Raw genomic sequence first — 458,495 nt, 5'->3', positions numbered from 1 at the left:
GTCGTTGATGAAGGCGTTGGCGTCCTTGGTGAGGGCCATGGTCGCGACCGTGTCGCCGTCGTCGACGTCGTAGAAGTAGGCGTCGCCGGCGGTGCCTCCGGCCACGGCGAGGATGCCGCTGCGGGTGTCGAGGTCCATGCCGACCGCCATCCTGCCCGAGGGGGCGTCGATGAACTGCTCGGCGGTGCCGAGAGCCAGGTCGCCGAGGTAGATGTCGCCTTTGAACAGGTCACCGGCGTAGAACGTGCCGTCGTCTTCAGCGGTGATCCCCTCGGCCGAGGATGCGCCGGGGAGCTCGATGGTCTCGGAGCGGTTGCCGTCGTTATTGGATAAGGCCGGCGCGGAACCGGCTGACGCGAGGAGCGCGGCTGCACCCAGCAGACCTGCGGCGGTACGGCCGAGGCGCGGGCGCAATGCGGAACGAGTTGCTGGTTGGGGTTGCACGGTGTCTCCGTCCGGATTGGACCAGGAGTCACCGAGGCGGGCCCCTGGTGCTGCCGCCCATTTTACGCGCGGGGCGCTGGGGCGGACAGGTGCAGACAGCACAGAATCGGGCCCTTTTGTGGTGCCGGCGGGCGCCCGGTGGGACATTCGAAGGAGCAGGCATACGCCGCCGCGACGGATGCCGCCGAGACAGGGGCCACCGGGGCCGGGGGCGCCCGCCGCAGGCACACCAACCGGCGGCACGCCGCGCCGGGAGCGGGACGTCTAGCCCGGCCCTCAAACCATCTGCGGCTTAAATCGCCAGAAGGCCCTCCCGAAGTTCGGGAGGGCCTCCTGGCGTTGAGCGGGTCGGGCGCCGGGGCTACTGGTGCGTGCGCAGGGAATCGCGGATTTCGGTCAGCAGCGCGATCTGCGGATCCACTGCCTCCTGTCCCGGGGTGATGCCCAGCACGCGGTTGCGGCGTTCGATGATGTGGTTCATGGGGACGATGATGACGAAGTAGACGGAGGCGGCAATGAGCAGGAAGTTGACGATGGCTGTCAACAGGACGCCGAACTGGACGAGGTTGCCGTTGAAGTTCCAGACCGCGAAGTCGTCGAAGTTGGGGGAGCCGACCAGGCCGGCGATAAACGGCATCAGGACGTTCGTCACGAGAGCATTGACGACGGCACTGAAGGCCGTGCCGATGATAACGGCCGTGGCAAGGTCGATGACGTTGCCCTTCATGACGAAATCTCTGAATCCCTTGAGCATGGCGCTAAATCTACACGCGCCGCTTTCCGGGTGGCCGGAGCCGCGGCGAACAAGCGGTGAACAGCTCAGCGATAATCCGGCGCGGCGGGCAGGCCGTAGTAGGTTTCCAGCGCCTTCGTGCCGCTGCTGAACATGGCGCCGGCGTCCCTGGTCCCGACGTAGCGCAGGTGCCACGGCTCGGGGGAGTAGCCGGTGACGGACTCCTGGCCGGGCTGGTAGCGGACCACGAAGCCGAAGCGGTGTGCGTTCTGCGCCGCCCAGCTGCCGGCCGGGGTATCGGCGAAGCAGGCCTCGAGCCGGCATGAGCCGGAGGCGTCGCCGATGTCCAGGGACAGGCCGGTCTGGTGCTCCGAGAAGCCGGGCCGGGCCGAGACGCGGTCCGCGCCGGCCCTCCCGTTCACGTCGACCCAGTGCTGGTAGGTCGAGATCTGGGTTTCGTAGGAGCGGAAGCCGCTGAGCACGGTCATCGAGGCGCCGTCGGCGGCCGCGGCGGCGAACATCTGCTCGGCGGCGTCGGCCGTGGCGGCGCGCAGCTGCGTGCCGTCCCCGCCCGGGCCCGGGGTGAGCGCGGGGGTGGCCAGGTCAGCGGGGAAGTAGTCCAGCGGCTGGAGCGGGCGCTGCTTATTAACGACGACGTCGATGCGCGCCGGGTCGTCGTGCCCGCCCTGGGCCGGGGGTTCTTCGGTTTCCGGCCCCTTCGGCGTTGCAGACGCAGTGGTCTCCGCCGGCTCCGGGCTGGACGTTTCAGTCCCGGCTCCCTGCGAGGGGGAACCGCCGGCAGAGGCCGAAGGCGACGCGGACGCACCGCCGGGGGACGCCGCCGTCGTACTTCCACCGGGGGAGGGCGGCCCGGCGGGCGCGCAGCCCGCCATCAGGCCGGCCAGCCCGAGCAGGGCGGCGGCGAGGACAACGGGCTTGGCGGCATTCATCTCAGGTCTTCCGCAGCAGCATCCGGCGGACCGAATGGTCCGCGTCCTTGGTGAGGACCAGCTGTGCACGCCCGCGGGTGGGCAGCACGTTCTGCTCGAGGTTCGGCTCGTTGATCCGGTGCCAGATGCCCAGCGCGGTCTCGCGCGCCTCCTCGTCCGTGAGGGAGGCGTAGCGGTGGAAGTAGGACTCGGGATCGGCGAACGCGCCGCTGCGCAGTTTCTGGAAACGCGTCACATACCACTCTTCGATGAAGGAGGTCTTCGCGTCAACATAAATGGAGAAGTCGAAGAAGTCGCTCAGGGCCAGGCCGGACCGGCCGTCCGCGCGCGGGCGCGCCGGCTGCAGCACGTTCAGGCCCTCGACGATCAGCACGTCCGGCCGGCGGACCACGATCTCCCTGCCCGGCACGATGTTGTAGGTCAGGTGCGAGTAGTACGGGGCGCGGACCTCCTCGGCGCCGGACTTGACCTCGCTGACGAAACGGAGCAGCGCGCGGCGGTTGTAGGACTCGGGGAAGCCCTTGCGGTCCATCAGGCCGCGGCGGAGGAGTTCTTCATTCGGGTAGAGGAAGCCGTCGGTGGTCACCAGCTCCACGTTCGGCGTGCCCTCCCAGCGGCGCAGCATCTCGCGCAGCACGCGGGCGGTGGTGGACTTGCCGACCGCCACGGAGCCGGCGACGCCGATGACGAAGGGCACGCGCCGGGTCTGCTCGCCGAGGAAGGTGGTGGTGGCCTTGTGCAGCTCTCCGGCCGCGCCGACATAGAGGTTGAGCAGCCGGGACAGCGGCAGGTAGACCTCGCGGACCTCGTTCATGTCCAGCTGTTCGCCGAGGCCGCGGAGCCGTTCGACGTCGTCCTGGTTCAGCGGCTGCTCGATCTCGTTCGAGAGGCGCGACCAGGTCTGGCGGTCAAGCTCGACGAAGGGTGTGACGTTGCTCTCACCGTTCGACGGCGCTGCCTTTGGTGCGTCATCAATCACCTATGAATTGTGCCTGCTGGCCGGGGCATTACCCAAAACGACGACGGCGCGCGGCGCCCGTGCACGCGGGCCTCCGGCGTGGGTGCCGGCGGCAGCAGGTAGGCTTGATGCCATGTGTGGAATCGTAGGTTATGTAGGCCGCCGCGACGTTCTGGTCGCCGATGGCGGCTCGGATCTGGCCCCCGGTATTGGCAGCCACGGCGCCCTGGACGTGGTGCTGGAGGGGCTGCGCCGCCTGGAATACCGCGGCTATGACTCCGCCGGCGTGGCGGTCATCGCGGACGGCGGCATCGAGTCCCGCAAGAAGTCCGGCAAGCTGAGCAACCTCATCGAAGAGCTCGAGGAGCGGCCGCTGCCGCAGTCGCTGACCGGCATCGGCCACACCCGCTGGGCCACGCACGGCGGGCCGACGGACCAGAACGCGCACCCGCACCTGGCCGACGATGACCAGCTGGCCGTGATCCACAACGGCATCATCGAGAACTTCGCCGAGATCAAGGCGTCCTTAGTGGCCAAGGGCCACACCTTCCGCTCCGAGACGGACACCGAGGTCGCCGCGGTGCTGCTGGGCGACATCTACCGCTCGCTGGCGACCAAGGGCGAGCCGTCGCTGGCCAAGGCGATGCAGCTTGCCTGCCAGAAGCTGGAGGGCGCGTTCACCCTGCTGGCCATCCACCGCGAGGAACCGGACGTCGTCGTCGCCGCCCGCCGCAACTCGCCGCTGGTGGTCGGCCTGGGCGAGAACGAGAACTTCCTGGGCTCGGACGTGTCAGGGTTCATCGACTTCACCCGCCGCGCGGTGGAGCTGGGCCAGGACCAGATCGTCACGATCACCCCGGACAGCTTCGAGATCACCGACTTCCACGGCAACCCGGCGCAGGGCACCGAGTTCGAGGTCAACTGGGACGCGGCCGCCGCGGAAAAGGGCGGCTACCCCTCCTTCATGGAGAAGGAGATCAACGACCAGCCCGCCGCCGTCGGCGACACGCTGCTGGGCCGCGCCGATGCCTCCGGCCGGCTGACGCTGGACGAGATCCGGATCGACCCGGAGCTGCTGAAGAGCGTCAACAAGATCATCGTCCTGGCCTGCGGCACCTCCGCCTACGCCGGCCAGGTGGCCAAGTACGCCATCGAGCACTGGGTCCGGATCCCCACCGAGGTCGAGCTCAGCCACGAGTTCCGCTACCGGGATCCGATCGTGGACGCGAACACCCTGATCGTGTCCATCTCGCAGTCCGGCGAGACCATGGACACCCTGATGGCCGTGCGCTACGCCAAGGAGCAGGGCGCCAAGACGCTGGCGATCTGCAACACCAACGGCTCCACCATCCCGCGCGAATCCGACGCCGTGCTCTACACGCACGCCGGCCCGGAAATCGCCGTCGCCTCCACCAAGGCGTTCCTGGCGCAGATCACCGCCGCCTACCTGCTGGGCCTGTACCTTGCGCAGCTGCGCGGCATCAAGTTCCAGGGTGAGATCCGCGACATCCTCTCCGACCTGGCCGCGATCCCGGCGAAGATCCAGTCCGTCCTGGACAACGCGGACCAGATCAAGAAGCTCGCCCGCGAGATGGCCGAGACCAAGTCGGTGCTGTTCCTGGGCCGCCACGTCGGCTTCCCGGTCGCGATGGAAGGCGCGCTGAAGCTCAAGGAGCTGGCCTACATCCACGCCGAGGGCTTCGCCGCCGGCGAGCTCAAGCACGGCCCGATCGCGCTGATCGAAGAGGGCCAGCCGGTGTTCGTCGTCGTGCCGTCCCCGCGCGGCCGGCACTCGCTGCACTCCAAGGTCGTCTCCAACATCCAGGAGATCCGCGCCCGCGGCGCCAACACCATCGTGATCGCCGAAGAGGGCGACGAAGCGGTCAAGGCCTACGCCGAGCACGTCTTCTACATCCCGGAGACGCCGACCCTGCTCGCGCCGCTGCTGGCCACCGTGCCGCTGCAGATCTTCGCCTGCGAACTGGCCACGGCCAAGGGCTACGACGTCGACCAGCCGCGCAACCTCGCCAAGTCCGTCACGGTCGAGTAAGCCGGTTCGGTGATCATCGGGATCGGCGTCGACGTCGTCGAGGTGTCCCGCTTCCGGGCGCAGCTGGAGCGCACGCCCGGGCTGCGGGACCGCCTGTTCACGCCCGAGGAGCGGAAGCTCAACACGCGTTCCTTGGCCGCGCGGTTCGCGGCTAAGGAGGCGATCGCCAAGGCCATCGGCGCGCCGGTAGGCATGAACTGGCAGGACTGCACCATCCGGGTCGACGGCGGCGGAGACCCGTATCCCGAGTTCACCGGGACCGTCGCGGCGGCGTCCGAGGCCAAGGGCGTAAAGTACTGGCACCTGTCGATGAGCCACGACGGCGACCTGGCGACCGCGATGGCCATCGCCGAGAAGTAGCCCCGGAGCGGGCCGCCAGTAGTCCTCTTGGTGCAAGGCGGCACCGGCCTTCCTGCCGCTGGCCAATCCCAACAGGGCCGCATAGGGTTGTTACTTGCGGGTAGGTCAACCGGCCTGCCCTTACGCCGAGGCTTTTCTTTCGCTTAGCGACCGTTAGTTTCGCTTCCACACCCCGGCAAGGCGGCACTCATACAGCCCTTTAACAGCAACTCCCTCCCTCTATCCGTCGCGCAGTTAGACTCCACGGTCTACGGAGAACCGCGCAGAATCCGATCCGCCCCTACAGGCACTCAACCGCCTGCACCTGCGGGCCCAGATTCCCGGCGGGAGTTGATGCTCAATGCGCTCGCTGCCCGGTCCGCCGAAGTTGAATCTGCCGAATGGGCCCTGGACCAAAGCGTCTCGGTGCGCAACGAGCAGATTGTCGCGGCGATGACCGCAGGCGTCCCTGTCGAACGGGTTGAGGCTGCCAGCGGCCTGACGGTATCGGAACTGGAACAGATACTGGCTGCCCAGGTTCCGGCAGCCAAGGACCTAGCGCCTGCGGCAACATTCGTATCCGGGAGCCCGTTAAGCTCGGGACGACAGGTAAAAATCCCGACGGCTCCCATTCCCAGCTGACCTCTACCTGAGACGAGCTCCCGCGCCAGCCCTCGCGCGTATTACGCCACGCCCAGGCATGCCGCGATGCTGTCCGCCCCCTCGGGAAGGGGACAGGACGACTCGTTCCATGTTCCGCTGCCGAACGCGTCGCGGGTGGCGTCATGGAAGACCTGCAATGACGGAGTCCTCGGCGTGACCCGATAATGGCTGACCAGCATGTCTCCCTCGACGGTGGGCAAGGCGACGGCCAGCTCGGCGCCGTCCTCTGCGTACCCGCGTTCGAGGCACCTGAGGGCTTCGGGCCCGAGCCTTCCCCCCTGGTCGAGCACCACGTCCCTGCACATCGGCAGTGCCGCCCGGTTCCTGAACGTTTCCGGCGCGGAGGAATCGGCGCGGGACTCGTCGATGACATTCGGGCCCGGCGTGGCCTGGCAGCCGACGAGGAGACAAGCTGCGGCCGCCAGCCACGCCTGCCTGCCGAGCTGCAGCCGTCGTCCCATGGTCTTCCCCCTCGCAGGCCCGTCGCCGCTTTGCTTGAGTGTGCTCCGGCCCGGGCACGTCCGCAAGGCGGCACCGGGGGCGGAAGCGTGCGACGGCGGGCGGCAGGCCGCCGTCGTACGTGTTACGCGTTGGGCGGATTGCACGAAACTGTCACCCGGATGCTGTAAGAAAGGAACAGACAATCCCCCAATGTCAGGAGCAGTTGATGGAAGCATGGCCCGGAGATGCCTACCCGCTCGGAGCCACTTATGACGGCAATGGCACCAACTTCGCGATCTTCAGCGAAGTGGCCGACGCCGTCTACCTTTGCCTGTTCGACGACGACGGCACGGAGACCCGGATTCAGCTGCGGGAGGTGGACGGCTACGTGTGGCACGCCTACCTGCCGCAGATTCTGCCCGGGCAGAAGTACGGCTACCGGATCGACGGGCCGTACGACCCGGCCAACGGCGTCCGCTGCAACGTGAACAAGCTGCTGCTGGACCCGTACGCGAAGGCGGTCAGTGGCGAGATCGACTGGGCGCAGCCCCTGTTCGGCTACAACTTCGGCGACCCGGACTCGCGCAACGACGAGGACTCCGCCGAGCACATGATGCTCGGCGTGGTGGTCAGCCCGTTCTTCGACTGGGACGGGGACCGCAAGCCGCGCACGCCGTACCACCGCTCGGTGATCTACGAGGCGCACGTAAAGGGCCTGACCGAGCTGCACCCGGACGTCCCGGACGAGCAGCGCGGCACGTACGCCGGCGTGGCCCACCCGTCGGTGATCGCGCACCTGCAGAAGCTGGGCGTGACGGCGATCGAGCTGATGCCGGTGCACCAGTTCGTCAACGACAGCACCCTGCAGGACAAGGGCCTGTCCAACTACTGGGGCTACAACACCATCGGCTTCTTCGCGCCGCAGAACACCTACTGCTCCACCGGCGACGCCGGGCAGCAGGTGCAGGAGTTCAAGGCGATGGTGCGCGAGCTGCACCTGGCCGGCATCGAGGTCATCCTGGACGTGGTCTACAACCACACGGCCGAGGGCAACCACCTGGGTCCCACGCTGTCCTTCCGCGGTTTCGATAACCAGGCCTACTACCGCCTGATGGAGGACGAGCCGCAGTACTACATGGACTACACCGGTACCGGCAACTCGCTGAACGTGCGGCACCCGCATGCGCTCCAGCTGCTGATGGACTCGCTGCGCTACTGGGCCACCGAGATGCACGTGGACGGTTTCCGCTTCGACCTGGCGTCCACCCTGGCCCGCGAGTTCTACGACGTGGACCGGCTGTCCACCTTCTTCGAACTCTGCCAGCAGGACCCGGTGGTGTCGCAGACCAAGCTGATCGCCGAGCCGTGGGACATCGGCCCCGGCGGCTACCAGGTGGGCAACTTCCCGCCGCTGTGGACGGAGTGGAACGGCAAGTACCGCGACACGGTGCGCGATTTCTGGCGCGGCGAGCCCGCCACGCTGGGCGAGTTCGCCTCCCGGATCACCGGCTCCTCGGACCTGTACGAGGACTCCGGCCGGCGCCCGGTCGCCTCGATCAACTTCGTCACCGCGCACGACGGCTTCACCCTGCGGGACCTGGTGTCCTACAACGAGAAGCACAACGAGGCCAACGGGGAAGACAATAACGACGGCGAGTCCCATAACCGCTCGTGGAACTGCGGTGCGGAGGGGCCCACGGACGATCCGAACGTGCTGGCGCTGCGGGCGCGGCAGCAGCGCAACTTCCTGGCCACGCTGCTGCTGAGCCAGGGCGTGCCGATGATCGCCCACGGCGACGAGCTCGGGCGGACCCAGCAGGGCAACAACAACGTCTACTGCCAGGACTCGGAGCTGTCCTGGATCGACTGGAGCAAGGTGGACCAGCCGCTGCTCGAGTTCGTCGCCGCGGTGAACCGGCTGCGGTCCGAGCACCCGATCTTCCGCCGCCGGCGCTTCTTCGACGGCCGGCCCGTCCGCCGCGGCCAGGGTGAGGCCCTGCCGGACATCGCGTGGCTGACCCAGGACGGCACGCCGATGGAGCCGGAGGACTGGGACTCGCCCATCGGACGGTTTATCGGCGTCTTCATGAACGGCCAGGGCATCAGGGGTCGGGACGACCGCGGCCAGCCGATCACGGACGTGAACTTCCTGATCTACTTCAACGCGGACGACGAGGCGGTGGACTTTGTGCTGCCCTCGCCGGACTACTCGGCGAAGTGGGACGAGGTCATCGACACCGGCGGCGAGTACGCGGACTCGGAGCCGATCGCGGCCGGACAGAAGATCGAGGTCCAGGCCAAGTCCATGGTGGTGCTGCGGGCCCACACTCCGCCGCCGGAGGAACCGGACCACTCGGTGGCAGCTTCGCTGGCGGTGCTGGCAGACGAAAAGGGCGGCCGAAAGGACACGGCATGAGGACGCCGCTGTCCACCTACCGTCTGCAGATCAGCCCCTCGTTCACGCTGTTCGACGCGGCGGAACGGGTTCCTTACCTGCGGCGGCTGGGGGCGGACTGGGTCTACCTCTCGCCCATCCTCACCGCCGAACAGGGCTCGGACCACGGCTACGACGTCACGGATTTCTCCACCGTGGACCCGGCCCGCGGCGGCCCGGAGGGGCTGAAGGCGCTCTCGGATGCCGCGCATGCCGCGGGCATGGGCGTGCTGGTGGACATCGTGCCGAACCACATGGGCGTTGCCACACCGGCGCAGAACCGCTGGTGGTGGTCGCTGCTGGCCGAGGGCCGTGGCTCGCGCTATGCCGAGGCCTTCGACGTGGACTGGGATGCCGCCGGCGGCCGGATCCGGCTTCCGGTCCTGGGCGACGGCGACACCCAGCTGGACGAGCTCAAGCTGGCCGGGGGCGAGCTGCACTACTACGACCACCGCTTCCCGGTCGCGGCGGGCACCGCCGAGGACGGCGCCTCGGCCCGCGAGGTGCACGACCGCCAGCACTACGAGCTGGTGAACTGGCGCCGGGCCGATTCGGAGCTGAACTACCGCCGGTTCTTCGGCGTCAACACGCTCGCCGGCGTGCGGGTGGAAGTGCCGTGGGTGTTCGAGGAATCGCACGCGGAGGTAAGGCGCTGGTTCGACGAGTCGCTGGTGGACGGGCTGCGGATCGACCACCCGGACGGGCTGGCGGACCCCGCGGGCTACCTTGAGAACCTGCACCGGCTGACCGGCGGTGCCTATGTGCTGGTGGAGAAGATCCTCGAGCCGGGGGAGCGGCTGCCGGCCCGCTGGCAGTGCCAGGGCACCACCGGCTACGACGCGCTCGCGGACGTTGACCGGCTCTTCACCGATCCGGCCGGCCGGGCGGAACTGGAAGCGGCCGCGCCCGCGGAGCCCTTCGCGGAGATGATCCACGGGACCAAACGCGCCATCACGGACGGCATGCTCCGCTCCGAGGTGCTGCGTCTGGCCCGGCTCATTCCTGCGGAGGCGGACCTGGCCGAGGACGCGGCGGAGGACGCGCTGGCCGAGCTGCTGACGTGCTTCCCGGTCTACCGCAGCTACCTGCCGGACGGCGCGGAGTACCTGGAGGAGGCCGCCGTCGCCGCGCAGGTCCGCCGGCCCGATCTTGCCCCGACCATTGCTGCCCTGCAGGGGCTGCTCTCGCCGCAGGACGGGCTGACCGAGCTGGCCGTGCGGTTCCAGCAGACCTCGGGAATGGTGATGGCCAAGGGCGTGGAAGACACCGCGTTCTACCGCTACCCGCGGCTGACTTCGCTCAACGAGGTCGGCGCGGACCCGTCCATCTTCTCGGTGGAACCGTTCGATCTGCACCAGCGGCTGCTCCGGCGCGAATTGCACGCCCCGGTCGCCATGACCGCGCTGTCCACGCACGACACCAAGCGCAGCGAGGACACTCGTGCGCGGATCAGCGTGCTCTCCGAGCTGCCCGGGGAATGGGCGACGGCACTGTCCCGGCTCGAGGAGGCCGCACCCATCGGCGACCTGCCGCTGGCTGACCTGCTCTGGCAGGCGCTGCTCGGGGCCTGGCCGCTGAGCCGGGAACGGGCCCACGCGTACGCCGAGAAGGCCTCGCGCGAGGCCGGAAATTCCACCGCGTGGGTGCGTCCCGACGGGAACTTCGAGCGCCGGCTGCATGCGGCCGTGGACTCGGCCTTCGACAACCCGGAGGTCCGCGGGATCCTGGAGGAACTGGCGGACAAGGTCCGGGGCGCCGGCTGGAGCAACTCCCTGGCCGCCAAGCTCGTGCAGCTGACCATGCCGGGCGTGCCGGACGTCTACCAGGGCACCGAATTCTGGGACCACTCGCTGGTGGACCCGGACAACCGCCGGCCGGTGGACTTCGCCGCACGGGAGCAGGCGCTGGACGGGCAGGAATCCGGCGCCCTTCCCACCATCGACGAAACCGCCGAGGCCAAGATGCTGGTGGTCTCCCGAGGGCTGCAGCTGCGCCGTGACCGGCCGGAGCTATTCACCGGCTACCGGGCCGTCGCGGCCACAGGGACGGCGGCGGACCACCTGTTCGCCTTCGACCGGGGCGGCGCGGTCACGCTCGTCACCCGGCTGCCGCTGGGACTGCAACGGGCGGGCGGGTGGCGGGACACCGCCGTCGTCCTTTCCCCCGGACGCTACCGCGACGAGCTGACCGGCCTCTGGTACAAGAGCACCGGGACCGTGCCGGCCGCCGAGCTCTTCGCGAACCTGCCGGTGGCGCTGCTGGTCCGGGAGGAGGAAGCATGAGCCGCTTCGATGTGTGGGCCCCGCGGGCCGAATCGCTGGAACTGGTCGCCGCCGGCCGGCAGTATGCCATGCAGCGCGCGGACGGCGGCTGGTGGCGGCTGCCGGAGGACGCCGCCGTGTCCGAGGGCGAGGTGGACTACGGCTACCGGATCGACAACGCGGACAAGCCGCTCGCCGATCCCCGCTCGCGCCGCCAGCCGGACGGCGTCCACGGCCTCTCGCGGACCTTCGATCCGGCGCAGCACTCCTGGACGGACGCCGGCTGGCGTTCGCCGGGGCTCAACGGCGGCGTGATCTACGAGCTGCACGTGGGGACCTTCACGCCCGAGGGCACGCTGGACGCGGCGGCGGAGAAGCTGGAGTACCTCGCCGAGCTCGGCGTGGACCATGTGGAACTGCTGCCGGTCAACGCCTTCAACGGCACCCACAACTGGGGCTATGACGGCGTGCTCTGGTACGCGGTGCAGGAAAGCTACGGCGGCCCGGCCGCGTACCAGCGCTTCGTGGACGCGGCGCACCGGCAGGGGATCGGCGTGATCCAGGACGTGGTGTACAACCACCTGGGTCCGAGTGGCAACTACCTGCCGCAGTTCGGCCCGTACCTGGCCGCCGCCGGAGCCAACCCCTGGGGCGACTCGATCAACCTGGACGGGCCCGAATCGGACGAGGTCCGGCGGTACATCGTGGACAACGCGCTGATGTGGTTCCGCGACTTCCACGTGGACGGCCTGCGCCTCGACGCGGTGCACGCCCTGCACGACGAGCGCGCGGTGCACATCCTCGAGGAGCTCTCCGCCGCCACGGAAGCCTGCGCCGCGGAACTGGGCAAGCCGCTGTTCCTGGTCGCCGAGTCGGACCTGAACAACCCGCGGATGATCGAGCCCCGCACGCGCAACGGCCTCGGCCTGGACGGCCAGTGGAGCGACGACTTCCACCACGCCGTGCACGTGAACCTGACCGGGGAGACCTCGGGCTACTACGCGGACTTCGACTCCCTCGGTGCGCTGGCCAAGGTGCTGACCGGCGGGTTCTTCCACGACGGCAGCTACTCCTCGTTCCGGCACCGCCACCACGGGCGGCCCATCAATAAGGAGCACGTGACGGCGCGGCAGCTGGTGGTCTGCACGCAGAACCATGACCAGATCGGCAACCGTGCCGCGGGGGACCGGCTCTCCGCCACCCTGGACTACGGCTCGCTGGCGCTGGCGGCCGTGCTGAACCTGACCTCGCCGTTCACGCCCATGCTGTTCATGGGGGAGGAGTTCGCCGCGTCGACGCCGTGGCAGTTCTTCACCTCGCACCCGGAGCCGGAGCTCGGCGAGGCCACCTCGCAGGGCCGGCTGCGCGAGTTCGAACGGATGGGCTGGGACGCAGCGGCCGTGCCGGACCCGCAGGACGAGAGCACGTTCACCAACTCGAAGCTGCGCTGGTCCGAAGTGGAGGACGGGGACCACGCCCGCCTGCTGCAGTTGTACCGGGAGCTGATCCGGCTGCGCCGCCAGGAACCGGAGCTGACCAGTGCGGACCTGCAGGCCGTCGCCGTGGACTTCGACGAGGACCGCCGCTGGCTGCTGCTGCGCCGCGGCCGCGTCACGGTGGCCTTCAACTTCGCGGAGGACGAGCGCCGGATCGAGGCCGGACCGGGACGGCTGCTGCTCGCGACGGACCCGGACGCGAAGCTCGACGGCGCTCTGTCGCTGCCGGGCAGGTCGGCGGCCGTGCTGCGGCGGCAAGGCGAAGGCTCCGCGTGACTGGCCTGCCGGGCGCGGGCGGACGGGGCCTCCACCCGGGTGGAGGCCGGGCATGATCCGCGCCTGGACCGGCGCGCAGGTCCGCGAGGCGGAGCGGCCGCTGCTGGAGGCCGGCGAGGGGCCGGCCCTGATGGTGCGGGCTGCCCACGGCCTGGCCGTGTCCGTGCTGCGGGCGCTGCGCCTTCGCCGCGGACGGGTCTACGGCGCCCGGCTCGTGGTCCTCGCCGGCAGCGGCAACAACGGCGGGGACGCACTCTATGCCGCAGCCGCGGTGGCGCGCAGGGGAGTGCGGACGACGGCGGTGCTCACCTCGGCGCGCTGCCACCCGGACGCCCTGGCCGCCTTCTCCGCCGCGGGCGGCAGTGCCGTTCGGCTGCAGGAGGAGAACACCGCGGAACTGGCAGGACTGTGCGCCGGCGCAGACGTGCTGGTCGACGGGATCCTCGGCACCGGCGCGGCCGGAGGCCTGCGCGGCCCGGCCGCCGGCCTGGTCCGCGCAATCACCGAGGCCGGAGCGCCGCTCGTGGTGGCCTGCGACCTGCCCAGCGGCACGTCGGCGGACACGGGCGGACTGTTCGAGCCGGTGCTCCGCGCCGACCTCACGGTCACCTTCGGCGGAACCAAGGCCGGCCTGCTCACCGGACCGGCCGCGGGTGCCGCCGGCGCCGTGGAGACGATCGACATCGGCCTCGGCCCGCACCTGCCGCGGCCTGGGCTCAGGCGGATGGAGCCCTCGGATCTCCGCAGGCTGTGGCCGGTACCGGCGCGCGATTCGCACAAGTACACCCGCGGGGTGCTGGGTGTCGTCGCCGGCTCGGAACAGTATCCGGGCGCCGCGCTGCTGTGCACCCAAGCCGCCGCGGCTACCGGGGTAGGCATGGTCCGCTACCTCGGTCCCCGGGAGGTCTGCCGGCTGGTGAACGCTTCCACGCCGGAGGCGGTGTGCAGCAGTTCGGACTCCGTCGCGGACAGCCGGGTGCAGGCGTGGCTCGTGGGACCGGGAACCGGGACCGACGCGGAGCAGGCGCAGCGCGTGCTGGATGCCCTCGCCTCGGGCCTGCCCGTGGTCGCCGACGCCAGCGCGCTGGACGAACTGCCCGGGGAACTGGGGCCGCAGGTCGTGCTGACGCCGCACGCCGGCGAGCTGGTCCGGATCCTCGCCGCGCAGAACGTGGAGGTCACACGCGAGCAGGTGGAAGCCGCGCCGTCGGAATTTGCCGCGCTCGCCGCCGGCCTGACCGGGGCAACCGTCCTGCTCAAGGGAGCGGCGACGGTCATCGCCTCGCCGTCCGGCGCGCTCTTCAGCCAGGACAATGCAACGCCGTGGATGGCCGCCGCTGGCTCCGGGGATACGTTGGCCGGCATCCTGGGCGCACTCGCCGCCACGGTGGACCGGGCGGACCTGGCGGCGGCCGGCATCGAGCCGCAGGACCACACCGCCGGCATCGCGGCTATGGCCGCCGCCGTCCACGGGCTCGCGGGAACCGCAGCCTCCGCAGGAGGGCCAATCAACGCGTCGGACATCAGCCGCGCCCTGCCGGAGACCGTCCGGGCCCTGCTGCGGGGCTGACCTGAGACTGCCGACTCGTCCGCGTGCACTCGGTCCGCCGATGCCTTGGTCTTAGAGCGTTCTCCCCGTGCTCAGTCCTTTGCCTCGGCCCGAGGTTCAGTCCGCCGAATCCAGCGGGTGCTCAGTCCGCCGGCGGGAGGATGCGCACGCAGCAGCGGCCCGGGGCGGGATCAAGGACGGCCGTGGAGCCGCCCTGGCCGGACGCGGCTGCGGCGGCGCCGAGCAGGTCGAGGTTCATGCCGCAGACAGTCGCGGTGTGCGTCTTCGAAATCCTGTGGAACGGGCAGTTGCGCATGATGATGCTGCCGTCTTCTTCGCGTACCGGCTGGTACCCGTAGTGCGCCAGGGCGTCCTCCAGTTCGCCCTCGGAGCCGATGGCCCGGCCGGCTTGGGCCGCGGCGTGGCTGAGGGCCTCCTGCACGGGCTCGCCGGTGCGGGTCGATTCCTCCACCGCCGCAGCCAGCAGTTCCGCCGCCAGGTCGTAGTGCCGCTGGGGCAGGCTGACCGAGACCTCGCGGACGGTGGGGGCGTAGAGCTTGGTGGGGCGGCCGGAGCCCGGGCCGCTGCGCCCGGTCAGCCTTCGGTAGGTGACGGTGAGCAGTTCTTCGCGCGCCAGCCGGTCCAGGTGGAAGGCGGCCGTGCCGCGCACCATGCCGAGGCCGCCGGCGACGTCGTCCCGGCTCACCGGGGCAGTCGCGGCGAGGACGAACTCGTACACGGCGCGGCGGGAGGCGTCCGCCAGCGCGGCAATGGCCGCGACGGCGTCCGGATGGCTGCGATGTCCCATGGAAAAATCCTACTCTAAAAACAAGAACCATTGACATAACAGATCGGGCTTTCTAAAGTCAAGTATCACTATTTTTAGAAAGGATTGGTCATGGTCACCCACCAGCCCAGCACTGCCACCCGCGCGGGCGTACACAGCCCGGCCCGCCAGGCCTTCCTGCTCCTCCGCACCGTCTTCACCATCGCCCCGATTCTCTTCGGACTCGATAAGTTCGCGAACCTGCTCACCGACTGGACTCAGTACCTCGCTCCGGTTGCAACCCAGGTCATCCCGGTCTCCGCCCAGCAGTTCATGTACGGGGTGGGCGTGGTCGAGATCCTGGCCGGCGTGCTCGTCGCGTGGCGGCCGCGAATCGGCTCACTCGTCGTGGCGGCCTGGCTCCTCGGCATCATCATCAACCTGCTGGTCCTGCCCGGCTTCTTCGACGTGGCGCTGCGCGACTTCGGCCTGCTCGTCGGTGCGCTGGCTCTGAACCGGCTGGCGACGGCCGAGTCGCGCAATGCCGGCGGCATGGTCCACAAGTAGCGGCAGGGGGTTCCGCGGTCGTTGTATCAACAAAGCCGGCCGCCGGGTGGGCAGCAGAGGGGGACTGCGCCACCCGGCGGTCCTCGCCTGCACGAGGGGCGGAGGCCAGCGACGAGCCCGCCGAATCCGGCCTTAGGTTCCGGGGGTGAGCCCGTCCGCACCGGGCAGGTCCGCGCCGCCGGGACGGAGCAGGGACGTGTACTTCTCCAGCAGTTCGGCGAGCAGGTCGAGGGCCGCGTCAATGTCCGACGGCGGAGGTTGGGTTGAGTGCGGATCCAGCTGTGCGTGGGTGATGTGCTGGTCCACCCAGCATTTGATGCCCGCGGTCCCGTTGGACAATGCCGCGAGGTCCGCGCGCGGGACGGCCGGGTTCAGGTGGCCGAAGCGCAGGGGGTCCGCCTGCTCCCGGAAAGCGGCGGCCAGGTCCTCGTGGTGCGCGCCGGTGCTGTCGCCGAGGAACCAGGCTTCGGTCAGGAACCTGGGTTCCTCGGCCATCTTCTGCAGCAGCCGCTTGAACGAGCCGGTCCGGCGGTCACCGTCGACCATCCGGCGGATGCCGAGCGCCGCGTCGCGGTGGTAGAGCTCAGCCAGCCAGCCGTAGTCCGTCCCGGCCGCCTCCGATTCGAGGGCCGTGCCCCGGGCCTGCAGGTCCCGCCAGGTTCGCCGGTTGTCCAGCAGTGCGGCGATCTCCGCCGTGACGCGCTCCAGCAGCACAAACCAGTCCGCGGGCGGGCGCACGAGGCGACGGTCGCCGTCGTTGTTTTCCCTGGCAGCGTCCGCGTGGCCATTGGCGGCATCCACGTCTCCCTGCCCGGCGTTCGTGCTTCCGCGCGGTGCCTCAGCCCGCATCCGACGCCCGGGCCCGAAGCAGGTCCCGTTCCTCGTCCGCGCTCAGGCCTGCGGCGCGCGTCCGGTCCGCGCCGCGTTCCAGTTCCCAGGCGAGGGTGTCCGCCAACGTCTCGCGCAGCGGCCGCAGGGACAGGCCCGCCGCCTTCGCCGCGGCGGTGCTGCGCGAACTGAAGCCCGCGTACTCCGGCAGCGGCAGCCACAGCGGCAGCGACCTGGCGCCCATCCACGGTTGTACGCCGTGGGCGAGCAGCCAGTCCTGGTCCGCGGCGACAAGCGGGCCGGTATGTCCGGCGACGCCGCGCGCCTCGGCCAGATGCTCCGCCAGCTGCAGGGCGTCGCCCATTGCGTTGAAGATCCCGCTGACGCCCCGAGCCGTGGCACCGACGATCCAGGCGGCCAGGTCGCGGACGTCGACGACCTGCGTGGCGAGGTCCGGTGCCTCGGGGACCAGGACCCTGCCGTCCTCGGCGGCCGGTCGGGCGAAGCGCAGCGGCCAGTAGCCGGTGCGGCCGGTTTCGTCCCCCGGCCCGGCAACGAGGCCGGACCGCACGATCAGGCTGCGCTTCGGTCCGAAGTGCGCCAGCACGTGCTGCTCGCAGGCAACCTTTGCTTCCCCATAGACCTCCATGCTGTCCATGACATCCCCGTCCAGGGGCGGCAGTAGTCCGGCATCCTCGGCGGCACCGGGCGTGCCGTGGTCCGCGTAGACGGAGGCGGAGGAGACGAAGGTGTAGTGCCTGGCGCGGCGGGCCATCGCTGCGGCTGCTCCGCGGACCTGGCCGGGCTGGCGCGAGACGTCGATGACAGCGTCCCAGTCCCGCTGCGCCACCGCCGCGTAGGCTTCCGGGGCGTCGCGGTCTGCGCGCACGAACTCCGTGCCGGCGGGCGGGGAGTTCCCGGATCCGCGGGCGAGGCAGGTGACAGCGTGCCCGCGCCGGACGGCAATCGCTGCGATGGTGCCGCCGAGCCAGGCGGTTCCGCCGAGAATCAGGAGTCGCATGACTCCCAGTGCACTCCATGGTGCTCCGGCAGGCAAGGGTTCGGAGTGAGCAACCGGCGCGCCCCAGCGGCCCCGCCCAACTGAGGCGCGTGCTATTGCATGGTGGGCAAGTTTGCATCGAGTGCAAGCTTGGTCCTAAAGTTGTGGCGTGCAGGAATCTACATCCGCGGCTTCACCGAGCCGCCGCGAACTGAACAAGCAGGCCACCCGGGACGCGATCTCCGCCGCGGCCTTGAGTCTGGCCCGCGAGCAGGGGCCCGGGGGCTTCACCGTGGACGCCCTGGCCGACGCGGCCGGCGTCTCCCGCCGCACCTTCTTCAACTACTTCCCCTCCATCGAGGCGGCGGTGGCCCGGCCGATCGAGGAGTTCCTCGACGAGGCCTTCAGCCGGCTGGACGAACGCCCGGCGGATGAGCCCATCGTGGACGCGGTGATGGCGACCCTCGGCGGCGACATGAGCCGGGAGCAGATGGCGGTGCTCTGCGAGGTCTACGCCATGACCGAAGACAGCCCGCAGCTGGAGCGCATGCAGCTGCAGCTCTGGAACAGCGCCCAGCAGAAGCTCGAAGACGGGCTGACCGTCAGGCTCGGCGCGGCCGCCGGCGAACTGCTGGTCCGCGCGCTCGCCGGGTCGCTGGTGGCGTGCGCCAAAGCCGCGATGCGGACCGCCGCCGACTCCGCCGCGGGGCGCAATCCGGACCCTTTGGCCTTCCACAACCACCTGCTGGAGAGCATCGGCCTGCTCCGCAGCGGCTTCAATATCAACGGCATCAACCCCAAGGACTCCTAGACCATGGCTTCTCTGCTGTATTCGCTCGGCAAACTCGCCGCCCGCAAACGCTGGTGGTTCGTCTCGGCCTGGCTGGCGGTGATGGTGGCCATCGGCGGATCCGTGGCAGCCTTCGCCGGCACGCTCTCCAACACCTTCACCATTCCCGGCACGCCCTCCCAGCAGGTGCTCGACGAGCTGCAGGACAGCCTTCCGGACGCCGCGGGCGGGCTGGGCACCATTGTGTTCAGCACGGACGACGGCGGGGAGTTCAGCAACGAGCAGCGGGACGCGGTCGCCCGGCTGGCCAAGAACCTGGGGGAGCTCGACGCGGTCAAGAGCGCGACGGACCCGTTCGAGCTCCAGTCCGCGCTGGATGACGCCCCGCAGAAGATCGACGACGGCCAGGCCCAGCTCGACGAGGCCGAGGCCAAGCTGGACCAGGGCCGGGCGGACCTGGATGCCGGACGCGAGCAGCTGGAGCCCGGAAAGGCGCAGCTGGCAGCGGCCGAAGAGCAGCTGCAGGCCGCCGAGGCGCAGGCCGCCCAGGCCGACGCCGCGGGACAGCCCGCCATGGCAGCCCAGATCCGTGCCCAGCTGGAGGCCCAGCGCGCGCAGCTGGAGCCGCAGAAGGCCCAGCTCGAGGCGGCCGAGGCCCGGCTGGACGACGCCGAGCAGCAGCTCGAGGACGGCCGCTCCGACTATGAGTCCGGCGTCGCCGACCTGGAGGCCGCGAAGCTGCAGCAGCAGTCCTCCGAGGGCGTGCGCTTTGTCAGCGACACCGGCAGCGTCGCCGTCATGCAGGTCCAGTTCGAGAAGTCGATGATGGAGGTTGCCAAGGAGGACCGCGAGGCCGTCCAGCAGGTGACCGAGTCGGCGCTGGTCAGCGGGCTGCACGCCGAGTACAGCAAGGACATCGTCGAGGACATTTCGCAGCTCTTCGGCGCCGCCGAGGTCATCGGCATCGCCGTCGCGGCAGCCGTGCTGGTCATCATGCTCGGCACGCTGATCGCCGCGGGCCTGCCGCTGCTCATGGCGGTCGTCGGCGTCGGCGTGGGCGTCGGCGGCACGATCGCGCTCTCGGGTGTCGTGGAAATGAGCTCCATCTCGCCGGTGCTGGCGCTGATGCTGGGCCTGGCCGTGGGCATCGACTACTCGCTGTTCATCGTCAACCGGCACCGCTCCCAGCTGCTGGCCGGCATGCCGCTGGAGGAATCCATCGGCCGCGCCACCGGCACCTCCGGCAACGCCGTGCTGTTCGCCGGCCTGACCGTCATCATCGCGCTCGCAGCGCTCGCCGTGCCCGGCATCCCGTTCCTGACCGTGCTGGGACTCGCCGGCGCCGCGACGGTGGCCGTCGCCGTCGTCGTTGCCCTCACCCTGACCCCGGCGATGCTCGCCGTGATCGGCAAGCGCATCCTCTCGAAGCGGGCGTGGGCCAGGGCGGGCATGTCCGGTCCCGCGGCCGGCACCACAGCAATAACGACGGCGGATCCAGCCTCGGTGAACGACCCCAAGCGCAGCTGGGCTCGGGTAGTCACCCGGCGGCCCTGGCTGGCGCTGGTGGCCGGCGTGGCGCTGCTTGGTGTGATGGCGGTGCCGGCCACGCAGCTGCGGCTGGGGCTGCCGGACGGCAGCTCGGAGCCGGCCGATTCCACCGCCTACCGCGCCTACACCCAGCTTGGGGAGAGCTTCGGCGAGGGCATCAACGGCCCGCTGGTCGTTGTGGCAGACCTGCCGGACGGCCTGGAAGGCAGCGAGGCGGACGAGAAGCTGCTGCAGGTGTCCCGCGAACTGCGGGCCCTGGACCATGTGACCGCGGCGGTGCCGTTCGGGACCAGCGACGACGGCCGCACCGCCGCGCTGCAGGTCATCCCGGAGGAAGGACCGGCCGCCGAGAGCACCGAGGACCTGGTCCACAACCTGCGGGCCCAGGCCGGCGAGATCGAGGCGAGCACCGGCGTCGGAATTTCCGTCACCGGGCAGCCCGCGATGCAGATCGACGTGTCCGACAAGCTCGCCGATGCCATGCCGGTATACCTGGCGATCGTGATCGGACTGTCGCTGATCCTGCTGCTGCTGGTGTTCCGCTCCATTCTGGTGCCGCTGCTGGCGACCGCCGGGTTCCTGCTCTCGCTCGGTGCCAGCTTCGGCGCCGTGGTGGCGATCTACCAGTGGGGCTGGCTGGACGGCATCTTCGGCGTGCACGATCCGGGCCCGATCCTGAGCTTCCTGCCGATGATCCTGATCGGCGTGCTGTTCGGGCTGGCGATGGACTACCAGATGTTCCTGGTCTCCGGGATGCGCGAGTCCTACGCGCACGGCGAGGAGGCCCGGGCGGCGGTGGTCAGCGGGTTCAACCACGGCGCCAAGGTGGTCACGGCCGCGGCGATCATCATGGTCTCGGTCTTCGCCGGGTTCGTCTTCTCCCACCTGACCATGGTCCGGCCGATCGGCTTCGGGCTCGCGCTCGGCGTGCTGCTGGACGCGTTCGTGGTGCGCATGACGCTGATCCCGGCGGCGATGCACCTGCTGGGCAAGTCGGTGTGGTGGATGCCGCGGTGGCTGGAGAAGATCCTGCCGGATGTGGACGTGGAAGGGGCCAAGCTGTCCGCGCCGGCGCCGGCGTCGCGGGAGCCCGAGCCGGAACCCGTCGGGGTCCGCTAGGTCCCGCCGTCTGCGGACCGCCCGGAAAAGCCGCTACGACCGGTTTTTCCGGGCGGTCCTGCTATCCGGTAGGACTCGTCGAGCAGCTCGGCGAGCTCGTCCGGAGCGACGCGGTCCAGCCGGACGAGCACGAGGTTGGGGGACCGCTCGTGGTGCGGCGTCCAGAAGAAGGCCTCCGGGTCGGTACCCGCGAGGGCCTCGCGCTCGTCGGTCTTGACGGTCAGCACGCCTGGCTCCCAGATCCGCGCCATCAGGGTGCGGGCGAACCAGGCCGGCCTGCCCCAGCTGGGCCGCTCGGTTACCCCCGCCAGGTCCAGGCAGAGCCGGCGCACATCATCCTCGGTAGGCATGGTCCCACCTTGGCACCGGCTGCATCCACCGTCTATCCGGGCGCCAAATGAGGGGTACCCGGGGCTTGCGGGAAGGGGAGAAGCGCGTTCAAATGGAGAAGTCGTAATCCGGCGGGTGGTGGGGAACCGGCCGGCAGCAACCGCAGACAGTGGGGCAGCTTCAGAAAGGGACCCGGGCATGCCGTTTTCCGCCCTGAAACCGTCGGACGATTTTCCGCAGGATCTCTCGGCCCTGACCAGCATCGAGCTGGAGCAGCTTCAGGCGCGGGTGAACGAGGAGTTGTTCCGCGAGTGCAACGCCTTGCGGGCCGCGAACGGCGAGACACTCTATCGCTTCAATGCCGTGGCACATGAGCTGGCCATCCGCCGGGTGCTCGGCGACCTCGGCCCACTCTGACTCCACAGATGCTGCGCCGCTGGTGCTTTTGCGCAATCGCCGGACGGGCTGGGCGGCGCCGCGGGCACCAGGTGGAAGAATGGGATGGTGAATTCAGCAGCATCCGAGAGTTTTGACCGCCAGGCCGTCATCGATCTGGAGGCCATCCGGGACAACATCCGGCAGTTCCTGCAAGTGGCCGAGCCCGCCCGCGTGATGGCGGTGGTCAAGGCGGACGGCTACGGCCACGGAGCGCTGCCGGTGGCACGCGCGGCCCTGGAAGCCGGCGCCTCCTGGTTGGGCGTCGCCCACATCACCGAGGCCCTGGCCCTGCGTGCGGCCGGCATCGAGGCTCCCATCCTGGCCTGGCTGCACACCCCGGACAGCGACTTCGCCGCCGCCATCACGGCCAACATCGACATCGGCATCTCCGGCTGGGAACTCGAACACGTGGCGGCGGCCGCCCAGGAAGTCCAGCGGCCTGCCCGGGTGCAGCTTAAAATCGACACCGGCCTGGGGCGCAACGGCTGTCCGGCGGACCGCTGGGAGGAGCTGATCGGCCAGGCCTCCGCCTTCCAGGAAGAGGGGCTGCTGCGCGTGGTCGGCGTGTTCTCCCACCTGGCGGTGGCGGACGAGCCGCACAGGCCGGAAACGGACGAGCAGATCGATCGTTTCCGCGAAGCCGTGGCCGTCGCCGAGGACGCCGGGATGGACCTCGAAGTCCGCCACCTGGCCAACACGCCGGGGACCCTGAGCCGGCCGGACGCCCATTTCGACATGGTGCGCGTGGGCCTTGGCACTTACGGCCTTTCCCCCTTCGAAAACGAGCGCCCCGAAGACCTCAAGCTTCGGCCCGCGATGACGCTGCGCGCCAAGGTGGCGAACTGCAAGCGCGTGCCGGAGGGCCAGGGCGTATCCTACGGGCTGCGCTACCGGACGGAGGGACCCAGCACGCTGGTCCTGGTGCCGATGGGCTACGGGGACGGCATCCCGCGCAACGCCAGCGGCGCGCAGGTGGCCATCGGAGGCAAACGCTACGACGTCGTCGGGCGGGTGGCGATGGATCAGTTCGTGGTGGACTTGCGGACCGCGGAGTCGCCCGACCTCGTCGGTGAGGAAGTCATCCTGTTCGGCGCGGGCGAAGACGTTCCGGGGGCGGCGGACTGGGCCGCGGCGGCAGGCACCATCAACTACGAGATCGTCACCCGGATCAGTCCCCGGGTGCCCCGGGTCTACGTCGGCCAGACACCCGTTGACGACGGCGGTGCGCCCGCCGGGAGCGCCGAGTGAGCACCGCGGCGGGCCGGCCCGTCTGGAGCGCCGAGTACCCGGTGGCCGGCGCGGCGGAAACGCAGGCCTTGGCCAAGCGGATCGGTGCGCAGCTGCGGGCCGGTGACCTGCTGGTCCTCACCGGCGAACTCGGTGCCGGCAAGACGACGTTCACCCAGGGCCTGGGCGAGGGTCTCGGCGTGCGCCCGGGCATCATCTCGCCGACCTTCGTGCTGGTGCGGGAGCATCCGTCCCTGGGCCAAGGGCCGGACCTGGTGCACGTGGACGCCTACCGGCTGCAGTCGGACGCGGAGATTGATGACATCGACCTGGAGAACACGCTGGACAGCTCGGTCACGGTCGTCGAATGGGGCCGCGGGCGCGTGGAGCATCTGGCCGACAGCTGGCTCGACATCAGCCTGCACCGGTCCACCGGGACCGGGCCCGCAGCAGACCGTTCCGCCGCAGACACCGGCGGCGGCAGCACCGCCGTCGTTCTTGACTTCGATGAGCCGGACGAAACGGAGGACCGGCGGATCAGCATCGCCGCGTATGGGCCGCGCTGGGCGTCGCACGGCCCGTTCTGACCTGTCCTAGCCGCCGGTCCGCGCCGCGATGGGGAGTCCTCCCCATCGCGGCGCGGACCCATCCATGCCTAGGCTGGTAGGCGCGATACGGCGTTGAACAAGGAGTGCGGGCGTGGCGGGATGGGTGAAGAGGACGATCCATCCGCCCCTGGCCGTCGATGTGGCAACGCCGGAGGGCTGGGAACGCGTCCCGGTGGAACACACCGAACTGGTTGCCGCCCTGGCCGGCCTTCCTGCGGGGACCTTCCGCCCGAGCCTGGTCGTGGTCAGCTACTTCTCCGACGAGCCGCTTCCGCGGATCGCCCTGCGGGCCGCGCAGGAAGCGCAGCAGCAGTACGAGGACCCGCGGCTCATGGCCAGCGAACCCCTCGAACACACCGGCCGCCCGGGCCGCCGGCTCGAGTTCACCTACCGGATCGGCGAAACCGCGGTGCTGGTCCGGCGCTGGATCCTGAAGCTGGAGCAACGCTTCCTCGACGTCGTCGCCAGCAGCACGGTGGGGCAGGTACCGCTGGTCCGCGGCCACTTCGACGCGATGATGGCCTCGCTGCAGTGGGACGAGGCGGCGGCATGAGCGCGGTGCTGCAGCCCGAATTCCAGTCCAATGGCGGAACCGGCCGCCTCGGCGGCGCCTTGGATGGGGGAGTGCCCGAGGACCTGGCCGGCCTGGCCGATGGTCAGGGCTACTTCTCCACCGGCCCCTGGCTGTCCGCCGAGGCCGCCTCCGTCCTGGTCAACTCGGCGCAGCACCGCTTCGGGAAGGCCGCCGCGGTTCGCCGCCCGCACCTCGCCCGCGAATTCAGCAGCTGGGGCTTCACGGACTCCCGCGGCGTCTACACCGCCGACACCCGGTTCTTCCGGCACGCGGTGCAGAGGGCGCAGACCACGGCCCGGATCGACGGCTGGCACCAGGGAAAGCGGACAAGCCTGCAGCTCTGGGTCGGCCGCCGCTGGACCGCCGTGGTCGCGGGAAGCTCCGCCCGGGCGCTGCTCCTCGGTTACGAGTCCGGCGCCGGCGGCAGCATGGTCCAGCTGGACGTCGCCGGGGCCGAGGACGCGGCGTCGACGATGGCCGCCTGGGCAGGCCTCGGCCCGGCGTGGACGGCCGCCGCCCCGGCACGCAAGGTCCCGAGGCCGCATTTCGAACGGCGGATACTGGACCCCCGGACTCCGCCGCCGGAGGGAGCGGACGCGCAGCTGCTCCGGATGTGGGGCGAACCCTGGTTCGTCTGGGTCGTCACCATCGGCGCGGGCCGCTTCCGCCGCGGTTTCGTCAACGCGGGCGCGGCGGGCCACTATCTCTTCGGGCTCAATAATGACGGCGGGGTGCAGCTCGCGCCGCAGTCCTCCAGCCTCGTCTGGCACACCCTGCGGGACGCCGTCGAAGACGCCCGCTTCCAGGACGGCCCCGGCTGACGCACGGCGTCAGGAACAACGGCCAGCGGGCAACCGGCCCGAGGGGGAGTTCTCCCCATCGCGGCAGCTGAAACCTTTGTCCTAGAGTGGATCCGGCGGGGATGCAGAAGCCCGCGCAACGGACAGAAAGTGGTGGGAATGGCGGCCTGGGATATCGACGTCGCAGCGTCCAGCGGGATCGTCGCGCAGACAGCGGAGGAGATGCTGAAATTCCACGACGTGGAGAAAGACCTGCAGACCGCAGTCGAGGCCGCCGGCGGAGCCTGCCGGAGCGCGGGGATCAAAGCGGCGCTCGAAGCGGCGCACTCTGACTACCTCGGGCTGCTGCTGTCGAATGCGACCGCCCGGGCCACCAACGCATGCAACGGCACGGCCCAAGCCATCAACTGGTACAAGGCCGGCGACATGGAGATGGCTGCCCGTGCGCAGGAGACCGCGTCCAAGGTGCCGCAGGGGTGAGCATCTCGTTTGCAGCCGTCCCGGACTTCGCCGACCCGGACGCACTGGACACGCAGGCCGAGTCCATCGCCACCGCGGGCGCAGCAGCCAACAGCATCGGCGACAACTGCCATGCGACGTGGTCCGGCCTGGGTGCGGTCTACCGCGCACCGGAAGCGGACCAGGCCGTCCGGGCTTTCGACAAGGTCAAGGCTTACGGCGACGAAGCCCGGACGGTGGCAGGCCTGATGCGGGATGCGCTGGCCGACTTTGCGGCTGCGTCGAGAGGCTTCAAGACCCGCTATGCGAACCTGGTAGCCGAGGCCGGGCCCTGCCTCGCGCCGGGCGCTGAGCAGACACCGGAACAGGTGCAGGCCGGCGTCGAACTGCAGTGCCGGATCAACAGGCTCGTGCGGGACTACGAGGAAGCCGAAGCCCAGTGCATTGCCGCCATCGGCGCTGCTACGGGCCAGCTTGGGACGCCGGGCTGGGTTGACGCCCTGGGCACCAACAAAGACATCGCCGAGACCATCCTGGAGCACGTCCACCAGTCACCGGTGCATGTGCGCAAGCCACTGGAGGTTGTTACCGAACCACGCGTTTTCGACCTGCAGCCCGGTCCGCCGCTGCGGCTGGAGGGGCCGCTGCACGTGGACGACATGGCTTACGACTTCATTGACGCCAATGGGCAGAAGTGGGCCCGCACCCCATCGGGCATCCTCGCGCCGCTCGGTTCGACCGTGGACGTGAACCGGCCGCCGATCGACATGGATGGGTATGCCCGGCCGCGCCCTGAACTCCGACTGGACCCGGACGCGGTTACTCCGCCGGCCTGGGCCAAGAACGCCGCCCGGGGCCTATTCGTGCTGGATGCCGGCATGACCATCTGGGAACAAGGATCTACGCAGTACAACGAGGATCTGGCCAACCATCCTGACTGGACAGACGGCCAGAGGGCGGCCAGCGCGGCTGAGAACGTGGTGATCGTCGGAGGGACGTCGCTGGCCGGCGGCGCGGCGGGAGCCTGGGCTGGTGCCAAGGGCGGCGCGATCGTCGGAGGCACCATCGGATCGATTTTCCCCGGCCCCGGAACTGCGGTCGGCGCCGTCGTCGGCGGTATCGTGGGCGGTATTGCCGGCGGTGCGATCGGCAGCGGATTGGGCGAAAAAGTAGGCGAGGGATTGAAGAGCGCGTGGAACTCTCTGTGGGATTAGCGGCCATCGCGGCCGGCGCGGCGATGGCGGTCGCCGGGTGGCGCGCCTACTCCGGGCGCTGGCGGCGCTGGCTAGCCTACGGGGGTCTGGTCCCCGGGATCCGCAGTTACCCGGGCCTCGGGCTGCTCTACGGCGGCATCGGGTTCATGCTCGCCCCGCTGGCGGCCTGGGCGGCGGAGAACGGAGCGCCCGATGCAGTTACGGCGGCGGCACTTCTGCCCGCCGTGGCCGGCATCCTGATCTCGCTGCTGAGCATTGTCTGGCTCCCGCGCTTCATGCGCCCGGCCTGGGTCCGCACCGCTGAACACGAGGAACCGCTGCGCCTGCAGCAGAAGGGACGCCGATGATAGCGCCCAGCCCGGAGGCGGATCCGGTCGAAACAACGAACGACATTCGGATCCCCTGCCCGGCCGGCTGGTCCCGGCAACGCCCCGAAGGGACCGATCTGGTGCTGCTCGCCCCGCCGGCAGGGACCGGCGCGTTCCGGCCCAGCGTCGTGGTGACCAGCCAGCCGTACGACGGCTCCATCGCCAAACTGTCCACCTTCGCCATGGCCGCCGCCATCGGCGAGCTGGACCGGGCGCACCTGATCGCCTGTAACATCTGGCCGCACCCTGCCGGCAGCGGGCGGCAGATCGAATACAGCCACCAGCTGGGTAACCAGGTCCTGCATGTCCAGCGCTGGACCTTCGCCGTGGACGGCCGCGCCGTGGATGTCACAGCGACGTGCGCCTCCACCCAGCTGACGGCGTTTGACGAACTGTTCGGCTACCTGGCCGCCAAGATCGAGTTCCGAAGGGCCGGCTGATGGCCGAGTTTCCCCATAAGGAGCCGCGGACCGAGGCCTTCGCTTCCGCACACACCGGCGAACAGCTCGAGCAGCTCTCCGGCATCGCCGCCAAGCAGCCATACGCCTCCCAGGGGCCGTGGCTTACCGCTGGCAGCCTCCAGCTGCTGCAGACCGCCGCTGAGTCCGGCAAGCTTGGCCGCTTCGGCATCGCCGGCAAAGCGGCCGAACTGGCCCCGCTGGTGTCGGCGGGTCTGCTGACGGACAAGGGCAAGCTGACCGGCCAGGGCCGGCTAATCACCAGCCCCTGGCAGGATTCCGTCGCCTCGCTGCGCATCACGGCCCAGTACCGCGGTCGGGCCTCGGTCTTCCAAGCGTGGCTCGGCCCGGAGGGTTGCCTGGTCTTGGCGGGCCCGTCCTACGACCAATTCCTCGCCGGCCATCCGCAGGCCGGACACCAGCTGGACTTCCTGGCCCTGGACCACCTTTATCCGGACATCGCCGCCTGGACCGGGATCGCCCCTGCCTGGAGCCTTGCCTCGGAGCCGTTGTCCATCGACCTGCGGACCGTCAACCGCCGATTCGGTGACGAGACGGTCCCGGTGCCGGAGGCTGCCGACCCGGTTCTGATGAACATGTGGCGACAGCCCTGGTTCGTCTGGCAGCTGCTGCTGGAACCCGGAAGCGGCCGCCCGGAGACGTTCATCAATGCCGGCGAGTCCGGGCATTACCACCTCGCCGTAGCAGAAGACCGGGCCGAGCTGAACGTGCGTCCTTCCGGCGCGTTGTACCGGGATCTTTCCCGCGCGATCGACCGGGCAGTCCACAGCTAACCGCGTGATGGCCGCATGCGGACAGGTACGACGGCGGAAGCCGGCCGCTGGCGTCGTACCTGCCTTCGGACTGGCGGCGGGCGGGACGGTACCGGCCGCCCACAATGCGGACCCGACCCCATCAAGAGCAGAGTTGCCGATTGGTTGACGTGGGGTTGGCGATAGTCTGCGGTTTGACCGCACAGGCTCTGGAGCAATACAGCCCGGATCGGTAGCCTGCAACGCATGGCCATCAAATTTGAGAACGTCGGCATCGCCGTCCGCGACCTCGAAGCAACGATCTCCTTTTTCACCGACCTCGGTCTCACGGTCGTCGGCCGTGACACGGTCAGTGGCGAATGGACCGACACCGCCGTCGGCCTTGACGGCAACCACGCCAACATAGCGATGCTCCAAACGCCAGACGGTCACGGACGCCTTGAGCTCTTCGAATACATCCACCCCGAAGCGATCGAGACGGAGCCCACCCGTCCCAATGAGATTGGCATGCACCGCGTTGCCTTCTCAGTCGACGACATCGACACAGCCCTGGAGATAGCCGCGCGGCACGGCTGCCGTCCGCTTCGCGGCGTCGCGACCTACCAGGACATCTACAAGCTCACCTACGTCCGCGGTCCCAGCGGCATCATCGTGATGCTCGCCGAGGAACTCAAGAAAGACTGACGGCCGGACCGGAGCAGTTCAGCGTGTGTTGCCAGGTAGGGTGATTGCAGGCATTGGGGGAGGCGGCCCTCACGACGGCGGGCAGCGTCGCCGTCGTTCTTCTCCTCGGCTTCGCCGGGCGCCTGCGCGCCCGCCGCATGGAACCGCGCCGCGGCCGGCGAGAAGCCCCGCACCCGCCGTGGCCGCGGATGCTCATGCATGCCGGCCGCTACACAGTGGCGATCGGCGCAGCAGGCTCCCTGGCCACACTGGCCGACCTGGGCCACAGCTACTGGGCCATGGTTGCCGCCGCGGCGCCGATCGCCGCTGCCGATGCCACCCGTGGCCCGGTCCGTGCGGTGCACCGCACTGTGGGCACCTACGGCGGCGTGCTCTTGACCGCCTGCCTGCTGACCGTCGACTGGAGCCCGCTGCAGCTGGCCGTCCTGCTCGCCGCGCTGCAGTTCATCGGCGAGGTCTTCGTCATCCGGCACTACAGCGTCGCCCTGGTCTTCATGACCCCGGTGGCCCTGCTGATGACAGAGTTCGTCGCTGCCAAACCGACCAGCGTTTGGTTACAGCCTGCGCGGTGGAAACGACCATCCGCGCCGGCATTGAGGCGGAACCACCGGCCCCCCATCGGTTCCTTCTCTCGCCGGTCGCGGACCGCCACCCGCTTGGGTGTCCCAGTCACTGCACCCGAAGCGGGGCTTGGCCGCGGTTCCGGCCTTCCGCGACCCGGGTGGATGCTGGTTGTATTGGTTTGCAGGACCCCTCACCGGTGCACCTGCCAGGCGACGCCACAGGAGGCGATATGTCCGCTTCAAACATGAACCCGCACCTCGCGGGCCGAGCAGGCGGCCAACAGTGAACCCGCCAAATGACGGCGATGCCCCGACGGCGCCGTTCAACCAAAAGCTCGCCCTGCTGCTGGCGATGGCGATGTTCGTGCTCGTCGTCGACACCTCGATCATGAACGTCTCGATCTCGGCGGTGGTGCACGACATCGGGGCGACCGTCAGCGGCCTCCAGTCGACGATCGCGCTCGAGGCGCTGGTGTCGGCCGCCTTCATCCTGATCGGCGGCAAGATCGGCGACCTGATCGGGCGCAAGCGCGCCTACGTGATCGGGCTTGTCTGCTACGCCCTCGGGGCCCTGGCGATGACGCTGGCCCAGACCCTGCTCCCCATCATCATTTTCTGGGCGCTGATCGGCGGCCTGGGCGCCTCGCTGCTGCTGCCTGCCATGCAGTCCCTCATCCATGGCAACTTCGAGGGTGCGGCGCAGAAAAGGGTCTACGCCCTGGTCGGGGCCTCGGCCGCGATCGCGGCCGCCGTAGGGCCGCTGCTCGGCGGGTTCATCACCACGTTCCTGTCCTGGCGTGTTGCCTTCCTGCTCGAGGCCCTCATCATCGCGGCCGTGCTTTTGGGCATCAAACTGGTCCACGACGTCCCGTTCCTGGGGCCCCGAACGCTGGACGTCGTCGGATCGGTGCTGTCCATCGTGGGCATGGGCGGCATCGTGCTCGGCATCCTCGTCTGGCAGGAGGGCGGCGAGGCAGTCGGCGCGCTCCTGGCCGTGGGGGCCGTCGGTTTGGGCAGCCTGGCGTACTGGCTCGTTCGGCGTAAGCGCCAGGACAAGGCGCTGCTGCTGGACCCGGACCTGTTCCACTCGAAAGCCTTCCGGTTCGGCGCCACGGGGCAAATGCTCCAGCAGATCGCCCTCGGCGGCACCATGATCGTGCTGCCCATCTACCTCCAGATGGTCCTCGGATACAACGCGATGCAGTCGGGGTTGTCGATCGCCCCGCTCTCGCTGACCATGTTCGCGGTCGCCATGCTCGCCGGAAAGAAGAGCGGCACGCGGCGTCCGGCCAGCTTCATCAGATGGGGCTTCCTGCTGCTGATGGGGGGCCTGCTGGTGCTCGTGCCGATCGTGCCGCGCGCGGACTCCGGCTGGTGGCTTCTGCTCCCGCTGGTCATCGCGGGAGGGGGTCTGGGCCTGCTGGTCTCGCAGCTGAACAACTACACCCTCTCGCCGATCTCGGACGAGCGGGTCAGCGAGGCCGCCAGCGTGAACTCGGCCGCCGGCTCATTCGGCCTCTCCTTCGGGCTCGCGTTTGCCGGCGGCATCATGCTGGCGGCACTGTCGATCATCTTCACCTCCATGGCGACCTCCAGCACGGTGCTCCCGCCGGACGAGCAGCAGCAGGTCGCCCAAGTGCTGGAGGAGGACGCCCAAGTGCTGAGCAATGCGCAGCTCGAGGAACTCCTCGCCGGCCAGCCGGAGAAGTACCAAGAGGAGATCATCCGCATCAACACCCAGGCGCGGCCGCTGGCACTCCAAATCGCGCTCTTCGTGCCGCTGCTGGCCGGCCTCGCCGGTTTGGCCACTTCCTTCCGCATGATGCGGCTTCCGGACCCCACGCCCTCCGGCACCGCGGAGGGGCCGATCCTGGGCTGAGCCCTCGGGCTCCGGGCGAACCGCGAAGGACCGCACAAAGCACCGAGTTCTAATGCTGCTCGCCCAGACCACCGCCCGCGGCGCCGAGGGGCACCACCGACAGGCCCGGCGGAGCGAGGTGAGCCGATGCGAACATCGTCCACAGCGACGTGCTGCCAGTCAAGCACGCGACCCGCGGGCGGGCTCGCGAAATGTGCCGGCACAGCCCCGCCAACCAGGCAGTGCCCAAGAACCGCCTAACCACACCGGTGCGCCCCACCACGACCGCCGCACGGCGAGGCCAATAACCGGCAGCCCCTGAAAGACCTGCAGCGCCGAGTGCCCGAGGATCCGGCGGACGTGACGTCAACAGGCGATTCCTGGCTCCCAAGCAACCAGCGCCAAGCTCGAAGCCCATCATCCTCGGCCAACAGTCACAGGTTTGTTCAAGGCAAATGCAACCGTCTCGCAACGAAGCAATTCGAGACGGGAAGGTTTAGAGACATCGAGATAGATGGAGGAACCCTGAACGGTGCCCCCGGCCCCGAAGGCATTAGGCAGGAGCGGCCGGCAGCGCTTTCTGTCCGTGGGAGAGCCGCCTCTTGCCGGATTCAGGGCGCCAAGTGGAGACCATGGCGAAGGCCAGGATAAGTTCGGCCATGTCTCCTGCGTAGTACATGAGTTCGCCCGCTTGGCGCAGCTCCTCGGGCGGGGCCGCGACCTGGACGAATAGGCCGGCGTAGAGAAGCTGGGAAATCACGGCGTGTCCGGCAATTGCGACACCGAGGACGATAAGCCGGGCCGGGACGGAGGGTCGCCGCGGGGCGGGGTCCGGGCCGGCTATCACCCAGGCGAAGAGGTACCCTGCGGCGAGAAAGTGCAGGTGGATCAGATGATGCGGGCCCTGGGCCTGCGCGGCCACGGCGTAGAAGGGGGTGAAGTAGAGTACGGCGAGCCCGCCCAGGTTCAGGACAAGTGCTGTCACCGGGTGGGCGATGATATGGACTGGGAGCGACCTGAGGAGGTGTCCAGCGATCTTGCCATATCGCCGAGGCAGGGACCGCAATAGCAGTGTCACCGGCGCCCCGAGGACCAGTCCGATGGGCGCGTACATGCCGATCAGCAGGTGCTGGTACATGTGCGAGGACAGTCCTCCGGCCGCAAAGGGCGAGATCTGGGGGTTCAGTCCCAGGGCGAGCAGGCCTGCGCCGCCCAGAAATGCCCTCGTGCGCCACGGATTCCAGCCGCGGGGCTCCCGCCTCCGCCTGGAGGCGAGGACCAGATAGCCCAGTGCGATGACGGCCAGCAGGAGCACCGGCAGGGCCGTTTCTAACGATCCGAAACTCTCATGGCCGTGGGCTTCATGGACCGTAGTAGCCATCATCCTGCGGAAGACCTCCGGGGTTCAGCCGCGGCGCTGAGGTCCACCGTTCGGCCGGAGCGCTGCATGAGCCAGCCGCCGATGATCAGCAGGGCGCCGAAGATGAGGAAAAGGATGTCTGCCAGTGTTTGATATTCGCCGCTGATGACGTGGTGGATACCTAGAATGTGGTGGTCCATGATTCCCTCGACCACGTTGAAGACCCCCCATCCCAGCAGGATCCATCCCCAGAGCACGCTCGAACTCCAGATGCGTCCGCGGGACCCGGTGATGCGGGAATACAGGATGCCGAGTCCGATCAGCACAGCCAGCCAGGTGACGGTGTGAAAGAACCCGTCCCAGAGGGTGTTCATCTGCAGGCCGTGGACGGTGGTTGCGGGGAAGGAGCCGATGTCGATGTTGGCTGTGTCGGCGCTGGTGAGCATGTGGTGCCACTGCAGGATCTGGTGCAGCAGGATGCCGTCAACGAATCCGCCCAGTCCGATACCAAGTATCGTGCCGGGAAGTCCGATTCCTTTCATCCCGGCACCCTCGTTTCGGGCATTTGCAGATGCTTTACTCGCCATGTCCGCTCCTGATCATCCCTTCATGCACGTACCCCCTGCGCATTTACACAGTAGGCTTGGTTTTTGCCGGGCGTCCACAGAAAACCGCGGCTGACCTGCATTGGCGCCTCGGCCGCAGACACCGGAAAACCGGACCGGCAGAAGTTGCCGGAGAGCGCAGGGAATTCCGGAGAAGGTATCGCCCGTGACATCACCCGCGCTTCATCCCGACCAATTCCGGGACCGGCCCGGTCTCCTCCTCCACGGGGCGGGTCCGGGGACGGAAGATTGGTTGCCCCCATCCTGCGCAGTTGCCTCAATGCCCGCGCCTCGCTTCGCGCCGGCAGCAGGATTGGAGCCATCATCCAGGTCCCCGGGTCAAGGTGCTGGCCAAGGACTCTCCCATGGAAGCCCCGATCAAGGAAGCTCTCGCCAAGGACGCCCGGGTCAGCGCTTGCCGCAACAACATGCGTTCGTTCGGTTTCCAGGAAGATCAGCTCCTGCTGGTGGTAACGTCCGTGCCGGCCGTAATCGCACACTTGGCCGAACGCCAGTGGCAGGGCTGGGCCTACGCCAGACGCTGACGCCGGCCAGGGCCTTCCTAATGCATCATGTGAAGGTCCCCTCGATTGGGGCGTCTCACAACCCTAGCGATTCGAGACGAGCAGGTTGCGAGACACCGAGTAGGCGACGAGAACGAGTCTTAGGCCGCTGACCTAGCAGGTATTCGATCGAACAGGAGAAAGATCAGCTGTGCTGCCATAAGGAACGCCGCGACAAGGAGCAGAGTATGCGATTGGATCAGGGTCACAACAGATCCGATAATGATCGCCAGAACTGCCACTCCTCCATGGACAACAAACTTCCAGCGCTCCCGACTTAGTTTGAAGGTCTCCGATTCGCTCTTCCGCCATCCCAGACGCCATGCCTCTACGGCTAGTCCTGCAGCAAGCACAGGAACCATGACCAGAGCGATCTCGACTATTCCATTCCGCGGACTTATCAAAATGGCAGTGACGGCTGCGCCGGCCAGGACCAACATAGCGATCGCCCCAGCGGTCCTCTCCTTGCCGTCCTTCGAATCCCCCATGCGCTAATACAACTGCAGGGGAATAGCATCGTCAATCGTTCGCGGAACGCTGAGCCTTTCGCCGATCCTATTACGGGCGACTTCTCCAAACAGAGGCGATGTGTCTCACAACCCAGATGCTGCGAAACGCTAGCGATTCGAGACGCGCAGGTTTCGAGACACTGCACGGTGGCGTTCTTCCCTGGTTCGCTCCATGGAGTGAGTCACGGAGGTAAATGGCATGACTATGTCAACCCTTTTTGGCCCCGGCACGACGGCTATTCTTGGCCCCACCCCCTGTGGCCTGGGTTATTGCAGCCTTCACGCAAAACCTGCCTGCCGCACGCCCGGACTGCCCGTGCATTGCGTCGCACTCACAGCGGGCTATGGCCACTGGACGCTTTCCTACTTTGCACGGACCATCGGGGTTAAAGGTATTGCCAGCGTGAGAGACATGCTTCACACTTGGCCTTAGTCCGCAAGGGGGCGGGCTAACCGACTAACTTTGGGGGACCCGTTATGGGAGTTCGTCGCGCCATTTTGGCATGTCTTGTCACCTCAGCTCTGACCGTCACCGGCGCCGGGGTTTCTGCCGCTGCGGTACCGGCAGCGCCTGGTGTCCCGTCGATGGGGGAACCGCCGGGCACGCTCGCGCCGGCGGTCACGGAGCCGCTGAACCCGGGCACGACCGAGAGTCTGGCACTGTCGGGGGATGATCTGCCGCCGGCCGCCGGGCCGGACGGGATCCTGGCCGGGAACCGCAAGGCCGCGCAGATGGTCTCGCGCGACCTGACGGATACGGTGAAGCTGGGCTGGAACCCGGCCACGGGGAATACCGTGCTGACCGGGAAGCTGCTGCACCTGGAAGGCGCGGACCGGGACATCGATCTGTCCTGGCGGTACAACAGCATCAACGACCACCGACCCACCCTTTCCGAAGGCACCCACGAAACCGCCCTGACGGTCGGGGCCGACGATTCCGTAACCTATACGGCGGCCGACGGCGGCACCTACAAGTTCGTGCCGAAGACCGGCGGCGGGTGGACGATGCCTGCGGGGCTGAATGCCTCGATTACCGCGTTCAGCGCCACCGCCGTGACGCTGCGGTTCAACGACTCCGGGGAAACGAACTTCTACCAGAACGTCAACGGCACCTTCCGGCTCACGCACACCGGGCACCATTACATCGCGACGGCCGACCGCAACGTCTACGCCTACGACGCATACGACCGCCTGTCCAGCATCACCACGCCGAACGGCCGGCAGGTCACCTACGAGTACCAGGACAGCGGCAACGAAGAATCCCCCTCGAAGATCACCGACCAGACCCTGGGCCGGACTATCCTGATCGACTACGACAGCGACGGACGGATCAGGTCCCTCATCGATGCCGACGGCAAGGAGACCCTCTTCACCTTCACCAACGGGAAGCTGACCTCCCTCACTGATGCCCGCGGCACCAGGACGGACCTGTCCTACGGCAGCGACGGGAAGGCCGCCGAAATCGACTACGGCGCCAACACCACCGCCCGCACCGTGCACACCCTCACCCCGGTCAATGCCACCACCTCGCACCTGACCGACGGGGATAACCGGACCACCGTGTTCACGTTCAACGCGGCAAGGCAGGTCACCCAGGTCACCGACCCCCTCGGCCACACATCCAAAAAGACCTACAACAACCACGATGATGTGCTCACCGACCTCGACGCGCTCGGGAACCTGACTACCTCGACCTACAACCCGAACAACACGCTCAAGAACGTGACCTCCCCCGCCGGGGCGACCGGCGGCACCGGCAAGCAAGTCTCCTACACCTACCCTGCCGCCACGGCGGGCGAGGCGTGGCTGGAATACCAGCCGCTGACCGCAGTGGACAGCGAAAACAACACCACCAGCTTCACCTACGACAGTGTCACGCAGCGGCCGTATCAGACATTGACGCCGTTCGGGCAGGGCGGCACCCTGGTCAACCGGTACCAGGGCGACGCTGCCGGCACCAGCTGCGGGGCGCTGCGCGGCCAGCTCTGCAAGACCATCGATGGGAAGGGCAACACCACCTCCATCACCTACGACGCCACCCGGAACCCGGTCACCATCACCCGGCCCTCCCCGCTCGGCGCGGTGACGAACACGTTCGATGCCGCCGGCCGGATCGCGACCAGCAAGGACGGGAAGAACCAGACCGCCGTCTACGCCTACGATGGGATCGACCGGCTGGAGCAGATCCGCTACAGCGCCACCTGCGCCCTCGCGGACTGCGTCACCTACACCTACGACGCCAACGGCAACCTTACGGACCGCACCGATGCCGCCGGCACCACCACCGTGGCCTACGACGCGCAGAACCGGCCCACCTCCAAGGCCGTCGACGGGGTGACGACCTCGGCGACTTATGATCAGGCGTCGAACATCACCAGCTACACCGACCCCACAGGGACCGTGGACTACCGGTACGACGATGATGACCGACTGATCGCCCTCGCCGAGCCCGACGGGTCCTGCCCGGCGACCCCGGTGTTCCCGAACGACACGAAGTGCACCGGCTTCACCTACGACAACAATGACCGGCGAACCGCCACCCGCTACCCGAACGGGGTGAAGAACACCACCGTCTATGACAAGGCCGCAAGGATCACCTCGATCACCGCGACCAACACCGCCGGCACCGTACTGGCCAAGCGCGCCTACACCTACACCACCCACGCCACCACGGCGCGGGACGGGGCGCTGCGCAAGACCATGACCGACGAAACCGGCGCGGTCACCACCTACGGCTACGACAAAATGGCCCGCCTGACCTCCGCCGCCGTCGGGACCGTCACGGACTCCTGGACCTACGACGCGAACGGCAACCGGCTCACCGCATCCAAGACCGGCGCTGCCACAGTGCATTACGCCTACAACGCCGCCGACCAGCTCTGCTGGACCGGCAGCACCGCCGGAACCTGCACCGCACCCCCGGCCGGGGCCGCCCTCTACACGTACGATGCGAACGGTAACAACACCAAATCCGGGACCCCGACCAGCATCTGGAACACCTTCAACCAGATGACCTCGCACACCCGCTCCACCACCGCTCTCCCGTTCACCTACGCCGGACCGTCCAACACCGAACGCACCAGCGCAGGAACCACCACCTTCGTCAACGGGCTGCTCGGCCTCACCCGGCAGACCAGCGGCACCACCACCACCTCATTCGTCCGCGACCCGCAGGGAACGCTGATCAGCATGACCAACAGCGCCGGCACCTTCTACTACACCGCCGACGCCCTCAAATCCACCATCGCCCTGACCGACAGCACCCAAACCAAGGTAGCCACCTACACCTACGACTCCTGGGGCCGCACCACCGGCACCGGCACACAGGCAGGCACCAACCGCTTCCAATACCTCGGCGAATACAAAGACGCAGCCACCGCACTCAACAAATTCGGCGCCCGCTACTACGACGCCACCACCGGCCGCTTCACCCAACCCGACCCCTCAGGACAAGAGGCCAACCGCTACGCATATGCTGAATGCAACCCAGTGAATGTGTCCGACCCGAGCGGCTTACAGAGCAGCTACTGCACAGCCCTGGGCATGGCCTCAATCGGAGTCGGCGCCGTTTCGCTCGCTTCCGGCGTGGGTGCGCTGTTCGCCACTGGAACGATACTAGGGGCTCCTGCGGGCCTAGCTCTAGGGCTACTATCTGCGGGAACGGCGGCTATAAGCCTTACTTACGCAGTTATGCAGAAATTATCCTGCTGAAAGGAATGCCATGCAGTCGGTAGCAACTCTAACAATTTTGGCCGTTCTTTTGGGCTTACCCGCGGCCATCTACAGCATGAGGCATCCCCGCAGTAAAGGAGAGCCCTTCTCGAACCAGCGAAGGGTACTCCTCGCACTAGCTATCCTAGGTGCTGTTTTGCTCATCATTTCAGCAGCATTGTTACTCTCTCCCAGCTAATATCCCTGCAATGTCTGAAAACGCAGGATCGGGCGAGTCGCTAATGGGATGATGAAATGTTTCCGAAAAAGGGAAAAATCTGGACGTATCGTGAACGAGGTCGAAGCCTTAGTCTTGTTTGGGGTCTGCTGGCCATCGGCTTGGTGATATTCGGCTTTTACCGTGTTGCAGCAGCGTCCGATTGGTTCGTCCTGATTCTAGGGATCATCGCGCTTATCTCCGTGGCCGTCTTCCTCCTCGAGAGTGAACGCACACATCGTGGTGAGCCTTAGGCCTCTCCAGCAGTAGCCTGTACACGACTACCAAGCATCCGCATGTGCTATCAGTAAGACCAGCACATGCGGATTCTTTGGCTTGTCCTCAAAAGGTGTGATTGCAGGGAGTTCGTCGCGCCGCCGTTTCCCCGGTACCGAAGAATTGTGAGCGGCTTCTGAGGCTAGCTGGAGGTGTGTTGGGCGATGGTGCGGGCGAGGCGGTAGGAGTCGGTGCCGGTTTCGATGATGGCGCCGTTGAAGGTCAGGCGGTCCACGATGGCTGCGCAAAGCCTCGGGTCGGTGAAGGTCTTGGTCCAGCCAGAGAAGGATTCGTTGCTGGCGATCGCAATGGAGTTCTTCTCCTCACGTTCGGTCAGGACCTGGAACAGCAGCTCGGCGCCGCGGCGGTCCAGTTCCATATAGCCAAGCTCATCAATACACAGCAGGTCCACGCGCCCGTAACGGGCGATGGTCTTGGCCAAGACTTTCTCGTCGGCGGCTTCGACGAGTTCGTTCACGAGCCGGGTGGCCAAGGTGTATTTGACCCGGTATCCCTTTTCCGCGGCTGCGGTGCCGAGCCCGATGAGCAGGTGGGACTTGCCGGTTCCTGAGTCGCCGATCAGGCACAGGGGTGCGCCTTTGCGGATCCAGTCCCCGGTGGCCAGGGTATGGACGGTCGCGGGGTTGATGTTCGGGTTCGCGGCGAAATCGAAATCTCCCAGCCACTTATCCCGGGGGAAGCCGGCTGCCTTGACGCGGCGGATGGACGAGCGCCGGTCCCGGTCATCGCACTCGGCGAGCAGCAGTTCGGCCAGGAATCCCTGATAGGAGAGCTGTTCCTTCCCTGCGGCGGTCAGGGCTTCGTCCAGGACCGCCCGGATGGTGGGCAGGCGCAGACGCCGGCAGGCCTGGTCCACGGCCGCGACCGCGGCCTGCTCGGTCAGGCCCCGGCGCCGGCGCAGCGTCGGGGTGATGGTCGTGGCCGGGGCGGTGGGGCTCATGAGATGTTCTCCTTCGACACGGTTCCAGCGGAGTGCTCAGTGCGTTTGAGCAGCAGTTCGTCGTAGGCGCCGATCGAGGGAACGGGCCGGGTGTCGGGCGGGAGCCCGGCGATGACGGCGGCGGGGTCCATGAGCCGGCGCTGGGTGAGACTGACAACCCGTTGCACTTTCACGTCAGCATGAGCAGCGGGATGACGGCCCGGACCGGCCCCACCCGACGGCGCGCTGGCGGCGTGCCTTCGGGCTTCGACGGCGACGACGTCGGCACTGACAGCGCCCACGCCCAGCGCCGCGGTGATCCCTGCCTGGATGTCCGCGGCGTCCATGGACCGGTGCAGCAGCAGGACGTCGATGAGTTCCCGTGTCCCGTCGGCGTCGCCGTTGACCCGGCGGGAGGCGGCCCAGAACGCCTCATGCGCACTGGTGAACGCCCCGGATTCACGGGCCCGGGCCAGAGCAGTGGACCCGGGCAGGGCGCCGGGTTTGATTTTCAGGACCTCCAGGTAGTGATCCAGCTCGACCGATTGCCCGGACCGCGCGGCAACCCGCTGATGCCGGGCAACCACGGTTCGGCCGTCGAAGACCACGAGTTCGGATGCCCGCAGCGAGACCCGGACCCTGCGGCCAATGAGCCGGGCCGGGACGGAGTACTTCACCATCCGCACCGTGATCATCGAAGACCGATCCACCCGCGGGTTCAGCACCAGTCCGGGATCGAAAGCTTCGGCCGGCAACGGTGCCAGGAACGGCCGTTCGGTTCCGAAGTCCTGGCCGATGGTGCGGATCCGGTCATTGATCCGTCGGGCCTCGTCCAAGGCCTCCCAACCGCGGATGCGGTCGTTGAGCTCATCCAGGGACACGGCGACAGGCATCGGGGAGAGCCGGTTGCGTCGGAACCAGCCCACCTCGCCCTCGACCCCGCCTTTCTCATGCGCACCGGCGATGCCGGGCTGGCAGTAGAAGGCATCGAAGCCGTAGTGCGAGCGGAACAACATCCACCGGTCGTTCTCCCTGCGCTGCCGGCCCTGCCCGAACACCACAGCCGAGACCGCGCTGGTCAGATTGTCATAGCGGATGTGTTTGACCGGCACGCCGCCGAGCTCGTTGAACGCCTCGATATGGCCTTCCAGAAAGGCTTCCTGCGCCTGCGTTGGATAGATCCGGTGAATGGCCTTGCCCGAGTGCGACAACCGGAAGATGAACATATAGCACTTGGTCTTCACCCCGTTCAGCACGACCCAGACCTCACCGAAGTCCACCTCGGCCTCCGCGCCGGGCGCGTGCTCCTGCGGGACGAACGCCTCGACTCGGCGTCCGGCCTCCACATCAATCTGTGCCCGGCGGACCCGCACGTAGTCCCGCACCGTCGAATAGGACAGCTCCTGCGCTCCGTGCTCCTCGATCAGCCGGGCCAGGATCCTGCGCGCGGTATGACGCTGCTTCCGCGGCGCCGTAGTGTCCTCGATCAGCATCGCGTCGATCGCGGCCTTGAACGGCTCCAGCCGCCAGGACACCCCCTGCCTCGGCTTACGTTCCGGAGGGGTAGCTGATTCCAGAGCCTGCCGCACCGTTCTTCTGTGAACCCGGTACCGGAGGGCCAGCGCGCGAACCGACAGCTCCTCAACCCGGGAATCCCTTCGAATCTGCGCGAACAACTCCACTCTCGACTCCATCCAGCCCGCCCTCCGCCGCATCCATCCGCTGATGGATCCAACGTTGAAGGCGGGGCCACAAATAACCGTCACAAGCGCCCGGCGAGTCATGAAATGGGGCCCAATATAACCGTCCTACCGGGGCCATCCAAACCTGTCACAGCCAATGGCACCCCGATCGCCCGGTAGCGCTGAACGAGGAGGCCCAGGATCCGTTTTCTAGGGCACCCAGCCATGGTCGAGCACCCAGCGCTGGTCCCAGTCGTCGGGCCGGTGGAGCAGGGCTTCATTGACCCACTTCATCACGTTGGGCCTGCCCATGACGTAAGTCCTGTCCGCTTGGATCAGCCAGGGATTGACCGTGGTGCCCAGGCTGCGCACGTTCTCCAGGTGCAGCTCCCGCAGCGGGTGCTCGGCGGAGACGACGTCGAGGCCGGAGACCTCGCCGATGCCGTCGAACCTGATCTTCTCGGCCGAGGCCAGCTGGTGGATACGGCTGACATCAACCCGTCGGGTGGTGTCGATGCTGACAATCTCGGCAGGGTGCGGCCATCCGGGTGACCCGTCGGCCACCTTCAGTCGCTGCAGGAAGAGGGAGGACAGCGGTCCTTGGATCAGGTCCAAGGCCTCCTGGGTGGCTCCCAGGAGGCGCAGCGAGTCCAGGCGCGGTGCGGCGACGAAGGGTGCGGCTTCCGGCTGCCACGGGCCATCGTAACGCCGCAGTTGCGGCCATTCCCTCCGGGTCGGCGCGGTCTTGATCTTGTCATCAATGCTCAGCGCTTCCAGGTGCGGGATCTCATCCAGCAGCGAGAAGTCCGTGACCCCGTAGGTGGTCTGGACGCTGCGCACGACGTCGAAGACCGGGGCGAGCACGTCCAGTCCCGGCTGGTCATCGGGCGGGTAATCGATAATCACCCGCCCGTCCTCGTTGGACAGCAAATGTTCGCGCGCGTCCGGGGGCAGCACACCGTTCTCGACCCACAGCGGGTTGGGCTCGGGGTAATCGTCCTCATCTTCGTAGCCCTCGGGGGCCAGAAAGAACCCGAACTCCTCCAACATGGCCGCAAACTCGGGGTCATCTTCCAGACGTCCCCCGTCTTCTGGAATATTCATGCCCCCAGTGTCGCAGGCATCACCCCACCTGCTGACGCGTAAGCGGGGGGACACCAGTGGGAAGGAGCCCGGCGTCTCGAATCGCCAAGGATTCAGCACACGCCAACTAAGAATCTTCAAGGAATAAGCCGGCGTCTTTCGTATACCTCACGTCCCAATAGTGGTCAGAGGCTGTCCATGCATTCCCTCGTACGGGTGCTTTCGCCGCCCAATCAGCTGCCTGGCCGAGCCAAACGCTTCGGATTTCCTGGCCTATCCGGTCGCGCATGTCGGACGGCACCGCCTTGACCCACATCATCAGCGGACTTCTCTCGTATCGGCCCGGATCCAAATATTGTGAGCGCGCATCCGACGGCCAATAGGCGCGTAGGATACTCCGCCCTTCAAGCACATTCGTCCGGCTGAATGAAAGACTGCCCACGACCGCTCCGGCCGAGACGAGGGCGGCACGTACCTCATCCCTGCCCAGAGGGTAAGCCCATCCCTTAGGCAGCTTGTCCTTGAAATATACTCCCCAGGGTTCCTCATCCGTCATCTCTGCATCCTAGCCACCGGTACCTGACCTCATTGTGGTTTCAGGCCCGCAGTTCCGGCGATAGGCGGCTTGTCTCTAACCGGTGTGTGCTGAATCCCTAGGGATTCACTACACACCGGTTATGAGACACTGCTGGCAATCTCTGAGTCGGATCACAGCGGTAAATGGCGCACCAGAGAGGCATCTCGAATGAAATAAACGCCTGTTCATCGTCTAAATTGAGAGCATGACGCGTGAGTTGGGGACTAAAATTCTCGCTGGTCTTTTCGCCGCGGGTGCTCTGTTTTTACTGACAGCTTGGATTATTGTCCGGCTCTGGATGGGTATCGAGGCCCGGATGCCCGTGGAATGGCAGTTGTACCGAGGGATAGCATCTGCGGGGCTGGTCCTGCCTGGGGTGCTTCTTTGCTATTTTGCTTTAAGGCAGTCCGGATCCACTGGAGATCGCCTCACTGCGGTTGCGGGAGCAGTTTTGTATGTACCGATCGCGATATTCGCATCTGCCTTCTTGGGACTTTAACGCCCGGGCCCCTCATGCACGGTGAATAAGTGCGGCCCACGGACGCATGCCGCCCTAGAGCCAAGCAACTTAGGAGGGGTCATGAGCGGTCAGGTATCGGTTTCGGGTGTCGATCAGGTGTCGAAGATATCGAGCAAGGAATAACTTCTCGACGATACGTCCGATGGGACCAAATGGTGCGGTGAACTCGATGCGGTCAATCATCACGGTTTCTTCACCTTCGACCAGGAACTCGTGAACATGACGGAAGCGCCGGAATGGCCCCTTGACCTGTTCATCGACGAAATAGTCCGGGGCCTCCATCGCGGTAATCCGACTGGTCATACGGATAGGAAACCCGAAGTGCCATGCCCGCCACACGACCTCCTCACCCAACGAGATCAATCCTGTCGTTACACCCCCAACTGCTTTCTCTCCGGACTTTGCCATCGAACCGACATGGGCATCGATGCTGCGGGACCGGTCAAAGAGCTCATTCTTACTGACCTTCGTGCGGGTGGTGCATTCAAATGATGTCACCGACAAAGTATGGCAGCAGCAATGACCGCAGATTGACGGGCCAGTGAGGGATCCTCAATTGAGGCACCCCGTCTTACAACGCTAGCGTTTCGACTCACTGGGGTTATGAGACATACCGGGTCAGTCGGGTGAAGGGTGCGGCTGTCCGTAAGGGATAAGGTTCGTGAATGAGATTCTCGTACCCTCAATGGGTTCAATTTCAGGGCCGCTCTCTGGGCATTGTCTGCCAAAACGATAACGGCACAGAGGAAGCCAACGAGGACACTGACGGTGTCCTCGTAACCAACGGCAGGATCGTCTCTGTGCGTACTCCCGAAGAATTCTCCACGGTAGCTATCGACCACGGTCTGGATCTGGAAGATGACGAGCTCGAATCGCAGAATCTTGATGGGTTGGAAGAACTCCTAGAACTTCCGATGTCGGACGACATCTGTGCGCAGCTCCTGAATGCTTGGAACCTGTTCGCCGATATTGCCCGCAGTGTCGATGCCACATTGGATGACCGCGGACCTGTCGCATCCAAGTGCTACGACAAACTCTTCTTCGGCAACAACCTGGAAAGCGTCACTCCCGCTGGCGAACACTACAGCCCCTCTTTCAACGAGAGCGAACGCCGTACTATGCAGGAAATTCTGGACCGCGGCCGAACAATCCTCGCCACTCATCTCTAAAGTCACTCGGGTCCAAAGCCCTCCGCTTTTAGCGATAAGGGATCCCTGAATGCAGGACACTTAGCGCGATCCTCGAAATGTCTTCTGTCAGGTTGTCGATAGGATTCAGCTCATGCCTTCGGACATTTCTACCGACCTTCAATCCCGTTTGGCTGAACTGTTTGAATGGAAGATCAATCCTCAGACCGGCAGCGAGTACTTTAATCTGTTCGCTTGGTGGCGAGAGCCGGAAGTCGTCGCAGGAATCGGTGATCTGCTGGCCAAGCCCTTCCGCGACAGCACGCCAACCATTGTCATAGGCCCTTCCGCCAGCGGGTACCTCACAGGGGCGTTAACGGCGGCAAGCCTCGGCGTTGGCTTCTGTCCCATTCGCAAAGACCCCTCGCCGTCCTTCGACAGCGACCCCTGGATCACTGTCACTAGCCCGCCGGACTACCAAGACCGGCATCTCGAGTTCGGCTTGCCTAAAGGTCTTATCCGATCCAGTGACCGGGTCCTCGCGGTGGACGACCTCATCGATACGGGCGGACAGCTTCTGGCCCTGCAGAAACTCGTCGAGGACATCGGCGCCGAATGGATCGGAGCATCGGTTTTGATCGACAACCTCAGGGAGAACCATCCGCGACGGCAGCTGAACCTGAGAAGCGTTTTTCACATACGCGATCTGTAAACACACACTTCAGTGCAGCTGTTACCGCTCAGTTCCATAAGCCGGTCCCGCTTGGGCATTCGCTGGCGGACGGGTGCCCAAATTTGCTGACAGACTGATGCCGTGAACGAACGAGACGAGCGGTAACGATGAGCGAGCGTCCACGGAAGAGCCATTCGCTGCCCGAGCCTGTAAGGCCGACATTCCTAGTCGATCTACACAGGACTATTGATTCCGCTGTGGCGCGGAATGAGGCCGCCATCGTTGCGGCTCATTCCTATGACGGTTGGGAAGCCGGCCGCGAAGCCGTCAGCGGATGGCGCACTCAGATTGCACTCGTGGCCGACCCGGAAAGGGTGATGGTGGTCTGGTACGACAACCTCGACCATGACGTGTGCGTATCAGGCGATGTGGAGTACCAGGAATGGACCTGGGAGCCAGATGACGTGGCAGCCCAACGTGAGTGCTTGGAGGAGCTCGATCAGCGGATTGAGGCCTTCGCGAGCGGCCGGCTTCCACGGCCCGGCCGTCGCTACTCGAGCTAGTCTGGGACAATTCTGGCGGTTGTCGCTTACACAGGTGTTGGTCGTCGCTCGATTCGGCCGCCGACATCAATAACTGCGTGCATCGATCGGGGGACGCACCGTGGGGGATCGGTCTAAGCGACGGTTGCCCAGCGGAGGATGTGTGTCGTAGGCCCAGTCCGTTTTATCGTCCGGTGGAGTTCCCGTAATTGGAGCACGCCGTTTCACAACCCTAGGGATTCAGTACACACCGGTTATGCGACACTGCGCGGTGACGGACGCAGGCCCGGGTACTCGCCACTTTCGCTGTGAATCACAGCGTAAATTCCGCGCCCGATTGCCCGACGGAGGATCCGGAACTGGAACTTTCTCGGGCATCCAATTGCACACGTATTCTCTCGGCGAGGGAAGAACGAGATAGTTGAGCCCATGGACAGGTTTCCTGAATCATCCCTGCTACGGCAACGCAAGATGAAGCGGCTAGCCAAGGTTTGTTTCGCTCTTGCTTTGGTGGCCGTTGCTCTGCCTGTCGTAGTGGGACTCCTCGGTATGAATTTGGCGCTACCGATGGGTCTTCTGGCCGCCATTCTGCTGATCGTTGGCGTGATCCTTTGGACTCGATCTGATCCCGCTTACGCGACCGGGTTGCAGAAGCGGGAGCCTCGATAACGATGATTCAAAGGACAATTCAGAGATGCGCCCCGGTTTTCCTGGTATTCACAGCCCAAAATCACACGTAGGAAGGAAAACACAAGCTCAGCGATTTAGGCTCCGCCACAGGCGCGGTTTCGTTGCCAGACCTCGACAAGTCGTAGACACCTCCAGAAGATAGGAGCCCACGTGTTCCCCAAAAGAGGACAGGTCTGGACATACCGAGAACGCGGCCGGTTCCTGGCCTTTATTTGGGCTGTGCCACTAATCCCGATGCTGACGATCGGCATCTACTTCGTAGCCGCTCAGTCGAACTGGCTATTACTCGTAGTAGCACTCGTTGCTTTGGCGGGGTGGGCACTGTTTATCTTCAGCAGTGAACGCGCACATCGCGACGAGCCTTGAACAACAAATATTCAGTTGCTGACCCGTCCCGTAAGCCGGTCGGCAGAGGGCGTGCTCGTAGCGGCCTAGATGCCGCAGCCCCATCGTTGCTGAGATGCCGTTTACCCCGCCCGATGAAAATGGGTTAGTGCCCTATCTACAACATAGTTTGTCTCATAACCCTTGGGAAACGAGACGTCTCAACGCAGGAACAGTCGCCTCACCTGCACTGTCACAGATTTTCGGAGGAATCCTGGACGCGCGATGGCAACCGACAAGTCTCGTAACTATGTATTGCAACCTTCCGGCAAAATTCGCGTGCGCATCGTTAGTTATGAGACACATGAGCGCCACAAGACGGAGCTAATTGGCGCGGCCGCAGTTAGCTGACCAGAAGCAGGCTGATGGGCCACTGATTGACGGAGTGCAGTGAAGGTATCCATCCCTTACTGTCCTTGGCGCGACCTGGAACACGAGTCCGCTCACCGCCGTCGAACGGTACTCGCTCAAAGCCGCCGGGCCGCTGCTCGGCCTCGTTCCCGCTCGTCGGATTCCCCGGCTAACGGCCGATGTGTCCGTCGTTACGGGCGCCGCCCGCGCCGAGGCGTGCGGGAGATCGTCGTGCCCGGCGCCGGGCATGTCGTAACGCAGGATGCACCCCCGGCGGTGTCCGACGCGCTCCTCGCTTCCGCTGAAGGCCCCTGCGCTTGGCTCGTTGTGCAAAGGCACAGGCCTGGGGGAGTTGTCGGTACGAAACTGCTCTTTCATGTGCCAGCAAACGCAGCGAGACTCGAATTGATGCCGATTCTTCGGCACCGCTGAACCTGTCCCGGAGCTTCGATTACTCCGTCCGATGGAACCGACTGGAGAACGTTATGTCCCTCGATCCAAACGTCCGCGACCGCATCCTCGCCGCCGTGGATGAGGCCTTCGACGCCCAGATCGCCTTCACCCAGGAGCTTGTCCGTCATCCTTCCCTGCGCACCCGGGAAGGCAGCGCGCAGCAATTGCTGTTCGAGGCCATGGAACAACGGGGCCTGGAAATGGACCGCTGGGAACTGGACCCCGAGGAGTTGTCGGCGCACCCCGGCGCCGGAGCCATCGCCGTGTCCTACGACGAGGTAATCAACGTCGTCGGCACATGGACGCCCGAAGCCGAGCAGGGACGCTCGCTGATCCTCAACGGCCACATCGACGTGGTCCCCGAGGGTCCGGCGGAGCAGTGGTCGGCCTCGCCGTGGAATTCCTACGTGAAGGAGGGCTGGCTGTACGGCCGCGGAAGCGGCGATATGAAGGCCGGGCTCGCCGCCAACCTGTTCGCTTTCGACGCCGTCCGCGCCGCCGGCTTCGAACCCGCCGGGCGGATCCACCTGCAGTCCGTCGTTGAGGAGGAGTGCACCGGCAACGGCTCGCTGGCCGCCCACCTTCGGGGCTATCGGGCCGACGCCGTGATCATCCCCGAGCCTGAGGAAGACATGCTGGTCCGGGCGAACGTCGGCGTTATCTGGTTCCGTCTCGAGGTCGCGGGCCAGCCGACCCATCCCCGGGAGATGCTCGCGGGATTCAACGCCATCGACGCCGCCTACTCCGTCGTGGGCAAGCTCCGCACGCTGGAGGCCGAGTGGAACGCCGAACGCGCCGCGCACCGGTATTTCGAGAACCTGGAGCACCCGATCAACCTGAACATGGGCGGCATCCGGGGCGGGGACTGGCCCTCCAGCGTCCCGGCCTGGTGCCACGTCGACCTGCGCGTGGCGCTTTACCCGGGACTCTCAGCCGAAAGCGTGTGGAAACAGATCACGGAGCTGCTCGAGAGCATCACGGCGGACGAGCAGGGCAACGCAATCCGGGCCAAAGCGGTGCGCACGGGTTTCTTCGCGGAGGGCTATGTGCTTGAGGAAGGCAGCGACGCCGAGAACGTGCTTAGAGACGTCCACCGCGACGTCTTCGGCAAGGAGCTGCAGTCCTTCGTCACCCCCGGCTACCTCGACGGCCGCGTCTTCACGCTCTACGCCGACACCCCGACTCTGGTCTACGGGCCGATCTCCGAGGCGATCCACGGCTACGACGAGCGGGTCGACATCGAGTCCGTCCGGCGCATCACCAAATCAATCGCCCTCTTCATCGCCGAATGGTGCGGCCTCAACGCCGTCGAACGCTGACCCGCGGACCTGCCGCCAGGGGCCGCAAACGTCGCTTTCGGCCCGCTGCCAATGCTGCTCCACCATCCCGCGTTCCTGTTGAACCGCACCCGCCTTATCGATAGGTTCGACGATGGACGAAGGAATGCGCGACGGCGGAGCAACGTCACCCGTATGGGTGCGTGACGGGCGGGGGCAAGATGGTCGAAACGATGGTCGTGGTCGAGCGGGGAGACGAGCTCGGCGAGGGATACCGGCGCCGCATCACCGAGGTCTACGTGCGCAGCTTCGCGGAGGACTTCGTCGCGTTCTCGCGCGACACGGGCAAGTTGGCGGACGCGTTCGAGCACATGCTGCTGCTCGAACGCTTCTATGTCGCGCTCGTGGAGGGGGAGCCGGCGGGCCTCGCCTCGCTCACTGAGGGAAACCAGACGCTGTTCGCGCCGCGCTGGCGTGAGGTTTTGCGTCACCTTGGGCTGGCGCGCGGGCTGCTCGGTTACGTGGTGATCCGGAGTTGGTTCATGCGTGCCTCCGACGGCGCCAGACCGGGGCTGGCCGAGATCGGGTTCGTCGCCACCGAGCCGGCTCATCAGGGTCGGGGCGTCGCCACGGCCCTGCTGGGTCACTTGCTGGCGAAACCCGGGTATCGCGAGTACGTGCTCGAGGACATCAAGGACACCAATGCTCCCGCCCTCGGCCTCTACGCCAAGCTCGGCTTCACGGTGTACAAACGCCGAAAGGTGCGCTTCGCCCGACGTGCCGGATTCACCGAACTCGTGTCGATGAAACTTACCCAAGACTCAGGGCCACAGCCTGACCCCGGGCCGTTCCTCAGCCAGGGATAGGCCTTTAGAACCTGTAATTGGGCGCGGCTGCTAGCTCTCGTTCTGCGCCGCCAGGTGCGCCTTGATCCGGCCCGTGGCGTCCAGTAGCGAAGCATCGTTCACCGAGGCGGCGGCGACCGCGTCGTGGTTCCGGGCGGCAGCGATCAGATCCTGCTGGTAGCGCCAGAGCGAATCGTCGCCCCCGTCGTTCAGGCTGCCCTGGGCTCCCACGATCTTGTAGGCCCGGCACTGCTGCCACAGCGCGCGGATCATCTGCACGAGCACCGGATTTCCCGAGGCGTTGTACAGCGTCGCCAGCATTTCCTCATCGTGGTCGAGGAGGGCTACGACGCGGCCTTCGGCTATCGCGGCCCGCATCTGGCTGTACTCGTCCTGCATCTTGTCGACGTCCTCGGACGTGATCTTCTGGCTCCCCAAGCGCGCTGCCTCGACCTCCAGCAGCCGGCGCACGTCGTAGACGTGGACCAGTTCCTCCAGCGTCAGGCTCTTCACCACGGCGCCCTTGTGCGGCTCGCGCTCGGCGAGCCCGGCTTCCTCCAGGCGGCGGATCGCCTCGCGCACCGGCATCACGCTGGTTCCCACCTGGGCGGCGAGGTCGCGGATCCGGAGGCGGGAGCCCGCGGGGAGGTCCCCGTTCAGGATCGCCTCATGAATCATCGAGTACACCTGATCGGTCAACAGAGTCGACTCGACGCGCTTGGATATGACCACAGATCAAATATATCGCCCGCTGTCCAGCCGCCATTTACGGGCCCGCGGCGCAAACAAAAAAAGATCTTCTCGCCCTCTTGTGTGATGTGTGATCACAAATTACCGTTGATGTTACCCACATCATGTAATCCAGATCACAGACCCCGGCAGGCGAACAGAAGCCTGCATCTGCGCGGAGTACCCGGACAGGAAGTTTGAAGACATGAAAGATGTAGTAATCGTCGGAGGCGGACTCGCCGGTCTTTCCGCCGGATGGCGCCTCCGTCACTGGGACACGCTCCTGCTGGAGTCGGATGGGCGGGTCGGCGGGCGGATCCGCTCCGAGCGCCGGGGCGACTACTGGCTGAACTGGGGCGGACATGTCTTCGCCGGGGCCGGGTCATCGACCGACGCCCTGCTGAGCGAGGTCGGTGTTTCCGCCGTCGAGATCCCCGGATCCCTGCAGGCCCTGTCGATGAACGGCAAGCTCATCCGCAAGGGGCACATCGCCACATACCCGTTCCGCATCCCGATGTCCCTCTCGTCCCGCATTGACACGCTCCGCGGAGGCATGAAGGTCGTCGGCGGCGTCGCCAATTACACCAAGGTCGTGCGGAAACGCGCGGGGGAGTCCGGTGCGATGCGCCAGCAGCGCATCTACGACTTCCAGAACGACAGCTCGTTCCAGGACTTCATCGGCAACCTGACCGAGGACGCGGCCGCCCTGTTCAAGACCACGGTCACGCGCTCGGCCGGCGACATGGACGAGATCTCTGCCGGCGCGGGCATCGGATACTTCAGCCTGGTCCTGGGGTTCGGCCAGGGGCTGAACCGCGGCATCGTCGGCGGGCCGTCGACCCTGACCGAGACGATCGCGGCCTCGCTGAGCGACCGCGTCCAGCTCGGTGCCACCGTGCAGGAGGTCGTGCACAAGAAGGACTCCGTCGTCGTCCGGTACAGCCAGGGCGGGGTCGACCGCGAAGTGGAGGCCCGCGCCGTTGTCCTCGCAACCACGGCCGACGTCTCGCACCGCATCGGCGTGGACCTTCCGGAGGACCTGCGCGGTGCACTCAGGCAGATTAAGTACGGCCCGCACGTCAGCACGGCATTCCTGACGAACGAGACCTCGGCGCGGCCCTGGGACGACATTTACGCCATCGCCGCCCCGAAGCGCTCGTTCGCGATCGCGCTGAACCAGGCGAGCATCGTCCGCGGTACCGAATCGGTGCGCAAGCCCGGCGGCAGCTTCATGACATTCTCGCCGGCCGGCCTCGGCCGCGCGCTGCTGGACAAGAGCGACGAGGAAGTCGTCCAGACCCACCTCGCCGACCTCGACCAGGTCCTGGGTCATGGCTTCGCCGACAGCGTCGTGGAGGCCAAGACGGCCCGGTGGAAGGTGGCCTCGCCCTATTGCTTCCCCGGCCGGGCCAAGCTGCAGTCCACGCTCATGCGGGGAACGAACCGGGTATTCCTGGCGGGCGACTTCCTCGGAACCCTGTACACCGAAAGCTCGATTACCTCCGGTTTCTCAGCCGCACAGGAAGCCGCCAGCCTTCTGGCCACCCAGCGGCAGGCACAGCCCCATTCCGGCATCTCGATCGTCGCCTAAGCGCTAACGCACACCACCCGAACTGAAACGAGGAATCCCTTCATGTCCGCAGAACTCAACGGTGTCCTCACCGCCCTTTCCACGCCGTTCAATCCGGATGAAACCATCGACACCGCCACCCTGCGGCGCGTCGTCGACCGCTCCATCGACGGGGGCGTGGACGGCGTCGTGGCCGCAGGATCGACGGGCGAGGTCGGCGCCCTGTCCTCCGAGGAGCGCCTGCTCCTCATCGATACGGTTATCGAGCACACGAACGGGCGGGTCCCGGTCATCGCCCAGACCGGCGCCACCTCGACCGCTGAAGCCATCCGCCTCTCGAAAGCCGCCGAGAAGTCCGGGGCCGACGTGCTGATGCTGGTCACGCCGTACTACGAGCCGCTGACCGTCGAGGAGACCGTTACGTATATCAAGGACGTGGCCGGCGCCGTCGATCTCCCGGTCATGCTCTACAACATTCCCGCCGTCACCGGCGTCAACCTGGATCCGGCCACCGTCCGGTCGCTGGCCGAGGACGTGGAGAACATCCGCTACATCAAGGACTCCAGCGCGAACTGGGAACAGGCGCTCCAGCTGATCCATCATCATCGTGATGTCATCGGCACCTTCATCGGGTGGGACGCCTACATCTACAGTGCCCTCGCCGAAGGTGCGGCCGGCGTGATGGCCGGCGCGGCCAACGTGGTGCCGAATGAGATTGTCGCCGTCAGCCGGCGAATCGCCGACGGCGACCTCACGGGTGCCCGCGAGCTGTGGAATGACGTGTACCCGGTCATCGACGCGCTCCTCTCGGTGCCGTTCATCCCGTCCGTCAAGGCGGGACTTGCGCTGCAGGGACTCCCGGCCGGCAAGCCCCGGCGCCCGACGGCCGACCTCAACCCCACGGACCTCGCACGGGTCCAGCACGCTCTGTCCGCGCTCAAGCAACTGGTGGTATAGCCATGTCATCCATGAAGAACCCAGCCGCCCATCCGGGCACGGCCTCGGCGGCCAGCAAACGACGCTTCCTGATCAGAATGGTCGCCGTTCTGATCGGCGGCATGGTCCTGGACGGCTACGTCCTCGGCATCATCGGACCGGTAGCGGGGACGATGGCCGAGGACCTGCAGCTCACTCCCTATTGGCAGGGTCTCATCGCTGCGGCCGCTCTGATCGGCATCCTGATCGGCTCACCTCTGGGCGGTATGGCCGCGGACAAGTGGGGCCGTAAGCAAATTTTCATGTTCGACGTCGGCCTGTTCGCCGTCGCGTCGGGAATGCAGTTCTTCATCGACTCACCGGTGTGGCTCATCGTGGTGCGGCTGCTGATGGGCATCGCCATCGGCACGGAGTACGCGGTCGGCTGGCCACTGATGGCTGAGTTCTCGCCCACCCATCTGCGGGGGCGGCTCATGGCCGCCATGGGCATCGCCTGGTACGGCGGCTTCATGATCGCGTTCCTGACCGGCCATCTGCTCAACGAGTACACCGACCTCAGCTGGCACTTCATCCTAGGTACCAGTACCTTCATCGCGGTGGCCCTGTTCCTGGCCCGGCTGGGCCTGCCCGAGTCGCCGCGCTGGCTGTGGAGTGTGGGCCGCAAGGACGAGGCCCGCGCCCTCGCGGCAAAGTACATGCCGGACGACGCGCTCGACGACGTCCAGCATGAGGATGTCCGCAAGGGCAGCTTCGGGATGCTGTTCTCCAAGGAACACTGGCGCTCCACCCTGTTCATCTCAGGCTTCTGGTTCTGCGCCGTGACACCGTACTTCGCGATCGCCACCTTCGCCGACAGCGTGCTGCAGCAGTACGGCCTCGCCGGCGGACTGGCCGGCGGAGTCGGGCTTTCCGCCGTCGCCCTGGCCGGGGTCGTGGTGACGTTCCTCCTGATCGAAAAAGTCGGCCGCCGAGCATTGACCGTCCCGCCGCAGTGGCTCTGCGCTGCCGTCCTCGCGATCATCGGGCTGTGGGCCGGAGCGCCGGCGCCCGTCGTGCTCATCCTCTTCCTGGTGTTCTCATTCTTCAACGCCGGATACAACACCTTGACCAACGTCTACCCGGGCGAGGTCCTCCCGACCGAGATCCGATGCATCGGAACCGGATTTGCGGCCGCCGTCAGCCGGGTCGGGGCGGGCATCGGAATCTTCCTGCTGCCGATGTCGATGGAGAGCCTCGGGGCCGGTCCCACCATGCTGATCGCCGCCGGTGTCGCCCTCGCCGGTGCCGGGCTTTCCCAGTGGCTGGCTCCGGAGACGAAGGGGAAGACCCTCACCGAAGCGGCCGCCGGATACTCACACTAACGACGGCGCCAACGACAAGACCCAAGGAGAAACCATGACCACTTCAGATACAGCCCTGTTCACCGTCCGCAGGGCGCAAGCCGCGCTGGCGCCGTCACTCCCTCCGTTCGGCCAGTTCATTAATGGTGAGTTCGCCGACCCGAGTTCGGCTGCGACCATCGGCGTGGAGAATCCAGCCACCGAAGAGATCCTCATGCAGGTTCCCGAAGGTTCCATTGAGGACGTCGACGCCGCCGTCGCTGCCGCCGTAGCGGCCAAGGCGCTTTGGGCGGCGAAGACCCCCAAGGACCGTTCGGCAGTCCTGCTGCGCATCGCGGACATCATCGAGGCCAACCGGGGACTCCTCGAAACCCTCGAAGCGGCCAACACCGGGAAGCCGGCGGCCGTGGCCGAAGACGATATCTCGAGCGCGATCGACACGTTCAGGTTTTCCGCCGGCGCCGCCCGTGCCTTCACCACGCTCGGCGCGGACGACTACGCGGAAAACCACACGTCGGTGATCTTCCGCGAGCCGGTGGGGGTCGTCGGGGTGATCATGCCCTGGAACTACCCGCTGCTGATGGCCGCCTGGAAGATCGCGCCGATCCTGGCCGCCGGCAACACGATGGTGCTCAAGCCGTCGGAGCAGACGCCGTTGACCACGCTCAAGCTGGCGGAGCTCATCGCCACCGAGGTCCCCGCCGGTGTCCTGAACATCGTCACCGGGTCCGGGCGCATCGTGGGAAACCGGGTATCGGAGCACCCGGACGTCGACCTCGTCGCCATCACCGGAAGCGTGGGCAGCGGACAGAAGGTGGCCGCGAACGCAGCTTCCACGGTGAAGCGCGTGCATCTGGAACTGGGCGGCAAGGCGCCCGTTGTCGTCTTCGAGGACGCCGACCTGGCAGCCGCCGCCAAGGGGGTGCGCGAGGCCGGGTTCTGGAACGGCGGGCAGGAATGCGGCGCGGCGTGCCGGGTCCTCGTCCACGAGTCGGTCGCGGAGAGGTTCACCCAACTGCTCGTGCGTGAGGTCAGCGACATCTCCCTCGGTGCCCCCGGGGCGGGCGACGACGTCGAAATGGGTTCCATGATCTCGGGTGCGCATTACGAGAGGGTGCTGGCTGCGCTGGACGACATCCGCAAGGACGGCCTGACCATCGCCGTCGGCGGCAACGCCGTGGAGGGACCGGGCTACTTCATCGAACCCACCGTCGTCACCGATGTTCCTGCCGGCGCCGCGGTCACGAGTACGGAGATCTTCGGCCCGGTCGTGTCGGTGGAGACCTTCAGCACCGACGAGGAGGCCATCACCCGGGCCAACGAGACCCTCTACGGGCTGGCCGCCTCGGTGTGGACCACGAACGCGGCCCGTTCGCTGTCCGTCCCGCGCCGGCTGGACTTCGGCACGGTCTGGGTCAACTCGCACCTCGTCATCGCCAACGAAGCGCCCTGGGGCGGGTTCAAGGGTTCCGGCTACGGCCGGGACCTCTCGCTCTACGCCCTGGAGGACTTCTCCCGCACGAAGCACGTCATGTACAACCGCGGCTGAGGGAACGAAGGGACTGGGCCTGGTGTTGCACCGGGCCCAGTCCCTTCGGCTTTCCCTGGTCCCTCCGGCGGAGGAACCCCGCGACGCGTGCCGGACAGGGCAGGCGCCGTAACCGCGTAAAATGGTGGGGTGCTGATCCTCTCCATTGATACCTCCGCCATCGCCAGTGCGGCCTTGCTGACCGGAGAGGGAGAGACCGTCGGGACATTTGCCACCGAGGACACGCGGACCCACGCCGAGGTGCTGGCGCCGGGCATCCACGGGATCCTCACCGCGGCCGGCGTGACCGGGACGCAGCTGGACGCGCTGGTGGTAGGCGTCGGACCGGGGCCGTTTACCGGCTTGCGCTCCGGCATTGCGACGGCGCGCTCGCTGGCGTTCGCCTGGAACAAGCCGCTGCACGGAGTGATGAGCCTGGACGCCATCGCCGTCGACGCGGCGCTGGATGCGTGGCGGTTAGGCGTGGACGAGTTCATCGTGGCGACGGACGCCCGGCGCAAGGAAGTTTATTGGGCCCGCTACTTCAGTACCGGCGGCACGCATCAGCTGATCGACGGACCGCATGTCTCGCCTCCGGCCGATGTTCCGGAGCTGCCCGCCTACGGGAGGGGCGCCGGTCTCTACCCGGAGCTGCTCCGGGCCGTCCCCGACTTCGCCGGCACCCAGCCCACCGCCGAAGCGCTCGGCCGCACCGCCGTCGTCAACCTGGTCCGGGGACTGCCGCTGCTGGACACGACCCCGCTCTACCTGCGCGAGTCCGACGCCAAGGTGCCCGGGCCGAGGAAGCGGGCGCTGTGAACGCCGCCCCCAACACCGGGACCGGGGTCGGCCGCATTCGGACGATGACCGGCTCGGACCTTGCCGCCGTGGAGGAACTCGAGCGCGCGCTCTTCCCGCTGGATGCGTGGCCGCTGCAGATGTTCGAGGACGAACTTGCGCAGCCCGAGACCCGCAGCTACTTCGTCGCCGTGGACGCGCTGGACCGTGTGGTCGCCTACGCCGGGCTGATGTGCATCGAACCGATCGCCGACGTGCAGACCATCGCGGTGGTGCCCGAGCGGGAAGGCCAGGGGATCGGGACGCAGCTGCTGACCCTGCTCATCGAAGAGGCGGGCCGGCGCAAGGCGAAGGACGTGCTGCTGGAGGTCCGCGCGGACAACCCGCGGGCGCAGCGGCTCTACCGCTGGTTCGGTTTCGAACAGATCCACGTCCGGCCGCGCTACTACCGGGACGGTGCGGACGCGCTGATCATGCGGCTGGAACTGGCCCGCTGGGCGGGGGCACCGGGTGCTGGCGCAGAGGCCGGGCCGGTGGCGCAGACCGGGCGCGCCCAGCAGACGGAGCCCGCCCAACAGACCGACGAAACGGAGGATGCCCGATGAACCGCAGCGAGCCATTGGTGCTCGGCATCGAGTCGTCCTGCGACGAGACCGGCGTCGGGATTGTCCGCGGTGACACGCTGCTGACCAACACCGTGTCCTCCTCCATGGACGAGCACGTGCGCTTCGGCGGCGTCATCCCTGAGATCGCCTCGCGGGCCCACCTGGATGCCTTCGTGCCGACGCTGCAGCAGGCCCTGGACAGCGCCGGCGTGACGCTCGACGAGGTGGACGCGCTCGCCGTGACCTCAGGGCCGGGCCTGGCCGGCGCCCTGATGGTCGGCGTGTGCGCGGCCAAGGCGCTCGCGGTCGCCACGGGCAAACCGCTCTTCGCCATCAACCACCTCGTGGCGCACGTGGGCGTGGGCCTGCTGGACGGCGGCGCATTGCCGGAAAACCTCGGCGCGCTGCTGGTCTCCGGCGGCCACACCGAGATCCTGCGCGTGAAATCCATTACCGACGACGTCGAACTGCTCGGCTCCACGATCGACGACGCCGCGGGCGAGGCATACGACAAGGTGGCCCGGATCCTCGGGCTCGGCTACCCCGGCGGCCCGGCGATCGACAGGCTGGCGCGCGAGGGAAACCCGAAGGCCATCCGCTTCCCGCGCGGCCTCAGCCAGCCCAAGTACATGGGCACGCCCGAGGCCCCGGGCCCGCACCGCTACGACTGGTCCTTCTCCGGGCTGAAGACAGCGGTGGCGCGCGCCGTCGAGCAGTTCGAGGCAGCCGGCCAGGAGGTCCCGGTGGCGGACATCGCGGCATCTTTCCAGGAAGCCGTGGTGGACGTGATCACCGCCAAGGCCATGCTCGCCTGCACGGAGAACGGCATCAGCAACCTGCTGCTGGGCGGGGGCGTCGCCGCCAACTCGCGGCTGCGCGCGCTGACGGAGGAACGCTGCGCGGCCAACGGGATCGCCCTGCGGGTGCCGCCCATCAGCCTCTGCACGGACAACGGCGCGATGGTGGCGGCGCTGGGCGCCCAGATCATCATGGCCGGGGGAGAGCCGTCCGGCATCGCGTTCGCGCCGGACTCCTCCATGCCGGTCACCAGCATCCACCTGTAGCCGGCAGCTGCTGCTAGGCTCCGCAGCATGACCTTCCTCCGCCGCCGGCCGGACCTGATCCTCGTGCTGGCGGGCGTCCTGCTCGTGATCGCCGGGGTCGCCATCTACCTGACCTCGCCGGACCACGACTTCGGCTTTGTCATGGGTGCGCCATTTAACCTTCTGCAACTCCTGTCCGGCCAGCAGAAGACCGGGCTGGCCGTCGGCGGCGCCGGCGCGCTGCTGCTGGCCTTCGGCGCCGGCACGGGACTGGGTCTGCGCCTCGCCCGAGCCACCAAACTGGATTGACTTCACGGCTGCGCTGCTACCAGCGTTAAACTGGCTGGAATCGCAGTAGGCGGTGCGCCGCTTTCGCGGCCGTCGATGGCGGCGCCGCCCTGTCGCGGGACCTGACCGGTAACCGAAGGGACAAGCCCATGTTTACCCTGCAGATAGAACACCAGGTACGAGACTTCGGGATGTGGCAGGAGGCGTTCGATCGCGACCCGCTGAACCGCGCAGGTTCGGGTGTCCGTTCCTACCGGATTTACCGTCCCGTCGGCCGGAATGACTATGTGATGCTGGAGCTCGACTTCGAGACGCAGGAAGCGGCCGTGATGTTCCTTGCCCGGCTTGAGGAAGAGGTCTGGAAGCTAGAGACCGTTGCGCCGGCCCTGGCCGGGGTCCCTGAAACCAGGGTTCTGGAGACGGTGGCAAACGAGACCGTTGTGTGGTGAGCAGGGGACGTACGGCAGCCGCCGGTCAGGTCCTGGTGCGCAGGAGGGACCAGTCGTCCAGGGCGTAATACGTTCGGCGGCGGTACACCAGCGGCGGGGCGGACGAGCCGCCGTCGATCACCTGTTGGACCTGGGCGGCCAGGACGACGCCGGTTCCGGCGGCCATGCGGTCAAGCGGCCGGCACAGCAGCACGGTTCCGACGCCGCGGATGACCGGTTCCCCGGTCGGCGCCGTAAACCAGTCCATGTCGAATCCGAAGCGGCGCGAACCGGGCGTCGAGAAAAGTTCCGCGAGCCGGCGGTTGGCGGTCGTGAGCAGATGGACGGCCAGCGCTTCACCGGCCAGCAGGGCTGCGCCGGATTCAGTGCCGGGGGCGATGGAAACCGCCAGCACCGGCGGTTGCGCGGACACGGAAATCACGGAGGATGCGGTAATCCCCGCCGGCCCGTCCGGCCCCGTCGCGGTGACGATCGCGACGGCCGCGGGATGGTCCGAAAAGGCCGTACGAAAGGCCGCGGAAAGGCCCGCTGGCCCGGAGTCTTGCGGAGTTGGCCCCATTCTGGCTCCTTCCTGAGCCTAGCCTTCGCGCATCTGCCGGACCGCGTCGAGGACGACCGCACGCAGATCGCCGTCGTTCTCCGCCGCGACCCGCCGCTGCCGCTGGTAGCCGGCACCGCGCTCGATGATCTTCTCCACGTCCGCCAGTTCGTTGCTGCAGCCGAGCTTGCGGGCCACGGGCTCCAGCCGGTTGAGCACGTCCTCGCGCAGATGGTCGGTGACAAGCTTCTCGCGGCCGGCGCCGTCCAGGATGACGATCGCGTCCAGTCCGTAGCGGGCGGCCCGCCACTTGTTCTCCTGCACGTGCCAGGGCGGCATGGTCGGGATGGCCCAGCCCTCGTCCAGCACGGTGGAGAACTCGTCCACCAGGCACTGCGTCAGCGCGGCGATGGCGCCGACGTCCTGCAGCGAGGACATGCCGTCGCAGATGCGCATCTCAATGGTGCCGAGCAGAGGCACCGGCCGCACGTCCCAGCGGATCTCGCTCAGCGTGTCGATCACCCCGGTGGTGAACATGTCCTGCACGTAGTCTTCGTAGTTCGCCCACGCAGGGAACTGGAACGGCAGCCCGGCGGTGGGCAGCTGCTGGAACATCAGCGCGCGCTGCGAGGCGTACCCAGTGTCCTCGCCGCCCCAGTAGGGCGACGACGCGGACAGCGCCTGGAAGTGCGGGAAGTAGTTGACCAGGCCGTCGAGGACCGGCAGTGCCTTGTCCCGGTGATCCAGCCCCACGTGCACGTGGACGCCGTAGATCACCATCTGCTGGCCCCACCACTGGGTCCGGTCGATCAGCTTGGCGTAGCGCTCCTTGTCCGTCACGCGCTGGGATCTGGGTGCGGCGAACGGGTGGCTGCCTGCGCAGAAGAGCTCGATCCCCATCGGATCCGTGACCTCGCGCACGGACGCCATGCCGCTGGCCAGCTCGTCCTTGGCCTGCTCCACGGAGGTGCAGATCCCGGTGACCAGCTCCACCGTGTTGAGCAGCAGCTCCTGCTTCACATGCGGATGCTCATCGTCATCCTTCAGGTCCGGGTGGTTCCGCGTGAGCTCGCTGAGGACCTCCTTGGCCGCGGACACGAGCTCGCCGCTCTGGGCGTCAACCAAGGCGAGTTCCCACTCGACGCCGAGGGTGGACTGCGCCGAATGCGCGAAATCAATGTTCAAACCGGCTCCTGATCTGCTGCGTTGTCGTCCGGCAGGCTGCGCCGGACCGGTGTTTCCGGCACGCAGCGCTGCGGCGGAGGACCTACCTCGATTCTACGCAGTGGTACGGTCGGGTACGTGAAATTGCTCGGTTCCCGCCGCCTGGCGTTCGGCATGCTGGCGGCCTCGTCCCTGCTGCTGGCCGCCTGTACCACCGCACCGCCGGCACCACAGGACGGAACCGGTGCCCCGCCGTCGTCCGCGTCCGCTACCCCTACAAAGGACGCCGCGCTCTCCTGGGGGCCCAGCCAGCAGGATTACGACGACGCCGCTGCCGCCGTCTCCGCGATGAGCATCGCCGAAAAGGCGGGGCAGGTGATGGTCGCGTTCTACGCGGGCACCGACCCCGGGCCGCAGGTGGAAGCGATCAAGAAGCTTCATCTGGGCGGCGGCATCATCATGGGCGACAACGTCCCGACGGCGCCCGACGGCACCGTGGACGTAGCGGCGATGACCGAGGTCAACAAGACGCTCCAGGACGCGATGTTCGACGGCCGGGACTGGCCCGGCATCATCTCCGTCGACCAGGAGGGCGGCGTGGTGTCCCGGCTGCGGGCGCCGCTGACCGAGTGGCCCACGCCCATGACTTACGGAGCCGCCGCGGACAAGGACGTCTCGCGGGATTCGATGGCTGCCATGGCGACGGAGTTGTCCGCGCTCGGCTTCACCATGGACCACGCCCCCAGCGTGGACCTGACCATCGGCCCGGCCGACCCGACCATCGGGGCGCGCTCGCTCGGCAGCGACCCGGCGCAGGCATCGGCGCAGGTCCCGGCCCTGCTCGAAGGTTTCGAGAGCGCCGGGGTGCTGCCCAGCGTCAAGCACTTCCCGGGGCACGGCTCGGTGACCACGGATTCCCATCTGGACCTGCCGGTCCAGGACGCCCCGCTGGCCGAGCTGAAGGCGCGCGACTGGAAGCCGTTCCAGGCGGCTGTTGATGCCGGGGCGCCGGTCATGATGATGGGCCACATCGCCGTGAACGCGCTGGAACCAGGCGTCCCGTCCTCGCTCTCGGCGCCCAGCTACAAGGCGCTGCGCGGGCTCGGCTTTGAAGGCGTCATCGTCACGGACGCGCTCAACATGGGCGCCGTGGAGAACGCCTACCCCGGCGGGCAAGCGGCACCCATGGCGCTCGCCGCCGGCGCGGACCTGCTGCTGATGCCCACCGACGTCTATGCCGCGCACGCCGCCATCCTCGCCGCCGTGGAGGACGGCACGCTGAGCGAGGAGCGGCTGGACGAGGCCGCGACGCGCGTGGTCACCCTGCAGCTGTGGCAGAAGTCGATCGCGCAGGTGGCCTCCCTCGAAGAGGTCGGCACGCACACCGCCGGGGCCGAGGCCGCCTCGGCCGCCGCCCTGACGGTCCTGACCGGCCAGTGCAAGGGCGGCCAGGTCGACGGCGCGCTGACCATCCAGGGAGCGGACCCGGCCGCCAACGAGCGCCTGGCCGAGGCCGCGCGCTCCCGCGGGCTGCAGGTCGGTTCCGGACCGGTGGTGACGCTGCTGGCCGGCCGGGAATCCGGCGCCGGCGACGTGGTCGTGTCCCTGGCGGAGCCGTGGGGCCTGGAGCTGTCGCAGGGCAAGACCAAGGCTGCGCTGTACGGGGACACCCCGGCGGCCTTCGACGCGCTACTGGACTACCTGACCGGCGAGGCCGGCGCGCCCGGCAAGCTGCCGGCAGACGTCGGAGAATTCAAGGCCGGTGCCGGCTGCCCCTGAGCCGACGACAGGGCCGCCACGAACAGCCCCGACCGCCGCTGAGCCGTCTTACGGCCTGACGGCGCGGCTCCGGCTGCGGTGGCCCGATCCCGGCACCGGCTCCACAACAATGGCCACCCGGTCCTCGCCGATCCGCGTGAGTACCAGCGTCGCCTTGTTTGGTCCTTTGCCGGAGCCGGTCAGCAGTGTCTTGCGCAGCTCCTCCGGTGTGACCGAGGTGCCGCGCTTCTTGATCTCCAGCGTGCCGATCCGGTTGGCCTTCACCCAGGCCTTGAGCTTCTTGACGTTGTAGTGGCGCACCTCGAGCACCTTGTAAGCACGGGCAAACGGCGACTCGATGAGCTCGGGCGCGCAGAAGTAGGCGATGTGCTCGTCTAGCAGGTGCCCGTTCAGCTGCCGGGCCACGTCCGCCACCAGGCCGGCCCGGATGACGGCGCCGTCCGGCTCGTAGAGGTAGCCCTCGGCCGGGCCCAGCTCCACATCCTGGTTGGCCGGATCGAAGTCAACGCCGCTGGTGATTTCCGCCGAGCCGCCGTGTCCGATCACCAGCGCCGCGCGCCGCACGCCGGGACGGGCCAGCGCGTTGAACCAGAGCGCCGCCTCGGTCACCTCGCCGTCCACCGAAACCCACTGCGCCTCGCAGCCGGCCGGGAGCGCCTCGTGCGGAATGCCCGGCCCCATCTTCACACCGACCGGCAGATCCCGGTCGGCCAGCTGTTCCACGAAGGACAGCGGCGGGGAAAACGCCTCCGGGTCGAACAAGCGGGTGGTGCCCGACGTCGTCGTCGTCCTCCTGGCCGGATCCAGCCAGACGCCGTCGACGCCGGTCAAATCCACGTCCTGCGCCTCCGCGTTGACCACGGTCGCGTTCGGCCAGGGCATCAGGTTGATCGTCGCCACCGCGGCGGTGGTCTCATCGCGTTCGACGGCGGTGACCCGGCGTTCCAGCGTGGCCAGGGCCAGCGCGTCCGCGCCGATCCCGCAGCCCAGGTCCGCGACGTGCTCGACGCCGGCCGCGACGAAGCGCTGTGCGTGCAGGGCCGCGATGTTCAGGCGGGTGGCCTGTTCCAGCCCGGCCTGGGTGAAGAGCATGTTGGAGGCAAACGGGCCGAACTTGGCCTCCGCCTTGCCGCGCAGCTTGGACTGGGTCAGCGCCGCCGAGATGAGCTCGGGGGAGTGGCCGGCCTTGCGCAGCTCGGTGCTGGTCTTCAGGCTGTCGGCCTCGGAATAGGGGCCCAGGGAGTTGAGCAGCTCCCATCCCGCGGGCGTGAGAATGGGTGCAATGTTCTCCGAAGCCATGGATTCAAGCCTAGTCCAGCCGACGGGGCCCGGCTGCCACGGGTAGGCCGCCTAGCCGGTCCGGGTGCCGCGCCACAGGCAGAATCCGCTGCAGGCCAGCTGGAGCAGGACGAGCCACCAGCTCAGTTCGCCGGTGAGGATCGCCGCGACGACGGGCAGCATGGCCAGGAAGGTAAAGTCCGACCCGGCCAGATACGAGGTGATAGCCCTGGCCGCCAGATAGTTCCACGGCACGGCGGCCGGATCCGTCCAGGCCGGTCCCGCCCGGTAGGCGCCCCGCATGGCGGCACCGGCAAGGCCGATGGCAGCGACGGTGCCGAGGGCCAGGGACTGGGGGCCGGTCGCGCCCATGGCCAGAAGCGACCCGAACGCGATAGCCGCCCAGGCCACCAGGAGCACGGCGGGCAGCATGGCGTGGGCGAGCCGGGCTCCGGCCTTGCTGATCGGCAGGCCGGCTTCCAAGGCCGGCCGGGCGGCCCAGCTTCTGGCTGCCGACGACGCCCCGGCGGCGGCTATGCCGGAGCTGACGAGGAGCGCCACGCCCACCAGCACGGCGCTGCCGGCACCGGCGATGTTGGCGACGGCAGCCGGCAGAAGTCCGCAGAGGAGGATCCAGCCGATCCTGGCCGGTGCGCGCAGGAACACCAGGGCGTCCGCCTCGACCAGGATCCGGAAGGCGGAAGCCGGCTTCCTTGACGGGGCGAACCACGACTTCGCCTTCGCATCGGGCGCTAGGACACTGCGGAGACCGCCGACGTCGCCGAAATAGAAGGCGGCCGAGGCCTGGCCGGCGGCCTGCCCGCTGGCCACCAGCTCGTGAGCCGGCAGCCGATCGAGCAGCATCACGATCGCAACTGCCCCTGCCAGGACCAGGACTGCCAGGGCGGCCAGCGGCCATGCCGCACCGTGGAGCACCAGCAGCGGCCACGACGACGGCGAAAGCAGGAGCACGGAGTCCATCCAGTCCGAACGCGCGGCGTGGGCGGCCAACGGCGTGGGCGCGACCAGCAGCACGGCGGTCACCAGGGCCGACAGCAGCCAATGGGCGGGCCGCTGCAGCCGCGACAGCTGGATCAGCGCGCCGGCGAGGAAGAGGGCGGCGCCCAGCCCGGCAGCCGCAAGGCAGCCGAGGACAACGGAAGCGAGACCGTGCTCAGGATCCGCGAGTGCCGCCACCGGGACGAAGACCAGGCCTGCGGCGGCCGATGCCCTCGCCAGCCCGGCGGCAGCGGGCCAGGCCAGGACCTTCCGGCGATCGACGGGCAGCCCGAGCCACCAGTGGGCCTGCGCCGGCGTCGCGTAGACCGGTCCCACGCGCAGGAACAGCTCCAGCGCCGCCGCTGCCGCGCACAGCAGCGCCAGGCGGACGGCAACCGCCCCGGTCAGCTGCGTGTCGCCGGATGAAAGCTGCCGCGTCAGAGTGGCACCGGATTCGACCAGCAGCCCCTCAAGCAGGCCGTTCAATACGGCGCCGGCGTAGGCGAGCGCCACTGCTGCTGCGAGCAGGATCTGGTAGGCATCGCCGAGGCTCTCCGCCGTGGTCCTGGCCGGGTGCCTCCGCACCGCCGCCCGGGTGAAGGCCAGGGGATCGAAGCCGGACGGCCGGTCCAATTCCCCGACCGCGGCCGGCCTCACGCCGACATCATCCCGGCCGCCTGCCCGGGAGCCACTTCGACCGTCTCCTCGCCGACCAGTACGCACCGGTCCGCGGCGGCAGCCAGGAAGCCGGGATCATGGGTCGCCATCAGCACTGCGGACCCGGCATCGACGCGCTCGCGGATCCGCTCCGCCAGCCGGCCCCGCATGCCTTGGTCCAGGCGCTGTTCGGGCTCATCGAGCACCATCAGCGAGAACGGGCGGATAAACGCCGAGGCCAGCAGCAGCCGGCGGCGCTGGCCGGACGAGAGCTCATCCGGCAGCGCATGGCGGCGTTCGGCCAGCGCGAAGAACTCCAGTTCATGTCCGACGGCGGTGTCCGGGTCCCGTACCTGGTGGCCGCGGGCGGTCATCAGCAAATGCTCGCCGGTGGTCAGCGAAGGGAAGAACGCGTCCTCGTCGGGAACGGCCGCGACGGCCCGCCGGTACGCGAGGCTGCCTTCAGCCACGGGAGATCCGTTCAGCCGGACGGAACCTGCCACCGGAGCCTGGCGGCCGCTCAGCGTCCTGATGAGCGTGGACTTGCCCGTCCCGTTGGCGCCGATGAAGGCCAGCGACTCGCCGCCGTCGAGCCTGACGGTCAGGCTGCCGCAGACCGCGGTGCCCCCGTAGCCGGCCGCCAGGGCGTCGGACTCCAGCAAAGGTGCGGAGCGGTTGGGAGACGGTGGCACGGGCTCAGTCCTCTCGCGCAGGGGCAGTCAAAGCCAGCATAGGCCCGTTCGTCCGCGAGGCGGCCGGGCATGGGTAGCATGGCCTCATGATTCCTGGGGCAGCAACGTATCTGGCGGCCGGCCGGCACTTCCGCGGAGTTTTGGCGCAGGTCCCGCCGGACGGCTGGGACAAGCCCGGGCTGGGGGAGTGGAGCGTCCGGACCCTGGCTGGCCATACCAGCCGGGCGCTGGTGACCGTGCTGACCTACCTGCAGCGGCCCGCGGAGAAGATCGACATCGCGTCGCCGGCCGCCTACTTCGTCGGGCAGGATTTCAACTCTTCGCCGGGCGTGACCAACCGTGCCATCGCCGCCGGACAGGATCTGGGGGCGTCGCCGGTGGAGGCTGTGGAGCGGCTCCTCGCACAGGTGGGGCAGGTCCTCCCCGCGGTTGACGACCGGGTCATCGAGACCATCGCGGGCGGCATGCGCCTCAGCGATTACCTGCCGACCAGGATCTTCGAACTGGCGGTGCACAGCGTCGATCTCGCAGCGGCCTGCGGCATCCCGACGTCGCTGCCGGCGGACGTCGAACTCTGCGCCGCGAAGCTCGCCGTCGAGATCGCGGTCGCCCGCGGCGACGGCAGCAGACTGCTCTCCGCCCTCACCGGACGGTCGGCCCTGCCCGCCGGGTTCTCGGTGGTGTAGCGGGCCTCCGCGCCCGTGTACCCGCTTCCGGTTCCAGGGGTTCTAGGGGAAGGCGGTTCCGTCGGCCAGGCTGGGCCGGACCGTGACCTCGATCCGCTGCACCGCGTTGTTGCCCATGCCCTGGTAGTTCCACTCCGGCTCGAGGGGCTGGATGTTCCCGGCCGTGTCCTCGGCCCGGCACATCAGTTCGTGGGTACCCTCGGAGGCGACCCACGGGAAGGTCCAGCGCCGCCACGCGTACCGGTCCACCGCCGGCTCCAGATGCGCCCGGAACCACATGCCGTCGATCCCGACCGAGACGGCCGTGACCGCGCCGTGCCCGGACCAGGCCCGCCCCTCCAGGACGGCCGGTCCGGCAGCGAGGACGCGGCGCCGGGTGGCGAAGTCCGCCTCGCCCGGCGGAACCATCAGGGCCCGCACCCGGATGCGCGAGACCCGCGTGCCCGGATCCTCCGCGTCCTGCTGGAACCGGTACGCGACGCTCTGCTGGAAGCCCTCGAACGGCGTCGTTACCGCCTCGATGCTGCGCAGCCATTTGACGCTGGTCATCCCGTACCAGCCCGGCACCAGCAGCCGGAGCGGGAAACCGTGCTGCGGCATCAGCGGCTGGCCGTTCATCTCGTAGGCCAGCAGCACATCGTCGGAGGCGGCCACCTCCACCGGAAGGCTCCGGGCATACGGTTGCTCGAGGCCACCCTGGAAGCCGCGGTCCTCACCGGTGAAGACCAGTTCCACCGCGCCCGGCTCGAGCCCGGCCTCCGCCAGCAGGCCGGACAGCGGCGTACCGGTCCAGACGGCGTTGCTCACTCCGCCCAGCACCCACGGCTGGCTCACCGGCCGCGGCTTCAGCAGCGAGCGGCCGTTGCCCGCACACTCCAACGTCACGTCCAGTGTCCGCCGCTCCCGTGCCCGGAGGTCGTCGAGGCCCAGCTGCAGTTCGCGGTGCACCGCGCCGTGCAGCCGCAGCGACCAGGTCTCCGGGTCGACCGCCGGGACGTCCCAGTGGATGACCAGGTAATGCATGCCCGCGGGCGTGGCGTACCAGCGGAGCATCTCCAGCGGCATGGCGTGGTTCCGCGATGCCAGCAGGAGTTCATCCTCGGTGATCAGGCCGGTGCTCGGCTCCGCCGGATGCGGCGAGGGCGCCTTCTCCTGCGCCGAACGTGCTTGCCCGGAACGTACTGCAGTCTTTTTCATGCCTACAGTGTCGTCCCGCCGCGGCCGGCGGTCAGGAACCTGTGTTCCACCTGCTCAGTTCCATCAGCCGCTCGGGTTCCAGTAGCACGATCCGGTCCCGTTCGGTCCGCACAATCTGCTCCTGCCGGAACTCGCGCAGCACCCGCACGATCACCTCCCGCGCGGTCCCAGCGGCCTCCGCCAGCCCGCGCTGGCCGGTGGTCACCACCAGTTCGTGGCCCGGCCCGGCGGGTTCGGGATGCGCCAGGTCGAGCAGGTGGCGGGCGACGCGCTGCCGCACGGAGGTGAAGGCCGTGCCGGCGATTTCCGCCATGAACTGCAGGGCGCGCTCGCTGAGTTCCTGCAGCAGCGCCTCGGCCACGTGGCCGTCGTGCCGGGCGGCGGAACGGACGACGGCGGGGGAGAGCCGGTGCACCTTCAGCTCGGTGAGCGCCAAAACCGTCGCCGGCATGGTGAAGCCGTCGGTGAAGAGGGAAACCACGCCGACCAGGGCGCCCGTCCGGCAGTAGCGGACCGTGGCGGTCCGCCCGTCCGGCGCCATGACGAAGACCTTGGCCAGCCCGGAGACGACCAGCTCCAGATGGGCCATCGGATCGCCCTCATGGTGCGTGACCGATCCGGCCGGCACCACCGCCGCGGCGCTGCCGGCCATCACTCGCGCGAGCGAGTCCTGGGGCAGCGGAGCCAGGTGCGAGGCGGCAAGGGCCAGTTCCAGGTCCGTTCTTGGGACTGACGCATTCATCGCAGGCCTCCGGTCCGCCGCTTCCTGGCGCCTTCTCCCATGGTAGGACCGCGGCCCGGCGCGGGCGACGCCGCAGAGGCCCCTCCGCGCCTCTGGCCCGGTTGGGCGACGCGTGCCAAGGTGGAGGGAAGCCACCCGATTAACGAAGGGGAATCCGATGTTTGCAGCAGCGCGCGCCATGAGCGGCTTCAGCGTCAACGACATCGCGGCAGCCAAGGAGTTTTATGGCGAGGTCCTGGGGCTGGACGTGAACGACGGCGAAATGGGCACCCTGGGCCTCACCCTGCCGGGAGGCGCGGAGGTGCTTGTCTACCCGAAGGACAACCACGAGCCGGCCAGCTTCACCATCCTGAACTTCCTGGTCGACGACGTGGACGCGGCCGTCGAGCAGCTGAACGGCAAGGGCGTCCGGACGAAGATCTACGACGATCCGCAGCTGCCCACGGACGCGAAGGGCATCATGCGCGGGAACGGGCCGGACATCGCCTGGTTCAAGGATCCGGCCGGCAACGTCCTCTCGGTACTCAGGGCCTGAGCCGGGCGGCGCCCGGGTGACGGCCGCCCGAAACCCGGCGCGCCGCCGTCGTACTTCATGGGCGCTCAGGCGAAGTAGACGCCGATCCGGTTCCCGTCGATCTCCTCGATGCGGATGTCGATCTCGTAGACATCGCGCAGCACCTCCGGCTGCATGATCTGGGCCGGCGGCCCCTGGTGGATCAGGCGGCCCTGCCGCATCGCGACGATGCTGTCGGAGTAGCAGGAGGCGAAGTTGATGTCGTGGATGACCAGCACCACCGTCTTGCCCAGCTCGTCCGTCAGCCGGCGCAGCAGCCGCATCATCTCCACCGAGTGCTTCATGTCCAGGTTGTTCAGCGGCTCGTCCAGCAGCAGGTAGTCCGTGTCCTGCGCCAGCACCATGGCGATGAACGCGCGCTGGCGCTGGCCGCCGGAGAGCTCATCCACGAACTTGTCGGCGATGGCGGACAGGTCCAGGTACTCCAGCGCCTGGTCGATGTGGACCTTGTCGGCGGCGGTGGGCCGGCCGTTGTTGTGCGGGAAGCGGCCGAAACCGACCAGGTCCCGGACGCTCAGGCGCACGGTGAGCTGGTTCTCCTGCCGGAGGATGGCCATCTTGCGCGCCAGCTGCTTGCTGTCGGTGGCGGTGACGTCCAGCCCGTCGATGCTGACGCTGCCGTTGTCCATGGGCAGCAGGCGGCTCATCATCGACAGGAGCGTGGACTTGCCCGCGCCGTTCGGCCCGATGATGGAGGTGATGCCGCCGTCTTTGATGTAGCAGCTGACACCGTCCACCACGGGCTGGCCGCCGTAGCGCTTGGAGACGTCGGAGACGTGGATCATTTGACGGAGCCTTTCAGTAGCAGGGCGATGAAGACGATGCCGCCCACGAATTCGATGACGATGCTCAGCGCGGTGTCGAAGGCGAAGACCCGCTCCAGCACCAGCTGGCCGCCGACCAGCGCGATGACGCCCAGCAGCACCGCGATCGGCAGCACGTAGGCGTGCCGGAAGTGGCTGCACAGCTGGTAGGCCAGGCTGGCCACGAGCAGGCCGAAGAACGTGATCGGGCCGACCAGCGCGGTGGAGACCGCCACGAACACGGCGCAGATGACCAGCACCGAGGTGACGGACCGCTTGTGGTCCACGCCCAGGTTGAGCGCCATGTCCCGGCCGAGCGAGAGGACGTCCAGCTGGTGCCGCATTCGCCAGGCCAGCCCGCTCACCGCGGCCACGGCCGCCACGGAAACCAGCAGCAGGAGGCCGTCCACGTTGTTGAAGCTGGCGAAGAAGAGGTCCTGCAGGATGATGAACTCGCTGGGGTCGATCAGTCGTTGCAGCAGCGACGAGATCCCGCGGAACATCACGCCGAACACGATGCCGACCAGCAGCATCAGGTGCAGGCTCTTGCCGCCTCCGGTGAACAGCCAGCGGTAAAGCAGGAAGGAGAAGCCGACCATCAGCCCGACCTCGATCACGAACCGTGCCGGGGCGCCGAGGCTCAGCAGCGCCTGGCCGCCGATGGCGAAGGTCAGCGCGGTCTGGATCAGCATGTAGAGCGCGTCGAAGCCCATGATCGACGGAGTCAGGATCCGGTTGGACGTGACCGTCTGGAAGAGCACGGTGGAAACACCGACGGCGTACGCCACCAGCAGCATCGAGCCCACCTTGATCGCGCGGCGGGGGAGGATGTAGCCGATGTTGCCGCGCAGGTCGATCAGCATGAACGTCGCGACCAGGGCGGCGGCCAGCACGGAGAGCAGGATGATCCAGGTCTTCGGTGCCAGCGATTTCAGCGGGCGGCGGGTGTGCTGGGTGAGGGCGGCGGGAAGCTGCGTGCTAGCCACGGCGTTCACGCTTGCGCAGCAGGAGGCAGAGGAACAGGACGCTGCCGATCGCGGAGACCACCACGCCGACCGGGATCTCGTACGGGAAGCGGATGGTCCGGCCGATGATGTCGCAGGCGAGCACGAAGCCGGCGCCGAACACGGCGACCCACGGCACCGAGCGCCGCACGTTGTCGCCGAAGGCCAGCGACACCAGGTTCGGGACAATGAGGCCCAGGAACGGAATGCTGCCAATGGACACAACGACGACGGCACTGATCAGGGAGACGATCACGAGTCCCGTCATCATCACCTTGTTGTAGTCCATCCCCAGGTTCGTGGAGAACTCCTGGCCCATCCCGGCCATGGTGAAGCGGTCGGCGCACAGGTAGCCCACGACCGTCAGCACGGCCACGATCCAGAGCAGCTCGTAGCGGCCGCGGAGCACGCCGGAGAAGTCCCCGATCATCCAGCTGTTGAGGGTCTGGAGCAGGTCGAAGCGGTAGGCGAAGAAGGTGGTGACCGAGGCGATCACGCCGCCGAGCATGATGCCCACGAGCGGCACCAGCAGGGTGTTGCGCAGCGGGATCCGGCGCAGCACCAGCAGGAAGAGGCCCGTGCCCAGGGCGGCGAACACGGCGGCCACCGACATTTTGGTCAGCAGCGCGGCGCCGGGGACGGCGATGGTGACGACCAGGATGCCCAGCGACGCCGACTCCACGGTTCCCACGGTCGAGGGCTCGACGAACTTGTTCCGCGCCATCAGCTGCATGATCAGACCGGCCACGCTCAGGGCCATGCCGGCCAGGACCACGGAGATGGTGCGCGGAACGCGGCTGATCCAGAAGATGTCCCAGGCCGTCTGGTCACCGGCCATCAGGGCGGGCAGCGAGACGTCGGAGACGCCGACGAACATGCTGACGATCGCCAGCGCCGCAATCGCGGCGCCGGCACCGATCAGCTGGCCGCCGGAGCCGCGCGGGCGTGTCCGGGCGGCCCGCTCGGCTGCTGCCGGGGCCATCTGGGTGATCGTTGAGGAAGCCATAGTGCCTGCCTGCGCTGCCGGGGCTCCCAGTGGAGGGGGCCCCGGCGGCGGAAGCGTCCTACGCCGCGACGGCTTCCTGCACGGCGCCGACCATGGCGTCGACGTTGTTCAGGCCGTAGCCCACCAGGTACCAGGAGCTCGAGTCGAGGTAGGTGATGCTGTCGTTCTTGGCGGCGTCCGTGCCGTCGACCAGCTCGTTGTCCAGCACCGCGGAGGCGGCCTGGCCGGCCTCGCCGGTGGCGGCGTCTCGGTCGATGACGAACAGGTGCGCCGGGTTCTTCTCGGCGATGTACTCGAAGGAGATGGCCTCGCCGTGCGTGCCCTCGGACTTGACGTCGGCTGCCGTTTTGACGCCGAGGACGTCGTGGACCAGCCCGAAGCGGGAGCCCGCGCCGTAGGCGGTCAGCTCGCCGCCGCTGGTCATCACGATCAGGCCGGTGCCGGCGTCTGCGGCGGCTGCCTTGGTTTCCTCGATGCGGGCGTCGAGGGCCGCCAGCTTCTCGTCGGCCTCGGCTTCCTTGCCGAAGATCCCGGCCAGCGTCTCGGTGTTCTGCTTGAAGGACTCCATCGGCTTGGCCATGTCGACGCTCACGTCGATGGTCGGGGCGATCTTGCTGAGCTCGGGGTAGGCCTCGGCGGTGCGGCCGGAGATGATGATCAGGTCGGGCGCGCCCTCGCTGATGGCTTCGAAGTCCGGCTCCTTCATGGAACCGATCTTGGTCACGGAATCCTCGCCGTACTTGGCGAGGGACTCGGGGAAGACGGCCTGCGGGACGCCGTCGACCTCGACGCCCAGTGCATCGAGCGTGTCCAGCGCACCCAGGTCGAAGCTGTAGACGGTCTCCGGGTTGGCCGGAACCTCGGTGGTGCCCTGGGCGTGCTCGACAGTGATCTTGTCGCCCTCGGCGCCGCTGGCCTCCGAGGTCTGGCCGCAGGCGCTCAGGGCCAGCAGCGATGCCGCGGCGGTGACCGCCAGCAGACGGGACTTCACTGTCGAGTTCATATCAGACTCCAAATATCATGGGAGCCGGAGGCTACCGTTGCCTCCGGCAATAGGACACATAGTTGTTGGCTAATTGTGCGCGCCTTTGCACACTAGCGGTTAGGTTAGCCTTACCGCAAAACGGCGGCCCGGTCCGAGTCGTTCCGTGACGCATCAACAGTGGGGGAAGCTTTGTACGTGGAGCACGCTGGCCGGAGGGACGGACCTGCCCTGATGCTCCTGCATGGCGGTGGCGTGGCGGGATGGATGTGGCGCCGCCAGGTGCAGCAGTTCTCCGCCGGATTCCGGATTATCGTGCCGGACCTGCCGGGCCACGGCCGGAGCTCTACCGACGCCTTCACCACCATCCGGCGCACCTCGGACGAGTTGGCCGGCATCCTGGCAGCACTCCGGACGGAGCAGGATGCCCCGGTCACGGTTGTCGGGTTCTCGCTCGGCGCGCAGATCGCCGTGGACCTGGTCGGGCGGAACCCGGGACTGGTGGACAGAGCGGTGATCGTCAGCGCGCTGGCCGTCCCCCTCGCCTTGGGTGCGGCCGCAGCACGTGCGGCGGGATGGCTGATGCCGCTGGCGCGTGCCCGCTGGTTCGCGCGGCTGCAGGCGCGGGCCCTCTGCCTGGGCGACGAGCTGTTCGAGGACTACCTCCGCACTACGCGGGCCATGAGCGGCCGGACGCTGCAGGCCGTGCTCCGCGAAAACGCCCGCTTCGCCCCGCCGGAAGGCTGGCGCAATGCCGGGACGCGGGCCGCCGTCGTCGTTGGCCGGCAGGAGAAGGCGGTGATGCGCCGCTCCGCACGGCTGCTCGCGGACACACATCCGGACGCCACGCTGTGCATGGTTGAGGGCGCCGGCCACGGCCTGCCCCTGCAGGACCCGGAGCGCTTCCGCGCGATCCTGGAACGGGCGACGGCGGCCGCGTGACGCCCGTTGGCACTCGCCTTGACCGAGTGCTAACTCTCCGAATAGAGTCAGCATTAGCACTCTCACCCTATGGGTGCCAACCTTTCAAGGAGCCTTCTGCCGGCACCGCGACGACGGTGGAAAAGTCCTTGGCCAACGTACCTATTCGTAGCTTATGCAAAGGAGAGAGCCGAGTGTCGGTCTCCATCAAGCCTCTTGAGGATCGTATTGTCGTCCAGCCGCTCGAAGCCGAGCAGACCACGGCTTCCGGCCTGGTCATCCCGGACACCGCCAAGGAAAAGCCGCAGGAAGGCAAGGTTGTCGCGGTTGGACCCGGCCGCGTTGACGACAACGGCAACCGCGTCCCGGTCGACGTGACCGAAGGCGACGTCGTCATCTACTCCAAGTACGGCGGAACCGAAATCAAGCAGGGCGGCCAGGAATACCTGGTTCTGTCCGCGCGCGACGTCCTGGCGATCGTCGTCAAGTAAGTTTTCCGATGACCCCGGCCAGGCAACTGGCCGGGGTTTTCTCGATCAAGGAGATCACATGGCAAAGCAGCTGCAGTTCAACGACGCTGCCCGCAAAGCCCTGGAAGCCGGCGTTGACAAGCTGGCCGACACCGTCAAGGTGACCCTCGGCCCGCGCGGCCGCAACGTCGTACTGGACAAGAAGTGGGGCGCCCCCACCATCACCAACGACGGCGTGACCATCGCCCGCGAAGTCGAGCTCGAGGATCCGTACGAGAACCTCGGCGCGCAGCTCGCGAAGGAAGTGGCGACCAAGACCAACGACGTCGCCGGCGACGGCACCACCACCGCCACGGTCCTGGCCCAGGCACTCGTCAAGGAAGGCCTGCGCAACGTTGCCGCGGGCGCTGCCCCCGGCGCGCTGAAGAACGGCATCGAGGTCGCCGTCGAGGCGGTTGCCGCCCGCCTGCTGGAGAACGCCCGCGAGGTTGAGGGCAAGGTGGCCGAGGTCGCCACCATCTCGGCCCAGAGCCCGGAAATCGGCGAACTGCTGGCCAAGGCTTTCGAGCAGGTCGGCAAGGACGGCGTCATCACCATCGAAGAGGCCTCCGGCCTGCAGACCGAGCTGGTCCTCACCGAGGGCATGCAGTTCGACAAGGGCTACCTCTCGCCGTACTTCGTCACCGACGCCGAGCGCCAGGAAGCCGTCCTCGAGGACGCGCTCATCCTGATCAACCAAGGCAAGATCTCCTCGGTACAGGAATTCCTGCCGCTGCTGGAGAAGGCCCTGCAGGCCGGCAAGCCGCTCTTCATCATCGCCGAAGACATCGAAGGCGAAGCCCTGTCCACCCTCGTGGTGAACAAGATCCGCGGCACCCTGAACGTGGTCGCCGTGAAGGCCCCGGGCTTCGGCGACCGCCGGAAGGCCATGCTGCAGGACATCGCGACGCTCACCGGAGCGCAGGTTGTCTCCCCGGACCTGGGCCTCAAGCTGGACCAGGTCGGCCTGGAGGTGCTGGGTTCGGCCCGCCGGATCACCGTCACCAAGGACAACACCACCATCGTCGACGGAGCCGGCTCCGAGTCGGATGTGGCCGACCGCGTGGCCCAGATCCGTGCAGAGGTCGAGCGCACCGACTCTGACTGGGACCGCGAGAAGCTGCAGGAGCGGCTGGCCAAGCTCGCCGGCGGCATCGGCGTGATCAAGGTCGGCGCCGCCACCGAGGTCGAGATGAAGGAAAAGAAGCACCGCATCGAGGACGCCGTCTCCTCCACCCGCGCTGCCCTCGAGGAAGGCATCGTGGCCGGCGGCGGAACCGCCCTCGTCCACGCCTCCCAGGCCCTGGACACCGATCCGAAGGTCCTCGCCCTCGAAGGGGACGCCGCGACCGCCGTCGGACTGGTCCGCCGCGCCCTGGTCCAGCCGCTGCGCTGGATCGCCGAGAACGCCGGCTACGAAGGCTACGTCGTGGTCTCCAAGGTCGGCGAGCTCGAGGTCAACAAGGGCTTCAACGCCGCCTCCGGAGAGTACGAAGACCTGGTCGATGCCGGCGTCATCGACCCCGTCAAGGTGACCCGCTCGGCGCTGCGCAACGCAGCGTCGATCGCGGCCCTGGTGCTCACCACCGAAACCCTCGTCGCGGAAAAGCCCGCCGACGAGGACGAGCACGCCGGCCACAGCCACTAGGGCCGGGACAGGCGTTTCGGGCATTCCGGAACACAGCGGAGGGGATCCGGCTTCGGCCGGGTCCCCTCCGTCTATTTTGGCGGTCAGAGCCGACGGCGGCGAGTAACGTCGGCCACATATCCGTCCGCACGAAATAGAGGAGGGTCGTGAATGGTTCTAGGATGTACCTACACACCCAAACCATCCCGGCCGCTGCCTCCGTTCGAGATTCCCGCTGCGCCGGCGTGTCGCGAAAGGCCCGAGAGTGTCTGAAGAATTCAACCCGTTCGCCTTTGAGGGCCTGACTTACGACGACGTCCTGCTGCTCCCCGGCCCGACGGACGTGATCCCCTCCGAAGCCGACACCAGTTCCCGGCTGTCGAAGCGCATTACTGTGCAGACGCCGCTGCTGTCCGCGGCGATGGACACCGTGACGGAGTCGCGCATGGCCATCGCCATGGCGCGCCAGGGCGGGTTGGGCGTGATTCACCGCAACCTGTCCATCCAGGACCAGGCCGAGCACGTTGACCGCGTCAAGCGCAGCGAATCCGGCATGATCACCAATCCGGTGACCATCGCCCCCGAGGCCACGCTGGCCGAACTGGACGACCTGTGCCGCAACTACCGTGTCTCGGGCCTGCCCGTCGTGGACCCCAACGGGAAGCTGCTGGGCATCTGCACCAACCGCGATACCCGCTTCGTGCCGAAGGCCGACTATGACACGGTCAAGGTCGACGAGGTCATGACCCGCATGCCGCTGATCACCGGACATGTGGGCATCAGCCGCCCCGAGGTCATCGACCTCCTCGGCAAGAACCGCATTGAGAAGCTCCCCCTCGTCGATGACGACGGCATCCTCCGAGGGCTGATCACCGTCAAGGACTTCGACAAGGCCGAGCAGTACCCGCTCGCCACGAAGGACGAGGAAGGCCGCCTGCGCGTCGGCGCGGCCATCGGCTTCTTCGGCGACGGCTACGAACGCGGCATGACCATGATCGACGCCGGCGTCGACGTGCTCGTGGTGGACACCGCCAACGGCCACAGCCACGGCGTGCTGGACATGATCGCCCGGCTCAAGAAGGACCCCGCGGCCGCGCACGTGGACATCATCGGCGGCCAGGCGGCGACCCGCGAAGGCGCACAGGCCCTGATCGATGCCGGAGCGGACGCCATCAAGGTGGGCGTAGGCCCCGGCTCCATCTGCACCACCCGCGTGGTGGCAGGCGTCGGCGTTCCCCAGGTCACCGCGATCTACGAGTCCGCCAAGGCCGCCATCCCCGCCGGCGTCCCGCTCATCGCCGACGGCGGACTGCAGTACTCCGGCGACATCGGCAAGGCCCTCGTGGCCGGCGCCGACACCGTGATGCTCGGCTCGCTGCTGGCCGGTGCCGCGGAAAGCCCGGGCGACCTGGTCTTCATCAACGGCAAGCAGTTCAAGGCCTACCGCGGCATGGGCTCGCTCGGGGCCATGCAGACCCGCGGCAAGAACACCTCCTACTCGAAGGACCGCTACTTCCAGGCGGACGTGCCCGACGACGAGAAGCTCATCCCCGAAGGGATCGAAGGCCAGGTTCCGTACCGCGGCCCGCTCTCCGCCGTCGCGCACCAGCTGGTGGGCGGCCTGCGCCAGACGATGTTCTACACCGGTGCCCGCACCATCGAAGAGCTCAAGGCCAAGGGCAAGTTCGTGCGGATCACCTCCGCCGGGCTCAAGGAGTCCCACCCGCACGACATCATGATCACGGCCGAGGCGCCGAACTACCGGCGCTGACCCCAGCCTCTCTCCGCGGCGGCCCTGGCACTCTGCCAGGGCCGCCGCGGCCGTTAACGCAGGGTGCGGCTGTCCGCATCCGCCCCGGCCAGCGGGGCGCACGCGCGCCGGTGGGATAACCTAGAGCCGTGACTTACGAGATTGAAATTGGCCGTGGCAAGCGTGGGCGTCGTGCCTACTCCCTCGACGATGTGGCGATCGTCCCGTCCCGCCGGACCCGCGACCCCAAGGACGTCTCGGTCAAGTGGCAGATCGACGCCTACGAGTTCGAGATGCCCGTCCTGGCAGCCCCGATGGACTCCGTGATGTCCCCGGCTACCGCCATCGCGATGGGCCGGCTGGGCGGCCTCGGCGTGCTGAACCTGGAAGGACTGTGGACGCGGTACGAGGACCCGCAGCCGCTGCTCGAGGAAATCGCCGGCCTCAGCGAGGACAACTTCAGCCCGGCCGCGACCGAGCGGATGCAGGAAATCTACAACGCCCCGATCCAGCCCGAACTGATCACGTCGCGGCTGGCCGAGATCCGGGAAGCCGGCGTTACGGTGGCCGGTTCGCTCACGCCGCAGCGCACCCAGGAGTTCTACAAGACCGTCCTGGCCGCCGGCGTCGACATCTTCGTCATCCGCGGCACCACCGTTTCTGCCGAACATGTCTCGCGCGAACATGAACCCCTGAACCTGAAGCAGTTCATCTACGAGTTGGACGTCCCGGTCATCGTCGGCGGCGCCGCCGGCTACACCCCGGCGCTGCACCTGATGCGCACCGGCGCGGCCGGCGTGCTGGTCGGTTTCGGCGGCGGGGCAACAACGACGACGAGGCGCGCCTTGGGGATCCACTCGCCGCTCGCGTCGGCCATTTCGGATGTCGCTGCGGCGCGCCGGGACTACATGGACGAGTCCGGCGGACGGTACGTGCACGTGATTGCCGACGGCGGACTGGGCAGCAGCGGGGACATCATCAAGGCCGTCGCGATGGGCGCGGACGCCGTCATGCTCGGCGCCACGCTGGCCCGGGCGGAAGAGGCGCCGGGCCATGGCTGGCACTGGGGCCAGGAAGCCCACCACCACGAACTTCCGCGCGGCGACCGCGTGCGGATCGGCACTGTCGGTCCGCTGGAGGAAGTGCTTTACGGGCCCTCGCACCACACCAACGGAACGTCCAACATTATTGGTGCGCTGCGCCGTTCGATGGCCACCACGGGCTACTCTGACCTGAAGGAATTCCAGCGGTGCGAGGTTGTCCTGGCGCCGTACCAGATCAACGACTGACCTTCGGAGGACCTACTCGTGAGCACGCCCGCCGCCCTCAGCCCGGAGAGCCGCGGCGAGGCCCTGTCCGCGCTCCGGGCCACCGGAACCAGCGGTCGCGAACTCGATGTCCTGATCGTCGGTGGCGGCGTGGTCGGCGCCGGCGCCGCGCTGGATGCCGTCACGCGCGGCCTCGACGTCGGCATCGTCGAGGCGCGGGACTGGGCCTCGGGCACGTCTTCGCGCTCCTCCAAGCTGATCCATGGCGGACTGCGCTATCTGGAGATGCTGGATTTCGGGCTGGTCCGCGAGGCTCTGCAGGAGCGCGGCCTGCTGCTGCAGCGGATCGCGCCGCACCTGGTCAGGCCCGTCCCCTTCCTGTACCCGCTGACCAAACGCTTCGTCGAGCGCCCCTACGTCGCCGCCGGCGTCGCCCTTTACGACGCCCTCTCGATTGCCACCGGACAGGGCAGGGGAGTGCCCTTCCACAAGCACCTCTCCCGGCACGGGACCCTGCGGGCGGCCCCCAGCCTGAAGAAGGAGTCGCTGGTCGGCTCGATCCGCTACTACGACGCCCAGGTGGACGATGCCCGGCTGGTCGTGAACTTGGTCCGGACCGCGGCCGACTACGGCGCCCATGCGGCCAACCGGCTGAAGGTCATCAACTTCCTGCGCGAAGGCGAACGCGTCGTCGGCGCCCGCGTGCAGGACCAGGACGACGGCTCGGAGTTCGATATCCGCGCCCGGCAGATCGTCAACGCGACCGGGGTATGGACGGACGAGACGCAGGCCATGGTCACCGACCGCGGACAGCTGAAGGTCCGGGCCTCCAAGGGCATCCACCTGGTCGTCCCGCGCGACCGGTTCCAGTCCACGGTCGGCCTGATCCTGCGCACCGAGAAGTCCGTGCTCTTCGTCATCCCGTGGGGCCGGCACTGGATTATCGGCACCACGGACACCGAGTGGAGCCTGGACAAGGCCCATCCGGCGGCGACGGCGAAGGATATCGACTACCTGCTGGACCATGTAAACCAGGTGCTGACCACCCCGCTGACCCGCGAGGACGTCGAGGGGGTCTATGCCGGCCTGCGTCCGCTGCTGGCGGGGGAGAGCGATACGACGGCGAAGCTCTCGCGCGAGCACGTCGTGGCGCACCCGGTACCCGGCCTGGTGGTCGTCGCCGGCGGCAAGTACACCACCTACCGCGTGATGGCCAGGGATGCGGTGGACGAGGCGGTCCGGGCACTGGACGAACGCGTCCCGCCCAGCTGCACCGAGAGCGTGCCGCTGCTGGGCGCCCCGGGTTTCAAAGCTAAATGGAACAAGCGCAGCCGCCTTGCCTCACGGGCCGGCGTGCACGTGGCCCGGGTGGAGCACCTGCTCAACCGCTACGGCTCGCTCGCAGAAGAAGTCCTGGCGCTCATTGCCGCGGACCCGCAGCTGGCCGAGTCGCTGCCTGGAGCGGACGACTACCTCCGGGCCGAGGTTGTCTACGCTGTCACCCACGAGGGTGCGCGCCACGTCGACGACGTCCTGACCCGCCGCACCCGGATTTCGATCGAGGCCTGGGACCGCGGCGTGTCCGCGGCTCCCGTGGTGGCCGGGCTGATGGCGCCGCTGCTGGGCTGGCCGGACGAGCAACGGGACCGCGAGACGAAGTACTACCTGGCGCGCGTCGACGCCGAGCGGCTGAGCCAGGAGCAGCCCGATGACGCCGCCGCGGACACGGCCCGGATGGCCGTGGAGGACATCGTCCCGCTCGCCTGAGCCCAGGGGCGCGGATTCGGTTTTCTACAACGGGACGAAGTAGGGTTAATGGGTGTTGAAAACTGCCCTCAAGCCCCGCTGGATAGCGGCGCTGGTGCTGGCGCTGGCCGTCGCAACGGTCTTCGTGCTGCTGAGCCAGTGGCAGTTTTCCGCCTCCAAGAGCGAAGCCCCGCCGCCGACGTCGCAGACCGAAACGGTCCGGCCGCTGACTGAGGCCTTCAAGCCGGGCGCTCCCATGCTGGCCACCGAAGCGGACCAGATGGTGACCTTCGACGGCCGGTTCGAGCCGGAGCATCAGGTCCTTGTGCACGACCGCCTCTACGAGGGCGACAAGGGCTACTGGGTGGTGACCGGCTTTACGGTCGCGGACGCACCCAAGCTGGACGGCGAAGCGGTGATGATCCCCGTGGTCCGCGGCTGGGTCGCCGATCCGGCCGACGCGACCGCCGCGCCGGAAGGCGACGCGACCGTCGTCGGACGGCTGCTGCCCAGCGAAGCCCCCGAGGCCGAACACCCGGTCCCGGGCCAGGTGCCCACGTTGTCCGTGGCCCAGCTGATCAACCTGTGGGACGTGCCGTCCTACTCCGCGTTCGCGACCGCCACCGACCTGACCGTTGGCGGCGAGGACCTCGGCGACGGGACCGCGGGCACGCAGATGCGCGCCGTCGTCGTCGGCGCCCAGCCGCAGGAGACCCCGGTCAACTGGATGAACGTGTTCTACGCCGTCGAATGGGTCGTCTTCGCGGGCTTCGCCATCTTCCTTTGGTGGCGTCTGGTGGCCGATGACTACCGGCGCACGCTCGAGGACCAGGAATTCGCCGCCGCCGAGGCCCGGTACCAGGCCGGCCAGGACGTCGGCGGTACGCAGGACGGTGCACCGAACGGTGCGCCAAGGAACGAGGTATCCCCGTGACAGACAATCCCAACCCGCAGCCCCAGCAGACCGGCCAGCGCCCCGAACGGCCGGTCAAGCGCCGCTACGGCGGCACGCACGCGCAGATCCGCTCGGCCCTGACCTTCTACAAGGCGACCTCGTGGATCACCGGAGTGATGCTCCTGCTGCTCTGCGTCGAGATGGTGCTGCGCTACGGCTTCAACCTCTTCCTGTTCGCCGGCGGCACCAACACGGTGACGGGGGAGCCGTTCGGCTTCGGCTTCGCCCAGGCCGAGCCCGCCGCGGTGGACGGCGGGGTTAACCTCTCGATCGCCGTGCTGATCGCGCATGGCTGGCTGTACGTGCTCTACCTGATCGCCGACTTCCGGCTGTGGTCGCTGATGCGCTGGCCGTTCACGCGGTTCATCCTGATTGCGCTCGGCGGCGTGATTCCGCTGCTGTCGGTCATTCTGGAGAAGAAGGTCCACCGCGAGGTCGAAGAGGACCTGGCCGCCCATCCGGAGGCTGCCAAGCGCTACTGAGCCGGCGCGTAGGGCAAGGATGCTAACGACGGCGGTCGTCGCCCGCCGTCGTTAGCGTTTCCGCTGGCGGGCAGCCGATGTGCGCCCAGCTGCACGCGGCGACTATCCTAGGTGGGTGACTAATCCTCCCCCCGCCGCCACGGACCATCGGCCGGTACTCGTTGTTGACTATGGGGCCCAGTACGCGCAGCTGATCGCACGCCGCGTACGTGAGGCCAACGTGTATTCGGAAGTCGTCCCGCACACCTACACCACCGAGCAGCTGCTGGCTAAGAACCCGGCTGCCATCATCCTCTCCGGCGGGCCGTCCAGCGTCTACGCCGAAGGCGCCCCCGCGGTAGAGCCGCAGCTGTTCCAGGCCGGCGTTCCGGTCTTCGGGATCTGCTACGGGTTCCAGGCCATGGCGAACGCGCTGGGCGGCACGGTCGCGAAGACCGGGCTGCGCGAGTACGGCTCCACAAACGCCACGACGGTTGGCGCGGCCCGCTCCATCCTCGCCGGAATGCCGGAAACCCAGATCACCTGGATGAGCCACGGCGACTCGGTGCACGAGGCCCCGGAAGGCTTTGAAGTCCTGGCCAGTACGGCAGGCGCTCCGGTGGCTGCTTTCGCTAACGAAGAGAAGGCCCTCTACGGTGTCCAGTGGCATCCCGAGGTGAAGCATTCCGATCTCGGCCAGCAGGTCCTCGAGAACTTCCTGTTCAAGGGCGCCGGCATCACGCCGGATTGGACCACCGGGAACATCGTCGAGGAGCAGGTGGAACGCATCCGCGCCCAGGTCGGCAGCTCCCGCGTGATCTGCGGCCTGTCCGGCGGCGTTGATTCCGCCGTTGCGGCGGCGCTGGTCCAGCGTGCGGTCGGCGAACAGCTGACCTGTGTGTTCGTGGACCACGGGCTGCTCCGCGAGGGCGAGGCCGAGCAGGTGGAACGGGACTTCGTGGCAGCCACCGGCGTCAAGCTGTACGTGGCCAACGAGCAGGAGCGCTTCCTGAAGGCGCTGGCCGGCGTCAGCGATCCGGAGACCAAGCGCAAGATCATCGGCCGAGAATTCATCCGTGCCTTCGAAGAGGCTGAGCGTGCCATCATCTCTGAGGCTGCGGCCGAGGGCGAGAGCATCGAATTCCTGGTCCAGGGGACGCTGTACCCGGACGTCGTGGAATCCGGCGGCGGCGAAGGCGCGGCCAACATCAAGAGCCACCACAACGTCGGCGGCCTGCCCGAGGACCTGCGCTTCGAACTGGTGGAGCCGCTGCGCAACCTGTTCAAGGACGAGGTCCGCGCCGTCGGGGCCCAGCTGGGCCTGCCGGCCGAGATGGTCGGTCGCCAGCCGTTCCCTGGTCCCGGACTCGGCATCCGCATCGTCGGTGAGGTGAACGCCGAACGCCTCGAACTGCTGCGCAAGGCGGACGCTATCGCCCGTGCCGAACTGACGGCCGCCGGACTGGACAACGAGGTCTGGCAGATGCCGGTCGTGCTGCTGGCTGACGTCCGCAGCGTCGGCGTGCAGGGGGACGGCCGCACTTACGGCCACCCGATCGTGCTCCGGCCGGTCTCCAGCGAGGACGCGATGACAGCGGACTGGTCCCGCCTGCCATACGACCTGCTGGCCCGCATCTCCAACCGCATCACCAACGAAGTCGAGGGCGTCAACCGGGTCGTGCTGGATGTCACCAGCAAGCCGCCGGGAACCATCGAGTGGGAGTAGGCCTCCCGAGCGGGTGGCCGCAGCACGAACAGCGCTGGGTGCGTGAACCACGGGTAATTTGTCCCGGCCAGTGTTGCGGTCACTCGTTTCCGTCCCTGAATCGGATAGCTTGAGTGGCATGCCGATTTGGTCCAGGCTTGTGTCCCAAAGTGAAGAGAAGAAGGTAGCCGTGTCCCGCAACCGCGCTGTCGAAGCGGACGAGGATATCCTGACCCACTGGCTGCAGCAGTTGGGGCAGCACGCAGGAACGGACACTCTGCTGTACTACGCGCCGACCCCGGCCAACAGCATCGATCTGACCCATGCGCACCCGTCCGGCCTGGCGCAGTTGCTGACCGGCCGCCGCACCCGGATCTCCACGCTGCTGCGCGACCCGGCGCATTACGGCGCCGCCATGAAGACGGCACGCGCGCTCCGCGCCAAGATCTTCGAGCTCGGCAATGACCGCGGGATCGACGTGGGTTATCTGGCCGCAGGCACGGCCTCCTGGCGGGTCCCGGACGTTGGACGGTCCGAAGCGTTGTACGCCCCGGTGATGCTGATCCCCATCGCGCTGACGGTGCGGCCGAGCCAGGACGACTACGAACTGCAGCTGATGGACAAGGCCAAGCTCAACCCGGCGATGGCCCGGCACCTGCGGCACGAGCAGGGCATCGATATCGATCCCGAGTCCGTGGCCCGGCTCGCGTACAGCACGGCCCGCTTCGATCCGCACCCGGTGCTGGACCGGCTGCGTGCCCTGACCGAGGACGTCCGGAGCATGACGATCGAGCACCACCTGCTCGTCTCGACGTTTGCCGACGTTGCCCACACCGCCGCCCATGCCACGATCGAGCCGGACCATCCCGTGCTGAACGCCCTCATGGCCGCCGAGATGGACCCCGAAACCGAGGTGCACATCCCGGTGCCTGACACCGGCCTGCCGCCGCTGGATGAGCGGGCACCGCAGGACGAGTTCCTCGTGCTGGACGCCGACTCGGCCCAGCAGGATGTCCTGGACCTGGTACAGGAAGGCCACTCGCTGGTGGTCTCCGCCCCACCGGGCACCGGCCAGACCCAGACGGCCCTCAACGCGGCGGCGCTGCTTGCCTACGAGGGCAAATCCGTGCTGGTGGTCGCCGAGCGCAGGGCCACACTGAACCAGTTTGCCAAGCAGCTGGACGAGCTCAAGCTCGGCTCCATGGTGCTTCAGCTGAATCCGAACCTCACGGGACAGCAGCTCAAGGACCAGCTGGTCCGCGCCATCATCCGGAACGAAAAGGCCGCCGCTCCGCAGCTGGAGAAGCTGCACAGCACCCTGGCCGGTCACCGGCACCAGCTGCAGGACCACGTCAAGTCGCTGCACAACGTCCGCAAGCGCTGGAACTGTTCGCCCTACCAGGCCATGCAGTCGCTCGCCAAGCTGACCTCCCTCGATCCGGCTCCCGCCACCACGGTGCGGCTGAAGCGCTCCGTGCTGGACAGCATCACGGACCGCGCCGAGCTGACGGGGCGGCTGCACCGCGCAGCCGAACTGGGCAGCTTCAGCAAGGCGTCCACGACGAGCCCGTGGTTCGGTGCGAAGCTGCACAACAGGAAAGAAACCGAGGACGCCCACGAGCTGGCGGCCAGCCTCGCCCGCGACCTGCCGGAGCTTCGCAGCCAGATGGAGCGCGCGGCCGAGCATTCCAAGATCGCCCTCGGCGTGACCTTCCGCGAATGGGGCGAGCAGCTGCTGCTGCTGGTCTCCGTCCGCAGCAGCCTGGACAAGTTCACTCCGGATATTTTCGACCGGCCGGTCACGGACCTGATCTCGGCGACGGCATCCTCCGGCTGGAGGCGGGAACGCGGCATCGAGATGAGCTCGATGACCCGCTCCAGGCTTCGCCGGGTGGCCAAGGAATACGTGCGGCCGGGCGTCCATATCGCCGATCTCCACGAATCCCTGATCGAGGTCCAGGAACAGCGGACGCAGTGGACCGACTACGCGACCACGCAGCGCCATCCGTCCGTGCCCTCGGGACTGGCCGAACTGAACGGCTTCTACCTCGACGTGCGCCAGCGGCTCGGCAAGCTCGGCTCCGTCCTGGCCGAGCCGGCGGAGGGCGCCAGGCTGATGGACCTGGAACTGGGCGAACTCGCCAGCCACCTCGAGTCGCTGGCGGCGGACCGCGAGACGCTGGTGCATCTGCCTGAACGGACGCTGCTGCTTGAGCAGATGCGTGAGCAGGGGCTCGGCGAGCTGCTCGATGACCTGGCCGAACGCGAGGTTGGTGCGGCCGGCGTGGGATCGGAGCTGGATCTGGCCTGGTGGCAGTCCGCCCTGGAAGCCATGATCAGCGGCGACGACTACCTGGCCATGTCGGACGGCGACAACCTGCGAAAGCTCGAAGCGGTTTACCGCCTGGCCGACAATGCCCACATCGCCTCGGGTCCCGCAAGGCTGCGCTGGGAACTTGCACAGAACTGGCGCGACGCCATCAAGAGCAAGCCCAAGACGGCCGAACGGCTGCGCGAGCTGCTCAAGTCGGGGGAACCCACCCTCGCGGCCCTGAACGACCAGTCCGGCTCCCTGCTGACGGCCTTGATGCCGGTGTGGGCGGCCTCGCCCCTCGTGCTGCCCGCAGTATTGCCCGCCGGCCAGCGGTTCGACGCCGTGATCATCCTCGATGCCGAGGCGACCAGCCTGCAGTCGGCCGTTGGGGCCATCTGCCGGGCGCCGCAGATCATTGCCTTCGGCGACGGGCAGCTCGGTACCGCGGAACGGTTCGAAGTCAACGTGGACCGCCGCCAGGGGGCGGGCACCACGGAACAGCCGGAGCCGTTGATCAGCGCGTTCCATGCGCTGGAACGGGTCCTGCCGGTGCTTCCGCTGACCACGGCCTACCGCGCGGTGGACCTGGCCCTCGCCGAGTCCCTGAGCGACAGCTTCTACGGCGGTTCCCTGACCAGGCTGCCGTCGGCCGCCGAGATGACCGGCGGCGGAGGACTGACGGTCGAGTACCTGCCGGACGGTACGGGCCTGCCCGGGGCCGGCCATGAGGGGGTCGAAAGCGTCCCGGCCGAAATCAACCGCGTCGTCGACATGGTCTTCGAACATGCCCGGCTGCGGCCGGCGAGGTCTCTCGCCGTCGTCACCGTTACGTTGCGCCACGCCGCGCGGATCGGTGAAGCGATCCGGCTCCAGCTGCCTAACCATCCGGACGCGGCGGAGTTCTTCCAGAGGGCGGAGGAATCTTTCCGGGTGGTCCCGGTGGAACGTGCCTCCGGCCTGGTCCGCGACGACATCATTTTCTCCCTTGGCTACGGCAGGACGCCACATGGCCGTGCGGTGCACAACTTCGGGCCGCTGTCCGAGCCCGACGGCCGGAACCGGTTCGCGACGGCGATGACGCGCGCGCGGCACAACCTGCGTGTGCTCACCTGCTTCCGCCCCGAGGACCTCGATGCAGACCGCCTCAGCCACGGCGCGGCCGACTTCCTCGAGCTGATCAGCCGGGCATTGTTGCCCGGCTACGGCCAGAAACAGCGGTTCCCGGCCGGGATCGAAGATCCGCTGGTGGCAGACCTGGTGGAGCGCATTCGGAGCCATGGCGCCCGGGTGAAGGACCACTACCACGGTGTGCTGGACATCGTCGCGGCCGCCGATCCGGACCACGTCGCCAACGACCGGGATCCCGGGCTGCCCGTAGCGCTCGAGTCGGACGGCACTGAGCGATACTTGAATATGACCGTGCGCGAGCGCAGCCGCCTCCGTCCGCAGTTGCTCGAACGGTTGGGCTGGCGCCCCCTGACGCTGTGGACGATCGAGGTCTTCACGGATCCGAACCAGTGCGCCCGGCTGATCGGAGGATACTTGGGACTGAGGGAACCGGACGAGGCCAAGGCCGGACGCCACACTGCATCGGCGGCCTCGCACGATGACGAAGCGCCGCAGCGTCCGTTTGGCGCCGCCGGTAGGGACGAAGAAGCGAATTCGCACGGGACGGCGAAGGATGCTGCCGCGGCCCCCGGGAACGGGGCCGAGCCGGCACCCGAGGCTACATCCTCGGGCGCTGACGGTGCTGAAGGTGCTGAGGGTGCTGAGGGTGCGGACGGTGCGGACGGTGCTGACGGTGCTGCCGAGGGCGGCGACGACGCGGTCGAGGGAAGCAGCGACGAAGCGTCCGAGGAGCGGGAGATGCTGACCCGGAAGGCGCTGCGGGAACGCGCCATTCCGGCGAAGGCCGCCGAGGATGACCCCCGTTCATGGGGCGAGCGGGAGCCGGACCGGGACGCTTGGCTGAAGGAGCAGCGACCGCCGCACTGGGACTGAGCTCCGGCAGGCATTAGCCGACCAGGACCAGGAAGACCTTGCCGCGGCTGCTCGCGCTGGCCAGCGCGGCGGCTTCCGAGGGCGAGGCTGCGACCACGACGAGGCCGTCGCTTTCCTGCGGGCCGAGCAGGCCTTCGTCCGTCCCGGCCGTGTCCGCTTTCCACAGCACCGGGACGGCGTCAGCCAGGACCAGTGTTTCCTCCGGGTCCTCGTAACCGTTGCCCGTGCTGAGGACGATATCCACCAGCTGGCCGGGAGCCACCAGCTGGACGGTCGACTTGTCGGCCGGGCGCACCGGAACCGCCGCCGTGCCCGGCGGCGCCCCCGCCAGTAACCCCGGGCCGACAACCGACGTGTCCAGTACGGGGGAGCCCTCGCGCAGCGCCGTGGCAAGGCGCTGCCCGGCCAGCTGCATGGCGGAGGGGGAGGCTCCGGGGGGCACGGCGGCCGACGGCATCCTGGCGGCACGCAGATCGGACTCGGCCAAGACGGATCCTGCGGGAAGATCGGTGACCGCAATGACCACCGGCACGGTTGCTGCCGGCTCGGGCGTCAGGGCCTGCACGGCCAAGCCCGCGGCGGCACAGAAACAGGCCGCCGCGAGGAGGCGGTAGTGACGGCGGACGATGCGCCGCAAGAGACGGGCGATTCCTGCCGGAGAAGTACGCTGCATGGCGCCAGATTATTCGGGCGTTCTGCCTGCCAACAGGACAGCCGTCCCGCCTGTGGGCAAGCGGAACGGCTGTGGGGGGCTGTGGAGGAACAGCTGAACGGGAAGCTTCGCCGGGGTCAGCTGGCGGCGGCCGCCGGTGTTGCAGAGGCCGGCGCCTTGGCAGCCGTCGACGAGGAAGACGAAGCGTCCGAGCCGGAGCCGCTTTCATTCTTGGTCGAGGCGGCCGGCACCGTGCTGGTGCTCTTGGCGTCGCGCGAGTCCGTCCGGTAGAAGCCGGAGCCCTTGAAGACCACGCCCACGCTGTTGAACTTCTTGCGCAGTGTTCCCGAGCATTCCGGGCAGACGGTCAGTGAGTCATCGCTGAAGGACTGCTGGATATCGAATGCATGGCCGCAGTCTTTGCACGCATAGGCATAGGTAGGCACGGTGAATCCTCCTGAAAAAAATCTCGGTCCGGGACGCTCCGGGCGGCCAGCGCTGGCACTCGGAGATTCCGAGTGCCAATTCTACACCGTCTGCGGACCGAACCACCGCCACTTGTCCGTGGAAACCGCGCCTTCGAGAGGAGCATCCAGATTCGTCACTTCGAAGGTTCCGGCGGGCACGACTTCGTGGGGATAGAACACCCCGGCTTTCCGCGGCCTGGACGGCAGGGTCTCGAGGGCCGCAAGGAACCGGTCGTAGTACCCGCCGCCCTGGCCCATCCGGTTGCCGTCGCTATCCACGGCCAGACCGGGGATCAGGAGCAGGTCGACGTCGGCCATGACACTATTGGCCAGACGTTCTCCCACCGGTTCGTACACCCAGGCCCGCGGGCTGCGGACCAGTTCCACGCCGTCGTACCACCGCGTCCAGCTGAGCTGGTAACCCGGTTCGCAGACCGGCACGAGGACCCTGTACCCCGCCTTTTCCAGCGCCGGGAGGACCAGATCGGTGGAGGGCTCGGGGCCGGTGGAGAGGTAGGCGGCGACGGTCCGGCCCGGGGCGATCCCCAATGGCGCAAGGCCCTCCATGATGACGTCGCACAGGGCCCGGGCGGCTTCCCGCCGCTCCTGGTCGGTCATGCCGCGGCGCAGTTCGCGGAAATGCCGGCGGGCGGTTTCCTTGTCCATCGTGGTCATGGGTCGATCCTGCCACAGCCTGGAGAACGCGCGCCTGACGGGCCCCGGAATCGTCATAGTGGTGCTCTTTGTCAGGGCCCTTGGGTACGCTTAGGCTCATGAAGTCTCACCGCACTGTCCGTAAAGCCGTCATTCCAGCCGCCGGTCTCGGGACCCGCTTCCTGCCTGCCACCAAGGCCATGCCCAAGGAAATGCTGCCGGTGGTGGACAAGCCCGCCATCCAGTATGTGGTCGAAGAAGCCGTCCGGGCCGGGATCAACGATGTCCTGATGATCACCGGCCGCAACAAGCGCCCCCTGGAAGACCACTTTGACCGCGTGCCCTTCATTGAGCAGACGCTCGAAGCGAAGGGCGACCTGGACAAGCTCGCGGCCGTCCGGGAAGCCTCGGAGCTGGCTGACATCCATTACGTGCGCCAGGGCGACCCGAAGGGGCTGGGGCACGCCGTGCTGCGTTCACGGCAGCACGTCGGCGACGAGCCCTTCGCCGTGCTGCTCGGCGACGACCTGATTGACGAAAACGAAGCGTTGCTCAGCCGGATGATCGAGGTGCAGGAAAAGACCGGCGGTTCGGTAGTCGCGCTGCTGGAAGTCGAGCCGTCCGAAATCAGCGCCTACGGCTGCGCGGACGTGACCGCGGTCGACGGCGAAGACTTTGTCCGGATCAACAAGATGGTGGAGAAGCCCTCGGCGGAGGAAGCGCCCTCCAACCTGGCGGTGATCGGCCGCTACGTGCTGCACCCGGCGGTCTATGATGTCCTCGAAGAGACCGGCCCCGGCCGCGGCGGCGAAATCCAGCTGACCGACGCGCTGCAGACGCTGGCGGCATCCGAAGGAGAAGGCGGGGGGGTCTACGGTGTCGTTTTCCGCGGCCGCCGGTATGACACGGGCGACAAGCTCAGCTACCTGAAGGCCGTCGTCACCATTGCCTCGGACCGCGCGGACATCGGCGAGGACCTGCGCTCCTGGCTGAAGCAGTTCGTCGAGGGGTCGCAGCCCTAGGGCCGCAGGGTGCCGCAGTGGTGAGTTCTGCCATCTGGCCCGCGACGGTCGAATGCGGGGACCTGCTGCTGCGGCCCATTTACCACCGGGACAAGCGGGAGTGGCTGCAGCTGCGCCAGCGCAATGCCGCCTGGCTGGCTCCATGGGAGGCGTCCAATCCGCAGCCGGGCGGTCAGCTACCCGGTTTCGGGGAAATGGTGCGTTCGCTGAACCGGCAGGCAAAACTTGCGACGGCGCTGCCCTGGGTGATTGCCGAGCGCCGGGGGATCGCCCGCGAGCCGGTGATCGTCGGGCAGTTGACGGTTTCCAGCATCGTGTGGGGATCGGCGATGATGGCCACGCTCGGGTACTGGGTGGACCAGGGTTCGGCGGGCCGCGGAATCGCGCCGACGGCGGTGGCAATGGCAACGGACCACTGCTTCCGCGTGCTGGGGCTGCACCGGATGGAGATCAACATCCGGCCGGAGAACGCGGCCAGCCTGCGGGTGGTGGAAAAGCTCGGTTTCCGCGACGAGGGGCTGCGGCCAAGGTACCTTCACATCAACGGCGCCTGGGCGGACCACCGCAGCTTCGCGCTGACCACGGAAGAGGTCCCGGAAGGGCTCCTGACCCGCTGGCTCCGCGATGGCGGCCAGCAGCGCTGACCTGCTGATTTGCCCGCTTTCGACCCGTTTGGCCGACACACCGGAGGCAATGCCGCGCGGGGCATGTTTTGGCTCCTACGGTGTGAGAATGGACATTCAGAGCTCAGTCATTTTTGTGGCGATCGTGGGGCTCTGGCTTGTCTGGGTAGGGCCGTACCTGCTTCGTTTCCAATGCGCCGGCAGCCTCGCCGAAGCCGGCGGCCCGTCAATGACTTTTGAACCAGTGCCCGCAATCGCCACGGGAAGTGGCCCACAGGGGATCATCATGGAAAACACCGCCCATACCGGAAACACGCAACCTGCGCCGCTGCGCGGCAGCCACGCGCCTGCGGCTGCCGTCCGTCCGGCCGGTCCGGCGCCGTTGAAGATCCGCTATGGTCGTACCGCCCTGGCCCTGCTGGGAGCTGCGGCGCTCGTGACCCTGGTCGTCGGCGGCGGCCTGGCACTGTTCGGGGCCGTCTCCGGAAGCGTGCCGGGCTTTGCGCTGCTGACGGTGGCCGCCGTCGTCGTCGTCCTGCGTACGCTGGCCCGCAGGGACCGCCGCCGCAAAGCGGAAGCACGTGTGTCCCGCGCCTTCGAAGAAGCGATGGGCCCCGTGGTTCCGGACGAGGTGCCCGCCGCTCCACGCCGGGAGACTGTATTGTTCGATGCCGCGGAAGGGGCCGAGGAACCCGCAGCACCGGCGCCGCTGACGGCGGAGGAACTGCGCGCCGAAGCCCGGAAGGTCGCCGTGGAGGCGGAAGCCGCCCGACGCCCCGAACCGGAAGCAGGTACGCCGTGGCAGCCTGTGGAGGTTCCGAAGCCCACTTACACCCAGTCCGCCAAGGTGGCACGGCCGGCGCCGGAGCCGCTCCCGGTGCCGGAAGAGAAAAAGCCGACGGTGAAGACGCCGATCAAGCAGGCGGCCGTCGCGCCGAAGGTGGAACTGCCGGCTGCTGCGCCCCGCGAGGAGCGCGCCAACCGGCTCAACCTGGACGATGTCCTGCAGCGCCGGCGCGCCTGATTTCCATTTGCTTGCAGGGGCTTCCGTCCCTTCCGGGGGATGGTAAGACGGAACCTATGGACATCACGGGCTTGGGGGCCGTCGCTGACGAGACGGCCGGCATCGAACTCCTGGAGAGCCCCGCAATGGGGGAGCCCCTCGAGCTGGCCGTCAACACCCTCGGCGGCTCTGTCCGTTCCTGGCACCTGGCCAAACTCCAGCACCGGCCGGGAGCAGGAGCGACCGGCATCTACAGTGTGGACGTGGCGTTTGCCGACCGGCCGGACCGGACCGAGTACGTCTGCATCACCAGCTCGAACGTGCCCGACTGCGGGCTGTCCATGGTGCGCCTGCAGAACGGCGGCATCAACCTCACCGCGTGGCTGTATCCCGCGGACCCGGTGCTGGCCGGGCTTCCCGCCGCGTGCGATCCCTCCGCCGTGGCCGCGGCGGCCTTCGGCGGTGGCACCGCGGACCTGCAGATGATCAACTACCGGCCGCTGCGCCGTGCGGTCCTGACGGCGGTGCAGGGACAGAGCCGCGTGTTCATCAAGGTGGTTCGGCCGGACCGTGCGCAGGCCCTGTTGCGCCGCCACCGGATGCTCATCGATGCGGGCATTCCCGCTCCGGAGGCGCTGCCGGGACCGGGCGAAGGAGTCGCCATCCTGCGCGAGGCGGCGGGTACCCCGCTGGCCCAGGCCCTGATGGACGACGGCGCACTGGAGCTCGATCCGCAAACACTGATCTCGCTGCTGCACAGGCTGCCGGAAGACGTGCTCGGCCTGTCCCGCCGGCCGGCGTGGGCCGAGCGGGCCGCCGACTACGCGAAGGCGGCGGCGGCGGTGCTGCCGGGGGAGCAGGACCGCATCTTCCGGCTGGCCGAACGCGTCCGGGACCTGCTGTCCACGACCGACGCCGGACCTGTGGTTCCGACGCACGGCGACTTCTACGAAGCCAACATCCTGGTCGATCGTGGCCGGATTACGGGGCTCCTCGACGTGGACTCGCTCGGCCCGGGACATCTGGTGGACGATCTCGCCTGCTTCATCGGGCACCTGGCCGTCCTGCCGGCCGTGCACAGCGCCTACGTGCATGTGCCCGAGGCGATGGAGAGGTTCCTGCGGGCGTTCGACACCGAGGTGGACCCGGCGGGCCTGCGTGCTCGGGCAGCAGGGGTCGCGCTGTCACTGGTCGCCGGCGCCAAGACGGCCGGCTCCAGCTGGGAACCGGACGCGCTGCAACGGCTGCAGGCCGCGGAGGAGTTGGCCGCGCAGGCCGATCAGTTGTCCGCCGCCAGGCGGTAACCCACGCCCCGGACGGTGGCGAAACGCTCGGCGCCGAGCTTGTTGCGAAGGTACCGGACGTAGACGTCGACGACGTTCGAACCCGGGTCGAAGTCGTAGCCCCAGACCCTGGAGAGCAGCTGCTCACGGCTCAGGACCTGGCCGGGGTTGCGCAGGAAGGCCTCGGCCAACGCGAACTCGCGGGCCGACAGGTCGACTTCCTTGCCGCCGACGGTCGCCCGGCGCATACGCAGGTCCAGCTGGAGGTCGCCGCTGGACAGGAGGCCCAGGTCCACCGACGGCGGATCGGTCCGCAGCCGAAGGCGCACGCGGGCCAGTAGTTCCTCGAAGCGGAACGGCTTGGCCATATAGTCGTCGGCGCCGTTTTCCAAGCCTGCCACCGTATCGTCCACGGAGCTGCGGGCCGTCAGGATGATAACGGGGGTGTCGTTGCGGGCCTCCCGGATGCGCCGCAGCACCGTGAACCCGTCCTGGTCCGGCAGGCCGAGGTCCAGCACTATCAGCTCGAAGTCTCCCGTCATCGCCAGGTGGTAGCCCTCGCGGCCGGTGGCAGCCACGCTGGGCACATAGCCGGCCGACTTCAATCCCTTGGCGACGAAGGAGCTGATCCGCTCCTCATCCTCGATCACCAGAATCTGGCTCACGCTGCGTCCTCCTGCTCCGGTTGCTGCTCTGCGATGACGATGGTGAAGGTGGAGCCGCGGCCCGGCGCCGAGGCGAGCTCCACCCGGCCGCCGTGCGCCGCGGCGATGGCGCTGACGATCGGCAGTCCGAGGCCCGATCCCTCGGCGCGGGTGCTGTTGGCGCCGCGGGCGAACCGCTCGAAAATCCGCTTCTGGTCCTCGGGCGCGATGCCTGCGCCCTCGTCCCGGACCCACAAACGCAGTTCGCCCTGCGCGCTGCGCGACCCCAAGGCGATCGGCGAACCGGGGGCGGAGAACTTCACGGCGTTGACCGCCAGCTGCAGCCAGGCCTGGGTAATGCGGTTCGGATCCAGCGGCCAGCGTTCCTCCGCCCGGGCATCCACGCTCCAGCATCGATCGCCGAGCGAACGCGCCTTGTCCAGCACGTCGTCGGTCAGCCGCCCGACCTCCAGTGGTTGCCGCATGGCAAACTCCGGCCGGTCGGCGGCCGCCAGCGTCACCAGGTCGTCGACCAGCAGGCGCATCCGGTCCAGTTCGTCGAGGGCAATGGAACGGACGGATTCGACGTCCTCGGCATCGCTCGGGTCCTGCAGCTCGAGGTGGCCCTGCACGATGGTGATTGGCGTCCGCAGCTCGTGCCCCACGTCGTCCAGCAGCTGCCGCTGCGCCGTCATGGAGGCCTGAAGCCGGTCCAGCATTTCGTTGAAGGTCCGGGCCAGTTCCGAGAGGTCGTCGTTACCGGTCACCGGAATACGGAGCGACAGGTCGGTTTCCGTGATCTTCTGCGCTGTCTCCCGTACAAGCCGTACCGGAGCCAGCAGCCTGCCGGCGACCAGCCAGCCCACACCGGCAATCAGGATCAGCGCGATCAGCGCAATCAGCCAGTAGGTGCGGAAGATGCTGTTCAGTTCATCCATCTCGGCCTCGTAGTCGAAGGCCAGCACGAAGGTGCTTTGGGCCGGATCGGAGGAGAGCTGGACCGGCACCGTCACCACGCGGTAGGTGGTCTGCGCGGTCTCGACCGACGTCAGTTCGATGCGGTCGCCCGGCGGCATTGCCAGGATCCGTTCCATGAGCTGCGCGTCTTGTTCCAGCCGCAGCGGAACCGCGGAACTCGCGGCGAGCTGGACGCGGCCGTCCACGATCCCGACCATGCCTTCGTTGGCAGCCGGCGACGTGCGGGCCATGGCTGTCCGAACCAGTTGGGCCGCCTCGGTGAAATCGCGGCCTGTCTCCGGGTCGACGCCGATTTCCGCGAGGGTATTGAACTCCTCGACCGACCTGCGCAATGAGTCGTCGATGTTCTGGGTTATCTCGCCGCGCTGGAGTCCGAGTGCCACGCCGCCAGCGACCGCGAGGCCAAGCGCGGACAGTGCGACGACGGCCGCCAGGACGCGCGTCCGTACGGAGAGCCCGCCGGGCCGACTAAACAATCGCATCAGGGCACACCGGAGAAAGTCTAGTCATCGATACCGTTATCGTCCTCGTCGGGCTCGGCGGCGTCATCGTCATCGTCAAAGTCGTCGTCGTACTCCACAGGCGGCGCAGGCTGCACCGGGACGGGCGCCGGTGCAGGCGGAGGCGGGGGCGCCTTGTCGGGCTCGGGCGCGGGCGCGGGCTTTGGCGGTGCCGACGGCCCCGTCGGCTTGGGCTTCGGCTCGGCGCCCTTGTCCGGGGCGGGCTTCCGCGGTTCGCTCGCCGCGGGCGATGGCGTGAACACGATCGAGGGGCCCAGGTCGGAAGTCCCGGGCTCCTGGAAGGTGCTCGCCACGGCAAAACCGGCCAGGCTCATGCCCAGCACGACAGCCAGGCCGATGAGCACGTATCGGAGGGTGGCACGCTGCATGCCCCGATTATTCAAGCCGAAAATGAGATGAAGATGAGAACCGGCCCTACTCCTCGGCGGCCTCTTCTGCCGCCTGCCGGGCCTGCTTGGCCTCGTTCTTGCGGCCCAGGCTTTCCAGGGCGGCCGCGAGCCCCAGGTTTGCGGCCACCAGCAGCATCCGGCTGATGCCGGGCTGGTCAAGCACCATGCGGTACATCGGGACGGCGTCAGCCGGGCGGCCCAGTTCGGAGAGGATATGCGCCGCGAACAGTTCGGCGTTGCCGGCGGAGGCAGCATCATCGGCCGCTGAATACAGGTCCGCCGCCTGGAGCGCCGCTGACACGGCCGCGGGCCCATGGTCCAGGGCCCACAGGCCCCGCGCGCGGGTATCGCTGTAGTCGGCCTCGTACCAGTGGGCCCCGTAGTCGCGTGCCAGCCGGATGGCCTCGTCCAGCTGCGTGATGCCGTCCGGGTCGCCGGCCTCGCAGAGGGCGTGGCCCAGGGCGTGCAGGGCCTGCGGCAGCACGGCGGCATCCTCGGTCTCCTTGCGGGCCGCCGCGACCGCGGCTTCGAAGCAGACGATGGCGTCTGCGTCGCGGTCCTCGCGGGAGAGCAGCGTGCCGATGGCCAGCAGGGACCTGGCGGCTTCGCCAAATTCGCCGGCCCGGCTGAAGGCGGCGACCGCCTGCCGCCAGTTGTCCAGCGCCTCGGCCGTGCGCTCCGCGTGCCGGTGCGCATGCCCAAGGCTCATCAGCGTCCGCGCCACTTCCGAAGGCGGTGCCGCCGCCAGCCGCTGCCGCTGGAGCAGCTTGCCCAGCACCGCGACCGCCAGCTCGTACTCCTCGGCCTCCAGCAGCTGGTTGCCCAGGGCCAGCCGGAGCGTGGACTCCTCGCGCACTTCGCCGCGTTCGGCCTGCTGAACGGCGGCGCGCCACGCCAGCACCGAACTCTCGTCGTCGCCGGCGGCAGCGCAGAGCTGCGCCACCACGACGGCGGCCGACACGGCTCCCTTGCGGACCCCGCAGGCCGCGTAGAGCTCCAGCGCGGTCAGCGCGTATTCCATGGCGTCGCCGACGTGCTCCCCGGTGCTCGCCAGATTGGCCTTCAGCAGCCACATCGACGCGGCCAGCGCGCGGTTGGCCGGCAGGGACAGCAGCCGGTCCGCCGCCGCGATAGCGCGGCGCGGGTGGTCGGCCTGCAGGTAGGTGTGGGCCAGGTACATGAGCGCCCCCGCCATGCTGTCGGTCCGGTCGCCCGCGGCGTATCCGTCGACGGCCTGCTCCAGCAGTTCCAGCGCCCGCGGCCGCGCTCCCTGCTGCGAAAGTGCGACGGCGACAGCCAGCTTGACGTCGGCGATAACCCCAGGGCCGGCCTTGTCCGCGACAAGTTCCTCCAGCGCCGCTTCCAGCACCGGCAGCTCCGGTTCCGCGGCTTCGCGGAAAAGGACCGTGCCCAGGTCCGCCTCGACCCCCGCCTGGAGCGTGCGGCCGGTCCTGCGCAGCGTGGCGATGCGCTCCTGCAGGTACTCTTCGGCCTTATCCTGGTCACCTTGGATCTGCGCGACGGCGATCATCACCGAATACAAGGCAAGCACGACGTCGGTCTCATTGCCGCCGGCCTGGTCGAGCCCCATCTGCGCCAGGAGCATCGCGCCATGGTTGTCCTCCGCGTAGGCTGCCTCGTACGCGCGGTCCAGGCAGTCGCGGGCACTGGCCGGAACCGCCGCCGGGTCCGGCCCCGACCCGGCCAGGACGTCCAGCAGCCGGCGCTCTGTCGCGGGCAGTGCCAAGCTCCAAACCGGCGGGGCGGGCTCCGCACGATGCCTTGCTGGCCTGATCCCCATGGTTCCAGTTGTAGTCGCCGCGGCGGAGCCGCGCAATGTGCCGCAGGGCCGTGCGCCCTAGACTGATCCTCATGAACTTTGACACCCGGGTCGGCGCCTACGGCGTCATCGTCAGGGACGGTGCCGTCCTGCTCGCCCGCTGGACGGAGTCGGGCATCCCGCGCTGGACCCTGCCCGGCGGCGGCCTGGAGCTCGGCGAAGACGCCCCGTCAGCGGCGGTGCGCGAAATCGCGGAGGAGACCGGCTACATCGCCGAACTCGGCCGGCTCCTCGGCGTCGACAGCAAGTTCATCCCCGCCGAGCGCCGGCTGCATGGCGCGGCACGGCCGCTGCATGCCCTGCGGATCATCTATTCGGCCACCGTCACCGGCGGTGAACTCGCCCACGAACTGGACGGTTCCACCGACGAGGCGTGCTGGTTCGCCTTGGAGGAAGTGGCCGCGCTTGACCGGCTCGACCTCGTCGACGAGGGCCTGCGGCTCTTCGGCTCGGAGAAAGTCTAGGGACACGGCTGTGTCCGGGAATATGTTGCAGCCCCGGGGATGTGATTAGACTCGGTCCAAGAGTTCCACCCGGCCCCAGGGCCGGCACAGTTTTGGACCATCGGGCCTACCTGCCCGAGACCGTTACGACAGTCCTGCCTGACAGAGCCCGGAGGGAGCCCCGCATGGAAGAGCCCCGCGGGCGTTCGGCAGCTGCAGCCACCGACCCCATGGTCAGCTTCCGCAACGTGACGAAGAGCTACGCCGCGGGGAACCCAGCCGTCGACAATCTGACGCTGGACCTGGACCGCGGTGCGATCACCGTCTTCGTCGGCCCCTCCGGCTGCGGAAAGACGACTTCGCTGCGGATGATCAACCGCATGGTCGAACCGACCTCGGGCACCGTGCTGGTTGACGGGAAGGACGTCGCCGGGCAGGCGCCGGCCAAGCTGCGCCGTTCCATGGGGTATGTGCTGCAGTCGGCCGGACTGCTGCCGCACCGCACGGTGCTCGACAACATTGGCACCGTTCCGCGGCTCAACGGCGCCTCCAAACGCCAGACCCGGGCCCGCGCGCAGGAGCTGCTCGAGATCGTGGGCCTTCCGGCCGTCCTCGGCTCCCGGTATCCGTCCCAGCTCTCCGGCGGGCAGCAGCAGCGCGTCGGCGTGGCCCGGGCGCTCGCCGCCGATCCGCCCATTCTGCTGATGGACGAGCCGTTCAGCGCCGTGGACCCGGTGGTCCGTGCCGAACTGCAGCAGGAGCTGCTGCGGCTGCAGCAGGAGCTGGCCAAGACCATCGTGTTCGTCACGCATGACATCGACGAGGCGACGCTGCTCGGCGACAAGGTGGCCGTGTTCGCCACGGGCGGCCGGCTGGCGCAGTACGCGCCGCCGGAGGAGCTGCTCCGTGCCCCGGTGGATGACTTCGTGGCAGGCTTCGTGGGGCGCGACCGCGGGTTCCGTTCGCTGTCCTTCCGCCCGGCGGGGGAGGTGCCGGTGCATTCGGCCGCCACCGCCACCCTGGCGACGCTCGCGGACGCACCGGGCGGCGTGTGGCTGCTCATCGTTGACGACGGCGGCGCCCCCGTGGGGTGGCTGCCTCCCGGAGAGCGGTCCCCGGCCCGGCTGCTGGTCGGCGGATCCCTGTTCATGCTCGGATCGTCCCTGCGGCAGGCGCTGGACGCGGCGCTGTCGTCCCCCTCGGGCCGCGGCGTCGCTGTGGACGGCAATGGCCGGGTTGCCGGCCTGGTCGACGCCGAGGATGTGCTCAAGCGGCTCGAAGCGGGCAGGAGCGGCTGATATGGCGTGGCTGCTGGCCAACCTCCCCGACGTCCTGGAGCTGACCTGGCTGCACTGGCTCCAGTGCGTGCTGCCGCTGCTGCTCGGCCTGGTGCTGTCCCTTCCGCTGGGCTACGTGGCCTGGCGGCTGCGCCCCATCCGCGGGGCGATCCTGTCAGTCAGTTCGGTGCTCTACACCATCCCGTCGCTCGCCCTCTTCGTGCTGCTGCCGTTCGTCCTGGGGACGCGGATCCTCGATCCGCTGAACCTGATTGTCGCGCTGACCATCTACGCGGTGGCGCTACTGGTGCGGTCCGTCGTCGACGCCCTCGAGTCCATTGACGACGGCGTGCGGCAGGCCGCGGTGGCCATGGGGTACCGGCCGCTGCGCCGGTTTTTCGGGGTCGACCTGCCGCTGGCGCTGCCTGTGCTCTTTGCCGGGCTGCGGGTGGTGTCGGTGAGCAACATTTCGCTGGCCAGCGTCGGCGCGCTGATCGGGGTCCGCAACCTCGGCACCCTGTTCACGGACGGGCTCCTGCGGTTCTTCGTCACCGAGATTGTTATCGGGATCGTGCTGACGCTGCTGCTGGCCGTGGTGATGGACCTGATCATCGTGGCCGTTGAGCGCGTGCTGACGCCTTGGCTTCGTGCCGGAGCCAAGCAACCTCCGGCGGGCACCGGAGCGGGCTTCGCTGCGCGCCCGCACGCGGGGGAGCGGCCGGACCCGGCAGAGGCGGCGGTGCTGCCGTGAACATCTTCGCAGCGGTCGCCGAGTGGTTCCTGGATCCGTCCCAGTGGAGCGGCCCGGCCGGCATCCCCGCGCGCCTCGCCGAGCATCTGGGCTACGCCGCCCTGACCCTGCTGATTGCGGCTGCGGTCGCATTGCCGATCGGCATGTACGTGGGCCACACCGGAAAGGGACGCATCGCCGTCGTTAGCGTTGCCAGCGCGCTGCGCGCCTTGCCGACGCTCGGCCTGCTGACGCTCTTCGTCATCGTGATGGGGCTCGGCCTCATGCCGCCGATCTTGGCACTGGTCATCCTCACGATCCCGCCCCTGCTCGCCGGAGCCTACTCCGGGATCGCTGCGGTGGACCGGACGCTCGTGGATGCCGCGCGGGCGATGGGCATGACGGAATGGCAGGTGCTGGCGAAGGTGGAACTGCCGAACGCCCTGCCGGTGCTGCTCGGGGGAGTGCGCGCGGCGGTGCTGCAGGTGATCGCCACGGTCGCCGTCGTCGCCTACATCAATCTCGGCGGCCTTGGCCGCTTCCTGATCGATGGCCTGGCCGTCAGTGATCCGGTGCGCATGTTCGGCGGTGCGATCCTGATTGCGCTGCTGGCCCTGGTCGTCGACGGGCTCCTCGCCGTCGCGCAGAAATACGCCGTTTCGCCCGGACTGGCCGACCGCCGGCACCGGCAGCGACGGGAAACACCAACTGTTGGCGCCGTCCAAGGCGGCATCTAAGGAGAAGCATGAAGAACCTGTTCCCGGTCCGCCGCAGCATCATGACGGCGGCTGCAGCGTCCGCCGTGGCCTTGGCCCTGAGCGCCTGCGGCGCCGGCTCCAACCCGCTGGAAGAAGACACATCGGGCCCCGCCGCCAGTTCGGGGGCTGCGGGCCAGTTGGTGGTGGGCTCAGCCAACTTCCCGGAAAGCCAGATTGTCGGCGAACTGTATGCCGGAGCGCTCAACGCGGCAGGAATCCAGGCCAGCACGAAGCCCGGCATCGGCTCGCGCGAGGTCTACCTCAAGGCCGTCGAAGAAGGCTCCGTGGACGTTGTTCCGGACTACAGCGGCAACCTGCTGCTGGCGGTGGACCCCGAGGCGACGGCGGCCTCCGCCGACGAGATCAAGGATGCCCTTCCCGCGGCGCTGCCGCAGGGGCTGGGGGTCCTTGAACCGGCGCCGGCCGAGAGCAAGGACGCGATGGTCGTCACCAAGGCCACGGCGGAGAAATACAAGCTGACCTCCATCGAGGACATGGGGCCGGTGTGCAAGGACCTGGCGCTCGGCGCCAACCCGGAGTTCGCCGAGCGTGAGTACGGGCTGAAGGGGCTCAAGGAGAATTACGGCTGCGAACCCAAATCCTTCGAACCCATTAACGACGGCGGCGGTCCCGCTACCTTGCAGGCGCTGATTACGGACAAGATCCAGGTGGCCGACATCTACACGACCACGCCCTCCATCGAGGACAACGGCCTGGTGGTGCTGGAGGACCCGAAGAACAACTTCATCGCCCAGCAGGTGCTGCCGCTCGTGTCCTCAGACTCGGTGGGCCAGGAAGCCGCGGATGTGCTCAACGAGCTATCCGCCGCGCTCACCACGGAGGACCTCGTCGACCTGAACCGGCAGGTCAGCGGCGACGAGAAGCGCAATGCGAAGGATGCCGCCGCCGACTGGCTGAAGGAAAAGGGCTTCGCGGAGTAACCGCAGGCGGTATGCGAAGATTCTTGAATGGCCGAGTTCAAGCAGTCCAACAAGCTCCATAACGTCCTCTACGACATCCGAGGCCCGCTGCTTGAGCATGCCCAGCGGATGGAGTCGGAGGGCCACCGCATCCTCAAGCTGAACATCGGCAACCCCGCGCCGTTCGGCTTCGAGGCGCCGGACGCGATCCTGGTGGACATGATCCGGAACCTGCCGAACGCGCAGGGCTACAGCGATTCGCGCGGCATCTTCTCGGCCCGCACGGCGGTGTCGCAGTACTACCAGACCCGCGGAATCCAGGAGATCGGCGTCGACGACGTCTACCTGGGGAACGGGGTCAGCGAGCTTATTACGATGAGCCTGCAGGCGCTGCTCAACAACGGCGACGAGGTGCTGATCCCGGCGCCGGACTATCCGCTCTGGACCGCCTCCGTCAGCCTCGCCGGCGGCCATCCCGTCCACTACCTCTGCGTGGAGGAAGAGGGATGGCTGCCGGACCTGGAGGACATGGAGCGGAAGATCACGCCCAACACCAAGGGCCTGGTCATCATCAATCCGAACAACCCCACCGGCGCCGTCTATCCGCGCCACATCCTCGAAGGGATGCTGGAGTTGGCCCGCCGGCACAACCTCGTGGTCTTCTCGGACGAAATCTACGAGAAGATCCTCTACGAAGACGCCGTCCACACCAACACCGCGCTGCTGGCGGACGACGTGCTGATCCTGACCTTCAGCGGCCTGTCCAAGGCGTACCGGGTCTGCGGATTCCGCAGCGGCTGGATGGCGGTCTCCGGGCCGAAGCATCTGGCTTCGGATTACATCGAGGGCATCAACCTGCTCACGAACATGAGGCTGTGCGCGAACGTGCCGGCGCAGCACGCCATCCAGACGGCGCTGGGCGGCTACCAGAGCATCAACGACCTGATCCTGCCCGGGGGGCGGCTGCTGGAACAGCGGGACAAGGCGTACGAGATGCTCAATGCCATCCCGGGCGTGAGCACCCAGCAGGCCAAGGGTGCACTGTACCTGTTCCCGAAGCTGGATCCGGACGTCTACCCGATCAAGGACGACGAGGCCTTCGCCCTGGACCTGCTGAAGCAGCAGAAGATCCTGATCTCGCACGGCCGGGCGTTCAACTGGGTGAAGCCGGACCACTTCCGCCTGGTGACGCTGCCGAACCTGGGCATCCTCGAAGAAGCAGTCGGCCGCATCGGCGAGTTCCTGAGCACGTACCGGCCATGAAAAGGCCAAACGGGGTAGCGGGAGCGGAAGGGGCCGCGGGATTCGACCCGGCGGGCCTGCTGCGCGTGCGCGAGGGTTTCCAACTGGCAGACGTGGACCCTAACTCGACGCCGGGCTTCGACGGCGGCAAGGACGAAGGGGCCCAGCTGCTGGCCTCGGAAGACGACCAGCTATCCGAACTCCAAGAAAGATTGTTCGCGCAGAGCCGTTCCGGGGTCACGGGCGCGGTCCTGCTCGTGCTGCAGGCGATGGACACCGGAGGCAAGGGCGGAATCGTCCGGCACGTGATCGGCGCGGTGGACCCGCAGGGCGTGAAGCACAAAGCCTTCAAGGCCCCCACCGAGGAGGAACGGGCGCACGGCTTTCTCTGGCGGGTGCAAAAGGAACTCCCGCCGGACGGGATCATCGGGGTCTTCGACCGTTCCCACTACGAGGATGTCCTGATCCACCGCGTCCGCGGGCTGTCGCCGCTGGCCGAAGTCGAGCAGCGTTACGCGATGATCAACGAGTTCGAAGCCAAGGTCGCCGCCAGCGGCACGCGCATCCTCAAGGTGATGCTGCATATCAGCAAGGACGAGCAGAAGAAACGGTTGAGGGAGCGGCTGGACCGGCCCGACAAGTACTGGAAATACAACCCGGGGGACGTCGACGAGCGTGCCTTCTGGGACGAGTACCAGCACGCTTACCAGCTGGTGCTTGACCGGACCAGCACTGACGCAGCCCCGTGGTACGTGGTGCCGGCCAACCGCAAATGGTATGCGCGGATCGCGGTACAGCAGCTGCTGATCGGCGCGCTGGCGGCGGTCGATCCGCAGTGGCCGCCGGCAACCTTCGACGTCGAGCTGGAGAAGCGGCGGCTCGAGGCGAGCTAGTCCGACGGTCCGGCGCGGACCGGCCGGCTAGTCCGAGCCGTTGTCCGCCGGACCGGCGCCGCTGTCCTCGGCGCCCGCGCGGGCGGCATCCAGGCGCTGGCGCGCGCCTTCGAGCCACGCCTCGCAACGGGCCGCCAGCGCTTCGCCGCGCTCCCACAAGGCCAGGGACTGCTCGAGGCTGGTGTTGCCTGCTTCCAGCTGGTTGACCACTGCCACCAGCTCCTCCCTGGCCTGCTCGTAGCTCATCGCCGCGACGTCGGTGTTGTCGCCGTTGCCGGCGTTGGCCGTCGGGGTCTCAGTCATGGGTTCGCTCTTTCTGCAGGGGGGATGGAAAATGTCGGCGGAGGACGGACCGTCCGGGCCTAGATGACTTTGGCCGCTACTTCGCCGACCGCCACCCGGATCCGCAGCCGGGTGTCCGCCGCGGCGTCCGCGCTGTCGCGCAGGATGCTGCCGTCCGGCAACTGGACGACGGCGTAGCCCCGGTCCAGCGTGTTCTGCGGGGAGAGCGCGCGGATTTGCGCCTTCAAGTGGCCCACGCGGTCCGCATCACGATGGATGGCCGACGTCATGCAGTTGCGCGCCCGCTGCGTGAGGCGCGTAATGTCCTCGGCCCGGGAATCGACCATGGTGGCAGGAGCCGACAGCACCGGGCGGCTGCGCAGTGCGGCCAGCCGCTCGGACTCCACCCGGATCAAGTGGTCGACGCGACGGTCCAGCATCTGGCGCGCACGGCCGATGCGCGTAAGCTCCTCGTTGACGTCCGGGACGATCCTCTTGGCCGCATCGGTAGGTGTAGACGCACGCAGGTCCGCCACTTCGTCGAGCAGCGGCCGGTCGGCCTCATGGCCGATGGCGCTGACCACCGGCGTGGCCGCAGCCGCAACGGCGCGAATCAAGTCCTCGCTGCTGAAGGGAAGCAGATCCTCCAGGGAACCGCCGCCACGCGCAATGACGATGACGTCGACGTCCGGCCGGCCGTCGAGCTCCGCCAGCGCCTTCATGACCTGGGACACCGCGTTGACGCCCTGGACGGCCACTTCGCGGACCTCGAAGGCGACGGCCGGCCAGCGCAGCGAGGCATTCCGAATCACGTCCTTCTTGGCGTCCGAATCGCGGCCGGTGATCAAACCGATACGGTGCGGCAGCATAGGCAGCGGCTTCTTGCGGTCTGTGTCGAACAGGCCTTCACGGCCCAGCGCCTGCCGCAGCCGCTCCAGCCGGGCCAGCAGGTCGCCCAAACCGACCGGGCGGATATCCCGCGTTTGCATCGAGAGCCGGCCGGTCTTGACATAGAGCTCGGGCTTGAGCTGGGCGACGACGCGGGATCCGGGCTCCAACGGGAGCTCAAGCCGGGCCATGACGCTGTTGAAAGCCATCAGGCTGAACGATGCCTCGGCCTCAGTGTCGCGCAAGGTCAGGTACGTCACGCTGTTGCGCCGGTTCAGCTCAATGACCTGGCCCTCGACCCAAGTGGGCGGCACCCGTTCGATGTGGGTCTTCAGCTTCTGCGACAGCATCCGCAGCGGCCACGGGTTTTCCGCCGTGGTCTCCATGGCCGTGGCAGGCAAGGTCGTTTTTGCGGCGGGGGAGCCCACTTCCCCGTGGACAAGTCCATGGTTGTGGTTCACGTCAGGAGCCCCTCTCAGCCCGTGCGGGGCCATGCCAATCGGTAGAGCAAGTCCTTACATTCTTATCAGCAATCACCGACAGGATTGATTCCTGCCTGCTGCCGCCCGGCGGCCTGCAGCTGGCCGCACCCCGTGACGGGGCTTACGGCCAGCTGGTTCCCGAGGTGGAAGCGGCTAGCATGGAGGGCATGACGAGCACCGCTGTCTCTGTTCCCATGCCCAGCATCCCGCGCAAGCGCCGCAGCCCGGAGGAAATCGCCGCCGCTGCGGAAGTGGAAGGCCCCCGACGGGTCCTCCTTGCCGCGCCGCGCGGATACTGCGCGGGCGTGGACCGGGCCGTGATCGCCGTCGAAAAGGCCTTGGAACACTACGGGCCGCCGGTCTACGTGCGGAAGCAGATTGTGCATAACCTCCACGTGGTAAGCACGCTGGAGGAGAAGGGCGCGATCTTCGTCGAAGAGACGGACGAGGTTCCCGAGGGCGCCCTCGTCATCTTCTCGGCGCACGGTGTTTCTCCGGCGGTGGTCAAGTCCGCCGACGACCGCGGACTGCGCACGATCGACGCGACCTGCCCGCTGGTCACGAAGGTGCACCGCGAGGCGGTCCGTTTCGCCCGCGACGGCAACGAGATTCTGCTGGTGGGGCACGAGGGCCACGAAGAAGTCGAGGGCACCTACGGCGAGGCGCCCGATCACACGACGATCGTCAACAACCCGGCCGAAGCGCGGACGGTCGAGGTCCGCGACCCCGACAAGCTGATCTGGCTGTCCCAGACCACGCTGTCGGTCGACGAGACCATGGAGATCGTGTCCATCCTGCGTGAGCGGTTCCCGAAGCTGCAGGATCCGCCCAGCGACGATATCTGCTACGCCACTTCCAACCGGCAGGCCGCGATCAAGAAGATTTCCCCGCAGGCCGACCTGGTGATCGTGGTCGGTTCCGCGAACTCGTCCAACTCGGTGCGCCTGATGGAAGTCGCCCTAGAGTACGGAGCGAAGGCGTCCCATCGCGTGGACTTCGCGAACGAGGTGGACGAGTCCTGGTTCGAGGGAGTCTCTACGATCGGGCTGACCTCCGGAGCGTCGGTGCCCGAGGTCCTCGTGCGGGAAGTCCTCGCGCTGCTGGCCGAATACGGCTACGCCGACGTGGAAGAAGTGGTTACGGCCGAAGAGGACATCCTTTTCTCGCTGCCGAAGGAACTCCGCGCGACGCTGAAGGAAAAGGGCGACGCCTCCCGCGGCCTGGGCGGCCGCGGCTCCCGCCCCAACCGGTAGCGGGCCCGCGAAAGCCGGCTTGGGCCCCCGCGGGCCCAGGCCGCAAAGCACGCGCGCGGGGCCTAAGCGCTGCGTTCCTGTCCGGAAATCAGTTCCGGCGCCGACAGCAGGCGCGGCGTGCTCTCCAGCACCGTCGGTCCGGCGGCCGGCTCAAGGGCGGACGGATCGAAAGCGTTGATCTTGCGCGCGGTCGGCAGCACCCTGGATTCCAAGGTGCCGACGAAGGAGTTGTACTTCTCCACCGACCCCTTGAGCGAGGAACCCAGACGCGTGACATGCTCGCCCAACGTTCCCAGCCGCTCGTACAGCTGCCGCGAGAGCTCGAAGATCTCGCGGGCGTTTTCGGTCAGCACTTCCTGCCGCCAGCTGAAGGCCACGGACTTCAGCGAAGCCAGCAGTGACACGGGGGAAACCAGCCCGACGTTGCGGGCGAACGCGTAGTCGAGCAGCTCCGGGTCGCTGTGCAGCGCCGCCGACAGCACCGACTCGGCCGGCAGGAAGCACAGCACCAGTTCCGGTGAGGCCTGCACGCCCTCCCAGTACCTCTTGCCGGCAAGGACATCCACGTGCGCCTTCACCGCCTTGGCATGGGCCGCCAGCAGCTCGGCCCGCCGGCGTTCCACATGGGCATCCCCGTGGACCGGCAGCTCCTGCGCCTCCAGATAGGCCCGCAACGGCACCTTGGCGTCCACCACCAGCGCTTTGGAACCGGGCAGCCGCACCAGCATGTCCGGCCGCATCGAACGGTCCGCCCCGGCCAGATGGACCTGCTCGGAGAAGTCCACGTGCGCCAGCATGCCGGCGGCCTCGACTACGCGCCGCAGCTGCACCTCGCCCCACTGGCCGCGCGCCGAGTTCGATTGCAGTGCCGCGGTCAGGGTCTGCGTGGAACGCAGCAACTGCTCGTCACTGAGCCGGGCCGCGCGCAGCTGTTCCTGGAGCTGGCCGTAGTGCTCCACCCGGTCCCGCTCCAGCAGGCTGACCTGCTGCTGGACACTGCGAAGTTTCTCGCCGACCGGCCCGAGGGCGCGGAGCACCACATTCTCCTGCTCGCCCTGCGCCGAGAGCTGCCGGTTGTGCTGGCCCAGCAGCCGGTTCTCAGCCTCTGCCGCCGCCAGGCTCGCGGCCGCGGCACCCAGCCGGGCTCCGGCGTCGTCGATTTCCTCCGATAGGTCCCGCACCCTGCGCCGGAACGGCACAGCGACGGCAAACGCGCCGCCCGCCGCCCCGAGAAGCAGCGCCAGCAGCACCAGTACAACCTGAAAAGCATCCATGACTACAGCTTGCCAGCGGGGTATGACAATTTAGCCCAAGGCCTGCCAGGGACGAATCGCGCCCCATGCGGCCGCACCGGTATCCTTGACTACCGTGGCTCTTACTATTGGCATCGTCGGACTGCCCAACGTCGGCAAATCAACCCTCTTCAATGCGCTGACCCGCAATCAGGTGCTGGCGGCGAACTATCCGTTCGCCACCATCGAACCCAACGTCGGAGTGGTCCCGCTGCCGGACGAGCGGCTGGATAAGCTCGCGGAGATCTTCGGCTCCGCGCGGATCCTGCCCGCCACCGTCTCCTTCGTGGACATCGCCGGCATCGTCCGCGGTGCCTCGGAAGGCGAGGGGCTCGGCAACCAGTTCCTGGCGAACATCCGCGAAGCACAGGCCATCGCCCAGGTCATCCGCGTCTTCGACGACCCCGACGTGGTGCACGTCGAGGGCAAGGTGGACCCGGTTTCCGACATGGAGACGATCAATACCGAGCTGATCCTGGCGGACCTGCAGACGATTGAGAAGGCCTTCCCGCGCATCGAAAAGGAAGTGAAGATCAAGAAGCGCGACGCGGCCGAGCTGGCGGCCCTCGAGGGGGCCCGCAAGGTGCTGGAGCGCGGCGACACGATCTACGAGTCCGCGGAGAGCGACAAGCTGGACCTTGAGCATCTCAAGGAACTGAGCCTGCTGACCGCCAAGCCGTTCATCTACGTCTTCAACGTGGACGACCAGATCCTGGGCAGCCAGGAACGGCAGGCCGAACTGGCCAAACTCGTGGCTCCGGCCGACGCCGTCTTCCTCGATGCCAAGCTCGAATCCGACCTGGTCGAACTGGAGCCCGAAGAGGCCCGGGAGATGCTGGAAATGAACGGCCAGGAGGAATCCGGCCTCGACCAGCTGGCCCGCGTCGGCTTCCACACCCTGGGACTGCAGACCTACCTGACGGCGGGGCCGAAGGAGGCACGCGCCTGGACAATCAACCAGGGCGACACGGCACCGCAGGCCGCCGGGGTGATCCACTCGGACTTCCAGCGCGGCTTCATCAAGGCGGAGGTCGTCTCCTTCGCGGACCTCGTGGAGGCCGGCTCGATGGCGGAAGCCAAGTCCCGCGGCAAGGTTCGGATCGAAGGCAAGGACTATGTGATGGCCGACGGCGACGTGGTGGAGTTCCGCTTCAACGTCTAGCGCAACTGACGCGCATCTTTGGCCTCCGAACAGCAGCTTGGATCGAAATGGCTGGTTTAGAAGATGCTCCGGACCCAGTTGCCGTGCACCCCTATTGTCGGGGAGGGGTGGTGGGCTATGGTGGCCCCATGTCGCGGTTCAGCTTCTTAGGATGGCCGGTTGTCCGGCAATTCGGCTCGGGTGATCCACTCGGCCGCGGCGAAGCCGTGACATCGCCGAAGACCCGTGGAATTATGCCGCGGACGTCAACTGCGGACCGAGTGGTCCAAAGCGTGTGCCCCTACTGCGCCGTCGGATGCGGCCAGCGTGTCTTCGTCAAGGACGAAAAGGTCGTCCAGATCGAAGGGGACCCCGATTCGCCGATTTCCCGGGGGAGGCTCTGCCCCAAAGGATCGGCCAGCGAGCAACTGGTCAACGCGCCCGGCAGGCAGACAAAGGTGCTCTATCGGGCACCCCACGCCAAGGACTGGCAGCAGCTGGACCTGGACACCGCCATCGAGATGGTGGCCGACAGATTCCTCGAGGCACGCCGGAACAACTGGCAGCAGAACGATGAGCAGGGCCGGCCGCTGCGCCGCACCATGGGCATTGCCGGTCTGGGCGGGGCCACGCTGGACAATGAAGAGAACTACCTGATCAAGAAGCTCTTCACCGCCGCAGGGGCCATCCAGCTGGAGAACCAGGCCCGCATTTGACACTCCGCCACGGTTCCCAGTTTGGGAACCTCGTTTGGGCGGGGAGGCGCCACACAATCGCTCCAAGACATGGCAAATGCCGACTGCATCGTTATCCAGGGCTCCAACATGGCCGAATGCCACCCCGTGGGCTACCAGTGGGTGACGGAGGCCAAGGCTCGGGGAGCAAGGGTCATCCATGTGGACCCGCGGTTCACCCGCACCAGCGCGGTAGCCGACAAGCATGTGCCCATCCGCGCCGGATCGGACGTCGTGCTGCTTGGCGCCCTGATCAACCATGTGATCAGCAACGAGCTGTGGTTCAAGGAGTATGTGCTCTCCTATACCAACGCGGCGACGCTGGTCGGCGAAGACTTCCGTGACACTGAGGACCTCGACGGGCTGTTCTCCGGATTCGACCCTGCGACCGGGCAGTACGACCTGTCTTCCTGGGCCTATGAGCGGAAGCGCGGCGCGGAAGAACCCGGCGGGCACGAGCACGGCGCCGACACCGCGGCGCGGGCGGCCGGCCAGCAATACGGCAGCGGGGGCCCGACGCTGGCAAACCCTCAATTCGAACAAGACCCCACGCTGGAGCACCCGCGGACCGTGTTCCAGATCCTCAAGCGGCACTATGCGCGCTACACCCCCGAGATGGTCCGCGAGGCCTGCGGCATTTCCCTCGAGGATTTCGACTATCTGGCCCGGGCCGTCACGGAGAACTCCGGAAGGGACCGGACCACGTGCTTCGCGTACGCCGTCGGATGGACGCAGCACACCCTGGGCGCTCAGTTCATCCGGACCGCGGCGATCCTGCAATTGCTGCTGGGCAACGTGGGACGCCCCGGCGGGGGGATCATGGCGCTGCGCGGCCACGCCAGCATCCAAGGCTCCACCGACATTCCAACCCTGTTCAACCTGCTGCCGGGCTACCTCCCGATGCCCAAGGCCGAAATGGAGACCCTGGAGCAATACCTGGAAGGCATCGCCTCGCCCACCCAGAAGGGATACTGGGCGGCCGCCGACACCTACACGGTCAGCCTGCTCAAGGCCTGGTGGGGCGACGCGGCCAACGAGGATTCGGAATGGGGCTACCGCTACCTGCCCCGGATCAACGGCCCCCACGGCACGTACGAGACGGTCATGAAAATGCTTGACGACGACGTCGAGGGCTACTTCCTCTTCGGCCAGAACCCCGCCGTCGGGTCGGCCCACGGGCGCATGCAGCGGCTGGCCATGTCCCATTTGAAATGGCTGGTCGTGCGGGACCTGAGCCTGATCGAATCGGCTACGTGGTGGAAGGACGGCCCGGAGATCGCCTCGGGCGAACTCGCGACCGAAGATATCGCCACTGAAGTCTTCTTCATGCCGGCAGCCACTCACGTGGAGAAGGCCGGATCCTTCACGCAGACGCAGCGGATGCTCCAATGGCGCCACCAGGCTGTCCTGCCGCCGGGCGATTGCCAGAGCGAACTGGAGTTCTTCTACGAACTGGGCAAGCGCATCCGGGCGAAACTGGCGGACTCGACCGATGAGCGGGACCGGCCGCTGCTGGACCTGACGTGGGACTATCCCATGAACGAACACGGCGAGCCCGACGCCGAGGCGGTGCTCGCGGAGATCAACGGCGTGCATCTGACGGGGCCGCAGGCCGGCAAACCACTCTCGTCCTACACCGAGATGCGCGCCGACGGGTCGACGTCGGGCGGCTGCTGGATCTACACCGGAGTCTATGCGGACGGTATCAACCATGCCGCCGATCGGAAACCGCAGCAGGAACAAGGCCCGGTCGCCCCCGAATGGGGCTGGGTCTGGCCCGCGAACAGGAGAATTCTCTATAACCGGGCATCGGCGGACCCCGACGGCAAACCTTGGAGCGAACGCAAGAAGTACGTCTGGTGGGACTCGGAGCAGAGCCGGTGGACCGGACAGGACGTGCCGGACTTCCCCGTGGACCGCGCGCCGGGGACTCGACCGGATCCCGAGGCCGGCGGAGCCGCGGCGCTCGCGGGCGACGATCCGTTCATCATGCAATCGGACGGCAAGGGATGGCTTTTCGCGCCGAAGGGCATGGTGGACGGACCCCTGCCGACGCACTACGAGCCCCAGGAGTCTCCGATCGCCAACCCGCTCTACCGGCAGCAGCAGAATCCTGCCCGGCTGACCTATCCGCGCGCGGACAACCTCAGCGCGCCCAGCGCAGGCGAGCCCGGTTCCGAGGTCTACCCCTACGTGTTCACCACGTACCGCCTGACCGAGCATCACACGGCCGGCGGGATGAGCCGATGGCTGCCCTACCTCTCCGAGCTCCAACCGGAAATGTTCTGCGAGGTTTCCCCGGAACTGGCAGCCGAACGGGGACTGGAGCCCTACGGATGGGCCACCATCATCTCGCCGCGTTCGGCGATCGAGGCCAGAGTGCTGGTAACCGAACGGGTGAAGCCGCTGGTCGTGAGCGGGCGGACCTTCCACCAGATCGGGTTGCCCTACCACTGGGGCGTGGGGCAGGACGCTGTGGTTTCCGGCGACGCGGCCAACGACCTGCTCGGGGTGACACTCGATCCGAACGTGCAGATCCAGGAGTCCAAGGTCGGGTCGTGCGCCATCGTCCCGGGGCGCCGGCCGCGTGGCGCCGCGCTGCTATCGCTGATCGCCGATTACCAGACCCGTGCGGGGGTGACACCGGAGACCGGCAACCAGAAGCCCACCAGTCCCGGCCGAGCCTCGGGCCACGAGACGAAGGAGGAGAACTGAATGAACCAGCTGACCGAATCTCCGGACCACGCTAGGCACACCGGGCATCCTCGGAAGGGTTTCTTCACGGACACCTCGATCTGCATCGGATGCAAGGCCTGCGAGGTTGCTTGCAAGGAATGGAACCGCAACCCCCAAGACTCGGAATACGAGCTGCTCGGGTCTTCCTACGACAACACCGGGTCCCTGGGAGCAGACACCTGGCGGCACGTCGCGTTCATTGAGCAGGACCGGGAGCAGATCGGCCGCGCCCGCGAATCCGGGCGGGCTCTTGTCAGTCTTGGCATGCCCGGCCTTGGCCCGCCGGGGCAAGACCGCGCGGTGAACCTGGCCGGGGCGGACACGACGCCGCCTGACACCCCCGACTTCCGGTGGCTGATGTCCTCCGACGTGTGCAAGCACTGCACCAACGCCGGATGCCTCGACGTCTGTCCCACGGGTGCCTTGTTCCGCACGGAGCACGGAACCGTCGTCGTGCAGGACGATGTGTGCAACGGCTGCGGAACCTGCGTGGCGGGGTGCCCGTTCGGGGTGATCGAGCGGCGCCGCGACGGCACGGCAGGGCCGAAGACCGAGCGCGACTTCACGCCGGGGGAACAAGCCCCAACGCCTAACGCCGGCGTCGCGCAGAAGTGCACCTTGTGCTATGACCGGATCGTTGACGGTCAGACGCCCGCGTGCGCGCAGGCCTGCCCGACGACGTCCATCAAATACGGCGAGCGCGAGGACATGGTGGCCACGGCGAAGGAACGGGTGGCCGAACTGCATGCGCAGGGGCTGACGGAGGCGCGGCTCTACGGAGCCAATGATTCCGACGGCGTCGGCGGCACCGGTTCCGTCTTCCTGCTGCTGGACGAACCGGAGGTGTACGGGCTCCCGCCGGATCCCCGCGTGCCCACGGCGGACCTCCCGCGTATGTTCAAGCGGGCGGGCCTTGCCGCCGCCGGCATGCTCGCCGCCGCCACCGGGGCCTTCCTGGCGGGAGGCCGGGCTTGACGGTCTCCGACTTCGATGACTACCGTCCGCCCGAACCGCCGCGCCGGCGCAAGCGGGGCGGCAAGCGCCGCCGCGCCGGTACGGGCGAGGGCCGCGCCGAAGCGCCCGTGGTTCCCGAGGCGGAGTTCACGTCCTATTACGGCCGACCGGTCGTCAAGCCGCCGCCGTGGGGAGACCCGATCGCCCTCTACCTCTTCCTGGGGGGAGTGGCCGGCGGCTCGGCACTGCTCGGAGCCGGCGGGCAGATAACCGGCAGGCCGATACTTTGCCGCAACAGCCGGTTGGCAGCGCTCGCCGCCATCGGGGTGGGAGGCGCGGCACTGGTGGCCGACCTGGGCCGCCCCGAGCGGTTCCTCAACATGCTCCGTACCATCAAGCCCACATCGCCGATGAGCCTGGGCTCGTGGATTCTGACGGCCTTCAGCGCCGGTGCCGGAGTCTCGGCCGTTTCCGAAATCGACCGGATGACCGGCTCGCGAATCCCGCTTGGGCCGCTGCGCCGGCTGCTGCGCGGACTCGAGGGGCCGGCGGGGATGGAAGCTGCCGTGTTCGCGGCCCCGCTGTCCGCCTACACCGCGGTCCTGCTGTCGGACACCGCGAATCCGACCTGGAACGCCGCACGGGAGGATCTGCCCTTCGTCTTCGTCAGTTCTGCCAGCCTCGCCGCGGCGGGCCTGGCCATGATCACGACCCCGGTCAAGGAGGCCGGGCCAGCACGTGCACTCGCGGTGCTCGGAGTCACGGGCGAGCTGATCGCGACTCGGTCCATGGAGAAGAACATGGACCCCGTCGCGGCCGAGCCCCTGCACTCCGGCGGTCCGGGGCGGATGCTGGCCTGGAGTGAGCGGCTGGCCGTCGCGGGTGGTGTGGGCACGCTCGTCGGCGGCCGGTACCGGCCCACGGCGGCAATGTCGGGGCTGTTGTTGCTCGGCGCCTCGGCCCTCACGAGATTCGGGATCCTGCGCGCCGGCATTCGCTCTACAGAAAATCCCCGCTACACGATCGAACCGCAGAAGAAACGGCTCGCTGCGCGCCGCGAAGCAGGCGTCATCCACGATTCGATCACGACCACCGAATGAGGCGCCCGCGAGCGGTGGGAACAGGCGCGACGCGCTAGCGCACCTCGATTCCCTGGCCTCCAGTCGTGTATCCGACGACGGGGTAACCGGGCAGTTCGCCCACCACGAGCAGGCCGCCGGAGGTCTGGGCATCGGCGAGCATCAGCAGGTCCTCCTCGGAGACCCCGGGCCCCGGCCGCAGGTGGGGACGCACCCACTCCAGATTGCGCCGCGTTCCGCCGGAGATGAAGCCGTCCCGCAGCGCTTCCCGGGCGCCGGAGACCAGCGGCACCGCGTTTCGGTCGATGACCGCACCCACGCCGGAGGCCCGGCACATCTTGTAGAGATGGCCCAGCAGGCCGAACCCGGTGACATCCGTCGCGGCTCGGAGGCCGCCCTGCACGGCCGCCTCGGCAGCCTCTCGGTTCAACTGCACCATCGTCGCAATGGCTTCGGCGAATACCTCGCCGGTTTGCTTGTGGCGATTGTTCAACAAGCCCAGGCCGATCGGCTTGGTCAGCGTGAGCGGCAGCCCGGGCCGCGCGGCATCGTTGCGAAGCAGCGAACCGGGGCGGGCGACGCCGGTCACCGCCATTCCGTATTTGGGTTCCGGGTCATCGACTGAGTGTCCCCCAGTCACCGGGCAGCCGGCTTCGGCGGCAACCGCCAGCCCGCCGCGCAGAACCTCGGCCAGCAACTCCATCGGCAACCTGTCCCGCGGCCAGCCCACAAGATTGATGGCGCTGACGGGACGCCCGCCCATGGCATAGATGTCGGATATGGCGTTCGCTGCCGCGATCCGGCCCCAGTCGTAGGCGTCATCGACCACCGGAGTGAAGAAATCCGCGGTCGAGAGCACCGCAAGGTCGTCGCCGACCAGCACCGCGGAGGCATCGTCGCCGCCGTCGAGTCCCACCAGAACGTCGGGGTGGGTCTGGCCGACCAGGCCACGGACAACGTCCTCGAGCTCCCCGGGAGGAATCTTGCAGGCGCACCCTCCGCCATGCGCATAGCCGGTAAGCCGGACGGCTCCGGAATGTTCCTGGTCTAGGGCCATCATCGCGTCCATGGCCCTCAGTCTAGGAGAGCAGGGCAGTGTTAGCATCCTCTTGGAGGCGTCCGGGTCCTGGTGGGCCCCCCGGTCTTCAAAACCGGTGAGACCGAGTAGCTCGGCCTGGCGGGTTCGATTCCCGTCCGCCTCCGCCAACTGCCGCAGCGGAAGGAGGAGCGTGGCCCAAGACGACCCGCGAAGGCTTATTCCGCGTACCGATCGATTGCTCGCGCACGCGGAGCTTGGGCACGCCCGGGGACGCCTCGGCGACGATATAATTCGTTCCATCGTCCGGGGGATCCAGGACCAGGCCCGCTCCGGCCAGCTTGCGCCCGAGGAAGTCGAAGCGGAGGTCCTGGCCGCGGTATCGTCCCGCGCGGCCACATCATTGCGGCCGGTGCTCAACGCCACCGGCGTCATCGTGCACACGAACCTGGGACGCGCCCCGCTGTCGGAATCCGCTCGAAGGGCTTTGCTCACGGCGGCTGGTTATGTCGACGTCGAAATGGACCTGACGTCGGGGACGCGCGCCCGGCGCGGGGCCGGAGCGCGCCAGGCATTGATGCGCGCATGTCCCGCCGCCGAGGACGCGCTGGTAGTGAACAACGGGGCGGCCGCCCTGCTGCTAGCCACCACCGTCCTCGCCGGCACCGGCGAGGTAGTCATCAGCCGCGGGGAGCTTGTCGAAATCGGCGCGGGCTTCAGGCTTCCCGAACTGATCGAATCGACCGGAGCCCGGTTGCGGGAAGTGGGCACCACCAACCGGACGCACCTGCACGATTACGAGTCCGCCATGGGGGAGCAGACCGGCTGCCTGCTCAAGGTCCACCCCAGCAACTTCCGGGTCACCGGCTTCTCCTCAGGCGTCGGCATCAGCCAACTCCGGTCGCTGGCCGGTGAACACCGTGTTCCCTTGGTGGTGGACCTCGGCAGCGGTCTGCTCGCCCCGGACCCCGTACTGCCTGACGAGCCCGATGTCGCCAGTGCGTTGATGTCCGGTGCCGACGTCGTGATCGCCAGCGGTGACAAACTCCTGGGCGGGCCCCAGGCCGGGCTTCTGCTCGGGCGCGCCGAAGTCATCGCTAGGCTGGCGCGCCATCCGATGGCTCGGGCGCTGCGGGCGGACAAACTGGCTCTGGCCGCGCTGGAAGCGACCGTCTCCGGGGAGGCGCCGCCGGTGACAGCCGCCCTGCACGCCGACCCGGTGCGGCTCCGAGAGCGCACCGAAGCGCTCGCGGAGGCTGTCGGCTGCGCCTTTGTCGAGCACGATGGCAGGGTCGGTGGCGGGGGAGCGCCGGGCGTGCCGCTGCCCGGCTGGGCGATCCGGCTCCCCGAGGGCGTGGCCCGGTTGCTGCGCACTGGCGACCCGGCGGTGCTGCCCCGGGTCCACGGCGGTGCCTGCCTGCTGGATCTGCGGTGCATCCCGGAGGATGACGATGAACGGCTGGCCGATGCCGTGCGGGCAGCCCTGGCGCGCATCGGCGAACCACTCGGGACCGGAGGCAGCTGAAGATGTTCGTGGTGGCCACCGCCGGACATGTCGATCACGGCAAGAGCACCTTGGTGCGCGCGCTGACCGGGATGGAGCCCGACCGGTGGGCCGAGGAGCGCCGCCGCGGGCTGACGATTGACCTGGGCTTCGCATGGACCCGGCTGGCATCGGGCAGGGATGTGGCGTTCGTGGACGTCCCGGGGCACGAACGATTCCTTGGCAACATGCTGGCCGGGCTCGGGCCGGCGCCTGCGGTGTGCTTCGTCGTCGCCGCCGATGAAGGCTGGCAGGCCCAGTCCAGCGACCATCGCGACGCCATCGCAGCCTTGGGGATCAGCCACGGGATCGTGGTGCTGACCCGCAGTGACCGCGCACCCGACGGCGCAGACGAGGTACTCGCGCGGGTGCGGGCCGAGCTCAGGGGCACCGGTCTGCGCGACGCGCCGGCCGTCGCCGTGTCCGCGGTCGACGGGACCGGACTCGACGAGCTGCGCAGCGCGATGGATGACATGCTGACGTCTTTGCCCGAAGCAAAGCCAGACGCGCGCGTGCGGTTGTGGATCGATCGGTCGTTCACCATCAGTGGCGCCGGAACGGTCGTGACCGGAACCTTGACGGCTGGCACGCTCGCCCAGGGCGACCGTTTGCTGCTGATCGGCCACGACGGCGCCAGACCAGTGGCGGTGCGGGCCCTGCACAGCTGCAATGTGGCCGTCGGCTCCGTTGGCCCCACCAGCCGCGTCGCCGTCAACCTCCGGTCCGGCCTATCCGCTGACGCCATCCACCGCGGCGACGTTCTCGTCACCGGGGATAGCTGGCCGGTGGTGGACACCGTCGACGTCCGGCGGACCATGGGTGCCTCTTTCGCAGACGCACCAGGGCAATTGCTCGTCCACATCGGCACCGCCGCCGTGCCCGGTCGCATGCGTCCGTTCGGTGCGGACCACGCCCGCCTGACCCTCGACCGTCGGTTACCCCTGGAACTGGGCGACCGTTTGGTGCTGCGGGCGACCGGTAGCCGATCGGTCTTGGCCGGGGCACAGATCCTCGACGTCGAACCGCCCGCGCTCGACCGCCGCGGCGATGGCAGCCGGCGGGCCGGCGTCCTGGCCACCATGCCACCCGGCGGGGACGCGCTGACGGAAGTGGCCCGCCGGGGTGCCGTCCGAGTCGAACAATTGCGCCGGATGGGTGTTGCCGGGCTGCGCCGGGTGCCCGACGGGGTAAGGGCCTTTGGCGAGTGGTGGGTGCACGAACCCGTCTTCGACGCGTGGCGGCGGCGGCTGCGCAGCGCCGTGGAGCAACTCGGCGAGCAGGACCCGTTGGCGGCCGGGCTGTCCCTCGGAGCCGCCAAGGACCTGATCGGACCGGCCCGCGGCGCGCTGCTGGAAGCGGTTGTCCGGGAAGCTGGACTGGAGCACCGTGCGGGCTACATCAATCTCCCAGGGCAGCGCCAGGACCTCGGCGCGGCAGAGTACGGGATCGGAGCGCTGGAGAACCGGCTGAAGGTCGCGCCGTTCGCTGCCCCCGAAGCCCACGATCTGCATGCCCTCGGCCTGGGAGCCCGCGAACTGGCGGCAGCCGAGCGCAGCGGCCGTCTGCTGCGGCTCGGCGATGGCGTCGTCCTGCTGCCGCGGGCACCTGCCCTGGCCATGCGGGAGCTCGCCGCCTTGCCGCAGCCGTTCACGACCAGTGAGGCGCGCAAGGCATTGGACACCACTCGACGGGTCGCGATCCCGCTACTGGAGTACCTCGACAGCCGCGGCTGGACCAGGCGGCTGGACGCGACCCGTCGGACGATCGCCTGAGATTGGGACGCGACGCCGGATGGTGGTCACGGCGCCGGAGCGGGAACTGCGATCCTGTCGTTCGCCGGGCAACGGGCACGGTGGCGATGCATCTGCGCTACGGAACGCAGTTGAGTTCCGATCCAATGCCCAACAGGCCGCGTCCTCCGCGCTCCGCACGCTCTTCCAGTTAGGTGTCAATAACTGACTCCTGATGCCGCAGGCGTCCAAGGACCTGCGGGCCTCGGACGCCTGCGGCATTTCCCGCGTATTTCGCGGAGGTTTCCGGGGTGCGACGCTTTGTGAAGTACATGTTTGAGACCGTGACGCGGTCCGTCGTCTTGGTTGCATCTCGATAACAAGTCGGTTGTGAAGCAAAATTTTTATACCCAATTCTGCGGCCTCGGTCTACTCTCTTATCCATGTGAGGCGGGCCACTGGCGTGGAGGGGGTCTCAATCGTTTCAACCACGCCAGTGGCCCTTCTCCGGTGACCTCGCAGAGGCATCTTCATCATGAGATACAAGGAGGCGGAATGCGTTTCGGACGTTATTCCAAGGCAATCGGAGTTGCAGCAGTCGCGGCTCTGGCACTGAGCGCCTGCGCATCGGCAGGCGGCGGCGCCGAATCTACGGGGGAAGCCAGCGCGACCGGCGGAACCATCAGCGTTGCGGAAGTCAACGCGTTCAGTTCGTTCAACTCCGACACCGCTGCTGGCAACGTCGACGTCAACGGCAAGGTCGCCTACATGACACGGGGCGGCTTCTACCACATCGACAATGAGCTCAACGTCGTCCGGAACGAAGAATTCGGTACCTACGAAAAGGTCTCCGACGACCCGCTGGTCGTGAAGTACACGGTCAAGGAGGGCGTCACCTGGTCGGACGGGGAACCGGTCGACGCTGGAGACCTGCTGCTGAATTGGGTAGCCGAATCCGGCTATGCCAACGATGCCAAGAGCAACGAGGAAGGCGAAGTCACCTCGGGCACTAACTACTTCGACTACGCGGGCGACACCAGCGGCCTTGGGCTGACCGGGATTCCCGAGATCGGTGACGACGGCCGCTCGATCACCCTGACCTACTCCAAGCCCTTTGCCGACTGGGAAATCGCCTTCGGAGGTCTCCAGGACGGAGGCATCGGCATGCCGGCGCATGTTGTTGCCGAGAAGGCAGGCCTTGCCGACGAGCAGGCTTTGATCGATCTGATCAACGGCCTGGAGCGCGGGGACGCGGAGAAGCCGGCCAAGCCCAATGCCGAGCTCAAGGCCGTGGGAGATTTCTGGAATACCGGCTTTGACAGCAAGTCGCTGCCGGGGGACACCTCGCTTTACCTCTCCAGCGGTCCCTTCATCGTGGACAGCGTTACGCCGGACCAGTCAATCACGCTGGTTCGCAATGATTCCTACAACTGGGGCCAGAAGCCGAGCATCGACGAGGTGACGATCCGGTTCATCGGTGCCGCACCCGACCAGGTACAGGCGCTCAAGAACGGCGAAGTGGACATCATCGCCCCGCAGCCGTCGGCGGATACTGTCGAACTGCTCAATGCCATCGACGGCGTGACGGTCCATATCGATGACCAGCTGTCCTATGACCACCTCGACCTCAACTACAGCGGCGTCTTCGCGGATGCGGACGTCCGCGAGGCGTTCATGAAGGCCGTGCCCAGGCAGGCCATCGTTGACCGCATCGTCAAGCCGATCAAGGAGGACGCCGCGCCGCTCAACTCGCAGTTCTTCGTTCCCGCGCAGGAGGCGTACACTCCCTCGGCGGAAGGCAACGGCTCCTCGGCCTACGCCGAACCGGATATCGACGGCGCCAAGAAGCTCCTGGCGGGCAAGACTCCTGAGGTCCGGATCATGTACAACAAGGACAACCCGAACCGTGCCGACGCGTTCTCCCTGATCCAGGAGTCTGCGGAGAAGGCCGGGTTCAAGGTCGTCGACGGCGGTCTGGGTGCCTCCGACTGGGGTGCTGCGCTTGGCAAGGGCGGTTACGACGCCTCCATCTTCGGCTGGATCAACTCGGGCGTGGGCGTCTCCGGCGTGCCGCAGATCTTCCGGACGGGAAGCGGCTCCAACTACAACGGATTCTCCGACCCGAAGGCCGACGCGCTGATGGACGAGCTGATGGTCACCATCGAACCGGCCGAACAGGACAAGCTGATCACCCAGATCGACAAAATCGTGTGGGACTCCTTCTACGGACTGCCGCTGTTCCAGGCGGTCGGACTGGACGCTTACAACAGCGACCGGGTCGAAGGCGTCGTCTACCAGCCGAACCAGACCGGCGTGTTCTGGAACTTCTGGGATTGGAAGGTCAAGGGCGAGTAGTACCCCTGGCGTTCTGTTAGCGAACTAAGCGAAGGCGCCGGGACCACGAGCAGGACGGTCCCGGCGCCTTGGCATTCTCCAGAAGTGAAAATCGAGGTCTTTCGACACCATGGTGACCTACATCGTGCGGCGGCTCTTCACGGCCGTGCTTATTCTCCTAGGCGCTTCGTTCCTGGTGTATCAGCTGACGGCCCTGTCGGGTGACCCACTTGCCGACCTACGGGAAAGCAACCAGCCGAACAAAGAACAACTGATCCAGCAGCGCGTCGAGTTGCTGAACCTGGACGTCCCTGCCCCTCTCCGCTATTTCCACTGGCTCGGCGGAGCCGCCCAGTGCCTGGTGCCCTTCGTGGGCCGCTGCGACCTGGGTTTCGCCATCAACGGGCAGCCCGTCACCGAAGCACTGGGCCGCGCGATGGGGATGACCATCCTGCTGGTGACCGGTGCAGCCATCCTGGCGGTCGTCATCGGGGTGTGCCTCGGCATCGTGACAGCACTGCGGCAGTACAGCACCCTGGATTACGGGGTGACCTTCATGGCGTTCCTCTTCTTCTCCCTGCCCGTGTTCTGGGTCGCGGTCCTCCTGAAGGAATACGCGGCGATCGGCTTCAACAACTTCCTGCGCGAGCCCCACATACCGCCGGCCACCATCGCCGTGATCTCTTTGGTCAGCGGGCTGTTGTGGTATATCTGCGCGCGCGGCAGCGTCAAACGCCGGCTCCTGGCCGCGGTCACGGGATTCGTCCTGGCTGCGGGCATCCTGTGGGCATTGTCCGTGACACGCTGGTTCAGCACACCAGGGCTCGGCCTCGCGGTGATCCTGATCGCCGGCGTCGCCATTGCCTTCGGCGCGACAACCCTCGCGGCGGGGCTGAAAAACCGCAGGGCGCTCTACTCCGCGCTGGCCGCGGTGGCAGTCGGGCTGGTCTTGTACTTCCCGCTCCAGCCGCTCCTGGCGCAGGCCACTACGCTGATGATCGCGCTCCTGGCCATTGCCACCGTCCTGGTGGGGATCGGTATCGGCTACCTGATGGGCGGCTACGACCGCCGGCAGAATATAAATGCCGCCGTCATGACGGCGGTCCTGGTTGCCGGGATGGTCCTGCTGGACCGTTACATGCAGGCCTGGCCGGCCTACTTCGACAACTCACGGATCAACGGCCGCCCGATCGCCACGATCGGCTCCGAAACGCCCAATTTGCAGGGCGACTACTGGGTGCAGGGGCTGGACACGTTCACGCACCTGCTGTTGCCGACCATCGCCCTGCTGCTGATTTCGCTGGCCTCTTACAGCCGGTATGCACGCTCGTCGATGCTGGAAATCATGAACATGGACTACATCCGGACGGCGCGGGCCAAAGGCCTGGGGGAGCGGACCGTCGTCATGCGCCATGCGTTCCGGAACGCGCTGATCCCCATTGCCACGATCGTGGCCTTCGACATCGGCGGCCTGATCGGCGGCGCGGTCATTACCGAACGCGTCTTCGCTTTCGCCGGCATGGGGCAGCTCTTCATCGAGGCCCTGCTGCGCGTGGACCCGAATCCCGTCATGGGTGTCTTCCTCGTGACCGGCATCATGGCTCTCGTCTTCAATTTGATCGCGGACCTGCTCTACTCCGCGCTGGACCCGCGAGTGAGGGTTAAGGTATGACCACGACGACAACTTCGGCACCGGAAATACAAGGTGCCGGCCCGGAAAAGCAGGGCTTAAGCCAGGGCCAGATCGTCCGGAAGAGGTTCATCGGAAACGCTGCGGCGATCGCGAGCCTGGTCATCTTCGTCCTGATCCTGGTTCTGGCGTTCTCCGCCGGCGGATTCATGGGCATCCCTGGATGGTGGAAGTACACCCACAACGAAGTCAATGACCTGATCAATGGCGGGCGTCCGACGCTGCAGTTGTTTCCGTTCAACTTCGGCGAGCACCCGTTCGGGCAGGACCGGCTGGGCCGGGACACGTTCGCGCAGACCATGCGGGGCGTGCAGATCTCGGTCCTCGTCATGTTCATCATTGGCATCGTCGGCGGCGCGTTCGGCGTGGTCATCGGGGCGTCGGCCGGCTATTTCCGCGGCTGGGTCGACACTGTCCTGATGCGCCTGACCGACGTCGTGATCGTCATCCCGCTGATCATCCTCGCAGCGGTCCTGGGCCAGATGGCCAGCCGGGTGGTGGCGTCCAACCTGCAGCCCCTGGCCCTCGGACTGATGGTGGGGCTGGTCGTATGGACGGGACTGGCCCGGCTGGTGCGCGCCGAGTTCCTCTCCCTGCGCGAGCGGGAATTCGTCGATGCGGCGCGCATAGCCGGTGCCTCCAGTACCCGGATCATCTTCCGGCACATCCTGCCCAACGCTGTCGGAGTGATCATCGTCTTCGTGACGCTCAGCATGTCCTCGGCGATCCTGCTGGAGACCTCCTTGTCCTACGTCGGCATGGGCGTCAAGGCGCCTGATGTGTCGCTCGGCCTGCTGATTAGCCAGAACCAGGAGGCCTTTTCGACCCGTCCCTGGCTGTTCTGGTGGCCGGGCATGTTCATCGTCGCCATCTGCCTTTGCATCAACTTCATCGGAGATGGCCTGCGTGACGCGTTCGATCCCCGCCAGAAGAAGTTCAGCGCGAAGCGGGCACGGGATGTCGTGGCCCGCCGGCCGGGCCCCGCGGGGCCGGCGAAGGAGCTGTGAAATGACGCTCCCCGCGGCGCCGAAGCCGGGACGGTCACGCCGCGATCGCCAACACGGCCGCGGCTACCAGCGCGGCGCCCACGGCGAGCACTGTCCAGTTGACGCTGACGCGCGCCCGGGAGGCCTCGGCCATGCCCGGTTCCACGGCGCCGGACGCGAGCAACGCGGACCAGCGCTGCCGGACGTGGTAGGCGGCCGTGCCGGAATCAGAAGTGGCCAGGTCTCCGGGCCTCACCGAGCCGGCGGGGCCGTAGGTGGTCTCGGGCAGTCCCCGTATGTGGTCTGGCTGCGCGCGCTGGACCGCGAACAGGCCGGGGGCCGGAGCGGACCAGGCGCTATAGCGGCCCGAGGCTGTCACGAGGGTCAAGGCGTACTTGGTATCGACGGTGACGAGGGCGTGCCACGGCACATCGATGGTGCGGATCGGATTCCGAAGCCTGACGCCGTCGTCGGAAATAACGACGGCGGGAAACCAGGCCAGCCACCACGCCACATAGGCCGCCGCCATGAGCGGCCAGGATTGCAGGAGGCCGGTGCCGCCGTGGGTCAGCAGGGCGGACCCCGCGCTGACGGCCGCGATCAGCCATACGATGCCGGTCAGCCAGGGGGCGCTTCTGGCTCGGAGGACAACGGGTCCGGTGTTGCGGGCGGGCATGGCTCCATCCTTGCAGTTGCCGGCACCAGGGCACTAACGGGACCAGCCGCCGTCGGACTCCCGAAAAACGTTAGAAGGACGAAGCACCATGACTGAAATGATCGATCCGGTCATCCCCGCCCCGACCGAGGATGTTGCCGGCGAACCCGGCAGGCCCGTCCTGCAGGTCACCGACCTCAGCGTGGATTTCGGCGTGGACAAGGAATGGGTCCCGGCGGCCATCGACCTGAACTATGAGGTGCGTGCCGGCGAGGTGCTGGCGCTGGTGGGGGAGTCCGGTTCGGGCAAGAGCGCCAGTTCCATGGCCCTGCTGGGGCTCCTGCCGCCCAACAGCCGCGTGAGCGGAAGCGTGAAACTCAACGGCCAGGAGATCCTGGGCCTCGGCCCGGCAAAGCTGCGCCGGCTCCGTGGCAACGACGTCGCCGTCATTTTCCAGGAACCGATGACGGCGATGAACCCCGTGTACACAATCGGTTTCCAGATCGTCGAGACGCTCCGCCTGCACAATGCCATTTCTCCGGAGGAAGCGCGCGAGCGTGCCCTCCGGCTACTGGAATTGGTGGAACTGCCGGACCCCGCCAAGGCGTTCAAGTCCTACCCGCACCAGCTCTCCGGCGGACAGCGCCAGCGGGCCATGATCGCGCAGTCATTGTCCTGCGACCCCAAGCTGCTGATCGCTGACGAACCCACCACGGCACTGGACGTTACTGTCCAGGCGGAAATCCTGGGCCTCATGCGCAGCCTGAGGAACAAGCTGGACAGCGCCATCGTCCTCATCACCCATGACATGGGCGTGGTCGCCGACCTGGCGGATAAAATCGCGGTGATGCGGAACGGCCGGATCGTCGAAACGGGTACGGCCGAGGAGATCTTCAGCAATCCGCGGCACGAATACACCCGGCAGCTGCTGGCGTCCGTGCCGAGGCTGGGCGCCAGCCATGAGCGCGGCGAAGCGGAGGTGGACGTCACTGCGGCCCTTGCCTCGGCAACGGGCGTCACCTTGGACATCGTCGACGACGACGAGATGAAGCGCCGCGAGGAAGAGAACGAGGCCGCCCTGGCCCGCGCCGCGGAGGAAGCGGTCCACGGTGACCCGGTGCTGGAGTTGGCCGGTGGTGCTATCGATTACCCGAAGCAAGGCAGGGTTCCGGCCTTTAGGGCAGTGGAGGGAGCCGACCTGGTGATCTACCCGGGCCAGGTGGTCGGACTGGTGGGCGAGTCGGGTTCGGGCAAGACCACAATCGGCCGGGCCGCCGTGGGCCTGCTGCCGGTGGCCGAAGGCTCGCTCAAGGTGGCAGGCCAGGAGATTGCGGGGGCCAGCCGCAAGCAATTGCAGTCGCTGCGCAGGAACGTGGGCATGGTGTTCCAGGACCCGTCGTCGTCTCTGAATCCGCGGTTGCCGATCGGCGAGAGCATCGGAGAGCCGATGTACCTTGCCGGAGTGGCGAAGGGCGAAGCGCTGCAGAAGAAGATCGAGGTCCTGCTGGATCAGGTGGAGCTGCCGCGGGCCTACCGGAACCGGTATCCGCACGAGCTCTCCGGTGGCCAGAAGCAGCGTGTCGGCATCGCCCGGGCATTGGCGCTGCAGCCCAAGCTGATGGTCGCGGACGAGCCGACCTCGGCGCTGGACGTTTCCGTGCAGGCCAAGGTGCTGGAGCTGTTCCGCGATCTGCAGCGGGAACTGGGCTTCGCCTGCCTGTTCGTCACCCACGATCTGGCGGTCATCGACGTGCTCGCGGACCGGATCTGCGTTATGCGGCACGGCAACATTGTCGAGCAGGGAACCCGCGACGAGATCCTGCGCAATCCCCAGGAGGCCTACACGCAGCGGCTGCTGGCGGCGGTTCCGCTGCCCGACCCCGTCCTGCAGCGCGAGCGCAGGGAGCTCAGGGAACAGCTGCTCGGGTCGGGGAGCTGAGCGGGACCGGTAGGGAGGAGCCGGAAGCCCGAATGCTCCGACGCGAATTGGGGGCCCGGTATTGCAATAGGGTCTCGCCCAATTGGGTTAGCTGCGGAAGCGGGAGGCCGGAGATACACTGAATCCCGGAGGCACTGCCCAGCGCCTCCGGCCTCTGGCGAAGGGCTGGTCAGGATGTATTCCTTCGAGCGTCAACGGACGGCAGCCGTCCGCACAGCGCCCTTCGTGGTGCCGCGGGCCTAGGGGCAGCCATGTCGAGATCCGCATCCGGGCAGTATGCCGCCCTTCCCAGTGAATCGTTATTCCCCGTGCCTTCCCGCAGGCGGCCGGCAGGCCGGAGCCGCGCTTCACCGGGACGGATCCCCCTCCCGGCGCACCGCCGGTCCGAAATTGCAAGGAACCTGTAAACCACATACTGTAACCCGGGTCACTTCTGACGTGGCCGCCAAAGCTCGGCGCTGGAGGGACACCGAAACGCGACGATCCACCCGGCGCCCGTATTCCGCCCGGGAATTGACTAGCTACTGAGGAGGCGGAATGCGATTTGCTCGCACTTCCAGAATTGTTGGCCTCGCGGCCGCGGCTGCGCTGGCCTTGAGCGCCTGTGGGGGCAGCGGCGGGGGAACGGACGGTGCCGATGCCTCGGCAGTCATTACCGCCAACACCACCGAGCCGCAGAATCCGCTCGTGCCCACCAATACGAACGAGGTCGGTGGCGGCCGGGTCGTCGACCTGCTCTTCGAAGGCCTGATCAGCTACGACGCTTCCGGTGCGCCGGTCAATGAGGTCGCCGAATCCATCGAGACCAAGGATTCGAAGAACTACACCATCACCCTGAAGCCGGACCAGAAGTTCACGAACGGCGACCCGGTCACGGCCAGTTCTTTCGTGGACGCCTGGAACTACGGGGCTGCGGCGGAGAACGCGCAGTTGAACGAGTACTTCTTCGACAGCATCGCCGGGTATGACGAGGTCAGTGCCAAGGACAGCAAGAAGAAGGAGATGTCCGGTCTGAAGGTCCTCGACGACAAAACCTTCACCGTGGAACTGGCCCAGCCGGAGTCGGACTGGCCGCTGCGGCTGGGCTACACGGCCTTTTCGCCGCTTCCCGAGGCCGCCTTCCAGGACATGGAGGCGTTCGGCGAGAACCCTGTTGGCAACGGTCCTTACAAGCTTTCCGGTGACGGTGCCTGGCAGCACGACGTCGAGATCGCCCTGGTGCCGAATCCCGACTACACGGGCACCCGCGCTCCCAAGAACGACGGCATCACCTTCAAGATCTACTCCGGCTTCGAGGCGGCCTACCAGGACCTGCTGGCCAACAACCTCGACCTGCTCGACACGATTCCGCCGAGTTCCCTGAAGAACTTCAAGACGGACCTCGGCGAGGGGCGCTACCTGGAGAAGCCGTATGCGGGCAACCAGGCCATCACCATTCCCGATTACCTCGATGAGTGGAAGGGAGAGGCGGGGGATCTGCGCCGCAAGGCCATCTCCATGGCGATCAACCGTCCCGAAATCACGAAGGTGATCTTCTCCGGCGGCCGCGAGCCTGCCACGGAATTCACCGCGCCGGTGATCGACGGCTACGACCAAGGCATCACGGGCAGCGAAGTGCTGAAGTTCGATCCGGAGGAGGCTCGCAAACTCTGGGCCCAGGCGGACAAGATCGAGCCGTGGGGCGACAAGCCGTTCACGATCTCGTACAACTCCGACGGCGGCCACAAGGAGTGGATCGACGCGGTGGCGAACAGCATCAAGAACGAGCTGGGCATTGACGCGCAGGGGAAGCCCTACGCGACCTTCGCCGAGGTCCGGGAGATTGCCACGTCCAAGAATCTCGAGGGCGCGCTGCGCACGGGCTGGCAGGCCGACTACCCGTCGCTGTACAACTTCCTCGGCCCGACCTTCGGTACCGGAGCCGGTTCCAATGACGGCGATTACTCCAACAAGGAGTTCGACGCCAAGCTCCGCGAGGGACTGTCCGCCAAGAGCCCGGAGGCCGGGACCGCGGCGTTCAACGAGGCCCAGGAAATCCTGCTGCAGGACCTGCCCGCCGTGCCGCTGTGGTACCAGGTCCGCCAGGTCGGCTGGAGCGAGAACGTGGACAAGGTCGACACTGCCTGGAGCGGTGTCCCGATCTACCACCAGATCACCCGCAAGTAGCCTGAGCGGCCCGTGGGGTCCGGCACTTTGGCCGGGCCCTGCGGGCTTTTCCACGACGGCGGCTAATCTAGAGCGAACGGGCAAAGGACTCATGCAGACTCACACGTATCATCCCTCCGACGGCGGGGCAGGCTGATGACCTGGTACGTCGCCCGGCGGTTCCTGCAAATGATCCCGGTATTCTTCGGGGCGACCTTCATGGTCTACTTCCTCGTCTTTTCGCTTCCCGGGGACCCGATCCAGGCGCTGTTCGGCGACCGTGCCGTCAATCCGACCGTCGCCGCCCAGCTGCGGGAGCAGTACAACCTGGACCAGCCCTTCCTGGTCCAGTACTTCCTGTACCTGAAGAACCTGGTGACATTCAATCTGGGCAACGATTTTTCCGGCCGCCCAGTGGCCGAGGTCCTGGCCCAGGTCTTTCCGGTGACGATCAGGCTGGCGATCCTTGCGCTCCTGTTCGAGGCCGTCTTCGGCATCATTTTCGGCGTGATCGCGGGCTTGAGGAAGGGCCGCTTCTTCGACGGAACCGTCCTGATCGCGTCCCTGGTCCTCATCGCCGTCCCGATCTTCGTGCTCGGCTTCGTCCTGCAATACGTCGTGGGCGTCAAGCTCGGCTGGGCCAAGCCGACGGTCGGCGCGCAGGCCGGGTGGTCCGACCTGATCCTGCCGGCCATCGTGCTCGGCCTGGTGTCCCTGGCCTACGTCATCCGACTGACCCGGACGTCGGTCATCGAGAACATGAACGCGGACTACGTGCGCACTGCCACGGCGAAGGGACTGTCCCGGCCACGCGTCGTCGTCGTCCATATCCTGCGGAACTCCATGATCCCCGTGGTCACCTTCCTCGGGGCGGACCTGGGCGCGCTCATGGGCGGGGCGATCGTCACGGAAGGCATTTTCAACGTGCCCGGCGTAGGGCAGCGGCTGTACCAGTCGGTCCTGCGCGGAGAGGGACCGACGATCGTGTCGATCGTCAGCGTCCTCATCCTTGTCTACATCCTGGCCAACCTGGTCGTGGATGTGCTGTACGCCTGGCTCGACCCGAGGATCCGCTATGCCTGAGTACCGCAGAGACCACATCGAACACTACGTCGCACCGATCGAGGAGACGCCGCTGCAGGCGACCGACAAGGTCGCCGAGGACGTCCAGCCGCTCAGCCTGTGGGCCGAGGCGTGGCACAACCTGCGCCGCCAGCCGCTGTTCATCATTGCCTCGGTCCTGATCCTGCTGATCGTCGTGGTGGCGCTTCTTCCGGGGCTCTTCACGCAGACTGAGCCGAACGCGAACTGCCAGCTGGCCAATTCCGACGGCGGTCCCGCGCCGGGACATCCGCTCGGCTTCACGGTCCAGGGCTGCGATGTCTACGCGCGGCTGATCTACGGCACGCAGGCCTCGCTGACGGTCGGCATTTTCGCGACCCTCGGTGCGTTGCTGGTCGGCGGCGTGCTGGGCGCCATCGCCGGGTTCCACGGCGGATGGCTGGATTCGGTCATCGCCCGGATCGGCGACGTATTCTTCGCCCTGCCGCTGATCCTCGGAGCGATCATCATCATGCAGCTGCCGTTCTTCCGGGAAAACCGCAATGTCTGGACCGTGGTGATCACGCTGGTGGTGTTCGGCTGGCCGCAGGTCGCACGCATTACCCGCGGCGCCGTCATCTCCGTGCGCAACGCGGACTTCGTCACGGCCGCGCGTTCGCTGGGCGTGTCGCGGGCGGCGGCGCTGGTGCGGCACGTCATCCCGAACGCGCTGGCACCCGTCATCGTCGTGGCCACCGTCAACCTGGGCATCTTCATCGTGGCCGAGGCCACCTTGTCCTTCCTGGGGATCGGCCTGCCGCCGGCCGTGATGAGCTGGGGCAATGACATTTCCGCAGCCCAGGTTTCGCTGCGGTCGAACCCGTCGACCCTGCTCTGGCCCGCCGCCGCGCTGTCCGTGACCGTGCTGAGCTTCATCATGCTCGGGGACGCCCTGCGCGATGCCCTCGATCCGAAAGCCAGGAAACGATGACGCTCATCCAAGAAGTGAACAGCACCGAGCCGCTGCTGGAAATCCGCGACCTGGCCATCACCTTCAGCAGCTCGACCGGCGACGTGCCGGCCGTCCGCAATGCGCATCTGACGGTGATGCCGGGGGAGACCGTGGCCATTGTGGGGGAGTCCGGGTCCGGCAAGTCCACCACGGCACTGGCGGCCATCGGCCTGCTGCCCGGCAACGGGCGCGTCACGGGCGGCCGGATCCTGTTCGCCGGCGAGGACCTCACCCAGGCCGGTCCAAAGCGGATCATGGAGCTGCGCGGCAATTCCATCGGCATGGTTCCCCAGGATCCGATGTCGAGCCTGAACCCGGTCTGGAAGATCGGCGCCCAGATCAAAGAGACCCTGCGGGCCAACGGGCTGCCCTCGGGTCCGGGCGACGTAGCCCAGGTGCTGGCCGAGGCGGGCCTGCCGGACGCCGAGCGGCGGGCCCGGCAGTTCCCGCACGAATTTTCCGGCGGCATGCGGCAGCGCGCGCTGATCGCGATCGGGCTCTCCTGCCGTCCCCGGCTGCTGATCGCGGACGAGCCGACCTCCGCCCTGGACGTCACCGTGCAGCGGCAGATCCTGGACCACCTCGAGAACATGACGGCGGACCTCGGCACGGCGGTGCTGCTAATCACCCATGACCTCGGCCTCGCGGCCGAGCGCGCCCGGAAGGTCGTGGTCATGTACAAGGGCCAGGTCGTGGAATCGGGCTCCGCGCAGGAAATCCTGACGAACCCGCGGCACCCGTACACGAAGCGCCTGGTGGAGGCGGCGCCGTCGTTGTCCTCCCGCCGCATCCAGTCCGCGCGGGCGGCGGGGATCGACTCCGCCGACCTCCTGGCGCCGGTGGCGGAAGCCGCGGCCGCGGCGGACAACGTGATCGAGGTGCAGGACCTGACCAAGGTATTCAAGCTCCGGGCCGGGTTCGGCAAATCCACGGACTTCACCGCGGTCGACGGCGTTTCCTTCTCCATTAAGCGGGGAACAACGACGGCGGTGGTAGGGGAGTCGGGGTCCGGCAAGTCCACCGTGGCGCGCATGGTGCTGAACCTGGAGACGCCGACGTCGGGCCGGATCCTCTTCGACGGCGTGGAAATGGCCGGGCTGTCGCGCGGGGAACTGCTGAAGTTCCGACGCCGGGTGCAGCCGATCTTCCAGGACCCGTACGGCTCGCTGGATCCGATGTACAACATCTTCCGGACCATCGAGGAACCGCTGCGGGTGCACAAGATCGGGGACAGCCGGAGCCGCGAGGCAAAGGTCCGGAAACTGCTGGACCAGGTGGCGCTGCCGGCCTCGGTGATGCGCCGGTTCCCCAACGAGCTCTCCGGCGGCCAGCGCCAGCGCATCGCGATTGCCCGGGCCCTCGCGCTCGATCCCGAGGTGGTGATCTGCGACGAAGCCGTGTCCGCGCTCGACGTCCTGGTGCAGGACCAGATCCTCAACCTGCTGGCAGACCTGCAGCAGGAACTCGGCCTGAGCTACCTGTTCATCACCCACGACCTGGCGGTCGTGCGGCAGATCGCCGACCACGTCTGCGTCATGGAAAAGGGTCGGCTGGTGGAGACCGGCAGCACGGACAGCGTGTTCGCTTCGCCCCGGCAGGACTACACGCGGGCCCTGCTGGCCGCGATCCCGGGCGCCCGGCTGGAACTGCCGCCGGAGGTGGCCTGACCCGGCCGCCCACTGGAAGCATGGCGTACGACGGCGGGGCGCACACGCCGTCGTACGGGCCGCCAGCGTGCGCGCATTAGGTTCGTTTTGCCTTCAGACGCTAGTATGTAGATGCCCCTTTTTGAGGGCGCGGCCACGTCCGGGCCGGATTCTCCAGTTCTCAACCTGAATTGAGCCATCACGTATGTCTGAAACCACCACGTCGACGCAGAGCGCCGTCCGCAGCGACCTTCGGAATGTCGCCATCGTAGCCCACGTCGACCACGGTAAGACCACCCTGGTGGACGCGATGCTCCGCCAGACCGGCGCCTTCTCCACGCACGGCGAAGTCGAAGAGCGCGTGATGGACTCCGGTGACCTGGAACGCGAAAAGGGCATCACCATTCTGGCCAAGAACACCACCGTGTTCTACTCGGGTCCCTCGGCCAACGGCGAGAACGTCACGATCAACGTGATCGACACCCCGGGCCACGCGGACTTCGGCGGCGAGGTGGAGCGCGGCCTGTCCATGGTGGACGGCGTGGTGCTCCTGGTCGACGCCTCCGAGGGCCCGCTGCCGCAGACCCGGTTCGTCCTGCGCAAGGCGCTGGCCGCCAAGCTGCCCGTAGTCCTGCTGGTCAACAAGACGGACCGCCCCGACGCCCGGATCGACGGGGTCGTCGCGGAATCGATGGACCTGCTGCTCGGCCTGGCCTCGGACCTGGCCGACGAGGTTCCCGATCTTGACCTCGACGCCGTCCTGAACGTGCCGGTGGTCTACGCCTCCGGCAAGCTTGGCCGTGCCTCCCTGGAGCAGCCCGCGGACGGCGCCGCCCCGGACAGCGAGGACCTCGAGCCGCTGTTCGCCACCATCATGGAGCACATCCCGGCTCCTACCTACGATCCCGAGGGCGTGCTGCAGGCCCACGTGACCAACCTGGACGCCTCACCGTTCCTGGGCCGCCTCGCCCTGCTGCGCATCTTCAACGGCACCCTCAAGAAGGGCCAGACGGTGGCCTGGGCCCGGGCCAACGGCGAACTCAAGAGCGTGCGCATCTCCGAGCTGCTGGCCACCAAGGGCCTGGAGCGCGTTCCCGCCGAATCCGCCGGCCCCGGCGAGATCGTCGCTGTCGCCGGTATCGAGGACATCACCATCGGCGAAACCCTGACCGACGCGGAGAACCCGCAGCCGCTGCCGCTGATCACCGTCGACGATCCGGCGATCTCCATGACGATCGGCATCAACACCTCCCCGCTGGCCGGCAAGGTCAAGGGCGCCAAGGTCACGGCCCGCCAGGTCAAGGACCGGCTGGACAAGGAACTGATCGGCAACGTCTCGCTGAAGGTGCTGCCGACCGAGCGTCCGGATGCCTGGGAAGTCCAGGGCCGCGGCGAGCTCGCGCTGGCCATCCTCGTTGAGCAGATGCGCCGCGAAGGCTTCGAGCTGACCGTCGGCAAGCCTCAGGTGGTCACCAGGACCGTGGACGGCAAGGTCCACGAGCCGATGGAGCACATGACCATCGACGTGCCCGAAGAGTACCTCGGCGCCGTAACGCAGCTGATGGCCGCCCGCAAGGGCCGCATGGTCAACATGGCCAACCACGGCACCGGCTGGGTCCGGATGGAATTCATCGTTCCCGCGCGCGGCCTGATCGGCTTCCGCACCCGGTTCATGACCGAGACCCGCGGTGCCGGCATCGCTTCCTCCTACTCGGAGGGCTACGAGCCGTGGGCCGGCCCCATCGATTACCGCACCAACGGCTCCATGGTGGCGGACCGCGCCGGCGTGGTGACCCCGTTCGCGATGATCAACCTGCAGGAGCGCGGCTCGTTCTTCGTCCAGCCGACCTCCGAGGTGTACGAGGGCATGATCGTCGGCGAGAACTCCCGCGCGGACGACATGGACGTGAACATCACCAAGGAAAAGAAGCTCACCAACATGCGTGCGGCTTCCTCGGACAGCTTCGAGAACCTGACCCCGCCGCGGACGCTGACCCTCGAAGAGTCGCTCGAGTTCGCCCGCGAGGACGAGTGCGTCGAGGTCACCCCGGAGGCCATCCGGATCCGCAAGGTGATCCTGGACTCCAATGAACGGGCCAAGGCCAACCGCGCCCGCGCGAAGGCATAGGCTGGCTCCATGACAGCGCAGAGGCAGCCCGCCGATCCACACGAGAGCGGGCTGCCTCCCGCCTTTAACCTGCCGTCCGGCCAGCAGCTCCCGGGCGCGACGGCGGCGGGCCAGGTGCCGGTCCGGCCTTCGGAACAGGAGAACGCACGACGGCGGCGGCTGACGTCCCGCGGCTGGGGCACCGCGATCGCGGGCGGGCTGCTGGTGGCTCTGCTGGGGACGAACCTGCACAGCCAGGTCTGGTTCACCGCCGGCCAGGCTTACCCGTGGGGCGCCGCGGCGGCCCTGCTGTTCGCTGCCGCGGCGATGGTCTGGGTCGGGCTGCGGACCATGAACGTTCTCGCCGCCGGGCTGACCGGGATCATCGCCTACGTCCTCGTGGGACTGATGGCCAGCGGGCTATTCGGCGAACCGCTGATCGTCACCGCCACGTCGGCGGACAAGGAACTGGCCGTCGCCATCGCGGGCCGGATCTGGACCATCGGCCTGGCCGTCATGGTGATTTTGTCGGTCGCAGTGACCGCCTGGGCGCTCAAGCCTCGCCGCTAGTTCGCGGTCCGGTCCACGTGGTGGGCCAGGAAGATCGACGTCGCGGTGCCGTCCTCGTCGGCCGGCCGCCGCGCATACTCCTCCAGCACGGCGTGGAGCTTGTCCATCAGCTCTTTCCGGTTTGCATCGTTCAGCTTGATGCCCATGCGGGTCGTCTCGATCTCGTCCGGGGCCAGCCCGTCGATCTCCTGCAGGAAGGTCTCCACCAGCACCGGCGCGGCATCGGGCATCGCGGCGCCCCAGGAGCGGCGGGTGGCCCGGTACGGCACCTCCCGCGCGCCGCGGTTGCCCTTGCGCGGCTCCTCGGCCTCCAGGAACCCCGTGTTCAGCAGCGTCCTGACGTGGTGCAGGCTCGTCGCCGGGTTCAGGTGCAGCAGCCCGGCGATCTCCTTGTTGGTGCGCGAGCGGTGGAGGCAGAGCCGCAGGATGCGCAGCCGCACTGGCGAGCTGAGCGCCCGTCCGGTGGCCTGCAGATCCTGATCGGTTGGCATATGCCAAGCATACGTCAGAAACGCCCGGCTGATTGATGTTCCTCAATCGCTGCGGGCGCGGCGGCGCGGCGGGGGCGGAATTTCTTTGGCAGCCGTCACGGCACCCAGGTCCACCACCACATCGCCGCGCTTCGTCCGGACGGTGCACTCGCCGTCGTTAGCGGAAACCAGCTCGCCGAGGGCATCCGTGAGGCCGCCGGGGATCCGGTAGCGGACCACGACTCTGGTTCCGGGGGCCGCTGCACGGAGGAAGCCGGCCGGGGTGGGGGAGGGCACGGCACCAGTTTAGGTGAGGACCGGACGCGGGGAGATAATGGACGAAGGGCTACCCTTGGGGTAGCAGACAAGAAAGGTGCTCAAGGACGTGACGTATGTAATCGCGCAGCCGTGCGTGGATGTCAAAGACAAGGCATGCATCGAAGAATGCCCCGTGGATTGCATCTACGAAGGCGAGCGTTCGCTCTACATCCACCCCGATGAGTGCGTGGACTGCGGCGCCTGCGAGCCGGTGTGTCCCGTCGAGGCCATCTACTACGAGGACGACACCCCGGAGGAGTGGGCCGAGTACTACAAGGCCAACGTCGAGTTCTTCGACGACCTGGGCTCGCCCGGCGGCGCCGCCAAGATCGGCAACACGCACAAGGACCACCCGCTGATCGCCGCGCTGCCGCCGCAGAACCAAGACTGAGCGCATGGGCTTCGGACTGCAGCTTCCCGAGTACCCGTGGAACACCATGGAGCCGTATCGGGACAAGGCCTCGCGCCATCCGGACGGCATGGTCAACCTCTCCATCGGCACGCCGGTCGATCCGACGCCGGCCGTCATCCAGGAGGCGCTGAAGGCCGCCGCGGACTCGCCCGGCTATCCCACGACGCACGGCACGCTGAAACTGCGTGAGGCGATCGCGGACTGGTATGGCCGCCGGCGGAACGTGCCGGGCCTGGACCCGGCCGCCGTCATGCCGACGGTCGGGTCGAAGGAGCTGGTGGCCTGGCTGCCGCTGCTGCTGGGCCTGGGCAAGGACAACGTCGTGGTGCGGCCAACCGTCGCCTATCCCACCTATGACATCGGGGCCATCCTGGCCGGCGCGACGCCGGTTGCCGCCGATTCGCTCGACGAGCTGGACCCCGCCACGCGCGGGCGCGTCAAGCTGGTCTGGATCAATTCGCCCGGCAATCCCACGGGCATCGTGCGGGACACCGCCTCGATGCGCGGGCTGGTGGAGCAGGCCCGGGAGGCCGGCGCCGTCGTCGCGTCGGACGAATGCTACGCCGAGCTGGGCTGGGACGAATGGGACCAGGAGCGGGGCGGCAAGGCCGTGCCTAGCGTACTGGATCCCGAGGTGGCGCAGGGCAGCCACGAGGGGCTGCTCAGCGTGTACTCGCTGAGCAAGCAGTCCAACCTGGCCGGCTACCGGGCGGCCTTCATCGCCGGGGATCCGGTCCTGATGGCGAACCTGGTCAACAGCCGCAAGCACGCCGGGATGATCGTGCCGCTGCCCGTCCAGGAGGCGATGCGTGCCGCCCTCGGCGACACGGCCCACGTGCAGGCCCAGAAGGACCTGTACCGGAGCCGCCGGGAGCGGCTGCTGCCGGCCCTGCGGGACTTCGGGCTGCAGGTCCAGCACTCGGAAGCGGGGCTCTACCTGTGGGGCACCACGGGCGAAGACACCTGGACGGCGGTGGACCGGCTCGCCCAGCTCGGCATCGTCGTCGGACCCGGTGTTTTCTACGGCGAACGCGGAAACGGCTTCATCCGGGTCGCCCTGACCGAGGCCGACGAACGGATCGATGCGGCAGTCGAACGGCTGCGGTGACGCCCTGTAAACCTAAAAGTGACCTCCGGATTAGAAATCGCGGCCCCCGTGCCGGTAGCGTTTGATCCGAGTGTGCACATTAGCGCCGCCACTGGGACGGCGTCCGTGCAGATAGTTTCCACGACTCCTGAAGGGGACTCAATGACAGAGCAGACCGGTGCCACCCTGCAGTATGACGGCGGCCAGCTTGACCTGCCGAGGCTCAAAGCGGCAGAAGGCAATGACGGCTACGACGTTTCGAAGCTGCTGAAGCAGACCGGCGCGGTCACCTTCGACCCCGGCTTCATGAACACCGCGGCCACCACGTCCGCGATCACGTACATCGACGGCGACGCGGGCGTCCTGCGCTACCGTGGGTACCCGATCGACCAGCTGGCTGAGCACTCGAGCTTCCTCGAGGTTTCCTACCTGCTGATCTACGGCAACCTTCCCACGCCCACCGAGCTCGAGGCCTTCGACCAGAAGATCCGCCGCCACACCCTGCTCCACGAGGAGCTCAAGGGCTTTTTCAACGGGTTCCCGCGTGATGCGCACCCGATGCCGGTGCTGTCCTCGGCGGTCAGCGCGCTGTCCACGTTCTACCAGGACTCGCTGGACCCGTTCGATGACGAGCAGGTGGAGCTGTCCACCATCCGGCTGATGGCCAAGCTGCCGGTCATCGCCGCCTACGCCCACAAGAAGTCCATCGGGCAGGCGCTGCTGTACCCGGACAACTCCATGAACCTCGTGGAGAACTTCATGCGGCTCTCGTTCGGCCTGCCCGCCGAGCCGTACGAGCTGGACCCGACGATGGTCAAGGCGCTGGACCTGCTGCTGATCCTGCACGCCGACCACGAGCAGAACTGCTCGACCTCCACGGTGCGCCTGGTGGGCAGCTCCAACGCAAACATGTTCGCCTCCGTCTCCGCCGGCATCAACGCCCTGTTCGGCCCGCTGCACGGCGGCGCCAACGAAGCGGTGCTGAACATGCTGCGGCAGATCCAGTCCTCGGGCATGCAGCCGGAGGACTTCATGGAGAAGGTCAAGAACAAGGAAGCCGGCGTCCGCCTGATGGGCTTCGGTCACCGGGTGTACAAGAACTACGACCCGCGTGCCCGCATCGTCAAGGCCACGGCGCACGAGATCCTCAGCAAGCTCGGCGGCAACGACGAGCTGCTGGACATCGCGATGCGACTCGAAGAGAAGGCCCTGGCGGACGACTACTTCATCGAACGCAAGCTGTACCCGAACGTCGACTTCTACACCGGCCTCATCTACAAGGCCATGGGCTTCCCGGAGAAGATGTTCACGGTGCTCTTCGCGATCGGCCGCCTGCCCGGCTGGATCGCCCAGTGGCGCGAGATGATCAAGGACCCGCACACCAAGATCGGCCGCCCGCGCCAGCTGTACACGGGTGAACTGGAGCGCCAGTACCCCGCCCGCTGAGCCTCGGCCGGCGTACGACGGCGGCAAGTGCCTTAAGCGAGTGTGTCCCCCGGAGCAGTCCGGGGGACACACGCGTTTAACGCGCGCATCCCGGTGGGCATATGACCTGGAAGCGGACGCCTTCCCTCGAAAAGCAGATACGGCCCTTTCCAGCGTTGGAGAGGGGCCGTATCTGCTTTGGTGGATCCCGCCGGACTAGGAGCCGGCGTAGCCGTTCGGGTTCTCCTTCTGCCAGCGCCAATGGTCCTGGCACATCTGCTCCAGCGACCGCTCGGCGGACCAGCCCAGCTCGGCCAGGGCAGCGGTGGGGTCGGCGTAGCTGACCGCCGCGTCGCCCGGCCGGCGGTCGGTCAGCTCGCGGGGGATCTCGAAGCCCGCGGCCTTGCCGAACGCCTCCAGCACCTCGAGGACGGAGGAACCGCGGCCGGTACCGAGGTTCCAGCGGCGCACGCCGGAGCGGCCAGCGATGTAGTCCAGCGCGGCCAGGTGCCCGGCGGCGAGGTCCATGACGTGGATGTAGTCCCGCACGCCGGTGCCGTCCGGCGTCGGATAGTCGCTGCCGAAGACGCGGACCTTCTCGCGGCGGCCGACCGCCACCTGTGCGACGAACGGCAGCAGGTTGTTGGGCACGCCTGTCGGGTCTTCGCCGATCCGGCCGGACTCGTGCGCGCCGACGGGGTTGAAGTAGCGCAGCAGCGCGATGCGCCAGCGTTCGTCCGACGCCCCGAGGTCGGACAGGATGTCTTCGATCTGTTCCTTGGTCCGCCCGTACGGGTTCGTGGCGTCCAGCGGCATTTTCTCGGTCAGCGGGACCTGGTCGGAATTGCCGTAGACCGTCGCGGACGAGCTGAAGACGATGGTCCGCACATCGTGGGCCTCCATGCAGCGCAGCAGGTTCAGCGTTCCGGTGACGTTGTTGTGGTAGTAGCGCAGCGGCTGTTCCACCGATTCGCCGACGGCCTTCAGCCCGGCGAAGTGGATCACGGCGTCGATCTTCTCCGCATCGAAAACCTCGCCCAGGGTGTCGACGTCGAGCAGGTCCACCTTGCGGAAGGCCGCGGTGCGGTTGGCCAGTTCCTGCACCCGCCGCAGCGACTCCTCGCTGGAGTTGGCGAGATTATCGACCACGACGACGTCGTGCCCGGCCTCGAGCAGCGCCAGCGTAGTGTGCGAGCCAATGTAGCCGGTTCCCCCGGTAACCAGAATCCTCATGGTTACAGCCTAGTTCCTGGCGCTATCGAGTCGGTATTTGACGGTGGTCGCGGGCAACACCTGCGTCTAGAGTGGATCTAGGACGTCGGGAAAGGAACCCTCATCGATGGAGCACACCGGCAGCTCGGGCTGGCGCATTACCGCCGACACCTCGGCGCAGATGCTGATGGCCTTGTACTTTCATGATGTTGCCGGGCTGGACGGGGCAGGTTTCCCCGCCGTTTCGGCAGCGGAACCCTACATCCGCCGGGCCGATCCACGGCAGTTGACCGCCCACGTCGGCGGCCCGGTCGCATTGCGGCGGGAATGGGAACAATGGTGGTCCGGCCTAGTGAAGGAAGAAACCGGGAACACCGCTGCCTTGGATCCTCCGGCCTTCGAATCGTTCAAGGACAGCCCCGCCCTGCAACTGGTGATGCAGGCCCACTACGGGGCCGCCACGACATGGGCCCGCGAACGCAAGGCGGAATACCAGCGGGCGGCGCAGGAGCGGGAGGCCAGCGGGCGGGCCAAGCTCATCAGCCAGCTGGTGCAGGACCGGGAGATGGAACTGGGCCGCGACGCGCGGCAGTTCGAGCTGAAGCTGATCGAGCTACCGCTGCATGAGGCCCGGGCCTGGTACGTGGAACCGAACCGCATGATCCTGAGCCAGAAGCTGATCGAGGACGAGGCCGCCTACCGCAGCTTTGTCCAACCCGTCGTCGAACTGCTCGTATAGCGCCAGCTTGGCCTGAAGGCCGGGCGGCTCAGGCCGCGTCCGCCAGGGTGATGGTCACAGTGCCGGGCTCCGTTCCCGCCGTGGACCAGCCGCCGGCCCCGCGCTGCCAGCTCAAGCCGGCGAAGGCGACCGCGTCGATCTTCAGTTCCTTGGCCGAGGCAACCGCCCATTGGGCGACGGCCCAGCCGGTGGTGTCATCGACGCTGACCTGCAGCTGGTTGCCATGCACCGAGGTCTGGAGTTCCGGGTAGGCGAGCTCCAACTGCTCCTGGACGGACGCGGCGTTGCCGGTCCCCTCGGCCGTCTTCAGGACGCAGTTCAGTGCTGCGGGGGAGTGGCCCGTCAGGGCGGAGGCAAAGGCCTTGCCTTCCCCCTCGTGGTCCGCGTAGGCCTCCGGATAGGCGCTGCGCTGGACCTTTTGCGCGGCTTCGGTGATCGGCATGGACTCGTAGTCCGGGACCTGTTCGAGCTCCTCGAAGAAGCGGTTGGTGGCATAGACCGGGTCCATCACCTGGTCCTCCGTGCCCCACCCTTGCGAGGGCCGCTGCTGGAACAGTCCGCGCGAATCGGGCCCGGCGTTGTCGCCGTGCCCGATGTTGCGCAGCTTGGACTCCTGGATCGAGGTGGCCAGGGCAATCGAGGCAGCCCTGGCCGGCAGGCCTCGCTGGACCGCGATTCCCGAAATCAGGGCTGCGTTCGCGGCCTGGTCCGGAGCCAGTTCAAAGGTCTCCGGACCGACCACGGCCATGCAGCGCTCCCGCACTAGGATTTCCGACCGCTGGATCGACGACACGGCGAGCCATACCCCACCGGCCACCAGGGCAACCAGCAGCAGCAGCACCAACAGGCTGCGTCGGCGTTGGCGTCGAACCATATGGCGGAAAACCCCGAATCAGTTGGCGTGGAGGGCGGCGTTGAGCTCGACGGTCTGGCCGGCGCGGGGCAGAACCTCGACGACGCCGGACACGGAGTTCCGCCGGAACAGCAGGTTGGAAACGCCGGAGAGTTCCACGGCCTTGACCTGGCGCGCCTCGCCGCTCGCTTCCAGCAGGCTCACCCGGGTGCCGGCCGTGACGTAGAGCCCGGCCTCGACGACGCAGTCGTCGCCGATGCTGATGCCGACGCCGGAGTTGGCACCGAGGAGCACCCGCTCGCCGATGCTGATGCGCTCCTTGCCGCCGCCGGAGAGGGTGCCCATGATCGACGCGCCGCCGCCGACGTCGGAACCGTCAGCGACGATGACGCCGGCCGAGATGCGGCCCTCGACCATTGAGGTGCCGAGCGTGCCCGCGTTGAAGTTCACGAAGCCCTCGTGCATGACCGTGGTCCCCTCGGCCAGGTGGGCGCCGAGGCGCACCCGGTCGGCGTCCGCGATGCGCACGCCGGACGGCAGCACGTAGTCGACCATGCGGGGGAACTTGTCCACGCCGTAGACGGTCACGTTGCCGCGGCTGCGCAGCCGGAGGCGGGTGGCCTCGAAGTTTTCGGTGCTGCAGGGGCCGAAGTTCGTCCAGACCACATTGGCGAGCAAGCCGAAAATACCGTCCAGGTTGAGGGAATTGGGCTGGACCAGCCGGTGCGAGAGCAGGTGCAGGCGCAGGTAGGCGTCGGCGGTGTCGGCGGGCGCGGCGTCCAGGTCGATGCCGCGGCTGACCAGCTCGAAGCGGACGCCCCGCTCCGTGTCTTCCTGCTGGGCCAGGGCCTTCAGGTCTTGGTCGGCGCCGTCGGCCGGGGCCTCCCCGAGGCCCGGGGCGGGGTACCAGACGTCGAGGACGGTCCCGTTGGCGGCGACGGTGGCGAGGCCGGAGCCGTAGGCGGTTCGGGGCAAGACGGAATCAGTGTTGTTCGCAGGCATGTTCCCCAGTCTACCGACGTCGGATAGGGCAGCGTGCCCCATTACGCTTGGGGTGTGACTGCTTCGACCATTGCCCTTGACCTGACGTCCGACGTCGCCGAGCTGACCGCCACGCTGATCGACATCAACAGCGTCTCCGGGAACGAAAGCGCCCTTGCGGACGCCGTCGAGACGGCGCTCCGCGGCCTGCCGCACCTGCACGTCCTGCGGGATGGGGACGCCATCGTGGCGCGTACCGAATTGGGCCGGGACGAGCGTGTGATCCTGGCCGGCCACCTGGACACGGTCCCGCTGCCCACGGTGCCGCGGTCGCGGGGGACGGTGCCCTCCAGCTGGGATGGTGCCGTGCTATACGGCCGCGGAGCCACCGACATGAAGGGCGGCATCGCGGTGCAGTTGGCCCTCGCCGCGCAGCTGACCGCACCTCTTCGGGACGTGACCTACGTGTTCTACGACCATGAAGAAGTCGAAGCCTCGCTCAGCGGCCTGGGCCGGCTCGTGCGAAACCACCGCGAGCTGCTGGCCGGTGACTTCGCCATCCTGCTGGAGCCGACGGACGGGACCGTGGAGGGCGGCTGCAACGGCACCAGCAGGTTCGAGGCCACGACCATCGGCAGGGCCGCCCATTCGGCCCGGGCGTGGATGGGGCAGAACGCCATCCACGCGGCCGCCGAGATCCTGGTGCGGCTGCGCGACCACGAACCGGCGACCGTGACCGTGGACGGCCTCGACTACCGGGAGAGCCTCAATGCCGTGAAGATCAGCGGGGGCACCGCCGGCAACGTGATCCCGGACAAGACCGTGGTCGAAATCAACTACCGCTTTGCCCCGGACAAGACCCCGGACGACGCCGAAGCCTACGTCCGCGGGCTGCTCGAGGGATTCGAGGTGGTCCGGACGGATGCGGCGGCGGGGGCACGACCGGGTCTGCAGCACCCGGCCGCGGCCGACTTCGTCGCTGCCGTCGGGGCGGAGCCGAAGCCGAAGTATGGCTGGACTGACGTGGCCCGGTTCAGCGAGCTGGGCATTCCGGCGGTGAACTTCGGTCCCGGGGACGCGCTGCTGGCCCACACGGACAACGAACACGTGACCGCCGAGGCCGTTCGAGCCTGCCTGGACGCGCTGCGCCGCTGGCTCAGCTGAGCAGGACCGCTTAAGCGGGTGCGGGCGGCGTCCGCTGTGGACGCCGCCCGCACCTGGCCAGAGGTATCAAGGCTCGGGGTCAGCCGGCCTTGGCCGCCACCGGGGGAGCGCTGACCGGACGGGTCTTGCCGGCAGTGCGGCTGCTCAGGAACCGGGAGAGCCAGTTGGCCACACCGGACAGCGTGAAATTGATGATGATGAACAAGATGGCGGCGACGGCGAGTGCCTGCAGGATCGGCCCCGATGATCCGTAGATCTGCATGGACCGCAGCAGCTCGGAGTACGTGATGATCGAGCCGAGCGCCGAGTCCTTGAGGATGACGACGAACTGGCTGACCAGCGAGGGCAGCATGGCGACGAGTGCCTGCGGCAGTTCGATGCTGCGCATGGACTGGCCGCGCGTCATGCCGATGGCCATCGCGGCTTCCCGCTGGCCCTTGGGCAGCCCGTGGACACCGGAGCGCACGAGCTCGGCAATGACGGAGCCGTTGTAGAAGGTCAGCGCGATGACCACGGCGAAGAAGGGTATGTCCGCCGGCTCCAGGACCTTCAGCTGGCCAAGCAGAAGCCAGAAGAAGATCATCATCAGCAGCACCGGGACTGCCCGGAAAAACTCCACGATGATGCCGCTGATCCAGGCGAAGGCCTTATTGTGCGAGAGCCTGCCGACGCCGAATAACAGGCCGAAGGCCACGGAGGTCACGATCGCGGCGGCAGCGGCTCTGAAAGTGTTGATGAGGCCGGGCATGATGGTGAACTCCCAGACCTCCCTGGTCAGGAAGGGCGTCCAGAGCTCCGGCGCCAGCTGCCCCTGGTCGTACAGGCCCTTGAGGACGAAGGCCGCCGCGCCAAGGAACACCAGGATGCCCACGATGTTCGTGATGACGATGCGCCGCCGGGCCATCGGTCCGGGCGCGTCGAAAAGTACGCTCTGCCGGGTTGTCATCGTGCCACCGCCAGTTTCTTCGAAAGCCAGGTCGTCAGCAGGCCGATCGGGATGACGATGACCACGAACCCGAGGGCGAACGTCGCGAAGATCGCCATGATGACATCCGGACGGAACTCGATCATGGTCTTCATGAGGCCCGCGGCCTCGGGGACCGAGGCGACCGTGGCGACCGTGGTGTTCTTGGTCAGCGCGATCAGCGTGTTGCCCATGGGCGCGATGGCTCCGCGGAAAGCCTGCGGAAGGACCACATGGCGGGCCGCCGGCAGGAAGCTCAGCCCGATGGCCCGGGCCGCTTCGGCCTGGCCGAGGGGAACCGTGTTGACGCCGCTGCGGATGGCTTCGCAGAAAAAGGCCGCGTGGTACACCGACAGGCCGACGATCGCCCACAGGAAGAAATTGAAGTCGAAATCGGCGGACAGGTTCAGCTGCAGCTGGAAGACGAGCACCAGGATGCAGAACGTCATGATGATGGTCAGCGGCGTGTTCCGGAAGATGTTGACATAGGCGGCACCCGCCCAGCGGAAGCTGGGCACGGGCGAGATCCGCATCAACGCCAGCACGGTACCCAGCGCCAGGGCACAGAGGAAGGCCCAGAACGTCAACTGGATGTTGACCCAGAGGGCAGCCACCACATCATAGGTCTCCAGCGCCGTCAGGTAGCTCTGGAAGTATTCGGACAAGAGGTCCATCCCCTTTCATCGGGAAGAGACGCGCACGCCGCGGGGCAGGCAGCTGGCCTGCCCCGCGGCGTCAGCGGCTTAGGCGCAGGCGTCGCCAGGCTTCGGCGGGTTCAGTTCCTCGTTGAACTTGTAGTCCACGCCCTCGGTGTTGGCGGTCAGCGCCTCTTCCCAGGCTCCCGACTCGACCATCTTGTTGATGGCGGCGTTGATGTCGGCGCACTGGTCGGTGCCCTTGGGCAGCCCGACGCCGTAGCGCTCTTCGGAGAACGGGTTGCCGACGACCTTGAACTTGCCCTTGAAGTTGGGCTGGGCGGCGAGGCCGGCCAGGATGATGTCGTCCGTGGTCACGGCGTCGATCTGGCCGCTCTGCATGGCGGTGACGCACTCGGCGTAGCCCGGGCGCTCCAGGAGGTTGACGTTCTCGGCGTGCTCGTCCTTGATGCGCTGCGCCGATGTCGAGCCGGTGACCGAGCAGAGGTTCTTGCCGTTGAGGTCATCCGGACCCTTGATGTCGGTGTTCTCGGCGCTGACCAGCAGGTCCTGGCCGGCCACGAAGTACGGCCCGGCGAAGTCCACGGTCTTCTTGCGCTCATCGGTGATCGAATAGGTCGCGAAGATCATGTCCACCTGGCCGTTGGAGAGCATGTTCTCGCGGTTGGCGGACGGGGACTCGACGAATTCGATCTGTTCCTCGGAGTACCCCAGTTCGTTCGCGACGTACTTGGCCACGTCGACGTCGAATCCGGTGTATTCACCGCCGGACTGGAACCCCAGGCCCGGCTGGTCGAACTTGATGCCGACGCGGAGGGTTTCGCCGCCGCCGGCCGTGCCGCCCTGGGTTTCCCCGCCGCCGCTGCCCCCGTTGCCGCCACAGGCCGACAGGGTGAGAGCGGCAACAGCGCCCATGGCGGCCATTGCAATACGCGTCTTGCGCATGTTTTCTCCTTGCGTCATGGTCCTTCCGCGGGGAAAGGAACCGCAGTTGCTGACTTAGTGGTTGAGGATCTTGCCGAGGAAGTCCCTGGCCCGTTCGCTCTTCGGGTTGGTGAAGAACTCTTCGGGGGTGGCCTGTTCGACGATCTGGCCGTCCGCCATGAAGATCACTCGATCGGCCGCCTTGCGGGCAAATCCCATCTCGTGGGTCACCACGATCATGGTCATGCCTTCTTTCGCCAGGCCGACCATGGTGTCCAGGACCTCGTTGATCATTTCCGGGTCCAGCGCCGACGTGGGCTCGTCGAAGAGCATGACCTTGGGCTTCATGGCCAGGGCCCGAGCAATCGCGACGCGCTGCTGCTGGCCGCCGGAGAGCTGCGCCGGCAGCTTGCCCGCCTGGTTGTCGACGCCAACCCGCTTCAGCAGGCTCATGGCCAGTTCCTTGGCGGCGGCCGACTTCGTGCCCTTGACCTTGACGGGGCCGAGGGTGACGTTCTCCAGGATGGACTTGTGTGCGAAGAGGTTGAAAGACTGGAACACCATGCCGACGTCGGCGCGGAGCCGGGCGAGTTCCTTGCCCTCGGAGGGGAGCCTGGTGCCGTCGATCAGGATTTCGCCGTCGTCGATGGTTTCCAGCCGATTGATCGCCCGGCACAGGGTGGACTTGCCCGAACCCGAGGGGCCGATGACGACGACCACCTCGCCCTTCCTGACCTCCAGATTGATGTTGCGCAGGACATGCAGGTCGCCGAAATGCTTGTTGACATCTTTGAGCTGCACCAACGGCTGCCCGGCGCCCTCACGGGCTGCCGGAGTAGGCGCACCGGAGGCCGCCGGCACGGGTTGGCTGTGGGGGTTGTCACTGGTCATGACTTGAATCTAGCGAACGTTTCCCCGCATGCCACGCATTTCGCCCCTCCTGCTTCAATCGTGATTCAAGAGAAACCTCCGCCGATCCCCGCCGAGCAGGGGAAATATCGTGAAAGGAGGCGCCCGGGCCGCCCGGATCTGTAGCCTTGGGTGATGAGTAACCAGCAAGATGTTCCGCTGCCGTCGGATCTGGCGGCACGCCTGCCCGCCCGGCACAAAGGTTCGGTGGAACTGCGTCGCTCGCAGGCCAATATCCCGCAGGCGGACCAGTACCTTCTCGACACCCGGGACCGGGAGGACTTCACCCACACGGACCCGTGGCGCGTCCTGCGCATCCAGAGCGAGTTCGTCGAAGGGTTCGGGACCCTGGCGGAACTCGGTCCGGCCATCAGTGTGTTCGGTTCGGCGCGCACGAGGCCGGGGACGGTGCACTACGACATCGCCGAGCAGATCGGCCGCCTGCTGGTCGAGCGGAACTTCGCCGTCATCACCGGCGGCGGCCCCGGGTCGATGGAGGCCGCCAACAAGGGGGCCAGCGAAGCCGGCGGACTTTCCGTCGGACTGGGCATCGAGCTGCCGTTCGAACAGGGCCTGAACGACTGGGTGGACCTGGGCATCAACTTCCGGTACTTCTTCGCGCGGAAGACGATGTTCGTGAAGTACGCCCAAGGCTTCATCGTGCTGCCCGGCGGCCTCGGGACCATGGATGAACTGTTCGAGGCCATGGTGCTCGTCCAGACGCAGAAGGTGACGTCGTTCCCGATCGTCCTGGTCGGCGGTTCGTTCTGGAGCCCGCTGATCGACTGGGTCAAGAGCACACTGCTCGGAGAAGGCATGATTGCCGAGGCGGACCTGGACCTGGTCAGCGTGGTGGACACGGCCGACGAAGCCGTCGAGCACATCATGGCGGGGCTGTCCGTCCGCAACGGACGCCGCCGGCCGACGACGGAGTCGATGTAGGGCGCGAAGTCCGTGCGGCCCGGGGAGCGCGTAGCACCGGCCGTTGACCGCCGCGCGCCCGGCCTCCCTCCCGCTGGCGGCGGCTCGCTGTAGCAGTCGGACGCGGTCCTGCGCATCTGGCACGATGGTGCTGTGAGCCTGTTCCTGGTCTTCCTCGCCATCGCCGCCGCCGGTGCGGTGGCCGTGGCGGTTTCGGGACGTTTCAGCCGCGGCACACCTCCATCGGCTGGAGCCGGCTGGCAGCACGGGGAGGTCGTGAGGCTCGAGGGCCTGAGCGAGTCCGACCCCCGGCTGCCGCCTGTGCTGCTCCCCGAGCGGCCCGGGGCCGAGGACGTCGAACGGCTCCGCTTCTCGGTGGGGCTGCGCGGTTACCGGATGGACCAGGTGGACCAGGTGCTGGATGCGCTTCGCGATGCGCTCGCGGACCGGGACACGACGATCGCTCAGCTCAGGAGGCAGGAACACTGGAAGAACGACGACGTCCCGCCGCCGGCGCCACAATCGTGACCGGCATGGAAGAGGGGCGCCGGGGCCCGCGTTCCCTCGTGCGCGGCCACGTGCAGCACTGGAGCAAGCGCCTGGCCGGATGGCCTTGGTGGGTCCAGGTCCTGCTCGCTTACGGGCTGGCCCGGCTCTTTTCGCTCTGCGTCTTCCTGGCCGTGGCCCGCCAGCAGGGCCCGAGCCCTTGGGGCAGCGCCCACCCGGACTACCTGTCCTTCGTCGGGATCTGGGACAGCGCGTGGTACGAGCAGATCTACCGGCAGGGGTATCCGGAGGAGATCCCGCGCGGCCTCGACGGGCGGGCGCTGGAGAACCAATGGGCGTTCTATGCGCTGTTTCCGGCGCTGATCCGTGGCCTCAACGCGTTGACGGGGCTGCCCTGGCAAAGTCTCGCCCCGGCGGTGGCCACGCTGGCGGGGTTCGCCGCGGCGCTGCTGATCTACCGCATCTTCCGGCTGTTCGCCGTGCACGCCACCGCGCTCTGGGGCACCGTGTTCGTGGCGGTTTTCCCCGTCTCCGCGATCCTGCAGGTCCCGTATGCCGAGTCGCTGAACCTGGCCCTGCTGGCCGGAAGCCTCTACCTGGTGATCAGGCGCCGGTTCCTGCTGGCCATCCCGATCGTCCTGATGATGTGCCTGTCCAGGCCCACCGGCGTCCCGTTTGCGGCGATGATGGGCCTCTACCTGCTCTGGCGGCTGCGCCGGCGGACCGAGGACCCGCTCGATCCGGGCGAGTTCGTACGGATCGCGACGCTGGGCCTGGCCAGCTGTGCCGGAGCCATGACCTGGCCGGTGGTGGCCTGGATGGCCACCGGAGAGCTGCGCGCCTACACCGATACGGAGACGGCCTGGCGCGGCACGGACCTCATCCCGTTCAAACCCTGGTACGACATGGGCGCGGACCTGTTCGGACCGGTCGGCGGGGTCCTCGCGCCGCTGGTGGTGCTCGCCGCTGCGGTGCTGGTGCTGACCAGCGCGACCGCGCGGCGCATGGGCGTCGAACTGCGGCTGTGGTGCGCGGCGTACCTGGGCTATCTGTTCGTGTTCCTGCACCCGCAGACCAGCACCTTCCGGCTGCTGCTGCCGCTGTTCCCGCTCGCGCTGGTGGCAGCGATGGCCTCCCGGAGCAGGGCCTACCGGATCTGCCTGGCGGCGGCGTTCCTGGCCGGACAGATAGTCTGGGTGACATGGCTCTGGTCCTGGGCGGAACTGCCCGGAGGCGGCGATTACCCGCCCTGACCGGGGACGAGTGCGGCACGCCACAGCCGGCATTGATTTCGTACCGGCTTGTGATGTACGCGATAATGGGTCTAGTTGTAGCACGGCGGATCGTCGCGGTCCGGCCGTGCTGTGTTGGCGGGCGCGGGACGAAAGACCGATGCCCCTCGGTGGAAGGGATATCCAGATGGCTGCGATGAAACCGCGTACCGGAGAAGGACCTATGGAGGTCACCAAGGAAGGGCGCAGCCTCATTCTGCGGGTGCCGATCGATGGTGGCGGCCGCCTGGTGCTCGAACTGAACGCCGAAGAGGCGAGCAACCTGAGGGATTGCCTGCTGGGCGTGACCGACGCCGTCGCCAGCTAGGTATCGGCCGACGTGGTGCAATCAGCCCTGACACCGGAGGAAGAGACCGCCCGCACGCTGGAGGAGGCCCTGGTTTCGGCGCGTTTGCCCCGGATCGTGCCGCGGCCGGCGCTGGACAGCCACGCTCCGGGGCTGGAATCGTCGGCGGACGTCCTTGTCGTGCCGGTGGCGCAGGGCGCCACGTCCGCCAACGACGGCGAGCGGGCCACTCCGCAGCCGCGCCGCGGGGCAGCGGAAGCGGCGGCGCGGTACGGCGTGGACGTCACCCTGCTGGCCGAGGTGCACTCGGTGACCGGCAAGGCGGGGGAAATCCTGAATGCGACGGCGCCCCGGCAGGAGCAGCGGCTGCCCAAGCGGCTCGTGTTCCTGGGCGTCGGGGACGAGGCGCCGCCGAGCCTGCGCAAGGCCGGCGCCGCCTTGGCGAAGGCAACCCTGGGCGCGGGTACTGTCCGCTCCAGCGTGGTGGACGGACTGCCCGAGGCAGCGCAGCAGGCGTTCATCGAGGGCTTCCTTCTGGGCGGCTACCGTCCGCCGAGGGCCGGCACGTCGCCGGCGCCCCAGGCAGTGGCCGCCGAACTCGAACTCAGCGGCGTATCCGCGGCCGCAGTTTCGGCCGCGACCGCGACCGGGCGCGCCGTCTGGCTGTCCCGGAACCTCGCCAACATGCCGTCGAACGTGAAGAACCCTGCCTGGATCGCCGGACAGGCCCAGCGGCTCGCCGACTCCGCCGGGCTGGAGGTGCGGATCTGGGACGAGGCAGAACTGGCCGCTGCCGGCTTTGGCGGGCTGCTCGCCGTCGGCAGTGCCTCGCAGTACGGCTCGCGGCTGGTCCAACTGACCTACTCGCCGCAGGACCCGGTCCCGGACGCCCGGCACGTAGTGCTGGTCGGGAAGGGCATCACCTTCGACACCGGAGGCATTTCGCTCAAGCCGCGCGAGTCGATGGTCCCGATGAAAACGGACATGGCGGGCGCCGGCGTCGTACTTTCGGTGCTCAACGCGGCCGCGGAGCTGGGAGTGAGGCACCGCGTTACCGGTCTGCTGGCGCTGGCGGAAAACGCCATCGGGGCGGCCTCCTACCGGCCGGGGGACGTCGTATCCGTGTACGGCGGCACGACGGTGGAGATCGGCAACACGGACGCGGAGGGCCGAATGGTGCTCGCGGACGCCCTAGCCTACGCCGTCGGACAACTGGCTCCGGACGAACTGATCGACATCGCGACCCTGACCGGCGCGGCATCCATGGGCCTGGGCCGCCGGCACGCCGCGCTCTACGCCACGGCGCCGCACCTGGTGACCGCCTTCGAAGCAGCGGGCGAGGCCTCGGGCGACCGGGTCTGGCACATGCCGCTGGCCGAGGTGGCGGAGGAGTACCGGTTCTCCCTGGACTCGGACATCGCGGACCTGTCGCACATTTCCTCGCCGGGCTCCAAGGTCTCTGCCGGTTCCATCACGGCGGCACTGTTCCTGCGGGAGTTCGTCGGTGACGTCCCATGGGTCCACCTGGATATTGCGGGGCCCGCCCGCGCCACGGCGGACGAGGCCGAGGTAACCAAGGGCGCCACGGGCTTCGGCACGCGGCTGCTGCTGTCCTACCTCACCGCTTGACGGCCAGCAGGAGCCCGTCGCCGGTGGGGAGGATGGTCGAGAGGAAGGACTCGTTCTCCCGTACCGCCTTGCCCACCTGACGCAGGATGTTGGTCGTGTCGTCCCGGATGGCCGGATCCGAGACCCGGTCGCGGTCCAAAGCGTCGTTGATGATGAGCATGCCGCCGCTCTTGAGCAGCCGGGCGGCCTGGTCCAGGTAAAGCGGGTACGAGGGCTTGTCGGCGTCGATGAACACCAAGTCGTAGGCGCCGTCCGTGAGCCGGGGGAGGACGTCTGCCGCCCGGCCCGAGATGGTGCGCGTGCGGTTGCTGGGGATACCAGCCTCCAGGTATGACTCCCGGGCGGCACGCAGGTGGTCCACGTCCGAATCGATCGTCGTCAGGACGGCGTTGGCGGGCAAGCCTCGCAGCAGGCAGACGCCGGAAACGCCGGCGCCGGAGCCGACCTCGACGACGGTGTGTGCCTTTGACCCGGCGGCGAGGACGGTCAAGGCGGCGGCAACGCCCGGGCTGACCGAAGCCACTCCAAGCTCCCGGGAGCGTTCGCGGGCGCGGAGCAGCACCTCATCCTCGGCGGGCAATCCCTCCGTGTAGGACCAGCTGGTCTGCTTGTCTGCGCTCATGAACCTTCGCTTCCTCGATCGTTTTTGTGCGGCCCTGCCTAGCCTACTGTCCGGCTGTCCCCCGGCTCTATACGGGCCGGGGCCCCATCGTTCTTTTTGCAGCCTGCTACCAGAATTCTCCCAGCTTTCCGAGGCAGGATGGACATGCGCGTTAAACAGCACGTACCGGCTGATCAAAGGATGAACCCGCGGGGGAGTCACGGCAGCCGCGGAGGGGAGACACCATGACCAAGCACCGACCGGTCCCTCAGGACGCGCCTGCCCCGGCGGCGGACTGGACGGCCCCGACGTGGGAAGAAGTCGTGGTCAACCACTCGGCCAAGGTCTACCGGCTCGCATATCGCCTCACCGGAAACAAGCACGACGCCGAGGACCTCACCCAGGAAGTGTTCGTACGGGTGTTTCGTTCCCTGGAGAACTTCAAGCCTGGCACGCTGGATGGCTGGCTGCACCGCATCACGACGAACCTTTTCCTCGACCAGGCCCGCCGCAAGAGCAGGATCCGCTTCGACGGCCTGTCCGAGGACGCCGAGGCCAAGATCCCCGGGAAGGATCCCGGCCCGGAGCGGAGCTTCGAGTTCAACAACTTGGACATCGATGTCCAGGCTGCCCTGGAAGAACTGCCGCCGGACTTCCGTGCCGCCGTGGTCCTTTGCGACCTGGAGGGTCTCTCCTACGACGAAGTGTCCGAGGCGCTCGGCGTCAAGCTCGGCACGGTCCGGTCCCGCATCCACCGGGGGCGCACCATGCTGCGCGAGAAGCTGGCGCACCGGGATCCGGCGGCCAAGCGGGTCTCCCGGCTGAAGCTGCCGCGAGTAGCAGGAGTGCTCTGAATCCACCATGCGTCATCCCGAACGTGACATGGCGGACTACCTGGACGGTGAGCTTGACGATGACCGCCGACCCGGTTTCGAACGCCATCTGGCCAGCTGCGAACGCTGCCGGAGCTGGATCGCGGAACACCGTGCCCTGCAGGAGCGTTTGCGCTCCCTTGACGTGCCCCCGCCCGGTCCGGACCTGACGGGCCGGCTGCTGAACGCACCGGCCAGGGCGGATGAAGGGCCCGGTGGTTACCTCCCCTCGGCGGACAAGGCTGCTCCCGGCTCGCACGCGACGCCGGCCAAGCGCGCCTCCCGGCGCCAGACCCTCTTGGTGCTCTGTGGCGCCGCGGCGGGTTTCGCCACGCTGACCTTCGGCACGGCGTACATCCTGGGCGGCGAAGAGCCCGCCCTGCAGGCGACCGGATCGGCCGGCGGCCAGGCCGCCGGCACTACAACGGTGGACCTCGGAGGCATGGCGGCCGGACAGAAAATGGGCAGGGAGGAGTTGGCCCAACTGCGCCGCAGCGGCTGGAACTGTCCGCAGCTGTCCGGGCTGGGCTACGAACTCGAATCGGCCCGCACCATGATGGTCGCCGGAGAGCCTGCCGTCCGGGTGGAGCTCGAAGGAGAGGACGGCAGCGTCGTGGTGACGGAACAACGCCACGGCGTGGAACGCCCCCAGCCTGCCGCGCCGGAAGCGGCTAGGGCGGTGGCACCGGTCAACGCCGTAACAGGGCGGTCGGTGGCCGCTGACGGGTTCCGCCCGATCGACGGCATGGATCGGGACATGTGGCTGCGCGCCGGGCCAAACTGGACCGTCGTGCTGAACTCGGCCGACGTGACTTACACGATGTGGTCGGATGCACCATTGTCCGAACTGCCGGATATGGTCGGCCAGGTCATCATCGCGGAGAAGTCCCGCCTGACGGTGCCGCGGCCCGCCGCGCTGGACGATCCGGTCAGCAGGATCATCCGCGGCCTGGGCAAGATGGTCCTGCCCGCGGATGCGCGGTCAGAGGGTGCCAACTAGGTGCCGTGCGGCTCGAACAGGTAATCTTCAATCGTGCTCGGAATTAACGGAACGGAACTGGTCATCCTTGCGGTGATCGCCGTTATAGTGCTCGGTCCCGAGCGTCTGCCCGAGTATGCGGCGCAGCTTGCCCGGCTCGTCAAGCAGGTTCGCCGGATGGCGGCCGGCGCGAAAGAGCAGCTGCGCGAGGAAGTCGGCGACGAGATCGTGGACATGGACTGGCGGAAGCTGGATCCGCGGCAGTATGACCCGCGGCGCATCATCAAGGAAGCATTGCTCGATGATGAGGACCTTCCGACGGCGGCTGCCGGAGCGACCGCCGCGGGCGCCGCCGGTACTGCGGTCAAGGCCGTTTCCCGCCCGACCCAAGCCGCCGCGGAGCGGCTGGAGCCGGGCCAACCCGCGCCGTTCGACATCGAGGCGACCTAGGCCGGAGCGATCCCCAGCGACCTCCCGGCGAGGCCTCGCGGGGTGGCCGCAAGGCCCTCGGCGATGGATCTCAGGGCCACGGCCGCCGGCGAACGTCCGGCCCCGCCGTCGTCAAGCACGATCGGCAGCCCGTTGTCTCCGCCTTCGCGCAGCCTCTGCTCCAGCGGCACCTGTCCCAGCAGCGGAATCTCCGTGCCGAGCGACGCGCTCAGCCGGTCGGCGAGCGTGCGGCCTCCGCCGGTGCCGAAGACCTCGAGCCGGCTTCCGTCGGCCAGCTCCAGCCAGGACATGTTTTCGATCACGCCTGCCACCTGCTGGCCGGTCTGCGTGGCCATGGAACCCGCCCGTTCGGCCACGTCGGCCGCGGCGCTCTGCGGCGTCGTGACGACCAGCAGGCGCGAGGCCGGAAGCAGTTGCGCGACGGAGATGGCCACGTCCCCGGTGCCCGGCGGCAGGTCCAGGAAGAGCGCATCCAGGTCACCGAAGTACACGTCGGTCAGGAACTGTTCCAGCGCCCGGTGCAGCATCGGCCCGCGCCAGGCGACGGGCTGGTTGCCGGTGACGAACATGCCGATGGAGATGACCTTCACACCGTGAGCCACCGGCGGCAGGATCATTTCGTCCACCTGCGTGGGGGCTTGGGTGATGCCCATCAGCCCGGGGACCGAGAAGCCATAGACGTCGGCGTCGACGATGCCTACCCGCAGCCCCTGCGCCGCCATGGCGCAGGCGAGGTTGACGGTGACGCTGGACTTTCCGACGCCGCCCTTGCCGCTGGCGACGGCATAGATCCGCGTCAGCGAGGCAGGGTCCGCGAACGGATTGCCCCGGCCGCCCGCCTGCAGCCGGTCCTTGAGCTCGTTGCGCTGGGCGGGGGTCATGACATCCATCAGCACCGTGACCTCCGCCACGCCGGCCAGCGGCTCCAGCGCGCGGCGAACGTCCTCGGTGATGGTGCCGCGCAGGGGACAGCCCACGATCGTGAGCAGCACTTCGACGGTGACATTGCCGCCGTCGTCAATGGCCACGTCCTTGAGCATGCCGAGTTCGGTGATCGGGCGGCGCAGCTCAGGGTCGATCACGGTGTCCAACGCACGGCGCACCGCCTCCAGGCTGGCAGTCTGGTCAGTCATGTCCTAGTTCTCCGATGTGCTTTCGGCCTCCGCCGAGACCCGCGGCAGCGAGGACGTCGCGTCGGAAACCTTCTTCTTCCGCCTCCGCTGGCGGTCGTCCTTCTCCTGCGATTCGAGCAGTTCCTCCAGCACCGTGCGCAGTTCGCTTCGGACAAAGTCGCGGGTGGCCACTTCGCGAAGCGTGATGCGCAGCGAGGCCAGCTCCCGGGTGAGGTACTCGGTGTCGGAAAGGTTCCGCTCGGCCCGCTGGCGGTCCTGCTGCAGGGTGACCTTGTCCCGGTCGTCCTGGCGGTTCTGGGCCAGCAGCAGCAGGGGAGCGGCATACGACGCCTGCAGCGAGAGCATCAGGGTCAGGGCGGTGAAGCCCAGCGCGGCGCTATCGAAGCGCAGCGACTCCGGCCCGAAGGTGTTCCACAGCAGCCAGATCAGGCAGAACACGCTCATCCACATCAGGAACTGGGGGGTGCCCATGAAGCGCGCGAAGCTCTCGGTTGCATGGCCGAAGGCGTCGGGGTTGGGCTTCAGGCGCGGCAGCAGCCGCTGCCGTGCCTCGCGGGGGACATCCAGTCCACTGGTGCTGTTCTGCTTTTCAGCCATTGCGTCCTGCCTTCCGCATCAGCTCGTCCGTGTCATCCTGGGCCCGCCAGTCGTCCGGGAGCAGATGGTCCAGGACGTCGTCGACGGTGACGGCGCCTACCAGCCTGCCGTCTTCATTCACGACGCCGAGCGCGTTGAGGTTGTAGGTGGCCAGCATGCGGGCCACCTCGCTGATGTCCGCCTGGTCGGAGACGGGTTCAAGGTCCGTGTCCACGATGTTGCCGAGGGCCTCCGGCGGCGGGAAACGCAGCAACTGCTGGATATGGACGACGCCGAGATAGCGTCCCGTGGGCGTCTCCAGCGGGGGACGGCAGACAAAAATGGCCGAGGCCAGGGCCGGACTGAGTTCTTCCCGGCGCACGTGGGCCAGGGCCTCGGCCACGGTGGCTTCCGGCGGCAGGATGACGGGAACCGGCGTCATCATCGAGCCGGCCGTGTCCTCCTCGTACTCCATCAGGCGGCGGACGTCCTCGGCTTCTTCCGGTTCCATCCGCTGCAGCAGGTCTTCCTTCTGCTCCTCCGGCAGTTCCGCCAGCAGGTCGGCCGCGTCATCCGGGTCCATTTCCTCCAGGACGTCGGCGGCGCGTTCGATTTCCAGGGCGGAGAGGATCTGGACCTGATCGTCATCCGGGAGCTCCTGCAGGACGTCCGCCAGGCGTTTGTCCTGTAGTTCGGTGGCGATTTCGATGCGGCGCTTGTCGCTCATCTCATGCAGCGCGTCAGCGAAATCCGCAGGTTTCATGTCCTCGTGGCTGGCGACGAAGGCGGTGGCTGCCTGCGGCTCGTTTTTGGCTCCCGGGCGGGCATCGTTCCAGTCCACGATGAGCGTTTCGTTCCGGCGCAGGCTCCGCAGCGGCGAGGACGAGTAGCCGCGGCGGACGAACAACTGGGAGACGAACCAGTCGCCAATGCGGGATTTCTCCATCGCGATGTCCTCGATGGTGGCGTCCCCCGTGCCATCCGCGAGCGTGACGCGGCGGTCGAACATCTCGGCGACCATGAGGATCTCGGCGCCGCGCTGCTCGAAGCGGCGCAGGTTGACCAGCCCGGTGCAGATGATCTGCCCTGCATCAATGGACGTGATCCGGGTCATCGGTACGAAGACGCGCTTCTTCCCGGGCACCTCGACGACGATGCCGACGACCTGGGGCGCCTTGCCGCCGCGTTCCAGCGCGACGGCGTCGCGCAGGCGTCCCAAGCGGTCGCCCAGCGGGTCGAAGACATCCAGGCCGAGCAGCCTGGCGATGAAGACTCTGGTGGGATTTGTGCTCACTCCCTTAGGCTACGTGGTCGCGCCCGACGGCGCCCGCCGGGGCCGGGTGGAGCCGCCGGCAAGTTCACTTTGGGCGATACCACCGGCGCAGTACCCGCTGGTAGGGGAGAATGGGGTTATGTCGATGCTTGGCCGTAGCGAATCCCGTGACCCCAGCCAGCAACTGCCCCAGGGCGAGCTGCTAGGCAACTACCGCACGTACCTGGATGCCCAGAAGGTGGTGGACTTCCTGGCGGATGAGGAGTTCCCGGTCCAGCACGTCTCCATCATCGGCAACGACCTGAAGTCCGTCGAACGAGTGACGGGCAAGCTGAGCTACCCCCGCGTGGCGCTGACCGGGGCGGCGACCGGCGCTTGGTTCGGCCTCTTCGTGGGCCTGCTGCTGATGCTCTTCGGCGGGGGCCAGACCTTCGGGCTGGTGCTCTCCTCGATGGCCATGGGCGCCGCGTTCTGGATCCTGTTCAGCGTGATCAGCTATGCCTTCACGAGGGGAAAGCGGGACTTCACCTCCACCAACCAGATCATCGCGACCAGCTACGACGTGGTGGTGACCGGCGACATGATCTTCGAGGCGCGCCGGGTGGCCAGCCAGCTGTCCATGCCCGGCCACGCCCTGCACCCCGGGGCGGAGCAGGGCCGTTACGTGCAACCGGAGCAGCCGCAGCCGCAGCGGCCGCAGCCGCAGCAGCAGCCGCAGCGGCCGGCCCAGTGGGGCCAGGATCCGTACGCCTCCGGCTCCACCGAACAGGAGCAGGGCCAGCAGCAGCCGCCGGCGGGTCCCGAAACCGAACCCGGGGCCCCGGTCCGCGGCCGCTTCCCCGACCTGCCGGACGGGCGGCCGCAGTACGGCGTCCGCCTCCCGCCGGAGCAGGAGCAGCAGCCGGGCCAGCCGGGGGCGCCGGCAGCCGATCCGGAGCAGGGCCGTCGCGAAGGCGACGAGCAACGCTAGCCAGCCCGCGGCAGGCGCGTCCAGCGCAGAAGCCGGGGAACCGTCGACCGACGGTTTCCCCGGCTTCGCTATGTACTGACTGCCCTACTCGCCCGAGGGGCTGTAGATGCCCGCCATCCAGGACTCGACCTCGTCCGGCTCCCGCGGTAGGGCAGCACTGAGGCTGACCGGTCCGTCCGCCGTCATGAGCACGTCGTCCTCGATCCGCACGCCGATGCCGCGGTATTCCTCCGGCACGGCCAGGTCCTCCTGCTTGAAGTAGAGGCCCGGTTCGATCGTGAACACCATGCCCTCGGTCAGGACGCCGTCGAGATAGAGCTCGCGCTTCGCCTGGGCACAGTCGTGGACATCGAGGCCCAGGTGGTGGCTCGTGCCGTGCGGCATCCACCGCCGGTGGTGCTGGCCGCCCTCGGCGAGTGCCTCTGCCAGCGGAACCGGGAGCAGGCCCCACTCATCCAGCCGCTCGGCCAGCACGGTCACGGCGGCCTTGTGGACATCGCGGAACTTGGCGCCGGGCTGGGCAGCGGCGAAGCCGGCATCCGCGGCGTCCAGCACGGCCTGGTAGATCCGGCGCTGCACGTCGGTGAACTTGCCGTTGACCGGAAGGGTCCGCGTGACGTCGGCGGTGTACAGCGAGTCCGCCTCGACCCCGGCGTCGAGCAGCAGCAGGTCGCCGGACTTCACCTGGCCGTTGTTGGGGATCCAGTGCAGGATCGTCGCGTTGTTGCCGGCGGCGGCGATGGTGTCGTAGCCCAGGTCGTTGCCTTCTTCGCGCGCCCTGGCGAAGAAGGCGCCCTCGACGACGCGTTCGCCGCGGTCATGGGTGATGGCCCGGGGCAGCACCTTGACGACTTCGTGGAACCCGTTGACGGTGGCCGCGACTGACTTCTTCAGCTCGCCGACCTCCCACTCGTCCTTGACCAGGCGAAGCTCGGACAGGGCCTCGGCCAGCAGGGCGTCCAGGTTATCGGACTCCTCCAGGTCCACGCCGGTGTTGATCCGGGACGTGTCGACGAGGGCGTCGACGTTGAAGTCCACTTCGCGCAGTAGCCGGATACGCATGCCGCCGATACCGACCACGCCGGCGTCCTTGGTGATCGCCACCTCGAGCTCGCCGAGCTCCCGCGTCTCGATGTCGAGCTGCTTCTGCAGCTGATCCAGCGTCGGCCGCGGGCCGATCCAGAACTCGCCGTAGCGGGCGTCGGCGTAGAAATCGGGCGTGTCCCGGCCCGCGAGCGGACGGAAGTAGAGGGTGGCATGGTGATTGCCGCCGTCGTCCCCCTGCCCTTCAGGGGCGGGTTCCATCACCAGGACGGCATCCGGTTCGTGGTCCAGGCCGAGCCCGGTCAGGTGGGCGAACGCCGAATGCGGGCGGAACCGGTAGTCGGTGTCGTTGGACCGGACTTTCAGCGGACCGGCCGGAATGACCAGTCGTTCGCCCGGGAACCTGAGGGAAAGGGTACGACGGCGGCGCGCGGCAAAGGGCGCGACCTCCGCCTTCGCGGGGGGAGCGGAGGTGTCCGGAGCCCACTGCCCGGCCATGAAGTCCTTGAAGGCCTGGGATTCCGGCCGCTGGGAGCGGTTGTTCCCGCGTTCCTCGAGCGGCTGGCCCTCCGAGGCCGGCTGTACGGTGCTGTCGTTGGCGTCTGTACTCACCAATCCATCGTCTCATCGGCGCCAAGCGCTGCCAAACAGCCTCGGAGGGCCCGCAAGGCCTGCGGCCGCGCCCGCGCCGCGGGTAGATTGGGGGGATGAAGATCGACCTGCATGCCCACTCCACGGCCTCGGACGGCACGGAGTCTCCGGCAGACCTGGTGCGCGCGGCCGCCGACGCCGGCCTGGACGTCGTGGCGCTGACCGACCATGACACCACCGCCGGCTGGGCGCCGGCGCTGGCCGCGGCCCGGGACCTGCGCATCGGGCTGGTGCCGGGCATGGAGATCTCCTGCCGCAGCAGGGAAGGCATCAGCGTCCACGTCCTGGCCTACCTGCATGATCCGACCCACCCCGGGCTGCTGGAGGAGATCGGCAAGGCACGCAAGGCGCGGCTGACCCGGGCCGAACGCATGGTCGAGCTGCTCGCGGAGGATTTCCCGATCACCTGGGCGGACGTCACCGCCCAGACGGCCCATGAGGCAACCGTCGGCCGGCCGCACATCGCCGATGCCCTGGTGGCGGCCGGGGTGGTCTCGGACCGGACCGAGGCCTTCAGCAACATCCTCACGTCGCATTCGCGCTACTACGTCACCCACTATGCACCCGACCCGGCGCACGCCGTCGAACTGGTCAAAGAGGCCGGGGGAGCGGCCGTGTTCGCGCACCCGGTCGCTTCGGGGCGAGGCCGGGTTGTCGGCGAGGACGTCTTCCACCAGATGATCGATGCGGGCCTCGACGGCGTGGAGGTGGACCACCGGGACAATCCGGCGGAAGGCAGGGCCTGGCTGCGGAGGCTGGCCGCCGAGCGGGGATTGCTGATGACGGGGTCCAGCGACTACCACGGCACCGGAAAACCGAACCGGCTGGGCGAGAATATGACGGCCGCCGCGGTGCTGGAGCGCATCCTGCAAATCGGCACGGGAGCGCCCGCCTACCTGCCCAGCACGGCCGGTGGCCAAAGCCCTGCAGGCCGCTGATGGTAGGCTAGGTCCCGACCGATGCTTGCCTCGGGCAACCTGGGCGGCCTTGACGCCGCCGGTTTCCGGGCGCGATAAGCATCCTGATCCTGAAGCCGGCTGAAGATCAGCCGCTTCCTGCACTGCGGGCCGGAGACACGTCCGGCCGCCTTTTTTATGCCGCACGACAAGCGGCTTGTGGTGGGCCCGGCTGTGAGTGCCGGGCAGGATCGCGCGCCTGGAATCCATCGCCGGATTCTGAACACTGTCCGCGGCCCGACGACGGGCCGCACGGGACAACGCTTGGCAAATCGGCCCCTCTGGCCGGCGCGCACTGATTTGGGCGGTGACCGGCGAGCCGTCCAGGACCGAGAGGAAAGAGAATGACGCCACCGGGCGCAGATTTCTACCAACTCAGCGGTTGGACTGTGATCCTGCTGCTAGTGCTGTTTTACGGCGGCACGCTCCTGATGTCCGCTCTCATCGGGAAGAAGAAGGAAAACGCCGACGGCTACATGACCGCCGGCAATAAGATCGGATTCGGCGTCTCCGCGGCCAGCATGACGGCGACCTGGATCTGGGCTTCGTCCATGTACGCGTCGGCCACCGCCGGCTACACCTATGGGATCTCCGGGCCGATCCACTACGGACTCTGGGGCGCACTGATGATCCTGTTCATCTACCCCTTCGGCCGGCGCATCCGCAAAGTCGCCCCTAAGGCCCACACCCTTGCCGAGGTCATGTATGCGCGGCACGGCCGCTCCAGCCAGCTGATGCTGGCCGGCTCCAACATCGTCGGCAGCCTGATCAGCCTCACCTCCAACTTCATCGCGGGCGGCGCGCTGATCGCGCTGCTCTCGCCCTTCAGCTTCAGCCAGGGCATCATCGTGATCGCCGCCGGCGTGCTGCTTTACACCCTGTGGTCCGGGTTCAGGGCCTCGGTGCTCACCGATTTCGCCCAGGTCGTGGCGATGCTCGGCGCCGTCGTCGTTATTATTCCCGCAGTCTTCTTCGCTGCGGGCGGTCCCGACATGTTCCAGCAGGGCGCGCAGAACCTCACGCCGCAGCAGTCCAACTTCTTCTCCAGCGACGCCTTCCTGAACCAGGGCGCTCCGTATATCGCCGCCGTGCTCGCGTACGCGATCGGCAACCAGACCATCGCCCAGCGGCTGTTCGCGGTCCGCGAGGACCTGATCAAGCGGACCTTCGTGACGGCGACCGTCGGCTACGGTGCCACCATCATCGGCATCGGCATGCTCGGCGTGATGGCGCTGTACCTGGGCCTGGCTCCGGCCGGCGGCGACGTCAACAACCTCATCCCGCAGATGGCCTCGACCTTCCTGCATCCGATCCTGATCGGCGTCTTCCTGATCATGATCATCGGTGCGCTGTCCTCCACCGCGGACTCGGACCTTGCCGCGTTGTCCTCCATCATGATGGCCGACGTCTACGGCCAGAACGTCGCGGGAACGAAGAAGGCGAACCCCAAGACGATGCTGCTGGTCGGCCGCATCACCATGATCGTGGCCACGGCCGCCGCCCTGTACTTCGCCAGCGGGCAGATGAACATCCTCGACCTGCTGGTCTTCGTCGGAGCACTCTGGGGTGCCCTCGTCTTCCCGGTGATCGCCAGCTTCTACTGGGAGAAGGTCACCAACAAGGCCTTCACCGTCTCGGTCCTGGTGGCGCTGGCCGTCTTTATCCCGGTCCGCTTCGAGTGGCTGCCCATGGGCGGCGCCCTTGGCATCATCACCGACGTGGTCGCCGTGATCGGCATCGGCGTCGTGCTCGGCCTGATGAGCTTCGGCTTCTTCGGCCTCAAGGCCGCCAAGATCATCGGCGCCCTGGGCTCCCTGGTCGCCGCGCCGTTCGCCATCGGCTTCCTGCATGACTACGCCGTCCTGTCCGGATCGCTCGTGGCCTACGCGGTGAGCACCTTGGTCTGCTACTTCATGTGCTTCCGCAACGGCAACAGCTTCGACTTCGACCTGATCAAGCAGCGCATCGGCGACTTCGACCAGCGGGTCGAGACCGAGACCGTCGAGGCCGCTGCAGTCCAGGCCGGAAAGTAAGGAGAAAACATGGCTACGTTCTTCCTGACCCTGTACGTACTGATCTGGCCCCTGATCGTGGCGGCCACCCTTGTTGTCATCTGCAAGGGCTTCTTCAAAGACTGGCGGGAGGCCCGCCAGGAGGGCAGGACGCTCATCTAGGCGTACATAACTGTCCTAACCTGTGGAGGGCCGGCAGGACATCGTGGTGATGTCCTGCCGGCCCTCCGCCGTCTGGTTAGCTGTCTGAAAAGCGTCAGCCGCCGGCCGCTGCATCGGCCGCCGCGACGTCAGTCCCGTCCCCGCAGCGCACCACCTGTGCCGCCTGTCCGAGCCGGCGGGCCATGACGTCGATGGCCTGCGGGTTCTCGTCGACGCAGACGAAGCGCCGGCCGGCGCCGGCCGCGACGGCGCCGAGGGTCCCCGAGCCCGCGAAGAAATCCAGCACCCAGTCGCCCGGGCGGCTGCTGGCGGCAATCATGCGCCGCAGCAGTCCCTCGGGTTTCTGCGTCGGATATCCGGTCTTTTCCTTGCCGGTGGGGGAGACGATGGTGTGCCACCAGACGTCCGTCGGCAGCTTGCCGCGCGCGGCCTTTTCGGCGGTCACCAGGCCCGGGGCCATGTAGGGTTCGCGGTCGACTTCGGCGCTGTCGAAGTAGTACCGCTTCGGGTTCTTGACGTAGACCAGGATGTTGTCATGCTTGGCCGGCCAGCGGTTCTTGGCCCGTCCACCGTAGTCGTACGCCCAGATGATCTCGTTCAGGAAGCATTCCCGGCCGAACAGCGCGTCGAGCAGCACCTTGGCGTAGTGGACTTCCCGGTAGTCCAGGTGGAGGTAGAGCGTGCCGTCCTCGGCGAGCAGCCGCCATGCCTCTGCCAGCCTCGGCTCGAGGAAGGACCAGTAGTCCTCGAAGGCGTCGTCATAGCTGGTCAGCATGCCCTTGATGGTCTGGTATGAACGACCCTTGAACCCCACACGGTCACCCGCGCCGTCGGCGCTGCGGACCATCGAGGTCTGCTGTCTCCGCTGGACCCGCCCGGTGTTGAAGGGCGGGTCCACGTAGATCATGGTGAAGGCAGCATCGGGGAGGGACGGCAGGAACTCGGCGTTGTCCGCCTGCACCACCAGATTCCCGCCGCCGGGCGTCCACACCGGGTCCTCCGGCGCGGCAAAGGCCGTTGTCACTCGGCTTATCCTGTCCCGGACCGGGGCGCTATTCGGCGGCCGGCTGGCCGGTGGACTGCACAACCTCGCCGTTGCGGCGGCGGGTGCGGGTCCTGCGGCGCCGGGGGCTGCTGCCCTCGCCCGCCGGCTGACCGGTTTCCACGCCCTGCGTTTCCGTTGCCGCGGCCGCGGGCTGCTCACCGGAGGCGGAGGAAGAACGACGACGGCGGGTGCGGCCCGAGCCGGAGCCCGCGCCTTCCGCGCGGGTTTCCTCGCTGCGTCCGCCCTGGCCGCGCCGGCTGCCGCCGCGCTCACCAGCGCGGCCGCGATCTCCGCCGTGGCTGCGGTCGCCCCCGCGGCCGCCGCCACGGGTGTGCTTCTTGCCGGTCTCGCCGAGGTCTTCGAGCGCCTCGGCGTTGACGCCGGCCAGCTTGCGCTGGTTGCGCGGGAGACGGCCCTTGGTGCCCTCGGGAATATCCAGGTCCGTAAACAAGTGCGGGGAAGAGGAGTAGGTTTCTACCGGCTCCGGAACATCCAGGCCGAGGGCTTTGTTGATCAGGCCCCAGCGCGGCACGTCGTCCCAGTCGACGAACGTGATGGCGGTTCCCTTGTTGCCCGCGCGGCCGGTGCGGCCCACGCGGTGCAGGTAGGTCTTCTCGTCCTCGGGGCACTGGTAGTTGATGACGTGGGTGACGTCGTCGACGTCGATCCCGCGCGCGGCGACGTCCGTGGCCACCAGGACGTCCACCTTGTCGCTGCGGAAGGCGCGCAGCGCCTGTTCGCGGGCGCCCTGGCCCAGATCGCCGTGGATGGCCGCCGCAGCGAAGCCGCGGTCGACCAGTTCCTCGGACACCTTGGCGGCGGTGCGCTTGGTCTTGGTGAAGATGATCGTGCGGCCGCGCCCGTTGGACTGCAGGATGCGGGCCACGACCTCGGTCTTGTCCAGGCTGTGGGCCCGGTAGATGACCTGGCGAATGTCCTTCTTGGTGATGCCCTCGTCATCCGGGTCCGCAGCGCGGATGTGCGTCGGTTGCGTCATGTACCGGCGGGCCATGGCCACCACGGGGCCAGGCATCGTCGCGGAGAAGAGCATGGTCTGGCGGACGGCGGGGGTCGCGCCGAGCAGGGTTTCCACGTCGGGCAGGAAGCCCAGGTCCAGCATTTCGTCGGCCTCGTCCAGGACCACGATGCGGACGTTCTTCAGGCTCAGGTGGCGCTGCCGGTGCAGGTCGATCAGGCGGCCGGGGGTGCCGACAACCACCTCGACGCCCTGGGTCAGCGTCTCGATCTGCGGCTCGTAGGCACGCCCGCCGTAGATGACGGCAATCCGGGCATTGCGATGCCGGGAGGCGGTTTCGAGGTCGCGGGCCACCTGTACGGCGAGCTCGCGGGTCGGCACCACGACGAGGGCCTGCGGTGCGCCCGGCACCGGCAGCTTGTCGTAGCCGTCGTCGTCGCGTCCGATAACCCGCTGGAGCGCGGGGATGCCGAAGCCCAGCGTCTTGCCGGTGCCGGTCTTGGCCTGGCCGATGATGTCGTGGCCGCCCAGGGCGACCGGCAGGGTCATGGCCTGGATCGGGAAGGGGTGGGTGATTCCGGCATCGAAAAGGGAGCGGACAATGTCGGCACGGACATTGAAGTCCGCAAAGGTCTGCTGCGGCAGTTCGTGGGGCCGCTCGTCCGAAGCCAGCGTCGCCTCGACGGCGATCTCTTCGGTGCTGTTGTCCGCGTGGAGCAGTTGCCCCTCGTCCGCGGCGAGGTTCTCAGTGTTCAATGACATAACCGTTCGATAAGGCGCCTGCGCGGCCGGTGCTCGACTCCATGGCCCGCGTGCGCGCGGCCATGCAGGAACTGTCGGACGCTGCAGGCGCGTCCAGCGGAAGCCGATCGCGGGCTAACAACTGCGTACCGGACCGAGGCCATCCATGGCCGGTCCGGCGAACAAAAATCGCGTAGGGGCGGGATCTGTTGAGTTGAAACTTATAAAGTCTTCGAACATTCAACGACCGGGCATCCAGTTCTACGCTTCCCAGTCTACCGGGCACGCGCAAATCGCCGGCGGACGCGCCGCAGCACCGGCAGGTCGGGGGCCGTTCGGGAGCCGCCCACGGTTCAGGAGCGGTCGGCCACCCGTTCGAAGAGCACCGAGCGTTTGGCGATGTCCGCCTCGATAAGCCGGACCCGGACGGAGGTGCCCGGCTCCAGCTCGCCCTCGCAGCGGGCCGTCACGGCCGGATCGCTGAGCTGGATGGTGCCGCGCGGCACCGCCTCGCGCCTGCCGTTTCCGTTCCAGTTCGAGCCGTTCCCGTTGCTACTGCCGTTTCCGCTGCCAGCGCTATCGGCGCCGCCGCCGTTGCCGTTCCCGTTGGAGCCGTTGCCATGCCGATTGTTCTGCCGCGCACTGATGACCACCGCATCGAACTCCTCGCCAACGCGGTGGCTGAGCAGCGCCGCTTCCACCGCGTCCAGGGAGGCCCGGTCCAGCCGCGAAGCAAGCTGGTCCGATGCCGCCATGAGTTCCGGGAGCCTAGGCAGCGCCTGCCGCACCCACTCCGGGACCTGCAGCCCGGACACCAGCGCCTCGCAGGTCAGCAGGACGAAGCGGTCCACCAGGCGGCGCAGCGGCGCCGTGGTGTGGGCGTAGGGGGCGGCGATCGCCGCCTGGATGTCCTCGGCCGGCGGCTCTCCGTCGAACGGGGTGTAGCCGGCGCCGCGGAACAGGGAGCCTGCCGCGTTCATGATCGCCAGCTGCTTCGGTTCCGAGGTGTCCAGCCCGCGCAGGTATTCGCCGTAGGCGATGCCGTGCGGCCAGGGATGGCCCAAGGCCATCGTCTGGCGGCGGAACCGCTCCTCGGACTCGGCGTCCGGGGCGGGCATGGTGCGCAGGATGCCGACCTTGCCCGCCAGCATGATCCGGGCCGCCGCCATGCCGGTCATGAGGGACAGCTGCGCGTTCCAGTCCTCTACCGGAAGGGCGGGGCGGGCCAGGACGAAGTAGTGCCGGCCGTCGTGGGCGATCTCCTCCTCGGGCAGCTCCAGGCTAGCTCCGCCCCGGGCGAGTTCCAACTCCTGGCGCTTGATGCCGACCTCTTTCAGCAGCACCAGATAGTCCGGGGCGGTTCCGGAATCGATGTCCTCCTGGACCTGCGCGTAGGTGAGCTTGGCCCGGCTGCGCACCATCGCACGGTCGAGGGAAACCTGCACGACGTTCGCACCGCCGTCGAGGGTAAAATCCCAGACGTAGGCGCTGCGGTCCCGGCCGGGGAGCAGGCTGCCGGCGTCCTCGCCGATGGCGTCAGGGTGCAGCGGGATACGTCCGTCCGGAGCGTAAATGGTCTGGCCGCGGACCCGGGTTGCGCGGTCCAATTCCCCGCCGGGCTCGATGAAGGAGGGGACATCGGCGATGGCGTACCAGACCCGGTAGCCGTCCCCGGCACGCTCCAGGTACATGGCCTGGTCCAGGTCCGTGGAGCCGGGCGGGTCGACGGTGACGAATTCGAGCGCGGTGAGGTCGCGGCGAGGCAGCCGCTGGTTGGCCACCGCGCGTTCCGCTTCGGCCAGCACCGGCGGCGGGAACGGGCCGGGCAGTTCCAGCTCGGTCCGCAGTTCCTTCAGGACACGGGCAAGCAGGTGCTGCGACTCGTTGACCTTGGCATCCAGATGTGGGTACGGCACATCCCAAGCCTAATCCTCAGGCGGCGCCGCAGGTCAGGCTACGCTGGAACCTATGAGCACCGAAGAGCAGCCGGCCGGCGCGCCCGCGGCCGGCACGGATGAGGTCCACCGCCAGTACGTCATCGATCTGTACGGCGTGATGGCCTACGGAGAGCTCTCGGCCTTCGAGCGGTTTTCCTCCGATGCCCGCTTCTCGCCGACGCTGCGGGACCGGGCCGCGATCGGCCGGGTGGCCGTGATCGAATTCGAGCATTTCGAGATGGTGAGCGCCGAGCTGGCGCGCATGGGCGTCGACGTGCAGACGGCGATGCTGCCGTTCCAGGCCTCGATCGACGCCTTCCATGAGCGGACCCGGCCGGGGGACTGGTATGAGTCGCTGATGAAGGCCTACGTGGCCGATGCGGTTTCCGGCGACTTCTACCGCGCGATCGCCAGCCGGCTTGATCCGCAGACCCGTGAGGTCGTCGCAAGCATCAAGGAAAACAAGGAGCAGCTGGACCTGCTGACCACCCGGCTCGCGCAGGCTCTCCAGGGCAACGAGCGGCTGGCCTCGCGGCTGGCCCTGTGGGGGCGGCGCCTGGTCGGCGAGGCGCTGACCCAGGCGCAGCGGATCGGAATCGAGCGCTCCTTCCTGGGCGGCCTGCTGGGGTTCGATGAACCCGGAACGCAGGAGACGGTCATCGCCGAGCTGTTCGCGGAACTGACACGGAACCATTCCCGCCGCATGAACGCGCTGGGCCTGACCGCCTGATCACAGCGGGGGCAGCGCCGCCTTCAGCTTGGCCGCCGCGGCCGCGGGATCGTCCGCGTCCGTAATGGCGCGTACGACGACGACCCTCCGGGCACCGGCGCCGGTCACCTCCGCGATGTTGTCCAGCCCGATCCCGCCGATGGCGAACCATGGCTTGGCGGAGTCCACCGCTGCCGACTGCGCCGCGGCTTCCGCCACCAGCTCCAGCCCGACGGCGGTCCGGCCGGGTTTCGTGGGGGTGGCCCACACCGGACCCGTGCAGAAATAGTCCACATCGGCGTCCTCCAGCGCGGCGCCAACCTGCGCCGGCGTATGGGTGGAGCGGCCGATAACGGCCCCGCCGGCCGCACCATTCGACAAGACGCTCCGCGCCGCGGACGGCGGAAGGTCGCGCTGCCCGGCGTGGAAGACCGGTGCGCCGGCGACGGCAGCGAGGTCGGCGCGGTCGTTGACCGACCACAGGCCCGTGTGCCGCGCAGCGACCTCGGCCAGGATGTGCAGCAGATCGAGCTCTTCGGCCGCGTCGAGCGATTTGTCCCGGAGCTGGATAATATCGACGCCGCCGGCGTAGGCGGCGTCCAGGAACTGTTCAAAATCGCCCTGCGCCTTACGGGCATCCGTGCACAGGTACAGCCGGGCTGAGCTCAAATCCATAGCTGTAACCATAACCTCGCGGCGGCACCGCCGGATCGGCCGGTTGTCACATCCGCGCCGCCCGGCCCGCCATGAGTACACTGGTGGCGACACTGCGGGAGCCTGACCCCGCGGCGCCGGCCTCGTGAGCCGGAGCCGACAGGCTGAGAGGGTGCTTGGCACCGACCGTTGAACCTGATCCGGTTCGTACCGGCGTAGGGAAGGAATGACGGACTTTGGCTGTTCAAAAACATCTGGCTGTGGTCGGCGCCGGCATCGTCGGACTCGGCATTGCCTGGGAGGCCTCGCGCCGCGGGCACCGCGTGACCGTGATCGACCCCGCGCCCGCGTCCGGAGCGACGTTCGCCGCCGCCGGGATGCTGGCCCCGGTCAGCGAGCTGTGCTACCAGGAGGAGCAGCTGCTCGCGTTGACCCTGGCGTCCGCCCGGCTGTACCCGGACTTCCTGCAGGGGCTGGGCCATACCGGACACCATACTGCGGGAACGCTGGTAGCGGCCTTCGATGCGGCCGACCGGCTGGCCCTTGAGGACCTGCGCCAGGCCCAGCTGGCCCAAGGACTGCGGGTGGAACGGCTGACCAGCCGCGAGGCCCGCCGGCTGGAGCCGGCGTTGTCCCCGGCCCTGTCCGGAGCCTTCCTCGCTCCCGACGACCACCAGATCGATCCGCGCACCCTGTCCGCGGCGTTGCTGGACGCGCTCGCCGAGGCCGGGGCCGGCATGGTACGCCGGCGGGCCGCCGCACTGGCGAGATCGGGCACCGGGGAGGTGACCGGCGTCGTCCTCGATGACGGCACGCAGGTTGCGGCGGACGAGACAGTGGTGGCCAACGGGCTGGGCGCCGCGGCCCTGGACGGGCTGCCCGCATCCCTGCGTCTGCCGCTGCGGCCGGTCTACGGCGACATCCTGCGCCTGCGGGTTCCCCAGGCGCTGCGGCCGCTCGTGCGTCTGACGGTGCGCGGGCTCGTGCGCGGCCTGCCGGTCTACGTAGTGCCGCGCGAGGACGGGACCGTGGTTATTGGCGCCACTTCGCGGGAAGACGGCTCGGACGCACCGTCAGCGGGCGGCGTCTACCAGCTGCTGCGCGACGCCCAGGCGCTGGTGCCTGCGGTCGCCGAGCTTCAGCTCGAGGAGACCACCTGCCGGGCGCGGCCGGGCACGCCGGACAATGCGCCGCTGCTGGGGCGGGTGGCGGAGGCGGGAGAAGAAGTGCCGGGATTGCTGGTCGCCACCGGCTTCTTCCGGCACGGGGTTCTGCTGGCACCAGCGGCCGCCAAGGTCTGCACCGATCTGGCGGAGGGCCTGCCGGTGCCCGCGGAACTGCTGCAGTTCCGGCCGGACCGCTTCAGCACAAGTATGGAAGGAAGCCAACGATGAATATCACTCTCAACGGGGATCGGCAGCCGGTCGCCGAGGGGATGACCCTGCTGGAACTGGTCGCCGCCACGACGGGCCGGCGCCTGACGGCGGAGGGCAAACCGGACGACGGCGGACGGCTGGGCGTCGCGGTGGCGCTGAACGCCGAAGTGGCCCCGCGCGGAAGCTGGGCGGGCACGCTGCTGTCCGATGGCGACGGCGTGGAACTGATCACCGCGGTGCAGGGAGGCTAGCAATGGACGAGCTGGTTATTGACGGAGCCCGGCTGGGATCGCGGCTGATCATGGGCACCGGGGGAGCGCCCAGCCTGGACGGACTGGGCACAGCCCTGCAGGCGTCCGGCACTGAGCTGACCACGGTGGCGATGCGGCGCTACAGCCCGGACACCGGTGCCTCGCTGTTCGCCCTGCTGGAGCGGCAAGGCATCCGCATCCTGCCGAACACCGCCGGCTGCTTCACCGCCAGGGAGGCGGTGCTGACGGCGGAGCTGGCACGCGAGGCGCTGGAGACGGACTGGGTCAAGCTGGAGGTTATCGCCGACGAGGAAACCTTGCTGCCCGACGCGGCGGAACTGCTGGAGGCGACGGAACAGCTGGTCGGCCGCGGGTTCAAGGTCTTCGCCTACACCAACGACGACCCGGTCCTGGCCCGGCGGCTCGAACTCCTCGGCGCCGTGGCCGTGATGCCCCTCGGTGCACCGATCGGCACCGGGCTGGGCATCCTCAACCCGCACAACATCGAGCTGATCGCGTCCCGGGCCGGCGTGCCGGTGGTGCTCGACGCCGGCATCGGCACCGCCTCGGACGCCGCGCTCGCGATGGAGCTCGGCTGCGACGCCGTCCTGCTGGCCACCGCGGTCACCCGGGCGCAGGACCCGGTGCGGATGGCGGAGGCCTTCAAACATGCCGTGATCGCCGGTAGGCTGGCCGCAACGGCCGGGCGGATCCCCAAGCGCCGGCATGCGCTGGCTTCTTCGGCCTTCGCCGGCCGTCCTGACCTGTAGCCTGGAGAGCCTGACGGCCGGAGGAACAATGAGCGCGCACGACATTCTGGACCGGACACAGATCGACCAGCAGCTGCGGACGCTGCCGCACTGGCGCTACCGGCAGGGAGGGCTGGTCACGGTGTACAAGCTGGAGAACGGCAGGGCGGCGCTGGACTTCATCGCGGCGGCGGGAGACCTGGCCGAGGAGTCGAACCACCACCCGGATCTGGACTGGCGCTACAACCGCGTGTTCCTCCGGCTGACCTCGCACGACGCCGGCGGGGAGGTCACCACCCGGGACATCTCCGCAGCCGCCTCGCTCAGCGAGCTCGCCGAGCGGCTGGGTGCGGACGCGCGTCCGCAGGAGTACCGGAGTTTCGCGCTCGCGGCGGACACCACGGACCCGGCGCAGATTTCCGGCCTCTGGAAGACGGCGCTGGGCTACAAGGAGGGCTGGCAGGGGGAGCTGGTGGACCCGTTCGGCCGCGGCCCCAACGTGTGGTTCCAGCAAACGGGCAGTCCGGCCCGGTCCCGGCTGCACCTGGACGTGTACTACCCGCTCAGCGACATCGCGCCGGTTGTGGCGGCGGCGGCCGATGCGGGCGGAGTCCTGGACGACGCGCACGCCCCGTCCTGGACGATCGCCACGGACGCGGATGGCAACCGCATCTGCCTATGCACCGAGCATCCGGACAGCGAGGACGGGGCCTGACGGGGACCGGCCTGAGGTCGGCTGGTGCGCGGTAGCGGCAGCTAGGTGCGCAGCGCCGCTTCCAGCCGCGACAGGTCGGCCGCCGTCCGCCGGCGTCCCAGGAACCAGGCCGTCAGCCAGGCCGCCGGCAGGGAGACGGCCAGGGGCAGCAGCCAGCTGAGGAAATAGACGCCGGGCTCGGAACCGAGACCGAAGGCCATCAGGACCAGCCACAGCAGGACGGCCGCGACGATGCCGGCCGCCGCGGGAACCAGCGCCCCGTAAGCCTGGCGCTTCTTATCGGCCGCCCAGACGACGGCGCCCGCGGCGCCCGCGCCCAGAATCAGCAGGACCAGTTCGACCATGGGCCGCCCTGACGGCCTAGAGGGCGCCGAAACCGACGCGGCGGGGTTCCTCGGCGCCGATTTCGACGTAGCCCAGCACGTTGGCGGGCACGATAATCAGGTTGCCCTTGGCATCCTTCAAGCGCAGTTCCGCGCCGCCGTTCATCGCGCGGGAAACCAGCTCGGCGACCTCGTCCGCCGTATCCGGAGAATCGATGACAAGTTCCCGGCCGACGTTCTGGATTCCGATCTTGATTTCCACGCTTTTGCCTCCTGATTACGCTGTGCTGAAAGTTCCGTACGAGTCGAAATCTATCCTAGGTTTCCTTCGGGAAACGTGAAATTCCGCGCCAAGCTAAACGGTAAATGAGGTCCACGGCGTCCTCGCGCTTCAGCTCCCCGCTGGTCTGCAGCCAGTAGCGGGCGCTGATCTGCGCCATGCCGGCCAGCGAGCGGCCGAGCAGCGTGGACTCCGCCTCGGACAGCTTGGTCTCCTCGGCGATCACCGCGGCGATGGCCGAGGCCAGGCGGGCGTTGAAATCCTCCAGGCGGCCGCTGACGTCCGGGTCATTGTTGAGGTCGGATTCGAAGACCAGCCGGTGAGCCTGGCTTTCCTGCGCGATGAAGCGGAAGTAGGCGTCCATGGTGGCATGCACCCGGAGCTTGTTGTCCGATGTGGAGTTCAGGGCGGCCATGAGCATCGCGTTCAGCGATGCGAGGTGGTGGTCCAGCAGGGCGAGGTAGAGCTCCCGCTTCCCGGGGAAATGCTGGTACAGCACCGGCTTGCTGACCCTGGCCGTTTCCGCGATCTCGTCCATGGCGGCGCCGTGGTAGCCGTTGGCGACGAACACCTCGTGGGCCGCCTGCAGCAATTGGCGGCGCCGTTCCTCGCGCGGCAGCCGGGCGGGCCGGGCAGCCGGTCGGGATTCAGTGCTCACAGTCGTAGGACCTATCCGGCGCGCGTTGGGCCGCGTCGCCATTTCGCGGGTAAATCAGCTCTCAATGGGCAAGTTTACCCGGCGGGCGCGGACGGGTTCATTTTTGTCCGCATTCTGCCCGCTGCGCGTAGATTGGCACTATGAGCACGCAGGAATCCGTGGCGCTGCCGCCGCTCGTGCAGCCCGCCGCAGCCTTGACCCCGGAAGAGATGCAGCGCTACTCGCGCCATCTGATCATCCCGGAGGTGGGGCTGCAGGGCCAGCTGCGGCTGAAAAACGCGAGGGTGCTGGTCATCGGGGCGGGGGGCCTGGGCTCGCCCGCCATGCTCTACCTGGCCGCCGCAGGCGTGGGCACCATCGGCATCGTCGACGACGACGTGGTCGAGGCGAGCAACCTCCAGCGGCAGGTGATCCACACGGTGCGGGACCTTGGGCGGAGCAAAGCCCAATCCGCGCGGGACAGCATCCTGGACCTGAACCCGGGCACCGCCGTCGTACTTCACGAAACCAGGCTGGACGCCACCAACGCGCTGGACATCTTTGCCGGCTACGACGTGATCCTCGACGGGACGGACAACTTCGCCACGCGATACCTTGTCAACGACGCCGCTGCGATCCTGGGCAAGCCCTACGTCTGGGGATCGATCCTGCGCTTCGACGGTCAGGTCAGCGTCTTCTGGGACCGGTACGGGCCGAACTACCGCGACCTCTACCCCGAGGCGCCGCCGCCCGGCTCCGTTCCCTCCTGCGCCGAGGGCGGGGTGCTCGGCGTGCTGTGCGCCCAGATCGGCTCGGTCATGGTTAACGAGGCGATCAAGCTGATCACCGGGATCGGCACCACCCTGCTGGGCCGCGTGCTGGTATTCAACGCCCTCCAGATGAGCTGGCGGGAGCTGAAGGTCCGCAAGGACCCGCACGGGGAGCCGATCACGAAGCTGGCGGACTACGAAGCCTTCTGCGGCGTGGGCCCGGCCCCGGTCGTGGACGCCGGGCACACCGTCAGCGCGACGGAACTTGCCGGGATGCTGCGGTCAAGGGACGACGGCGGCGCGTCCTTTGAGCTGATCGACGTCCGGGAGCCGGGGGAGTACGAGATCGTGCACATCCCCGGCGCGAGGCTGGTGCCCAAGGGCCGGATCCTCTCCGGCGAGGCGGTGGGGGAGCTGCCGCGGGACAAGGAACTGATCCTGCACTGCAAGAGCGGAGCGAGGTCGGCCGAGGTGCTGCGGGATTTGCTGGACCATGGCTACACCAAAGTGCGCCATCTCGACGGCGGGGTCCTCGCCTGGGTGCGCGACGTGGAACCGGAGAAGGCGGTCTACTGAGAGGCGGCCGTCGGGCGGAGGCTCGAACCGCGGTCAGTTGGAGTCGCGGTCAGGCGGACGCGGCCTCGCCCGGCTCTGCCCGGCGCGGCACCGGGCAGTTGTCCTCGGCTGCGGCCGGGGCGGCTTCTCCCATGCTGATGCCGTAGAGGGCCTCCAGCGCGGCGATGTATTCGTGCTGGCGGCCGTCCGCGGCGAGTTCGCGGGCCCGGACCGTAGGCAGGTGGAGCAACTGCTTGACCATGCGCCGCATGGCGAACTCGACTTCCTGCGCCGGACCGGTGCAGCCGTGCTGCGAGCGGACCTTCTCCAGCTCCGTCTCCAGGACGGCCATGGTGTGGCGGCGCAGGGCGACGATGGCGGTGTCGATGGTGCGGGCCTGCTGCTCTTCCTCGAAGGCGCGGGCGGCGTGGCTGACGATCTCGGCGGCCTGGTGGACCGACTCGGCCTGCTCCTCGGGAGCGGCGAGCCGGACGGACTCGAGCGTGATCAGGTCCACGCCGTCCAGATCGCCGACGGCGGGCTCGAAATCGTGGGTCAGGGCGAGGTCGATGATGATCAGCGGCTTGTCGGTCCCGCGGCGGACCTCCTCCACGCGCTCCGCGCTGACCTGCTGGTCGCTGCCGCTGCAGCCGATGACCACGTCCGCCGCCGCCAGCGCGGCCGGGAGGGTCTCCTCCGTCAGCGGGGTTCCGCCCCGGGTCGCGGTGAAGGTCCGTGCGCGTCCCGAGGACGAGTAGACGGCCACGTTGGCGCAGGAGCGCTCGCGCAGCAGGGCCATAGTGGCGCCAGCGTAGGCGCCGGTGCCGAAAACGACGACGTTCTTGCCGGACCAGTCGCGGTCCTCCGCCAGGTCGGTGGCCAGTTCGAGCGCGACCGAGACGATGGACAGGCCGCGCCCGCCGAGTGCGGTCTGGGCGCCGACGTCCTTGGCCGTGCGGGACGCGGTCTGGAAGAGCCTGACGAGCGCGCCGCTGGCGGTGCCGGCCTGCTGGGCGACGTTGAGGGCGCGGCGTACCTGGCCGGCGATCTCACGTTCCCCGATGACGGCGGAATCCAGTCCGGCACCGACGGAAAACAGATGCCGGGCCACATCGGACCCGGTGTTGGTGGTGAAGGAGCGCGAGACGAGCTGTTCGTCCAGCCCGGACTGGCGGGCGATCTCGGCGACCACGGCCGAGCGGGCGGCCTCGATGTCCGTATCGGCACCGGTTTCGCAGTAGAACTCGACGCGGTTGCAGGTGGCCAGGACGACGGCACCGGAAACAGGCATTCCGTCTGCGAGCACGTTGGCAGCGACCTCGGAGGAGCCGGCGCTCAGGCGGGCAACAGTTTCGAGGTCCAGATCGGAATGCGTCGCAACGAGAGATAGTAAGACCACAGCGTTTCCCATCTTAGCCGCCGGCGGTCCGGCGAATCTTGTAAGGATGCCCTGTTAACCCTGTGTTTGGGTCGGATTCATCCGTGATTTTAGCCACTGGGGGCGGTGAGGCTCTCGTCCGCGCCGGTCCGCCGGGCCCGCTCCGTTGGCTTTGGCGCCGGACCACAGGGCAGAATCGGGGGTATGACCTTGAATGCTTCCCACCCCCTGATGGACGGCCGCACTGCGGACTCAGCCCTGATCACTGCCTACCGCGGAGGGAAGCCGGAACGCCGGCCGGTCTGGTTCATGCGCCAGGCGGGGCGTTCCTTGCCTGAGTACCGGGAGGTCCGCCGCGGCATCGGCATGCTGGACTCGTGCCTCAAGCCGGAGCTGGCGGCTGAAATCACGCTGCAGCCGGTCCGGCGGCACGACGTGGACGCCGGTATTTTCTTCTCGGACATCGTCATTCCGCTCAAGCTGGCCGGGGTCGACGTCGATATTGTTCCCGGCATCGGGCCGGTGCTCGGTGCTCCCGTGCGCACCGCGGCCGACGTCGCCAATCTGCCGGTCCTGGACGACGCGGCCCTCGAGCCGATCCGGGAAGCCGTCCGGCTGACCGTGGCGGAGCTCGGCAGCAAGCCGTTGATCGGCTTCGCCGGCGCGCCGTTCACCCTGGCGGCCTACATGGTCGAAGGCAAGCCCTCCCGGGACCATCTTGGTCCGCGGACCATGATGCACGCGGAGCCGGAAACCTGGCGGGCGCTGACGGACTGGGCGGCCGACGCCTCCGGCAAGTTCCTCCGGGCCCAGCTGGAAGCCGGTGCCAGTGCCGGGCAGCTCTTCGACTCCTGGGCCGGTTCGCTGGGGCTCGCTGATTACCGCCGGCACGTCGCCCCGGCATCGGCCCGGGCCCTCGACCACGTCCGCGACCTGGGTGCCCCGCTGGTCCACTTCGGCACCGGTACCTCCGAGCTGCTGGGGGCGATGCGCGACGTGGGTGTCGATGTCATCGGCGTGGACTACCGGCTGCCGCTCGACGAGGCCAACCGGCGCCTGGGCGGCACCACCCCGCTGCAGGGCAACATCGATCCGGCGCTGCTGGCCGCTCCGTGGGAGGTGCTTGAGGCCCACGTCCGCGAGGTGATTGCCGCCGGAGCCGCCGCACCGGGCCACGTCCTCAACCTGGGCCACGGCGTCCCGCCGGAAACCGACCCGGAGGTGCTGACGCGCGTCGTCGAACTGATCCACGAGGTGGAACTCTAGCCATGCCGCACCGCGCACAGCAGTCCCGGCTGCCGGCCGCGATCGTGGTCGGCGGCGGGATCGCCGGGCTCGTCTCGGCCCGTGAACTGGCCCTGCACGGCGTCAGGGTGACGGTGCTCGAGGCCGCCGAGCGCTGCGGCGGCTGCGTCACCCGGCATGAGGTCGCCGGCTTCATGCTCGATGCCGGCGCCGAATCCTTTGCCACCCGCACCCGCACGGTCTCCGATCTGGCCGCCGAGCTGGGGCTGGGGGAGGAGCTGGTCCAGCCGGACCCCGCCGGTGCCTGGCTGCAGCTGCCAGATGCGGTCCAGCCGCTGCCGAAGAGCGGCATCCTGGGCATCCCCGCCGACCCGCTGGACCCGGCCATCGTCGCCGCGATCGGCCGGACGGCGGCCCTGCGCGCCGCGGCTGACAAGGTGCTGCCGCTGGGCAACCTGCTGGGCAAGGACAACCTGAGCCTGGGCGAACTGGTCCGCGCCCGGATGGGCGGCGCAGTCCTGGAGCGGCTGGTCGCGCCGGTGGCGGCCGGCGTCTACTCGGCCGACCCGGACGTGCTGGACGTGGACTCCGTGGCCCCCGGCCTGCGCGCGTCCGTGGCCAGCCACGGTTCCCTGCAGGCCGCCGTCGGCGCCCTGCGCAGTGCGGCTCCGGCAGGTTCGGCGGTGGCCGGGATCGACGGCGGCATGGGCCGGCTGACCGAGGCGCTGCTGGCCGACCTGGCCCGGCAGGGCGTGGCGGTGCATACCGGGGCCAGGGTGTCCGCGGTCTCCAAAAGCGACGGCGTGTGGCGAGTCGAGTCGGAGGCCGGCACGTTCACGGCGGCGGGCCTGGTCATGGCCGCGGACGGCGGCACCGCCGTCGACCTCCTGGCGCCGGAAGTTCCCGGCCTCGGCGCCCTCCGACCGGGACCCGGGCCCGCCGTCGCCCTGGTGACACTAGTACTGGACGAGCCGGAGCTGGACGCGAAGCCGCGCGGGACGGGCCTGCTGGTGGCGGCCGGGACCAAGGGTATCCGCGCCAAGGCCCTCACGCACGCCACCGCCAAGTGGCCCTGGCTCGCCGCGCAGACCGGCCCGGGAACGCATGTGCTTCGCCTGTCTTACGGCCGGGCCACCGGGCGTCCGGAGGCGGCCGGTGGCGAGGACTACACGGGCTGGACCGACGAGGCGCTCTACCGCCAGGCGCTGACCGATGCCACGGCCCTGCTGGGCGTGCCTGTCATCGACGCCGACATGCTCGGCTGGAAGGTGGTCCGCTGGACCGGCGCGCTGCCGTCCGCCACAGTGGGGCACCGCGACCGCGTCGCCGCCGTGCGCGAGCTCGCGGGCAGCAGCGCCCGGCTCCAGGTGGCCGGAGCGTGGCTGGCCGGGACCGGGCTGGTCGCCGTCGTTGCCGATGCCCGTGCACGCTCGCGTCGGCTGGCCGCAGAATTGGCGACGCAGCCGCCGTCGTCCTGAAATTTCTTCTACAATGTGTAGAAGTTGCCGTTTTCGACTAACACCTACTCAGAAGGCAGACTGTTAAGCATGAGTGAAACGTCCCCGTCCGGGTCAACCAGCGCCGCCGATACCGCGGAAAAAGAAGCCCTCTTCTACACCCTCTGGACAGTCTTCAAGCGCTCCGGCGCGGAGATCGCCGACTCGGCCCTCGCCGAGTTCGATTCGACCGTCGCCGCCCTCGGCGACAAGGGAGTGACGCTGCGCGGCGCCTACGACGTCTCCGCCATGCGCGAGGACGCGGACGTGATGATCTGGCTGCACGGCGCCGAGCCGGAGCAGCTGCAGGCCGCCGTGCGCACCATCCGCCGGACCGGGCTGTTCGAAGAGACGGACATCGTCTGGTCCGCCATGGGCGTGCACCGCGACGCCGAATTCTCCAAGGACCACAGCCCGGCGTTCTCGCGCGGCGAAGAGCCCGAGTCCTGGCTGTGCGTGTACCCGTTCGTGCGGTCGTACGAGTGGTACCTGCTGCCGGCGGCGGAACGCGGGAAGATGCTGCGCGACCACGGCCTGCTGGGCCGCGACTTCCCGCAGGTGCGCGCCAACACCGTGGCCTCGTTCGCCCTGGGCGACTGGGAATGGATCCTCGCCCTCGAGGCCCCGGAACTGATCGACCTGGTGGACCTCATGCGCCACCTGCGCTACACCGAGGCCCGCAACCACGTCCGCGAGGAGATCCCCTTCTACACCGGCCGCCGGATCACGACGGCGGAGATCGCCGAGGTGCTGCGGTGAGCACCGCCGGTTCCGGCTTCGATCCGCTGGCCGGCGTCGACGCGAACGGCCGGATGGAGCCGAAGCCGTACGACGCCGTCGTCCTCGCTTCCTTCGGCGGACCCGAGGGCCAGGAGGACGTCATCCCGTTCCTGCGCAACGTCACGCGAGGGCGCGGCATCCCGGACGAGCGGCTCGAGGAAGTCTCGCACCACTATCGGGCGTTCGGCGGCATCAGCCCGATCAACGCGCAGAACCGCGCGCTGAAGCAGGCCCTGGAGGCCGAGCTGCAGCGGCGCGGGATCGACCTGCCGGTGCTCTGGGGCAACCGCAACTGGGCACCGTTCATCGCCGACACCTTCCGGGAAGCCTACGACGCCGGGCACCGCCGGGTGCTCGCCGTGAGCACCAGCGCCTACTCCTGCTACTCCAGCTGCCGCCAGTACCGCGAGGACTTCGGCATGGCCCTGGTCGAGACCGGCCTGGAGGGCAAGCTCGAGGTGGACAAGGTGCGCCAGTACTTCGACCACCCCGGCTTCGTCGAGCCGTTCGCCGAGGGCGTCGCCGCCGGACTTGCCACCGTGCGGGCCGAGCTGGCCGCCAAGGGCGAGCCGGACGCACCGGTCCACATCATGTTCGCCACCCACTCCATCCCGATCGGCGATGCCGAGGCCGCGGGTCCGCGGGGCATGGAGTTCGACGGCGGCAGCGCCTACGTCGCGCAGCACCTGGCCACCGCGCAGGCGGTGCTGGACCGCGTGCCCGAGGCGGCCGGCGCCGACTGGTCGCTCGTCTACCAGTCCCGTTCCGGCGCGCCGCACATCCCGTGGCTCGAACCGGACATCAACGATGCGCTCCAGGAGCTGCCCGGCAAGGGAGCCAAGGGGGTCGTGATCGTGCCGCTCGGTTTCGTCAGCGACCATATGGAAGTCGTCTGGGACCTGGATACCGAGGCCCTGCAGACCTGCGCCGAGCTGGGCCTCGCCGCCACGCGCGTGCCGACCCCGGGTGTCCACCGGAAGTTCGTCGAGGGCCTGGTGGACCTCGTCTGCGAACGCACGGAGAAGAACAACATTGCCGACCGCCCGGCGCTGACCAAGCTGGGCCCGTGGATGGACGTGTGCATGCCCAACTGCTGCGCCAACCGCAGGGGCGAAAAGCCGACGGTGGCCGGCCTCGACTCCACCGTGGGAACGGGCGCCAAATGAGCATGAATGTCCGTGTCGGCACCCGCGGCAGTGCCCTGGCCGTGACCCAGACGACGACGGTGGCCGAGGCGCTGGCCTCCGCGGGGACGCTGGGATACGAGCTGGTGCGCATCCGCACCGAGGGCGACGTGCTGAAGGGCTCGCTGGCGCAGATCGGCGGCACCGGCGTTTTCGTCGCCGCGCTGCGCGAGGCGCTGCTCGACGACCGCTGCGACGTGGCCGTCCACTCCCTGAAGGACCTGCCCACCGGCGTGGCCGAGGGACTGGAGGTCGCCGCCTACCCGCAGCGCGTGGATGTCCGCGACGCGCTCTGCGCGCGCGACGGCCTGGACCTGGCCGGACTGCCCGCCGGCGCCAAGGTAGGCACCGGTTCGCCGCGGCGTGCGGCCCAGCTGCGGGCCGCCCGGCCGGACCTGGAGGTCATCGACATCCGCGGCAACGTGGACACCCGGCTCGGCCGCGTCCGCGGGATGCACGGTCCCGAGGTGGTCGAGGGCAAGAAGGGCGACCTTGACGCCGTCGTCCTTGCCGCCGCCGGACTGACGCGGCTGAGCCGCACGGAGACGATCACCGAGCTGCTGGACCCCTCCGTCATGCTGCCGGCCCCGGGCCAGGGAGCCCTGGCGGTGGAATGCCGGGCGGCGGATGCGGCCGCGGAGACCGTGCTCTCGGCGGCCTTGCGGGAGTACGACGACGAATCCACCCGGCTCGCGGTGACGGCGGAGCGTTCCCTGCTGGCCCGGCTCGAGGCCGGCTGCAGCGCGCCCATCGGTGCCCTTGCTGCCAGGCAGGACGGGAAGCTGGTGCTGGAGGCCGTGGTCTGCAGCCCGGACGGCCGGCGCCTGCTGCGCCGGCGGCTGGAAGCGCCGGCAGACGGAACCGGCGCCGCGCTGGACCTCGGCGTCCGCCTGGCCGAAGACCTGCTGGCCGAGGGCGCGGCGGAGCTGACCCCGCTCGCTGGACACTGACGATGCAGCTGCGTCGGCCGCGCCGGGCGCCGGAAAGGCCGCTCGCCGGGATGACGGTCGTCCTGCCGCGCAGCGCGGACCGCGCGGCCGGCATGGTCGCCGAGCTGCGGCGGCGCGGGGCAGAGGTGCGGCTGATGCCGCTGATCGACTTCGAGCAGCCCGGCTCCACGCAGGAGCTGGACGAGGCGCTGCGGATGCTCGGCCAGGGCCGGTTCGAATGGATGGTGCTGACCAGCATCACGACCGTGCGGGCCTTGAAGCAGCGGGCCGCCGCCCTCGGCACCACGCTGCCGGAACTCATCGGCGATACTAAAGTTGCCGCCGTCGGCACGGCCACGGCGAGCACGCTGGAGGCCGAAGGCATCGACGTGGACCTGGTCCCGGAGGGCACCATGGACGCCGTCGGCCTCGTCGAGGACTGGCCGCTGGGCACCGAGCTTCGGCCCGAGCAGTCCCTGCGCACCAAGGTGTTCCTGCCGCAGGCGGACCTCGCCGCAAACACCATTTTCGAAGGGCTGATGGGCAAGGGCTGGCAGGTGCTGCCGGTGGTCGCGTACCACACGGTGGATTATCCGGCCCGTCCCGAGCGCCGGATTACCCAGAGCCTCGCCTCGGCCGGCGCGGCCCCCGCAGGAGCTGAGCTGGAGCCCATCACGGCGGAGGACTTCAATGAGGCGGTGGCCGCCGGAGAGATCCACGCCGTTGTCCTCACCTCGCCGAGCCTCGCCCGGCGGCTGCACCTGGTGGCGCCGGGCCTGCCGGAAAAACTGCTGCTGGTGGCGATCGGCAACAGCACCGCAGCGGAGTCCCGGCGGCTGGGCCTGCCGCTGGCCGCGACGGCCGCCCAGCCAACCCCTCAGGGCATCGCCGACGCACTGGCCGCCGCCCTCGAACAACGCCCGAACCGACGCTGAAGGAGCCCCATGAGTTTCCCCCAACACCGTCCCCGCCGCCTGCGCGCCACGCCCGCCATGCGACGGCTGACCGCCGAGGTCCGGGTCGAACCGTCGCAGCTGATCCTGCCCGCGTTCGTACGCGAGGGAATCAGCGAGCCGGTGCCGCTGCAGTCGATGCCCGGCGTCGTACAGCACACGCCCGAAACCCTGAGGAAGGCGGCGGCCGAGGCCGCCGAACTTGGGCTCGGCGGAATCATGCTCTTCGGTGTGCCCGAGGCGCGGGACGCCACCGGCAGCGCCGGGGTGGATCCGGACGGGGTGCTCAACAAGGCGATCGCGGACGTCAAGGCCGAGGTCGGGGACGACCTGGTGGTCATGAGCGATGTGTGCCTCGACGAGTTCACCGACCACGGCCACTGCGGCGTGCTTGCCCCGGACGGCTCGGTGGACAACGACGCGACGCTGGAAATCTACGCCCGGATGGCCGTCGTGCAGGCCCAGGCCGGTGCCGATGTACTCGGTCCCTCCGGCATGATGGACGGCCAGGTGGCCGTCATCCGGCAGGCACTGGACGAGGCCGGACTGCAGAACACCGCCGTGCTGGCCTATGCGGCCAAATACTCGTCCGCGTTCTACGGCCCCTTCCGGGAAGCCGTCGATTCGCAGTTGAAGGGCGACCGGCGGACGTACCAGATGGATCCCGCCAACCGCCGCGAGGCGATCCTGGAGGTCGAGCTTGACCTGCAGGAGGGAGCCGACATGGTCATGGTCAAGCCGGCCATGAGCTACCTGGACATCCTGGCCGACGTGGCCGAGATGTCCCCGGTTCCGGTGGCGGCCTACCAGATCTCCGGCGAGTACGCCATGATCGAGGCCGCCGCGGCCAATGGCTGGATCGACCGCAAACCCGCCATCCTCGAGTCCGTGCTGGGCATCCGCCGCGCCGGAGCCGATATGGTGTTGACGTACTGGGCCGCAGAGATGGCCCGCTGGCTGAAGGAAAGCAAGTAAGCAATGACGCGCTCTGAAGAACTGTTCAACCGTGCCCTGAAACTGATGCCCGGCGGCGTGAATTCACCGGTGCGGGCGTTCGGTTCCGTCGGCGGGACTCCGCCGGTGATGGTCTCGGCATCCGGTCCCTACCTGACGGACGCCGACGGCCGGGAGTACGTCGACCTGGTCTGCTCATGGGGCCCGGCCATCGTCGGCCACGCGCACCCCGCCGTCCTCGAGGCGGTCCATGCCGCCGTGGACCGCGGCCTCTCCTTCGGCGCCTCGACCCCGGCCGAAGCGGAACTGGCCGAGCTGGTCATGGGCCGCGTCGCCGCCGTCGAACGCCTCCGCATGGTCTCCACGGGCACCGAGGCAACGATGACCGCCGTGCGGCTGGCGCGGGGCTTCACCGGACGCAACCTGATCATCAAGTTCGCCGGCTGCTACCACGGCCACCTCGACGGCCTGCTGGCCTCGGCCGGATCGGGACTCGCCACGCTGGCGCTGCCCGGTTCCGCGGGGGTCACGGAGGCCACCGCTTCGGAAACCCTTGTGCTGCCGTACAACGACCTGGCCGCCGTGGAAGAGGCCTTCGCCAAGCACGGCCAGAACATCGCCGCCGTCATCACCGAGGCGGCGCCGGCCAACATGGGCGTCGTGACCCCCGCGGAGGGCTTCAACGCCGGACTGTCCCGCATCACCTCCGAGCACGGGGCACTGCTGATCTTCGACGAAGTGCTGACCGGCTTCCGCACCGGCTACGCGGGCTACTGGGGCCTGACCGGGGGAGCGGCGCAGAGCACGGCGCCGTTCACGCCGGACTTGATGACCTTCGGCAAGGTCATCGGCGGCGGACTGCCGGTGGCCGCGCTGGGCGGCCGGGCGGAGGTCATGGACTACCTGGCCCCGGTCGGCCCGGTCTACCAGGCCGGCACCCTCTCCGGAAACCCGATCGCCATGGCGGCGGGCATCGCCACGCTCACCGCCGCGACCCCGGACGTCTACGAGCAGATCGACGCGGCTTCGCTGGAGCTTTCCGCGGCCGTTTCCTCGGCCCTCGACGCCGCCGGAGTCGACCACAGCATCCAGCGGGCCGGCAACCTCTTCAGCGTCGCCTTCGGGACGTCGGAGCACGGCGTGCGCAACTACGACGACGCCCAGGGCCAGCAGGTGTACCGCTACGCGCCGTTCTTCCACTCGATGCTGAACGACGGCGTGTACCTGCCGCCGTCGGTCTTCGAGGCATGGTTCCTTTCAGCGGCACACGACGCCCGGGCCATGGACAGGGTCTATGCAGCACTGCCGGCGGCCGCCGAGGCCGCAGCGGCGGCGACACCGCCCAACTGACACCGCCCAACTAAGGAGCATCCATGGCACTGACGACGCGGCGGCGGCAGCTGCTGGAAGCGCACCAAAGCCGGCGCCGCCCGGCATCCTCCGACCCGGGCCTCTGGTCCGACGGACTGGGCCGGACGGCGACCCGGTCGGCCCAGATCCTGCTGACCCTGGCCTTGGCGACGGTCTCGGTGTACGTCATGCTGCAGCTGCAGCTCGTCGTGATTCCGCTGCTCATCGCGCTCATCCTCGCAGCCGCCGTCTACCCGGTGGTCGGGAAACTGCGCAACCTGGGCTGGCCGAGCCCATTGGCAACCTCCGTGACCTTCCTCGGTTTGCTGGTGGTCTTGGGCGGCGTTATCACCGGCATGGTTTTCGCCGTCCGCAGCGAAGCCGACGAGCTGGTGCAGCAGGCCACCCAGGGGTGGACACAGCTGCAGGCGTTCATCGCAGAGTTCCCGTTGCCGGTGAGCCAGGCCCAGATCGATGAAGCCCTCGCGGGCATCGTCGATTTCCTGACCAGTTCTTCGGCGCGGCGGAGCGCGCTGAGCGGATTGTCGACGGCGGCGGAGGTCGTCACCGGTGCGGTGCTGATGGCCGTGGTGCTGTTCTACTTCCTTAAGGACGGCGACCGCATCTGGTCCTTCCTGCTGCGTTGGGTCCCGGCGCGCCGCCGGGGGAAGATGCAGAAGGCGGGAGCTCAAGCAATGGACGTGCTGGGCAGCTACGTCCGCGGTACTGCGATTGTGGCCGCCGTCGACGCGGTGGTTATCGGGCTGGCCCTGCTGATCCTGCAGGTGCCGCTGGCACTGCCGCTGGCCGTACTGATCTTCATCGGCGGGTTCATCCCGATTGTCGGCGCCACCATTGCCGGGGTACTCGCAGCCCTGGTGGCCCTGGTGGCCAACGGCCCGGTAGCCGCGCTCGTCGTGATTGCGGTCGTGATCGCCGTGAACCAACTGGAAGGCAACCTGCTGCAGCCTGTCGTGATGGGCCGATCGGTGAGCCTGCACTCGTTGGTGATCCTGCTGGCCCTGGCCGCCGGGACGATTCTTGGCGGCATTATCGGCGGCATCCTCGCCGTGCCGATCGCTGCCGTCGGCTGGGTCATCATCCGCGTCATGTCCGGGTACACCGAAGACGGTCCGGCGACCGAACCAGTGGAGAAGACGGCCGTCGGCTGACCCCCGAACTGTTCTTGCGGGAGCAAGCTGCTGTGGAGCGAAGCAGCGAGGCCCCGGCAACCGCGCAGAAGTGCTCCCCGGAAGTTGGACTGAGAAATTCAGTTCCGACATCCGGGGAGCACTTTTATGTATGCACGTAGTTCGTTGTCGGTTGTGCAGCGGGAGGCCGCTGTAGCGTGGTTCGAGAAGGGCATCGCAGATACGGCGACCGCAACCATACTGGGCGTGGCCCGCTGGCCGGTTAGGCACCTTTATCGGCGGTGGAGGATCCATGGTCGAGGAGCGCTCGTGGGCAAACCGACAAAAAAGGCGTACTCGTTCGAGTTTAAGCTCGCCTTGGTAGAGAAGTTCCTGGCCGGTGAGAGCGCTTCGGACCTCGCGGCTGAGGCGGACCTGTCCTCACCTCGTCTGCTCGAGACATGGGTACGGGTATATCACCGCCAGGGCGCGGACGCCCTGCGTCCGAAGCCTAAAGGCAGACCGAGGAAGCCCGGCGCTCCACCGCCGGCGGAGCCATCTGAACTGGAGCGGCTGCGCCGGGAGAATGAACGGCTGCGGGCGGAAGTGGCCTACCTGGGAAAATTGCGGGCCTTGAGGGCACCAAAACAACGGTGAAGGTTCAGGCCATCATCGCCCTCAAGGCCGACTTTTCGCTGCCGGTTCTGCTGCAGGTCGCCGGCTTGGCCCGTTCGACGTTCTTCTACCACCAGGCCCGACTCAGGGCTCCCGACCCGAAGGAAGCAGTCAAGAGCGCTGCCACGACCATCTTCACAAAGAACCACGGCAGATACGGGCACCGCCGCATCCACACTGAACTGACCCGGCAAGGGTGGACGGTCGCGAAGAAGACCGTGCTGAAGCTCATGCGTTCCCTGCAGCTCGTCTGCAAGGTCCGGCAAAGGAAACGCTACAACTCCTACCAAGGCGAACAGGGCAAAACTGCCCCCAATCTGCTGAACCGGGACTTCGATGCCGATGCCCCGAACCAGAAGTGGGTAACGGATGTGACCGAGTTCAGAGTCGACGGTCGAAAACTCTACCTCTCACCCGTCATGGACCTTTTCGACCGGCAGATCCTCTCCTACACCGTCGGCCTGTCCCCGAACCTGGCGCTCACCAACACCTCACTGCGTATGGCGCTGGCAACGCTCGAGTATGGGCAGAAACCGATCGTGCACTCAGACCAGGGATTCCAAGACGGATTCAACCGGTCGTCGCAACACCGGGTTGTTTGATCGATCGTAGCTGTTCGTCAAATGCTTCGGCAGGTGTCTTCCAGCCGAGTGTCTTGCGTGGCCTGGTGTTGAGCGTGTGGGCGATGGCTGCGAGGTCATCGCTGCTCCATCGGGACAGATCAGTGCCTTTTGGGAAGTATTGGCGCAGCAGCCCGTTCGTGTTCTCGTTCGTGCCGCGCTGCCAGGGGCTCTTCGGGTCGGCGAAGTAGACCTTTACCCCGGTGTCGACAGTGAATCTGGCATGATCGGAGAGTTCCTTCCCGCGGTCCCAGGTCACCGACTGCCGCAGTTGTTGGGGCAGTGTTGTGATCGTCCTGGCGAGGGCGTCTGCCATCACCACTGCGCCATATCCGGCCAGCGCGGCTCCGTTCTTCGTCCGTGGGATGATGCCGTAGCCCTCTCCGCGGGGCAGGTGGATCAGCACCGTGAACCGTGTCGTCCGCTCGACCAGAGTACCGATCGCCGATCGTTGCAGGCCGATCACCAAGTCCCCTTCCCAATGCCCGGGAACGGCGCGATCGGCAACCTCGGGAGGGCGTTTGCTGATGAGCGTCTCTTCGGTGACATGCGCCCAGGACTGCCGCTTCGACCGAGCTCTTGGCACGCGCAATGCACGCCCCGTGCGCAGGTGCAGGACGAGTTCGCGTTTGAGCGCTCCGCGGCCCTGGACGTAGAGCGCCTGATAGATCGCCTCGTGGGAGATGCGCATGGACTTATCATCCGGGAAATCGGCCTTGAGTCGGTTCGAGATCTGCTCCGGACTCCATGCCGTCACCCACTCGCGGTCGCCCCGGTGCGGCTTGTTCCTGCCCGTCCATGCCGGAGCACCAGGGCCGGCGACGACACGGCCGTCGTGTGCTCTGACGACGCCGGCGAGCTTGTCCTGCACGTACTGGTGCAGCCGTTCATTCGTTATAAGCTTGGCGGTCTTCGGGCGCTGGGCGAACCGTTCAGCCTTCCATTGCGCGACTGATGCACGGTAATCGAGCTTCCCTCCGCGAGTAGCCGCATTGCGGCGCAGCTCCCGGGAGATCGTTGACGGGTCCCGCCTCAGCGCCCGGGCAATTTTCCTCACCCCTGCCCCCTGCGCTTTCCACAGCGCTATCTCCTCACGTTCTTCGAACGACAGGTACCGGCCTTGGAGCGGGGCAAGCATGAACGTCGGCATGCCGCCACGATCCCGGAACCAGCGCGTTCCAGCCGCTTGCGACACGCCGACCGACGCCGCCGCCGCCTCACTCGTGCACCCCGTCGCGATCGCACGCCAGAACGCCCGCTCAGTGTCGCGCCGTAATGATGGCTTCCCGGGCGATCTCATCGCAGACCTGCCCGTCAACGCCTTCATCCAGCCCGCCGGCCTGCCCATCACTACCTCCAGAATCGAGGTGTTGCGACGACCGGTTGAATCCGTCCAATACCAGCACGCCTCATGGCGGAGACTCCTGCAGGGCGCCAACGCCATCCAATCGATGTCCCGCAAGGGCAACTGCTACGACAACGCAGTGATGGAAAACTTCTTCGGACACCTCAAGGAAGAGCTCTTCCACCATGTCCGATTCCTCAGCACCGGCGCACTCACATCAGCCATCCACGAATACATCCGCTGGTACAACACCGAAAGGATCTCCACAAAGCTTGAGGGCCTGAGCCCGGTGCAATACCGTGCTCAGGCCCTCAAGGTTTAGGCTCTTAATTACCCAGTCCAGCTTCAGGGGACCAGTTCACGCAGGTTGCCGGGGCCTCGCTGAACCAGGACGACCCGGAAGGTTCAGGCCGTCCTAGAAGGCCGGGAAGACATCGCCGCTGGGCCAGGTCTCATCCATGTACTTCTTGACTTCGGGGGAGTGCAGCAGCTCTTCCAGCTTGGTGATGGCTGGCGTTTCTTCGCCTGCACGCCACGCGAGGAAGTTCGCGTACGGGTTGTTGTCCGTGGATTCAACGACGAGTGCCTCATCGGTACTCATCCCGGCTTCGAGGATGAAGTTGCCGTTGATGATGGCCAGGTCCACTTCGGGATCCTCGATCAGCGTCAGCAGGATCTCCGGCTGGTTCTCTTCGAATTTGAGGCCCTTGGGGTTCTGCTCCTCGGTCAGGGTCAGCGCCGCGCTGTCCTCTTCGATGTTCTTCAGCAGGCCGGCCGTCTCCAGCATCTTCAGCGCACGGGGCTGGTTGGCGGGATCGTTGGTGATGGCGATGGTGGCGCCGTCGGGGAGGTCCTCGATGCTCTCATGCTTGGAGGAGAAGCCTGCGTAGGGTTCGATGTGGACGCCTTCACCGTGCTCGAACTCATAGCCCTTGTCAGTCATCTGCTGCTCAAGGAATGCCAGGTGCTGGAAGTAATTGGCGTCGATGGAGCCGTCGTCCAGGGCGATGTTCGGCGTCTGGTAGTCGGTCATCTCCTCGACCTCCAGGTCGATACCAGCGTCCGGAGCCAGGTTCTGGTCAATGAACTCCAGGATCCTGGCATGCGGCACCGGGGCGGCACCCACGGTGATGGTCACCGGATTGGCCGGATCAAGGGTGGCGCTGGGGGCGGATTCGGATCCACCGCAAGCCGTCAACGCCAAGGCAGCGGCGACGCCGGTGCCCACGAAGGTGAGTGTTCTACGCATCAGTGTGCGTTCCTTTCAAATAACCCGTTCCGGTCATCCGCCCGGATCGGACGTGGTGCAGCTAGCGGCTACTGGCTGCAGTCTTCTGCACTTCCCATGGGACCGTGCAGGAAGTTCTTGGCTGATAGCGGGTCTCCCGGACAGCCGGGCTCAGAGCCCGACGGCGGCCTTGGGCTCGTGGCGGCGGGCCTTCCTGCCCGCGCCGCCGGCGCTGCGGTGGTCGACCCGCCGCGAAATGCCGTCCCCGATCCACTGGATGGCCTGGACCAGGATGACCATCAGGACAATGGTGACCACCATGACCGGCGTGTCGAACCGCTGGAACCCGTAGTTGTAAGCGAGCTGTCCCAGCCCGCCGCCGCCGGTGAGGCCTGCCATGGCGGAGTAGCCGACCAGGGTGACCAGCGTCGTGGTCAGCGCCGCGACTAGGCCCGGCAGGGCCTCGGGAACGAGGACCTTGGAAACGATCTGCATCCGCGTGGAACCGAGCACCAAGGCCGCATCGATCTTGCCGGAGCTGACGTCCCGCAGGGCGGTTTCTACCAGTCTCGCGAAGAAGGGCACCGTGCCGATGGTCAGCGAAACGCAGGCGGCCAGCGGCCCGATCGAGGAGCCGGTGATGACGCGGGCCAGCGGGATCAGCGAGATCATCAGGATGGCAAACGGGATCGAGCGCGTGATGTTCACGATGACGTCGGACACGATGTGGTTGGTGATCCGCATCGGACGCAGCCCGCCCGGGGCGCTGGTGTAGAGGAAGATACCCAGGGGGAGTCCGATCAACAAGGTGAACAGTCCGGAGACCGAGACCATCAGCAGGGTCTCAGCGATCGCCTCGGGCAGGGCTTCGGTGATTCCGGGATTGGTGGTCAGTTCTTCAATCAGGTTCATGCTGCCTCCGATCCGGTAAAGCTTACTGAGGCGCCTTGGTCACGCAGGTAGCCGACCACCGGACCGGCGTCGGCACCCTCCGGCAGTTGAATGCGGAGATGGCCGAACTGCGCGTTGTCCAGGGACTCGACGCTGCCGGCAAGGACGTTCAGGTCGAGGTCGAACTTGCGCGCCGCAGTGCTGAGCACGGGTGCCGATGCCGTATCACCGGAAAAGAGCACCTCCAGGACGACGCCGGTGCCCAGCGGCTCGGCGGCGGGCAGTGGCAGGAGCGTGTGGGAGAGCTTGCTGCCGAGATCCGCCGCCACTGTGCGCAGCGGACCGTGTTCGACGATTTTCCCGCCTTCCAGCAGCGAAACCGAGTCGCAGATCCGTTTGATGACGTGCATTTCATGGGTGATCACGAGCACCGTCAGCTGCAGCCGCTGGGTCAGGTCCTTGATCAGGACGAGGATCTCATCCGTTGTCTTGGGATCCAAGGCGGACGTCGGCTCGTCGCAGAGCAGGACATCCGGATCCGAGGCGAGGGCCCGTGCGATTCCCACCCGCTGCTTCTGTCCGCCGGAGAGCTGCGCCGGGTAGGCATCCTCGAATCCTTCCAGGCCCACGAGCTTCAGCAGTTCCGCAGCCTTGGCGCGGGTCTGCCGCTTTGGACTGCGCACGATCTCCAGCGGATGCGCAACATTCGCCAGCGCGGTCCGCGAGTCCATCAGGTTGGCATGCTGGAAAATCATGCCGATTCGGCGCCGCGCCGCCCGAAGGTCGGCATCGTGCGCCGAACTTAGCTCCGCCCCGTTGATGCTGACCGATCCGGAGGTCGGTGCATCCAGCAGGGTCAGGCATCGGACCAGTGTGGACTTGCCGGCCCCGGAATGACCGACAATTCCATGGATCGAGCCCTTCGGTACCTGCAGGCTGACACCGTCGAGGGCGACAACTTCCCGGTCGCCTTGGCGGTAGACCTTGCGGAGGTCTGTAACAGTGATCATAGATCCTCTGGCAGTAGGGGACGGCCTGGCCATCGGGCACAGGAACGGACACCATAATTATGACAGCCCTGCCGGTGATGCCCTATCCGCTCCCTTCCGGTTCTAGATCGAGACAGTGCCGGCCGGCACCGCTTCGCGCGCCTCCCGCAACGGCCAGAGCCCGTCCACGAGCGCGTCGGGGTTGGTTCGGCGCAGCCACTCCTGGAAGTTTGCAGCCTGGCGTTCGCACCATGTGATCTGTGCGTCGTGGAGGTCCAACGGGTCGATGGCCAGTTGCGGGTATTTTCGAGCGAGGGCGTCGGCGACGCCGATCGTTGCCAATGCATCCGCGGCCGAGGTGTGCGCGGCTTCGAGTCGCACGCCGTAGTGCTCGCTCATGGCAGTCAGCGTCCGCTTGCCGCGCCGGTAGCGGTCCATCTGTTTGTCCAGCACAAACGGGTCAATGACCGGCCGGGGGCGGCAGGGGAGCAGCCCGTGACGGGTGCACTCGGCAGCGAGCACGGTGAAGTCGTAGGAGGCATTGAACGCCATGACCGGGATTTCCTCCGCGAAGAAGCCCCCGAGGACCGAGGAGATTTCCGCAGCCGCCTCCGCGGCGTCCCGTCCCTGGGAACGGGCGTGCGCCGTGGTCACACCGTGGATGGCGCTGGCTTCCGAGGGAATGTCGACGCCGGGGTCCACCAGCCACTCATGGTGTTCCAGCGGACGGCCGGTCCCGTCCACCAGCACGATGGAGGCGGTGACGATGCGGGCCTCCAGGGGGTCGCGCCCGGTCGTCTCGACGTCAAAGGCCGCCCGGGGAAGTTCATGCCAGCTCATCATGCGGCCACGCTACCGGCCGGTTGCGACATTTTCGGGGAGGGGGGGCGCGTGTGGATTCAACCGGCTCTGCGCGTCCTGTGGAGGAGCTGTGCGTCCGGACCTCTAAAGTGGAGGTCATGCGCCCGGAGTTCGTCGATGCCGTTCTTGGGATTGCGGCCATGGTGCCGACGGGCCAGGTGCTCACGTACGGCGACGTGGCCGAACTGCTGGGCGCAGGCGGGCCGCGGCAGGTAGGCCGGGTCATGTCGCACTACGGATCCGAGGTGGCCTGGTGGAGGATTATTCGTGCCGACGGCACCCTGCCTGACGGGCTCGCGGAGCGTGCCCTGCCGCACTATGAGGAGGAACGGACCCCGCTTTCCGCTCCCGGTCTATCCGGGCATCGCGTAGCCATGCGCCGGGCCAGGTGGTTCCCGTCGGATAGTGATCTTGCCCGCATCGAAGTGTTGAGCCGAAAGTTGTCAGAGCCGGCTGCTGGAATGGAACAGTGAGCACAACGACTGACCTTCCGGAGCAGCTCCGGCTCGTCCACCCCAGCCGGTCGCTTTCCGCGGCACCCGCATCGGATCCGCAGCAGGAGGCCGTGATCGGGCTTCCCGCGGGCAGCGGTCCGGTACTGGTTTACGGTGCTCCGGGCACGGGCAAATCCACGGTCCTGGTCGAGCTTGCCGTCCGGCGGGTGGGTCTATCCGGGCTGGACCCGGCACGGATCCTGATGCTCGGACCGTCCCGGCTTCACGCGGCAAGGCTGCGCGACGCTCTGACCGCCCGCTTGGACCGCAGCCTCAGCACCACTCCGTCCAGGACATGGGCGGCCTACGCCTTCGACCTGATCCGCAGGGCCCGGGCCGAGGGCCGGCTCCCGCTGATCGGGCGGACCCCCCGCCTGCTGTCGGGCCCCGAGCAGGACCAGATCATTGCCGAACTGCTGCAAGGGCACCGTGCGGGCCTGGGGGCAGGGACGCTGTGGCCCGCAGACCTGGGAGAGGCGCTGAAGACCCGTGGCTTCCGGCAGGAAATACGCCAGCTGTTCGACCGCGTGATCGAATACGGTGCCACGTCCGAGCAGCTGGATTCGCTCGGCGCCAGCCTCGGCCGGGAGGACTGGCGCGCGGCGGCAGCCCTCTTCCGCGAATATCGGGACCTCATCGACCTGCGCATGCCCGAGGCCTTCGACCCGGCAGGAATCATCACGGCGGCCCGCCAGCTGCTGCTCGATGACCCGGAGTTCCTCGAGCGGGAGCGCGAACGGCTCGACCTCATCCTGGTCGACGACCTGCAGGAAGCCAACCCGGCGGTCTACGAATTCCTTTCCGTGCTGGCGGAGGGCAAGGACGTCGTCGTCACGGCATCCCCGGATACCGTCGTCCAGGGCTTCCGCGGAGCCCGACCCGATCTGCTCGTTCGGCTGCGCGACCTGCTCTCGCCGGGCAGCGCCGGCCTGCGGATCATGGAGCTGACCCGGGCCCACCGCATGGCCGCTCCCGTCGCAGAAGCGTGGCAGCGGGTTGCCTCGCGCATTTCCCTTGTTCCCGGTGCCCAGGGGGCGAGGGCTTTGGTGCCCCCGGCCTCCGGCGACGCGCCGGCCGCGCATGTCGGGGCCCATCTGGTTGACTCGCCGGTCCACGAGCAGCGGTACGTTGCCCAGCGGATCATGGAGGCCAAGCTCTTCGAGGGACTGGGGCTGGGCGAGATTGCGGTCATCGTCAGGACCGGAGGCCAACTGTCCCAACTGGCCCGCTACCTCACCGGGCAGGGCATCGCCGTGAAGGTACCGGTGGCGGAAACAGCGGTCCGGGACGAGCCTGCGGTCCGTCCGCTGCTGGAGGCTATGGCCATCGTGCTGGACGAAGAACTCCTCACGCCCGACCGCGCCGTGGGCCTGCTGACCTCGCGGATCGGGGGCGCCACGGCGATAGACCTGCGCAGGCTTCGCCAATCCTTGCGGCGGGAGGAACTCCTGGGCGGCGGAGGCCGCCGCAGCGAGGATCTGCTGGTTGAGGCGCTCGGCTACCCTGAATCCCTGGCCGGGCTGGGACGGGAGGCGGCCCCGGCGCGGCGTATCGGACGGATGCTTTTGGCCGGCAGCGAGGCGGCCCAGGAGCCAGGCGCAAATGCCGAAACGGTGCTCTGGGCGCTCTGGGCCGGCTCGGGGCTGGCGGAGAGGTGGAGCGCCCAGGCGCTCCAGGGCGGTCCGGCCGGCACCCGCGCAGACCGGGACCTGGACGCCATGATGGCGCTGTTCCACACGGCCGAACGGTACGTAGACCAGCTGCCGGGCTCCAGCCCGGCCCAGTTCCTGGACCACATGCTGAACCAGGAACTGCCCATGGACAACCTGGCTCCGCGGGCCCAGGTCCAGGACGCAGTTGAACTGCTGACCCCGGCCTCCGCCGCCGGCAGGAGCTGGCCCATGGTCATTGTGGCCGGGATCCAGGACGGCATTTGGCCCAATACCCGGCTGCGGGGGGAGTTGCTGGGCAGTTCGCAGTTCGTAGACGCTTTGGAGGGCGGCATCGAACAGGCCCGCCGGATCGATCCTGCCGCCCGGCTCCGGGAGACCCGGTACGACGAACTCCGCAGCTTCTCCACGGCGGTTTCACGGGCAGAACGCATCCTGGTCTGCACGGCAGTCCAGTCGGAGGAAGCACAGCCGTCCGGATTCATTGACCTCGTGGACCCTTGGCTGGACGCGGACGATCCGCGGCCGCTCACCAAGGTCATGCGGCCGCGGACGCTCCGGGCACTGGCCGCGGAGCTCCGGCAGTGGGCGCAGCAGCACCCCACCTCGCATGAGCTGGCGGCGGAGGCAGCCGCCGGGCTCGCCATGCTGGCGGCAAGCCCGGTCCCGGTGCCGGGAGCCCATCCATCGGATTGGTGGGGCCTGCTTCCACTAAGCACCGAAGAACCCGTGGTGCCGGACGGCGAGCCCGTGCCGGTTTCCCCGTCCCGTGTCGAAGCCGTCCATAAGTCGCCGCTTGACTGGTTCGTCCAGGCGGCGGGAGGGGAGGCCGCTACGGATTTCGCCCGCAGCCTGGGTACCTTGGTGCACGGAATTGCGCAGGACATGCCGGAGGCGACCGGCACCGAGTACGTCGAGGAACTTGCGCGCCGGTGGCCGAGCCTGGGCATGAAGGAAAACTGGGAAGGACGGCTGGACTTCGAACGCGCGGAGAAGATGGTCCGCAAGCTCGCCGAGTACGTTATCCTGATGCGTTCGTCCGGGCGCCGCCTGGTCGCCGTCGAGCAGGATTTCTCAGTCGACCTGCCGGGAGCCGAGCGGGTCGCACGACTGCGGGGGCAGGTCGACAGGCTGGAGATCGATGCCGATGGACGGCTGGTCATCGTCGACCTCAAGACGGGCAAGTCTGCGCCCACCGCGGCAGACGTCGAACGGCATCCGCAGCTGGGCAGCTATCAGGCTGCGGTCCTCGCCGGCGCCTTCGACGGTGCCCTGGCCGAGGCGCCGAATGGTTCACAGCCATCCGGCGGGGCGGCGCTGGTGCAGCTGGGCAAGGACGTCAAGAGTGTTGGCATCCAGCAGCAGGAGCCCCTGGGCGAGGCAGAAGACTGGGCCACCCCGACGATCCATGAAGCGGCCCGGCTGATGTCCGGAAGCCGGTTCGAGGCACGACACGATCCGCTGAAAGCCGGGAACGGATCGCACGGTTGTCGGCTACCGGGAGTCTGTCCGCTGTGCGCCGAAGGAAAGCAGGTGACCGAATGAGCGTGGAGCATTCGACAAAGACGTTCACTCCGGAGGAATTGGCAACCAAGCTCGGCCAGCACCAGCCCACGCCGGAACAGTCCCGCATCATCAGCTCGCCGCTGCAGCCGCTGCTCGTGATCGCCGGGGCAGGATCGGGTAAGACAGCCACCATGGCCGACCGCGTCGTATGGCTTGTGGCCAACGGGCTGGTCAGGCCTGACGAGATCCTCGGAGTCACCTTCACCAGGAAGGCCGCGGGGGAGCTGGCGGCCAGGATCCGCGCGCAGCTGGCCAAGCTCGATCGCCACGGGCTGTTGCCGGGAGACAGCGGGGACGCCGCCGGACTGCTTGAGCCTAAAGTCTCCACCTACCATTCGTATGCCAATGGGCTGGTGTCCGACTACGGCCTGAGGCTCGGCATCGAACGGGACGTGGTTCTGCTCGGAAGCGCACAGTCGTGGCAGCTGGCCAGCCAGGTTGTCGAAGCCTACGAGGGGGATATCGGGCACCTGACCGGCGGGAAAGCAACGCTGGTTAAGGCCGTGATGCAATTCGCCGGCGAGTGTTCGGAGCACCTGGCTGCCCCCGAGGACGCGATCGACTTCCTCCGCGAGGAGATCGAGCGCATCGAGGATCTTCCGTATGTGGCGGGAAGCACGCGACGGCCGAAGGCGGATGTCGGCAAGCTCCTCAACCGGCTCAAGACCCGGATCACGGTGGCCGGGCTGGCCCGGGACTACAGCACAGCGAAGCGGCAGCGTGGTGTGCTGGATTATGGCGACCTGGTCTCCTTGGCAGCTGCCATCGCCCGTGAGGTGCCGCAGGCGCGGGACTTGGAGCGATCGCGGTACAAGGTCGTCCTGCTGGACGAATTCCAGGACACGTCGCACGCCCAAATGGTGCTGTTTTCCGAGCTGTACGGAGACGGCCATGCCGTGACCGCGGTGGGAGACCCCAACCAGTCCATCTACGGATTCCGGGGCGCCTCGGCCGGGCAGCTGTTCGCCTTTCGGCAACACTTTCCGGTTGTCCACGAGGACGGCAGCCGGCTGCCTGCCCCCGCGAACTTCCTGACGATCGCGTGGCGGAACAGCGTCAACGTGCTCGGGATGGCCAATCGTGTGGCAGCACCGCTGAACTCGGTGGATCCCAACCGTCCGAAGCCCGGCCGGATCGAGGTGCCGCCGCTTCGGCCGCGGCCCGGTGCCGGTGACGGCAAAGTCATCCTGGCCCGGTTCCGGACGGATACGGAGGAGGCCGAGCACGTGGCGGATGGTGTCGCCTCGGCGCGACGGACCGTCTATTCCCGCGATCCCGAATCGGGAGCCGCGGAGCCGGTATCCACCGCGGTGCTCTGCCGGCGCCGCGCCCAGATTCCGGCCCTTGCCCGGGCGCTTGAGGCCAGGGGGATTCCGTTCGAGATCGTGGGGCTGTCCGGGCTGTTGGGCCAGCCGGAGATCGTTGACCTGGTCGCGACCTTGCAGGTGCTGGCCGATCCCGGGCGCTCCGATGCGCTGATGTGCTTGCTGGCTGGCGCGCGCTGGCGCATTGGTCCCGCCGACCTCATGGCCTTTGCCGACTGGTCGAAGTTCCTGGAGAGCCAGCGGCGCCGTGCAGGGGAGGCCAGGTCCCCAGTGGATCTGGACGAGGACGAACAGGCGGCGGCCGAGGTCGTGCAGCAGGATCTCGTGGAAGCGGCCTCCCTCGTCGAAGCCCTGGACAGGCTGCCGAAGCCCGGCTGGATGTCGCGGCACGGTCGGAGCCTGTCGGACGCGGCGCTGTCCCGGCTGCAGCGGCTCGGCGAGGAAATCCGGCAGCTGCGTACCTTCGTGGGCGACGACCTGCTGCTCCTCCTGGGCGAAGTCGAGCGATCCATGCTGCTCGACCTGGAGGTAGCCTCGAAACCAGGGGTGTCGATCCATCAGGCGCGGCGCAACCTGGACGGTTTCCAGGATGCGGCGGCGGCGTTTATGCAGACGGCGCCCCGGGTTGACCTGCTGGCGTTCCTGGCTTGGCTGGAGGTGGCCGCGGACCAGGAGGGCGGCCTCGACGTGGCCCAGGTCGAAGTGAGCCCTGACGCGGTGCAGTTGCTGACCGTGCACGCCTCCAAGGGGCTGGAATGGGACGCCGTGTTTGTGCCCGGACTCAACTCGGGGGACTTCCCCAGCGCCTCGAACAGCCGCTGGACCAGTGGCAACGAGGCGCTGCCATGGCCGCTGCGCGGGGACGCGGCGGACCTGCCCCAGTGGGACTCGGACCAGCCCGACCAGCTGTCGTGGCTCAATGCCGAAGTTGACTATAAGGCGGACGCCGAGCAGCACCATGAGGAAGAGGAGCGCCGGCTCGCCTATGTCGCCTACACGCGGGCCAAGCACCTGCTGGTGTGCAGCTCGGCGGCCTGGTGCGGTAGCAGAGCCAAACCGTCGGCTCCGTCCGTGTTCCTGGCGGAGCTGGCGGAACTTGCGGCGGAAGAGCCGGACGTTGCGGCGGTGGCCGGCTGGATCACCGACGAGGAACTTGGCGACGCCAATCCTGCGCGCCTGGAAGTCGAATCCGCCTACTGGCCCTACGACCCGCTCGAGGGGCCCCGCCGCTTCCGGGGCGGGCGGGAGGAACCAGCCAGGCCGGGGCGCCGGGAAGCAGTGGAACGCGCTGCGGCCGCCGTGCTCGAAGCCCTCGCCGAGGGCCGCACGCTGTCGGCGGACACCCCGTGGACACGGGAGGCACGGCTGCTCCTGCAGGAACACAACGCGCCTCGCAGCGCGAACGTCGTTGAGCTGCCGGCGCACATTTCCGCCTCGCTGCTCGTGGAGCTGAAGGACAATCCGGAAGACGTTATCCGGTCATTGCGCCGCCCGGTTCCGCGGAAGCCGGGAATGGCAGCGCGCAAGGGAACCGCGTTCCACAGTTGGGTGGAAGAGTTCTTCGGCACCACGGGCATGCTGGACCTGGACGAAGTCGCGCTTCCCGCCGACCGGCACGTCGACGAGGCCTACGACCTGGCGGCCATGATGCAGACGTTCAAGAGCTCCGAATGGGCCGAGCGAACGCCGGCGGCCATCGAGGTCCCCGTCGAAACAAAGGTGGACGACGTAGTGGTCCGTGGCAGGATCGACGCGGTCTTCCGAAACGCCGACGGCACCTGGGACCTCGTGGACTGGAAGACCGGAACACCGCCTGCGCCGGGGAAGCTGGCGGTGCGGTCGGTGCAGCTCGCCGTCTACCGGCTGGCTTGGGCCCGCCTGCAGGAGATCGACCCGTCACGGGTGAAGGCGGCGTTCTACTACGTCTCGGCGGACAAGACCGTCAGGCCGCATGGCCTGGCGGGGGAAGAGGCGCTGGAAGGGATTGTCCGCGCGGCCTGCACCCCCGTAGGAGGATAGTCAGGTGCGGGGACGCGGCTCGATGATGGGAATCGCCGTGGTCGGCGCCTCCGGGCCCCCCTTCGGAGGCGTGCCGCGCGGTGCTGCCGCCTCCGGATCAGGGGCTTTCATGGCGATGGGGGTTGGCCGGCCGGATTCGTCGCCGTCGGCGGCGGGCTCGCTGGCCCCGGGCCCGGCTTCGGCTTCGGCGGCTCCGCCGGCGGCACCGTCCCGCCCGGCACCGTCCCGCTCAGCACCTTCACGCCCGGCGCTGTCCCGGCCGGAGTCGTCGACGTCCGCGGGGGTGGAGGCCGCGGCGACGGCGCCCTCGACCACAACGACGGAGCCGTCCGGGCCGCTGCCGGCCGCGCCGCCGACAACTACCGGCGGCCGGGATCCGCGGTCGCCGGCGGCGTCGCGGATCAGGACGACGGAGGCCCCGCCACCCACGTCGTGCGGATTTGTTGCATCCCCGTCGTCCGACGAGCCGTTTTCGCCGGAACGGCCGTCGGCGGCCTGTCCGGCTCCGGGACGCGCCGCCGGGGGAGCCGGCAGCCCGCCCGTCCCGGGCGCGGCCGGCCGGGCAGTGGCCGGCACCGGCGACACGACGACCGGTGCAGGGGGCAGTTCCACGCTGATCGGCTGGCCGCCGTACTCGCGGATGTCGGCCTCGAGTTCCTTCAGCATCTCCTCGGCCTCGGCGATCATGTCCGGATCGTCGGCAGCCACTCCGCGCACCAGCCACTGGGCCAGCGCGAATTCGGCAGCCAGGGCAGCGCGGCGCATCAGATGCGGATCCACGGCTTCCGTGCGGTACTTGTTGTACGTCTCGAGGACCACGTCCGCGAAGGACTGCTCGTGGACGGCGATCAGCCAGGCGAAGTCGTCCGCCGGGTCCCCGATCCGCAGATCCGTCCAGCCCGTTACGGACGTGACCAGCCCCTCGGAAATCTGGAGGTTGTCTTCGTGCAGGTCACCGTGCACCACGCATGGATTGAACTTCCATAGCGTGACGTCTTCGAGCGCATGCTCCCAGCGGCGCAGCAGAGCCGAAGGAATCTTGCCGGTGGTCGCCGCCTGGTCCAGCTCGTTTAGCCGCCGGGTACGGAATTCGTCCGCCGTGTAGCTGGGCAGGTCGGCGCGGTCCACCATTGACTGCGGCAGGTCATGGATCCCCGCCATCGCCCGGCCGATCTCCATCGGGAGCCCGCCGCCCTCGGCGACCAGAGCCTCAAGGTCCAGCGTCGTCCCGGGAACGTGGTTGTAGACAAAGGTGCGCAGTTCACCGCGCTGCACCGTGCCGGCGATGGAGGGAACCTGGAAGGAGAGCTCGGCGCGAATGCCGGGCGAGAAGGAGCGCAGGACCAGCAGCTCGGTCTCCAGCCGCATGCTCGCCTCCGCATGCTTCGGTGAGCGGACCCGCCACTGCTTTCCGGCGTCGTCGATTACCACGGCCGAAGTGAAATCTGCCGCGTCATCGGGTGCACTCACTACCCCGGCGGGGGAAAGCCCGGGCACGGCCGCGCTGGCCAAAGCAGCCAGTTCCATAGGTGTCCTTCTCACATCTTCCACCGTAAAGGCAGAAGCGAGCCGCAGTGGGGCGGTCCCGGCGGCGAGTCGCAGACCGTGCGCACGAGAGGAGGAGGGCGGTGCCGTTTCTCCCCAAGCGACCGGCACGAATATCGGCCGCGGCTCCGCTCTTAGTACGGTAGAGGGTATGAGCACCGCGACGCATGAAGCCGGATTTCCGCCGTTGGGCGGGCTGACCCTCGCCCAGAGCACCATGGACCGCGGCTGCGAGCGGCGCAGCGACCCCGGCCTCCTGGACAAGATCGGGGGTGCGGAGAGCACTGCGGTGATGCTCATGTCCGCCGGCAAGACCCTGATTCGGGACGGGAAGATCGTGCTGCTGCCCTCCGCTGAACGTGTGCTGCCCCCGGCCTCGATCTACCTGGGCCGCGCAGAGGAGGGCTCGGAGGTGCCCGCCGGCACGGACATCGTCCTGGAAGCCGTGGCGCCGCAGGACCAGGGAACGTACGACGGCGAGTGGCTGGGGCTCCGCGACGTGGCCACCACGCTTTCGGTCCAGGATGCGGGTCTCTTCGTCGAGGCCGCGGCGGTCTCCAACTGGCACGCCACCCATACGCACTGCCCGCGCTGCGGCGCCCCCACCGAAATCGAGTCCGGCGGGTGGGTTCGGCGGTGCCCCGAGGATGGCAGCGAACACTACCCGCGCACGGACCCGGCGATCATCGTCTCCGTGGTGGACGAGCAGGACCGCCTGCTGCTGGGCCATTCCGCGGCGTGGCCGGCCGGGCGGTATTCGACACTCGCCGGTTTCGTCGAACCGGGCGAATCGCTCGAGGCGGCCGTGATCCGCGAGGTCGAAGAGGAGTCCGGCATCGTCGTCCGCTCCCCGCAGTACCTTGGTTCGCAGCCGTGGCCCTTCCCGTCCTCCCTGATGCTGGGGTTCACGGCGACCGCTACGGGTACGGAAACCCGGCCGGACGGGGTGGAGATCCTGGACGTCCGGTGGTTCACCCGCGTCGAGCTGGCGTCCGCGATCGAGAGCGGCCAGGTCCAGGTGGCCGGCGGCATCTCCATCGCGCGTGCCCTGATCGAGCGCTGGTACGGCGGTCCGCTGCCCGAGCCGAAGGAAGGACGCTGAGCGTGGCGCTGCCGGGCATGGCCGCCGGCCTGGAGGAGAGGATCCTGGGCGGACTCGACGACGAACAGCGCACGGTCGCCTCGACGCTGACCGGCCCGATGTGCGTGCTGGCGGGCGCCGGCACGGGCAAGACCCGGGCCATCACCCACCGCATTGCGTACGGCGTGCACTCGGGCGTGTACAAACCGCAGCAGGTCCTGGCCGTCACTTTCACCGCGCGCGCCGCCGCGGAGATGCGTTCCCGCCTGCGCGACCTCGGTGCGGGCGGTGTCCAGGCCCGCACCTTCCACGCCGCGGCGCTGCGCCAGCTCCAGTACTTCTGGCCGCAGGCGGTCGGAGGACAGCTGCCGGCGCTGCTGGACCACAAGGCCCAGGTCATTGCCGAGGCTACACGCCGGCTCCGGCTGTCCGCCGACCGGGCCGCCATACGCGACCTCGCCTCGGAAATCGAGTGGGCCAAGGTGTCCATGCTGACGCCGGACGGCTACGTGCGCGCGGCGGCCGGTCGGGTGGAACCCGCCGGATTCGACCTGACGACCGTCGCCCGGCTCTTCCAGGCCTACGAGGACGTCAAGACGGACCGCAACATCATCGACTTCGAGGATGTGCTGCTGATCACCGTCGGCATCCTGCAGGAGGATGCGCGGATAGCCGCCGAGGTCCGCAATCAGTACCGCCATTTCGTGGTCGACGAGTACCAGGACGTGTCGCCGCTGCAGCAGCGGATGCTGGACCTCTGGCTCGGAGAGCGCCAGGAACTGTGCGTCGTCGGGGACGCGAGCCAGACCATTTACTCCTTCACCGGCGCCACCTCCCGCCATCTGCTCGAGTTCACGCGGAAGTTCCCGTCCGCCCAGGTGGTCAAGCTAGTGCGGGACTACCGGTCGACGCCGCAGGTGGTGCATCTTGCCAACTCGCTGCTGACCGAACGCACCAGGCATCCGCGCCGGGGCGGCAACGACCCTTGGCCGGAGCCGCTGGAGCTCATTGCGCAGCGTGCCGCCGGACCGGAACCGTCCTTCAACGAGTGTCCCGACGACGAGGCGGAGGCGGCGCAGGTCGCCGCGCGGATCAAGACCCTGCTGGCGGACGGCATGCCGGCCAGCGAGATCGCCGTGCTGTACCGGACCAACGGCCAGTCCGAAGCCTACGAGCAGGCCCTGGCCGGCGCAGGCATCGGTTACCAGCTGCGCGGAGCCGAGCGGTTCTTCGCCCGCCGCGAGGTCCGCGACGCGATGCTCCAGCTGCGGGCGAGCGCCCGGGCAGCCGGCACGGACCCGGTGCCCCAGCTGGTCCGTGACGTGCTTGGCAACCTCGGCTACACCGACGAGGCGCCCCAGTCCGGGGGTGCGGTGCGTGAGCGCTGGGAATCCTTGGCCGCGCTGGTCGCGCTCGCGGACGAACTCAACGCCGCTCGCGGCGAGGCCGCGGGCGGGGTCTTCACCCTGCACGACCTGGTAATGGAGCTGGAGGAACGCGCCGCGTCCCAGCATGCGCCGACCGTCCAGGGCGTCACCCTGGCGTCCCTGCACTCGGCCAAGGGGCTGGAATGGGAGGCGGTCTTCCTGGTCGGCCTGAGCGAAGGGCTGATGCCGATCTCCTTTGCCGACACTGAGGACGGTGTGGACGAGGAACGCCGGCTGCTCTACGTCGGCATTACCCGCGCACGCCAGCATCTGGCACTGTCCTGGTCGCTGGCCCGGACGCCGGGAGGCCGGGCGCATCGCCGGCCCTCGCGCTTCCTGGACGGCCTCCGCCCGCGGTCGTCGTCGTCCGCTCCTGCACGGCCGGTCACCGGCGCCACCCGGAAGAAGCGGGCTGCCCCCGCGAAGTGCCGGGTGTGCGGTACCCTGCTGGCCAGCGGAGCCGAGCGCAAGGTCGGGCGGTGCGACAACTGCCCGCCCACGTACGAGGAAGCGACGTTCGAGGCGCTGCGGGAGTGGCGCAAGGACGTGGCCCAGGAAACGGCCATGCCGGCCTTCGTGATCTTTACCGACGCCACCCTGACCGCCATCGCGGAGGCACGCCCCCAGTCCTTGCAGGAGCTCTCACGCCTGGCCGGCGTGGGCCGGACCAAGCTGGAGCGCTACGGCGAAGACGTGCTGCGCATCCTGGCGGGGAACTAGGACGCCTGCCGCGACGGACGGAGGTCTGGCTGCAGCTGGCAGACACAGCCGTCGTGGGGGCTGTACTCGTGCCTGCCGACCGTTCCGTCCCCGCTGCGCAGCTGCAGGACGGCGGACCACGCGGCCGGCCGGTTCCTGCCGTCGAGGAAGAGCAGGGCCTGGAGTGCAGCCAGCCCTGCCGCCGCCACGGACTGCGCGGCTTCGTCCACGGACGGCAGGTCGGCGGCCGCCTCTTGGCGCAGGAGCACCGAGATCTCGTTCCAGTCGGGGTCCTGCGCGGCCTGGTGCCGGTCCACGCAGTCCAGGCAGGCGGTTTCGCCCGGGACCACCAGCGGTCCCACCAGGGCATCGCATTCGCGGAGCAGGACCGGCAGGTGCGGATTGCCGCACTCCGCCAAGGCCCGCGCCGCTTCGGGTGATGGCACGTCCCGGTCGGTATAGACCACCAGATCCAGGAAGCGCGGCCTGCTCGCGGCCGTTCCAGGGGCGGTCGTATTCGGCATGATGTGCGTCGATGCCGTCGGATCGATGTGCGCGATCATTTTCCGGGCCGCTTGGGCCCGGTTCAGTCCAACGTCCCCCAGGCGGTAGGCGCCCGATCCGACGTCGGCCGGGCCCACGGTGGCACCGTCCTCGAGCAGCAGCGTGCCCACTCCCGCCGCCGCCAGCGCGCAGGCGATTGCGCCTCCCGTGCGTCCCAAGCCGATCAGGTGCACCGCGGCGTCGGCCCGGCGCCGGAGCAGCTCGCCCGAGTCGCACCCGTAGACGGCGGACCAATGGGCCACATCGGGAGCAAGCCGGTCCGCGCGCAGGCCGGCGGGTCCGGGTGCAGCCGAATCCACCAGCACAGGCTCCAGCGCGGCCAGCAGACCACGGCAGCGTTCCGGACTGATGCCGCAGCGGCCTGCCGCCGCCGCAAGCTCGCCCTCCAGCAGGCCGCGGCGCAGCAACTGCAGGAACCGGCGGTCCCCGTCGTCCGTGCCGCTGAGCACCATGCCGCGGGACCCGTAGCCGATCTGGACGGTGTCTGCACGTTCGACCATGCGCAGGCCCGGATTGATCCTGTAGGCCGCCATCAGTTCCTCCTGCCGGATTGGGATTCCCATGCTGGCACGCCCAGCCCGGGGCGCGCCGGAGTTATCCACAGCCGGCGGCCCGGGAGGACAAGGATGGTGCAGCGGGGGATCGGAGCACGATAACGTCAATGGCATGCAGAACTCAGACAGCGGTCCGTCCCTCCCGGCGGCAGGCCGGGCCGGGACGGAGTGGACCACCGCGGACGGCAAGCCGGTGCGGATCAAGCGCTCGCACCGTCGTCGGCGGACGGTGTCGGCTACCTGGAGCGGCGACACCATGGTCGTCTCGCTGCCGGGCCATTTCACGGCCCGCGAGGAACGCGAATGGGTGCCGCGGATGATCTCGAAGCTGGAAGCGCGCCAGAGCGCCGGCCAGAAGCGGCTCGCGGCCGGTGACGGGGAACTGATGGCGCGGGCCGTGGCCCTCTCGGAGCGGTACATCGACGGCGCACCTAAGCCGAGCAGCATCCGCTGGGTCTCCAACCAGAACGGGCGGTGGGGCTCGGCGACGCCGGCGAGCAGGACCATCCGCATCTCGGACAAACTGGCCGACATGCCGGTGTGGGTGGTGGACTACGTCATCCTGCACGAAGTGGCCCACCTGATCGAGGCGGACCACAGCGCCGCCTTCTGGCGGCTGCTGCGGTCCTACCCGGATCTGGACCGGGCCAAGGGATTCCTGCACGGCGTCGACTTCGCCACGGCCAAGGGCCTCAGGAACAACGGCGGTGCCGAGGGCGGATCGGCGGACGCGGACTAAGCGTCGGGCGCTTTGGGGTCCTTGCCCGGGGCGCCCGGTTCGCCGTCGTCGTCGGATTCGCTGCCGCTCCCGGAATCTTTCCCGGCCTGCGGTTCATCGAAGCCGCCCGAGAGCAGCTTCTGGAGCGCCTCGTCCACCTCGGCGTCCGAGGCATCGAGCAGCTGGCGCCGCGAGCTGAAGCCGGCGGGATCGTCCAGGTCCTCGGCCGTCGGCAGCAGGTCGGGGTGGTGCCAGATGGCGTCCCGCCCGGCGAGTCCCCGCTCTTCCTTCAGCGCGGCCCACAGCGCGGCGGCATCACGCAGACGGCGTGGCCGGAGCTCCAGACCGACCAGTGCGGCGAAGGCATGTTCCGAGGGCCCGCCGGTGGCCCGGCGGCGGCGGACCATCTCGCGCAGGGCGCCCGCGGACGGCAGGTTGGCGGTGGCCGCTGCGCTGAGTTCGTCCACCCACCCCTCCACCAAGGCGAGCGTGGTTTCCAGCTTGAGCAGCGCCGCTTCCTGCTCGGGCGTACGCTGCGGCATGAACACACCCTGCGAGAACGCGTTCTGCATGCTTTCGGGATTCGTGGGGTCGATTTCCCGGGCCACTTCCTCGATCCGGGACATGTCGATATGGATACCGCGCGCGTAGCTCTCGATCGCGCCCAGCAGATGCCCGGCGAGCCACGGCACATGCATAAAGAGGCGGGCGTGGGCGGCTTCGCGGACGGCCAGGAAGAGCCGGATTTCCGACTCGGGGATGTCCAGCCCCTCGCCGAAGGCCTTCATGTTGGTCGGCAGCAGCGCCATTTTCCCCTCGGCCAGCGGCAGGCCGATGTCGGTGGAGCTGACCACATCCTTGGCCAGCGCCCCCACGGCCTGGCCCAGCTGCATGCCGAAGAGTGCGCCGCCCATGTTCTGCAGCATCGACCGGGCCCCGCCCAGCATTTCCTTCATCTCCTCGGGAACCTGCTCGGTCATGGCGGAGGTCAGCGCAAACGCGATGCTGTTGGCCACCGGCTCGGTCAGGCGCTTCCAAGTGTCAAGCGTGGCTTCGACCCATTCGGCCCGGGACCAGGCCTGGCCGATGAGGCCGGTTCCCTCGAAATCGGTGACCGGGTCGAGCCACAGCTCCGCAAGCCGCAGCGCCTCGTCCACCTCACGGGACTGGTTCGTGCCGATAGAGGGATCATTGTCGGAAGCGGCAACCTGGCGGGCGCTCTCGTGCGCCAGCTTCCAGTTGACGGGCCCGTCGCCGCCTGCGCTCATCATCGCCTGGACCTGCTGGAACATCTGCGCGAGCATGTTCGGGTCCGAGGGCAGGCCGGCAGCCTTGGCCATCTCCGCCGGATCCATGCCTTCTGCGCCGCCGCCAAAGAACTTGGCAAACATCTCGGAGAGCGGATCCTGGGGATCGTCGCCATTGTTGGCTGGATTGGACGTCATCACTACCACCGGTCCTTGTGGGGGTCGCCGCGGATACAGGGCCTGCGCAGCAGTTTGGGCCACGGGCGCTCCTTACTGCTGCTGCTTCCACGTTACCGGTAGCTTTCCCGGCCTGTCGCGCGGCGTCACGCCGGTTCGCTGAGGGCAAATCCGCCACGCGGCCGGCATTGGGGGACCCCCCGCGGCCACTGGTCGCGCACGGCGGGATGAGCGGCCGAATCCGCCGAGCGCGTAGGCTTTGGGCAGGACATTCTCCACCGACGTGCCCGCTTCCGGAAGGACAACCATTGACTGATCCGACGCAGACGGCGACCGGCGGCCAGCGGCCGCCGGCGGCGCCGAACCCGCCGAAGAACCGGCGCCGGCCGGTCATGATGGCCGCGGGGATAGTCGGAGCCGGCTTGGGACTTGCCGGATTGTTGCTGCCGGCACCCTACGTCATCGAGACGCCCGGACCGTCCTTCAACACCGTCGGCGCCGTGGACAGCCGGACGCTGATCGAAATACCGGGGGAGAAGACCTACCCCACCTCCGGCAACCTGGACCTGACCACCGTCTACATGAGCGGCGGGCCGCGGAATCCTGTCCGCCTGTTCGAGGTCGCGGCGGCGTGGCTCGATCCGCGGCAGACCGTCGCCCCTGAGGAACTCGTCTATCCTCCGGGAGTGACCGGGGAAGAAATCCAGAACCAGAACGCCGCTGCCATGACGTCCTCCCAGGAAACCTCGGTCGCCGCAGCGATGACGCACCTGGGCGTGGAGTTCGACCAGCGGATGACCGTCGTCGGCTTCGCCGACAATGCGGCAGCCGAAGGCCTGCTGGAGATGGACGATGTCGTCGGGACCGTCAATGGCAAGCCGGTCACGGGGATCGAGGTGCTGCGGGCGGAGCTCAACGCCGGGGCCGGCAAGCCGGTTGAACTGGGTGTGGTTCGGGACGGGAAGAGCCTGGACGTGGAAATCGCTCCTAAAGCGAACGACGACGGCGAATTCCAGCTCGGCGTCCTGCTGGGCACGGACTTCGATTTCCCCTACGAAGTCAAGATCCAGCTCGACAACGTCGGCGGCCCGAGTGCCGGCCTCATGTTCGCCTTGGGCATCGTCGACAAGCTGACCCCGGGGGAAATGACGGGCGGCAAGCACTTCGCCGGAACCGGGACCATCGACGCCGAGGGGAAGGTCGGCCCGATCGGCGGCATTGTCCAGAAGATGGACGGCGCAAGGGACCAGGGCGCCACCGTCTTCCTGGCGCCGGCCGGCAACTGCGGCGAAGCCGCGGGACACGTGCCGGACGGCATGCAGGTGGTCAAGGTCGAAGACCTGGACGGTGCGGTCAAGGCCGTCGAACAGATCGGGGGCGGCAGCACGGCCGGATTGCCGTCCTGCGGCTGAAAGTCACAATCGGGTGTCGGATTCCGTCACTCCCTTGGCTCGGCTTCGCGTCGGTCAGTGCCGCAAGGCAGAATGGGAGGCAGCGGAACCTCTTGGCCTGCGTAATCGTGGAATAACCGGAGGGTTTTTTGTGCCCCGGCACCCCGCGATGCTCGATGCACGCAGACAATGAGGTAGAGAGTGACTTTCGGATCAGACCGGCCCTTCGATGACCGGCCAACAGCACCAAGTCCGCTGAAGAAGAAGCGTTCGCCCCTGGTACCCACCCTGATTGTGGTGGCAGTCCTCGTGATCGCTTTCGTGTTCTTTTCACAGGTCTACGCGGACATCCTGTGGTACGACCAGCTGGGTTATCTTGAAGTCTTCCTTAAGGAGAACGGTACCCGGATCGCGATCTTCGTCGTGGCGTTCCTCATCATGGCGGCGTCGGTCTACCTGAGCCTACGCCTGGCCTACCGTTCCCGTCCGGTGTACGCGCCGGACAACGCCATGCAGGACAACCTCAACCGGTACCAGGAACAGCTCGAACCGGTGCGCAAGCTGCTGATGATCGGCATCCCGATCGTGCTCGGCGGTTTTGCCGGCACCGCCGCGGCGTCCGCCTGGCAGACGGTCCTTCTGTTCTTCAACCAGGTGCCGTTCGGCCAGCAGGACCCCCAGTTCGGCCTGGACTACAGCTTCTACCTGAACACCCTGCCGTTCCTCGGCTTCATTACGGGCTTCCTGGTCAGCGTCGTGCTGATCGCCGGCATCGCCGGGCTGCTCACCCATTACCTCTATGGCGGAATCCGGCTGGAGGAAAAGGGCTTCTTTGCCTCCAACGCCGCGCGCATCCACGTCGCTGTTTTTGCGGCGCTGTTCCTGGTCCTCCAGGGCATCAACTACTGGCTGGACCGCTACAGCACCGTGCAGTCTGACTCGGGCAGCTGGACCGGCGCCCTTTACACTGACGTGCACGCGATCATTCCGACCAAGGCGATCCTGGCCGTTGCCGCGATCATCGTCGCCATCCTGTTCGTCGTTGCCGCGGTGATGAACCGCTGGCGGCTTCCGCTGGTAGGCACGGCCATGCTCGTTGTGACGGCCATCCTTGCGGGCGGCGTCTACCCCTGGGTGGTCCAGCGTTTCCAAGTCACGCCGAATGAGCGGAACCTCGAAGCCGAATACATTGAACGCAACATCGGCCTGACCCGCCTGGCCTACGGCCTCGAGGACACGGAGGTCACCTCCTACGATGCCACCGTTAACGCGGAGGCAGGTGCCCTGCGCCAGGACGCCGAAACGACGGCGAACATCCGCCTGCTGGACCCGAACCTGGTGTCCAACGCGTTCGCGCAGCTCGAGCAGTTCCGCCAGTACTACCAGTTCTCCGAGACGCTCAACGTGGACCGCTACAACATCGACGGCAAGGTGCAGGACACGGTCATCGCGGTTCGTGAACTGAACACCGGCGGCATTCCGTCCGGCTGGGTCAACGAGCATGTCCTCTACACACACGGCTACGGTGTCGTCGCCGCTGCGGGTTCCCAGGTCCAGGCGGACGGCAAGCCGTCGTTCCTGCTGAGCGGGATTCCCTCGAACGGTGTGCTGGGGGACGACTCGACCTACGAGCCGCGCATCTACTTCGGCGAGTCCTCGCCGGACTACTCGGTCGTGGGTGCCCCCGAGGGCGCGTCCCCCGTCGAAATCGACCGCCCGCAGAGCGCCGGAGCGGACACCGAATCGCGCAACACGTTCACCGGCGAGGGCGGGCCGAGAATCGGCAACTGGTTCAACCGGCTCGTCTATGCGCTGAAGTTCCAGTCGACCGACCTGATGCTCTCGGACACGGTCAACTCGGAGTCGCAGATCCTCTACGACCGCAATCCCCGCGAGCGTATCGAAAAGGTCGCGCCGTACCTGACGGTGGACGGCAACCCCTACCCTGCAATTGTGGACGGCCGGGTCAAGTGGATCGTGGATGCCTATACCACCAGCGAACACTTCCCGTACTCGACCCCGCAACAGCTGGAACGGGCCACGCAGGACACCCAGACCGCCGAGGGCCGTGCCGTCGCGCTGCCGCCGGAGGACATCAACTACATCCGGAACGCCGTCAAGGCCACTGTGGATGCTTACGACGGCTCGGTGGATCTCTACGCCTGGGATGACCAGGATCCGCTGCTTCAGGCCTGGCAGAAGGTCTTCCCGACCACGCTGAAGCCGTTCCAGGAGATGTCCGCCGAGCTGATGGCGCACGTGCGCTATCCGGAGGACCTGTTCAAGGTGCAGCGCGAACTGCTCGCCCGCTACCACGTGACGGACGTCGGCCGCTTCTACGAGAACAGTGACGCCTGGAGCGTTCCGACCGATCCCACGCTGGGCGCCAATACGGACGTTAAACAGCCCGCCTATTACCTTTCGCTCAAGATGCCGGGCCAGGACACGGCGGCGTTCTCCCTCACGACCCCGTTCATTCCGTTCGTGGCGCCGGGCGGAGAGCCGCGCAACGTGCTCTACGGCTTCCTGTCCGCGGAGGCCGACGCGGGTACCGGCAAGGACGGTGTGAAATCGGAAGACTACGGCAAGCTCAGGCTGCTTGAATTGCCGCGCGAGATCACCGTCCCGGGCCCGGGGCAGGCCCAGAACCTGTTCAACTCGGACACAACGGTCTCGCAGGCGCTGAACCTGCTGCGGCAGGGAGCCTCGGAGGTCATCAACGGCAACCTGCTGACTCTGCCCGTCGGCGGCGGCATCCTGTACGTGCAGCCGGTCTACGTGCAGTCCTCCGGAGCCTCTTCCTACCCGACCCTGCGCCGGGTGCTGGTCAGCTTCGGCGAGGAAGTCGGGTTTGCCCCGACCCTGTCCGAAGCCCTCGACCAGGTCTTCCAGGGCGATTCCGGCGCGACCACGGGGGACCAGGGGAATGTGGGGGAGACCCCGCCTGACGCCGGCGGCCCTCCCGCCGAGGTGGACAACCAGAAGGCGCTGCAGGATGCGCTCCAGGCCGCTTCGGCCGCCATCCAGGAAGGCGAGGCGGCATTGGCCGACGGCGACTTCGCGGCCTACGGCAAGGCGCAGGAGAAGCTGCAGGCGGCCCTGCGCCAAGCCATCGAAGCCGAAGCCGAGATCACCGGCGAGACCCCGCCCGCCGAAGGCCAGGCAACCCCGGCTCCGACGGAAACGCCGGCGCCGTAGCGGCCCGATTTGCCCAGCCACCCCGCGGCCTGTAATGTGTTTAGAGCGCCGCGGGGTGGAGCAGTTCGGTAGCTCGCTGGGCTCATAACCCAGAGGTCAGAGGTTCAAATCCTCTCCCCGCAACGATTGAAGGTCCCGACCGGAGGAATCCGGCCGGGACCTTCCTGCATTTGTCGCACAATATCCCCCGGCCCGCGCTAGTGTCGGCTCATGGGCACTGATTCCCGCGACGAGCTCGAGGAACCTCCGAGCGGACGCAACGAAACACCGGCGGAGAAGCTGGACCGGAACTGGTACGAACTCCTGCAGGAAGTACGTGTGATGCAGACGGGCATCCAAATCCTGGCGGGATTCCTGCTCACACTGCCCTTCCAGCAGAAGTTTGCCGAGCTGGACAGTGTGCAGATCACCGTCTACCTCGGCCTGGTCTTCGTCTCGGCGAGCATCACGGCGCTGCTGTTGACGGCAGTGAACATGCATCGGGTCTTTTTCCGGCGGCACATCCGAGTGGCTCTGGTGGACAACAGCGACCGGATCATCCGCGGAGCCATGCTGTTCGCGGGACTCATCCTGATCGGTACCACGTGGCTCATCTTTGACATGGTGCTGGGCCGGACAGCTGCCACCATCACAGGTGCCGTGCTGGTCCTGCTGCTGGTGCTGATGTGGGTGATCCTGCCGCTGGCCATCCGGCGCAAATATGCGGACCATTCCGGCCCCGCGACGGAGCAACCGGCCAGGGGGGTGAGGACCGCCGGCGATGAAGACGGCGAAGCGGGGCGGCAGATCGGTTGATCCGCCGCCCCGCCCCTGGCGCTGTGGTTACTGCCCCGACTCGAGAGAAGCCGGCGCCGAGCCGGACTTCAGCGCGGCCAGGCGCGCTTCGATTTCGGTCTGTTCGCCCAGATCCTCCAGGCTTTCGAACTGGGCATCGAGGCTGGACGCCGCGAGTTCGTTGGCGCCGCGGACGCGGGCCTCTTCCCTGCGGACCTTTTCCTCGAAGCGGCTGACCTCGCTCGTCGGGTCCATGATGTCGATGCTCTTGAGCGCGTCGTGGACCTGCGTCTGGGCGGCCGCGGTGCGCGAGCGGGCAACCAGCTCATTGCGCTTGTTCTGCAGCTCGGTCAGCTTGCCCTTCATCTGGTTGAGGCCCGTCTTGAGCTTCTCGACGACCTCGGTCTGCGACGCAATGGTCGGTTCGACGCCCCGCGCTTCGTTCTCGGAGGCAATCTGCCGCTGGATCGCGACCTTGGCGAGGCTGTCGAACTTCTCGGCATCGACGGTGTCGCCGGAAGCCCGGTACTCGTCTGCCTTCCGGCTGGCGGCCAACGCCTTGTTGCCCCAGCTGCGGGCGTTCTCCATGTCCTCGTTGTGGTCGTCCTGGAGCATCCGCAGGTTGCCGATGGTCTGGGCGACGGCGCTTTCGGCCTCGGCGATGTTGTTCGAGTAGTCCCGGACCATCTGGTCCAGCATTTTCTGCGGATCCTCGGCCTGGTCGATCAGGGCATTGATGTTGGCTTTGGCCAGCTGGGAGATACGGCCGAAAATTGATTGCTTTACCACAGGGATTACCTTTCGATCTGCTATCTGGTTTCCGTGACAGCCGTCAGGCTGGTCGAGTCCATCTCTTGTTAGAAGTTGCCGCCGGCACCTCCGCCGTCGCCGAATCCGCCACCTCCGAACCCTCCGCCGAAGCCGCCGAAGCCGCCGCCCCCGAAGACGTCGCCGCCGCCGCCCCCGCCGCCATGGTGGCCGCCGTGGAGGATGGAGTCGATCAGGATGCCGCCGAGGATGGCGCCGCCCAAGCCGCCGCCGCGACCGCCGAACATGCCTCCTCCGCCGAAACCGCCCATGCCGCCGAAGCCGTCGACATCCTGTTGTGCCATTTGGCTGGCTTGCTGCGCCAGGGCGCTGGCCTGCTGCGCGTAGTTGAGGGCCTGCTCCGGATCCGAGTCGGCGATCTGAATGGCGTAATCGAGATTCCGTTCGGCCTCCGCGAGGCGGGTCCGGGCTTCGCTGCCGACGCCGCCGCGCCGGGCTCGAATGTAGTCCGAGGTGCCGGAGACCTGGGCCTGCGCGGACATGATGGCGTGCTGGAGGGCATCCCTCGCGCGACGTGCCCGATCCTGCGCGTCCCGTACGCCGGTGAGCGCCTGGTCCAGCTCGGAGTTGGCCGCTTCGAGCCGCTGGACCAGGGCAATCGGATCGTTCCGGCCGCCCGCGATTTCGCGCTTCACCGTGTCCAGGGCCGTCTCCACCTGTGCGGCGGGCCCGGCCAGTTCCGGATGCTGCCCGTTGCCGATCAGCGCCCGGGCCTGGGCGAGGTCCTGGGCCGTGTCGGCCACGGTGCGTTCCAGCGTGTCCCTGGCCGCATCGAGGTCCCTGGCGGTCTTGTCGATCGCATCCAGCAGCACATTGGCTTGGTGGACGCTTTCCTCGGCGGCCCTAACGGCAACGACGGCGGCGCTCCGGTCCCCCGCGCTAAGCTTCTCCTCCGCAGTGGTTCCAGCGTTCGCGACGAAGTCGAGGCGTTCCTGTGCCTGGTCGATATTGTCGGCGATCTGCTGGAGGGCGGAGTCCGCGTAGCGCGAGCGCAGCTGGTCCAGGGTGCCCCGGCCCGCCTGCAGCCTTCCCCGCGATGCCTCCGCGGAACTGCGCGCTTCGGCCAGCGCGCCAGGCGCATTCTTCTCCAGCTCGCGCAGTGCGTCGAAGTCCTCCTTGTGCTCCTGGAGGGACGCGCTGACGGCCTCGCACCGTCGGATGATGTCCCCGAGCCAGGCCCGCTGCTGCTGCTCGGTGTCCGGAATATGGTCGTCCAGCTGCTGCTGGAGTTTGAAGGACTCCATCATGTGGGCCTTGGCCGCGGCGAGGTCATCGGAGAACGGCTTGACGGCGTCCTCGCCGTACTGGGCCATGGCAAAGCCCAGCTCCTGCTCGCTCGACTTGATGGCATCATCCGAGGCAATGAGGAGGCTGCCGGCCTTCTTCCTCAGGTCCTCGACGCTCATGGCCTGCTGCGGGTCCAGCGGATGGCCGTCCGGGCCGACCTGGATTTGCTGGTGCCGCTGTCCGGGGCCCCGGCGGCGCTTGTTCTTGACGAAGAGATAGGTGCCCACGCCTCCGGCAGCCACGACCCCGCCGAGCAGCAGCATGGGGGCCAGCGAGCCTCCGGAAGACGAGGAACTGACGTCCCCGCTGCCGCCGGAAGCGACATCCGAGACTGCCTGGGCGGCAAGTACGCCCGCCTCCGCCCAGTCACCGCGGGACAGGGAGGGGCTGATGGACTGGAAGATCTGCTGGTCGTGCGGCCGAATTGCGCTGCCTTCGGCTGACTGGAACCAGGCCTTTTGGGAGTCGACGGCGACGGCGAGCATGCTGTCCGAGCTGCCCAGGTCCTTCTTAGTCGCAGTCGCTACGAGCCAGTCGTGCGGATCGGTGGGGTCCTCGAAGGTGTCCACGTAGACCACGAAGAGTCCGAGACCGTGTTCCTGCCGCAGTTCCGCGATGGCGTTTTCGACCTCGGCCTTGTCCGCACCGAGGACGTTCGCCTGGTCCACCACGAACTCGCCGGGCGGAATGTCCACCGGGGGCTCGGCCATGGCTGCGGCGGGGGACATGAGCACTATGGACAGGCCGAATGCGGCCCCTAACCGCGCGAGCAATGATCGCATCGAGAACCCTTCAGCACCTGGTGGTGCACTCATGGACGGCGGCCTGATATTGTGTCGGCTGCTAGAGGCAGACCCTCCGTCCCGCCCCCACTTGCGATTCTATGGTGCGTCCGCGGGAGCGTCTACCGAAGTAACGCCCAAGGTCAGCAGAGGGTTCCGCGTTGCAGAATGCGCAGCGGCGTTCGGCATGTTCCCAGATAACTTCCAGTCAACGTGCGTTGTAGTCCCAGCAGGGCGAGGCATAGTGGAAACAGCTTCGAGAAAGGAAGACCATGTCTGAGCACCATCGGGATGGTGACCCCCGGTACAACCCGGCAGTGCCGCCCCAGCCGCAGACTCCTCCTGCGTCCGGGCAGGGCCATACCGACCGGTCAGCTTCGGCCGACCAGACACCTGGTGCCTCCGGCTCCGGTGATACCGAGGCCCTCCCGATGCCGCAGGCCACCCGGCCCGTCTCGGGCTGGCAGCGGCCGGACGGTTCGGGCCAACGGGCATACGGCCAGCCGTCGTATGGACAGGGCGGGGAGCAAGGGCAGTATTCCCAGTCGGCGCCGTCCTACGGCCACTACTCGGGACAGTCCTTCGGGCAGCCGCAGTCCTTCGGCGCGGGTCCGGCGCCGACCGCGAAACCCGCGGTAAAGAAACGTTTCGGCAGCGGAGCCCTGGTGGCTGGCATGCTGCTGGCGGGTCTTGCCGGCGGCGGCGTGGCTGTCGGGGCCCAGTCGTTGGCGGGCGGATCGGTCGCGTCCGTGGCGGGCGCGTCGGCCCAGCAGCTGATCGTCAACAACACCGACTCCGTCAATGAAATCACCGCAGCAGCAGCCAAGGCATCGCCGAGCGTCGTCACGATCTCCGTCGCCTCGGGAAACTCCGGCGGCTCCGGCTCCGGCATCATCCTCGACGGCGAGGGCCATATCCTGACGAACACCCACGTGGTGACCCTCGGCGGACAGGCCTCGAACCCCACCCTCGAGGTGCGCACGAGCGATGGCCAGGTCCACGAGGCCAAGATAGTCGGCACGGACCCGCTCTCGGACCTGGCCGTCATCAAGATCGAGGCAGACGGGCTGACGCCGGCGTCGTTCGCCAACTCGGACAAGCTCAACGTCGGAGACACGGCCATCGCCATCGGCGCCCCGCTGGGTCTCAGCGGAACGGTGACGGACGGCATCATTTCGACGCTGAGCCGCACCATCAGCGTCTCTTCCTCCGAAGCCCCGCAGGAAGAGCAGAGCCCCGCCCCGAATGACCAGTGGAACTTTCAGTTCCCTGACGAGAACTCCGACGGCAGTTCCTCATCCTCGTCCAGCGGGAGCATCTACCTCAACGTCATACAGACGGACGCCGCCATCAACCACGGCAACTCCGGCGGCGCCCTCGTGGACACCAAGGGCGACGTCATCGGCGTCAACGTCGCGATCGCCTCGGCCAGCCAGGACAGCGGCAGCATCGGGGTCGGCTTCGCGATCCCGGGCAACTACGCCCAGCGGATCGCCGAGGAACTGATCAAGAACGGCGAGGCCACGCACGGCTATCTGGGCGTGAGCGTCACGGCCAAGGCTTCACCGAACTCCAGCGGCGGAACCCAGTTCTCCGTCGGCGCGGAGGTCGCCGACGTGGTCAATGGCTCTCCGGCCGACGACGCCGGTCTGCGCAAGGGCGATGTCATCACTGCCGTCGAGGACCGGGTCATCGAGGACAGCGTCTCCCTGACGGCTGCCATCCGCGAACACGCGGTCGGCAGCACTGTAGGCCTGAAGGTCCTGCGCGGAGGCAATGAGCAGACGGTGGACGTGAAGATCGGCGAAAATCCCGGTAAGTGACCCCACCGGCTGCATCACGGCCGCGGCTCCTGAATGCACCGGGGGCCGCGGCCCTGCCGGTTCCGGACTGAGCTTGTTCCCGGTCCAGCCGAGGCTGTTGCCGGGTGCCGGGTGCCGGGTGTCGGGTTCCGGGTGCCGGCCGTTCCGGTACCGGACAATGCGGTGTGCGACGGCGGCCGGCCGGGACTCCGTGCAGGTTCGGCTGCAGTTTCCACGGGCGCGGGCGTTCGGCCCCCGCGCTGCCGGTATGGTTAGGTAAGTTGTACCGGCAGAGCATTGCGGGGCACCGCGGAAGGAAGACGAAGCAACGATGCAGGATCCTGCCCTGAACATTGTGGTTCTGGTTAAGCACGTACCGGACGCCCAGTTCGACCGCCATTTGTCCGACGACGATTACACTCTGGAGCGGGACGAGAGCATCCTCTCCGAGCTTGACGAGTACGCCCTCGAAGCAGCGTTGCAGCTTTCGGAAGCCCGCGGCGGCCCCAAGGCCGGAAACGTTGTCACCGCGCTGACCATGGGTCCCGCGGCGGCGGTCAACGCCGTCAAGAAGTCGCTGCAGATCGGCGCCACGCAGGGCCTCCATGTCTGCGACGACGCCCTGGCCGGATCCGACGCGGCCGGTACCTCCCTGGCCCTGGCGGCGGCGATCCGCACGCTGGGCAACGTGGACCTGGTCCTGACCGGCATGGCCTCCACGGACGGCGAGACTTCGCTGGTCCCGGCACAGCTGGCCGAGCGCCTCGGCCTGGCCCAGATCACCTTCGCGTCCGAACTAGAGGTCGCCGGGAGCACCGTGACGGCCCGGCGCGATTCGGACAGCCACTCGGCCACCGTCGAGGCGCAGCTGCCGGCGCTGGTGTCCGTGACCGACCAGATCAACGAGCCGCGCTACCCGAACTTCAAGGGCATCCTGGCGGCCAAGAAGAAGTCCATCACGCAGCTTTCCCTGGCGGACCTCGGCGTGGACGCAGCGGAGGTCGGCGCCGCGGGCGCCTGGGCCACCGTCGTCGCGGCCAAGCCCCGCCCGGCGCGTTCACAGGGAACGATCATCACCGATGAGGGCGATGCCGGCATCCGCCTGGCCGACTTCCTTGCCGGCCAGAAATTGCTCTAGCAGCTGCGGACCCGGAAAGGATTCCACGAACATGACGAACATTCTTGTCTTCATCGACACTCCGGACGGCGCACTGCATAAGAGCCACCGGGAACTGCTGACGCTCGCGCGCAGCCTCGGCGAGCCGGTGGCTGCGGTCTCCGGACCGGTCAGTGACAGCCTGGCGGCGGCCCTCGGCGAGTACGGCACCGCCGCCGTCGTCCATCCGGATTCCGCAGACCTGGACGACGTCCTCGCCGTCCGCAAGGCGGACTTCCTCGCGGCGGCCATGGACCGGACGCAGCCGCAGGCGGTGCTCCTGCCGAACACGTTCGACGGCAAGGAGATCGCCGGCCGGCTGTCCATCAAGCGCCGCAGCGGCGTCGTCACCGATGCCATCGCGGTCGCCAATGACCTCACCGCCACCAAGAGCGTGCTGGCCGGGGCTTACACGGTCGAAGCGCAGGTCCGGACGGGAACGCCCATCATCACCTTCAAGGCCAACAGCATCGAGGCCGAAACCGTCCCGCAGGCCACTTCGCCCCGGGTCGAGACGGTTTCCGTGGCCGCCGGAGCGCCTGCGGCCCGGGTCACCGGCCGGTCGGAAAAGCCCTCCAGCGGGCGCCCGGAACTCTCCGAGGCACGCGTTGTCGTCGCCGGCGGCCGCGGCGTGAACGGGGACTTCTCCGCGGTCGAGGACCTGGCGGATGCCCTCGGCGGAGCGGTCGGTGCCTCCCGGGCGGCTACGGATGCGGGCTGGATTGAGCACTCGGCGCAGGTCGGCCAGACCGGCCAGACGGTATCGCCGCAGCTGTACATCTCCGCCGGCATCTCGGGTGCCATCCAGCAGAAGGCCGGCATGCAGACGTCCAAGGTCATCGTCGCGGTCAATAAGGATCCGGACTCCCCGGTCTTCGAGATCGCGGACTTCGGCGTCGTGGGCGACCTCTTCAAGGTGCTGCCGCAGGCTGCGGCCGAAATCCGCAAGCGGAAGGGCTAACGGCGGCCGTGGTCGAACCGGAAGAAGCCGGCGCCGCGCTGGCGCCGGCTCGAGTCCTGGTCTTTGCCGCCCACCCGGACGACCTCGATTTCGGGGCGGCGGGGACGATCGCGCGCTGGGCGGCGGCCGGGAGCGACGTCAGCTACTGCATCATGACCGACGGCGACGCCGGAGGTTTCGATGAGGCCCACCGCCCGGACATCGTGGCCCGGCGGACGGCGGAGCAGGAAGAAGCGGCGCGGATCACCGGCGCCCGCGGCATCCACTATTTCCACGAGCGCGACGGCTTCCTGGAACCCTCCTACGAGGTGGTCGGCAAGACCGTCGAGCTGATCCGCCGGATCCGGCCCGAGATCGTGCTGGCCATGCATCCGGAACGCGCCTGGGACCGGATCCAGAAGAGCCACCCGGACCATCTGGCCTGCGGCGAGGCCGTGACCAGGGCGGTCTATCCGGCCGTCGAAAACCCCTACGCCTATCCGGAGCTGGCCGCCGCCGGGCTGCCGGCGTACAAGCTTCCCTACCTCTGGTTCTATGGGGCTCCGAGGGAGCGGGAAAACCACTACATGGACGTGACGGACCTGGTCGACGTCAAGATCGCGGCCATCCGGATCCATGCCAGCCAGCACCCGGACGTCGCGCAAATGGAAAGCCGGGTCAAGGCCATGATGCAGGAGAACGCGCGGCGCGGCGGTCTGCCGGAGGGCTCCAGCGCCGAGGCCTTCCACGTGGTCGGCATCAACACGCCGTCCACGATCGCCGGCTTCTGACCCGGCGGGGCGACGTGATGGTTCCGGCTTACCGGGACGCCCGTCGTCAGGGCCTGGCAGGACGGCTGGCGGGACCGGAGGGTTCCGGTTCGTCGGTCCGGCGCCAGTGCTACTCGGCGAGTTTCAGCTCAAGGGTGAACGGCGGGGTGGGGGACTGGGCTCCGCCGCGGGCCTCGAGGGTCAGGGCGGCGGCCTTGTAGCCCGAGATGTTCTCCACGACGGCCGGCTCTTCGCCGCTGATGTTTCCGCTGCTCAGCGAGCCGACGGAGACCGGCGCCGAACCGCTGGCCGGGATCTTCCACAGCTGGTAGACCTGTCCGTTGCCGGGTGCGGGGAGGTTGCGGAAAGTAACGACGGCGGCGTTGCGGTCCGCGGACACTGCCACGTCTGCGGCGGCTCCGTTCTCGCCCTCGACGCTGGTCTTCACGACGTCTCCCGCCCCGAGGACCGAGTCGGCAGGCGAGCGGCCGAGGGTCTGTACGGCGGCAATCGCTCCCACGATGAGCACAACGGCGGCCACCGCCAGCAGCACCAGCTTGGTGCGCCGCGGCATCGGACGCCGCTCCGGAATCTCGTCCTCCACCGTCAGCTGGTCCGCGTGCAGCACCGAGGAATCATCGGACGGCTCGGCCGCGGGCTCCTGCTCGGGGTAGGAACCGGGCTCGAAGTCGTCGGCGTTGGCGGAGGCTTTGTCGCGGGGCAGTGGCGTGTCCATAGGTTTCCAGCATAGCCGCGTAACCCGCGCGAATCCCGGGCGGCACGCGGCGGCGGCTTAGAGCTTGGCTCCGGCGAATCCGTGCTGGCGCCAGGCCTCGTAGACCGCGATGGAAGCCGAGTTGGCCAGGTTAAGCGACCGCAGCGACGGCCGCATCGGGAGCCGCAGCCGTGCGGTGACGTGCGGGTCTTGCTTGACCTCAACGGGCAGGCCGACCGACTCGGGGCCGAACATCAGCACATCCCCCGGACGGTACTCCACATCGACATAGGACCGCTCGCCGTCGGACGTGAACGCATAGACACGATCCGGCTGCAAAGCCTCCCATGCCTCGGCCAGGGACTTGTGCACGTGGACGATGGCCAGGTCGTGGTAGTCCAGCCCGGCCCGGCGGAGTTTGGAGTCTTCGAAGCTGAAGCCGAGCGGTTCCACCAAGTGCAGTTCGCTGCCGGTGATGGCCGCGAGCCGGATGGCGTTGCCGGTATTGCCGGGGATTTCGGGGGTGTAGAAGAGAATGCGGAACACAGGGTTCATCCTAAACGTTCATGCTCAGCAGGCCGGTGCGGCCGCCCAGGCCCTCAGCCGGAGTCCCCGGAGGGCGGCTACTTGTGCATGCCGGCGAGCAGCTTACCGAGTGCCGGCACCAGTACGGTATTCGGCGCGGGGCCGGAGGCCAGGAAGAACTTCAGTTCGCGCACCAGCCGCGCGGCGTTGACCACGTCCACCGGGGAATGCGTATGGGGATCATAGCCGCGGGCATAATCGATCACGGGCTCGTGCAGGTTGCCGTCGGGCGCGTGGATGACGGTCCAGCCCTGGACGTTCAGCTCGGGGAACAGGTCCTGCATCCACCGGACCGCGGGAGCCAGGCTGGGCGGATCGATGATGCGCCCGTCCTTGCGCAGCGTGGTGCCGTTCCACTGGAAGATCCCGCGCGGCAGCAGCATGGAATCGATCAGGGCAAGGCGGTAGCCGGCCAGGAGGGCGTGGTCGATATAGCCGCGGCCGTCGGGCGAGTGCAGGCCGTTGACCAGCCGGGCGGACGGCATCTCGGGCAGGATCTGCTGGGAGATCAGGCGCACCGTGCGGGCTTCACGCTGCAGCCGCGACGCGGCGCCGAAGATGCCTCGCTTGCGGGGCACGCCGTGGATCTGCTGGCGCGCCAGCTGGAGGGGGACGGCCGACGACGCGTCGGGCGAATCGTAGGCCGGGACGAAGACCGCCGGGGACTTGGCGGCATTGCGGCCGTTCGGCGCCCGGTGCGGCGCCGTGGTGAAGTTGGGCCCGGCGGCGAAGGACTCGGCGCTGCTGGTTGAGGCGGCCGCTCCGGCCGCGCCGTAGGACCTGTCATATGTGGCGCGGGTTTCCGGATCGCTCAGCACTTCGTAAGCCAGCGTCACCTGCCGGAACGCGGCAGGGTCCCCGCCATGGTCCGGGTGGGTCGCCCTGGCGGCCCGGCGGTAGGCGGCCTTGATCTGTTTGGCCGAGGCGCTGGTGGGCAGCCCAAGGGTCTCATAGTGCGATGGTGGAGTCACGGCCGCCTTTCCGTCTTCGTGCCCGGGATCCTAGCCTAATTCAGCCGGGGAGCCGGCGGGCGCGGGGCGGTCCGCGATGTAGCGCAGGAGCAGCATCGAATCCGATTCGAGGGCCTGGACCAGCCGGAGCCGTTGCGGCGGATAGCCGCCGCCGGACCTGGCAATCCGGGTCCCGCTGCCGCCGACGAGCAGCGGGCTGACTGTCAGGCAAAGTTCGTCCACCAGCCCGGCCGCTTCGAACGAGCCCAGCAGCGTCGGCCCGCCCTCGCAGTGGATCTGCTGCAGGCCGCGTTCGGCCAGCGCGTGCACGATACCGGCCGCTTCCACCCGCTCCCGCCCCGCATCGACGACATCGGCGACGGCCGCGAGTTCCTTCCTGCGGGCCGGGTCGGCCGCGGCCGAGGTGAACAGCAGGGGCCGCACCGGCGCCTCGCTGAAGAACGCGCTGCCCGGGTCCAGGTCCAGCGAGCCGGAGACAATGGCGACGGCGGGGTGTTCGGGCTTGCCCCGCGAGGCCCGCCACTTGCGGGCCTCGGCTCCCAGCAGGTCACCGCCGTACCCTTCGGCGCGCACGGTCCCGGCCCCGACGAGGATGACGTCGCCCAGCCGCCGCAGCAGCTGGAACACGTGCTGGTCCACGGCATTGCCCAGCCTGCCGGATTGACCCTCCAGCGTGGCCGCACCGTCCAGGCTGGAGACGAAATTGAAGCGGACCCAACTCCCCGGGCGCGGCACGCCGCCGTACCACTGCAACAGTTGTTCGTCCGTCGCTGCGGAGACAGGCTCGGGAAAGATCCGGTTGATCGGGGCGAGGCCGTGGGCGGTCGATGCCATGTGCTGCCTTCCGGGTCAGCCGCGGGCCGGCTCGTTGACGTCGCCCATGTTGTGCTTCAGGTACGCCGGTTCCCGCCAGCCGAGGGCGGCCTCCACCAGCCGCACGGCGGAACGGGCCTCGGCGACGTTATGCATCCGGATAACCCGGGCGCCGTTCATGATGCACATCACCGCGGCCGCCAGCGAGCCGGCAGTGCGGTCCTTCTTCTCCTGGCCGAGCGTCTCGCCGATGAAGTCCTTGTTCGAGACCGCGGCCAGGGCGGGGAAGCCGAGGTCCGCGATCTCCCGGAAGCGCCTGGTGATCTCCAGCGAATGCAGGGTGTTTTTGTTCAGGTCGTGCCCCGGATCGATGATGATCTTGTCCGCGGCGATGCCCAGTTCGAGCGCCTCGTCCACCTTGCGGCGCAGGAAGTCTCCTACCTCGGCGACGACGTCGTTGTATTCCGGCCGCGGATAGATGGTCCGGGGCGCCGCGAGCGAGTGGGTGATGACGATATGCACTCCGCCTTCCACGACGACGGCGGCGAGGTCCTTGTTGCGCAGCCCGGTGGTGTCGTTGATGACGTTCGCCCCGGCCGCGATGCTCGCCTGGGCCACCTCGGGCAGGAAGGTATCAGCGGAAATAACGACGTCGGACCGGGAACGTACCGCTTCAATCACCGGTACGATCCGGTCCGCCTCCTCGGCGGCGGACAGCGCGGGTCCGGGGGCGAACGGGACGCCGCCGATGTCCACCCAGTCGGCGCCGTCGTCCACGGCACCCAGCGCCGCACCGACCGCCGCATCGAGCGCGAAGGTCCTGCCGCCGTCGTAAAAGGAATCCGGCGTCCGGTTGATGATGGCCATCAGCGCGACCTGCCGGCTGAAATCGATCCGGCGGCTGCCGAACGTGTGCACCGGATATTCCAGCGCCGGCAGGTAAGTGCCGTGCAGGGCCGCTTGGCTCACAGGCTGGTCAGCTCCTTGTCGGTATTGGCCAGATCCTCGGCGGCCACGGGGCGGCGGGAGCGGATCAGGTCCTGGATGGGTTCCTGGACATCCCAGATGTTTACATTCATACCAGCAACCACGCGTCCCTCACGCAGCCAGAAGGCGATGAATTCGAGGGAGTCGATGCTGCCGCGGATGACCGGGTCCGCGGTGGCCCAGGGGAAGTAGCCGGAGTACTCCATGCCGATGTCGAACTGGTCGGTGTAGAAGTACGGGATCGCGTCATTGGCGGCATCCCGGCCGAGCATCGCCTTGGCCGCCGTCTTGCCCTGCTCGATCGCGTTGGCCCAATGCTCGCTGCGCAGCGGCGCGTCGAGGACGGGGTGGTAGGCGTTGGCGACGTCGCCGGCGGCAAAGACGTCGGCCGCAGAGGTGCGCAGGCTGCCGTCCGCGTCGATGCCGTTGGAAACGGCGAGCCCGGCGGACTCGGCCAGCGCGGTGTTCGGCACCGCGCCCGTGGCGATCAGCACCAGGTCGGCGGGCAGGCGCTCCCCGCCGTCCAGCACGACCTGGGACACCTGCCCGTCATCGCCGGCCAGCTCCATCGGGCGCGTGCGGGTGCGGATAATGACGCCTTCCAAGCGGTGCTTGTCCGCGAACCGGTTGCCGATCACGGCTCCGAGGGCGGCGCGCAGGGGCACCTCGCCCCGGCCGACCATCGTAACCTCGTTGCCCAGGGTCCGCGCGGTGGCCGCGACCTCCATGCCGATCCAGCCCGTCCCGATCACGACCAGCTGCCGCCCGCCGGCGGACAGGGCGGACTTCAGCCCGGTGCTGTCCTCGAGCGAGCGCAGGTAGTGGACGCCGGCCAGGTCGGATCCGGGCAGGTCCAGCCGCCGCGGAGCAGCGCCGGTGGCCAGCAGGAGCCGGCTGTACTCCAGGGAACCGCCCTCGGAGAGCCGGAGGGAGTGTTCGCCGGGGTGCAGCGACGCGGCCGAGACGCCGATCCGGAGGTCGATGTTGTTGTCCGCGTACCAGCCGGGTTCCTGCACCAGGGCGGCGGATGCCTCTTCCTTGCCGGCCAGGTAGGCCTTGGACAGCGGCGGCCGGATGTACGGCTCATGCTTCTCGGCGCCAAGGAGGACCAGGGGACCGCCGTAGCCCTCTTCGCGCAGTGTACGGGCGGCAGTTGCGCCGGCGAGTCCTGCTCCGGCGATCACGAACGGCTGGTTTTCCATCATGGCTCCTGGAGCTCGGTTCCTTCGGCCCCTGCCGGTGCTGCGCTGCAAGAAAATCCGGCACGGTCTGCGGAACTTTCTAAAACCGATGCTCCTGACTTTAGAAAGCGCGGCCGGGCAAGTCAATGGGCTGGACGCCCGGCCGGTTCGTGAAAGCCGGGGGCCGGACGGTAAGATTCTGGTGTGCCCGTGTATCTTGACCACGCGGCGACCACGCCCATTTCGGCGCAGGCCTTGGCCGCACTCACCCATGAACTTAGCCGCAGCGGAAATCCGTCCTCGCTGCACGGCTCCGGCCGGCGCGCCCGCCGGGTGGTGGAGGACGCCAGGGAAACGCTGGCCGCGGCGGCAGGCGCCCACCCCAGCGAGGTCATCTTTACCTCGGGCGGCACCGAAGCCGACAACCTTGCAGTTAAGGGCCTGTACTGGGCGCGCCGGGACGAAGACCCGAAGCGGCGCCGGATCCTGTGTTCCCCGGTGGAACACCACGCCGTGCTGGACACGGTCGAATGGCTGGAACGCCACGAGGGGGCGGAAGCCGTCTGGCTGCCAGTCGACGGTAACGGCGTAGTCTCCGTCGAGGCGCTGCGCCGGGAAATCGAGGCCGACCCCGGCTCCGTGGCACTCGTGACGGTGATGTGGGCAAACAACGAAGTGGGCACCGTGCAGCCGATCGCGGACATCGTGGCGGCGGCCCGGCCGCACGGCATTCCCGTGCACTCCGACGCGGTGCAGGCGTTCGGGCATCTGCCGGTGTCCTTCGCGGAATCGGGGCTGGACACGATGGCCATCAGCGGCCACAAGATCGGTGGACCGGTGGGCATCGGCGCCCTGCTGGTGGGCCGCTCGGTGAAGCTGACGCCCGTCCAGCACGGCGGCGGGCAGGAACGCGACATCCGCTCGGGCACCCTCGACACCCCTGCGATCGCGGCCTTCGCCGCGGCTGCGGAGGCAGCCGCGGGCCAACTGGCAGAAGAAGCCCCGCGGCTGTCGCACCTGCGCGAGAAGCTGATTGCCGGCGTCGTTAGCGCCGTCCCGGAAGCGGTGCTGCGGGGCGCGCCGGACCCGCAGTTCGAGGGCCGGCGCCTGCCGGGGAACGCGCACTTCACGTTCCCGGGCTGCGAGGGGGATTCGCTGCTCTTCCTGCTGGACCTGGCCGGCGTGGAGTCGTCCACGGGCTCGGCCTGCACGGCCGGAGTGCCCCGGCCGTCGCACGTCCTGCTGGCCATGGGGCTGACCGAGGAGGAGGCCCGCGGGGCGCAGCGCTTCACGCTCGGGCATACATCGACGGACGCGGACGTTGACGCATTGGTGGCCGCGCTGCCGGAGGCGTACGCGCGGGCCAGGAAGGCCGGCATGGCCGGGCACGTGTCCAGCATCCGGACGGCCGGCACGCAGCCCTGGTAGCTGCGGAACCGGCTCCGGCAGGACCAACGAGTTGAGCAACAAGAGGATGACTTCATGAAGGTATTGGCAGCGATGAGCGGCGGCGTGGACTCGGCCGTGGCGGCGGCACGCGCCGTGGAGGCGGGGCACGACGTCGTCGGCGTCCACCTGGCGCTGAGCCGGATGCCGGGCACCCTGCGCACCGGCAGCCGCGGCTGCTGCACGATCGAAGACTCCCGCGATGCCTGGCGCGCCTGCGACATCCTTGGCATCCCGTACTACGTCTGGGACTTCTCGGAGCGGTTCAAGGAAGACGTGGTGGACGACTTCATCGCCGAGTACGCCGCAGGCCGCACGCCCAACCCGTGCATGCGCTGCAACGAGCGGATCAAGTTCGCCGCGCTGCTGGAGAAGGCGCTCGCGCTGGGCTTCGACGCGGTGTGCACCGGCCACTACGCCAAGGTCATCGAGGACGAGCACGGTAACCGCGAGCTGCACCGCGCGGCGGACTGGGCGAAGGACCAGTCCTACGTGCTGGGCGTCCTCACGCACGAGCAGCTCAAGCACTCCATGTTCCCGCTGGCGGACACCCCGTCCAAGGCCGAGGTCCGGGCGGAAGCGGCGCGGCGCGGGCTGTCCGTCGCGAACAAGCCGGACAGCCACGACATCTGCTTCATTTCCGACGGCGACACCCGCGGCTGGCTGGCCGAGAAGATCGAGATGGAACCGGGCGAGATCGTGGACCAGACCGGCTCCGTGGTCGGCGAGCACGAGGGCGCCAACGCGTTCACCGTCGGGCAGCGGCGCGGGCTCAAGCTGGGCCGGCCCGCCGCGGACGGCAAGCCTCGCTTCGTGCTGGAGATCCGGCCGAAGGAGAACAAGGTCGTGGTCGGCCCGGAGGCGCTGCTCGCGGTGGACCAGATGCGCGGCATCAAGGTTTCCTGGGCCGGGCTGCCGATCGCCGAGGTCGAGGCCCGGACCGAGTTCGACTGCATGGTCCAGGTCCGGGCCCACGGCGACCCGGTGCCGGCCCGCGGCCGGATCGAGCTGGACGACGACGGGCGGCAGCAGTTGCTCGTGACCCTCGTCGACCCGATGCGCGGTGTGGCGCCGGGGCAGACGATGGTGCTCTACCAAGGCAGCCGCGTCCTGGGACAGGCGACTATCGATTCGGCACGCTCGCTGAGCTGGGACCCGGCCGGGGTTTCCTGACCCTGCCGCCGTCCTGCCGCCGCGGCTTCGGCGCGGCTAGGGTGAAGCCATGACTGCGGTGAAGTGGCGGCCCGTGATCGTCTTCGTCCTGCTGGCCTATGCGCTGGCGTGGCTGTGCGCGCTGCCGCTCTGGCTCGGGGACGGGCTGCGGGAGCCGCTCTTCCCGCTGTACGCGGTGTTGATGATGGCCACCCCGGCGGTAGCCGCCCTGGCCACCAGCCGGTTCGTGGACCGCCCGCCGTCCATTCCGCGCGAGCTGGGGCTGGTGCAGTTCCGGCCCGTCGGCCGGTTCGTGCTGTTCCTCGCCGCGGGTTGGGCGCTGCCCGTGCTGCTCGCGTTGGCGGCGCTGGCGGTCGGCGCGCTGCTGGGCGTCTACCCTGCGGACTTCGTGGATTTCTCCGGCTACCGGCTGCTGCTCGCCCAGCAGTCCCAGGCCGTCGGACTGGCCGTCCCGGACCTGCCCATCGGCGTCCTGGTGGCCGCCCAATTCATCAATGTCGCGCTCGCGGCCGTCATCAATGCCATCCCGGCGCTGGGCGAGGAGCTCGGCTGGCGGGGCTGGCTGCTGCCCCGGCTGATGCCGCTCGGGGCGCCCGCCGCCGTCGTTGTTTCCGGGGTGGTGTGGGGCGTTTGGCATGCGCCGCTGATCCTGCTCGGCTACAACTATCCGGACGGGCCGGGCTGGCTCGGCGTCCTTGCCATGTGCGGGATGTGCACGGCCTTCGGGGGCGTCTTCGGCTGGCTGCGGCTTCGCTCGGGCTCCGTCTGGCCGGCGGCGCTGGCGCACGGAGCGCTGAACGCCTCGGCCGGACTCATGTTCCTGTTCGTCGCGGCCGGCGGCCGGTTTTCCACCCTCCACGCCTCGGTGTTGGGCTGGTCCGGCTGGATCGTGCCGCTGCTGCTGGTCGCCGGGCTCATCGCTGCCGGACAATTCCGTCCGGCAGCTTCACACACCGTGGCCGCTGCGTACCCTCCGGCGGGCAAACCTTAGACTGGGGATATGACTGAACCGCGCCCAGCCGACGACTTCGACCCTGCCGCCAGCTCGCTCTCCGGGCGGGTGGATCCGGATGTGATGACGGAGCTGCTGTCCGTGCGCGGGAGCATCGACAACATCGACGCGACCTTGGTCTACCTGCTGGCGGAGCGTTTCAAGGCGACCCAGCGGGTGGGGTACCTCAAGGCCCGCCACCAGCTGCCGCCGGCGGATCCTGACCGCGAGACGGCGCAGATTGCCCGGCTGCGCCAGCTGGCCGAGGACGCGCACCTGGACCCCGCGTTCGCCGAGAAGTTCCTGAATTTCATCATTTCCGAGGTCATAAGGCACCACCAGGCGATTTCCGACGAGCACAACGGCAGCATCCGGACTCCGGCCACGCCGGACGAGCCGTCGGGAGAATGAGCACAGAACGGAACGACGGTCCCCAGGCGCCAGGGCCGGCGATCGCCCGCCCGGATCCGGGAGCCGTCACGGCGACGGCGTTAGGCAGCTGGCCGGGCACCGATCCGGCGGAGGCGGCCCGGATCATCCGCGGCGAGCTGGGCGAGCCGAACCTGCCCCATCTGGCCGAACTGCCGGCCCGCGGCGTCGGCTCGGACGCGGTGGGCCGGACCGCCGCCATGCTTGTCGAGCTGCCGGTCGACCTGCAGCCGCACGGCTGGCGGATCGTGGACCGGCCCGGCATGGACCACCGGCGCGCCGCCTCGGCGCTCAGCACGGACATCAACGTCCTCGCCGACGTCATCGGCAGTGAAGAACGTCACGGGCGCTGGCTGAAGGTGCAATGCGTAGGCCCGCTCTCACTCGCCGCCGGTCTTTACCTGCACAACGGCGAACGCGTGCTGCGCGATCCCGGAGCGCGCCGCGACGTTGCACAGTCGCTGGCCGCCGGGATCGTCGAACACCTGGCCCAGGTCCGCACCGCGGCCCCGGGAGCCGGCCTGATCCTGCAGCTCGACGAGCCCGAAGCGGCCCGGGTACTGGCGGGAACCATTCCGACGGCGAGCGGCTACCGCACGCTGCGGGCCGTGGCCGAGCAGGAAGCGGCCCATCTGTGGCGGCAGCTGGCGGAAGCGGCGGCCGCCGGGGGAGCGGCCCAGACCGTTGTTTCGCTGCCGTCATCGGAGGCAGCTCCGTTTGCCGCGGTGAACAACGCCGGGCTCGACGGTTTCGCGGTGCCGGTCACCGGGCTGTCGACCGGCCAGTGGGAAGACATCGCCGCCGCGGCCGAGGCGGACCGCACCGTGTGGCTGGGCGTTATCGGCACGGACTCTGCGGCCGGGGACGTTCCGCAGGTGAAGGCCATCGTCGATTCCGTGCTCCGGCCGTGGCGGCAGCTGGGCCTCCCGCTCGCCCGGCTGCACCAGGTCCGGCTGGTCCCGGCGGGCGGACTCGCCGGGCTATCGCCCGAGGCTGCCCGGCGGGTGCTGGCCCGGCTGAGCCAGGCCGCGGACGCCCTTAACCAGACCGTGGCGGAGGCGTAGGAGCCGCGGGTTCCAGACGGTACTCGAACGCGCCGTCGTATTCGAGGACGGTGCCGAACTGGCGCTGGAGCACCTTGGTGCGGATCCTGAACAGCCCGGCCGCAGGGTCCCACCACTGTTCCGTGAAGGCCGCCGCGTCCAGCAGCCGCGGCAGCGGCACCCCCAGCCGCCCCGCGGCCAGCGCCGTGCCCCGGGAGACGAGCCGCATCCGCCCGTCATCGCCCGCGCCGCAGCTCAGCCCGGTGCGTATCAGGCCGCTCCGGCCGAGCGAATCCACCAGCCGGCCGCCACGGGCCCCGGCATCGCCCGCGTCCTCCCACCAGGTGGTGTCCTCCATGACGCGGGTGACCCCGCCGAATTGCAGGGTCCGGACCGCGGTCAGGAAGGGCCGTGCCCCCGAGTCCGTTCCCGGTCGGTTCTCGATCCGGAACGGCACGTCCCGGCCGTATTCCGGAAAGAGCGAGCGGTCGAGGCTGGCGAGCCGCAGCAGCGGGCGCAGGATGCGGCGCGGACACCCCGCCACGTCGAAGACGCCGGTCCCGATCCCGACCTGCGCCCCGCCGTCGTTGTTTCCCGCCGCGAGGCTGAAGTAATCCTGCAGCTCCGGCTGCAGGCGTCCGAACTCCGGTCCCATCGCCAGCTGGTACACGGACTGGCCTGCCGACTGGTTCGGTTCCATCATGCGTCACTCCTGGTGGTCATAGCCGGCCTGCCGCCTTGAGCCGGATGTACAGGTCCGCCAGTGCAGGCGGCAGTTCGTGCGGCGTGGCATCGACCACCTCGGCCCCGAGCTGCTTGATCTGCGCGGTCAGTGCGGCTCGGTCCAGCAGCGCCCGCTCGGCGGCGGACGCCCGGAACGTCTCCGAGGCCGTGCCGCGGGCGGTTCGCAGTTCGTCCAGCAGCGGATCGCGGACCGACGCCACGACGACGACGTGCTCGGCGGTGAGCCGGGCCAGCGTGGGCAGCAGGGACTCCTCGGCAGAGCCGGAATCCAGGGCGGTGAGCAGCACGACCAGCGAGCGGTGCGAGGAGATGGCGTCCAGCTGGCCCGGGATCTGCGACCAGTCCGCCTCGATCAGCTCCGGCTCCAGCGGGGCCATCGCGTTGACCAGCTGGTGCAGCATGTTGCCCTTCCCGGCGGATTTGACCGTGGCCCGGGCCCGCCGGTCGAAGGCGAGGAAATCCACCCGGTCCCCGCCGCGCTCGGCCAGGGCGGCCAGCAGCAGCGCCGCTTCGATGCCGGTGTCCAGGCGCGGCTCGTCGTCGATCCGCGCAGCCGCGGTGCGGGAGGTGTCGAGCACCAGGATGACGCGGCGGTCCCGTTCCGGACGCCAGGTGCGTACGACGACGGCCTGCCGCCTTGCGGTGGCGCGCCAGTCAATGGAGCGGACGTCATCGCCGTGCACGTAGTCGCGCAGCGAATCGAACTCCGTGCCGGCGCCGCGGATCTGCACCGCCGCCTTGCCGTCGAGTTCGCGCAGCCGGCGCAGCTTGGAGGGAAGGTGCCGTTTGGAGTGGAAGGGCGGCAGCACCCGCAGCCGGCCGGGGAGCGGCAGGGTCAGCTGGCGGGCCGCCAGCCCCATCGGGCCGACCGACCGCACGGTGACATGTGCGGTGTGCAGGTCGCCGCGGCGCCGGGGGACCAAGCGGACGGGAACCAGCCGGCGTTCGCCCGGCGGCACGTCGAGGCGCTGGGCCGGATCCAAGGCGCCCGCGGACGGCTGCCAGCCGTCCCGCACCTGCGCGGACAGGCGCCGCCGCCCGTTATTGGCCACCAGGAGCTCGGACGTGCAGCTTTCGGTGAGCCGGACACTCCCGGGTACCCGGCGTTCAAGCCGCAGCTGCCTGATGGAGGCGGCCAGGGCAAGGTCCGCTGCGGCGGCAGCGACGAGCAGCAGGGCAGCCCACATCGCCGTCAGTCCGGACGGGAACAGGAGCAGGGCCACGGCCCCTGCCAGGGCCACGAGCACGAATCGACCGGTCAGAGCCATGCAGGCACGCCGCTCAGCGCGGAACCGGCACGGTGGCCAGGATGCTGTTCAGTACGTCGTCGATGCGGACGCCGTCCATCTCCGCTTCCGGGCGCAGCCCCACGCGGTGGCGCAGCGCGGGCAGCGTCAGCGCCTTCACATCGTCCGGCGTCACGAAGCTGCGGCCGTTGAGCCAGGCCCACGCCCTCGAGGTGTTCAGCAGGGCCGTTGCCCCGCGCGGCGAGACGCCCAGCTGGAAGCTGGGCGCGGACCGGGTGGCGCGGACCAGGTCCACGATGTAGCCAAGCACCTCCGGGGCGATGCTCACGCGGGACACGGCGGCGCGGGCCTGTGCCAGGTCCTCTGCGGACGCCACCGGGCGCACGCCGGCCGCCTTCAGGTTCCGGGGGTCGAAGCCGAGGCTGTGCCGCCGGATGATCTCGATCTCGGACTCCCGGTCGGGCAGGTCCATCGTCAGCTTCAGCAGGAAGCGGTCCAGCTGCGCCTCCGGCAGCGGGTAGGTCCCCTCGTACTCGATGGGATTCTGGGTCGCGGCCACGATGAACGGCTCCGGCAGCCTGCGCGGCACGCCGTCCACCGAGACCTGCCGCTCCTCCATCGCCTCCAGCAGCGACGCCTGCGTCTTCGGGGGAGTGCGGTTGATCTCGTCGGCCAGCAGGATGTTGGTGAACACCGGTCCCTCGCGGAAGACGAACTCCGCGGTGTGGGAGTCGTAGATCAGCGAACCCGTGACATCGCCGGGCATCAGGTCCGGGGTGAACTGGACGCGTTTGGTGTCCAGGCTGAGCGTGGCGGAGAGCGTGCGGATCAGCAGCGTCTTGGCGACGCCAGGCACGCCCTCGAGCAGCACGTGGCCGTGCGAGAGCAGCGCGATCAGCAGGCCCGTGACCGTGCCGTCCTGGCCGACGACCGACTTGGCCACTTCCGCCCGGACGTCCAGCAGGGCCTGCCGGAGCCGGTCATCGGAAGGCGTGCCGGCAGCGGCGGCTCCCGCGCGGGAATCGCGTGTTTCGCTCCAGCCAGAGTCCGCCGGTTCATCCAGCGGCGGCTGCGCCGTCATTCCGGCAGCGTGCTGCGGATGCTCACTCATCGGTCGGTAACCTCTTCCTCTAGCTGTTGCAGGTTCTGTGCCCAGTCCACCAGTTGGGACTCGGTGCGGGGGACAAAGGTACGGAGCAGCCCATCCAGGTCCGGTACCGGACGCCCCAGGTGGCGGGCGGTGGCCTCGACCACGGCAGCCGCGTTCGCCCCGGTCCCGAGGCGCAGCTCCGCGGCCAGCCGGGTCAGCGTGGCCGCCCGCAGGTTCGCAGCGGCCCGGTCCAGCGACTTCGAGTCCTGGTACAGGCGGGCGCGGCCGGCGGCGGTTTCGGCCGAACGTACGACGACGGGCAGCGGTTCCTCCACGAGGGGGCCGAGGCGGCGTCCCTTCCAGATCATGGCCAGCACGCCGACGGCCAGCAGCCACAGGATCACGGGGGTGACCCAGGCCGGGAGCAGCTCCATCGGGCTCTGCGGCTCGTCGGCGATGCTGATGTCTGCCAGCGACGGGCGGTACCAGACCAGCCGATCGTCCCGTCCCAACGTATTCAGCGCCAGCGCCGCGTTGCCCTCCCGGACCGTCGCGTCGTTGGAGAGCACCTGCCCTCCACCGAGGACGATCGTGGAGCCGTCGGCGGCCGCCGCGTAGGAGGCTGCGGGCCGGTCGCCGGTCTCGAAGCCGAAGCACATGACCGGTCCGCGGTAGGCGAGGCCGCCGCGGGTGATGGAGCCGGCCCCTTGCGGAACGGCCGCGGCCGGCGGGGTCCCGCCGTCCTCGGTCCGGCACTCGGCCGCCAGCGGCGCGCCCTCTTCGGGGACGACACCGGCGGATGAGAAGCCCGGGGCCAGGGTTTGGAGCTGGCGGAAGTCCGGCTCGACCAGGATCAGTCGTCCGGCGGCGTCCGCCAGTTCGCCGAGCTGACCCTCGTCCAGGTAGCCGTTGGCATCGTGGAAAAGCAGCGTGCCGCCGTCGTCCAATGCCCCAAGCGTGGCGTCCAAAGAGTCGGTCTCGACCACATCGGTGCCCTGCTGCCGCAAAACCTCGGCGACCGCTTTGGCACCATTCGGCGCAGGATTCTCGGGCGACAGGTCGTCCCGGTCGGAGGCCGGCGTGGCGAGCATGCGGACCAGGACGGCGGCTGCCAGCAGCAGGACGACGATGATCCAGAAACGCCATCGGCGGAAGCGGCGCCGTGCGGTATCCCGCGCGGAACCGGGGTACGTTCCGGGCTGCTCGGTAGCCTCCGGCCGGGCCATGGTGCTCACCGCGGGACCTCCATGGCGGGGGTATCGGCGTTGAGGACGGGACGGCTGGCCTGCAGCTGCCCGTCCAGCCGGGCCGCCGCACGGGAATCGGCCTCCGACGCGGGCAGTTTGCCGTAGCGCACGGCGTCGAAAACCGTGGCCGCCTGCAGCACGTCCGCCGCGAGGGCGGGGAAGGCGGGACCGATGCCCCGCGCGGCCTCGTCAGCCGTTTGCCCAGGCTGGCGAGCCAGCACGGCCCGTTCCTCCAGCGACCGCACCACGGCACGGAACCGTTCCGTGCACGACTCGTCCCAGTCGCCCCGTGCCGCGGCCGCCTCGGCCCGCCGGCGGTGTTCTTCGGCGGAAAGGACCTGGTCGGCATCGAAGACCTGTCCCGCTTCCGCTGCCCGGGCGTTGCGCCGCGGCCGGACCAGCCAGAGGGCGGCTCCGATCACGAGCAGCACCGCAATGACGATGAACAGCGTCCCCAGGTTGGGGCTGGCGCCCTGCAGCGAGTTGAGCAGGTCCGTGAACCACTCGGTGATGTTCCGGAGGATCTCGTCCAGTAGGCCCGGCTTGGCCTGCTGGTATTCGTCCTTGGCCAGTTCGCGGATCAGCAGTTCCCGTGCCTCGTCCTCGCCCAGCGCGCTGAAAGCCGTCATCGGTAGTCCGGCGCTCCGGGTGGTACCGAGCCCGAAGCGGCGCCGAGCCCCGGGATCGTCCGCGTCGGCCGGCCGGCCGCCTCTTCGTGCTCACGCATGAGCACCACGTCGAACCCCTCCCGGCGGATCCGCAGGTCGAGGTAGACCAGGGCGATGACGGCGGCCTGGAAGGCGTAGCCGATGGCGGCGAACAGCGAAGAGACCAGCATCGATACCAGGGTCAGGGGGCCCATGGCGGCCAACATCGCCTCGGGATCGCTCGGGTCTCCCATGGCCGGCGCCGCGAGCCCGATGAAGAACGAGATCGGCGTGCTGATGACGGAGGTGATGACGCCCACGATGATGGTGCACAGCAGGATAATGCCGAACGTCCGCCACCAGCTTCGGTTGGTCAGCTGCCACGACCGGACCAGGGACTGGACCAGGCCCGCGCGCTCCATCACGATCACGGCGGGCGCGAGCATGAGCTTCACGCCGATCCAGACGGACAGTACGGTCAGGCCGAGGATGACCAGCAGGATGATCCAGACCGAGGTGATGCCGAGCTGGTCCGCCAGGAAAAAGGATCCGGCGACAATGGCCACAAGGGCGACGACGGTGGCCACCAGGTAGAGCAGGCCCATGCCGACGAGCGTCCAGACGCGCCCCTTGGCCAGCGACCACATGAGCGCGAAGCCGGTCTTCTGGTTCACGGCGGCCCGCGCCGTCGGAATGGCCAGGACCCCTTGGAGGAGCAGCACACCGACGCTGGAGAGCAGCCCCAGCACCAGCGACGACAGGATAACCGAGAGCCCGAGGGCGGCTGCTGATTCGTCCGACAGCTCTTCCGCGGTGACCAGTTGCAGCCCGCCCAGCAGCGAGATGATGAGGCCGCCCACGGCCCACGCGAGGACGCTGACGACGATCTGCAGCAGGATGGCGCTGCCGAAAACGGCGGCCGCGTTCTTGCGCGCAGCCTGGAAGGCGCCGTCGAGGATTTCGCCCACACCCAGCGGCCTGAGCGGGATGACGCCCGGTTTAGGCGGAGCGACGTAGCCGGTGTAACCGCTGTAGGGATTCTGCGGCGCGTTCTGCGGCGCGCCCCAGGGCTGGTAGGGGCCGCCCCACTGCGGCTGCTGGCCCCACTGTGCCGGTTGGCCGGGCTGATGTGCGGGCTGCCCCCATTGCGGCTGCTGCCCCCACTGCGGTGCGGGCGGCTGCTGGCCAGGCCGGCTCCACTCTGCCGGCTGGCCGGGCTGGGGCGCGGGCCGGTCCCCTTGGGGCGCCGCCGGGGTTCCGGAATCCGGCTGCCCGGGCGCCTGCCAGCCGCCGACTGGTGGCTGCGGCGTCCTGCCGTCGTCGTCCGATGGCTGCCCCATGACCGTTCCCCTTGCTGGCCGCGTTTGAACCCATTGACTGCATGCCGCATGAGGGACCCGCAGGCGCGTAAGCCGCGGGCCGCCGTCGTCCTTGTGGCAGAATCCTGAGTGGCCGGCAATTCCCGGCCTGACAACAGCCTATAGTTTCAGTCTGCCAACTTCACGCAGCCGACCGGCGTCTCTGTTGCCCGCAGACACGATAACGGTGCGCTGGAAGCGGCGCTGTGCCGGGTGATAGGGGATTATGGAGTCATGAAGGCACGCATACTCGTTGTAGACGATGATGAGGCACTGGCCGAGATGATCGGCATCGTGCTGCGCAATGACGGATTCGAACCCGTCTTCTGCGCGGACGGCGGCCAGGCACTCGACGTGTTCCGCAACAGCAAGCCTGACCTTGTGCTGCTCGACCTCATGCTGCCCGGCATGGACGGGATCGAAGTATGCCGGCAGATCCGCGGCGAGTCGGACGTGCCGATCGTGATGCTGACGGCGAAGTCGGACACCTCCGACGTCGTCCGCGGCCTGGAGTCCGGCGCTGACGACTATGTACCGAAGCCGTTCAAGCCCGCCGAACTGGTTGCGCGGGTCCGCGCCCGCCTTCGTCCCGGCGACCAGCGCGCTCCGGAGACGTTGCGGATTGCCGACGTCGTCATCGACGTCGCCGGCCACGTCGTTCATCGCGGCGATGAGCGGATTTCGCTGACCCCGCTCGAATTCGACCTGCTGGTTGCGCTGGCCCGCAAGCCCTGGCAGGTTTTCACCCGCGAACTACTCCTGGAGCAGGTCTGGGGCTACCGCCACGCCGCAGACACCCGCCTGGTCAATGTCCATGTCCAGCGGCTGCGCTCCAAGATCGAACGCGATCCGGAGGCGCCGGAGGTCGTGCTGACGGTTCGCGGTGTGGGTTATAAAGCCGGCCAGAGCTAGTTGAAATCTGCCTTCGCAAAATGGATTAAGGGGCTGAAGGCGGCAGCCGCCCGCTTCTGGCGTGCTCTCCGCCGCGGCTGGCACCACGTCGTCGCGCGGTGGCGGCGCTCGCTGCAGTTCCGGACCGTGACGGCAACCGTGCTGCTGACCGCCTTCGCGTTCCTTGGTGTCGGCGCATTCCTGTCCAGCCAGATCGCTGCCGGTCTCTACCTGGACCGCGTGCAGCAGGCCGAGGCCGAGTCCCGCCAGTCGCTGAACCAGGTCCAGGGCATTTTCGAGAGCTCCGCGGCCAGCGACCGCGCCACCGTGACCAGCATGGTCTCGGACACACTGAAGTTGCTGGAGGGGACGGCCTCGGGCACCCCGCGCTACTACCTGCTGACGCCCATGCGGAACGCGCAGAACCTTTACGTGGCGACCCAGTCGAACACCAGCATCACTGCCAATGTCATTCCCGAAGGGCTGAGCCAGGCGGTCATTTCGGGGACGGGCCAGTACCGGCAACCGATGTCACTGCCGGTGGGGGACAAGGATGTTCCCGCGATCGCCTTCGGCACCCAGGTCAACCTGCCTCCGGGCAATACCTACGCGCTGTATCTCATCTACGATCTCTCGTCGGTCCAGGACACGCTGGACTACATCCACCGGGTCCTGTGGATCGGCGGACTGCTGCTGCTGGCGCTCACCGGCGGCATCGTCTGGCTGCTGACCAGGGCTGTGGTCCATCCGGTGAGCCAGGCGGCGACCGCGGCGGAGAAACTCGCGGCGGGGCAGTTGGAGGAGCGGTTGCAGGTAAGGGGCGACGACGAACTTGCCCGCCTGGGTTCGTCCTTCAACAGGATGGCCGGCAGCCTGCAGGAACAGATCACCCAGCTGGCGACGCTGTCCGAGATGCAGCAGCGCTTCGTCTCCGATGTCTCGCACGAGCTGCGGACTCCGCTGACGACCGTGCGGATGGCAGCGGAGGTTCTCTACGACGCCCGGGACGAATTCGACCCGATCAATGCTCGTTCGGCGGAGCTGCTGTACAACCAGGTGGAGCGTTTCCAGGCGCTGCTGGCGGACCTGCTGGAGATCTCGCGGTTCGATGCCGGCGCGGCGGTCCTCGACGCGGAGCCGACCGAGATCCTGGACGTGGTCCACCACGCCATGGAAGGGGCTCAGCCGCTGGCCGTGACGTACGGTTCCAGTCTCGAACTGCACACCGAGGTGTCCGAGTGCGTGGTGGACATGGACCCCCGCCGGATCGACCGGATCCTGCGTAACCTGATCGTCAACGCACTTGAGCACGGCGAGGGCAGGCCAGTGGAGGTGCTGGTGGCGGCCGACGACGACGCGGTGGCCATCGCGGTCCGCGACCATGGCATCGGCATGACGGCGATGGAGGCCTCCCGGGTGTTCGACCGGTTCTGGCGCGCCGATCCGGCGCGGGCCCGCACCACGGGCGGCAGCGGGCTCGGCCTCTCCATTGCCACCGAGGACGCCCGGCTGCACGACGGCTGGCTGCAGGCATGGGGCGAGCCGGGGGCGGGTTCATGCTTCCGGCTGACATTGCCCCGCCGCCGCGACTCCGCCCTGACCAACTCACCCCTGCCCCTGCCGCCGCCGCGGATGTCCGCCACGGCGGATGAACCGGAAACAGACCAGGCACCGGTACGAACAAAAAAGGAGGAACCCAGTGGCGCCGACCAAAGTTGAAAGCCAGGCGCGGCCGGTCGCCCTGGTGCGCACCGTCGTCGTACTTGTCCTGGCGATTGTGGCGCTGACCGGGTGCTCCTCGATTCCGCTCTCAGGACCCGTTGGCACCAGCCAGGCGGAGCAGGAGGAAACGGAGTCGCCGGCCTACACCTTCAACCCGCCGGGACCGGCGCCGGGTGCTTCCCCGAAGGAGGTTGTCAACGGGTTCCTGCTGGCGAGCCCTGCCACGCAGGACGACTACCGGATTGCGCGCGAGTTCCTGGCGCCGTCGCTGGCGGGGGAGTGGCAGCCGGTGGAACGCACGGTCGTCTACCGAAACGAGGTCAATGTCGTCGGCTCACCGTCGGAGACGGAGTTCGTGCTGCAGTTGGAAGTTGCCGCGGTGATCGACGAGTTCGGGGTGCGTCAGGAAGCAGAAGAGGGAGCCACCGAATCCATTCCGGTGGTGCTCACCGAGGTGGACGGCCAGTGGCGGATTTCGGAAATCCCCGATGGAACAATGATTTCCACAGTGGACTTCCAGACCCTCTTTTCCCCGCACGATCTCTATTTCTACGACGCGACTTACACCTATGCGGTGCCTGATGTCCGCTGGTTCGCCAGCCGGCAGGGCGTCTCCGCGGCGATCGTCTCTGCACTGCTGGAGGGGCCGGCGCCCTTCCTGAGCGGCGCGGTCATCAGTGCCTTCCCGGAAGGGTCGACCTTGGTCAGGCGGGCCGTTCCGGTGGAGAGCGGCGCCGCGACGGTGGACCTGTCCTCGGAGGTCCTGGCTGGCACGACGTTCCTGCGGCGGCAGCAGATGCAGCAGCAACTGGAGCTGACTCTGGGGGAACTCAACACCGTCAGCACGGTCAACATGACCGTCGACCAGCGCGAGGTGGACCTTGGCCCTGCACCGGATCCGGCGTTCAAACCGGCGGTGGCCGGGCCGGCCGTGGGCAGCACGCAGGTGGCCGTGCTGGATGGCGAACTGGTCTTCTACGAAGGCTCCCGCCCCGTCGAGCCGAAGGGCTTGCCGTCCGTCGCCGAGTTCTCTCCGCGCGCTCCGGCAATGTCGCTGGACCAGCAGCGGTTCGCCTTCCTCAACGAAGACCGGAACAGAATGTACGTCATCGGTGCCGACCGGCGGGTGCGGCAAGCCGCGTCAGGCTCCGCGTTGACGCACCCGAGCATGGACCCCTTCGGCTGGGTCTGGACAGCCGCCGGCGACGGCAGCGGTGAAGTCTACGCAGCCGCGCCGGACGAGGAAGCGTCCCGCATCAGCATCAGCGCCCAGTGGCTGTCCGAACGCACCGTGACCGAATTGAGGATCTCCCGGGAAGGTGCCCGCGCGCTCATCATCGCGCGGACGGGGGATACCTCCAGGGCCTATATTGCCGGCGTCGTTCGAGACCAGAACGGACAGCCGCGCAGCATCAACACCCCGGTCGCGCTGCACCCCTCGGTTCCGGTCGACTCGGGCGTCTGGGCAGGAGAATCCACGGTGATCGTGATGGAGGCTTCCGACAAGGAGCCGGTGACCGCCGAGATCCTGCACTTCAATGGAACGTCGCAGCGGATGGCACCGCTGGACGGCATGCTGGAAATCAGCGCGGGCAACGGCGACCAGGATGTCTACGCGCAGACCTCGCGCACTCTCTACATCAGGGTCGGCAACAGCTGGGCGCCGCAGTCGCAGCCGGTGGTGCAGGACCCGACCTTCCCCGGCTAGGCTCCAAAGTTGTCCACATCCGGCCCCGCCCCGATTGCGGGGAGGCGGCAGGCGCTGCCAGTGTGGCGGCATGTGGACGCGGACCGCCGCCCGGCTCGACGCAGTGTACTTCGGGCCGATGGCCAGCACCCTCCGCGGCTGGTTCGCGGAGTTCAGCCATCTGGTCCTGCCCACTGACTGCGTTGGCTGTGGCGCCGAGGACCACGTCCTGTGCCCGCGCTGCCGCACTGCCCTCCGTGCGGCAACGGTTCGGCCCTACCGTGCCGAGGCAGGCGCGGAATCCCTTCCGCTGATCGGGGGCAGCCTCGAGGAGGTCCTGCCGGTCGTGGCCGCGGGCAGGTATAGACGGGAGCTGTCGCAGGCGGTGCTGGCCTTCAAGAACCACGGACGCACGGACTTGGCGCCAGTGCTGGCACCCGCGCTGGCCGCGGCGATCCACGCCGCGGCCGCGCTCGCGGGCACCCGGCCTATCCTCCTGGTTCCGGTGCCGACCCGGGCGGCTTCGCGGCGCCGCAGGGGCTACGACCCGCTGGACCTGCTGCTGCGGCGTCTGCAGCGCCAGAAATTGTTGCCGCCCGGCATGGAAGTCCGGCGGCTGGCCGCTGTCCGGACGCCTTGGCGGGGTCTGCTGCGCGGCGTGCTTGGTGGCTCCTCGCAGAAGTCGCTGGGACGCAGCGGACGGCGCCGCAACGTCGCCTTCTCGATGCGGCTCAAGCACGGCGCGGCGGGGGCCCGGGCCGGCGGGACGTGCATCGTCGTCGACGATGTGCTGACCACCGGGGCGACGCTGGCGGAACTGACGCGGGTCCTAACGGCGGCGGGCGCTCGAGTGGAGTCCGGCGTCGTTCTTGCTGCCACTACGGCGCCCTCGGGCGACACACCTGCCGGGCCACAGGCTCAGCCGCGGGCGTGATCCCGCTGCGCGGACGCGTTACGCGGCGGCCGGACCCCCGGAAGTAAACGGATGGGGCAAATTTCTGGCGAGGGGGTGAATAAAGCATGACCGTGGACTAACGTGAAGTATGGGCTCGAGCAAGACCCGTCTTCAGCGGCTGGGAGGATCAACCTCTTTCAGCCGCTGTTGTGTCATCTAGCAACATGGAGGGCACCATGGAATTCAACATCAACGGTCGCAACCTGGCAGTCTCAGACAGGTTCCGCGAATATGCCGAAGAGAAGGTATCCAAGATCGAGCAGCTCGGCGACAAAGTCCAGCGCCTCGACGCGAAAATTACCAAGGCAGTCAACGCCCGCCAGGCTGACAGTTCCATGACCGTTGAACTCACCGTTATGGGGCGCGGCCCCGTGGTCCGTGCCGAAGCCTCCGCCGCCGACAAGTTCGCGGCATTCGACCTCGCCTACGGCAAACTAATGGAACGCCTGCGTCGTGCCCGGGATCGCCGGAAAGTCCACCATGGCCGCCACAACCCCAAGGGCGTCCACGAGGCCACCGCAACACTGGAACCGGCCAGCACCTCCGTTCCCCTGCATGTGGAAGCCGAAGGAGCCCGGAGCGGAACCACCCCGTCCGCTTCAGCCTCGGAGACCACAGGCTACGAAATCGAAAACGATGTACCCGCAGGGGACTCCCCGGTGCTGATCCGCCGCAAGGTCTTCCCCGTCCAGCCGATGACCCTCGACGATGCCGTCGACAATATGGAGCTCGTCGGACACGACTTCTACGTCTTCATCGATTCGGCCACCAATGCCCCCAGCGTCGTCTACCGGCGGCGCGGCTGGACCTACGGCGTGATCACCCTCGACGCCGATTGCACCGAAGAAACGGCCGCAGCCAGGGAAGAGCTCCTTGCTTACCGCGCCGCGCAGGAAGCCGGCGTCTAGCCCCACCCGCGGCGCGACTGCCTACGATGGGTAGATGGCCGCCCGCATACCGCTTTCGCAGGCACGGCGAATAGCCCTTGCCGCACAACTGCTTCATCAGGAACGGCCCACCGGCCTTGCCACGGCAAGGCAGGTGGGCCGTACCTTTGACCGGCTGCAGCTGCTGCAGATCGATTCCGTCAACGTCCTGACCAGGGCCCATTACTTGCCGCTGTTTTCGCGGTTGGGCAATTACGACGTCGGGATCCTCCAGCGTTTTTCGGGCAGGGCTCCGCGCAGGATGGTGGAGTATTGGGCGCATGAAGCCAGCTATATCCGGCCCGCGCTCTTCGCCGACTTGAAGGTGTGGCAGAAGCGCCGGTGGATCGGCAGCCACGGGCTGGATGCAGACGTACGCCGGGACCTGGAGGAGCGGATCCTTCGGGCCTTGGCGGGATCCCGCCCGTTGACGGCGAGGGAAGTGGCGTCTCGCATCGGACATCAGGAGGATAAAGACGCGGCGAACTGGGGTTGGAACTGGAACGCAGTCAAACGTGTCCTGGAGGTTCTCTTCGAGCAGGGAGACATCAGTGCGGCAGGGCGGAACGCGCAGTTCGAACGGCTCTACGCACCGACGGCGAAAGTTATGCCCAAGGACGCCGGAGCGGACGGCCCCGTCGACAAGGACGAAGCGATGGTCAGGCTGATGGACGCGGCGGCCCGCGCGCACGGCGTCGGAACGGCCCGCTGTCTGGCGGATTATTTCAGGGTTCCGGTGCGAGCGGCCCAGGACGCCATCCGCGTCTTGGTCGCCGAAGGACGGCTGGAAGAGGTCTCGGTCGAGGGATGGCCGGGCGCCCACTACCTGCACCCCGCAGCGGCCAGGCCCAGGCAGGCGAACGGCCGGGCGCTCCTCGGCCCGTTCGACTCGCTGGTCTTTGAAAGGGAACGGCTCGAGAAGCTGTTCGGCTTCCGCTACAGGATCGAGATCTACACGCCTGCGGAGAAGCGGCAGTACGGGTATTACGTCTTGCCGTTCCTCCTGCGCGAACAGTTGTGTGCGAGAGTCGACCTGAAAGCCCACCGGGCCGCCGGATACCTTGAGGTCCGTTCCGCCTTCAGCGAAGCCGGGGCCCCGCCGGACACTTCGGAAGAGCTAGCCGCCGAGCTGGCACTGATGGGCCGGTGGCTCGGCCTCGGGGGAGTCCAGGTGGCGGACCGCGGCAACCTGGCTCCCGCCTTGGCCCTCAGTGTGGCCAGGCAGGATCAGGACAGCAGCCCCGGGAACCAAAGCACTGGTTGACGCGTCTCTCCCGTAGACTGAGCAAGCCAGACTTCTGTGCAAACGACTGGGAGCAATGTAGTGCCATCGATTCTCGAACGAGTCCTTAGAACCGGCGACAAGAGGACGCTGAAGAGGCTTCGCACCTACGCGGATGCCATCAACATTCTCGAAGAGGACTTCTCCGCACTCACCGACGCTGAGCTGCGGGGCGAGACGGATACGCTCAAGCAGCGCTACCAGGACGGCGAGAATCTCGACGACCTGCTGCCGGAGGCGTTCGCCGCCGTCCGCGAAGCAGCCGGACGCACCCTCGGCCTGCGGCACTTCGATGTCCAGCTGATGGGCGGGGCCGCCCTGCACCTGGGCAACATCTCCGAGATGAAGACCGGTGAAGGCAAGACCCTGGTGGCGACCGCCCCGGCCTACCTGAACGCGCTCACCGGCAAGGGCGTCCACGTCGTCACCGTCAACGACTACCTGGCCGAATACCAGTCGGACCTCATGGGCCGCGTGTACCGGTTCCTCGGCCTCACCAGCGGATGCATCCTCTCGGGACAGACTCCTGCGGTCCGCCGGGAGCAGTACAACGCGGACATCACGTACGGCACCAACAACGAGTTCGGCTTCGATTACCTGCGCGACAACATGGCGTGGAGCAAGGAGGAGCTGGTTCAGCGCGGACACAACTTCGCGATTGTGGACGAGGTCGACTCGATCCTGATCGACGAGGCGAGGACCCCGCTGATTATTTCGGGCCAGGCTTCCGGCGACGTGAACCGGTGGTACACGGAGTTCGCCCGCGTCGTCCAGCGGCTCGACGACGGCAAGGACTACGAAGTCGACGAGAAGAAGCGCACGGTCGGCGTCCTGGAGGCCGGCATCGAAAAGGTCGAGGACTATCTGGGCATCGATAACCTGTACGAATCGGCCAATACGCCGCTGATCGGCTTCCTGAACAACGCGATCAAGGCGAAGGAGCTGTTCAAGCGGGACAAGGACTACGTCATCCTCAAGGGCGAGGTCCTGATCGTGGACGAGCACACGGGGCGCATCCTCGCCGGTCGGCGCTACAACGAGGGCATGCACCAGGCGATCGAGGCCAAAGAAGGCGTCGAGATCAAAGCGGAAAACCAGACCATGGCAACCGTGACGCTGCAGAACTACTTCCGGCTCTATGGCAAGCTTTCGGGCATGACGGGCACCGCCGAGACCGAGGCGGCCGAGTTCATGGGCACTTACAAGCTGGGCGTCGTGCCGATCCCCACCAATAAGCCCATGGCCCGCATCGACCAGCCGGACCTGATCTACAAGAACGAACTGGCCAAGTTCGACGCAGTGGTCAAGGACATTGCCTCGCGGCACGAGAAGGGCCAGCCGGTGCTGGTCGGCACCACGAGCGTGGAGAAGAGCGAGTACCTCTCCAAGCAGCTGGCCAAGCAGGGCATCCGCCACGAAGTGCTGAACGCGAAGAACCACGCCCGTGAAGCCTCGATCGTCGCGCAGGCTGGGCGCAAGGGCGCAGTTACGGTCGCGACCAACATGGCTGGCCGCGGTACGGACATCATGCTCGGCGGCAACGCCGAGTTCAACGCGGTTGCCGAACTCGAACGGCGGGGCCTCGATCCGGCCGACAACGCGGAAGAATACGAGGCGGCCTGGCCCGCGGCCCTGGAAGCAGCCCAGAATGCCGTGAAGGCCGAGCACGAGGAAGTCCTGGCCCTTGGCGGGCTGTACGTCCTGGGCACCGAGCGGCACGAATCCCGGCGCATCGACAATCAGCTGCGTGGCCGTTCCGGGCGCCAGGGCGATCCCGGCGAGTCCCGCTTCTACCTTTCGCTCACTGATGACCTGATGCGGTTGTTCAATTCCGGTGCCGCCGAACGCATCATGAACTCCTCGCGGATGCCCGATGATGTGGCGCTCGAGTCGAAGATGGTTTCCAAGGCCATCGAGAACGCCCAGGGGCAGGTCGAGGGGCGGAACGCCGAACAGCGCAAGAACGTCCTGAAGTACGACGACGTCCTCAACCGGCAGCGTGAGGCGATTTACGGCGACCGCCGACGCATCCTTGAAGGGGACGACCTGCACGAGAAGGTCGGGTTCTTCCTCGAGGACGTCGTCACGGCGATGGTGAATGAAGCCACGATGGAAGGCCATGGCGACGACTGGGACTACGAGCAGCTTTGGACCAACCTCAAGCAGCTCTACCCGATCCAGCTGACCATCGACGAGGTCCTCGAAGAGGCCGGCGGGAAGTCGAAGATCACCGCCGATTTCCTCCGCGAGGAAATCATTTCGGACGCGAAAGTCGCCTACGCGGCGCGCGAAGAGGCTCTCGGGTCCGCGACGATGCGCGAACTCGAGCGCCGGGTGGTGCTGTCCGTCATCGGGCGGAAGTGGCAGGAGCATCTCTACGAGATGGATTACCTCAAGGAAGGTATCGGGCTGCGGGCCATGGCGCAGCGTGACCCTCTGGTCGAGTACCAGCGCGAGGGTTTCATCATGTTCCAGGCCATGATGGAAGCCATCCGGGAGGAAAGCATCGGCTACCTCTTCAATCTCGAGGTGAAGGTCAGCCAGCCGGCCACGTCCCTGCCTGGCGTAGCGGCAGACGCCCGCGGCGCGGTCCAGGGCCCGCAGATCACCGCCGCAGGGCTGGAGGCGCCGCAGCGCCCGGCCGCCCTGCAATTCACCGCTCCGTCGGTCTCCGGCGACGCTGAAACGCGGGTGGAACGGCAGGCGTCCGGAAGGGCCGACGATTCCTCCGCGCAGGCGAAGGGCAACCGTTCGTCGGGCAGGAACGGAAAACGCCGGAAGTAGCGGCCGGCATGCCCTAGCCGATTTCGAGGGCAGCGACCTTCCAGAGTCCGCGTCGAAACTCCAGACGGAGTGCCACGGCGCGGACTCTGGTCGTCTCCACGATCACCAGGGACGCTTCATAGGCGTCTGCGGAGACCGGGCAGACCCTCGAAGAACGGACGACGGCGCTCCGATGCATCCTCGGCTCAGAGTCGCGGGCGGACCGCCGCCGTTCCAGCCCGGCCTGGACCAAGGCGGCGCGCTGGACGAGCTTCTCGTAGCAATCCGGTTCCAGCCAGCGGGCCAGCTGCTGGACGGGGCGGGTGCCGCCGATGACCTCCATCGCGGCCTGCGCCACCGACCTTGCGGTGGCGGTGACCTGGCGCAGCTCCTCGGCTGGCGCGACGGTATCCTCCTTCGCAGCGGCAGGATCTGCGGGAGCCGGGTCGGCGGTCCCGTCTTGCCGCTCTTCGGCCCGCCTGCGCGCGCGAACGCGCGGCTCCAGCCGGACGATGGGCGCGAAATAGCTTTCGGGATCGACGGGACGTACCGGGCGCACCGTAAGAGGGCGGGGTGCGCCGCTGGCCGGCGCCAGGACAGGCAGCCCGGAGTCGGCTTCCGGCGCCGACACGAGGTCTGTCTGGCGGAGTTGCGTTACGTTGGTCATGGCTTGCCTTCCTCGAGTGGGGCAGTGCTAGTCAGTTGGAGAGATCAGGACCTGTCCGGGCAGGAGCCGCTGCGGATCGCCGCCAATCGTGTCTTTGTTGGCGGCATACCATTTAGGCCAGTGGCCCGCGATCTCGGCATCAGTGGCGAAGGCGCCCAAGTCCCGCGCGGCGATGCGCCAGAGGCTGTCCCCGGCAACCACCGTCACGGTCCGCTCCTCGGCGCCCGGTTGTGCCGGGCCGGCGACCTGACGGGCGATCAGGCCGGGACTGGCGGCTGGCGCCGACGGCTTCCAGAAGGGATCAACGGCCGGGCCTTCAGGGCCGGCGGGTGACGGCTGGCCCTGCCCGCCGCCCGGTCCGCCGGCTGCCGCGGGGGAGAAGTACGGCGAGACAGCCTCCGCGGCGGACGAAGACACTGCCGCAGGGGCGCGGCTCACGTCGCTGGCCTGGGCCATGGCCGGTACGGCCAGCAGATTGATGCCCAGAGCTGCGGCGGCGAGCCGCTTCATGAATGCCGGACTCACCGCTAGCGGAGCTGCCGCGAGCTTGGCGTGACCGGACTTGTGCAGCACGAGTCCAACGAAGGCGCTTGCCATTCCGAAGAGCCACCACAGCACGAGGACCAGCCCCAGGACGACTGCGCCGGCTGACAGCAGGTCCGGATAGCTCCGTGAAGTCAGCAGAGAGCTCCCGATGCCCAGCTGCAGTCCTGACCAGATCAGGATGGACGCGCAGCCCAGGATGGCTGCGGCCAAAACGGCGTCGGTACCAACTCGCTTCATGGCGGTCCCTCTCAAGGATTTCGATCTTGGCGTTTGATGCTGTTTGATGACGTTTGGGCGGCTTATTGCTTGATAGTGGCAGACGAGGTCAAATGTGTAAAGACGTTTAAGCGCGTTTGATTGCATTTGGTCACGGTTCTATGCTGATGCCGTGCGATGGGATTCGTTATTCGAGGACATGGAGGCGCAGCTGCACGCAGCCGGGCAGCTGGGGCTCGAGGCAGACGCAAACGAACTGGCAAGGGCGGTACAAGCAGAAGTCCTCCTGGCGGACCGGCTGCGTGGACAGGCCGGCGCGGAGGTCCGGGTTGCAACCCTGTCCGGCCATTCCTTCAGCGGATCGGTCGGCCACGTGGGTTCTTCATGGCTCGTCCTGCACGAACGCGCACGGAGCATTCTGGTCCCGCTGGCAGCGGTTCAACTCGTGGAGGGACTTGGGCGCCGAACAGCGTCGGAGACATCCGCAGGGGCTCGGCGCCTCGGCCTCGGCTCGGCCCTGCGTGCCCTGGCAAGGGACCGTGCCGAAGTCGTCCTGTATTTCGCGGCGGGCCCTGCGTCGTCAGTGGGGACGGGCTTCATTGACCGGGTCGGCAATGATTTCCTGGAACTGGCGTCCGTTCCCTCCGGGGAGGCGCGCCGGGCTTCGAGCGTCCGCTCCGTCCTTGCCGTACCTTTCACCGCCGTTGCAGCTTTGGCCTCCGCGAGGAATGACGGCTAGTCCGGTATCGAATGCCGCCGGACGGCCTGCCTATCGCTTGTGCTCGGCCTTGGCTTCCTCGACGAGGCGGCGGGTTTCCGCGTACTTTTCCTTGATGTACTCGTCCAGCATGGACTGCTCGACGCGCCACTGGCCCCGGCCGCCGATCTGGATGGCGGGCAGCTCGCCGCTTCGCACCAGCGCATACGCCTGCGAAGACGAGATCTGGAGAATCTCGGCGATATCGGTCAAAGTCAGGAACCGCGACATTAAAATTCTTCCCGGGTGAACAGTCGGACAGCCCAATTATGGCATCTTGCGGACGTTTGGTCCTGATTGAGCGCCGGTGTTGTGGATTGCTGGCCGTGGGAAGTTTTCCACATGGGGACCGCTTCCGGAGCCCGCACCTTGCTTTTGCGCCAGCCCTCACAAGAATGGGATTCAGTCCGAGACACCAACGCCCATGAGTCTCCGGTCAGGAGAAGGCTCTTGGTCTGCGGGTGTGGAGCCATTCCAACAGGGGGAAGTATGAGTAATCCGGGTGATACGCCTGCGCCCGCACCGAGGCTGAAGCGTCCTTCGTGGAAGGACCCCCGGCTCATGGTGGGAATCTTGCTGGTGCTGGTATCCGTGGCGGCAGTCACGGCACTGCTCGGCAGCGCAGACAAGACCGTGCCGATGCTGGCGGCCAGGGACGACATAGGAGTCGGCGAGCCGGTCCGCGCGGAGGACCTGTCCGTCGTTGAGGTTCGCCTCGGCAGCGTGGAAAGCGCCTATCTGCGTGCCCAGGACGAACTTCCGCAGGGCGCCATCGCAACGGCCCTGCTCCGGAGCGGTGAACTGATCCCGGCGTCCGCACTCGGTTCCCCGGATCTGCTGGACCGCAAGCCGGTGGGCCTGACGATCGACAGTCCGCTTCCCGAAGGGGCCCGGGCCGGCTCCCGCGTGGACGTGTGGGTAGCAATGCCGGACGGCCGCAATGGGTTCAGCCAACCGGAATTGCTGCTGGAGGCCGCCGAGGTTTCGGAGCTCAGCGAGGCGTCGTCGGCCCTCGGCGCAACCGAATCGGAGCGACTGCATGTGCTGGTCACCGATGAGAAGATGCCCGGCCTGCTCAATGCCCTGTCCAACGGGGCCAAGATCAACGTGGTCCTCAACCCGGGCCGTTCATCATGACGATCCCGGTCATCGCCTTTGGGCAGCCAGAGCAGGACATCGTGGGCGGCCTCGAAAGACTGCACGGTCCCGTAACCGTCGTCCGGCGGTGCACCGACATGGCCGAGCTCCTGGCCACGGCGCAGACCGGTCTGGCCCGCGCCGTGATTATCGCCGGCGGAAGCTCCGTCCTGGGCATCAGCCTGCTCGAACGGCTGCACAGCACCGATGTCGCCGTCGTTGTCTTGACCGACGACGACGCCGAACAGCACCGGCTCGATGGCTTGGGTGTCGCGCACGGGGCATTGTTGTTGGAGCCGGAACGAATCGCCGATCTCGTCACAGCTGCCGTGGCTTCGCTCGGCGATCCGGGGCGCCGGAACCTGGCCGCCAGTTACGCGGATCCGGCGGAAGCCCTCGCTCCGGCGGTAGAGGTCAGCGAGCCGGACGAGCCTCCCGCCGCGGCCGGAGCAGTCACTGCGGTATGGGGACCTGCGGGAGCACCTGGCCGCACGACCCTGGCCGTCAACCTGGCTGCCGAAATGGCGGCAGCGGGAAAGCGGGTGACGCTGGTCGACGCGGATACCTACGGCGCCAGCGTGGCCGTGTTCCTGGGGCTCATGGACGAATCCGCGGCACTGGCCCAGGCCTGCCGCTTGGCCGATCAGGGACTGCTCGACGATGCATCGCTCGAACGGATCAGCGTCAAACTCGCCGTCCAGGGCGCGCCCCTACTGGTCCTGACCGGTATCACCCGGACCGAGCGGTGGACGGAGCTGCGGCCCGGGGCCCTCGGAACTGTGATCGACTTGGCCCGGAAGCACGCGGACCACGTAGTGATCGATTGCGGCTTCTGCCTGGAGTCGGACGAAGAACTCAGCTTTGACACGATGGCGCCGCGCCGAAATGGTGCGGCCCTGCGCTGCCTGGAGCTGGCTGACACCGTCTACGCCATAGGAACAGCGGACGCCGTCGGCGTTCCGCGGCTGGTCCGCGCGCTGAACGATCTGGAGCAGGCCGTGCCGACCGCCGCGCCGCAGATCATCCTGAACAAGGTGAGGGCATCGTCCGTCGGGCCTGCGCCGGAGGACCAGCTGGGGCAGGCATGGGAGCGCTTCGGGCCTTCGATGGAAGTAAAGGCCTTCCTCCCGGCGGACTTCGCGGCAGCCGATGCGGCGCTGCTGACCGGTTCGGTGCTGCTGGAGAGCGCTCCCGATTCGACCCTGCGGCTGGCCATCGCGACGTTGGCAGGGAGGGACGTCCCGACGCGGAGGGGGCGGGGGAGAGCCAAAGTGAAGTTTTAACCCACCGGCGTTAGGCTTGCAGTCATGGGCCGCAATGGTGCGGCCGCGGACCACCTAACGGGAGGCGTTTTGATGTCGTCTGGATCCAATCTCACGGATCTGCCAAGTTCAGACAACTACCCTTCGGCCTACATCGAGAACTATTACGAGCATCTGGCAGACGACGACGCCCGCCGTTACAGCGCTGACGTTCTCCAGGCCCGGGCCAAGGCGCACCGCGAGCTCGCGGGCGGCCGGGCGCCGGGCCAGCCCCTGGTGTCGATGCGCCACGAGGCGAACGCCAGCGTCGTCATGATCGTCACGGATGACATGCCCTTCCTCGTGGATTCCGTGACCGCCGAGATCGTCCGCCAAGGCGTTGCGATCCGTATGCTGACGCACCCCATCTTCGTCGCCACCCGAAACCGCAGAACCCACGAACTCGTCAAGCTGAACCGGGTGCCGTCCAACGCCGGCGTCTCCAGCGGCGACACGGCCGCAATGCAGAACCTTTCCGACATCATCGGAACGGGCGACAACGCCTCCTACATCGAGTCCTGGATAGCCGTGGAAACGGCTCGCATCACGGACGAGCAGCAGTCGGACGAGCTGATTGCCGGGATCCAACGGGTACTTCGGGACGTGCGGACTGCCGTGCAGGACTGGGGCGCTATGCGTCGGCGCGTCCGGGAAATCGCCGCCTCTCTCGATTCCGTCAGGGACGCCGCGCAGATTCCGGATCTGGACGAGGCCCAGGCCCTGCTGTCCTGGCTCGACGACGGCAATTTCACTTTCCTCGGCTACCGCGAATACGACCTTGCCAACCAGAACGGCGAGGACGTCCTGCTGGTCCGCGAGGGCACCGGACTGGGCATCATGCACGATGTCGCCGCCGGACGGCACGTGCAGCACCTCACCGAGGAAGGCCGGGCACGCGCCCGCGAGAAGCGCGCCCTGGTCATCACCAAGGCGAACTCAAGGTCGAGCGTCCACAGGCCCGCCTATCTGGACTACATCGGCATCAAGAGTTTCGACGCCCAGGGCAACGTCGACGGCGAGCAGCGTTTCATCGGCCTGTTTGCCAGCAGCGCCTACAACAGTTCCGTGCGCAGCGTGCCGATCGTGCGAAAGAAGGTCGACGGCGTCCTGAAACTGTGTGGATTCCCGCCCGATTCGCATTCCGGCAAGGACCTGCTCTCCATTTTGGAGTCCTATCCGCGCGATGAAATCTTCCAGATGGAAACGGAAGAGCTGGCCGGAATAGCGATGGGCATCCTGCGGCTGCAGGAGCGCCGCCGCACCCGGCTTTTCCTGCGGGAGGACATCTACGGGCGGTTCGTCTCGGCCTTGGTGTACCTGCCGAGGGACCGGTACACGACCGCCGTCAGGCTTCGCATCGAGGACGAACTGCGGAGTACCTTTGATCCCCAAAGCATCGATTACGAAGCCCGGATGACCGAGTCCGCTTTGGCGCGGCTGTTCTTCAGGATCCGCCTCAAGCATGGTTCGGCCGTGCCGCAGGTGGATGCCGGTGTGCTTGAGCAGCGGCTCGCGGCCGCCGCCCGGTCGTGGCCCGAGGCGATTGACCAGGCGCTGCGGAGCCGGGCCGAGGGTGAGGAAACCGACCGCCTGTCGCGCCGGTGGGCCGACGCGTTCCCCGCCAGTTACCGCGTGGACTACGAAGTCGAGGACGCGCTGGAAGACATCGCCAGGTTCGAGACCTACGGGGCCGACAGCGATGTCAGCCCGCTGATGCATGTGTATCTCCCCGAGACGAAGGTCCGCAGTGACGAGGACGCGCGGCTCAAGCTGTACCTTCCCGAACCGAGATCGCTGAGCCGGATCATGCCGGTGCTGCAGAACCTCGGGCTGGACGTCCTGGACGAGCGTCCGTTCGAGATCATGACGGCCGACGGCGAAGACTTCTTCCTCTACGATTTCGGGCTGAAGTATCCGGCCGGAGTCAAGCCCCTGGAAACCGGGAACCTGATCCAGGAAGCGTTCGCCGCCGTCGTGACCGGATACAGCGAATCCGACCGCTTCGACCGGCTGGTGCTGCAGGAACGGATACCGTGGCGCCAGGTCGCCGTGCTGCGCGCCTACGCGAGGTACATCCGCCAACTCGGCTTCCCGGCGTCGTTCGGTTTCACCGCCGACACCTTGCTCGCCAATCCGCAGGTGGCCCACAGCCTCACGCGGCTGTTCCAGGTCAGGTTCGATCCGGACCTACCGGAGGAAACCCGGGCCAAGGCCGTGGAAGAGGCGCGGGCCGACCTCGATGAGGGCCTGCAGGCCGTCCCCACACTCGACGCGGACCGCGTGCTGCGTACCCTGGCCAACGTCCTCGATGCGACGCTGAGGACCAACTATTTCCAGGACAAGCCGTACCTCAGTTTCAAGCTCAGCCCTTCCCGCATCGAAGGGGCGCCGTTCCCTCGGCCCAAATACGAGATCTGGGTGTATTCCCCGCAGGTCGAAGGTGTGCACCTGCGGTTCGGCGAGGTGGCCCGCGGCGGCCTGCGCTGGTCCGACCGCCGGGAGGACTTCCGGACGGAGGTCCTCGGGCTGGTCAAGGCCCAGACCGTGAAGAACGCGGTGATTGTGCCGACCGGGGCCAAGGGCGGATTCTTCGCCAAGCAGTTGCCCGACCCCGCGGAGGACCGGTCGGCCTGGATGGCCGAGGGCCAGGCCAGCTACCGCACCTTCATTCGCGGCCTGCTGGACATCACCGACAATCTCGTGCGGACGCCCGAGGGCCAGGCCACGGTGCCTCCGGAGCGGGTGGTCAGGCACGACGGCGACGATTCGTACCTGGTGGTGGCGGCCGACAAAGGCACGGCGAGTTTCTCGGACATCGCGAACGACATTTCCCGCGAGTACGGCCACTGGCTGGGCGACGCCTTCGCCTCCGGCGGGTCGGTCGGCTACGACCACAAAGCCATGGGGATCACCGCGCGCGGAGCATGGGAATCCGTCAAGCGGCACTTCAGCGAGCTCGGCGTCGATACCCAGCAGGAAGACTTCACCGTCGTCGGCATCGGCGACATGAGCGGCGACGTCTTCGGCAACGGCATGCTGCTGTCGGAGCACATCCGCCTGGTGGCCGCCTTCGACCACCGCCACATCTTCCTGGACCCGGCGCCGGACGCGGCAAGGTCGTTCGTCGAGCGGCGCCGGCTGTTCGATCTGCCCCGCTCCTCGTGGGCCGACTACGACACGGACCTGATCAGCGCCGGCGGCGGCGTCTACTCCCGGACGGTCAAGTCCATTCCGATCTCGCCGGAAGTGCGCCATGTGCTCGGCCTGGATGAGGGGCTGACCGCGATGAGCCCGCCGGATCTGCTCAAGGCGATTCTCCAGGCGCCGGTCGATCTGCTGTACAACGGCGGGATCGGCACCTATATCAAGGCGTCGACCGAATCGAACGCCGAGGTCGGCGACAAGGCCAACGACAGCATCCGGGTCGACGGCCGCGACATCCGGGCCAAGGTGATCGGCGAGGGCGGCAACCTCGGCATGACCCAGCGCGGGCGCATCGAGGCGGCCCTGAACGGGACCATCCTCAACACCGATGCCATCGACAACTCCGCCGGCGTTGATTGCTCCGACCACGAGGTCAACATCAAGATCTTCGTCGACCAGCTGGTTGCGGCGGGCAAGCTGCCGGCCCGCGAGCGTGCCGAGCTCCTGCATTCCATGACGGACGAAGTGGCCGCCCTGGTGCTGGAAGACAACATCGACCAGAACGTCCTGCTGCTCAACGACCGCCAGCGGGTGTTGGACTGGAGCCCCAGCTTCGAACGCCTGATGGACTGGCTGGAGCGCCATGCAGAACTGGACCGCGGGCTCGAATTCCTGCCAACGACGGCCGAGCTGCACGAGCGCGTCGAGAGCGGCCAGGGACTGACGTCGCCCGAACTGTCGGTCCTGGCGGCCTATGCCAAGATCGAGCTGTCACGGGAGCTGGCGTCGAGCAACCTGGCCGATGACCCGTACTTCGACAAGGTCCTGAGGCGCTATTTCCCGCGGCAGCTGGTCGAGCGGTTCGGCGACGACCTGGGGATGCATCCCCTGCGCCGGGAGATTATCGCCACGGTGGTGGCCAACGACATGATCAATATGGGCGGCATTACCTTCGCGTTCCGCGTGATGGAAGAAACGTCCGTGGACGAGGCCGGGGTGGCCCGGGCCTTCTCCGCCCTGCGCGAGATCTACGACCTCGACGAGTTTGTCGAGGGGCTCAACGCGCTGCCGGCCAGTTTCCCGACCGAGATCTGGTCCACGATCCATCTCGATATGCGGCGGCTTCTCGACCGCGCGGTGCGTTGGTATGTCAACCATGTGGAGAGCGGTACCCCGGTGGACGAGGGCATCGGTACGTTCAAGCCCTTGATGGACCCGCTGCGCAGCCGGCTGGTGGACTACCTGAGCGGCAAGGACCTCGAACGGGTCCGCGAATGGCGGGAACAGGCGGACCAGTGGAACCTGCCGGAAACCATCGCGCACCACTGGGCCGAGCAGTTCGAGAGCTTCGGGCTGCTGGACATCGCCCGCATCGCAGGGCGGGTCGATGAACCGGTTGAGGACGTCGCGCACGTCTACTATGCGGTGTATGACCGGTTCGACGTGGACGCGTTGCTGATCCGCATTACCAACCTGCCGCGCGAGGACAGGTGGCAGGCGCTGGCCAGGGCTGCGATGCGCGACGACCTCTATTCGACGATCACCGACATCACCCTGGCGATTATGACGACGACGGATCCCGCCCGGCGGCCGATGCAGCGGCTCGAGGAATGGGAGGGCAACACTGCGGAAAGCATCGAGCGTGCCCGGGTGATGTTCGAGGAAGTCAATCGGCTTGACCGGGACGACATGGCCTCGCTATCAGTGGCCCTGCGCCTGTTGCGTTCGACAGTACGGAGCTAGCCGACCTTGGCAATCTTTACCGATCCGATCAACGAATATGCCGACTTCGCTCCGGGTGATGCCGAGTGGCTGCATCTGCTGGTAGGGGACTGGCAGCTGATCGCCGACCTCGCTTTCGCCGACCTTGCACTGTGGCTGCCGACGCCGGATGGCAGCTATGTGGCTTTGGCCCATGTGCGGCCATCGACGACGCACACGGTCTTCCACACCGATTTCGTGGGGGAGCGGATCCGGGCGGATCTGCTCCCCCTGGCCGACGCCGCGCGGCGTTCCCAAGTCATCGAGCGTTCGAGCGAGAGCGACTGGACCACGGAGATGGCGATGCGGGTCGAAGCGGTGCCGATGGTCCGCAACGGGCGGACCTTGGCCATCCTGACGTCGCATATGGACCTCTCGAGTTCCAGGATGCCATCGCGCCTGGAACTGACCTACCGCCAATGCGCCTACGATCTGCTGCACATGGGCACCCTGGGCCTGTGGCCCGACTTCGCCTCGCCGACAGGTTCCCGGCGCGGCGCACCACGGGTCGGCGACGGGCTGATCAGGCTGGATGCCGAGGGGATCGTCGAGTACGCCAGCCCCAACGGAGTTTCGGCCTTCCGCAGGCTCGGTGACGTGGAGTCCCTCGAAGGCCGGTCCCTGGCCGAGATCACCACCGCGCTGCTGAAGGACCGGCGCATGGTTGACGAGACACTGCCGCTGGTCGTCACGGGGCGGATGCCTTGGCGCACGGAGCTCGAGTCGCGCGGCGTCACCCTGTCGCTGCGGGCCATACCGTTGCGCAACCAGCACGAGAGATTCGGCGCGCTCGTGCTCTGCCGGGATGTGTCGGAACTGCGGCGCCGTGAGATGGAACTGGTCACGAAAGACGCGACCATCCGGGAAATCCACCACCGGGTGAAGAACAATCTGCAAACCGTCGCGGCGTTGCTCCGCATGCAGTCGCGCAGGATGGTCAGCGAGGAGGCGAAGCAGGGGCTGGAGCAGGCCATGCGCCGCGTGGCCACTATCGCCATGGTCCACGAAACGCTCTCGCAGGGGCTGGCCCAGAACGTCGACTTCGACGAGCTGATCGGACGGCAGTTCCGGCTGTCGGCGGAGGTGGCCTCCGAGTCCCAGACGGTGACAACACAACGAAGCGGCGAGTTCGGAGAACTGCCCAGCGAATTCGCCACCCCGCTGGCCCTGGTGATCAACGAGTTGGTAACCAACGCCGTCGAGCACGGACTCAAGGGCCGGAAGGGGACCGTCTGGCTTACGGCCCGGCGCGGGAATGGCGGGGACGGCCGGGAGCAGCTGCGGGTCACCGTCGAAGACGACGGGGTCGGGCTGGCAGACAACCAGGCCGGAGAGGGGCTCGGCCTCCAGATTGTGCGGACCCTCGTGACGAGCGAACTCGGCGGCACCATCGAGTGGACGCCGCGTGAAGGGGGAGGAACCTGCGTCGGGATCGAGCTGAACCTGGACCCGCAGCGGCTCCGCTAGCGCCGGTCCAAGGGCATGCGAAAGGCCGCCGCCCTCAGGACGACAGCCTTTCGAGAGCGGCAGCGCGTTAGGAGGCGCGGCGGGCGCGTGCGGCGCGGCGCTTCATGGCGCGGCGCTCGTCCTCGCTCATTCCGCCCCAGACGCCGGCATCCTGGCCGGATTCGAGGGCCCACTGCAGGCAGGTGTCGATGACGGGGCAGCGCCGGCAAACGCTCTTGGCTTCTTCGATCTGCAGCAAAGCCGGCCCTGTGTTTCCGACGGGAAAGAACAGTTCCGGATCTTTGTCCAGGCATGCCGCGCGGCTACGCCAATCCATGCTGATCACATACTCCTTTAGACAGGTCCAGCTGAAAATTCTTTGTGAAATCTTTCACGAATGGACTCACAGTAAAGGGGGCTCTGATGGCCCCCCATTCGCTTCGGTTAAAGCGTTTCATGTTAAATCTGTGTAAACAAGGGTGTTCCCGGACTTAATCCCTCAGAAACCCTGAGTCATTCATCACACGGCCATGCCGGCATCAGTTGTAGCATCACTGGTTTCGGTTCCTTACCGACTATCTAAGGTACTGTGCCAGTGTGTCAATACCTTCCGCCGACCCCACGCCCGCGAGGCGGCCCGCTGCAGTGATCGTGATCTCGCTGGTGCTGGTGCTGGAGGCTTTGGCCTTGCTGGGGGCAGCGGCCTGGTTCGTCTACGGCCTCATGACGCAGACCCCGCTGTCCATGGGCGGAGCCATCTTCCAGTTGGTCCTTTTGCTCTTGCTTGCCGGCTGGCTGCTCGCCGCGGGACACTTCTTCTTTCGCGGATACCGCTGGACCCGCGCGGCCGCCCTGGTCTGGCAGCTCTTCGTGATCGTTATCGCCTTTCCCACCTTCACCAGCGGGCTCATACTGCCGGGGCTGCTGTTGTTGCTCCCCGCGGCTGTTGTCCTCCTGCTCATCTTCACCCGGCCCGTGACGGACTACTTGAGCAAGGGCTCTGCGCCGGGGGCCGTCTAGCCGCACGTCTCCGGTTGGCCGGGCAGATAGCCGGTCTGCAGGGGAACAGCCCCGCCGTGCTCGATTCGGTAGGCGCGGCCTGCCGGCGCGGCCCGACTGTCCAAGCGAAGGCCGAAGAAGTCGCCGTCGGCCGGTGAGGCCGGCGACAGGACGTAACCGCGCCCGCTGCCGCGGGCGGCCACGGCGAGCGGCACCTGCTGGAGCAGGCCGGGCCCCGGCCGTGCCGCCAGTATCGCGGAGGCTCCGCCGTCTACCAGCCGGGTCAGTTGCTGGTGGGCTTGCGGACCCAGCCGGTGCGCGTCATCGACAAGCAGCAGGGCGCCCTGTCCCGGGACGTCGAGCGAGGACCAGTAGGCGCTGGGATCAGCGTCAGGCGGCACCCGGAAGCAGCGATATCGGTGTTGGGCCTGCCGGGCCAGCAGGGCCAACAGATTTGTCTTGCCGCTGCCAGCGGGTCCGAGGACCATGAGGGGGTCGCCGGGCTCGATGCGGAGCACGGACGGCCCCAGTTCGTCGCCTTCGACGCCGATGACCAAACCATCGCCGGCGGCCCGCGGAAGGTCTTCCGCACGGACTTCCTGCGGCAGCGGTTCGATCCGGAAGGGACGGTGGCTTGCGGGGCCGGACCGCTCAGGATTCCCTTCCCGCCGGGAAGGCATCGTCACCTGCGCCAGTTGAGCCACGGCTTCGGCGGCAGGAACGAGGGGGCCGTGGACCAGCGCCCGGCCGGGAAGCATGTCCATGGCGGGCAGCCTGGGCCAGGCCATAAGGGTTTCCGGGCCGCTGAAAGCCGGGAAGAACATCCGGTTGGGTGCCATGCCCAGCATCCGTCCGACGGCGAGCTCCCGGTCACCGGAAAGGCACAGGGTGATGGCGGCCGCTGCTCCGTCCCGTGCCAGGTGCAGCAGAGACTCCTCCGCCCAGCCCAGCCGTCCGTCGCGGAAGGCGGAGGACCAGCGGCCCCAGCCGGACAGCAGCACGATCAACGGGACGGCGGCCCCTTTGGCCACGGGCGACGCCGGACCATCCGTGGCGATCCGGCCGGCAGCCTCCCGGGCGAGGCGTTGCAGCACTCTGGCCGCCCGATCGGTCTCGAGCGGACCCGCGTAGGCGCCCGTTCGGGCGGCCCCGGCGGTAAAGGCCAGCGACCCGTCGCCGTCGAGGACGTAAAGATGCCGCTCCGCGGACGACGCGAGGACCCCCGCAGCGACCGCCTGGACGACAAGCCGGGTTCCGCTGCCGCTGGTTCCGAGTGCGGCAAGATGGCCGTCCTCCTCGGGAAGCCAGTCCAGCAACAGCTGCCGCTGCACGGACGGCAGGTCGAGCAGCCCGAGCGGCAGGCTGTTCGTCCTTGGTGAGGGCGGGAGCGACTCCAGGGCCAGCAGGTCGGGCAGCGGCGGAGGAATCTTCAGCGGGACCGCGCTGCCGGCCGCGGCGGCCGCCTGCCGGATTTCGGTGACCAGTTCGACTGCCGGGTCCGGGCCTGCGCCGTCCGCCGCCGCGGGAGGGTGGCTGCGGCGCTCGGCGGCCGACAGACTGAGCCAGTCCCGGAGCGTGAAGGCGGCCGCGGCGGCGGCTTCCGGCATGATCGCGGCCGACGCTGACTGGAATTCCCGTGCTTCCGCCGGGCCGGTACGCAGATAGGCCCTGCCCGGCGTGTTGACCGCGATTGCGGCAGCCTTGCTCGTGCCGACGAGGTCCGAGGACTCCAACGCAGTTTGCACCCGCAGGGCGATCGAAGATGTGACATTGGCGCGGATGTCGGCCGAGATCGCTCCCTGCGGTCGTTGGGTCGCCATGACGAGGTGGAGCCCCAGGGAACGGCCCAGTGCGGCGATCCGCATCAGCTCCGGGATGGCGAGCGGCACCTCGTCGGCCAGCATACGGAACTCGTCCACGACGACGAGCAGCCGGGGGAGCTGTCCCGGCGGACAGTCGCGGATGTCCGCCACCCCGAGGCGGGCGAATTCGAGCTCGCGCCGCCTGACTTCCGCGCGCAGCCAACTGAGGGCCCGTGCCACGTTGGACGCGGTCAGATCCGTCAGTAGGCCGCTGCTGTGCGGCAGGTCGGCCAGGATTCCCAGGCCGGACCCGCCCTTGAAATCGATAAACAGGAAATTGATCTTGTCCGGCGCATGCTCGCAGGCGAGGCCCAGCACGAGCGAGCGAAGCAATTCGGACTTGCCCGCCCCCGTCGTGCCGGCGATCAGCAAATGCGGACCCTCAGCAGCCAAGTCGAGCGTCAGGGGACCCGAGGCGCCGGCGCCGATCACGGCGGGAATGCCCGGTGCGGCGGCGTTCACGGTCCAGCGTTCGGATGGCGGCCCGGACAGTAATGCCCGCAGTCCGCAGGCTGCGGGGACGGCGCCACGGGCCTTCCGCGGTGCCGTACCCGGGCTGCGGGCGGCCAGCCTGGCGAACCTTTCCAGCGTGGTGGCACTCACCAGGTCTGGACGGAAGGATGTAACGGCGGAGCCGCGGTGAAGCGTTCCCGGCCCGGGGCCGAGCCGGACCCGGACCTCATCATCGGCCCGCGGGACGAAGAAGCGCACTACCGTCGGTTCCGCCGCGCATTCCTTGAGCAGGGCCTCGGCCTCGTCATGCCTGCCCGAGACCAGCAGGACCGTTGGTCCCCGGGTGTTCCGCAGCTCGGCGGCCAGGACTTCGGGCCTGGAGGCGAGCACCGCGCCCGGCAGGAAGCGTGCCTCGGCTGGCAGCGAGGCGGCCTCCCCGTAACAGATGATCCCCAGGTTCGATTGCAGTGCTCGGGCACCGAGCTGCAGGAGGCAGGAGTTCATCAGGCGGCGCACGGCCGACTTGGGGCCGGTGCAGCTGATCCGCCGATCGGCGAGCAGGTCGAGAGCCAGCGGAGCGTCCGGCAGGTTCGGCTTCCGTAGCGCCTCCGCTCCGCCGCCGGCCGCGATGTTGGCTTCCTGGTCGGCCGTGCCGAGGCGCAGCCAGACGTGCTCTGGAGCAGCCGCTCCGGGACCGGCCGGCCCATCCCGGAGCTGGCCGTAGACCAGCGTGGCCGGGTCCGGTGCCGCCCGCGTCCGCCTGCGGGCATCCGCCGCCGCCGCGGCCGCCACCGCAGCCGTGAACGCCCTTCGCTTCCGGCTGCCGGCCGCGTACGGAATGGCGGCGGTCAGCAGGGAGATCGCGCTGAAGGCCAGGAAGAACCACATGCCTGTGATCATGGCGAGGGCTACGCCAGCCACCAGCGGCAGACCGCCCAGCAGAAGGGTGAGTGTGCCGCGCGGATCGGGCGCCCCGGCCGCCACCTGTACGGGCGTGTCAAGGTCCTCGTCCGGCGTCAGGGCCTGTACCGGCTCGACCGCCAGAAAGAGTGCCAGCCGGCTCCCGCCGGCCGCGATTCCGGAGGCCGAGGTCAGCTCTGTGGCGGGGACTCGGCGCCCGCGTGCCCATAGCCCGTTGGCAGACCCGAGGTCCGTAACCCTGATGGTCCGGTTGTCCACCGTGATCCGGGCATGCCGCCGGGACAGCTGCGGGTCATCCACGGCCAACGTCGCGCCGTCCCGGCCAAGGACGTGCTCGCCGCGGGCCAGTTCGAGGAGCTTGCCGGCGTCCGGGCCGCCCGTCACGGCCAGCGCCAGAGCGGGCACGCTGGACTCTGCCTCCGTCGTCGTTGTCATCCCTTCCGGGTGCCGGGCGGGCAGCCCGCAGACGACGACGGCCCCGTTGACTAGCGGGGGCCGGTGCGGGATGAGGTCCCGGAGCCTGCTGCCGGCCACGGTCAGGGACACGTCTGCAGCCGAGGCGCCGAGGCGGACCAGAAGCCACTGCGCCAGGGCCGAGGCATCGGCGGACCCGTCGTCGGCGACGATTTCCCGCAGCTCCGCGATGCGCCGGGCATAGGACGGCTGCAGGTTTTCGGAGGCGGCGACGGACAGGTGCAGCGGCATGCGGATCCTCGGACGGAGCGGCTTTTTCCTGCACCCTAGCCTTGGCCGCCCGCCGGCCGCTGCCGGTGGCCTGCGGCCTGTGGATAAATCGGGGGCGGCAAATGCCGGAGCCCAGTAGCGGTAACCTTGTCAGGGGCCGCCCGGTCCGCCCGTCAGCAGCGCAGCACAATGTAGAAGAGGTATCCACCCGGTGAAGATTGCCGTCATTGCCCTTGGAAAGATCGGCCTGCCGCTCGCGGCGCAGTTTGCTTCCAAGGGGCACGACGTCATCGGCGTCGACGTCAACGAAGGCGTTGTCGCGCAGGTCAACGCGGCCTCCGAACCGTTTCCGGGGGAGGCCCATCTGCAGGAGAAACTGGGCGAACTGGTGCCGGCCGGACGGCTGAAGGCCACCACCAGCTACGCCGAGGCCGTGCCAGGCGCGGATGCCGTGGTCCTGGTCGTCCCGCTGTTCGTGGACGCCGAGGCGCGGCCGGACTTCGCCTGGATGGACGCAGCAACCGAGGAACTGGCCAGGCACCTGACGCCCGGCACGCTGGTCTCCTATGAGACGACCCTGCCGGTCGGAACAACCCGCACCCGCTGGAAGCCGATGCTCGAGTCCGGTTCCGGGTTGGCGGAGGGCAAGGACTTCCACCTGGTCTTTTCGCCCGAACGGGTCCTCACTGGGCGCGTATTCGAGGACCTGCGCAAGTATCCCAAACTCATCGGCGCGCTCTCGGAGGCCGGGGCCCAGGCCGCGAAGGAATTCTACGAAGCCGTCCTGGACTTCGACGACCGCCCCGACCTGGCTCGGCCCAACGGCGTCTGGGACCTCGGATCGGCCGAGGCATCCGAGCTGGCCAAGCTCGCCGAGACCACCTATCGGGACGTCAATATCGGCCTGGCCAACCAGTTCGCGCGCTACGCAGCGACGGCCGGCATCGATATCTACCAGGTGATCGAAGCGTCCAACTCCCAGCCCTACAGCCACATCCACCAGCCCGGCATCGCCGTCGGCGGCCACTGCATTCCGGTCTATCCGCGGCTCTACCTCTGGAACGACCCGGAGGCCACCGTGGTCCGCGCGGCGCGCGAAGCCAACGCCGGAATGCCGGACTACACGATCGGCCTGCTCGAAGGCGCCTTCGGCGACCTGGCCGGGGCACGCGTCGTCGTTCTCGGCGCGGCCTACCGCGGGGGAGTGAAGGAGACCGCCTTCTCCGGCGTCTTCGGTGCGGTCGAGGCCCTGAAGGCCCGCGGCGCCACGGCGCTGGTCCACGACCCGCTGTACAGCGACGCCGAGCTCGAGAAGCTCGGTTTCGCCCCGTACCGCCTGGGCGAGTCGGCGGACGCCGCCGTCGTGCAGGCGAACCACGCCGAGTACAAGGAGCTGGGGCCGGACGACCTGCCGGGCATCAAGGTGTTCATCGACGGCCGCAGGGTCAGCAGCCCGGAGCAGTGGCAGGGAGTCACCTACCGGGTGATCGGCAAGGCCTGAGGCAGCGCGGCAAGTACGACGGCGGCACGCAGTTTCGCACGAAAGGGAGCTTTAACGGTGGGATTTATCGCTGAGACGGCCGATGTCTCCGAACGCGCCCGGCTGGGCGAGGGCACCAAGATCTGGCATCTCGCGCAGGTCCGCGAGGACGCGGTCCTGGGCGCCGACTGCATCGTCGGCAGGGGCGCGTACGTGGGCACCGGGGTCCGGATCGGAGACAACACCAAGATCCAGAACTATGCGCTGGTGTACGAGCCGGCCGAGATCGGCCGCGGGGTCTTCATCGGCCCGGCCGCGGTCCTGACCAATGACACCTATCCGCGTTCGATCAACCCGGACGGCACGCTCAAGAGCGCGCACGACTGGATTCCCGTGGGCGTGACCATCGCGGAGGGTGCCTCGGTCGGGGCACGGGCCGTCTGCGTGGCGCCGGTGCGGATCGGCCGTTGGGCCACGATCGCCGCCGGCGCCGTGGTGACCAAGGACGTGCCGGACTTCGCGCTGATGGCCGGGGTACCGGCGCGGCGGATCGGCTGGGTCGGCAAATCCGGACACCCCCTGCGCCAGGAGGACGGGGGCCGGGCGGACCGGTGGGTGTGCCCGGAGAGCGGGGATGCCTACACGGAGGAGAACGGACTGCTGCGCGAAGCCGCGCCGGACTCGACGGCTAGCACGGAAGAAAGGCAGAACTGAGTGAGCAAGGACTTTATCCCGGCCGCGAAGCCGATCATCGGGGACGAGGAACGGGCCGCGGTGGACGCGGTGCTGGTTTCGGGCATGCTGGCGCAGGGGGCCGAAGTGGCTTCCTTCGAACAGGAATTCTCCGAGGTCCTGCTTGACGGGCGGGCGGCGGTGGCCGTCAACTCCGGCACGTCCGGCCTGCATCTGGGCCTGCTCGCGGCCGGCATCGGCCCGGGCGACGAGGTCATCGTCCCGTCCTTCACGTTCGCCGCGACGGCCAATTCGGTGGCGCTGACGGGCGCCACCCCCGTGTTCGCCGACATCGAGCCGGACCATTACTGCCTGGATGCAGCGGCTGCGGAGCCGCTCATCACCGAGCGCACCAAGGCAATCATGCCGGTCCATCTCTACGGGCACCCCGCGAACATGGACGCCTTGGGCTCCCTGGCGGCCGAGCGCGGCCTGGCACTCTTCGAGGACGCGGCGCAGGCGCACGGCGCAGCGCTGCACGGCAAGCAGGTCGGCACCTTCGGTACCTTCGCCATGTTCAGCCTCTACCCCACGAAGAACATGACGTCAGGTGAGGGCGGGATGGTCTCCACTGGAGATCACGACGTCGAACGCCGGCTGCGGTTGCTCCGTAACCAGGGGATGGAGCGGCAGTACGAGAACGAGCTCGTCGGCTTCAACGCCCGGATGACCAACCTGCACGCGGCGATCGGCCGGGTCCAGCTGACCAAGATCGGGCGCTGGACCGAGCAGCGGCAGGCCAACGCGGCGTTCCTGACCTCCAACCTCGAGGGCGTCGGGACCCCGGCGGTCGCGGACGGGGCGATCCACGTCTACCACCAGTACACGATCCGCGTGCCGGAGAATGAGCGCGACCGCTTCGCGGCGGCCCTCAAAGAGGAGTACCGGATCGGCTCCGGTGTGTACTATCCCATCCCGAACCACCGCCTGCCCTCTTTCAGCCGGCCAGCAGACCTGCCCGTGACAGAGGCCGCCGCCCGGCAGGTGCTGTCGCTGCCGGTCCATCCCTCGCTGGACCAAGAGGACCTGGACCGCATTGCCACCGCGGTCAACGCGCTGGCGAAGGCAGGTGCCTGAGCATGGGTAAGCTGCGCGCCGGCCTGATCGGGCTGGGCATGATGGGCCGCCACCATGCCAGGGTGCTGCAGGAGACCGAGGGCGTGGAACTGGCGGCCGTGGCGGATGCCTACGGCGACCCGCACGGCGTCGCCGGCGACCTGCCCTTCTACAACAGGGTGGAACAGCTGATCGATCACGGGCTGGACCTGGTGATGTGCGCCGTGCCCACCGGCCTGCACGAGGAAGTCGGCCTCGCCCTGGCGGAGGCAGGCATCCACACCATGGTGGAGAAGCCGATCGCCTCCACCATCGAGGGCGGCCAGCGGCTCGCCGACGCATTCGAGAGCCGCGGGCTGGTAGGTGCCGTTGGGCACATCGAGCGCTACAATCCGGCCCTGCAGTCGCTGCGTGTGCGCCTGCAGAAGGGCGACCTGGGCGAGGTGTACCAGATCGCGACGCGCCGGCAGGGCCCGTTCCCGTCCCGGATCGCCGACGTCGGGGTGATCAAGGATCTAGGTACGCACGACATCGACCTGACCGCCTGGCTGGCGGAAAGCCAGTACGAGTCCGTCAGCGCGCGGACGACGACCCGCTCCGGGCGCGAACACGAAGACATGCTGGCCGCGAACGGCCAGCTCGCCAACGGAATCATCACCAGCCACCTGGTCAACTGGCTCTCGCCGATGAAGGAGCGGATGACGGTGGTGACGGGGGAACGCGGGTCCTTCGTGGCCGACACGCTGACGGCGGACCTGACTTACTACGTGAACGGGACCATCAGCACCGAGTGGGACTCCGTGGCCAATTTCCGCGGAGTTACCGAGGGCGACGTGACCCGCCTGGCGATCGCCAAGCGGGAGCCGCTGAAGGTCGAGCACGAGGCTTTCCGCGACGCCGTCCTGGCCGCCCGCGGGGAGGCACCGGCGGACAGCGAGTCCGGACCTGCGATCGTGTCCATGCGGGAAGGACTCAACACGCTGCGGGTGGCCGAGGCCATGGCCGCGTCCGGCCGCGAGGCCAGGACCATCCGGCTGCAGGACTGACTGCATGCACATCCTGGTTGCCAGCCGCATCTTCGCCCCGGAAGCCGGCGCCGCGGCTTACCGCCTCGCCGCCACTGTCAAGGGGCTCAAGGAGGCCGGGCACACGGTGACGGTGCTGACGAGCCGCGCCCCGGGGGCGAGAAGGTCCACCCGCGGCATTCGGCGGTGGCCCGTGCTGCGGGACCGCACCGGCGCCGTCCGCGGCTACGTCCAGTACGCGAGCTTCGATATCCCGCTGTTCTTCCGGCTGCTGGCCGCGCCGCGGTTCGATGCCGTGCTGGTCGAGCCGCCGCCGACGACAGGGGTGGTTGTCCGGATCGCGAGCCGGCTGCGGCGCCGGCCGTACATCTATTTCGCGGCGGATGTCAGCTCCGATGCGGCCGCCGGCATCGGGGTCCATTCCTTGATCGTCACGGCGCTGCGAGCCGTCGAACGCTGGGTCCTGAACGGCGCTGCCGGGGTCCTGAGCGTCTCGTCCGGCGTCAGCGGTGCTGTGCGGAACCTGACCCGCGGGCGGGCCAAGGTCGCGGAGGTCGGAACCGGGATCGACACTGACACGTTCACGCCGGCAGCAGCGGGGACAGGGGCGGGGACAGCCGTACCGGCCGGTTCGAAGCGGACCTTTGTCTACGCCGGCACGATGTCGGAGATCCAAGGCGCCGGGGTTTTCGTGGACGGATTCCTGAAGGTCATGGACCGGTTCCCGGACGCTGAACTGCTGATGTACGGCCAAGGCGTCGAACTCGCCGAACTGGCCGAACGCGCTGCTCCGGCCGGCAGCCGGATCCGGTTCATGGGCGTGGCCGGCGGCTCCGAAACCGCCGCAGCCCTGCGGGAGGCCGCCGCCGGCCTCGCCTCGGTGCGTCCGGGACGGGGCTACGATTTCGCCTTTGCCACGAAGGCCTTCGCCAGCCTGGCCTGCGGTGCGCCGGTCATCTATGCCGGGGTCGGCCCGCTCCGGGACATCGTGGAGCAGAACAACCTCGGGCACAGCGTGGACTGGGATGCCGGGGAGGTAGCCGAGGCCATGGCCGCGGTGCTGGAAAGTCCGGCTGCACCGGCGGAGCGCGCCAGGCTCGCGGCCTGGGCTGGGGAGAACTATTCGCTCCGGCGCGTGGGCTCGAAGGCCGCGGAGGCCCTCGCCGCCGCGGTCCGCCGCGCCTGACGCAAGGCGCCTACATGGCGAGCCTGGCCGCCAACGACCACTCGCAACGTCGGGCCCGTCCGCGCGCCTGCCCGGGGGCCGGGGCCGGCCTGTCAGCCGAGCAGCCGGGCCAGCAGCGCGCGGGTCACGGATTCGTCCTCTGCCGAGCTTAGGGCTCGCGCCGCACGGTGGGTGTTGGCCTTGTACCGCTCCACGTCGGCGTGCGTCAGGGACGCCACCGCGCGGGTCAGCGCGGCATTGCTGAAATCCTCGGTGATGACGCCGAGGTCGTGCTCCTGCATCAGCTTTGCCGTTTCGGGCGAGGGACTGAAGACCAGGGCCAGCCGGGCCTGGACGAAATCGAAGAACTTGTTCGGCAGCATCAGCCGATGATTAGTGGTCTGCGGCGGCAGGCTGAAGACGCCCACGTCGTACTGGTTGAGCGTCGCCGGCAGTTCCTCCGGCGTGACGGCATCGTGGAAGGTGATGCGCGGATCCCCGGCCGCCAGGTCCTTGAGCTGCTGCCAGTACCGGCCTCCGTCGCGGGCCTTCATCAGATAGAGGTCCAGGGTGAACCGGTCGTCGAGCGCCTTGACGGCTTCGATGGTCCCTTCAAGGTTCCGGCCCGGCACCGCCGCACCGCTGTGGACGAGGCGGATCTTGCCGGGCAACGGCGGCGAAGGTTTGAGGTTGCGGAAGGGCCCGGCGTTGCGGACCACATCGGTGCGGCAGCCGAACCGTTCCGTATACAAAGACGCGATGGAGGCGTTAACCGCAGTCACCGCCGTCGTTCGCGGTAAGTACTTGGCGCAGATGCTGTACATGTAGGGCTTGACGAGCAGCCGCCAGGGCAGGACGTGCGCACGTTCCTCCGGCGCCCATTCGTGCATGTCGCCCCACACCGGTGCTCCGTGGGCCACCGCGTGCGCGAGCGGGAGCGCCCGGGCCTCATTGGCAACGACTAGGTCGAAGGTCCGGTCGCCCACCACCTCCCGGGCCTGCTTGAGGGCCGGCGCGGACAATTCCACGGCGGCAAAGCGCCGCAGCGCGAGTTTCACCACACCCGCCGGGGTCTGGGGGAGGGACGGCAGCGCGGAGTCGACCTCCAGATGGTGGGTGGCACCCGGCGGCCGGTTGCCGTAGCAGAGCGTGGTGACTTCGCCGGCGTCGGCCAGCAGCCGAACCTGCCGCAGCACCCGGGAGTCGGCCTCGATATCGGAGAAGGAGATACACAAGATCCGAGGGGCTGCCATCATGTCCTTTGTCTGTCGCGCTCAGGCCAACTGCCTGGCTCCGGCGGCATGGACCCGGGCGGAGCCAGAACAAGCCTACCGTCCGGGGACCAACGGAAAACCCAAGGTGGCCCGGCTAGGATTGCTGTGTCACCGCGGCCGGGCGGCCGCGCCCATCGAGAACCCCGTCAGGATGCCATGTGAAGATAGCGATCACCAAGAGCACCTTGCGGATCCCGCCGACTTACTTCGCCGTGGCGCACGCCCAGCACCTCAAGGACAGCCACGACTTCCGGGTCTTCACGCTCGTCGCCGAGATCCGGGACAAGTCCATCACGGTCCCCATTACGGATTTCGTGCCCGGACAGCTGCTGGGCTTCCGCCGCCGCGAACTGGTGATGCCGGCCTTTATGCCAGCGATGACGCTGGCGGTGCGCCGGTACAAGCCGGACGTCATCCATCAGCACTTCGGCACCTGGTCCCGCCCGGCCGTCGACGCGGCCCGCCTCTCCGAGGTACCGCTGATCACCACCCTCCACGGCTCCGACGTCGTCTCCCTGGCCAATCCGGCGGACACGATGATGGCCAAGTGGCACCACCGCAACGTGTTGGCAGCGGCCGCGCAAAGCCAGCGTCTCCTGGCCGTCAGCAACTACCTGGCCGGGCGGGCCACGGCGCTGGGCATGGACGCAGACAAGATCGAGGTCCACTACCAGGGCGTCGACACGGACTACTTCGCCCCCGGCGCGCGGGAGGAACGGGAGACGCCGATCGTGCTCTTTGTGGGCACGCTGAACACCCAGAAGGGGATCCGGGACCTGATCGACGCCTCCCTGGCGGTCTGGCGCAAGGCCCGCCACCGGCTCGTGGTCATCGGCGACGGCCCGCTGCGCGACGCCGTCGAGGAGCAGGCCGCGAGCCACCCGCACATAGATTTCCTCGGCCGGTTGGACCGCGAGGCGATCCGCGGCTGGATGCAGAAGTCCCACGTGCTGGTGGCACCGAGCCAGGAGGCCGGGGGAGCACGGGAGGCGGCGGGCCTCGTGGTGCTTGAGGCCCAGGCCTGCGGGACCCCGGTGCTCGCGTACCGCAGCGGGGGCATTCCGGAAATGCTCGACGACGGTACTACCGGCCTGCTCGCGGGCGAAGCGGACTACTCCCAACTGCGCGACGGCCTGCTCGAACTGCTGAGCCTCGGTGACACGAGCTACCACAATATGCGCCGGGCTGCGCGGCAGTTCGTCGTCGAAAACCGCTCGCTGGCCGTCAGCGCGCGGCAGCTGGATGCCCACTACCGCATGGTCGGGGCCCACGCCTGACCGGTGCCGTGCACTCAAGGCCCCTATGGAATACTGGGCAGGTGAGTCGTTCCTGGGTAGTCGTGCCGATGTTTAACGAGGCTACCGTTATCGGTTCGGTTGTTACCGGCTTGCTCGAAGAGTTCAGCCATGTGGTGTGCGTCGACGACGGCAGCTCGGATGGCTCGGCGGCGATTGCCCGTTCGGCGGGGGCCGTGGTGGTGCAGCATCCCGTCAACCTTGGACAGGGCGCAGCCCTCCAGACGGGCTTCGAGTACGCCCTGCAGGACCCGGAGCTTGAAGCCGTCATCACCTTCGACGCGGACGGGCAGCACAGGGTCGCCGACGCGGCCGTGATGCTCGCCAGGGTCCGTGCCGGCGAAGCGGACGTGGTCCTGGGCTCACGCTTCCTCGAAGGCAGCGCCGACGTGTCCCGGCTCAAGCGGCTCGTCCTGCGCACCGCCGCCCTGCAGTCACGGATGTCGACCGGGCTGCAGCTGACCGACGCCCACAACGGGCTGCGGGTCATCGCGGCTCCCGTCGTCGCAAAGATCAACCTGACCCAAAACCGGATGGCGCATGCTTCGGAGCTGATCCAACAGTTGGCCGAGCTGAAGCCGGTCCTGGTGGAACATCCCGTCGAGATCGTGTATACCGAGTACTCCAAGGCCAAGGGGCAGTCCCTGCTGAACGGCGTCAATATCCTCGCGGACCTCTTCTTCAGGTGAACTCATGATCATTCTCGTCCAATTAGTCCTGGTCCTGGCCGTCATTCTCGGCGCCCTTGCGCTCATGCGCGGGGGCGGCAATGCCAAGCACCAAGCCGTGCGCCGGATCCTGCTGGTGGCCTTCGCCGGGGTGGCGGTGCTCTCCGTGTTCGTTCCGGGACTGCTGACCCGGGTGGCCAATCTGCTGGGCATCGGCCGCGGCACCGACCTTGTGCTGTACGCACTGATCGTCGCCTTCATGGTGTTCATGGCGAGCTCGTTCCAGCGCGCACGCCAACTGGAGGCTCGAATCACCAAGCTCGCGCGCCGGATCGCGCTCGATGAGGCGCCGCGGCCCGATGCCGCCGCCAAGGAGCAGCGGGATGGGTGAAGCCGCCGGCAACAGTCGCGGCCTGGCAGGGGAGCAGGAAGCGCAGATCGTCATCGCCGTCCACACGGCTGACCGGCCCATCCGGCGGGCCGTCGAATCCGTCGTAGCGGCCGGCCAGGGCAGGGCCGGCGCCCTCGTTGTATGCCACAACATGGGTCCCGAACCCGTGCGGAAGGCCCTCGCGGATCTGGACCGGGCAGCGGTCAGGGTGCTGGAGCTCAACGACGGGATCGCCTCGCCGGCCGGACCGTTCAACTTCGGGCTCCGGTCGGCAACCGCCGAATTCGTCGGCATTATGGGCTCGGACGATGCGCTGGAACCCGGCGCTGTCGCGGCCTGGCTGGACCTCGCGGCGTCCACCGGAGCCGACGTGGCCATCGCGCCGCTGCGGACCCGATCAGGCCGCCCGATCTTGACACCGCGGGCCCGCGTCCTCCGCGGCGCACTGGCGGACCCGCTCAAGGACCGGCTGGCCTACCGGACCGCGCCGCTGGGGCTGTTCCGCCGCCGCCTGCTGGAGGCGCACCAGCTGTCGCTGACAGAGGGCCTGCAGACCGGCGAGGACCTCGAATTCGGGCTGAAGCTGTGGTACTCGGGCGCCCCCATCGCCTACCGGCCGGGCGCGCCCGCCTACCTGGTGGGCGAGGATGCCGAGGTCCGGGTGACCTCCGCCGTCCTCCCGCTGAAGGAGCAGTTCCGCGACGTCCGGCATCTGGTCGAAGGAGAATGGTTTGCCGGCCTTCGTCCGCCCGAGCGGGACGCCATCGCCGTGAAGCTCCTGCGCGGCCACGTCCTCAGCGCGGCCCTGCGCCGCGGATCCGGCTTCGGCTGGGACGGCGCCGACTGCCAGGAGCTTTCTGCTCTGACCAGTGAAATCGCTGCCTTCGCGCCGGGGGTGTCCCGCGCGTTGAGCAGACCGGACGAAGAACTGCTGGAGGCCCTGCGCGGAACCAGCAGCCCCACCGACGTGCGCCGTGCCCTGAAGCGGCGGGAGGCCGCCGGCCCGCTGCGGCGAAGCGTGACCACACGTCCAGCCGACAACCTTCGCACGGAAGCTCCGCTGCGCAGCAACGCAAGTTCACTGCTCGCCTTGGCCCATGGCAGGTTTCGGCGACTGCTTGCAGGAACGGTTCGGTAAGTCCGTGATGAGAGGAAACCCGATGAGCAACACGCTCCTAATAATTTCGCTGTCTCCGTTGCGCCGGGATCCGCGGGTACTGAAGCAGATCAATCTGTTTAAGGACCGTTACAAGGTCATCACTTGTGGTTATGGACCAGCGCCGGATGGGGTCGCTGGACACGTACAGATCGCTGAAGAGCTGGTGGGTTGGCCTCGGGACCCGAAGCGGCTCGCGCTGCGACGCTATCTGGACGTTTACTGGAGTGTTTTGGGGGTCGCGGAGGCGTACCGCCATCTGCGCGGCCAACGCTTTGGAGCAATCTTGGCCAATGACTTGAACACCCTCCCATTGGCACTGAGCCTTGAGAGCGAACACGGCGTGCACGCCGACCTGCATGAATTCGGTCCCAAAGAGCATTTCGACAAGCCTGCCTGGCGGATCCTTGTGGCGCCTTATATGCGCTGGATTTGTAGCACGTACCTTGGCCAGGCGGCCTCAGTGACGACCGTTTCGGACGGTATTGCCCGCCAGTACCGGCTCGATTATGGCGTGGACGCCGAGGTCGTGACCAATGCGGCGCCTTACGTCAGCATGGAGCCACGACCCACGACGGATCGCATTCGTTTGATCCATAGTGCAGGTGGGCAGCGGTACCGGAAAATTGAAGACATTATTGAGGCCTTCCGCAATGCCCCGCGCGGGCTGGAGTTGGACTTGATCGTGATGCCAAATGAACCGGATTATGTGGCTGAACTCCGAGAGCTGGCGGCTGGGATACCGGCTGTGAATTTTCGTGAGCCAGTGCCGTACGACCGCCTGGTGGAGACAGTCGCGGAGTACGACGTCGCGATTGCATATCTGCCACCGACAAACTTCAACCTCGCCCAAGCGCTGCCAAACAAGTTCTTCGAGGCCGTCCAGGCCCGTACCGGGCTTATCATTGGTCCTTCTCCCGCTATGCAGGAATTGCTGGAGCGTCATGGCCTCGGCGCCACCGCGAGGGACTTCACCACCGAAGCTTTGAGCGAGGTGCTCGCTTCACTCACGCCGGAGCTTGTAGATGGCTGGAAGCAAAACGCTCATGCGGCTGCTGCAGAACTTTCCTCAGAGCACCAGAACCGCGGTTGGGATGAGGCTATCGATGCTCTGCTTTGTCCCTCGGGAACTGCTGCGGACAGCGCGCGTTGAAAGGCCACAGGCAGCCGCGGGTCCTGCATCTATACGACGCGGCCGATGTTGGCGCGACCATCGTGCGGTATGGACGGCGGAACGGTCTGCCGTGGCGTCAGTTCGACGTCGCTCCACCCGAGGGAGGGTCGAAGGTCATACGTTCGGCCGTTTGGCAGGCAAAGAGGGCAAGCGGAATCCTGTCTGCTGATCTTCTGCATCTGCACTCCGGGTCGCGGATCGGGATTGTTCGGTCAAAGCCCTATAAGCCGTTCGTCCTGCATTTCCACGGAACTGATATCCGCACGCAATATTATGATCCGTTACGCCGACCAACACTCCAATGGGGAGCGGACAATGCGGCAGCAGTGCTGTACTCGACCCCGGATCTGGAGCCGCATGCCCGCACCGCGCGGGCGGACGCGGTCTATTTGCCGAACCCGGTGGCGATGGACGAACTTCCTTCGTGGATTCCCCGGTCCCGGCCTCGCGTAGTTTTTGCTTCACGCTGGGAAAGCTCAAAGGGCGGGTCTCGCCAGCTCGAATTGGCCAAGAAGCTGGCGGCTGCTCTCGGTCCCTTCGCCGAGTTGCAGGGCATCGACTGGGGCAGCGAATCAGCTGCGGCGGCGGCGCTTGGTGTGGAATTGGTACCGCGAATGCCGAAAGACGCTTATCTGGCCTGGCTGGCCAGCGCCCATTGCGTTATCGGTCAAAGCGCCGGGATCTTGGCCATGAGCGAGCTGCAGGCTGTGGCTCTGGGGGTGCCGGTGGCGATGCCGAAACTGGGGAATGGCTATTACCCAGAGCCGGTGCCCGTACTGCAAGGCGAAGACGAAGAGTTGGTCGATCAGGTCCGCCACGTACTCCATGATCCGATTGCCGCGTCAGCGCAACTCTCCGGCCCCCAGTGGATCAGGCACCATCACGCTCCGGAGCAAGCGGTAAACACGCTGGTGAGCCTCTACGACCGGCTTTATCAGGAGCGCCGCGGGCCGGCCGACCGTGGCCGGTAGGCTGGAAACATGCATATTCTCAGTGTTGTCGGGGCGCGCCCACAGTTCGTCAAACTTGCTCCGATTGCCCGGGCACTTGAAGGTATAGCAAAACACACCATTGTGCATACCGGTCAGCATTATCACGAGCTTCTTTCAGATGTCTTCTTCCGGGATCTGCAAATTCCCGCCCCCGACTACAACTTGGAGGTCGGGTCGGGCAGTCACGGACGGCAGACAGGCGCCATGCTTGCCGGACTGGAAGAAGTCCTCGAGCGGGAGCGACCGGACTGGGTGCTGGTTTACGGGGATACGAACTCGACGTTGGCGGCAGCGCTGGCTGCTGTGAAGCTGCATTTGCCGTTGGCCCATCTTGAGGCAGGACTTCGGTCCTTCAACCGCCGGATGCCGGAGGAGCACAATCGGGTGCTGACCGACCATGCCGCGGACCTCTTGCTGGCTCCCACGCAGGTGGCTATGGGACACCTGGCCGATGAAGGACTGAGCAGCCGCAGCCTGCTCGTGGGCGATGTCATGACGGATGTGCTTTACCAGGTTCGCAATGCGGTACAAACTGAAGGACGGGGCACACCGCTGGACCTTCCTATCGCCGGCTACTACGTCTGCACTCTGCACCGGCCGGACAACACAGATGATCCGGCTCGCTTGGACGCAATTGTCAGTGAGCTGGCCGCCCAGAACAAGCCGGTGCTACTGCTGGCACATCCACGGCTGCATGAACTCGCAAGCCGGCACGGTATCCGGCTTGACCGGGGAGCCATCCGTGCGACGGAGCCTTTGGCCTATCCCGACCTCGTGAACGCCGTACAGCACAGTGCAGGCGTCATAACCGATTCTGGCGGTTTGCAGAAGGAAGCATTCCTTCTGCGCACGCTCTGCACGACTATTCGTCCGGAAACCGAGTGGGTGGAAACAGTCGAGCTTGGCTGGAACCGTTTGGTCAACGAAGACCTGACACAACTCTCCGCCGCGGTCCAGCGGCCGCAGCCGGCCGAGACGGATGCTGCGCCGTATGGCGACGGCCATGCTGCCGCCCGCGTTGCGGAAGCGTTGCTGGGTCGAGACCGATAACGGATAACACGCATCGGCAAAATTAGGCTTGCTTCTCTGCCAGCCCAGCCAGGGCCGCCTGCTGGGCAAAGTCGGGTACCTCCGCCACGACCTCGTCGAACGTGCCGAAGGCCGCCACGGCCCCGTCCCGCATGAAGAACACCACGTCGGCGTCGCGGATGGTCGACAACCGGTGCGCCACCGTAATCACGGTGACGTCGCCGTGCAACTGGCCGATCGCCGTCGTCACCGCGGCCTCCGTGGCCGTATCCAGCGCCGAGGTCGCCTCATCCATCACCAGCACGCGGGGGTTGTCGTAGAGCGCGCGGGCGATGCCGAGCCGCTGCCGCTGGCCGCCGGACAGGGCCAGACCGCGCTCGCCGACTAGGGCGTCGATGCCGCCCTCGCGGGCTTTGAGTGTCTCGAGCAGCTGGGCCCGGGCCAGCGCCGTGCGCACGCGGTCCCGGTCGACCTTGTCCGGGTCCCAGGCCAGGGCCACGTTCTGCGCGACGGAGGCGTCGAATAGCGAGACCTCCTGGGGCACATAGCCGATCCGCCGCCGCCAGGACTTCAGCACAGAACCCAAGGGCTCGCCGGCCACCTCGATGCGGCCTTCGCTCGGCTCGAGGAGCCCGAGCAGCAGGTCCACCATGGTCGACTTTCCGGCTCCCGAAGAACCGACGAAGGCCACGTGGCTGCCGGCAGGGATGCGGATGCTCACCGAATCGAGCGCGGGGGAGCGCGCTTCCGGGTAGCTGAAGCTCACGTCGCGCAGCACAATGTCGGCGGCGCGGTCGGGCAGCTCGTGCTGCGGCCGCTCCGCCGTCTGCCGGGCCATCTCCTGCTCGCCCTCGCGGATGTCCTGCACGATCTGGCGGGCGAAGGATCCGCTGGTGTTGACGGAGGACTGCACGGCCTGCATGCGCGTCAGCGACGGGATCAGCCGGAAGCCGGCAACGGCAAACAGTCCGACGGCGCTGACAGCCCCGGCCGGACCGCCGGTCAGGTAGCCGACGCCGCCCAGCAGCGCGAAGCCGACGACCAGTGCCGTCTCCAGCACGTAGCGCGGGATCTGCGAAATCTGGATGGCTCCGGCGCGGGCATAGGAGGACCGGGTGCGCGTGGCGTGGACCTGCTCCTGCACCTCGCCCGCACGGTCGGCCAGCGTAATTTCTTTCAGCGCGCCGAGCGCCTCGTACAGCGTCTTCGCGGTCCGGTTGGACCATTCCCGGTTCTCGCGGCCAATGGCCACGGCGCGCGGGGAAATCACCTTGGCCAGGAGCAGTGCCACTAGGCCCAGGTAGATCATCGTGACAACGGCGATTACCGGCTGCGCCACAAAGAGTACGACGACGACCGCGGCCAGGGTGCCGAGCTCACCGAACAGGGACATCGCCGGCATCAGCACGCCGGAGACGGTGATTCCGACGCCGACATCCACCGACCGCACGATCTCCGCCGAGTTCCGTCCCAGTCGCTTCTCCCACGGGGAGGCGAGGTATGCGGCAAACAGGCGGTCGCCGATAGCCACCTCATGCCGGGCGAAGCGTTTGGTGGCATAGCGCAGGAGCAGCACCGCCAGCACGCCCTTGAGGACGATCAGCAGGCAGATCACGATCAGCATCGGTAGCACCAGGCCCTGTTCTGTCAGGTTGCCCAGCACCGGGAGCGTGACATCTCCACCGCCGACCAGCCCGGGCAGCAGCGCCGCCACTAACCCCAGGGCAACGACGTCGAGCAAAGCCAGTGCTGCCGAGGCGGTCGCATAACCGGTGAGGAAGCGCCGGCTGCCGTCGGGGAGCGTCTTGAGCAACGGGCCGATGATTTTGAAGATGCTGTTCATACTTGCACCAACATTAGACGTCTTATCCACAATCCGCGTCCCGGCTCTTCTCGGATATCCACGTTTCACCTAGGGTCGGAACGGAAAAGCAGACCGACGGCGGGCACAGTCTCAAATAGGCCCGCCGCCTGGACATGGCGCTGTGCGCTAAGGGGAATGGCATGGATGGCATCCGGATTGTCGAAGACGAGGTGCGCGAGCTGATCCGCCGCCGCGGGATTGATCCTGCCCAGCAGGCCGGCGAAGTGCGGCGCCTGGTGGACGCGGCGGTCGATGATTATGACGAGCGCTCCATGCTCGGGACGCTGCCTCCGCTGGGCCAGCTGGAGTACGCGCGCAAGTATGTCTTCGACGCCGTCGCCGGCTTCGGCCCGCTCCAGCCCCTGCTGGATGATCCGCTGATCGAGGAAATCTGGATCAACTCCCCGTCCGAGGTGTACGTGGCCAGGGGCGGCGAATCCGAGCTGACCTCGGTGACCCTGAGCCAGCAGCAGGTCCGCGACCTGGTGGAACGCATGCTGAAATCCTCCGGGCGCCGGCTCGACCTCTCGTCGCCCTTCGTCGACGCCGCCCTCCCGGACGGTTCAAGGCTCCACGTGGTGATCCCCGACATCACCCGCAAGCACTGGGCCGTTAACATCCGCAAGTTCATCGCCAAGGCCTCGCGGCTGGAGCATCTGGTGGAGCTCGGCTCGCTCTCGCCCGAAGCCGCGCGGTTCCTGGCCGCGTCCGTGGCCAGCGGCCTCAACATCCTGGTCTCGGGAGCAACACAGGCCGGCAAGACAACCATGCTCAACTGCCTCGCCGCCAGCATCGGCAGCCGTGAACGGGTCGTCACAGTGGAGGAGATCTTCGAACTGCGCCTGCCGCTCCGCGACGTCGTCGGCCTGCAGTGCCGACAGCCGAACCTCGAGGGCGGGGGCGAGATCCCTCTGCGCCGGCTGGTCAAGGAGGCCCTGCGCATGCGCCCGGACCGGCTGATTGTCGGCGAGGTGCGCGAAGCCGAAAGCCTCGACATGCTCATCGCCCTGAACAGCGGGCTCCCCGGGATGTGCACGGTCCACGCAAACAGTGCTCACGATGCGATCACGAAGATTTGCACGCTTCCGCTGCTGGCCGGCGAGAATATCTCCTCCGCGTTCGTGCTGCCGACGGTGGCATCCTGCATCGACCTGGTCGTGCACTGTACCCGGGCCACCTCGGGCAAACGGCAGGTCGCGGAAATCGTTTCCCTCGGCCGCCGTGTGGAGAACGGGATCATCGAAACCTCGACGCTGTTCAGCCGGCGGGACGGGGATCTGGTGGCCAGCGAGTCCGCCAGCCCCAGCGAGGAGAAGTTCACCCGGGCCGGTTACAACGTGATGCAGCTGATCGGCAGCACGCCATGACGGCCGCCGCCGGGCTGGCGGGCGGGATCGGCCTCTTCCTGGTCTGGTGGTCCTGCTGGGAGGTTCCCGGCCCGCGGAAGCGACCCGTACGCCGGACCAGGCCCAGCCGGCTGCAGGAGATGATCAGACAGGCTGGCATCCAGAAGGTCAGTGTCCAGGGCCTTCTGGCCAGTTGCGTCGGTACCGGGGTCTTCACCGCGCTGCTCATTCTGGTGATCACCCAGTCGCCCCCGATTGCTGCCTGCTTCGCCCTTTTCGGCGGGTGGCTGCCTTATCTGCTGGTCCGGTGGCGCGCACGACGGCGGGTGGCGGCGATGCGGGAAATCTGGCCGGACGCGGTGGACCACCTTCGCTCGGCCATCCGGGCAGGGCTGTCCTTGCCGGAAGCGCTGGTCCAGTTGGGTACCCGCGGACCCGTGGAACTGCGGGCGGCCTTCCTCGAGTTCGGCGCCGACTATCGTGCGGGCGGCCGGTTCGACCAGTCCCTGGAGCGCCTGAAGGAACGGCTGGCCGATCCAGTAGCGGACCGCATATTCGAGGCGCTCAAGATGACGCGGGAAGTGGGCGGAACGGACCTGGGGAGGCTGCTGGGAACCTTGGCCGACTTCCTCAGGGACAGTGCCCGGACGCGCAGCGAACTCGAGGCCCGCCAATCGTGGACCGTCAACGCCGCCCGCCTGGCCGTGGCGGCGCCGTGGATCATCCTGATGCTGATGGCTACCCGGCCGGAGGCAGTCGCGGCCTACAACACCGGGGCCGGCGCCATGGTGCTCCTGGGCGGACTCGTGGTTTCGGTGGTTTGCTACCGGCTGATGCTCAGGCTCGGAGCCCTCCCGGAAGACGAGAGGGTGCTGCAATGAGCCACCTGCTGACTCTAGGAATCCTGGTCGGCGCCGGGTTGGGGAGCGGACTGTGGCTGGTGTTCGTCCGCCTGCCGGTGATGCGCAGGACGCGTTTCGTCGATCGGATCTCGCCGCAGCTGAAGTCCGTGGACGTGCAGTCCCGGCTGCTGGCGGCAGGGCCGGGCACCGTGACTCCCTTCGGTGCCCTGGAGCGGATCGTTCGTCCCATAGTCTCGGACCTGATGTCGTGGTTTGGCCGATTCAACTTCGGCACGACGGTACTGACCAAGCGCTTGGCGCAGGCGGGCCGGAAACAGAGCGCCCTCGACTTTCGGGCCGAACAGCTCATGTGGGCCGTGGGCGGCCTTGCCCTGGGTGTGGCGCTCGCTGTCGTCTCTGCGGCCAGTGGTGGGTTCGATCCGGTCGCCGCGGTCGTGTTTACCGTGGGGCTGGCAGCCGGTGGATTCCTGCTCCGCGACTATATGCTCACCATGCAGATCCAGCGCAGGGAAACCAAGATGTTGGCGGAGTTTCCCAGCCTGGCCGAACTGATGGCCTTGGCAGTCAGCGCCGGTGAAAGCGCGACCGGGGCGCTGGAACGGATTTGCCGCACCTCCAAAGGCGAGCTCGCTGGCGAATTCGCGTCCGTTCTGGCCGCGACCCGGGCCGGCACTCCCTTGCTGGCCGCGCTCCAGGAGTTCTCGCACCGCAGCCGGCTCGCCGCTCTGATCCGGTTCGTCGACGGCATCACCGTGGCCGTCGAAAGAGGGACACCTCTGGCCGATGTGCTGCGGGCACAGGCCCAGGACGTGCGGGACATGGCCAAACGGGACCTGATGGAGGCGGCCGGCAAGAAAGAGATTGCCATGATGGTTCCCCTGGTTTTCGGTGTCCTCCCGCTGACCGTCCTTTTCGCCGTCTACCCGGGCCTCGCCCTGATCGACCTCGGTTGGTGAGGGCGTGGTCCACGGTTTCCATCATCACAGAATGCCCAACGAGAGAAGGCCTGACATGAGCAACCATTCGTTCTTCCTGCGGATCGCAGCCTTGTTGTCGATAACAATGTCGCAGGCGGCAATCCGGCTGCGGACCGCGTTCACCGACGGTGACCGGGAGCGCGGAGACGTCCCCGGGTGGGTCATGATCACGTTGATGTCGGCGGTCCTGGTGGCCGGGATTCTGGCGATCGCGAAGCCGGCCCTCGAAGGGCTGTTCAACGACGCCATGGGACGGGTCAGCCAGCCCTGATGCGGTCGGGCAGGCAACGCTCGAGTGCTCGGCTCGTCCTCTCCCAGGACAGGGGATCGGCCGCGGTGGACTTCGTCCTGGTCGGCGGCATGCTGGCGCTCATCTTTGTCTCCATCATGCAGCTGGCCTTGGTGCTGCATGTCCGGAACACGCTGATTGACGCCGCCGGAGCCGGAGCCCGGTACGGTTCTCTGGCGGATCGGGGCGCCGCGGACGCGCTCTCCCGGACGGAAGCGTTGATCGACGGCACGCTCAGCCCTGCTTACTCCCAGGATGTCCGCGTCGAAGAGATCAGCCGGGCCGGCCTGCGGACGCTGCGTGTGTCGGTCAGGGCTCCGTTACCCGCGCTCGGCCTCCTTGGGCCCGCGGGCCTCCTGGAGGTGGAAGGCCATGCGCCGCTACCTGGCTGACCGGACCAGGGTGGCAGTCGTGGTGCGGGCGTGGCGGCGGGCCGCCAGAAGGGCTGTAGAGGAAGCCCATGGTGAGTCCGGCAGCGCCGTCGTTGAGTTCGTTTTCCTGGGGACCCTCCTGCTCGTGCCGGTCGTGTACTTTGTGATCGCCGTCGGACAGGTACAGGGCGGTTCCTTCGCCGTTGTGAGTGCGGCCGACCACGCGGCCAAGGTGTTCGCCGCGGCGGAAGAGCCGGGCGCAGCTCACGGCCTGGCGGCGCAGGCCGCCCTCATATCGGTCCAGGACTACGGGTTCGACGCCGGCGACCTCACCGTCTCGATCGGGTGCGGGTCCGGGGCGTGCCTGGAACCGGGTTCGACAGTGACGGTCGAGGTCGCGCTCGATGTTCCCCTGCCGTTGATGTCCGGGCTCGGGATGTCATTCGCCCGGGTCAACTCCTCGGCCACGCAGATTGTCGAGCAGTACGGATGAACGCATTTTCGGTGTCCGGGGCTTGCGGCCGGGGCGGCTTCGCGCGGGCATCAGCCTCGGCTGGCCGCCAAAGGGACGAAGAGGGGCAGGCCGCCGTCCTGATTATCGGGTTTGTCGCGATCAGCCTGCTGATCCTGACGGTCGTCATGGCCGCTTCCGCTGTTTACATTGAGCGGAAGAAGCTGCTGTCCGTCGCGGATGGAGCTGCCCTGGCCGCCGCAGACACGTTTACCTTGGCCGACGTCGAGACCGGCGAAGGGGCGCCGGTTCCGAGGCTCAGCGATGGTGCTGTCCACGGCGCGGTCCAGCGCTATTTGGCGGAGACCGGGGCCGCCGGCCGTTTCAGCGGGCTGGCGGTTAGCGGCGGAACGGGATCTCCGGAAAGCCGCACGGCGCACGTGGAGCTGTCCGCCGTCGTCCATCCGCCGATGGTGAACTTCCTGGTCCCGGACGGCGTACCGATCACCGTCTTCAGCGATGCACGCTCCGAACTGCGGCGATGAGATGATCACTGCCGGACTGCCGGACTGCCGGACTGCCGGACTGCCGGACTGCCGGACTGCCGGACTGCCGGACTGCCGGACTGCCGAAGCCGTCGCGCTCGAAAACTTAGGCGCGCCGCCACTATCCAACGGGACAGCAGGTGCCCGGGGCGCTAGCCGCACCCGACGATGCGGCGGAGGGCCTCGGCGTTGCGGACGGCATGGCCAAAGCCGTCATTGTTGAAGTAGACGTAGACGTCCCTCCCGGATTCCTGCCACTCACGGATCCTGTCCGCCCACCAGTGCAGGTCCGGTTCTGAATAGGATCCGGCGTAGAGATGCTGATGGTCGGGGCCGTGCATCCGGATGTAGACGAAGGGCGCGGTTGCCGCCAGCACGCACGGCAGGTTGGCGCCGCTCATCACGCAGTAGGCCGCCCGATGGCGTTCGAGGAGGCGGTAGACGTCCGGGTGATGCCAGCTGGGGTGGCGGAACTCGACGGCGACCCGGATCCAGTCGGGCAGCCGTGCCAGGAAGTAATCAAGCCGTGCGTCGTCGCGTTCCATGCCGGGCGGCAACTGGACCAGCAGGACGGCCCGCTTTTCGCCAAGCTCATGCCAGGAGTGCGTGATCCGTTCGATCCATGCCTCGGGCGCGTAGAGCTTCTTGGCGTGGGTGAGGCCGCGTGACGCCTTGACGGAGAGGGCGAAGCCGTCTGGCAGCCGGCGCCGCCAGCCGGCGAAGGTTGAGTCGCGCGGCCAGCGGTAGAAACTGGCATTCAGCTCGACAGTGCCGAACCTCCGGCAGTAGGACGCGAGCCGGTCGCGGGACGGCGTTCCGGCGGGGTAGATGACATTTTCCCAATGGTCATAGCTCCAGCCCGAGGTGCCGATGTGGACAATCACCTTCCACCACAATCAGCCACAGCGTTCATCCCCGTTTCGCAGTCACCCAAGCAGGACCAGTATTGCAGGACACGGGAAGCGCCGGTTGCATGGCGTAGTCTTGAGAGACCATGGCTGAGATCGACTTTCCCGCAGAAATCCGTGCCCTCCGCGCGACCTACGAATCCATTGAAGCTGTTTCGGACGTGGAGACCATCCGGAAAGACATCGCCGTGCTCAGCGAGCAGGCAGGCGTCCCCGACCTGTGGGACGATCCGGCAGCGGCGCAGAAGATCACGTCGAAGCTCTCGCACCGCCAGTCGGACCTGGAACGCCTCGAGAAGCTGGCGTCGCGGATCGATGACCTTGAGGTCCTTGTGGAACTCGGCCAGGATGCGGGCGACGAGGACTCCATGGTCGAGGCCGCCGGGGAACTGCAGTCTTTGAAGAAGGCCCTATCGCAGCTGGAAGTGGTTACCCTCCTGGCTGGCGAATATGACGAGCGCGAAGCCGTCGTGACGATCCGCTCCGGCGCCGGCGGCGTTGATGCCGCGGACTTTGCGGAAATGCTGATGCGCATGTACCTGCGGTGGGCCGAGCGGCACGGCTACCCGACGGCAGTACTCGACACCTCCTACGCCGAAGAGGCCGGGCTGAAGTCGGCCACGTTCGAAGTCAAGGCGCCCTACGCCTTCGGAACGCTGTCGGTGGAAGCCGGTACCCATCGTCTAGTGCGGATCAGCCCCTTCGACAACCAGGGCCGGCGCCAGACGTCATTCGCCGCCGTCGAAGTGATCCCGCTGATCGAACAGACGGACTCCATCGAAATCCCGGACAACGAGATCAAGGTTGACGTCTTCCGGTCCTCAGGCCCGGGCGGGCAGTCCGTGAACACGACGGACTCGGCCGTGCGCCTGACCCACCTGCCGACGGGCATCGTCGTTTCCATGCAGAACGAGAAGTCCCAGATCCAGAACCGCGCTGCAGCCATGCGCGTGCTGCAGTCCCGGCTGCTGCTGCTCAAGAAGGAGCAGGAAGACGCCGAGAAGAAGGCACTAGCGGGGGACGTGAAGGCTTCCTGGGGCGACCAAATGCGCTCCTACGTGCTCAACCCGTACCAGATGGTCAAGGACCTCCGGACTGAACACGAAGTGGGCAACACCGGCGCGGTATTCGACGGCGAGATCGACGACTTTATCGACGCCGGGATCCGGTGGCGTGCCAACAACCGGAACGCGGCCGAGTAGGAACTGCAGCGAGCATGACAGCGCCGCACTAGCCAACGAAGCATCGCAAGCCGCCAGCCGCTGCAGGCACACCATTGACGGGACCCCGTCCGCCGACTCAGGCGGGCGGGGTCTTGCTATTGGCCGGGGCCGCCCCGCAGAAGTGCCGCCGCTGGGTCAGCCGAGGGAGAGGCCGTAGTCCCGTCGCACTACTAGCCCGAGAGATATAGGGGTCCGGCCGCCGGGTCAGCCGGGGGGATGCAGGGTCCTAGTAGCCGAGGGCGGGGAACGGGTGGCAGCGACTCCTCGGCGCCGCGGAGCATCTGTGACTGGAACGTAACCCTCAAGGCTGCACCGCGCCATTGACAGCCGAGTGACCCTCGTCATAGATTCTCTGTAATCTGAATCACCTTTCAGGTTTGCGGGACAAGCAGTTGCCCGAGGTGATTCGATCTCCAGCGATTCAGCGGATCCACGACGAAAGGCATCCCGTGAAGGCTACGAAGAAGTTCCTTATGGCTGCGGCGTTCGCCACCGGTTTGGCAGTCACTTCCTGTGCGCCCAGCCCCAGCGGGGAAGGCGACGCCGCCGGCGCGGCGGGCGGCCCCGAAAGCATCAATGTCGGCATCGTCTATTCCAAGACAGGCCCTCTGGCGGCCTACGGCGAGGCGTACTACGAGGGCCTGCAGGCCGGCATCGACTATGCCACGGACGGGAGCGGCGAAGTCAACGGCACCAAGCTCAACCTGACGTACCATGACGACGGCGGCGATCCGGACAAGGCGGTGACCGTCGCCAAGGACCTGATCGGCCAGGACTACAAGATCCTTGCCGGTACGGTCGTGTCAGGCATCGCCCTCAAGCTCGCCGAGCAGGCCGAGCAGAACAAGGTCCTGTACATCTCCGGCCCGGCGGCCACCGATGCCATCCAGGGCATCAATGACTACACCTTCCGCTCCGGCCGGCAGAGCCTGCAGGACGTCGCCACGGCTGGCACGTTCGTCGACGACCTCAAGGGCAAGAAGGTCCTGGTCTTCGCTCAGGACAACGCCTTCGGCCAAGGCAACCTTGCCGCCGTCGAAGCCGTGCTCGGTGCACAGGGCGCCACCGTCGAGAAGGTGCTGGTTCCCGAGGACGCCACGGAATTCACGCCCTTCGCCCGACAGTTGATCGACGCCAAGCCTGACCTGGTCTTTGCAGCCTGGGCCGGGGCCACTTCCGGCTCCATGTGGGAGGCGCTCAGCCAGCAGGGCGCCTTCGAAGCGGCGCCGATCGTGACCGGCCTCGGTGACGCCGCCACCTTCGGTGCATACGGGGCGGCTTCGGACAAGATCCGCTTCCTCAACCACTACTTCCCGGGCGCGGCGGGCAATGACGTGGAAAAGGAGATGGTCTCCTCGGTCGAGGCAGCCGGCGCTAAGCCGGACCTGTTTACCCCGGACGGTTTCGTCGCCGGTCAGATGATCGTCCGTGCGGTGGAGCAGGGCGGCAACGACGTCGACTCCATGGTCACCGCGCTTGAGGGCTTCACCTTCGAAGGCCCCAAGGGTGAGACGACGGTACGGGCCTCGGACCACGCGCTCGTCCAGGACATGTACCAGGCCAAGCTTGTCGAAAAGGACGGCGCCTGGGTGCCGGAGCTGATCAAGGTCGTCCCGGCCGGCGAGGTAGCGCCGCCGGAAACCAAGTAAACCGGCCACCATCCGTCCCGGTGCGGCGGACCGCGTCCTCGAACGGCGCGGTCCGCCGCCCATGACGACAGCACCTAGCGAAGGACTTCCATGAGCAACCCCGCCCAGCCTGCGCTCGCCGTCGACAACGTCGGCCTGCAGATTGGCGGCGCCCGAATTCTTGAGGGCGTCGGATTCTCGGTACCGCGCGGCGAAATGGTCGGTGTGATCGGCCCCAACGGCGCCGGCAAGACCACCCTGTTCAACCTGATCTCCGGCGTTCTGAGGCCCACGGCGGGCACAATCGCCATCAACGGCCAGGACGTCACCCAGATGCCCGTCCATCGCCGGGCGAAAGCCGGCCTGGGCCGCACCTTCCAGACCTCGAGCCTCTTCCCGGGGCTTAGCGTGCTGGAAAATGTCAGGCTGGCCGCACAGGCGCGGCTGGGCGGCAGCCTCTCGGTCCTGCGCTTTCCCGGGGCTTCGGATGCGGCGACCAACGCGGCGAAGGAGAATATCGAGGAGGTCGGCCTGAGCGCCAAGAGCTCGGCCCCCGCCGGAGACCTCTCCCACGGTGACAAGCGCAAGGTCGAAATCGCAATGCTGCTCGCGGCGGATCCGGCGCTGATCCTGCTCGACGAGCCGATGGCCGGCGTCGCTTCCGGCGATGTGCCGGCGCTGAGCGCCATCATCCGCCGGATGCACCGGGACCGGGGCTGCACCGTCATGATGGTCGAGCATCACATGGACGTGGTGTTGGGCCTCGTGGACCGGGTAGCTGTGATGCACCACGGCAGCCTCCTGGCCATCGACACACCCGAGGCCGTGATGGCCGATCCGACCGTCCAGAGCGCCTACCTGGGGGAGCCCGTCTAATGAGCAGCCACACCACAGCCAAACCTATCCTCGACGTAGCCGGGCTGAACGCGCGCATCGGCGGCCAGCAGGTCGTCGAGGACGTCTCCTTTACCGTTCCGGCCAGCGGCATCACCGCCCTGCTGGGGCGCAACGGAGTGGGCAAGACCAGCACCATCAAAGCCCTGATCGGCCTGATCGACCGCACCGGCCGGGTCGAGCTTGACGGACAGCGGATCGACAAGGACCCGACGTGGAAGCTCATCCGCCGGGGCGTGGGCTACGTGCCCGAGGACCGCGAGGTCTTCGGCAAGCTCACGGTGGCCGAGAACCTGCGGCTGGCCGAACGGGACGCGCACCCGCGGCGCGAACTCGTGGAGCGGCTCTTTCCGGACCTGGTCAAGCGTGCCGGACAGATGGCCGGCACGCTGTCCGGAGGGCAGCAGCAGATGGTGTCGCTGGCGCGTGCGCTGCTCAACGACAACAAGGTGCTGCTGATCGACGAGCCGACCAAGGGCCTGGCTCCCAAGATCGTCCAGGAGGTTGCGGAAGCGCTGGAACAGGCGGCTGCCACCGTGCCGATCCTGCTGGTGGAACAGAACCTGCAAGTGGTCCGCCGCCTGGCCGGCGAAGCGGTCGTCCTGTCCGGCGGCCGCGTGGTCCACACCGGCAACGCCCTCGACTTCCTCGACGACGAGGACCTCACCCGGCGGCTGCTCGGCGTCCACGCGGACGGGGAGCCGGAACCCTCGGAGTTGGCAGCCACGAGTGCGACAGCCCCGGAGGCAACCTCGCCGGCAGCGGGCTCGGCGTCCTTCGCTGAGGCCACACCGGCAGCGGTTGCCGCCCCGGCGGTAGCCGAGCCGGCACGGAAGGGAGCGGGCCTGTGAGCACCGTGATCCTTCTGCTCGTGACCGGGCTCGGCCTCGGCGCGCTGTACTTCCTCGTCGCCTCCGGCCTGTCCCTCATCTACGGGCTGATGGGCGTACTGAACTTCGCCCACGGGTCCTTCCTGACGCTGGGCGCCTTCGCCGGCTGGGAGGTCGCCCGCCGCACCGGAGCCGACAGCTGGTTCTCCTTCCTGCTCTCCATCCTGATCGGCGCCGCGGTGGGCGCGCTCTTCGCGGCATTCACCGAACTGGTCCTCATCCGCCGGCTGTACGAGCGGCACATCGAGCAGGTCCTCATCACCGTCGGCCTGTCGTTGGCCACCGTGGCGCTGTTCGAGGGCATCTGGGGCACGGACCCGGTCTTCATCGACGGCCCGGCCTGGTTCAGCCAGACCACGAACCTGCTCGGCGCGCAGATCCCGAACGACCGCTTCATCTCGATCATCGCCGCCGCCCTGGTACTGCTGGGCATGGTGCTCTTCCTCAAGCGCACCCGCTACGGCATGATCATCCGCGCCGGCGTCGAGAACCGGTCCATGGTGACGGCCCTCGGCATCGACGTGCGCAAGGCCTTCACCCTGGTCTTCACCATCGGCGGCGCGGCGGCCGGCCTGGGCGGCGTCCTGGCGTCGCACTACTTCGGCTACGTCTCGCCGTTGCTCGGCGGCTCGCTGCTGATCTTCGCGTTCATCGTCACGGTGATCGGCGGGCTGGGGTCGCTGACCGGGGCCGCGGTAGCCTCCGTTGCCGTGGCGCTGCTGCAGCAGTTCGCGAACTTCTACCTCTTCGGCACCGGCGATTTCGTCGTCGTCATTGCCCTGGCCCTTGTCCTGCTCTTCCGTCCCTCCGGACTCCTTGGGAGAAAATCATGACCACGAGCGAGACCGATACCCAACACTCGACTCCGGAAACGGGAGACGCCGCGGTGCGGGCGGAGTCCGCGAACGACGGCGGCGCCTCCTCCCGTTGGGGCGGGACCTCCGCGGCGGGCCGCGGAGGAAAGCGCGGCGGCGCGAAGGCCTTGGCGAAGTGGGGGATCGGCGGGGCTGCGGTGGTCCTGCTGGGACTGCTGCCGCTGCTGAACCTGTCGCTGCCGGGCGTGCTGCCCGGCCCCACGTACACGCCGGGATCGCTGCAGCTGATGGCGATGTGCATGCTGATGGCCGCGGCCGCGCTGAGCTACCACATGCTTCTCGGCGTCGCAGGGCTGCTCTCCTTCGGCCATGCCCTGTACTTCGGTGCCGGAGTCTACGGGCTGGCCATCATCCTGGACAACCTGGACATCCCGCTGCTGCCGGCGATGGGCCTGACCCTGCTCGTGGTGATCGTGCTCGCCCACGTGGTCGGCGCGGTCAGCCTCCGCGTGGCGGGGATTCCCTTCGCGATGGTGACGCTGGCGTTCGCGGAAGCAGGCTCCGTGCTCGTCGGCCGCAACCCGGGCGGTGCGAGCGGCGGCGAGGAGGGACTCGCGCTGGCCACGGGCAGCCTGCCGGACTTCCTCGTCGGCGTGGTCAATACCCGCAACCTCTACTGGCTGGCGCTGGTGGTGCTAGTGCTCGTCTTCGCCATCGTCACCTGGGTGCAGTACAGCCGTGCCGGCCACGTCGCCGCTGCCGTGCGCGAGAACGAACTGCGGGTGCGGGTGATCGGGCTGCAGCCGTATCTGATCAAACTGCTGGTCTTCGTCGTCGGAGGTGTGCTCGCCTCGCTCGTGGGCATGGTCTACCTCCTGCTCCAGTCCGGGGCGGTCCCGCGCAGCGTCTCGGCTGACTTCACCATCACGCTCCTGGTCATGGTGGTCCTCGGCGGCGTCGGCTCCCGCTGGGGCGCCATCGTGGGCGGCGTCTTCTACACACTGCTGGACCAACGACTGACCTCGTTGGCGAACTCAGATGCCATCGCGGGCCTGCCGGACATCCTGCGGATCCCGCTCTCGGAACCGCTGTTCATCCTGGGCACCCTGTTCATCCTCGTGGTGCTCTTCCTGCCGGGCGGCCTTACCGGAGCCGCCGGCCGGATCGGCCGAGGCCGCCGGGCCAAGGCCAGCCAGGCGGAAAAGGCCCGTGCAGTGCTGGAGGATGCCGCGTGAGGGCCCGGCCCGAGGGCGGGCTGCACACACTGGGCCGCTGGACGTCGGACCGGGCTTCCTCGACGCCGGGACGCGTGGCCATCGACGACCGCGGCGTGACCCTGCCTTACCGCGACCTGGACCGCCGGGCCGCGGCGCTGGCCGCCGCATTCCGGGCCGCCGGCTACGGCATCGGCGATCGGATCGCCACGGTGACGGGCAACTCGGCGGACCACGTGGTGCTGTTCTTCGCCTGCGCCAAGGCGGGGCTGGTACTCGTCCCGCTGTCCTGGCGGCTCTCGCCGCCGGAGCTGGCGGACCAGCTGGAGCACGCCGACCCGGCGCTTGTCCTGATAGAGCACGAGTTCGAGGCCCTGGCGGCCGCCGCCCTGTCGCGGCTGCCCGAGGCGGCGCGGACGGCGCCGCTGGGCCCGGCCGGAGTGGAGGCGTATCTCCCGCCGCCGACCCGCCGCGGTCCCGAGGCCCCGGAACAGCGGGAAGTGCATGACGGCGACGCCCTGCTGATGGTGTTCACCTCCGGTACTGAGGGGCGCAGCAAGGCGGCCGTGCTGACGCACGCCAACTGCTTCTGGACCAACCTCTCGCTCTCGCGCACCGCGGAACTGAACAGCAACGACGTCGTACTCTCCGTCCTGCCGCAGTTCCACGTGGGCGGGTGGAACATCCAGCCGCTGCTGGCCTGGTGGACAGGGGCCACGGTCGTGCTCGAGCGTTCCTTCGACGCCGGACGGGTCCTGCAGCTGATGACGGAACGGCGCGTGACCACGCTGATGGGCGTGCCGACGCACTACCTGATGCTGGCCGAGCATCCGGACTTCGCCGCCACCGATTTGTCCAGCCTGTCCCACGCGATCGTCGGCGGCGCTTCCATGCCGGCGGCACTGCTGCGGATCTGGCACCGCAGGGGAGTGGCGCTGAGTCAGGGCTACGGACTGACGGAGGCGTCGCCGAACGTGCTCTGCCTGCCCAACGAGGACGCCGCCTCGATGCTCGGCTACGCCGGGAAGCCGTATCCCCATGTTGACGTGGCCGTGGCGGATCCGGCCACCGGGCGGCTGCTCGAGGGTGCCGCCACCGGAGAACTCCGGGTCCGCGGGCCGGGAGTTTTCGCAGGATACTTCCGTGATCCGCAGGCCACCGCAGCCGCGCTCGCGGGCGGTTGGCTGCACACCGGAGACCTCGTCGAGCGCAATGGCGACGGCTTCATCCGCGTGGTCGACCGGCTCAAGGACATCTACATCTCCGGCGGCGAGAACGTGGCGCCGGCGCAGGTCGAAGCCGTGCTGCTGGAGCACCCGGCCGTCGCGGAGGCCGCCGTCGTCGGCGAGCCGCACGAACGCTGGGGCGAGACCGGGGCTGCCTACGTCGTGGTCCGGCAGGGGAGGGTGACCGACGAAGAGGAACTGCTGGAACATTGTGGGCAACACCTTGCGCGGTTCAAGGTGCCCGGCCGCATCGAATTCGTCCCCCGGCTGCCGCGGACCGCGCTGAACAAGGTGGCGCGCGGCCGGCTGCGGCAACGGGCCGCAGGGCAGGCGCTGGAAGGATCGGAGGTCCGCACATGAGCACGGCACCCAGGACGGCCCGGGGCACGCGCACCCGGGCGAAGCTGCTGCAGGCCGCCGAAACGGTCTTCGCCTCGGTGGGATACCACGACGCCTCGATCGTGAAGATCACGGAAGAGGCCGACGTCGGACTGGGTACCTTCTACCTGTATTTCTCCGGGAAGCAGGAGATTTTCGACGAGGTGGTCGAGGACCTCAACCGACGCGTCCGCCACGCCATGACCGAGGCGGCCCGCGAGGCGGAGAACCGCCTGCAGGCCGAACGCGCCGGCTTCCGCGCCTTCTTCCGGTTCACCGCCGAACACCCGGCGCTGTACAGGATCGTCCGGCAGGCGGAATTCGTCTCGCCCGGGGCCTTGCGGATGCACTACACCCGGATCGTCAACGGCTACATCGAGGGGCTCAAGCAGGCCCAGGCCGAGGGTGAGGTGCGGCCGATGGACCCGACGGTGGCCGCGTGGGCGCTGATGGGCATCGGCGAACTGATCGGGATGCGCTGGGTGCTGTGGGAAGAGGAGAGCCCCGGGCCGGGGAAGGCGCCGCGCCCGGACGTGCCGGAGGAAGTCTTCGAGGAAATGATGCAGTTCATCGAGCGTGCCCTGGCGCCGGAGCCCGGGCCGCGGACGGAAGGAACGGCGAATGAGTGAGCACAGTACCGGCGGTTACCGTACCGCGGATGTCCCCGTGCGCGGCGGGGTGCTGCGCTGCGGCCTCTGGGGCCCGGAAGATCCGGCCGCTCCCGTGCTCCTGGCCGTCCACGGGGTGACCGCGTCCCACAAGACCTGGGGACTGGTGGCCGCTCGGCTGCCGCAGGTGCGGATCATCGCGCCGGACCTGCGTGGCCGCGGCCGCAGCAACGACCTGCCCGGCCCGTACGGCATGGCCGCCCACGCGGAGGACCTGGCGGGCGTCCTGCGCGCGTTCGAGGTGGAGTCGGCGGTGGTGGCCGGCCATTCCATGGGTGCGTTCGTCTCCGTGGTGCTGGCTCACCGGTACCCGCAGCTGGTGCGCTCGCTGATCCTCATCGACGGCGGCCTGCCGCTGCAGGTTCCGGCCGGCCTGAGCGACGACGAGGTCATTGAGGCGGTGCTCGGGCCGGCGGCCGAACGGCTCGGCACACGCTACGCGAGCAGGGAAGCCTACCGCAGCTTTTGGAAGCAGCATCCCGCGTTCGCCCGGAACTGGAATCCGCTGGTGGAGGAGTACGTCGATTACGACCTCGCCGGCGAGGAGCCCGGGCTCCGGCCGGCCACCCGCTTTGAGGCGATGCGGGACGACACGGCGGACCTGAACCGCGGCCCGGACCTGAGGGCGGCCCTCGCAGCGCTGGCCGTCCCGGCCCTGCTGCTGCGGGCGCCCCGCGGCCTGATGGATGAGCCGGCCGGCCTCTACACCGAGGCCCATGCGCGCCGCTGGGAAGAGGCACTGGACCGGCTCACCGTCCGGAACGTGCCGGACGTCAACCACTACACGATCGTGATGGATGCCCCGGGAGCGGGGGTGGTGGCCGGAGCGGTTTCGGCGGCGCTCAAAGCGTTGCCTGAGCCGCCGGCGCTGCCTGGGGAGCCGCCGGCAGCTGCATCGCCTGCGGCGCCTCCGATGACCGCGGCGCCTGCAATGCCCACCGGGGCTTCCGTTCCTTCCCTGGACATCGGCTAATGGCTATCCTGACCTTGTGGTAGCCGGCCCGAGGGGCGGTTTCGTGCGTCTGCGCCGGTTCCGGGAGCTACCGGAACCGGTCCAGACGTCTTGCTGCGTGGCTTGGTTAAACGACACGCCCGGCCCTGATCTGCAGGCAAATCCCAAGAAATCGCGCATATAGTCAAAAAGCCGATGGTTCTTCCCCCGAGCAGAAGCCCATCCTTCGGTACACAGTGGGCACGAAGTAGTCATGATCCGATTCGACAACGTCACCAAGGTCTACGACCAGAACTCCCGTCCGGCTCTGGACAGGGTGTCGCTGGAAGTCGACCGCGGGGACTTCGTCTTCCTGGTCGGTCCCTCGGGATCGGGTAAATCCACATTCATCCGGCTGGTCCTGAAAGAGGACCGGGCCACCCGCGGCTCCGTCTACGTGGCCGGCCAGAACGTCGCCAACATCCCCAGCTGGCGCGTGCCCAAGCTGCGCCGCGGGATCGGCGTCGTCTTCCAGGACTTCCGGCTGCTGCCGAACAAGACGGTCGCGGCGAACGTCGCGTTCGCCATGCAGGTCATCGGGAAGAGCCGGGCCGTGATCCGGGAAACCGTGCCGGAGGTCCTCAAGACCGTGGGCCTGGACGGCAAGGACCACCGGATGCCGCACGAACTCTCCGGCGGTGAGCAGCAGCGCGTCGCCATTGCCCGCGCCGTAGTCAACAAGCCGGGCATCCTGCTGGCGGACGAGCCCACCGGAAACCTGGACCCGGCCACCTCCATGGGCATCATGAAGGTCCTGGACCGGATCAACCAGAACGGAACCACGGTCGTCATGGCCACCCACGACAACGTCATCGTGAACGACTGGCGCAAGCGCGTCATCGAGCTTAAGGACGGCAGGGTGGTCCGGGACGAAGCCGAGGGCATCTACGCCGGAGCCCAGGAGGAAGCCAAATGAGACTGGCCTTCATCCTCGGCGAGATCGGTTCCGGCCTGCGGCGCAACCTGGCGATGGTGACCTCGGTCATCCTGGTGACCTTCATCTCGCTGACCTTCGTGGGCGCGGCGGGCATGCTGCAGCTGCAGATCAACCAGATGAAGGGTTTCTGGTACGACAAGGTCCAGGTCGCGGTGTTCCTCTGCGTGGAAACGTCGACGGCGGCGACCTGCGCTTCCGGTCCGGTCAGCGACGAGCAGCGCGCCGAGATCGAGAGCACGCTGAAGAGCCCCGCGGTCACGCAGTACGTCGACAGCTATGTCTACGAGTCGCAGGATGACGCGCTGGGGCACTTCAAGGACCAGTTCGCCAACTCGCCGATCGTGGACTCCGTGACGGCAGACCAGCTGCCGGAGTCCTTCAGGGTCAGCCTGGTGGACCCGGAAAAGTACGAAGTCATCAACGAGATCTTCTCGTCGCTGCCCGGCGTGGAGGTCGTGGTCGACCAGCGGGAAATCCTCGAACGGGTCTTCAACGTCATGAACGCGGCCTCGCTGGTGGCCGTCGGCATCGCCGCCATCATGATCGTCTGCGCCATCCTGCTGATCGCGACCACCATCCGGCTCTCGGCGTTCAGCCGGCGCCGGGAAACCGGCATCATGCGCCTCGTCGGGGCTTCCAAGGCCGTGATCCAGCTGCCGTTCATCCTGGAGGGCGTCATCGCAGCGGTGATCGGTGCCGTGCTGGCCTCGGTGACGCTATGGGTGGTCGCCCGGTTCTTTATCGGCGACTGGCTGGCCCGGGAATATCCGGACACGGCCTTTATCTCCGAGTCCTCGGTATTGCTGATTGCCCCCATGCTGATCCTGTTGGGAGCGGTGCTGGCCGGCGTCTCCTCGCTCCTGACCCTACGTCGTTACTTGAAGGTCTAAAATCATGTCACTCGAGCAAAACAACAGGTTGGGGAACCAGGCCGTGAAGCGAAAGCATGGGGGCCGGAAAACGTGTTTGCCGCAGGGGATCATCAGTGCCGCACTGGCCGCCTTTTTGGCGTTTTCCCTGGGAGCAGCAGGTCCGGTGCAGGCAGACGAGCTCGACGACCGGGCGGCGGACCTCAAGCAAGAGGTCGCCGAAGTCGAGGAATCACTCGAATTCCTTGACGCGGACATCATCAAGACGGTCACCCGGCTCAAGGAGTACCAGGGCAAGCTGCCCGCGGCCCAGGAGAAGCTTGCCGCAGCCCAGGGACGCGTGGAGGAAGCCGCGGGCAAAGTAGCGGCCTTGGCACAGCGCGTGGACATGGCCCTGCAGACCAAGGACAGCATCACGCGGCAAATGGAGACCGACGCGGCGGAGCTCAAGGACACGAAGAAGGTCATCGGGCAGATAGCCACCCAGGCTTACAAGCAGGGCGGCGTCCCCTCGAACCTCCAGCTGTTCCTCGGCTCGGAGGGCAGCTCGGGCCTGAGCGACTTCGGCTTGGCCAACCAGGCCCTGCGGAGCCAGAATGCCGCGCTGGACAAGCTGTCGCAGCAGAACGCCACCAACGTCAACTCAGAGGCGCGGCTGGAAGCCGTTGAGCAGGAAATCCGGGACCTCAAGGCGCAGGCCGAGGATGCCCTGGCCGCCGAGCAGGACGCCCGCGACGAAGCGGCCGCGGAGAAGGAAAAGGTCGACAACCTGATCGCTGAAACCTCGGCGCTTTCGGACGAGCTCCAGGCCCGCAAGCCGCAGATCCAGAAGCAGCTGGCGCAGGTCCAGGAGGAGCAGCAGCAGGTCCAGGGCGAAATCGCCGAACGCCAGGAGCGGCTTCGTCGGGAGGCTGCCGAGCGGAAGCGCAAGGAGGAAGCCGAGCGCAGGGCCGCCCAGGCCGCGTGGGAGAGGGAACAGGCACGGATCAAGGCAGCCCGCCAGTCCGCCGCGTCGGCCGGCCGCCCTGTGCCGCAGATCGTTCCCACGGTGGAACCACCGGCCCCCGCACCCTCCGAACCCTCGTCTTTCGGCCTGGTTTATCCTGTCGCCGGCAGCGTGACCTCCGGCTATGGCTGGCGTGCCACGCCGGCCGGCACGATCGACTTCGGCGGCAGCGGCGGCTACATGCACACCGGTATCGACTTCGGTTCGGCCTGCGGCACCCCCGTGACCGCACCTGCCAGCGGAACCGTCGCGACGTCCGGCTGGGGCGGTGCCGCAGGCAACATGGTGATCGTCAGCCACGGCGTGGTCGGCGGCAACGCCCTGGATACCAGCTACTTCCACCTCACCCGGTCAATCGTCTCCGCCGGACAATCCGTGGGCCAGGGCCAAGTCATCGGCTACGTCGGCACTACCGGCAATTCCACCGGCTGCCACCTGCACTTCGAGACCACCCTGAACGGCTCCCTGGTCAATCCGATGGGGCTGCTGTAGCAGCCGCAGTTATACTGGTTCTTTTGAAGCCCAGAAAGGAGTCGCCGTCGTGCCCAAAGAAAGTGGCCGTAAGGTAGTGGCCACCAATCGGAAGGCCCGGCATGACTACCTCGTCCTCGATACCTACGAGGCCGGCATGGCACTCATGGGAACCGAGGTGAAATCCCTGCGCGAGGGGCGCGCCTCGCTGGTGGACGGCTTCGCGACGTTCTACAACGACGAGCTGTACCTCGAGAACGTCTACATTCCCGAGTACCTGAACGGCAGCTGGACCAACCACAGTGCCCGGCGCCGGCGCAAGCTGCTGCTGCACCGCGAAGAACTCAACAAGATCTCGCAGAAGACCCGGGAATCCGGCTTCACCCTCGTGCCGCTCCAGCTCTACTTCCTGGACGGGCGCGCGAAGGTGGAAATCGCCGTCGCACGCGGCAAGAAGGACTATGACAAGCGCCAGACGCTGCGCGAACAGCAGGACAAGCGCGAGGCCCTGCGCGCCATGCGCGAACGCAACCGCTGATCCGGACCGGGCTAGTCCACGCCGGCAGTAAACTCGTCGCGGAGCAGCTGCTGCCACGCCGCGAAACCGCCCTCCTTGTGGGCCCGGCGCTGGCGCTCGGCGCCGTTGCCCTCGCGCCTGATGCGGGCCAGGTCAGATCGGACGAAGTCCTCATCGCCGGATGCCGACAGCGCGCCGGCAACGTGTTCCAGGAGCCTGCCCAGCTGGTCATGCGCGGGTATGAGCCGCCCGGTGCCCAGATCGATCAGCCCTTCGGCCAGACCGTGCCGCGCCGCCTGCCAAAGGGCGATGTCCAAATGCTCCGGCTGCGGCTGCCGCCCCGGAGGTTCCCCGGCCGCCGCCGCGAGGAGTTCGGTAGCAGCCAGGGCCCGGAACAGGCATGCCGCCACCAGTGTGTGCCGCGGGGCGAGCTGGCTGTCCGCGCCACGCCACTCGATGGTGGGGTAGTTGGCCGAGGGACGCATGAGCCACGAGACGTATCCGGGATCGGCCGCCACGCCCGAATCGAGCAGTTGCTGCAGCCTGCGCCGGTAGTCCGCGTCGTCCGCAAATACCGGGGGACAGCCCTGGATCGGCCACCGCCGGTACAGAATGGTGCGCCAGCTTGCGAAGCCGCTGTCACGGCCGTACCAGAACGGCGAATTCGCTGCGACCGCGGTGAGCGTGGGGATCCAGGACCGGCACCGGTTCATCACCTGGATGCGCAACTCCGGGTCCTTTACCTCGGCGTGGACGTGCAGGCCGGTGACGTATTCGTCGGCGACGACGGCGGGTGCATTGCTTGCCACTTTCTGGTACCGGGGCGTATCCGTCACCTGTGCGGGCGCCTGCGGGGCGTTATAGGCGACGCCGATGCCTGCCGGCTGCGTGCCCGATTCCTCAGCCGCGCGGGCCAGCGCGCGGCGCATGGCCACGAGGGCAGTCGCCGCCTCGGACCGTTCCGCGCTGGGGAAGGTGGCCAGCTCGATCTGGCAGTCGAGCAGCTCGGCGGAAACCTGGAAGAGCGGATGGTCCTGTTGCGCCAGCCGGGTCCTCAGCGCAGGCCCCGTCGGCCGTGGCTCGCTGCTGGCCGGATCGACCAGGAGGAATTCTTCCTCGATTCCGAACAGCACCATCCGCCCCTCCCGGCCTGTGAGGGGAGGCTCCGTTACCTCCGACCTCTGTTCAGAGACTAGTGCAGTCCGGGCGTCTGCGCACCGGACCACCGCTTCCGGGCGGGTGGAGATATCCCCCGGGAATGGATCCGGGCGGGATATGGTTACAATGGTAGTCCGCATCGAGGTGCGGTTTGGTAACTCAATACGGGGATGACAGGTTTCGACGATGTTAGTCGCGCCAGGGGAAGCGGGCCGAGGATGCAGAGTTATCTCGGAAACGCCCTCTGCAAAACAATAAGTGCCGAATCTAAGCGCACTGACTTCGCTCTCGCTGCCTAAGCAGTAGACCGAGTCCGTCAGCCCGGGGACGCTCCCGCCCCGGATGCTGGCGTCATTTAGGGGGCCACTGCTGGACACTTTCGCCGTCGGAGTGTCCGGGACTTTTAGACGGCTGGGCCCGGGTCAGCCACCTGTTTGCAGGATGGCTGGGGCCAAGAAAACCCGACGCAAACTGCGCCCGGAGAAGTCCTGGCAACACAACATCGGACGGGGGTTCAATTCCCCCCATCTCCACTGATGAAGAGGGGAAGCGACTACGGGCGCTTCCCCTCTTTTTGTGCCCTGCGGGTCCGTCGCGCTTCCCCAAACCGGCCTGTGTCGCCCCGTTGCTGCCCCGCTACCGGATGTTGTCGGCCGCTGCATTACCCGCGGAGTTCTTGCAGGAACCTTGAACGGGCCGGGCATGATGTTTGACACTGCCAGCGGCGTCGGCAATGCTGAAAAGCATAGGATGCAGCCGGGGGGCCAGCCTTGGGGAAGGCGGGTGGCGGGCAGCCAATGCGATCCATAACGACTTGGGGGCCGCAATGGGATCTGAAGGCCGTTGGGAACTTCAGCTGATAGGGGGCTGGCAGCTTCGCCGTGACCATGTGCCGGTCAAGGTGGCCATGCGCCAGCAGCGGCTGATTGCTGCCCTCGCACTGTACGGGAGGCAGTCGCGCGCCTTCCTGGCCGGCCTGCTCTGGCCGGACAGTTCGGAGAGCCAGGCCGCCGGGAGCCTGCGCGAGAGTATCTTCCTGATCAACAAGCATCTGCCGGGGCTGCTCGGCCAGACGGCGGATCCGCTTGATCTGTCACGCACAGTCAGCGTGGATGTGCTGGACGTGCGGATGCGGGCGGCCCGCCTGCAGGACCATCCGGGGCTCAACCGCGGGTTGCTGCGCCTGGTCGAGGATACGGAGCTGCTCCCGGGCTGGTACGAGGACTGGGTTGTCGCCGAGCAGGAACGCTGGCAGCGCCTGAGGCTAACGGTGCTGGAACGGCTGGCTCGGCAGTACCTGGACCAGGGAAACACTGAGCAGGCGATGGAGGCCGCCAGGGCGGCGACACTCATCGAACCTCTGCGGGAGAGCGCGCAGCGCCTGCTGATGCAGGCCTGCCTGGCGGAGGGCAACCACGCCGAGGCGCTGCGCCTCTACCAGAGCTTCCGGGTCCGGCTCCGCCGCGAATTCGGGGTGGCCCCTTCAGCGATCATCGCCGACCTGATCGAGCCGCTCCTGATGGACGACGCCGGAAACGAGCGCAAAGTGCGATGACCAGGCCGGGGGCCGAAGCTGCCGGGGCGAACCGCCCGGCCGCGGACCGCCGTCGTACGGCTGTGGCTGGTTCCCGCCTAAGGCAGGTGCCTAGGCCTCCGCGGTGAGGGAGCATGCGTAAAGCTCCATCAGCGCGGGCAGGCCGCCGCTTTGCATTGCGCGCCGCTGCCGGTCGGCACCGGTACCCTCGGCCCAGATCCGCTGGAGCGAAGCATCCACCCAGGCCGAATCCCCGGCCTCCTCCAGGGCCGGACGGATGGTGCGCACCAGCAGGTTGATCACGTCCCTAGCCGGCAGCAGGACCCCCGACTGAGGATCGATCAGCCTCTCGGAGAGGCCCTCCCGTCCGGCCTGCCAGACGGCAGCGTCAAGCAGTTCTGCGTCGGGGACCAGGTAGTCTTTGCCGGCTTCCTCGTCCTGCAGGGCGGTCACCACCAGGCCGCGGACGATGGAGGCGATCAGTACGGCATCCTGCGCCTCAAGCTGGACGTCGGCCGCGCGGACCTCCAGCGTGGGGTAGTGGTCCGAGAGGCGAGCCAGCCAGGTCAGGACTCCGCGGTCGATGATGACGCCCGCATCCACGAGGCGCTGGATCCGCCGCTCATAGTCGGCGGCATCGGCGAAGATCGGCGTGCAGCCCTGGACGGGCCAGCGGCGGTAGTGGACGATCCGCCAGCTGGCAAAACCACTGTCCCGGCCCAGCCAATACGGGGAGTTGGCGCCCAGGGCAACAATCGCGGGCATCCAGGGCCGGATGCGGTTGAGCGCTTGCACGCCCGCCTCCTTGTCCGGCACGGAGACATGGACATGCTGGCCGTTGACGAACTGGTCCGCCACGATGCCCTTGGCACTGGCCTTCAGCTCGTGGTAACGCTGCTTGTCCGTCAGCTGCGGGTAGTCATCTTCGATCCGGGCAGCTGTCCCCGTGGCGGCGGCGCGTACCTCCGCTTTTCGGGCCGCGGAGTCGAGCTGGCGCCGGAAATTGAGCAGCGATTCCTCGGCCTCGGTGAGGGTAGTGCAGACGGGTGTCGCCGTTTCAATCTGGCAGTTGAGCAGTTCCCGCTGGATGTCGTCCCGGGCCACGTGCAGCGAGCCCTCGAGGTATTCGGCGACCTGGTCGGCCTCGGGCACAGGGAGGCCTGTCTCCGGGTTGAGGAGCAGGTACTCTTCTTCGATGCCCAGGGTTGCCATGGACGTCCCTTCTGCCAGTGCGGATAACATGACGAGCTTACCCATGATTCCTGCGCCGCTGCGCATCCCGGGCCGGAGGAGCGGCCGTCAGGCGCGGAGCGCGCAGTTCTCGTGCGGCCCGTCGCTGGCCACCCAGAGTGCCGCGGTGGCCTCCTGGCCGAGGTCGATCTCCCGGGGCCGCTCGGCCGAGCCGATCCGCACCACGAGCGACCCGCCGAACGGGCGGTGGCCCATGACCTCGACGCGGTCGTCGAGGCCGATCTCTTCCGTGCTGAGGAAACGCAGCAGCTCCGGGTTCGCGTCGCTGATCCGGATGATGTGCCCGGTGTGCCCCGGATCGAGCTGGCCGAGTTGGTGGGCGGCGGGCATCCGGACCGTGCCGTCCGCTGCCGGGATCGGGTCCCCGTGCGGGTCCCGGGTGGGGTGGCGGAGCTTCGCGGAGAGCCGGCCGACGAAGGTGTCCGAAACGGTGTGCTCGAGGAGTTCGGCCTCGTCGTGGACCTCGTCCCACGCGTAGCCGAGTTCCTGGACAAGGAAGGTCTCGATCAAGCGGTGCCGGCGCACCATGGCGAGGGCGAGTGCCTTGCCTTCGCCGGTCAGTTCGACCGGCTGGTAGGGCTGATGGACGGCCAGACCGAGGTCTACCAGCTTGCGGACCATTCCCGTCACCGAGGAGTTGGCGACCCCCAGCCGGGCTGCAAGCTGGGACGGGGTGACCCGCTGGTCCTGCCACTCGGTGGAGGTGTAAATGACTTTGACGTAGTCCTGGACGCTCGCGGATTCGATGCTGAGCGCAGGGCTGTTCCGGCTCATCGGTGACATGGTTGGGCCTCTTCAGGCTGGGATCTGCTCATGCTGCCGCGATTCGGCGGCACGGGCGCGGCGGCGGCGCCACTGCCACAGTACCCCGTTGCGCGGGCCGAGCAGGTAGACGGCAAGGAACACCAGGGCCTGCGCCAGCACCACCGACGCCCCGGTCGAGACGTCCAGGTAATAGCTGGCGTAGATGCCGGCGACGGCGGCGGCGACGGTAATGGTGATGGAGATCAGCAGCATCCGGTCGAAGTTCCGGGTGAGCAGGAACGCCGTCGCCCCGGGGGTGATGAGCATGGCGACGACGAGGATGATGCCGACGGCCTGCAGCCCGACGACGACGGTCAGGGCCAGCAGGCCGAGCAGCAAGGCGGTGAGCCATCGGGTATTCAGGCCGATGGCATGGGCATGGATGCGGTCGAAGGCCAGCAGGGTCAGATCGCGGCGTTTGTAGAGCAGGACCGCAAGGGTCACAGCGCCCAAGACCAGCACCTGGAGCAGTTCCGGCAGCGAAACGCCCAGTACATTGCCGAAGAGGATGTGCTGCAGGTCGGTCTGGCTAGGTGTCTTGGAGATGATGGCCAGGCCGAACGCGAACAGGGCCGTGAAGACGACGCCGATGGCGGTGTCGCCCTTGAGCTTGGTTGTGGAACGCACCGCACCGATTAGCGCCACGGCACCGGCGCCGAAGACGAAGGCGCCGACGGAGAACGGCAGGCCGAAGATGTAGGCCAGGGCCACGCCCGGCAGCACTGCATGCGATACCGCATCGCCCATCAGGGACCAGCCCATCAGGATCAGCCAGCAGGACAGGGCCGCGGAGACGGCCGCAGCGGCGACCGTGACCAGGAGGGCCTTGGTCAGGAAGCCATACTGCAGCGGTTCGAACAACCAGTTAATGATGTCCATGTTGTCCTTCCGGAACGTCGCTCAGGGCCGTGCCGAAGGCTAGCGCCAGGTTCTCGTTGGTCAGGACGGTTTCGGGCCGTCCGTGGGCCAGCACCCGCTGGTGGAGCAGGATGGCTTCGTCGCAGAGCTGGGGGATGCCGGCGAGGTCGTGGGTCGAGACGAGGATGGTCTTGCCCTCGTCCCGCAGGTCTTTGAAGAGGCCTGTCAGTTCGGCCTCGGAGGCCTTGTCGACGCCGGCGAACGGTTCGTCGAGCAGCAGCAGGCCCGCGTCCTGGGCAATGCCGCGGGCTACGAAAGCACGCTTGCGCTGGCCGCCTGAGAGTTCTCCGATCTGGCGGTGCTGCAGGTCGACCAGGCCGACCCGCTCCAGTGCCGCCGCCACCGCCGCCCTGTCCGCCGGCCGCGGACGGCGGGAATGGCCCAGGCTGCCGTAGCGGCCCATCATGACGACATCGCGCACGGAGACCGGGAAGGTCCAGTCGACGTCCTCGGCCTGGGGCACATAGGAAACGGCGTTGAGCTTGCGGGCGTCCTTCGGCGCGGCGCCGAAGATCCGGACGGTCCCCGAGGTGGCCTGGACGAGTCCCATCAGCGCCTTGAAGAGGGTCGATTTGCCCGAGCCATTGACCCCGATCAGGCCGCAGATGGTTTGCGCCCTCACGCGCAGGCTGACGTGTTCGAGGGCGGTGACGTCGTCGTAGGAGACCCGGAGCGAGGCCACGTCGATGGCATCTGCGCCTGGGGGCAGCTGGCGGAGGCTCATGGTGCCAGTCCTTCCTTGATGAGTTCGATGTCGTGGCGGATCAGCGACAGGTGGCTGGGAACGGGGCCGTCCGGGCGGGAGAGTGAGTCGACGTAGAGGGGAGTGAGGAGCCGGGCTCCCGTGGCCTCCGCGACCTGCTCCATCGCCCCCGGATTGACCGTGGATTCGCAGAAGACCGAGGGCACATCGTGCCGGTGGACGAAATTGATGGCATCCTTGATCTGCCGAGGCGTGCCCTCGGCGTCGGAATTCACCGGCCAGAGGAAGGCCTCGCGCAGTCCTGCATCCCGAGCGAGGTAGGAGAAGGCGCCCTCGCAGGTGACCAGTGCGGGAACCGCGGCCGAGCCGGCGAATGCCTCCTGCAGTTCGCCCATCACCTCATCGAGCTGCCGCTTGTAGTCCTCGCCGTTGGCGGCGAAGTCGCCGGCATGCTCCGGGACCAGCTTGCTGAGCGCCGCCACGGTGTTATCCACGTAGATCTTGGCAGCCTGCGGCGACATCCAGGCATGCGGGTTCGGGCGGCCCTGGTAGTTGCCGGACCGAATGTCCACCGGCTCCACTCCTTCGGAGAGAACCGCGTGGGGCGCGGGCACCGCGGCGACGAAGCGGGCGAACCAGCGTTCCAGCCCGAGGCCGTTGTCCAGAATGAGGTCCGCGTCCTGGGCTCGGACCAGGTCCGAGGGCGTTGGCTGGTAGCCGTGGATCTCGGCGCCGACCTTGGTGACCGATTCGACCCGGACATAGTCCCCGCCCACCTGCCGGACCAGGTCCGCCAGCACGGTGAAGGTGGTCAGGACCATCGGCCGCTCGTCGGCGGAGGCGGCAGGACGGGCAGTGCCGGGCGCGCAGGCCGGGAGCGCGAGGAGGCCCAGCACGACGAGCAGCGCGACAACCCATTTTTTCGGCATACCTAAATTTACTTCGCCGCCGTGCCGAAAGAAAGATTCAGCGGCTGGATGACGCACCCGCGGGAAATCAGTCCGCCGACATGCTGCCGTCCCGGGGATCGGGAGTTCCGGAGCGGCGGAGGGGCGGCTAGCGGCGGAAAGCCCGCCAACTCAGAGTCAGGTACGGGAGCTGCAGAACGGCGGATGGATCGTGTCCGAGGTGCTCGTGCAGGTACCAGTCGAGGTTGGCCAGCACCTTGGCCCGCGTCTGTTCATTGGCACGCAGGTAATAGCTGCGCGACTTGGCTAGCTCCATCAGGTCGGCCGGCTGCAGCGGATCCGTCCACCGCGTGAGGTGGTTCTCCAGATCGGTGAACTCGTCACCGACATCGGGCCGCGAGTGGGGCTTGTAGACGTCGCCGGCGTGCATGATGCGCGAGAGCCGGTGGACCCACGGTATGGAAACGTCCAGTTGGTTCCAGACCAGGCCGAGGACGCCGCCGGGCCGCAGGATCCGCGCAGCTTCGGTACTCGCGGCGGCGGCGTCGACCCAGTGCCACGCCTGCGCAACGGTCACGAGGTCGAAGGAGGTATCAGCCAGGCCGGTCTGTTCGGCCGTCCCCAGTAGGACCCTGACCTCCGGGTGTTTCTGCTGCAGTTGGGCGAGCATGTCGGCCGACGGGTCAACCGCGGTGACCTGCAGGCCCCGGCGCAGCAGTTGCTCCGTGTACTTGCCTGTCCCGGCGCCCAGATCCACGGCGTCCCGGGCTCCGTCCGGCACGAGCCAATCCACTGCATCGTCCGGGTAGCCGGGCCGGATGCGTTCGTAGTGTTCGCCGCCCTGTTCGAAGCTGCGGCCGAATTCCCTGCGCCGTTCATCGTCCATCCGCGGCCCGCGGTGTTCCACTGCCTGGTCCCTGCCGTTAGTCGTCGGCGTGTTCCCCGGGCGCAGCGGCGGGGCGCTGGCCGATCAGCTGCGGGTTGAGCCGGTGCAGGACCTCCTCATGCAGGACGCCGTTGGTGGCGAGGGCGTTGCCGCCGAAGGGACCGTCCTCGCCTTCAAGGGAGCTGAAGCGGCCGCCGGCCTCCGTCACGATGGGCACCAGCGCGGCCATGTCATAGAGGTTCAGTTCCGGCTCGCAGGCGATGTCGACGGCGCCTTCCGCGACCAGGCAGTAGGACCAGAAATCCCCGTAGGCGCGGGTCCGCCAGACGGATTCGGTCAGCCCCAGGAACTCGGTGAGATTGCCGCGTTCCTGCCAGCCGGTGAGGCTCGAGTAGGAGAGCGAGGCATCTTCCAGTTGGCCGACGTCGGAAACGTGCAGCCGGGTCGCGGAGGACAGGGAACGCCCGGTGTAGGCACCGGTCCCGGCGGCGGCCCACCAGCGCTTGCCCAGCGCGGGGGCACTGACCAGCCCGACCACCGGCTTGCCCTCGTCGATCAGCGCGATCAGGGTCGCCCAGACCGGCACGCCGCGGACGAAGTTCTTGGTCCCGTCGATCGGGTCGATGACCCAGCGCCGGGAGCCGTGGCCGCTGCTGCCGAACTCTTCGCCGAGCACGGCGTCCCGCGGCCGGGCGCGCGACAGCTGGCCGCGGATGGCCTCCTCGGCGGCCTTGTCGGCGTCCGTGACGGGGGTGAGATCCGGCTTGGTCTCCACCTTCAGATCGAGCGCCTTGAAGCGGGACATGGTCTGGGCGTCTACGGAGTCGGCCATCACGTGGGCCAGGCGCAGGTCATCGTTGTAGCTCTGTGCGTCGCGGATCATAGGCTTCAACCTATCGCTACTTGGACCGTCGGCGCCGCATGTGAAGCGCACTGGCCTGCCGCGAGGCCTACTGGGTGCCCAGCTCCTTCACCTGCTGGCGCACCTCGCTGCCCAGCAGCCGGCGAAGCGAGGCCAGCCGGGCGGGCCCGGAGTCGCCGGCGCGGCCGGAGGCCACCCAGGTGTCCAGCCCGCAGTCGACGGCCCGGTCGTCATGCTTGCACCTCCGGTCGCATTCCGCGATGCCCGGCTCCAGGTCCGGGAAGGCGGCGAGGATCCGGTTCGGGTCGACGTGGGCCAGGCCGAAGGAACGGATTCCCGGGGTGTCGATGATCCAGCTGCCCGGCGCGGCGTCATGGAGTTTCAGGGCCAGCGCCGAGGACGAGGTATGCCGGCCCCGTCCGGTCACCGCATTGACCCCTCCGGTCGCCCGGTGCGAGCCCGTCAGCGCGTTGACCATGGTGGACTTGCCGACGCCCGAGTGGCCGAGCAGGACACTCACTGAGCCGTCCAAGTAGCCGCGAAGCTGGTCCAAGGCCTCGGCATCCAGCATGGCGGTGCGCCCCTCGTCCGAGCTGGCGTGGACGCCGACCACGTCCTCGTCCGCCGTACGGCTGACGATCACCGGCAGTTCGAGGTGGCGGTAATTGGCGAGCAACACCTCCGGATCCCGCAGGTCCGCTTTGGTGACGCACAGCAACGGGGCGATGCCGGCGTCGTACGCCGCCACCAGGGCGCGGTCGATGAAACCGGTCCGCGGCTCCGGATTCGCCGCAGCGACCACGATCACCAGCTGGTCCGCGTTGGCGACCACCACGCGCTCCACCGGATCGGTGTCATCGGCGCTGCGCCGCAGCAGGGTCCGGCGCTCCTCGACGCGGACCAGGCGGGCCAGCGTATCCGGCTCCCCGGACACGTCGCCGACCAGGCCGACGAAATCGCCGGCCACGACCGGAGTCCGGCGCAGTTCGCGCGCCCGGGCCGCTATCACCGTGCGCTCCCGTGCGGTGTCCTCATCAACGACGGCGGTGTAGCGTCCGCGGTCGACCGTCACGATGCGCCCGACGACGGCGTCTTCGTGCGCGGGACGGTCCTTGGTCCGCGGGCGGGAACCGCGCTTGTTCGGGCGGATGCGGACGTCGGATTCGTCCCAGGTCCTGCGGCCTGCCACCGTCAGCGGGCCCCGGCAGCCGCACTCGGCGCTGTGGCGCACAGTTGGTGCCACAGCTGCGGGAATTCCGGCATGGTCTTGGAGGTCGTGCCGATGTCGTCGACCTGCACACCCTCCACGGCCAGGCCGATGATGGCCCCGGCCGTGGCCATCCGATGATCCTCGTAGGAACGGAAGAGGCCGGCATGCAGCGGGCGCGGACGGATCAACAGGCCGTCTGCCGTTTCCTCGGCGTCCCCGCCCAGCCGGTTGATTTCAGCCACCAGGGCGGCCAGCCTGTCCGTCTCATGGCCTCGCAGGTGTCCGATACCGCTGAGCCGGGACGGGCCATCGGCCAAGGCGCAGAGCGCCGCGGCCGTGGGGGCCAGCTCGCTGGTATCCGCCAGGTCCGCTGCCTTGATGCTGTCGCCGCCGGTGACGGACAAGGTGCCGTCCGCATAGCTGACCTCGGCGCCGAGCTTCGGCAGGATGCTGCGCCACTGGTCGCCGACCTGCGTGGTCTCCGCGGGCCAGCCGGGGATCCGGACCGTTCCGCCGGTGGCGAGGGCAGCGGCCAGGAACGGCCCCGCATTGGAGAGGTCCGGCTCGATCTCCACGTCGAAGGCCCGGATGGGACCGGGCCGCACGATCCAGTGGTTCGGGACCGAATCGTCCACCTCGACGCCGACGCCGCGGAGCACGCGCACCGTCATCCGGATGTGGTCGAGGCTCGGAACCGGGGGCCCCGAGTGTTCCAGATGCAGTCCGTCGGTGAACGCCGCGCCCGCCAGCAGCAGCGCCGAAACGAACTGCGAGGACGCACTCGCGTCGATGACGACATGACCGCCCTTGACGGCACCGCGGCCCTGGACGGTAAAGGGCATGGCATTTCGGCCGTCGTCGTCGACCACCAGCCCGAGTTCCCGCAGGGCGGCGATGGTGGCACCCATGGGCCGCTGCCGCGCGGCCGGGTCGCCGTCAAAAACCGCCGGCCCGTCTCCGAGCGCCGCCAGCGGCGGGACGAAGCGCATGACCGTTCCGGCCAGCCCGCAGTCGATCCGCTTGCCCGCCGCGGAACCGAAGCGGCTGATCGGGGTGACCAGAAGGTCGGGGCCAAATGCGCCGCTTCCCGGAACCTCCTCGACGACGGCGCCCAGGGACCGCAGCGCGTCGATCATCAGCCGGGAGTCCCGCGAATGAAGGGGAGCACGAAGCCTGCTCGGACCCTCCGCGAGGGCGGCCAGGACGAGGTACCGGTTGGTCAGCGATTTCGAGCCGGGGATCTGCACGACGGCGTCCACCGGTGCGGGGACAAACGGCGCCTCCCATGGGGCAGGCGCTGCGGAGCTGGTGGCAGTCATTAAGCGCGCTGACCCACCACATCGGCCACGGTTCCGCGGACGGCACGCTCGGCCTTCTCCAGCCGGCGGCGCGAGTCCTTGCCGAGCGCAGCGGCGCTCTTGCGCGTGTCCTTGCTCATGGACCGGACGCCCTTGCGGGCATCGGCAGCCAGATGCTCGGCACGCCAGGCAAGACCCGGACGTCCGTTCGTGTCGACCGCGGCCAGCAGGGCCGCTCCCATCAGGGAACCGTTCTTCAGCAGCTGGCCGCGCCGGTTGCGCTTGCCCTCTGCGGTGTCCGCCGCCGTGGACGTGTACTCGACGTAGGCGTTGACCGCCGTGGCCCCGGCCAGCAGCAGCGCCGCGAGACGCGAGAACTTTCCCCATCCCAGCAGGAGGCCGGCTCCGATCTGGGTGACGCCCACGGCCTGGGCGAGCAGCTTGGCGTTTCCGGCCAACGGCGCCGCCGATGGAAAGGTGGACGCGGCTCTGTCCAGGCAGGGCTGCAGGGCCTGGGCGGTGGAAGCAGTATTCCGCAGCCGTTCGATGCCGGCAGCAACATAACTGGTGGCGAGTAAGGGACGGGCAACAACGCGGACGATGGTCATAAAAGCCTCCTGGCTCTCGCTGAGGGTCCATAAGGGCAAGCTCCGCAGGCGTCAACCTGCCGGTGGCGCTGGCTCTAGTTTTGCACTTTTGGCTGCAGGACACACTTTAGGCTCCCTTGTGGCGTCCAATGCCGCGCCCGCGGAATATTCGGCCGCCCGCCGCCGTTGTGCTCAATGCGTTGGCAATACTGTGCCGACGGCCAAAGTCTGTGAGAACCAACCGAAGGGATTGCCATGCCCCTGGCGCTTGACCAGCAGCGGGAGCAGGGGAGCCCCGAAACCGGCGCTCCCCGGAAGCCGCTGCGCGTAGACTTGGGGGCGATGACAACTGACCATGCCCAAGAGTCCATCTCGGGGAACGGCGGCGGGGCCGCGGGAGAGCGGGAGCAGGCCGAGACAGAGGCTGAACGTGCCGAGCGCTTTGAGCGGGACGCGCTGCAGTATGTCGACCAGCTGTACTCGGCAGCCATGCGGATGGCCCGGAACCCCAGCGATGCCGAGGACCTGGTCCAGGAGGCCTACACCAAGGCGTTCGCGGCGTTCCACCAGTACAAGCCGGGCACCAATCTCAAGGCCTGGCTGTACCGGATCCTGACCAACACGTACATCAACCTGTACCGGAAGCGGCAGCGGGAACCGCAGCAGTCCAATACGGACCAGGTTGAGGACTGGCAGATGTACCAGGCCGCCTCGCACACCTCGTCGGGCCTGCGGTCGGCCGAGGCGGAGGCGCTGGACCATCTGCCGGACTCGGATGTGAAGAACGCCCTCCAGGCTATTCCGGAGGAATTCAGGCTCGCCGTCTACTTCTCGGATGTAGAAGGCTTTGCCTACAAGGAAATATCGGAAATCATGAATACCCCCATCGGAACGGTGATGTCGCGTCTGCACCGCGGGCGGAAGATGCTGCGTGAGCTGCTGTCGGACTATGCACAGGGCCGCGGCCTCGGCGCAGCCCAGGCGGCGTCACCGGCGGGTACACAACAGGAGAACAGGAAATGAGCGACTGCCACGGCTTGGGCGACTGCGAAGACGACCGCATGCAGCGGATCTACGAGTACGTCGACGGGGCGCTGTCCCGGGACGACCTCTCCGAGATCAAGGCGCATCTGGAGACCTGTACAGAGTGCTCCCAGGAACACGACCTTGAGTGCCTGATCCGCTCCGTGGTCAAGCGTTCGTGCCAGGAGCACGCACCACAGACGCTCAAGGAACGGATCATCGACCGTATCGGGCATATCAAGGCAGCGGGCTCGGTGCAGGCCGACGCCTGACGCTGCCGCGAACCGAACCGGTAAGCAAAGAACCCCCAAGCCCTTGTGGCTTGGGGGTTCTTTGCTTACCGGGGCGCTTGCCACCGGCGGTGCTCCTAGCGGAGCACCGCTCAGGTGTTGGGACGCTTGCCGTGGTTTGCGCCGCCGCGCTTACGGTCACGACGCTTACGTGCACGCTTGCTCATGGCTGCCTCCTTACCTGGACGAAAAGAACCGCCTATCAGTCTCCCATAACTCGGGCACCACGCCTAACCGGTGACAGGTGCCTTGGCCCCTAGGATGGTGCCTATGCCAGCTTCCGATGGAGAATTCATGCGCGCAGTGTACGCCAGCTCCCAGTCCGCCGAGGATCCGCTGTCAGGTCTGGTGGTCGGCGAGCTTCCGCGGCCGCAGGCACCGGAGGGCTGGCGCCGCGTCCGGGTCAAGGCGTCCGCGCTGAACCACCACGACTTGTTCTCGCTGCGGGGGGTTGGCCTGCCGTCGGAACGGCTTCCCATGGTCCTCGGCTGCGATGCTGCGGGAATCGACGACGACGGCAACGAAGTCATCGTCCACGCCGTCATCCCGAGCGCGGATTGGCTGGGGGACGAGACCATGGATCCCCGGCGCTCCCTACTGTCCGAGGTGTACCCCGGCACCATGGCGGATGAAGTACTGGTGCCGGCACGCAACCTGCTGCCGAAGCCGACCGAACTGGACTTCACGACGGCGGCCTGCCTCCCGACGTCGTGGTTAACGGCGTACCGGATGCTCTTCACGGTGAATCCCGCAGCCCCCGGATCCACTGTCCTGGTCCAGGGGTCGGGCGGGGGAGTGGCCTCCGCGCTGATCGCGATGGCTGCGGCGGCCGGCTACCGCGTGTGGGCCACCGGACGCACGGAAGCAAAGCGGGAGCATGCCCGCAGCCAAGGCGCGGCGGCCGTCTTCGAGCCCGGCGCCAGGCTGCCCGAGCGCGTGGACACGGTCTTCGATTCGGTCGGGCAGGCCACGTGGGCGCACTCCCTGAAGTCGCTCCGTCCGGGCGGCGCCGTCGTCACCTGCGGCGCGACCAGCGGGCCGAATCCGCCCGCGGACCTCAACCGGGTGTTCTTCCTCCAGCTGCGGGTCCTCGGATCGACGATGGGCACACGCGAGGAGTTCGGGCGCATGCTGCAGTTCCTGGTCGCAACAGGCATCCGCCCGCAGCTGGACAGCGTGCTGCCGCTGGAGCAGGCCCGGGACGGCTTCGCGAAAATGGCCGCCGGCGAGGTGGCCGGCAAGATCGTCTTCACGCACTGACCCGGCTCCGGGCCCGGGGGCCTCGGGCCGGGCCCTTAGGACGGCTCCGGCAGCTCGAGCCAGTGGTACCAGCCGCGGTGCAGCACCAGCCATGCCATCAGGCCATAGCCGGCCTGTCCGGGAAGACCGCCGTTTGCCGCGAGGTCGGTCCGCCACTGTTCGTGGTTGAGCAGCGGCGTGAAGGTGTCCACGTAGACGTGCTTGCGGCGCGTAGTGACGTCCGCGAAGGCTGCGGAAAGCTCGGCCAGGCGCTGGTTGCGGGCCGCGTCCAGGCCGGGCGGCGGGCCGACCACGAACACCTTGATGCTCAGCTGTGCGGCGCCGTCGAGGATGTTCGCCAGGTTCAGCCGGCTCCGGGCGGTGGTCAAATCCAGGTCAAGATCGCGGTCGGAAAGACCGATGACCAGCCGGTTCTCGTAGCCGTCGTCGAAACGCCGGCCGGCTTCCTGCAGCCATCGGCCGGCGAGCTCCTCGGTGCCTTCGTTGGGCGAGGCCAGCGTGAAGGTCTCCAGGGTCGCGGGGGAGGGATTGGTCCGAGCCAGGGTGCGCCCGAGCCATCCCAGCGCGCGCTGGTCGCCCATACCGGCTAGAAGTTCGTCGCCGACAGCGGCGATCCTGATTCTGCGTTGCTCCACGGGATGCTTTCTGGTTGATTCGGCCGGCGGCTGCTTAAAAGCAAGAGGGTGGGGTGCCTGGGCACCCCACCCCACATCTTACTTACTTGCGCTCGAAGACCTTCTTGACGAGGACGTCCTGCTCAACAGCGTGGCGCTTGGCCGAGCCGGTCGACGTGGCGGCCGAGGCCGGACGCGAGACCAGCCGCATGCTGCGGTCCAGCTGCTGCGGCAGGTGCAGCCCCATGAACGGCCACGGTCCCTGGTTGGCCGGTTCATCCTGCGCCCAGACGATTTCCGCGTTCGGGTACTTTTCAAGCTCCGCCTTGATCTCCTCGACCGGCATCGGGTAGAGCTGCTCGACACGGACCAGGGCGGTCTTAGTGTCGGAGCTCTTCTGCCGCGCCGCGAGCAGATCGTAGTAGAGGCGTCCGGAGACCAGCACGATGCGGTCGACCTCGGCCGGATTCAGGTCCTGGACCTCCGGGATGACCTTGCGGAACGAGCCCTCGGTGAAGTCCTCAACCTTGGACGCCGCCGCCTTCAGGCGCAGCAGCTGCTTGGGAGTGAAGATGATCAGCGGCTTGCGCGGGCGAGCGTACGCCTGGCGGCGCAGCAGGTGGAAGTGCGACGCCGGGGTGGTCGGGTTGGCGACGACCATGTTGTCTTCGGCGCACATCTGCAGGAAGCGTTCGATGCGTGCGGAGGAGTGGTCAGGGCCCTGTCCTTCGTACCCGTGCGGCAGCATCAGCACCAGCGAGGAACGCTGGCCCCACTTCTGCTCGGCGGAGGAGATGAACTCGTCGATGACGGTCTGGGCGCCGTTGACGAAGTCGCCGAACTGCGCTTCCCAGAGCACCAGGGCGTCAGGGCGCTCGACGGAGTAGCCGTATTCGAAGCCCATGGCCGCGTATTCGGACAGCAGCGAGTCGTAGATCCAGAGCTTGGCCTGGTCCGGGCTCAGCCTGGTCAGCGGAGTCCATTCGGCGCCGGTGGCGCGGTCATGCAGGACGGCGTGGCGCTGCACGAAGGTACCGCGGCGCGAGTCCTGCCCGGCCAGGCGGACAGGGACGCCTTCCAGGAGCAGCGAGCCGAAGGCAGCGATTTCGCCGAAGCCCCAGTCGATGCCGCCTTCGCGGGACATCTGCTCGCGCTTCTCCAACAAGGCCTTCAGCTTCGGGTGGATGGTGAAGTCCTCCGGAATTTCCAAATGCGCCTTGCCGATGCGCGCCATGACTTCGCCGCTGACCGCGGTGCTGGCCGGGACGTTCGTGGTGTCCTCGGCCTGCTGCGACAACGGACGCTCCAGATCCGAAATCGGGGAGGAGTCCTTGGTGACCACCGGAATCGGCGAGGTCTGGGCCGCGTGGGTCTCTGCGAAGACACGCTCCAGCCGTTCCTGGTAGTCGCGCAGGGCCTGGTCGGCCTCCTCCTGCGTGATGTCGCCGCGTCCCACCAGTGCTTCGGTGTAGAGCTTGCGCGTGGAGCGCTTGGCCTCGATCAGGTTGTACATCATCGGCTGGGTCATCGAGGGGTCGTCGCCCTCGTTGTGCCCGCGGCGGCGGTAGCAGACCAGGTCGATGATGACATCCTTGTGGAACCGCTCGCGGAAGCGGTAAGCCAGCTGGGCCACGCGGACCACGGCCTCCGGATCATCCCCGTTGACGTGGAAGACCGGAGCCTGGATCATCTTCGCCACGTCCGTGGAGTACACGGAGGACCGCGAGGCGTGCGGCGACGTGGTGAAGCCGACCTGGTTGTTGACGATGACGTGGACGGTGCCGCCGGTGCGGTAGCCGCGGAGCTGCGAGAGGTTCAGCGTCTCGGCCACGACACCCTGGCCCGCGAAGGCAGCGTCGCCGTGCACCATGATGGGCAGCACGGGGAACGCGCCGTCGCCGCGGTCCAGCCGGTCCTGCTTGGCCCGGACCACGCCCTCGAGGACGGGGTCCACCGCCTCCAGGTGGGACGGGTTGGCGGCCAGGTAGACCTTGGTCTCGTTGCCGTTGTCCGAGGTGAAGGTGCCTTCGGTGCCCAGGTGGTACTTGACGTCGCCGGAGCCCTGGACGCTGCGCGGATCCTGGGTTCCCTCGAACTCGCGGAACACTTGGGCGTAGGTCTTGCCCGCGATGTTGGTGAGCACGTTCAGGCGGCCGCGGTGCGCCATGCCGATGGCTACCTCGTCGAGCCCGTCGTCGGCGGCGTCGGAGATGACGGCGTCCAGCAGCGGGATGAGCGACTCGCCGCCCTCGAGCGAGAAGCGCTTCTGGCCCACGAACTTGGTCTGCAGGAAGGTCTCGAAGGCTTCCGCGGCGTTGAGCTTGCCCAGGACGCGCAGCTGCTCTTCACGGCTCGGCTTGGCGTAGGGCCGTTCCAGTTCGTTCTGGAACCATTCGCGTTCCGCCGGATCCTGGATGTGCATGTACTCGACACCGGTGGTGCGGCAGTAGGCATCGCGCAGGACGCCGAGGATGTCGCGCAGCTTCAGCCGGCTCTTGCCGCCGAAGCCTCCGGTGACCCATTCGCGGTCCAGGTCCCACAGCGTCAGGCCGTAGGTGTTGATGTCCAGGTCCGGGTGCTTGCGCTGGACGTACTCCAGCGGGTTGGTATCCGCCATGAGGTGGCCGCGCACGCGGTAGGCGTGGATCAGCTGCTGGATCCGGGCGATCTTGTTGACCTGCAGCTCGACGTCCACCTGGTTGTCGGGATGCCAGCGCACCGGCTCGTAGGGGATGCGCAGGGCCTCGAAGATCTCGTCGTAGAAGTCCTGGTCGCCGAGCAGCAGGGACTCGACCAGGCGCAGGAACTCGCCCGAGCCTGCGCCCTGGATGACGCGGTGGTCGTAGGTCGAGGTCAGCGTGATGATCTTGCCGACGCCCTGGGCCGCGATCGTCTTCTCGCTGGCGCCGCGGAACTCGGCGGGGTACTCGAGGGCGCCGACGCCCACGATGGTGGCCTGGCCCTTGGAGAGGCGCGGCACGGAGTGCACGGTGCCGATGCCGCCGGGGTTGGTCAGCGACGCGGTGGTGCCGGCGTAGTCGTCAGCGGTCAGCTTGCCGTTGCGGGCGCGCTTGACCAGGTCTTCGTAGGTGTGCCAGAACTCGGAGAAGTTGAGCGTCTCGGCCTTCTTGATGTTCGGCACGACCAGCAGGCGTGAGCCGTCCGGCTTGGGCATGTCGATCGCAATGCCGAAGTTCACGTGGGCCGGCTGCACGGCGACGGGCTTGCCGTCGACCTCGTCGTAGTGGACGTTCTGGCTGGGGAATTGCCCCAGCGCCTTGACCACGGCGTAACCGATCAGGTGCGTGAAGGACACCTTGCCGCCCCGGGCGCGGGCGAGGTTGGAGTTGATGACCAGGCGGTTGTCGATCAGCAGCTTGGCCGGCACGGCGCGGACCGTGGTCGCCGTCGGGACGGAAAGGCTCTGGTCCATGTTGGTGGCGATCGCCTTGGCCGGTCCGCGCAGCACGGAAACCGTGTCTTCCTCGGAAACGGCGCTGGGCGCGGATTTAGGAAGCTGCGCCGGGATGGGGGCGGTCTTCGGGGCGGCGGCTGGCTTCGGGGCGGCAGCCGGTTCGGCCTTGTCCTTGGAGGTGTTCGGGGCCGGCTTCGCATCGGCCGGGATGTGCTTGGCCGCGCCGCGGTCCTGGGCCACGGAACCTGCGGACGGCTGCGTGCCGCTGGCAGGCTTCACCACGGGCAGCTCGGCGGTCGTCGTGCTCGGTTCGGCCTGCTTGCGCTGCGGGGCGCTGCCGTTCTCCGGCGAAGCCGCGCCCGCATTTTCGAAGATGCTCCACCATTTCTTGTCCACGGAATTCTTGTCCTGGAGGTACTGCTCGTAGATTTCGTCGACGAGCCATTCGTTACCACCGAATTCCTCGGGTAGACGAAGCTTGGGATGCTCTGGCACTTGTTATACGCCTCTTCCGTGTATTGCCGCTTGCCCTCAGACCGCACGCGCAGCACTAAAAAGCCTCGCGGAGCTTCAACGCCGGGCGCGTGGGTACGTACTGACGCACCTGGTCTGGACCTCCTGCCAGTCTAATGACAGATTCGTTGCGCAGGCCAATCTTGCCGGAAGTTTCGGAAGGGTGTCCCGGTCAGGTGGTGGCGCCGCCGGACAGGCCTGCCCGAAAGGGGGCCCCATCGCGGATCGAACCGTGTTCGGCATAGACTCTTCGGTGGCATCAGCCGGACGACCCGATCCCAGGAGTGGGCATGCAGTTCATCAATCAGCCGCTGACCGATCTGACGTATTCCGACGTTTTCCTCATTCCTTCCAAGTCCGACGTCGTGTCCCGGCTCGACGTCGATCTGTCTTCCGGGGACGGAACCGGCAGCACCATTCCGATCGTCGTGGCCAACATGACGGCGGTGACGGGCCGGCGCATGGCCGAGACCATAGCCCGCCGCGGCGGCCTTGCCGTGCTGCCGCAGGACGTGCCGCTTGAGGTGCTGGCGGAGGTGACCTCCTGGGTGAAGTCGCGCCACACCCTCTTCGAGACCCCGCTGAAGCTGCAGCCGGGCAACACCGTCATCGATGCCATCCACCTGATGAACAAGCGTGCCCACCGCGCCGTCGCCATTGTCAGCGAGCAGGGTCTCTGCCAGGGGGTCGTCCGCGTGGAGGACTGCGAGGGCGTGGACCGTTTCGCCTCGCTCGCGTCCGTGATGCGCGAGCATCCGCTGACGCTGCAGGCGTCGATGTTCGAGGGCGACCTGCAGCCGGCACTGCGCAAGGCCTTCGAGATGTTCGACACCGCCGGGACTTCCTTTGCTCCGGTGGTGGACGACGCCGGGGCGCTGCAGGGTGCGCTGACCCGCACCGGGGTGCTTCGTTCCACGATCTACCAGCCCGCGCTGGACGGGCGCGGAAAGCTGAGGGTGGCTTCCGCCGTCGGAATTAACGGTGACGTGGCCAGGAAGTCCGCGGCACTGCTGGAGGCCGGGGTGGATGTCCTGGTCGTCGATACGGCCCACGGCCACCAGGCCAAGATGCTCGACGCCCTCCGCGCGGTGCGCAGCCTGGATCCGCAGTTGCCGGTGGTCGCCGGAAACGTGGTCAGCGCCCAGGGGGTGCGCGACCTCGTGGAGGCGGGCGCGGACATCGTCAAGGTCGGGGTCGGTCCGGGCGCCATGTGCACGACGCGGATGATGACTGCCGTGGGCAGGCCGCAGTTCTCGGCCGTGCAGGAGTGTTCGGAGGCCGCCCGGGAGCTCGGCGCGCACGTGTGGGCCGACGGAGGCGTCCGCTATCCCCGCGACGTGGCCCTGGCGCTTGCGGCAGGTGCCAGCCAGGTCATGATTGGTTCGTGGTTCGCCGGTACCCACGAGAGCCCCGGGGATCTGCTCACTGATAACGAGGGTCGGCTCTACAAGGAAAGCTTCGGCATGGCCTCGGCGCGGGCGGTCCAGAACCGCACCAAGCACGAAGAGGCGTTCGACCGGGCGCGCAAGGCCCTGTTCGAGGAGGGTATCTCGACGTCGCGCATGTACCTGGATCCGCTCCGTCCGGGGGTCGAGGACCTGCTGGACGGCATCACGTCCGGCCTGCGCAGTTCCATGACCTATGCGGGCGCGGTGACCCTCCCGGAGTTCCGCGAGAAGGCCGTGGTCGGCGTGCAGTCCGCGGCGGGGTATGAGGAGGGGCGGCCGGTTCAGCAGAGCTGGTAGCCCTGCTAATCTTGGAAGCGATGGACAGCAATTCTAGATGCCGGTCCGTGGGTTCTGCAGTCGCCAGGTCTTGGCACCGCGCAGTCCCGCCCAGCACCGGCTGCCCCCGCTCCCGTACCTCCCATTGCCTACCCGCTGCTTCCGCAGCCGGACAGGAGCCCTCTAGTCCGGGCTCTGATGACCGGCCTCCGGGGGCCCTTCCCGGAAACCAGCGGCACGCCCTTCTGACGGCGGTGCGCTGATGGAATGGATCCAAATCCTTGCAGGGCTGCTGCTGATCCTCGGCACAGGCTTCTTCGTGGCCGTCGAATTCGCCCTGGTTGCGCTCGACCAGCCGGCGGTGCAACGCGCCGTCGACCGCGGCGAAAAGGGCGCTGTGCCGCTGATGAAGTGCCTGAAGTCCCTGTCGACCCAGCTCTCCAGCTGCCAGCTGGGCATCACCCTGACCACGCTGCTGACCGGTTTCCTGCTGGAGCCGGCCATCAGTTCCCTGCTGCGCGCGCCGCTGGCGGCCCTCGGACTGCCGGACGCGGCAGTCCGGCCGCTCGCCGCCGTGATCGCGATGACCGTCGCCACGTTGCTCTCCATGCTGATCGGCGAGCTGGTCCCCAAGAACGCCTCGATTGCCCTGCCGATGGTGATCGGCAAGGCCGTGGCGCGGCCGCAGTTGCTCTTCACCGCCGTTTTCAAGCCGGCGATCGTGCTGCTCAACGGCTTCTCCAACAAGGTCCTGCACCTCTTCGGGCTGGAGGCGAAAGAGGAACTGTCCGGCGCGCGCACGCCGTCGGAGCTGGCATCGCTGGTGCGCCGCTCCGCGGAGATGGGCACGCTTGATGCCGGGACCGCCAACTTCCTCTCCCGGACGCTGGTCTTTTCCGGCCGGACGGCGGCGGACGTGATGACTCCCCGAATCCGGGTGGAGTTCATCCAGGCGGACGACTCCGTCGAGGACCTGGTGGCCGCCGCGCGGCGCACCGGCTTCTCGCGGTTCCCGATCCTGGGCGACTCGCAGGATGACGTCCGCGGCGTGGCCCATATCAAGAAGGCCATCGCGGTGCCGCGGCAGAAGCGGCAGGAACTCGACGCCGCGACGATCATGACCGAGGTCCTGCGCGTGCCCGAGACGGTCCACCTGGACTCCCTGCTCTCCGAGCTGCGGGCCTCCCACCTGCAGTTCGCCGTGGTGCTGGACGAATACGGCGGTACCGCCGGCGTCGTCACGCTTGAAGACCTCGTGGAGGAGATCGTCGGTGAGGTCTCGGACGAACATGATCGGGTCAAGCCCGGCGTGCTGCAAAGCGCGCAGGGGGACTGGTACTTCCCAGGCCTGATGCGTCCGGACGAAGTCACGGAACAGATTCCGCTGCTCAGCGTCCCTGATGAGGCCGGCTACGAGACCGTGGGCGGCTACATCATGAGCGAGCTGGGCCGGATTGCCGTCGTCGGCGACCGCGTCCCGGTCTCCGGCGGAGAGCTGGAGGTCGAACGAATGGACGGGCGACGGATCGACCGCGTCCGCTTCGTGCCCGAGGCCGTCGGTTCGCCGGCGATGCACATCGCTCCGCAGCGTCCGGCCGTGCCGGGCAACGCCGTCGCCGAAGGGGGCCTGCGATGAGCACGGGCATGGGCATTGTGTGGCTGGTGGTGCTGCTGATTGGCAACGCCTTCTTCGTCGGCGCCGAGTTCGCCGTTATGTCGGCCCGGCGCAGCCAGATCGAGCCGCTGGCCGAGGCCGGGTCAAAGCGCGCCAAGACCACGCTGTGGGCGATGGAGAACGTCTCCCTGATGTTGGCTTGCGCGCAGCTGGGCATCACGGTCTGCTCGCTGCTGATCCTGAATGTCGCCGAGCCTGCGATCAAGGAACTGCTGCTCCTGCCCCTGGAGGCCTGGCTCGGCATCCCGCACGAGGTCTCCTACGGGATCTCGTTCGTCATCGCACTGCTGCTGGTGACGTTCCTGCACGTGACCCTCGGGGAAATGGTGCCGAAAAACATCTCGGTGTCCGTGGCGGACAAGGCGGCCCTGGTGCTGGCTCCGCCGCTGGTGTTCGTCTCCCGGATCGTCAAGCCGGTGATTGCCACGCTGAACTGGAGCGCCAACCACATCCTGCGGGCCATGCGGATTGAGCCCAAGGACGAGGTGACCTCGACCTTCACGCTGGAGGAAGTCCAGTCCATCGTGCAGGAATCCACGCGGCATGGCCTGGTGGAGGACGAGGCGGGGCTGATTTCCAGCTCCCTGGAGTTCTCCGGGCAGACAGCGGAAAGCGCCATGGTTCCGCTGAAGGACCTGGTGACCATCGGCGTCGAGACCACCCCTGCGGAATTCGAGCGCGTGGTGGGGCGGACCGGGTTCTCCCGCTTCGCCGTCGCGGACTCCGAGGACAACCTCACGGGCTACCTGCACCTCAAGGACGTCATGACGATCCCCGAGGAACGCTACGAGTCCACCATTCCGCTGACGAAGGTGCGCACGCTTGCCAACCTCGGTGTGGACGAGGAAATCGAGGACGCCCTGGCCGTCATGCAGCGGACGGGCTCCCATCTGGCCCGCGTCATCGGGCCGGACGGGACGACGCGGGGCGTGCTGTTCCTCGAGGACGTGCTGGAGGAGCTGGTCGGCGAGATCCGCGACACCACGCAGAACCACGGAGCGCGCAGGGCCGGCGCCTGACCGGCAGGGGGCGTCCGCGCGTAATGCGAACGGTTCGCGTTAGGGGTACACTGGGTCAGGTTTCCGTCCCGCTTTCGCATACTCAAGTGAGGTTTCTTCCATGCGCCGTCCGTCCCTCGCCGCCACTGCCGCCGTCGCCGCGGCCGGGTTGTTCCTGTCCGGTTGCGCTTCGGCGGAACCGGGGGTTAACGACGGCGGCGGCGCGGGATTGGTGGAGGTCGTCACCTCCACCAACGTGTACGGGGACCTGGCCAAGACGATCGGCGGCGAGCGGGTCGAAGTGACCTCCATCATCGACCGGATGTCGCAGGATCCGCACTCGTACGAGGCGACGGCGCGGGACAAGCTGGCGATTTCCGGGGCCGACCTGCTGGTGGAGAACGGCGGCGGCTATGACGCCTTCATGCACCAGCTGGCGGACGACACGGGCAAAGACCACGACTTCATCATCACGGCGGCCGGGCTGTCGAAGGTGGAAGGCGCTCCCGAGGACGGGGAACACGCCGAGGAGCCGGCCGCTGCCGGGCACGAGGGGCACAACCACGGCGAGTTCAACGAACACGTTTGGTACGACCTTGCGACTGCCGGCGCCGTCGCCGGGCAGATCGCGGAGCGGCTCGCGGCGCTGGACCCGGAGCACGCCGCCGAATTCACCGCCAACGCCGATGCCTTCCAGAAGAGCGTTGACGGGCTGCAGGGCCAGCTCGACGAGGTGGCCGCAAAGGTTTCCGGAGCGGCCGTTGCCGCCTCGGATCCGGTCCCGCTGCATCTGTTGGACGCGGCGGGCCTCAAGAACCGTACGCCGGCGGACTTCATCGAGGCCGTCGAGGAGGGCACGGACGCGCCGCCGACCGCGCTGCGCGCGACCATGGACCTGCTCGAGCCCGGCGAGGTCGAGTTCCTGGCCTACAACGAGCAAACCGAGTCGAGCCAGACGCAGCAGCTGCGGAAGGCGGCGGAGCAGGCCGGGATTCCCGTCGTCGTCTTCACGGAAACACTCCCGGAGGGCGAGGACTACCTGGCCTGGATGACGGCCAATATCAAGAGCATCGAAGACAATGTCCGAGACTGAGAGCGGCCGGCAGCAGGCCGCTACGGCAGCCGCATCCGCCGTCGAAGGCGCAGCGGCGGCCGTAACCGCCGGCGCCGCGGCCATCGAGCTGCGCGGCGCCGGCCTTTCCTATGGTGACCGGGTCCTGTGGGAAAACCTCGACCTCTGCGTGGCCCCGGGGGAGTTCCTGGCCGTCCTGGGGCCCAATGGCTCGGGCAAGACCAGCCTCCTCCGCGTGCTGCTCGGCCTGCAGCCGCTGACCACGGGGACCGCCCTGATCGCCGGGCGCCGGGTCAGGACCGGCAGCCGCCACATCGGCTACATCCCGCAGCAGAAGGCTTTCCGGGCGGGCAGCCCGCTGCGGGCGCGCGATCTCGTGGGGCTGGGGCTGGACGGGCACCGTTGGGGGATCCGGCTCAGGGGCCGCGCCTTCCGCCAGCGGGTCGACGAACTGCTCGAAGTGGTCGGCGCGTCGGCATATGCGGACGTGCCGGTGGGCATGCTCTCCGGCGGCGAACAGCAGCGGCTCCGGGCGGCGCAGGCCCTGGCCACCGATCCGCGGGTGCTCCTTTGCGACGAGCCGCTGCTGTCGCTGGACCTGCACCACCAGCAGGCGGTGAGCGCGCTGATCGACGGGCAGCGCCGCCGCAGCGACACGGCGGTTGTCTTCGTCACGCACGAGATCAATCCGATCATCGATTATGTCGACCGCGTGCTCTACCTGGCCGGTGGCCAGTTCCGCGTTGGCACCCCGGAAGAGGTCATGACCACCGACGTCCTCTCCGACATGTACGGCACGCGGGTGCGCGTGATCCGGAACGAGGGCCGGCTGGTGGTCGTCGGCCTGCCGGACGCGACCACGCACGAGCACGGCCAGCACGAAGGCGACGAGGACTGAGCATGGACCCGAACGACATCTTCCCGGCGCTCTTCAACTTCGAGGACTACGGGCAGCTGCTGCCGCTGGTGACGAACTCGCTCATCGCCGGGGCCGCGCTCGGCCTGGTCGGGGGACTGATCGGCATCTTCGTGATGCTGCGCGACCTCGCCTTCGCGGTCCACGGCATCGCCGAATTGTCCTTCGCCGGTGCCGCGTTCGCCCTGCTGGTGGGGGCCAACGTCATCTTCGGTTCGCTGGCCGGCTCGGTGATCGCCGCCGTCATCCTCGGGTTCATGGGCAAGCGCGCGCGGGACCGCAATTCCAGCATCGGGGTGATCATGCCGTTCGGGCTGGGGCTGGGCATCCTGTTCCTGTCCCTGTACGAGGGCCGCTCGGCGAACAAGTTCGGGCTGCTCACCGGCCAGATCGTCTCCGTGGACACGGTCCAGGTGAACCTGATGCTCATTTGCTCCGCCGTCGTCATTGCGGCGCTGCTGGCCATCTGGAGACCGCTGACCTTCGCCAGCGCGGACCCGGAGCTAGCGGTGGCCCGCGGAGTTCCCGCCGGCAAGCTGTCGGTGGTGTTCATGGTCCTGCTCGGGCTCGCCGTGGCGCTTTCCATCCAGATCGTCGGTGCGCTGCTGGTGCTCGCATTGGTGATCACCCCGGCCGCCGCGGCCATGCGGGTGACGGCGTCGCCGCGGCTGGTGGCCCTGCTCAGCGTGCTGTTCGCCACCGGCTCCGTGCTGGGCGGGATCCTGCTGGCGCTGGGCGGCAGGATTCCGATCAGCCCCTACGTAACCACGATTTCCTTCCTGATTTACGTGGCGTGCCGGATCATCGGCAGCCGGCGAACCGGCTACGGGCGGACCGGCGGACCGGCCGCGCGGAAGGCCGCTACCGCGTCCTAGCGCTGCATTCCGGGCACAGGCCGTACATCTCCACGGTATGCGCCACCTGGGTGTAGCCGTGTTCCTCGGCGACCCGTGCGGCCCACCGCTCCACCGCCGGCGCCTCGATCTCCACGGCCTTGCCGCACTCGCGGCAGAGCAGGTGGTGATGATGGTGCTCCGCGGCGCAGCGGCGGTAGACCGCCTCATTGTCATCCTTGCGCAGCACGTCCACGAGGCCGTCGTCGGCCATGGACTGCAGGATGCGGTAGGTCGTCGCGAGCGAGACGGATTCGCCGCGCTCCTGCAGCAGTCGGTGCAGTTCCTGCGTGCTGACAAAATCGTCCAGATTGTCCAGCGCCTGGCCGACAGCCAGCCGCTGCCTGGTCACCCGCTGCTCAGAACCGCGGCGGCGCGACGTGGGTTCGGCGGAAGGGGATGGCATGGGCGGGTAAGTCTCCTTGGCGGGCACGTTCGAAGGCCTGAACCTTGCCATCCAGCCTATCAGCCGGTTGCCGCCGCACTCGAGCTGGGTAGGCTTGGAGCATGCTGCTCACCAAGTACACCCACGCTTGCATCAGGCTCGAAAAGGACGGCCACGCCCTGGTCATCGACCCTGGCGGCTTCTCCGAACTCGAGGTGGCGCTCAAGGGCGCGGCGACGGTGCTGATCACCCACGAGCACGAGGACCACGTGGACCGCGAGCGGCTCCCCGGCATTCTCTCGGCCAGCGACGGCATGCAGGTCTATGCCCCGGAGGGCGTGGCCGAAGAACTCCGGGAGCTCGTCCCCGAGGCCGCCGGACGCATCCACGCCGCGGCGCCGCAGACCCGCTTCTCCGTATCCGGCTTCGAGATCCGCACCTACGGCGGCCAGCATGCTCTCATCCACTCCCATATCCCGGTCGTGGACAACATCGGCTACCTCATCGATGACAACGTCTACCATCCGGGGGACGCCCTGATCGTGCCGCACCGCCAGGTGGTGCCGACCCTGCTGGTGCCGGTCCATGGCCCCTGGTCCAAGACCGCAGAGGTCATCGACTTCCTCACCTCCGTGCGGCCGTCCCGCGCCTACCCCATCCACGACGGCCTGCTCAACAGCACCGGGCAGGGGATCGTCGAAAAGCACCTGGTCCGGTTCGGTGAACAGTACGGCACCCGTTACCAGCACCTGGAGCCGGGCCAAAGCGTTACGGTGTGAGCAGACCCTGCCGCCCGACCCGGGCTGCAGTACGAACGCCGGCAAGGGAGCCGGCGGCCGAGTTCAGAAGGAGATCCCATGAAGACTCTGATGGACGTACCGACGCTGCGGGACCGGATGACCTCCGGGGCGCGCACGGTGGTACTCGATGTGCGCTGGGCCCTGGGAGACCGGGACGGGCACAAGCATTACCTTGAAGGACACATTCCCGGGGCCGTCTTCGTGGACCTGGAGACCGGCCTGGCGGCGCCCGGCAGCCATGGCCTTGGCCGCCATCCGCTGCCCGAAGCGGCAGCATTCGAGGAGTCGGCCCGCGAATGGGGCATCAACCGGGACGACACGGTGGTGGTCTATGACGACGCCGGGGGACAGTCCGCGGCACGGCTGTGGTGGCTGCTGCGCGACGGGGGATTAGACCGGGTCTTCCTGCTCGACGGCGGCCTCGCGGCCTGGCGCCAGGAGGGCCTCGAGCTGGAGCGGGGCGAGGAATTGCCCTGCCTGGGCAGCGTGCAATTGGAACCCGGGAACATGCCGGTGCTGCTCCTCGACGACGTGGCGGGGTTCGCGGCGGACGGTGTACTGCTGGATGCCCGCGCCGGTGAACGGTACCGCGGCGAGAACGAACCGGTCGATCCCAAGGCCGGCCATATCCCCGGCGCCCTCAGCGCGCCGACCGCGGCCAATCTGGACGCCGATGGCCGCTTCCTGCCCGCGGACCGGCTGGCGGCCAGGTTCCGCAGCGTCGGCGTGCAGGCAGGCAAGCCGGTCGCCGTCTACTGCGGCTCGGGCGTGAGTGCCGCCCACGAGATCGCGGCCCTGGCCGAAGCCGGGATCGCCGCCGCGCTGTTCCCGGGTTCCTGGTCCCAGTGGTCACAGCTGGGCCGGCCGGCGGCCACAGGCGGGGAGCCCTACGGTGCGCCTGCCGGAGAGCGTGCCCCGGGCGAAACGCGGTCACACGCCGATTCGAAACTGGCAGGCTGAGCATGCCAGCCGGTAGCGTCGCACTATGACTCTCGGCCGCCCTGCACCGCCCCCCTTGGGCAAACCCCTCTCCGGCCCGGCTGCCGGCCGCCGCGGCCCAACCGTTGCGGCCTATGGAGCCACCTCGGCGGACTCCGGGCTCGTGCCGTTGGAGATCGGACGCCGCGATCCAGGACCGCATGACGTCCAAATCAGCATCGCCTACTGCGGCCTCTGCCACTCGGACGTCCATTCCACGCGGGGCGAGTGGCGGCCGCAGCGCTATCCGCTGGTGCCCGGCCACGAGATCGTCGGCCGGGTCACTGCCATCGGCGCGGATGTGACGCTCTTCGGCCCGGGAGACCTCGTCGGGGTCGGCTGCATGGTGGATTCCTGCCGCAGCTGCGCCAGCTGCGAAGAGGGGCTGGAGCAGTACTGCGAGGAGGGCTCGGTCGGCACCTACGGCGCCGCGGACCGGAGGCACGCCGGGGAGACGACCCAGGGCGGCTACGCCACCTCGATCGTCGTCGACGAGAATTTCTGCCTGCGGATGCCGGCCAGCCTTGATCCGGCCGGGGCCGCGCCGCTGCTCTGCGCGGGTATCACGACCTATTCGCCGATGCGCTACTTCGGTGTCCAGCCCGGTGACCGCGTCGGCGTCGTCGGATTGGGCGGGCTGGGCCACATGGCAGTCAAGCTCGCGAAGGCCATGGGCGCCGGCGTCACCGTTTTCACGACGTCGCCGGAAAAGACGGAGGCGGCGATGCTGCTCGGCGCCGACGCCGTCGTCGCGTCCGGCGATGCGGCGGCCATGGCAGAGGCCGCCGAGTCGGTCGACCTGGTCATCGATACCGTTGCGGCCAGCCACGACCTGGTGCCCTACCTGCGCGCCCTCCGGCGCGACGGCGCCCTGATCCAGCTCGGTCTTCCCGGCGAGGACATGCCGCCGATCCCGGTCGGGGTGCTGATGCGCCGGCGCATCGCGTACGCGAGTTCGCTGATCGGCGGGATTTCCGAGACCCAGGAACTGCTCGACTTCTGCGCGGAACACGACATTACCGCCGACGTCGAGCTGGTGACGGCCCGGCAGCTGAATCAGGCCTTCGACCGCATGGTCGCCGGAGACGTCAAGTACCGCTTCGTCCTGGACATCGCATCACTGAAGGAGAATGCATGAGCACCCTGTTCACCAAGATCATCAACGGCGACATCCCCGGGAAATTTGTCTGGAAGGACGACGACGTCGTCGCCTTCCTCAGTATCGGACCGCTGGCCGACGGCCATACCCTCGTGGTGCCCAGGCAGGAGGTGGACCGCTGGACCGACGCGCCGGCGGAGCTGTGGCGGAAAGTGACCGACGTTGCCCGGACCATCGGCAAGGTGCAGGTCGACACCTTCGGAGTACCGCGCGCCGGCATGATCATCGCCGGCTTCGAAGTCGACCACCTGCACCTGCACGTCTGGCCGGCCAGCTCGGAGGCGGAATTCGACTTCAAGAAGGCGGAGCACAACCCGGACCCCGACCGGCTGGAAGCGAACGCGCAAAAGCTGCGCGACGGGCTCCGGTCCGCCGGCTACGGCGAATTCGTCCCGGCGGAGTAGCCGGCTGACGGCTGCGCTCCTCTGACGGGGCCCGCTCAGCGGCCGGTCGCGTCGATAGCGCACTCGTCGACAGGGCATTGCAGCGGCGGGCTGGCCGGCGCTCAGCCCCTCAGCGGCTGAGCGCCTCGTTCAGTGCCGTCCGGATCCGCTTCTCGGACACCGTGTAGGCCGTGCCCAGTTCCTGGGCGAAGAAGCTGACGCGCAGCTCCTCGATCATCCAGCGCACCTTCCGGAGCCCTTCGGGCGTCCGCGCCCCGGGACGCAAGGCGGCCACGGCGTCGTCGTAGTCGTCTTCCAGCTTCTGGACCGTAGCCATCTGTGCCGCGTCCCGGGCGACGATGGTCGGGAGCTTCTCGAGCCGGCGCTCGATAGCAGCCAAGTACCGCGGCAGCTGGCTGAGCTGGGCATACCCGGTCCGGGCCACGAAGCCGGGGTAGACCAGCTGCTCCAGCTGGCTCTTGATGTCATTGAACGCACTGATCAGGGCCGGGCTGGTGCCCGCCTTGAGCGCCTTCTGGATCCGCCGGGTTGCGGCCAGGACCTTTTCGACGACGGCGGTCACGGTGAACACCGTGTCGATCAGTTCGGCGCGGACCAGTTCGTAGAGGCTGTCGAATTCCTCGCGTGTCCACGGCAGCTGCGCCGGCACGAGCTTGTCGATGGCGGCGAGGGTGCAGTCGTCGATCAGACTGGTCACCGAGCCGTGCGGGTTCTGGCTGAAGGTGAGCTTCTCGGTGTTGTTCAGATGGTCCAGCACGTAACGCTGCGGGGACGGGACCTTCAGCGCCAGCAGCCGGATGATGCCCGAGCGCATTGCCGATTCCTGTTCGGCCCGCGTCTGGTAGATCCGCAGGCCGACGGCCTCGCCCTCGTCGACGAACGCGGGGTAACCGGTGACGGTGTGCCCGGCGACCAGGCGCGAGACCTGCTGCGGCAGCACCGACGGCGCGAAGCCCCTGAGCCCGGAACGCTCGGCCAGCACGTCGCCGTTGGCCAGCGTCATGGCCTCGGCACGGTCTCCGGTTGCCCCGGACAGCCGCGTTTTGGTCCCCGCACCGGCTGCCTGTTCCGTGGCGCGGACGCCGTATGGACGGCTTCCGGATTTCGATGCGGGCTTCACGGTGCCGGGCGTCGCGCCGAGGGAGTCGGCGATGGCGCGGCGGGTGGCCGGAGCGAGCTCCTCTTGCAGCTGGGCGAGGTCCTTGCCCTCGTCCAGGACCTTCCCCTTGGAGTCCACCACCCGGAAGGTAATGCGCAGGTGCGGCGGGACGGCCTCCCGGTTCCAGGACCCCGGCGGAATAACGTGCCCCTTGAGCCGGCGCAGCACCAGCTCCAGGGAGGGCTCCAGCTCGTCCCGCTGCGGATCGAAGTCCTCGGCCAGCGCCGCCGCTGCCGCCCGGGCGACATCGGGGGCCGGCACGAAGTTCTTCCGGACCTGCTTCGGCAGGGACTTGATCAGGGCAGTCAGCAGCTCCGCGCGGAGGCCCGGAATCTGCCAGCGGAAGGGCGCCTCGGCCAGCTGGTTCAGGAACAGGACCGGCACTTCCACCGTCACGCCATCGGACGGGTTCGGCGCGCCGCCGGGCGCGACCGGCGAGAACTCGTAGCTCAGCGGCAGTTCGAAGGAACCGTAGTGCCAGTGCTTGGGAAAAGCGGCGGTGTCGAGTTCGTCGGCATCCTGGGTGAGCAGCGCCTCCGGATCGAAGTCCAGCAGGCCCGGGTTTTCGTGCCGGGCCGCCTTCCACCACTTATCGAAGTGCCGTTCGGAGACGACACCCTGGCCGATCCGCTGGTCGTAGAACTCGAAGAGCGCCTCGTCGTCCACCCGCAGGTCGCGCCGGCGCATGCGCGTCTCGAGCTCCTCGACCTCGGCGAGCAGGGCGCGGTTGCGGTGGAAGAACTTGTGGTGGGTTCGCCAGTCGCCCTCCACCAGCGCGTGGCGGATGAAGAGCTCGCGGCTCAGCTCCGGATCGATCCGGCCGTACTGGATCCGGCGCTGCGGCACGACCGGCACCCCGTACAGCGTGACCTTCTCGTACGCCACCACGGAGCCCTGGCGCTTGGACCAGTGCGGCTCGGAGTAGCTGCGCTTGACCAGCTGCGGGGCGATCTCCTCCGCCCAGAGCGGGTCGAACCGCGCGGCCACACGTGCCCACAGCCGGGACGTCTCCACCAGCTCGGCGGCCATGACCCACTCGGGGGACTTCCTGAACAGGGCCGAGCCCGGGAAGATTGCGAACCTCGTGCCGCGCGCGCCGGCATATTCGCGCCTGCGCTCGTCATAGAGCCCGATGTGGCTGAGCAGGCCGGCCAGCAGGCTCTGGTGGATCGCGTCGTGGTTGCCGACCGGATCGACTTCGGGATTGGAGGCGAGGGTGATGCCGAGCGGCTTGGCCAGCTGGCGGAGCTGGATGAACAGGTCCTGCCACTCGCGCACGCGCAGGTAGTTGATGAACTCGTTGCGGCACAGCTTGCGGAACTGGCTGGAGGACAGCTCCTTCTGCTTCTCCTGCAGGTACCGCCAAAGGTTCAGGATGCCCGTGAAGTCCGACTTCTCGTCGACGAACCGCTTGTGCATTTCGGTCGCCTGCTGCTGTTTGTCAGTCGGGCGTTCCCGCGGGTCCTGGATGGTCAGGGCCGCGGCCAGCACCATGACCTCGCGCACGCAGCCGCGCCGGCCGGCCTCCACGATCATCCTGCCGATCCGCGGGTCCACGGGAAGCTGCGCGAGTTGATGTCCGACGGCGGTCAGCCCGCCTTTGCCTGCCGCGGCAGGTTTCGTTCCGCCCGGCTTCCGGGCCGCCGGTTCGGCCAGGGCGCCGAGCTCGCGCAGGAGGGAAACGCCGTCGTTAATGGCCTTGGTCTCCGGAGGCTCGACGAACGGGAAGTCCTCGATGTCCTTGGGACTGCGCGCCACGCCCATCGCCGTCATCTGGAGGATCACGGCGGCGAGGTTCGTCCGGAGGATTTCCGGGTCGGTGAACTCGCGCCGGCCGGCGAAGTCCTCCTCGGAGTAGAGACGGATGGCAATGCCGTCGCTGACGCGGCCGCAGCGCCCGGACCGCTGGTTGGCGGAGGCCTGCGAGACGCGTTCGATCGGGAGCCGCTGGACCTTGGTGCGGTGCGAGTAGCGCGAGATCCTGGCGGTGCCGGTGTCCACGACGTACTTGATGCCCGGAACCGTGAGGGATGTTTCGGCAACGTTCGTAGCGAGCACGATCCTGCGCCTGCCGCCGGGGGAGAAGACCCGGTGCTGCTCGGCCAGCGAGAGCCGGGCATAGAGGGGAAGGACCTCGGTTCCGGCGAGCCTCGGATTGGCCTGGATCCGGCCGGCGAGGGCGTCCGCCGCGTCACGGATCTCGCGTTCGCCGGAGAAGAAGATGAGGATGTCCCCGGGAGCCTCTTGGGCCAGCTCGTCCACGGCGTCGCAGACGGCGTCCAGCGGGTCCCGGTCCTCCTCAAGCTCGGCGGAGTCGTCATCCGGGTCCATGTCTTCGGCGGGCTGGTTCAGCGGCCGGTACCGGATCTCGACGGGGTAGGTGCGGCCGGAGACCTCGATGATGGGGGCCGGGCCGGAGTCCGTGCCGAAGTGCTTGGCGAACCGCTCCGGATCGATGGTGGCCGACGTGATGATGACCTTCAGGTCCGGCCGCTGGGGCAGGACGCGCCGCAGGTAGCCGAGGATGAAGTCGATGTTCAGGCTTCGCTCGTGCGCCTCATCGATGATGATCGTGCTGTATTTCCTCAGCAGCTTGTCATGCTGGATCTCCGCCAGCAGGATGCCGTCCGTCATCAGCTTGATCTTGGTCTTCGGGCCGGTTTCCCCGGTGAAGCGGACCTGGAAGCCGACCTCCTCGCCGAGCTTCGTATCCAGCTCCTCGGCGATCCGCTCGGCGACCGTGCGGGCGGCCAGCCGGCGCGGCTGCGTGTGCCCGATCAGGCCGCGGTCGCCCAGGCCGAGCTCCAGGCACATTTTCGGAATCTGCGTGGTCTTGCCCGACCCGGTTTCGCCCGCGATGATGACGACCTGGTGGGCTGCTATGGCGGCCATGATTTCGTCCCGCCGTCCGGAAACGGGCAGGGCGGCGGGGTAGGTGATATTCAGTGCCATGATCGCCCACCAGTCTAGTGGATGGGCACTGTCACCGATTGAGCCGGCGGGCGGTCAGCGCAGCGGCCAGGGCCAGTGCGGAGCATACGGCCATGGAGAGGGCCATCGGCACGGCCGTGTGCTGGCCGGCCAAGCCGGTTAACGGGCTGGCAATGCCGCCCAGGACGAACTGGAGCAGGCCCAGGACCGCGGAACCTGCTCCGGCCCGTTCGGGGACGCGGCCCTGGGCGAGGGCCGTGGCATTGCCGAAGATGAAGCCGAGGCAGGCCTGGCTCGCAAAGAGGTGCAGCAGCGTGGGCCATCCCGTGATGCCGGCGAGGACCAGGGCGAGTCCCGCGGCATTGACCAGGAACATGGCCACGATGGCGGTGCGCAGGATGCGGCCGGGATCGATGCGGTCGACCAGCCGGGTATTGACGATGGCCGCCACGATCGAGCCGGCTGCGTTGGCGGCGAAGACTAAGGAGTAGCCGAGCGCCGAAAAGCCAAGCACGTTCTGCACCACAAACGCGGAGGCGGAGATGTAGGAGAAAAGGGTACTGAAGGCAAAGCCGAAGGCCAGCGCATAAGCCATGAACGACGGCGTGCGCAGCACCTTCCACGAGTTGGCGGCGACTGCGGCGAGACCTCCGCGGTGGCGCTTTGCGCGGGGGAGTGTCTCCGGCACAACGAACACGGTGCAGGCCAGCATGACGAGCCCGAAGCCGGCAAGGACCCAGAACACCGCCTGCCAGGGCGCGACCGAGGCAATGACTCCGCCGAGGAGCGGCGCAACGACCGGCGCGAGGGAGGTGATCATCGCCAGCACGGAGAAGAGCTTGGCGGCCCTGCGTCCGGAGGCGATGTCCGTGACAACGGCGCGGGCGATAACGACGCCCGCCGCCCCGGAGAGGCCTTGCAGGATACGAAGCGCCATGACCGCCTCGATGGTTGGAACCAGGATCACGGCCACGGAGCTGAGCAGGAATAGCACGTTGCCCGCGACCATGAGCCGATGCCGGCCCAGCACGTCGGAAATGGGGCCGAGCAGGAACTGGCCGACTGCCATTCCAACCATGTAGGCGGTCAGCGTCAACTGCACTGCCGACGCGGAGGTGCCGAAGTAATCGGCCATCGCGGGCATGGAGGCCAGGTACATGTCGGTGGCCAACGGGCTGACGGCACTGAGGATGCCGAGCGCCGCCACGAGCACCACCGGATCCTTGCCGCGGGAAAGGTTGAGCTGGGAGCGGACGGAGATGGCCGTGCTATCAGAAGTCATGGTGGCATCCTTGGGACAATCAGAGCTGCGCCGGACCTGCCCGGAGCCAATTCAGCCTACCGTCGGGCCGCGGCCAGCATGGAATTGGACACAACGGATTCCACGGTCGCTTCTGGCGCCGGAATGTCCAGCTGGAGCTGCAATGGCTAAACAGGTGTCCCGACTCCACGGGCAGGATTAGACATTGTGATGCCGTTCACAGGTACTATCTGGAGGGACTTCTGCACCAGGATGTTCTCCTGCCGCGGCCGCGGCAGGGCGGCCCGGCCGATTGCCGGCCGGTGTTGGGATCTGAAAGGAAAGACCACCATATGAAACGCACGCGCTACTCAGCTCTGGGGGCCACTCTCGTCGCGACGGCGCTGCTGGCCACTGCCTGCGGTAATGGCGGCAACGATGCCGGCAGCGCCGCCGGCGCCGGGGGAGAGTCCGTCGAGATCGGCATCACCCAGATCGTTTCCCACCCTTCGCTCGACGCGGCCCGGGACGGATTCAAGAAGGCGCTGTCCGAGAACGGCTACACCGAGGGCGGGAACGTCACTTACGACGAGCAGAACGCCCAGGGAGACCAGGCCACTGCCACGTCCATCGCCGGCAAGTTCAACACTGACCAGAAGGACCTGGTCCTGGCCATCGCCACCCCGACGGCCCAGGCCGCGGCCCAGGCAATCACCAGCAGCCCGATCATGATCACGGCCGTCACGGACCCCGTCGCTGCCGGCCTCGTCGACTCGCTCGAGGCTCCCGGCGGCAACGTCACCGGCACCAGCGACCTCAACCCGGTCGAGGAGCAGCTGGGGCTCCTGAAGGAGATGGTGCCCGACGCCAAGTCGGTCGGCATCGTGTACAGCTCGGGCGAAGTGAATTCGCAGGTCCAGGTCGACCTGGCCAAGGAAGCCGCCAAGAAGCTCGGCCTTGAACTCCGCGAGGCGACCGTGAGCAATTCCAGCGAGGTGCAGCAGGCCGCGCAGTCGCTGGACGTCGACGCCTTCTACGTTCCCACCGACAACAACGTGGTGTCCTCGCTGGCGTCGCTGATCGGCGTGGCCGAGTCGAAGAAGATCCCGGTCATTGCCTCCGACGCGGCCAGCGTCGAGGGCGGCGCCCTGGCCACCGAGGGCATCAACTACGAGGACCTTGGCTACCAGACCGGCCTGATGGCTGTGAAGGTCCTCAAGGGCGGGGATCCGGCGTCCATGCCGATCGAGACCGCCTCCGAGCTGGAGGTCGTGGTGAACAAGGGCGCGGCGAAGCGGATGGGTGTCGAAATCCCCAAGGCCATGCTTGATTCCGCCGACCGCGTCATCGAATAGGGACTGAAGGTTAACGTCGCATGATTGTTGCGGTTGAACTTGGCCTGATCTACGCGATCATGGCGCTGGGGGTCTACCTGACCTTCCGGATTCTAAACTTTCCCGATCTGACCGTGGACGGCAGCTTCACCACCGGTGCGGCCGTCGCCTCGATCATGATCATCAACGGAGCCCCTCCGCTCCTCTCGACGGTGGCGGCGTTCGGCGCCGGCCTGGTGGCTGGCTGGATCACCGGCATCCTGCATACCAAGGGGAAGATCAACGGGCTGCTGGCGGGCATCCTCACCATGATCGCGCTGTACTCGATCAACCTGCGCATCATGGGCAAGGCGAACCTTCCGCTGCTGCGCGAGGACACGCTGATCACTCCGCTGCGCGACGCCGGCATGCTCGGCACCATCGGGGCCATCTTCGTCTTCGGCCTGTTGGCCCTGGCGGTGAAGTTCATCATCGACTGGTTCCTGCACACGGACCTGGGCCTTGCCATGCAGGCCACCGGCGACAACGAGGAAATGATCCGCAGCTTCGGCGTCAGCACGGACCGGATGAAGATCCTGGGCCTGGCGCTGTCGAACGGCCTGGTGGCCCTGTGCGGCGCCCTGATCGCGCAGTACCAGGGCTTCGCCGACATTGGCATGGGGATCGGCCTGATCCTCGCCGGGCTGGCGTCCGTCATCATCGGCCAGGCCATCTTCGGCTCGCGGGTCATCATTGTCGCCACGCTGGCGGTTGTCCTCGGTTCGGTGCTGTACCGCGTCGTGATCCAGCTGGCCCTGCAGGCCGGCCTGAACCCGAACGACATGAAGCTCATCTCGGCCGTCCTGGTCGTGATCGCACTCGTGCTGCCGCAGTGGAAGGTCTTCAAACGCATAGGCGGGCTCAATAACATGAAGAAAGCACTTTCCGGGGCAGGAGCCAGGGGCTGACCATGCTGGAAATCACCAATGTGCACAAGACGTTCTTCGCAGGAACCGTCAATGAACGGGCCGCCCTGCGGGACATCAACCTGTCCCTGCCGGCCGGCGAGTTCGTGACCGTCATCGGCAGTAACGGCGCCGGCAAGTCGACCATCCTGAATATCACGTCGGGCAGGCTGCGCCCGGACACCGGGACGGTCACGATCGACGGCACCGACGTCACCAGGCTGGCGGACCACAGCCGCGCCCGGTTCATCGGCCGGGTGTTCCAGGACCCGATGGCCGGAACGTCGCCGGACATGACGATCGAGCAGAACCTCGCCATCGCCTATGAGCGAGGCAAGAGCCGCGGCCTGCGACCAGGCGTGACCCGCAAGAAACGCGAGTTCTTCAAGGAGGAGCTGAAATCCCTCGAGTTGGGACTGGAGAACAGGCTCAAGGCCAAGGTCGGCCTGCTATCCGGCGGCCAGCGCCAGGCCCTGTCCCTGCTGATGGCCACGTTCTCCAGCCCCAAGATCCTGCTGCTGGACGAGCACACGGCCGCGCTGGACCCGCAGCGCGCCGAGCTGGTCAGCCGCCTGACCGCCGAGGTGGTCGAGCGGCACGGGCTGACCACGCTGATGGTCACGCACAACATGGAGCAGGCGCTGCGGCTGGGCACCCGCCTGATCATGATGCACGAGGGCCGCATTATCCTGGACCTGGACCGGCAGCAGAAGGAGAAGACCACGGTCCCGGACCTGCTGCACGAGTTCGAGAAGATCAAGGGTGCGGCGCTGGACGACCGCACCATGCTGCAGTAGCAGTAGCAGTAGCAGTAGCAGTAGCGGCGGCAGCCGCTGTCCTACGGTGAGGCCGGGCGCTCCGTGCGCCCGGCCTCACGCAGTCTCGAACCCAATTCACGGGCGCGGTCCCGGAATTCCGCCGGTTCGATGATCTCGAAGGCGAAGCCCAAACCGGCCAGCTGGATCAACGGGTACTCCAGCGAATCGAAACCCGCCCGCAGGACGGTGCGCCCGCCGTCGTCCTCCAGTTCCGCCACCTGCGGCGGCACCTTCTCCGCCACCTGCTGCACCGGCGCGTCGATGCGGACCACCACGTCGTACCGGTAGGGCGAGCGGACGATGGACTCGTGGACGTAGCCGGCCAGGTCCGGGCCCGGCAGCGGGCGGGGCGTGAAGCGGCCGCGAGGCACCGGCACGCTCCCGAAGCGGTCGGCGCGGAAGGTCCGCCAGTCCTCCCGGCCAAGATCCCACGCCACCAGGTACCAGCGGTGCCCGGCATCCACGAGTCCGTAGGGCTCGGCCAGCCTGCGCGAGCTTTCGCCGTCCGCTTTGGCGTAGCGGAATCCCACCACCCGACGATCGGTGATCGCCGCGGAAAGGCTGGTCAGGATCTCGGGATCCACGGCGGCGCGGGGACCGGGCAGCGTTGTCACGGCGTTCCTGAGCATGCCGAACTTCGGCCGCAGCCTTCCCGGCAGCACCTGTTCCAGCTTGGTGAGCGCCCGGACGGAGGCCTCGGCAACGCCGGCCACCGGACTCGCTGCCACGGCACTCAGGCCCAGGGCGACGGCGACGGCTTCGTCATCGTCGAGCAGCAGCGGCGGCAGCTGTGCGCCGGCTCCCAACTGGTAGCCTCCGGCGACGCCCGGAGAGGCGTTGATGGGGTAGCCGAGGCTGCGCAGCTTGCCGACGTCCCGCCGGACCGTACGCTCGGTGACGCCCATCCGCTCCGCCAGCGCCGGGCCCGTCCATTCGCGGCGTACCTGCAGCAGCGACAGCAGTTGCAGCAGGCGGGCCGAGGTCTCAAGCATGCAGCCAAATGTAATGCCCAATGCGGCCTGAAGCTGTCCGCAATGATCCCTATCGTGGGTGCAGCGGCGGAATCCCGCCGCCCCGGAACACGCTGAGGGATCAGACAGCGGGATAGCCTGCCGCAGCCAGGAACGGGGCGGCAAGGGCTGACAGGGCGCGCGACCGGCGGCGATGATGGAACCGGCGCCGGCAAGCGCGCCGGCAAGTCCAGGAAAGGACGGCAAAGATGGCGTTGAACGTGGCGGATGAACTCGTGGACCAGCTCAATTGGCACTGGGAAAACCAGGCCAGGCCCCGGTTGGACGGCCTGACGGACGAGGAGTACTTCTGGGAACCGGCGGAGGGTTGCTGGAACGTGCGCCACCGTGGCACGAGCCATGCTCCGATGGCCGTGGGCTCCGGGGATTTTACGATCGACTTCGCGCTGCCGGAACCGGTGCCGGCGCCGGTGACGACGGTGGCGTGGCGGCTCGGCCACGTTCTGGTGGGCATCCTGGGTGCCAGGAATGCCTCGCACTTTGGCGGACCGGCCGTTGACTACGAAAGCTACGACTACCCGGGCACGGCCGACAAGGCGCTCGCGCTGCTCGACGGCGAGTACCGGCACTGGATCGACGGTGTCCGGGGACTAGGGGAAGAGGGGCTGGCCAGGCCGTGCGGGCCGGCGGAGGGACCGTGGGGCGACCGTTCAATGGCCGCCCTGGTCCTGCATATCAACCGGGAGATGATCCACCATCTCGCGGAAGTCGCGTTGCTGAGGGACTTGTTCGCCCACCGGCAATAACGACGGCGGGCGGTTGCCTAAGCCGGACGGCTTGGATCCGTCCGGCATGGGCGCCGGTGGTGGCCGCGGGGCCGCGGCCCCCGGTTAGTGATGCGGCTGATCGGTGAAGGGCCGGCTGGGAAGGGAGCCGTTGGACCAGTCCCGCAGGGACCGTTCCTCCGGAGTGTGGCCGAGTCCGTCGCCGCGGACGATGGCGAAGGTAGCCACGAGGATTGTAATGAAAACCAAGACCAGGAAGAGTTCCATGCCTTTATGGTCCTCCCGCTGCCCGGCAAAAAAGAGTGGCAGAAACGACGCCAATCATCAAAAAACTGCCATACTGGAACCATGCTGAAAAACGTAGCCGCCATCGTGCTCCCTGGGGCTTCGCCGTTCGAGTTCGGCGTGGCCTGCGAGGTCTTCGGCATCGACCGCTCGGCCCGCGGCACCGGCGTTCCTGCCTTTGATTTCAAGGTCTGTTCCGTCCATCCCGGCCCGCTCGACACGAAGGCCGGGTTTTCCATCGACGTGCCGCACGGACTGGAGGCCGCGGAAGCGGCCGACCTCGTCGTGGTGGCCCCGTACCAGAATGAGGACCCGCTGCCCGAGGAGGTCAAGCAGGCGCTGCGGCGGGCCCACTCCCGCGGCGCCTGGGTCATGTCGCTGTGCTCCGGCGCGTTCGTGCTGGCCGAAGCAGGGCTGCTGGACGGTCGGCGGGCGACCACTCACTGGCGCTATTCCCGGCAGCTGGCGGACGAGTACCCGCTGATTAGCGTCGACGAGAACGTCCTCTACGTCGAAGACGGGCGGATCATCACCAGCGCCGGCACGGCCGCCGGCATCGACGCCTGCCTGCACCTGATCCGGACCGAGCTCGGCGCCGGCGTCGCCGCGGGCATCGCCCGGGACATGGTGGTGCCGCCGCACCGCGAGGGCGGCCAGGCGCAGTACATTGCCCGGCCGATGTCGCTGGAAGGCTGCAACACGCTCCGGGACCTCGTCGTCTGGCTCGGGGAGAATCTCGACAAGGAGGTGTCGGTCGCCGAGCTGGCCAGGCGCGTGCACATGTCCGACCGGACCTTCGCCCGGCGGTTCCGGGCCGAGACAGGGACGACGCCGGCTGCATGGGTCAACGCACAGCGGGTGCTGCTGGCGCAGGAACTGCTGGAAAGCTCGGACCTGAACATCGATGAGGTTGCACGGGCCACGGGCTTCGGCCAGGCCGTCCTGCTGCGGCACCACTTCGTGAAGGCGCTCGGTATTTCCCCGGCGAGCTACCGAAGGACGTTCCGCGGCGCAGCTGCGGTCCCGGTCGGTTAGAAAGGCAGCAGGCAGGCAGCCGCCGGCGAACGAAGCCGGCAGGAGCGACGGCCGGGCGCACAAAAAGGCCCGCTGCTGTTTGCCACAGCAGCGGGCCTTGCCGGTGCCCTCGATAGGATTCGAACCTACGGCCTTCTGCTCCGGAGGCAGACGCTCTATCCCCTGAGCTACGAGGGCGCTGCACCGCGATACGTGCCGGTGCGTTTGGGACTCATAGAGCTTATCAGTAAGAGGGGCCCAAGGCGCAAACCGCCCCGGCTGCGGCCGTCCGCGGCGGCCCGTGTGCCCATGCTCACAATGAATTCCGCGCGGACGGCGGGCTGGCGCCGGACCTTTATGCTTAATGGGTGACTCCTGAAGAACTTTCCGCTGCCATTGCCGCCTGCCTGCGTGACGCCGTCGCCGCGGGCGATTTCGCCGTCGAAATTCCGGCGGAGGTCCGGGTGGAGCGGCCGAAGAACCGCGAGCACGGAGACTGGGCCACGAACGTGGCCATGCAGCTGGGCAAGAAAGCGGGGATGAACCCGCGCCAGTTCGCGGAGATCCTGAGCGCACGCCTGGCCAAGATCGACGGCGTCACGAAGGTGGATATCGCCGGTCCGGGCTTCCTGAACATCACCGTGGACGCGGCCGCCGCCGGCTCGCTGGCCCGCACCATCGTGGAAGCAGGCCCCGCCTACGGCACCGCCGAGGAGTACGCCGGCAAGCGGATCAACCTGGAGTTCGTCTCGGCCAACCCCACCGGACCCATTCATCTGGGCGGTACCCGCTGGGCGGCGCTGGGCGATTCGCTGGCGCGGATCCTGCAGGCGCAGGGTGCTCAGGTCACGCGCGAGTACTACTTCAACGACCACGGCACGCAGATCGACCGCTTCGCCCGGTCGCTGCTGGCCAGCGCCAAGGGGGAGCCGGCGCCCGAGGACGGCTACGGCGGGGAGTACATTTCCGACATCGCCCGGGCCGTCCTGGAACAGAATCCGGAGGCGCTTTCCGCAGCCGACCCGCAGGAGGAATTCCGCAGCCGCGGCGTCGAGCTGATGTTCGCGGCCATCAAGAAGTCCCTCCATGAGTTCGGCGTGGACTTCGACGTCTACTTCCACGAGAACGACCTTTTCGACTCCGGGGCCGTCTCGGCGCTGCTGGAACAGCTCAAGACCTCCGGCAGCCTGTACTTCGAAGCGGGCGCCTGGTGGCTGAAGTCGACGGATTTCGGGGACGACAAGGACCGCGTGGTCATCAAGTCCGACGGCGACGCCGCCTACATCGCCGGGGACATCGCTTACTTCAAGAACAAGCGGGACCGCGGCTTCGACCTGTGCATCTACATGCTCGGCGCGGACCACCACGGCTACGTGGCCCGGCTCAAGGCCGCGGCGGCAGCCATGGGGGACAGCGCCGAACGGGTGGAGGTACTGATCGGCCAGATGGTCAACCTGGTCAAGGACGGCGTGCCGGTGCGGATGTCCAAGCGGGCCGGCACCGTGGTCACGATGGAGGACCTGGTGGACGCCGTGGGCGTAGATGCCGCGCGCTACGCCCTGACCCGCTCGCACGCGGACTCGAACATCGACGTCGACCTGGACCTGCTGACCCGCCGCAGCAACGAGAACCCGGTCTTCTACGTGCAGTACGCCCACGCCCGCACCTGCGCCGTGGCCCGCAACGCCGTGGACGCCGGCGTGGACCGCAGCGCCTTCGACGCGTCGCTGCTGGACCACGCGACGGAGAATGAGCTGCTGGCCCATCTGGGCGCGTACCCCTCGGTCGTCGCGACGGCCGCCAAATTCCGCGAGCCGCACCGGGTGGCCCGCCACCTCGAGGTCATCGCCGGCGCCTACCACCGCTGGTACGACTCCTGCCGCGTCACGCCGCTGGGGGACGCGGAAGTGACGGACCTGAACCGGACGCGGCTCTGGCTCAACGACGCAACCACGCAGGTGCTGGCCAACGGGCTCGGGCTCCTCGGCGTGACCGCCCCGGAAAGGATGTAGCCCGATGACCGCGCAAACCTCTGCCGCCTCGCCGCTGGCCCCGGCATGGCTTGAGTACCCTGAGGATGCCAACGAACTGCTGCCGAAGATGTGGGCCCGCGATGTGGCCCGCGGGGCCGGCGGCGAACTGGAGATCGGCGGCATCCCGGTCAGCGAGCTGAAGGCCCGCTTTGGCTCGCCGCTGTTCATCATGTCCGAGGCGGACTTCCGTGCCCGCGCCCGCGACTTCAAGCAGTCCTTCGATGAAGCCTTCGCGGAGCTCTGCGGGGGAGTGGACGTCTACTACGCCGGCAAGTCCTTCCTCTGCACCGAGGTGGCACGCTGGGTCGAGCAGGAGGGCCTGCGCCTGGATACCTGCAGCGGCGGCGAGCTCGCCGTCGCCGCCCGGGCCGGCGTTCCTGGCAGCAAACTGGGCCTGCACGGCAACAACAAGTCCGACGCCGAACTCCGCCGGGCGCTGGACATGGGCCTGGGCCGGATCGTCGTGGACAGCCTCGACGAACTGCACCGGCTGGGGGCCATCGCGGCAGAGCGCAACGAGCGCGCCAACGTGATGCTCCGGCTGACCCCGGGCGTGCACGCGCACACGCATGAGTTCATCGCCACCGCCCATGAGGACCAGAAGTTCGGCCTGTCCATGGCCGGGATCTCCGAGGCCATGACGGACTCGCCCGCGGAGCAGGCGGTCCGCGCGGCCCTCGGCTACGGTTCGATCAACCTGCTGGGACTGCACTGCCACATCGGATCCCAGATCTTCGAGCCGGAAGGGTTCGCCCTGGCCGCCGAGCGACTGCTCGAGTTCGTCGCCAGGATGCGCGCGGACTACGGCGCGGAGCTGGCCGAGCTGGACCTCGGCGGCGGCTACGGCATCGCTTACACGGATGCCGACACGCCGCGCCCGCCGGCCGAACTGGCCAAGGCGATGGCCGCCGTCGTCCGTTCCACCTGCACCCGCCTGGGGATCGAGGTGCCGCGGATCTCGATCGAACCCGGACGCGCCATCGTCGGACCCAGCACCTTCACCCTGTACGAAACGGGGACACTCAAGACGGTCAACGTGGACACGCCCGACGGCGGAACGTACCCGAGGCGCTATGTCTCGGTCGACGGGGGCATGAGCGATAATGCCCGTCCCGTGCTCTACGACGCGGACTACTCCGTGGTCCTGGCCTCGCGTGTGACGCAGCAGCCGGCAATTATTTCCCGCGTGGTTGGCAAACACTGCGAGAGCGGTGACATTGTAGTCAGGGACGCGTACCTGCCTGCCGACATCGTCGCCGGCGACTTGCTGGCCGTGCCGGGCACCGGGGCGTACTGCTGGGCGCTGGCCAGCAACTACAACTATGTTGCCCGCCCGGGCGTGGTGGCCGTGGCGGACGGCGAGGCCCGCCTGATTGTGCGCGGCGAAACCGAAGAAGACCTGCTGGCACGCGATCTGGGCTGAGCCTTAGGCCACGCAGCCGCCAGGCCAGCGAACGACGCATGGCAGTTTTTACCAACACGGGAGTTAGAGCAGCAATGAACACGCTGAAAGTGGCACTGTTGGGGTGCGGAAATGTCGGATCCCAGGTGGCGCGGATACTCCTTGACGACGGCGAAGACCTGGCCCGCCGTTCAGGGGCCCGCCTGGAACTGGCCGGCATCGCCGTGCGCAACCTCGACGCGCCGCGCGACGTCGAGCTGCCGCGCGAGCTGTTCACCGACGACGCCGAGGCCCTCGTGAAGGATGCCGACGTCGTCATCGAACTCATGGGCGGCATGGAACCGGCACGGTCGCTGATCCTGCGCGCCGTGGAGCACGGCGCCTCCGTGGTCACCGGCAACAAGGCGCTGCTGGCGGCCGACGGCCCGGCGCTGTACGAGAAGGCCGCCGCGGCCGACGTCGAGCTGTACTTCGAGGCCGCCGTCGCGGGCGCCATCCCGATCCTGCGGCCGATCAGCGAGAGCCTTGCGGGCGACCGGATCACGCGCGTGCTCGGCATCGTCAACGGCACGACGAACTACATCCTGGACCAGATGGATACCACCGGCGCCGACTTCGCCGATGCGCTGAAGGCAGCGCAGAAGCTCGGCTACGCGGAAGCGGATCCGACGGCGGACATCGAAGGCCTGGACGCGGCGGCGAAGGGAACGTTGCTGGCCTCGCTGGCCTTCCACACGGTGTTCCCGCTCGACGCCGTGCGCTGCCAGGGCATTACCTCCATCACGGCCGGGGACATCGAGGCCGCCCGCGACACCGGTTTCGTCATCAAGCTGCTGGCGATCGCCGAGAAGCAGACCGCCAAGGATGGCAGTGCAGGCGTCTCGGTGCGCGTGCATCCGACGCTCCTGCCGCGCACCCACCCGCTCGCCGCCGTCCACGGCGCCTTCAACGCGGTCTTCGTCGAGGCGGAGAACGCCGGCCAACTGATGTTCTACGGCCAGGGAGCCGGCGGCCGGCCCACTGCCTCGGCCGTGGTGGGCGACGTGGTCGCCGCAGCGCGGCGGATCGTCAGCGGCGGGCGCGGCCGCACCGAGACCACCGGGGAGCAGCTGCAGGTGCTGGGCGAGGACAGCATCCTCACCAGCTACTACATCGGCCTCGACGTGGCGGACCAGCCCGGCGTGCTCGCCAGGATCGCGCACGTTTTCGCCGACCACGGCGTATCAATCGAGGTCATGCGCCAGACCATGCACACCGAGGATCTGCTCAGCATCGCGGACGGCAGCGCCACCGCCGAGCTGCGCATCATCACGCACCGCGGCACCGAGGCGTCGCTGGCCGCCACGGTGGAAGCAATCAAAGACCTCGACGTTGTCAATTCAGTAACTTCTGTCCTGCGAGTAGAAGGAGTCTAAGTGGCTCACCAATGGCGCGGCGTCATCCGCGAGTACGCCGATCGTCTGCCGGTCACGGACGAGACCGAGATCGTGACCTTGGGCGAAGGCGGCACGCCGCTGGTCCATGCCAAGGCGCTCTCCGAGCTGACCGGTTCGACCGTGTACCTGAAGGTCGAGGGCATGAACCCGACCGGATCGTTCAAGGACCGCGGCATGACCATGGCCATCACGGCCGCGGTGGAAGCGGGAGCGAAGGCCGTCGTCTGTGCCTCGACCGGGAACACCTCCGCCTCGGCCGCCGCGTATGCCACCCAGGCCGGGCTGAAGTGTGCGGTCCTGGTGCCCGCCGGCAAGATCGCGATGGGCAAGATGAGCCAGGCGATCGCCCACGGCGCGGAGATCATCCAGATCAACGGCAACTTCGACAACTGCCTCGACGTGGCGCGCAAGCTCTCCGAGGCGTACCCGGTCTTCCTGGTCAATTCGGTGAACCCGGCACGCATCCAGGGGCAGAAGACGGCGGCCTTCGAGACCGTCGACTACCTCGGCGACGCCCCCGACATCCACGTGATGCCCGTCGGCAACGCGGGCAACATCACCGCGTACTGGAAGGGCTACCAGGAATACGCGGCCGAGTACGAGTCCAAGACGGCCGGCACGCTGCCCGCCGTAGCCACCAAGACCCCGCAGCTGTGGGGCTTTCAGGCAGAAGGGGCCGCCCCGCTGGTCCTGGGACATCCGGTCACCGAGCCCGAGACCATCGCCACCGCCATCCGGATCGGCAACCCCGCCTCCTGGCAGACCGCGGTTGCCGCCCGTGACGAATCGGGCGGCCTGATCGAGTCCGTGTCGGACGAGCAGATCCTGGCGGCCCACCGGTGGCTGTCCTCCCGCGAAGGGGTCTTCGTGGAGCCGGGGTCCGCAGCCGGCGTCGCCGGACTGATCAAGAAGCACGAGGCCGGCGAAGTGCCCTCCGGCAAGACCATCGTCATCACGGTCACCGGACACGGCCTGAAGGACCCGCAGTGGGCCCTGCGGACCGAAGATGGCGGCGAGGTGACTCCCGTGAAGGTTGATTTCGACGTCGTCAGCGTGGCTGCAGCCCTTGGCCTCGAGTAGCGCCCCCGTGAGGACCTTCGAACGCACCGCGATCGCCGCGGGCCAGCGCGTGAGCGTGCGGGTCCCGGCGACGAGCGCCAACCTTGGCCCCGGCTTCGATAGCCTCGGACTGGCGGTGACGCTGTACGACCAGGTCTCGGTGGTTTCCACCGACGACGGCGTGTTCAGCGCCGAGGTCACGGGCGAGGGATCCGCGGAACTGCCCCGGGACGAAAGCCATCTGATCATCGCCACGATCAGGGACACGCTCGGCCGGGTTGGCTTTGAAAGCAACGGCTTGCGGCTGGAAGCCACGAACGTCATTCCGCACGGACGTGGCCTGGGCTCGTCGGCCGCGGCGATTGTCAGCGCTGTGCTCTTGGCGAACGCGCTGCTGCCCGCCGATGACAGGTTATCCGGGCAGGAGGTCCTCCAGCTGTGTTCGGCGCAGGAAGGGCATCCGGACAACGTCGCCCCGGCGCTGGCCGGCCGGCTTGCCATCTCCTGGGAGACTGCAGGGTCATTCTTCAGTACCGCCGTCGATGTCCATCCGGACGTCATCCCGATCGTGGCCATCCCGTCGTACGAGCTGTCCACGGAGACCGCGCGCAACCTGCTGCCGGTTTCCGTCCCGCACCATGTCGCCGCCGCCAACGCGGGCCGGGCCGCCCTGCTGGTGCAGGCGCTCACCCGCGACCCGTCGCTGCTGCTGCCGGCCACGGTGGATGCGCTGCACCAGAGCCACCGGGCACCGGCCATGGCCCCCAGCGCCGATCTCATGGCGTCGCTGCGTGCCGCGGGTTTCGCGTCCGTGGTTTCCGGGGCCGGTCCGACGGTCATGACGCTGGCCCGCGGACGGCAGCAGGCGGACCGCATCCTGGAACAGATCCACGCCATTGTCGCTGGATCGCCAATTGCCGACGGCTGGCGTGTTCTGGAACTGGAAGTCGACACAGATGGTGCTAAAGTGGAGATGCACCGCCGGAATTAACCGGCTTGGCAACCTGTCGAGAGCGGCCGCTGGCAATTTGGCACCGGCCACGAAGTACCGGCAGCGGGGCCATGATCCGGTGCAGCCTCCTGAGGATCCGTCGAGGAATTACTAAGTGCCGTGCCACGCGCAGCAAACGCGGACGGCGCATCCCTAAGACCGATTGAACGGCCGTCCGAGGTTTTTCCACAATCACTCGGCTTTGCCAGGTGCCGCACTTCGGCAAACCCGACCCGGCTATGTTTCTTATGCATCAGCCGGGATGCAAACAACGCGGTCCGCTTCCGATGCGGCCGCCCGACGAGGGGGAAGGATCCTTCGTGACAGAAACCACTGACCTGACTGCAGGTGTGGCGACAACATCAGACTCACCTGCGCCTAAGAGTGCAGGACTTGCCGGACTGAAGCTTGCACAGCTGCAGGCTCTGGCCACCCAGCTGGGCATTACGGGTGGTTCGCGGATGCGCAAGAGTGACTTGGTAGCGGCGATCTCCGACCACCAGCGTGGTTCGTCCGTCGCAGACCGGCCCGCCAAGGCCGCGGCGCGTGCCACCGTGACGGAAGCGCCGACGGCGCCCGAGGCGACGGCCGAGACCGCCGGGTCCAACGGCCAGACGAAGACTGCTCCGAAGACCGGCGGGGACCTGAACAAGGCCGCAGAACGCGTGACCCGGTCCCGGACCCGCAGCCGCCGGGCCACGAGCGACGGCACCGTCACCGAAGCGCCCGCAGCAGCACAGGCGCCCGCCGCCGAAGCCGCTGCCCCGGCAGCCGAGGCGCCCGCCGCCGAAGCCGCCCCGGCCCAGCCCGAGACGCAGCGGCCCGAGGCTGAAACCGGCCGCGAGGGCGGCCGTGGCCAGGGACGCACCCGTAACCGCCGCGCCGCGCAGCAGACGGAGCAGGTCGAAGGCGGCGCCGAGCGCCGCGAGCAGGGCGAAACCGCCGGTGCCGAAGCACCCAAGGACGGCCAGGGCACCCAAGAGGGCCAGGGAAGCCAAGGCAACCAGGATGGACAGGGCGACCGCCGCGAGCGGCGCGACCGCGACCGCGGCCGCGGCCGCGGGCGTGACGGCGACGGCCGCGACACGGAGACGCGCGATGACTCCGAGGACGGCGGACGCAACCGCAACCGCCGCAGCCGCAACCGCCGGGACCGCGACGGGGATTCCGGCAACACCCGCTTCCGCGACCGGAACGACCGCCGCCGCGGCCGTGACCGCAGCCCGGATGTGGATGACACCGAGATCAGCGACGACGATGTCCTGCTGCCGGTCGCCGGCATCCTCGACGTGCTGGAGAACTACGCCTTCGTCCGCACCTCCGGCTACCTGCCCGGGCCGAACGATGTCTACGTCTCGCTGGCACAGGTGAAGAAGTACAATCTGCGCAAGGGCGACGCCGTCGTCGGTGCCATCCGTGCACCGCGGGACGGCGAGAACCCGAACCAGAACAGCCGGCAGAAGTTCAACGCCCTGGTCCGGCTGACCTCGGTCAACGGCAAGCCCGCCGAGGACAACAAGGACCGCGTCGACTTCACCAAGCTGGTTCCGCTGTACCCCTCCGAGCGCCTGCGCCTGGAAACCGAACCCAAGAAGATCGGGCCGCGCGTCATTGACCTCGTCGCGCCGATCGGCAAGGGCCAGCGAGGCCTCATCGTCTCGCCGCCCAAGGCCGGCAAGACGCTGATCCTGCAGTCCATCGCGAACGCCATCACCATCAACAACCCCGAGGTCCACCTCATGATGGTCCTGGTCGATGAGCGTCCGGAAGAAGTCACGGACATGCAGCGCACGGTCAAGGGCGAGGTCATCGCCTCCACCTTCGACCGCCCTGCCGATGACCACACCACGGTCGCCGAACTCGCGATCGAGCGGGCCAAGCGCCTGGTGGAAATGGGCATGGACGTCGTCGTCCTGCTGGACTCGATGACCCGCCTGGGCCGCGCCTACAACCTGAGCGCGCCGGCCTCCGGCCGCATCCTCTCCGGCGGTGTGGACTCGTCCGCGCTGTACCCGCCGAAGCGCTTCTTCGGTGCTGCGCGCAACATCGAGAACGGCGGCTCGCTGACCATCCTCGCCACGGCGCTGGTGGAAACCGGTTCCAAGATGGACGAAGTGATCTTCGAGGAATTCAAGGGCACCGGCAACATGGAACTGCGGCTCTCCCGCAGCCTGGCCGACAAGCGGATCTTCCCGGCCGTGGACGTCAATGCGTCCGGTACCCGCCGCGAGGAGAACCTGCTCTCGCCTGAGGAAGTCAAGATCATGTGGAAGCTGCGCCGGGTCCTTTCGGGCCTCGACACGCAGTCGTCGCTTGAGCTGCTCACCGGCAAGATCCGCGAGACGCAGTCCAACGTCGAGTTCCTGATGCAGGTCCAGAAGACCACGCTGGGTTCCAAGTCCGACGACGACAGGTAGCTGCCCTAGCCGCCCAAAACATGCCGGCCCTCCCTGATGGCGAAGGCCGCGGCCCTTTCGGCTCCGCTCCCGCGGACCGGCCTGGCCGAAGCCGAGAAGGCTGGCATGTTTTGGGCGGCTGTTGCTGTTAAACCGCACATGGGCGTCCCGGGTGTCCGGAGACCGCCGTCGTTACTTAGACTGAGACAAGAGTCGGAAGAGGTTAGAGATGTTTGAGTCCGTCCAGGGCTTGTTGGATGAGCACGCTCAGCTGCAGCAGCAGCTGAGCGACCCCGCCGTGTACGCCGACCAGGCGCTGGCACGCAAGCTGGGGCGCCGCTCCGCCCAGCTGAACGGGATCGTCGAAGCCCACAAGCGGTGGAAGCAGCTCTCCGAAGACCTGGGCGCGGCCCGGGAAATGGCGACCGAGGATCCGGAGTTCGCCGCGGAAGTCCCCGGGCTGGAAGCCGAGCTCGAAACCGCGCAGGAGCGGCTGCGCCGGCTGCTCATTCCCCGGGACCCGGACGACGCCCGCAACGTCATCATCGAGGTCAAGGGCGGCGAAGGCGGCGACGAGGCGGCGCTGTTTGCCGGAGACCTCCTGCGCATGTACACCCGTTACGCCGAAGGCCGCGGCTGGAAGACGGAGATTATCTCCGCTACCGAGTCCGACCTGGGCGGCTACAAGGACGTCTCGATGGCCATCAAGGGCTCGTCGAACGACCCTGCCGAGGGCGTGTGGGCACGGTTGAAGTTCGAGGGCGGCGTGCACCGCGTCCAGCGCGTGCCCGTCACCGAATCCCAGGGCCGTATCCACACGTCGGCCGCCGGCGTGCTGGTGCTGCCTGAGGTGGACGAGCCGGAAGAGATCGACATCAGCCAGAACGACCTGAAGATCGATGTGTACCGTTCCTCCGGGCCGGGCGGCCAGTCGGTCAACACCACGGACTCGGCGGTCCGGATCACACACCTGCCCACCGGCATCGTGGTTGCCATGCAGAACGAGAAATCGCAGCTGCAGAACCGCGAAGCGGCCATGCGTGTGCTGCGCGCCCGCTTGCTGGCGCACCAGCAGGAGCAGATCGACGCCGCCAATTCGGAGACCCGCAAGTCGCAGATCCGCACCATGGACCGTTCGGAGCGGATCCGGACCTACAACTTCCCGGAGAACCGGGTGGCCGACCACCGTACCGGCTATAAGGCCTACAACCTCGATGCCGTGATGAACGGGGAGCTCGAGCCAGTCATCCAGTCGGCCATCGAGATGGACGAACAGGCGCGGCTCGACGCTCTGGGCGAGGACCACTAAGCGACGTGGCTGCGGTAACTCTCGCCGAGGCGCTGGCCGAGGCGGCCCGGCTCCTCGCGGAGGCAGGCGTTCCGAGCCCGCGGGTTGATGCCGAGCTGCTGGCCGCGCACCTGCTGGGCGAATCCGCCGGTCGGGTCAGGGCATTGGCCCTGACCGGCGCCGCCAGCCCGGAGGGCCTGGCCGAACTCGTGGCCGAGCGTGCCGGCCGCGTTCCGCTGCAGCACATCACGGGTAAGGCGTACTTCCGCCACCTGGAGCTCGACGTCGGGCCGGGCGTCTTCATCCCGCGGCCGGAGACGGAAACGGTCGCCCAGCACGCCATCGACGCCGCCCGCCGGACGCCGGGCGCGAAGGTCGTCGACCTGGGCACGGGTTCCGGAGCCATCGCCGGTTCCATCGCCAGCGAGGTCCCCGGCGCCGAGGTATACGCCGTCGAACTCAGCGAGCTTGCCCACGCGTGGGCTGCCCGGAACCTGGAACCGCTCGGGGTCGCACTGGTTCGGGGGGACCTGCGGACCGCGCTGGAAGAACATGACGGAACGTTCGACGTCGTTGTTTCCAACCCTCCGTACATACCCCCGGACGCCGTGCCCGTCGACCCGGAAGTAGCCGAACACGACCCCGAGCTGGCCCTTTACGGCGGGGGAGCGGACGGCATGGAGCTGCCCCGGGCCACCGCCGCCAGCGCCGCGCGCCTGCTGAAAAGCGGCGGCTACTTCATCATGGAACACGCAGAGGTGCAGGCGCGGGCCGTGTCGAAATTGCTCGTAGACGCCGGCTGCTGGAACGATGTTGGCACGGTCTCCGATCTCACCGGACGAGAGCGTGCGACCGCCGCTGTCAAGCGTTAGCGGCGCCAAGAATGAAAGAATGAAACCTGTGACCCCCACATTCAATTGCCAGGACGAAGTCGAGCGCAGCGAAGGGCTGGCCGCCGCACAGACGGCCCTCAGCAGCAAGCAGTGCGTGGTGATCCCGACCGACACGGTCTACGGGATTGCCGCGGACGCCTTCTCGCCGCAGGCCGTCGCCACGTTGCTGGCGGCGAAAGGGCGGAGCAGGAAGATGCCGCCCCCGGTCCTGATCCCGCGGCCCCAGACCATGGACGGACTCGCGGTTGACGTCAGTGCCGACGCCCGGCTGCTGGCCGACACGTTCTGGCCCGGCGGACTGACGCTCATCTTCCATGCCCAGCCTTCGCTGACGTGGGACCTGGGAGAGACGAAGGGCACCGTGGCCCTGCGCATGCCGGATGACCGGATTGCACTGGACCTGCTCGCGCTGACCGGGCCGCTGGCCGTTTCCTCGGCCAACCGGACCGGCCGCCCGGCCGCACAGACCGCCGCGGAGGCGTTCGCCCAGCTCGGCGAGTCCGTCGAGGTCTACCTCGAGGCAGGGGAGCGCGACGCCGGGTCGGTCCCGTCGACGATCGTTGACTGCACGTCCACCCCGCTGCGGGTGGTGCGCGAAGGCGCGCTCAGCCTCGAGCGGCTGCGCGAAGCGGTCCCCGGCATCCTCGGCCTTGGCGAGGAATTGCCGCAGCAGGCGCCCGAAGAAGCATCCGTGGACGCGCCGGAGTCTGTTCAGCCGCGGAGCGAGGCAACGGACGACGACGAATCCGCGCCGCAGTCCCGGGAAGGGACCGTCGGGGCATGAACCAGCCCGCCCCGGCCCCCGGCAGGACCGCCAGCAGCGACAAGGCGCTCTGGCTCTGGTCGCAGTTCCTGCTGGACTCGTTCTCCTGGATCGTAGCCATCGTCCTGGCGGTCTACCTGCGCTATGAAATGCAGCTGAGCGAGCTGCGCCTGCCCGGCATCCTGGTGCTTTGCGGCATCGCGATCGCATCGCAGTTCGCGGTGGGATCGGCCTTCGCGCTGTACCGCGGCCGCTACAGCTTCGGCAGCTTCCACGAGGCAAAGCTGCTGGTGATCGTGACGGTTTCCGTCTCGGCGATCATGACGGTGGCGCTGCTGTTCTTCGGCATCTCGATGAGCATCGCCCGCGGCATCGGCCTCATCGCCTTCCCGTTCGCCTGCCTGTTCATGGCCGCCATCCGCTACCTCAAGCGGATGTACGTCGAGAGCAAAGCCAAGCCGGGGGAGCAGGCGGCGCGGACCCTGGTCTACGGGGCCGGCTTCGTCGGAAAATCCATCGTCACCCGCATGAGCAACGATCCGGCCTCGCCCTGGCTGCCGGTGGGTCTGATCGACGACAATCCGGCCAAGAAGCATCTGCGCATCGCCAGCGTCCCGGTCCTCGGGCGGATGGCGGACCTTCCGGACATTGTGGCCAGGACCAACGCGACGGTGCTGCTGATCGCGATTGCCAATGTCGATGCCAAGCAGGTCCGGCACATTTCCGACGTCGTCGCCGGCCTGAACATCAAGGTCCTGGTCGTGCCGCCGCTGAAGGACATGCTGACCGGCGGGTCGGAGTTCTCCTTCCGCGAAGTTGCCATCGAAGACCTGATCGGCCGCCACCCGGTCGACATCCACGTCGACGAGATCGCCGGATACGTCAAGGGCAAGCGCGTCCTCGTCACCGGCGCCGGCGGCTCGATCGGATCCGAGCTGTGCCGCCAGATCAATGATTTCGAGCCGGCCGAGCTGATCATGCTGGACCGGGACGAAACCGGCCTGCAGACCACCCAGATTTCCCTCACCGGGCAGGGCCTGCTGGACGGGAAAGACACCGTGCTGGCGGACATCCGCGACGCAGAGGCACTGACCTCGATCTTCGTCGACCGCAAGCCCGAGGTGGTCTTCCACGCCGCGGCGCTCAAACACGTCTCCCTGCTGGAGCAGTATCCGGAAGAGGCGTGGAAGACCAATGTGCTGGGCACGCTCAACGTGCTCAAGGCGGCCCGTGCGGCCAACGTCCAGACGTTCGTGAACATCTCCACCGACAAGGCCGCCAACCCGACGACGGTCCTGGGCCATTCCAAGCGTGTGGCCGAGAAGATCACCGCGTGGGTGGCCCGCGAATCAGGGCTGAAGTACGTGTCTGTGCGGTTCGGCAACGTGCTCGGCAGCCGCGGCTCGGTCCTGCCGCTGTTCAACGAGCAGATCCGCAACGGGGGCCCGGTGACGGTCACGGATGCGGAAGCCACCCGGTTCTTCATGACGATTCCGGAAGCCTGCCAGCTCGTGATCCAGGCCGGGGCCATCGGCCGCGGCGGCGAGGTGCTCATCCTCGACATGGGCGAGCCCGTGCGCATCCTCGATGTCGCGCAGCGCATGATCGCCATGTCCGGCAAGCAGGTCGACATCGTGTTCACGGGACTGCGCCCGGGCGAAAAGCTGCACGAGGATCTGATCGGCGAGGGCGAGGGCGACTCCAGGCCGCTGCACCCCAAGATCTCCCATGCCTGCATCGACGCCCTCGACCCGACCCGAATGTCGCTTGAGGAGTGGAAAAGCCGCCAGCATCAGCCGATTGCGGGCCACGTGGCGGAGACGGCGAAATGACCCAGCTGGTGGCCGCCGTCGTGGCCTTCGGCCTCAGCCTCGGGCTGCCCGTCCTGCTTAAGCCGGTGCTGCTCAGGCACGGCGTCCTCGACATCCCCAACGAACGGTCCTCGCACACCGAGGCCGTGGTCCGGGGCATGGGCATCACCGTCGCCGCAGGCGTGGCCGGCGGCCTGCTCGTCGCCATCGTCGGGGCAGGCGCAGGCGAAGGACCGCTGCTGGCCGCTGTAGGCGGTGCCGCGCTGGCCGCCGCGCTCCTAGGCTGGGCGGAGGACTTCCGGGGGCTGGGCATTAAGGCCAGGTTCCTGCTGCAGCTGGCCATCGGGGCGGTGGCGACGGCCGCGCTGGTCCAGCTGACGGAGGCGTCCTGGTGGTGGGTCCCGCTCGGCGCCGTCGCGGTCGCCGGCTACATCAACGTGGCCAACTTCATGGACGGCGTCAACGGGATCTCGGGCCTGCATGGGCTGGCCGTCGGCGGCATGTTCGCCGCCGTCGGCGCGATACACGGGATGCCTTGGCTCGTTTCGGCAGGCCTGGTCATTGCCATGGCCTTCGCAGCGTTCCTGCCGTGGAACCTGAGCGGACGCAACTTCCTTGGCGACGTCGGAAGTTACCTGCTGGGCGGATCCCTGGCGGTCACGGGGGTGGCGGCCTTCCTGTCCGGCGTGGGACCCGAAATGCTGCTGGGACCGGTCGCCGTCTACCTGGCCGATACCGCGACGACCCTGCTGCGGCGCATCAGCGCGGGGGAGCAGTGGTACGCCCCTCACCGCCAGCATGTTTACCAGCGGCTGACCGACGTTGGGTTGAGCCACCTGCAGTCCGCCATGCTGGTCACCGTGTGCTCGCTGCTCACCGGAATCTGCGGCATCGTCGCGGGAGCGGGCGCGCTGCCGGTCAAGGTGGCCGCGCTGGCGGCAGGGGCCGCAGTGCTCGTTTTGTATCTGAGGGCGCCCCGGATCCTGGGGCGTCGACGGCAAGGTTACGCAACTGGTCGGTGAACGGGACAGCCGGGGGAACGAACGAGTTCTATCTCGTGTAGAATTCATCTGGCCGGTAAAACGGTCTTCCCCGCCTACTGACTGAATGGACAGCCATGAGTGCACGCGAACCCAACGGCCGCCGCGCCGTTGCCGGTGCACCCATCCGGGCTGCGGGTCCCACCGCTTCTCCCTGGCTGAGCATCCTGGCCAAGGCGGCGGCGGCGGCCGGTGCGGCCACCTTGCTGGTCATGCTCCTTGGTGCCGTCGTCGCCGGTGGCAACGCGGCCCTCGGCGCTCTGCTTGGAGCGGCGCTGGTCATGGTGTTCTTCGCCATCAGCCTGCTCGTCGGACATTTCGTCGGCAGGAACAATCCCTCGGGTGCCATCGGTGCGTTCATCGCTACGTATGTGCTTAAGGTCGTCGGCTTCGGCGCGGCGCTCTTCGTCGCAGGTAGGCCGGACTGGCTGGACACCACCTGGTTCTTCATCGCGGCCGTGGTCGCGGTGGTCGTATGGCAGGGTGCCGAAGTCTTCGCTTTTTCGCGTGTCCGGTACCAGATCTATGCTGACTCTCCCGAGGGTGCCCCCGGCACTGCCGGAAAGGACGAGCGGCATGCCGGCTGAGCCCTCCCCGGATAGCACGAACGGCGGCCGGAAATACCAAGGCGGCAACACGTTGGCCACCTATATCATTGGCGGGATCATCGCCTGGGGTTTGATAGGGTGGGGGCTGGACTTTCTGTTGAATACCCGCTGGCTGTTCATCGTCGGAGCCGTTCTGGGCGCCGGCGGCGGCTACTATCTGGCCCGAAAACACAACCTCACCCGCAGCCCCAAGCGCAGGCGTGGGGGCCGGGAAACCAACAACTAAATGCCAACAACTTCATACGGTGGCGTGCCCTTGGCGGCAGGCCACCCCGAAACGCCCAATGATGGACACTGCAGAGAGGAAACGCGTTGATCGCGCTTGCGCTTCCGGCGGCCGCTGATGAAGGTGGCTTCGTCCCACCAACCCTCGAAGATATGCATCTTCCCGAAGTCCTTCCTTGGGCCGCGGAATACGGCACAGGATTCGGAAAGCAGATGCTGCTGGTGCTCCTTTCCGTGGTCCTGATTTCCTGGTTCTTCGTTGCGGCTGCCCGCCGCGGCAAGCTCGTTCCCGGCAAGATGCAGTTCCTCGGCGAAATGAGCTACAACTTCGTCCGCAACTCCGTGGGCAAGGACATCATCGGCGAACGCGACTACAGGCCGTTCGTGCCGCTGCTGTTCGCCCTGTTCTTCTTCATCCTGGTCAACAACCTCTTCGGCTCGATTCCGCTGATCCAGTTGCCGACGACGTCGCACGTGGGCACCGCTTACGCGCTGGCCGGCATCGTGTACGTGACCTGGATCGTCCTGGGCATCAAGAAGCACGGTATCGGCTACTTCAAGCTGGCCGTCGTACCGTCCGGTGTCCCGAAGGCGATCCTGCCCCTGGTTGTCCTGATCGAAATCATCTCGACCTTCCTGGTCCGTCCGGTCACGCACAGCCTCCGTCTTTTCGCCACTATGCTGGCGGGCCACTTGATCATCATGCTGGCAGGCGCGGGCTCCGCGTTCCTGCTCACCCAGGACGAGTTCCTGCTCAAGCCGCTGGGCCTCCTGACGCTCGCCGGCGGTGTCGGCATGTACCTCTTCGAAATCCTGATCCAGGTCCTGCAGGCCTACGTATTTACGCTGCTGACCGCGATCTACATCCAAGGCTCCCTGGCCGAGGAACACTAAATTTCCCCTCTGGGGAAGCTCCTGAACCAAACAACCTGCCCTTAGCGGCATCTTGAAAGGAAAATAATGGAAGGCAATCTCAACCTCGTAGGTTACGGTCTCTCCGCCATCGGCGGTGCCATCGGTGTGGGCCTGGTATTCGCTGCTTACATCAATGGAGTTGCCCGTCAGCCCGAGGCCCAGCGCGTGCTGCAGCCGATCGCCTTTTTGGGTCTGGCACTGACCGAAGCTCTGGCTATCCTCGGCCTGGTGTTCGCGTTCGTCCTCTAGTCGGCATCGCGCACTTTTCAAACCGAGTAGATAGGACGGGTGAGATATGAATGAGACAGTAATCCTCGCCGCCGCGGAGGGCGTCAACCCTCTGGTCCCTAACATCTGGGAAATCCTGGTAACGCTGCTTGGCTTCGCCGTGCTCATGTTCATTGTCGTCAAGTACGTCGTTCCGGCGTTCGAGAAGACCTATGCAGAGCGGGCCGAGGCAATCGAAGGCGGAATCGCCAAGGCCGAGGCCGCGCAGGCCGAGGCAAGCGCCGCCCTTGATGAGTACAAGCAGCAGCTGATGGATGCCCGCACCGAAGCCAACCGCATCCGCGAGGAAGCACGTGCAGAGGGCGCCCAGATCCTGGCGGATCTGAAGGAGAAGGCTGCTGCCGAGGCATCGCGCATCAGCGACCAGGCACAGGTGCAGATCGCTGCCGAGCGCCAGACCGCAGTGACTTCGCTGCGCAGCGAAGTCGGCATCCTCGCCACCGAGCTCGCAGGCAAAATCGTCGGGGAGTCCCTGAACGATGATGCACGCGCCGCTCGCGTCGTGGACCGCTTCCTGGCCGACCTCGAGACGGCCGCGCCGGCGTCCCAGAGTGCAGGTGCTGCGAACTAATGGCAGGTGTATCGAGCGAGTCACTGAAAGCGGCACAGCTGGAACTTGAGGCCAAGCTGCCGACGGCTCCACTGTCCCTGGCAGAGGAACTCTTTGCAATCCTAGGCCTGCTGGACAGCAATGCTGGACTGCGCCGGAGCCTGACTGACCCCTCGCGTGAAGGCAAGGACAAAGCCCGGCTCGTTTCGGAGCTGCTCGGCGGAAGTGTTTCTGCCGACGCCCGGACCGTCGTCGAGGGCCTGGCCGCTTCGCGGTGGGCCTCAGCGCGTGACATTGGTGATGCCCTGGAGACCCTCGCGGCGACTACGGCGATCGCTGTCGCGGAGAGCAAAGGCACCGGCCTTGACGGACTCGAAGGTCTGGAGAACGACCTGTTCAGCTTCATCAGGGCGGTCAATGCGGACCACGGTCTGCAGCGAGCCCTGTCGGAGCCTCAGGCATCGTCCGAGGCCAAGGTGCGGCTGGCCCTCAAGCTGGTTCCGCACGCCGGTTCGGAAGCGCAGGTCCTGATCAGCCAGGCCGTGTCCGCCCCGCGCGGACTCAAGCCGACTGCCCTCGTCCAGCGTTTCGTGGAGCTTGTCGCCCAGCGCCAGCAGCGCTGGATCGCCGAGGTCAGCGCCGCCCGTCCGCTGACCCCGGGTCAGATCGCGCGGCTGCAGGCAGGGCTGGACAAGCTGTACGGCCGCGAGCTGAAGATCAACGTCAACGTTGACCCATCGCTGGTTGGCGGAGTCCGTGTCCAGGTCGGGGACGAAGTGGTCGATTCATCGGTCATTGCCCGCCTGGCGGAACTTCAACGGAAGCTCGCGGTCTAGCTGGTCCCGCAGGGACGAGCTGGCCACGGCCTCATCACAGACTGAATTACACACAGGTCGCCGCAGGCGGCGATCGCAACATAGGAGAGCAGGGACTGCAGATGGCCGAATTGACCATCAACGCCGACGACGTCCGTAATGCACTGAACGAGTTCGCGGCATCCTACGAACCCGGAACGGCCGAGCGCGTTGAAGTTGGCCGCGTAACCACCGCCAGCGATGGCATCGCACGTGTGGAGGGCCTTCCCTCCGCCATGTCGAACGAGCTGCTGCGTTTCGAAAACGGCATCCTGGGCCTGGCCCAGAACCTCGACACCCGCGAAATCGGTGTCGTTATCCTCGGTGAGTTCACCGGCATCGAAGAAGGCATGGAAGTCCACCGCACCGGTGAAGTCCTGTCCGTGCCCGTCGGTGACAACTTCCTCGGCCGCGTCGTCGATCCCCTCGGCGAACCGCTCGACGACTTGGGACCGATCGAGGCCGAGGGCCGTCGTGCCCTGGAACTGCAGGCGCCGGGCGTGACCCAGCGTAAGTCGGTGCACGAGCCGATGCAGACCGGTCTCAAGGCCATCGATGCCATGATCCCGATCGGCCGCGGCCAGCGCCAGCTGATCATTGGAGACCGCCAGACCGGCAAGTCCGCCATCGCGATCGACACGATCATCAACCAGAAGGCCAACTGGGATTCGGGCGACGTCAACAAGCAGGTCCGCTGCATCTACGTTGCCATCGGCCAGAAGGCGTCCACCATTGCGGCCGTCCGCAAGACCCTGGAAGAGAAGGGCGCGCTCGAGTACACGACCATCGTGGCCTCTCCCGCATCCGACCCGGCAGGCTTCAAGTACCTGGCTCCTTATGCCGGCTCGGCCATCGGCCAGCACTGGATGTACGGCGGCAAGCACGTCCTGATCGTGTTCGATGACCTCTCCAAGCAGGCCGAGGCCTACCGTGCCGTTTCCCTCCTGCTTCGCCGTCCGCCGGGACGCGAAGCCTACCCGGGCGACGTTTTCTACTTGCACTCCCGCCTCCTCGAGCGTTGCGCCAAGCTCTCCGACGAGCTGGGCGCTGGTTCGATGACCGGCCTGCCGCTGATCGAGACCAAGGCCAACGACGTTTCGGCCTACATCCCGACCAACGTCATCTCCATCACCGACGGCCAGATCTTCCTGCAGTCGGACCTCTTCAACGCCAACCAGCGTCCCGCGGTCGACGTCGGCATCTCGGTGTCCCGCGTCGGCGGTTCCGCCCAGGTCAAGGCCATGAAGAAGGTCTCGGGTACCTTGAAGCTGGAGCTGGCGCAGTACCGCGACATGCAGGCCTTCGCCATGTTCGCCTCGGACCTCGATGCCGCTTCCAAGCAGCAGCTCGAGCGCGGCGCACGCCTGACGGAACTGCTCAAGCAGGGCCAGTACTCGCCGTTCCCCGTCGAGGAGCAGGTCGTCTCCATCTGGGCCGGCACCAAGGGCTTCCTTGACGATGTCCCGGTTGAGGACATCAACCGCTTCGAGTCGGAATTCCTGGAGCACCTTCGCCACCGGTCGCAGGCACTGACGACCATCGCGCAGACCAACGTGCTCGAGGATTCCACGATCGAGGAGCTGACCGCGCAGATCACCGAATTCAAGAAGGGCTTCTTCGGTGAAGGCGACAACCAGCTCGTCGGTGCAGGCCATGAGGAGTACGACGCTCTGGCCCAGGACGCCGTCGACCAGGAACAGATCGTCCGGCAGAAGCGCTAATTCGTTTTCGCTGGCTGAGCGGGGGACGGGTTCGTCCCTCCGCGCGAAGAACCCGGCCCCGCTCAGCCAGGGGGGATTAGGAAAGGAAAAGTATGGGAGCCCAGATTCGGGTCTACCGCCAGAAGATCGCCTCGACGAGTTCGATGCGCAAGATGTTCAAGGCGATGGAACTGATCGCTGCCTCTCGTATTGGCAAGGCCCGCAGCCGGGTGGCTGCATCGCTGCCTTACGCCAATGCGATTACCCGTGCCGTTTCTGCTGTGGCATCGCAGTCCGAGATCGACCATCCGCTGACCACCGAACCGGAGCAGATCCGGCGGGCGGCCGTGCTGGTGCTGACCTCGGACCGCGGCCTGGCAGGGTCTTACTCGGCTTCGGTCCTGAAGCAGGCACAGTCCCTGACTGAGCTGCTGCGCGGAGAGGGCAAGGAAGTCCGGCACTACCTCGTCGGCCGCAAGGCGCAGGCTTACTTCGACTTCCGCGGTCTTGACTACCAGCAGGTATGGACCGGCGGAACCGATTCGCCGTCCTTCGACGTTGCACGCGAGATCGGCGATGTGGTCCTCGGAGCCTTCAACACGCCGTACGAAGACGGCGGCGTCGACGAGATCCACGTCGTCTACACGCGGTTCAAGTCCATGGTTTCCCAGGAGCCGACGGTCATCCGCCTGCTCCCGCTGGAGGTCGTGGAGCAGGAGGCAACGTCGGAGTCGGAGTTGCTGCCGCTGTACGAGTACGAGCCCGAGTCCGAGCAGGTCCTGGACGCTCTGCTGCCGCGCTACATCGAGTCGCGCATCTTTGCCGCGCTGCTCCAGGCTGCCGCCAGCGAGCTGGCCAACCGCCAACGGGCCATGAAGTCCGCCGGCGACAACGCGAACGAGCTGATCAAGAAGTACACGCGTTTGCGCAACAACGCACGCCAGGCCGAGATCACCCAGGAGCTCACCGAGATTGTCGGCGGCGCCGACGCACTGAGTGGGTCCTGACCGCCGGAGTCGAAGCACTCCATCAAGACCGTAAACTTAACCACGCATCTAACTGAGAAGTGAGAGAGATGACTGCCCAAACCATCGAGCACGGAACCGGTTCCGTCGCCTCGGGCGCCACTGGCCGTATCGCCCGTGTGATCGGCCCGGTTGTCGACGTCGAATTCCCGGCCGACGCAATCCCCGAGATGTACAACGCCCTGACCGCCGAGATCACCCTCAACGGCGAGACCCACACCATCACCTTCGAGACCTCGCAGCACCTGGGCGACAACCTGGTCCGCGCAATCTCGCTGCAGGCTACGGACGGCCTCGTTCGCGGCACGGCGGTTCATAACACCGGCGCGCCGATTTCCGTTCCGGTCGGCGACGGCGTCAAGGGCCACATCTTCAACGTGCTGGGCAAGCCGCTGGACGTCGACGAGAGCCAGCTGGAAATCACCGAGCGCTGGCCGATCCACCGCAAGGCTCCCCGCTTCGCGGACCTCGAAAGCTCCACCGAGATCCTCGAGACCGGCATCAAGGTCATCGACCTGCTGACCCCGTACATCAAGGGCGGCAAGATCGGCCTGTTCGGCGGCGCCGGCGTCGGCAAGACCGTGCTGATCCAGGAAATGATCACCCGTGTGGCCCGCAACTTCGGCGGTACCTCCGTGTTCGCCGGCGTCGGCGAGCGGACCCGTGAGGGCAATGACCTCTGGGTGGAAATGGAAGAGGCCGGCGTCCTGAAGGACACCGCCCTTGTCTTCGGCCAGATGGACGAGCCGCCGGGAACGCGCCTGCGCGTGGCACTGTCGGCCCTGACCATGGCGGAGTACTTCCGCGATGTGCAGAACCAGGACGTGCTGCTCTTCATCGACAACATCTTCCGCTTCACCCAGGCCGGTTCCGAGGTGTCGACCCTGCTGGGCCGCATGCCGTCCGCCGTGGGCTACCAGCCGAACCTGGCCGACGAAATGGGCCTCCTGCAGGAGCGCATCACCTCGACCAAGGGCCACTCGATCACGTCCATGCAGGCCATCTACGTGCCTGCTGACGACTACACCGACCCGGCTCCGGCAACGACCTTCGCCCACCTGGATGCGACCACGGAACTCTCGCGCGAAATCGCGTCCCGCGGTCTGTACCCGGCCGTGGACCCGCTGACCTCCACCTCGCGCATCCTGGACCCGCAGTACATCGGCCAGGCGCACTACGATGTGGCGATCCGCGTGAAGCAGATCCTGCAGAAGAACAAGGAACTCCAGGACATCATCGCGATCCTGGGTGTCGACGAACTGTCCGAAGAAGACAAGATCGTCGTCTCCCGCGCGCGCCGCATCCAGCAGTTCCTGTCGCAGAACACCTACACCGCCAAGCAGTTCACCGGCGTCGAAGGTTCGACCGTCTCCATCAAGGACACCGTCGAAGGCTTCAAGGCCATCTGCGACGGCGAGCTGGACCACATCGCCGAGCAGGCCTTCTTCAACGTCGGCGGCCTCGACGATGTCGAGCGGAACTGGGCCAAGATCCAGGAACAGACCGGTAAGTAAAGCCCATGGCTAACGAAACAGCTGATCTGGAAGTTGAGATTGTCGCAGCGGACCACTTCGTGTGGTCCGGGGCGGCGTCCTTGGTCAAGGCCCGTACCGCCGACGGCGAGATCGGGATCCTGCCCGGCCACACTCCGGTCCTGGCCATTCTTGCGCCCGGAGAACTGGCCATCCAGCCCGTCAACGGCGACCGCATCACTGTCACCGTCGACGGCGGGTTCTTCTCCGTTGACAGCAACCGGGTTGTGATCGTGGCGGACAACGCCACGGTCAACGACTTGGCCAAGGCTTAGGCCCAGCTGGCGGCGCCAGTGAACGAGCTATCCGTCGCGTTCGTTGTCCTTGCGGCATTGTTCGTGCTGCTCGTCCTGGCGCTGCTGGCTTTCGGGGTGCGCCGCTATCAACTGCGGCGCGCCCTGGGTACCTTCGATGCCTCCATTTGCCTGCTGCCCGGCAGCTGGCAAATGGGGGTTTGTCGTTATGCGGACAAGCACCTGGAATGGCTGCGGCTGTTCTCGCTCAGCCCCCGCCCGCGCCACCGGTTCCGGCGCAGTTCGCTCGAGCTGAAAGGCTGGCGCCAGCCCACCGAGGACGAACGGCTGCGGATCCAGCCCGGAGCCATCGTCGTGATGCTGACGCACGAGAAGCAGGAACTGCTGCTGGCGATGAACTTCGATGTCTACGCCGGGCTGTCCTCCTGGCTCGAAGCCGGTCCCGTGATCGGCATCGGAACGTGGCGCTGAGCGGCACGCGGCGGGCATGGACCGAAGACAGCGGCTCCCGACGGGGGCCGCTTTCGTTTTACCCATCTGACCCCCTATTAGGATGAGCACCATGGAAGACGTCATTGTCGTCACCGGACCCACCCGGCTTTCCGGGCAGGTCGACGTGGCCGGGGCCAAGAACAGCGTCCTGAAGCTGATGGCCGCTGTGCTGTTGGCCGAGGGCCGCTCCACCATCACCAATGTGCCCAACATCCAGGATGTCTGGATCATGGCCGAACTCCTGCGCCGGCTCGGCTGCGGCGTGGAGTACGACGTCGAGCGGGCGGCTGTGCACATCGACGTTCCGTCCGCGCCGGCGCACCAGGCGGACTACGACCTGGTCCGGGCCATGCGGGCCTCCATCTCCGTCCTGGGTCCGCTGGTGGCCCGGTGCCGGCAGGCCGAGGTGGCGCTTCCCGGCGGCGACGCCATCGGATCCCGCGGCCTGGACATGCACCGCAGCGGACTCGAGCTGATGGGCGCGGAGATCGTCATCGACCACGGGTACCTGGTAGCGAAGGCCCCCGACGGGCTGAAAGCCGCGCACCACCGCCTTTCCTTCCCTTCGGTCGGCGCCACCGAAAACCTGATGATGGCCGCCACCCTGGCCGAGGGCGTGACGACGATCGACAATGCCGCGCGGGAGCCGGAAATTTCCGACATCGCCCACCTCCTGGTCGCGATGGGCGCCCGCATCGAAGGGATCGGGTCGCCCACGCTGGTGGTTACCGGCGTCGAACGCCTCCGGCCGGTTACGCACCGCACGGTGCCGGACCGCATCGTCGCCGGTACCTGGGCCTTCGCGGCCGCGATAACGGGCGGCCGGGTCGATATCCGGCACGCCGACCCGTCCCATCTGGGGGTCGTCCTAGACAAACTGGAGCAGGCCGGGTGCGCGGTGGAGCGCCGCCAGGACGGTTTCATCGTGGAGGGCTCGGGAAGGCCGTGGCCGATCAACGTTTCCACGTTGCCCTATCCCGGATTCCCCACCGACCTGCAGCCCTTCGTGGTCGCGCTGAACGCCGTGGCCACGGGGAATGGAATGGTGACGGAGAACGTCTTCGAGGCGCGCTGGGGGTTCACGAATGAGCTGGCCCGCCTCGGCGCCATCGTGCGGCTGGACGGCCATCACGCCCTCATCAAGGGGGTCCCGCAGCTTTCCGGGGCGCCGGTGGAAGCCAACGATATCCGTGCCGGTGCGGCCCTCGTGATCGCCGGTCTGGTTGCCGACGGGATGACGGAGGTCAGGGGAGTGGACCACATCGACCGCGGCTACGAGAATTTCGATGCGAAACTCCGCGCCCTGGGGGCGCTCGTCGAACGGCGGGGTAACGAAGCGGATCCGCTGGCCAAGGCCAGGCTGCTGCGTTGAAGCAAGGAAGCCTCCCGGCTGACCGGGAGGCTTCCTTGCTGTCCGGCCTGCGCCGGGAAGCTAAAACGAGACTAGATAACGGTAACGCCGGTCGCCTGGGGGCCCTTGGCGCCCTGGCCGATCTCGAAGCTCACGCGCTGGTTCTCATCCAAGGTCTTGAATCCACCGGTCTGGATTTCGGAGTAGTGGACGAAAACGTCGCCCTCGGAATCATCCGGAGTGATGAAGCCGAAGCCCTTTTCAGCGTTGAACCACTTCACGGTCCCCTGTGCCATGTATTTCTCCTCATAACGGTACTTCTCAGACCGGCGCCCTTTGCGCCGGTCCTGGTCACTCCACGGAAGACCTCAAGGTCCGGCAGGCTGCCGAGGCGTTTGAGGAGCTTCACGCTCGCAACAACATGTCTTGCGAGCATGAAAAACTCACCTACACAAAGACTGAGTTAAGCATCACATAGGCATTTGGGCAGGTCAACGCTCACTTGCGAGATTCAACCTTTTGTTAAGCCAAAGTTCTCTGCGGCCTTCACGGCAGCCAGCGGCCCTTCCGGAGAACGGCATGCAGCCGCAGTTCCGGGGTCAGGACAACGACGTCGGCGCGGTAGCCGGCATGCAGGCTGCCCACCTCGTCCGCCAGGCCGAGGACGGCGGCAGGCACGCTCGTTGCGGACATCAGGGCTTCGGGGTACGGCACGCCGGAAGCGACGGCGGTGCGGACGACATCCAGCAGGGTCGAGGTGCTGCCGGCGAGTGTCTCGGTACCGGCCAGGGTCGCGCGGCCGCCGGTCACCGTGACCCGCCGGCCGCCGAGGCCGTACTCGCCGTCGTCGAGCCCCGCGGCCGCCATGGCATCGGAGACCAGCAGGATGTTGGCGGCTCCGACGAGTTCGAAAACGGTCAGGATGGTCTGCGGATCCAGATGCGTGCCGTCGGCAATCAGTTCCACCGCTGCGGCCCCGGCGGCGGCGGCACGCAGGCAGGCCGCCGCCGGCCCGGGGGACCGGTGGTGCAGCGGCGGCATGCCGTTGAACAGATGCGTCACGGTGGGGCGGACGCTGTAGCCGTCGAAGCCGGCGGACGCGAGCCCGTCGGACGCACGTGCCAGCGCCGCGGCGGCGGTGGCGGAATCGCAGGCGGTATGGCCGATCGAGGGGATGACGCCGTGGGCGGTTAGTTGATCGGCCAGTTCGTCGGCGCCGGGCACCTCGGGGGCGTAGGTCATGGTGCGGAGCCGGCCCCTGCCCGCTTCGATCAGCCGAGCCAGCAGCTCCAGGTCCGGGTCGCTGAGGTGTGCGGGCTCCAGGGCGCCGGAATACTCGGTCGAGACGAAGGGCCCCTCGGCGTGGATGCCGGCCAGCAGCCCGTCGGCACAGAGTCCGGCGAGGACCTGCAGGGCGGCCAGTGCCTGGGCCGGCGGCCCCGGAACCACGCTCGCCAGCAGCGTGGTCGTCCCGCTCCGGTGCAGGAACGCGGCAGCCCGGCGGACGGCGCCGTCGTCCGCCGAGGAAAAGTCGACCCCGTACCCGCCGTGGCAGTGCATGTCGACGAGCCCGGGCACCAGGACGCTGCCGGCCGGCAGCTCATGCTGTGGACGCCCTTCCGGTGAAAACTCCGGATACGGGCCCGCGAAAACCAGGCGGTCGCCGTCGTACGCCACGACCCCGTCCTCGACGACCGTTCCGTCGCTGACGATCCGCCCGCGGAGGAAGGCGCCGCCCGTTCCGATGTGGCCGCTGGCTTCCATGCCGACAGTCTAAACGCCGGCGTTGGGCTCAGAAGAGCCGGGACTCGATGTCGTCGACCCCGCGCATGGCGTCGTAGTCCAGTGTCAGGCAGTCGATGCCGCGGTCTTCGGCGAGGACCCGTGCCTGCGGCTTGATCTGCTGGGCGGCGAAAACACCCTTCACGGGCGCCAGCAGCGGGTCGCGGTTCAGCAGTTCGAGGTAACGGGTCAGCTGCTCCACGCCGTCGATGTCTCCCCGCCGCTTGAGTTCCACGGCGACCGTGCCGCCGTCGGCGTCGCGGGCCAGGAGGTCGACCGGTCCGATGGCCGTCATGTATTCGCGGCGGATCAGCGAGTAGCCGTCGCCCAGGGTGTGGATCTGCTCCGCAAGCAGCCGCTGCAAGTCGGCTTCCACGCCGTCCTTGACCAGCCCCGGGTCCACGCCCAGGTCATGGCTGAATTCGTGCAGCTGTTCGTGAATGTGGATGACGAGGCGGTCGTCGCTCTTCGCGTGCTGGACGTTCCATACCTCGGTGACGCCCTCGGGGCTGTCTCCCTCGACCGGCTCGTTCACGCGGAGCGTCGCGGGAGGGCTCATCCAGTTGAGCGGCTTGTAGGAGCCGCCGTCGGAATGGATCAGGACCGAGCCGTCCGCCTTCACCATGAGCAGCCGCGTGGCCAGGGGCAAATGGGCGCGGAGGCGGCCGATGTAATCAACAGAGCAACGGGCTATAACGAGACGCACAGTAGGCCACCTTACCGTCAGTTTGTCGAGCCCCGCCGGACGCGGGCAGAATGGGCCTATGCCCCGCTCCAATCGCCCGCGTCGCCGGCCGGCCCAGCCTTCGGGCAAGTGGAGCCGCGGCGCGGAGCTCGATCTGGAGCGGGCCCGCTTCGGCATTCCGGAGCGCCAGAGCGCGCCCGACGGCGAGTGGAATGTGCGGCGGATCACCCAGCGCAACGCCGTGAAGGACTACAGCTGCCCGGGCTGCGGCCTCAGCATCGCGCCCGGCGTGGAGCATGTCGTGGCCTGGCGGGAAGATTCCCTGTTTGGCGCCGAGGCGGCCCTGTCCGAGCGGCGGCACTGGCACCATCACTGCTGGAAGACCCGCAGCTTCCGTTACCGGGGCTGAACGTACCGGAGCTGAACGCCTGCCGACCCGCGGGACTCAGCGCCGGTCCTGCCGGACGATCACCACTTCCTTTAGCAGGAGCATGACCGCGGCGGCGGCCGGGATGGCCATCAGCGCGCCCAGCACGCCCATCAGCGTGCCGCCGGCAATGACCGCGATGACCGCCACGGCCCCGGGAACGGCCACCGCACGCTGCATGATCCGCGGCGAAACGAAGTACGCCTCGAACTGCAGGTAGGCGAAGTAGATCACGGCAAACAGCGCGGCGTTCTGCCAGCTCACCGTCAGCGCCACCAGCGAGACCATGACGCCGGCGATCATTGCTCCGACCAGCGGGATGAATGCCAGCAGCGCGACCAGGAACGCCAGCAGGACGCTGAAGGGGACGCCCGCGATGTTCATCGCGATGAAGGCCACGGTGGCGTTGATGAGCGCGACGCAGGCCTGCCCGATCACGTAGCTGCCGACGCTTCCGGTGATCTCCTCGGCGAGCACCTGCACCCGCTGGCGGCGGGAGCGCGGCGCGAGCCGGTACGCCCAGATCTTCAGGGCCGGCAGCGACGCCAGGAAATACAAGGTCAGCACCAGGACAATCAGGACTCCGAAGGCTCCCTGCAGGACGGCGCTGCCGACGCCGAGCACCCCGCCGAAGATGCCGGTCACGGCCTCGGAGTTGGCGAAGAACTTGGCTACTTCCTCCTCCACGCGGCTGCGGACCTGGAACTGCTGGTCGATGGACTGGAAGAACGCGGAATTGAGGAAGTTGTCGGCGTACTCCGGCCCGTTGGCCACGATCTGTGCCGTCTGGTTCACGATCGTGGGGATGAGCGTGGCAAAGAATGCGGCCAGCGCGCCCGCGAGGGCCAAAACGACGGCGACGACGCCCGCCGGCCGCGGCAGGCCTTTTTGTTCCAGCCAGCGGACGATCGGATCGAGGCCCAGAGAGATGAAGAGCGCGGCGGCAATCCAGCCCAGCAGCTGGCCGACATTGCTGAGGATGAAATACAGCAGCAGCGCCAGGCCCACGCCGACGGTGCCCATGAAGCCGAAGTGGATGGGGTGGCGGGCCGCGCCCTGGGTCCCGACGGCGGCCGCCATTGCCTTTTCCTCCTCCGGCGTCAGGGCATCCGGCGGCATCTCGAAGCGGACGCGCGGCTGGGCCCGGGGGAAAGACGCTCCGAGCCGGCCGAGGGCGTGCAGGACCGGCCTGCGGCCACCCGGGCCGGGTGCTGCGGCAGCCTCCGGCCCGGCGGCACCTGCGGGCGTGCCGCCGTCGCCTGGCTCCTGCGGCCCGGCAGGTCGTTCCTCGTGCTCCGTCAAGCGAATGCCCTGTTCAGTCGGCCCCGCGGCAGCGGGAAGATCGTTGTGCGAAAGACTATCGGCCTACCCGTCGCTCCCGGCGGCCGGTACAGCCGACAACGCACTCTAACAGGCAATTCGTTACCATAGGGTTATAAACACTGACCTCCCGGCCTGCAGCAGCCGGCCGGCGCGCGGCAGCGTCCGCAGCTGAGTTGGTGGTCAGGTCCGCTTCCCGTGACAAACGTTAGGTTTTTTTGTGCGTTCGAAGACTGCAATCGCCCTGATCGCAGCCGGCCTCGCGGCCATCTTGCTGGGCATCGGGTTCCGCACCATCTGGGCCCCGCCAGAGACGCTCTCGGCCAGCTACTCGGCCGGAGATTCGACGGCCCCGGTGACGGTGATCGAACCGGCAGTCTTCGGCGTCCACGATGAGCGCGTGGACATTTCGGTGGAGGCCGACGGCGAGTTCCTCCTTGCCGTGGGACGCGCGGGCGACGTCGATGCCTGGGTCGGCAAGGCCGCCCATACCTCCATCACCACCGTCGACGGCGGCCAGCTGCAGGCCGAGACCGTCAAGGGCGATGCCGAGGTGCCCAATCCCGCCGGTTCGGACCTGTGGGTCAGCGAGGAAACTGCCGACGGCCAGACCGACCACCGATGGATCGCGCCTGCGGACGGCGAGTGGTCCATCCTGCTGGCAGCCGACGGCAAGCAGCCCGCCCCGACCGCCGTCACCGTCAGCTGGCCGAACGACAACAGCGCACCCTGGGGAATCGTCCTGGTCATCGTCGGCGCGCTGCTAGCGGTGCTGGGTCTGGCGCTCGCAGCACTGGCCCGGCGGGGCGGACCCGGCTCCGACGCGGGCGAACCGACCGGCCGGCGTGCGGCCGCTGAGGCCTCCGGCTCGACGGCCTCCGGCACGGCGGGGGGCCAGCCGGCGCGCAGCGGCCTCCGCCTCCGCGCAGCAGAGTCGGCCCGTCCGGTGCTGGCCGTTGCTGCCGCGGGCCTCCTTGCTGCCAACGCCCTGCCGCCGGCCCACGCGGGGGAGACAGCCGCTCCGCAGGAAGCCGGCGATTCGTACCCCGTGCTCCTGGACGGGCAGCTCAACCGGATCCTGGACTCGGTGGAGGCCGCGGTGAGCGCAGGCGACTCCGCGCGGGACGCCAAGGAGCTGGCTCCGCGGGTCGGCGGTTCCGCGCTGACCCTGCGCACGGCGAACTACACGGTGCGCGCCGAAAACGGCGAGGTGGCAGCGCCCGCCCCGGTGTCAGCCGAGCCGCTGAAGACCGCCATGGTGGGAACCACCGCCGCCTGGCCGCGCACCGCCGTCGCCGTCACCCAGGGCAAGGAGAACCCGGTGCCGCAGGTCATCGTGCTCTCGCAGGCCGGTCCGCGGGACAACTACAAGATGGTCGAGGCGGTGCAGATGCTGCCCGGCACCACCTTCCCGCAGGTCGCCAGCGAAGGCGGCGGAACCCCGGCCATTGCCGCGGACTCCGCGGAAGGCCTGCTCCACGCGCCGCAGCAGGCGCTCGAAGTGCTGGCCGCCAACCTCAACACCGGCAAGAACCAGGACAAGGTCGGCAAGAACACCTTCGCCGAGCAGATCCGCGCCTTCCAGGACTCGCAGGTCAAGGCGAACAAGAACGCAGACATCACCTTCAGCCGCAAGGTGGACTCGGAATCGGTGCGGGCACTGAAAACGGCCGACGGCGGTGCCATGGTTTTCGGCTACATCCGCAATGTCATGAGCAGCGTTCCGGCCGAGCCCGGTGCCACCGTCGAGCTCTCCGACGAATTCGCCGCGCTGGCCGGGAAGGATTCCACGACGTCGGGCGTGGATGTCACGTACGGCGAGTCCGTGGCGGTTTACGTCCCGCCGGCCGGGGCCAAGGATCCCATTTCGGTCATCGGCGTGGCGCAGGACCTCGTGGACGCCAAGCTCAAGTAGAGCGGAGGCGGGCGGCGGATTCCTTCCGCCGCCCGCGATCGTACTAGGGTGATGTCATGACCACTCCAGCTTCAGGGCGGGGCCCTGCGCCAGCATCTGTCAACCTCCGCGGGGCCGTGGATCTGTCGTCGCTCAAGCGGCCGCAGGCTCCGGCAGCGGCTCCGGGACAGGGCGGTCCGGGCCAGCCGGAGGGATCGGCGCAAGGGCGCCCGGCCTACATCGTCGAGGTCAACCAGGAGAGCTTTTCGGCTCTGGTCCAGCTCTCCGCGCAGGTCCCCGTCGTCGTTGAGCTGACGGCGCCGTGGAGCGACCAGGCCCAGCAGCTTTCGGCCGTCACGGAGAAGGTGGCCACGGAGTACGCCGGCCGGTTCGTGCTGGGCCGCGTGGACGTGGATGCCAACCCGCAGATCGGCCAGGCGTTCCAGCTGCAAAGCGTTCCGGCGGCGGTGGCGCTGCTCAAGGGGCAGCCGATTCCGCTCTTCCAGGGGGCCGCCAGCGAGGAGGAACTGCGGTCCTTCGTCGCCGAACTGCTCAAGGTCGCCGAGGCGAACGGCGTCACCGGCACTGCGCCGTCGGCCGCCGGTGAACCCCAGGAGGAGCCGCCGCTGCCGCCGCTGCACCAGGAGGCCTTCGACGCCATCGAGGCCGGTAACTATGCGGCCGCAGCTGCGGCCTACCGCAAGGCCCTGGCCGAGGCACCCGCGGACAACGACGCCCGCAGCGGCCTCGCTCAGGTGGAGCTGATGCAGCGCCTGGAGGGAGCGGACGCCAACGCGATTCGCGAAGCCGCGGCCTCTGCGCCGGACGACGTGGCGGCGCAGCTGGCCGTCGCGGACCTCGATGTCTCCGGCGGCCATGTCGAAGATGCGTTTGCCCGGCTGGTGAAGTTCGTCGGCCTGCATTCCGGCGAGGACCGGGAGGCCGCCCGGGCACGCCTGGTGGAGCTGTTCGAAGTGATCGGCACGGCGGACCCGCGCGTCTCGAAGGCACGCCAGGCGCTGGCCCGGGCCCTGTTCTAAATGCCCTCGCAGCTGTTCAGCCCCCTCACGCTGCGCGGCCTCACGCTGGCCCACCGGGGCTGGGTCGCGCCCATGTGCCAGTACTCGGTACGCAGCGCCGACGAGCCCGGAACACCGAACGACTGGCACCTGGTGCACCTGGGACAGTTCGCTGCGGGGGGAGCGGCCCTCATCCTGACCGAGGCCACTGCGGTCAACGCCGCCGGCAGGATCAGCCCGCGTGACACGGGCATCTGGACGGACGAGCAGGCCGAACGCTGGAGCAGGATCACGGATTTCGTTCACCGCAACGGTCCCGGCGGTACGAAGATCGGCATCCAGCTCGCCCATGCGGGCCGCAAGGCGTCGACCTACTGGCCATTCGCCGCCGAAAGCGGCAGCGTTCCGGCGGCCCAGGGAGGCTGGCAGACGGTGGGGTCCACCGCGGAACCCTTCGGCCCCTTGGCCGCCCCGCAGGAGCTCGATGAGGCGGGCATCGCCGGCGTGGTCGATGATTTCCGGGCCGCCGCCGCCCGGGCGGTCTGGGCCGGGTTCGACACCATCGAACTGCACGCCGCCCACGGCTACCTGCTCCACCAGTTCCTGAGTCCGCTCGTGAACACGCGGGGTGACATGTGGGGCGGTTCCGCGGCCAACCGGAGCCGCTTGCTGCTGGCCGTGGTGGACGCCGTGCGGACCGTCATCCCGGACCGGATGCCGCTGTTGCTGCGCGTTTCGGCCTCGGACTGGGCCCAGGGAGGGCTCGAACCGGACGAGGTCGCGGCCATCGCGCTGGCCGCGGGCGAACGCGGTGTGGACCTGGTCGACGTCTCGAGCGGCGGAGCCGTCCCCGGGCTGCAGATTCCGCTGGAACCCGGCTACCAGGTGCCTTTCGCTGCCCGGATCCGCCGGGCCACCGGACTGCCCGTGGGCGCGGTAGGCCTGATCTCCTCGGCGCGCCATGCCGAACAGATCGTCGCCGACGGCGATGCCCACGCGGTCCTGCTGGCCCGTGCCGCCCTCCGCGATCCGCATTGGTGGCTGCGCGCCGCCGTCGAACTCGGCGTGGACCTGCCCTGGGCGGCGCAGTATGAACGCGCCGCCGTGGCGGAGGATTTTTAGTCCTTGCGGATGATGTGATCATGGCGGGCCGCTTGTTAGTTTGGCCTCATGACTTTGCCCGACTTTGTCCATCCTGCCGGCCCCGGGCCGCGGGAACCCTTGCCCGGCACGGGCGCCAGCGACGCAGGCCCGCACCATCCGCAGCCGGCGGCTCCTGCGCTGGCCCTGCGCGGCCTGGCCAAACGTTTCGGCGGGAAGATCGCGGTCAACGGAATCAACCTTGACGTGCCGTCGGGTTCCTTCTACGGCCTGGTCGGTCCGAACGGCGCCGGAAAGACCACCACGTTGTCCATGGCGACCGGGATGCTGCGTCCGGACTACGGACAGGTGTGGGTCCACGGGACCGACGTCTGGGCGCAGCCGCTGGCAGCCAAGAAACTGATGGGCGTCTTGCCGGACGGCGTGCGGCTCTTCGACCGGCTCACGGGCGAACAGCTGGTGACCTACGCCGGCCTGCTGCGGGGGATGGACCGCGACATGGTGGCCTCCCGCGTCGCGGATCTGCTGCGCGCCCTGGACCTCGCCAACGACGCCGGGACACTGGTCGTGGACTATTCCGCCGGCATGACGAAGAAGATCGCGCTCGCTTCCGCCCTGATCCATGCGCCGAGGCTGCTGGTCCTGGACGAACCGTTCGAAGCTGTCGACCCGGTATCGGCCGCCAACATCCGCGACATCCTCCACGACTATGTTGCCTCCGGCGGCACCGTCATCGTCTCCAGCCACGTCATGGACCTGGTGCAGCGCATGTGCGACCACGTGGCCGTCATCGCGCAGGGAAACGTCCTGGCGGCCGGGACGGTGGACGAGGTCCGCGACGGCGCCAGCCTTGAGGACCGCTTTGTCCAGCTGGTCGGGGGCCGCGGCCAGTCGGAAGGACTGTCGTGGTTGCGCACCTCCTAAGGCTCAAACTCACCCTGCTGCGCAACGGATTCAAGCGCAGCCCCTGGCAGTTGGTCGGCGTCATCCTCGGCGCGGTGTACGCCGTGGGCGTGCTCGGCATGCTGCTGGTGGGGCTGGTCTTCCTGGGCAGCGGCGAACCGGAGGTCGCCAGGACGGCCATCATCCTCGCCGGATCCGCGGTCTTCCTCGGCTGGGCGCTGATTCCGATGGTTGCCACCGGGGTGGACATGACCCTGGACCCGGCCCGTTTCGTGACCTTCGCGATCCCGATGCCGCAGATGCTTGCGGGGCTGGCCCTGGGCGGGCTGATCGGCGTTCCCGGAGCCGTCACGCTGCTCGCCTCGCTTGCGCAGGCCGCGGCCTGGTGGCAGCATCCGGCGGCGATGATTGCCGCGGTGGTCTGCGCTGCCGTAGCGGCTTTGACCGCCGTGTTGCTTTCCCGCCTGACGACCTCGGCCTCGACCACGCTGGCGAGCTCGCGCCGGTTCAAGGACCTGAGCGGCGTGATCGGCATCATTCCCCTCATGCTGCTCGGCCCGATCATCATCGGAATCACGGAGGGGCTGGAGAGCTCGCAGGACTTCCTGCCAGCCCTGGCCGAAACGCTGGCGTGGACCCCGCTGGGCAGCATCTGGGCGGTCCCCGGGGACATCGCCGTCGGCCATTGGGGCGCCGCGGCGGCGCGCTTCGTCATCGGCGTTGCCTTCCTGGTGCTCATTGCCTGGCTGTGGAAGCTCAGTCTCGCCCGGGCCCTGGTCACGCCGCCCTACAACGCGGTGACGCGCCGCGGGGCCGGCAAGCTCGGCTGGTTCTCCCGGTTCTCCGCCACGCCGACGGGGGCGGTGGCGGCGCGGGCGCTGACCTACTGGTTCAAGGATCCGCGCTATGGGGCCTCCCTGATCTCCATCCCGCTGATTCCCGTGGTGATGGCCTTCGCGTTCGCGCCCATGGGAGACTTCGGCTTCATGCTGTGGCTCGGGCCCATCATGGCGTTCCTGCTCTCGTTTGCGATCTCGGCGGACATTTCCTACGACAACACCGCATTCGCCCTCCACGTCACCTCCGGTGTCAGCGGAAGAGCGGACCGGGCCGGCCGGGTCATTGCCTGCGCGGTGTTCGCGCTGCCCGTGACCTTGGTCTTCGCCGTGGCGCCGTTCTTCTTCCTCGGTTCCTGGCAGCTGCTTCCGGCCACGCTGGGACTGTCACTGGGGGTGCTGCTCAGCGGCCTGGGCCTGTCCAGCGTGGTGTCCGCTCGGTACACCTACAACGTGCCGCTGCCGGGCGAAAGCCCCTTCAAGACACCCCCGGGGTCCACCGCGCGGATGATGATCGTGCAGATGCTGGGCATGCTGGTGCTGGTCCTGATCGCCCTGCCGGAAGCTGCCCTGGCGCTGGCAGCCCTGCTGACCGGCGCGCCGCTGTTCAGCTGGCTCGCGCTGGCGGTGGGGCTGGTGCTCGGCACGGCCCTGCTGGTGATTGGCGTGCGGGTCGGCGGGGCATGGTACGACAGACGCGCGCCGGAACTGCTGCAGGCCGTCGCGATCAACAAGTGAGCCGCCGAGGGAGACGAGCGGCTAAGATGGTCCCATGACTTTGCCCCCTGATCCATTCGAGAACGACCCGTACCGCCAGCCCCAGGGGCCGGGCGGTTCGACCGCGACGATTGAACGGGAAGAGCAGCGCGAAGAGCTCGAGCCGGGCGACCGGGAGCGGTTTGCCCATTACGTGCGCAAGGAAAAGATCATGGAGTCCGCGCTCTCGGGCGAGCCCGTGATCGCGCTCTGCGGTAAGGTGTGGGTTCCCGGCCGGGATCCCAAAAAGTTCCCCGTCTGCCCGGAATGCAAGGAGATCTATGAAGGACTCCGCCCGGGCAAGGATGGCTCCGGAAACGACAAGTAGCGTTTGACACGCCTTCGGCCAGCCGGCTGACCCGCCGGCTGGCCGTGTCTTTGGCGTGCCCGCATGCCGCAAACGATCAATCAACCGCACTGCAAGGAGCTTTCGCCCAGATGAGCCAGGAGACGACTCTTTTCGGTTCCGGCCCGGCGCTGCCTCCGGCCTACCCGGAGCGCGCGGCGTGGGGGACCGCACCCAAGCTGCGCCAGTGGCAGGCCGAGGCGCTGGAAAAATACTTCACCCTCGCGCCCCGGGACTTCCTCGCCGTCGCAACTCCCGGAGCAGGCAAGACCACTTTCGCGCTCCGGGTTGCCACGGAGCTCGTGGAACGCGGCACCGTCAACCGGATCGTCGTCGTCGCCCCCACGGACCACCTCAAGCGCCAGTGGGCCGATGCGGCCGCCCGTGTGGGCCTGTCCATCGACCCCAACTTCAAGAACTCCGACGGCCAGCACGGCAAGGATTTCATCGGCGTCGCGGTCACTTATGCCCAGGTGGCCATGAAGCCGATGCTGCACCGGGCCAAAACCGAGGCGGCCCGGACGCTGGTGATCCTCGACGAGATCCACCATGGCGGCGACGCGCTCAGCTGGGGCGACGGCATCCGCGAGGCGTTCGATCCGGCCACGCGGCGGCTCGCGCTCACGGGCACGCCGTTCCGTTCGGACACGGCCGCCATCCCCTTCGTGGAGTATGCCGAGGACAGGGACGGCATCCGCCGCTCCAAGGCGGACTACACCTACGGCTACGGGAATGCCCTGCGGGACCACGTGGTGCGCCCCGTGATCTTCATGGCCTATTCCGGCCAGATGCGCTGGCGGACCAGCGCCGGGGACGAGTTCTCGGCGTCATTGGGCGAAGCCGCCGTCACCAAGGACATCACCGCCCAGGCGTGGCGGACAGCGCTGAACCCGCAGGGGCAGTGGATTCCGTCGGTGCTGGCCGCCGCTGACAAGCGCCTGACCGAGGTGCGCCGCACCGTCCCGGACTCGGGCGGCCTGGTCATCGCCACGGACCACGAGGACGCGCGGGCCTACGCCGGCCAGCTGAAGAAGATCACCGGCGAATCGCCCACGGTCATCCTCTCCGATGATGCCGGCGCCTCCGAAAAGATCGAGGAGTTCTCCGCCGGGGAAACGCGCTGGATGGTCGCAGTGCGCATGGTCTCCGAAGGCGTGGACGTCCCGCGTCTTTCCGTGGGCGTCTATGCGACGTCGACGGCGACGCCCCTGTTCTTCGCCCAGGCCATCGGCCGCTTCGTCCGCGCCCGGAAGCGCGGCGAGACCGCGTCCGTGTTCCTGCCGTCGGTGCCGAACCTGATGGAGCTGGCCAACCAGATGGAGCTGGAGCGCGACCACGCGCTGGACCGGCCGGACAAGGACAACGACGAGGGCTTCATCCCCGAAGAGGCCCTGATGGAGCAGGCCAACCGCGAGGAGAAGGCCTCCGACGAGCTCACCCGGCAGAAGTTCGAGGCCCTCGAATCGCAGGCGTCCTTTGACCGCGTCCTCTTCGACGGCGGCGAGTTCGGCACCGGCGGCGAGCTTGGTTCGGAAGACGAACTCGATTTCCTCGGCATTCCGGGCCTCCTGGATGCCGAGCAGGTCGGCCAGCTGCTGCGGCAGCGCCAGCAGGAGCAGCAGTCGCGCAAGCGCCGCCAAGGTGCAGCCGCTCCCGCTCCCGAACCCCACGTCGTCGACCACCGCCAGCTGACGGAGCTGCGCAACCAGCTGGCCAAGAACGTCTCCGCCTGGTCGGCCCGTTCAGGCATGCCGCATGGGGTGGTGCATTCGGAACTGCGGCGGATCTGCGGCGGCCCGGCGGTCGCCCAGGCGAACGAGGAGCAGCTGAACAAGCGCCTGAAGAAACTCCAGGACTGGTTCATCGGCCGCAAGTAGCCCGGGCCGCCGTCAGTCCTGCCCGGGCCGCCGTCAGTCCTGGATGACTTCGACCCCGTTGTCCTCCAGCTCGGCGACGCTCGCGGTGACGCGCTCGGCATTGATGCCCGCCGTCAGCGGCAGCAGCACCGAGGTGGTGTAGCCGGCCTGCACCGCGTCCAACGCCGTGGCCCGGACGCAGTAGTCCGTCGCGATTCCCGCGATGACCACTTCGTCGACGTCGTTCTGCCGCAGCCAGTCGTCCAGTGAGATGACGTCCTCGGCCGCGTCGGAATCCTCGTCCTCCAGGTCCCCCGTGGCCACTTCGTCCTCCGGCGCCAGCACGCCCTCGAAGCCGGAGTAGGCGGCCTCGAAAGCGCCCTTGCGGAAGTACGCGTCGATCTCGTCTGTGTCCAGCTCCGGGTGCAGCTGGGCCCCCTTCGACCCGGCCACGCAGTGCCGCGGCCAGCTGTCGACGAAGTCCGGGTCGTCGGAGAAGTGGCTTCCCGGATCCACATGCCAGTCCTGGGTGGCCACCACGAAGTCGTAGCCGGCGGCATTGTTTTCCAGATGCTCGCTCAGGTCCGCGGCGACCTGCGCCCCGCCCTCGACGCCCAGCGCTCCTCCCTCGCAGAAGTCATTCTGCACATCAACTATGACCAGTGCCCGTGTCATGCCTGCTCCTCGAATTCCGTGGGAATAACTGCCTCGCCGCGCTGCAGCCGGCGGTGCGTTCCGGGCAGTTCAGCGAGCGAGAGCCGATGCCGTTCGGCGGCCCGCTGGACGGCCTCCGCGCCGGTGAAGCCCGGCAGCAGCTCGCCGTTCTTGACGAACTGCTCCAGCAGCGAGCGGTCATTGCTGTCGCTATCGGGGCGGTGGCCGATGCCGATGACTTCCGCGCTGGCCACGCCGCGCTCGTCCAGGCGGCGCAGGGCGTACTTGCGGCCGCCCTTGGAGATCTTGTTCTTGGCCGCCTTCGCCACCGGAACCTGGACGCCGTCGTCGTTCTCCCGGCTCACCAGCTTGTACACCATGCTCGCGGTCGGGGCGCCGGACCCGGTGACGAGCTCGGTGCCGACGCCGTAGGAGTCCACCGGCGCCGAGGCCAGCGCGGCGATCGCGTATTCGTCCAGATCCGACGTGACCGTGATGTGCGTGTTGTGGTTCCCGAGGTCATCCAGCAGCCGGCGTACCCACTGTGCCTGGGTCACGAGGTCGCCCGAATCCAGCCGGACGCCGCCGAGTTCCGGCCCGGCGAGTTCGACGGCGGTGCGCACCGCGGTTTCGACGTCGTACGTATCCACCAGGAGCGTGGTGCCGTGGCCCAGCGACGCGAGCTGCGCCTCGAAGGCCTCCCGCTCCGTGTCGTGCAGCATGGTGAAGGAATGGGCGGCCGTGCCCACGGTCTTGATGCCGTAGCGGTACCCGGCCTCCAGGTTGGACGTGCTGGTGAAGCCGCCGATCATCGCGGCTCGGGCGGCGGCGACGGCCGACTCCTCCTGCGTGCGGCGCGAGCCCATTTCGATGCAGGGCCGGTCGCCGGCCGCGGTCGTCATCCGGGAGGCCGCCGAGGCAATGGCACAGTCGTGGTTGAGGATCGAGAGGATGTACGTCTCGAGCACGCATGCTTCGGCGAAGCTGGACTCGACGGTGAGGATGGGGGAGTAGGGGAAGTAGGCTTCGCCCTCGGTGTAGCCGTAGATATCGCCGCTGAACCGGAAGTCCGCCAGCCAGTCGATGGTCGGCGCGTCCACGACCTTGGTCCTGGCGAGGAACTCCAGCTGGTCCGAGCTGAACGTGAAGTTGCGGATCCCTTCCAGGATGCGGCCGGTGCCGGCCACCACGCCGTACCGCCGGCCGTCCGGCAGCCGCCGGGCGAAAGCCTCGAAAACCGAACGCCGGTGGGCGGCGCCCGAACGCAGCGCGGCCTGCAGCATGGTCAGCTCGTAGTGGTCGGTGTAGAGGGACGTCGCGGGCGGAACCCAGCCTGTTTCGGTACTCACAGATCAAACTCTAATCAAGCTGCAGCGCTCTGAGTACCCGGGCGCCGAACGGGCGGCGGGGCAGGTCCCGGCCTACAATGGAATTCATGTCATCAACAATTGAGCTGGTTCCAGCGCTGTCCGGGGTAGTGGGAAACACGGTTGTTGACGTCGAAGCGGAAACCGAGCGGGATACCTTCCTCCGCGAGGACACCGCTACGGACGTGCCGTGGGTTGTCCTTGTCTGGAATGATCCGGTCAACCTCATGAGCTACGTCAGCTACGTCTTCCAGAGCTACTTCGGCTATCCGGAGTCCAAAGCGAACACGCTGATGCTGCAGGTGCATCAGGAGGGCAAGTCCGTGGTCGCTACCGGCACACGCGAGAAGGCGGAGCGGGACACGCAGGCCATGCATTCGTTCGGGCTGTGGGCCACCTTCCAGAAGGCGAACCAGGCATAGGCATGGCGAAGGCATTCAGGAACACGCGCAAAGGAATTACCGGCGAGCTGGAGCGGGCCGAACGGGACCTGGTCCGGCGGCTCTTCGATGACGTCATCGGCATGCTCGAGCCCGCGGACCGGGCGGACGAGGACCCGCTGGCGGCACTCGTCGGGCTGGACGCCACGGCGTCGAAGCCCGAGGACAGTGCGTTGCTGCGCCTCCTTCCGGACGGAGTCAAGAATAACGACGACGAATCCCTGGAGTTCCGCCGCTTCACGGAGCGCTCGCTCCGCGAGGACAAGGTGGCCGCCCTGCGGGCCGGCTCGCTGCTGCTGGAGCAGAACCCTCTGCAGCTGACTCCGGAACAGGCGCAGCTGCTGGGCCGGGCCATCAACGACGTCCGCTTGGTGCTGGCCGACCGGCTCGACATCGAGACGGACGAAGACGCCCAGGCGCTGCACGAGATCGACGACTGGTCCCAGGCCGAAGACCTGCAGACCTACCTGGCCTTGGTCTACAACTTCCTGACCTGGCTGCAGGAGTCTCTCATGCAGTCGCTGCTGGCCGGCCTGCGCCATCCCGGATCGCGGGCCTAGGATGCTGCCCGTGCCGGAGCGGAGCAACGCCAACCCCGTTATCTGCGGAAACAACCGTGTGAGTTGGCTTACACGGGTCGCCTCCAGGTTCTGCAACGACGGACGCAGGAACTATTCTCGATAGATCATGAGCCCGGATGTCAGTGCAGCTTCGCGAACGATCCAACCTTCTGCCCCCATCGGCATTTTCGACTCGGGCGTGGGAGGCCTGACCGTTGCACGCGCGGTCATCGACCAGCTGCCGCACGAGTCGATCCTCTATGTCGGGGATACCGCGAACGGCCCCTACGGACCCCTGCCCATCGCCGAGGTCAGGGCGAACGCGCTCGGCGTGATGGACGAACTCGTGGACTCCGGCGTCAAGCTGCTGGTGATCGCCTGCAACTCGGCCTCGGCCGCCGTGCTCCGCGACGCCCGGGAACGGTACACCGCCCGGTATGGCATCCCGGTGATCGAGGTCATCCAACCAGCGGTACGGCGCGCCGTCGCCTCCACCCGCAGCGGCCGGATCGGCGTCATCGGCACCTCGGCCACGGTGGGCTCGAGGGCCTACGAAGATACGTTCGCCGCGGCTCCGCACCTCGAGGTGACCTCGGTCGCGTGTCCGCGGTTCGTCGAATACGTCGAGGCCGGCGTGACCGCAGGCGATGAGCTGCTGAGCACGGCGCAGGGATACCTCGCGCCGCTGCAGGACGCCGGCGTCGATACCTTGGTCCTCGGCTGCACCCACTACCCGCTGCTGACCGGAGTGATCTCCTACGTGATGGGCGACGACGTCACGCTCGTCTCCAGCGCCGAAGAGACCGCGAAGGACGTGTACCGTGCGCTGGTCCGCCACGGGCTGCTGCAGCAGGACGGCGTCCCGCCGCAGCACCACTTCATCGCCACCGGCGATGCGGACCAGTTCGAAGTGCTCGCCCGGCGCTTCCTGGGGCCCGAGGTCCGCACCGTCGAGCACGTGGACCACGTTTCCGCCCAGTACCCCACCGGGGCCATCGCGCGCATCACCGACGAGATGATCGCCGCGGCCCGCGCCGACTCCGCCCTGGCCGGCAGCGGCCGGGCGGCCGGCGACGGACGGGCAGGGGAGCGCGGATGAACCTCACCGTGATCGGCTGCAGCGGTTCCTTCCCGGGCCCGCTGTCCCCGGCGTCATGCTATTTGGTCACAGCCTACGACGGCGAGCGGACCTGGCGGATCCTGCTGGACCTCGGCAACGGTGCCCTCGGCACAGCCCAGCGGTACATGGAACTGGAGGACATCGACGCGATCTTCCTGAGCCACCTGCACCCGGACCACTGCATGGACCTGTGCGGCCTGCACGTCGCGGTGCGCTGGAACCCGGACGGCTGGGCGAAGGGCCGCATTCCGGTGTGGGGCCCGGCCGACACGGCCCTGCGCATGGCCACCGCGTACGGCCTCGACCCGGATCCGGGGATGACCGAGGAATTCGAGTTCCACCACTGGGCCGACCGCGAAAGCGTCAAGCTCGGCCCGTTCGCGATCACCCCGTACCCCGTCCGGCACCCGGTGGATGAGGCCTACGCCATGCGCATCGAGGCCACCGAGCCGGGTTCCGACGGCCCGGTGACCCGTGTGCTGACCTACTCCGGCGATACGGACGCCTGCGACGCGCTGGTCGAGGCGGCGCGCGGCTCGGACATGTTCCTGTGCGAAGCGGCGTTCCACGAGGGACGCGACGACGCGATCGAGGGCGTCCACCTCACCGGCAAGCGCGCCGGGGCCACCGCCACCGAAGCCTCGGTGCGGCGGCTGCTGCTGACGCACCTGCCGCCCTGGAACGATTCGGTGCGGACGGTCGAGGAAGCCCGCGAGAGCTATACAGGCGACCTCGCGGTGGCCGTGGCAGGTGTCAACTACATCATCTAGCGTCTGCCGATAAGGTAGAGCCATGACTTCAGTAGAACGCAGCTCTTCCGCGCCCGCCCTCGTCCGCGCCGACGGACGCAATCCGGACCAGCTGCGGCCGATCAGCATCACCCGCGGCTGGTCCAACCAGGCTGAAGGCTCGGCGCTGATCGAGTTCGGCAACACCCGGGTACTCTGCACCGCCTCCCTGACCGCAGGCGTGCCGCGCTGGCTCAAGGGCGAGGGCCGCGGCTGGGTCACGGCCGAGTACGCTATGCTGCCGCGGGCCACCAACACCCGCTCCGACCGCGAGTCCGTCAAGGGAAAGATCGGCGGGCGCACCCATGAGATCTCGCGGCTGATCGGCCGGTCCCTGCGCTCCATCATCGACCTGAAGGCGCTGGGCGAGAACACGATCGTGCTCGACTGCGATGTCCTGCAAGCCGACGGCGGCACCCGCACCGCGGCCATCACCGGGGCCTACGTGGCCCTGGCCGACGCCCTGCGCTGGGCCAAGGACAACAAGCTTGTGGCGCGCAGCGCGAGCCCGCTGACGGATACGGTCGCCGCGGTGAGCGTCGGCATTATCGACGGCGTTCCCATGCTGGACCTGCCGTACGTCGAGGATGTCCGCGCCGAGACCGACATGAACGTCGTCGTGACCGGGTCCGGGCAGTTCGTCGAAGTCCAGGGCACCGCCGAAGGCGCGCCGTTCGACCGTGCGGAGCTGGACGCCCTACTGGACCTGGCCCTGGCCGGGACGGCGCAGCTGGCCCAGATCCAGCGCGACACCCTCACCGAGACGCTGGCCGAGGTCATCCGTGGCTGAGGTGCCCAGACTGGTCCTGGCCACCCGGAACCAGGGCAAACTGCGGGAACTGCGCGAGCTGCTGCGCGGGCAGGTCCCCGGACTGGACGTGGATAGCCAGGTCATCGACGCCGCCGCCGCAGGAGCACCGGACGTGCCCGAGACCGGAGTGACGTTCGCCGAAAACTCGCTGCTGAAGGCCCGGGCGGTCTTCGAAGCCACGGGCCTGGTGGCCGTGGCGGACGACTCCGGCCTGGCCGTGGACATCCTCGGCGGCGCCCCCGGGATCTTCTCGGCGCGCTGGGCCGGCGCGCACGGCGACGACGCCGCCAACCTGCGCCTGCTGCTGGACCAGCTTTCGGACATCGCCGCGCCGCACCGCACCGCCGCGTTCGTCTGCGCGGCCAGCATGGTTTCCCCGGAGCTGGAGGCAGTTGAGGAAGGCCGCCTGGCGGGCACCCTGCTGACCGAGCCGCGCGGGACCAACGGGTTCGGCTACGATCCGATCCTGCAGCCCGAAGGGATGGAGCGCAGCTGCGCCGAACTCAGCCCCGAGGAGAAGAACGCCATCAGCCACCGCGGCCAGGCCTTCCGGGCCCTGCTGCCGCACCTGGTCAAGGCCCTCTCCTGACCAGGCGCCGCCCCGCCGGGACAGCCCGGCGGACCGGCGCGGCATGCCGCGTGGCCTTCGTCACGGATGGCCGGTGCCGGTTGGCAGCGGGACAGAAGCATGGTGCACACTTGAAGGCACTATGAGTATCGTCGCGTCTGTAGCCGCCCAGTCCGCCGAATCCACCCACCTGACCGGCGTGGCCCAGTGGGCCGTCGATGTGATGGAAACGATCGGTGCCCCCGGAGCGGGCCTGGCCATCGCGCTGGAGAACCTCTTCCCGCCGCTGCCGAGCGAGGTCATCCTGCCGCTGGCCGGCTTCACCGCCAGCAGGGGAAACTTCAGCCTCTTCGAGGCCCTGCTGTGGACGACCTTGGGCTCGGTCATCGGCGCCCTGGCACTCTACGGCCTCGGCGCGTTGTTGGGCCGCAGGCGGATGCTCGCCATCGCCGACAAGCTGCCGCTGGTGGACGTCGAGGACGTGGAGCGGACGGAAGCGTGGTTCAACCGGCACGGCTACAGTGCGATCTTCTTTGGCCGAATGATCCCGATCTTCCGATCGCTGATCTCCATCCCGGCCGGCATCGAGCGCATGCCGATCTGGAAGTTCCTCGGCCTCACGGCAGCCGGCAGCCTGGTCTGGAACACGATCTTCGTCCTGGCCGGTTTCTACCTGGGCGAGAACTGGCATGTCGTCGAGCAGTATGCCGGCATCTTCCAGAAGATCGTGATCGCCGTCGTCGTACTGTTTGCCGCGTACTGGGTCACGTCGAAAATCATCAAGACGCGCAACCGGAAGAAATCCGCCTCCTGACGGCAGATTCGCGACCGACGGCTCGAGTAGGCGGCTGGCGGCAGCCCCCCGCCCGGAGAACTCAGAGCCGGTGCTGGCAGCCCACGGCTTGCCCTAGAGCTGCAGCTCTCGCAGCAGGTCCGTGCCCGGAACATGGTGCACGGTATTGAAGCCCAGTGCCGCCGCGGCGGCGATGTTCTCGGCCTTGTCATCGATGAAGACGATTGACGAGGGCTCGGCGCCCAGCTCCGCCGCCACGTGCCGGAAGACGCCGGGATGCGGTTTCGTCATGCCGATCCGGGAGCTGTAGAAGGACTGCGCGAAGTACTTGGTCCAGCTGGCGCCGTCGAACTCGTCGGCCATGGACGCAGGCATATTGGACAGGACGGCCAATCCTGCGGAGCGTGAGCTGAGCAGTTCCAGCACGTCCAGGGTGTCCAGGTTCAGGTGGGACCACTGGAACGCGTCGAGGGAGTCCAGCTCGTCGGCCTTTCCCAGGGACACCGGAACGCCCAGCACCTGGCTCCAGTATTCAACCGAGGACAAGCGTCCCTCGTCGTAGTCGCGCCGGTGCCGCCAGTAGGTGCTGGCCGGATGCCGCAGTTCCAGTCCCGCGGCGTCTTCCATCGCCAGCCAATCCGCATCTTCGGGCGCCGTGGAGATAACCATGCCGTAGTCGAAGACGTACCAGTGAGGTCGGGTCGGTTGTCCATGGGACCAGAGTAGACCTCGGCCGGCACGGCGCGCAGCTCTGACGTAAACACTCTGTGAAGGTTTGTCCCGCCCTGCCCCTGCCACCCCGCCGCACCCGCTGCCCGCCGTCGTCGTTCTTCCCGCGGCCGTAGCGCGAACTACCGCCCCTGACGGAGAACCGGCCCACAGGACACCGCCCGCCACCGGTCGCCAAGCCAATCCCTGATTGACGGCCTGACCAATCCCACCCTTGACCGCCGGCCCAATCCCCACCCTTGACCGCTGCGGCGCCCCAGGTGCTATGGTTACTTACACAAGTAATGAACCACTGCACCGGTCAACCAAGGGCGTGCAAACGAAAGGAGGACGGAGGTGCTGATTGACGACTCGCGTCCGATCTTCGTGCAGATCGCCGAACGGATCGAAAACGACATCGTCGACGGGACGCTGGCGGAGGAAAGCCAGGTCCCGTCGACCAATGAGTTTGCTGCCTTCTACCGGATCAATCCGGCGACGGCGGCCAAGGGAGTGGGCAGGCTCGTGGATGAGGGCCTGCTCTACAAGAAAAGGGGGATCGGCATGTTCGTCGCAGCCGGGTCCCGGGCGAAGCTGCTGGAACGGCGGCGGGAAGAGTTCTTCCGCCAGTACGTGCAGCCGCTGACCCGGGAAGCGCGAAAACTGGGCATTACTTCCGAGCAGCTGATGCAGATGCTTGGCCGGAGCGATAGCGGTACACAACTACCTGAGGGGAGCGTTGCACAGTGACCGGCACAGCCACACCTGAAGTCATCAGCGTGCGCAATGTCAGCAAGAAGTACAAGGACTCGCTCGCGCTCGACAGTGTCGACCTGACCCTTGAGGGCGGCAAGATCTACGGACTGCTGGGCCGCAACGGCGCCGGCAAGACCACCTTGATGTCCGTGCTGACGGCGCAGAATTTCCAGACCTCGGGGGAGGTGCGGGTCTTCGGCCAGCGTCCATACGAGAACGATGGCGTCCTGAGCCGGATCTGCTTCATCCGGGAATCGCAGAAGTACCCGGACGACTTCACCGCCGCGCAGGCCTTCAAGGCTGCCTCGATGTTTTTCGGCGGCTGGGACCAGGCCTTTGCGGACCGCCTGGTCGAGGAATTCCAGCTGCCGGCCAAGCGGCGGATCAAGAAGCTCTCGCGCGGGCAGCTCTCCGCGGTCGGCGTCATTATCGGCCTCGCCTCGCGCGCCGAAATCACGTTCTTCGATGAGCCGTACCTGGGCCTCGACGCGGTCGCGCGGCAGATCTTCTACGACCGGCTGGTGCAGGACTTCACCGAGCACCCGCGCACCATCGTCCTCTCCTCGCACCTGATCGATGAGGTAGCGAACCTGCTGGAGCACGTGATCCTCATCGACAAGGGCCGCATCCTCGTCGACGAGGACGCCGAATCCATTCGGGGCTCTGCGGTGACCGTGGTCGGACCGGCCGCGCTGGTCGACGGGTTCACGGCGGGCCGGACCGTGCTTCACCGCGAGGCGTTTGCCTCGCTGGCCTCGGTCACCATCGAAGCCCGGCTGAGTGCGCAGGAACGCGCCGAGGCGGGCGAACTCGGACTTGAACTGGCGCCTGTCACCCTGCAGCAGCTGATCGTCCGGAAAACCATGGCCGCGACGGGGACGGACCTCGCCGCGGTGGAGCGGGAGAACGACCCTGAACTGGAGGCAACGAGATGAACCGCGTGGTCAATGTTGCACGCATGCAGCTGATCAATAAATGGACGTACCTGGGCATCCCCGCGATCATCATGGCCAGCGCGTTCCTCATTACCTATGCCATCTGGGCGATCGTTCCCAGCGGCGGCGAGATCATCTACTCGGGCGCTGCCCAGTCCGTGATGTGGTATTTCCTGGCGCTCGGCATCATGTCGATGACGCTGACGTTCCCGTTCTCCCAGGCCATGAGCGTCAGCCGGCGGACGTTCTACCTCGGAACCGTAGGGCTGTTCGCCGTGGTGGCGCTGGCCATCAGCGTCCTCTACTACATCCTGGGCCTGATCGAGAAGGCCACGGACGGCTGGGGTCTGAACGGCCAGCTCTACGCGCTGGGATGGCTGGCCGGTGAGCCGGCGCCGGTGCAGATTTACTTCTACTTCATCGCCATGGTCGCCCTGTTCATGATCGGTTTCTGGTTCGCCACGGTCTACAAGCGCTGGCGGGCGACCGGCATGCTGGTGGTGTGGGCCGCCGTGGCCGTCGTGCTGCTGGGGCTTGTGGCGTTGACCACGTGGCAGGGCTGGTGGCCGGAGGTCGGCGCGTGGTTCGTGGCGCAGACCCCGCTGAGTGTTTCCGCCTGGGCCTCGCTGTTCTGCGCCGTGCTGGCCTGCGGTTCCTATCTGACGCTGCGCCGGGCCACGCCCTGAGCCAGCGTGAAAGTACGACGGCGGCGGCCGGGCTTGAGGGACCAGGGGTTCCCTGAGGGCCGGCCGCCGTCGTCGTGCCTCCCCGTGACTGTCCGAGTCGGCGGGTAGTCTTGGCGACGTGGGAATTGAGTTCACGGCCATCGACTTCGAGACAGCAAACGGATTCCGGGGCTCCCCATGTTCGGTAGGGCTGAGCAAGGTCAGGGACGGCAACGTCGTCGAGGAAGCTTCCTGGCTCATGCGTCCGCCGGAAGGATTCGACCGCTTCGATCCCCGCAACGTGCAGATCCACGGCATCACCGCGGACATGGTCGCGGACAAACCGCGGTTCGGCGATGTGTTTCCCGAAATGGCAGGCTTCATCGGCGGCGACCTGGTCGTGGCACACAACGCCGCCTTCGACCTCGGCGTCATCCGCTCGGCGCTGGAAGTATCCGAGCTGGCCGGGCCGGCGTACGACTATGCCTGCACGGTCATCCTCTCCCGGCGGAGCTACTCCCTGGTGTCCTATTCGCTGCCCTTCGTGGCCGAGGCCGCCGGAGTGCCGCTGCGCAACCACCACGACGCGGTCGAGGACGCGCGCGCCTGCGCCGGCATCATGATCGACATCGCCGGACGACACCAGGCCTCGAGCGTGGCGGAACTGCTCCTGGGGCTGAAGCTTTCGGCGTCCCGGTTGCAGGAGTACCTGCCGGGACGGGACGGCGTCTCCAAGCCCACCCTGGCGGCCCGCGAGCGGCAGGAACTGCAGGCGGGCGGTCCGGTGCCGCAGACCGCCTGGGCCTACTGGCCGCAGGAGGGGGCCAATCCGCCGGCCAACACGGAGGCGGACGGGACCCACCCGCTGTACGGCCAGACCGTGGTCTTCACCGGCAACCTGGGCATCGAGCGGCAGCAGGCCAAGAGCCGCGCCGCCGCCCTCGGCGCGCAGCCGGCCAGCAGCGTCACCCGGAAGACCACCGTGCTGGTGGTGGGGGACGGTTTTGTTGCAGCGGACCTCAAGCGCGGCCGCATCACCGCCAAGGCGCAGAAGGTGCTCCAGCTGCACGGCCGGGGCCAGCAGATCGAAGTCCTTTCCGAGGGCGAGTTCCTGCAGATGCTCGGCGGCGAATGGCCGGCGGCCAGCGCCTAGGCGGCGTGCTTCCGGAAGGCTTCCGGGTCGGCCAAACCGGCGACGCTGCCGGGGCCGCCCGGCCTACAGCGGGAGCCGGGACCCGGTCAGGTCGCGCGAAAGGTCGATCAGGCGGGACGCCGCATTGCGCTCGAGCGCGTGCGGCCGCGGCCGGACCAGTGCCGGCCGCCCGGTGAGCTGGAAGAAACCGTCCGGCCCCCAGTACTCGCCGCTGCGTACATCCGGGCCGCCGACAGCGTGCACCAGCGGCGTCGCGCCGTCGTCCTTGCCTTGGGCAAACGGGCGGGCCAGCAACCGCTGCATCCGGCCCGGATGCGGCCGCACCTCGATCCCCGGCCTGGAAGGCGTGAACATGCTGCGGGCGTAGCCGGGATGTGCCACCACGGAACTGACGCTGGAGCCGGACAGCTCGAGGAGGCAGGCCAGCTCGAAGCCGAAGCTCATGACGGCGAGCTTGGACAGCGCGTACTGGCGGTAGCTGGAGTAGCTCTCCGGATGGGCGGCGGAGCGGAAGCCAGGCCGGACCCACCGGTGGCTGATGCTGCCGACGTGGACGATCCGGGCACGGTGCCGCTCAAGCTCAGGCAGGAGGCCGCAGATCAGCGCGTAGTGGCCCAGGTGGTTGGTGCCGAACTGCAGCTCGAAACCGTCTGCCGTGTCCCGTCGAGTGGGTGATCCGATGACCCCAGCGTTGGCCAGCAGCGCATCGATCCGCTCGAGGCGGGCCAAGGACGCAACTGCAGTGTGGACCGAGTCCAGGCTGGCCAGATCGAGTGGTTCGCAGCTGATCCGCGCGCCGGGAATGCGCGCAGTGATGGCGGCCGCCGCGGCGGCGGCCCTGGACTGATTCCGCGCCGCGATGACCACATGGGCTCCGGCTGCCGCCAGCTGCTCCGAGGCGAAATAGCCCAGTCCGGCGTTGCCGCCGGTCACCACGATGGTCCGTCCATGCAGCGGCGGGATGTCCGTGGGGTCGTGCGCTTCGTTCACGCGATACTCCTAGGCGGGCCGGGCCCGGGGTCAGGCGGTCTGGGCCAGGAAGAGGGCAGCCATTGCGGTGACCTCCTCGGTCCCCTCGGCACTGGCGAGCCATGCCGGCGGCAGCGCCGCCTCTCCGTAGTAGGCGCCGAGCAGGCTGCCGGCAATGCTGCCGACGGAGGAACTGTCGCCGTCGTCGTTGATGGCCAGGGCCAGAGTGGAACGGAAGTGCTCCTGCGGGTCCGGGTCCTCCCCGACCAGGACCGCGTACAGCGCGACGGCGAGGGCTTCGTCGGCGGCCAGACCGGCACCGAGCGCGTCCCGGCGCTCCTCCGTCGGTACCTGTCCCGACTCTCCTAGCCGAAGGGCGGCCCGCAGCCGGCCGGCCAGGCGGGAGGCCTCGGGGTCGGATTCCAAGCCCGCCAGCACCGCCGCCGCGGCCCGGGCCGGTGAGGCACCCTCGTGGGCGAGGAGCCGGATCATGCCGCTGAAGGCCGCCGCGCCCTGCTGCGCCACTGGATGCCCGTGGGTCAACGCGGCGCCGTGAACCGCGAGGCGGGCGGCGAATTCGGGCGCCACATGCGGCAGCAGCCCGAAGGCTGCGGACCGGGCAACGCTCTCGGCGCCCTCGGCCGCGGGATTCAGCGGCCGGACGCGGCTGCCCATCTCGCCCGTGGCCAAGGCCGCCAGGCAGGCAGCGCTGGGGGAGCGCCGCTCATGCAGTAGCTGCCGTTCGTCGATCCAGCGAGGCAGGGGCTGCGGTGCCGTCTCCGGGAACCTGCCTTCCTGGCCGGCGTACCAGCGCAAATAGGAAAGCCACAGGCACGCGGTCTCGTCGGCGGCAGTGCCGGAATTTGCCCACTCGAGCGCCTCGACGAGCGCATCCACCGTGTAGAGCGCCAGCTGCGTCGTGCCGGAAATGCGGGCGCCGTCGGGCAGTTGGTCGAAGCCGCGCAGGCCCTCGGCTCCGAACCGGATCCTGATGCCTGCCAGGCTGCTTGCGGTGACCGGATAGCCCAGCTGGTCGCCGAGTGAGCCCCCGAGCAGGCATCCGCGCACGCGCGACGGGAAACCAGTGGGACCGGCCGTGCCGGACGAATTCGGGGTGGCTGGGGAAGGGAGGCCGGATTCCGCGGGGTGCTGGGCGTCGTTCACCAGACCAGTCTATGAGGGAGGCCCGGAGCCTTTGGCCCAGCAGGCGTTCAGCAAATTCCCAGTCAGCGGTGAAACGCTGTAACCGTTTGTGTTCAAAATGCCGGCGTCGGGCCGGTCCGAGGAGGTACTTACTACATGTCGGCAGACCAGACCGCGCGACCGGAGGCGGCAGGACCCGCGGCTGCGCGCCCGCTCCGCCTGGGTGAGGGCTACGGGCTGTCGGCCCGCATTGCAGCCGAGGCCGCCGGGGCTTTCCTGTTGTTCTTCGGCGCCATGGGCATCGGCATGTTCAATCCCCAGGGCGGATTCGCCGTTCCGTTCGGCTTCGGCCTCGCCGTCGTCGCGGGGATGCTGGCCTTCGGGTATATCTCCGGCGGCCACTTCAATCCCGCCATCACGCTGGGCAGCGCGCTCGCCGGGCGGACCCGCTGGAAGAGCGTCCTCCCGTACGTCATCGCTCAGCTGGCCGGCACGTCGCTGGCGGCCGTGGTGCTGTGGGTCGTGATGCTCAGCCATCCCGTGGGCAGCCAGGCCGCACAGGTGTTCAGCTCGGTGGCGAACAAGTATGCCAGCGGCGACGAGCTGGGCTTCGGCCTGGCCGGAGTTTTCCTTGCCGAGACCATTGCCACGGCCGTCCTCGTCGCCGTCTATCTCGGCGCGACTTCCTCGAAGGAGCGGCTGCGCGGCGCGCCCTACGCCGTCGGCTTCGCGTTCGCAGTCTTGTCCGCGGTCCTCATTCCGATCTCCAACGCGGGCATGAACCCGGCCCGTTCCACGGCCGGTGTGTACTTCGCCGAGCCGGCCGCGCTGGGCGAACTCTGGCTCTTCTGGGTCGCCCCGCTGCTGGGCGCCGTCATCGCCGGCCTGCTGTACCGCAGCGCCGAGACGGTCCCGCCGGCCAAGGCCGAGGACGACGCGGCAGTCGAGGCGCCGGAGGACACGGTGCAGGAGCAGGCCCCTGCCGGAACCCCGGTTGCCGCCGATACCCGTGATGCCGGCCGGCCAGCCGTCTCTTCCGCAGCCTCTTCCGCCCCCGCCGCGGAGGCTCAGGCCGCCGCGAAGGACGACCGCGGCGCCGAGGAGGCACGCGACTTCTTCGACGGCGGGGCAGGCAGCAAGCGGGACCAGGAAAAGTAAGGCGGCAGCCAGGGCAGGGGCGGCACGACCAAATGCGGACGTGCCGCCCCTGCTTGCGCAAAACTGTCGGAGGGCGCGGATAGCGTTGAAGGCATGAGGTTACTGCACACATCCGACTGGCATTTCGGCCGATCGTTCCACGGCGTCGGCATGCTCGCTGCGCAACGGCATTTCGTCGACCAGCTGCTTGAAACGGTCAGCAGTCGGGGTATCGATGTTGTGCTGATCGCCGGGGATGTCTATGACCGTGCGCTGCCCGGGGTGGACGCAGTGACGCTCTTTTCGGAAACGCTCTCCCGGATTCGGGAGGCGGGCGCGGCCGTCATCCTCAGCAGCGGCAACCATGACTCCGCGTCCCGGCTCGGGTTCGGATCGGAGATCCTGGCCCACGGCGGCGTGCATTTGCGTACCAGGCTGGACCAGCTGGCCATTCCGGTCGAACTGGACCTCGGGACGGCTACGTTGGCCGTCTACGGCATTCCTTATCTCGAACCCCGGCTGACCGCGGAAGAACTCGGGGCTTCGGTTCCCAGCCACGCCGCGGTGACCCGCGCCGCCCTCGACCGGGTGCGGGATGACCTCGAGGCCAGGCGCTCGAAGGGGCGCGTACATTCGCTCGTCATGGCCCACACCTTCGCCAGCGGAGGCCTGACCTCAGACAGCGAACGGGACCTCAGCATCGGCGGCGTCGGGGCAGTTCCGCTCGATCTGTTCGACGGGCTGGACTACGCGGCACTGGGCCATCTGCACGGACGCCAGAAACTGAGCGACACGGTCCGCTATTCCGGCTCGCCGCTGCCCTACTCGTTTTCCGAAGCGGGGCACGAGAAGGGCGGATTCATCCTGGAATTCGCCGGGGACGGACTTACCTCGGTCGAGCCGGTGAACTGGCCCGCGGCCCGGCGCCTGGCGGTGTTGAAGGGAACCTTGGAGGAACTGCTGGCTTCACCCGACTACGCCTGGGCAGAGGACGCCTACTGCCAGATCACTCTGACTGACGACGAGCGCCCGGCCAAGGCCATGGAACGCCTTCGCCAGCGATTCGCCGACACGCTGATGCTGTCCTTCGAGCCAGCCTCCCCGCCGGAGAAGGCGGCGATGAGCTACAGCCGGAGGATCGCCGAGGCCCGGAATGACCTTGAGCTCTGCTGTGGCTTCCTCGACCACGTCCGTTCCCGCGATGCCAACGACGCGGAGCGGGAACTCCTCCGGGACACGCTGGCCGGAGCGGCAGCCGCGGAGGTGTCGGCATGAGGATCCACCGCCTCGAGATCCAGGCGTTCGGGCCCTTCGCGGGACGCGAAGTCATTGACTTCGATGAGCTCAGCAGCCAGGGACTGTTCCTGCTGAACGGACCCACCGGCGCCGGCAAGACAAGCATCCTGGACGCTGTCTGCTTCGCACTTTACGGCTCGGTTCCCGGCGCGCGGCAGCAGGGCAAGCGGCTGCGCAGCGACCACGCGGCTCCGGACGCCGTCCCGGAAGTCGTCTGCGAGTTCAGCGCCCGCAACCGGCGTTTTGAAGTGACGCGCAGCCCCCAGTGGGAACGGCCCTCCAGCCGCTCCCGCAAGGGGTCCGTGACGGAGAAGGCGCTGACCCTGCTCCGCGAAAAGGCGGATGGCGCATGGATCCCGAAGACCTGGCGCAATGATGAAGCTGGTTCCGAACTCCTGGCCATCCTCGGCATGAGCCTCGAGCAGTTCACCAAGGTAGTGCTGCTTCCGCAGGGAGACTTCGCGGCCTTCCTGCGGGCCGACGCCAAAGACCGGCGGCCGCTGCTGCAGCGCCTGTTCAATACTGAGCGCTTCGAAACGGTAGAGCAGTTGCTCGCGGACGAAGCGGCCAAAGCGAGGACAGCCTACGAGGCCGCCGGGGCGGGCATCGGCCAGCTCCGGGCCCGGGCGTTGGAAGAAGCGCAGCGCCACTTGCCTGAGGACGCGCTGCCCGCGGAATCGCTGCCGGATGAGGACCTGTTCCAGTTCTTGGAAGGAGCGTTGGCGGAGAAGGCCGCCGTTGGCCGGTCCGCAGTGGATGACGGGCGGCAGCAGGTCCAACGGCTGCAGGACGCCATTGTCGTCCAGGAACGCGCCCTGGCCGATGCCGCCGAACTGGCCGGCATGGAGAAGCTGGCGGCCGCCCACCGGGCAGGTGCCACAGCGCACGCCGAGCTCATGGGGACGCTGGAAGCGCACCGGGCCGCGGAACTGCTCGCGGCGCCGATCCGGCACCGGGACCAGGCAGCCCGGGCAGTGGAGCAGGCCACCAAGGACTTCTTCGAGAGCTCGGACGCCGCGCAGGCCCACAGGCTCTATCCGCACTTCGCAGCGGACCGCCCGGAACCGGACCGCGGGGGCAAGGATCTGCTGGACGGTATCTCGAGGCAGCTTTCGGACGAGCTCGGCCGTGCCCGCGCCATGCTCCCCGAGGCGGAGCGGCTGGCAGAAGCCAAGGAAGCCGGGCTGCGGAAGGACCGGCACGTCGCAGACCTGCGGGCACAGCTGGAAGCGGCGGAAAAGGGGCAGCGGGAGGCGGAGCAGGAACAGGTGCTGCTTCAGTCGCAGCTTGAATCCGTCGAGCGGCTCCCGCAGGATCCGGCTTTGCTGGCCGAAAGGGTGGACCAGGCGAAGGACATCAGGGAAGCCGTCGCTGCCTACGCCGACTGTGGCCGCAGGACCGAGGACGCCCGTCGGCGCCGCGACCTGGCCCAGGCAGAGCAGCTCGACCTTAAGCAGGGCTGGCTGCAGCTGCTGGAGCGGCGGCTGGAACAGGCCGCCGCGGAACTGGCAGAGACACTGACAGCAGGCGGCCCTTGCCCGGTGTGTGGCGGAACCGAACACCCGGCCCCGGCGGAGCCTGATCGGGATGGACTTGTCACCCGCGAGCAGGAAGGGCAGGCACGGAGCCGGCACGCGGAAGCCGAAGCCCGGCATGTGGCAGCGCAGCAAGCCTGCTCCGCGCTGGAGCAGGAGCTCTCGGTCTTGGCTTCACGCGGCGGGACGACGTCCCCGGACGAAGCGGACGATGCTGTGCGCGCTGCCGAGGAACGGCTGGAGGCCGCCCTCGCCGAACGCCGTCGGCTGGAGAACCTCCAGGAAAAGATCCAGGACAATGCCCGGCGGTTGCAGTCGCTGCAGCAGCAGCTTTCGGCAACGGCCGTGGACCGGGCCACGGCAGAATCCGAGTTGAGGTCCGCCCGTACCCGTATCGCGGAGCTTGAACGAAGGCTCGCCGAAGTCCTGCCGGAAGGCGGCCAGCTCCAGGACCGAGTGGCCGAACTTACCCGGCTCGAGCGGCTGATCACCGCGTGTACGGAGTTGCTGGTCCAGCGTGACCACGCAAGCCAGGCCCTCGACCGGGCGGAGGAGGAACTCGCCGCGGCGGTGGCGGAATCGGAGTTCGGCACGGAAGAAGAAGCCCGCGTCGCGCTGCTGGACCAGGCGGCGCTTGCCGACCTGACGCGCCGCCGGAAGGCTTACGACGAAACCGGCCAGCGGCTGCGGCTGCTGGCTGAATCGGCCGCTGTCATCAGGGCCCGGGCGGCAGCCGAAAACAACGTGAGCCTCCCGAAGGCCGAAGACGTCGAAGCGGCCCGGCAGCAGGCGCGCGCGCTGGACGAGGAGATCCGCCGGGAAGCGGTGCGCCTCGGGATGGTGAAGGCCGCGCAGGAACAGTTGGCGGGCTACCGAACCCGGCTCGCGGAGCAACTGGCCCGCCTGCGGCCGGTCGAGGAACGCTTCGAACTCGTCAGGTCGGTCGCAGACACCGTGCGCGGCCTGGGGGACAACGACCGCAAAATGACGCTGGCCACCTACGTGCTGGCGGCCAGGCTCGAACAGATTGCCGCGGCAGCATCGGAACGGCTTAACGCCATGACGGATGGCCGCTACACCCTGGTGCACGATGACTCGAAGTCCGGCAACAAGAAGTCCGGGCTGGGGCTGCACGTGAGCGACGAATGGACCGGGCTGCGGCGGGACACGGCCACGCTGTCCGGCGGCGAATCCTTCATGGCGTCGTTGGCCCTGGCACTCGGGCTCGCCGACGTGGTGCAGGCCGAATCCGGCGGCATCGACATCGAAACGCTGTTCGTTGATGAGGGTTTCGGCAGTCTCGACGAGCAGTCGCTCGAGCAGGTGATGGACGCCCTCGAAGGACTGCGGGACGGCGGGCGGGTCGTCGGCCTGGTCAGCCACGTCGCCGAGATGAAGCAGCGGATCGGTGCGCAGTTGCGGGTCACGAAGGGCCGCCACGGGTCGACCGCCCAGACGGTGCTTGCCGCTGCCCAATAGTGCGGGCCAGCCCGACGCCGCCGGGCCCCGCGACGGGCACCCGGGGCAGGTATGATAGTCCGCGTATCCGGGTTCTGCGCATCGGGAGGTTGGGACGATGCGCGACGCTAGCGTACGGAAAATCAATGAATCGCCGCTCCGCGCCGGGCTTCCCTAACCGTCCTGCCATCCGCCGTGCTCATTCGGGCCCGGCAACCGGGCAAAAGCGCAACCTCTGGGGCCGCTACGCGCGGCTGTCGGAACTGGCCGGCCCGTCCTTCCTGGCCATCGGTTTCCCCGCGCGCCTGCCCCTGGCCATGCTGACCATCGGAACGCTGACCATGGTGACTGCCAGCACCGGCTCATACGCCTTGGGCGGGTTCGCCGCCGGTGCCGTCGGTATCGGCTCAGCCATCGGCGCCCCGGCCCTGGGATACTTCGCGGACCGCGAGGGGCAGCGTCCCGTCCTGCTCCTCGCCGCCGCGGCGCACACCCTGGCAATCGGAATTCTGCTGTTGGTGGTCTACGCAGGCTCGGCAGGGGCCGGAATGGGCGCCATCCTCGCGGCATCATTGGCAGTTGGGGCAACATCTCCGCAGGTCAGCCCGCTGGCCCGGGTCCGCTGGATGGCCATGGCACGCAACGACAAGCAGGTGCTGGACACCGCACTCTCCTACGAGAGCACCGCGGACGAACTGACCTTCGTCCTCGGCCCGGCACTGGTCGGACTGTTGGCTGCTGCGATCGCTCCGTGGCTGCCCTTCGTGCTGGCAGTGCTGATCACCGCCACGCTGGTGCCCGCCTTTGCCCTCCACCGCACCTCGTTCGCCGTCGTTCCCGTGGGACGGAACCTGACGCATCAGCATCCCGAAGCCGCTGCCGAAGCCCTTAGGAGCCGCCAGCCCGTCAACTGGCTGCGGACGTCTGTGCCTGTGCTGGGCATGATCGCCATGGGAACCTTCTTCGGCGGATCCCAGAATGCGCTCAGTGCTTTCGGCGGAACGTTCGGGGCGGCCGATGCCGCGGGGCTGCTGTACGCGCTGCTCGGCCTGACCTCCGCGTTCGGCGCCCTCTCCGTGGCCTACTGGCCGGCCCGGTGGAAACCGGCATCACGCTGGATCGTGTGCGCCGGGGCGATGGCCGCCTTCAGTGCCTTGCTGCTGCTGCCCGGCGAGGTCGGGGCGATGGTCATCGTCCTGCTCGTGGTCGGCCTGCCGGTCGGGCCGACCATGGTCACCATTTTCAGCATCGGCACACTGGTCGCTCCGAAGGACCGGCTCGGCACCGTCATGACGTTGTTGGCCAGCGGCGTCGTGCTGGGCAGCGCCATCGGGTCGGCTGCGGCCGGTGCCGTGGCCGAACGAGGCGGCTACGCCGACGCGTTCGTTGTCCCGATTGCCGCCGCAGCGGCCCTGTTCGTGCTCGGCTTCCTCGCCGCCGCCGTCGCCCGGAGCAGCTCACCCGGCGGCCAGCGGGACGCCTAATTCAGCGAAGTTCCGCTTCGATCGCGGAGGCCGCCCGCTGGAGTGAAGCGGCGATGTCCTCCGTGGACGTCGTCGTACGGATGTACACCACGGAGATGGCCGCAGGAGGCTGTCCCGGAACAATAACGGGCACAGCCACGGACGATACTCCGGGAATGACCTCGTCGTGGCTGACGGCATAGCCGACCTTCCGGGCCAGCTCCGCTTCCGGGCGGAACGGCTGCCCGGGCGCCTGCCGCTCCCACTGCTCGCGTCCCACGGCGGCCTGGATGGCGATGCCCGGGGCGCCGCTGGCGAACGAATGCCGCATCCCCGGGTGTTGGACGAGCGCCGCGGCGGTGTGCCGCGGCTCGACCGTCACCAGAGTCACGCAATCCCGCTGATCCCAGACAGCGATGAATGCGGTCATGGCCAAGTCGTTGGCGAGGGTCGTCAGTTCCGGCAGGGCGGCCGACTGAAGATCCCTAGAGACACCGCGCGCCAGCGCAGCCAGCCCCGGGCCCGCCTGGACCCGGCCGGCGGAATCGCGCATCAGCAGCGAATGGTCCTCCAACGTGCGAAGGATCCGGTAGGCAATGGACCGGTGGACCCCTAGGGCTTGGGATAGTTCGGCAATCGTCATCGGAGCCCGTGCCTCCGCCAGGATCTCCAGCGCCCGGATGCCACGCGAGAGGGTCTGCGAATGGGCCTGCCCCTTCGGCGCTGCAAGCTCCCCTCCTGCGGGCGACAGATCGGTAGGGGGAACGGGCTGGCTCATCGGTTCATCCTTCGGTCAATGTCGAGACGCCCACCTATGATTGTGTGTGCGCTCACAATACGACCATTGTTCTATATCGGCACGAAATGTCCAACTATAGAACAGGGCTGGGCAATGGGCGGGTGGGCCAACGACGCCTGCTGCCCCGCCCGGCCGCGGCGGGCGCGGATGGCCAGCCGGAGAGGCGCAAAGAGCCCGCAATTCCTGTGTGATACTCCTCACCGTCGTGTAGTATGGCATCCGTCACATACCGACCGTTCTGTCGGTAATCTTCGACCGGGAGTATCGGAGTTTTCATGTCAACGTCAGAAGAACTGGCAGGCAACCTCAGCCCCTCTACGCGGAAAGAGGAGCGGAAGGTGCTGGCCGGAACGCTGGTCGGCACCACCATCGAGTGGTACGACTTCTTTATCTACGCGCAGGCCGCCGGCTTGGTCCTGGCCCAACTGTATTTCGCCCCGCTTGGCACCGAGAACGCCGGGCTGGCGCAGGTCGCCTCCTGGGCCTCGCTGGGCATCAGCTTCCTGTTCCGCCCCCTCGGGGCCATCGTGGCGGGGCATCTGGGGGACCGGCTCGGCCGCAAAATGATGCTCGTCTTTACCCTGGTCCTGATGGGCCTGGCCACAGCACTGATTGGTGTGCTGCCCACCTACGCGCAGATCGGCGTCTGGGCTCCGATCCTGCTGGTGCTGCTGCGCATCCTGCAGGGCTTCTCGGCAGGCGGCGAATGGGGCGGCGCGGCGCTCATGTCCGTCGAGCACGCGCCCATCAACAAGCGCGGCTTCTTCGGCGCGTATCCGCAGATCGGCGTCCCCTGCGGCATGATCCTGGCCACCGGCGTGATGTGGCTGCTTAGCACCCTCATGAGTGACGAAGCCTTCCTTGCCTGGGGCTGGCGCATTCCGTTCCTCTTCTCCATCGTGCTGATCATTGTCGGTTTCATCATCCGCCGTGCGGTTGATGAGAGCCCGGTCTTCAAGGAAATGCTGGAGCGCAAGAAGGAATCGGCCGCCCCCTTGGCCCTGCTGTTCAAGCACAACTCGAAAGAGGTCATCCTCGCCGCGCTGACCTTCATCGCCAACAACGCCGCCGGCTACCTGCTCATCGCGTTCTTTGCGTCCTATGCCACCAAGGCGCCCGACGCCGGCGGCCTGGGCATGGACCGCTCCGCGGTTCTGCTGGCCACCACGCTCGCTGCGTTCGGCTGGCTGATTTTCACGATGTACGGCGGCATCCTCTCCGACCGGATCGGGCGCATCCGCACTTTCCAGATCGGCTACGTCTGGGTGCTCCTGTGGTCCGTCCCGATGTTCTTGCTCATCGATACCGCGAGCATCATCTGGTTCACCGTCGCCGCGTTCGTCCTGACGATCGGCCTGGGCCTGTCCTACGGTCCGCAGTCGGCACTTTTCGCCGAGATGTTCCCGGCGAACGTCCGCTACTCGGGTGTTTCCATCGGCTATGCCATCGGTGCCATCCTCGGCGGCGCCTTCGCCCCGTTGATCGCCGAGCTGCTGCTCGGCGCCACCGGAACAACGATTTCCATTGGCATCTACATCGCCGTCCTCTGCGTCATCTCGCTTGTGGCGGTGTCCCTAATCAAGGAAACCAAGGGCAATAACCTGCGGGTGGAGGAGGCGCACGAGGAATACCTGCGCGGGCATCCCGAGGCACGCTGACCAGCCGCTCTTCACTAGCGACAGCCGGGTCGCCGCGAACTTTACGCGGCGGCCCGGCTTTTCGCTGTACCCCGTAAGTCGCGACGGCGGCACCCGGCGGGACCTGCATGCGTCGCCGGTACCACGTGTGCCGGTGCGACGGCGCGCGCCCGGCGGGTGTGCGCGGGTCATCCGCGGACGACGCGGAGCGAGCGACGGCGGTGGCCCGGGCGGGTGTGCGCGGCACCTGCGGATGGCGCGGATCGAGTGACAGCGGTGGCCCGGGCGGGTGTGCGCGGCACCTGCGGATGGCGCGGATCGAGTGACAGCGGCGCCCGGGCGCATCTATGCCGGTAGCAGGCATCCCGTGGGGGCCGCGGTCAAGCTGAGGGCATGGGTAGTTCTCCCCATCGCGCCCGCGTTGAACGCAAGGCTAAGGTGGGTTCCGACGGCCGTGCTTGGGAAGAAGCCGGCCTCCACCCGGGTCCTGAACGAGAGCCCGGAACCGGAAAAGCCGGCGCTGCACAGCCCCCCAACCTCTGCAGCCCCGGCTTTTCTGTTTAACGGGACCGGCCGGCCCGCCCCGAAGGGATGACCGGCCGGCAGCAGGAGCGGCGCGCCCTGGACTGCGACGGGTGCGACTTGCCGCCGCTGGATCGTCAGCCGTCAGTTGTCCGTTCCGCCATGGCCGATGCCGACGTAGATGTCGGGTCGGGCCGACTTCAGGTACAGGCCCCAGCCCAGCCCCGCCACGCCGGGCAGCACGGCAACCGCCGGCAACAGCCAGGAAAGCGTGGAGGCGCCTTCGGACCCGATCAGTACGTTGAAGTTGGCCACGATCACGATGAACACGCTGCCCAGGGTGACGACGGCCATGGCCGGCGCGATGAGTTTGGTCCAGAGCGAGTAGCCTTCGCCATGCTTCCGGAAGTACCCGATCACTGCGGCCGAGATCAGCACTAGCAGCAGGACCAGCCCGAACGCTCCGGTGTTGGTCAGCCAGGTGAAGAACGTCAGGACGGGATAGAGCGCACCCAGTTCCGATCCGATTCCGGCGATCGCGAAGACCGCCAGCATGACCAAGGCCAGAACGGACTGCGACAGTGAGCCCGCCACCGGGGCGAAAGACTCCGGATTGACGTAGGCCAGGCGGCGGGGGAGGACGCCCTCCCGGGCCAGCGAGAAGACGTAGCGCGCCACGGCATTGTGGAACGCCATCAGCGCCGCGAACAGGCTCGTCACGAACAGCACCTGGGCAATGTCGGCCAGCAGCATACCGCCGTGCTCGGTCAGGAAGACGAAGATGAGGTCGGGGCCGAACTCCTGGGACTTCGCGATGATCTGGCTGTGGCCGGTGGCTGTCGCGGTGGCCCATCCGGAGAAGGCGTAGAAGAGCGAGATGACGGCGACGGCGATGTAGGTGGCGCGGGCGATGGAGCGCTTGGGGTCCTTGGCCTCTTCGCTGTAAATGGCGGCCGATTCGAAGCCCATGAAGGCCGCGATGCTGAAGGCCAGTGCGGCCCCGACCCCCGCTGTAAACAGGTTGGCGGGATCCATGGAAGCGCCGGAGATTCCCTCCGGCGCGACGGCGATGGCAATGATGTCGAAGACCAGCACGGCCACGAACTCAAGGCCGACGAGGACCGCGATAACCTTGGCCGACAGATCGACCTTCCTGACGCCCAGCCAGCCCACCGCCAGGAAGCCGACCAGCGCCGTAGCCCACCAGGGCACATTCACGCCGAGTTTCGCACTCACGAACGACGCCGACGCGAACCCGAACAGCCCATAGATCCCGACCTGCATGGCGTTGTAGGAAACCAGCGCCACCCACGCCGCGCCGACACCCGCCGCCCGGCCGAGGCCTTGGGCGATGTAAGCGTAGAAGGCGCCGGCATTGCTAATGTGGGCGCTCATCGCGGCGTAGCCGACGGTGAACAGCGCCAGGCAAGCGCCGAGGACGATGAACGAGAGCGGAATCCCCAGTACCTCTGTCACGGCGAAGTTGCTCGTGGTGCCGCCGGCCACCACGGTGAGCGGCGCAGAGGCGGCGACGATCATAAAGACCAGTGCCGGAACACCCAGCGTGCGCTTGCCGAGGCCAGCCTCCGAACCGCCTTGAAGCTGTGGCATCGTTCGTTCCTGTGACATGAAAACCTCCAACGGGAGAATAAAAGATGTTTCGATTGTGGCAACGGCGGCCCGGGCGGGCCTTGCCCTTGGCGGTACTGCACTTGTCGAATCGTGCACAGCTTGCGCTGGTGGGGGCTCTCAGCCGGGCGGACGACGGCGGCCGGTGCCGTGTGCGGCCAGGGGTGAAACGTGGGCGACGGCGGCGGCGGCCGTGTGCGGCCAGAGCAGCGTAAGCGGTGGTGGATCGTGGGCGACGGAGGCGGAGGCCGTTGCGGTCAGGGGCGGTGGATCGTGGGCGACGGCGGCCGGTGCCGTGTGAGAGGCGGCGCACTGCTTCGGGTAAGGCCCGGTAGGACAGAGCGGAGCAGCAGGAGGGCAGGGCAGGACTGCGCGGGGGCAGGGGCACGACGGCGGACTCGCCGCGAAATCCGGCGAGGGCGCTTGCGTGTGCTTCGCCTGGACGGCGAAATCCGTGCTTGCGGGGCCTACTCGGTCTCCGGTCAGGCGTCCTGGCGGCGGTAACTGCTGGGCGGCACGCCGAAGCTGCTGCGGAAGATGCGGCTGAAGTGCGCGGCATCAAGGAAACCCCAGCGGGCGGCGATGCTGCCGACCGGCCGGTCCGCCAGGATCGGGTCGCGCAGGTCCCTCCGGCAGTGGTCCAGCCTGCGGGCCCGGATCCAGCTCGCTACCGTCGTGCCCGAAGCGGCGAAAATATTGTGCAGGTGGCGGGTCGAGACGTAGTGGGCAGCAGCGATCTCGGCGGGGGAGAGGTCCGGATTGCCCAGGTTGGCCTCGATGTAGCGGCGGATCCTGGCGAGGAGTTCCGGGTGGCTCCCCGCATCCGTTTCGCGCCGGGCGTCGAGTTCGCTCTCGAACATGGTGGCGATCAGGTCCACAGCGTTGTTGGCAAGCCGCTGGCCGCTGTTGCCCGAGAGCGCGTCCAGGTTCTCGGCGAGTTGTGCCATGAACGGGCTGATCATCCGTCCCAGGCCGGCGTCGCCGGGGAGCCGGACGGCGGTGAGCTGGCCGACTGCATCGGCGGGCAGATCGAGCGCCTCATGCGGGAACATCAGGACCAGGGTACGGAAGTCCGACTCGAAGCCCAGGGTGTAGGGCCTGTGAGTGTCGTAGACGGCGAGGTCGCCCGGCCGCAGGCTGGCTTCGCGGTTGTCCTGGATAAGCAGGCCGTGGCCCGAGAGCTGGAGGTTGAGCTTGTAGTACAGCCGGTCGGAGGACGAGATCAGCGACGGCGTGCGGAGCACGCGGTGGCCGTTGGCGGAGACTTCGACGATGGAGAGCTCGTCCAGCACGCGCGAGCGGATCCGCCCGCGGAACGCTTCCGTCGCGTCCGTCTGCACATCCAGCGGCACGAAGGACTGGTTGACCAGGTTGCGCCACTGGGCAAAGCTGGCGGCGTGGGCCGTCTCGACACCCGGGGCCGGCGCGGCGCGGGCGGCCTCGGCTTCGGGGCCCGGGGCCGTCCCGACCTCGGGGCCAAGTGCGGTGCGGGCTGCTTCGACCTGCGGTGTTGGGGCGACGGCGCCGTCCGCCGCGGGATGGCCGGCGGCGGAAGATGGCTGCAATAACGGCGTGGCGTGAATCACAATGCATCCAATCTAGCCCGGGAGGGCCGCAATGTCACCTTTTTTCGACGTCGGGCGAAAAACTAGTCAGGCGGCCGGCGAGGAGCTTCAGGTAGGCGTCCAGTTGAGCGGCGAGTTGCTCCGGGGCATGCGTCGCCGGGGTGAGGGCTGCGGTGATCTGCGCGCCCAGGACGAAGGTCATGAGGAATCCGGCGACCTGGTCGTCCAGGGTTTCGGCCGAAATTTCTCCTGCCGTGCGCGCTTGGCCGAGGTACTTGCGGAGGGATGCCTGCCATTGGGCCATGGACTCCTCGTGCAGTCGCGTCTTTGCGGGATCGGTCAAGGCCTTCTGCCAGAACGGAATGACGATGCGGGCCTCGCTGATCCTTTCCTCGTCGAGGGGAAGGATTTCGTGGCAGAAGGCGCGCAGGGCTTCGAGGCCGGCCAGGTCCGCCGTCTTCGCTTCCATCCGCCGGTTCGTCTGGTTGAAGACGTGCCCGAAGGCGAAGGTCAGCAGGTCGTCCTTCGTGGGAAAGTACGGCTTCAGCGCACCGTTGGCGAATCCCGCTTCGGTGGCGATCTCCCGCATGGTCGCGCCTTCCATGCCATGGCGCGCGATGATGCGCCAGGTTGCGTTGACCAGTTCGACCCGGCGCTGGTCGTGGTCGACGATCTTGGGCATCGTGCTCCTTGTTTTGCGTCAATTGTAGAAAAACCCTTGTGAGCTATTTTACGGACGGCTATTCTCTACAGTCATAGAAAAACGACGCAATCGGCGTCGCGAAACCGCTGGAAGGGCAGCCATGACCATCTCCTCTACGGAACTTTCCTCCGCCTACGCGCTGGCGTCCGCCGACGAAATCACCCAGGTCCGCCGGATCCTGGCCGACGCTGGCCTCGCCGGAGAAAACATCCGCTTCGCCTACCTGGGCCTGCTCGACCCGCCCCGCGGAGCGGCGTCCAAGGAGGACCGGCGGTTCCGCGCTTTCCTGCACGACGTCTCGGGTGCAGCACCGAAGGACGTGGTGGTGTCGGTAACCCGGGACGAGGTGGAATCGGTAACCGACCTGGATACCTCCGTCACCGGCGAGCTGCCGGTACTCGAGGAGGAGTTCGCCGTCGTCGAGGAAATCCTCGCCGGGGACGAGCGCTGGCTGAAGGCGCTCGCCGACCGGAACCTCGACGTCGATAAGGTGCGGGTTGCCCCGCTCTCCGCCGGTGTCTTCGAATACCCCGAGGAGAAGGGCCGGCGCATCCTGCGCGGTCTCGCCTTCTACCAGAATTTCCCCGAAGACAGCGCCTGGGCGCATCCGGTGGACGGGCTGGTTGCCTACGTCGACATCGTCAGCAAGACGGTGGACCAGGTGCTGGACTTCGGTCCGGTCGCGGTCCCGGCCGAGCACGGCAACTACACCGATCCTGAGCTGACCGGGCCCCTGCGCGAGACCCAGAAGCCGATCAGCATCACCCAGCCGGAGGGCCCGAGCTTCACGGTCTCCGGCGGCAACCACATCGAGTGGGAAAAGTGGAGCTTCGATGTCGGCTTCGACGTCCGCGAGGGCGTGGTCCTGCACAACATCGCCTTCCAGGACGGGGAACGCAAGCGCTCGATCATCCGGCGCGCATCGATCGCCGAAATGGTGGTCCCCTACGGCGACCCCTCGCCCGTGCGGTCCTGGCAGAACTACTTCGACACCGGCGAGTACCTGGTGGGCCAGTATGCCAACTCCCTGGAGCTGGGCTGCGACTGCCTGGGCGACATCACCTACCTGTCGCCCGTGATCGCCGACGGCTTCGGCAACCCGCGCGAGATCCGCAACGGCATCTGCATGCACGAGGAGGACTGGTCCATCCTGGCCAAGCACTCCGACCTGTGGACCGGCATCAACTACACCCGACGCAACCGCCGGATGGTCGTTTCGTTCTTCACCACCATCGGCAACTACGACTACGGCTTCTACTGGTACCTCTACCTGGACGGCACGATCGAGTTCGAGGCGAAGGCCACCGGCATCGTGTTCACCAGCGCCCACCCCGGCAAGGGCTACCCCTACGCTTCCGAAATGGCTCCCGGCCTGGGTGCCCCCTTCCACCAGCACCTGTTCAGCGCCCGCCTGGACATGGCTTTGGACGGCCTGACGAACCGGGTGGAAGAGGAAGAGGCGGTCCGGGTCCCCCTCGGCGAAGGCAACGAGCGCGGAAACGCGTTCACCCGCCGTCGTACGCTGCTGCGAACGGAGGCCGAGGGTGCCAGGGAAGCCGACATGGCGGCCGGTCGCACCTGGCTCATTTCCAATCCGGAGTCGCTGAACCGCCTGGGCGAGCCGGTGGGCTACAAGCTGCATCCGCAGGGCCAGCCCATGCTGCTCGCGGATCCCGGGTCATCGGTGGCGCGGCGCGCGGCCTTTGCCACGAAGGACCTCTGGGTGACCCGCCACGCCGAAGAGGAGCGCTACCCGACCGGGGATTTCGTTAACCAGCACGCCGGGGATGCCGGCCTGCCGGCCTATGTGGCGCAGGACCGGGGGATCGACGGCGAGGACATCGTGCTCTGGCATACCTTCGGCCTGACGCATTACCCGCGGGTGGAGGACTGGCCGATCATGCCGGTGGACACCGCCGGCTTCAAGCTGCGGCCGGAAGGCTTCTTCGACCGGAGCCCCGTCCTCGACGTGCCGCCGAACAAGCCCGCCGGCGGGCACTGCCATGGCTGAGACGGCTGTGGCTGACGCTGCTGTGGCTGACGCTGCCATCGTGGGCCCGGCCCTGCAGGCACGCCCCCTCCTCGCGGTCCGACGGCCGGTGCCGCTGCACCCCAGGCTCTGCGCCGGGGCGGCAGTGGCATCGGCCGCCGCGCACGGCTGGATGGCGTGGCTGCACCGCGGGAGCTGGTGGGAGTCCGGCCTGATGGTCTTGATGGCTGCCGCCTGCCTGTCCTGCGTCGTGCAGCTCTGGCGGTCCGGATGCGCCGGAGCGGCCCGGAGCTTCATGGGCATGGCTCTGGCGATGGCCGGTTTCCACCTGCTGCTGCTCGTGCAGCCGCTGGGCGGCGGGGCCCACGCACCGCACCTGCACCACACCGCGGTCGCTGCCACGGTGCAGGCCGCGTCCTCCGGAGCCGGCGGCGGAACGGGCAGCGCCGGTCCCATGTTGACCGTCATCTTGCTGGAACTGGCGGGGGCGATGGCCGCTGCCACCTGGATCAGGAGATCAGCCGGACAACTATAGCGGTCGCGGCCCTGGATAGATAGATCCGCAGTCTGCTTCGCAGGACACGGCCGGGCAGGTTTTGTGGCTTCCGCCACGCGGCGTATGAATGGAGGGTGAGCGCGTCCCCGAACCAGCCGCCGGTGGATCCGGACTTCGTTCCGGACCCCGGCCGCTGGCGCATCCTCACGGTCCTCCTCGTGACGGTGTTCATGGCCCTGCTGGGCGTGAGCATCGTCAATGTTGTGCTGCCCTCGATCGAGATCGGCCTCGGGGCCACCCAGTCCGACATCCAATGGGTGCTCTCGGGCTACGCGCTGTCTTTCGGTGTGGTGCTGGTGGCGGCAGGCCGGGCCGGCGACATATTCGGCCGCGGGCCCATCTTCATCGCCGGCCTCATCACGTTCACGCTCTCGTCCGTGGCTGCGGGGCTGGCCCAGGACCCGGTCAGCCTCAACTTCATCCGGTTTATCCAGGGCATCGGCGCGGGCCTGCTGAACCCACAGGCCATCGGCATGATCCAGCAGTATTTCCGCGGCGAGGAACGGGCCCGGGCCTTCGGCCTGCTGGGCAGCGTCATCGGTGTCTCGGCCGCCATCGGCCCGCTCATCGGCGGCCTCCTCGTCGAGATGGCCGGCGAGGAGAACGGCTGGCGCTGGACCTTCCTGGTCAACGTCCCGGTCGGAGTCCTGGCCACCTTCCTGGCCTTTCTCTGGTTCCCCAAGCCGATGCGGACCAGGACTGCGCCCTCGGCGGACCAGGACACGCGCCGCGCCCGCGGCGGGCGTGAGCCGCGCGACCTGGATCCGGTGGGCGCCATGCTGCTGGGGGCCGTGGTGCTGGTCGTCCTGCTGCCGTTCGTCGAGTCGCGGGAAGCCGCCTGGGTGTGGGCGCTGCTGCCCGTGGGGCTGGCCGGACTCGTGGCCTGGGTGTGGTGGGAGAACCGGTACAAGCGGATCGGCCGCAGCCCGATGGTGGATCCGGCGCTCTTCCGGCTCTCCAGCTTCGCCAACGGCACCGCGATCTCCGGCCTCTACATGATGGGCATGACCAGCGTCTGGGTGCTGGTCGCCCTGTACCTGCAGGACGGGCTCGGCCGCACAGCGCTGGAGGCCGGCCTGGTGGGGCTACCCGCGGCGGTGATGGTGGCCGTCGGCTCGCAGTGGGCGGGCGGCAAGGTCACGGAATACGGCCGCAAGGTGGTCATCTGGGGGATTGCCAGCGCGCTGGTCGGCCTGGCCTCGAGCGTCCTGGTGGTGCATCTGAACCAGTTGAACGGGACCAGCATCTGGTGGCTGCTGCTGAGCCTGTCCTTCGTCGGCGCCGCACAGGGGCTGGTCGTCAGCCCGAACCAGACGCTGACGCTCGCCGAGGTGCCGATCGACTATGCGGGCAGCGCCGGCGGCGTCCAGCAGACCGGCCAGCGCATCGGCACGGCCGTCGGCATCGCCCTCATCACCGCCATTTCCTTCGCCACCCTGGCACAGGCCAACTGGGCGGCGGCGATCACCATCGGGTTCTCGGCGATCGCCGTGATCGTCCTCGCGACGCTGGCCATCGCGGTTAAGGACCAGCGGACCCGCGTCCGGGCCGGCCGCGTCTGAGCGTCGCGGCTTCGGGCATGTACGGATGCGCCGGTCCCGTCCGTTCCGGGCGCTGAAGTCCGTTCCGGCCAAGCGGGCGTCGCCCGTGGCCCTTAACGCGGAAGGTGACAAGTACGACGGCGGTGCGTGCCGCCGTCGTACTTGTCACCGTTTGTCCTGGTTACCTCCGGTCCCCGGAGCGTTGGGGCCCCGGAGCGTTGGGGCCCCGGTCCGGGATCAGACCAGGTTGCCGAGCTTGAAGCCCTTGGCCGCCTCGCCGCGGTAGGAGCCGGACTCATCGTCCGCACGGGTGTAGGAGAACCCGTCGGCGCCGATGGTCACCTCCATTTCGGAGGTATCTTCGCGCTTGACGACTTCCTGCGGGTTGCCGTCCAGGTCGAGGACCAGCGATGCTTCGGTGTACCAGGACGGGACGACGGGGTTGCCCCACCAGTCGCGGCGCTGGTTGTCGTGGACGTCCCAGGTGATGACGGGGTTGTCCGGGTCGCCGGTGTAGTAGTCCTGGGTGTAGATCTCCACGCGGTGGCCGTCCGGATCCAGGATGTACAGGTAGAAGGCGTTGGAGACGCCGTGCCGGCCGGGGCCGCGCTCGATCCGGTCGGACATGCGCAGGGCGCCCATCTTGTCGCAGATCTGGATGATGTTGTGCTTCTCGTGGGTGGAGAAGGCGACGTGGTGCATGCGCGGGCCGTTGCCGCCGGTCAGGGCGGTGTCGTGCACGGTGCCCTTGCGGTGCATCCAGGCGGCGTAGGTGGTGCCCTCGGCGTCCTTGATGTCCTCGGTCACGCGGAAGCCGAGGTCTTCGAGGTACTTGCGGCCGCGCGGCACATTCGGGGTGACCTGGTTGAAGTGGTCCAGGCGGACGAGTTCGCCGGCGGAGTACAGGTCGTAGCGCATGTGCAGGCGCTCGACGTGCTCCGTCTCGTGGAAGAACTCGTAGGGGAAGCCCAGCGGATCCTCGACGCGGAGCGAGTCGCCGATGCCCTTGACGAAGCCTTCCTTGCGGCGCTCGGTGCGGCAGCCGAGTTCCTTGTAGTAGGCCTCGGCCTTATCCACGTCCTCGGGGCTGCGCACGCGGTAGGCGAAGGCGGCGACGGCGGCGACCGGACCCTTGCGGAGCACGAGGTTGTGGTGGATGAACTCCTCGAAGGAGCGCAGGTAGATCGCGTTTTCGTCTTCTTCGGTCACGTGCAGGCCGAGCAGGTCGACATAGAAGGCGCGGGACTTGGCGAGGTCGGTGACGACGATCTCCATGTACGCGCAGCGCAGGATGTCGGGTGCCGGGACGGAGGGCTTGGGAATCTCGTTGCTCATTGTTCTCTCCTTTGGAATGGGTCTCGGGGCTAGCTGTCGCTTACGGCGGCGGCGTCCTCGGCCTTGCCGAAGACCGGGTTGTGCACCTCGCCGAGGTTGATGTGGACGGCCTGCTGGTCGGTGTAGAAGTCGATGGAGCGGTAACCGCCCTCGTGGCCCAGGCCTGAAGCCTTGACGCCGCCGAAGGGGGTGCGCAGATCGCGGACGTTGTTGGAGTTCAGCCACACCATGCCGGCCTCGACATCCTGGGCGAAGTTGTGGGCCCGCTTGAGGTCATTGGTCCAGATGTAGGCAGCGAGGCCGTACTTCGTGTTGTTGGCCAGTTCGAGGGCCTCCTCGTCCGAATCGAACGGGGTGATGGCGACGACCGGTCCGAAGATCTCCTCCTGGAAGATCCGGGCGTCCGGTGCGACGTCGGCGAAGACGGTCGGCTGGATGAAGTTGCCCTCGGGGAATGCCTCCGGGCGGCCGCCGCCGGCAGTCAGGCGCGCCTCCTGCTTGCCGATCTCGACGTAGGACATGACCTTTTCGAAGTGCTCCGGGTGGACCAGGGCGCCGACCTCGGTGGCCTCGTCGTGGGGGTAGCCGACCTTCACGCGCTTGGCCTGGGCGGAGTAGCGCTCCACGAACTCGTTGTAGATGCTCCGCTCGACCAGGATGCGGGATCCGGCGGTGCAGCGCTCGCCGTTGAGGGAGAAGACGCCGAAGATGGTCGCGTCGATGGCGGCCTCCAAGTCGGCATCCGCGAAGACGACGGCGGGGGACTTGCCGCCCAGCTCCATGGACAGGCCCTTGAGGTAGGGAGCCGCGTTGCCGAAGATGATCTGGCCGGTGCGGGACTCGCCGGTGAAGGAGATCAGCGGGACATCCGGGTGCTTGACCAGGGAATCGCCGGCGTAGCCCTCTTCACCGAAGCCGTGGACGATGTTGAAGACACCCTCCGGCAGGCCGGCCTCTTCGAAGATCCCCGGCCACAGGGAGGCGGAGAGCGGGGTGAACTCGGCCGGCTTCAGGACCACGGTGTTGCCGGTCGCCAGGGCCGGGCCCAGCTTCCAGGACTCCAGCATGAAGGGGGTGTTCCACGGCGTGATCAGGCCGGCAACGCCGATGGGCTTGCGGTTGACGTAGTTGGCCTGGCGGCCGGGGACCTTGAAGGCGTCATCGTGCTGGGCGACGATCAGGTCGGCGAAGAAGCGGAAGTTCTCCGCCGCGCGGCGTGCCTGGCCCAGGGCCTGCTTGATCGGCAGGCCGGTGTCGAAGCACTCCATCTCGGCCAGTTCCTGGCCGCGGGATTCGACGATGTCAGCGATGCGGTGCAGCACGCGGGAGCGCTCGCGGGGAAGCATGGTCGGCCAGGGGCCGTTCTCGAAAGCGTCCTTGGCGGCGGCGACCGCCGCGGCCACGTCGGCGACCTTGCCGGATGCGGCCTTGATGTACGGCTTGTTGGTGACGGGGTCCAGGACGTCGAAGGTATCGCCATCGATCGAGTCGACGAGCTTGCCGCCGATGTAGTGCTGGAGGTGGGTGGGCAGGTTTTCGGGCACAAAGTGGTCGGCCATGATCTACCTTTCGTTGCGGGTTGGCGGAGGTTTGCTAAAGGACGGAGGGTGGTTGGTTCTTCTGGGCCATGTAGGCGTTGAGGGTTCCGGTCCGGTGGGCCCGGGCGGCCATCTCGATCTCGTGCGGGCTGGCTTTGGCCTCCAGGAGTTCGAGCAGCCCTTCGTGTTCTTCGACGGACTCCCGCGCCCGGCCGGGCACGAGGTCGAAGCTGGAGGCACGCATGGCGTTCAAGCGGTTCCAGCCGCGGTGCACCAGGTCCAGGATGTGCGGATTGGGGCACCGGCCGTAAAGGATGGCGTGGAATTGGTTGTTCAGCCGCGTGAAGCGGACCGGTTCGAAGTTCTCCAGGCACTCGCGCAGCTGGTTGTTCAGCTCGCGCGCCCGGCGAAGGTCCTCGTCGGTGATGAGGTGGGCGGCCAGGCCTGTCGCGGCGCCTTCGACGATGCTCAAGGTCTGCATAGTGTGCAGGTAGAGCGTCGCGTCGATGGAGGCAACCGTTGCTCCGACGTTCCGCTCGAAGGTGACGAGTCCTTCGGCCTCGAGCCGTCGGATCGCTTCCCGGACCGGAACTACGCTGCAACCGAGCTCGTCGGCGATGCTGCTCAGCACCAAGCGGTAGCCAGGCACCAGCTGGCCGTTGCCGATCCGCTCATGGAGCAGCTGGTAGGCCCGTTCCGACTTCGAAGCGGTCGCCGTCGCGGCGGTCGACATGGTCAGGCCCCGTTGCCTTCTGCAACCCACTGCTGGTACTTGGCCAGCCAGTCGGCGTTCATCGGGAACAGACCATCGATCTTGTGGCCTTCCTTGACCATCTGGAACACGAAGCTGTCGCGGCGTTCCTGCTCGACGACCTCGTCGGCGATTTCGGCGGCCAGGGCCGGCGGGATCACGAGGATGCCGTTGTCGTCCGCGACGATGATGTCCCCGGGCTGGATCGTGGCGCCGCCGCAGCCGATGGTCACGTCGTAGTCCCACGGGACATGCTTGCGCCCGAGCACCGCGGGATGGGCACCGTTGTAGAACGTGGGGATGTCCAGGGCCGCCACCTCGGAAAGGTCACGGACGCCGCCGTCGGTAATGATGGCTTCGGCGCCGCGGACCTGGGCGCGCATGGCGAGAATGTCGCCGAGCGTGCCCGAGCCCTTCTCGCCGCGCGCCTCCATGACCAGGATCTCGCCGGGTCCGACGGCGTCGATGATCCGCTTCTGGGCGTTGTAGCCGCCGCCGTGGCTCTTGAACAGGTCTTCGCGATTGGGCACGTAACGCAGCGTCCGGGCAGTGCCGATGACTTTCTGGCCCGGCTTGGTGGCCAGCAGCCCATCGACGCTGACGTTGTTGAGGCCGCGCTTGCGCAGTGCGCCGGAAATCGTCGCCGTGGCGACCGAGAGCAGCTTGGCCTTGACGTCGTCCGTCAGCGCCGACTTGCCCGTTACGGCCGGAGCCAAACCGGCCGCCTCTTCGCTGCCGAAGGCATCGACGCGGTCCTTGTCCGTGATCTTCGGGGTGTCGCCAAAGGACGCGAAGCCGTGCTCGCCCTGGACTACGGTCGTTGCCAGGCGTCCGGTGCTCAGCCCCGCTGCCTCGTCAGCGACCTCGACCTCCACGACATCGCCGGGAACAATGACCGAGGAGCCGGCGGGCGTTCCGGTGAGAATGACGTCACCCGGCTGCAGGGTCATCAGCTGGGACAGGTCGGCAACGATCCGGGCGAAGGAAAAGATCAGCCCCGCGGTCGTGTCGTCCTGGACAATCTCGCCATTGACCCAAGTGCGGATGCGCAGCGCGTCCGGGTTGACGTCGGCCGCCGGCAGCAGGGCCGGGCCGAACGGCGTGAAGCCGTCGCCTGACTTGGAGCGGATGTTCGAACCCTTGTCGGCGTACTTGATGTCGTAGACGCCGAGGTCATTGCTGGCGGTCACGAAGCCGACGTGTCCCCACGCGTCCTCGACCGAAACGCGGCGTGCGGCGGTGCCGATCACCAAGGCGACTTCACCCTCGAAGGCCAGAAGTTCAGTACCGGCCGGACGTTCGACCGTTCCGCCGGTGAGGGCCAGCGACGACGGGGCCTTCATGAAGTACGAGGGGTTGGCGGGAATCCGGCCGCGCTGTTCGGCGCGCGAGCGGTAGGAGAGGTGGACCGCCAGGACCTTGCCGGCCTCATTGATGGTCTGGGCGTCCACTTGCTGCAGGGTGGCCTGCGCGGTGCTTCGGGCGTTGTTGCCGTCGGACAAAGCTCCTCCTGATGTGATGTACGAAATCGTATACGATCCATCATGGCCTGTGTGGCCGATCACGTCAACCCCTGGTCGGAACATTTCCAAACGGTCAGTCATTCGCTCCCTTGGAGCGTGGGGCGGGAGCGGGGACGCGGGCGGGCTGTGGCCCCTTCTGGCGGACGACTCCACGAATGGGACGACTCCGCTCAGAACCGACTCCGCTCAGAACCGACTCCGCTCAGAACCGGCTCCGCTCAGAACCGGCTCCGCTCAGAACCGCCTACTGCCGGGATGCCGACTGTACCTACACACCGCCTGTTTTTTCTCGCCTTCGAATGCCTGTGCTCGTAGGGTGGCGGCATGGCCCTCATCCCATTGGACGCAACCGAAGAGATGGAAGCATCCATCCTCGGAATCCGTGAGCGCCTGCTGGAATTGGCTGCCCGGTTCCAAGCCGAGGCAGCGGTTCTGCCACCTCTGGATTTGGCTGCAGTTGTAGCAGCCTTCGAAGATGTATCGAAGGTCGTGGAGTTCTTCCAGGCCGTGGGTGCCCACGCCGTCGAACAGGCTGACCTAGCCGCCACGGTTGGAAACTCCGCTCCCAGTCAGTCGACGGCGGCCGATTTCGGCACCGCTGCGTGGGCCGACCCTGCGGCCGCCATTGGGATGCAGGACCCATTGGGCTCGTCGGAGCTGGCAGTAAGGAACCGCAAACGGCGGAAGACCGAGTTCGCCAACAACGCTGAGTATCTGCGCTCGCGGTTGGGAATCGGCATTGTGGAGGCGCGGCGCCGGATCAGGGTCGGGAAGGCCATCGCTAGGCCGGTTCGGCTCGATGGGGAAGTCGGAGCACCTGCCCTGCCGTCGCTCGCCCAGGCGATGGCTGCAGGTGAGGTCAGCGGCCACGCTGCTGCCCTGGTGACCGATTCGCTCGCCCGTGTTGCCTGCGTTGCCGACAACGAGACGTTGGAAGCCATGGAAGCCTCCCTAGTGCAGCAGGCTGCCGAAACGGATGCCGACACCTTGGGCATGGTGGCCAAAACCTGGGAAACCGCCGTCGACCAGAATGGAGCCGAGCCGAGCGAGGAAGAGCTCAAGGCCCGCCAAGGCGTCTTCTACCGAGGCCGGCGGCGGGGGCTGCACCAGTTCGTCATCAACACCACGGACGAACAGTACGAAGCCATGGCGACCGCCATGAACACCGCGACCAACCCGCGCATTCGACCGGACGCGATCCAAGTCGCGGCCGACGGAGGATCTGAATCGGTCGGGACGGGTGGTGTGGGTGGAGGCGTTGAACCGGTCGGGACGGCTGGTGTTGGCGGTGGCGTGGAAGGGGTCGGGACGGCTGGTGTCGGCGGAGGCTCTGAAGCGGTCGGGACGGGTGGTGTGGGTGGGCGAATTGAAGCCGAAGCAGACACCCTCGGTCGGCAAACCCGCGCCGACGAAGACGCGAGGTGGGCCGATCAGGCGGACGCGGCCTTTGTGTCGGACAATCCGGCCCTGGCGCCTAGCGTGCTGGCGGGACTGGACGGCTGCACCAGGGCGCAGAAATTGCTCGCCGGACTTGTCAGCACGTGCAAGATTGCCCTGAACACCGGTCGGCTTCCGGATTCCGGCGGACACCGGGCCCAGGTCGTTGTTACCACCGGATACGAGCAACTCGCCGGACTCCTGACAGGCGGCGCAAATGCGGTTTTCAACGGGCCCATTTCAGCGACGGCAGCCCGCCGCATGGCCTGCGATGCAGAGATAATCCCTGCCGTTCTCGGGTCCCGAGGCGAAGTCCTGGATCTGGGTCGCTCACAACGGTTCTTCAACCGAGCCACACGCCGGGCGCTCGTGGCCAGGGACAAGGGCTGCGCCTTCCCGGGATGCACGATGCCGGCCTTCTGGACGGAAGCGCACCATATCGTGCCGTGGTGGGCCGGCGGGCACACGAGTGTCTCCAACGGCGTCTGCCTGTGCATTCTGCATCATGATTTGATCGAGCAAGGCAACTGGACGATCAAAGTTGCAGAGGGGATTCCTTGGTTCACTCCGCCCGCCTACATTGATCCGGATAGAAGACCTTTGCGCAATGCGTATTGGCAGACGAGCCTCCCGCCTCGACCAAAGTCACGAAGTCAGCAGCTACTTCCGTCAAGACGGTAGCCCCGTCAGGGCTGTAGCTACTTCCGTCAAGACAGTAGCTACCTTCGTCGATACACCAGTCGCGTTAGGACGTAGTCACACCGGAGCAGTAGCTACTTCCAGGAACAGCCATGACGGCCGCTGGGCGTCGGCGGTGAAAGCGGAGGGCGACATCCCGGGTTCGTTGGGATTTGGAGCTGCTAGTCGAACTGCGGCCTAGGTTGTTCCCCGTAGCCAACTCAGTTCAGCCGACGCTGGGCGCCCGGTTCGGCGGAGTGGGGATCACCACATTGCCCGTGGTGACGTTGCCGGTGTCGGGACTGACGGCGCTGATACGGTGCAGCTGTGCCTCAACGGGAGCGGGAGGAGACGACTCCCGGGTTCCAGCGTTCGGTGGCAGAACGACGGTTTCGGTCCAGGACCGTAGCTGCAGTGCGACTTCATGCGCCGTCGGCCGGTTGTCGGGTTCACGGGCAGTCATCCGGCCCAGGAGTTCTTGCCAGTCGGCGCCGATGGTCTCCGGGATCGGCGGGTCCTTCAGAAGCCTGGCGACGGCGGATTCGACGATGGGACCGGGGAAGGCCTTTTCCCCGGTGAGGCATTCCAGCAGCACCAAGCCGAGTGAGTAAATGTCCGAGGCCGGCGTGACGGGCTGGCTCAGGGCCTGTTCCGGGCTGAGGTAGTTGGCTGTACCGATGGTTGCTCCATGAACCGTGGCTACCGAGGCATCGACGACGCGCGCGATGCCGAAGTCCGACAGTTTCGGGTGCAGCCGCGTGTCCAGGCTGCCGGTGTTGGACATCAGGATGTTGGCAGGCTTGATGTCGCGGTGCACGACGCCGTTCTCATGAATGTAATTAAGGGCATCAGCCAAGTCGGCGCCGATGTTGGCGACGGCTGCTGGCTTAAGCGGGCCGGCGGCCAGCATCTTGCGCAGGTCCTGGCCCTCGATGAGCTCCATCACCAGATAGTTGCTCATGGTGCCGCTGGAATCTTCGTACAGCCCGGCGTCGAGCAGGGTGACCAGCACCGGGTGGCTCAAGGTCGCCAGCAGCAGGGTTTCGGTATGCTGCCGCCGGTAAGCGTCGTCGTCGGGCGTTGTCGGCGTGAACATCTTGACCGCCACGTCCCTGTGCAACGTTTCGTCGAGTGCCCGGAATACGGTGGCTGCGCCGCCCGTACCGATGAGTTCGCCAGTCCTGTAGCGACCCCCAAGGAGAATGTCCACCAAGCCTCCACGCCCAGGATGTAAGTCTGCTGATTTGCCTCAATTCTACGGTACGGCTGTCGCACCCGGGACCATTTCCCGGCATCGTGAGCAGCGCCGCACCGCCGGCGAGGCAGCCCAGTTGGGCTGTAAGTGCCGCAGCGGGGCAGCGGAACGGGCCGGGGAGGACGCCGACGTGACGCAGCTAGGCGTGAGTGCCGCAGCGGGACAGCGGGGCAGCGGGCTGGAGGGCCAGGACGTCGCGCATAGATCGGCGTATCATGGGCGGCTGCCGCGAGGCGCCCGCCCATCACGGCTGGCTGCCGCGAGGCGCCCGCCCGTCACGGCTGGCTGCCGCGAGGCGCCCGCCCATCACGGCTGGCTGCCGTGAGGAGGCCTCTAGCTGGCGAGGAAGTCGATGGCGGCTGTCTTGAAGGCCCGGCTGGTGATGGCGTTGGCATGGGTCCTGGCCGGGAGCCACTGCAGCTCGGCGCGGGGAGCCAGCTTGGCCAGCTCCGGTGCCGTCCGCGCCATCTCATCTCGTTCACCCGCCACCAGCAGCACGGGCATTCGCGGTACGGCCTCGGAGGGGACGAACGGCTCCGTCTTGATCGCTTCGATCATGGTCAGCAGGGCAAAGACGTCATTGCCGGGCACCAGCTGGGCCATGCGCAGCAGCTCCGCCGTGGACGGGTCTGCGATCTCCGAGCCGTCCGCCAGGTAGCGCTGGGCGGCCGGCAGGTCGAAGTCGGCCAGGGGGTCGTGGGCGCCGGGCCCGCCGAGCACGATTCTGTGGACCAGTTCGGGCTGGGTGGCACCGAACTCCCACGCCAGACGCGCGCCCAGCGAATAGCCGATCAGGTCCACTCCGGTGGAATCGTCGTCGTCCTTTAAGGGGCGCACGTGCGCATTGAGGATCAGCTGCAGCAGGTCCGCGCGGATCCGGCTGGGCGAGTAGGCGTCCATCTCCTCCGGTGCGGGGCTGCCCCCGTGGCCGGGCAGGTCCACGGTGACGACGCGCCGCCCGGCCTGGGTCAGCGCGGTGATCCAGCCTGCGTCCTCCCAGTTGAGCTTGGTGGAGGATGCGAACCCGTGGAGCAGGATGATCGGACGGTGCGGGCCGGTGGTTCCCGGTGCGGCCTCGTGGACGTGCACGTTCAGGTGCGGGTCCACGCCCTCCACGGTCTGATCGCGGTGCCTGCCCATGCCGGTCAGTCCTCGTCCAGGTTGGCGGTCAGCCGGACGCGGCGCTTGGGTGCCTGCTCCTGGGGCACCGTGCCGACGATGCCGGCGGTGTCGTCCGGGACTTCGAAGACGATCAGCGGCTCGCCGACCTTGATGATGTCACCGGGTTCGCCGTAAACCCGTAGGACCTTGCCGGCCTGCGGGGAGGGGAGTTCCACGGCGGATTTGGTGGTTTCGACCTCGACCAGCGGGTGGTTCCGCTCGATCTGTTCGCCCTCGGCGACGAGCCACTCCAGCACGGTTGCCTCGATCAGGCCCTCGCCCAGGTCCGGCAGTGGAAAGGAAATTTCAGCCACGGCGATACTCCAATACTCGCTGGATCCCGAACAGGATGCGGTCAATGTTGGGAATGTACTCGTCCTCCAGGTCTCCTGAGGGATACGGTACGTCGAAACCTGTGACCCGCTCAACGGGCGCCTTCAGTGTCGCGAAGCAGTGCTGGGTAATGAGCGCGGCTACTTCCGCGCCCAGGCCGGAGGTCAGGGGTGCTTCGTGGACGACGACGGCGCGGCGCGTCTTGGTGACGGAGGCCGCCAGTGCTTCGGCGTCAATGGGCTTGAGCCAGCGCAGGTCCAGCACCTCGATGTCGATTCCGTCTTCGGCTGCGAGTTCGGCAACCTGCAGGCAGCGGACGACCATGGCGCCCCAGGCCACCAGCGTCAGATGCCGGCCCCCGCGGACAACGCGGGCGCCTTCGGGGGAGTAGCCGGTGCCGGCGGTGTCCACGGGGCCCTTCTGCCAGTAGCGGGACTTCGGCTCCATGAAGACCACCGGGTCGGGCCTGCCGGCAGCGAACTTGAGCAGGTGGTACGCCTCATTCGGGCTCGACGGCGAGACCACCTTGAGCCCGGGAACGTGCGCGAAGAGCGCCTCGAGCGATTCCCCGTGGTGCTCCGGGGCGCGGATGCCGCCGAAGCTCGGCACGCGCAGGGTGATGGGCATGGGCAGCTTGCCGCGGCTGCGGTAGTTCATGCGGCCGACCTGGCAGATGATCTGGTTGACCGCCGGGTAGGCGAAACCGTCGAACTGAACCTCGGGAATCGGGTGGTAGCCGGCCATGGCCAGGCCGACGGACATGCCGAGGATGCCGGATTCGGCGAGCGGGGTGTCGAAGACCCGGTCTTCGCCGTACCTGCGCTGCAGGCCGTCGGTGACGCGGAAGACGCCGCCGAGCTGGCCGACGTCCTCGCCCAGGACCATGGCCTTGGGGTCGGCCTCAAGGACCTCGGAGAGTGCGCGGTTCAGGGCCTGCTGCATGGACAAGGTCTCGATGGCCGGCTCTGCAACCGTCGCCTCTGCAACAGCCGTCTGGGTGGCAGCCGTGTCTGTGTAAGCCGGGGCCTGACGCCCGCTCCCTGCCGCAGGTTCGATCGTCTCGACGAATTCCAGCTGCGCCGCGGCATCCCGGGTGTTGTCGCGCGCTGCTTCGAGGTCGCTGAGGGTGGTGTGCTCAGACATGTTCGGACTCCTCCCGCCAGGCGCGGGCCTGTGCCTTCAAAGCTGGTGTCGGTTCCTGGTAGACGAAGTCGAACATCTCCGTGCCGGGGCGTGATCCAAGGCCGATGATGCCCTCGCGGATGCGTTCCTCCTCCGCCTTGGCCGCGGCGAGCGCTTCGTCGAAGAAAGCCTCATCGGCAAGTCCCTCTGCCAGGAGGTGCGCGCGCATGCGCTGGATCGGATCCTCGCCCGCGTCGGCCCGCTCGGCCTCGAGGGTGCGGTACCGCCCTGGGTCATCGCTGGTGGAGTGCGGTCCGCGGCGGTAGGTCATGGCCTCGACGATGGCCGGTCCCTTGCGCGAGCGGGCGTGCGCCAGTGCGGCCGCCGTCGCCTCGGCGACGGCAACGACGTCGTTCCCGTCAACCTGCAGCGAAGGAATGCCGTAGCCCGCCGCGCGGGCCGCGACCGACCCGCCGGCGACCTGGCGTTCCGTGGGCATGGAAATGGCCCAGCCGTTGTTCTGGATGAAGAAGACCACGGGGGCCTTCATGACGGCAGCGAAGTTCATTGCCTCATGGACGTCGCCTTGGGAGCTGGCGCCGTCACCGAAGTAGGTGATGGCTGCGCCGCCGGTTCCGTCCATGGTCTGGGCATGGGCCCAGCCGACGGCGTGCAGCACGGAGCCGGCCACGACGGCCTGGATCGGCGCGAAGCGCGACGCCGCGGGGTCGTAGAGCCCGCCGTGCCAGGTGGCTTTGTGCGTGGCCATGTACTCCACCATGTCGACGCCGACGGTGCGGGCCACGCCCATCTCCCGGTAGGTGGGGAACACGAAGTCGCGGGACATGTCCAGCACGTAGCCGCTGCCGACCTGTGCCGCCTCCTGCCCCAGTTCGGGGGCGTAGCCGGGGATCAGGCCCTGCCGCTGCCAGCGGATGGCCGACTCGTCCAGGCGGCGCACGGCCACCATGAGGCGGTACAGCCGGCGCTGGTCATCGTCGGTCAGGACAGCGTGGTCAAGGCCAGGCAATTCAGCGGCCATGCTGGTTCCTCCTAGCTCGTCAAGGCAGGCCGGCCGCGCTGGAATCGGCGCCGTCGGAAGCCGTGGGGTTTCTGCCAGTGACCCTAATCACCGGCGCCAGGAGTGTGCAACAAGAGCAAGAACCACCATGCAGAGTGTGCAATCAGTGAGGTTCGGATTCCTGCTCTGGGGGCAATTTGTCAGCTGTGGTGCAGGGCATCGGCGGTGGTGTGCCTTCGGTTCACGGCGAGTCTGCTCAGCAGTGCAATCACGGTGATCAGGGCGGCTGTGCTGCCGAGCTGGAGTGCTGTGGCCGGAGAGAACAGGCCGATGATGATGATCCCGGCCAGCAGCACGAGGCCGATGCCGCTTGTCCAGGGATAACCAGGCAGTTTCATCGGCAGCGGTTCGCCCTCGCGCACGGCACGCCGGCGGAGGATGAGCTGGGACAGCAGCACCATTCCCCATACGGCCAGGCAGGTCGAGCCGACAAAGTTCAGCAGCACCGGGAGCACCTTTTCCGGGAACAAAAGCTCCAGGACGGTGGCGGCGAAGCCGAAGGCCACCGAGGCGAGCACGGCGGGAACGGGGACGCCGCGCGAGGTGATGATCTGCAGCCCGGCCGGGGCATCGCGGCGCCGGGAAAGCGAGAAGATCATGCGGGATGCGCCGTAAAGATTCGCGTTGAGGGCGGACAGCAGGGCGACGGCGGCGATCAGCGTGATGGCGACGTCCGCGCCGGGGATCCGGGCCTCCGTGAGGACCGCCGCGAAGGGCGAGGCCAGGGACGGCGAATCCCACGGCACCGCCAGCGTGATGACCAGGACGGAGCCGACATAGAACACCAGGATGCGCCACACCACCGTCTTGACCGCCCGGGCCACGCTGCGCTGCGGGTTCCTGGTTTCGGCGGCGGCAACCGCGACGATTTCGGTGCCTCCGAAGGCGAAGATGACCACCAGCAGGCCGGTGGCGATGCCGCCGAGGCCTGCCGGGGCGAAGCCGTCCGTTCCGAGGATGTTGGTCAGGCCCGGCGACGGTGTCTGCGGCAGCCAGCCGGCCATCAGGGCTACGCCGACGGCCAGGAAGGCCAGGATGGCCGCAACCTTAATGATGGCGAACCAGAATTCGAACTCGCCGTAGTTGTTCACGCCGAGCAGGTTGATGGCGGTGAATATGACCATGAACGTCAGGGCCAGCAGCCACACCGGCAGCCCCGGCCAGACGGAGGCGATCAGCCCGGCGGCCCCCACCGCTTCCGCTGCGATCACAATGACCAGCTGTCCCCACCAGAGCCAGCCGATAGTGGCACCCGCCGTCGGACCCAGCGCCTTCTCTGCATAGGTGGAGAAGGCGCCGCTGCTGGGATGCGCGGCGGCCATCTCGCCCAGCGCTCCCATCACGATGATCACCAGGGTCCCGGCGATCAGGTAGGACACCAGCACCGCGGGCCCGGCCGCCTGGACCCCTGCTCCGGAGCCGAGGAACAGGCCCGCGCCGATGGCGCTGCCGAGTCCCATCATGATCAGCTGCCGCGGCTTCATGGATTGGCCGAGTCCGGCGTGATGGGTGCCAGTGGACTGCCCGGACGTACGGGGGAATCTCGTCATTGTGGAATTTCCTGTCATCACACTGCCGCGGTGGCGGCAGGCAGCGGGCGCGGGCCTTCGCCGCTGCATTTGGTCCAGCCGGCGGCCCGGATGACAATTTGTATGTCCCGCAGCCGAATGGCTAGTCAAACCGAAAGAGGTTTCAACGGATGAATATCGATTCGCTGGATTCGGATATCGTCACGCTGTTCAGCCAGGACCCGAGAATGTCCGTCCTGGAAGCCTCCCGGGTCCTTAAAGTGGCCCGTGCCACGGTACAGGCCCGGCTCGACAAGATGCAACGCGCCGGGGTGATCGCCGGGTGGGGACCGCGCCTGGAGCCGGCCGAACTCGGCTACGTCGTGAAGGCCTACTGTTCGCTCGTCATCCGGCAGGAGATCGGCCACGACGCCGTCGCTGCCGCGCTCGCACGCATTCCCGAGGTCCTGGAACTGCATACCGTATCCGGCGAGAGCGACCTACTCGCCTGCGTCGTCGCCAGGTCCAACGCCGACCTGCAGCGCGTGCTGGACGAAATCACAGGCACTAATACCGTGCTTCGGTCCTCCTCGGTGATTGTCCTGAACAGCCATTTCGAAAGCCGGACGCTGCCTTTGGTCCAGGCTGCGTCCGGGAGGCGGGACGCCGAGCCGCAAGGATAGCGCCGGACCGGGTGCCGAGGTCCATGACGGAGCGCCGAGCCGGAAGCGTTGACGGAAGCTCCGGGGGAGCTCCGGGATCGGGAGCAGGGTAGGGGTCGGCGGAGGCTGCCCGGGCCTCCGGCATGCAGGGCGGCACCAGCGGGCTGCTTCATCAACGGGCTGCTTCGGTAACGGGAACAGGGTAGGGCGCGGCGGAGGTTGTACGGGCCTCCGGCATGCAGGGCAGCACCAACGGGCAGCTGCACCAACGGCCAGCTTTACCAACTGGTCGGCTTCGTCAACCGGCAGCTTCAGGGGCCGTTGGCGCCCAGGCGCATCCGGCCAGAAGCGGCACGCCATGTGCGTCACAGTGCGCCTAGCCGCAGCACGAGATTGGGTCAAAATGACTTTAACCCGCTACAATGAGTTCTGGTCATCTTGACCTTTACTAGCGACGGCGATGTGTTGGCACGGAGGGGAGCGGCGCCATGGTGTATTCAGCGAATGTGTCAGAGCGGCGCCGGCAGCCGCCGGAGCTGGCGATTTCCACCGTGATCTTCGCGCTGCGGGGCGACGGCGAGACGTCGGGGCCGACGCTCTGGCTGCCGCTGGTCCGGCGCACCCGCCAGCCGTACCAGGAACTGTGGGCCCTGCCCGGCGGGCCGCTGAGCGCGGCCGAATCCCTGCAGGACGCGGCAGCCAGGAACCTCCAGGAGACCACGGGCCTGCAGCCGGACTACCTGGAGCAGCTCTACGCCTTCGGCGGGCTTGACCGTTCGCCCGCCCAGCGCGTCGTCTCGATCGTCTACTGGGCGCTCGTCAAGCCGGACGAGGCGGCGCTCGCGCAGGAAACCGACAATGTCCGGTGGTTCCGGGCGGACGGGGTGGGCCAGCTCGCCTTCGACCACAACCAGATCGTCGACTATGCGCTCTGGAGGCTGCGGAACAAGGTTGCCTACAGTTCCATCGCCTACGCGTTCCTCGGCGAGAAGTTCACCCTGGCCCAGGTCCGCGAAGTCTACGAGGCAGTGCTCGGCAAGACCCTTGATCCCGCCAATTTCCGGCGCCAGTTGCGGACGGCACCGGATATCGAGGCGACCGACGAATACCTCCAGGGTGGCCGGCACCGTCCGCCCCGGCTCTTCCGCTACACCGGTTCGACCGGTCCCAAAAACGGCCCGCTCGCCTGAGCCGGCACCCTTCCACAGCCAGCGACAGCCAGATTACGACAGCCAGATTAACGGAGAGACCCATGGCATCGATCAGCAGCACCATCGACCTCATGACCCGGCCCGAGGCCGAGGCGGCCGCGGCGTCCGGCGGCACCTGCAGCTCGGACTTGGTGAAGGCGCCGTGGAATTTTGACGGCGGCGCCCTCCCGGCGTACGGGCCCGGGGCCTCGATGGCGGACAGCGCGCCGGCGGCCACGCCGCGGCAGGGGCAGATCGCCGAGGAGTACCGGCTGGCCTCGGACGAAGAGCTCGATGCCCGGATCCTCGCGGCCAAGGAGAAGCTGGGGGACAGACTGGTCATCCTCGGGCACTTCTACCAGCGCGACGAGGTCGTGAAGTACGCGGACTTCGTGGGCGACTCCTTCCAGCTGGCGCAGGCGGCCAAGGAGAAGCCGGAGGCCGAGGTCATCGTCTTCTGCGGCGTGCACTTCATGGCCGAAACCGCTGACATGCTCTCCGGCGAGGACCAGGCCGTGATCCTGCCGAACCTGGCCGCCGGCTGCTCCATGGCGGACATGGCGGACTCCGATTCGGTGCAGGCCTGCTGGGACCAACTGAGCGGCATCTTCGGCACCGAGCCGGACGAGGACGGCAAGATCCCGGTCATGCCGGTGACATACATGAACTGCTCTGCCGCGCTGAAGGCCTTCGTGGGGGAGCACGGCGGCATCGTGTGCACCTCCTCCAACGCGGCGACCGTGCTGGAATGGGCCTTCCGGCGCGCACAGCGGGTGCTGTTCTTCCCGGACCAGCACCTGGGCCGCAACACTGCCAAGGCCATGGGTGTCCCGCTGGAGCAGATGCCGATGTGGAACCCGCGCCAGGCCCTCGGTGGCAATGACGAGCAGACCCTGCTCGATTCCCGCGTGATCCTCTGGCACGGGTTCTGCTCCGTGCACAAGCGGTTCACCGTGGACCAGATCGAGAAGGCCCGGGCCGACTACCCTGGCGTGCGCGTGATAGTGCACCCGGAGTGCCCAATGCCGGTGGTCGACGCCGCGGACGAGTCGGGCTCCACCGACTACATCCGCAAGGCCATCGCCGCCGCCGAGGAGCCTACGGTTTTCGCCGTCGGTACCGAGATCAACATGGTCAACCGGCTCGCGGCCGAGTACCCGCAGCACACCATCTTCTGCCTGGACCCGGTGGTCTGCCCCTGCTCCACGATGTACCGGATCCACCCCGGCTACCTGGCATGGGTGCTGGAGGCCTATGCGGGAACGGACTCGCTGTCCGGCGGCGAGATCCTCAATCGCATCACCGTGCCCGAGTCCGTCGCCGTCCCGGCCCGCGTGGCCCTCGAGCGGATGCTGGCCGCACGCCCATGACCGCGGCCCCTAGCGCAGGCCCGCTGCGCGCCGTCGTCGTTGGTTCCGGCATTGCCGGACTGTACGCCGCCGCACTGGCCGCGGAACGCCCGGGCGTCGAGGTGACCCTGCTGGCCAAGGGCGCGCTGGAAATGAGCAACACATGGTTCGCGCAGGGCGGCATCACCGCCGTCACTGCCCAGGGCGGCGCGGCCGGCGATTCGGTGCAGGCGCATGCCGCGGACACCTTCCGCGCGGGCGCGGGCATGAACGACGACGACGCGGTGCAGCTCCTGTGCTCCGCCGCTGCCGGCGAGATCGCGGTCCTGCGGGACTGGGGCGTGGCCTTCGACCTGGACGGAAACCGGCTGGCCCTCGGGCTGGAGGGAGCGCACTCGGCCGCGCGCATCCTGCACGCTGGCGGGGACAGCACCGGAGCCCGGATCGCCCGGGTCCTGGTCGACCGGGTGCGGGCGCTCGCCGACGCCGACCGGCTGCGTATCCGCGAGCACGCCTTCGTGCAGCGGCTGCTGCTGGACGGCAACCGCGTCACGGGGGTCGAAGTGCTCGAGGGGACGCGGACCACACGGAGCACCGAGGTTGCTGCCGACGTCGTGATCCTCGCGACCGGGGGAGCGGGCCAGCTTTTCGAGGCGACCACGAATCCTGCTTCGGCGACCGGGGACGGAGTGGCGCTGGCGTGGGAAGCCGGCGCGGTGCTCGCGGACTTGGAGTTCATCCAGTTCCACCCGACGCTGCTGGACCCGGCGGCGACCGGCGGCGCCGCCTTCATGATCTCCGAGGCGGTGCGGGGCGAAGGCGCCCTGCTAGTGGATGCGTCCGGGCGGCGGTTCATGGCGGAATACGACGAGCGGGCCGAACTGGCGCCGCGGGACGTGGTCTCGCGCGCCATCTGCCAGCAGCTGCGGCTGCTCGAAGGCCGGGGCGACGAACCGCGGGTCTACCTGGACGTCACGGGGATTGCGGCGAGGCGCGGCCCGGACTTTCTGGCCCGCCGGTTCCCGACCATCGACCGGACCGTGAAGTCCCTCGGCTTCGACTGGAACACCGTGCCGCTGCCCGTTGTGCCCGCGTCGCACTACTGGATGGGCGGGATCCGGACGGACACGTCGGGGCGGACGTCCCTGCCGGGCCTGTTTGCGGTCGGGGAAACGGCGTGCACCGGGGTGCATGGTGCCAACCGGCTGGCCTCGAATTCCCTCCTGGAGGGGCTGGTCTTCGCCCGCCGCGCCGTCGATGCGCTGCATGCCGGGAGCGGCAGTACGCCGGTCTTCGCGGCCGTGCCGCTGGAGCTGCAGGACGGGACCGTCGAGTGCACGCCGGCCCAGGTCCGCACCCTGATGTCGGAGGCCGCCGGCGTCACGCGCGATGCGGCGGGGCTGGAGCTGGCGGCGAAGCAGCTCCGGCAGTGGCGCGCGCCCGGTCCGGGCTCGGTCGAATCGGGGAGGGCCGGCGCGGGTCCGGCCGCGGCGGAACATCGCAACCTGCTCACCAACGCCCGGCTGGTGGTCGCCGCCGCCGCCGCGCGGCGCGATTCGGTCGGCGCCCACTTCCGCACCGACTTCAGCCAGTCGCCGGCCGGTGCGGACCGCCTGCACTTCGTCAACGCCAGCGCGGTCAACGCCTCGGCCAGCAATGCCAACGCGGCCGGGGCCTCGGCCAGCAATGCCAACGCGGCCGGGGCCTCGGCCAGCAATGCCAACGCGGCCGGGGCCTCCGCCAGCAATGCCAACGTGATCAGCTCGGTCAGCACCAGCCCGGTAAGTATCGGCCCGGTCGGCACCGACCCGGCCAGCACCAGCCCGGCCAGCACCAACCTGCCCGGCCCCCAAGCCAGCAACGCCAACGCGGCCGCGCGCCGCCTCGTCAAGGAGCCTGCATGAGCCCCATCCTTCCGCCCGACCAGCCCGCCGTGGAGCGCATCGTCGCCGCCGCGCTCGCCGAGGACGCGCCGTGGGGCGACGTCACCTCCAACGCGCTGATTCCCGCGGTGGCCGGCGCGACGGCGGAACTCACCGCACGCGAGCCCGGCGTGTTCGCCGGGGCTCCGGTGCTGCAGACCGTGTTCCGCCACGTGGATTCCGCCGTCGCCGTGGAGCTCAAGGTGCAGGACGGGGAGGTGTTCGAGGCCGGCCAGGTGCTGGCCGTCGCCAGCGGCAGCGCGCGCTCCATCCTGCTCGCCGAACGGGTGGGCCTGAACCTGCTGCAGCGGCTGTGCGGCATCGCCACCCAGACCGCGGCGTTCGTGGCGCGGGCCGAGGGCACCAAGGCCCGGATTGCCGACACCCGCAAGACCACCCCGGGCCTGCGCGCGCTGGAGCGCTACGCCGTGCGCTGCGGCGGCGGGCACAATCACCGGTACTCGCTCTCGGACGCCGTTCTGGCCAAAGACAACCATCTGGCCGTCATCACCGAGGGCGGGCGGCGGGACCTGACGGAGGCGCTCCTGGAGGCGAAGGCCGGCCTGCCGCATACGGTCCATTTCGAGGTCGAGGTGGACCGGGCGGAGCAGATCGAGCCCGTGCTGGCCGCCGGGGTGGACACGATCATGCTGGACAACTTCACCGTCGACCAGCTGCGCGCTGGCGTCGCGCAGGTGGCGGGCCGCGCGCTGGTGGAGGCCAGCGGCAACGTCCGGCTGGACACGGTCGCGGACATCGCCGCCACCGGCGTCGACATCATCTCCTCCGGGGCGCTGACCCACAGCGTCCGCTCGCTCGACCTCGGACTGGACATCAGCATCCCATGATCTACCTCGACGCCGCCGCCACTGCCCCGGTCCGCCGGGAAGTCCTCGAAGCCATGTGGCCGGCCCTGACCCAGGACTTCGGCAATCCCTCGAGCCACCACACGGTCGGGGAGGCGGCGGCCCGTGCCCTGGAGTATGCGCGGACGACGGCGGCATCCGTGCTTGGGTGCCGGGCCGGCGAGATCGTTTTCACCTCCGGCGGGACGGAATCGAACAACCTGGCAATCAAGGGGATCAGCCTCGCGACGCCGCGGGACCGCCACGTGGTGACCTCCGCTGTCGAACATCCCTCGGTGCTGGAAGCCGCGGATTACCTGGAGCGGTTCCACGGCTTCCGCGTGACGCGTGTGGGCGCGGACGCCGACGGCGTCGTGGACCTGGCGCAGTTGGCCGGGGCGCTGACAGCCGGGACGACCCTGTGCACCGTGATGTACGCGAACAACGAGGTCGGGACCGTCCAGCCCGTGGCCCGGATCGCCGAGCTTTGCCTCGAGGCCGGGGTGCCCTTCCACACGGACGCTGTCCAGGCCGCCGGCTGGCTGCCGCTTGACGCGGCCGCGCTGGGCGCCGACGCGATCAGCATCTCCGGCCACAAGCTCGGCGCCCCCAAGGGCTGCGGGCTGCTGTACGTCGCCGGGCGGCTGCCGCTGGAGCCGGTGCTGCACGGCGGCGGCCAGGAACGCGGGCGCCGCTCCGGCACCGAAAACGTCGCCGGAGCCGTCGGCGTCGCCACTGCGCTGAAACTGGCCGAGGCCGAGCGCCCGGCGTCGGCCGAACGCCTCCGGGGCTACCGCGACTTTCTGATTGACACGGTGCTCAAGGCCGTGCCGGATGCATTCGTGACCGGCCACCGGACCGAACGACTTCCCGCCAGCGCCTCCTTCTGCTTCCCGGGAACCTCCGGGGAGGCCGTGCTGCTGGAGCTGGAGCGGCGGGGCGTGGTGTGTTCCAGCGGGTCGGCCTGCGCGGCCGGGTCCGACGAGCCCTCCGTCGTCCTGCTGGCCATGGGCATCGACCCCGACGCGGCCCGGACGGCCGTGCGGCTGACCTTCACGTCCGCCGTCAAGGAGGCCGAGATCGCGCTCGCGGCCAGGTCGATTGCCGGCGCAGTGCAGTCGGTCCGGTCGCTCGCCCGCTGACACGGGCAGGGCCGGGCGGATTCAGCCCGCCGTGCCGGAGCCGATAGTGTGGGCGGAAAGGGCGAACCCGCCTGGGGTCGCCGCACAGCCACCCCAGAGGAGCCTCCATGAAACGAGCGGTCTCGGCCCGCCTTGTTGCCAAAACCGCCGCCAATACGTCGCTGGTATTCGCCGTCGCCATTGCCCGGCCGCAGAGCTTCGCGTCCTGCGACGAGGAGTTTGTCCTCACCGTCGACGGCGAGCCGGTCGAACTGCAGGAGCACGCCGACGACCACGGCGGACGCTTGCACACGCTGCAGGTGGCGGATCCCGCCGTCGTTCAACTGGATTACCGGGCCACCGTGCTCGGCGAGGCCGCTCCCGCGGCGGGCCGGCCCACGGAACTGATCAAGTACGTGCGGCCCAGCCGCTACTGCGAGTCGGACAAGCTGCTGCCCACGTCCTACGCCGAGTTCGGGTCCCGGCGGGGAACGGAGCTGATCCGGAGCGTGCGCGAGTGGGTGGCGAAGGAGCTGAGCTATGTCAGCGGGTCGTCGCGGTTCACCGACGGCGCCGTCGAGACCCTGCTGGCACGCCGCGGGGTCTGCCGCGACTATGCGCACCTGGTGATTTCGCTGCTGCGCGCCAAGGACGTCCCGGCCCGACTCGCCGCCGTCTACGCCCCCGGGCTGCAGCCCATGGACTTCCACGCCGTGGCGGAGGCCTACGTCGACGGCACGTGGCACATGGTGGACGCCACGGGCATGGCGCCGCGCGCCTCGATGCTGCGGATTGCCACGGGAAGGGACACGGCGGACACGGCGTTCCTGTCGACCGTCGGCGGCAGCCTGAGGCTGCAGGAAATGCGGGTCACGGCCGAAGCCGAGGGCTTCCCGTCGGAGGAGGATCCCTCGCTGCCGTTCCAGCTGGGCTGACCGGTCTGCAACACTTTGGACACGGCGCTCCCGCCTATACCGGACTGCTCCGCTCCGTCGGTACCGTTGACTCCATGCGCATCGACTGCGCGGAGGACGCTGCGGGCCCGGCACGGGTCCGGGCGGTTGCCGGGCGGCGGTGGGCCAGGTCGGCTTTTGGGGAAAGGGGAGCGCCATGCGGATCACGGGGAGCCGGTACCGGCGCGTTGCGGCGGCTGTGCTGTGCCTTGCGCTGCTATCGGGCTGCGCTTCGGGAGAACCTGACGGCAGTTCGTCCGGCAGCGCCGCTGCCACGGCCACGGCTTCGGCGGGGGCCAGCCAAGCCTCCGGGGCGGCACCGCTGCCGAAGGCCTCCGTCAAGGGTTGGAAGGTGTACTCCGATCCGGACCGGACCATCAGCTTCGAGCTGCCGGCCGACTGGATCGTGCAGCGCCAGGCCAAGCCGACGATGTCTTCGGACGGAGGCCTCCACCTGAACGTACGGGATGCCGCAGGCAAGGTCGTCGCGGAGCTGCACACCCGGCTGAAGGTGCCGAAGGACAAGTGCGGTCCGGGAGAGGCCAGGGAATATTCGGTGGTGCTCACGGAACCCGCCAAGGTGGCTTCGGCCGGCGGCAAGGATTCGCTCAAGCCGCTGTTCGTGTTCCGGACGCTGCTGGGCTACCAGTACTTCGGCTCCTATGGGCTTACCGACCAGGCCGGCGGAGACGGGATTTCCGCGTGCCGCCTGCAGAACACCGTGGCGGGTCCGAAACCAGTCGGCGTGTACTCCTTCGCCAATGCGGCCGTGCACGGGGCGCCGGCGCAGGGCAAGGACACCGGGGCGCTGGAGATGTTCGGCCTGATCGCGGAGGCAAAGGCGTTCACGCAGACGGAGCGCTTCAAGACGATCAAGCAGGTCATTAAGTCCCTGAAGATCCACCCGGAAGGCAAGGCCTGACGACGCCTCCGGCAGCAAGAGTGCCGGGGACTGCTTGCCGCAGTGGCCGCTTTGCAAGCCCGGTGAGTGCAGCCCCAGTGCCTTGCCGGCCCGGCCGCTGGAGCCGGCCCGGCCGCTGGAGCCGGCCCGGCCGCTGGAGCAGACCCGGCCGCTGGAGCCGGCCCGGCCGCTGGAGCAGACCCGGCAGGCCGGCCAGCGGTGCGCCAGGCTTAGCTGTTCTTGAGTCCGGTCCGGAGCTTGTCCGTCAGCTCGTGGAGCTGGCGGAACTCGGCCTCGCTCAGCCGCGGGGCGAGCATTTCGTGCAGATGCCGGACATGCTCCCGCCCGATCTCCTGCTGCAGCTGCGCACCGGCCTCGGTCAGCGAGATCTCGATGCCGCGCTGGTCCGCCTCCGCGGTGCGCCGCCGGACTAGTCCCTTGGCCTCGAGACGCTCCACCATCCGGCTCAGGCTCGGCTGGCTGATCAGCAGGGCTTCGTTCAGCTCATTCAGCCGTGTCCAGCCGGAGGGACAGTTGCTGAGATTGAACAGGACGTCGTATTCGCGCATGCCCAGCTTCTTGAATTCCGGCAGCTGCTGGAGCCGTCGCATCACGGCTACCTGGGTCCGGAAGAGGGACTCCCAGGCTTCTGTCGTGGTGCGGATCTGCGGCTGGTTAGCCATGCGCTACTGCCTCGGCTTCCTTGCGTGCAGCCTTGCGGCTGGCGTGGGTCGGAGCGTCCGGCACATGGGCCGGCCTGCGGGCTGCGAACTCGCGCTTGAGTACCGGCAGGACTTCCTCGCCGAAGAGGTCGAGCTGCTCGAGCACAGTCTTCAGCGGCAGGCCGGCGTGGTCGATCAGGAAGAGCTGGCGCTGGTAGTCACCGAAGGAGTCGGCGAAGCTGAGCGTCTTCTCGATGACCTGCTGGGGGCTGCCGACGGTCAACGGGGTCTGCGCGGTAAAGTCCTCCATCGACGGGCCGTGGCCGTAGACCGGTGCGTTGTCGAAGTATGGGCGGAACTCATTGACGGCGTCCTGCGAGTTCTTCCGCATGAAGAACTGTCCGCCGAGCCCGACGATCGCCTGGTCCGCCTTGCCGTGGCCGTAGTGCTCGTAGCGCTCCCGGTAGAGACCGATGAGCTGCATGTAGTGCTCCTTCGGCCAGAAGATGTTGTTGGCGAAGAAACCGTCGCCGTAGTACGCGGCGAGTTCCGCGATCTGCGGCGTGCGGATGGAACCGTGCCAGACAAAGGGGGCGACGCCGTCGAGCGGGCGCGGGGTGGAGGTGAAGTTCTGCAGCGGGGTGCGGTGCTTGCCCTGCCAGTTGACCACGGCCTGGTCCCAGAGCTTGCGTAGCAGCGCGTAGTTCTCCACCGTCAGCTCCAGCGAGTCCTGGATGTTCTTGCCGAACCACGGGTACACGGGGGCCGTGTTGCCGCGGCCCAGCACCAGGTCCACGCGGCCGTCGGAGACGTGCTGCAGCATGGCGAAGTCCTCGGCGATCTTGACCGGGTCGTTCGTGGTGATCAGCGTGGTTGCGGTGGACAGCGTGATCCGCTCGGTCTGCGCCGCGATGTAGCCCAGCAGGGTGGTGGGGGAGCTGGAGAAGAAGGGTTCATTGTGGTGCTCGCCGATGGCGTAGACGTCCATCCCGATCTCTTCCACCTTCTTGGCGATGGCGATGGATGCCTTGATCCGCTCCGACTCGGTGGGCATGCTGCCGTTGGTCGGGTCCCGGGTGATGTCCGAAACGCTGAAGACGCCGATTTCCATGGTGGCGAGTCCTTTCATGATGAGGCCGGTGCGTGGCCGCTTTCCATGTTACATGCGATTGCATCTATGGACTCAACCGCGGAACGGCTCCGTTCATTCCCAGCCAGGCATTCCCGGTCAGACGATGGCGGGCTCGGGCACTTTCTCCACGGGCTGCTGCCGTGCAGCCGCCCGGCGCTCGCGCCGGCCTTCCACCAGGCGGTACAGGACCGGGACCAGGATCAGCGTCAGGGCAGTGGAGGAGGCCAGGCCGCCAATAACGACGACGGCGAGCGGCTGGGCGATGAATCCTCCTCCGCCGGTCAGTCCCAACGCCATGGGCGTCAGCGCGAACACCGTGGCCAGTGCGGTCATGAGGATCGGGCGGAGGCGCTGGCGCGCGCCGTGTTCGATGGCCTCGGCCACGGGCAGGCCGGGGCTGCCGTCGTGAGGGGCGCGGTACTGGTTGATCAGGTCGATCAGCACAATGGCGTTGGTCACCACGATGCCAACCAGCATCAGCATGCCGATCAGTGACGGCAGGCCGAGCGGAATCTGGGTGATGACGAGCAGGCCGATGGCGCCGGTCGCGGCGAAGGGCACCGAGACGAGCAGGATGAGCGGCTGGAGCAGGCTCTTGAAGGCCGCGACCATGATCACGTAGACGATCGCCACGGCGGCGAGGAGGGCCAGGCCAAGCTGTTCGAAGGATTCCGCCTGCTGGGTCGCCGCACCGCCGAGCGCCGCGTCGACACCTGCCGGCAGGTCCAGTCCGTCAAGGGCGGACTGAACCTCGCGGCTGAGGGCGCCGAGGTCGTCGCCTGCGGCGGTGACGGAAATGACCGCCGTGCGTTCCCCGCCGGAAGAAGTGATCGAGGTCGGCACCCCTACTTCCTCGACCGTGGCGACGTCGGTCAGCGGGACGGGTCCGGCCGCCGTGGGGATCTGGACGTCGCGCAGTTGCCCGATGCTGGTGAGTTCCGTTCCCTCGCCGACCTGCACCGGGAAATCGGTGGTGCCGATCCGCACCGTGCCGCCCGGGAGCGGGCTGATCGTGGAGGCGACCAGGCCGGCGATCTGCTCCTCGTTGAGCCCCGCCTCGATAGCCTTGGCCCGGTCCACCGAAACCTCGATCACCGGCTCGGATGCCGCCAGGTTGCTCGATACTTCCGCCGCGCCGGGGACCTCGCGCAGCGCGGCAGCCACGGTATCGGAGGAAGCCTGAAGCTGCTTCGGGTCGGCGGCGGAGAGATTGACGTCCACGGTTCCGGAGGTGCCGAAGCCGCCGCCCTGCGTGCTCAGCGTGATTGCGCCGGCGTCCGGCAGGTCTGCGACCGAGGTGCGGACGCTGGCCCGCAGGACCTCCTGGTCTGCGCCTTCCTCGGTGATGACGGTGTACTGGGCCACCGACGCGCCGGCGGAGCGGAACGCGCCCACGCCATCGACGCTGTTGCCGATGGTGACCTGGACATCCCGCACGCCTTCAGTCCCGGACAGCAGGTCTTCGACGTCCTGCGCGGCCCGGTCCGTGGCCTCGAGGCTGGTTCCCGGCGGAAGCTCCTGGCGGAGGCTGAAGCTGTTCTGTCCCGAGTCGCCCAGCAGGTTGGTCTGCATCAGGGGGACCATGGCTACGGTTCCGGCGAGCACGATGACGGCGGCCACGCACGTGATGACGGGGTGCCGCTGCGTACCGGCCAGCAGCGGCAGGTAGCCGCGCTGGAGTCGAGAGCGCTTCTCCGACGCGGTGGCGCGGGCGCGTACCGCCGCGGGATCCTCCAGCTGCGGCGGGGACTTCACGAACCAGTAGGCGAGCACCGGAACGATGGTCAGCGACACGAGCAGCGAAGCCAGGAGAGCCAGGGCCGTGGTGATGGCGAAGGGCCGGAACAGCTCGCCGGCCAGGTCCTGGACAAACGCGATCGGGAGGAAGACCGCCACCGTGGTCAGCGTGGAGGCGGTGATTGCTCCGGCCACTTCGCGGACGGCCGTCAGGATCGCAGTGCGCTTGTGCTCCCCGTAGCCCAGGTGGCGTTTGATGTTTTCGACGACGACGATCGAGTCGTCGACCACGCGGCCGATGGCGATGGTCAGGGCGCCGAGGGTGAGGATGTTGAGCGAGTAGCCGAACGCCGAGAGGCCGATGAACGTGACCAGCAGCGACAGCGGGATGGAGATGGCCGTTATCAGGGTCGAGCGCACCGAGAGCAGGAAGACGAGGATGACCAGGACGGCAAAGCCGAGACCGAGCAGGCCTTCGGTGGTGAGGTCCTTGATGGACTTCTCGATGAAGGGGGCCTGGTCGAAAACAGTGGTGAACTTGGCGCCGTGCCCGATTTCGGCTTCGAGTTCGGGCAGCAGGTCGGCGACGGCGTGGGAGAGGCCGACGGTGTCGCCGTCCGGCGTCTTGGTGATTGACAGGGCGAGGGTCTCGACGCCGTTGGTGCGGGTGATGGAGGTGCGGGCATCGTCGGCGATGCTGACTTTGGCAACCTCGCCGATGGTGGCCGGGGCCGCTGAGCCACCCTGCGGTGCGGTCTCGGCAGGCGCTCCGGACTGGGCCGGGGGCGCGGTCTGCGATTCCCCGGGAACCTGGCCCGGAACCTGGCCGGACGCCTCCGGCGACACACCCGCGGCCGGTGGTTCCGCCGTCGTACTTCCCGCCGGGGGAGCCGCGGCACCCGGTGTCTGCGCCGTGGATTCCCCGGTCGTCGCCCCGTCCGCCGCGGCCGGGGACTGCGTCGTCGAGCTCTCCGCAGGGGCCAGCGGCAGGGCTTCGATGGCTTTGAGGCTGTCCAGCGGGCTGCCGATCTGGACCGAGATGCTGCGGCCGTCCGGCTCGACGGTGCCTGCGGGGACGAGGCCGCCGCTGTTCTGCAGGCTGTCCACGATGGAACCGGCGGTCAGACCCCGTTCTGCCAGCGCCGCTTCGTCCGGGAGAATGGAGATATGGCGGCGCGCGCCGCCGGAGACGTCGGCGCTGCGAACGCCCTCAAGCTTCTGCAGGCGCGGGACCGTGAGCCGGCTCAGCTCCGTGTTGAGCTCACTGAGCTCAAGGTCGGAGGACACCGCCAGGAAGACGACCGGGAAGTCGCTGATGCTTCCGGCCAGTGATTGCGGCGCCACGTCGTCGGGCAGCAGCTGGCGGGCATTGGAAATGGCCCGGTCCACCTGGCTGCGCGCACGGTCCAGGTTGGTGCCGTAGGCGAACGTCAGATTGACCGTGGACAGCCCGGTACGCGACGTCGCCGCCGAGGATTCGAGACCCTCGACGGCGTTGAGCGCGGATTCCAGCGGTTCGCTGATCTGTTTGTCCACTACTTCCGGGGAAGCCCCCGGCATCGCCGAGACGACGGTGATGCGCGGGAACTCCAGCGACGGAATCAGCTCTTGCTTGAGCGAGCCCATGGTGATCACCCCGAAGACCGTGGCAAACACGGTAATCAGGGCGATCAGGGCCCGGTTGCCCAGCGACAGCGAAGCCAGCTTGTGCACGGGCGGGCGTTAGCCTAGTTCCAGCACCCGGTCGGTGTCCGAGGTGATGTCGGAGAGCAGCGAGGCGTTTTCGTTGAGCTTCGCGCCATAACCGGGGATCATGCCCTTGAGCTTGGGCTCCCAGTTCTTGAACTCGGTGGGGAAGCAGCGCTGCAGCACCTGGATCATGATCGGCGCCGCGGTGGAGGCTCCGGGCGAGGCGCCGAGCAGGCCGCTGATGCTGCCGTCGGCCGAGGTGATGACCTCGGTGCCGAACTGCAGCACGCCGCCGCTCTTCGGATCCTTCTTGATGACCTGGACGCGCTGGCCGGCGGTGATCAGTTCCCAAGCATCTCCGACGACGTCGGGGTAGAATTCCCGCAGCGCGGCGATCTTCTTCGGCCGGCTCTTGAGGACCTCGGTGACCAGGTACTTGACCAGGCTCATGTTGTCCTTGGCGACGGCCAGCATCGGAATCAGGTTGTGCGGGCGAACCGAGAGCGGCAGGTCCAGGAAGGAGCCGGACTTCAGGAAGTTCGGGGAGAATCCGCCGTACGGGCCGAAGAGCAGGGAGCGCTTGCCGTCGACGAAGCGCGTGTCCAGGTGCGGCACGGACATTGGCGGGGCGCCGACCGACGCCTGGCCGTAGACCTTGGCGTTGTGGCGCGCGATGACGGACTCGTCGGTAGAGCGCAGGAACTGGCCGGAAACCGGGAAGCCGCCGAAGCCCTTGGCCTCCGGAATGCCGGAGCGCTGCAGCAGATGCAGGGCCCCGCCGCCGGCGCCGACGAAGACGAAGCGGGCCGAGACCGTGCTGGTCTCGCCGGTCGAGTTGTTCTTGACCTTCAGCTCCCAGCGGCCGTTGCTGGCGCGGCTGACATCCAGCACCTTGTGGCCGTAATTCAGCTCGGCGCCGTTGGCGTCCATGTAGCCGGCGAGCTTGCGGGTCAGGGTGCCGAAATCGACATCGGTTCCGCCGACGACGCGGGAGCCGGCCACGCGCTGGCTGGGGTCGCGGCCTTCCATGACCAGCGGTACCCAGTCGGCGAGTTCGGCGTGGTCCTCGCTGTATTCGATCTTTTCGAACAGGGGCTCGGCGCGCAGGGCTTCGTAGCGGCGCTTGAGGTAATCCGAGTGTTCGTTGCCCCAGACGAAGCTCATGTGCGGCAGCGGGTTGATGAATTCCTTCGGAGAACCGATGTGGCCCTCGGACACCATGTGGGCCCAGAACTGGCGGGAGACATGGAACTGCTCGTTGATTCCCACGGCCTTGGCGGTGGGGACGGAGCCGTCCGCCGCGGCCGGCGTGTAGTTCAGCTCGCACAGCGCGGCGTGGCCGGTGCCGGCGTTGTTCCAGGGGTCGGAGCTTTCAAGCCCGCCCTGGGCGAGGTTCTCGTAGAGGGAGATGCTCCACGTGGGCTGCAGCTGCTTGAGCAGGGAGCCGAGCGTGGTGCTCATGATGCCGACGCCGATCAGCGCAACGTCAATGTTTTTGGATGATCCCGAAGGGTTAATAGCAGTCAACTTCCATCTCCCGTAGCAGCTTCGCCAGCGTTTAGAAGATTACCCCGCCCCGGCATTGACTCTAAAATTCCGCCGTCAGGATGTGACCCGAAAGACAGACGTGAAAGCGGACTCCGGCTAGGATGCGGCGCCGGAATCCTAGGCTTCGGAGCGGATACGGATCAGGTTGCAGGGCTCATTCAGCATGGGGCTGGCCGGGTAGCTTTCGACCCGGGGCCCCATGGCCAGGGCCGACACCGGGAACGCCAGCGGCACTGCCGGCAGCAGCCGCGCCAGCTGCTCGTTGATCTGCAGGTAGGCGGCCGTCCGCTCCTCGCCGGGCTCCAGCGTCCGTGCCCGCGCCAGCCTGCTGGTCAGTTGCGCGCTGTCCAGCCCGAATTCGCTCGACTCCGTGCCGAAGAGCGTGCCGAGAAAGTTGTCCGGATCGCGGTAGCTGCCGTTCATACCGCCGAGGTGGAGGGCCTGGTCCTTGCTTTCGCGCACCCGGTCCAGGTAGCCGTCCGACCAGGCCACCGGCTTGGGCCGGATGTTGAAGCCGGCCGCCGTCAGCTGGCGGCTCAGTTCGGCGTAGATCTTCTCCGGGGTGGGCAGGTATGCCCGGGTGACATCCAGCGGATAGTAGAAGGGCAGCTCCGCGCCGTCGTACTCCGCCTCCGCGAGCAGTTCCCTGGCGCGGTCCGGGGCATACTCGTAGTAGGGAATGTCCTCGCTGTTGACGCCCAGGCTCGGCGGCACGAACTGCTTGGCTTCCACCGAACCCTGCAGGAAGAAGGACTTCAGCAACGCGTCCCGGTCGATCGCGTGGGCGATGGCCTGGCGGATGCGGACGTCATCGAGCGGGCCGAAGGCCTTATTGATGCCCAGATAGGTCACGGCGAACGGGTCGCGCTGGAGGATCTGCATGCCGCCCCGGACCAGCCCGGCGTAGGTTTCCGGCGTCGCCAGGTCGTAGCCATCGATGTCGCCGGTCCTCAGTTCGCGGAGCCGGGCGGCCGGATGCGAGAGCGTGGTGAACTCCACCGTGCCGACCTGCGCCGCCGGCCCCCAATACTGGTCGAACTCTTCCAGCAGGACCTTGCCCTCCGAGAACTCCTTCAGCCGGTACGGGCCGGTCCCGACGGGGTGCAGCCCGAAGGCGGACAGCCGCCTTCCGCCGCGCTCCTCGCTCAGCTTGTCCGCCGTCTTAGCCTCGAGCGCCGCCGGTGACGCGATGGCGAAGGACGGCATAGAGAGCGCGGCCACGAGTCCGGTGTAGCGGCGGTTGAGTTCCAGCCTGATCTCCAGCGGCCCCAGCACTTCGCAGCCCCGGTAGACGGACTCGGGCTCCTCATCGGCAAAGGACCCGAAGACGGCGCTGTACGGCAGGCTCCCGCTGCTTGGCCGGAGGGCACGGGGCAGCCGGAACCAGCGCTCGAAGTTGGCGCGCACGGCCTCGGCATCGAAAGCAGTGCCGTCGTGGAAAGTCACGCCCTCCCGCAGCTTGAACACGTAGGCGCGGCCGTCGGCCTCCTCCGTGAATTCGGTTGCCAGTCCGGGCGCCGGAACCCCGGTGTCCCGATTGACGCCGACGAGGGTCTCCATGACCTGGCGGGTGATGCGGAAGGATTCCGTGTCGACGGCCAGGACGGGATCGAGGACGGCCGGGTCCGCGGCCGTGCCCATGGTGAATTTGAGGTTCGCGGGCAGCGGCACCCGCGATGTCGTCGCCGTCGAACGCGGTGCGCCTGGCTGCCCGGTGCAGCCGGTGAGCACCAGTGCCGCAGCCGCCGCGCCGGCCTTGAGGAACGTGCGCCGCGCAGGCGAATCTTGCACTCGTGCTCCTCATGGGCCGCTGGGAATTGGGAATGTTCAGTGTAGTTGACCGGCCGGAAAATAAAGAAGCCGCAAAACCATTCCGGAACGTGGCCGGGATCACGCTTCCATGCGGCACGATAGTCCCATGATCGATACCGCCCAGCCGCTGCTTGAGATCCGCAACCTCGCAGTCGACTTCCGCACGACCTATGGCGAGGTCTCGGCCGTGAAGGACGCCAGCTTTAGCCTTGCGGAGGGCCAGACACTGGCCATCGTGGGGGAGTCCGGTTCCGGGAAATCGACGACGGCGATGGCGGCCATCGGGCTTTTGCCGCGGAACGGCGGGGTCAGTTCCGGGAGCATCCTGTTCGACGGCGAGGAGCTCGTGGGGATGCCCGAGCAACGGATGCGACGGATCCGCGGACGGCAGATCGGACTCGTGCCCCAGGACCCGATGTCCAACCTGAATCCCGTCACGAGGATCGGTACGCAGGTCGCCGAAACGTTGCTGGTGCACGGCATGGCTACGCCGCGCAACGTCGAGGCCAAGGTCGTGGAGGCGCTCGAGGCGGCCGGCCTGCCGGACGCCCGGGAACGCGCCAGGCAGTACCCGCACGAATTTTCGGGCGGTATGCGGCAGCGCGCGCTGATCGCCATCGGCCTGGCCTGCCGGCCGCGGCTGCTGATCGCCGACGAGCCGACGTCCGCCCTGGACGTCACGGTCCAACGGACCATCCTGGACCAGATCGACCGGATGACCGAAGAACTCGGCACCGCGGTGCTGCTGATCACGCACGACTTGGGCCTGGCCGCCGAACGGGCCGAGCAGCTGGTGGTCATGCACCGCGGGATGGTGGTCGAGACGGGCCCGGCCGAACAGCTCCTCGAAGACCCCCGGCACCCCTATACCCGTTCCCTGGTGAAGGCGGCGCCCAGCGTCGCTGCCGTGCGGCTCCAGCCGGGGGCGTACGCGGCCGGCACCGACGAACGGACCAGTCATGCGGAGGAAGACTTTGCCGCAAAGCCCGATGCGGTATCGATGGCCAGGGACGCCGACAACATCGTGGAGCTGCGGAACCTGACCAAGGCCTACAAGATCCGCGGCCGGGAGGACGACTTCTACGCGGCCAGGAACGTCACCCTCGAGGTTCCGCGCGGGCGCACCGTCGCCATCGTCGGCGAGTCCGGCTCCGGCAAAACCACTACGGCCCGCATGCTCCTGAAGCTGATCGAGCCGACGAGCGGGAGCATGACCTTCGACGGCATGGACGTCGCCAGGCTTAGCAAGGAGCAGCTGCGCGACTTCCGGCAGCGGGTCCAGCCCGTCTTCCAGGACCCGTACTCCTCGCTGAACCCGGTGTTCACTATCGGACGGATCATCGAGGAGCCCCTCAGCACCTACAAACGAGGCAATGCCGGGGAGCGTGCTGCCCGCGTGCGGGAGCTGATGGACCAGGTGGCACTGCCGCACTCCATGCTCCGCCGCTACCCGTCCGAGCTCTCCGGCGGACAACGCCAGCGCGTGGCCATCGCCCGGGCACTGGCGCTGAAGCCCGAACTCCTGGTCTGCGATGAGCCTGTCTCCGCGCTCGACGTCCTGGTCCAGGCCCAGATCCTGAAGCTGCTCGGCGATCTGCAGGCCGAGCTGGGCCTGAGCTACCTCTTGATCTCCCACGACCTTGCGGTTGTCCGCTTGATCTCCGACTATGTGTGCGTAATGAAAGACGGTGAACTGGTGGAGGCGGCGTCGTCGGAAGAAGTGTTCACCAACCCGCGCCACCCCTACACCCGCCGCCTGCTGGCCTCCATCCCGGGTAATGAATTGGAGATCTACGATGACGACCCCGACATCGCCTCGTGACGAGCAGCCCAGGCCGGAAGGATTCGGCTTCCGGACCGGGGTGCGCAGCGAAGCCGTGGCGATTGGCTTCGCCGTGTTCGTGCTGGCCCTGGGGACGGTGTTGCTGGCGATCGGCGCGGTGATCCTCGCGGATGCGGGGCGCTGGGGCTACGTGCTGGCCCTGGTGGTGCTGGAACTGCTGTTCATCGCAGGCTTTGGCGCAATGGTCCACATGGCACGCCAGCGCCACCGCCCGCACGGTACGCCCCCGCCGGCCTGACCCGCCGTCGTTGTTGCCGGCGCGCGCCACGGTGGTCCGGCCGGACTATTTCTGCCGCGACTTCGGATCCAGCGATTCGCGCAGCGATTCGCCCAGCAGCGTGAAGCCCAGTGCAGTGATGGCAATGCAGATGCCGGGGAGGAAGGCCAGCTGCGGGGCAATGCCGAGCTCGTTCTGCGCGTAGGTCAGCATCCGTCCCCACTCAGCGGTCTGCGGCCTCCCGCCGCCGAGGCCCAGGAAAGACAACGCGGCGGCGTCGATGACCGCCGTGGCCAGGGTCAGCGTTGCCTGCACGATCACCGGGCCCACGCTGTTGGGCAGCAGGTGGTTCATCGTGATGGTCCCCTTGCTGAGGCCCAGGGTCCGGGCGGCCAGGACATAGTCGGCACTGCGCTGGGAAAGCATTGAGGAGCGCAGCAGCCGCGCAAAGACGGGCACCTGGGCGACGCCGATGGCGATCATCACCGCGTAGGGCCCCTGGCCCAGAACCGCGGCGATCGAGACGGCCAGCAGCAGGTTCGGCACGGACAGCATGATGTCCACCAGGCGCATGATGACGTTGTCCACCCAGCCGCCGAAGCCGCCCGCAAGGATTCCCAACAACATCCCGCCGACCAGGCCCATAGCCGTCGAGATGATGCCGATCAGCAGCGAGGCCTGGGCACCCCAGATGAGCTTGCTCAGCAGGTCCCCGCCGAACCGATCCAGCCCCAGCACAAAGCCGGGAGTCTCTCCCGGGCCCGGGATATGCGTCGGGGTGATCAACGTGCGGCCGGGAAGGTCCTCGCCGCCGTAGGGAGCCAGGACGGGGGCCAGCGCGGCCACCAGCAGGAACAGCGCCACGATGATGGCGCCGGCGATGGCTTGGGGATTGCGCCGCAGCCGGTGGAAGGCGTCGCGGAAGAGGCCGGTGCCGGCGGTCCCCGGCGCCTCCGGATTGGGGCTCGGGGCGGTCGAGCCGCTGGTGGGGGGAAGCGTTGTGGTCATTGGACACGCACCCTGGGATCGATGACGCTGTACGTCACGTCGACGAGTAGGTTGATGAGCGAATAGAGGATCGCGATGAAGATGATGAAGCCCTGCAGCACCGGATAGTCGAGGTTGAAGATGGCGTCCCGCAGGAAGCGGCCGATGCCGCTGAAGGCGAAGACGGTTTCGGTCAGGACGGCTCCGGAGATCAGCAGGCCCAGCTGGAGGCCGATGGTGGTGGTTACCGGCAGCATGGCGTTGCGCAGGATGAAGCGATTGCGGATGGTCCGCTCCAGCAGTCCCTTGGCCCGGGCCGTGCGCACGTAGTCGGCGTTCTGCACCTCCAGCACGGAGGCCCGCGTGATGCGGACGATGATGGCCAGCGGGATGGTGCCCAGCGCGATGCCGGGCAGGATCAGATGCAGGAAGGCGTCCCAGGCAGCATCCCACTCCCGGGTGAGGAGGCCGTCCAGCACGTAGAAGTCCGTCACGTGGGTGGCGTCGATCCGCGGATTCTGCCGACCGTCCGTCGGGAGAAGCGGCAGCCGGATCGCGAACAGCCACTTGAGGATGAAGGCCAGGAAGAAGACCGGGACGGTGATGCCGACCAGGCTCAGCAGTACCGAACCGTGGTCCGGCCAGCGGCCGTAGTGCTTGGCGGCCCAGTAGCCCAGCGGGATGCCTAGCCCGATCGCGAACACCAGCGCCACGATGGTCAATTCCACCGTGGCGGGAAAGCGGGTGGTGAACTCCTCCAGGACGGGACGGCCGGTCAGCAACGACGTGCCGAAGTCACCCTGCAGGAGCTTGCCCATGTAGATGAAGTACTGCTCGATCAGCGGGCGATTGAAACCGTACAGCTCGTTGATCCTGGCGACGGCTTCCGGCGTTGCCCGGTCGCCCAGCAGCGCGGTGGCCGGACCGCCGGGCAGGCTGCGGACCCAGAGGAACAGCAGGACCGACAGTCCCAGCAGGGTGGGAATGAGCAGCGCTATGCGCTTGCCGATGACTCTTAACACAGCGTCCTTTCGCGTTCGCCGTCCCGCGGGGGACGCGGCGGCTGCGGCTGACCCGCGCGGGGTGCAGCCGCAGCCATTGCCGCTGCTATTCGCTGAGCTTGATCATGTTGTAGACCTCGTCATTGACCGGGCTCGCCGGGTAGGACGTCACCCGCGGCGCGAAAGCCAGCGACGGTGCCGGATGGGCCAGCGGAACGGCCGGGACATACTTGGCGATGTCCTCATTGATCTGCTCGTACAGCGGGGTCTGCTCCTCGAGGACGCTTTCCTGCCGTGCCTCGTCCAGCGCCTTGAACAGCTCCGGATTGTCGAAGCCGAACTCCGGCTTCTCGCGGCCGAAGAAGACTCCGACGAAGTTGTCGGTGTCGTTGTAGTCGCCGGTCCAGCCCAGCAGGTGGATGTCGTGGTTCGCACTCGCCTGCACACGGTCCAGGTAGTCCGGGGACCACTTGTCCGGCGCCGCCTTGATGGTGATGCCGACGTCCTCCAGCTGTGCGCTGAGGTTTGTGAAGACCTGCTCCGGCGTCGGCATGTAGGGCCGCGAGACGCCGGTGGGGTAGTTGAACTCGAGGGTCAGCCCGTCCCCGTAGCCGGCCTGCTCCAGCAGTTGGCGGGCCTTCTCCGGGTTGAAGTCGTAGGTGGTGACGTCCTTGTTGTAGCCGTTGACGATCGGCGGAATGAACTGGCTGGCGACTTCCGTGCCCTCGGGAAGGGTCTGGCGCACGAGGGCTTCCTTGTCGATGGCGTAGGCCAGCGCCTGGCGAACCTCCGGCTTGGCCAGCGCCTCGTTCGTCTGGTTGAGGCCCAGATAGAGGATGGTGAACGGGTCGCGGGTCACGATGTTGAAGCCGGCGTCGGCGAGGGCCTTGGTGTCGGCCGGAGCCACAAGGTCATAGCCGTCGATGTCCCCCGACTCCAGCGACTGCCGGCGGGCCTGCGGATCGTCGATGACCCGGAAGATGACCTTTTGGACCTGGCCCTGTTCGCCCCAGTAATCCCCGAAGGCCGACACCTCGATCTGCTGCCCGACGTCCCACTTGTCGAACTTGAACGGTCCGGTGCCCACCGGATGGCCCTGCGCGTACTCGCTGAGCACGGGCGCTTCCTCGGAGCCGCCGATCTCGTCGGCCTTGAACTCCTCCAGGGCAGACGGGCTCTGCATGCCGAAGGCGGGAAGCGACAGCGCCGCGATGAAACCGGCGAAGGGCTTCGCGAGGTTCACCGTCACTTCGGTTTCGCTGGTTGCGTCGCAGGACTTGTACACCGCCGTGTCCGGGCTGTCCGCAAAGCCGCGGAACAGGGAGCCGTAGTAGTAGGCCACGGACTCGGACTGCTGGAGCCCCTCGAAGTTGTACCAGCGGTCGAAGTTGAAGCACACAGCCTCGGCGTTGAAGTCGGTGCCGTCGTGGAATTTCACGCCGTCTTTGAGCTTGAAAGTGTAGGACAGCCCGTCTTTGGACGTCTCCCAAGATTCGGCAAGCAGCGGGGCAGGATCGGCCGTTCCGGGTTCCACCCCGACGAGTCCCTCGAAGATCTGCCGGCTCACGCGGAAGGACTCACCATCGCTGGCGAATGCCGGATCCAGGGACTTCGGATCCGATGAGGCAGCAAAGATGAACGTCGAGTTGACCGAGTCGTCCCCGGTCCCTTCCGCCCCGCCGCGCTGGCTTTGGGCACAACCGCTCAGGATGAGTGCGCCGGCGGCGAGTCCCGCGGCGATGGCGGCAAACCGTCGAGGCCTGCGCCGCGCGGGTGTAGGACCACTGAAAGACATGAATCGCTCCTCGTCAACGAGTGATGGCTGGGCCGTGCGGGGTGCGGCACGCCCGGGCGATCGCGCGGTTAGCGCAACCGCTTGATGAGAGCCTAATCACATGAAGCGGTTAAATGCACCGCCTCGCTCCGGCCGGGCGGGGAAATCCATCACAATCCGGTCACGCCGGCAGTACGGCTGCGGGGGAGTGTACGACGGCGGCGGGGCGGTGCGCGGAGTAGGTGGCCTGCGGGGGCGGCGGGAGAGTGTGCGATGCCGGCGGGTGCACGGCGTGTCCGCGTTGCCGCGGCGCGCGTGGCTTCGGCCAGGGCAGGGAGGCGACGTCCATGAAACGCACAGGGAGCCGCGGCCGGTGCCGCGGCTCCCCGTCGATGAGGTGCGCAAGGCGGGACTTGAACCCGCACGTCCGAAGACACTGGAACCTAAATCCAGCGCGTCTGCCAATTTCGCCACTCGCGCAGTCGGCCGGCGGGCGTGCCGCAGGCCGAGGTCAATTGTACCTGCTCGGGAATCGCCCTGAGCTACTTGCTTGCCGCTTCGAGGCCCAGATCGCGGCGCAGTTTGGCCACATGGCCGGTGGCGCGCACGTTGTACTGGGCCAGCGCGACCTTGCCGTCGGGGCCGACGACGATCGTAGAGCGGATCAGGCCTTCATAGGTTTTGCCGTAGTTCTTCTTTTCTCCCCAGGCACCGTAGGCCTCGGCAACGGCATGGTCAGTGTCCGACAGCAGCGGGAAATTCAACTGCTCCGCTTCGGCGAACTTCACGAGCTTGGGCGCGGCATCGGGAGAGATGCCCACGACGTCGTACCCGGACCCGGCCAAGGAAGAGAGGCTATCGCGGAAGTCGCAGGCCTCTTTCGTGCACCCCGGCGTCGACGCGGCGGGATAGAAGTAGACAACGACATTGCGTCCGCGGAATTCGGCGAGCGACACCTCTTTACCCGTCGAATCCTGCAGCGTGAAGTCCGGGGCGGTGTCGCCTGTTGCCAAACGTTGGGCCATCTGATGCTCCTGGGGTAGTTCCGGAAGTCTTATTGGAGGCCTCCGGATTCGTCATTTCGTCCTCGACCGGCAAGCCTACTGGCTATAATTGGATAATGCCGGATTTACAGAACTGGCCTACCGCCCGGTTACTTTCAACCGCGGCACGGCTGGTCGAACATGCTTGGAACGAGAAGCTCGCCTCGCTGGGGTTGACCCATGCGGGCGTTATTGCGTTGGAGGTCCTCGATGCCGAGGGCGCTTTGGCGCAGGCCCAACTTGCGGCGAAGGTGCGGGTCCAGGCGCAGACGATGGGAAAGACGTTGTCGCGGCTCGAGGCCCACGGGCACATCACGCGGGTCAGGAGCCAGTCGGACCGCCGGTCCCAACTTGTCAGCATCTCCGATTTGGGTCAGCAGGCCCTCGAGTCGTCTCGCGAGCTGGAGCGCAATCTCACCCCGGGCGGCGATGCCGGGGCGGATGACCTGCGCGACCGGCTCGCGTCGGTGATCCGGCGCCTGGGGACGACCCGTTGGGGCGGCACCGTGCCAGAGCCTATGGAACTTGCCGGCAACGAGGGGCTATCCGACCACGGCTAGTCCGCGCTGCCGACGCAGCCTTCGAGGAGGACCCGGACCCATACGGTCCGGGTCCTGCTGTCTTTCCGGCGGGCGCGGGATGGCGCTGCCGGGCATCACCGCAGGTCCAGCCCATTCGGCCCATAAGGGTGATCAACGTCTCACAAAAAACCCTCTTTTCCGGGAACCGGGCCCCGACTGGCGCCGTTACCTCTCCGTAATCTCTTCCCGGATGAAATGAAACAGTATGCCTGAAGACTCTCCTGTCGACGACAAGCCCAAGCCGTTCCTTGGCCTCAGCGGAACCCAGACGATGGGATCGGCGCTCGCAGCGGTGACATCCGCCGTCGTCGGTTCCTTCCTCGGCGTGGCCGGAACGCTGATCGGGGCCGCCTTGGGCTCCATCGTTGCGACGATCGCCGGCGCACTGTACGCCCGCACCCTGGACTCGGCCGCGGTCGTGGCGAAGCGGAAGCTGGAACGCTCGCGCCGGAGCCTTGGCCGACAGGGTCCCACGGAGGAACCGTTGGAGGATACGCCGCTTTCGGTGGCCACCGCCGTCGCCGCCGAAAAGGAGCAGACCCGGAAACTCACTCCCAAGGCCTGGATCAAGATCGCCTCGGTCAGTGCCGCGGCCTTCGCCGTGGCGATCATCGGCATCACGGCGTTCGAATTCGGGACCAGCAAGCCGATCTCGAGTCTCGTCACCGCGAGCAGCACCTCGTCCGATGACGGAGCCGTCCGGACGACCCTTGGCGCGGCCCTGACCGGCCAGCAGACTGTATCGGATGACTCAGCACCTCCTGCCGACGAAAACCAGGAGTCGCCGTCCGAGGGGGATGGGGACGGCGGAGCCGAAGGAAGCATCGGGGAAGAAACCGCCCCCGGGAGCGTGGATGATGGCAGCACGGACCCGGTCGAGCCGGGAACCGACGTTCCGGACACCACCCAGCCGACCGACATGGGAACGGACACCGGCACGGGAACCGACACCGGGTCGGGCACCGGAACAGCGCCCACGGTCGAGCCGGTCCCCGAAGATGGCACCGGAATGGACCAGTCCTCCGGCGTGGAGGCGCCTGCCGATCCCGGTGTCGTCCAGGATCCCGCGGACGGCACTGGTACAGGGCAGTAACCGACTGACCAAAGGATGGCGTCGACCGTTGGTCCATCCGGCTATTGCCAGCCGGAACGGAGCGACTCCATTGCACACGGCCTGAGAGCCAGTCTGTTCGCAGCTGAGGACGGAAGCCCAAGCTCAGGGGCTTCCGTCCTCAGCCGTTTAAACCTTCCCGGGAGCAGGTTGTCCCCGGGACCGGATCGAGGTTCCCGCAGTCGTGGCGGACCGCCGCCCGACCGAAACATTTTCGCAGGTCGCCCGGGCATTACGAGACCCGACATCCACTGCCATTTGGCCTTCACGAGCCTCGACCTGGGCGAGTAGGGTGTGGCTGGTCCGAAGGAGACCATGTGGAGGGAACAGCAATGAAGATCCTCATTGTCGGGGCGGGGGCAACCGGGGGATACTTCGGCACACGACTGGCACAGGCCGGCCGGGACATCACTTTCCTGGTCCGCCCGCGGAGAGCCGAGCAGTTGCGCGACGGGCTCCGCGTGCGTGGACCGGGCTATGACGAGACGGTGCCCGTTCGTACCGTCACCGCGCAAGAACTGGACGGGCCGTACGACCTGGTCCTGCTGATGGTGAAGGCCTGGTCCTTGGAAACTGCGCTCAACGACCTGGCCCCCGCGGTTGGCCCTGGGACCACGATCCTGCCGCTGCTCAACGGGCTGGCCCACCTGCAGACGCTGAACGACCGCTTCGGCAGCGAGGCCGTGTTGGGCGGCATCGTCCGCGTGGTCTGTACGGTCCCGCAGGACGGCTCCGTCCTGCAGATGAAACCGCACGCCTCGATGACGTTCGGCGCCCAGGACCGGAGGCCGACCCGACGCATCGAGGAGATCGGGGAGGCCATGGCTGTCCCCGGCTTCAGCAGGACCATCTCGGACAACATCCTGGCCTCCATGTGGCACAAGTGGGCCTTTATCACCGCCGGCGGCGTCATCACGCTGACGATGCGCGGCGCCATCGGAAACATCATCGCGGTTCCGGGCGGCAAGGAGTTCATCCAGGATGTCATCGAGGAGACCGAGCAGGTGGCGGAAGCGGCGGGGTACAGGGTGTCGGCGGGCGCGCACGCGGCGAGCCTTGAGATGTTCACCGAAGAGGGCTCGGTCTTCACCTCGTCGCTGTACCGTGACGTGATGGCCGGTGCACCCCACGAGGGGGAACACCTGATCGGCCAATACGTCGCCGCGGCTGAGTCCCTGGGCGTCGACGTACCGCTGACCCGGATCGCGCTGACCCAGTTGCGGGTCCATGACAGCACGCGAGCCTCGGTGCGCTGACGGCCTCGGTGCGCTGACGGCGGTGCTCCCGGGCAGGAGCCATCCGGAGCCGGAGCGGCTACGGTTGAGGGGCCAGCTGCCCATACGGAAGAAGCCAGATGCCACCACCGTCCGTTCCGCTGACCGAGGGCTCCCTTGTCCTCACGCTCCGCGCGGCCGGCTGCGTGTTCGCCGAGGAAGAAGCGAGGCTGCTCCTCGCGGCGGCGGCAGACCAGGATGAACTCGCGGCAATGGTCCGCCGCCGAACCGAGGGCTTCCCACTCGAGCACATTCTCGGGTACGTGGAATTCTGCGGACTGCAATTGGAAATCGGTGCGGGCGTCTTTGTTCCCAGGCGCCGCACGGAGTTGCTGGCCGGGCAGGCGATCCGCAGGACCGGTCCCGGCGCTACCGTGCTCGATTTATGCTGCGGCTGCGGGGCACTCGGGGCGGCCGTCTCGGCGGCCGTTCCGGGTATCGCGCTGTACGCCTCCGACATCGATTCCGCCGCGGTGGCCTGCGCACGCCGGAACCTCGTACCGTGGGGCGGCCGGGTCTTCCAGGGCAACCTTTTCGAGCCCCTGCCGGCAGCCCTGCGCGGCGGCGTCGACATCCTGGTCAGCAATACCCCGTATGTGCCGACCGGCAGGATCCGCATGATGCCCCCGGAGGCACGGCTGCACGAACCGCTGGCTGCCCTCGACGGGGGAGCGGACGGCCTGGATATCCAGCGCCGGGTGGCCGCGGAAGCCTACCGGTGGCTTGCCCCGGGAGGCCACGTCCTCGTCGAAGCCAGCGAGGCCCAGGCGCCGGTGTCCGCAGGGCTTTTCGCGGAGCACGGACTCAGGCCGGCCGTCATCGCATCAGGCGAGCTGGACGCCACGATCGTCGTCGGAACCCGCGCGTAGCTGGTGCGTTCAGCTATGGACGGCCGCTATCGCCCCGAAGGCCGTGCCTGCGATCCACCGCCTCGACCCGCATGGCTTTGTGTCTCCGACCGATGCAGCTGGGATACTGGCCGCGGCCGGACACTTCACGCAGGAGGACGAATTGTGGCTGAGCAGGTACCCGTGGGGGCCGTTCTGGTCGGCGCAGGGGTGATGATCGGTTCGGCCCTGCTGCTCCATGTCCTGGGCAGGCGGGCGGCCGACGGCCGGCTTCGGCGGAACGGGCTGATCGGTATCCGCCTACCGTCAACGCTCTCGAGCGACACCGCCTGGCGTGCCGGGCATCGTGCAGCACAGCGGCCCACCGACATCGGTGCCGCGGGCCTAGGACTGGCCGGTGTGCTGGCGTTCCTTCTCCAGGAAAGCAAGGCAGGGTTCGTGGCGTCCGTCCTCCTCGGAGCCGGGTGGCTGTTGGCGTGGGTCCTCATCGGTGCGAAGAAGGCGGCGGCCGCGGCCGAGGCGGCATCGTCCCCGGAAACGCGCTGACAGGTTCCGGCTGGCGGCCCCGATCGCCCGGCGGGCTGCCCGCATCAGAGAAGAGCGGGCATTCACGCCGAGGATGGCTCAGTCGCCGCCGCCCCCGCCGTCACCGCAGTCACCGCCACTCCAGCCGCCGCCGTCTCCTCCCGAACCGGAGGACCCGCCGCCCGGCCCCGACGCGGTTTTCATGGTGCCGAGCAGCAGAAGGCTTCCGCCGGAGAAGTCGCGTGCGGCGGCTCCCAGTACTGCTTTGCGTTTGATGCCGGCGCGGTAGGTCAGGCATAGGAACAGTGCGAGCGAGACCGCTACCGTCGCGGCCAGCACGATGTTCTCACCCGCTGGATCGGTGATGCCGATGACGGTGACGATGAAACCTGTTGCAAAGAACGCGATAAGGACGGTCAGGGCCGTGCGGAACGCCAGCCGCAGGATCAGCGGCGCCTTCCGGATCGGAGATCGCTTGAGGGTCTTCACCTTCTGGAGCCTACCGAATGCCGGTCCACTGCTTGCCATAGCGGCTGATGCAGCAGATCGGCATCGTGCAGATGCAGCGGAAGGTAAAGGAAAGCACGAAAAACCCCGCCTGACCAAGCGTTTCGCTAGTCAGACGGGGTCTGAAGTGCACCCCCCGGGACTCGAACCCGGAACCCATTGATTAAGAGTCAATTGCTCTGCCAGTTGAGCTAGAGGTGCAGTGTTTTCGAGGACTTCCAGAAGCTTTGTGCTTCGGGCTTGTCCCCCGCAACGACATGTAACTCTACAGGCTCTTTCGGAGAAAGTGAAATCGAAAAGGCCAATGTCGCCTACTTCACAGAAACCGCGAGGATCCGGTCCGGATTTCCGCCGTTTGTGAGCACCCAGAGGCGTCCGTCCGGTGCGGCCTCGACATCGCGGAGCCGGCCGTACTCGCCCTGCAGCAGGGCGGTGGGCGTGCCGGCCTCGTCGCCGGAGAGCTGGACCCGCCACAGCCGTTCTCCCCGCAGGGCGGCCAGCCATGCGACGTCGTCGACGATGGCCAGGCCGCTGGGGGAGGCCTCCGCGGTGGAGGGCCACACCACGACGGCGTCGACGAACCGGTTGTCTCCGGGCGCCCCGGTGACCTCCGGCCAGCCGTAGTTGTTGCCCGGTTCGATGAGGTTGAGCTCGTCGTCCCGGTCCGGCCCGAATTCCGAGGCCCACATCCGCCCCTCGGAGTCCCAGGCCATTCCCTGCACATTCCGATGCCCGTAGCTGTAGACGGGGCTGTTGGGGAACGGGTTTCCCGGAGCCGGGCTGCCGTCCCGGGTGACGCGCAGGATCTTTCCGCCCAGGGACGCCGGATCCTGCGACAGCTCGCGCTGCCCGGCCTCCCCGGTGGCGATGTAGAGGTAGCCGTCCGGGCCGAATTCCAGCCGTCCGCCGTTGTGGATGCGCGATTTGGGAATGCCCGTCACAATCTCGCGGCCGTCCGCCAGTTCGCCGCCGTCCCAGCGGTAGCTCAGCACCCGGTTGTCCTGTGGGGTCGTCAGGTGCACGAAGAGCCGGCTGTCATCGGCGAAGTCCTCGCCGACGGCGAGGCCCAGCAGTCCGCCCTCGCCGGTCGTCTCCAGTTCCGCGGGGACAGGGACCGTGGCAGCGATCCGGCCGTCCTTCAGCTGCTTGATCAGGCCCGTATTGTTCTCGGAGACCAGGGCGCTTCCGTCCGGCAGGAAGGCGATGGACCACGGGTCGGCCAGCCCTTCGGCGATGGTCGATACGCCGGTGCCGGTGCCGGTTCTGCCAGGTCCGGGTGAGGCGGGCGGCGCGGTGCAGGCGGCGGTTGCGGCAACAAGGGAGAGAACGACGGCGGCGCGCAGGTTGCGGAGGGCCGTCCGCGGAGCATCAGCCCGCCCGCCGGCCATTTTCCTCGCCGTCGACCGGGTCGACCTTGGGCTCGACGATTGCCTCGCCGGTGTGCGGGCCCCACTCGGTGCCGTCGTACAGCGGTGCCTTGTCCCGGTCTTCCGCCGGCAGGTCCTCGATGTAGGTGTCCTCGGTGGCGGGGTCATAGTGCGCGGTTTCGGCGGCACTCTCGGTCCAGCCGTCGATGGGTTCGGGCTCTTCGGCGATGGCGGGCGGGAACTTGTCCGCGCGTGCAGCTTCGCCCGGAAGAGCGGCATCGGGGGACCGGCCGTCCCGCTCAGCCGGCAGCGGCGCCGCACCGGAAGAAGAACCTTTGGTGAAGAGCCACACCAGGAGCGCTGCGATTCCGGCAATGATGCCGATCCAGATCAGCCACTCCATGGTTGGCCCCTTCCGGTGGCGGCGGCGGTTGCTCATGATGCGTACGTTAGTTTCCGCCGGATGGTCTGTCCATAGCGCAGCCGCCGCGGCTGGAAGGCCGTGCCGGAACGCTTTTGCCCGGCTGCGGCAACCCTTCGTAGCGCCGTTCCGGGTGCGCGGCCGATTTTGCACCGCGGATCTTAGGCGGCCGCAATCATGCCGTCCATGAACCGGCTGAAATCGGCGCAGTCCTCATCCTGCTCGATGACGTAGCCGGCCGCGGGAAGCTGCCCGCGCGGCTGCACACCGAAGCGGAACGTGGTCCCGGTGTTGGTGCCGACCTCGTAGCCTCCGCCGGCCAGTTCGACGGCGTGCGACAGATTGGTCATGTTGATGGCCGACGGGGTGCCTCCCGCGGTCAGCCGGGCGCCGTCGAACGGGGCGATGACGAGCTCCCGTGGCCGCCACCGGTAACCGATGACGAAGGACTTGCTTTTCCATGCCGCCGGACCCGGCCAGCCGTGATGGCTACTGCTGCCGAAGACCAGGTTGTAGTCACCGTGGTTCGGGATCTGCGAATCGAAGATCCGGCTGAGGATCTCCTTGAGCTTGTCGCTGCTGGGTTGGGTTGGAGGCATATGGTCCAGTCTAGGAAACCGGTCGGACAGATTACGGCGCGTTGCCTCCGCCCCGCCGTCGTTGCCGTGTCACATGGTCATGGGTCGCCGCGGGCTGGTCATAGAATCAGACTCATGAGCGCCGACGCAACTCCAGATATCAAGCCCCGCAGCCGGGTAGTCACCGACGGCATTCACGCAGCCCCGGCCCGCGGAATGTTCCGAGCAGTTGGAATGGGGGATGACGATTTCGCGAAGCCGCAGATCGGCGTCGCCAGTTCCTGGAATGAAATCACCCCCTGCAACCTCTCCCTGAACCGCCTGGCCCAAGGCGCCAAGGAAGGCGTGCACGCCGGCGGCGGTTTCCCGATGCAGTTCGGGACCATCTCCGTGTCGGACGGCATTTCCATGGGCCACGAGGGCATGCACTTCTCCCTCGTCTCCCGCGAGGTCATCGCCGACTCCGTGGAGACGGTCATGCAGGCCGAGCGGATCGACGGGTCCGTCCTGCTGGCAGGCTGCGACAAGTCGCTGCCGGGCATGCTGATGGCCGCGGCGCGGCTGGACCTCGCCAGCGTCTTCCTCTACGCCGGCTCGATCATGCCCGGCTTCGTGAAGCTGGAAGACGGCTCGGAAAAGGAAGTCACGCTCATCGACGCCTTCGAGGCCGTCGGTGCCTGCGCGGCCGGACGCATGAGCCTGAAGGATCTCGACGCCATTGAGCGCGCCATCTGCCCGGGCGAAGGCGCCTGCGGCGGCATGTACACCGCCAACACCATGGCCTGCATCGGCGAGGCACTGGGCATGTCCCTGCCCGGTTCCGCCGCGCCGCCCTCGGCCGACCGCCGCCGCGACGTGTTCGCCCACAAGTCGGGCGAGGCCGTGGTCAACCTGCTGCGCCTGGGCATCACCGCCCGCGACATCATGACCAAGAAGGCCTTCGAGAACGCCATCGCCGTGACCATGGCGTTCGGCGGCTCCACCAACGCCGTGCTGCACCTGCTGGCCATCGCCCGCGAGGCCGAGGTCGAGCTGACGCTGGAGGACTTCAACCGCATCGGCGACAAGATCCCCCACCTGGGCGACCTGAAGCCCTTCGGCCGCTACGTCATGACCGATGTGGACAAGATCGGCGGCGTCCCTGTGATCATGAAGGCGCTGCTCGACGCGGGCCTGCTGCACGGCGACTGCCTGACCGTGACCGGCAAGACCGTCGCGGAGAACCTCGCGGAGATCAATCCGCCGGACGTCGACGGCAAGATCCTGCGCGCCCTGGACAACCCGATCCACAAGACCGGCGGCATCACCATCCTGCACGGTTCCATGGCTCCCGAGGGCGCCGTGGTCAAGAGCGCCGGCTTCGACGCCGACGTCTTCGAAGGCACCGCCCGCGTGTTCGAGCGCGAGCAGGGTGCGCTGGAAGCGCTGGACAACGGACAGATCAAGGCGGGCGACGTCGTCGTTATCCGCTACGAAGGCCCCAAGGGCGGACCCGGCATGCGCGAAATGCTGGCGATCACCGGCGCGATCAAGGGTGCCGGGCTGGGCAAGGACGTCCTGCTGCTCACCGACGGGCGCTTCTCGGGCGGCACCACCGGTCTGTGCATCGGGCACGTCGCGCCGGAAGCGGTCGACGGCGGCCCCATCGCCTTCGTCAAGGACGGAGACCGTATCCGAGTGGACATCGCGGCCCGTTCCTTCGACCTGCTGGTCGACGAGGCGGAGCTCGAGGCCCGCAAGGTCGGCTGGTCGCCGCTGCCGGCGAAGTTCACTTCCGGCGTGCTGGCGAAGTACGCCAAGCTGGTGAACTCGGCGTCGACCGGCGCCTACTGCGGCTGACGACGCTCCGGGAGGCCGCCGCGTATCCGTGGCGGCCTCCCGGATCTCCTGCTTCAGCGTTGTCTCAATAGACGGACATTTTGTCCGTATAATGAGACAAGGGGTTCCCTGGTTGACACCAATATCCGTCGGCCAGCAGACTGAAGCCATGCAAATCGTAGTCGTGGTCGTCCTTATTGAGCGCGTGGCGTAAGCCCGTCAGGTCCAGACCACGTCACGCGCGGAACCCCATCGGAGCCAACCGGCTCGGCGGGGTTTTTTTATTGCAGAAGAGAACAGAGCCGGGCGCCTCGCGGCGCGCGGCAGGCACATCCGAATAACCACAGATCCGCGAAGGAATTTCGATGAGTAAGGGATCGCCGATCAGCCCCTCGCTGATGGCCAATAAGGCGCCGGCCCAGGCCGACGCCGCCAAGAACAAAGATGTCGCTGCTTCTGTCTCTTCCATCGTGGACGCGGTCAGCCCTGTCCAGGGGCCCAACAACATCGTGCCGCCCACGGAAATGACCGGCTCACAAGCCGTTGTCCGTTCACTGGAAGAACTGGACGTCGACGACGTCTTCGGGTTGCCGGGCGGGGCC

409 protein-coding genes, 5 tRNA genes, 1 other RNA gene, 2 pseudogenes and 1 riboswitch (2 of these 418 cut by a window edge) are annotated in these 458,495 nt (G+C 67.8%); of the genes and pseudogenes, 268 read left to right on the top strand and 149 right to left on the bottom strand.

The features are described from left to right. The 4 genes from OC550_RS10685 to coaA form a co-directional block, all read right to left on the bottom strand. Positions 1-444 carry the start of an SMP-30/gluconolactonase/LRE family protein gene (locus tag OC550_RS10685; RefSeq protein ID WP_262105766.1) on the bottom strand. The gene continues 537 nt to the left of window position 1, outside the view, so only the first 444 of its 981 coding nucleotides appear in the window; its start codon is at positions 442-444; the stop codon falls past the left edge of the window. 361 nt (positions 445-805) lie between these two features. After that, positions 806-1,198 carry a large conductance mechanosensitive channel protein MscL gene (mscL, locus tag OC550_RS10680; protein WP_262105765.1) on the bottom strand — a complete coding sequence of 131 codons (393 nt, stop codon included), beginning with the start codon at positions 1,196-1,198 and terminating at the stop codon, positions 806-808. A gap of 65 nt (positions 1,199-1,263) precedes the next feature. Next, entirely contained in the window at positions 1,264-2,127 is an 864-nt protein-coding gene (locus tag OC550_RS10675; protein ID WP_262105764.1) for a M15 family metallopeptidase, read from the bottom strand. Position 2,128: 1 nt separating this feature from the next. Beyond that, positions 2,129-3,103 carry a type I pantothenate kinase gene (gene coaA, locus OC550_RS10670; RefSeq protein ID WP_262106317.1) on the bottom strand — a complete coding sequence of 325 codons (975 nt, stop codon included), beginning with the start codon at positions 3,101-3,103 and terminating at the stop codon, positions 2,129-2,131. A 115-nt stretch (positions 3,104-3,218) separates the two neighbouring features. On the opposite strand from coaA, the gene glmS reads away from it, so the two are divergent. The 3 genes from glmS (at position 3,219) to OC550_RS10655 (ending at position 6,116) form a co-directional block, all read left to right on the top strand. Then, entirely contained in the window at positions 3,219-5,135 is a 1,917-nt protein-coding gene (gene glmS / locus OC550_RS10665; protein ID WP_262105763.1) for a glutamine--fructose-6-phosphate transaminase (isomerizing), read from the top strand. A 9-nt stretch (positions 5,136-5,144) separates the two neighbouring features. After that, positions 5,145-5,495: a holo-ACP synthase gene (locus OC550_RS10660; protein WP_262105762.1), complete on the top strand. Its 351-nt coding sequence runs from the start codon at positions 5,145-5,147 to the stop codon at positions 5,493-5,495. Between the two features lie 333 nt (positions 5,496-5,828). Further along, a complete protein-coding gene (locus OC550_RS10655; RefSeq protein ID WP_262105761.1) occupies positions 5,829-6,116 on the top strand; it encodes a hypothetical protein in 288 nt (95 codons plus the stop codon). 41 nt (positions 6,117-6,157) lie between these two features. On the opposite strand, the gene OC550_RS10650 is transcribed toward OC550_RS10655, so the two are convergent. Continuing rightward, complete coding sequence (locus tag OC550_RS10650; RefSeq protein WP_262105760.1) at positions 6,158-6,598, bottom strand: hypothetical protein; 441 nt, start codon at positions 6,596-6,598, stop codon at positions 6,158-6,160. Positions 6,599-6,804: 206 nt separating this feature from the next. Between OC550_RS10650 and glgX the strand changes: the two genes are divergently transcribed. Genes glgX through OC550_RS10630 form a run of 4 tightly spaced genes read left to right on the top strand, consistent with a single transcriptional unit; the run spans position 6,805 to position 14,615 of the window. Continuing rightward, a complete protein-coding gene (glgX, locus tag OC550_RS10645; protein WP_262105759.1) occupies positions 6,805-8,994 on the top strand; it encodes a glycogen debranching protein GlgX in 2,190 nt (729 codons plus the stop codon). After that, positions 8,991-11,294, top strand: a complete 2,304-nt coding sequence (gene treY / locus OC550_RS10640) for a malto-oligosyltrehalose synthase (RefSeq protein WP_262105758.1) — start codon at positions 8,991-8,993, stop codon at positions 11,292-11,294. Before glgX ends, treY begins: the two co-directional genes overlap by 4 nt. Next, positions 11,291-13,045 (top strand): malto-oligosyltrehalose trehalohydrolase, encoded by a 1,755-nt coding sequence (gene treZ / locus OC550_RS10635; protein ID WP_262105757.1) that lies wholly within the window; start codon positions 11,291-11,293, stop codon positions 13,043-13,045. The genes treY and treZ overlap by 4 nt, the downstream gene beginning before the upstream one ends. Positions 13,046-13,097: 52 nt before the next feature. Then, positions 13,098-14,615, top strand: coding sequence for an NAD(P)H-hydrate dehydratase (locus OC550_RS10630; RefSeq protein WP_262105756.1), 1,518 nt, complete (start codon positions 13,098-13,100; stop codon positions 14,613-14,615). Between the two features lie 121 nt (positions 14,616-14,736). Here the strand turns inward: OC550_RS10630 and OC550_RS10625 are convergent, their stop codons facing one another. Then, positions 14,737-15,402, bottom strand: coding sequence for a metalloregulator ArsR/SmtB family transcription factor (locus OC550_RS10625; protein WP_262105755.1), 666 nt, complete (start codon positions 15,400-15,402; stop codon positions 14,737-14,739). Between the two features lie 90 nt (positions 15,403-15,492). On the opposite strand from OC550_RS10625, the gene OC550_RS10620 reads away from it, so the two are divergent. Then, a complete protein-coding gene (locus OC550_RS10620) occupies positions 15,493-15,927 on the top strand; it encodes a hypothetical protein (protein WP_262105754.1) in 435 nt (144 codons plus the stop codon). Positions 15,928-16,059: 132 nt separating this feature from the next. Here OC550_RS10620 and OC550_RS10615 read toward each other — a convergent pair whose 3' ends face one another. Both OC550_RS10615 and OC550_RS10610 read right to left on the bottom strand, forming a co-directional pair. After that, positions 16,060-16,728, bottom strand: coding sequence for a hypothetical protein (locus OC550_RS10615; RefSeq protein ID WP_262105753.1), 669 nt, complete (start codon positions 16,726-16,728; stop codon positions 16,060-16,062). Positions 16,729-16,765: 37 nt separating this feature from the next. Continuing rightward, complete coding sequence (locus tag OC550_RS10610) at positions 16,766-17,776, bottom strand: NAD-dependent epimerase/dehydratase family protein (protein ID WP_262105752.1); 1,011 nt, start codon at positions 17,774-17,776, stop codon at positions 16,766-16,768. Between the two features lie 148 nt (positions 17,777-17,924). Here OC550_RS10610 and OC550_RS10605 point away from each other — a divergent pair, with 148 nt between their 5' ends. Both OC550_RS10605 and OC550_RS10600 read left to right on the top strand, forming a co-directional pair. After that, the gene (locus OC550_RS10605; RefSeq protein WP_262105751.1) at positions 17,925-18,566 is read left to right on the top strand and encodes a TetR/AcrR family transcriptional regulator; all 642 of its coding nucleotides are present in this window, start codon (positions 17,925-17,927) and stop codon (positions 18,564-18,566) included. A 3-nt stretch (positions 18,567-18,569) separates the two neighbouring features. Then, positions 18,570-21,212: an MMPL family transporter gene (locus OC550_RS10600; RefSeq protein ID WP_262105750.1), complete on the top strand. Its 2,643-nt coding sequence runs from the start codon at positions 18,570-18,572 to the stop codon at positions 21,210-21,212. Here OC550_RS10600 and OC550_RS10595 read toward each other — a convergent pair. Continuing rightward, positions 21,209-21,562: an MmcQ/YjbR family DNA-binding protein gene (locus OC550_RS10595; RefSeq protein WP_262105749.1), complete on the bottom strand. Its 354-nt coding sequence runs from the start codon at positions 21,560-21,562 to the stop codon at positions 21,209-21,211. The two genes, OC550_RS10600 and OC550_RS10595, sit on opposite strands and share 4 nt — an antisense overlap. A 178-nt stretch (positions 21,563-21,740) precedes the next feature. On the opposite strand from OC550_RS10595, the gene OC550_RS10590 reads away from it, so the two are divergent. The 13 genes from OC550_RS10590 (at position 21,741) to OC550_RS10530 (ending at position 31,587) form a co-directional block, all read left to right on the top strand. After that, a complete protein-coding gene (locus OC550_RS10590) occupies positions 21,741-21,959 on the top strand; it encodes a hypothetical protein (RefSeq protein WP_262105748.1) in 219 nt (72 codons plus the stop codon). Positions 21,960-22,046: 87 nt separating this feature from the next. Next, positions 22,047-23,228 (top strand): alanine racemase, encoded by a 1,182-nt coding sequence (gene alr / locus OC550_RS10585; RefSeq protein ID WP_262105747.1) that lies wholly within the window; start codon positions 22,047-22,049, stop codon positions 23,226-23,228. Positions 23,229-23,269: 41 nt separating this feature from the next. Further along, entirely contained in the window at positions 23,270-23,794 is a 525-nt protein-coding gene (tsaE, locus tag OC550_RS10580) for a tRNA (adenosine(37)-N6)-threonylcarbamoyltransferase complex ATPase subunit type 1 TsaE (protein WP_262106316.1), read from the top strand. Between the two features lie 112 nt (positions 23,795-23,906). After that, complete coding sequence (locus tag OC550_RS10575; protein ID WP_262105746.1) at positions 23,907-24,368, top strand: hypothetical protein; 462 nt, start codon at positions 23,907-23,909, stop codon at positions 24,366-24,368. Next, positions 24,365-25,210, top strand: coding sequence for a hypothetical protein (locus OC550_RS10570; protein WP_262105745.1), 846 nt, complete (start codon positions 24,365-24,367; stop codon positions 25,208-25,210). Before OC550_RS10575 ends, OC550_RS10570 begins: the two co-directional genes overlap by 4 nt. 138 nt (positions 25,211-25,348) lie before the next feature. Continuing rightward, positions 25,349-25,669, top strand: a complete 321-nt coding sequence (locus OC550_RS10565; RefSeq protein WP_262105744.1) for a DUF6507 family protein — start codon at positions 25,349-25,351, stop codon at positions 25,667-25,669. Next, positions 25,666-26,862 carry a hypothetical protein gene (locus OC550_RS10560; RefSeq protein WP_262105743.1) on the top strand — a complete coding sequence of 399 codons (1,197 nt, stop codon included), beginning with the start codon at positions 25,666-25,668 and terminating at the stop codon, positions 26,860-26,862. The genes OC550_RS10565 and OC550_RS10560 overlap by 4 nt, the downstream gene beginning before the upstream one ends. Beyond that, the gene (locus OC550_RS10555; RefSeq protein WP_262105742.1) at positions 26,853-27,209 is read left to right on the top strand and encodes a hypothetical protein; all 357 of its coding nucleotides are present in this window, start codon (positions 26,853-26,855) and stop codon (positions 27,207-27,209) included. The genes OC550_RS10560 and OC550_RS10555 overlap by 10 nt, the downstream gene beginning before the upstream one ends. Continuing rightward, a complete protein-coding gene (locus tag OC550_RS10550; protein ID WP_262105741.1) occupies positions 27,206-27,670 on the top strand; it encodes a hypothetical protein in 465 nt (154 codons plus the stop codon). Before OC550_RS10555 ends, OC550_RS10550 begins: the two co-directional genes overlap by 4 nt. After that, positions 27,670-28,482 (top strand): hypothetical protein, encoded by an 813-nt coding sequence (locus OC550_RS10545; protein ID WP_262105740.1) that lies wholly within the window; start codon positions 27,670-27,672, stop codon positions 28,480-28,482. Before OC550_RS10550 ends, OC550_RS10545 begins: the two co-directional genes overlap by 1 nt. Positions 28,483-28,707: 225 nt before the next feature. Next, entirely contained in the window at positions 28,708-29,145 is a 438-nt protein-coding gene (locus OC550_RS10540) for a VOC family protein (RefSeq protein WP_262105739.1), read from the top strand. A gap of 44 nt (positions 29,146-29,189) precedes the next feature. Then, positions 29,190-29,957, top strand: a complete 768-nt coding sequence (locus OC550_RS10535; protein ID WP_262105738.1) for an FUSC family protein — start codon at positions 29,190-29,192, stop codon at positions 29,955-29,957. A 103-nt stretch (positions 29,958-30,060) separates the two neighbouring features. Beyond that, positions 30,061-31,587 (top strand): MFS transporter, encoded by a 1,527-nt coding sequence (locus tag OC550_RS10530; RefSeq protein ID WP_262106315.1) that lies wholly within the window; start codon positions 30,061-30,063, stop codon positions 31,585-31,587. A 532-nt stretch (positions 31,588-32,119) separates the two neighbouring features. Here the strand turns inward: OC550_RS10530 and OC550_RS10525 are convergent. Next, the gene (locus OC550_RS10525; protein ID WP_262105737.1) at positions 32,120-32,947 is read right to left on the bottom strand and encodes a cytochrome c oxidase assembly protein; all 828 of its coding nucleotides are present in this window, start codon (positions 32,945-32,947) and stop codon (positions 32,120-32,122) included. Beyond that, entirely contained in the window at positions 32,947-33,468 is a 522-nt protein-coding gene (locus OC550_RS10520; RefSeq protein WP_262105736.1) for a DUF2243 domain-containing protein, read from the bottom strand. The genes OC550_RS10525 and OC550_RS10520 overlap by 1 nt, the downstream gene beginning before the upstream one ends. Positions 33,469-33,896: 428 nt before the next feature. Between OC550_RS10520 and OC550_RS10515 the strand changes: the two genes are divergently transcribed. Next, positions 33,897-34,076 (top strand): hypothetical protein, encoded by a 180-nt coding sequence (locus OC550_RS10515; protein WP_262105735.1) that lies wholly within the window; start codon positions 33,897-33,899, stop codon positions 34,074-34,076. A gap of 119 nt (positions 34,077-34,195) precedes the next feature. Here OC550_RS10515 and OC550_RS10510 read toward each other — a convergent pair whose 3' ends face one another. Further along, positions 34,196-34,582, bottom strand: coding sequence for a hypothetical protein (locus tag OC550_RS10510; protein ID WP_262105734.1), 387 nt, complete (start codon positions 34,580-34,582; stop codon positions 34,196-34,198). Between the two features lie 606 nt (positions 34,583-35,188). Here OC550_RS10510 and OC550_RS10505 point away from each other — a divergent pair. Beyond that, the gene (locus OC550_RS10505) at positions 35,189-38,314 is read left to right on the top strand and encodes an RHS repeat-associated core domain-containing protein (RefSeq protein WP_262105733.1); all 3,126 of its coding nucleotides are present in this window, start codon (positions 35,189-35,191) and stop codon (positions 38,312-38,314) included. 635 nt (positions 38,315-38,949) lie between these two features. Here the strand turns inward: OC550_RS10505 and istB are convergent. From istB to OC550_RS10485, 4 genes are all read right to left on the bottom strand, one after another. Then, entirely contained in the window at positions 38,950-39,768 is an 819-nt protein-coding gene (gene istB / locus OC550_RS10500) for an IS21-like element helper ATPase IstB (protein WP_262105732.1), read from the bottom strand. Next, the gene (gene istA / locus OC550_RS10495) at positions 39,765-41,441 is read right to left on the bottom strand and encodes an IS21 family transposase (protein WP_262105731.1); all 1,677 of its coding nucleotides are present in this window, start codon (positions 41,439-41,441) and stop codon (positions 39,765-39,767) included. The genes istB and istA overlap by 4 nt, the downstream gene beginning before the upstream one ends. A gap of 198 nt (positions 41,442-41,639) precedes the next feature. Beyond that, a complete protein-coding gene (locus tag OC550_RS10490) occupies positions 41,640-42,533 on the bottom strand; it encodes a hypothetical protein (RefSeq protein WP_262105730.1) in 894 nt (297 codons plus the stop codon). A gap of 1,124 nt (positions 42,534-43,657) precedes the next feature. After that, entirely contained in the window at positions 43,658-44,017 is a 360-nt protein-coding gene (locus OC550_RS10485; protein WP_262106314.1) for an SRPBCC family protein, read from the bottom strand. Positions 44,018-44,274: 257 nt separating this feature from the next. On the opposite strand from OC550_RS10485, the gene OC550_RS10480 reads away from it, so the two are divergent. The 5 genes from OC550_RS10480 to OC550_RS10460 all read left to right on the top strand — a co-directional run bounded on the left by OC550_RS10480 (position 44,275) and on the right by OC550_RS10460 (position 49,972). Then, the gene (locus OC550_RS10480; protein ID WP_262105729.1) at positions 44,275-44,778 is read left to right on the top strand and encodes a hypothetical protein; all 504 of its coding nucleotides are present in this window, start codon (positions 44,275-44,277) and stop codon (positions 44,776-44,778) included. Positions 44,779-44,890: 112 nt separating this feature from the next. Then, positions 44,891-45,448 carry a phosphoribosyltransferase family protein gene (locus OC550_RS10475; protein ID WP_262105728.1) on the top strand — a complete coding sequence of 186 codons (558 nt, stop codon included), beginning with the start codon at positions 44,891-44,893 and terminating at the stop codon, positions 45,446-45,448. A 218-nt stretch (positions 45,449-45,666) separates the two neighbouring features. Beyond that, entirely contained in the window at positions 45,667-45,972 is a 306-nt protein-coding gene (locus OC550_RS10470) for a hypothetical protein (protein WP_262105727.1), read from the top strand. Between the two features lie 1,889 nt (positions 45,973-47,861). Continuing rightward, positions 47,862-49,148, top strand: a complete 1,287-nt coding sequence (locus tag OC550_RS10465) for an ArgE/DapE family deacylase (protein WP_262105726.1) — start codon at positions 47,862-47,864, stop codon at positions 49,146-49,148. A gap of 179 nt (positions 49,149-49,327) precedes the next feature. Next, complete coding sequence (locus tag OC550_RS10460) at positions 49,328-49,972, top strand: N-acetyltransferase (RefSeq protein ID WP_262105725.1); 645 nt, start codon at positions 49,328-49,330, stop codon at positions 49,970-49,972. A 30-nt stretch (positions 49,973-50,002) separates the two neighbouring features. On the opposite strand, the gene OC550_RS10455 is transcribed toward OC550_RS10460, so the two are convergent. After that, positions 50,003-50,683 carry a GntR family transcriptional regulator gene (locus OC550_RS10455; protein WP_262105724.1) on the bottom strand — a complete coding sequence of 227 codons (681 nt, stop codon included), beginning with the start codon at positions 50,681-50,683 and terminating at the stop codon, positions 50,003-50,005. 202 nt (positions 50,684-50,885) lie between these two features. On the opposite strand from OC550_RS10455, the gene OC550_RS10450 reads away from it, so the two are divergent. The 9 genes from OC550_RS10450 (at position 50,886) to OC550_RS10410 (ending at position 59,237) form a co-directional block, all read left to right on the top strand. Then, complete coding sequence (locus OC550_RS10450; protein ID WP_262105723.1) at positions 50,886-52,271, top strand: NAD(P)/FAD-dependent oxidoreductase; 1,386 nt, start codon at positions 50,886-50,888, stop codon at positions 52,269-52,271. 42 nt (positions 52,272-52,313) lie between these two features. Beyond that, the gene (gene dapA, locus OC550_RS10445) at positions 52,314-53,207 is read left to right on the top strand and encodes a 4-hydroxy-tetrahydrodipicolinate synthase (protein WP_262105722.1); all 894 of its coding nucleotides are present in this window, start codon (positions 52,314-52,316) and stop codon (positions 53,205-53,207) included. An 11-nt stretch (positions 53,208-53,218) separates the two neighbouring features. Further along, entirely contained in the window at positions 53,219-54,547 is a 1,329-nt protein-coding gene (locus OC550_RS10440) for an MFS transporter (RefSeq protein ID WP_262105721.1), read from the top strand. A 34-nt stretch (positions 54,548-54,581) separates the two neighbouring features. Next, positions 54,582-56,075, top strand: coding sequence for an aldehyde dehydrogenase family protein (locus tag OC550_RS10435; protein ID WP_262105720.1), 1,494 nt, complete (start codon positions 54,582-54,584; stop codon positions 56,073-56,075). 129 nt (positions 56,076-56,204) lie between these two features. After that, positions 56,205-56,873: a tRNA (adenosine(37)-N6)-threonylcarbamoyltransferase complex dimerization subunit type 1 TsaB gene (gene tsaB / locus OC550_RS10430; RefSeq protein WP_262105719.1), complete on the top strand. Its 669-nt coding sequence runs from the start codon at positions 56,205-56,207 to the stop codon at positions 56,871-56,873. Positions 56,874-56,917: 44 nt separating this feature from the next. Then, positions 56,918-57,457, top strand: coding sequence for a ribosomal protein S18-alanine N-acetyltransferase (rimI, locus tag OC550_RS10425; protein ID WP_262106313.1), 540 nt, complete (start codon positions 56,918-56,920; stop codon positions 57,455-57,457). Continuing rightward, positions 57,454-58,521: a tRNA (adenosine(37)-N6)-threonylcarbamoyltransferase complex transferase subunit TsaD gene (tsaD, locus tag OC550_RS10420; RefSeq protein ID WP_262105718.1), complete on the top strand. Its 1,068-nt coding sequence runs from the start codon at positions 57,454-57,456 to the stop codon at positions 58,519-58,521. Before rimI ends, tsaD begins: the two co-directional genes overlap by 4 nt. A 27-nt stretch (positions 58,522-58,548) precedes the next feature. After that, on the top strand, positions 58,549-58,809 hold the full coding sequence (locus OC550_RS10415; protein WP_262105717.1) for a hypothetical protein: 261 nt from the start codon (positions 58,549-58,551) through the stop codon (positions 58,807-58,809). A gap of 128 nt (positions 58,810-58,937) precedes the next feature. Next, positions 58,938-59,237 (top strand): hypothetical protein, encoded by a 300-nt coding sequence (locus OC550_RS10410; RefSeq protein ID WP_262105716.1) that lies wholly within the window; start codon positions 58,938-58,940, stop codon positions 59,235-59,237. A gap of 25 nt (positions 59,238-59,262) precedes the next feature. Here the strand turns inward: OC550_RS10410 and OC550_RS10405 are convergent, their stop codons facing one another. Both OC550_RS10405 and OC550_RS10400 read right to left on the bottom strand, forming a co-directional pair. Continuing rightward, the gene (locus tag OC550_RS10405) at positions 59,263-59,796 is read right to left on the bottom strand and encodes a flavin reductase family protein (RefSeq protein WP_262105715.1); all 534 of its coding nucleotides are present in this window, start codon (positions 59,794-59,796) and stop codon (positions 59,263-59,265) included. An 18-nt stretch (positions 59,797-59,814) separates the two neighbouring features. Then, positions 59,815-60,960: a glutamate--cysteine ligase gene (locus OC550_RS10400; protein WP_262105714.1), complete on the bottom strand. Its 1,146-nt coding sequence runs from the start codon at positions 60,958-60,960 to the stop codon at positions 59,815-59,817. 117 nt (positions 60,961-61,077) lie between these two features. Between OC550_RS10400 and OC550_RS10395 the strand changes: the two genes are divergently transcribed. Beyond that, positions 61,078-62,718: a glycoside hydrolase family 3 N-terminal domain-containing protein gene (locus tag OC550_RS10395; RefSeq protein ID WP_262105713.1), complete on the top strand. Its 1,641-nt coding sequence runs from the start codon at positions 61,078-61,080 to the stop codon at positions 62,716-62,718. Between the two features lie 48 nt (positions 62,719-62,766). Here OC550_RS10395 and OC550_RS10390 read toward each other — a convergent pair whose 3' ends face one another. The 3 genes from OC550_RS10390 to OC550_RS10380 are packed head-to-tail and all read right to left on the bottom strand — an operon-like array spanning position 62,767 to position 66,344. Beyond that, a complete protein-coding gene (locus OC550_RS10390) occupies positions 62,767-64,017 on the bottom strand; it encodes a class I SAM-dependent methyltransferase (protein ID WP_262105712.1) in 1,251 nt (416 codons plus the stop codon). A 51-nt stretch (positions 64,018-64,068) separates the two neighbouring features. Then, a complete protein-coding gene (locus OC550_RS10385; protein WP_262105711.1) occupies positions 64,069-65,652 on the bottom strand; it encodes a DUF6297 family protein in 1,584 nt (527 codons plus the stop codon). Beyond that, entirely contained in the window at positions 65,649-66,344 is a 696-nt protein-coding gene (locus OC550_RS10380; RefSeq protein ID WP_262105710.1) for an ABC transporter ATP-binding protein, read from the bottom strand. The genes OC550_RS10385 and OC550_RS10380 overlap by 4 nt, the downstream gene beginning before the upstream one ends. A gap of 86 nt (positions 66,345-66,430) precedes the next feature. Between OC550_RS10380 and OC550_RS10375 the strand changes: the two genes are divergently transcribed. Beyond that, positions 66,431-67,030, top strand: coding sequence for a maleylpyruvate isomerase family mycothiol-dependent enzyme (locus OC550_RS10375; protein ID WP_262105709.1), 600 nt, complete (start codon positions 66,431-66,433; stop codon positions 67,028-67,030). A gap of 42 nt (positions 67,031-67,072) precedes the next feature. Here OC550_RS10375 and OC550_RS10370 read toward each other — a convergent pair whose 3' ends face one another. After that, positions 67,073-68,227, bottom strand: a complete 1,155-nt coding sequence (locus tag OC550_RS10370) for a sulfite oxidase (protein WP_262105708.1) — start codon at positions 68,225-68,227, stop codon at positions 67,073-67,075. 31 nt (positions 68,228-68,258) lie between these two features. Further along, a complete protein-coding gene (locus OC550_RS10365) occupies positions 68,259-68,969 on the bottom strand; it encodes a Crp/Fnr family transcriptional regulator (RefSeq protein WP_262105707.1) in 711 nt (236 codons plus the stop codon). Positions 68,970-69,126: 157 nt separating this feature from the next. On the opposite strand from OC550_RS10365, the gene OC550_RS10360 reads away from it, so the two are divergent. After that, positions 69,127-69,504 (top strand): VOC family protein, encoded by a 378-nt coding sequence (locus OC550_RS10360; protein WP_262105706.1) that lies wholly within the window; start codon positions 69,127-69,129, stop codon positions 69,502-69,504. A gap of 65 nt (positions 69,505-69,569) precedes the next feature. Here OC550_RS10360 and OC550_RS10355 read toward each other — a convergent pair whose 3' ends face one another. Genes OC550_RS10355 through OC550_RS10340 form a run of 4 tightly spaced genes read right to left on the bottom strand, consistent with a single transcriptional unit; the run spans position 69,570 to position 73,359 of the window. Then, positions 69,570-70,328 (bottom strand): ABC transporter ATP-binding protein, encoded by a 759-nt coding sequence (locus OC550_RS10355; protein ID WP_262105705.1) that lies wholly within the window; start codon positions 70,326-70,328, stop codon positions 69,570-69,572. Beyond that, entirely contained in the window at positions 70,325-71,341 is a 1,017-nt protein-coding gene (locus tag OC550_RS10350) for an iron chelate uptake ABC transporter family permease subunit (protein ID WP_262105704.1), read from the bottom strand. Before OC550_RS10350 ends, OC550_RS10355 begins: the two co-directional genes overlap by 4 nt. After that, positions 71,325-72,356, bottom strand: coding sequence for an ABC transporter permease (locus OC550_RS10345; protein WP_262105703.1), 1,032 nt, complete (start codon positions 72,354-72,356; stop codon positions 71,325-71,327). The genes OC550_RS10350 and OC550_RS10345 overlap by 17 nt, the downstream gene beginning before the upstream one ends. A gap of 58 nt (positions 72,357-72,414) precedes the next feature. After that, positions 72,415-73,359, bottom strand: a complete 945-nt coding sequence (locus tag OC550_RS10340) for a siderophore ABC transporter substrate-binding protein (RefSeq protein ID WP_262105702.1) — start codon at positions 73,357-73,359, stop codon at positions 72,415-72,417. Between the two features lie 213 nt (positions 73,360-73,572). Between OC550_RS10340 and OC550_RS10335 the strand changes: the two genes are divergently transcribed. The 10 genes from OC550_RS10335 (at position 73,573) to OC550_RS10290 (ending at position 88,595) form a co-directional block, all read left to right on the top strand. Beyond that, the gene (locus tag OC550_RS10335) at positions 73,573-74,280 is read left to right on the top strand and encodes an alpha/beta fold hydrolase (RefSeq protein ID WP_262106312.1); all 708 of its coding nucleotides are present in this window, start codon (positions 73,573-73,575) and stop codon (positions 74,278-74,280) included. Between the two features lie 173 nt (positions 74,281-74,453). Then, positions 74,454-74,750, top strand: coding sequence for a co-chaperone GroES (gene groES, locus OC550_RS10330; protein ID WP_262105701.1), 297 nt, complete (start codon positions 74,454-74,456; stop codon positions 74,748-74,750). A 58-nt stretch (positions 74,751-74,808) separates the two neighbouring features. Beyond that, complete coding sequence (gene groL, locus OC550_RS10325; RefSeq protein ID WP_262105700.1) at positions 74,809-76,416, top strand: chaperonin GroEL; 1,608 nt, start codon at positions 74,809-74,811, stop codon at positions 76,414-76,416. 244 nt (positions 76,417-76,660) lie between these two features. After that, positions 76,661-78,166: an IMP dehydrogenase gene (guaB, locus tag OC550_RS10320; protein ID WP_262105699.1), complete on the top strand. Its 1,506-nt coding sequence runs from the start codon at positions 76,661-76,663 to the stop codon at positions 78,164-78,166. Positions 78,167-78,294: 128 nt separating this feature from the next. After that, complete coding sequence (locus OC550_RS10315) at positions 78,295-79,434, top strand: GuaB3 family IMP dehydrogenase-related protein (RefSeq protein ID WP_262105698.1); 1,140 nt, start codon at positions 78,295-78,297, stop codon at positions 79,432-79,434. Positions 79,435-79,452: 18 nt separating this feature from the next. Further along, positions 79,453-81,180, top strand: a complete 1,728-nt coding sequence (locus OC550_RS10310) for a glycerol-3-phosphate dehydrogenase/oxidase (protein ID WP_262105697.1) — start codon at positions 79,453-79,455, stop codon at positions 81,178-81,180. A 52-nt stretch (positions 81,181-81,232) separates the two neighbouring features. Next, positions 81,233-82,093 carry an SURF1 family protein gene (locus OC550_RS10305; protein ID WP_262105696.1) on the top strand — a complete coding sequence of 287 codons (861 nt, stop codon included), beginning with the start codon at positions 81,233-81,235 and terminating at the stop codon, positions 82,091-82,093. Then, positions 82,090-82,596, top strand: coding sequence for a DUF3817 domain-containing protein (locus tag OC550_RS10300; protein ID WP_262105695.1), 507 nt, complete (start codon positions 82,090-82,092; stop codon positions 82,594-82,596). Before OC550_RS10305 ends, OC550_RS10300 begins: the two co-directional genes overlap by 4 nt. Positions 82,597-82,711: 115 nt before the next feature. Further along, entirely contained in the window at positions 82,712-84,301 is a 1,590-nt protein-coding gene (gene guaA, locus OC550_RS10295; RefSeq protein WP_262105694.1) for a glutamine-hydrolyzing GMP synthase, read from the top strand. Between the two features lie 169 nt (positions 84,302-84,470). Further along, complete coding sequence (locus OC550_RS10290; RefSeq protein ID WP_262105693.1) at positions 84,471-88,595, top strand: DUF4011 domain-containing protein; 4,125 nt, start codon at positions 84,471-84,473, stop codon at positions 88,593-88,595. Between the two features lie 13 nt (positions 88,596-88,608). On the opposite strand, the gene cpaB is transcribed toward OC550_RS10290, so the two are convergent. The 3 genes from cpaB to OC550_RS10275 form a co-directional block, all read right to left on the bottom strand. Next, positions 88,609-89,268, bottom strand: a complete 660-nt coding sequence (gene cpaB, locus OC550_RS10285; protein WP_262105692.1) for a Flp pilus assembly protein CpaB — start codon at positions 89,266-89,268, stop codon at positions 88,609-88,611. 116 nt (positions 89,269-89,384) lie between these two features. After that, on the bottom strand, positions 89,385-89,693 hold the full coding sequence (locus tag OC550_RS10280) for an FmdB family zinc ribbon protein (RefSeq protein ID WP_262105691.1): 309 nt from the start codon (positions 89,691-89,693) through the stop codon (positions 89,385-89,387). Between the two features lie 81 nt (positions 89,694-89,774). Then, entirely contained in the window at positions 89,775-90,389 is a 615-nt protein-coding gene (locus OC550_RS10275; RefSeq protein ID WP_262105690.1) for a 5-formyltetrahydrofolate cyclo-ligase, read from the bottom strand. Between the two features lie 98 nt (positions 90,390-90,487). On the opposite strand from OC550_RS10275, the gene galU reads away from it, so the two are divergent. From galU to OC550_RS10255, 4 genes are all read left to right on the top strand, one after another. Then, on the top strand, positions 90,488-91,390 hold the full coding sequence (galU, locus tag OC550_RS10270) for a UTP--glucose-1-phosphate uridylyltransferase GalU (protein ID WP_262105689.1): 903 nt from the start codon (positions 90,488-90,490) through the stop codon (positions 91,388-91,390). A 17-nt stretch (positions 91,391-91,407) separates the two neighbouring features. Beyond that, the gene (locus OC550_RS10265) at positions 91,408-92,034 is read left to right on the top strand and encodes a GNAT family N-acetyltransferase (protein WP_262105688.1); all 627 of its coding nucleotides are present in this window, start codon (positions 91,408-91,410) and stop codon (positions 92,032-92,034) included. 265 nt (positions 92,035-92,299) lie between these two features. Further along, positions 92,300-93,037, top strand: coding sequence for a hypothetical protein (locus OC550_RS10260; protein WP_262105687.1), 738 nt, complete (start codon positions 92,300-92,302; stop codon positions 93,035-93,037). A gap of 56 nt (positions 93,038-93,093) precedes the next feature. After that, entirely contained in the window at positions 93,094-94,320 is a 1,227-nt protein-coding gene (locus OC550_RS10255) for a phosphotransferase family protein (protein ID WP_262105686.1), read from the top strand. On the opposite strand, the gene OC550_RS10250 is transcribed toward OC550_RS10255, so the two are convergent. The 4 genes from OC550_RS10250 to OC550_RS10235 are packed head-to-tail and all read right to left on the bottom strand — an operon-like array spanning position 94,296 to position 98,578. Continuing rightward, on the bottom strand, positions 94,296-94,964 hold the full coding sequence (locus OC550_RS10250) for a response regulator transcription factor (protein WP_262105685.1): 669 nt from the start codon (positions 94,962-94,964) through the stop codon (positions 94,296-94,298). The genes OC550_RS10255 and OC550_RS10250 overlap by 25 nt on opposite strands. After that, complete coding sequence (locus OC550_RS10245; RefSeq protein WP_262105684.1) at positions 94,961-96,403, bottom strand: cell wall metabolism sensor histidine kinase WalK; 1,443 nt, start codon at positions 96,401-96,403, stop codon at positions 94,961-94,963. The genes OC550_RS10250 and OC550_RS10245 overlap by 4 nt, the downstream gene beginning before the upstream one ends. A 20-nt stretch (positions 96,404-96,423) precedes the next feature. Further along, entirely contained in the window at positions 96,424-96,810 is a 387-nt protein-coding gene (locus OC550_RS10240) for a hypothetical protein (protein WP_262105683.1), read from the bottom strand. A 46-nt stretch (positions 96,811-96,856) separates the two neighbouring features. Continuing rightward, positions 96,857-98,578, bottom strand: coding sequence for a tetratricopeptide repeat protein (locus tag OC550_RS10235; RefSeq protein WP_262105682.1), 1,722 nt, complete (start codon positions 98,576-98,578; stop codon positions 96,857-96,859). A gap of 125 nt (positions 98,579-98,703) precedes the next feature. On the opposite strand from OC550_RS10235, the gene OC550_RS10230 reads away from it, so the two are divergent. The 7 genes from OC550_RS10230 (at position 98,704) to OC550_RS10200 (ending at position 104,934) form a co-directional block, all read left to right on the top strand. Then, positions 98,704-99,135, top strand: coding sequence for an NUDIX hydrolase (locus tag OC550_RS10230; RefSeq protein WP_262105681.1), 432 nt, complete (start codon positions 98,704-98,706; stop codon positions 99,133-99,135). A gap of 209 nt (positions 99,136-99,344) precedes the next feature. Continuing rightward, on the top strand, positions 99,345-100,412 hold the full coding sequence (locus tag OC550_RS10225; protein WP_262106311.1) for an ABC transporter ATP-binding protein: 1,068 nt from the start codon (positions 99,345-99,347) through the stop codon (positions 100,410-100,412). Between the two features lies 1 nt (position 100,413). Beyond that, a complete protein-coding gene (locus OC550_RS10220) occupies positions 100,414-101,142 on the top strand; it encodes an ABC transporter permease (protein ID WP_262105680.1) in 729 nt (242 codons plus the stop codon). Next, on the top strand, positions 101,139-101,858 hold the full coding sequence (locus OC550_RS10215) for an ABC transporter permease (RefSeq protein ID WP_262105679.1): 720 nt from the start codon (positions 101,139-101,141) through the stop codon (positions 101,856-101,858). Before OC550_RS10220 ends, OC550_RS10215 begins: the two co-directional genes overlap by 4 nt. An 8-nt stretch (positions 101,859-101,866) precedes the next feature. Continuing rightward, positions 101,867-102,820 (top strand): ABC transporter substrate-binding protein, encoded by a 954-nt coding sequence (locus OC550_RS10210; RefSeq protein ID WP_262105678.1) that lies wholly within the window; start codon positions 101,867-101,869, stop codon positions 102,818-102,820. 27 nt (positions 102,821-102,847) lie between these two features. Then, a complete protein-coding gene (locus OC550_RS10205) occupies positions 102,848-104,062 on the top strand; it encodes a pyridoxal phosphate-dependent aminotransferase (protein ID WP_262105677.1) in 1,215 nt (404 codons plus the stop codon). Beyond that, complete coding sequence (locus OC550_RS10200; protein WP_262105676.1) at positions 104,059-104,934, top strand: PPK2 family polyphosphate kinase; 876 nt, start codon at positions 104,059-104,061, stop codon at positions 104,932-104,934. Before OC550_RS10205 ends, OC550_RS10200 begins: the two co-directional genes overlap by 4 nt. Positions 104,935-104,961: 27 nt before the next feature. On the opposite strand, the gene OC550_RS10195 is transcribed toward OC550_RS10200, so the two are convergent. Together OC550_RS10195 and xseA are read right to left on the bottom strand one after the other, a co-directional pair. Continuing rightward, positions 104,962-105,237, bottom strand: a complete 276-nt coding sequence (locus tag OC550_RS10195) for an exodeoxyribonuclease VII small subunit (RefSeq protein ID WP_262105675.1) — start codon at positions 105,235-105,237, stop codon at positions 104,962-104,964. 59 nt (positions 105,238-105,296) lie between these two features. Next, on the bottom strand, positions 105,297-106,565 hold the full coding sequence (gene xseA / locus OC550_RS10190) for an exodeoxyribonuclease VII large subunit (protein WP_262105674.1): 1,269 nt from the start codon (positions 106,563-106,565) through the stop codon (positions 105,297-105,299). 188 nt (positions 106,566-106,753) lie between these two features. On the opposite strand from xseA, the gene OC550_RS10185 reads away from it, so the two are divergent. Further along, positions 106,754-107,839 carry a 4-hydroxy-3-methylbut-2-enyl diphosphate reductase gene (locus tag OC550_RS10185; RefSeq protein WP_262105673.1) on the top strand — a complete coding sequence of 362 codons (1,086 nt, stop codon included), beginning with the start codon at positions 106,754-106,756 and terminating at the stop codon, positions 107,837-107,839. Between the two features lie 62 nt (positions 107,840-107,901). On the opposite strand, the gene OC550_RS10180 is transcribed toward OC550_RS10185, so the two are convergent. After that, a complete protein-coding gene (locus OC550_RS10180) occupies positions 107,902-109,113 on the bottom strand; it encodes a DNA recombination protein RmuC (protein WP_262105672.1) in 1,212 nt (403 codons plus the stop codon). A 94-nt stretch (positions 109,114-109,207) separates the two neighbouring features. On the opposite strand from OC550_RS10180, the gene ychF reads away from it, so the two are divergent. The 4 genes from ychF (at position 109,208) to nrfD (ending at position 115,796) form a co-directional block, all read left to right on the top strand. Next, on the top strand, positions 109,208-110,293 hold the full coding sequence (gene ychF / locus OC550_RS10175) for a redox-regulated ATPase YchF (protein ID WP_262105671.1): 1,086 nt from the start codon (positions 109,208-109,210) through the stop codon (positions 110,291-110,293). 128 nt (positions 110,294-110,421) lie between these two features. Then, entirely contained in the window at positions 110,422-113,721 is a 3,300-nt protein-coding gene (fdh, locus tag OC550_RS10170; RefSeq protein WP_262105670.1) for a formate dehydrogenase, read from the top strand. Then, complete coding sequence (locus OC550_RS10165) at positions 113,722-114,717, top strand: 4Fe-4S dicluster domain-containing protein (RefSeq protein WP_262105669.1); 996 nt, start codon at positions 113,722-113,724, stop codon at positions 114,715-114,717. Next, positions 114,714-115,796 (top strand): NrfD/PsrC family molybdoenzyme membrane anchor subunit, encoded by a 1,083-nt coding sequence (nrfD, locus tag OC550_RS10160; protein ID WP_262105668.1) that lies wholly within the window; start codon positions 114,714-114,716, stop codon positions 115,794-115,796. Before OC550_RS10165 ends, nrfD begins: the two co-directional genes overlap by 4 nt. A gap of 34 nt (positions 115,797-115,830) precedes the next feature. Here nrfD and selD read toward each other — a convergent pair whose 3' ends face one another. Then, complete coding sequence (gene selD, locus OC550_RS10155) at positions 115,831-116,844, bottom strand: selenide, water dikinase SelD (RefSeq protein WP_262105667.1); 1,014 nt, start codon at positions 116,842-116,844, stop codon at positions 115,831-115,833. Positions 116,845-116,886: 42 nt separating this feature from the next. Here selD and OC550_RS10150 point away from each other — a divergent pair. The 6 genes from OC550_RS10150 (at position 116,887) to OC550_RS10125 (ending at position 125,115) form a co-directional block, all read left to right on the top strand. Further along, positions 116,887-116,981, top strand: a tRNA-Sec gene (locus tag OC550_RS10150). Between the two features lie 23 nt (positions 116,982-117,004). Further along, positions 117,005-118,336 carry an L-seryl-tRNA(Sec) selenium transferase gene (gene selA / locus OC550_RS10145; protein ID WP_262105666.1) on the top strand — a complete coding sequence of 444 codons (1,332 nt, stop codon included), beginning with the start codon at positions 117,005-117,007 and terminating at the stop codon, positions 118,334-118,336. Positions 118,337-118,338: 2 nt separating this feature from the next. Next, the gene (gene selB / locus OC550_RS10140; RefSeq protein WP_262105665.1) at positions 118,339-120,126 is read left to right on the top strand and encodes a selenocysteine-specific translation elongation factor; all 1,788 of its coding nucleotides are present in this window, start codon (positions 118,339-118,341) and stop codon (positions 120,124-120,126) included. Between the two features lie 513 nt (positions 120,127-120,639). Then, positions 120,640-122,439 (top strand): ABC transporter family substrate-binding protein, encoded by a 1,800-nt coding sequence (locus OC550_RS10135; RefSeq protein WP_262105664.1) that lies wholly within the window; start codon positions 120,640-120,642, stop codon positions 122,437-122,439. 109 nt (positions 122,440-122,548) lie between these two features. After that, on the top strand, positions 122,549-124,090 hold the full coding sequence (locus tag OC550_RS10130) for an ABC transporter permease (protein WP_262105663.1): 1,542 nt from the start codon (positions 122,549-122,551) through the stop codon (positions 124,088-124,090). After that, on the top strand, positions 124,087-125,115 hold the full coding sequence (locus OC550_RS10125) for an ABC transporter permease (protein WP_262105662.1): 1,029 nt from the start codon (positions 124,087-124,089) through the stop codon (positions 125,113-125,115). The genes OC550_RS10130 and OC550_RS10125 overlap by 4 nt, the downstream gene beginning before the upstream one ends. A gap of 34 nt (positions 125,116-125,149) precedes the next feature. Here the strand turns inward: OC550_RS10125 and OC550_RS10120 are convergent, their stop codons facing one another. Continuing rightward, entirely contained in the window at positions 125,150-125,770 is a 621-nt protein-coding gene (locus OC550_RS10120) for a PH domain-containing protein (RefSeq protein ID WP_262105661.1), read from the bottom strand. Positions 125,771-125,867: 97 nt separating this feature from the next. Here OC550_RS10120 and OC550_RS10115 point away from each other — a divergent pair, with 97 nt between their 5' ends. From OC550_RS10115 to OC550_RS10085, 7 genes are all read left to right on the top strand, one after another. Beyond that, complete coding sequence (locus OC550_RS10115; protein ID WP_262106310.1) at positions 125,868-127,688, top strand: ABC transporter ATP-binding protein; 1,821 nt, start codon at positions 125,868-125,870, stop codon at positions 127,686-127,688. Positions 127,689-128,225: 537 nt separating this feature from the next. After that, a complete protein-coding gene (locus OC550_RS10110) occupies positions 128,226-129,854 on the top strand; it encodes an ABC transporter substrate-binding protein (protein ID WP_262105660.1) in 1,629 nt (542 codons plus the stop codon). Positions 129,855-129,989: 135 nt separating this feature from the next. Then, positions 129,990-130,916 (top strand): ABC transporter permease, encoded by a 927-nt coding sequence (locus OC550_RS10105; protein WP_262105659.1) that lies wholly within the window; start codon positions 129,990-129,992, stop codon positions 130,914-130,916. Next, the gene (locus OC550_RS10100) at positions 130,909-131,865 is read left to right on the top strand and encodes an ABC transporter permease (protein WP_262105658.1); all 957 of its coding nucleotides are present in this window, start codon (positions 130,909-130,911) and stop codon (positions 131,863-131,865) included. The genes OC550_RS10105 and OC550_RS10100 overlap by 8 nt, the downstream gene beginning before the upstream one ends. After that, positions 131,862-133,553 (top strand): ABC transporter ATP-binding protein, encoded by a 1,692-nt coding sequence (locus OC550_RS10095; protein ID WP_262105657.1) that lies wholly within the window; start codon positions 131,862-131,864, stop codon positions 133,551-133,553. Before OC550_RS10100 ends, OC550_RS10095 begins: the two co-directional genes overlap by 4 nt. Before the next feature lie 184 nt (positions 133,554-133,737). Further along, complete coding sequence (gene typA, locus OC550_RS10090; RefSeq protein ID WP_262105656.1) at positions 133,738-135,660, top strand: translational GTPase TypA; 1,923 nt, start codon at positions 133,738-133,740, stop codon at positions 135,658-135,660. A 9-nt stretch (positions 135,661-135,669) separates the two neighbouring features. Beyond that, positions 135,670-136,209: a hypothetical protein gene (locus OC550_RS10085; RefSeq protein ID WP_262105655.1), complete on the top strand. Its 540-nt coding sequence runs from the start codon at positions 135,670-135,672 to the stop codon at positions 136,207-136,209. Here the strand turns inward: OC550_RS10085 and OC550_RS10080 are convergent. Together OC550_RS10080 and OC550_RS10075 are read right to left on the bottom strand one after the other, a co-directional pair. Beyond that, the gene (locus tag OC550_RS10080) at positions 136,206-136,700 is read right to left on the bottom strand and encodes a transcriptional regulator (protein WP_262105654.1); all 495 of its coding nucleotides are present in this window, start codon (positions 136,698-136,700) and stop codon (positions 136,206-136,208) included. The genes OC550_RS10085 and OC550_RS10080 overlap by 4 nt on opposite strands. Positions 136,701-136,742: 42 nt before the next feature. Continuing rightward, positions 136,743-136,976 (bottom strand): hypothetical protein, encoded by a 234-nt coding sequence (locus tag OC550_RS10075; RefSeq protein WP_262105653.1) that lies wholly within the window; start codon positions 136,974-136,976, stop codon positions 136,743-136,745. An 88-nt stretch (positions 136,977-137,064) separates the two neighbouring features. Between OC550_RS10075 and fdxA the strand changes: the two genes are divergently transcribed. The 3 genes from fdxA to OC550_RS10060 all read left to right on the top strand — a co-directional run bounded on the left by fdxA (position 137,065) and on the right by OC550_RS10060 (position 139,942). Continuing rightward, entirely contained in the window at positions 137,065-137,388 is a 324-nt protein-coding gene (gene fdxA / locus OC550_RS10070) for a ferredoxin (protein ID WP_262105652.1), read from the top strand. A 4-nt stretch (positions 137,389-137,392) separates the two neighbouring features. Continuing rightward, positions 137,393-138,517, top strand: a complete 1,125-nt coding sequence (gene dapC / locus OC550_RS10065) for a succinyldiaminopimelate transaminase (RefSeq protein ID WP_262105651.1) — start codon at positions 137,393-137,395, stop codon at positions 138,515-138,517. 141 nt (positions 138,518-138,658) lie between these two features. Beyond that, a complete protein-coding gene (locus OC550_RS10060) occupies positions 138,659-139,942 on the top strand; it encodes a citrate synthase (protein WP_262105650.1) in 1,284 nt (427 codons plus the stop codon). A gap of 195 nt (positions 139,943-140,137) precedes the next feature. Here the strand turns inward: OC550_RS10060 and galE are convergent, their stop codons facing one another. After that, a complete protein-coding gene (gene galE, locus OC550_RS10055; RefSeq protein ID WP_262105649.1) occupies positions 140,138-141,154 on the bottom strand; it encodes a UDP-glucose 4-epimerase GalE in 1,017 nt (338 codons plus the stop codon). Positions 141,155-141,260: 106 nt separating this feature from the next. Between galE and OC550_RS10050 the strand changes: the two genes are divergently transcribed. Beyond that, a complete protein-coding gene (locus OC550_RS10050; RefSeq protein WP_262105648.1) occupies positions 141,261-141,872 on the top strand; it encodes a hypothetical protein in 612 nt (203 codons plus the stop codon). Between the two features lie 28 nt (positions 141,873-141,900). On the opposite strand, the gene OC550_RS10045 is transcribed toward OC550_RS10050, so the two are convergent. Both OC550_RS10045 and dapD read right to left on the bottom strand, forming a co-directional pair. Further along, complete coding sequence (locus OC550_RS10045; RefSeq protein WP_262105647.1) at positions 141,901-142,746, bottom strand: hypothetical protein; 846 nt, start codon at positions 142,744-142,746, stop codon at positions 141,901-141,903. Positions 142,747-142,764: 18 nt separating this feature from the next. Then, positions 142,765-143,727, bottom strand: a complete 963-nt coding sequence (gene dapD, locus OC550_RS10040) for a 2,3,4,5-tetrahydropyridine-2,6-dicarboxylate N-succinyltransferase (RefSeq protein ID WP_262105646.1) — start codon at positions 143,725-143,727, stop codon at positions 142,765-142,767. Positions 143,728-143,781: 54 nt separating this feature from the next. Between dapD and dapE the strand changes: the two genes are divergently transcribed. Then, positions 143,782-144,870, top strand: a complete 1,089-nt coding sequence (gene dapE / locus OC550_RS10035) for a succinyl-diaminopimelate desuccinylase (protein WP_262105645.1) — start codon at positions 143,782-143,784, stop codon at positions 144,868-144,870. A 79-nt stretch (positions 144,871-144,949) separates the two neighbouring features. Here dapE and OC550_RS10030 read toward each other — a convergent pair whose 3' ends face one another. From OC550_RS10030 to OC550_RS10015, 4 genes are all read right to left on the bottom strand, one after another. Then, on the bottom strand, positions 144,950-145,816 hold the full coding sequence (locus OC550_RS10030) for an amino acid ABC transporter permease (RefSeq protein WP_262105644.1): 867 nt from the start codon (positions 145,814-145,816) through the stop codon (positions 144,950-144,952). Next, a complete protein-coding gene (locus OC550_RS10025) occupies positions 145,813-146,508 on the bottom strand; it encodes an amino acid ABC transporter permease (RefSeq protein ID WP_262105643.1) in 696 nt (231 codons plus the stop codon). Before OC550_RS10025 ends, OC550_RS10030 begins: the two co-directional genes overlap by 4 nt. A gap of 69 nt (positions 146,509-146,577) precedes the next feature. After that, positions 146,578-147,435 carry a glutamate ABC transporter substrate-binding protein gene (locus OC550_RS10020; protein WP_262105642.1) on the bottom strand — a complete coding sequence of 286 codons (858 nt, stop codon included), beginning with the start codon at positions 147,433-147,435 and terminating at the stop codon, positions 146,578-146,580. 54 nt (positions 147,436-147,489) lie between these two features. After that, entirely contained in the window at positions 147,490-148,218 is a 729-nt protein-coding gene (locus OC550_RS10015; protein WP_262106309.1) for an amino acid ABC transporter ATP-binding protein, read from the bottom strand. A gap of 240 nt (positions 148,219-148,458) precedes the next feature. Between OC550_RS10015 and OC550_RS10010 the strand changes: the two genes are divergently transcribed. The 5 genes from OC550_RS10010 (at position 148,459) to OC550_RS09990 (ending at position 152,958) form a co-directional block, all read left to right on the top strand. Further along, positions 148,459-149,265 carry a TIGR00730 family Rossman fold protein gene (locus tag OC550_RS10010; protein WP_262105641.1) on the top strand — a complete coding sequence of 269 codons (807 nt, stop codon included), beginning with the start codon at positions 148,459-148,461 and terminating at the stop codon, positions 149,263-149,265. A 132-nt stretch (positions 149,266-149,397) separates the two neighbouring features. Beyond that, on the top strand, positions 149,398-149,772 hold the full coding sequence (locus tag OC550_RS10005; RefSeq protein ID WP_262105639.1) for a DivIVA domain-containing protein: 375 nt from the start codon (positions 149,398-149,400) through the stop codon (positions 149,770-149,772). A gap of 5 nt (positions 149,773-149,777) precedes the next feature. After that, positions 149,778-151,004 carry a hypothetical protein gene (locus OC550_RS10000; protein ID WP_262105637.1) on the top strand — a complete coding sequence of 409 codons (1,227 nt, stop codon included), beginning with the start codon at positions 149,778-149,780 and terminating at the stop codon, positions 151,002-151,004. Between the two features lie 166 nt (positions 151,005-151,170). Continuing rightward, on the top strand, positions 151,171-151,350 hold the full coding sequence (locus OC550_RS09995; RefSeq protein WP_262105635.1) for a DUF3117 domain-containing protein: 180 nt from the start codon (positions 151,171-151,173) through the stop codon (positions 151,348-151,350). A 12-nt stretch (positions 151,351-151,362) separates the two neighbouring features. Next, the gene (locus tag OC550_RS09990) at positions 151,363-152,958 is read left to right on the top strand and encodes a M17 family metallopeptidase (RefSeq protein ID WP_262105633.1); all 1,596 of its coding nucleotides are present in this window, start codon (positions 151,363-151,365) and stop codon (positions 152,956-152,958) included. Here the strand turns inward: OC550_RS09990 and OC550_RS09985 are convergent. After that, positions 152,948-153,580, bottom strand: coding sequence for an O-methyltransferase (locus tag OC550_RS09985; protein ID WP_262105632.1), 633 nt, complete (start codon positions 153,578-153,580; stop codon positions 152,948-152,950). The two genes, OC550_RS09990 and OC550_RS09985, sit on opposite strands and share 11 nt — an antisense overlap. Positions 153,581-153,804: 224 nt before the next feature. Here OC550_RS09985 and sigE point away from each other — a divergent pair, with 224 nt between their 5' ends. The 3 genes from sigE to OC550_RS09970 are packed head-to-tail and all read left to right on the top strand — an operon-like array spanning position 153,805 to position 155,860. After that, positions 153,805-154,413, top strand: a complete 609-nt coding sequence (sigE, locus tag OC550_RS09980; protein ID WP_262105631.1) for an RNA polymerase sigma factor SigE — start codon at positions 153,805-153,807, stop codon at positions 154,411-154,413. Between the two features lie 7 nt (positions 154,414-154,420). After that, positions 154,421-155,431, top strand: coding sequence for an anti-sigma factor (locus OC550_RS09975; protein ID WP_262105629.1), 1,011 nt, complete (start codon positions 154,421-154,423; stop codon positions 155,429-155,431). Positions 155,432-155,464: 33 nt separating this feature from the next. Continuing rightward, the gene (locus OC550_RS09970; protein WP_262105628.1) at positions 155,465-155,860 is read left to right on the top strand and encodes a sec-independent translocase; all 396 of its coding nucleotides are present in this window, start codon (positions 155,465-155,467) and stop codon (positions 155,858-155,860) included. On the opposite strand, the gene OC550_RS09965 is transcribed toward OC550_RS09970, so the two are convergent. Genes OC550_RS09965 through OC550_RS09955 form a run of 3 tightly spaced genes read right to left on the bottom strand, consistent with a single transcriptional unit; the run spans position 155,857 to position 158,863 of the window. After that, entirely contained in the window at positions 155,857-156,993 is a 1,137-nt protein-coding gene (locus OC550_RS09965) for an Mrp/NBP35 family ATP-binding protein (protein WP_262105627.1), read from the bottom strand. The two genes, OC550_RS09970 and OC550_RS09965, sit on opposite strands and share 4 nt — an antisense overlap. Positions 156,994-156,996: 3 nt before the next feature. Beyond that, positions 156,997-157,590 carry a DUF1003 domain-containing protein gene (locus OC550_RS09960; RefSeq protein ID WP_262105626.1) on the bottom strand — a complete coding sequence of 198 codons (594 nt, stop codon included), beginning with the start codon at positions 157,588-157,590 and terminating at the stop codon, positions 156,997-156,999. After that, positions 157,583-158,863: a CBS domain-containing protein gene (locus tag OC550_RS09955; RefSeq protein ID WP_262105624.1), complete on the bottom strand. Its 1,281-nt coding sequence runs from the start codon at positions 158,861-158,863 to the stop codon at positions 157,583-157,585. Before OC550_RS09955 ends, OC550_RS09960 begins: the two co-directional genes overlap by 8 nt. Before the next feature lie 118 nt (positions 158,864-158,981). Here OC550_RS09955 and OC550_RS09950 point away from each other — a divergent pair, with 118 nt between their 5' ends. Continuing rightward, a complete protein-coding gene (locus OC550_RS09950) occupies positions 158,982-159,812 on the top strand; it encodes a general stress protein (protein WP_262105622.1) in 831 nt (276 codons plus the stop codon). Positions 159,813-159,896: 84 nt separating this feature from the next. Here OC550_RS09950 and OC550_RS09945 read toward each other — a convergent pair whose 3' ends face one another. Further along, entirely contained in the window at positions 159,897-161,468 is a 1,572-nt protein-coding gene (locus OC550_RS09945) for an aminopeptidase P family protein (RefSeq protein ID WP_262105620.1), read from the bottom strand. 95 nt (positions 161,469-161,563) lie between these two features. On the opposite strand from OC550_RS09945, the gene OC550_RS09940 reads away from it, so the two are divergent. The 3 genes from OC550_RS09940 to OC550_RS09930 all read left to right on the top strand — a co-directional run bounded on the left by OC550_RS09940 (position 161,564) and on the right by OC550_RS09930 (position 164,637). Beyond that, the gene (locus tag OC550_RS09940; RefSeq protein WP_262105619.1) at positions 161,564-162,445 is read left to right on the top strand and encodes a PHP domain-containing protein; all 882 of its coding nucleotides are present in this window, start codon (positions 161,564-161,566) and stop codon (positions 162,443-162,445) included. A 362-nt stretch (positions 162,446-162,807) separates the two neighbouring features. Then, on the top strand, positions 162,808-164,496 hold the full coding sequence (locus tag OC550_RS09935; RefSeq protein ID WP_262105617.1) for a sodium:solute symporter family protein: 1,689 nt from the start codon (positions 162,808-162,810) through the stop codon (positions 164,494-164,496). Positions 164,497-164,505: 9 nt separating this feature from the next. Beyond that, a complete protein-coding gene (locus tag OC550_RS09930) occupies positions 164,506-164,637 on the top strand; it encodes a putative transporter small subunit (RefSeq protein ID WP_262105616.1) in 132 nt (43 codons plus the stop codon). A 94-nt stretch (positions 164,638-164,731) separates the two neighbouring features. Here the strand turns inward: OC550_RS09930 and OC550_RS09925 are convergent, their stop codons facing one another. The 3 genes from OC550_RS09925 to OC550_RS09915 all read right to left on the bottom strand — a co-directional run bounded on the left by OC550_RS09925 (position 164,732) and on the right by OC550_RS09915 (position 169,315). After that, positions 164,732-165,661 carry a site-specific DNA-methyltransferase gene (locus OC550_RS09925; protein ID WP_262105614.1) on the bottom strand — a complete coding sequence of 310 codons (930 nt, stop codon included), beginning with the start codon at positions 165,659-165,661 and terminating at the stop codon, positions 164,732-164,734. Between the two features lie 28 nt (positions 165,662-165,689). Continuing rightward, positions 165,690-167,420, bottom strand: a complete 1,731-nt coding sequence (locus OC550_RS09920) for a DEAD/DEAH box helicase (protein ID WP_262105613.1) — start codon at positions 167,418-167,420, stop codon at positions 165,690-165,692. Between the two features lie 332 nt (positions 167,421-167,752). After that, positions 167,753-169,315, bottom strand: coding sequence for an RNB domain-containing ribonuclease (locus OC550_RS09915; protein WP_262105612.1), 1,563 nt, complete (start codon positions 169,313-169,315; stop codon positions 167,753-167,755). A gap of 52 nt (positions 169,316-169,367) precedes the next feature. Here OC550_RS09915 and OC550_RS09910 point away from each other — a divergent pair, with 52 nt between their 5' ends. After that, positions 169,368-170,066 carry a ferritin-like domain-containing protein gene (locus OC550_RS09910; RefSeq protein WP_262105611.1) on the top strand — a complete coding sequence of 233 codons (699 nt, stop codon included), beginning with the start codon at positions 169,368-169,370 and terminating at the stop codon, positions 170,064-170,066. Here the strand turns inward: OC550_RS09910 and thiE are convergent, their stop codons facing one another. After that, complete coding sequence (gene thiE, locus OC550_RS09905) at positions 170,067-170,720, bottom strand: thiamine phosphate synthase (protein ID WP_262105609.1); 654 nt, start codon at positions 170,718-170,720, stop codon at positions 170,067-170,069. An 84-nt stretch (positions 170,721-170,804) separates the two neighbouring features. Next, positions 170,805-170,938: riboswitch (TPP riboswitch) on the top strand. Here thiE and thiO point away from each other — a divergent pair. From thiO to OC550_RS09885, 4 genes are all read left to right on the top strand, one after another. Beyond that, positions 170,936-172,093: a glycine oxidase ThiO gene (gene thiO / locus OC550_RS09900; RefSeq protein WP_262105608.1), complete on the top strand. Its 1,158-nt coding sequence runs from the start codon at positions 170,936-170,938 to the stop codon at positions 172,091-172,093. Its footprint overlaps the riboswitch before it by 3 nt. Beyond that, positions 172,090-172,326 carry a sulfur carrier protein ThiS gene (gene thiS, locus OC550_RS09895; protein ID WP_262105607.1) on the top strand — a complete coding sequence of 79 codons (237 nt, stop codon included), beginning with the start codon at positions 172,090-172,092 and terminating at the stop codon, positions 172,324-172,326. The genes thiO and thiS overlap by 4 nt, the downstream gene beginning before the upstream one ends. A gap of 2 nt (positions 172,327-172,328) precedes the next feature. Further along, positions 172,329-173,096: a thiazole synthase gene (locus tag OC550_RS09890; protein WP_262105606.1), complete on the top strand. Its 768-nt coding sequence runs from the start codon at positions 172,329-172,331 to the stop codon at positions 173,094-173,096. A 28-nt stretch (positions 173,097-173,124) separates the two neighbouring features. Further along, on the top strand, positions 173,125-173,790 hold the full coding sequence (locus OC550_RS09885) for a 4a-hydroxytetrahydrobiopterin dehydratase (protein WP_262105605.1): 666 nt from the start codon (positions 173,125-173,127) through the stop codon (positions 173,788-173,790). 41 nt (positions 173,791-173,831) lie between these two features. Here the strand turns inward: OC550_RS09885 and OC550_RS09880 are convergent, their stop codons facing one another. The 3 genes from OC550_RS09880 to OC550_RS09870 are packed head-to-tail and all read right to left on the bottom strand — an operon-like array spanning position 173,832 to position 175,051. Then, entirely contained in the window at positions 173,832-174,134 is a 303-nt protein-coding gene (locus tag OC550_RS09880; protein WP_262105603.1) for a hypothetical protein, read from the bottom strand. A gap of 16 nt (positions 174,135-174,150) precedes the next feature. Then, positions 174,151-174,375 carry a DUF3107 domain-containing protein gene (locus OC550_RS09875; protein ID WP_262105601.1) on the bottom strand — a complete coding sequence of 75 codons (225 nt, stop codon included), beginning with the start codon at positions 174,373-174,375 and terminating at the stop codon, positions 174,151-174,153. Between the two features lie 55 nt (positions 174,376-174,430). Then, positions 174,431-175,051, bottom strand: a complete 621-nt coding sequence (locus OC550_RS09870) for a TetR/AcrR family transcriptional regulator (RefSeq protein WP_262105600.1) — start codon at positions 175,049-175,051, stop codon at positions 174,431-174,433. Positions 175,052-175,191: 140 nt separating this feature from the next. On the opposite strand from OC550_RS09870, the gene moeB reads away from it, so the two are divergent. Next, the gene (moeB, locus tag OC550_RS09865; RefSeq protein ID WP_262105599.1) at positions 175,192-176,376 is read left to right on the top strand and encodes a molybdopterin-synthase adenylyltransferase MoeB; all 1,185 of its coding nucleotides are present in this window, start codon (positions 175,192-175,194) and stop codon (positions 176,374-176,376) included. A gap of 49 nt (positions 176,377-176,425) precedes the next feature. Here moeB and OC550_RS09860 read toward each other — a convergent pair whose 3' ends face one another. After that, positions 176,426-177,754: a glutamyl-tRNA reductase gene (locus OC550_RS09860; protein WP_262105598.1), complete on the bottom strand. Its 1,329-nt coding sequence runs from the start codon at positions 177,752-177,754 to the stop codon at positions 176,426-176,428. 183 nt (positions 177,755-177,937) lie between these two features. On the opposite strand from OC550_RS09860, the gene hemE reads away from it, so the two are divergent. The 11 genes from hemE (at position 177,938) to OC550_RS09805 (ending at position 189,031) form a co-directional block, all read left to right on the top strand. Then, the gene (hemE, locus tag OC550_RS09855; protein WP_262105596.1) at positions 177,938-178,999 is read left to right on the top strand and encodes a uroporphyrinogen decarboxylase; all 1,062 of its coding nucleotides are present in this window, start codon (positions 177,938-177,940) and stop codon (positions 178,997-178,999) included. A 2-nt stretch (positions 179,000-179,001) separates the two neighbouring features. Continuing rightward, on the top strand, positions 179,002-180,456 hold the full coding sequence (gene hemG, locus OC550_RS09850) for a protoporphyrinogen oxidase (protein WP_262105594.1): 1,455 nt from the start codon (positions 179,002-179,004) through the stop codon (positions 180,454-180,456). A gap of 69 nt (positions 180,457-180,525) precedes the next feature. Continuing rightward, positions 180,526-181,233: a hydrogen peroxide-dependent heme synthase gene (gene hemQ / locus OC550_RS09845; protein ID WP_262105592.1), complete on the top strand. Its 708-nt coding sequence runs from the start codon at positions 180,526-180,528 to the stop codon at positions 181,231-181,233. A 53-nt stretch (positions 181,234-181,286) separates the two neighbouring features. Further along, positions 181,287-182,420 (top strand): ferrochelatase, encoded by a 1,134-nt coding sequence (locus OC550_RS09840; RefSeq protein ID WP_262106308.1) that lies wholly within the window; start codon positions 181,287-181,289, stop codon positions 182,418-182,420. Positions 182,421-182,422: 2 nt separating this feature from the next. Further along, positions 182,423-183,388 carry a hydroxymethylbilane synthase gene (gene hemC / locus OC550_RS09835; protein WP_262106307.1) on the top strand — a complete coding sequence of 322 codons (966 nt, stop codon included), beginning with the start codon at positions 182,423-182,425 and terminating at the stop codon, positions 183,386-183,388. A gap of 50 nt (positions 183,389-183,438) precedes the next feature. Next, complete coding sequence (locus tag OC550_RS09830; protein WP_262105590.1) at positions 183,439-184,302, top strand: uroporphyrinogen-III synthase; 864 nt, start codon at positions 183,439-183,441, stop codon at positions 184,300-184,302. Between the two features lie 9 nt (positions 184,303-184,311). Then, complete coding sequence (gene hemB / locus OC550_RS09825; protein WP_262105588.1) at positions 184,312-185,295, top strand: porphobilinogen synthase; 984 nt, start codon at positions 184,312-184,314, stop codon at positions 185,293-185,295. A gap of 3 nt (positions 185,296-185,298) precedes the next feature. Further along, positions 185,299-186,624: a glutamate-1-semialdehyde 2,1-aminomutase gene (gene hemL, locus OC550_RS09820; protein ID WP_262105586.1), complete on the top strand. Its 1,326-nt coding sequence runs from the start codon at positions 185,299-185,301 to the stop codon at positions 186,622-186,624. Positions 186,625-186,647: 23 nt separating this feature from the next. Further along, positions 186,648-187,796: an AI-2E family transporter gene (locus OC550_RS09815; protein WP_262105585.1), complete on the top strand. Its 1,149-nt coding sequence runs from the start codon at positions 186,648-186,650 to the stop codon at positions 187,794-187,796. Between the two features lie 288 nt (positions 187,797-188,084). Then, on the top strand, positions 188,085-188,411 hold the full coding sequence (locus tag OC550_RS09810) for a helix-turn-helix domain-containing protein (protein WP_262103508.1): 327 nt from the start codon (positions 188,085-188,087) through the stop codon (positions 188,409-188,411). After that, positions 188,408-189,031, top strand: a complete 624-nt coding sequence (locus tag OC550_RS09805) for an IS3 family transposase (protein WP_262105583.1) — start codon at positions 188,408-188,410, stop codon at positions 189,029-189,031. The genes OC550_RS09810 and OC550_RS09805 overlap by 4 nt, the downstream gene beginning before the upstream one ends. Here the strand turns inward: OC550_RS09805 and OC550_RS09800 are convergent. Beyond that, on the bottom strand, positions 189,000-190,376 hold the full coding sequence (locus OC550_RS09800; protein ID WP_262103510.1) for an IS30 family transposase: 1,377 nt from the start codon (positions 190,374-190,376) through the stop codon (positions 189,000-189,002). The genes OC550_RS09805 and OC550_RS09800 overlap by 32 nt on opposite strands. Before the next feature lie 118 nt (positions 190,377-190,494). Between OC550_RS09800 and OC550_RS09795 the strand changes: the two are divergent. Beyond that, a pseudogene (locus OC550_RS09795) lies at positions 190,495-190,716 on the top strand (transposase); the annotation flags it as partial. Positions 190,717-190,809: 93 nt separating this feature from the next. On the opposite strand, the gene OC550_RS09790 reads toward OC550_RS09795, so the two are convergent. From OC550_RS09790 to OC550_RS09775, 4 genes are all read right to left on the bottom strand, one after another. Beyond that, the gene (locus OC550_RS09790; RefSeq protein ID WP_262105581.1) at positions 190,810-191,643 is read right to left on the bottom strand and encodes a MetQ/NlpA family ABC transporter substrate-binding protein; all 834 of its coding nucleotides are present in this window, start codon (positions 191,641-191,643) and stop codon (positions 190,810-190,812) included. Positions 191,644-191,793: 150 nt separating this feature from the next. Next, positions 191,794-192,534, bottom strand: a complete 741-nt coding sequence (locus tag OC550_RS09785; RefSeq protein ID WP_262105580.1) for a methionine ABC transporter permease — start codon at positions 192,532-192,534, stop codon at positions 191,794-191,796. After that, a complete protein-coding gene (locus tag OC550_RS09780; protein ID WP_262105578.1) occupies positions 192,531-193,523 on the bottom strand; it encodes a methionine ABC transporter ATP-binding protein in 993 nt (330 codons plus the stop codon). The genes OC550_RS09785 and OC550_RS09780 overlap by 4 nt, the downstream gene beginning before the upstream one ends. Positions 193,524-193,625: 102 nt before the next feature. Continuing rightward, positions 193,626-194,345 carry a 3'-5' exonuclease gene (locus OC550_RS09775; protein ID WP_262105558.1) on the bottom strand — a complete coding sequence of 240 codons (720 nt, stop codon included), beginning with the start codon at positions 194,343-194,345 and terminating at the stop codon, positions 193,626-193,628. 116 nt (positions 194,346-194,461) lie between these two features. Between OC550_RS09775 and OC550_RS09770 the strand changes: the two genes are divergently transcribed. From OC550_RS09770 to OC550_RS09760, 3 genes are read left to right on the top strand one after another with little or no spacing between them, the layout of a single operon-like run. After that, on the top strand, positions 194,462-194,836 hold the full coding sequence (locus OC550_RS09770; protein WP_262105556.1) for an MGMT family protein: 375 nt from the start codon (positions 194,462-194,464) through the stop codon (positions 194,834-194,836). Then, entirely contained in the window at positions 194,833-198,072 is a 3,240-nt protein-coding gene (locus OC550_RS09765) for an ATP-dependent DNA helicase (protein ID WP_262105555.1), read from the top strand. The genes OC550_RS09770 and OC550_RS09765 overlap by 4 nt, the downstream gene beginning before the upstream one ends. After that, positions 198,069-201,437 (top strand): ATP-dependent DNA helicase, encoded by a 3,369-nt coding sequence (locus OC550_RS09760; RefSeq protein WP_262105554.1) that lies wholly within the window; start codon positions 198,069-198,071, stop codon positions 201,435-201,437. The genes OC550_RS09765 and OC550_RS09760 overlap by 4 nt, the downstream gene beginning before the upstream one ends. Here the strand turns inward: OC550_RS09760 and OC550_RS22305 are convergent, their stop codons facing one another. Further along, positions 201,438-202,964 carry a phosphotransferase gene (locus OC550_RS22305; RefSeq protein ID WP_306556918.1) on the bottom strand — a complete coding sequence of 509 codons (1,527 nt, stop codon included), beginning with the start codon at positions 202,962-202,964 and terminating at the stop codon, positions 201,438-201,440. It lies immediately after the preceding gene. A gap of 169 nt (positions 202,965-203,133) precedes the next feature. Between OC550_RS22305 and nudC the strand changes: the two genes are divergently transcribed. Next, positions 203,134-204,084 carry an NAD(+) diphosphatase gene (gene nudC, locus OC550_RS09750; protein ID WP_262105553.1) on the top strand — a complete coding sequence of 317 codons (951 nt, stop codon included), beginning with the start codon at positions 203,134-203,136 and terminating at the stop codon, positions 204,082-204,084. A 17-nt stretch (positions 204,085-204,101) separates the two neighbouring features. Then, positions 204,102-206,210, top strand: a complete 2,109-nt coding sequence (locus OC550_RS09745; protein ID WP_262106306.1) for an ATP-dependent DNA helicase UvrD2 — start codon at positions 204,102-204,104, stop codon at positions 206,208-206,210. Here OC550_RS09745 and OC550_RS09740 read toward each other — a convergent pair. Further along, a complete protein-coding gene (locus OC550_RS09740; protein WP_262105551.1) occupies positions 206,207-207,316 on the bottom strand; it encodes a TOMM precursor leader peptide-binding protein in 1,110 nt (369 codons plus the stop codon). The genes OC550_RS09745 and OC550_RS09740 overlap by 4 nt on opposite strands. A 103-nt stretch (positions 207,317-207,419) precedes the next feature. On the opposite strand from OC550_RS09740, the gene OC550_RS09735 reads away from it, so the two are divergent. Next, entirely contained in the window at positions 207,420-208,046 is a 627-nt protein-coding gene (locus tag OC550_RS09735; RefSeq protein WP_262105550.1) for a M48 family metallopeptidase, read from the top strand. Here the strand turns inward: OC550_RS09735 and OC550_RS09730 are convergent. Further along, on the bottom strand, positions 208,043-209,470 hold the full coding sequence (locus OC550_RS09730; protein WP_262105548.1) for a zinc-dependent metalloprotease: 1,428 nt from the start codon (positions 209,468-209,470) through the stop codon (positions 208,043-208,045). The two genes, OC550_RS09735 and OC550_RS09730, sit on opposite strands and share 4 nt — an antisense overlap. 287 nt (positions 209,471-209,757) lie before the next feature. Here OC550_RS09730 and OC550_RS09725 point away from each other — a divergent pair, with 287 nt between their 5' ends. The 4 genes from OC550_RS09725 to OC550_RS09710 all read left to right on the top strand — a co-directional run bounded on the left by OC550_RS09725 (position 209,758) and on the right by OC550_RS09710 (position 214,833). Beyond that, positions 209,758-210,861, top strand: coding sequence for a PDZ domain-containing protein (locus tag OC550_RS09725; protein WP_262105546.1), 1,104 nt, complete (start codon positions 209,758-209,760; stop codon positions 210,859-210,861). 234 nt (positions 210,862-211,095) lie between these two features. Further along, positions 211,096-214,038, top strand: coding sequence for a UPF0182 family protein (locus tag OC550_RS09720; protein ID WP_262106305.1), 2,943 nt, complete (start codon positions 211,096-211,098; stop codon positions 214,036-214,038). A 49-nt stretch (positions 214,039-214,087) separates the two neighbouring features. Beyond that, positions 214,088-214,161, top strand: a tRNA-Met gene (locus OC550_RS09715). An 87-nt stretch (positions 214,162-214,248) separates the two neighbouring features. Then, positions 214,249-214,833, top strand: a complete 585-nt coding sequence (locus OC550_RS09710) for a DUF6328 family protein (protein WP_262105544.1) — start codon at positions 214,249-214,251, stop codon at positions 214,831-214,833. A gap of 27 nt (positions 214,834-214,860) precedes the next feature. Here the strand turns inward: OC550_RS09710 and OC550_RS09705 are convergent, their stop codons facing one another. Beyond that, positions 214,861-215,601: a PspA/IM30 family protein gene (locus OC550_RS09705; RefSeq protein ID WP_262105543.1), complete on the bottom strand. Its 741-nt coding sequence runs from the start codon at positions 215,599-215,601 to the stop codon at positions 214,861-214,863. Between the two features lie 68 nt (positions 215,602-215,669). Further along, entirely contained in the window at positions 215,670-217,709 is a 2,040-nt protein-coding gene (locus tag OC550_RS09700) for a TPM domain-containing protein (RefSeq protein WP_262105541.1), read from the bottom strand. A gap of 272 nt (positions 217,710-217,981) precedes the next feature. Between OC550_RS09700 and OC550_RS09695 the strand changes: the two genes are divergently transcribed. From OC550_RS09695 to OC550_RS09680, 4 genes are all read left to right on the top strand, one after another. Then, positions 217,982-219,532 (top strand): trypsin-like peptidase domain-containing protein, encoded by a 1,551-nt coding sequence (locus OC550_RS09695; RefSeq protein ID WP_262105539.1) that lies wholly within the window; start codon positions 217,982-217,984, stop codon positions 219,530-219,532. A 310-nt stretch (positions 219,533-219,842) separates the two neighbouring features. Next, on the top strand, positions 219,843-220,649 hold the full coding sequence (locus tag OC550_RS09690; protein ID WP_262105538.1) for an electron transfer flavoprotein subunit beta/FixA family protein: 807 nt from the start codon (positions 219,843-219,845) through the stop codon (positions 220,647-220,649). A 31-nt stretch (positions 220,650-220,680) separates the two neighbouring features. Further along, positions 220,681-221,628 (top strand): electron transfer flavoprotein subunit alpha/FixB family protein, encoded by a 948-nt coding sequence (locus tag OC550_RS09685; protein WP_262105537.1) that lies wholly within the window; start codon positions 220,681-220,683, stop codon positions 221,626-221,628. An 8-nt stretch (positions 221,629-221,636) separates the two neighbouring features. Next, the gene (locus OC550_RS09680; RefSeq protein ID WP_262105536.1) at positions 221,637-222,398 is read left to right on the top strand and encodes a PIG-L deacetylase family protein; all 762 of its coding nucleotides are present in this window, start codon (positions 221,637-221,639) and stop codon (positions 222,396-222,398) included. 109 nt (positions 222,399-222,507) lie between these two features. Here the strand turns inward: OC550_RS09680 and OC550_RS09675 are convergent, their stop codons facing one another. From OC550_RS09675 to OC550_RS09650, 6 genes are all read right to left on the bottom strand, one after another. After that, positions 222,508-223,113, bottom strand: coding sequence for an anti-sigma factor (locus OC550_RS09675; RefSeq protein WP_262105535.1), 606 nt, complete (start codon positions 223,111-223,113; stop codon positions 222,508-222,510). 57 nt (positions 223,114-223,170) lie between these two features. After that, the gene (locus OC550_RS09670; RefSeq protein ID WP_262105533.1) at positions 223,171-223,638 is read right to left on the bottom strand and encodes a tRNA (cytidine(34)-2'-O)-methyltransferase; all 468 of its coding nucleotides are present in this window, start codon (positions 223,636-223,638) and stop codon (positions 223,171-223,173) included. 77 nt (positions 223,639-223,715) lie between these two features. After that, positions 223,716-224,648: a J domain-containing protein gene (locus OC550_RS09665; RefSeq protein ID WP_262105532.1), complete on the bottom strand. Its 933-nt coding sequence runs from the start codon at positions 224,646-224,648 to the stop codon at positions 223,716-223,718. Between the two features lie 30 nt (positions 224,649-224,678). After that, positions 224,679-225,482, bottom strand: coding sequence for a pyrimidine reductase family protein (locus tag OC550_RS09660; protein ID WP_262105530.1), 804 nt, complete (start codon positions 225,480-225,482; stop codon positions 224,679-224,681). A gap of 15 nt (positions 225,483-225,497) precedes the next feature. After that, a complete protein-coding gene (gene folP / locus OC550_RS09655) occupies positions 225,498-226,430 on the bottom strand; it encodes a dihydropteroate synthase (protein ID WP_262105528.1) in 933 nt (310 codons plus the stop codon). Then, the gene (locus tag OC550_RS09650; protein WP_262105526.1) at positions 226,427-227,653 is read right to left on the bottom strand and encodes an NAD(P)/FAD-dependent oxidoreductase; all 1,227 of its coding nucleotides are present in this window, start codon (positions 227,651-227,653) and stop codon (positions 226,427-226,429) included. Before OC550_RS09650 ends, folP begins: the two co-directional genes overlap by 4 nt. Before the next feature lie 180 nt (positions 227,654-227,833). On the opposite strand from OC550_RS09650, the gene OC550_RS09645 reads away from it, so the two are divergent. The 5 genes from OC550_RS09645 to OC550_RS09625 are packed head-to-tail and all read left to right on the top strand — an operon-like array spanning position 227,834 to position 232,732. Next, a complete protein-coding gene (locus OC550_RS09645) occupies positions 227,834-229,057 on the top strand; it encodes a cysteine desulfurase family protein (RefSeq protein WP_262105524.1) in 1,224 nt (407 codons plus the stop codon). A gap of 54 nt (positions 229,058-229,111) precedes the next feature. Beyond that, positions 229,112-230,248, top strand: a complete 1,137-nt coding sequence (gene mnmA, locus OC550_RS09640) for a tRNA 2-thiouridine(34) synthase MnmA (protein ID WP_262105522.1) — start codon at positions 229,112-229,114, stop codon at positions 230,246-230,248. Positions 230,249-230,297: 49 nt separating this feature from the next. Next, on the top strand, positions 230,298-231,239 hold the full coding sequence (locus tag OC550_RS09635) for a CPBP family intramembrane glutamic endopeptidase (protein WP_262105520.1): 942 nt from the start codon (positions 230,298-230,300) through the stop codon (positions 231,237-231,239). A 9-nt stretch (positions 231,240-231,248) separates the two neighbouring features. Next, positions 231,249-231,650, top strand: coding sequence for a chorismate mutase (locus OC550_RS09630; RefSeq protein WP_262105518.1), 402 nt, complete (start codon positions 231,249-231,251; stop codon positions 231,648-231,650). Further along, positions 231,647-232,732: a hypothetical protein gene (locus OC550_RS09625; RefSeq protein WP_262105517.1), complete on the top strand. Its 1,086-nt coding sequence runs from the start codon at positions 231,647-231,649 to the stop codon at positions 232,730-232,732. The genes OC550_RS09630 and OC550_RS09625 overlap by 4 nt, the downstream gene beginning before the upstream one ends. On the opposite strand, the gene OC550_RS09620 is transcribed toward OC550_RS09625, so the two are convergent. From OC550_RS09620 to OC550_RS09595, 6 genes are read right to left on the bottom strand one after another with little or no spacing between them, the layout of a single operon-like run. Beyond that, a complete protein-coding gene (locus OC550_RS09620) occupies positions 232,707-233,414 on the bottom strand; it encodes a DUF4166 domain-containing protein (RefSeq protein WP_262105512.1) in 708 nt (235 codons plus the stop codon). The genes OC550_RS09625 and OC550_RS09620 overlap by 26 nt on opposite strands. Before the next feature lie 16 nt (positions 233,415-233,430). Beyond that, positions 233,431-234,723 carry a DUF58 domain-containing protein gene (locus OC550_RS09615; RefSeq protein ID WP_262105510.1) on the bottom strand — a complete coding sequence of 431 codons (1,293 nt, stop codon included), beginning with the start codon at positions 234,721-234,723 and terminating at the stop codon, positions 233,431-233,433. A 13-nt stretch (positions 234,724-234,736) separates the two neighbouring features. Then, positions 234,737-235,813 carry a MoxR family ATPase gene (locus OC550_RS09610; RefSeq protein WP_262105508.1) on the bottom strand — a complete coding sequence of 359 codons (1,077 nt, stop codon included), beginning with the start codon at positions 235,811-235,813 and terminating at the stop codon, positions 234,737-234,739. Then, positions 235,810-237,018: a DUF4350 domain-containing protein gene (locus tag OC550_RS09605; RefSeq protein ID WP_262106304.1), complete on the bottom strand. Its 1,209-nt coding sequence runs from the start codon at positions 237,016-237,018 to the stop codon at positions 235,810-235,812. Before OC550_RS09605 ends, OC550_RS09610 begins: the two co-directional genes overlap by 4 nt. A 5-nt stretch (positions 237,019-237,023) precedes the next feature. Then, the gene (locus OC550_RS09600) at positions 237,024-237,668 is read right to left on the bottom strand and encodes a DUF4129 domain-containing protein (protein WP_262105506.1); all 645 of its coding nucleotides are present in this window, start codon (positions 237,666-237,668) and stop codon (positions 237,024-237,026) included. Next, the gene (locus OC550_RS09595; protein WP_262105504.1) at positions 237,665-239,026 is read right to left on the bottom strand and encodes a glycerophosphoryl diester phosphodiesterase membrane domain-containing protein; all 1,362 of its coding nucleotides are present in this window, start codon (positions 239,024-239,026) and stop codon (positions 237,665-237,667) included. The genes OC550_RS09600 and OC550_RS09595 overlap by 4 nt, the downstream gene beginning before the upstream one ends. A 252-nt stretch (positions 239,027-239,278) precedes the next feature. Between OC550_RS09595 and mtrA the strand changes: the two genes are divergently transcribed. The 7 genes from mtrA (at position 239,279) to secA (ending at position 249,291) form a co-directional block, all read left to right on the top strand. Further along, positions 239,279-239,956 carry an MtrAB system response regulator MtrA gene (gene mtrA / locus OC550_RS09590; RefSeq protein ID WP_262105501.1) on the top strand — a complete coding sequence of 226 codons (678 nt, stop codon included), beginning with the start codon at positions 239,279-239,281 and terminating at the stop codon, positions 239,954-239,956. Then, positions 239,957-241,654 carry an MtrAB system histidine kinase MtrB gene (gene mtrB / locus OC550_RS09585; RefSeq protein WP_262105499.1) on the top strand — a complete coding sequence of 566 codons (1,698 nt, stop codon included), beginning with the start codon at positions 239,957-239,959 and terminating at the stop codon, positions 241,652-241,654. Further along, entirely contained in the window at positions 241,635-243,365 is a 1,731-nt protein-coding gene (locus OC550_RS09580; RefSeq protein WP_262105497.1) for an LpqB family beta-propeller domain-containing protein, read from the top strand. Before mtrB ends, OC550_RS09580 begins: the two co-directional genes overlap by 20 nt. A 70-nt stretch (positions 243,366-243,435) precedes the next feature. Then, positions 243,436-244,278: a ComF family protein gene (locus OC550_RS09575; protein ID WP_262105495.1), complete on the top strand. Its 843-nt coding sequence runs from the start codon at positions 243,436-243,438 to the stop codon at positions 244,276-244,278. 197 nt (positions 244,279-244,475) lie between these two features. Continuing rightward, positions 244,476-245,207: a ribosome-associated translation inhibitor RaiA gene (gene raiA / locus OC550_RS09570; RefSeq protein ID WP_262105494.1), complete on the top strand. Its 732-nt coding sequence runs from the start codon at positions 244,476-244,478 to the stop codon at positions 245,205-245,207. Positions 245,208-245,241: 34 nt separating this feature from the next. After that, the gene (locus OC550_RS09565; RefSeq protein ID WP_262105493.1) at positions 245,242-246,489 is read left to right on the top strand and encodes a winged helix-turn-helix domain-containing protein; all 1,248 of its coding nucleotides are present in this window, start codon (positions 245,242-245,244) and stop codon (positions 246,487-246,489) included. A 60-nt stretch (positions 246,490-246,549) separates the two neighbouring features. Next, positions 246,550-249,291 (top strand): preprotein translocase subunit SecA, encoded by a 2,742-nt coding sequence (gene secA / locus OC550_RS09560; protein ID WP_262105492.1) that lies wholly within the window; start codon positions 246,550-246,552, stop codon positions 249,289-249,291. 13 nt (positions 249,292-249,304) lie between these two features. Here secA and OC550_RS09555 read toward each other — a convergent pair whose 3' ends face one another. Together OC550_RS09555 and OC550_RS09550 are read right to left on the bottom strand one after the other, a co-directional pair. Beyond that, on the bottom strand, positions 249,305-249,937 hold the full coding sequence (locus tag OC550_RS09555; protein ID WP_262105491.1) for an Rv3235 family protein: 633 nt from the start codon (positions 249,935-249,937) through the stop codon (positions 249,305-249,307). A gap of 27 nt (positions 249,938-249,964) precedes the next feature. Further along, positions 249,965-250,720 (bottom strand): LysM peptidoglycan-binding domain-containing protein, encoded by a 756-nt coding sequence (locus OC550_RS09550; RefSeq protein ID WP_262105490.1) that lies wholly within the window; start codon positions 250,718-250,720, stop codon positions 249,965-249,967. Positions 250,721-250,871: 151 nt separating this feature from the next. Between OC550_RS09550 and OC550_RS09545 the strand changes: the two genes are divergently transcribed. Next, a complete protein-coding gene (locus tag OC550_RS09545) occupies positions 250,872-251,438 on the top strand; it encodes a hypothetical protein (protein WP_262105488.1) in 567 nt (188 codons plus the stop codon). 30 nt (positions 251,439-251,468) lie between these two features. Here OC550_RS09545 and OC550_RS09540 read toward each other — a convergent pair whose 3' ends face one another. Further along, positions 251,469-251,687 (bottom strand): helix-turn-helix domain-containing protein, encoded by a 219-nt coding sequence (locus tag OC550_RS09540; protein ID WP_262105486.1) that lies wholly within the window; start codon positions 251,685-251,687, stop codon positions 251,469-251,471. 330 nt (positions 251,688-252,017) lie between these two features. On the opposite strand from OC550_RS09540, the gene OC550_RS09535 reads away from it, so the two are divergent. The 4 genes from OC550_RS09535 to OC550_RS09520 all read left to right on the top strand — a co-directional run bounded on the left by OC550_RS09535 (position 252,018) and on the right by OC550_RS09520 (position 260,266). Further along, positions 252,018-252,593, top strand: coding sequence for an SAF domain-containing protein (locus OC550_RS09535; RefSeq protein ID WP_262105483.1), 576 nt, complete (start codon positions 252,018-252,020; stop codon positions 252,591-252,593). Continuing rightward, positions 252,590-253,876, top strand: coding sequence for a P-loop NTPase (locus OC550_RS09530; RefSeq protein ID WP_262105481.1), 1,287 nt, complete (start codon positions 252,590-252,592; stop codon positions 253,874-253,876). The genes OC550_RS09535 and OC550_RS09530 overlap by 4 nt, the downstream gene beginning before the upstream one ends. A gap of 72 nt (positions 253,877-253,948) precedes the next feature. Further along, positions 253,949-258,781, top strand: coding sequence for an NAD-glutamate dehydrogenase (locus OC550_RS09525; protein WP_262105479.1), 4,833 nt, complete (start codon positions 253,949-253,951; stop codon positions 258,779-258,781). Between the two features lie 6 nt (positions 258,782-258,787). Then, positions 258,788-260,266, top strand: coding sequence for a sensor histidine kinase (locus tag OC550_RS09520; RefSeq protein WP_262105477.1), 1,479 nt, complete (start codon positions 258,788-258,790; stop codon positions 260,264-260,266). Between the two features lie 67 nt (positions 260,267-260,333). On the opposite strand, the gene OC550_RS09515 is transcribed toward OC550_RS09520, so the two are convergent. Further along, the gene (locus OC550_RS09515) at positions 260,334-260,582 is read right to left on the bottom strand and encodes a WhiB family transcriptional regulator (RefSeq protein WP_005267230.1); all 249 of its coding nucleotides are present in this window, start codon (positions 260,580-260,582) and stop codon (positions 260,334-260,336) included. 260 nt (positions 260,583-260,842) lie between these two features. Here OC550_RS09515 and OC550_RS09510 point away from each other — a divergent pair, with 260 nt between their 5' ends. Further along, positions 260,843-261,265, top strand: a complete 423-nt coding sequence (locus OC550_RS09510; RefSeq protein ID WP_306556917.1) for a hypothetical protein — start codon at positions 260,843-260,845, stop codon at positions 261,263-261,265. On the opposite strand, the gene OC550_RS09505 is transcribed toward OC550_RS09510, so the two are convergent. Continuing rightward, a complete protein-coding gene (locus tag OC550_RS09505) occupies positions 261,262-265,185 on the bottom strand; it encodes an FtsK/SpoIIIE domain-containing protein (protein ID WP_262105472.1) in 3,924 nt (1,307 codons plus the stop codon). The genes OC550_RS09510 and OC550_RS09505 overlap by 4 nt on opposite strands. 190 nt (positions 265,186-265,375) lie before the next feature. Here OC550_RS09505 and OC550_RS09500 point away from each other — a divergent pair, with 190 nt between their 5' ends. The 5 genes from OC550_RS09500 to OC550_RS09480 are packed head-to-tail and all read left to right on the top strand — an operon-like array spanning position 265,376 to position 270,643. Further along, the gene (locus OC550_RS09500) at positions 265,376-266,665 is read left to right on the top strand and encodes a nucleotide sugar dehydrogenase (RefSeq protein WP_262105470.1); all 1,290 of its coding nucleotides are present in this window, start codon (positions 265,376-265,378) and stop codon (positions 266,663-266,665) included. A 57-nt stretch (positions 266,666-266,722) separates the two neighbouring features. Next, a complete protein-coding gene (locus tag OC550_RS09495) occupies positions 266,723-267,358 on the top strand; it encodes an acyltransferase (protein ID WP_262105467.1) in 636 nt (211 codons plus the stop codon). After that, entirely contained in the window at positions 267,359-268,453 is a 1,095-nt protein-coding gene (locus OC550_RS09490; protein ID WP_262105465.1) for a DegT/DnrJ/EryC1/StrS aminotransferase family protein, read from the top strand. Positions 268,454-268,455: 2 nt separating this feature from the next. After that, positions 268,456-269,478, top strand: coding sequence for a Gfo/Idh/MocA family protein (locus OC550_RS09485; protein ID WP_262105463.1), 1,023 nt, complete (start codon positions 268,456-268,458; stop codon positions 269,476-269,478). Positions 269,479-269,482: 4 nt separating this feature from the next. Continuing rightward, positions 269,483-270,643, top strand: coding sequence for a glycosyltransferase (locus OC550_RS09480; protein WP_262105461.1), 1,161 nt, complete (start codon positions 269,483-269,485; stop codon positions 270,641-270,643). Between the two features lie 92 nt (positions 270,644-270,735). Here the strand turns inward: OC550_RS09480 and OC550_RS09475 are convergent, their stop codons facing one another. Then, positions 270,736-271,878, bottom strand: a complete 1,143-nt coding sequence (locus OC550_RS09475; RefSeq protein ID WP_262105459.1) for a hypothetical protein — start codon at positions 271,876-271,878, stop codon at positions 270,736-270,738. Between the two features lie 176 nt (positions 271,879-272,054). On the opposite strand from OC550_RS09475, the gene OC550_RS09470 reads away from it, so the two are divergent. The 7 genes from OC550_RS09470 (at position 272,055) to wecB (ending at position 278,622) form a co-directional block, all read left to right on the top strand. Then, the gene (locus tag OC550_RS09470; protein WP_262105457.1) at positions 272,055-273,173 is read left to right on the top strand and encodes a glycosyltransferase; all 1,119 of its coding nucleotides are present in this window, start codon (positions 272,055-272,057) and stop codon (positions 273,171-273,173) included. 68 nt (positions 273,174-273,241) lie between these two features. After that, positions 273,242-273,880: a glycosyltransferase family 2 protein gene (locus tag OC550_RS09465; RefSeq protein ID WP_262106302.1), complete on the top strand. Its 639-nt coding sequence runs from the start codon at positions 273,242-273,244 to the stop codon at positions 273,878-273,880. A gap of 4 nt (positions 273,881-273,884) precedes the next feature. Then, positions 273,885-274,250: a DUF2304 domain-containing protein gene (locus OC550_RS09460; RefSeq protein WP_262105455.1), complete on the top strand. Its 366-nt coding sequence runs from the start codon at positions 273,885-273,887 to the stop codon at positions 274,248-274,250. Then, positions 274,243-275,388, top strand: a complete 1,146-nt coding sequence (locus OC550_RS09455; protein WP_262105454.1) for a glycosyltransferase — start codon at positions 274,243-274,245, stop codon at positions 275,386-275,388. The genes OC550_RS09460 and OC550_RS09455 overlap by 8 nt, the downstream gene beginning before the upstream one ends. Before the next feature lie 22 nt (positions 275,389-275,410). After that, positions 275,411-276,559, top strand: a complete 1,149-nt coding sequence (locus tag OC550_RS09450; RefSeq protein ID WP_262105452.1) for a glycosyltransferase family 1 protein — start codon at positions 275,411-275,413, stop codon at positions 276,557-276,559. A gap of 347 nt (positions 276,560-276,906) precedes the next feature. Next, entirely contained in the window at positions 276,907-277,551 is a 645-nt protein-coding gene (locus OC550_RS09445) for a hypothetical protein (RefSeq protein ID WP_262105450.1), read from the top strand. 9 nt (positions 277,552-277,560) lie between these two features. Beyond that, on the top strand, positions 277,561-278,622 hold the full coding sequence (wecB, locus tag OC550_RS09440; protein WP_262105448.1) for a non-hydrolyzing UDP-N-acetylglucosamine 2-epimerase: 1,062 nt from the start codon (positions 277,561-277,563) through the stop codon (positions 278,620-278,622). Between the two features lie 22 nt (positions 278,623-278,644). Here wecB and OC550_RS09435 read toward each other — a convergent pair whose 3' ends face one another. Next, positions 278,645-280,444, bottom strand: coding sequence for an ABC transporter ATP-binding protein (locus OC550_RS09435; protein WP_262105446.1), 1,800 nt, complete (start codon positions 280,442-280,444; stop codon positions 278,645-278,647). A 161-nt stretch (positions 280,445-280,605) separates the two neighbouring features. Between OC550_RS09435 and OC550_RS09430 the strand changes: the two genes are divergently transcribed. The 7 genes from OC550_RS09430 (at position 280,606) to OC550_RS09400 (ending at position 285,307) form a co-directional block, all read left to right on the top strand. After that, entirely contained in the window at positions 280,606-281,832 is a 1,227-nt protein-coding gene (locus tag OC550_RS09430) for a CpaF family protein (protein WP_262105444.1), read from the top strand. After that, positions 281,829-282,692, top strand: a complete 864-nt coding sequence (locus tag OC550_RS09425; protein ID WP_262105442.1) for a type II secretion system F family protein — start codon at positions 281,829-281,831, stop codon at positions 282,690-282,692. The genes OC550_RS09430 and OC550_RS09425 overlap by 4 nt, the downstream gene beginning before the upstream one ends. After that, positions 282,689-283,630, top strand: coding sequence for a type II secretion system F family protein (locus tag OC550_RS09420; RefSeq protein WP_262105439.1), 942 nt, complete (start codon positions 282,689-282,691; stop codon positions 283,628-283,630). The genes OC550_RS09425 and OC550_RS09420 overlap by 4 nt, the downstream gene beginning before the upstream one ends. Before the next feature lie 106 nt (positions 283,631-283,736). Continuing rightward, complete coding sequence (locus OC550_RS09415) at positions 283,737-283,922, top strand: hypothetical protein (protein ID WP_262106301.1); 186 nt, start codon at positions 283,737-283,739, stop codon at positions 283,920-283,922. Beyond that, positions 283,922-284,332, top strand: a complete 411-nt coding sequence (locus OC550_RS09410) for a TadE/TadG family type IV pilus assembly protein (protein ID WP_262105437.1) — start codon at positions 283,922-283,924, stop codon at positions 284,330-284,332. The genes OC550_RS09415 and OC550_RS09410 overlap by 1 nt, the downstream gene beginning before the upstream one ends. After that, complete coding sequence (locus tag OC550_RS09405; RefSeq protein WP_262105435.1) at positions 284,313-284,804, top strand: hypothetical protein; 492 nt, start codon at positions 284,313-284,315, stop codon at positions 284,802-284,804. The genes OC550_RS09410 and OC550_RS09405 overlap by 20 nt, the downstream gene beginning before the upstream one ends. After that, positions 284,801-285,307 (top strand): pilus assembly protein TadG-related protein, encoded by a 507-nt coding sequence (locus tag OC550_RS09400; RefSeq protein WP_262105433.1) that lies wholly within the window; start codon positions 284,801-284,803, stop codon positions 285,305-285,307. The genes OC550_RS09405 and OC550_RS09400 overlap by 4 nt, the downstream gene beginning before the upstream one ends. 152 nt (positions 285,308-285,459) lie before the next feature. Here OC550_RS09400 and OC550_RS09395 read toward each other — a convergent pair whose 3' ends face one another. After that, on the bottom strand, positions 285,460-286,191 hold the full coding sequence (locus tag OC550_RS09395) for a DUF72 domain-containing protein (protein WP_262105432.1): 732 nt from the start codon (positions 286,189-286,191) through the stop codon (positions 285,460-285,462). Positions 286,192-286,301: 110 nt separating this feature from the next. Between OC550_RS09395 and prfB the strand changes: the two genes are divergently transcribed. The 13 genes and pseudogenes from prfB to smpB all read left to right on the top strand — a co-directional run bounded on the left by prfB (position 286,302) and on the right by smpB (position 299,963). Continuing rightward, positions 286,302-287,417, top strand: coding sequence for a peptide chain release factor 2 (gene prfB, locus OC550_RS09390; RefSeq protein ID WP_262105430.1), 1,116 nt, complete (start codon positions 286,302-286,304; stop codon positions 287,415-287,417). Positions 287,418-287,887: 470 nt separating this feature from the next. Then, on the top strand, positions 287,888-289,087 hold the full coding sequence (locus OC550_RS09385; RefSeq protein ID WP_262105428.1) for a substrate-binding domain-containing protein: 1,200 nt from the start codon (positions 287,888-287,890) through the stop codon (positions 289,085-289,087). Positions 289,088-289,177: 90 nt separating this feature from the next. Continuing rightward, a complete protein-coding gene (locus tag OC550_RS09380; RefSeq protein WP_262105427.1) occupies positions 289,178-289,942 on the top strand; it encodes an ABC transporter ATP-binding protein in 765 nt (254 codons plus the stop codon). Further along, a pseudogene (locus OC550_RS09375) lies at positions 289,942-290,655 on the top strand (ABC transporter ATP-binding protein); the annotation flags it as partial. The gene OC550_RS09380 and the pseudogene OC550_RS09375, both read left to right, overlap by 1 nt. A 152-nt stretch (positions 290,656-290,807) precedes the next feature. Further along, positions 290,808-291,683, top strand: coding sequence for a branched-chain amino acid ABC transporter permease (locus OC550_RS09370; RefSeq protein WP_262105425.1), 876 nt, complete (start codon positions 290,808-290,810; stop codon positions 291,681-291,683). Then, positions 291,680-292,900, top strand: coding sequence for a branched-chain amino acid ABC transporter permease (locus tag OC550_RS09365; protein ID WP_262105423.1), 1,221 nt, complete (start codon positions 291,680-291,682; stop codon positions 292,898-292,900). Before OC550_RS09370 ends, OC550_RS09365 begins: the two co-directional genes overlap by 4 nt. Beyond that, complete coding sequence (locus tag OC550_RS09360) at positions 292,897-294,465, top strand: class I adenylate-forming enzyme family protein (protein ID WP_262105421.1); 1,569 nt, start codon at positions 292,897-292,899, stop codon at positions 294,463-294,465. The genes OC550_RS09365 and OC550_RS09360 overlap by 4 nt, the downstream gene beginning before the upstream one ends. Further along, complete coding sequence (locus OC550_RS09355; RefSeq protein WP_262105419.1) at positions 294,462-295,112, top strand: TetR/AcrR family transcriptional regulator; 651 nt, start codon at positions 294,462-294,464, stop codon at positions 295,110-295,112. The genes OC550_RS09360 and OC550_RS09355 overlap by 4 nt, the downstream gene beginning before the upstream one ends. Further along, positions 295,105-296,124, top strand: coding sequence for an alpha/beta fold hydrolase (locus tag OC550_RS09350; protein WP_262105417.1), 1,020 nt, complete (start codon positions 295,105-295,107; stop codon positions 296,122-296,124). The genes OC550_RS09355 and OC550_RS09350 overlap by 8 nt, the downstream gene beginning before the upstream one ends. Before the next feature lie 232 nt (positions 296,125-296,356). Beyond that, on the top strand, positions 296,357-297,058 hold the full coding sequence (ftsE, locus tag OC550_RS09345; RefSeq protein ID WP_262105415.1) for a cell division ATP-binding protein FtsE: 702 nt from the start codon (positions 296,357-296,359) through the stop codon (positions 297,056-297,058). Then, positions 297,055-297,969 carry a permease-like cell division protein FtsX gene (ftsX, locus tag OC550_RS09340; protein WP_262105413.1) on the top strand — a complete coding sequence of 305 codons (915 nt, stop codon included), beginning with the start codon at positions 297,055-297,057 and terminating at the stop codon, positions 297,967-297,969. The genes ftsE and ftsX overlap by 4 nt, the downstream gene beginning before the upstream one ends. A 145-nt stretch (positions 297,970-298,114) precedes the next feature. Continuing rightward, entirely contained in the window at positions 298,115-299,446 is a 1,332-nt protein-coding gene (locus OC550_RS09335) for a M23 family metallopeptidase (protein ID WP_306556916.1), read from the top strand. A 49-nt stretch (positions 299,447-299,495) separates the two neighbouring features. After that, a complete protein-coding gene (gene smpB, locus OC550_RS09330) occupies positions 299,496-299,963 on the top strand; it encodes an SsrA-binding protein SmpB (RefSeq protein ID WP_262105409.1) in 468 nt (155 codons plus the stop codon). A gap of 11 nt (positions 299,964-299,974) precedes the next feature. Here the strand turns inward: smpB and OC550_RS09325 are convergent, their stop codons facing one another. Beyond that, positions 299,975-301,078, bottom strand: coding sequence for a glutamate--cysteine ligase (locus OC550_RS09325; protein WP_262105407.1), 1,104 nt, complete (start codon positions 301,076-301,078; stop codon positions 299,975-299,977). A gap of 188 nt (positions 301,079-301,266) precedes the next feature. On the opposite strand from OC550_RS09325, the gene ssrA reads away from it, so the two are divergent. Both ssrA and OC550_RS09315 read left to right on the top strand, forming a co-directional pair. Continuing rightward, positions 301,267-301,636: a transfer-messenger RNA gene (gene ssrA / locus OC550_RS09320) on the top strand. 290 nt (positions 301,637-301,926) lie between these two features. Next, entirely contained in the window at positions 301,927-302,655 is a 729-nt protein-coding gene (locus tag OC550_RS09315) for a bacterial transcriptional activator domain-containing protein (protein ID WP_262105405.1), read from the top strand. Between the two features lie 90 nt (positions 302,656-302,745). Here OC550_RS09315 and OC550_RS09310 read toward each other — a convergent pair whose 3' ends face one another. From OC550_RS09310 to OC550_RS09265, 10 genes are all read right to left on the bottom strand, one after another. Beyond that, positions 302,746-303,846 carry a glutamate--cysteine ligase gene (locus tag OC550_RS09310; protein WP_262105403.1) on the bottom strand — a complete coding sequence of 367 codons (1,101 nt, stop codon included), beginning with the start codon at positions 303,844-303,846 and terminating at the stop codon, positions 302,746-302,748. A gap of 87 nt (positions 303,847-303,933) precedes the next feature. Next, the gene (locus OC550_RS09305) at positions 303,934-304,659 is read right to left on the bottom strand and encodes a metal-dependent transcriptional regulator (protein ID WP_262105401.1); all 726 of its coding nucleotides are present in this window, start codon (positions 304,657-304,659) and stop codon (positions 303,934-303,936) included. Between the two features lie 21 nt (positions 304,660-304,680). After that, on the bottom strand, positions 304,681-305,568 hold the full coding sequence (locus tag OC550_RS09300; RefSeq protein ID WP_262105399.1) for a metal ABC transporter permease: 888 nt from the start codon (positions 305,566-305,568) through the stop codon (positions 304,681-304,683). Then, entirely contained in the window at positions 305,555-306,331 is a 777-nt protein-coding gene (locus tag OC550_RS09295) for a metal ABC transporter ATP-binding protein (RefSeq protein WP_262105397.1), read from the bottom strand. The genes OC550_RS09300 and OC550_RS09295 overlap by 14 nt, the downstream gene beginning before the upstream one ends. Next, entirely contained in the window at positions 306,328-307,239 is a 912-nt protein-coding gene (locus OC550_RS09290; protein ID WP_262105395.1) for a metal ABC transporter substrate-binding protein, read from the bottom strand. The genes OC550_RS09295 and OC550_RS09290 overlap by 4 nt, the downstream gene beginning before the upstream one ends. A 127-nt stretch (positions 307,240-307,366) precedes the next feature. After that, a complete protein-coding gene (locus OC550_RS09285) occupies positions 307,367-308,125 on the bottom strand; it encodes a class I SAM-dependent methyltransferase (RefSeq protein WP_262105393.1) in 759 nt (252 codons plus the stop codon). A 16-nt stretch (positions 308,126-308,141) separates the two neighbouring features. Beyond that, entirely contained in the window at positions 308,142-308,987 is an 846-nt protein-coding gene (hisN, locus tag OC550_RS09280; RefSeq protein WP_262105391.1) for a histidinol-phosphatase, read from the bottom strand. Between the two features lie 67 nt (positions 308,988-309,054). Beyond that, positions 309,055-310,197 carry a ribosome small subunit-dependent GTPase A gene (locus OC550_RS09275; protein WP_262106300.1) on the bottom strand — a complete coding sequence of 381 codons (1,143 nt, stop codon included), beginning with the start codon at positions 310,195-310,197 and terminating at the stop codon, positions 309,055-309,057. After that, positions 310,158-311,495, bottom strand: coding sequence for a 3-phosphoshikimate 1-carboxyvinyltransferase (gene aroA / locus OC550_RS09270; protein ID WP_262105389.1), 1,338 nt, complete (start codon positions 311,493-311,495; stop codon positions 310,158-310,160). The genes OC550_RS09275 and aroA overlap by 40 nt, the downstream gene beginning before the upstream one ends. After that, the gene (locus OC550_RS09265; protein WP_262105387.1) at positions 311,495-312,082 is read right to left on the bottom strand and encodes a DoxX family membrane protein; all 588 of its coding nucleotides are present in this window, start codon (positions 312,080-312,082) and stop codon (positions 311,495-311,497) included. Before OC550_RS09265 ends, aroA begins: the two co-directional genes overlap by 1 nt. Before the next feature lie 321 nt (positions 312,083-312,403). Here OC550_RS09265 and OC550_RS09260 point away from each other — a divergent pair, with 321 nt between their 5' ends. From OC550_RS09260 to OC550_RS09250, 3 genes are all read left to right on the top strand, one after another. After that, a complete protein-coding gene (locus tag OC550_RS09260) occupies positions 312,404-313,084 on the top strand; it encodes a sigma-70 family RNA polymerase sigma factor (RefSeq protein ID WP_262105385.1) in 681 nt (226 codons plus the stop codon). Continuing rightward, positions 313,081-313,356 (top strand): mycothiol system anti-sigma-R factor, encoded by a 276-nt coding sequence (gene rsrA, locus OC550_RS09255; RefSeq protein WP_262105383.1) that lies wholly within the window; start codon positions 313,081-313,083, stop codon positions 313,354-313,356. The genes OC550_RS09260 and rsrA overlap by 4 nt, the downstream gene beginning before the upstream one ends. 312 nt (positions 313,357-313,668) lie before the next feature. Next, positions 313,669-314,634: a zinc-binding dehydrogenase gene (locus OC550_RS09250; protein ID WP_262105381.1), complete on the top strand. Its 966-nt coding sequence runs from the start codon at positions 313,669-313,671 to the stop codon at positions 314,632-314,634. Positions 314,635-314,669: 35 nt separating this feature from the next. On the opposite strand, the gene OC550_RS09245 is transcribed toward OC550_RS09250, so the two are convergent. Both OC550_RS09245 and OC550_RS09240 read right to left on the bottom strand, forming a co-directional pair. Beyond that, entirely contained in the window at positions 314,670-315,269 is a 600-nt protein-coding gene (locus OC550_RS09245; RefSeq protein ID WP_262105380.1) for a GDSL-type esterase/lipase family protein, read from the bottom strand. Positions 315,270-315,351: 82 nt separating this feature from the next. Next, positions 315,352-319,158 (bottom strand): multifunctional oxoglutarate decarboxylase/oxoglutarate dehydrogenase thiamine pyrophosphate-binding subunit/dihydrolipoyllysine-residue succinyltransferase subunit, encoded by a 3,807-nt coding sequence (locus tag OC550_RS09240; RefSeq protein WP_262105378.1) that lies wholly within the window; start codon positions 319,156-319,158, stop codon positions 315,352-315,354. Positions 319,159-319,466: 308 nt separating this feature from the next. Between OC550_RS09240 and OC550_RS09235 the strand changes: the two genes are divergently transcribed. The 6 genes from OC550_RS09235 to OC550_RS09210 all read left to right on the top strand — a co-directional run bounded on the left by OC550_RS09235 (position 319,467) and on the right by OC550_RS09210 (position 326,436). Then, positions 319,467-320,921, top strand: coding sequence for a GuaB1 family IMP dehydrogenase-related protein (locus OC550_RS09235; protein WP_262105377.1), 1,455 nt, complete (start codon positions 319,467-319,469; stop codon positions 320,919-320,921). 241 nt (positions 320,922-321,162) lie between these two features. Beyond that, positions 321,163-322,536, top strand: coding sequence for a hemolysin family protein (locus OC550_RS09230; RefSeq protein WP_262105376.1), 1,374 nt, complete (start codon positions 321,163-321,165; stop codon positions 322,534-322,536). Beyond that, complete coding sequence (locus OC550_RS09225; protein ID WP_262105375.1) at positions 322,533-323,594, top strand: hemolysin family protein; 1,062 nt, start codon at positions 322,533-322,535, stop codon at positions 323,592-323,594. The genes OC550_RS09230 and OC550_RS09225 overlap by 4 nt, the downstream gene beginning before the upstream one ends. A 100-nt stretch (positions 323,595-323,694) precedes the next feature. Next, positions 323,695-324,666, top strand: coding sequence for a metal ABC transporter solute-binding protein, Zn/Mn family (locus OC550_RS09220; RefSeq protein WP_262105374.1), 972 nt, complete (start codon positions 323,695-323,697; stop codon positions 324,664-324,666). After that, positions 324,653-325,543, top strand: coding sequence for a metal ABC transporter ATP-binding protein (locus tag OC550_RS09215; protein WP_262105373.1), 891 nt, complete (start codon positions 324,653-324,655; stop codon positions 325,541-325,543). The genes OC550_RS09220 and OC550_RS09215 overlap by 14 nt, the downstream gene beginning before the upstream one ends. Before the next feature lie 2 nt (positions 325,544-325,545). Further along, the gene (locus OC550_RS09210; protein ID WP_262105371.1) at positions 325,546-326,436 is read left to right on the top strand and encodes a metal ABC transporter permease; all 891 of its coding nucleotides are present in this window, start codon (positions 325,546-325,548) and stop codon (positions 326,434-326,436) included. On the opposite strand, the gene OC550_RS09205 is transcribed toward OC550_RS09210, so the two are convergent. Then, positions 326,423-326,860, bottom strand: coding sequence for a Fur family transcriptional regulator (locus tag OC550_RS09205; protein WP_262105369.1), 438 nt, complete (start codon positions 326,858-326,860; stop codon positions 326,423-326,425). The two genes, OC550_RS09210 and OC550_RS09205, sit on opposite strands and share 14 nt — an antisense overlap. Positions 326,861-326,961: 101 nt before the next feature. Here OC550_RS09205 and OC550_RS09200 point away from each other — a divergent pair, with 101 nt between their 5' ends. The 4 genes from OC550_RS09200 (at position 326,962) to OC550_RS09185 (ending at position 330,180) form a co-directional block, all read left to right on the top strand. Beyond that, positions 326,962-327,618: an MBL fold metallo-hydrolase gene (locus OC550_RS09200; RefSeq protein ID WP_262105368.1), complete on the top strand. Its 657-nt coding sequence runs from the start codon at positions 326,962-326,964 to the stop codon at positions 327,616-327,618. A gap of 78 nt (positions 327,619-327,696) precedes the next feature. Further along, positions 327,697-328,599, top strand: coding sequence for a sulfurtransferase (locus OC550_RS09195; protein WP_262105366.1), 903 nt, complete (start codon positions 327,697-327,699; stop codon positions 328,597-328,599). Positions 328,600-328,624: 25 nt separating this feature from the next. Continuing rightward, on the top strand, positions 328,625-329,755 hold the full coding sequence (locus tag OC550_RS09190; protein WP_262105364.1) for an NAD(P)-dependent alcohol dehydrogenase: 1,131 nt from the start codon (positions 328,625-328,627) through the stop codon (positions 329,753-329,755). Then, the gene (locus OC550_RS09185) at positions 329,752-330,180 is read left to right on the top strand and encodes an HIT family protein (protein WP_262105362.1); all 429 of its coding nucleotides are present in this window, start codon (positions 329,752-329,754) and stop codon (positions 330,178-330,180) included. Before OC550_RS09190 ends, OC550_RS09185 begins: the two co-directional genes overlap by 4 nt. 109 nt (positions 330,181-330,289) lie before the next feature. Here OC550_RS09185 and hrpA read toward each other — a convergent pair whose 3' ends face one another. After that, complete coding sequence (gene hrpA / locus OC550_RS09180; protein ID WP_262105360.1) at positions 330,290-334,291, bottom strand: ATP-dependent RNA helicase HrpA; 4,002 nt, start codon at positions 334,289-334,291, stop codon at positions 330,290-330,292. A 31-nt stretch (positions 334,292-334,322) separates the two neighbouring features. Continuing rightward, on the bottom strand, positions 334,323-335,552 hold the full coding sequence (locus tag OC550_RS09175; protein ID WP_262105358.1) for a multidrug effflux MFS transporter: 1,230 nt from the start codon (positions 335,550-335,552) through the stop codon (positions 334,323-334,325). A 311-nt stretch (positions 335,553-335,863) separates the two neighbouring features. On the opposite strand from OC550_RS09175, the gene OC550_RS09170 reads away from it, so the two are divergent. The 3 genes from OC550_RS09170 to OC550_RS09160 are packed head-to-tail and all read left to right on the top strand — an operon-like array spanning position 335,864 to position 338,585. After that, on the top strand, positions 335,864-336,865 hold the full coding sequence (locus OC550_RS09170) for an ABC transporter substrate-binding protein (protein ID WP_262105356.1): 1,002 nt from the start codon (positions 335,864-335,866) through the stop codon (positions 336,863-336,865). A 20-nt stretch (positions 336,866-336,885) separates the two neighbouring features. After that, positions 336,886-337,791 (top strand): ABC transporter permease, encoded by a 906-nt coding sequence (locus OC550_RS09165; protein WP_262105354.1) that lies wholly within the window; start codon positions 336,886-336,888, stop codon positions 337,789-337,791. Between the two features lie 2 nt (positions 337,792-337,793). Continuing rightward, entirely contained in the window at positions 337,794-338,585 is a 792-nt protein-coding gene (locus OC550_RS09160; protein ID WP_262105352.1) for an ABC transporter ATP-binding protein, read from the top strand. Between the two features lie 41 nt (positions 338,586-338,626). Here the strand turns inward: OC550_RS09160 and OC550_RS09155 are convergent, their stop codons facing one another. Next, positions 338,627-339,598, bottom strand: a complete 972-nt coding sequence (locus tag OC550_RS09155; protein WP_262105350.1) for a YafY family protein — start codon at positions 339,596-339,598, stop codon at positions 338,627-338,629. Between the two features lie 227 nt (positions 339,599-339,825). Here OC550_RS09155 and OC550_RS09150 point away from each other — a divergent pair, with 227 nt between their 5' ends. Then, the gene (locus OC550_RS09150; protein WP_262105349.1) at positions 339,826-340,383 is read left to right on the top strand and encodes a DinB family protein; all 558 of its coding nucleotides are present in this window, start codon (positions 339,826-339,828) and stop codon (positions 340,381-340,383) included. 84 nt (positions 340,384-340,467) lie between these two features. On the opposite strand, the gene OC550_RS09145 is transcribed toward OC550_RS09150, so the two are convergent. Next, on the bottom strand, positions 340,468-340,629 hold the full coding sequence (locus OC550_RS09145; protein ID WP_262105347.1) for a hypothetical protein: 162 nt from the start codon (positions 340,627-340,629) through the stop codon (positions 340,468-340,470). An 81-nt stretch (positions 340,630-340,710) separates the two neighbouring features. Between OC550_RS09145 and OC550_RS09140 the strand changes: the two genes are divergently transcribed. Continuing rightward, positions 340,711-341,682, top strand: a complete 972-nt coding sequence (locus tag OC550_RS09140; protein WP_262105346.1) for a GlxA family transcriptional regulator — start codon at positions 340,711-340,713, stop codon at positions 341,680-341,682. Between the two features lie 104 nt (positions 341,683-341,786). On the opposite strand, the gene OC550_RS09135 is transcribed toward OC550_RS09140, so the two are convergent. Further along, a tRNA-Arg gene (locus OC550_RS09135) sits at positions 341,787-341,859 on the bottom strand. Positions 341,860-342,029: 170 nt separating this feature from the next. On the opposite strand from OC550_RS09135, the gene argS reads away from it, so the two are divergent. The 23 genes from argS to murA all read left to right on the top strand — a co-directional run bounded on the left by argS (position 342,030) and on the right by murA (position 366,588). Further along, positions 342,030-343,673 (top strand): arginine--tRNA ligase, encoded by a 1,644-nt coding sequence (argS, locus tag OC550_RS09130; protein ID WP_262105344.1) that lies wholly within the window; start codon positions 342,030-342,032, stop codon positions 343,671-343,673. A gap of 4 nt (positions 343,674-343,677) precedes the next feature. Next, positions 343,678-345,117, top strand: a complete 1,440-nt coding sequence (gene lysA, locus OC550_RS09125; protein WP_262105342.1) for a diaminopimelate decarboxylase — start codon at positions 343,678-343,680, stop codon at positions 345,115-345,117. Positions 345,118-345,191: 74 nt separating this feature from the next. Next, positions 345,192-346,511 (top strand): homoserine dehydrogenase, encoded by a 1,320-nt coding sequence (locus OC550_RS09120; RefSeq protein WP_262105340.1) that lies wholly within the window; start codon positions 345,192-345,194, stop codon positions 346,509-346,511. Further along, positions 346,512-347,612, top strand: coding sequence for a threonine synthase (gene thrC, locus OC550_RS09115; RefSeq protein WP_262105338.1), 1,101 nt, complete (start codon positions 346,512-346,514; stop codon positions 347,610-347,612). A 7-nt stretch (positions 347,613-347,619) separates the two neighbouring features. Beyond that, a complete protein-coding gene (thrB, locus tag OC550_RS09110; RefSeq protein WP_262105336.1) occupies positions 347,620-348,582 on the top strand; it encodes a homoserine kinase in 963 nt (320 codons plus the stop codon). Between the two features lie 320 nt (positions 348,583-348,902). Beyond that, the gene (gene rho, locus OC550_RS09105; RefSeq protein WP_262105334.1) at positions 348,903-350,999 is read left to right on the top strand and encodes a transcription termination factor Rho; all 2,097 of its coding nucleotides are present in this window, start codon (positions 348,903-348,905) and stop codon (positions 350,997-350,999) included. Positions 351,000-351,207: 208 nt separating this feature from the next. After that, on the top strand, positions 351,208-352,287 hold the full coding sequence (prfA, locus tag OC550_RS09100) for a peptide chain release factor 1 (RefSeq protein ID WP_262105332.1): 1,080 nt from the start codon (positions 351,208-351,210) through the stop codon (positions 352,285-352,287). A 5-nt stretch (positions 352,288-352,292) separates the two neighbouring features. Continuing rightward, positions 352,293-353,138, top strand: coding sequence for a peptide chain release factor N(5)-glutamine methyltransferase (gene prmC / locus OC550_RS09095; RefSeq protein ID WP_262105331.1), 846 nt, complete (start codon positions 352,293-352,295; stop codon positions 353,136-353,138). Positions 353,139-353,166: 28 nt separating this feature from the next. After that, entirely contained in the window at positions 353,167-353,943 is a 777-nt protein-coding gene (locus OC550_RS09090) for an L-threonylcarbamoyladenylate synthase (protein ID WP_262105329.1), read from the top strand. Further along, entirely contained in the window at positions 353,940-355,754 is a 1,815-nt protein-coding gene (locus OC550_RS09085) for a nucleoside-diphosphate sugar epimerase/dehydratase (protein WP_262105327.1), read from the top strand. Before OC550_RS09090 ends, OC550_RS09085 begins: the two co-directional genes overlap by 4 nt. Continuing rightward, the gene (locus OC550_RS09080) at positions 355,751-356,755 is read left to right on the top strand and encodes a glycosyltransferase family 4 protein (RefSeq protein WP_262105325.1); all 1,005 of its coding nucleotides are present in this window, start codon (positions 355,751-355,753) and stop codon (positions 356,753-356,755) included. Before OC550_RS09085 ends, OC550_RS09080 begins: the two co-directional genes overlap by 4 nt. A gap of 95 nt (positions 356,756-356,850) precedes the next feature. Continuing rightward, a complete protein-coding gene (locus tag OC550_RS09075) occupies positions 356,851-357,360 on the top strand; it encodes a hypothetical protein (RefSeq protein ID WP_262105323.1) in 510 nt (169 codons plus the stop codon). Next, positions 357,350-357,607, top strand: coding sequence for a hypothetical protein (locus tag OC550_RS09070; RefSeq protein WP_262105321.1), 258 nt, complete (start codon positions 357,350-357,352; stop codon positions 357,605-357,607). Before OC550_RS09075 ends, OC550_RS09070 begins: the two co-directional genes overlap by 11 nt. Before the next feature lie 86 nt (positions 357,608-357,693). Then, a complete protein-coding gene (atpB, locus tag OC550_RS09065) occupies positions 357,694-358,500 on the top strand; it encodes a F0F1 ATP synthase subunit A (protein WP_262105319.1) in 807 nt (268 codons plus the stop codon). 66 nt (positions 358,501-358,566) lie between these two features. Next, positions 358,567-358,770: an ATP synthase F0 subunit C gene (gene atpE / locus OC550_RS09060; protein WP_005268527.1), complete on the top strand. Its 204-nt coding sequence runs from the start codon at positions 358,567-358,569 to the stop codon at positions 358,768-358,770. A 46-nt stretch (positions 358,771-358,816) separates the two neighbouring features. After that, positions 358,817-359,380 (top strand): F0F1 ATP synthase subunit B, encoded by a 564-nt coding sequence (locus tag OC550_RS09055; protein WP_262105316.1) that lies wholly within the window; start codon positions 358,817-358,819, stop codon positions 359,378-359,380. Next, complete coding sequence (locus tag OC550_RS09050) at positions 359,380-360,195, top strand: F0F1 ATP synthase subunit delta (RefSeq protein ID WP_262105314.1); 816 nt, start codon at positions 359,380-359,382, stop codon at positions 360,193-360,195. The genes OC550_RS09055 and OC550_RS09050 overlap by 1 nt, the downstream gene beginning before the upstream one ends. A gap of 101 nt (positions 360,196-360,296) precedes the next feature. Next, a complete protein-coding gene (gene atpA, locus OC550_RS09045) occupies positions 360,297-361,934 on the top strand; it encodes a F0F1 ATP synthase subunit alpha (RefSeq protein WP_262105313.1) in 1,638 nt (545 codons plus the stop codon). Positions 361,935-362,026: 92 nt separating this feature from the next. Then, on the top strand, positions 362,027-362,920 hold the full coding sequence (locus OC550_RS09040) for a F0F1 ATP synthase subunit gamma (protein WP_262105312.1): 894 nt from the start codon (positions 362,027-362,029) through the stop codon (positions 362,918-362,920). Positions 362,921-362,988: 68 nt separating this feature from the next. Beyond that, on the top strand, positions 362,989-364,452 hold the full coding sequence (atpD, locus tag OC550_RS09035; protein ID WP_262105311.1) for a F0F1 ATP synthase subunit beta: 1,464 nt from the start codon (positions 362,989-362,991) through the stop codon (positions 364,450-364,452). A gap of 5 nt (positions 364,453-364,457) precedes the next feature. After that, positions 364,458-364,745: a F0F1 ATP synthase subunit epsilon gene (locus OC550_RS09030; RefSeq protein WP_262105310.1), complete on the top strand. Its 288-nt coding sequence runs from the start codon at positions 364,458-364,460 to the stop codon at positions 364,743-364,745. 18 nt (positions 364,746-364,763) lie between these two features. Further along, entirely contained in the window at positions 364,764-365,195 is a 432-nt protein-coding gene (locus OC550_RS09025) for a DUF2550 domain-containing protein (RefSeq protein ID WP_262105309.1), read from the top strand. 91 nt (positions 365,196-365,286) lie between these two features. Continuing rightward, positions 365,287-366,588: a UDP-N-acetylglucosamine 1-carboxyvinyltransferase gene (gene murA, locus OC550_RS09020; RefSeq protein ID WP_262105308.1), complete on the top strand. Its 1,302-nt coding sequence runs from the start codon at positions 365,287-365,289 to the stop codon at positions 366,586-366,588. Between the two features lie 71 nt (positions 366,589-366,659). Here the strand turns inward: murA and OC550_RS09015 are convergent, their stop codons facing one another. From OC550_RS09015 to nucS, 3 genes are all read right to left on the bottom strand, one after another. Beyond that, the gene (locus OC550_RS09015; RefSeq protein ID WP_005268536.1) at positions 366,660-366,863 is read right to left on the bottom strand and encodes a cold-shock protein; all 204 of its coding nucleotides are present in this window, start codon (positions 366,861-366,863) and stop codon (positions 366,660-366,662) included. A gap of 250 nt (positions 366,864-367,113) precedes the next feature. Continuing rightward, positions 367,114-368,331: an N-acetylglucosamine-6-phosphate deacetylase gene (locus OC550_RS09010; protein WP_262105305.1), complete on the bottom strand. Its 1,218-nt coding sequence runs from the start codon at positions 368,329-368,331 to the stop codon at positions 367,114-367,116. Between the two features lie 28 nt (positions 368,332-368,359). Beyond that, positions 368,360-369,055, bottom strand: a complete 696-nt coding sequence (gene nucS, locus OC550_RS09005; protein ID WP_262105304.1) for an endonuclease NucS — start codon at positions 369,053-369,055, stop codon at positions 368,360-368,362. A 58-nt stretch (positions 369,056-369,113) separates the two neighbouring features. On the opposite strand from nucS, the gene OC550_RS09000 reads away from it, so the two are divergent. Continuing rightward, complete coding sequence (locus OC550_RS09000) at positions 369,114-369,443, top strand: hypothetical protein (protein WP_262105302.1); 330 nt, start codon at positions 369,114-369,116, stop codon at positions 369,441-369,443. A gap of 36 nt (positions 369,444-369,479) precedes the next feature. Here the strand turns inward: OC550_RS09000 and OC550_RS08995 are convergent, their stop codons facing one another. Continuing rightward, positions 369,480-370,763 (bottom strand): AI-2E family transporter, encoded by a 1,284-nt coding sequence (locus tag OC550_RS08995; protein ID WP_262105300.1) that lies wholly within the window; start codon positions 370,761-370,763, stop codon positions 369,480-369,482. Between the two features lie 238 nt (positions 370,764-371,001). Here OC550_RS08995 and OC550_RS08990 point away from each other — a divergent pair, with 238 nt between their 5' ends. From OC550_RS08990 to OC550_RS08960, 7 genes are all read left to right on the top strand, one after another. Continuing rightward, complete coding sequence (locus tag OC550_RS08990; protein WP_262105298.1) at positions 371,002-372,696, top strand: hypothetical protein; 1,695 nt, start codon at positions 371,002-371,004, stop codon at positions 372,694-372,696. A 56-nt stretch (positions 372,697-372,752) separates the two neighbouring features. Then, positions 372,753-373,715, top strand: coding sequence for a tetratricopeptide repeat protein (locus OC550_RS08985; RefSeq protein WP_262105297.1), 963 nt, complete (start codon positions 372,753-372,755; stop codon positions 373,713-373,715). Continuing rightward, on the top strand, positions 373,716-374,816 hold the full coding sequence (locus OC550_RS08980; protein WP_262105295.1) for an NADH:flavin oxidoreductase/NADH oxidase: 1,101 nt from the start codon (positions 373,716-373,718) through the stop codon (positions 374,814-374,816). It begins immediately after the preceding gene. 48 nt (positions 374,817-374,864) lie between these two features. Next, entirely contained in the window at positions 374,865-375,719 is an 855-nt protein-coding gene (locus tag OC550_RS08975; RefSeq protein ID WP_262105293.1) for an ABC transporter ATP-binding protein, read from the top strand. Then, complete coding sequence (locus tag OC550_RS08970; RefSeq protein ID WP_262105291.1) at positions 375,701-377,272, top strand: transporter; 1,572 nt, start codon at positions 375,701-375,703, stop codon at positions 377,270-377,272. The genes OC550_RS08975 and OC550_RS08970 overlap by 19 nt, the downstream gene beginning before the upstream one ends. Before the next feature lie 34 nt (positions 377,273-377,306). Beyond that, a complete protein-coding gene (locus tag OC550_RS08965) occupies positions 377,307-377,618 on the top strand; it encodes a DUF3039 domain-containing protein (protein ID WP_262105290.1) in 312 nt (103 codons plus the stop codon). A 110-nt stretch (positions 377,619-377,728) separates the two neighbouring features. Beyond that, positions 377,729-379,513 carry a DEAD/DEAH box helicase gene (locus tag OC550_RS08960; RefSeq protein ID WP_262105288.1) on the top strand — a complete coding sequence of 595 codons (1,785 nt, stop codon included), beginning with the start codon at positions 377,729-377,731 and terminating at the stop codon, positions 379,511-379,513. A 33-nt stretch (positions 379,514-379,546) separates the two neighbouring features. Here the strand turns inward: OC550_RS08960 and OC550_RS08955 are convergent, their stop codons facing one another. Then, positions 379,547-380,167: an isochorismatase family protein gene (locus OC550_RS08955; protein WP_262105286.1), complete on the bottom strand. Its 621-nt coding sequence runs from the start codon at positions 380,165-380,167 to the stop codon at positions 379,547-379,549. Further along, positions 380,164-381,495 carry a nicotinate phosphoribosyltransferase gene (locus OC550_RS08950; RefSeq protein WP_262105284.1) on the bottom strand — a complete coding sequence of 444 codons (1,332 nt, stop codon included), beginning with the start codon at positions 381,493-381,495 and terminating at the stop codon, positions 380,164-380,166. Before OC550_RS08950 ends, OC550_RS08955 begins: the two co-directional genes overlap by 4 nt. 86 nt (positions 381,496-381,581) lie before the next feature. On the opposite strand from OC550_RS08950, the gene clpS reads away from it, so the two are divergent. The 7 genes from clpS (at position 381,582) to OC550_RS08915 (ending at position 386,614) form a co-directional block, all read left to right on the top strand. Then, the gene (clpS, locus tag OC550_RS08945) at positions 381,582-381,935 is read left to right on the top strand and encodes an ATP-dependent Clp protease adapter ClpS (RefSeq protein ID WP_262105282.1); all 354 of its coding nucleotides are present in this window, start codon (positions 381,582-381,584) and stop codon (positions 381,933-381,935) included. Between the two features lie 2 nt (positions 381,936-381,937). Further along, complete coding sequence (locus tag OC550_RS08940) at positions 381,938-382,513, top strand: DUF2017 domain-containing protein (protein WP_262105280.1); 576 nt, start codon at positions 381,938-381,940, stop codon at positions 382,511-382,513. Positions 382,514-382,640: 127 nt separating this feature from the next. Beyond that, positions 382,641-383,612, top strand: a complete 972-nt coding sequence (murI, locus tag OC550_RS08935; protein ID WP_262105275.1) for a glutamate racemase — start codon at positions 382,641-382,643, stop codon at positions 383,610-383,612. Then, entirely contained in the window at positions 383,609-384,403 is a 795-nt protein-coding gene (locus OC550_RS08930; protein ID WP_262105273.1) for an MBL fold metallo-hydrolase, read from the top strand. The genes murI and OC550_RS08930 overlap by 4 nt, the downstream gene beginning before the upstream one ends. A gap of 22 nt (positions 384,404-384,425) precedes the next feature. Next, positions 384,426-385,211, top strand: coding sequence for a ribonuclease PH (rph, locus tag OC550_RS08925; protein ID WP_262105271.1), 786 nt, complete (start codon positions 384,426-384,428; stop codon positions 385,209-385,211). Continuing rightward, positions 385,204-385,821, top strand: coding sequence for an RdgB/HAM1 family non-canonical purine NTP pyrophosphatase (gene rdgB, locus OC550_RS08920; RefSeq protein ID WP_262105269.1), 618 nt, complete (start codon positions 385,204-385,206; stop codon positions 385,819-385,821). Before rph ends, rdgB begins: the two co-directional genes overlap by 8 nt. 121 nt (positions 385,822-385,942) lie before the next feature. Next, positions 385,943-386,614, top strand: coding sequence for a DedA family protein (locus OC550_RS08915; protein WP_262105267.1), 672 nt, complete (start codon positions 385,943-385,945; stop codon positions 386,612-386,614). 93 nt (positions 386,615-386,707) lie between these two features. Here the strand turns inward: OC550_RS08915 and OC550_RS08910 are convergent, their stop codons facing one another. Then, positions 386,708-387,262: an HAD-IA family hydrolase gene (locus OC550_RS08910; protein ID WP_262105265.1), complete on the bottom strand. Its 555-nt coding sequence runs from the start codon at positions 387,260-387,262 to the stop codon at positions 386,708-386,710. 399 nt (positions 387,263-387,661) lie between these two features. On the opposite strand from OC550_RS08910, the gene OC550_RS08905 reads away from it, so the two are divergent. From OC550_RS08905 to OC550_RS08890, 4 genes are all read left to right on the top strand, one after another. Next, entirely contained in the window at positions 387,662-388,051 is a 390-nt protein-coding gene (locus OC550_RS08905; RefSeq protein WP_262106299.1) for a GntR family transcriptional regulator, read from the top strand. Continuing rightward, a complete protein-coding gene (locus OC550_RS08900) occupies positions 388,048-388,992 on the top strand; it encodes an ABC transporter ATP-binding protein (protein ID WP_262105263.1) in 945 nt (314 codons plus the stop codon). Before OC550_RS08905 ends, OC550_RS08900 begins: the two co-directional genes overlap by 4 nt. Positions 388,993-389,015: 23 nt before the next feature. Then, complete coding sequence (locus tag OC550_RS08895; protein WP_262105261.1) at positions 389,016-389,678, top strand: hypothetical protein; 663 nt, start codon at positions 389,016-389,018, stop codon at positions 389,676-389,678. 118 nt (positions 389,679-389,796) lie between these two features. Further along, the gene (locus OC550_RS08890; protein WP_262105259.1) at positions 389,797-390,810 is read left to right on the top strand and encodes an exonuclease domain-containing protein; all 1,014 of its coding nucleotides are present in this window, start codon (positions 389,797-389,799) and stop codon (positions 390,808-390,810) included. 63 nt (positions 390,811-390,873) lie between these two features. On the opposite strand, the gene OC550_RS08885 is transcribed toward OC550_RS08890, so the two are convergent. Continuing rightward, positions 390,874-391,800, bottom strand: a complete 927-nt coding sequence (locus tag OC550_RS08885; protein WP_262105258.1) for an SDR family NAD(P)-dependent oxidoreductase — start codon at positions 391,798-391,800, stop codon at positions 390,874-390,876. Between the two features lie 30 nt (positions 391,801-391,830). Then, positions 391,831-392,943, bottom strand: coding sequence for an ADP-ribosylglycohydrolase family protein (locus OC550_RS08880; protein WP_262105256.1), 1,113 nt, complete (start codon positions 392,941-392,943; stop codon positions 391,831-391,833). A gap of 135 nt (positions 392,944-393,078) precedes the next feature. Between OC550_RS08880 and OC550_RS08875 the strand changes: the two genes are divergently transcribed. From OC550_RS08875 to OC550_RS08860, 4 genes are all read left to right on the top strand, one after another. After that, complete coding sequence (locus OC550_RS08875; RefSeq protein ID WP_262105254.1) at positions 393,079-394,080, top strand: MIP/aquaporin family protein; 1,002 nt, start codon at positions 393,079-393,081, stop codon at positions 394,078-394,080. A 93-nt stretch (positions 394,081-394,173) separates the two neighbouring features. After that, entirely contained in the window at positions 394,174-395,334 is a 1,161-nt protein-coding gene (locus OC550_RS08870) for an exonuclease SbcCD subunit D (protein WP_262105252.1), read from the top strand. Next, positions 395,331-398,369 (top strand): SMC family ATPase, encoded by a 3,039-nt coding sequence (locus tag OC550_RS08865; protein ID WP_262105250.1) that lies wholly within the window; start codon positions 395,331-395,333, stop codon positions 398,367-398,369. Before OC550_RS08870 ends, OC550_RS08865 begins: the two co-directional genes overlap by 4 nt. Before the next feature lie 125 nt (positions 398,370-398,494). Then, positions 398,495-399,832: an MFS transporter gene (locus OC550_RS08860; RefSeq protein WP_262105247.1), complete on the top strand. Its 1,338-nt coding sequence runs from the start codon at positions 398,495-398,497 to the stop codon at positions 399,830-399,832. Position 399,833: 1 nt separating this feature from the next. Here OC550_RS08860 and OC550_RS08855 read toward each other — a convergent pair whose 3' ends face one another. Next, positions 399,834-400,589 (bottom strand): IclR family transcriptional regulator, encoded by a 756-nt coding sequence (locus tag OC550_RS08855; protein ID WP_262105245.1) that lies wholly within the window; start codon positions 400,587-400,589, stop codon positions 399,834-399,836. A 296-nt stretch (positions 400,590-400,885) separates the two neighbouring features. Here OC550_RS08855 and OC550_RS08850 point away from each other — a divergent pair, with 296 nt between their 5' ends. Beyond that, a complete protein-coding gene (locus OC550_RS08850; protein ID WP_262105244.1) occupies positions 400,886-402,268 on the top strand; it encodes an MFS transporter in 1,383 nt (460 codons plus the stop codon). 645 nt (positions 402,269-402,913) lie between these two features. On the opposite strand, the gene OC550_RS08845 is transcribed toward OC550_RS08850, so the two are convergent. From OC550_RS08845 to OC550_RS08835, 3 genes are all read right to left on the bottom strand, one after another. After that, positions 402,914-404,380 carry an APC family permease gene (locus OC550_RS08845; RefSeq protein WP_262105243.1) on the bottom strand — a complete coding sequence of 489 codons (1,467 nt, stop codon included), beginning with the start codon at positions 404,378-404,380 and terminating at the stop codon, positions 402,914-402,916. Between the two features lie 500 nt (positions 404,381-404,880). After that, positions 404,881-405,768, bottom strand: coding sequence for a helix-turn-helix domain-containing protein (locus tag OC550_RS08840; RefSeq protein ID WP_262106298.1), 888 nt, complete (start codon positions 405,766-405,768; stop codon positions 404,881-404,883). Positions 405,769-406,018: 250 nt separating this feature from the next. Beyond that, positions 406,019-406,645, bottom strand: a complete 627-nt coding sequence (locus tag OC550_RS08835) for a TetR/AcrR family transcriptional regulator (protein WP_262105242.1) — start codon at positions 406,643-406,645, stop codon at positions 406,019-406,021. A 121-nt stretch (positions 406,646-406,766) separates the two neighbouring features. Here OC550_RS08835 and OC550_RS08830 point away from each other — a divergent pair, with 121 nt between their 5' ends. The 3 genes from OC550_RS08830 (at position 406,767) to OC550_RS08820 (ending at position 410,774) form a co-directional block, all read left to right on the top strand. Beyond that, on the top strand, positions 406,767-408,677 hold the full coding sequence (locus OC550_RS08830) for a primary-amine oxidase (RefSeq protein ID WP_262105241.1): 1,911 nt from the start codon (positions 406,767-406,769) through the stop codon (positions 408,675-408,677). After that, positions 408,670-409,191: a hypothetical protein gene (locus OC550_RS08825; RefSeq protein ID WP_262105240.1), complete on the top strand. Its 522-nt coding sequence runs from the start codon at positions 408,670-408,672 to the stop codon at positions 409,189-409,191. Before OC550_RS08830 ends, OC550_RS08825 begins: the two co-directional genes overlap by 8 nt. A gap of 95 nt (positions 409,192-409,286) precedes the next feature. Beyond that, positions 409,287-410,774, top strand: a complete 1,488-nt coding sequence (locus OC550_RS08820; protein ID WP_262105238.1) for an MFS transporter — start codon at positions 409,287-409,289, stop codon at positions 410,772-410,774. Positions 410,775-410,990: 216 nt separating this feature from the next. Here the strand turns inward: OC550_RS08820 and hpaD are convergent, their stop codons facing one another. Genes hpaD through OC550_RS08800 form a run of 4 tightly spaced genes read right to left on the bottom strand, consistent with a single transcriptional unit; the run spans position 410,991 to position 415,837 of the window. Then, positions 410,991-412,088 (bottom strand): 3,4-dihydroxyphenylacetate 2,3-dioxygenase, encoded by a 1,098-nt coding sequence (hpaD, locus tag OC550_RS08815; protein WP_262105236.1) that lies wholly within the window; start codon positions 412,086-412,088, stop codon positions 410,991-410,993. 29 nt (positions 412,089-412,117) lie between these two features. Continuing rightward, positions 412,118-413,647: a 5-carboxymethyl-2-hydroxymuconate semialdehyde dehydrogenase gene (gene hpaE / locus OC550_RS08810; protein ID WP_262105234.1), complete on the bottom strand. Its 1,530-nt coding sequence runs from the start codon at positions 413,645-413,647 to the stop codon at positions 412,118-412,120. A gap of 34 nt (positions 413,648-413,681) precedes the next feature. After that, positions 413,682-414,359, bottom strand: a complete 678-nt coding sequence (locus OC550_RS08805; protein WP_262105232.1) for a GntR family transcriptional regulator — start codon at positions 414,357-414,359, stop codon at positions 413,682-413,684. A 2-nt stretch (positions 414,360-414,361) separates the two neighbouring features. Then, positions 414,362-415,837, bottom strand: coding sequence for a fumarylacetoacetate hydrolase family protein (locus OC550_RS08800; protein ID WP_262106297.1), 1,476 nt, complete (start codon positions 415,835-415,837; stop codon positions 414,362-414,364). A 387-nt stretch (positions 415,838-416,224) separates the two neighbouring features. Here OC550_RS08800 and OC550_RS08795 point away from each other — a divergent pair, with 387 nt between their 5' ends. Further along, the gene (locus tag OC550_RS08795) at positions 416,225-418,018 is read left to right on the top strand and encodes an HNH endonuclease signature motif containing protein (protein WP_262105230.1); all 1,794 of its coding nucleotides are present in this window, start codon (positions 416,225-416,227) and stop codon (positions 418,016-418,018) included. Between the two features lie 223 nt (positions 418,019-418,241). On the opposite strand, the gene OC550_RS08790 is transcribed toward OC550_RS08795, so the two are convergent. The 6 genes from OC550_RS08790 to OC550_RS08765 all read right to left on the bottom strand — a co-directional run bounded on the left by OC550_RS08790 (position 418,242) and on the right by OC550_RS08765 (position 424,517). Then, on the bottom strand, positions 418,242-419,225 hold the full coding sequence (locus tag OC550_RS08790) for a serine/threonine-protein kinase (RefSeq protein WP_262105227.1): 984 nt from the start codon (positions 419,223-419,225) through the stop codon (positions 418,242-418,244). A 378-nt stretch (positions 419,226-419,603) separates the two neighbouring features. Continuing rightward, the gene (locus OC550_RS08785; protein WP_262105226.1) at positions 419,604-420,410 is read right to left on the bottom strand and encodes an alpha/beta fold hydrolase; all 807 of its coding nucleotides are present in this window, start codon (positions 420,408-420,410) and stop codon (positions 419,604-419,606) included. Positions 420,411-420,415: 5 nt separating this feature from the next. After that, entirely contained in the window at positions 420,416-420,745 is a 330-nt protein-coding gene (locus tag OC550_RS08780; RefSeq protein WP_262105224.1) for a biotin/lipoyl-containing protein, read from the bottom strand. Then, entirely contained in the window at positions 420,738-421,706 is a 969-nt protein-coding gene (locus OC550_RS08775; RefSeq protein ID WP_262106296.1) for an alpha-ketoacid dehydrogenase subunit beta, read from the bottom strand. Before OC550_RS08775 ends, OC550_RS08780 begins: the two co-directional genes overlap by 8 nt. Positions 421,707-421,899: 193 nt before the next feature. Further along, complete coding sequence (locus tag OC550_RS08770; RefSeq protein WP_262105222.1) at positions 421,900-422,928, bottom strand: thiamine pyrophosphate-dependent enzyme; 1,029 nt, start codon at positions 422,926-422,928, stop codon at positions 421,900-421,902. A gap of 179 nt (positions 422,929-423,107) precedes the next feature. Then, positions 423,108-424,517 (bottom strand): amino acid permease, encoded by a 1,410-nt coding sequence (locus OC550_RS08765; protein ID WP_262105219.1) that lies wholly within the window; start codon positions 424,515-424,517, stop codon positions 423,108-423,110. A gap of 149 nt (positions 424,518-424,666) precedes the next feature. Here OC550_RS08765 and OC550_RS08760 point away from each other — a divergent pair, with 149 nt between their 5' ends. The 8 genes from OC550_RS08760 to OC550_RS08725 all read left to right on the top strand — a co-directional run bounded on the left by OC550_RS08760 (position 424,667) and on the right by OC550_RS08725 (position 433,439). Beyond that, on the top strand, positions 424,667-425,158 hold the full coding sequence (locus tag OC550_RS08760) for an Lrp/AsnC family transcriptional regulator (protein WP_262105217.1): 492 nt from the start codon (positions 424,667-424,669) through the stop codon (positions 425,156-425,158). A gap of 467 nt (positions 425,159-425,625) precedes the next feature. Further along, positions 425,626-426,327 carry an NUDIX hydrolase gene (locus OC550_RS08755; RefSeq protein WP_262105215.1) on the top strand — a complete coding sequence of 234 codons (702 nt, stop codon included), beginning with the start codon at positions 425,626-425,628 and terminating at the stop codon, positions 426,325-426,327. Positions 426,328-426,389: 62 nt separating this feature from the next. Next, positions 426,390-427,697 (top strand): quinolinate synthase NadA, encoded by a 1,308-nt coding sequence (nadA, locus tag OC550_RS08750; protein WP_262105213.1) that lies wholly within the window; start codon positions 426,390-426,392, stop codon positions 427,695-427,697. Continuing rightward, entirely contained in the window at positions 427,694-429,580 is a 1,887-nt protein-coding gene (gene nadB, locus OC550_RS08745; protein WP_262105211.1) for an L-aspartate oxidase, read from the top strand. Before nadA ends, nadB begins: the two co-directional genes overlap by 4 nt. After that, positions 429,577-430,446 carry a carboxylating nicotinate-nucleotide diphosphorylase gene (nadC, locus tag OC550_RS08740; RefSeq protein WP_262105209.1) on the top strand — a complete coding sequence of 290 codons (870 nt, stop codon included), beginning with the start codon at positions 429,577-429,579 and terminating at the stop codon, positions 430,444-430,446. The genes nadB and nadC overlap by 4 nt, the downstream gene beginning before the upstream one ends. Next, a complete protein-coding gene (locus OC550_RS08735; RefSeq protein ID WP_262105207.1) occupies positions 430,443-431,585 on the top strand; it encodes a cysteine desulfurase family protein in 1,143 nt (380 codons plus the stop codon). The genes nadC and OC550_RS08735 overlap by 4 nt, the downstream gene beginning before the upstream one ends. A gap of 107 nt (positions 431,586-431,692) precedes the next feature. Next, complete coding sequence (locus tag OC550_RS08730) at positions 431,693-432,499, top strand: transglutaminase family protein (RefSeq protein ID WP_262105205.1); 807 nt, start codon at positions 431,693-431,695, stop codon at positions 432,497-432,499. Between the two features lie 175 nt (positions 432,500-432,674). Beyond that, a complete protein-coding gene (locus tag OC550_RS08725) occupies positions 432,675-433,439 on the top strand; it encodes a hypothetical protein (protein WP_262105203.1) in 765 nt (254 codons plus the stop codon). Between the two features lie 209 nt (positions 433,440-433,648). Here OC550_RS08725 and OC550_RS08720 read toward each other — a convergent pair whose 3' ends face one another. The 5 genes from OC550_RS08720 to OC550_RS08700 form a co-directional block, all read right to left on the bottom strand. Beyond that, complete coding sequence (locus OC550_RS08720) at positions 433,649-434,101, bottom strand: MarR family winged helix-turn-helix transcriptional regulator (RefSeq protein ID WP_262105201.1); 453 nt, start codon at positions 434,099-434,101, stop codon at positions 433,649-433,651. Beyond that, on the bottom strand, positions 434,094-435,191 hold the full coding sequence (locus OC550_RS08715; protein ID WP_262105199.1) for an LLM class flavin-dependent oxidoreductase: 1,098 nt from the start codon (positions 435,189-435,191) through the stop codon (positions 434,094-434,096). The genes OC550_RS08720 and OC550_RS08715 overlap by 8 nt, the downstream gene beginning before the upstream one ends. A 117-nt stretch (positions 435,192-435,308) precedes the next feature. Next, on the bottom strand, positions 435,309-438,662 hold the full coding sequence (locus OC550_RS08710; RefSeq protein ID WP_262105197.1) for an efflux RND transporter permease subunit: 3,354 nt from the start codon (positions 438,660-438,662) through the stop codon (positions 435,309-435,311). A 9-nt stretch (positions 438,663-438,671) separates the two neighbouring features. After that, positions 438,672-440,165, bottom strand: a complete 1,494-nt coding sequence (locus OC550_RS08705; protein ID WP_262105195.1) for a malate:quinone oxidoreductase — start codon at positions 440,163-440,165, stop codon at positions 438,672-438,674. A gap of 138 nt (positions 440,166-440,303) precedes the next feature. Continuing rightward, complete coding sequence (locus OC550_RS08700; RefSeq protein WP_262105193.1) at positions 440,304-441,977, bottom strand: ABC transporter substrate-binding protein; 1,674 nt, start codon at positions 441,975-441,977, stop codon at positions 440,304-440,306. 127 nt (positions 441,978-442,104) lie between these two features. Between OC550_RS08700 and OC550_RS08695 the strand changes: the two genes are divergently transcribed. Together OC550_RS08695 and OC550_RS08690 are read left to right on the top strand one after the other, a co-directional pair. Further along, positions 442,105-443,820 carry an ABC transporter ATP-binding protein gene (locus OC550_RS08695; protein ID WP_262105191.1) on the top strand — a complete coding sequence of 572 codons (1,716 nt, stop codon included), beginning with the start codon at positions 442,105-442,107 and terminating at the stop codon, positions 443,818-443,820. Then, entirely contained in the window at positions 443,795-444,079 is a 285-nt protein-coding gene (locus OC550_RS08690) for a hypothetical protein (RefSeq protein WP_262105189.1), read from the top strand. Before OC550_RS08695 ends, OC550_RS08690 begins: the two co-directional genes overlap by 26 nt. A 45-nt stretch (positions 444,080-444,124) precedes the next feature. Here OC550_RS08690 and OC550_RS08685 read toward each other — a convergent pair whose 3' ends face one another. The 5 genes from OC550_RS08685 to bcp form a co-directional block, all read right to left on the bottom strand. Further along, entirely contained in the window at positions 444,125-445,066 is a 942-nt protein-coding gene (locus OC550_RS08685) for an ABC transporter permease (protein WP_262105188.1), read from the bottom strand. Continuing rightward, the gene (locus OC550_RS08680) at positions 445,063-446,067 is read right to left on the bottom strand and encodes an ABC transporter permease (RefSeq protein WP_262105186.1); all 1,005 of its coding nucleotides are present in this window, start codon (positions 446,065-446,067) and stop codon (positions 445,063-445,065) included. The genes OC550_RS08685 and OC550_RS08680 overlap by 4 nt, the downstream gene beginning before the upstream one ends. Before the next feature lie 85 nt (positions 446,068-446,152). Then, complete coding sequence (locus OC550_RS08675) at positions 446,153-447,841, bottom strand: ABC transporter substrate-binding protein (protein WP_262105184.1); 1,689 nt, start codon at positions 447,839-447,841, stop codon at positions 446,153-446,155. A gap of 377 nt (positions 447,842-448,218) precedes the next feature. Further along, positions 448,219-448,300 (bottom strand) — tRNA-Leu (locus tag OC550_RS08670). Positions 448,301-448,362: 62 nt separating this feature from the next. Continuing rightward, positions 448,363-448,845, bottom strand: coding sequence for a thioredoxin-dependent thiol peroxidase (bcp, locus tag OC550_RS08665; protein WP_262105182.1), 483 nt, complete (start codon positions 448,843-448,845; stop codon positions 448,363-448,365). A gap of 95 nt (positions 448,846-448,940) precedes the next feature. Between bcp and OC550_RS08660 the strand changes: the two genes are divergently transcribed. From OC550_RS08660 to OC550_RS08640, 5 genes are all read left to right on the top strand, one after another. Then, complete coding sequence (locus tag OC550_RS08660) at positions 448,941-449,423, top strand: MarR family winged helix-turn-helix transcriptional regulator (RefSeq protein ID WP_262105180.1); 483 nt, start codon at positions 448,941-448,943, stop codon at positions 449,421-449,423. A gap of 226 nt (positions 449,424-449,649) precedes the next feature. Continuing rightward, complete coding sequence (locus tag OC550_RS08655) at positions 449,650-450,537, top strand: hypothetical protein (RefSeq protein ID WP_262105178.1); 888 nt, start codon at positions 449,650-449,652, stop codon at positions 450,535-450,537. A 335-nt stretch (positions 450,538-450,872) separates the two neighbouring features. Next, positions 450,873-451,811, top strand: coding sequence for a ketopantoate reductase family protein (locus OC550_RS08650; protein WP_262105176.1), 939 nt, complete (start codon positions 450,873-450,875; stop codon positions 451,809-451,811). Positions 451,812-451,909: 98 nt separating this feature from the next. Further along, positions 451,910-452,698 (top strand): putative protein N(5)-glutamine methyltransferase, encoded by a 789-nt coding sequence (locus tag OC550_RS08645; RefSeq protein ID WP_262105174.1) that lies wholly within the window; start codon positions 451,910-451,912, stop codon positions 452,696-452,698. Between the two features lie 144 nt (positions 452,699-452,842). Then, positions 452,843-453,223, top strand: coding sequence for an SdpI family protein (locus OC550_RS08640; protein WP_262105172.1), 381 nt, complete (start codon positions 452,843-452,845; stop codon positions 453,221-453,223). A 78-nt stretch (positions 453,224-453,301) separates the two neighbouring features. Here the strand turns inward: OC550_RS08640 and OC550_RS08635 are convergent, their stop codons facing one another. The 5 genes from OC550_RS08635 to OC550_RS08615 form a co-directional block, all read right to left on the bottom strand. Beyond that, a complete protein-coding gene (locus OC550_RS08635; RefSeq protein ID WP_262105171.1) occupies positions 453,302-453,691 on the bottom strand; it encodes a hypothetical protein in 390 nt (129 codons plus the stop codon). 146 nt (positions 453,692-453,837) lie between these two features. Then, positions 453,838-453,910: transfer RNA gene (locus OC550_RS08630), tRNA-Lys, on the bottom strand. A gap of 110 nt (positions 453,911-454,020) precedes the next feature. Beyond that, positions 454,021-455,097 (bottom strand): sorbosone dehydrogenase family protein, encoded by a 1,077-nt coding sequence (locus OC550_RS08625; RefSeq protein ID WP_262105169.1) that lies wholly within the window; start codon positions 455,095-455,097, stop codon positions 454,021-454,023. Next, positions 455,078-455,515, bottom strand: a complete 438-nt coding sequence (locus tag OC550_RS08620; RefSeq protein ID WP_262105167.1) for a hypothetical protein — start codon at positions 455,513-455,515, stop codon at positions 455,078-455,080. The genes OC550_RS08625 and OC550_RS08620 overlap by 20 nt, the downstream gene beginning before the upstream one ends. A 143-nt stretch (positions 455,516-455,658) precedes the next feature. Further along, entirely contained in the window at positions 455,659-456,096 is a 438-nt protein-coding gene (locus OC550_RS08615) for a hypothetical protein (RefSeq protein ID WP_262105165.1), read from the bottom strand. Between the two features lie 114 nt (positions 456,097-456,210). Between OC550_RS08615 and ilvD the strand changes: the two genes are divergently transcribed. Beyond that, positions 456,211-457,914, top strand: a complete 1,704-nt coding sequence (ilvD, locus tag OC550_RS08610; RefSeq protein WP_262105164.1) for a dihydroxy-acid dehydratase — start codon at positions 456,211-456,213, stop codon at positions 457,912-457,914. A 344-nt stretch (positions 457,915-458,258) separates the two neighbouring features. After that, positions 458,259-458,495, top strand: the 5' end (the start) of a protein-coding gene (locus tag OC550_RS08605) for an acetolactate synthase large subunit (RefSeq protein WP_262105162.1). Its footprint extends 1,665 nt past the window's final position; only the first 237 of its 1,902 coding nucleotides appear in the window; the start codon lies at positions 458,259-458,261; its stop codon lies beyond the right edge, outside the window.

The organism is Arthrobacter sp. Marseille-P9274 (genome assembly GCF_946892675.1).
GTDB lineage: Bacteria > Actinomycetota > Actinomycetes > Actinomycetales > Micrococcaceae > Crystallibacter.
Note: the sequence above shows the minus strand (reverse complement) of the source record. Positions and strands in the feature narration are given on the sequence as shown.

Excerpts from the sequence above, each read along its gene's own strand:
- OC550_RS09800 (WP_262103510.1), bottom strand. The coding sequence starts at position 190,376 with ATGAAGGCGTTGACGGGCAGGTCTGCGATGAGATCGCCCGGGAAGCCA.
- galE (WP_262105649.1), bottom strand. The coding sequence starts at position 141,154 with ATGAGGATTCTGGTTACCGGGGGAACCGGCTACATTGGCTCGCACACT.
- OC550_RS09450 (WP_262105452.1), top strand. The coding sequence starts at position 275,411 with ATGAGCAACACGCTCCTAATAATTTCGCTGTCTCCGTTGCGCCGGGAT.
- OC550_RS09190 (WP_262105364.1), top strand. The coding sequence starts at position 328,625 with ATGACTCTCGGCCGCCCTGCACCGCCCCCCTTGGGCAAACCCCTCTCC.
- OC550_RS10370 (WP_262105708.1), bottom strand. The coding sequence starts at position 68,227 with ATGAAAAAGACTGCAGTACGTTCCGGGCAAGCACGTTCGGCGCAGGAG.
- OC550_RS09625 (WP_262105517.1), top strand. The coding sequence starts at position 231,647 with ATGAGCACAGAACGGAACGACGGTCCCCAGGCGCCAGGGCCGGCGATC.
- treZ (WP_262105757.1), top strand. The coding sequence starts at position 11,291 with ATGAGCCGCTTCGATGTGTGGGCCCCGCGGGCCGAATCGCTGGAACTG.
- selD (WP_262105667.1), bottom strand. The coding sequence starts at position 116,844 with ATGGACGCGATGATGGCCCTAGACCAGGAACATTCCGGAGCCGTCCGG.
- OC550_RS08975 (WP_262105293.1), top strand. The coding sequence starts at position 374,865 with ATGACTTTGCCCGACTTTGTCCATCCTGCCGGCCCCGGGCCGCGGGAA.
- OC550_RS10000 (WP_262105637.1), top strand. The coding sequence starts at position 149,778 with ATGGAAGAGGGGCGCCGGGGCCCGCGTTCCCTCGTGCGCGGCCACGTG.
- OC550_RS09555 (WP_262105491.1), bottom strand. The coding sequence starts at position 249,937 with ATGACCAACGTAACGCAACTCCGCCAGACAGACCTCGTGTCGGCGCCG.
- OC550_RS08615 (WP_262105165.1), bottom strand. The coding sequence starts at position 456,096 with ATGCCTCCAACCCAACCCAGCAGCGACAAGCTCAAGGAGATCCTCAGC.
- OC550_RS08785 (WP_262105226.1), bottom strand. The coding sequence starts at position 420,410 with ATGGGCAGGCACCGCGATCAGACCGTGGAGGGCGTGGACCCGCACCTG.
- OC550_RS09145 (WP_262105347.1), bottom strand. The coding sequence starts at position 340,629 with ATGGAACTCTTCCTGGTCTTGGTTTTCATTACAATCCTCGTGGCTACC.
- OC550_RS10520 (WP_262105736.1), bottom strand. The coding sequence starts at position 33,468 with ATGAAAGGAATCGGACTTCCCGGCACGATACTTGGTATCGGACTGGGC.
- hemG (WP_262105594.1), top strand. The coding sequence starts at position 179,002 with ATGCCGCACCGCGCACAGCAGTCCCGGCTGCCGGCCGCGATCGTGGTC.
- OC550_RS09730 (WP_262105548.1), bottom strand. The coding sequence starts at position 209,470 with ATGACGTCCAATCCAGCCAACAATGGCGACGATCCCCAGGATCCGCTC.
- OC550_RS08845 (WP_262105243.1), bottom strand. The coding sequence starts at position 404,380 with ATGCCACAGCTTCAAGGCGGTTCGGAGGCTGGCCTCGGCAAGCGCACG.
- OC550_RS09260 (WP_262105385.1), top strand. The coding sequence starts at position 312,404 with ATGACAACTGACCATGCCCAAGAGTCCATCTCGGGGAACGGCGGCGGG.
- OC550_RS09605 (WP_262106304.1), bottom strand. The coding sequence starts at position 237,018 with ATGGCCCGGCCGGAGGCTACCGAGCAGCCCGGAACGTACCCCGGTTCC.
- OC550_RS09080 (WP_262105325.1), top strand. The coding sequence starts at position 355,751 with ATGACCCAGCTGGTGGCCGCCGTCGTGGCCTTCGGCCTCAGCCTCGGG.
- OC550_RS08875 (WP_262105254.1), top strand. The coding sequence starts at position 393,079 with ATGTCGGCAGACCAGACCGCGCGACCGGAGGCGGCAGGACCCGCGGCT.
- OC550_RS08645 (WP_262105174.1), top strand. The coding sequence starts at position 451,910 with ATGCCACCACCGTCCGTTCCGCTGACCGAGGGCTCCCTTGTCCTCACG.
- OC550_RS09630 (WP_262105518.1), top strand. The coding sequence starts at position 231,249 with ATGACTGAACCGCGCCCAGCCGACGACTTCGACCCTGCCGCCAGCTCG.
- OC550_RS09650 (WP_262105526.1), bottom strand. The coding sequence starts at position 227,653 with ATGATGGAAAACCAGCCGTTCGTGATCGCCGGAGCAGGACTCGCCGGC.
- OC550_RS08755 (WP_262105215.1), top strand. The coding sequence starts at position 425,626 with ATGGTGTATTCAGCGAATGTGTCAGAGCGGCGCCGGCAGCCGCCGGAG.
- OC550_RS09365 (WP_262105423.1), top strand. The coding sequence starts at position 291,680 with ATGACCACGAGCGAGACCGATACCCAACACTCGACTCCGGAAACGGGA.
- OC550_RS09305 (WP_262105401.1), bottom strand. The coding sequence starts at position 304,659 with ATGAGCCGGAACAGCCCTGCGCTCAGCATCGAATCCGCGAGCGTCCAG.
- OC550_RS09315 (WP_262105405.1), top strand. The coding sequence starts at position 301,927 with ATGGGATCTGAAGGCCGTTGGGAACTTCAGCTGATAGGGGGCTGGCAG.
- OC550_RS10515 (WP_262105735.1), top strand. The coding sequence starts at position 33,897 with ATGGAAGCCCCGATCAAGGAAGCTCTCGCCAAGGACGCCCGGGTCAGC.
- OC550_RS09960 (WP_262105626.1), bottom strand. The coding sequence starts at position 157,590 with ATGGCTGAAAAGCAGAACAGCACCAGTGGACTGGATGTCCCCCGCGAG.
- OC550_RS09250 (WP_262105381.1), top strand. The coding sequence starts at position 313,669 with ATGCGCGCAGTGTACGCCAGCTCCCAGTCCGCCGAGGATCCGCTGTCA.
- typA (WP_262105656.1), top strand. The coding sequence starts at position 133,738 with ATGTCTGAAACCACCACGTCGACGCAGAGCGCCGTCCGCAGCGACCTT.
- OC550_RS10020 (WP_262105642.1), bottom strand. The coding sequence starts at position 147,435 with ATGCGCAAGACGCGTATTGCAATGGCCGCCATGGGCGCTGTTGCCGCT.
- OC550_RS10650 (WP_262105760.1), bottom strand. The coding sequence starts at position 6,598 with ATGGGACGACGGCTGCAGCTCGGCAGGCAGGCGTGGCTGGCGGCCGCA.
- OC550_RS09575 (WP_262105495.1), top strand. The coding sequence starts at position 243,436 with ATGTGGACGCGGACCGCCGCCCGGCTCGACGCAGTGTACTTCGGGCCG.
- OC550_RS10205 (WP_262105677.1), top strand. The coding sequence starts at position 102,848 with ATGGCCGAGTTCAAGCAGTCCAACAAGCTCCATAACGTCCTCTACGAC.
- OC550_RS09515 (WP_005267230.1), bottom strand. The coding sequence starts at position 260,582 with ATGGATTGGCGTAGCCGCGCGGCATGCCTGGACAAAGATCCGGAACTG.
- OC550_RS09910 (WP_262105611.1), top strand. The coding sequence starts at position 169,368 with ATGAGCACCGAAGAGCAGCCGGCCGGCGCGCCCGCGGCCGGCACGGAT.
- OC550_RS09055 (WP_262105316.1), top strand. The coding sequence starts at position 358,817 with ATGAATGAGACAGTAATCCTCGCCGCCGCGGAGGGCGTCAACCCTCTG.
- OC550_RS09530 (WP_262105481.1), top strand. The coding sequence starts at position 252,590 with ATGACGATCCCGGTCATCGCCTTTGGGCAGCCAGAGCAGGACATCGTG.
- OC550_RS10510 (WP_262105734.1), bottom strand. The coding sequence starts at position 34,582 with ATGGGGGATTCGAAGGACGGCAAGGAGAGGACCGCTGGGGCGATCGCT.
- OC550_RS09505 (WP_262105472.1), bottom strand. The coding sequence starts at position 265,185 with ATGCCGCTGCACCTGTCCGTCGCCGCCTCCGAAAACCTGCAGCCGTCC.
- OC550_RS08690 (WP_262105189.1), top strand. The coding sequence starts at position 443,795 with ATGACGACCCCGACATCGCCTCGTGACGAGCAGCCCAGGCCGGAAGGA.
- groL (WP_262105700.1), top strand. The coding sequence starts at position 74,809 with ATGGCAAAGCAGCTGCAGTTCAACGACGCTGCCCGCAAAGCCCTGGAA.
- OC550_RS10095 (WP_262105657.1), top strand. The coding sequence starts at position 131,862 with ATGACGCTCATCCAAGAAGTGAACAGCACCGAGCCGCTGCTGGAAATC.
- rph (WP_262105271.1), top strand. The coding sequence starts at position 384,426 with ATGACTTCAGTAGAACGCAGCTCTTCCGCGCCCGCCCTCGTCCGCGCC.
- OC550_RS09430 (WP_262105444.1), top strand. The coding sequence starts at position 280,606 with ATGGATGGCATCCGGATTGTCGAAGACGAGGTGCGCGAGCTGATCCGC.
- OC550_RS09935 (WP_262105617.1), top strand. The coding sequence starts at position 162,808 with ATGACGCCACCGGGCGCAGATTTCTACCAACTCAGCGGTTGGACTGTG.
- OC550_RS08965 (WP_262105290.1), top strand. The coding sequence starts at position 377,307 with ATGACTTTGCCCCCTGATCCATTCGAGAACGACCCGTACCGCCAGCCC.
- OC550_RS09740 (WP_262105551.1), bottom strand. The coding sequence starts at position 207,316 with ATGGGAATCCCAATCCGGCAGGAGGAACTGATGGCGGCCTACAGGATC.
- OC550_RS08955 (WP_262105286.1), bottom strand. The coding sequence starts at position 380,167 with ATGACACGGGCACTGGTCATAGTTGATGTGCAGAATGACTTCTGCGAG.
- OC550_RS09265 (WP_262105387.1), bottom strand. The coding sequence starts at position 312,082 with ATGACCATCGTCCGCGTTGTTGCCCGTCCCTTACTCGCCACCAGTTAT.
- OC550_RS09310 (WP_262105403.1), bottom strand. The coding sequence starts at position 303,846 with ATGGCAACCCTGGGCATCGAAGAAGAGTACCTGCTCCTCAACCCGGAG.
- murI (WP_262105275.1), top strand. The coding sequence starts at position 382,641 with ATGAGCCCGGATGTCAGTGCAGCTTCGCGAACGATCCAACCTTCTGCC.
- OC550_RS09785 (WP_262105580.1), bottom strand. The coding sequence starts at position 192,534 with ATGAACCTGATTGAAGAACTGACCACCAATCCCGGAATCACCGAAGCC.
- OC550_RS09040 (WP_262105312.1), top strand. The coding sequence starts at position 362,027 with ATGGGAGCCCAGATTCGGGTCTACCGCCAGAAGATCGCCTCGACGAGT.
- OC550_RS09760 (WP_262105554.1), top strand. The coding sequence starts at position 198,069 with ATGAGCGTGGAGCATTCGACAAAGACGTTCACTCCGGAGGAATTGGCA.
- OC550_RS09710 (WP_262105544.1), top strand. The coding sequence starts at position 214,249 with ATGGGCACTGATTCCCGCGACGAGCTCGAGGAACCTCCGAGCGGACGC.
- OC550_RS09120 (WP_262105340.1), top strand. The coding sequence starts at position 345,192 with ATGAACACGCTGAAAGTGGCACTGTTGGGGTGCGGAAATGTCGGATCC.
- lysA (WP_262105342.1), top strand. The coding sequence starts at position 343,678 with ATGACCGCGCAAACCTCTGCCGCCTCGCCGCTGGCCCCGGCATGGCTT.
- OC550_RS08805 (WP_262105232.1), bottom strand. The coding sequence starts at position 414,359 with ATGTCGACCGCCGCGACGGCGACCGCTTCGAAGTCGGAACGGGCCTAC.
- OC550_RS22305 (WP_306556918.1), bottom strand. The coding sequence starts at position 202,964 with ATGGAACTGGCTGCTTTGGCCAGCGCGGCCGTGCCCGGGCTTTCCCCC.
- OC550_RS10360 (WP_262105706.1), top strand. The coding sequence starts at position 69,127 with ATGTTTGCAGCAGCGCGCGCCATGAGCGGCTTCAGCGTCAACGACATC.
- mscL (WP_262105765.1), bottom strand. The coding sequence starts at position 1,198 with ATGCTCAAGGGATTCAGAGATTTCGTCATGAAGGGCAACGTCATCGAC.
- OC550_RS10490 (WP_262105730.1), bottom strand. The coding sequence starts at position 42,533 with ATGAATATTCCAGAAGACGGGGGACGTCTGGAAGATGACCCCGAGTTT.
- dapA (WP_262105722.1), top strand. The coding sequence starts at position 52,314 with ATGTCCGCAGAACTCAACGGTGTCCTCACCGCCCTTTCCACGCCGTTC.
- tsaD (WP_262105718.1), top strand. The coding sequence starts at position 57,454 with ATGAACCGCAGCGAGCCATTGGTGCTCGGCATCGAGTCGTCCTGCGAC.
- OC550_RS09140 (WP_262105346.1), top strand. The coding sequence starts at position 340,711 with ATGCTGAAAAACGTAGCCGCCATCGTGCTCCCTGGGGCTTCGCCGTTC.
- OC550_RS10185 (WP_262105673.1), top strand. The coding sequence starts at position 106,754 with ATGACGAGCACCGCTGTCTCTGTTCCCATGCCCAGCATCCCGCGCAAG.
- OC550_RS09695 (WP_262105539.1), top strand. The coding sequence starts at position 217,982 with ATGTCTGAGCACCATCGGGATGGTGACCCCCGGTACAACCCGGCAGTG.
- OC550_RS08735 (WP_262105207.1), top strand. The coding sequence starts at position 430,443 with ATGATCTACCTCGACGCCGCCGCCACTGCCCCGGTCCGCCGGGAAGTC.
- OC550_RS08620 (WP_262105167.1), bottom strand. The coding sequence starts at position 455,515 with ATGAGCAACCGCCGCCGCCACCGGAAGGGGCCAACCATGGAGTGGCTG.
- OC550_RS10340 (WP_262105702.1), bottom strand. The coding sequence starts at position 73,359 with ATGAACTCGACAGTGAAGTCCCGTCTGCTGGCGGTCACCGCCGCGGCA.
- hemC (WP_262106307.1), top strand. The coding sequence starts at position 182,423 with ATGAATGTCCGTGTCGGCACCCGCGGCAGTGCCCTGGCCGTGACCCAG.
- OC550_RS10245 (WP_262105684.1), bottom strand. The coding sequence starts at position 96,403 with ATGCGATTGTTTAGTCGGCCCGGCGGGCTCTCCGTACGGACGCGCGTC.
- OC550_RS08825 (WP_262105240.1), top strand. The coding sequence starts at position 408,670 with ATGGCTGAGACGGCTGTGGCTGACGCTGCTGTGGCTGACGCTGCCATC.
- OC550_RS09200 (WP_262105368.1), top strand. The coding sequence starts at position 326,962 with ATGCTGCTCACCAAGTACACCCACGCTTGCATCAGGCTCGAAAAGGAC.
- dapD (WP_262105646.1), bottom strand. The coding sequence starts at position 143,727 with ATGCCTGCGAACAACACTGATTCCGTCTTGCCCCGAACCGCCTACGGC.
- OC550_RS10345 (WP_262105703.1), bottom strand. The coding sequence starts at position 72,356 with ATGGCTTCCTCAACGATCACCCAGATGGCCCCGGCAGCAGCCGAGCGG.
- OC550_RS10085 (WP_262105655.1), top strand. The coding sequence starts at position 135,670 with ATGACAGCGCAGAGGCAGCCCGCCGATCCACACGAGAGCGGGCTGCCT.
- OC550_RS09075 (WP_262105323.1), top strand. The coding sequence starts at position 356,851 with ATGAGTGCACGCGAACCCAACGGCCGCCGCGCCGTTGCCGGTGCACCC.
- OC550_RS09485 (WP_262105463.1), top strand. The coding sequence starts at position 268,456 with ATGGGTAAGCTGCGCGCCGGCCTGATCGGGCTGGGCATGATGGGCCGC.
- OC550_RS10440 (WP_262105721.1), top strand. The coding sequence starts at position 53,219 with ATGAAGAACCCAGCCGCCCATCCGGGCACGGCCTCGGCGGCCAGCAAA.
- OC550_RS10480 (WP_262105729.1), top strand. The coding sequence starts at position 44,275 with ATGAGATTCTCGTACCCTCAATGGGTTCAATTTCAGGGCCGCTCTCTG.
- OC550_RS09735 (WP_262105550.1), top strand. The coding sequence starts at position 207,420 with ATGCAGAACTCAGACAGCGGTCCGTCCCTCCCGGCGGCAGGCCGGGCC.
- OC550_RS10200 (WP_262105676.1), top strand. The coding sequence starts at position 104,059 with ATGAAAAGGCCAAACGGGGTAGCGGGAGCGGAAGGGGCCGCGGGATTC.
- OC550_RS09410 (WP_262105437.1), top strand. The coding sequence starts at position 283,922 with ATGCGGTCGGGCAGGCAACGCTCGAGTGCTCGGCTCGTCCTCTCCCAG.
- hpaE (WP_262105234.1), bottom strand. The coding sequence starts at position 413,647 with ATGGCCGACCACTTTGTGCCCGAAAACCTGCCCACCCACCTCCAGCAC.
- galU (WP_262105689.1), top strand. The coding sequence starts at position 90,488 with ATGAAGTCTCACCGCACTGTCCGTAAAGCCGTCATTCCAGCCGCCGGT.
- OC550_RS10180 (WP_262105672.1), bottom strand. The coding sequence starts at position 109,113 with ATGGATGCTTTTCAGGTTGTACTGGTGCTGCTGGCGCTGCTTCTCGGG.
- OC550_RS10465 (WP_262105726.1), top strand. The coding sequence starts at position 47,862 with ATGTCCCTCGATCCAAACGTCCGCGACCGCATCCTCGCCGCCGTGGAT.
- OC550_RS08895 (WP_262105261.1), top strand. The coding sequence starts at position 389,016 with ATGCAGCTGATCAATAAATGGACGTACCTGGGCATCCCCGCGATCATC.
- mtrA (WP_262105501.1), top strand. The coding sequence starts at position 239,279 with ATGAAGGCACGCATACTCGTTGTAGACGATGATGAGGCACTGGCCGAG.
- hemE (WP_262105596.1), top strand. The coding sequence starts at position 177,938 with ATGACCTTGAATGCTTCCCACCCCCTGATGGACGGCCGCACTGCGGAC.
- OC550_RS09435 (WP_262105446.1), bottom strand. The coding sequence starts at position 280,444 with ATGAACAGCATCTTCAAAATCATCGGCCCGTTGCTCAAGACGCTCCCC.
- OC550_RS10335 (WP_262106312.1), top strand. The coding sequence starts at position 73,573 with ATGCTCCTGCATGGCGGTGGCGTGGCGGGATGGATGTGGCGCCGCCAG.
- OC550_RS09355 (WP_262105419.1), top strand. The coding sequence starts at position 294,462 with ATGAGCACGGCACCCAGGACGGCCCGGGGCACGCGCACCCGGGCGAAG.
- cpaB (WP_262105692.1), bottom strand. The coding sequence starts at position 89,268 with ATGCAGCGTACTTCTCCGGCAGGAATCGCCCGTCTCTTGCGGCGCATC.
- OC550_RS08660 (WP_262105180.1), top strand. The coding sequence starts at position 448,941 with ATGCCGGATTTACAGAACTGGCCTACCGCCCGGTTACTTTCAACCGCG.
- OC550_RS09920 (WP_262105613.1), bottom strand. The coding sequence starts at position 167,420 with ATGTCATTGAACACTGAGAACCTCGCCGCGGACGAGGGGCAACTGCTC.
- hrpA (WP_262105360.1), bottom strand. The coding sequence starts at position 334,291 with ATGGCACTGAATATCACCTACCCCGCCGCCCTGCCCGTTTCCGGACGG.
- OC550_RS08980 (WP_262105295.1), top strand. The coding sequence starts at position 373,716 with ATGCCCTCGCAGCTGTTCAGCCCCCTCACGCTGCGCGGCCTCACGCTG.
- OC550_RS09550 (WP_262105490.1), bottom strand. The coding sequence starts at position 250,720 with ATGAAGCGAGTTGGTACCGACGCCGTTTTGGCCGCAGCCATCCTGGGC.
- OC550_RS10410 (WP_262105716.1), top strand. The coding sequence starts at position 58,938 with ATGTTTACCCTGCAGATAGAACACCAGGTACGAGACTTCGGGATGTGG.
- OC550_RS09415 (WP_262106301.1), top strand. The coding sequence starts at position 283,737 with ATGTCGCAGGCGGCAATCCGGCTGCGGACCGCGTTCACCGACGGTGAC.
- OC550_RS09995 (WP_262105635.1), top strand. The coding sequence starts at position 151,171 with ATGGCTGCGATGAAACCGCGTACCGGAGAAGGACCTATGGAGGTCACC.
- hemB (WP_262105588.1), top strand. The coding sequence starts at position 184,312 with ATGAGTTTCCCCCAACACCGTCCCCGCCGCCTGCGCGCCACGCCCGCC.
- OC550_RS09595 (WP_262105504.1), bottom strand. The coding sequence starts at position 239,026 with ATGGGGCAGCCATCGGACGACGACGGCAGGACGCCGCAGCCACCAGTC.
- OC550_RS08870 (WP_262105252.1), top strand. The coding sequence starts at position 394,174 with ATGAGGTTACTGCACACATCCGACTGGCATTTCGGCCGATCGTTCCAC.
- OC550_RS09770 (WP_262105556.1), top strand. The coding sequence starts at position 194,462 with ATGCGCCCGGAGTTCGTCGATGCCGTTCTTGGGATTGCGGCCATGGTG.
- wecB (WP_262105448.1), top strand. The coding sequence starts at position 277,561 with ATGCATATTCTCAGTGTTGTCGGGGCGCGCCCACAGTTCGTCAAACTT.
- OC550_RS08850 (WP_262105244.1), top strand. The coding sequence starts at position 400,886 with ATGTCAACGTCAGAAGAACTGGCAGGCAACCTCAGCCCCTCTACGCGG.
- nudC (WP_262105553.1), top strand. The coding sequence starts at position 203,134 with ATGAGCACCGCGACGCATGAAGCCGGATTTCCGCCGTTGGGCGGGCTG.
- prfA (WP_262105332.1), top strand. The coding sequence starts at position 351,208 with ATGTTTGAGTCCGTCCAGGGCTTGTTGGATGAGCACGCTCAGCTGCAG.
- treY (WP_262105758.1), top strand. The coding sequence starts at position 8,991 with ATGAGGACGCCGCTGTCCACCTACCGTCTGCAGATCAGCCCCTCGTTC.
- OC550_RS09230 (WP_262105376.1), top strand. The coding sequence starts at position 321,163 with ATGGAATGGATCCAAATCCTTGCAGGGCTGCTGCTGATCCTCGGCACA.
- OC550_RS08860 (WP_262105247.1), top strand. The coding sequence starts at position 398,495 with ATGAATCGCCGCTCCGCGCCGGGCTTCCCTAACCGTCCTGCCATCCGC.
- OC550_RS09775 (WP_262105558.1), bottom strand. The coding sequence starts at position 194,345 with ATGATGAGCTGGCATGAACTTCCCCGGGCGGCCTTTGACGTCGAGACG.
- OC550_RS10620 (WP_262105754.1), top strand. The coding sequence starts at position 15,493 with ATGGTCACCCACCAGCCCAGCACTGCCACCCGCGCGGGCGTACACAGC.
- OC550_RS10275 (WP_262105690.1), bottom strand. The coding sequence starts at position 90,389 with ATGACCACGATGGACAAGGAAACCGCCCGCCGGCATTTCCGCGAACTG.
- OC550_RS08930 (WP_262105273.1), top strand. The coding sequence starts at position 383,609 with ATGAACCTCACCGTGATCGGCTGCAGCGGTTCCTTCCCGGGCCCGCTG.
- OC550_RS09290 (WP_262105395.1), bottom strand. The coding sequence starts at position 307,239 with ATGCCGAAAAAATGGGTTGTCGCGCTGCTCGTCGTGCTGGGCCTCCTC.
- OC550_RS09030 (WP_262105310.1), top strand. The coding sequence starts at position 364,458 with ATGGCTAACGAAACAGCTGATCTGGAAGTTGAGATTGTCGCAGCGGAC.
- OC550_RS08960 (WP_262105288.1), top strand. The coding sequence starts at position 377,729 with ATGAGCCAGGAGACGACTCTTTTCGGTTCCGGCCCGGCGCTGCCTCCG.
- OC550_RS10230 (WP_262105681.1), top strand. The coding sequence starts at position 98,704 with ATGAACTTTGACACCCGGGTCGGCGCCTACGGCGTCATCGTCAGGGAC.
- OC550_RS10195 (WP_262105675.1), bottom strand. The coding sequence starts at position 105,237 with ATGACTGAGACCCCGACGGCCAACGCCGGCAACGGCGACAACACCGAC.
- hemL (WP_262105586.1), top strand. The coding sequence starts at position 185,299 with ATGACGCGCTCTGAAGAACTGTTCAACCGTGCCCTGAAACTGATGCCC.
- hisN (WP_262105391.1), bottom strand. The coding sequence starts at position 308,987 with ATGATCCGCGACGCACAGAGCTACAACGATGACCTGCGCCTGGCCCAC.
- OC550_RS09185 (WP_262105362.1), top strand. The coding sequence starts at position 329,752 with ATGAGCACCCTGTTCACCAAGATCATCAACGGCGACATCCCCGGGAAA.
- OC550_RS08985 (WP_262105297.1), top strand. The coding sequence starts at position 372,753 with ATGACCACTCCAGCTTCAGGGCGGGGCCCTGCGCCAGCATCTGTCAAC.
- OC550_RS10655 (WP_262105761.1), top strand. The coding sequence starts at position 5,829 with ATGCTCAATGCGCTCGCTGCCCGGTCCGCCGAAGTTGAATCTGCCGAA.
- OC550_RS09225 (WP_262105375.1), top strand. The coding sequence starts at position 322,533 with ATGAGCACGGGCATGGGCATTGTGTGGCTGGTGGTGCTGCTGATTGGC.
- OC550_RS08760 (WP_262105217.1), top strand. The coding sequence starts at position 424,667 with ATGAATATCGATTCGCTGGATTCGGATATCGTCACGCTGTTCAGCCAG.
- OC550_RS10675 (WP_262105764.1), bottom strand. The coding sequence starts at position 2,127 with ATGAATGCCGCCAAGCCCGTTGTCCTCGCCGCCGCCCTGCTCGGGCTG.
- rsrA (WP_262105383.1), top strand. The coding sequence starts at position 313,081 with ATGAGCGACTGCCACGGCTTGGGCGACTGCGAAGACGACCGCATGCAG.
- OC550_RS08830 (WP_262105241.1), top strand. The coding sequence starts at position 406,767 with ATGACCATCTCCTCTACGGAACTTTCCTCCGCCTACGCGCTGGCGTCC.
- sigE (WP_262105631.1), top strand. The coding sequence starts at position 153,805 with ATGACCAAGCACCGACCGGTCCCTCAGGACGCGCCTGCCCCGGCGGCG.
- OC550_RS10130 (WP_262105663.1), top strand. The coding sequence starts at position 122,549 with ATGGTGACCTACATCGTGCGGCGGCTCTTCACGGCCGTGCTTATTCTC.
- thiS (WP_262105607.1), top strand. The coding sequence starts at position 172,090 with ATGAATATCACTCTCAACGGGGATCGGCAGCCGGTCGCCGAGGGGATG.
- atpA (WP_262105313.1), top strand. The coding sequence starts at position 360,297 with ATGGCCGAATTGACCATCAACGCCGACGACGTCCGTAATGCACTGAAC.
- ftsE (WP_262105415.1), top strand. The coding sequence starts at position 296,357 with ATGATCCGATTCGACAACGTCACCAAGGTCTACGACCAGAACTCCCGT.
- OC550_RS10080 (WP_262105654.1), bottom strand. The coding sequence starts at position 136,700 with ATGCCAACCGATCAGGATCTGCAGGCCACCGGACGGGCGCTCAGCTCG.
- OC550_RS08695 (WP_262105191.1), top strand. The coding sequence starts at position 442,105 with ATGATCGATACCGCCCAGCCGCTGCTTGAGATCCGCAACCTCGCAGTC.
- OC550_RS09380 (WP_262105427.1), top strand. The coding sequence starts at position 289,178 with ATGAGCAACCCCGCCCAGCCTGCGCTCGCCGTCGACAACGTCGGCCTG.
- OC550_RS09965 (WP_262105627.1), bottom strand. The coding sequence starts at position 156,993 with ATGACTGACCAGACTGCCAGCCTGGAGGCGGTGCGCCGTGCGTTGGAC.
- OC550_RS09950 (WP_262105622.1), top strand. The coding sequence starts at position 158,982 with ATGTCGATGCTTGGCCGTAGCGAATCCCGTGACCCCAGCCAGCAACTG.
- OC550_RS09070 (WP_262105321.1), top strand. The coding sequence starts at position 357,350 with ATGCCGGCTGAGCCCTCCCCGGATAGCACGAACGGCGGCCGGAAATAC.
- istB (WP_262105732.1), bottom strand. The coding sequence starts at position 39,768 with ATGAGCCCCACCGCCCCGGCCACGACCATCACCCCGACGCTGCGCCGG.
- OC550_RS09215 (WP_262105373.1), top strand. The coding sequence starts at position 324,653 with ATGTCCGAGACTGAGAGCGGCCGGCAGCAGGCCGCTACGGCAGCCGCA.
- OC550_RS09525 (WP_262105479.1), top strand. The coding sequence starts at position 253,949 with ATGTCGTCTGGATCCAATCTCACGGATCTGCCAAGTTCAGACAACTAC.
- mnmA (WP_262105522.1), top strand. The coding sequence starts at position 229,112 with ATGAAGGTATTGGCAGCGATGAGCGGCGGCGTGGACTCGGCCGTGGCG.
- dapC (WP_262105651.1), top strand. The coding sequence starts at position 137,393 with ATGGGCTTCGGACTGCAGCTTCCCGAGTACCCGTGGAACACCATGGAG.
- OC550_RS10505 (WP_262105733.1), top strand. The coding sequence starts at position 35,189 with ATGGGGGAACCGCCGGGCACGCTCGCGCCGGCGGTCACGGAGCCGCTG.
- OC550_RS10625 (WP_262105755.1), bottom strand. The coding sequence starts at position 15,402 with ATGGGACATCGCAGCCATCCGGACGCCGTCGCGGCCATTGCCGCGCTG.
- OC550_RS10595 (WP_262105749.1), bottom strand. The coding sequence starts at position 21,562 with ATGCCTACCGAGGATGATGTGCGCCGGCTCTGCCTGGACCTGGCGGGG.
- OC550_RS09830 (WP_262105590.1), top strand. The coding sequence starts at position 183,439 with ATGACGGTCGTCCTGCCGCGCAGCGCGGACCGCGCGGCCGGCATGGTC.
- OC550_RS10260 (WP_262105687.1), top strand. The coding sequence starts at position 92,300 with ATGGAAAACACCGCCCATACCGGAAACACGCAACCTGCGCCGCTGCGC.
- nadC (WP_262105209.1), top strand. The coding sequence starts at position 429,577 with ATGAGCCCCATCCTTCCGCCCGACCAGCCCGCCGTGGAGCGCATCGTC.
- OC550_RS09600 (WP_262105506.1), bottom strand. The coding sequence starts at position 237,668 with ATGACGGCTTTCAGCGCGCTGGGCGAGGACGAGGCACGGGAACTGCTG.
- OC550_RS10220 (WP_262105680.1), top strand. The coding sequence starts at position 100,414 with ATGGCGTGGCTGCTGGCCAACCTCCCCGACGTCCTGGAGCTGACCTGG.
- OC550_RS10240 (WP_262105683.1), bottom strand. The coding sequence starts at position 96,810 with ATGCAGCGTGCCACCCTCCGATACGTGCTCATCGGCCTGGCTGTCGTG.
- OC550_RS10060 (WP_262105650.1), top strand. The coding sequence starts at position 138,659 with ATGACAGAGCAGACCGGTGCCACCCTGCAGTATGACGGCGGCCAGCTT.
- OC550_RS10600 (WP_262105750.1), top strand. The coding sequence starts at position 18,570 with ATGGCTTCTCTGCTGTATTCGCTCGGCAAACTCGCCGCCCGCAAACGC.
- OC550_RS09615 (WP_262105510.1), bottom strand. The coding sequence starts at position 234,723 with ATGGCTCTGACCGGTCGATTCGTGCTCGTGGCCCTGGCAGGGGCCGTG.
- OC550_RS09660 (WP_262105530.1), bottom strand. The coding sequence starts at position 225,482 with ATGGCATCGACCGCCCACGGCCTCGCCCCGATCAACCGGATCTTTCCC.
- OC550_RS09565 (WP_262105493.1), top strand. The coding sequence starts at position 245,242 with ATGGCCGCCCGCATACCGCTTTCGCAGGCACGGCGAATAGCCCTTGCC.
- OC550_RS09610 (WP_262105508.1), bottom strand. The coding sequence starts at position 235,813 with ATGAGTGAGCATCCGCAGCACGCTGCCGGAATGACGGCGCAGCCGCCG.
- OC550_RS09010 (WP_262105305.1), bottom strand. The coding sequence starts at position 368,331 with ATGGAAGCCAGCGGCCACATCGGAACGGGCGGCGCCTTCCTCCGCGGG.
- OC550_RS10485 (WP_262106314.1), bottom strand. The coding sequence starts at position 44,017 with ATGGCAAAGTCCGGAGAGAAAGCAGTTGGGGGTGTAACGACAGGATTG.
- OC550_RS09620 (WP_262105512.1), bottom strand. The coding sequence starts at position 233,414 with ATGATGGAACCGAACCAGTCGGCAGGCCAGTCCGTGTACCAGCTGGCG.
- nadA (WP_262105213.1), top strand. The coding sequence starts at position 426,390 with ATGGCATCGATCAGCAGCACCATCGACCTCATGACCCGGCCCGAGGCC.
- atpD (WP_262105311.1), top strand. The coding sequence starts at position 362,989 with ATGACTGCCCAAACCATCGAGCACGGAACCGGTTCCGTCGCCTCGGGC.
- OC550_RS10050 (WP_262105648.1), top strand. The coding sequence starts at position 141,261 with ATGGAGCACACCGGCAGCTCGGGCTGGCGCATTACCGCCGACACCTCG.
- OC550_RS08770 (WP_262105222.1), bottom strand. The coding sequence starts at position 422,928 with ATGGCCGCTGAATTGCCTGGCCTTGACCACGCTGTCCTGACCGACGAT.
- OC550_RS10255 (WP_262105686.1), top strand. The coding sequence starts at position 93,094 with ATGGACATCACGGGCTTGGGGGCCGTCGCTGACGAGACGGCCGGCATC.
- OC550_RS09880 (WP_262105603.1), bottom strand. The coding sequence starts at position 174,134 with ATGGTCGAACTGGTCCTGCTGATTCTGGGCGCGGGCGCCGCGGGCGCC.
- selB (WP_262105665.1), top strand. The coding sequence starts at position 118,339 with ATGTTCGTGGTGGCCACCGCCGGACATGTCGATCACGGCAAGAGCACC.
- OC550_RS10100 (WP_262105658.1), top strand. The coding sequence starts at position 130,909 with ATGCCTGAGTACCGCAGAGACCACATCGAACACTACGTCGCACCGATC.
- OC550_RS09540 (WP_262105486.1), bottom strand. The coding sequence starts at position 251,687 with ATGTCGCGGTTCCTGACTTTGACCGATATCGCCGAGATTCTCCAGATC.
- OC550_RS09015 (WP_005268536.1), bottom strand. The coding sequence starts at position 366,863 with ATGGCACAGGGGACCGTGAAGTGGTTCAACGCTGAAAAGGGCTTCGGC.
- OC550_RS08730 (WP_262105205.1), top strand. The coding sequence starts at position 431,693 with ATGAAACGAGCGGTCTCGGCCCGCCTTGTTGCCAAAACCGCCGCCAAT.
- OC550_RS08715 (WP_262105199.1), bottom strand. The coding sequence starts at position 435,191 with ATGGAAATCGGCGTCTTCAGCGTTTCGGACATCACCCGGGACCCGACC.
- OC550_RS09840 (WP_262106308.1), top strand. The coding sequence starts at position 181,287 with ATGGAGCCGAAGCCGTACGACGCCGTCGTCCTCGCTTCCTTCGGCGGA.
- OC550_RS09780 (WP_262105578.1), bottom strand. The coding sequence starts at position 193,523 with ATGATCACTGTTACAGACCTCCGCAAGGTCTACCGCCAAGGCGACCGG.
- OC550_RS10135 (WP_262105664.1), top strand. The coding sequence starts at position 120,640 with ATGCGTTTCGGACGTTATTCCAAGGCAATCGGAGTTGCAGCAGTCGCG.
- OC550_RS09150 (WP_262105349.1), top strand. The coding sequence starts at position 339,826 with ATGGCGTTGAACGTGGCGGATGAACTCGTGGACCAGCTCAATTGGCAC.
- glgX (WP_262105759.1), top strand. The coding sequence starts at position 6,805 with ATGGAAGCATGGCCCGGAGATGCCTACCCGCTCGGAGCCACTTATGAC.
- OC550_RS09350 (WP_262105417.1), top strand. The coding sequence starts at position 295,105 with ATGAGTGAGCACAGTACCGGCGGTTACCGTACCGCGGATGTCCCCGTG.
- OC550_RS09700 (WP_262105541.1), bottom strand. The coding sequence starts at position 217,709 with ATGCGATCATTGCTCGCGCGGTTAGGGGCCGCATTCGGCCTGTCCATA.
- OC550_RS10630 (WP_262105756.1), top strand. The coding sequence starts at position 13,098 with ATGATCCGCGCCTGGACCGGCGCGCAGGTCCGCGAGGCGGAGCGGCCG.
- OC550_RS08775 (WP_262106296.1), bottom strand. The coding sequence starts at position 421,706 with ATGCAGCAGGCCCTGAACCGCGCACTCTCCGAGGTCCTTGAGGCCGAC.
- OC550_RS09300 (WP_262105399.1), bottom strand. The coding sequence starts at position 305,568 with ATGGACATCATTAACTGGTTGTTCGAACCGCTGCAGTATGGCTTCCTG.
- OC550_RS09170 (WP_262105356.1), top strand. The coding sequence starts at position 335,864 with ATGAAACGCACGCGCTACTCAGCTCTGGGGGCCACTCTCGTCGCGACG.
- OC550_RS08725 (WP_262105203.1), top strand. The coding sequence starts at position 432,675 with ATGCGGATCACGGGGAGCCGGTACCGGCGCGTTGCGGCGGCTGTGCTG.
- raiA (WP_262105494.1), top strand. The coding sequence starts at position 244,476 with ATGGAATTCAACATCAACGGTCGCAACCTGGCAGTCTCAGACAGGTTC.
- OC550_RS08915 (WP_262105267.1), top strand. The coding sequence starts at position 385,943 with ATGAGTATCGTCGCGTCTGTAGCCGCCCAGTCCGCCGAATCCACCCAC.
- OC550_RS10010 (WP_262105641.1), top strand. The coding sequence starts at position 148,459 with ATGAGTAACCAGCAAGATGTTCCGCTGCCGTCGGATCTGGCGGCACGC.
- OC550_RS10570 (WP_262105745.1), top strand. The coding sequence starts at position 24,365 with ATGAGCGCGGTGCTGCAGCCCGAATTCCAGTCCAATGGCGGAACCGGC.
- OC550_RS08910 (WP_262105265.1), bottom strand. The coding sequence starts at position 387,262 with ATGGTTATCTCCACGGCGCCCGAAGATGCGGATTGGCTGGCGATGGAA.
- OC550_RS09325 (WP_262105407.1), bottom strand. The coding sequence starts at position 301,078 with ATGGTGCTGTTCGGAATCGAGGAAGAATTCCTCCTGGTCGATCCGGCC.
- OC550_RS08940 (WP_262105280.1), top strand. The coding sequence starts at position 381,938 with ATGGCGAAGGCATTCAGGAACACGCGCAAAGGAATTACCGGCGAGCTG.
- OC550_RS09690 (WP_262105538.1), top strand. The coding sequence starts at position 219,843 with ATGCAGGATCCTGCCCTGAACATTGTGGTTCTGGTTAAGCACGTACCG.
- ilvD (WP_262105164.1), top strand. The coding sequence starts at position 456,211 with ATGAGCGCCGACGCAACTCCAGATATCAAGCCCCGCAGCCGGGTAGTC.
- OC550_RS10125 (WP_262105662.1), top strand. The coding sequence starts at position 124,087 with ATGACCACGACGACAACTTCGGCACCGGAAATACAAGGTGCCGGCCCG.
- thiE (WP_262105609.1), bottom strand. The coding sequence starts at position 170,720 with ATGGATTTGAGCTCAGCCCGGCTGTACCTGTGCACGGATGCCCGTAAG.
- OC550_RS10405 (WP_262105715.1), bottom strand. The coding sequence starts at position 59,796 with ATGGGGCCAACTCCGCAAGACTCCGGGCCAGCGGGCCTTTCCGCGGCC.
- OC550_RS10375 (WP_262105709.1), top strand. The coding sequence starts at position 66,431 with ATGATTCCTGGGGCAGCAACGTATCTGGCGGCCGGCCGGCACTTCCGC.
- OC550_RS09235 (WP_262105377.1), top strand. The coding sequence starts at position 319,467 with ATGCAGTTCATCAATCAGCCGCTGACCGATCTGACGTATTCCGACGTT.
- OC550_RS10435 (WP_262105720.1), top strand. The coding sequence starts at position 54,582 with ATGACCACTTCAGATACAGCCCTGTTCACCGTCCGCAGGGCGCAAGCC.
- OC550_RS09940 (WP_262105619.1), top strand. The coding sequence starts at position 161,564 with ATGAAGATCGACCTGCATGCCCACTCCACGGCCTCGGACGGCACGGAG.
- OC550_RS09220 (WP_262105374.1), top strand. The coding sequence starts at position 323,695 with ATGCGCCGTCCGTCCCTCGCCGCCACTGCCGCCGTCGCCGCGGCCGGG.
- murA (WP_262105308.1), top strand. The coding sequence starts at position 365,287 with ATGGAAGACGTCATTGTCGTCACCGGACCCACCCGGCTTTCCGGGCAG.
- OC550_RS10590 (WP_262105748.1), top strand. The coding sequence starts at position 21,741 with ATGCCGTTTTCCGCCCTGAAACCGTCGGACGATTTTCCGCAGGATCTC.
- OC550_RS09465 (WP_262106302.1), top strand. The coding sequence starts at position 273,242 with ATGTTTAACGAGGCTACCGTTATCGGTTCGGTTGTTACCGGCTTGCTC.
- OC550_RS09885 (WP_262105605.1), top strand. The coding sequence starts at position 173,125 with ATGAGCGCGCACGACATTCTGGACCGGACACAGATCGACCAGCAGCTG.
- ftsX (WP_262105413.1), top strand. The coding sequence starts at position 297,055 with ATGAGACTGGCCTTCATCCTCGGCGAGATCGGTTCCGGCCTGCGGCGC.
- OC550_RS08655 (WP_262105178.1), top strand. The coding sequence starts at position 449,650 with ATGCCTGAAGACTCTCCTGTCGACGACAAGCCCAAGCCGTTCCTTGGC.
- rimI (WP_262106313.1), top strand. The coding sequence starts at position 56,918 with ATGACCGGCTCGGACCTTGCCGCCGTGGAGGAACTCGAGCGCGCGCTC.
- OC550_RS09815 (WP_262105585.1), top strand. The coding sequence starts at position 186,648 with ATGGCACTGACGACGCGGCGGCGGCAGCTGCTGGAAGCGCACCAAAGC.
- OC550_RS09975 (WP_262105629.1), top strand. The coding sequence starts at position 154,421 with ATGCGTCATCCCGAACGTGACATGGCGGACTACCTGGACGGTGAGCTT.
- OC550_RS10355 (WP_262105705.1), bottom strand. The coding sequence starts at position 70,328 with ATGATCCACGTCTCCGACGTCTCCAAGCGCTACGGCGGCCAGCCCGTG.
- clpS (WP_262105282.1), top strand. The coding sequence starts at position 381,582 with ATGTCATCAACAATTGAGCTGGTTCCAGCGCTGTCCGGGGTAGTGGGA.
- OC550_RS09050 (WP_262105314.1), top strand. The coding sequence starts at position 359,380 with ATGGCAGGTGTATCGAGCGAGTCACTGAAAGCGGCACAGCTGGAACTT.
- OC550_RS09455 (WP_262105454.1), top strand. The coding sequence starts at position 274,243 with ATGGGTGAAGCCGCCGGCAACAGTCGCGGCCTGGCAGGGGAGCAGGAA.
- glmS (WP_262105763.1), top strand. The coding sequence starts at position 3,219 with ATGTGTGGAATCGTAGGTTATGTAGGCCGCCGCGACGTTCTGGTCGCC.
- OC550_RS09460 (WP_262105455.1), top strand. The coding sequence starts at position 273,885 with ATGATCATTCTCGTCCAATTAGTCCTGGTCCTGGCCGTCATTCTCGGC.
- OC550_RS09535 (WP_262105483.1), top strand. The coding sequence starts at position 252,018 with ATGGTGGGAATCTTGCTGGTGCTGGTATCCGTGGCGGCAGTCACGGCA.
- OC550_RS10550 (WP_262105741.1), top strand. The coding sequence starts at position 27,206 with ATGATAGCGCCCAGCCCGGAGGCGGATCCGGTCGAAACAACGAACGAC.
- OC550_RS10610 (WP_262105752.1), bottom strand. The coding sequence starts at position 17,776 with ATGCGACTCCTGATTCTCGGCGGAACCGCCTGGCTCGGCGGCACCATC.
- OC550_RS10530 (WP_262106315.1), top strand. The coding sequence starts at position 30,061 with ATGGCGATGTTCGTGCTCGTCGTCGACACCTCGATCATGAACGTCTCG.
- OC550_RS10210 (WP_262105678.1), top strand. The coding sequence starts at position 101,867 with ATGAAGAACCTGTTCCCGGTCCGCCGCAGCATCATGACGGCGGCTGCA.
- moeB (WP_262105599.1), top strand. The coding sequence starts at position 175,192 with ATGAGCACGCAGGAATCCGTGGCGCTGCCGCCGCTCGTGCAGCCCGCC.
- OC550_RS08685 (WP_262105188.1), bottom strand. The coding sequence starts at position 445,066 with ATGACCACAACGCTTCCCCCCACCAGCGGCTCGACCGCCCCGAGCCCC.
- OC550_RS09930 (WP_262105616.1), top strand. The coding sequence starts at position 164,506 with ATGGCTACGTTCTTCCTGACCCTGTACGTACTGATCTGGCCCCTGATC.
- OC550_RS09425 (WP_262105442.1), top strand. The coding sequence starts at position 281,829 with ATGACGGCCGCCGCCGGGCTGGCGGGCGGGATCGGCCTCTTCCTGGTC.
- OC550_RS10545 (WP_262105740.1), top strand. The coding sequence starts at position 27,670 with ATGGCCGAGTTTCCCCATAAGGAGCCGCGGACCGAGGCCTTCGCTTCC.
- OC550_RS10025 (WP_262105643.1), bottom strand. The coding sequence starts at position 146,508 with ATGGACCTCTTGTCCGAATACTTCCAGAGCTACCTGACGGCGCTGGAG.
- atpE (WP_005268527.1), top strand. The coding sequence starts at position 358,567 with ATGGAAGGCAATCTCAACCTCGTAGGTTACGGTCTCTCCGCCATCGGC.
- OC550_RS10475 (WP_262105728.1), top strand. The coding sequence starts at position 44,891 with ATGCCTTCGGACATTTCTACCGACCTTCAATCCCGTTTGGCTGAACTG.
- OC550_RS09635 (WP_262105520.1), top strand. The coding sequence starts at position 230,298 with ATGACTGCGGTGAAGTGGCGGCCCGTGATCGTCTTCGTCCTGCTGGCC.
- OC550_RS09160 (WP_262105352.1), top strand. The coding sequence starts at position 337,794 with ATGCTGGAAATCACCAATGTGCACAAGACGTTCTTCGCAGGAACCGTC.
- OC550_RS09195 (WP_262105366.1), top strand. The coding sequence starts at position 327,697 with ATGAAGACTCTGATGGACGTACCGACGCTGCGGGACCGGATGACCTCC.
- OC550_RS09890 (WP_262105606.1), top strand. The coding sequence starts at position 172,329 with ATGGACGAGCTGGTTATTGACGGAGCCCGGCTGGGATCGCGGCTGATC.
- bcp (WP_262105182.1), bottom strand. The coding sequence starts at position 448,845 with ATGGCCCAACGTTTGGCAACAGGCGACACCGCCCCGGACTTCACGCTG.
- OC550_RS09000 (WP_262105302.1), top strand. The coding sequence starts at position 369,114 with ATGCCCCGCTCCAATCGCCCGCGTCGCCGGCCGGCCCAGCCTTCGGGC.
- OC550_RS10415 (WP_262105717.1), top strand. The coding sequence starts at position 58,549 with ATGACCTTCCTCCGCCGCCGGCCGGACCTGATCCTCGTGCTGGCGGGC.
- OC550_RS09475 (WP_262105459.1), bottom strand. The coding sequence starts at position 271,878 with ATGATGGCAGCCCCTCGGATCTTGTGTATCTCCTTCTCCGATATCGAG.
- OC550_RS09745 (WP_262106306.1), top strand. The coding sequence starts at position 204,102 with ATGGCCGCCGGCCTGGAGGAGAGGATCCTGGGCGGACTCGACGACGAA.
- OC550_RS09085 (WP_262105327.1), top strand. The coding sequence starts at position 353,940 with ATGAACCAGCCCGCCCCGGCCCCCGGCAGGACCGCCAGCAGCGACAAG.
- OC550_RS10565 (WP_262105744.1), top strand. The coding sequence starts at position 25,349 with ATGGCGGCCTGGGATATCGACGTCGCAGCGTCCAGCGGGATCGTCGCG.
- OC550_RS08855 (WP_262105245.1), bottom strand. The coding sequence starts at position 400,589 with ATGAGCCAGCCCGTTCCCCCTACCGATCTGTCGCCCGCAGGAGGGGAG.
- OC550_RS10225 (WP_262106311.1), top strand. The coding sequence starts at position 99,345 with ATGGTCAGCTTCCGCAACGTGACGAAGAGCTACGCCGCGGGGAACCCA.
- OC550_RS09685 (WP_262105537.1), top strand. The coding sequence starts at position 220,681 with ATGACGAACATTCTTGTCTTCATCGACACTCCGGACGGCGCACTGCAT.
- OC550_RS09790 (WP_262105581.1), bottom strand. The coding sequence starts at position 191,643 with ATGCGTAGAACACTCACCTTCGTGGGCACCGGCGTCGCCGCTGCCTTG.
- OC550_RS09210 (WP_262105371.1), top strand. The coding sequence starts at position 325,546 with ATGGACCCGAACGACATCTTCCCGGCGCTCTTCAACTTCGAGGACTAC.
- OC550_RS10525 (WP_262105737.1), bottom strand. The coding sequence starts at position 32,947 with ATGGCTACTACGGTCCATGAAGCCCACGGCCATGAGAGTTTCGGATCG.
- hemQ (WP_262105592.1), top strand. The coding sequence starts at position 180,526 with ATGAGTGAAACGTCCCCGTCCGGGTCAACCAGCGCCGCCGATACCGCG.
- OC550_RS10460 (WP_262105725.1), top strand. The coding sequence starts at position 49,328 with ATGGTCGAAACGATGGTCGTGGTCGAGCGGGGAGACGAGCTCGGCGAG.
- OC550_RS10030 (WP_262105644.1), bottom strand. The coding sequence starts at position 145,816 with ATGACAACCCGGCAGAGCGTACTTTTCGACGCGCCCGGACCGATGGCC.
- OC550_RS09165 (WP_262105354.1), top strand. The coding sequence starts at position 336,886 with ATGATTGTTGCGGTTGAACTTGGCCTGATCTACGCGATCATGGCGCTG.
- OC550_RS08865 (WP_262105250.1), top strand. The coding sequence starts at position 395,331 with ATGAGGATCCACCGCCTCGAGATCCAGGCGTTCGGGCCCTTCGCGGGA.
- OC550_RS08795 (WP_262105230.1), top strand. The coding sequence starts at position 416,225 with ATGGCCCTCATCCCATTGGACGCAACCGAAGAGATGGAAGCATCCATC.
- OC550_RS09155 (WP_262105350.1), bottom strand. The coding sequence starts at position 339,598 with ATGCTTGAGACCTCGGCCCGCCTGCTGCAACTGCTGTCGCTGCTGCAG.
- OC550_RS09400 (WP_262105433.1), top strand. The coding sequence starts at position 284,801 with ATGAACGCATTTTCGGTGTCCGGGGCTTGCGGCCGGGGCGGCTTCGCG.
- OC550_RS10120 (WP_262105661.1), bottom strand. The coding sequence starts at position 125,770 with ATGCCCGCCCGCAACACCGGACCCGTTGTCCTCCGAGCCAGAAGCGCC.
- OC550_RS10390 (WP_262105712.1), bottom strand. The coding sequence starts at position 64,017 with ATGGCTTCGGAGAACATTGCACCCATTCTCACGCCCGCGGGATGGGAG.
- OC550_RS08625 (WP_262105169.1), bottom strand. The coding sequence starts at position 455,097 with ATGGCCGGCGGGCGGGCTGATGCTCCGCGGACGGCCCTCCGCAACCTG.
- OC550_RS10450 (WP_262105723.1), top strand. The coding sequence starts at position 50,886 with ATGAAAGATGTAGTAATCGTCGGAGGCGGACTCGCCGGTCTTTCCGCC.
- nadB (WP_262105211.1), top strand. The coding sequence starts at position 427,694 with ATGACCGCGGCCCCTAGCGCAGGCCCGCTGCGCGCCGTCGTCGTTGGT.
- OC550_RS08765 (WP_262105219.1), bottom strand. The coding sequence starts at position 424,517 with ATGACGAGATTCCCCCGTACGTCCGGGCAGTCCACTGGCACCCATCAC.
- OC550_RS09295 (WP_262105397.1), bottom strand. The coding sequence starts at position 306,331 with ATGAGCCTCCGCCAGCTGCCCCCAGGCGCAGATGCCATCGACGTGGCC.
- OC550_RS10165 (WP_262105669.1), top strand. The coding sequence starts at position 113,722 with ATGAACCAGCTGACCGAATCTCCGGACCACGCTAGGCACACCGGGCAT.
- prfB (WP_262105430.1), top strand. The coding sequence starts at position 286,302 with ATGGCTGAGATCGACTTTCCCGCAGAAATCCGTGCCCTCCGCGCGACC.
- OC550_RS08675 (WP_262105184.1), bottom strand. The coding sequence starts at position 447,841 with ATGTCTTTCAGTGGTCCTACACCCGCGCGGCGCAGGCCTCGACGGTTT.
- OC550_RS09175 (WP_262105358.1), bottom strand. The coding sequence starts at position 335,552 with ATGACTTCTGATAGCACGGCCATCTCCGTCCGCTCCCAGCTCAACCTT.
- OC550_RS10115 (WP_262106310.1), top strand. The coding sequence starts at position 125,868 with ATGATCGATCCGGTCATCCCCGCCCCGACCGAGGATGTTGCCGGCGAA.
- OC550_RS10105 (WP_262105659.1), top strand. The coding sequence starts at position 129,990 with ATGACCTGGTACGTCGCCCGGCGGTTCCTGCAAATGATCCCGGTATTC.
- hpaD (WP_262105236.1), bottom strand. The coding sequence starts at position 412,088 with ATGAGCAACGAGATTCCCAAGCCCTCCGTCCCGGCACCCGACATCCTG.
- OC550_RS09675 (WP_262105535.1), bottom strand. The coding sequence starts at position 223,113 with ATGGACACGCCACTGCCCCGCGACAAAGCCTCCGCCAACGCCGACGAC.
- OC550_RS09985 (WP_262105632.1), bottom strand. The coding sequence starts at position 153,580 with ATGAGCGCAGACAAGCAGACCAGCTGGTCCTACACGGAGGGATTGCCC.
- OC550_RS10540 (WP_262105739.1), top strand. The coding sequence starts at position 28,708 with ATGGCCATCAAATTTGAGAACGTCGGCATCGCCGTCCGCGACCTCGAA.
- OC550_RS09480 (WP_262105461.1), top strand. The coding sequence starts at position 269,483 with ATGCACATCCTGGTTGCCAGCCGCATCTTCGCCCCGGAAGCCGGCGCC.
- OC550_RS09405 (WP_262105435.1), top strand. The coding sequence starts at position 284,313 with ATGCGCCGCTACCTGGCTGACCGGACCAGGGTGGCAGTCGTGGTGCGG.
- istA (WP_262105731.1), bottom strand. The coding sequence starts at position 41,441 with ATGGAGTCGAGAGTGGAGTTGTTCGCGCAGATTCGAAGGGATTCCCGG.
- OC550_RS10045 (WP_262105647.1), bottom strand. The coding sequence starts at position 142,746 with ATGGTTCGACGCCAACGCCGACGCAGCCTGTTGGTGCTGCTGCTGCTG.
- OC550_RS10110 (WP_262105660.1), top strand. The coding sequence starts at position 128,226 with ATGCGATTTGCTCGCACTTCCAGAATTGTTGGCCTCGCGGCCGCGGCT.
- OC550_RS08835 (WP_262105242.1), bottom strand. The coding sequence starts at position 406,645 with ATGCCCAAGATCGTCGACCACGACCAGCGCCGGGTCGAACTGGTCAAC.
- OC550_RS08720 (WP_262105201.1), bottom strand. The coding sequence starts at position 434,101 with ATGGCTAACCAGCCGCAGATCCGCACCACGACAGAAGCCTGGGAGTCC.
- aroA (WP_262105389.1), bottom strand. The coding sequence starts at position 311,495 with ATGACTGCCACCAGCTCCGCAGCGCCTGCCCCATGGGAGGCGCCGTTT.
- OC550_RS09420 (WP_262105439.1), top strand. The coding sequence starts at position 282,689 with ATGAGCCACCTGCTGACTCTAGGAATCCTGGTCGGCGCCGGGTTGGGG.
- OC550_RS10365 (WP_262105707.1), bottom strand. The coding sequence starts at position 68,969 with ATGAATGCGTCAGTCCCAAGAACGGACCTGGAACTGGCCCTTGCCGCC.
- OC550_RS09205 (WP_262105369.1), bottom strand. The coding sequence starts at position 326,860 with ATGCCATCCCCTTCCGCCGAACCCACGTCGCGCCGCCGCGGTTCTGAG.